Source organism: Arthrobacter sp. M4 (assembly GCF_020251205.1).
GTDB lineage: Bacteria > Actinomycetota > Actinomycetes > Actinomycetales > Micrococcaceae > Arthrobacter.
The window spans coordinates 57672-425604 of the sequence record NZ_JAIWYX010000003.1; the positions used below are offsets into that span (position 1 = coordinate 57672).

General features: G+C 62.5%; 323 protein-coding genes, 8 tRNA genes, 3 pseudogenes and 1 riboswitch (1 of these 335 running past the window's edge). Of the genes and pseudogenes, 132 read left to right on the forward strand and 202 right to left on the reverse strand.

Annotation, left to right across the window (positions count from 1 at the left end; genetic code table 11):
* The 4 genes from trpA (LD110_RS06740) to LD110_RS06755 form a co-directional block, all read right to left on the reverse strand.
* Nucleotides 1-198, reverse strand: partial view of a tryptophan synthase subunit alpha gene (gene trpA / locus LD110_RS06740; protein WP_225497522.1) — the 5' end (the start) only. Its footprint begins 645 nt before the window's first position; the window shows 198 of its 843 coding nt (coding positions 1-198); its start codon is at nt 196-198; the stop codon falls past the left edge of the window.
* Nucleotides 195-1580, reverse strand: coding sequence for a tryptophan synthase subunit beta (gene trpB, locus LD110_RS06745; RefSeq protein ID WP_225498098.1), 1386 nt, complete (start codon nt 1578-1580; stop codon nt 195-197). The genes trpA (LD110_RS06740) and trpB (LD110_RS06745) overlap by 4 nt, the downstream gene beginning before the upstream one ends.
* 198 nt (nt 1581-1778) lie before the next feature.
* Entirely contained in the window at nt 1779-2924 is a 1146-nt protein-coding gene (locus tag LD110_RS06750; RefSeq protein WP_225497531.1) for an aminotransferase class V-fold PLP-dependent enzyme, read from the reverse strand.
* A 41-nt stretch (nt 2925-2965) separates the two neighbouring features.
* On the reverse strand, nt 2966-4249 hold the full coding sequence (locus LD110_RS06755) for an amidohydrolase family protein (protein ID WP_225497533.1): 1284 nt from the start codon (nt 4247-4249) through the stop codon (nt 2966-2968).
* 156 nt (nt 4250-4405) lie between these two features.
* Between LD110_RS06755 and LD110_RS06760 the strand changes: the two genes are divergently transcribed.
* The 5 genes from LD110_RS06760 to LD110_RS06780 all read left to right on the forward strand — a co-directional run bounded on the left by LD110_RS06760 (nt 4406) and on the right by LD110_RS06780 (nt 8993).
* Entirely contained in the window at nt 4406-4672 is a 267-nt protein-coding gene (locus LD110_RS06760) for a DUF3311 domain-containing protein (RefSeq protein ID WP_225497535.1), read from the forward strand.
* A gap of 2 nt (nt 4673-4674) precedes the next feature.
* Entirely contained in the window at nt 4675-6201 is a 1527-nt protein-coding gene (locus LD110_RS06765) for a sodium:solute symporter (protein ID WP_225497537.1), read from the forward strand.
* Nucleotides 6202-6270: 69 nt separating this feature from the next.
* On the forward strand, nt 6271-6807 hold the full coding sequence (locus LD110_RS06770) for a helix-turn-helix domain-containing protein (RefSeq protein ID WP_225497539.1): 537 nt from the start codon (nt 6271-6273) through the stop codon (nt 6805-6807).
* 96 nt (nt 6808-6903) lie between these two features.
* Nucleotides 6904-7932: a zinc-binding dehydrogenase gene (locus LD110_RS06775; RefSeq protein WP_225497541.1), complete on the forward strand. Its 1029-nt coding sequence runs from the start codon at nt 6904-6906 to the stop codon at nt 7930-7932.
* 347 nt (nt 7933-8279) lie between these two features.
* Nucleotides 8280-8993, forward strand: a complete 714-nt coding sequence (locus LD110_RS06780) for a hypothetical protein (protein WP_225497544.1) — start codon at nt 8280-8282, stop codon at nt 8991-8993.
* 117 nt (nt 8994-9110) lie between these two features.
* On the opposite strand, the gene idi is transcribed toward LD110_RS06780, so the two are convergent.
* From idi to LD110_RS06805, 5 genes are all read right to left on the reverse strand, one after another.
* On the reverse strand, nt 9111-9638 hold the full coding sequence (gene idi / locus LD110_RS06785) for an isopentenyl-diphosphate Delta-isomerase (protein WP_225497546.1): 528 nt from the start codon (nt 9636-9638) through the stop codon (nt 9111-9113).
* The gene (locus tag LD110_RS06790; protein ID WP_308012414.1) at nt 9635-10396 is read right to left on the reverse strand and encodes an amino acid ABC transporter ATP-binding protein; all 762 of its coding nucleotides are present in this window, start codon (nt 10394-10396) and stop codon (nt 9635-9637) included. The genes idi and LD110_RS06790 overlap by 4 nt, the downstream gene beginning before the upstream one ends.
* Complete coding sequence (locus tag LD110_RS06795) at nt 10393-11307, reverse strand: amino acid ABC transporter permease (RefSeq protein ID WP_225497548.1); 915 nt, start codon at nt 11305-11307, stop codon at nt 10393-10395. The genes LD110_RS06790 and LD110_RS06795 overlap by 4 nt, the downstream gene beginning before the upstream one ends.
* Nucleotides 11308-11356: 49 nt before the next feature.
* Nucleotides 11357-12247, reverse strand: a complete 891-nt coding sequence (locus LD110_RS06800; protein WP_225497550.1) for a transporter substrate-binding domain-containing protein — start codon at nt 12245-12247, stop codon at nt 11357-11359.
* 87 nt (nt 12248-12334) lie between these two features.
* Nucleotides 12335-13534, reverse strand: coding sequence for an aminotransferase class V-fold PLP-dependent enzyme (locus tag LD110_RS06805; RefSeq protein WP_225497553.1), 1200 nt, complete (start codon nt 13532-13534; stop codon nt 12335-12337).
* A 453-nt stretch (nt 13535-13987) separates the two neighbouring features.
* Here LD110_RS06805 and LD110_RS23850 point away from each other — a divergent pair, with 453 nt between their 5' ends.
* The 3 genes from LD110_RS23850 to LD110_RS06820 all read left to right on the forward strand — a co-directional run bounded on the left by LD110_RS23850 (nt 13988) and on the right by LD110_RS06820 (nt 18798).
* Complete coding sequence (locus LD110_RS23850; protein ID WP_225497585.1) at nt 13988-17032, forward strand: amidohydrolase family protein; 3045 nt, start codon at nt 13988-13990, stop codon at nt 17030-17032.
* A gap of 102 nt (nt 17033-17134) precedes the next feature.
* Nucleotides 17135-17356, forward strand: a complete 222-nt coding sequence (locus tag LD110_RS06815) for a hypothetical protein (protein ID WP_225497586.1) — start codon at nt 17135-17137, stop codon at nt 17354-17356.
* A gap of 1280 nt (nt 17357-18636) precedes the next feature.
* Nucleotides 18637-18798 carry a hypothetical protein gene (locus LD110_RS06820; RefSeq protein WP_225497588.1) on the forward strand — a complete coding sequence of 54 codons (162 nt, stop codon included), beginning with the start codon at nt 18637-18639 and terminating at the stop codon, nt 18796-18798.
* A gap of 2 nt (nt 18799-18800) precedes the next feature.
* On the opposite strand, the gene LD110_RS06825 is transcribed toward LD110_RS06820, so the two are convergent.
* From LD110_RS06825 to LD110_RS06835, 3 genes are all read right to left on the reverse strand, one after another.
* Nucleotides 18801-20999, reverse strand: coding sequence for a glycogen debranching N-terminal domain-containing protein (locus tag LD110_RS06825; protein ID WP_225497590.1), 2199 nt, complete (start codon nt 20997-20999; stop codon nt 18801-18803).
* Nucleotides 21000-21370: 371 nt separating this feature from the next.
* Nucleotides 21371-22051 (reverse strand): FadR/GntR family transcriptional regulator, encoded by a 681-nt coding sequence (locus LD110_RS06830; RefSeq protein WP_225497592.1) that lies wholly within the window; start codon nt 22049-22051, stop codon nt 21371-21373.
* Between the two features lie 168 nt (nt 22052-22219).
* Complete coding sequence (locus tag LD110_RS06835; protein WP_225497594.1) at nt 22220-22969, reverse strand: FadR/GntR family transcriptional regulator; 750 nt, start codon at nt 22967-22969, stop codon at nt 22220-22222.
* 330 nt (nt 22970-23299) lie between these two features.
* Here LD110_RS06835 and LD110_RS06840 point away from each other — a divergent pair, with 330 nt between their 5' ends.
* From LD110_RS06840 to LD110_RS06885, 10 genes are all read left to right on the forward strand, one after another.
* Nucleotides 23300-24475 (forward strand): Xaa-Pro peptidase family protein, encoded by a 1176-nt coding sequence (locus LD110_RS06840; RefSeq protein WP_225497596.1) that lies wholly within the window; start codon nt 23300-23302, stop codon nt 24473-24475.
* Nucleotides 24476-24541: 66 nt separating this feature from the next.
* Nucleotides 24542-25342 (forward strand): HpcH/HpaI aldolase/citrate lyase family protein, encoded by an 801-nt coding sequence (locus LD110_RS06845; protein WP_225497598.1) that lies wholly within the window; start codon nt 24542-24544, stop codon nt 25340-25342.
* Entirely contained in the window at nt 25339-26136 is a 798-nt protein-coding gene (locus tag LD110_RS06850; protein ID WP_225497600.1) for an SDR family NAD(P)-dependent oxidoreductase, read from the forward strand. The genes LD110_RS06845 and LD110_RS06850 overlap by 4 nt, the downstream gene beginning before the upstream one ends.
* Nucleotides 26137-26215: 79 nt before the next feature.
* Entirely contained in the window at nt 26216-26680 is a 465-nt protein-coding gene (locus tag LD110_RS06855; protein ID WP_225497602.1) for a VOC family protein, read from the forward strand.
* A 30-nt stretch (nt 26681-26710) separates the two neighbouring features.
* Nucleotides 26711-27169, forward strand: a complete 459-nt coding sequence (locus LD110_RS06860) for a hypothetical protein (RefSeq protein ID WP_225497603.1) — start codon at nt 26711-26713, stop codon at nt 27167-27169.
* Nucleotides 27166-27879, forward strand: coding sequence for an SDR family oxidoreductase (locus LD110_RS06865; RefSeq protein WP_225497605.1), 714 nt, complete (start codon nt 27166-27168; stop codon nt 27877-27879). The genes LD110_RS06860 and LD110_RS06865 overlap by 4 nt, the downstream gene beginning before the upstream one ends.
* A gap of 13 nt (nt 27880-27892) precedes the next feature.
* Nucleotides 27893-28951 carry an ABC transporter permease gene (locus LD110_RS06870; RefSeq protein WP_225497607.1) on the forward strand — a complete coding sequence of 353 codons (1059 nt, stop codon included), beginning with the start codon at nt 27893-27895 and terminating at the stop codon, nt 28949-28951.
* Nucleotides 28948-29745: an ATP-binding cassette domain-containing protein gene (locus LD110_RS06875; RefSeq protein ID WP_225497614.1), complete on the forward strand. Its 798-nt coding sequence runs from the start codon at nt 28948-28950 to the stop codon at nt 29743-29745. The genes LD110_RS06870 and LD110_RS06875 overlap by 4 nt, the downstream gene beginning before the upstream one ends.
* 57 nt (nt 29746-29802) lie before the next feature.
* Entirely contained in the window at nt 29803-30765 is a 963-nt protein-coding gene (locus tag LD110_RS06880; protein ID WP_225497630.1) for a sugar ABC transporter substrate-binding protein, read from the forward strand.
* Between the two features lie 537 nt (nt 30766-31302).
* Nucleotides 31303-31758 carry an NAD(P)-binding domain-containing protein gene (locus tag LD110_RS06885; protein ID WP_225497632.1) on the forward strand — a complete coding sequence of 152 codons (456 nt, stop codon included), beginning with the start codon at nt 31303-31305 and terminating at the stop codon, nt 31756-31758.
* Between the two features lie 223 nt (nt 31759-31981).
* Here LD110_RS06885 and LD110_RS24030 read toward each other — a convergent pair whose 3' ends face one another.
* From LD110_RS24030 to LD110_RS06900, 3 genes are all read right to left on the reverse strand, one after another.
* Nucleotides 31982-32617, reverse strand: a complete 636-nt coding sequence (locus tag LD110_RS24030; RefSeq protein ID WP_225498101.1) for a Gfo/Idh/MocA family oxidoreductase — start codon at nt 32615-32617, stop codon at nt 31982-31984.
* Nucleotides 32618-32691: 74 nt separating this feature from the next.
* Entirely contained in the window at nt 32692-32802 is a 111-nt protein-coding gene (locus tag LD110_RS24035) for a Gfo/Idh/MocA family oxidoreductase (RefSeq protein ID WP_225497634.1), read from the reverse strand.
* The gene (locus LD110_RS06900) at nt 32799-33014 is read right to left on the reverse strand and encodes a hypothetical protein (RefSeq protein WP_225497636.1); all 216 of its coding nucleotides are present in this window, start codon (nt 33012-33014) and stop codon (nt 32799-32801) included. Before LD110_RS06900 ends, LD110_RS24035 begins: the two co-directional genes overlap by 4 nt.
* A gap of 752 nt (nt 33015-33766) precedes the next feature.
* Here LD110_RS06900 and LD110_RS06905 point away from each other — a divergent pair.
* Together LD110_RS06905 and LD110_RS06910 are read left to right on the forward strand one after the other, a co-directional pair.
* Nucleotides 33767-34267: an amidohydrolase family protein gene (locus LD110_RS06905; protein ID WP_225497646.1), complete on the forward strand. Its 501-nt coding sequence runs from the start codon at nt 33767-33769 to the stop codon at nt 34265-34267.
* A gap of 117 nt (nt 34268-34384) precedes the next feature.
* A complete protein-coding gene (locus LD110_RS06910; RefSeq protein WP_225497686.1) occupies nt 34385-35815 on the forward strand; it encodes an aldehyde dehydrogenase family protein in 1431 nt (476 codons plus the stop codon).
* A 51-nt stretch (nt 35816-35866) separates the two neighbouring features.
* Here LD110_RS06910 and LD110_RS06915 read toward each other — a convergent pair whose 3' ends face one another.
* The gene (locus LD110_RS06915; RefSeq protein WP_225497688.1) at nt 35867-36478 is read right to left on the reverse strand and encodes a TetR/AcrR family transcriptional regulator; all 612 of its coding nucleotides are present in this window, start codon (nt 36476-36478) and stop codon (nt 35867-35869) included.
* A 224-nt stretch (nt 36479-36702) separates the two neighbouring features.
* Here LD110_RS06915 and LD110_RS06920 point away from each other — a divergent pair, with 224 nt between their 5' ends.
* Nucleotides 36703-38862, forward strand: a complete 2160-nt coding sequence (locus LD110_RS06920; RefSeq protein ID WP_225497690.1) for a glycogen debranching N-terminal domain-containing protein — start codon at nt 36703-36705, stop codon at nt 38860-38862.
* Between the two features lie 37 nt (nt 38863-38899).
* Here the strand turns inward: LD110_RS06920 and LD110_RS06925 are convergent, their stop codons facing one another.
* Nucleotides 38900-39523, reverse strand: coding sequence for a TetR/AcrR family transcriptional regulator (locus LD110_RS06925; protein WP_225497691.1), 624 nt, complete (start codon nt 39521-39523; stop codon nt 38900-38902).
* Nucleotides 39524-39739: 216 nt separating this feature from the next.
* On the opposite strand from LD110_RS06925, the gene LD110_RS06930 reads away from it, so the two are divergent.
* The 8 genes from LD110_RS06930 to LD110_RS06965 all read left to right on the forward strand — a co-directional run bounded on the left by LD110_RS06930 (nt 39740) and on the right by LD110_RS06965 (nt 50940).
* Nucleotides 39740-40744: a phosphotransferase enzyme family protein gene (locus LD110_RS06930; RefSeq protein WP_225497700.1), complete on the forward strand. Its 1005-nt coding sequence runs from the start codon at nt 39740-39742 to the stop codon at nt 40742-40744.
* 130 nt (nt 40745-40874) lie between these two features.
* Nucleotides 40875-42200: an aspartate aminotransferase family protein gene (locus tag LD110_RS06935; RefSeq protein WP_225497702.1), complete on the forward strand. Its 1326-nt coding sequence runs from the start codon at nt 40875-40877 to the stop codon at nt 42198-42200.
* A gap of 38 nt (nt 42201-42238) precedes the next feature.
* Complete coding sequence (locus tag LD110_RS06940; protein WP_225497704.1) at nt 42239-43009, forward strand: SDR family NAD(P)-dependent oxidoreductase; 771 nt, start codon at nt 42239-42241, stop codon at nt 43007-43009.
* Nucleotides 43010-43075: 66 nt separating this feature from the next.
* Entirely contained in the window at nt 43076-44584 is a 1509-nt protein-coding gene (locus tag LD110_RS06945) for an APC family permease (protein ID WP_225497706.1), read from the forward strand.
* Between the two features lie 960 nt (nt 44585-45544).
* Nucleotides 45545-46537, forward strand: a complete 993-nt coding sequence (locus tag LD110_RS06950; RefSeq protein ID WP_225497708.1) for a sugar ABC transporter substrate-binding protein — start codon at nt 45545-45547, stop codon at nt 46535-46537.
* A gap of 45 nt (nt 46538-46582) precedes the next feature.
* The gene (locus LD110_RS06955; RefSeq protein ID WP_225497710.1) at nt 46583-48133 is read left to right on the forward strand and encodes a sugar ABC transporter ATP-binding protein; all 1551 of its coding nucleotides are present in this window, start codon (nt 46583-46585) and stop codon (nt 48131-48133) included.
* Nucleotides 48130-49167 carry an ABC transporter permease gene (locus tag LD110_RS06960; protein WP_225497719.1) on the forward strand — a complete coding sequence of 346 codons (1038 nt, stop codon included), beginning with the start codon at nt 48130-48132 and terminating at the stop codon, nt 49165-49167. The genes LD110_RS06955 and LD110_RS06960 overlap by 4 nt, the downstream gene beginning before the upstream one ends.
* Before the next feature lie 108 nt (nt 49168-49275).
* Nucleotides 49276-50940 (forward strand): amidohydrolase, encoded by a 1665-nt coding sequence (locus tag LD110_RS06965; RefSeq protein WP_225497721.1) that lies wholly within the window; start codon nt 49276-49278, stop codon nt 50938-50940.
* Nucleotides 50941-51441: 501 nt separating this feature from the next.
* Here LD110_RS06965 and LD110_RS06970 read toward each other — a convergent pair.
* Complete coding sequence (locus LD110_RS06970) at nt 51442-52095, reverse strand: response regulator transcription factor (RefSeq protein ID WP_225497723.1); 654 nt, start codon at nt 52093-52095, stop codon at nt 51442-51444.
* The gene (locus tag LD110_RS06975) at nt 52092-53429 is read right to left on the reverse strand and encodes a sensor histidine kinase (protein ID WP_225497729.1); all 1338 of its coding nucleotides are present in this window, start codon (nt 53427-53429) and stop codon (nt 52092-52094) included. The genes LD110_RS06970 and LD110_RS06975 overlap by 4 nt, the downstream gene beginning before the upstream one ends.
* 180 nt (nt 53430-53609) lie before the next feature.
* On the opposite strand from LD110_RS06975, the gene LD110_RS06980 reads away from it, so the two are divergent.
* The 8 genes from LD110_RS06980 to LD110_RS07015 all read left to right on the forward strand — a co-directional run bounded on the left by LD110_RS06980 (nt 53610) and on the right by LD110_RS07015 (nt 63184).
* Nucleotides 53610-54743 (forward strand): ABC transporter permease, encoded by a 1134-nt coding sequence (locus LD110_RS06980; RefSeq protein WP_225497731.1) that lies wholly within the window; start codon nt 53610-53612, stop codon nt 54741-54743.
* Nucleotides 54744-54818: 75 nt separating this feature from the next.
* Entirely contained in the window at nt 54819-55520 is a 702-nt protein-coding gene (locus tag LD110_RS06985; RefSeq protein WP_225497734.1) for an ABC transporter ATP-binding protein, read from the forward strand.
* 593 nt (nt 55521-56113) lie between these two features.
* Nucleotides 56114-56944 (forward strand): YmdB family metallophosphoesterase, encoded by an 831-nt coding sequence (locus LD110_RS06990; RefSeq protein WP_225497736.1) that lies wholly within the window; start codon nt 56114-56116, stop codon nt 56942-56944.
* Between the two features lie 46 nt (nt 56945-56990).
* Complete coding sequence (locus LD110_RS06995; RefSeq protein WP_225497738.1) at nt 56991-58583, forward strand: ABC transporter substrate-binding protein; 1593 nt, start codon at nt 56991-56993, stop codon at nt 58581-58583.
* An 82-nt stretch (nt 58584-58665) separates the two neighbouring features.
* Nucleotides 58666-59667, forward strand: coding sequence for an ABC transporter permease (locus LD110_RS07000; protein WP_225497740.1), 1002 nt, complete (start codon nt 58666-58668; stop codon nt 59665-59667).
* On the forward strand, nt 59664-60557 hold the full coding sequence (locus tag LD110_RS07005) for an ABC transporter permease (protein WP_225497742.1): 894 nt from the start codon (nt 59664-59666) through the stop codon (nt 60555-60557). The genes LD110_RS07000 and LD110_RS07005 overlap by 4 nt, the downstream gene beginning before the upstream one ends.
* Nucleotides 60554-62287, forward strand: a complete 1734-nt coding sequence (locus tag LD110_RS07010; RefSeq protein ID WP_225497744.1) for an ABC transporter ATP-binding protein — start codon at nt 60554-60556, stop codon at nt 62285-62287. Before LD110_RS07005 ends, LD110_RS07010 begins: the two co-directional genes overlap by 4 nt.
* A gap of 18 nt (nt 62288-62305) precedes the next feature.
* Nucleotides 62306-63184, forward strand: a complete 879-nt coding sequence (locus LD110_RS07015; protein WP_225497746.1) for a MurR/RpiR family transcriptional regulator — start codon at nt 62306-62308, stop codon at nt 63182-63184.
* A gap of 110 nt (nt 63185-63294) precedes the next feature.
* Here the strand turns inward: LD110_RS07015 and LD110_RS07020 are convergent, their stop codons facing one another.
* Nucleotides 63295-64155: an endonuclease/exonuclease/phosphatase family protein gene (locus LD110_RS07020; protein WP_225497748.1), complete on the reverse strand. Its 861-nt coding sequence runs from the start codon at nt 64153-64155 to the stop codon at nt 63295-63297.
* Between the two features lie 75 nt (nt 64156-64230).
* A complete protein-coding gene (gene phnF / locus LD110_RS07025) occupies nt 64231-64977 on the reverse strand; it encodes a phosphonate metabolism transcriptional regulator PhnF (RefSeq protein WP_225497750.1) in 747 nt (248 codons plus the stop codon).
* Nucleotides 64978-65136: 159 nt separating this feature from the next.
* Between phnF and phnG the strand changes: the two genes are divergently transcribed.
* The 9 genes from phnG to phnN are packed head-to-tail and all read left to right on the forward strand — an operon-like array spanning nt 65137 to nt 72781.
* A complete protein-coding gene (gene phnG, locus LD110_RS07030; protein WP_225497753.1) occupies nt 65137-65610 on the forward strand; it encodes a phosphonate C-P lyase system protein PhnG in 474 nt (157 codons plus the stop codon).
* The gene (phnH, locus tag LD110_RS07035) at nt 65607-66236 is read left to right on the forward strand and encodes a phosphonate C-P lyase system protein PhnH (RefSeq protein WP_225497755.1); all 630 of its coding nucleotides are present in this window, start codon (nt 65607-65609) and stop codon (nt 66234-66236) included. Before phnG ends, phnH begins: the two co-directional genes overlap by 4 nt.
* Nucleotides 66236-67327: a carbon-phosphorus lyase complex subunit PhnI gene (locus LD110_RS07040; protein ID WP_225497757.1), complete on the forward strand. Its 1092-nt coding sequence runs from the start codon at nt 66236-66238 to the stop codon at nt 67325-67327. The genes phnH and LD110_RS07040 overlap by 1 nt, the downstream gene beginning before the upstream one ends.
* The gene (locus LD110_RS07045; RefSeq protein ID WP_225497759.1) at nt 67324-68184 is read left to right on the forward strand and encodes an alpha-D-ribose 1-methylphosphonate 5-phosphate C-P-lyase PhnJ; all 861 of its coding nucleotides are present in this window, start codon (nt 67324-67326) and stop codon (nt 68182-68184) included. The genes LD110_RS07040 and LD110_RS07045 overlap by 4 nt, the downstream gene beginning before the upstream one ends.
* Complete coding sequence (phnK, locus tag LD110_RS07050) at nt 68181-68960, forward strand: phosphonate C-P lyase system protein PhnK (RefSeq protein ID WP_225497761.1); 780 nt, start codon at nt 68181-68183, stop codon at nt 68958-68960. The genes LD110_RS07045 and phnK overlap by 4 nt, the downstream gene beginning before the upstream one ends.
* A gap of 2 nt (nt 68961-68962) precedes the next feature.
* Nucleotides 68963-69682 carry a phosphonate C-P lyase system protein PhnL gene (gene phnL / locus LD110_RS07055; RefSeq protein WP_225497763.1) on the forward strand — a complete coding sequence of 240 codons (720 nt, stop codon included), beginning with the start codon at nt 68963-68965 and terminating at the stop codon, nt 69680-69682.
* Nucleotides 69679-70392: a DUF1045 domain-containing protein gene (locus LD110_RS07060; RefSeq protein WP_225497764.1), complete on the forward strand. Its 714-nt coding sequence runs from the start codon at nt 69679-69681 to the stop codon at nt 70390-70392. Before phnL ends, LD110_RS07060 begins: the two co-directional genes overlap by 4 nt.
* A complete protein-coding gene (locus LD110_RS07065) occupies nt 70389-71561 on the forward strand; it encodes an alpha-D-ribose 1-methylphosphonate 5-triphosphate diphosphatase (protein WP_225497766.1) in 1173 nt (390 codons plus the stop codon). The genes LD110_RS07060 and LD110_RS07065 overlap by 4 nt, the downstream gene beginning before the upstream one ends.
* The gene (gene phnN / locus LD110_RS07070) at nt 71558-72781 is read left to right on the forward strand and encodes a phosphonate metabolism protein/1,5-bisphosphokinase (PRPP-forming) PhnN (protein WP_225497768.1); all 1224 of its coding nucleotides are present in this window, start codon (nt 71558-71560) and stop codon (nt 72779-72781) included. The genes LD110_RS07065 and phnN overlap by 4 nt, the downstream gene beginning before the upstream one ends.
* 198 nt (nt 72782-72979) lie before the next feature.
* On the opposite strand, the gene LD110_RS07075 is transcribed toward phnN, so the two are convergent.
* The 7 genes from LD110_RS07075 to LD110_RS07105 all read right to left on the reverse strand — a co-directional run bounded on the left by LD110_RS07075 (nt 72980) and on the right by LD110_RS07105 (nt 79517).
* Nucleotides 72980-73351, reverse strand: coding sequence for a hypothetical protein (locus tag LD110_RS07075; protein ID WP_225497770.1), 372 nt, complete (start codon nt 73349-73351; stop codon nt 72980-72982).
* 2 nt (nt 73352-73353) lie between these two features.
* Nucleotides 73354-73596, reverse strand: a complete 243-nt coding sequence (locus LD110_RS07080) for a glycoside hydrolase family 3 N-terminal domain-containing protein (protein WP_225497772.1) — start codon at nt 73594-73596, stop codon at nt 73354-73356.
* Between the two features lie 426 nt (nt 73597-74022).
* Entirely contained in the window at nt 74023-75756 is a 1734-nt protein-coding gene (locus LD110_RS07085; protein WP_225497774.1) for a DUF5060 domain-containing protein, read from the reverse strand.
* A gap of 241 nt (nt 75757-75997) precedes the next feature.
* Nucleotides 75998-76777, reverse strand: a complete 780-nt coding sequence (locus LD110_RS07090; protein WP_225497776.1) for a hypothetical protein — start codon at nt 76775-76777, stop codon at nt 75998-76000.
* Nucleotides 76778-76933: 156 nt separating this feature from the next.
* Nucleotides 76934-78151 (reverse strand): cytochrome P450, encoded by a 1218-nt coding sequence (locus LD110_RS07095; protein ID WP_225497778.1) that lies wholly within the window; start codon nt 78149-78151, stop codon nt 76934-76936.
* Nucleotides 78148-79317, reverse strand: coding sequence for an FAD-dependent oxidoreductase (locus tag LD110_RS07100; RefSeq protein ID WP_225497787.1), 1170 nt, complete (start codon nt 79315-79317; stop codon nt 78148-78150). Before LD110_RS07100 ends, LD110_RS07095 begins: the two co-directional genes overlap by 4 nt.
* A 2-nt stretch (nt 79318-79319) precedes the next feature.
* Complete coding sequence (locus LD110_RS07105; RefSeq protein WP_225497789.1) at nt 79320-79517, reverse strand: ferredoxin; 198 nt, start codon at nt 79515-79517, stop codon at nt 79320-79322.
* Nucleotides 79518-79604: 87 nt separating this feature from the next.
* Here LD110_RS07105 and LD110_RS07110 point away from each other — a divergent pair, with 87 nt between their 5' ends.
* Nucleotides 79605-80516, forward strand: a complete 912-nt coding sequence (locus LD110_RS07110) for an AraC family transcriptional regulator (RefSeq protein WP_225497791.1) — start codon at nt 79605-79607, stop codon at nt 80514-80516.
* A gap of 299 nt (nt 80517-80815) precedes the next feature.
* Here the strand turns inward: LD110_RS07110 and LD110_RS07115 are convergent.
* The 5 genes and pseudogenes from LD110_RS07115 to LD110_RS07135 all read right to left on the reverse strand — a co-directional run.
* Nucleotides 80816-81026 (reverse strand): annotated as a pseudogene (locus LD110_RS07115) (IS3 family transposase); the annotation flags it as partial.
* A 67-nt stretch (nt 81027-81093) separates the two neighbouring features.
* The gene (locus LD110_RS07120; protein WP_225497793.1) at nt 81094-81372 is read right to left on the reverse strand and encodes a hypothetical protein; all 279 of its coding nucleotides are present in this window, start codon (nt 81370-81372) and stop codon (nt 81094-81096) included.
* Between the two features lie 19 nt (nt 81373-81391).
* Nucleotides 81392-81658, reverse strand: coding sequence for a hypothetical protein (locus LD110_RS07125; RefSeq protein ID WP_225497795.1), 267 nt, complete (start codon nt 81656-81658; stop codon nt 81392-81394).
* Between the two features lie 567 nt (nt 81659-82225).
* The gene (locus LD110_RS07130) at nt 82226-82660 is read right to left on the reverse strand and encodes a hypothetical protein (RefSeq protein WP_225497797.1); all 435 of its coding nucleotides are present in this window, start codon (nt 82658-82660) and stop codon (nt 82226-82228) included.
* Nucleotides 82661-82665: 5 nt separating this feature from the next.
* The gene (locus LD110_RS07135; RefSeq protein WP_225497799.1) at nt 82666-83169 is read right to left on the reverse strand and encodes a hypothetical protein; all 504 of its coding nucleotides are present in this window, start codon (nt 83167-83169) and stop codon (nt 82666-82668) included.
* 33 nt (nt 83170-83202) lie between these two features.
* Here LD110_RS07135 and LD110_RS07140 point away from each other — a divergent pair.
* Nucleotides 83203-83682 (forward strand): annotated as a pseudogene (locus tag LD110_RS07140) (transposase); the annotation flags it as partial.
* A 368-nt stretch (nt 83683-84050) separates the two neighbouring features.
* On the opposite strand, the gene LD110_RS07145 reads toward LD110_RS07140, so the two are convergent.
* The 7 genes from LD110_RS07145 to LD110_RS07175 are packed head-to-tail and all read right to left on the reverse strand — an operon-like array spanning nt 84051 to nt 92920.
* On the reverse strand, nt 84051-85157 hold the full coding sequence (locus LD110_RS07145; RefSeq protein WP_225497801.1) for a LacI family DNA-binding transcriptional regulator: 1107 nt from the start codon (nt 85155-85157) through the stop codon (nt 84051-84053).
* Entirely contained in the window at nt 85138-85413 is a 276-nt protein-coding gene (locus LD110_RS07150) for a hypothetical protein (RefSeq protein ID WP_225497803.1), read from the reverse strand. Before LD110_RS07150 ends, LD110_RS07145 begins: the two co-directional genes overlap by 20 nt.
* Before the next feature lies 1 nt (nt 85414).
* On the reverse strand, nt 85415-87721 hold the full coding sequence (locus LD110_RS07155; RefSeq protein WP_225497811.1) for a family 78 glycoside hydrolase catalytic domain: 2307 nt from the start codon (nt 87719-87721) through the stop codon (nt 85415-85417).
* 40 nt (nt 87722-87761) lie between these two features.
* Nucleotides 87762-89720 carry a DUF2264 domain-containing protein gene (locus tag LD110_RS07160; protein ID WP_225497813.1) on the reverse strand — a complete coding sequence of 653 codons (1959 nt, stop codon included), beginning with the start codon at nt 89718-89720 and terminating at the stop codon, nt 87762-87764.
* Nucleotides 89717-90769: a hydroxyacid dehydrogenase gene (locus LD110_RS07165; RefSeq protein WP_225497815.1), complete on the reverse strand. Its 1053-nt coding sequence runs from the start codon at nt 90767-90769 to the stop codon at nt 89717-89719. The genes LD110_RS07160 and LD110_RS07165 overlap by 4 nt, the downstream gene beginning before the upstream one ends.
* A 49-nt stretch (nt 90770-90818) precedes the next feature.
* A complete protein-coding gene (locus tag LD110_RS07170; RefSeq protein WP_225497817.1) occupies nt 90819-91676 on the reverse strand; it encodes a sugar phosphate isomerase/epimerase in 858 nt (285 codons plus the stop codon).
* On the reverse strand, nt 91676-92920 hold the full coding sequence (locus LD110_RS07175) for a glycoside hydrolase family 99-like domain-containing protein (protein ID WP_225497819.1): 1245 nt from the start codon (nt 92918-92920) through the stop codon (nt 91676-91678). The genes LD110_RS07170 and LD110_RS07175 overlap by 1 nt, the downstream gene beginning before the upstream one ends.
* Nucleotides 92921-92985: 65 nt before the next feature.
* Here LD110_RS07175 and LD110_RS07180 point away from each other — a divergent pair, with 65 nt between their 5' ends.
* The 4 genes from LD110_RS07180 (at nt 92986) to LD110_RS07195 (ending at nt 98220) form a co-directional block, all read left to right on the forward strand.
* Nucleotides 92986-93927 (forward strand): AraC family transcriptional regulator, encoded by a 942-nt coding sequence (locus LD110_RS07180; protein ID WP_225497821.1) that lies wholly within the window; start codon nt 92986-92988, stop codon nt 93925-93927.
* 699 nt (nt 93928-94626) lie between these two features.
* Complete coding sequence (locus tag LD110_RS07185) at nt 94627-95595, forward strand: sugar ABC transporter permease (protein ID WP_225497823.1); 969 nt, start codon at nt 94627-94629, stop codon at nt 95593-95595.
* On the forward strand, nt 95592-96545 hold the full coding sequence (locus LD110_RS07190; protein WP_225497825.1) for a carbohydrate ABC transporter permease: 954 nt from the start codon (nt 95592-95594) through the stop codon (nt 96543-96545). The genes LD110_RS07185 and LD110_RS07190 overlap by 4 nt, the downstream gene beginning before the upstream one ends.
* Before the next feature lie 31 nt (nt 96546-96576).
* The gene (locus LD110_RS07195) at nt 96577-98220 is read left to right on the forward strand and encodes an extracellular solute-binding protein (protein WP_225497827.1); all 1644 of its coding nucleotides are present in this window, start codon (nt 96577-96579) and stop codon (nt 98218-98220) included.
* 114 nt (nt 98221-98334) lie between these two features.
* Here LD110_RS07195 and LD110_RS07200 read toward each other — a convergent pair whose 3' ends face one another.
* Complete coding sequence (locus LD110_RS07200) at nt 98335-99468, reverse strand: DUF2264 domain-containing protein (RefSeq protein WP_225497831.1); 1134 nt, start codon at nt 99466-99468, stop codon at nt 98335-98337.
* Nucleotides 99469-99733: 265 nt separating this feature from the next.
* On the opposite strand from LD110_RS07200, the gene LD110_RS07205 reads away from it, so the two are divergent.
* Nucleotides 99734-100939: a glycoside hydrolase family 99-like domain-containing protein gene (locus LD110_RS07205; RefSeq protein WP_225497833.1), complete on the forward strand. Its 1206-nt coding sequence runs from the start codon at nt 99734-99736 to the stop codon at nt 100937-100939.
* 634 nt (nt 100940-101573) lie between these two features.
* On the opposite strand, the gene LD110_RS07210 is transcribed toward LD110_RS07205, so the two are convergent.
* The 14 genes from LD110_RS07210 to LD110_RS07275 all read right to left on the reverse strand — a co-directional run bounded on the left by LD110_RS07210 (nt 101574) and on the right by LD110_RS07275 (nt 115405).
* Complete coding sequence (locus LD110_RS07210) at nt 101574-101786, reverse strand: hypothetical protein (RefSeq protein WP_225497835.1); 213 nt, start codon at nt 101784-101786, stop codon at nt 101574-101576.
* 10 nt (nt 101787-101796) lie between these two features.
* Nucleotides 101797-101985, reverse strand: coding sequence for a hypothetical protein (locus tag LD110_RS07215; protein WP_225497836.1), 189 nt, complete (start codon nt 101983-101985; stop codon nt 101797-101799).
* Nucleotides 101986-102062: 77 nt separating this feature from the next.
* On the reverse strand, nt 102063-104015 hold the full coding sequence (locus tag LD110_RS07220) for an SUMF1/EgtB/PvdO family nonheme iron enzyme (RefSeq protein WP_225497837.1): 1953 nt from the start codon (nt 104013-104015) through the stop codon (nt 102063-102065).
* 49 nt (nt 104016-104064) lie between these two features.
* Nucleotides 104065-105000 (reverse strand): ribokinase, encoded by a 936-nt coding sequence (locus LD110_RS07225; protein ID WP_225497838.1) that lies wholly within the window; start codon nt 104998-105000, stop codon nt 104065-104067.
* A complete protein-coding gene (locus LD110_RS07230; RefSeq protein WP_225497839.1) occupies nt 104997-106361 on the reverse strand; it encodes an ADP-ribosylglycohydrolase family protein in 1365 nt (454 codons plus the stop codon). Before LD110_RS07230 ends, LD110_RS07225 begins: the two co-directional genes overlap by 4 nt.
* Nucleotides 106361-107569 carry an ADP-ribosylglycohydrolase family protein gene (locus LD110_RS07235; RefSeq protein WP_225497840.1) on the reverse strand — a complete coding sequence of 403 codons (1209 nt, stop codon included), beginning with the start codon at nt 107567-107569 and terminating at the stop codon, nt 106361-106363. Before LD110_RS07235 ends, LD110_RS07230 begins: the two co-directional genes overlap by 1 nt.
* Nucleotides 107570-107608: 39 nt before the next feature.
* Nucleotides 107609-108874 (reverse strand): ABC transporter substrate-binding protein, encoded by a 1266-nt coding sequence (locus LD110_RS07240; protein ID WP_225497841.1) that lies wholly within the window; start codon nt 108872-108874, stop codon nt 107609-107611.
* Between the two features lie 76 nt (nt 108875-108950).
* The gene (locus LD110_RS07245; RefSeq protein WP_225497842.1) at nt 108951-109787 is read right to left on the reverse strand and encodes a carbohydrate ABC transporter permease; all 837 of its coding nucleotides are present in this window, start codon (nt 109785-109787) and stop codon (nt 108951-108953) included.
* Entirely contained in the window at nt 109784-110734 is a 951-nt protein-coding gene (locus LD110_RS07250; RefSeq protein ID WP_225497843.1) for a carbohydrate ABC transporter permease, read from the reverse strand. The genes LD110_RS07245 and LD110_RS07250 overlap by 4 nt, the downstream gene beginning before the upstream one ends.
* Nucleotides 110734-111771, reverse strand: a complete 1038-nt coding sequence (locus LD110_RS07255) for a LacI family DNA-binding transcriptional regulator (protein ID WP_225497844.1) — start codon at nt 111769-111771, stop codon at nt 110734-110736. The genes LD110_RS07250 and LD110_RS07255 overlap by 1 nt, the downstream gene beginning before the upstream one ends.
* Nucleotides 111772-112345: 574 nt before the next feature.
* Nucleotides 112346-112684 (reverse strand): hypothetical protein, encoded by a 339-nt coding sequence (locus LD110_RS07260; RefSeq protein ID WP_225497845.1) that lies wholly within the window; start codon nt 112682-112684, stop codon nt 112346-112348.
* Between the two features lie 148 nt (nt 112685-112832).
* Nucleotides 112833-113777, reverse strand: a complete 945-nt coding sequence (locus LD110_RS07265) for a hypothetical protein (protein WP_225497846.1) — start codon at nt 113775-113777, stop codon at nt 112833-112835.
* Between the two features lie 256 nt (nt 113778-114033).
* Nucleotides 114034-114390: a hypothetical protein gene (locus tag LD110_RS07270; protein ID WP_225497847.1), complete on the reverse strand. Its 357-nt coding sequence runs from the start codon at nt 114388-114390 to the stop codon at nt 114034-114036.
* Between the two features lie 307 nt (nt 114391-114697).
* Complete coding sequence (locus tag LD110_RS07275) at nt 114698-115405, reverse strand: hypothetical protein (RefSeq protein WP_225497848.1); 708 nt, start codon at nt 115403-115405, stop codon at nt 114698-114700.
* A gap of 487 nt (nt 115406-115892) precedes the next feature.
* Between LD110_RS07275 and LD110_RS07280 the strand changes: the two genes are divergently transcribed.
* Nucleotides 115893-116930, forward strand: coding sequence for a DUF4192 family protein (locus tag LD110_RS07280; protein WP_225497849.1), 1038 nt, complete (start codon nt 115893-115895; stop codon nt 116928-116930).
* 970 nt (nt 116931-117900) lie between these two features.
* Here the strand turns inward: LD110_RS07280 and LD110_RS07285 are convergent.
* The 6 genes from LD110_RS07285 to LD110_RS07310 all read right to left on the reverse strand — a co-directional run bounded on the left by LD110_RS07285 (nt 117901) and on the right by LD110_RS07310 (nt 126970).
* Complete coding sequence (locus LD110_RS07285) at nt 117901-118200, reverse strand: hypothetical protein (RefSeq protein ID WP_225497850.1); 300 nt, start codon at nt 118198-118200, stop codon at nt 117901-117903.
* Nucleotides 118201-118381: 181 nt separating this feature from the next.
* A complete protein-coding gene (locus LD110_RS07290; RefSeq protein WP_225497851.1) occupies nt 118382-121489 on the reverse strand; it encodes a type I restriction endonuclease subunit R in 3108 nt (1035 codons plus the stop codon).
* Entirely contained in the window at nt 121486-122658 is a 1173-nt protein-coding gene (locus LD110_RS07295; protein WP_225497852.1) for a hypothetical protein, read from the reverse strand. Before LD110_RS07295 ends, LD110_RS07290 begins: the two co-directional genes overlap by 4 nt.
* Nucleotides 122651-124243, reverse strand: a complete 1593-nt coding sequence (locus LD110_RS07300; protein WP_225497853.1) for a class I SAM-dependent DNA methyltransferase — start codon at nt 124241-124243, stop codon at nt 122651-122653. The genes LD110_RS07295 and LD110_RS07300 overlap by 8 nt, the downstream gene beginning before the upstream one ends.
* A 211-nt stretch (nt 124244-124454) precedes the next feature.
* Nucleotides 124455-126623, reverse strand: a complete 2169-nt coding sequence (locus LD110_RS07305) for an N-6 DNA methylase (protein WP_225497854.1) — start codon at nt 126621-126623, stop codon at nt 124455-124457.
* Nucleotides 126623-126970, reverse strand: a complete 348-nt coding sequence (locus LD110_RS07310; protein ID WP_225497855.1) for a hypothetical protein — start codon at nt 126968-126970, stop codon at nt 126623-126625. Before LD110_RS07310 ends, LD110_RS07305 begins: the two co-directional genes overlap by 1 nt.
* Before the next feature lie 481 nt (nt 126971-127451).
* Between LD110_RS07310 and LD110_RS07315 the strand changes: the two genes are divergently transcribed.
* The 3 genes and pseudogenes from LD110_RS07315 (at nt 127452) to LD110_RS07325 (ending at nt 129872) form a co-directional block, all read left to right on the forward strand.
* Nucleotides 127452-127943, forward strand: a complete 492-nt coding sequence (locus LD110_RS07315; RefSeq protein ID WP_225497856.1) for a hypothetical protein — start codon at nt 127452-127454, stop codon at nt 127941-127943.
* 457 nt (nt 127944-128400) lie between these two features.
* A pseudogene (locus tag LD110_RS07320) lies at nt 128401-128744 on the forward strand (recombinase family protein).
* Nucleotides 128745-129002: 258 nt separating this feature from the next.
* On the forward strand, nt 129003-129872 hold the full coding sequence (locus LD110_RS07325) for a DUF6602 domain-containing protein (RefSeq protein WP_225497857.1): 870 nt from the start codon (nt 129003-129005) through the stop codon (nt 129870-129872).
* On the opposite strand, the gene LD110_RS07330 is transcribed toward LD110_RS07325, so the two are convergent.
* Both LD110_RS07330 and LD110_RS07335 read right to left on the reverse strand, forming a co-directional pair.
* A complete protein-coding gene (locus LD110_RS07330; protein ID WP_225497858.1) occupies nt 129856-130368 on the reverse strand; it encodes a hypothetical protein in 513 nt (170 codons plus the stop codon). The two genes, LD110_RS07325 and LD110_RS07330, sit on opposite strands and share 17 nt — an antisense overlap.
* A gap of 2 nt (nt 130369-130370) precedes the next feature.
* Nucleotides 130371-131540, reverse strand: coding sequence for an ImmA/IrrE family metallo-endopeptidase (locus LD110_RS07335; protein WP_225497859.1), 1170 nt, complete (start codon nt 131538-131540; stop codon nt 130371-130373).
* Nucleotides 131541-132638: 1098 nt separating this feature from the next.
* Between LD110_RS07335 and LD110_RS07340 the strand changes: the two genes are divergently transcribed.
* Together LD110_RS07340 and LD110_RS07345 are read left to right on the forward strand one after the other, a co-directional pair.
* Entirely contained in the window at nt 132639-132923 is a 285-nt protein-coding gene (locus LD110_RS07340) for a hypothetical protein (protein WP_225497860.1), read from the forward strand.
* 336 nt (nt 132924-133259) lie between these two features.
* The gene (locus tag LD110_RS07345) at nt 133260-134942 is read left to right on the forward strand and encodes a hypothetical protein (RefSeq protein WP_225497861.1); all 1683 of its coding nucleotides are present in this window, start codon (nt 133260-133262) and stop codon (nt 134940-134942) included.
* Nucleotides 134943-135112: 170 nt separating this feature from the next.
* Here the strand turns inward: LD110_RS07345 and LD110_RS07350 are convergent, their stop codons facing one another.
* Complete coding sequence (locus tag LD110_RS07350) at nt 135113-135457, reverse strand: hypothetical protein (protein ID WP_225497862.1); 345 nt, start codon at nt 135455-135457, stop codon at nt 135113-135115.
* An 857-nt stretch (nt 135458-136314) separates the two neighbouring features.
* On the opposite strand from LD110_RS07350, the gene LD110_RS07355 reads away from it, so the two are divergent.
* From LD110_RS07355 to LD110_RS07375, 5 genes are all read left to right on the forward strand, one after another.
* The gene (locus tag LD110_RS07355; RefSeq protein ID WP_225497863.1) at nt 136315-136782 is read left to right on the forward strand and encodes a hypothetical protein; all 468 of its coding nucleotides are present in this window, start codon (nt 136315-136317) and stop codon (nt 136780-136782) included.
* A complete protein-coding gene (gene mobF, locus LD110_RS07360) occupies nt 136779-140348 on the forward strand; it encodes a MobF family relaxase (RefSeq protein WP_225497864.1) in 3570 nt (1189 codons plus the stop codon). Before LD110_RS07355 ends, mobF begins: the two co-directional genes overlap by 4 nt.
* 266 nt (nt 140349-140614) lie before the next feature.
* Nucleotides 140615-140929: a hypothetical protein gene (locus LD110_RS07365; RefSeq protein WP_225497865.1), complete on the forward strand. Its 315-nt coding sequence runs from the start codon at nt 140615-140617 to the stop codon at nt 140927-140929.
* Between the two features lie 350 nt (nt 140930-141279).
* Complete coding sequence (locus LD110_RS07370; protein ID WP_225497866.1) at nt 141280-142908, forward strand: DUF6119 family protein; 1629 nt, start codon at nt 141280-141282, stop codon at nt 142906-142908.
* A 228-nt stretch (nt 142909-143136) separates the two neighbouring features.
* Nucleotides 143137-143334 (forward strand): YfbU family protein, encoded by a 198-nt coding sequence (locus LD110_RS07375; RefSeq protein WP_225498103.1) that lies wholly within the window; start codon nt 143137-143139, stop codon nt 143332-143334.
* A gap of 202 nt (nt 143335-143536) precedes the next feature.
* Here the strand turns inward: LD110_RS07375 and LD110_RS07380 are convergent, their stop codons facing one another.
* The 9 genes from LD110_RS07380 to LD110_RS07420 all read right to left on the reverse strand — a co-directional run bounded on the left by LD110_RS07380 (nt 143537) and on the right by LD110_RS07420 (nt 153507).
* Nucleotides 143537-144268 carry a potassium channel family protein gene (locus LD110_RS07380; RefSeq protein WP_225497867.1) on the reverse strand — a complete coding sequence of 244 codons (732 nt, stop codon included), beginning with the start codon at nt 144266-144268 and terminating at the stop codon, nt 143537-143539.
* A gap of 529 nt (nt 144269-144797) precedes the next feature.
* A complete protein-coding gene (locus tag LD110_RS07385; protein WP_225497868.1) occupies nt 144798-145301 on the reverse strand; it encodes a single-stranded DNA-binding protein in 504 nt (167 codons plus the stop codon).
* A 53-nt stretch (nt 145302-145354) separates the two neighbouring features.
* Complete coding sequence (locus LD110_RS07390) at nt 145355-146437, reverse strand: ArdC-like ssDNA-binding domain-containing protein (RefSeq protein WP_225497869.1); 1083 nt, start codon at nt 146435-146437, stop codon at nt 145355-145357.
* Nucleotides 146438-146596: 159 nt separating this feature from the next.
* Complete coding sequence (locus tag LD110_RS07395; RefSeq protein WP_225497870.1) at nt 146597-147103, reverse strand: hypothetical protein; 507 nt, start codon at nt 147101-147103, stop codon at nt 146597-146599.
* Nucleotides 147090-148901, reverse strand: a complete 1812-nt coding sequence (locus LD110_RS07400; RefSeq protein ID WP_308012416.1) for a TraM recognition domain-containing protein — start codon at nt 148899-148901, stop codon at nt 147090-147092. The genes LD110_RS07395 and LD110_RS07400 overlap by 14 nt, the downstream gene beginning before the upstream one ends.
* Nucleotides 148902-148908: 7 nt before the next feature.
* Complete coding sequence (locus tag LD110_RS07405) at nt 148909-150123, reverse strand: ATP-binding protein (protein WP_225497871.1); 1215 nt, start codon at nt 150121-150123, stop codon at nt 148909-148911.
* 227 nt (nt 150124-150350) lie between these two features.
* Nucleotides 150351-151853 carry an SCO6880 family protein gene (locus tag LD110_RS07410; RefSeq protein ID WP_374200312.1) on the reverse strand — a complete coding sequence of 501 codons (1503 nt, stop codon included), beginning with the start codon at nt 151851-151853 and terminating at the stop codon, nt 150351-150353.
* Entirely contained in the window at nt 151846-153141 is a 1296-nt protein-coding gene (locus LD110_RS07415; RefSeq protein WP_225497873.1) for a type IV secretion system protein, read from the reverse strand. Before LD110_RS07415 ends, LD110_RS07410 begins: the two co-directional genes overlap by 8 nt.
* A 78-nt stretch (nt 153142-153219) precedes the next feature.
* Entirely contained in the window at nt 153220-153507 is a 288-nt protein-coding gene (locus tag LD110_RS07420) for a hypothetical protein (RefSeq protein ID WP_225497874.1), read from the reverse strand.
* A gap of 356 nt (nt 153508-153863) precedes the next feature.
* On the opposite strand from LD110_RS07420, the gene LD110_RS07425 reads away from it, so the two are divergent.
* Nucleotides 153864-155201: an AAA family ATPase gene (locus LD110_RS07425; RefSeq protein WP_225497875.1), complete on the forward strand. Its 1338-nt coding sequence runs from the start codon at nt 153864-153866 to the stop codon at nt 155199-155201.
* Entirely contained in the window at nt 155198-155824 is a 627-nt protein-coding gene (locus LD110_RS07430) for an HNH endonuclease (RefSeq protein WP_225497876.1), read from the forward strand. The genes LD110_RS07425 and LD110_RS07430 overlap by 4 nt, the downstream gene beginning before the upstream one ends.
* A gap of 92 nt (nt 155825-155916) precedes the next feature.
* On the opposite strand, the gene LD110_RS23855 is transcribed toward LD110_RS07430, so the two are convergent.
* The 3 genes from LD110_RS23855 to LD110_RS07450 all read right to left on the reverse strand — a co-directional run bounded on the left by LD110_RS23855 (nt 155917) and on the right by LD110_RS07450 (nt 158549).
* Nucleotides 155917-156978, reverse strand: a complete 1062-nt coding sequence (locus LD110_RS23855) for an NlpC/P60 family protein (protein WP_308012417.1) — start codon at nt 156976-156978, stop codon at nt 155917-155919.
* Nucleotides 156979-157049: 71 nt separating this feature from the next.
* Nucleotides 157050-157754 carry a hypothetical protein gene (locus LD110_RS07445; RefSeq protein ID WP_225497877.1) on the reverse strand — a complete coding sequence of 235 codons (705 nt, stop codon included), beginning with the start codon at nt 157752-157754 and terminating at the stop codon, nt 157050-157052.
* A 9-nt stretch (nt 157755-157763) separates the two neighbouring features.
* Nucleotides 157764-158549: a sigma factor gene (locus LD110_RS07450; RefSeq protein WP_225497878.1), complete on the reverse strand. Its 786-nt coding sequence runs from the start codon at nt 158547-158549 to the stop codon at nt 157764-157766.
* A 302-nt stretch (nt 158550-158851) separates the two neighbouring features.
* Between LD110_RS07450 and LD110_RS07455 the strand changes: the two genes are divergently transcribed.
* Nucleotides 158852-159175, forward strand: coding sequence for a helix-turn-helix transcriptional regulator (locus LD110_RS07455; RefSeq protein ID WP_225497879.1), 324 nt, complete (start codon nt 158852-158854; stop codon nt 159173-159175).
* Between the two features lie 31 nt (nt 159176-159206).
* Here LD110_RS07455 and LD110_RS07460 read toward each other — a convergent pair whose 3' ends face one another.
* Nucleotides 159207-159716 (reverse strand): hypothetical protein, encoded by a 510-nt coding sequence (locus LD110_RS07460; protein WP_225497880.1) that lies wholly within the window; start codon nt 159714-159716, stop codon nt 159207-159209.
* Nucleotides 159717-159912: 196 nt separating this feature from the next.
* On the opposite strand from LD110_RS07460, the gene LD110_RS24040 reads away from it, so the two are divergent.
* Nucleotides 159913-160236 (forward strand): helix-turn-helix domain-containing protein, encoded by a 324-nt coding sequence (locus tag LD110_RS24040; protein WP_225498108.1) that lies wholly within the window; start codon nt 159913-159915, stop codon nt 160234-160236.
* On the opposite strand, the gene LD110_RS07470 is transcribed toward LD110_RS24040, so the two are convergent.
* The 4 genes from LD110_RS07470 to LD110_RS07485 are packed head-to-tail and all read right to left on the reverse strand — an operon-like array spanning nt 160128 to nt 163237.
* The gene (locus LD110_RS07470) at nt 160128-161294 is read right to left on the reverse strand and encodes a S9 family peptidase (RefSeq protein ID WP_225497881.1); all 1167 of its coding nucleotides are present in this window, start codon (nt 161292-161294) and stop codon (nt 160128-160130) included. The genes LD110_RS24040 and LD110_RS07470 overlap by 109 nt on opposite strands.
* Nucleotides 161278-161700 carry a hypothetical protein gene (locus LD110_RS07475; protein WP_225497882.1) on the reverse strand — a complete coding sequence of 141 codons (423 nt, stop codon included), beginning with the start codon at nt 161698-161700 and terminating at the stop codon, nt 161278-161280. The genes LD110_RS07470 and LD110_RS07475 overlap by 17 nt, the downstream gene beginning before the upstream one ends.
* 20 nt (nt 161701-161720) lie before the next feature.
* Complete coding sequence (locus tag LD110_RS07480) at nt 161721-162752, reverse strand: MAB_1171c family putative transporter (protein WP_308012418.1); 1032 nt, start codon at nt 162750-162752, stop codon at nt 161721-161723.
* Nucleotides 162749-163237, reverse strand: coding sequence for a hypothetical protein (locus LD110_RS07485; RefSeq protein WP_225497884.1), 489 nt, complete (start codon nt 163235-163237; stop codon nt 162749-162751). Before LD110_RS07485 ends, LD110_RS07480 begins: the two co-directional genes overlap by 4 nt.
* A gap of 789 nt (nt 163238-164026) precedes the next feature.
* Between LD110_RS07485 and LD110_RS07490 the strand changes: the two genes are divergently transcribed.
* Complete coding sequence (locus tag LD110_RS07490; protein WP_225497885.1) at nt 164027-164359, forward strand: hypothetical protein; 333 nt, start codon at nt 164027-164029, stop codon at nt 164357-164359.
* Between the two features lie 339 nt (nt 164360-164698).
* On the opposite strand, the gene LD110_RS07495 is transcribed toward LD110_RS07490, so the two are convergent.
* The 3 genes from LD110_RS07495 to LD110_RS07505 all read right to left on the reverse strand — a co-directional run bounded on the left by LD110_RS07495 (nt 164699) and on the right by LD110_RS07505 (nt 167447).
* Nucleotides 164699-165388: a nuclease-related domain-containing protein gene (locus LD110_RS07495; RefSeq protein WP_225497886.1), complete on the reverse strand. Its 690-nt coding sequence runs from the start codon at nt 165386-165388 to the stop codon at nt 164699-164701.
* Between the two features lie 737 nt (nt 165389-166125).
* Complete coding sequence (locus tag LD110_RS07500) at nt 166126-167280, reverse strand: site-specific integrase (RefSeq protein ID WP_225497887.1); 1155 nt, start codon at nt 167278-167280, stop codon at nt 166126-166128.
* Nucleotides 167281-167365: 85 nt separating this feature from the next.
* A tRNA-Leu gene (locus LD110_RS07505) sits at nt 167366-167447 on the reverse strand.
* 215 nt (nt 167448-167662) lie between these two features.
* Between LD110_RS07505 and LD110_RS07510 the strand changes: the two genes are divergently transcribed.
* A complete protein-coding gene (locus tag LD110_RS07510) occupies nt 167663-168268 on the forward strand; it encodes an ANTAR domain-containing response regulator (protein ID WP_225497888.1) in 606 nt (201 codons plus the stop codon).
* A gap of 157 nt (nt 168269-168425) precedes the next feature.
* Here LD110_RS07510 and pyk read toward each other — a convergent pair whose 3' ends face one another.
* From pyk to hisI, 11 genes are all read right to left on the reverse strand, one after another.
* Nucleotides 168426-169925 carry a pyruvate kinase gene (pyk, locus tag LD110_RS07515; protein WP_225497889.1) on the reverse strand — a complete coding sequence of 500 codons (1500 nt, stop codon included), beginning with the start codon at nt 169923-169925 and terminating at the stop codon, nt 168426-168428.
* 111 nt (nt 169926-170036) lie between these two features.
* The gene (locus LD110_RS07520) at nt 170037-171494 is read right to left on the reverse strand and encodes a glutamate synthase subunit beta (RefSeq protein ID WP_225497890.1); all 1458 of its coding nucleotides are present in this window, start codon (nt 171492-171494) and stop codon (nt 170037-170039) included.
* Nucleotides 171487-176103 (reverse strand): glutamate synthase large subunit, encoded by a 4617-nt coding sequence (gene gltB, locus LD110_RS07525; RefSeq protein ID WP_225497891.1) that lies wholly within the window; start codon nt 176101-176103, stop codon nt 171487-171489. Before gltB ends, LD110_RS07520 begins: the two co-directional genes overlap by 8 nt.
* A 396-nt stretch (nt 176104-176499) precedes the next feature.
* Nucleotides 176500-177756 carry a prolipoprotein diacylglyceryl transferase gene (gene lgt / locus LD110_RS07530; protein WP_225497892.1) on the reverse strand — a complete coding sequence of 419 codons (1257 nt, stop codon included), beginning with the start codon at nt 177754-177756 and terminating at the stop codon, nt 176500-176502.
* A gap of 3 nt (nt 177757-177759) precedes the next feature.
* On the reverse strand, nt 177760-178590 hold the full coding sequence (gene trpA, locus LD110_RS07535) for a tryptophan synthase subunit alpha (protein WP_225497893.1): 831 nt from the start codon (nt 178588-178590) through the stop codon (nt 177760-177762).
* Nucleotides 178590-179954: a tryptophan synthase subunit beta gene (trpB, locus tag LD110_RS07540; RefSeq protein WP_225497894.1), complete on the reverse strand. Its 1365-nt coding sequence runs from the start codon at nt 179952-179954 to the stop codon at nt 178590-178592. The genes trpA (LD110_RS07535) and trpB (LD110_RS07540) overlap by 1 nt, the downstream gene beginning before the upstream one ends.
* Nucleotides 179955-180059: 105 nt before the next feature.
* Nucleotides 180060-180878, reverse strand: coding sequence for an indole-3-glycerol phosphate synthase TrpC (trpC, locus tag LD110_RS07545; RefSeq protein WP_225497895.1), 819 nt, complete (start codon nt 180876-180878; stop codon nt 180060-180062).
* 2 nt (nt 180879-180880) lie between these two features.
* Entirely contained in the window at nt 180881-181156 is a 276-nt protein-coding gene (locus tag LD110_RS07550) for an HGxxPAAW family protein (protein ID WP_225497896.1), read from the reverse strand.
* Between the two features lie 114 nt (nt 181157-181270).
* Nucleotides 181271-181888 (reverse strand): Trp biosynthesis-associated membrane protein, encoded by a 618-nt coding sequence (locus LD110_RS07555; protein ID WP_225497897.1) that lies wholly within the window; start codon nt 181886-181888, stop codon nt 181271-181273.
* Nucleotides 181885-183501 (reverse strand): anthranilate synthase component I, encoded by a 1617-nt coding sequence (locus tag LD110_RS07560; protein ID WP_225497898.1) that lies wholly within the window; start codon nt 183499-183501, stop codon nt 181885-181887. Before LD110_RS07560 ends, LD110_RS07555 begins: the two co-directional genes overlap by 4 nt.
* 69 nt (nt 183502-183570) lie before the next feature.
* Nucleotides 183571-183999, reverse strand: a complete 429-nt coding sequence (gene hisI, locus LD110_RS07565; protein ID WP_225497899.1) for a phosphoribosyl-AMP cyclohydrolase — start codon at nt 183997-183999, stop codon at nt 183571-183573.
* An 89-nt stretch (nt 184000-184088) separates the two neighbouring features.
* On the opposite strand from hisI, the gene LD110_RS07570 reads away from it, so the two are divergent.
* Nucleotides 184089-184733 (forward strand): TIGR03085 family metal-binding protein, encoded by a 645-nt coding sequence (locus LD110_RS07570; RefSeq protein ID WP_225497900.1) that lies wholly within the window; start codon nt 184089-184091, stop codon nt 184731-184733.
* Nucleotides 184734-184824: 91 nt separating this feature from the next.
* On the opposite strand, the gene hisF is transcribed toward LD110_RS07570, so the two are convergent.
* The 14 genes from hisF to LD110_RS07640 form a co-directional block, all read right to left on the reverse strand.
* Nucleotides 184825-185601: an imidazole glycerol phosphate synthase subunit HisF gene (gene hisF / locus LD110_RS07575; protein WP_225497901.1), complete on the reverse strand. Its 777-nt coding sequence runs from the start codon at nt 185599-185601 to the stop codon at nt 184825-184827.
* A gap of 54 nt (nt 185602-185655) precedes the next feature.
* Nucleotides 185656-186516, reverse strand: coding sequence for an ATP phosphoribosyltransferase (gene hisG / locus LD110_RS07580; protein WP_225497902.1), 861 nt, complete (start codon nt 186514-186516; stop codon nt 185656-185658).
* Nucleotides 186517-186641: 125 nt separating this feature from the next.
* Nucleotides 186642-186905 (reverse strand): phosphoribosyl-ATP diphosphatase, encoded by a 264-nt coding sequence (locus LD110_RS07585; protein WP_225497903.1) that lies wholly within the window; start codon nt 186903-186905, stop codon nt 186642-186644.
* A gap of 119 nt (nt 186906-187024) precedes the next feature.
* Nucleotides 187025-187507 carry a 6,7-dimethyl-8-ribityllumazine synthase gene (gene ribH / locus LD110_RS07590; RefSeq protein ID WP_225497904.1) on the reverse strand — a complete coding sequence of 161 codons (483 nt, stop codon included), beginning with the start codon at nt 187505-187507 and terminating at the stop codon, nt 187025-187027.
* A gap of 18 nt (nt 187508-187525) precedes the next feature.
* A complete protein-coding gene (ribA, locus tag LD110_RS07595; protein ID WP_225497905.1) occupies nt 187526-188227 on the reverse strand; it encodes a GTP cyclohydrolase II in 702 nt (233 codons plus the stop codon).
* Entirely contained in the window at nt 188227-188976 is a 750-nt protein-coding gene (ribB, locus tag LD110_RS07600) for a 3,4-dihydroxy-2-butanone-4-phosphate synthase (protein WP_225497906.1), read from the reverse strand. Before ribB ends, ribA begins: the two co-directional genes overlap by 1 nt.
* A complete protein-coding gene (locus LD110_RS07605) occupies nt 188973-189653 on the reverse strand; it encodes a riboflavin synthase (RefSeq protein WP_225497907.1) in 681 nt (226 codons plus the stop codon). The genes ribB and LD110_RS07605 overlap by 4 nt, the downstream gene beginning before the upstream one ends.
* Nucleotides 189653-190843: a bifunctional diaminohydroxyphosphoribosylaminopyrimidine deaminase/5-amino-6-(5-phosphoribosylamino)uracil reductase RibD gene (gene ribD, locus LD110_RS07610; RefSeq protein ID WP_374200313.1), complete on the reverse strand. Its 1191-nt coding sequence runs from the start codon at nt 190841-190843 to the stop codon at nt 189653-189655. Before ribD ends, LD110_RS07605 begins: the two co-directional genes overlap by 1 nt.
* 182 nt (nt 190844-191025) lie before the next feature.
* Nucleotides 191026-191181: riboswitch (FMN riboswitch) on the reverse strand.
* 65 nt (nt 191182-191246) lie between these two features.
* Nucleotides 191247-191903, reverse strand: coding sequence for a ribulose-phosphate 3-epimerase (rpe, locus tag LD110_RS07615; protein WP_225497908.1), 657 nt, complete (start codon nt 191901-191903; stop codon nt 191247-191249).
* A gap of 53 nt (nt 191904-191956) precedes the next feature.
* Entirely contained in the window at nt 191957-193576 is a 1620-nt protein-coding gene (locus LD110_RS07620) for an RsmB/NOP family class I SAM-dependent RNA methyltransferase (RefSeq protein WP_225497909.1), read from the reverse strand.
* On the reverse strand, nt 193573-194493 hold the full coding sequence (gene fmt, locus LD110_RS07625; RefSeq protein WP_225497910.1) for a methionyl-tRNA formyltransferase: 921 nt from the start codon (nt 194491-194493) through the stop codon (nt 193573-193575). Before fmt ends, LD110_RS07620 begins: the two co-directional genes overlap by 4 nt.
* Nucleotides 194490-195080: a peptide deformylase gene (gene def, locus LD110_RS07630; RefSeq protein ID WP_225497911.1), complete on the reverse strand. Its 591-nt coding sequence runs from the start codon at nt 195078-195080 to the stop codon at nt 194490-194492. Before def ends, fmt begins: the two co-directional genes overlap by 4 nt.
* Nucleotides 195081-195131: 51 nt before the next feature.
* On the reverse strand, nt 195132-195998 hold the full coding sequence (locus tag LD110_RS07635) for a cytochrome (protein ID WP_225497912.1): 867 nt from the start codon (nt 195996-195998) through the stop codon (nt 195132-195134).
* A gap of 152 nt (nt 195999-196150) precedes the next feature.
* Nucleotides 196151-196222 (reverse strand) — tRNA-Val (locus LD110_RS07640).
* A gap of 292 nt (nt 196223-196514) precedes the next feature.
* Between LD110_RS07640 and LD110_RS07645 the strand changes: the two genes are divergently transcribed.
* The 7 genes from LD110_RS07645 to LD110_RS07675 all read left to right on the forward strand — a co-directional run bounded on the left by LD110_RS07645 (nt 196515) and on the right by LD110_RS07675 (nt 199030).
* Nucleotides 196515-196587: transfer RNA gene (locus LD110_RS07645), tRNA-Gly, on the forward strand.
* Nucleotides 196588-196635: 48 nt separating this feature from the next.
* Nucleotides 196636-196706: transfer RNA gene (locus LD110_RS07650), tRNA-Cys, on the forward strand.
* A gap of 37 nt (nt 196707-196743) precedes the next feature.
* Nucleotides 196744-196818 (forward strand) — tRNA-Val (locus LD110_RS07655).
* A gap of 46 nt (nt 196819-196864) precedes the next feature.
* A tRNA-Gly gene (locus LD110_RS07660) sits at nt 196865-196937 on the forward strand.
* 39 nt (nt 196938-196976) lie between these two features.
* A tRNA-Val gene (locus LD110_RS07665) sits at nt 196977-197048 on the forward strand.
* Between the two features lie 214 nt (nt 197049-197262).
* Nucleotides 197263-198711 carry an amino acid permease gene (locus tag LD110_RS07670; RefSeq protein ID WP_225497913.1) on the forward strand — a complete coding sequence of 483 codons (1449 nt, stop codon included), beginning with the start codon at nt 197263-197265 and terminating at the stop codon, nt 198709-198711.
* Nucleotides 198712-198829: 118 nt separating this feature from the next.
* Entirely contained in the window at nt 198830-199030 is a 201-nt protein-coding gene (locus tag LD110_RS07675) for an antitoxin (RefSeq protein WP_225497914.1), read from the forward strand.
* Nucleotides 199031-199201: 171 nt separating this feature from the next.
* Here LD110_RS07675 and zapE read toward each other — a convergent pair whose 3' ends face one another.
* The gene (gene zapE, locus LD110_RS07680; protein WP_225497915.1) at nt 199202-200239 is read right to left on the reverse strand and encodes a cell division protein ZapE; all 1038 of its coding nucleotides are present in this window, start codon (nt 200237-200239) and stop codon (nt 199202-199204) included.
* A 203-nt stretch (nt 200240-200442) separates the two neighbouring features.
* Here zapE and LD110_RS07685 point away from each other — a divergent pair, with 203 nt between their 5' ends.
* The 3 genes from LD110_RS07685 (at nt 200443) to ybaK (ending at nt 202455) form a co-directional block, all read left to right on the forward strand.
* Entirely contained in the window at nt 200443-201357 is a 915-nt protein-coding gene (locus tag LD110_RS07685; RefSeq protein WP_225497916.1) for a sulfurtransferase, read from the forward strand.
* Between the two features lie 128 nt (nt 201358-201485).
* Nucleotides 201486-201947, forward strand: a complete 462-nt coding sequence (locus tag LD110_RS07690; protein ID WP_225497917.1) for a SufE family protein — start codon at nt 201486-201488, stop codon at nt 201945-201947.
* A gap of 13 nt (nt 201948-201960) precedes the next feature.
* Nucleotides 201961-202455: a Cys-tRNA(Pro) deacylase gene (gene ybaK, locus LD110_RS07695; protein ID WP_225497918.1), complete on the forward strand. Its 495-nt coding sequence runs from the start codon at nt 201961-201963 to the stop codon at nt 202453-202455.
* On the opposite strand, the gene LD110_RS07700 is transcribed toward ybaK, so the two are convergent.
* Nucleotides 202452-203774 carry a S9 family peptidase gene (locus tag LD110_RS07700; protein WP_225497919.1) on the reverse strand — a complete coding sequence of 441 codons (1323 nt, stop codon included), beginning with the start codon at nt 203772-203774 and terminating at the stop codon, nt 202452-202454. The genes ybaK and LD110_RS07700 overlap by 4 nt on opposite strands.
* A 107-nt stretch (nt 203775-203881) precedes the next feature.
* Here LD110_RS07700 and LD110_RS07705 point away from each other — a divergent pair, with 107 nt between their 5' ends.
* The 9 genes from LD110_RS07705 (at nt 203882) to LD110_RS07745 (ending at nt 213990) form a co-directional block, all read left to right on the forward strand.
* Nucleotides 203882-204373, forward strand: a complete 492-nt coding sequence (locus LD110_RS07705; protein ID WP_225497920.1) for a hypothetical protein — start codon at nt 203882-203884, stop codon at nt 204371-204373.
* A 14-nt stretch (nt 204374-204387) separates the two neighbouring features.
* Entirely contained in the window at nt 204388-204930 is a 543-nt protein-coding gene (gene msrB, locus LD110_RS07710; RefSeq protein WP_225497921.1) for a peptide-methionine (R)-S-oxide reductase MsrB, read from the forward strand.
* 170 nt (nt 204931-205100) lie between these two features.
* Entirely contained in the window at nt 205101-206477 is a 1377-nt protein-coding gene (locus LD110_RS07715; RefSeq protein ID WP_225497922.1) for a DUF6421 family protein, read from the forward strand.
* Complete coding sequence (locus LD110_RS07720; protein ID WP_225497923.1) at nt 206477-207199, forward strand: SDR family oxidoreductase; 723 nt, start codon at nt 206477-206479, stop codon at nt 207197-207199. The genes LD110_RS07715 and LD110_RS07720 overlap by 1 nt, the downstream gene beginning before the upstream one ends.
* 73 nt (nt 207200-207272) lie before the next feature.
* Nucleotides 207273-208349: a low specificity L-threonine aldolase gene (locus LD110_RS07725; protein ID WP_225498118.1), complete on the forward strand. Its 1077-nt coding sequence runs from the start codon at nt 207273-207275 to the stop codon at nt 208347-208349.
* Nucleotides 208350-208411: 62 nt separating this feature from the next.
* Nucleotides 208412-209059, forward strand: a complete 648-nt coding sequence (locus tag LD110_RS07730) for a DUF3000 domain-containing protein (protein WP_225497924.1) — start codon at nt 208412-208414, stop codon at nt 209057-209059.
* A gap of 52 nt (nt 209060-209111) precedes the next feature.
* Nucleotides 209112-210434 (forward strand): HRDC domain-containing protein, encoded by a 1323-nt coding sequence (locus tag LD110_RS07735; RefSeq protein WP_225497925.1) that lies wholly within the window; start codon nt 209112-209114, stop codon nt 210432-210434.
* Nucleotides 210435-210565: 131 nt separating this feature from the next.
* On the forward strand, nt 210566-211825 hold the full coding sequence (locus tag LD110_RS07740; protein ID WP_225497926.1) for a thiolase family protein: 1260 nt from the start codon (nt 210566-210568) through the stop codon (nt 211823-211825).
* On the forward strand, nt 211822-213990 hold the full coding sequence (locus LD110_RS07745) for a 3-hydroxyacyl-CoA dehydrogenase NAD-binding domain-containing protein (RefSeq protein WP_225497927.1): 2169 nt from the start codon (nt 211822-211824) through the stop codon (nt 213988-213990). Before LD110_RS07740 ends, LD110_RS07745 begins: the two co-directional genes overlap by 4 nt.
* A gap of 23 nt (nt 213991-214013) precedes the next feature.
* Here LD110_RS07745 and LD110_RS07750 read toward each other — a convergent pair whose 3' ends face one another.
* From LD110_RS07750 to LD110_RS07785, 8 genes are all read right to left on the reverse strand, one after another.
* The gene (locus tag LD110_RS07750; protein ID WP_225497928.1) at nt 214014-215063 is read right to left on the reverse strand and encodes a nucleoside hydrolase; all 1050 of its coding nucleotides are present in this window, start codon (nt 215061-215063) and stop codon (nt 214014-214016) included.
* Nucleotides 215064-215068: 5 nt separating this feature from the next.
* Nucleotides 215069-216046 (reverse strand): aldo/keto reductase, encoded by a 978-nt coding sequence (locus tag LD110_RS07755; RefSeq protein ID WP_225497929.1) that lies wholly within the window; start codon nt 216044-216046, stop codon nt 215069-215071.
* Nucleotides 216047-216086: 40 nt separating this feature from the next.
* Nucleotides 216087-216308 carry a hypothetical protein gene (locus LD110_RS07760; protein ID WP_225497930.1) on the reverse strand — a complete coding sequence of 74 codons (222 nt, stop codon included), beginning with the start codon at nt 216306-216308 and terminating at the stop codon, nt 216087-216089.
* A gap of 30 nt (nt 216309-216338) precedes the next feature.
* Nucleotides 216339-216899: a hypothetical protein gene (locus LD110_RS07765; protein WP_225497931.1), complete on the reverse strand. Its 561-nt coding sequence runs from the start codon at nt 216897-216899 to the stop codon at nt 216339-216341.
* A complete protein-coding gene (gene dxs, locus LD110_RS07770; protein ID WP_225497932.1) occupies nt 216896-218869 on the reverse strand; it encodes a 1-deoxy-D-xylulose-5-phosphate synthase in 1974 nt (657 codons plus the stop codon). Before dxs ends, LD110_RS07765 begins: the two co-directional genes overlap by 4 nt.
* Before the next feature lie 210 nt (nt 218870-219079).
* Nucleotides 219080-221890 (reverse strand): aconitate hydratase AcnA, encoded by a 2811-nt coding sequence (acnA, locus tag LD110_RS07775; RefSeq protein ID WP_225497933.1) that lies wholly within the window; start codon nt 221888-221890, stop codon nt 219080-219082.
* A gap of 163 nt (nt 221891-222053) precedes the next feature.
* A complete protein-coding gene (locus LD110_RS07780; RefSeq protein ID WP_225497934.1) occupies nt 222054-223415 on the reverse strand; it encodes a class I SAM-dependent RNA methyltransferase in 1362 nt (453 codons plus the stop codon).
* Nucleotides 223412-225388: an APC family permease gene (locus LD110_RS07785; RefSeq protein WP_225497935.1), complete on the reverse strand. Its 1977-nt coding sequence runs from the start codon at nt 225386-225388 to the stop codon at nt 223412-223414. Before LD110_RS07785 ends, LD110_RS07780 begins: the two co-directional genes overlap by 4 nt.
* 120 nt (nt 225389-225508) lie before the next feature.
* Here LD110_RS07785 and LD110_RS07790 point away from each other — a divergent pair, with 120 nt between their 5' ends.
* Nucleotides 225509-226180, forward strand: a complete 672-nt coding sequence (locus LD110_RS07790) for a TrkA family potassium uptake protein (RefSeq protein WP_225497936.1) — start codon at nt 225509-225511, stop codon at nt 226178-226180.
* Nucleotides 226180-226917 carry a TrkA family potassium uptake protein gene (locus tag LD110_RS07795; RefSeq protein WP_225497937.1) on the forward strand — a complete coding sequence of 246 codons (738 nt, stop codon included), beginning with the start codon at nt 226180-226182 and terminating at the stop codon, nt 226915-226917. The genes LD110_RS07790 and LD110_RS07795 overlap by 1 nt, the downstream gene beginning before the upstream one ends.
* Here LD110_RS07795 and LD110_RS07800 read toward each other — a convergent pair.
* From LD110_RS07800 to dut, 4 genes are all read right to left on the reverse strand, one after another.
* Complete coding sequence (locus tag LD110_RS07800; RefSeq protein ID WP_225498120.1) at nt 226884-227612, reverse strand: DUF3159 domain-containing protein; 729 nt, start codon at nt 227610-227612, stop codon at nt 226884-226886. The two genes, LD110_RS07795 and LD110_RS07800, sit on opposite strands and share 34 nt — an antisense overlap.
* A 155-nt stretch (nt 227613-227767) precedes the next feature.
* Entirely contained in the window at nt 227768-228097 is a 330-nt protein-coding gene (locus LD110_RS07805; RefSeq protein ID WP_225497938.1) for a hypothetical protein, read from the reverse strand.
* Nucleotides 228090-228812: a DUF3710 domain-containing protein gene (locus tag LD110_RS07810; RefSeq protein WP_225497939.1), complete on the reverse strand. Its 723-nt coding sequence runs from the start codon at nt 228810-228812 to the stop codon at nt 228090-228092. Before LD110_RS07810 ends, LD110_RS07805 begins: the two co-directional genes overlap by 8 nt.
* A gap of 82 nt (nt 228813-228894) precedes the next feature.
* Complete coding sequence (gene dut / locus LD110_RS07815) at nt 228895-229416, reverse strand: dUTP diphosphatase (RefSeq protein WP_374200314.1); 522 nt, start codon at nt 229414-229416, stop codon at nt 228895-228897.
* Nucleotides 229417-229488: 72 nt separating this feature from the next.
* On the opposite strand from dut, the gene LD110_RS07820 reads away from it, so the two are divergent.
* Complete coding sequence (locus LD110_RS07820; RefSeq protein ID WP_225497941.1) at nt 229489-229992, forward strand: DUF3093 domain-containing protein; 504 nt, start codon at nt 229489-229491, stop codon at nt 229990-229992.
* Here the strand turns inward: LD110_RS07820 and LD110_RS07825 are convergent.
* Nucleotides 229989-230288 carry a DUF4193 domain-containing protein gene (locus LD110_RS07825; RefSeq protein ID WP_225497942.1) on the reverse strand — a complete coding sequence of 100 codons (300 nt, stop codon included), beginning with the start codon at nt 230286-230288 and terminating at the stop codon, nt 229989-229991. The two genes, LD110_RS07820 and LD110_RS07825, sit on opposite strands and share 4 nt — an antisense overlap.
* 322 nt (nt 230289-230610) lie before the next feature.
* Between LD110_RS07825 and sepH the strand changes: the two genes are divergently transcribed.
* Nucleotides 230611-232248: a septation protein SepH gene (sepH, locus tag LD110_RS07830; protein WP_225497943.1), complete on the forward strand. Its 1638-nt coding sequence runs from the start codon at nt 230611-230613 to the stop codon at nt 232246-232248.
* 27 nt (nt 232249-232275) lie between these two features.
* Here the strand turns inward: sepH and LD110_RS07835 are convergent, their stop codons facing one another.
* The 4 genes from LD110_RS07835 to LD110_RS07850 all read right to left on the reverse strand — a co-directional run bounded on the left by LD110_RS07835 (nt 232276) and on the right by LD110_RS07850 (nt 237770).
* Complete coding sequence (locus tag LD110_RS07835; protein ID WP_225497944.1) at nt 232276-233007, reverse strand: thymidine kinase; 732 nt, start codon at nt 233005-233007, stop codon at nt 232276-232278.
* The gene (locus LD110_RS07840) at nt 233000-234232 is read right to left on the reverse strand and encodes an alkaline phosphatase family protein (protein ID WP_225497945.1); all 1233 of its coding nucleotides are present in this window, start codon (nt 234230-234232) and stop codon (nt 233000-233002) included. Before LD110_RS07840 ends, LD110_RS07835 begins: the two co-directional genes overlap by 8 nt.
* A 1-nt stretch (nt 234233) precedes the next feature.
* Nucleotides 234234-234953, reverse strand: coding sequence for a DUF5998 family protein (locus LD110_RS07845; protein ID WP_225497946.1), 720 nt, complete (start codon nt 234951-234953; stop codon nt 234234-234236).
* Between the two features lie 114 nt (nt 234954-235067).
* On the reverse strand, nt 235068-237770 hold the full coding sequence (locus LD110_RS07850) for a GNAT family N-acetyltransferase (protein ID WP_225497947.1): 2703 nt from the start codon (nt 237768-237770) through the stop codon (nt 235068-235070).
* Nucleotides 237771-237824: 54 nt separating this feature from the next.
* Here LD110_RS07850 and LD110_RS07855 point away from each other — a divergent pair, with 54 nt between their 5' ends.
* Nucleotides 237825-240386, forward strand: a complete 2562-nt coding sequence (locus LD110_RS07855) for a DNA topoisomerase (ATP-hydrolyzing) subunit A (protein ID WP_225497948.1) — start codon at nt 237825-237827, stop codon at nt 240384-240386.
* Nucleotides 240387-240491: 105 nt separating this feature from the next.
* On the opposite strand, the gene LD110_RS07860 is transcribed toward LD110_RS07855, so the two are convergent.
* Nucleotides 240492-240878 carry a VOC family protein gene (locus LD110_RS07860; protein WP_225497949.1) on the reverse strand — a complete coding sequence of 129 codons (387 nt, stop codon included), beginning with the start codon at nt 240876-240878 and terminating at the stop codon, nt 240492-240494.
* 126 nt (nt 240879-241004) lie between these two features.
* Between LD110_RS07860 and LD110_RS07865 the strand changes: the two genes are divergently transcribed.
* Nucleotides 241005-241523, forward strand: coding sequence for a DinB family protein (locus LD110_RS07865; protein WP_225497950.1), 519 nt, complete (start codon nt 241005-241007; stop codon nt 241521-241523).
* On the opposite strand, the gene cydD is transcribed toward LD110_RS07865, so the two are convergent.
* From cydD to LD110_RS07880, 3 genes are read right to left on the reverse strand one after another with little or no spacing between them, the layout of a single operon-like run.
* Nucleotides 241520-245086: a thiol reductant ABC exporter subunit CydD gene (cydD, locus tag LD110_RS07870; protein WP_225497951.1), complete on the reverse strand. Its 3567-nt coding sequence runs from the start codon at nt 245084-245086 to the stop codon at nt 241520-241522. The two genes, LD110_RS07865 and cydD, sit on opposite strands and share 4 nt — an antisense overlap.
* A gap of 7 nt (nt 245087-245093) precedes the next feature.
* Nucleotides 245094-246143: a cytochrome d ubiquinol oxidase subunit II gene (gene cydB, locus LD110_RS07875; RefSeq protein ID WP_225497952.1), complete on the reverse strand. Its 1050-nt coding sequence runs from the start codon at nt 246141-246143 to the stop codon at nt 245094-245096.
* A 19-nt stretch (nt 246144-246162) separates the two neighbouring features.
* Nucleotides 246163-247752 carry a cytochrome ubiquinol oxidase subunit I gene (locus LD110_RS07880; protein ID WP_225497953.1) on the reverse strand — a complete coding sequence of 530 codons (1590 nt, stop codon included), beginning with the start codon at nt 247750-247752 and terminating at the stop codon, nt 246163-246165.
* Nucleotides 247753-248038: 286 nt separating this feature from the next.
* On the opposite strand from LD110_RS07880, the gene LD110_RS07885 reads away from it, so the two are divergent.
* Entirely contained in the window at nt 248039-248425 is a 387-nt protein-coding gene (locus LD110_RS07885; RefSeq protein ID WP_225498127.1) for a BlaI/MecI/CopY family transcriptional regulator, read from the forward strand.
* 6 nt (nt 248426-248431) lie between these two features.
* Nucleotides 248432-249472, forward strand: coding sequence for a M56 family metallopeptidase (locus LD110_RS07890; protein ID WP_225497954.1), 1041 nt, complete (start codon nt 248432-248434; stop codon nt 249470-249472).
* Between the two features lie 44 nt (nt 249473-249516).
* Here LD110_RS07890 and LD110_RS07895 read toward each other — a convergent pair whose 3' ends face one another.
* Nucleotides 249517-251625 carry a type IIA DNA topoisomerase subunit B gene (locus LD110_RS07895; protein WP_225497955.1) on the reverse strand — a complete coding sequence of 703 codons (2109 nt, stop codon included), beginning with the start codon at nt 251623-251625 and terminating at the stop codon, nt 249517-249519.
* A 216-nt stretch (nt 251626-251841) separates the two neighbouring features.
* On the opposite strand from LD110_RS07895, the gene LD110_RS07900 reads away from it, so the two are divergent.
* Nucleotides 251842-252063 carry a hypothetical protein gene (locus tag LD110_RS07900; protein WP_225497956.1) on the forward strand — a complete coding sequence of 74 codons (222 nt, stop codon included), beginning with the start codon at nt 251842-251844 and terminating at the stop codon, nt 252061-252063.
* A gap of 209 nt (nt 252064-252272) precedes the next feature.
* On the opposite strand, the gene LD110_RS07905 is transcribed toward LD110_RS07900, so the two are convergent.
* The 4 genes from LD110_RS07905 to LD110_RS07920 form a co-directional block, all read right to left on the reverse strand.
* On the reverse strand, nt 252273-253619 hold the full coding sequence (locus tag LD110_RS07905; protein ID WP_225497957.1) for an RNA polymerase sigma factor: 1347 nt from the start codon (nt 253617-253619) through the stop codon (nt 252273-252275).
* A gap of 283 nt (nt 253620-253902) precedes the next feature.
* Nucleotides 253903-255210 carry a DUF4192 family protein gene (locus LD110_RS07910; protein WP_225497958.1) on the reverse strand — a complete coding sequence of 436 codons (1308 nt, stop codon included), beginning with the start codon at nt 255208-255210 and terminating at the stop codon, nt 253903-253905.
* A gap of 99 nt (nt 255211-255309) precedes the next feature.
* Nucleotides 255310-256647, reverse strand: coding sequence for a nitrate/nitrite transporter (locus LD110_RS07915; protein WP_225497959.1), 1338 nt, complete (start codon nt 256645-256647; stop codon nt 255310-255312).
* A gap of 84 nt (nt 256648-256731) precedes the next feature.
* Nucleotides 256732-257670 carry a proteasome assembly chaperone family protein gene (locus LD110_RS07920; RefSeq protein ID WP_225497960.1) on the reverse strand — a complete coding sequence of 313 codons (939 nt, stop codon included), beginning with the start codon at nt 257668-257670 and terminating at the stop codon, nt 256732-256734.
* 304 nt (nt 257671-257974) lie between these two features.
* Here LD110_RS07920 and LD110_RS07925 point away from each other — a divergent pair, with 304 nt between their 5' ends.
* The 5 genes from LD110_RS07925 to LD110_RS07945 all read left to right on the forward strand — a co-directional run bounded on the left by LD110_RS07925 (nt 257975) and on the right by LD110_RS07945 (nt 264288).
* Nucleotides 257975-259501 (forward strand): leucyl aminopeptidase, encoded by a 1527-nt coding sequence (locus LD110_RS07925; RefSeq protein ID WP_225497961.1) that lies wholly within the window; start codon nt 257975-257977, stop codon nt 259499-259501.
* 333 nt (nt 259502-259834) lie between these two features.
* Entirely contained in the window at nt 259835-261217 is a 1383-nt protein-coding gene (gene lpdA, locus LD110_RS07930; RefSeq protein ID WP_225497962.1) for a dihydrolipoyl dehydrogenase, read from the forward strand.
* 112 nt (nt 261218-261329) lie between these two features.
* Nucleotides 261330-263087 carry a 2-oxoglutarate dehydrogenase, E2 component, dihydrolipoamide succinyltransferase gene (sucB, locus tag LD110_RS07935; RefSeq protein WP_225497963.1) on the forward strand — a complete coding sequence of 586 codons (1758 nt, stop codon included), beginning with the start codon at nt 261330-261332 and terminating at the stop codon, nt 263085-263087.
* A 205-nt stretch (nt 263088-263292) separates the two neighbouring features.
* A complete protein-coding gene (locus LD110_RS07940) occupies nt 263293-263646 on the forward strand; it encodes a hypothetical protein (RefSeq protein WP_225497964.1) in 354 nt (117 codons plus the stop codon).
* Nucleotides 263647-263859: 213 nt separating this feature from the next.
* Nucleotides 263860-264288: an OsmC family protein gene (locus LD110_RS07945; RefSeq protein WP_225497965.1), complete on the forward strand. Its 429-nt coding sequence runs from the start codon at nt 263860-263862 to the stop codon at nt 264286-264288.
* 99 nt (nt 264289-264387) lie between these two features.
* On the opposite strand, the gene LD110_RS07950 is transcribed toward LD110_RS07945, so the two are convergent.
* Complete coding sequence (locus tag LD110_RS07950) at nt 264388-267864, reverse strand: S41 family peptidase (RefSeq protein WP_225497966.1); 3477 nt, start codon at nt 267862-267864, stop codon at nt 264388-264390.
* A gap of 73 nt (nt 267865-267937) precedes the next feature.
* Between LD110_RS07950 and LD110_RS07955 the strand changes: the two genes are divergently transcribed.
* Nucleotides 267938-268867 carry a TIGR01777 family oxidoreductase gene (locus LD110_RS07955; protein WP_225497967.1) on the forward strand — a complete coding sequence of 310 codons (930 nt, stop codon included), beginning with the start codon at nt 267938-267940 and terminating at the stop codon, nt 268865-268867.
* Between the two features lie 32 nt (nt 268868-268899).
* Here LD110_RS07955 and LD110_RS07960 read toward each other — a convergent pair whose 3' ends face one another.
* Nucleotides 268900-270585 (reverse strand): serine/threonine-protein kinase, encoded by a 1686-nt coding sequence (locus LD110_RS07960; protein WP_225497968.1) that lies wholly within the window; start codon nt 270583-270585, stop codon nt 268900-268902.
* Between the two features lie 140 nt (nt 270586-270725).
* Here LD110_RS07960 and lipB point away from each other — a divergent pair, with 140 nt between their 5' ends.
* The 3 genes from lipB to LD110_RS07975 all read left to right on the forward strand — a co-directional run bounded on the left by lipB (nt 270726) and on the right by LD110_RS07975 (nt 273269).
* Nucleotides 270726-271394, forward strand: coding sequence for a lipoyl(octanoyl) transferase LipB (lipB, locus tag LD110_RS07965; RefSeq protein ID WP_225497969.1), 669 nt, complete (start codon nt 270726-270728; stop codon nt 271392-271394).
* Nucleotides 271391-272398 carry a lipoyl synthase gene (gene lipA, locus LD110_RS07970; protein WP_225497970.1) on the forward strand — a complete coding sequence of 336 codons (1008 nt, stop codon included), beginning with the start codon at nt 271391-271393 and terminating at the stop codon, nt 272396-272398. The genes lipB and lipA overlap by 4 nt, the downstream gene beginning before the upstream one ends.
* Before the next feature lie 109 nt (nt 272399-272507).
* Nucleotides 272508-273269, forward strand: a complete 762-nt coding sequence (locus LD110_RS07975; RefSeq protein WP_225497971.1) for a DUF4191 domain-containing protein — start codon at nt 272508-272510, stop codon at nt 273267-273269.
* Nucleotides 273270-273389: 120 nt separating this feature from the next.
* Here LD110_RS07975 and LD110_RS07980 read toward each other — a convergent pair whose 3' ends face one another.
* Nucleotides 273390-273827, reverse strand: a complete 438-nt coding sequence (locus tag LD110_RS07980) for an RDD family protein (protein ID WP_225497972.1) — start codon at nt 273825-273827, stop codon at nt 273390-273392.
* A gap of 325 nt (nt 273828-274152) precedes the next feature.
* Here LD110_RS07980 and glnA (LD110_RS07985) point away from each other — a divergent pair, with 325 nt between their 5' ends.
* Nucleotides 274153-275577, forward strand: coding sequence for a type I glutamate--ammonia ligase (gene glnA, locus LD110_RS07985; RefSeq protein ID WP_225497973.1), 1425 nt, complete (start codon nt 274153-274155; stop codon nt 275575-275577).
* A 111-nt stretch (nt 275578-275688) separates the two neighbouring features.
* Here the strand turns inward: glnA (LD110_RS07985) and LD110_RS07990 are convergent, their stop codons facing one another.
* The 3 genes from LD110_RS07990 to glnA (LD110_RS08000) all read right to left on the reverse strand — a co-directional run bounded on the left by LD110_RS07990 (nt 275689) and on the right by glnA (LD110_RS08000) (nt 280350).
* Nucleotides 275689-275904: an AsnC family protein gene (locus LD110_RS07990; RefSeq protein ID WP_225498132.1), complete on the reverse strand. Its 216-nt coding sequence runs from the start codon at nt 275902-275904 to the stop codon at nt 275689-275691.
* A gap of 84 nt (nt 275905-275988) precedes the next feature.
* On the reverse strand, nt 275989-279000 hold the full coding sequence (locus LD110_RS07995) for a bifunctional [glutamine synthetase] adenylyltransferase/[glutamine synthetase]-adenylyl-L-tyrosine phosphorylase (RefSeq protein ID WP_225497974.1): 3012 nt from the start codon (nt 278998-279000) through the stop codon (nt 275989-275991).
* 9 nt (nt 279001-279009) lie between these two features.
* Nucleotides 279010-280350: a type I glutamate--ammonia ligase gene (glnA, locus tag LD110_RS08000; RefSeq protein WP_225497975.1), complete on the reverse strand. Its 1341-nt coding sequence runs from the start codon at nt 280348-280350 to the stop codon at nt 279010-279012.
* Nucleotides 280351-280540: 190 nt separating this feature from the next.
* Between glnA (LD110_RS08000) and panB the strand changes: the two genes are divergently transcribed.
* Entirely contained in the window at nt 280541-281473 is a 933-nt protein-coding gene (gene panB, locus LD110_RS08005) for a 3-methyl-2-oxobutanoate hydroxymethyltransferase (protein WP_225497976.1), read from the forward strand.
* A 42-nt stretch (nt 281474-281515) separates the two neighbouring features.
* Here panB and LD110_RS08010 read toward each other — a convergent pair whose 3' ends face one another.
* The gene (locus LD110_RS08010; RefSeq protein ID WP_225497977.1) at nt 281516-281680 is read right to left on the reverse strand and encodes an SPOR domain-containing protein; all 165 of its coding nucleotides are present in this window, start codon (nt 281678-281680) and stop codon (nt 281516-281518) included.
* Between the two features lie 132 nt (nt 281681-281812).
* On the opposite strand from LD110_RS08010, the gene map reads away from it, so the two are divergent.
* On the forward strand, nt 281813-282691 hold the full coding sequence (gene map / locus LD110_RS08015) for a type I methionyl aminopeptidase (RefSeq protein ID WP_225497978.1): 879 nt from the start codon (nt 281813-281815) through the stop codon (nt 282689-282691).
* 69 nt (nt 282692-282760) lie between these two features.
* Entirely contained in the window at nt 282761-283564 is an 804-nt protein-coding gene (gene ppgK, locus LD110_RS08020) for a polyphosphate--glucose phosphotransferase (protein WP_225497979.1), read from the forward strand.
* A 174-nt stretch (nt 283565-283738) separates the two neighbouring features.
* On the opposite strand, the gene nrdR is transcribed toward ppgK, so the two are convergent.
* From nrdR to LD110_RS08035, 3 genes are all read right to left on the reverse strand, one after another.
* Nucleotides 283739-284233: a transcriptional regulator NrdR gene (gene nrdR / locus LD110_RS08025; RefSeq protein WP_225497980.1), complete on the reverse strand. Its 495-nt coding sequence runs from the start codon at nt 284231-284233 to the stop codon at nt 283739-283741.
* Between the two features lie 165 nt (nt 284234-284398).
* On the reverse strand, nt 284399-285772 hold the full coding sequence (gene hisD, locus LD110_RS08030; protein WP_225497981.1) for a histidinol dehydrogenase: 1374 nt from the start codon (nt 285770-285772) through the stop codon (nt 284399-284401).
* Between the two features lie 40 nt (nt 285773-285812).
* Nucleotides 285813-286532: a hypothetical protein gene (locus LD110_RS08035; protein WP_225497982.1), complete on the reverse strand. Its 720-nt coding sequence runs from the start codon at nt 286530-286532 to the stop codon at nt 285813-285815.
* 84 nt (nt 286533-286616) lie between these two features.
* On the opposite strand from LD110_RS08035, the gene LD110_RS08040 reads away from it, so the two are divergent.
* On the forward strand, nt 286617-287075 hold the full coding sequence (locus LD110_RS08040) for a flavin reductase family protein (RefSeq protein WP_225498134.1): 459 nt from the start codon (nt 286617-286619) through the stop codon (nt 287073-287075).
* Nucleotides 287076-287085: 10 nt separating this feature from the next.
* Here LD110_RS08040 and dnaE read toward each other — a convergent pair whose 3' ends face one another.
* From dnaE to dinB, 23 genes are all read right to left on the reverse strand, one after another.
* Complete coding sequence (dnaE, locus tag LD110_RS08045) at nt 287086-290616, reverse strand: DNA polymerase III subunit alpha (protein ID WP_225497983.1); 3531 nt, start codon at nt 290614-290616, stop codon at nt 287086-287088.
* Between the two features lie 44 nt (nt 290617-290660).
* Nucleotides 290661-291587, reverse strand: coding sequence for an RluA family pseudouridine synthase (locus LD110_RS08050; protein ID WP_225497984.1), 927 nt, complete (start codon nt 291585-291587; stop codon nt 290661-290663).
* The gene (gene lspA, locus LD110_RS08055; RefSeq protein ID WP_225497985.1) at nt 291580-292188 is read right to left on the reverse strand and encodes a signal peptidase II; all 609 of its coding nucleotides are present in this window, start codon (nt 292186-292188) and stop codon (nt 291580-291582) included. Before lspA ends, LD110_RS08050 begins: the two co-directional genes overlap by 8 nt.
* Nucleotides 292189-292281: 93 nt before the next feature.
* Nucleotides 292282-292974: a DivIVA domain-containing protein gene (locus LD110_RS08060; RefSeq protein ID WP_225497986.1), complete on the reverse strand. Its 693-nt coding sequence runs from the start codon at nt 292972-292974 to the stop codon at nt 292282-292284.
* Nucleotides 292975-293147: 173 nt separating this feature from the next.
* Nucleotides 293148-293435, reverse strand: coding sequence for a YggT family protein (locus LD110_RS08065; protein WP_225497987.1), 288 nt, complete (start codon nt 293433-293435; stop codon nt 293148-293150).
* Between the two features lie 118 nt (nt 293436-293553).
* Nucleotides 293554-294096 (reverse strand): cell division protein SepF, encoded by a 543-nt coding sequence (locus LD110_RS08070; protein WP_225497988.1) that lies wholly within the window; start codon nt 294094-294096, stop codon nt 293554-293556.
* A gap of 89 nt (nt 294097-294185) precedes the next feature.
* Complete coding sequence (locus tag LD110_RS08075) at nt 294186-294938, reverse strand: YggS family pyridoxal phosphate-dependent enzyme (protein ID WP_225497989.1); 753 nt, start codon at nt 294936-294938, stop codon at nt 294186-294188.
* On the reverse strand, nt 294931-295620 hold the full coding sequence (locus LD110_RS08080; protein ID WP_225497990.1) for a polyphenol oxidase family protein: 690 nt from the start codon (nt 295618-295620) through the stop codon (nt 294931-294933). The genes LD110_RS08075 and LD110_RS08080 overlap by 8 nt, the downstream gene beginning before the upstream one ends.
* A 57-nt stretch (nt 295621-295677) precedes the next feature.
* On the reverse strand, nt 295678-296916 hold the full coding sequence (gene ftsZ / locus LD110_RS08085) for a cell division protein FtsZ (RefSeq protein ID WP_225497991.1): 1239 nt from the start codon (nt 296914-296916) through the stop codon (nt 295678-295680).
* A gap of 201 nt (nt 296917-297117) precedes the next feature.
* On the reverse strand, nt 297118-298167 hold the full coding sequence (locus LD110_RS08090) for a cell division protein FtsQ/DivIB (RefSeq protein WP_225497992.1): 1050 nt from the start codon (nt 298165-298167) through the stop codon (nt 297118-297120).
* Nucleotides 298160-299533 (reverse strand): UDP-N-acetylmuramate--L-alanine ligase, encoded by a 1374-nt coding sequence (gene murC, locus LD110_RS08095; RefSeq protein WP_225497993.1) that lies wholly within the window; start codon nt 299531-299533, stop codon nt 298160-298162. Before murC ends, LD110_RS08090 begins: the two co-directional genes overlap by 8 nt.
* A complete protein-coding gene (gene murG, locus LD110_RS08100; RefSeq protein WP_225497994.1) occupies nt 299530-300702 on the reverse strand; it encodes an undecaprenyldiphospho-muramoylpentapeptide beta-N-acetylglucosaminyltransferase in 1173 nt (390 codons plus the stop codon). The genes murC and murG overlap by 4 nt, the downstream gene beginning before the upstream one ends.
* A 6-nt stretch (nt 300703-300708) precedes the next feature.
* Complete coding sequence (gene ftsW / locus LD110_RS08105; RefSeq protein ID WP_225497995.1) at nt 300709-301992, reverse strand: putative lipid II flippase FtsW; 1284 nt, start codon at nt 301990-301992, stop codon at nt 300709-300711.
* Nucleotides 301993-301994: 2 nt separating this feature from the next.
* Nucleotides 301995-303590 (reverse strand): UDP-N-acetylmuramoyl-L-alanine--D-glutamate ligase, encoded by a 1596-nt coding sequence (gene murD / locus LD110_RS08110; protein WP_374200315.1) that lies wholly within the window; start codon nt 303588-303590, stop codon nt 301995-301997.
* Nucleotides 303572-304681, reverse strand: a complete 1110-nt coding sequence (mraY, locus tag LD110_RS08115; protein WP_225497997.1) for a phospho-N-acetylmuramoyl-pentapeptide-transferase — start codon at nt 304679-304681, stop codon at nt 303572-303574. The genes murD and mraY overlap by 19 nt, the downstream gene beginning before the upstream one ends.
* Nucleotides 304678-306174: a UDP-N-acetylmuramoyl-tripeptide--D-alanyl-D-alanine ligase gene (gene murF / locus LD110_RS08120; protein WP_225497998.1), complete on the reverse strand. Its 1497-nt coding sequence runs from the start codon at nt 306172-306174 to the stop codon at nt 304678-304680. Before murF ends, mraY begins: the two co-directional genes overlap by 4 nt.
* Nucleotides 306175-306180: 6 nt before the next feature.
* Nucleotides 306181-307866, reverse strand: coding sequence for a UDP-N-acetylmuramoyl-L-alanyl-D-glutamate--2,6-diaminopimelate ligase (locus LD110_RS08125; protein ID WP_263855015.1), 1686 nt, complete (start codon nt 307864-307866; stop codon nt 306181-306183).
* A gap of 95 nt (nt 307867-307961) precedes the next feature.
* Nucleotides 307962-309758, reverse strand: a complete 1797-nt coding sequence (locus LD110_RS08130; protein WP_225497999.1) for a penicillin-binding protein 2 — start codon at nt 309756-309758, stop codon at nt 307962-307964.
* A gap of 37 nt (nt 309759-309795) precedes the next feature.
* The gene (locus LD110_RS08135) at nt 309796-310434 is read right to left on the reverse strand and encodes a hypothetical protein (RefSeq protein ID WP_225498000.1); all 639 of its coding nucleotides are present in this window, start codon (nt 310432-310434) and stop codon (nt 309796-309798) included.
* Nucleotides 310431-311429 carry a 16S rRNA (cytosine(1402)-N(4))-methyltransferase RsmH gene (rsmH, locus tag LD110_RS08140; protein WP_225498001.1) on the reverse strand — a complete coding sequence of 333 codons (999 nt, stop codon included), beginning with the start codon at nt 311427-311429 and terminating at the stop codon, nt 310431-310433. The genes LD110_RS08135 and rsmH overlap by 4 nt, the downstream gene beginning before the upstream one ends.
* A 169-nt stretch (nt 311430-311598) precedes the next feature.
* Nucleotides 311599-312030 (reverse strand): division/cell wall cluster transcriptional repressor MraZ, encoded by a 432-nt coding sequence (mraZ, locus tag LD110_RS08145; RefSeq protein ID WP_225498002.1) that lies wholly within the window; start codon nt 312028-312030, stop codon nt 311599-311601.
* 402 nt (nt 312031-312432) lie between these two features.
* Nucleotides 312433-312798, reverse strand: coding sequence for a DUF3040 domain-containing protein (locus LD110_RS08150; RefSeq protein WP_225498003.1), 366 nt, complete (start codon nt 312796-312798; stop codon nt 312433-312435).
* 240 nt (nt 312799-313038) lie between these two features.
* A complete protein-coding gene (gene dinB, locus LD110_RS08155) occupies nt 313039-314205 on the reverse strand; it encodes a DNA polymerase IV (RefSeq protein WP_225498150.1) in 1167 nt (388 codons plus the stop codon).
* A 189-nt stretch (nt 314206-314394) separates the two neighbouring features.
* On the opposite strand from dinB, the gene LD110_RS08160 reads away from it, so the two are divergent.
* Both LD110_RS08160 and LD110_RS08165 read left to right on the forward strand, forming a co-directional pair.
* Nucleotides 314395-314922: a hypothetical protein gene (locus tag LD110_RS08160; protein WP_225498004.1), complete on the forward strand. Its 528-nt coding sequence runs from the start codon at nt 314395-314397 to the stop codon at nt 314920-314922.
* On the forward strand, nt 314919-316034 hold the full coding sequence (locus LD110_RS08165) for a polyprenyl synthetase family protein (RefSeq protein WP_225498006.1): 1116 nt from the start codon (nt 314919-314921) through the stop codon (nt 316032-316034). The genes LD110_RS08160 and LD110_RS08165 overlap by 4 nt, the downstream gene beginning before the upstream one ends.
* An 88-nt stretch (nt 316035-316122) precedes the next feature.
* On the opposite strand, the gene LD110_RS08170 is transcribed toward LD110_RS08165, so the two are convergent.
* On the reverse strand, nt 316123-316476 hold the full coding sequence (locus LD110_RS08170) for an Rv2175c family DNA-binding protein (RefSeq protein ID WP_225498008.1): 354 nt from the start codon (nt 316474-316476) through the stop codon (nt 316123-316125).
* A 250-nt stretch (nt 316477-316726) separates the two neighbouring features.
* Between LD110_RS08170 and LD110_RS08175 the strand changes: the two genes are divergently transcribed.
* Both LD110_RS08175 and LD110_RS08180 read left to right on the forward strand, forming a co-directional pair.
* A complete protein-coding gene (locus LD110_RS08175) occupies nt 316727-318070 on the forward strand; it encodes a lytic transglycosylase domain-containing protein (RefSeq protein WP_225498009.1) in 1344 nt (447 codons plus the stop codon).
* 72 nt (nt 318071-318142) lie between these two features.
* Nucleotides 318143-320320 (forward strand): Stk1 family PASTA domain-containing Ser/Thr kinase, encoded by a 2178-nt coding sequence (locus LD110_RS08180; protein ID WP_225498154.1) that lies wholly within the window; start codon nt 318143-318145, stop codon nt 320318-320320.
* Between the two features lie 71 nt (nt 320321-320391).
* Here the strand turns inward: LD110_RS08180 and LD110_RS08185 are convergent, their stop codons facing one another.
* Nucleotides 320392-321795 carry a class II 3-deoxy-7-phosphoheptulonate synthase gene (locus LD110_RS08185; protein ID WP_225498011.1) on the reverse strand — a complete coding sequence of 468 codons (1404 nt, stop codon included), beginning with the start codon at nt 321793-321795 and terminating at the stop codon, nt 320392-320394.
* Nucleotides 321796-321877: 82 nt separating this feature from the next.
* Nucleotides 321878-322585 carry a 1-acyl-sn-glycerol-3-phosphate acyltransferase gene (locus LD110_RS08190; protein ID WP_225498013.1) on the reverse strand — a complete coding sequence of 236 codons (708 nt, stop codon included), beginning with the start codon at nt 322583-322585 and terminating at the stop codon, nt 321878-321880.
* A 111-nt stretch (nt 322586-322696) separates the two neighbouring features.
* On the opposite strand from LD110_RS08190, the gene LD110_RS08195 reads away from it, so the two are divergent.
* From LD110_RS08195 to LD110_RS08205, 3 genes are read left to right on the forward strand one after another with little or no spacing between them, the layout of a single operon-like run.
* Nucleotides 322697-323485 (forward strand): carboxylesterase, encoded by a 789-nt coding sequence (locus tag LD110_RS08195; protein WP_225498015.1) that lies wholly within the window; start codon nt 322697-322699, stop codon nt 323483-323485.
* Nucleotides 323482-324297 carry a carboxylesterase gene (locus tag LD110_RS08200; RefSeq protein ID WP_225498016.1) on the forward strand — a complete coding sequence of 272 codons (816 nt, stop codon included), beginning with the start codon at nt 323482-323484 and terminating at the stop codon, nt 324295-324297. The genes LD110_RS08195 and LD110_RS08200 overlap by 4 nt, the downstream gene beginning before the upstream one ends.
* Nucleotides 324284-324832, forward strand: a complete 549-nt coding sequence (locus tag LD110_RS08205) for a hypothetical protein (RefSeq protein WP_225498020.1) — start codon at nt 324284-324286, stop codon at nt 324830-324832. Before LD110_RS08200 ends, LD110_RS08205 begins: the two co-directional genes overlap by 14 nt.
* A 4-nt stretch (nt 324833-324836) precedes the next feature.
* Here the strand turns inward: LD110_RS08205 and LD110_RS08210 are convergent, their stop codons facing one another.
* Nucleotides 324837-325931: an ROK family glucokinase gene (locus LD110_RS08210; protein ID WP_225498022.1), complete on the reverse strand. Its 1095-nt coding sequence runs from the start codon at nt 325929-325931 to the stop codon at nt 324837-324839.
* Between the two features lie 196 nt (nt 325932-326127).
* Here LD110_RS08210 and LD110_RS08215 point away from each other — a divergent pair, with 196 nt between their 5' ends.
* Nucleotides 326128-327936: a long-chain fatty acid--CoA ligase gene (locus LD110_RS08215; RefSeq protein ID WP_225498024.1), complete on the forward strand. Its 1809-nt coding sequence runs from the start codon at nt 326128-326130 to the stop codon at nt 327934-327936.
* Between the two features lie 103 nt (nt 327937-328039).
* On the opposite strand, the gene LD110_RS08220 is transcribed toward LD110_RS08215, so the two are convergent.
* Nucleotides 328040-331432: a pyruvate carboxylase gene (locus LD110_RS08220; protein WP_225498026.1), complete on the reverse strand. Its 3393-nt coding sequence runs from the start codon at nt 331430-331432 to the stop codon at nt 328040-328042.
* A 291-nt stretch (nt 331433-331723) separates the two neighbouring features.
* Between LD110_RS08220 and LD110_RS08225 the strand changes: the two genes are divergently transcribed.
* A complete protein-coding gene (locus tag LD110_RS08225; RefSeq protein ID WP_225498028.1) occupies nt 331724-332545 on the forward strand; it encodes a ParA family protein in 822 nt (273 codons plus the stop codon).
* A 78-nt stretch (nt 332546-332623) separates the two neighbouring features.
* Here the strand turns inward: LD110_RS08225 and LD110_RS08230 are convergent, their stop codons facing one another.
* From LD110_RS08230 to gcvH, 5 genes are all read right to left on the reverse strand, one after another.
* The gene (locus LD110_RS08230; protein WP_225498031.1) at nt 332624-333217 is read right to left on the reverse strand and encodes a MerR family transcriptional regulator; all 594 of its coding nucleotides are present in this window, start codon (nt 333215-333217) and stop codon (nt 332624-332626) included.
* 237 nt (nt 333218-333454) lie between these two features.
* The gene (locus LD110_RS08235; RefSeq protein WP_225498033.1) at nt 333455-333955 is read right to left on the reverse strand and encodes a bifunctional nuclease family protein; all 501 of its coding nucleotides are present in this window, start codon (nt 333953-333955) and stop codon (nt 333455-333457) included.
* A complete protein-coding gene (locus tag LD110_RS08240) occupies nt 333952-334671 on the reverse strand; it encodes a MerR family transcriptional regulator (protein WP_225498035.1) in 720 nt (239 codons plus the stop codon). The genes LD110_RS08235 and LD110_RS08240 overlap by 4 nt, the downstream gene beginning before the upstream one ends.
* A gap of 23 nt (nt 334672-334694) precedes the next feature.
* Nucleotides 334695-335165 carry an FHA domain-containing protein gene (locus tag LD110_RS08245; protein WP_225498036.1) on the reverse strand — a complete coding sequence of 157 codons (471 nt, stop codon included), beginning with the start codon at nt 335163-335165 and terminating at the stop codon, nt 334695-334697.
* 137 nt (nt 335166-335302) lie between these two features.
* Nucleotides 335303-335689 carry a glycine cleavage system protein GcvH gene (gene gcvH, locus LD110_RS08250; RefSeq protein ID WP_225498038.1) on the reverse strand — a complete coding sequence of 129 codons (387 nt, stop codon included), beginning with the start codon at nt 335687-335689 and terminating at the stop codon, nt 335303-335305.
* A 173-nt stretch (nt 335690-335862) separates the two neighbouring features.
* On the opposite strand from gcvH, the gene LD110_RS08255 reads away from it, so the two are divergent.
* Nucleotides 335863-336762 carry a DNA-formamidopyrimidine glycosylase family protein gene (locus LD110_RS08255; RefSeq protein ID WP_225498039.1) on the forward strand — a complete coding sequence of 300 codons (900 nt, stop codon included), beginning with the start codon at nt 335863-335865 and terminating at the stop codon, nt 336760-336762.
* Between the two features lie 79 nt (nt 336763-336841).
* Here LD110_RS08255 and LD110_RS08260 read toward each other — a convergent pair whose 3' ends face one another.
* On the reverse strand, nt 336842-338104 hold the full coding sequence (locus LD110_RS08260; protein WP_225498041.1) for an MFS transporter: 1263 nt from the start codon (nt 338102-338104) through the stop codon (nt 336842-336844).
* Nucleotides 338105-338312: 208 nt separating this feature from the next.
* Between LD110_RS08260 and LD110_RS08265 the strand changes: the two genes are divergently transcribed.
* Nucleotides 338313-338774, forward strand: a complete 462-nt coding sequence (locus LD110_RS08265) for a MarR family winged helix-turn-helix transcriptional regulator (protein WP_225498043.1) — start codon at nt 338313-338315, stop codon at nt 338772-338774.
* A gap of 5 nt (nt 338775-338779) precedes the next feature.
* On the opposite strand, the gene LD110_RS08270 is transcribed toward LD110_RS08265, so the two are convergent.
* From LD110_RS08270 to LD110_RS08320, 11 genes are all read right to left on the reverse strand, one after another.
* Entirely contained in the window at nt 338780-339487 is a 708-nt protein-coding gene (locus LD110_RS08270; RefSeq protein ID WP_225498045.1) for a hypothetical protein, read from the reverse strand.
* A 276-nt stretch (nt 339488-339763) separates the two neighbouring features.
* A tRNA-Pro gene (locus LD110_RS08275) sits at nt 339764-339837 on the reverse strand.
* Nucleotides 339838-339977: 140 nt separating this feature from the next.
* Nucleotides 339978-341528, reverse strand: a complete 1551-nt coding sequence (gene der / locus LD110_RS08280; RefSeq protein WP_225498047.1) for a ribosome biogenesis GTPase Der — start codon at nt 341526-341528, stop codon at nt 339978-339980.
* A gap of 10 nt (nt 341529-341538) precedes the next feature.
* A complete protein-coding gene (locus LD110_RS08285; RefSeq protein ID WP_225498048.1) occupies nt 341539-342279 on the reverse strand; it encodes a 1-acyl-sn-glycerol-3-phosphate acyltransferase in 741 nt (246 codons plus the stop codon).
* 38 nt (nt 342280-342317) lie between these two features.
* Nucleotides 342318-343049 (reverse strand): (d)CMP kinase, encoded by a 732-nt coding sequence (gene cmk / locus LD110_RS08290; protein WP_225498049.1) that lies wholly within the window; start codon nt 343047-343049, stop codon nt 342318-342320.
* Nucleotides 343049-344158: a prephenate dehydrogenase gene (locus tag LD110_RS08295; protein ID WP_225498051.1), complete on the reverse strand. Its 1110-nt coding sequence runs from the start codon at nt 344156-344158 to the stop codon at nt 343049-343051. Before LD110_RS08295 ends, cmk begins: the two co-directional genes overlap by 1 nt.
* 3 nt (nt 344159-344161) lie before the next feature.
* The gene (locus LD110_RS08300; protein ID WP_225498053.1) at nt 344162-345415 is read right to left on the reverse strand and encodes a pseudouridine synthase; all 1254 of its coding nucleotides are present in this window, start codon (nt 345413-345415) and stop codon (nt 344162-344164) included.
* Nucleotides 345416-345593: 178 nt separating this feature from the next.
* Nucleotides 345594-346271 carry an SMC-Scp complex subunit ScpB gene (gene scpB / locus LD110_RS08305; protein ID WP_225498055.1) on the reverse strand — a complete coding sequence of 226 codons (678 nt, stop codon included), beginning with the start codon at nt 346269-346271 and terminating at the stop codon, nt 345594-345596.
* The gene (locus tag LD110_RS08310; protein ID WP_225498057.1) at nt 346268-347182 is read right to left on the reverse strand and encodes a ScpA family protein; all 915 of its coding nucleotides are present in this window, start codon (nt 347180-347182) and stop codon (nt 346268-346270) included. Before LD110_RS08310 ends, scpB begins: the two co-directional genes overlap by 4 nt.
* 6 nt (nt 347183-347188) lie before the next feature.
* The gene (locus tag LD110_RS08315) at nt 347189-348088 is read right to left on the reverse strand and encodes a ParA family protein (RefSeq protein ID WP_225498059.1); all 900 of its coding nucleotides are present in this window, start codon (nt 348086-348088) and stop codon (nt 347189-347191) included.
* Nucleotides 348089-348341: 253 nt separating this feature from the next.
* Nucleotides 348342-349667 (reverse strand): cation:dicarboxylate symporter family transporter, encoded by a 1326-nt coding sequence (locus LD110_RS08320; RefSeq protein WP_225498061.1) that lies wholly within the window; start codon nt 349665-349667, stop codon nt 348342-348344.
* A 226-nt stretch (nt 349668-349893) separates the two neighbouring features.
* Between LD110_RS08320 and LD110_RS08325 the strand changes: the two genes are divergently transcribed.
* The 6 genes from LD110_RS08325 to LD110_RS08350 all read left to right on the forward strand — a co-directional run bounded on the left by LD110_RS08325 (nt 349894) and on the right by LD110_RS08350 (nt 356732).
* Nucleotides 349894-351528: a sensor histidine kinase gene (locus LD110_RS08325; RefSeq protein WP_225498159.1), complete on the forward strand. Its 1635-nt coding sequence runs from the start codon at nt 349894-349896 to the stop codon at nt 351526-351528.
* A gap of 2 nt (nt 351529-351530) precedes the next feature.
* Nucleotides 351531-352238, forward strand: coding sequence for a response regulator (locus tag LD110_RS08330; protein ID WP_225498063.1), 708 nt, complete (start codon nt 351531-351533; stop codon nt 352236-352238).
* A gap of 190 nt (nt 352239-352428) precedes the next feature.
* On the forward strand, nt 352429-353088 hold the full coding sequence (locus LD110_RS08335; RefSeq protein WP_225498065.1) for a GntR family transcriptional regulator: 660 nt from the start codon (nt 352429-352431) through the stop codon (nt 353086-353088).
* Complete coding sequence (locus LD110_RS08340) at nt 353081-354601, forward strand: MmgE/PrpD family protein (protein ID WP_225498069.1); 1521 nt, start codon at nt 353081-353083, stop codon at nt 354599-354601. The genes LD110_RS08335 and LD110_RS08340 overlap by 8 nt, the downstream gene beginning before the upstream one ends.
* On the forward strand, nt 354601-355518 hold the full coding sequence (gene prpB / locus LD110_RS08345) for a methylisocitrate lyase (protein ID WP_225498071.1): 918 nt from the start codon (nt 354601-354603) through the stop codon (nt 355516-355518). The genes LD110_RS08340 and prpB overlap by 1 nt, the downstream gene beginning before the upstream one ends.
* Nucleotides 355519-355592: 74 nt before the next feature.
* Nucleotides 355593-356732: a bifunctional 2-methylcitrate synthase/citrate synthase gene (locus LD110_RS08350; protein WP_225498072.1), complete on the forward strand. Its 1140-nt coding sequence runs from the start codon at nt 355593-355595 to the stop codon at nt 356730-356732.
* A gap of 77 nt (nt 356733-356809) precedes the next feature.
* Here LD110_RS08350 and LD110_RS08355 read toward each other — a convergent pair whose 3' ends face one another.
* Nucleotides 356810-357304, reverse strand: coding sequence for an 8-oxo-dGTP diphosphatase (locus LD110_RS08355; RefSeq protein ID WP_225498073.1), 495 nt, complete (start codon nt 357302-357304; stop codon nt 356810-356812).
* Between the two features lie 54 nt (nt 357305-357358).
* On the opposite strand from LD110_RS08355, the gene LD110_RS08360 reads away from it, so the two are divergent.
* On the forward strand, nt 357359-358087 hold the full coding sequence (locus LD110_RS08360) for a hypothetical protein (RefSeq protein WP_225498075.1): 729 nt from the start codon (nt 357359-357361) through the stop codon (nt 358085-358087).
* A 31-nt stretch (nt 358088-358118) separates the two neighbouring features.
* Here LD110_RS08360 and xerD read toward each other — a convergent pair whose 3' ends face one another.
* From xerD to LD110_RS08405, 9 genes are all read right to left on the reverse strand, one after another.
* On the reverse strand, nt 358119-359087 hold the full coding sequence (xerD, locus tag LD110_RS08365) for a site-specific tyrosine recombinase XerD (protein ID WP_263855062.1): 969 nt from the start codon (nt 359085-359087) through the stop codon (nt 358119-358121).
* On the reverse strand, nt 359084-359746 hold the full coding sequence (locus LD110_RS08370; RefSeq protein ID WP_225498078.1) for an NUDIX hydrolase: 663 nt from the start codon (nt 359744-359746) through the stop codon (nt 359084-359086). The genes xerD and LD110_RS08370 overlap by 4 nt, the downstream gene beginning before the upstream one ends.
* A gap of 26 nt (nt 359747-359772) precedes the next feature.
* Entirely contained in the window at nt 359773-361524 is a 1752-nt protein-coding gene (locus LD110_RS08375) for a CTP synthase (RefSeq protein WP_225498080.1), read from the reverse strand.
* A 145-nt stretch (nt 361525-361669) separates the two neighbouring features.
* Nucleotides 361670-363403, reverse strand: a complete 1734-nt coding sequence (gene recN / locus LD110_RS08380; protein ID WP_225498082.1) for a DNA repair protein RecN — start codon at nt 363401-363403, stop codon at nt 361670-361672.
* Between the two features lie 3 nt (nt 363404-363406).
* Nucleotides 363407-364426 (reverse strand): NAD kinase, encoded by a 1020-nt coding sequence (locus tag LD110_RS08385; RefSeq protein ID WP_225498086.1) that lies wholly within the window; start codon nt 364424-364426, stop codon nt 363407-363409.
* 13 nt (nt 364427-364439) lie between these two features.
* Nucleotides 364440-365252: a TlyA family RNA methyltransferase gene (locus LD110_RS08390; RefSeq protein ID WP_225498088.1), complete on the reverse strand. Its 813-nt coding sequence runs from the start codon at nt 365250-365252 to the stop codon at nt 364440-364442.
* Nucleotides 365253-365254: 2 nt separating this feature from the next.
* Entirely contained in the window at nt 365255-365542 is a 288-nt protein-coding gene (locus LD110_RS08395) for a hypothetical protein (protein WP_225498090.1), read from the reverse strand.
* Nucleotides 365543-365552: 10 nt separating this feature from the next.
* Nucleotides 365553-366542, reverse strand: coding sequence for an HAD-IIA family hydrolase (locus tag LD110_RS08400; RefSeq protein ID WP_225498092.1), 990 nt, complete (start codon nt 366540-366542; stop codon nt 365553-365555).
* Entirely contained in the window at nt 366539-367564 is a 1026-nt protein-coding gene (locus tag LD110_RS08405) for a hypothetical protein (protein ID WP_225498093.1), read from the reverse strand. The genes LD110_RS08400 and LD110_RS08405 overlap by 4 nt, the downstream gene beginning before the upstream one ends.
* Nucleotides 367565-367645: 81 nt before the next feature.
* Between LD110_RS08405 and LD110_RS08410 the strand changes: the two genes are divergently transcribed.
* Nucleotides 367646-367933 (forward strand): hypothetical protein (locus LD110_RS08410; RefSeq protein ID WP_225498095.1); only part of this gene is annotated, 288 nt, incomplete at its 3' end.

The following is a 367933-nucleotide window of genomic DNA, read 5'->3' on the forward strand; positions in this document are numbered from 1 at the left end:
TTCGATGATGTCCGCTCCGTTCCGGGCGAGCTCAATGGCGGCCTCGACGCTCGTCTCCATGGTTGGGTAGCCTGCCGGAAGGTACCCCACGAGGGCGGCGCGGCCGTCGGCCTTGGCCCGGTCGATCGCAGCCGCGACCCTGCTCACAGTTTGTGCTGCGCCGTCCCCGCCGGTCACAGGCGATTGCGTTTCACTCATGCCTTCCCCTCTTCCATGGCACCGGCGTCGTGGCTGTTTGGCCGTCTCGTAGACAGCGTCGTGCCCTTGATCTGGCCCCTGTCGTCGAGCATGCCGAACCATTCGGCCGCTGTCTGGACGTCTTTGTCGCCGCGCCCTGACAGGTTCACGATTACGATTCGCTCGGCGGGATCCCCGCCAAGGTCCGCAAGCCGGTGCCCGACCTTGATTGCACCGGCGAGTGCGTGGGCGGACTCGATGGCGGGGATGATGCCCTCGGTGCGGCACAGGAGCGCGAAAGCACTCATGGCCTCACCGTCGGTAATGGGCTCGTACATCGCACGGCCGATGTCATGAAGGTACGAGTGCTCTGGGCCTATGCCGGGGTAATCGAGACCCGCCGAGATCGAGCGGGACTCGATCGTCTGTCCGTCCTCGTCCTGCATGACGTAGGTGCGGGCACCGTGCAGGACGCCAGGGCGGCCGAGCGTGATGGTCGCCGCATGGCTGCCGGTTTCGATGCCCTCGCCGCCCGCTTCGAAGCCGTAGAGGCGGACCGTCGGATCGTCGAGGAAGCCGTGGAAGAAGCCAATCGCGTTCGAACCGCCGCCCATGCACGCGCAGACGGCATCGGGCAGGCGACCGGTTTGGGCGAGGATTTGCTCGCGGGCCTCGTCTCCGATCACTTCATGGAAGTAGCGGACCATGGCAGGGAAGGGGTGCGCCCCGGCTGCCGTGCCCAGCAAATAGTGGGTCGTGCGCACATTCGCCACCCAGTCCCGCAGTGCCTCGTTGATGGCATCTTTGAGCGTCTGGGAGCCGTTAGTCACCGGAATGACCGTCGCGCCGAGCAACTGCATGCGGGCCACATTCAGCGACTGTCTGCGACAGTCCTCGGCACCCATGTACACGACGCATTCGAGGCCCAACAGCGCGGCCGCTGTCGCGCTGGCGACCCCGTGCTGGCCGGCGCCGGTTTCGGCAATGATGCGGGTCTTGCCCATGCGCTTGGCCAGGAGGGCCTGGCCGAGCACATTGTTGATCTTGTGTGATCCTGTGTGGTTCAGGTCTTCGCGCTTCAGAAAGATGCGGACGCCGCCCGCATGCCGGGAGAAGCGCTTGGCTTCGGTCAGCAGTGACGGGCGACCGGTGTAGTTACGGTTGAGCTCAGCGACCTGCGCGATGAACTCCGGATCCTGCTTCGCCGCCCGGAACGTGTCCTCAACCTCGTCCAGGGTCGCGATGAGGGATTCGGGCATCCAGCGGCCGCCGTAGGAGCCGAAATATGGGCCAGGCGCCTTGCGAAGGCTGTCCGTCAAAAATGCGTCAGCCTGGCTTATGTTGCTGTCCGCATTTGTTGGGTGAATGCCTGGGGCTCGTGGATCTGGCGCGTTCTCGGCCATCATTTCTCACCGTCCTTTTGTAGGTTAATGCCAGTGTTGGCCGGCCCGGATTTCGGGCCGGCCTGGGGTTTGGCCGTTCCTTGGCGGGCTTGTGGCACGCCGAGGCACAGCAGTTGTTGGTTGTTCCCCGTTTTGGTCAGGTTCGCCATGGTGACTGGCCGGATGAATGCAACGAGGGGGCCCCTGACACGGTTGCTCCTATGACTGGAGGAAGCGCCATTCATCCAGCGCCTTGAGGAGCGTCACGATGTCGTCGCTCACGTTGTAGTAGTGGAAGGCGATGCGGACGGCCCGGCCGCGGGGACTGGTCACGATTCGCTTCGATTCCAGGAAGGCGGCGAGATCATTGGGGCTCTCATCGATAAGGGCAACCTGTGGTCCTCGCCTGGCCGCGTCCAGCGGCGAGTCCAGCTGCATCCCTGCTGCGGTGAGTTCTTCAGTCAGGTGTGCGGTGAGACCTGCCACGTGCCGCTCGACGTCGGTCGGGTCTAGCTGTGCAAGCATTTTCATTCCGGCGATGGCGGCATATACCGCCGGCACGGCATAGGTCCCGGATTCGAAACGCCGGGCCGTTTCCGGGAAGTCCACAGTCCGCGGGTCGAAGGCAAACGGATCGCGCCGCCCAAACCAACCTGTCAGCTGGGGGGAAACTTCGTCGGTAAGACCTCCGCGGACGTAAAGGAATGCCACCCCGGCCACGCCCAGCATGTACTTCAGCGAGCCCGTTACCAGGTAGTCGCATCCGAGTTCGCGCACGTTGATCGGTTCAACTCCGGCGCCTTGATAGGCGTCCACGAACGTCTTTGCGCCGTGGGATCGGGCCAGCTCAATCACCTCGGCCACGGGCAGGCGTGACCCGTTTCGGTAGGTGATCAAAGGAACCGAGACGAGCTTGGCCCGTTCGTCAATGAGGGCGGCATAATCCTCAGCGGAAACCGTCCCCCCACGCTCCGCGGCGAATGCAATCCGGGCCCCCCGACCTTCCTGGGCCACCCAGACGTTGGCCACGGAAGGGAACTCGAGTTCGCTGGTAATGATTCGATCGCGGCCGTTGCCGTAGTTCTGCGTGGACGCAATTTGGTATGCCCCGGCGGACGCGCACGGCACAACCGCGATCTCCTGCGGGGAAGCGCCGATGAAGGCGGCGAAGCGGATTCGCGCTTCTTCGACTTTCTCCATCCATAGGTCCCAGGGGGCTCCACGCTCCATGATGCTGCTCTGGAAGTCGAGCAGCTCCCCGGCGAGTTCGCGGGAGAAGGCTCCCTGGCTGCAGCTGGCCAGGTGGATGCCCCGCTCCAGGCCAGGGAACTGGGCACGGAAGGCTTCGGGGGTGATTCGGGTCATAGGGATACTCCAAATTTCAACGGAACACTCCACAAGGGGAGTCAGTGGCTGTGACCATGGGCGACCGGACGGCCGGCCCCTTGGGTGAGGGTGTCGTGAATCTTCTGGGCCATGTCCGGGTCAATCTCGCGCGGCGGGATGGGTCGAAGTTCGTGCCGGCGGCCGGCAGCCATGACGAATGTTGGCCGCCTGAGCGCTTCCCAGTCCTCTGTGGGGTTGCCGTCGACAGCGATCACGTCGGCGCGCAGGCCCGGCACAAGCTTGCCTGTCACCTCACCGAGGCCGCAGGCTTCTGCCGCAACGTCGGTGGCGCTAGCGATGATCTCCCGGGGGCCCATTCCTGCGTCGGCGAAGACCGAGAGCCCGTCGGCGAAACGCGCGAAATGCACCAGGCCGATGCCTGCGTCGGTTCCGGCAATGATCCGTGCCCCCATATCGTGCAGGGCCCGAAGGTTACCTACTACCGCGTCGTGTTCGTCCCACGGGCAGAAGTAGCTGTCGGCCATGCAAGCGGTGTTCATGGCAGGGCTGACCACGACGCCGCGGTCCACTATCTTCCGGGCGATCTCCCGGTTGAACTTCGTCCCGGATTCAGTGACCCAGCCACAGTGCTCAATGGCATCGAAGCCGGCCTCGACTGCACGGCCGATACCTTCCACACCCAGGACATGGGTAGTGGTCAGCATGCCGAGTTCATGCGCCTGGTCCACGATGGCGCGCAGTTCCTCGAGGGAGTAACGCGTCTGCCATGGCCGCGATCCCGCCGTCATGAAACCGCCGGTCGTCATCACCTTGACGAGGTCAGCGCCTTCGGCTGCCCGCCGCCGGACAGCCTCACGAACATCTTCCACCCCTTCAGCCACGCCGCCCATGGCGAAAGCGTGCCCTCCGGGAACGGTGATGGGGGCGTTCGTGACCTGCAGTGAGGGACCGGCGGTCTCCCCTGCGGCGATTTCGGCCTTGATCTGCGTACCCAGGGTGCCGGGAGCGCCCAAGTCCCGCGCCGTCGTCACTCCGGCATCCAGGAGCTTCGCCGCGTTCGAGCGCATGAGCTCGAGCGCCTCGTCATCGGGGATGGTGACCGCCGTCGTCGTCGTCCCGGATGCCGGATCGAACGACAGGTGGACGTGGCAGTCAAAGAGCCCGGGCATGAGCGTCACGTCTCCCAGTTCCACAACGTCAGCCTGCCCGCGGGCGAGCTCACTGACGTCGTTCCATGGTCCTGCTGCGACGATGCGTTCGCCATCGACGGCGACGGCGCCGTCCGAGATGATGTCCGCGGAGCTGCTCGTCAGAAGCCGGTGGGCCCGGATGATGGTGAGCATGATGACCTCCTGAAGGGATATCCAGAATTCACTCTGGACGAAAAATTGAAGTGTGACTAGAATAACAGCATTGGTTTCAGTTTGCGACCCTCCCCCGACGCAGGAACATTGGGGTGCGATACGCGGAGGGCACGCTGTTATTCAAAAGGAGACACTGTGACTCACAGTGATGAACCCCGTCCCCAATCTTCAATCCAAGCCGGGCCCTCAGTACGCCCTAGGCCGAGAAGGCATTGGTGGCTTCTTGTTATCCCGTACCTCTGGTGCATCGCTGCGATCCCGGCCGTGAACCGCGTCGGATACGTCTTTGGGAACGTCCCGTTCCTTCTTGTCTGGATGATCATTGGCGTGATCGTCACCAGCGGCTGCATTAGCGCCGTCTATTTTGTGGATCGCCGTAACGGCGACCTGGAGAGGATCTGACCATGGTCGTGGCAATCATTGGCGTCATTCTTGTCGTCGGCTCCGTCGCGGGAGGCGCCTTTTTGGCGTCCCGCGGAACGAAGGTGGATGTCCAGGAATGGTCAGTTGGGGGCCGCCGCTTTGGCACGTGGCTCTTCTGGTTCCTCCTTGCTGGCGAGACATTTACAGCATCTGCGCTGCTGGGGTCCTCGCAGGCCATTTTCAGCGGCGGCGCTCCGGGCTTCTTCGTCCTAGGAACAGTGGCTTTGGCTGCACCGGTGGGTTACTTCCTGGTACCGCGGATCCAGCGGGCAGGGAAAGTCAACGGACTGACGACGATGGGCGATTTCTTCAGCGCGCGCTTCAACGCCCGCTGGTTTGGCGGTTTGATTACCGTTTTCGGCATCATTGCCCTCCTGCTGTACACGCGCGTTCAGCTCACCGGGCTGTCCCTCATCCTTGAGACGCTCTTCGGGACAGCCATCCCGTCCATGGCGTATGTTTTTGCCGGCGGATTTTTGGTAGTCGTGTTCGTCTTCATCGGCGGCATGCGCAGCGCAGCTTTCGTCGCTGTTGTCAAAGACATCCTTCTGGTGCTGATGCTCCTCATCGTCGCGGTAGGGGCTGCGCATGCTGCCGGCGTTGACAGCGTTGCGGGGATCTTCGACGAAGTCAGGAACATGCATCCGGATGCGGGAACCCTGCCTGGAATCGGCGGCCACGCGTCGATGAACGAGTGGTGGTGGATGAGCTTCCTGCTGCTGACCCCCTTGGGAGCATTCGCTCTGCCCCACGCGTTCCAGGTCGCCTACACCGCGCGAAACTCTGCCGCTGTCCGTAAGAACCAGATCATCCAGCCGCTCTACTCGCTCTTCTACGTGCTCATCGCCGTCATCGCCCTGGCTGCCATCCTGGCGCTGCCCAACCTGCCCGCCAAGCAGGCAAACGGCTCCCTGCTGATTTTCGTGGCCAGCAACTACCCGGAGTGGGTCGTTGGCCTGCTGGCAGGATGCGGCGTGATCGTGGCTCTCGTGCCAACTGCCGTCATCATGATTACGGCCAGCAGCATGTTTACCTCGAACGTCCTTGGTGAAATCAAGCCGAGCCTGAAGCGCTCACTTGGAGCGACGCGGGTCAGCGTCATTGTATTCACCCTGCTGGGCGTGCTGATTACCGCCTTCAACAGCGAGGCCCTGCTGAGCATCATGACGGGGGTCTACAGCGCCGTCGGGCAACTGGCTCCCGCTCTGTTCCTGTCGTTCCTGTGGCGGCGAACGACGGCGGTCGGCCTGACTGTTGGGGCCGTCGCGGGAGGCGCGATTGTGCTTGTCCCTGCACTGGGCTCAGCGGTACTGACCGCGTTCCCGGCAGGCACCGTGGTTGGTTTGCCCGCGCTGGTGATTAACCTCCTGCTCGCAATCGTCGTCAGCCTCCTCACCAAACGGCCACCGGTCGGTGCCATTGCGGTGGGGATGCCCGAGATCTCGACAGCCGGAGTTGATGCAGACGCGGAAGCCGCGGCTAGCCTACAGTCCGCGAAGTCTCTCTGATCCGATCTCGTAGGAAGGTCCGGGCTGCCACACGGCCGCCCGGACCTTGCGTCAGGAGGTATTCCAGCCTTGTTGCCATCACGGATCCGCGAGCTCAGGCGCATTCGCGGCCTGACCCTTGGCCAAGTGGCCGAACTCGCAGGACTGTCTGTCGCCATGCTCAGCCAGGTTGAAAGGGGCCTCAGCGATCCAAGCCTGGAGTCCCTCAGGCGCCTGGCGGAAGCATTGCAGGTTCCGCTCTTCGACCTCTTTCGCGGCGAGGGTCCTGAACCGGCCACCGTGATACGCCACGACCAACGTCGCCTGGTGTCTTCACCTAACATGCACGTGACATACTCGCAGCTTTCCCGCTCGGGCGGGAAAGTCGAAGTGCTCGAGGCGACGCTCGAGCCGGGCGCGGCGTCGTCAGAGTCCCCCCGCTCCCATATTTCGGAGGAGTGCCTTGTAGTGCTCGACGGTTCCCTCGTCGTCGAAATCGACGGCAGGCCGTACTTCCTTGGCACGGGGGACAGCTGTCACTTCGACTCCGCCCTCCCCCACAGATTCCTCAACCCACACCCCTACAAGGCAAGATTCATCGTCTCCGTGACGCCGCCGTCCAACTAACCGCGGCGACACCGAAGGCAAGACAGCACCATTGGCATTTTGATGTTGTGAATCAGGCGCCACCAACGTCCTTTAACTTTGAAAGGCAGCTGCAGCATGCGTGCAACCCTCATCTATGGGCCCGGTGATGTCCGCGTCGAAGAAGCCGCCGACCCCGTCATAGAGCAGCCGACCGACGCCATAGTCCGCGTTGTCCTGAGCTGCGTCTGCGGCGGCGACTTGCATTCCTACCGCTCGTGGGCCAATGGCGAGCCCAAGCGGATGGGCCACGAGGTCATCGGCGCGGTCGAAGAGACTGGAGCCGACGTACGCCTCCTCAAAAGGGGTGACTTGGTTCTGGCGCCCTTTACCTATCAGGACGGCACATGCCCCTTCTGCCGTGCAGGCCGCTCGACGTCGTGCGTAAACGGAGGGTATTGGTCCCGCTTCAACGGCGGCCAGGGCGAGCTGGTGCGCATCCCGCTGGCCGACACGAGTCTCTTCCAGCTTCCGGTCGGCGAAGACTCCGAACTGCTGCCGTCCCTGCTCACCCTCTCAGACGTGTACGGAACCGGATTCCATGCGGCGCTCAAGGGCGGGGTGACTTACGGCAGCCGCGTCACGGTTATCGGTGACGGGGCTGTTGGGCTGCTCGCCGTGCTCTCCGCCAAGCAGCTCGGTGCCGAGCAGATCATCCTCATGGGCCGCCACGCCGCGCGCACAGAACTCGGGCGAACATTCGGTGCGACGGACATCATCACCGAACGCGGCGCCGAGGGCGTCTCCAGGGTGCGTGAGCTCACCGGGGGTCTCGGCACGGAAATCGTGCTTGAGGCCGTCGGACACATGCCCGCCTCAGAGCAGGCGATCGGCGCCGTCCGCAGCGACGGAACAATATCCCGGGTCGGAGTACCCCAGTACGAGCAGGTTCCAGTGGGCAACGCAAGCCTGTTCGACCGCAACATCACCCTTACCGGCGGCGTTGCCCATGTCGCGAGCTACGTTAAACGGCTCATGCCCGCAATCCTCGACGGCACCGTGAATCCAGGCCTGGTCTTCGACCGCACGATCAATCTGGACGAGATGGCCGAAGGATACCGCGCCATGGACGCACGCGAAGCCCTGAAAGTGCTCGTCCGCCCCTGATCCGCGGCGCGGCCCCCACGACGGGAGGAGACGCCGGGGCAGGGCTGTCCAACCATTCGCTGCACCTGGGTCGTAGTCCAAGTCGATGCGGGGCTCGCCGCCAGCCAGCTGTACCCGTCCGGTGCAGCTGGCTTGCGGAACCGCCCGGCAAGGTGACATCACCTTGCCGGGCGGCTTCTGTCATCCGGAAGATCGGTCGCTTCCCAAAGACCGTCATCACCGTCACCTGGTACTCCGGGTCGAAAATCTGAACCTGGATTTTCCGTCCGGCCCAGCTCTGTGTCTTCGAACCCGGCAGATTCATCAGGTCTGCCCAACAATTCAGTTCACCGTCCAGGAGGGATCACATGACCAACGATCATGAAAACAAAGCCACTATCGTCCACGTCCAACGCCCCAGCCACCCGGGTGTTTCTATGGCGTTCATTTTCAGCACGCTATCGTTCCTCTTCTGGGCCAACATCCTTGGTTATCTGGGACCGGGCGGCAGTCTTGCCATCGGAGTGGTCCAATTCGCTGTATATGGCAGCTACCTCGCGGGATCAGTGATGCTGTTCAAGCGCGGCGACGACTTTGACGGTAATGTCTTCATGGTCTTCGCGGCTTTCTTCGGCGGAGTCGGTGGCGTGCTTAATGTCGGTTCGACAATCAGCGCGGTGCTCGGCCTGCCCTTCTCACCCCAGGTCGGTGGCATCTGCTGGATCCTGGTCGGCGCGTTCCTGCTCGCCTGCACCCCCGCAATGTTGAGGAGCAACCTTGTCGATGCGGCTGTGTACGTACTTGCAGCCCTGGCCCTGCTGACGCTCGGCTTCAGCATCGTCGGGTTCCTGCCGGCTGTTGGGCTGACAGTTGCGGCATGGCTGCTGTTCGTCGTCGGGATCCTCGGAATGGTCCTCACGGCATCGATCCTGGGATCCATGATCGGCTACCGTGTCCCCATGGGCCCTGCCCTCCTCCGCTCGCGTTCAGCCACGTCGGCAAAGAGTGAAGAAACCCCTGCCCCGGGTCTGCAGGCGAAAGACCGCTCGGACCAGGGACTTCACGTGACTGCACGGCGCTAAGCCGACAATTCAGCCCGTGGGCCGCGCACCTTCGGCACAGAAAGCATGCCAAGGCCGTCGCGTCCGCCTATAGGCAACGGAAGCCGCGATGACCTCAAAGTGCTCGTGCCCCTGACACTAGATCCGAACATGCGCCCCCGACAGCAGGGGCACCTGAAGCCTCGCCCACGGCGAGAGAGGACTGGATTCGACATCGGCAAGGAAAACTACGTCATCCCAAGGCATCCACCACGCCTCATCAACTTCATCGGGGTTGGGGACGGGGTCATCGTCCACCCTGCAGACGAAGACGGGGCAGAATTCCTTTTCGACGTATTCATTGCTCCGGGCGGCGTACTCAAAGGACGGCAAAGCCAGCCGCAGTTCGGTGACCTTGAGATTGAGTTCGTCATGCATCCGGCGGTTGACGGCATCAACGAGCGTTTCACCGGGCAGCGGATGCCCGCAGCACGTATTGGTGATGACGCCTGGAAAGGTCTCCTTTGTCCATGCACGCCGCGTCAGGAGCAACCGTCCGTTCGCGTCAAACGCGTAACATGAGAAGGCCAAGTGGCGGATGCCGTCCCTGTGTGCGTCGGGTTTGGGGCACGTTCCGATCACCTCGTTCGCGTCGTTCAACACGACGACCGGGTCATTCCAACTCACAACACCCTTTCGAGGAACGCCCGCGTCCGTGGGTGGGCGGGCGCATCGAGCACCTGGCTGGGTGGCCCTTGCTCCACGACAACGCCGCCGTCCATAAAGACGACACGGTCTGCCACCTCACGCGCGAATCCAATTTCGTGGGTCACCACCATCATGGTGATTCCCTCCGCTGCCACAGCCCGAATGGTTTCCAGGACCTCGCCCACCAGTTCCGGGTCCAGGGCACTCGTCGGCTCATCGAACAGGATCAGCTTCGGTGATATGGCGAGGGCTCTGGCAATGGCCACACGCTGTTGTTCGCCTCCAGACAGTTGTCGCGGGTACTTGCCGGCCTTGCTGCCCAGTCCCACCCGTTCCAAGAGTTCCCGGCTTCGGAACCGAGCCTCAGCTTTGCCTTTCTTGTGTACGGCTACCTGCGCCAAGCTCACGTTCTGTTCGGCTGTCATGTGGGGATACAGGTTGAAATGCTGGAAGACCATCCCGATTGATGCGCGTTGCCTCGCGATATCCTGACCGCGCATTTCGAACAGCTTCCCGGCCCTTTCCCGGTAACCGATGATCTCGCCGTCGACAATGAGTTGACCGCCATCGACGCTTTCGAGGTGGTTGACGCAGCGCAGAAACGTGCTTTTCCCTGCTCCTGACGGTCCCAGCAGGCAGCAGACTTCACCCGCCTTGATCTCAAGTGACACGCCATTGAGCACGGGGAGCCGGCCGTAACTTTTGCGGATTCTATCTGCAGACACCATGACAGTCATGCCGTCTTCACCTGCCCTAGGACGTTGGACCAGAACTTGGAAATGAGGGGCTGTTTCACTGCGCGTTTGCTTCCCTTAGCGAAGCGCTGCTCCAGGAAGTACTGCCCAATGCTCAGCACGCTGGTCAGGAAGAGGTACCAGAGTGCGGCAACGATGAGCAACGGAATCGTCTGGAAGTTCGTGTTGTAGATGGTGCTGACCGTATGGAGCAGCTCCGTAAAGGAGACGATGGTGGCCAATGAAGTGAACTTCAGCGTGCCGATGGCTTCGTTTCCGGTGGGAGGGATGATGACGCGCATCGCCTGAGGCAAGACGATGTGGCGCAGCGTCTGGAAGGGTGTAAGGGCATAGGCAGAGGCAGCTTCCCATTGGCCTTCATCGACGGCAAGGATGCCGGCGCGAACAATTTCTGAGTAATACGCCGACAGGGGCAATCCCAGGCCCAGCAGGGCGGAGACGAACGGCGTCATGATGGTGTTGGTCGAGATACTGAAGAACGTGTGATCGAAGAGCGTCAGTTCGAATCTAGGGAACACAGACGCCAGATTGAACCAGAAAATTAGCTGCACGAGCGGCGGTGTTCCACGGAAGAACCATTGGTAGAAGTGGGCCACCGAGTGCAGCACGACATTGGGCGAAAGCCGCATGATCGCGATAATCGTCCCCGCAACCATGCCGATCACGAGCACGATGGCGGTCATCTCGAGTGTCTGCAGCACGCCGTTGAGCACCAGCGGGTTAAAGAGGTAGCTGCTCACCACATCCCACTCAAAGGCTTCCGTGGTGACGAGCACATTCGCGAACCACAACAGGAACCCAATGACGACGACTGCGGACGCCCACCGCCCTGGGTGTCGGAGCGCAACAACGCGCCTGGTCTCCGGAAGGGCAGCGATATTGCCCGGTTTCATTTGCGGTGCCAAGTCGGTTGACCTTTCACTGGACATCATCGGCTCCGCTCTAGAACGTGGTCGGCTTGGTGTTGAGCGTTGGCGGAACGATGGCATAGTCAAGGAAGTCATTGTCCTTCAGTATCTTTGCCCACGTACCGTCCTGGATGAGGGACTGAATCGCCTGGCTGACGGCCCTCTCGAGCTCGACATTTCCCTTGGCGAAGACCCAGCCCGAGGGATCGACAGGAATAGTAGAAACCTTGCCGGGTAGCACGATCAGCGCGCCTTTGGTCTCACGCTGCGTTTGGGCACCGGCCGGAGGGTTCTGCAGAGCTGCATCGAACCGGTTGTTCTGCAGGGCCTGCATTTGAGTTCCAGGGTCTTGGAACAGGATCTGCTTTGGCGCAGGCTCACCATGCTTGGCGCAATCGGCAGCAAGCAGGTCGAAAGCTGCCGCCTGCGCGGAGCCCTGCAAGTGGCCGAATGTCACGCCACACAGGTGGGACGGGTCAACACCATGGGGGTTGCTTCCCTGAACCTGGACCACGTATGCAGGCCGCGCCCAGTCGAGGATATCGACGACCTTGCGTCGCTCTTCGGTATCGCTCAGAGTCCCCAGCGACCAGTCATAGCGTCCGTTGGAAATGGCAGGGATGATCGCAGGAAACTCAACGCTGTGAAATTCGATCTTCACGCCCATCCGGCCGGCAACAGCCTTGGCCAGGTCGATTTCGAATCCGGTCGGCTTCCCTGATGCATCAAGGTAGCGGTATGGCGGGAACGCCATGTATCCGGCCACATTGACCACCCCGGCCTGCTTGATGGCGGACGGGATCTCAATGCCAGGCGCTGCCTGCGCCTTGGGCGCCGAAACGCTTCCGGCGTCGCTTCCGCAGCCGGATAAAGTTGCGCTGACGGCGAGGACCGCGAGAGCCGATAGCTTACGAAGATACTTCAATGTCTTGCTCCTATCACGTGCGACGTTGCACTTGAATGTGGGGATGGAAGGAGGAGTGCCGGAGTGCTCGAGCGCAGTTCCGAATGGTCAGATGGCCTGGCGCGGCAACAGCAGTCCGCCAATGTCCTCTAGCGCGTTCATCAGCGCGGCCAGGTCCTGCTCAGTGTTGTAGTAGTGCCACGCCGTCCGAATGTTCCCGGATCGCGTCGTAACCAGGATGTCCCGGGCTGCGAGCTCCCGGACGGCTTCCTCCGGTCGTTTGGCCCCAATGGCCACAAGACCTGCGCGATGCTCGCCATTTCGTGGCGTGTCTGTGACAAATCCTGCAGATTCAACGGCGTCGATTGCTTTGGCTGTAAGGGAGCTGATTCGGCTCTGGATCCGCCGCAAGCCCACTGACGCAATAACTTCGATGCCTGCTCTGCTTCCGTAGATGGCAGGCACCGGTGTCGAGCCGACCTGAAACCGCCTGGCATCATCTGCCTCACGGTGCTCCGCGATCTGCATATCGTTCGGGTCACGTTGGGCGAACCACCCGGTGATCGTTGGGTGCAGTTCCGGAATCAGTGATTCGCGAACATACAAGAAGGCCACCCCGGGGCTACCCAGAAGGAACTTTGCCGTACCCGAGGTGAGGACGTCGATTCCGTCGGCGTCTACATCGATGACTCGTGTTCCCGAGCAGTGGTAGTCATCGACGACCAACCAGGCCCCGGCACGGTGGGCAACGGCCGAAAGGCGCGCAAGATCGAGACGGCGGCCGTTGCGGAAGGAGACATGCGAGACACACACCAGTTTGCAGTCCGTATCAATGGCGGCTTCGAACTCGGCGATGGCCGCCTCAGAGTCGGCGGCTGGGACGACTCGAACTTCCACACCGTGCCGGGCCTGAGCGTGCAGCAGATACATGACAGATGGGAAATTCTGGTCGTCCGCCACGATCACGCGCCGACCCTCGGACTGCCAGTCAATGCCGGAGAGCAAAGAGGCAAGTCCGGCGGTCACAGAAGCGGTCACGGCGACCTCGGCCGTCGATGATCCGATGAGTGACGCTACCGCGCTGCGGAATGCTTCCTGCTGGTCGAGCCATCCAGTAAACGCTGTGCCCTCATTAGCCCAGCTGTCGAGGTACGAGTGATAAGAATCCAGCACATGTGTGCTCATCGCACCGCGGGCGTTGCTTGCAAGATGCACCTTCCGCTCCAACACCGGAAACTGGGAACGGAAGACTTCGATACTGTGGTCAACATTCACTGCAGTTTCGGTAAATCCGTTCATTGCGTTCATTCGTGCTCCTGACTTCCCACTTCTAATGGCATGCGGACGTTGGACGAACCGATCCTTGCCTGAGAACAGGAATCGAAGGGTGCACAGCCACGGCCCCAAGTTAATCCGCTAACTGTGATGTCGGTCATAGGCCTAAGGCTACGGAGCGGGCTGGACATCAATGAAGACGGAGTTTTGGATCGCCGAGATCAGCTCTGCTTATGCCTTCCTGGAAATTTTGCGCTCACCCAGTACCGCGTTTGCTATCGGTCCCACCGATGGCTGTTATCGAAAACCACTATTTGATCTATGTCCATGGGTGCCCTAATTTATCCAGAGCCGGGTCGCTCACTTTTGGAGGAATCTGGATTTTTTAGAAGTACGGCCAGATAGAGGAGAAACGATGGGCAGGAAACCAACACCATCGCGTCGGTTGCGCGGAAAAGAGCTTCCCTCGGGCTCGATCGGTCAGCCGTGATCCATGAAGCGGTTCGCTCGGCACATGAACAGCAGAAGCAACCTGAGGAACGGTGGGTTGAGCTGCATGAGGGCACCAATATCTGCGCCACCGTTTCGCCGGACGGTTCCTGTTTGGCATTCGATTTACTCGGGATGCTGTGGACCCTGCCCATCTCCGGCGGCGAAGCCCGCCCTATCGGCGACGAATTTGCCGACGCAACACAGCCGGACTGGTCGCCTGACGGCAAGACCATAGTCTTTCAGTCATACCGCTCCGGCAATTTTCACCTATGGCGGCTGGATGCTGACGGAACCAACCTTCGCCAGCTGACAACCGGTCCGTTTGATCATAGGGAACCAAGATTCTCACCAGACGGCACTCAGATCGCCTTCTCCTCCGACCGCGAAGGCAGTTACGGGATCTATGTACTCGACCTTGCCTCCGGCAAGGTGACGGCCTGGGCCAACAGCACTTCTGAGGAGGGAGCGCCGAGCTGGTCCCCAGACGGCACTCGACTGGCGTTCACCGTCGATGCCGTGGCCATCGATTCCGTCGACGCCGCGGGCAATCGCCGTCGCCATGCAAAAGTCGATGACGCCCTGGTGCATGCCCCTAGCTGGAGCCCCGACGGACTGGACATAGCCTACGTCGTCTTCGACGGTCAGCTACACGGTCCCCTCGGCTTCGGCCCGACGAGACTCGTTGTAGGGGGTAACACTGTCACATCGATGGACGAGGACGTGTTCCCGTTCAGGACGATCTGGCTGTCCGCACGTGAGGTGATCTATACAGCGGACGGAGGAATCCGCCGTCGTAACCTCGCCACCGGTTCCGTCACAGACGTCGAATTCACCGCCATGGCGCGGGTCACCCGTCGCCAGGAACTTCCCAGGCAGCCGAAACGAACGGACGAACGTGCCCCGATGGGTATCGTCGGCCCCACGTTGTCGCCGGATGCAAGCAAAATCGCTTTCTGCGCGTTAGGCGATATGTGGCTCACGCCGGTGGACGGCGGCGTGCCGCAACGGCTCACCCACCGTTCCTTCGTCACCGACCCGGCCTGGTCTCCGGACGGTCGCTCTCTCGCCTACACCTCGGACCGGTCCGGAAACCCCGACATATGGATCCGCGAACTGAGCACAGGAGCGGAGCGCCGGCTGACTGCCTTCGGATTCCCTGCCGTTGCGGCCGCGTGGTCGCCGGATGGCAAACGGATCGCCTTCCAGGACCATGAGGGCGCCACGTATGTTGCCGATGTCGAGACGAGTCAGGCGTCAAAAGTCCTTGGACCGATGTGGCAGCCTGGCCGGCCAACATGGTCGCCCGATGGTGCAATCCTGGCCTTTGCCGCAGTGAAGCCTTCATCGGTACGGTTCCGCGAAGGGCACAACAAAATCCTCACACTGAACCTAGACACCGGGAAGACAAGCTATTTCGATCCAAGCCCACATCGTTCGCTGAGCACCAGGGGTTACGACGGTCCAGCCTGGTCCCCGGACGGCTCCCGCATGGCGTTCGTGATGGGCAGCACGCTTTGGGTCATCCCGGTGGATAACACAGGTCGCCCGGCAGGCCCTGCACGGCGACTGACAGATGAAGTAACCGATGCACCGACCTGGAGCGGCGACTCGGCGCGACTGCTATACCTTTCACAAGGCCGCCTCCGCCTGATTTCGGCTGCCGGCGGGCCAGCAAGAACCATCCCTATCGCCTGGCCGCGGATTCGTACGTCTTCTCCGAAGAAAACAATCATCCACGCGGGCCGCCTGTGGGACGGTGAGTCCCAGGGACTTCGTGAGAACGTGGCAATTGTCATCGAAGGTGACCGTGTTGTCGACGTCGGGAAGCCGTCCGAAATCCGCGGCGGGCAGCTCATCGACGCAAGCAATCTTACGGTGATGCCTGGTCTGGCCGACATGCACGTGCACCCCCACATGAGGGGCAAATTCTTCGGTTCGCGTCAGGGCCGTATCTGGCTCGCGTTCGGTATCACGACCATCCGATCACCCGGGGACCCGGTGTATCAGGCGTTGGAGGAGCGTGAGGCGATCACGGCCGGCCGTCGGATTGGACCACGCTACTTCGGCACCGGAGAAGCAATTGACGGCAGCCGGGTTTATTACAACTTCATGCGTCCCACCACACCCGACGACCTCGAACTCGAGCTCAGCAGGGTGGATGGATTCGACTACGACTTGGTCAAAACCTATGTCAGATTGCCGATCACCTCGCAGCGCACCGCAATCGAGCGGGCCCATCGCAACGGGCGATGGGTCACCTCCCACTACCTCTACCCGGCCGCCCTGTTGGGTATGGACGGTGTGGAACACCTCTTCGGCTCGAACCGGCTGGGCTATTCACAAACCATGACGCGCCGCGCCCGCGCCTACGACGACGTAGTCACCATCTTCGGCGAAACCGGAATGTCCATCACACCGACCCTGTCGATCGCATCCGTGCTACTGGCAAACGACGATTCATGGCTCATCGACCGACGCATAAGGGCGCTCTATCCGCCCTGGGAATTGGAAGCCCTCGCACAAAAGGCAAACCTCGTGAGATCCAGTCCCACAGTAACCGAGACATTGCGCGCCGCATTGGCATCGCAAGTGTCCGTCGTGCAACGCATCATGAACCGCGGCGGCCTTGTCATCAACGGCACCGATGCGCCCATTGACCATACAGCTGTTGGCACGCACCTCAATCTGCGCGCCATGGTGGCTCACGGCATCAGCCCTTACGACACTCTGCGCACCGCCACACACAACGCCGCCACCGTACTAGGCGCCAAGCATGAACTGGGCAAAGTTCATCCCGGCTTCCTGGCAGACTTGATCTTCGTCGAAGGCGACCCTCTAAGCGACATCACCGCCGTCGCCAACGTCCGCAAGGTCATGGCACAAGGAGTGCTCCACGAAGTCGACGACCTCCTCAACCCGGTGCAGGACGACCATCCCGCCACAGACCCGGACCCAGCCACCCATGTGATCGACGCCCGGAAGCAGCCCTACGGGAACGAATTGACCGGCCAGAAGCTGCCCGCCACTGGTTGCTGCTAAACCTGCAGTCCCGATTTATATATCAACGAAGTCCCCCCGACGCTCCAAACCTAGTCCCCGGCCCCCGCTTTGTCCGGCCACCAAATACCTCCAGGAATCAGTATGACGCTCCCGATTGCCGCGACATTTAGGTCCATTACCGCCACTTCCCGCTTGAACTTGGATTCCCAGATTGACCAGGCCGTGCAGGCCCTCCTCGGCCCAGCCACCGAGCAGAAATGCGGAATGCTCGTCACCCGCGACAGCTTGGACGGTTTTACAGTGCGACTTAGTTACTCGCTGCCATTCGGTTCCGTCCACGAACGGGACGAGTGGGCCCGCTGAGGACCTTACAGCGTCCCGTCGACCCGCGAGAGTACGCCGAGGAACAGAAACATGCTCCAGCCCGCGCCCTTCCAAATCACCTGCAAGGTGACAATCCGGACCTCGATTCCATCCGAACACAGCATGAACCAGCAGAATCACCGCTGTCTCTCATTCTGTTCGCTCCATCATCGCTGGGCGGGCCCTCCGCGCAACCAGGGCGCTAACGCGCCGGAACCAATCCAAAACTCTTGCTCGGCGCTCCTGCGTCACTTCTCCCTCGCAAACTTTTGGATTGTCCCCGGTACCCCAAGTTGCACTCCACGCCCTCAGCCCAGCGCCTGATCCTCTACCAGAACGACGCCCAAAACCAACGGCCACAGTTCACCACGAACGGAGGAATCACGACATGGAAGCGCTCACCATCAAATCCCCCCGATGATTGCTCAGCCGGTTGCACCTCCCCCGGTGGCGGGCCCGACTCCCAGCCAGACAAGGGCCACTCCGCCAATGCTTGCCGGATCCTGCCCAAAAACTGCACCAAGGCTATGCAAAACCACGGCTGCTCTTGATCCAGCAGCGCCATGGTTAACCCAGCAACAGCCCAATGGAACCAAAGCCGGTCACACGGCAGGCAACGACAGAACCTGGGATCTGGAGAAAGCCATGAACCTGGCAGTAGCCTTGGACAACCCATCAGTCGTCGCGTCACCGGTCAGCGTGGCTGGCTTAGATGAAGCGCATCACAGCTTCCCGCCCCATTGTCGGCCCCTCCTCCGAAGGCATACACAATCATGTGTTGAGCGGAATCAGCTGCCCGACCACAGGATGGTGGACTTCATCGACCGTTGCGAAGACCTGGACCTCCGGGAGCCGCATTCACGACGGCGGATCCGACATCTGGCCCGACTGCCGAGACTGAAACCCTGCTGCAATGACTCCCCATGTCAGGTCCTGTCCGATTTTCAGACTGTGCAGCCGCGCCCCTCTCGTCGATTCACCCACGCGAAGCCGGAGCAAGCCGGCGATGAGCTGCGACAAGACCCCGCAGATCATCGCACACTCCGCACCGCGAGACCGGCCGATGAATCACCCGCGCCGACATGCCCCGCAGGTCATCCCGTCTCGGCTGTGCTGCCGGCAGACACGGACGAACCGCATCAGGCCACAGTCATTGTGACGATACGCTTCAGTGCGGACGCACCACTCTTTCAGCCCTTCCTTCCGTGCTCCTGCCTGCCGGATGCACCGCAACCGGGACCGCCCCGCCGCCAACCACAGCTCACGAGAACGGGACCACAGTGTCCCGCCCCGCCGACTTTCTCGCTCCGCAGCGCGGTGAGGTCTTTCTCGCCAAGCCCGGCGGCGGCGGTGCCGTCGATAAGTACCAGCCCGTGGGGCGGACGAGGGTGCCGGCAGCGGCCAGGAGGCTGGATTTGCCGGACCTTGAGGACAGGATTTGATCTCAGACTGTCCCAGGCCCGCCTGCAACAGGTCTCCCAATAGGCTCTGTCTTCTTTTGTTTTTTGGCCTGCTCAAGAAGTTCGACCATCCAGGGCCGATGCCCGCGGCGGAACGTCATGCCTGCCGGAAGTCCTTGCACTGACGAGCTGGACCCGGCTACGTCGATGGTGATCCGACCCCCTGCCAGTGGCGCGTTTGTAATGTGCAGGCTGCCATAGGATTCCGGAAGGACCGGATCCATCCAAAGGCCGCCCTGGGATACATGGGCGTCGTAGCGCATCAGACTCGTCAGCAGATGAATCGGTGTGGTAGCGGCCCATGCCTGGGGCGAGCACGCCGTCGGATAGGGTACAGGTGAATCAAGATGCCCTCGCTCAATACCGCAAAACAGCTCAGGCAACCGGCCGCCTGAGTGCTCAGCCGCTTCCAGCAGGGCGGTAGCGATCCGCTGCGCCTGCTCCACGAAGCCATAGCGCATCAACCCAAGCGTGATAATCGCATTGTCATGTGGCCATACCGAGCCGTTGTGGTAGCTGGCGGGGTTATAGGCGCCCATGTCGCTGGCAAGGGTTCGAACTCCCCAACCGCTGAACATCTCCGGGGACATCAGCCGTTCCACCACTAGAGGAGCCTTCTCCTCGTCGACGATGCCGGTCCAGAGGCAGTGTCCCATGTTGGACGCGCACGCGTCGACCTGCCTCTTGCGCCTATCAAGGGCGACGGCGTAGTAGCCGCGGTCGGGCAACCAGAATTCCTCGTTGAACCGTTGCTTCAACGTCGCGGCCCGGCCTTCAAGCTCGGCCGCAAAGGGCGCGTCCCCGTTATCGTAAGCCATCCAGGCACGCGCTAAATATGCGGCATACACATATGCCTGCACCTCGCACAATGCGATCGGCGCTTCCGCTAAGGTCCCATCTGCAAAATTTATCCCGTCCCAGGAATCCTTCCAGCCTTGATTGACAAGCCCTTGCGGATTGAGTCGTTCATACTCGACGAACCCATCGCGGTCCTTGTCCCCGTAGGTCCAGATCCATTCCAGCGCCCGGTCGGCATGCGGCATCAGGGCGGAAATGGTATCCGAGGCGAAGCCCCAGCGGCTAACTGAACCCAGGATAATCACAAACAGGGGTGTAGCGTCGACGCTGCCGTAATAGGCGGTCTTGCCACCCAGGGACAACCCGCTGGAGACATCCAGTCTGACCTCGTGCAGGATTTTTCCCGGCTCCTCCTCGCTCATTAGGTCCACTACTGAGCCCTGACGGTCCGCCAGAGTCTGCAGTGTCCCCAGTGCCAAGGAAGGATCCACCGGCAGTGCCATGTGCGAGGCCAACAGCGAGTCGCGGCCGAATAGGGTCATGAACCAAGGCGCACCGGCGGCAACCACCACCCGGTCCGGATGGTTCGGATCCTCAATGCGAAGGGAGCCAAGGTCGTCATAGCTGCGACGCAACGTACGTTCGATGGAGCGGTTTTCCATCTGAAGTACCGGAATTTTGGCGACCCACTCCTGTCGGCGACGATCACTGGGGGACAGCTCGCCGGCGGCCGGATGCACAAACGGCGCCCTAGTTTTGATTCCGTCAACGAGGGGCACCACAGTGACCAGCGTGCTCCACTCCCCGTGCGGCGGGACAAGCACCCTGTAGGTCAGGGCCTCGGGCGTAATCTCAGCACCGGTCGCCTTGATGACGACGCCCTTCCGGGCATCCTGCCAGGCCGCCCGGATTGTCAGCGAATCGCCATCAGGATCACGACTCTTATCCCAGCTCCGTCGGATCCGTGCTTCCTTCACCTCGAAAAGATCCGCAAAATCAGCCTCGATGCCCACTGAAACGACACATTCTGCAGGATTCAGGCCATAATTCAGGACCGTGATCTGCTCCAGGATCCCCGCGTTCACTTCGCGTAGCCGCTCCACGAGCAGTGGGCTGTCCGCGTACCCGTCCAAGCGGGCAACACGGGAAACGAACAGCCCCCGGTAGGGCTCCTTCGTCTCGGCAGCCAATGGCTCCAGCGGCTGGTTATTAATCGTGAGGCGCCAACCGGAAAGGATTCGGGTGTCCTCGAAGAAAACGCCGTGGGGAAATTCAGGATTGAGATCGCCGTTCGTCGATGAGATACAGAAAGACGTCCCCTCCACCAAGGTGATCGTCCCAGCGCCTAAGGGCCCAGCCGCCGTATCAAGATTCCACCCTGCCATCTAAGCTCCCCGACAAGAGGCCTAAGACATCCTGCGCCCCCACCGCCCTCATGATATTTATGGACCCTACGCTTGCCTCCCCCGCAGCGCCAGAGACCAGGATCCCGAGTGAGGTCCAAAGGGCAACCGCAGATCGAGTGCTGAGGGACGAACAACGAGGAATAAGGGAGATCGATCGCATTGGGTGACCTGGCCTCTCGCATCTTTCCCGTTTACACCATCTAATCGTTGCTGACCTGGCGTCTACCTTGCAGCCTGACTTGGACTGGCCCGATTCTGTCCTTCAGGAAATCGCCCGCACCGGCTGTCAAGCATGAACTGTGACCAAGAATGGAGTCGTGTAGGCCTGTAGTGATGCAGACGGCAGCGTTTCACAGTCCTGACTGGTAAGGGGCCCTCACACGGGTGAGGTGAGCGATCATTTCGTCTCGCGCCGGCTGTGGCAAGCCGGAGCGGATAGCCTGGAGAGCGGATTTGTACCCTTGCACGGACATCTGCTGGTGCGCGGTGTTTCCAGGCGGATGCGCAGTCAGCGCCTGCAGACGCCGAAGAACGGTGTCGAGCACCTGCTCCCGTGCAATTCGTGTGATGGCAGAGTGGATGTCCCACTCGGTTATCGGTTTCCCTGCTGCAGCGTCGATTTCAGTGATCAGTTGGGTCAGTCGGGCTGCGTCTTCGACCGTGCGTCGTTCCGCAGCCAGTCCAGCGAGTTCCGTCAGAAGGTGGATCCGCACCGACGTCACTTGACGCTTCGCCTCATGCCCTGCTTGCACCCTATTTCTGACGATGCAGACAACGAGATCCTCGCTGTCCGCTCTCAGCACATACCCCCTGCCTCGCTGCGCGAGGATACCGAGACGTGTGAGACTGTTCAGGGCCGAGCCGACCGTGGATCGACCAAGTCCCAGGCGATCCGCCAAATGGGCCAGTGTCGGAATGCACTGACCTTGGCCGATGCTCGAGCCCGCCAGGCAGGTCATCAGCTCTGCCACGGCCTGAAACTCCATCCAGTCATCGTCTGCCGTTTCTGCTATGGATGAGAATGCAGTCATGGGCCCTCCTTTCGCTCACGAACGGTTTGATCCAAAATCTTCCGTTTATCAGGGGCGGGCATCCGCGATGAGAGGGCCATGGCCCGTTAATCCCCTGCCCCCTGCCTGCCATGCGCCGATTGAGCAGGGGCGCACTGCCACCTGCACCAGCCGCGATTATTCTTGTGGTTATGTCGTCTTCTGGCTGAAGCTTTCGATGCTGTCTGCGGCGATGGTCGCGTATAGGCGCCGTGTCGCGCGGTCCATGTGGGCTCTCATTGCGACTCGTGCCGACTCGGCATCCCCGTCGATAATCGCGTGCAGGATTGGGGTGTGCATCGCCAGTGACGTTTCCGTTTCGCCCGCGGATACGATCACCCTTGTAGCCCAGACGCTCAGCATGGACTGGAGACTGCGGAGTACTCCTGCAAGTACCTCGTTCCTGGCCGCATCTGCTATTGCCAGGTGGAACTGAACATCCCAATCGACATATTCGGATGCCGTATTGTCCTTTCGGCTCATTTGGTCGATGAGGTGCTGGAGTCTCCCGATATCCAGGCCGGTACGCCTTTCTGCTGCCAAGCCAGCCAATTCCACTTCGAGTGTCCTTCGGGCTTCAACCACTGCCTCCGCCCTGCTGGGGCTCAGAAACACGCCCCACTCAAGGACTCGGGGAAGGAGGTCGGTTGTGCCGTTGCGCACGAACGTTCCGGCCGATGGCTTCATTTCAAGAACGCCAAGGAGGCTCAAGGACTTGAGCACGTGGCGCAGGGCGGCACGACCCACCCCTAGTTTCTCGGCCAGCTGCCTTTCCGCCGGTAGGCGCATTCCTGGGCGCATCTTCTCGGCTGTCAGATAGTCCATCAGCTTTCGAATCAGTTCCGCCTCAGGCGGCTCATGATCTTCCGTTTCAACCGGAAGCGGGGCGTCCATTGCCATGCTGGTTCCTTCCTGGGCGACGAAGCTCTCTCTCCTAGAACTATACCCGATTTACAGAAATTGGTTATCCAATTTTGAGTTACGGTTGACCAATACGTGTGACCCGCGATACTGTTTCATCACATCCACCGAGGATGTTGGGTTGCACGGGTGAATCTGACCCATCCGATCGACAACGAGGTCAATTCGCGCCTCGGCCTTATGTCCCGTGGTCGACATAGATGTAGGCCAACAGGTTCATTCGATGTCGCCAGGCCGCCATGGTCCGGTGTCTCCCCTATGTCTTCTCGGTCCGCACATCGGCGTGCATGCGCCTGAAAGGATCCCGCTGTGACTCTCGAAGTTCCCTTCAACGCCAGGCTCCTGGACGAGCTGCTCGAGCAGCATGACATGGTCGCGGTCATCGCCACTTCCAAGCACAACGTCCAGCACCTGTTGGGCGGTTACAGGTACTTTTTCTTCGCGATCTCAGAGGCGACAGGCATCAGCAGGTACCTCCCGGCGCTCGGCATTCCACGCGGGGACCTTGATAGCTCCTTCTATGTCGGTGCCGGCAACGAGAACTGGGGCACGGAGGAATACTCCACGTTCTGGGTGCCTGACGTGCAGAACGTGAGTTGGACCAGCGCCCAGACGGCAGAGGTTGTTGCAGAATCCCTGCGGGCCAGGGGAATCGTCTCCGGTCGCGTAGGCATCGAGAAGTCGTTCCTTCCCGCGGATGCCCTGGATGTCCTCAGGGACCGGCTCCCCGATATCGAATTCGTTGAAGCGCTACCGGTGTTCGAGACGCTTCGGGCAGTCAAAACGCCATATGAACTGGAACTGGTCAGGGCCGCTTCTGTTGCCATCGTCGAGTCAATGGATGCCGTCTTCGGGCAGGTGAAGCCAGGAATGACGAAGAAGGATATTTCCGAAATGTTCCGCCGGGAGCAGACCAACCGTGGTCTTTATTACGAATACGCGCTCACCACGATCGGCGGGGGGAACATGAACAGGTCCCCTTCCTCGGCAGTCTGGGAGTCGGGTACCACGCTGTCCCTCGACTCAGGCGGCATGCTCGATGGGTACATCGGTGACCTTTCCCGGATGGGCATCGACACCGAGCCGACACCCCGGATGGTCGATCTGCTGAACCAGGTCGAGGAAGTCCAGCAGGCCGCGCGGACGGTGATCCGGGACGGGGCCCGCGGCGGCGACATCTACGACATCGCCGAGAAGACGATCGCGGGCCTTCCCGACGGGCAGAACATCCGCTTCGTGGGGCATGGCATGGGACTCATCACGCACGAAGCACCCCGCCTGACATCCACCGGCCCGGTGCCCTACCCGGGCACCCATCGGGAGCTGCCCCTGGAATCGGGCATGGTTCTTTCCATCGAGTCCTGGTTCGAAGACTACGAGGCAGGATTCATCAAGATGGAGGACACCATCATCGTCACGGACACCGGCTGGGAAGCCCCCGGCGATGAGTGCCGCGGATGGAACCGCACCGGCGGACGCATCTAGCCGGCCGGCAAACCCAACTTTTCCGGGAGAGAACATCTCGCCCGCCTGGTCCAAAGGACATGAAACTTGAACAGCACAAATGACAACGATCGTCCAGGATTGAGCGAAAAGCTCGGCTCCGGCCGTCCGGTCGTCGGCCTTATTGTGAAGATGGTTGCACCGGCCCCCATCGAGTTGGCAGGACACCTGGGATTCGACTTCGCGCTCATCGACACCGAACACGGTGTCGGAGGAGCCGACCTCGATAACCACATCCGCGCCGCCGACTCCGTTGGCCTGCCCGCTCTCGTCCGCGTCGGCGAACTCAACCGGTCCGACATCGCCCGCGCGCTTGACTCCGGCGCTGCCGGGGTGGCAGTCCCCCAGGTATCCACCCGCGAAGAAGCCCTCCAGGCAGTCAGCCTGGCTCACTATCCGCCAATGGGCTCAAGGGGTCTGGCCACCAGCACGCGGGCAGGCCGTCAAGGAACCGTGCCTGGAGGTGCCCACATTCAGAAGGCGAACGCCGAAACCGTGGTCGTCGTCCAGATCGAGAGCGAAGCAGGAGTGGCAAACGCACTCGAGATCATGAACGTGCCGGGAGTCTCAGCAGTATGGATCGGTCTGACCGATCTCACCCTCGAAATGGGCCATCTCGGCAACCCGGGCCACCCCGACGTCCAGGCCGCGCTTGAATCGATCCTGGACGCCGCCGAACGCACGAATACGCCGGTGCTCATGATCGCGGACAGCGACGAAGAAGGCCAACAGTGGACAGAGCGCGGAATCCCCGGCCTGCTCGTCAATTTCACGACCATCATTTCCCGCTCGCTGCGCCAGATCCTGGGCGCACACCGCTCGGAACAACTTCAAAGGACCCTCCCATGACCGAAGAATCAACCTTGCACACTGACGTCCTGGCGCGGATGCGCCTGGATCGAAGAAGCGCCCTCGTCACCGGGGCCGGCCAAGGCATTGGCCGCGGCTTCGCCCTCGCCCTCGCCCAGGCAGGTGCTTCCGTCACAGTCGTCGACCTCGACAACAGCCGGGCTGAGAGTGTGGCTCACGAGATCGTAGCTGCCGGCGGCAAGGCCATCGCGGTAAAAGCCGATGTCACCGACGAGGACGCCGTCCAGAACGCCATCGACCTGACCATCGCCGAGTTCGGCGAGCTGACGATTGCCGTCAACAACGCCGGCATCAACCGCAATGCCGCGGCCGAGGACACCACCCTCGATGACTGGGACCTCCACCAAAGGATCAACACCCGCGCTGTCTTCCGAAGCTGCCAGCTTGAAGCGGCCTCCATGCTGCAGCGCGGCTACGGGAAGATCATCAACACCGCCTCCATGTCCACGCTCCTGGTCCCGCATCCGCAGAAGCAGATCGCCTACAACGTCTCCAAGGCCGGGGTTGTCGCGCTGACCAGGACACTGGCAGCCGAATGGGCGGACCGCGGGGTCAGGGTCAACTGCATCTCTCCCGGTATTGTCCGCACTGCCCTTATCGAGGAATCCGACGAGCTGCGTCCCCTCGTAAGCCGATGGCTCCAGGACATCCCGCTGGGCCGGCTCGCGGAAGTCTCCGATATCCAGGCAGCCGTCGTCTACCTTGCCGGCGGCACGTCTGACTACATGACCGGGCACAACCTCGTGATCGAAGGCGGCCAGTCCCTGTGGTGAGGCTCGCAAGAGGCGCCTTGGCCCTGAGCAGGCACCGCCGCAGCCCGGGATTTTGAACCTTTCAGAACGAAGGTATGACATGACACAAACTTCAACAGAGCGGCCGTCGATGGTCTTTGACCACGTCGGGCTGGTGGTTCCGGACCTCGTTGAGGCCGTGGATTTCTACACCGCCGCGTTCGGTTTCAGCGTCGACTCATGGGAAGCCGACACCGACGTCAACCCCGATGCCATCGGCCTGCCCGGAGAACAGGTCCGGCTCCGCGGAGCCATCCTCAATGGCGGGAACGCCCGGCTTGAACTGCATCAGTACTTGCACCCGACCGGGACAGCTCCGCGCCGCGTCAGCGACCAAGGCATCGGACATTTCGCGTTCTCAGTGGCGGACATCCATGAGTCTCACCAGTACCTGGCAGGACTTGGAGTCTCTTGGAACACCGAACCGAACTTCATCGCCGACGGGGACCTGGCCGGCCGATGGTGGGTTTACGGCAAAGACCCCTGGGGCAACGTGATCGAACTCGGTCAGAACCCCGTCACCTAGACATCCCTACACAAGGAGAAACAAGAAGCCATGACTTCCATCTTTTCACTGCTCGGTGACGAGCCGGTCGCTGAGAGGATCGGTTCCCTGCGTGAGCTCAACTCGCTGAACCTGATCGTTCTCGACTTCGCTCCCGAATCCGATCCGGCCGAATGGGTTTATGAAGGCGCCTCACGTTTGGTCCGGCATTTCCGGGCACAATCCGAGTCAGGAGCGTTCACCCGCAACCGTCAGCTCGTCATTGCGACGTTCGCCTCGCCCTCGACCGATGAGCAGATCGTCCATCGGGCGGCGACTGTCCAGTCGCTGCGCGGAATCATCCAGTCCGTCACCCGCGAGTTCGCGCACCGTCTGGAACCGCTGAACTTCGTGGCAGTTGACCGGGACGCTTTGGACAAGCTTACGTCCACCCTCGACTACCTTGACGCGCCCGACGGCGGCTATACCGCGGGATTCACTTTCGACCTTGAACAGGAGAAATCAGCATGAGTGTCCTTGTTACCGGCGCAGCAGGGGCCATTGGATCGGCCTGCGTGGATGCCTTCGCCAGTCACGGTATCGAAGTCCTTGCCCAGGACCTTGACGCTTCGTCCCTCGAAGGACGCGAAGGGGTCACGCCGATCTCGGGCAACCTCCAGGACCCTGGCGTTCTTGCGCGTATAGGCGAATTGGCTGAACAAACCCGCCTGACGGCTGTTGTTGTGGCGCACGGTATCGCCGGCTCCTCTGCCCTGCCGGACTGCACAGAGGAATTCACCGACCGCGTCTTGCGCATCAACTGGAGCACCATCCCGGCGTTGTTCGACGCTGTCGAAACGACGCTCACCCGCAACCAGGGCAAATACATCGCCGTGGCATCCCAGGCCGCACTCGGAGGGGAGTCCGAGAACATCGTCTACTGCGCGTCGAAGTTCGCCATCAACGGGTGGATCCAGGCAAAGCAAGACCTCGGCGGACCCATCTCGTTCCATTCCATCTGCCCCGGGGCGACCAACAGCCCGCTCCTGATGAAAGCGCAGAAGCAGTTCGCCGCCGCGGCGGGCCAAACACCGGAAGAGTATTACACCCAAAGGGCCAAGCCGATCTCCCTCGGCCGATACGGCGAACCACGGGAAATGGGCGCCGCCGCATACTACCTCTCCCAGCCCGGCCCCAAACCCACGATCCTGCCCGTCACGGGCGGAGACGTCCTCCTCTAAGGCGGTGGTAGAAATGCAGACGTCTGAAAAACCTCAGACCACGCCGGCACCACCGGAGCGGTCGGTCAAAGAGGAACTCAAAAAGAAGAACCCGTCCCTTGTCCTCGGTCTCCGCGCCGTAAGGACTGGTCCGGTTCTCATCCTTGTCCTCCTGTGCATCGTGCTGTTCGCCGCGACGCCGGACTTCCTCACCGCCGGGAACATCGCCAACATCGGAATCCAAACGTCCGTCGTCGCGATCCTTGCGCTCGGTCAGTTCCTGGTGATCCTTACCCAGGGAATCGACCTGTCGGTCGGCTCGGTCCTGTCGCTGGCCTCGGTAGTCGGAGCGGGACTCTTCGTGCACGCCGGGATCGGAGAATTCGCGATCCTCGCCATGCTGCTGGTAGGCATGCTCGTCGGTTTCGTCAACGGATTCGTCCTGACGAGGTGGCGCATCCCGCACCCATTCATCGTCACCCTGGGCACCCTGAACGTCGCAGGCGGCGCAGCGCTGCTGCTCTCCAACGGAAGCGCCATCCTCGGTTCCCCCGCGATCGCCAGTTTCCTCGGCACAGGCCGCCTTCTTGGGATACCGGTCCCGGTCATCTTCACGATCGTGCTGGCCACCCTGGCGTGGCTGTTCACCAACCGGATCCAGGCCGGCCGCTGGCTCTACGCCCTCGGCGGCAACCCCGAAGGCGCGAAGCGTGCCGGCATCCCGGTCAAGAACCTCTTGACGATGGCCTACGTCCTGAGCGGGCTGTTCGCCGCATGCGCAGCCATTGTGCTCGTCGGGCGCACCTACTCGGGATACCCGATCGCGGGCCTGGGCCTGGAACTTGACTCGATCGCTGCTGTGATCATCGGCGGCACGAGCTTCTTCGGAGGCCGCGGCACCGTCGGCAACGTCATTGTCGGAGCCCTGATCCTGGGCGTCCTCCGCAATGGGCTGAACCTGCTGAACGTCAGCTCGTTCTGGCAACAGGTCGCTATCGGCGTCATCCTCGTCGTCGCCGTCGGCATCGACGTGCTCCGCTCCGACATCGAGAAGAAGATCCGAACCGCGGAAGCAAAGGCGCTTGCATCATGACCATCGACAATTTCACCGACACCACGGGCGCTGCGGTACCCCTGCTCGAGGTGAAGGACGCTGTTATGCGGTTCGGGGCGGTCACCGCCCTCAACGGAGTCAACCTGACCCTGAACCGCGGCGAGATCCTCGCGCTGCTCGGCGACAACGGCGCCGGGAAATCCACCATGATCAAATGCATCAGCGGCGTCCAGCAGCTCAGCGAGGGACAGATCTACCTCGAAGGGCAACCCGTCTCCCCCAGGACACCCAAGGAAGCCCGCGAACTGGGAATCGAAACGGTCTACCAGGACCTCGCCCTCTTCGACAACATGTCAGCAGCCCAGAACTTCTTCGCCGGCCGCGAACTGACCACCCCGAAATGGATGGGGTCCGCGGGGTTCGTCCGGCGCAAGGCGATGGTGAAGGAATCGGCAAAAGTCCTGGAGCGGCTGCAGGTCGGCGTGCACGACCCCAACGGCCCCGTCGGACTGATGTCAGGCGGCCAGCGCCAAGCCGTCGCCGTCGCCCGTGCAGAGGCCTGGGCCAAGCGCATCGTGATCCTCGATGAGCCCACAGCCGCGCTCGGGGTCCGCGAATCCCGCAACGTCCTCGAACTGGTCAAGCGGCTCCCGCAGAAGGGCATCTCCGTCATCCTCATCTCCCACAACATGGAAGAAGTCATGGCACTGGCGGACCGGGCCATCGTCTTCCGGCAAGGCCGGCTCGTTGGCGAAGCGATACCCACCCCAGAGAACCACGAAAAGATCGTCTCGATGATCGTCGGTGCGGACACCCTCAAAACCTGGTCCTGACGGACCCGGCCCTGTTAGAACCTCTCAAATCTCATGGCAACGAAGGAGTTGTTTCGTATGAAAAAGAAGTTCCTCTTAGCAGCAACCGTGGCAGCATCAAGCCTCGCGATAGCCCTCACAGGATGCAGCGGCGGGACCCAGGCATCATCATCCGGCGGCGGAAAGACATTCACTGTCGGCATCGTGCCCAAGACCCTGCAGAACCCCGTGTGGCAGGGTGTGATCAAGGGCGCAGACGACGAAGCCAAGGCCCTCGGCAATGTCAAGATCAAGACCGCCGCATCCAACACAGAGGAAGACATCGCGGGCCAGATCAACAAGATCCAGGACCTGATCACCGGTGGAATCGATGCCCTCGTTGTGGCGCCCAACGGGGACTCACTCCAGCCTGTGCTCCAGCAGGCCATTAGCCAAGGAATCCCCGTCGTGCTGATCGACACCGACATCCCGACATGGAAGGACAAGACGAGCTTCGTCACCTCGCAGCAGTCCGAGTCTTCAGCGAAAGTGAATGAAGAAATCGCCAAGGCCCTTGGCGGAAGCGCGTCAGGAGCTGAAGTCGGCATCCTCGATTTCCCCGGGAACAACACCGTCCAGGCGCGTGTCGACGCTGCCAAGAAGGTCTTCCAGCAGACCGGCATGAAGATCGTCTCAGAGCTTCCCGGAAAATGTGACCGCGCGACCGCCCTGAACTCCGCGACCGACATGCTCACCGCGAACCCGAACATCAAGGCAATCTTCGGCGGCTGCGGCCAAGGCGCAACCGGCGCCGCCCAGGCGGTCCAGAACGCGAACAAGAATGTTCTGGTTACCGGATTTGATGGCATCAATGACGAGTTCAACGCCGTGAAGTCCGGAAAGATGCTGGCCACCATCCTCCAGGACTTCCCGGCCATCGGGAAGCAGGCCCTCGACGCAGCTGTCGACGCTAAGAACGGCAAGACCGTGCAAAAGACCTACGAAGTCCCCGGCATCCTCATCACCAAGGACAACATCGATAAGTACAAGCCGGCAGGCTGATCTTCCCAAATTCGGGCGGCCCTATCTCTAGGGCCGCCCGAAGCACTTTTGTTCGCACACCGGTCGCAGCACGTCCGGAAGGATCTTCATGGCAACCACCGAGGCAATCAAGTCTGTGGTTCTCACCCTGGAACTCCCGGACGACAACGACTTCGATCGAGTCGTCATGCTGCAAGCCAGGGAATAAGCACCGAAGAATTCCTCCGCAAACGTCCCGAACGGATACCGATGGGACGCTTCGCAACAACGGTTCAGACCGCGGCCGGTTACCTCAGCAACCCAAAATCAACACCCCGTTCCTGATCGCCGCAACAGGCGGCGTGGTGCGCCATCAGCCGACCAACCCGCCGCAACCAGGCGGCAACCCCGCTGCTGCCGAATGGCGCGCGGCTAAAGCCGCCCATGACGCTAAACGGTTCGAATCTACCAAGCCGCACATCCCTCTGCGGCATGTGCAGGGCGGGGTAGCTTCATCAACATTTGAAGGCACGATGGCGGGCTGGCCTCGCACCATACCTGCCGGAAGGATCGTCAACGATGAGCAATGTCGCCGTCATCGGGCTCGGCGTCATGGGTCTGCCCATGGCAGTGAACCCATCCAACGCAGAACACACAGCTGCCAGTCACAGCCGCCGCAGTGGACCGACCGAACCTATCGCAACAGAATTGTCCAGTTCCGGCATCAACGAAGCAGTCTCCCTAAACGACATCATGGGAATCGGCATCATGGGCGTGTCCATGAATGATGACCCCGGCGAAGCGCATCATCCGGTCGATGGGCCGACGCCCCAACCTCAGGATCCCTGCTCCGGGCCGGACCGCCTGCCCGGGGCTTCCAGGGTGGCCGAAGCAGTCCAGGATGCAGACATTGTGCCGCACAGAACCTGGTGCACCCTGATGAGGAACCCGAAGGAGGCCCTTCAAAGAATGGATGAACTCGGATACCTCGTTGATGAAGAGACCCGGGCCAGGTTCGACCTGCCCGACAACTGACCGCAGAAGTAGGGAGCATCTCAAGGCGTTGCCAGTTCCAGAAGTCATCTGCACCGGATCATGCGGAAGCGCTGGAAGTCAACGCCGATCTGAAGGACAGCACTGGCTCATTTACCGCCCGCCCCGTGGCTGGTCCTGTCCGCCCCGTGGCGTTCCGCCGCCTGCATGCTTTCGAAGCCGCGCAATCGTCGGCTAGTTCCGTCAGGTGCCGAGGGTGTAGTCCTCAAGCTGTACCGCGGCGCCTCGGACCGCGGCCTCGATTACCTGAAGGGCACGATGCCGTCTGCCGGGCCGACCGGTACAGGTTTGCCTTCCAAGATCGCATCACCCAATGCACGGTAGTAGTCGAGATAACGTTCTGCCCTGAGCGGGAATCCAGTTTCGCCCCCGGGTGCGTCAAGGTTGCCAGCCTACCGTCCTGGTGAACGCCAAATCCGTCATCCCCAGGACGCCTTCCCCCGATCAACTGTGACTCTTGGGGCTCGAGTCCCTGAGGGGTCAGCATTCCATGGGATCCAACGATCCTGAACCGAGGACGAAACGCAGGTGCAACGGAATTCATCCAGAGCCGCGACCGGACACCACTAGCGTGCCGGAGTGTCACAAAGGAGTTATCGTCGCTTACGGCCCCAAGGCGGCGGCGGTCACGTTCGGCGTGGATTTCCACAACATCCCCGAAGAGTTGCAGCGCCTGATCAATCAGGTGGGGACCAAGATCATAGAGGACCCCGCCGCCGGAGCCCGGCTCGGTGACATCCCTCCATCCAGCACCGAGCTCTGGTTTCCAGCATTCGAACGCGGACTCGAACTGCCGGACTTCTCCGAGGGCGCCGCGCTCAATCGCTTCCTTGACTGTCAGGAAATCTCCATCCCATCTTCGATTTTGAAAAACTCAAAGCGTTACGCCGCGGTCGGCCGCTTCGTTGACGACGCTCACGGCCACGGGGACCTGACCGCGATTGGCTTGTCGATGACGACGTTGAGCCGTGCTGCCATCGCTTTGCGGGCAAGTGGAGCATGACTGTCATTGGGGCTTCCTATCACCCGAGGTCAAACTCGGAAGCACCGGAAAACAGCTCCTCCGGCGACGAAATGATCTCGGTCTGCGGGTAAAGGGTTCTGGCCTCTGCCATTCGTAGGGTGGATGATGTCACGATTGCCTCCCGTGAGAAGCGGGGTTCTGCGGCTACGAGTGGTGTATGGAAGACACGTCCGGCCATGCCGAACCCGATGACCGCAGTGCGAATGAGTTTCATTGTTTGCCTTTCAATGGGGGTCCGATGCCTGGCGGAAGCTGGGCGACGGCCGATCACCTTCGTCTCAGAAACCATCTGAGATGGGATATTGTTTGGCCCACACGTTCTCGACAATCCGCTCCGGACGGGAAAATCCGATGACGGTCGTGCCCGTTGTCTCGGTGAAATCGTCGATGGTCACGGTGCAAGCGCCTTTGCTTCCGCAGTTCGGATCTTCTTCTCGATGTCGGAGCGGAGTACGTCAATGCCGACGGCGACGACGAGGATGACGCCGATGCCGACCTGCTGCCAGAGCGAGCTGACATTCAGCAGGAAAGTTCTCGCGTGCTAGGACCCTCACCTCATGCCCGCCTCCACGATCTCTAGACGCGCCAACCAAAATTCGTACTAAGATACAAATTCTGAACTCTGAGTATAGTCATTGACTCTGTGGTGTGGTTCACTATCTTCAAATGCAGTCCTGCGCGAGAACCTAAGGAGAACCATGGCTGAGGCATCGTCCATTCAGGTCGGCCACATCGTGAGCGAAGACGGAACCCGTGCCGGTTTTCGCAAGCTCGGAACTGGACCAGCGCTCGTTCTGATCCATGGCTCGTTGGCTGATGGGGAGGAACACCTCCCTTTGACCCCAGCCCTCTGCGGATTTCACCGTGTGGGTTGCCGACTCCCGAGGGAGGGGCCTCTCAGGGCGATTTCCCCGGGTCATCGAGGCAGGAATTCACACCACCCACTCCCCTGCCCGATACGGGGCCATGGGTGAAGCAACGCTCTCGCAGCGGGTAAGGGGTTTGGATCTGATCCGGGCCAAGTCAACCGTGGGACTGAGCTCGGACACCGACGAACTCCCTCTCGGCGGGATGACGGAGGCGATGCATATGGCCTGGCTCGGCTACAACGAGGCCGCCGCGGACCCGACGTTCCTCCCGCCGACATCGGTTCTGGCCATGGCCACCCGCGCTGGCGCCGTCTCACTGGGCTGGGATGACCAAATCGGAATACTTGCGCCTGGAATGCGGGCGGACTTCGTGGGTGTTCGGATCGATGACTGGCGCTATCCCGGTGCCGCCCGCACCTTGAGCAGCTACCTTTCCCAAGGGAGCAGCAACGATGTGGACCTTGTCGTCGTCGATGGCCGGGTCCTGATCGACGGCGGCGAGTTCACTTTCCTTGACGAAGAAGAACTGCGCGCCGCCTTCCTGGACATGTCCGGTGCCGTCGCACGCTCCCTTGGACAAACGAATCACGGTTCCTGACGCGCACCAAACCCGTTGCGGCCCCAAAAAGCGGGCGTTCCCAGAGCCCAAAAAACCGCCGCTCCAGCAAGCCTGGCGCGCATCCACAACTCAATCTCCACAGAGAAGGAATCGACCATGACAACGACGTCGGAAACCACAGCTTTCACCTACCAGAGTCTTCTTGAAGCCATCCAGCCGAACTCGGGTGGCCGTGAGATCAGGGATCCAGCCACCGGCCAAACTGTCGGGCGCGTAGCGGAGCCCGACATTTCGGAGCTGGACGCCGCCATCCAAGCTGCCCGCGCCGCGCAGCCGGCATGGGATGCCCGAGGCCACGAGCAGCGCAGCGACCTGCTTAACCAGGCGGCGGATGCAATCGAAGCAAATGCAGAGGCTCTGGCCCAGCTGCTCTCCCGTGAGCAAGGCAAACCGCTCAACGGCCCGAATGCCCGCTTCGAAGTCGCGGCGTGCAGCGCATGGTTGCGGGCAACAGCTTCATTCACACTGGAACCGGAGACCCTCGTGGAGGAATACGGCGCCCGAGCTCAGCTCTTCTATCGGCCGCTCGGCGTTGTCGGCGCCATCGGCCCCTGGAATTGGCCAATGATGATCTCCGTTTGGCAATTGGCCCCGGCCCTTCGCATGGGCAACACCGTCGTTATGAAGCCGTCGGAGTATACCCCTCTCTCCGTGCTTGCTCTGGCCGAGGTAATCAATTCAGTCCTCCCGGCAGATGTGCTCACCATCATCCCGGGAGGGCGTGAAGTGGGTCAGCGCCTTGCCGAACACGAAGATATCGCCAAGGTCATGTTCACGGGCTCCACTGCCACGGGCAAGGCAATCATCCGTTCCTCCGCAGATACAGTTAAGCGGTTGACTTTGGAATTGGGAGGCAATGACGCAGGAATTGTGCTCCCGGACGCCGATCCCGCCGCGATCGCCGAGGGCCTGTTCTGGGGTGCGTTCATCAACACAGGCCAGACATGCGCAGCTTTGAAGCGGCTGTATGTACACGAGGACATCTATGACGAAGTCTGCGAAGCTCTGACGTCGTTCGCCCAAAACATGCCCATGGGAATCGGCGTGGACGAGCACAACATGCTCGGACCGTTGCAGAACAAGGCCCAATTCGATGTCGTGGACCGTCTCGTGCAGGCAGCAAAGGATTCCGGCGCGCGGGTGCTGCTTGGCGGAGAACCGGACGTCGACCAGCCCGGTTACTTCTACCCGACGACGTTGGTCGCCGATATCGACAACGACAATCCGCTGGTGGCAGAGGAACAGTTCGGCCCTGCGCTGCCAATCATCCGATTCAGCAGCGTGGACGAGGCCGTGGCCAAGGCAAACGCGCTCGACGTCGGATTGGGCGCCTCGGTGTGGTCCTCCAACCCGGCGGCTGCGCGCGAAGTCGCCGCACGCCTTGAAGCCGGCACTGTGTGGATCAATAAGCACGGCGCAATCGATCCACGGGTGCCGTTTGGCGGCGCCAAGCAATCCGGCTACGGCCTTGAGTTCGGCGTCGAGGGTCTGAAGCACCTGGGCGCCCCGCAGATTATCAGCGGCTAGTCATACGGATGGGGTGGGGTGGTGCTGCACACCGAGCACCGCCCCACCGTGCTAGGGGGTCAGGCCATCGAGCAAACGCTTGAAGGCAGACAAGAACTTCTTCGGCTCCATCGCGTCGCGGGCAATTTCAATCCCCGCTTCGCGAAGGCATCCGACGAGTAGCACCGCGGTTTCTTCTGAGTCGACATCGCTGCCAATCTCACCGCCTTCCTGGGCCAAGCGCAGCTCCTTGTGTATCGCGGCGAGGGCGGCCGAAGAGCCCTCGCCACGTTCAACGCGGCTGGCAAACAACGCCGGACCTGCCACGTTATAGAAGTAGCCCCTGTGATGGTCCTCAGTGAGGGCAACCATCGCACGTGCATAAGCCATGACGCGGTCCTGCCAGGTGCCCGCCGAGTCCGCCAGCCGTTGCGCCGTGCTGACGAGCTCACGACCAACACGCTTGTAGGCCTCTTGGAGGATTTCATCGCGGCCGCCCTCAAAATGCGCGTAGACCGTGCCGCGGGACATGCCCGCCTGTGTTGCCAACCGATCGATGGTGACGGCATCGACGCCTTCGGCAGAGATGATCTCCAGGCCGGCACCGCTTAGGTCGTATCGTGTTTGCTCCCGCCGACGTTCCCTAAGGTTCATCGAAACGGGCTTCCCGGTCGCTGCAGTCATACAGGCTCCATGGTCGGAAGAGACAGGATATAGCTCGAAGTCTCATAAATTGGCTCTTATGGATCGATTCTAGACGGCGAGTCCAAAGGGCGTGTCAGGCCTCTGGAATCAAGAAGCGAGCAGGAGTAGCGTCCATGGCAGAAATGACGACGCCGGCAAACAGTCCTCCTGCGGACAGCGGCGCCGCCAGGGCACTCTGAAGCGAGCTTCACTTAGGGGCCGGGATGGCTGGATGGAATGCTGACACCGCGGCAGGTCCGTTAGGGGCGGGAACCGTCACATTGGTTGAAGGTTCATCGTTTTGCATTTCCATGGCTAACGGGGACATCCAGTCCGAGCATCCGCATGGCGTCTTTTTCCAGGACACACGCATCGTGTCCCGCTGGGTCCTGAGCATTAATGGCCAGCGCATTGAACCGTTGGCCGCAGAGACCAAGGAGCCGTACCGGGCGCTGTTTTCAGGACGCGTGCCTCGATCGGACGGGTACGCGGACAGCCCGCTGATTGTGGAGCGGCTGCGCGAAGTTGGTGCCGGCATCCAGGAACAGATCACACTCCGCAACTACTCGACGCAGCCAGCCGAATGCGTCGTCTCTCTCGCCATCGACGCAGACTTCGCCGACCTTTTCGAAGTGAAGGAGGCTCGCATCCAGCGGCACTGGGACCAAAGGCGCCAGGTAGGCGGCGACTCACTGACCATTAACGCGGCCTGGCACGAGGTCCGCAAGGGCATCGTGGTGCAGGCCTCTGGTGCCGACCTAACACCGGTCGGCCTCAGCTATCAAGTGACGATTGCACCCCACGGCCAGTGGACCTCCATCCTCACCGCCGTGCCAGGCGGCGAGGCAGCCAATCCGCCACCGCCGTCGTTCGTTCACCTTGACGCCGACGGGATGACCCGCAGCGACCGTCGCCGGCGGGAGTGGGTGGCAAAAATTCCCCTGCTGCACATGGGAAACCGCTCCATCGAACGCACACTGCGCCAAAGCTATGACGACCTCGGTGCCCTGCGCATCGAGGACCCGGACCATCCGGATCGCGTGGTGGTGGCCGCCGGGGCGCCCTGGTTCATGACGCTGTTCGGCCGGGACTCGCTGCTGGCCTCGCAAATGGCCATGCCTGTGGACCCCTCCCTTGCTCTGGGCACCCTGCAGACCCTGGCGGACCGCCAGGGCAGTGTGGTGGATCCGATCAGCGAGGAGGAGCCGGGCAAGATCCTGCACGAAGTCCGGCTGGATGTTTCAAGTGGCCTGTCCCTCGGAGGAAAGTCCGTCTATTACGGCAGTGTCGATGCCACTCCCCTCTTCGTTTGCATCTTGGGCGAGGTGAGTCGCTGGGGCTTCGCCAAGGAGACCATCGCCGCTCTGCTCCCCCACGCTGACCGGGCCATGGACTGGATCCGCGACCACGGAGACAAGGACGGCGACGGATTCGTGGAGTATGAGCGCCTCAACCCGCGGGGGCTGGTCAACCAGGGCTGGAAGGACTCCTGGGACGGCATCAACTTCGCTGACGGCACCCTGGCCGAGCCGCCGATCGCCCTCTGCGAGGTCCAGGCCTACGTCTACCACGCGCACATGGCCCGCGCCTGGATGGCGTACGACGCCGGCGACCCGGCTCTGGGGAACAAACTCGCCGAGCGGGGAGCGCAACTAAAGAAGCGGTTCAACGAGCAGTTCTGGATGCCTGACCGCGGCTATTACGCCATCGCCCTGGACCGCAAAAAACGGCAGGTCGACGCGTGTGCCTCCAACATGGGCCACTGCCTCTGGGTCGGGCTGGTGGATGAGGACAAGGCTCCGCTTGTCGCTGAGCGGCTCATGTCCCCGGAAATGTTCAGCGGCTGGGGCGTGCGCACCCTGGCCAGCGACATGGGCGCCTACAACCCCGCCAGCTACCACAACGGATCCGTGTGGCCACATGACAACGCCATCATCACCCAGGGACTGATGAGGTACGGATTCGTAGCCGAGGCGCAGCGGATCGCCACGGCCCTGCTGGAGGCGGCCGAATACTCCGACGGCCGATTGCCGGAGTTGTTCTGCGGGTTCGACCGTGAGCAGTTCGCAAGACCAGTGCCCTACCCGACGGCGTGTTCGCCCCAGGCCTGGGCAGCGACCACGCCGATCCTGCTGATCACGAGCCTCATGCGGTACGACGCGCACGTTTCCCTGGGAGGGGTATGGATGGACCCCGCGCTGCCACAGTCCTACGGGGACGTGCACATCAGCAACGCCCCCATGAACGGTGGACGGATCACCATCAATGTCACCAACCACGAGCCGGCAATTCAGGGATTGCCTGAAGGAATAGTGTTCCATCGAGGGCACCGGCCCTCAATGAAGGAGCTCGTGGCACAGGCAGGCCGCATCGCCAATCCGTAGCGATGGTGCCACAGCAGCAAAGTCGTGCCCTTTGGAGTCAGACCGTGGCTCGCAATCCGCTAAGCATCCGTTCAAAGGCGTCGAGAAGGCTGCCAGCCAAATCCATGTCTCGGGCTACGGCCATGCCCATTTCCCGCAGGCTTCCCGTCAGCAGAATTGCGGTCCCTTCAACATCAGTTGCGGGATCAACCTCACCGTCCCTGATGGCTCTGGCCAGCTCACGATTTATGAAGTTTAAGGCAGCCTTGGCTCCCTTTCCCCTGCCGGCAGTGAAGCCGAGAAGGTTTGGTCCACTGATGTTGTAGAAGAATCCAATGTGCGAATCGGAGCACAGCTCCACCATCGCCTCCGCGTAGCCCGAGATCCTGTCAATCCAGCCCTCGCGGGATTGAGCCAGCTCCGCGGCGGCCTCAACGAACCTTGTACCGATATGTTCGTACGCTCGAAGCAGCAGTTCGTCCCGGCCTCCAGGGCAGTGGGCGTACAGCGTTCCGCGTGACATTCCGGAATCCTGCCTTACCCGTTCTATGCTCACGCCATCCGGACCTTCGGACGAAATGATGGCCAGGGTGGCCAGCAGCAGATCCTCCTTTGCCCGTGCCTGCTGCCGCGCCCGCAGCGACCCTTCGGGAGATCCCTTCTTCGTCAAGGTCAGTCCCATCTGGTTTCCTCTCGTGGCGGAGGAACCTCGGTATCGCGCCCCCCCCTTTCGAGCCATTCTATCCTCTGAAAACAAAAAATAGACTCAGAGTCTAGATTTTGACCATGTGGTGTGGTTCACTTTTTCTAGAGAACGGCGAACGGACGCTGCCGGAGACTCAGCCGGTCCCGAAGCGGTCTTCCGCACAGACCTGGAAATCACATAGGGAGATCCACTTTGGACCAAGCACTTGCAGTAGAAACGGTACGTGGCGCACTGGGGCAATATGCGCTTCCAGAAAACACGCCGATTGAGTTCGTCAAGTACCGCGAGAACTACGTATTCCGAATTCGTCCCGAGGGGCGAACCTCGTACGCCGTTCGACTTCATCGGGCGGGATACCGCTCTGATTCGGAAGTCAAGAGCGAGCTTGAGTTTCTCAGGGCACTTAGGGCACGGGGCGTGGATGTCCCCGAGGTGCTTCCGACGGCGGATGGGGACCTACTCTGCCTCACCAAGGGAAGCGATGGGATTACGTATCAGATCGATGCCCTGGTTTGGGCCGAAGGGGCAGCGCCCTTAGGGGACATTGTGGAGGCATTTGAAGGAACTGCCCGCCTCAGCCCGGAGACCTTTCACGAACTCGGGCTGTTGGCCGCAACGCTCCACAACGAGGCAGCGGCCATCGGCGTCGTAGAAGGTTTTGACCGTCAGGCATGGGACGACGAAGGCCTGGTTGGGGAAGGGGCCCTGTGGGGTGATCCGTGCAGCATCAGCGAGCTTTCAGTGCAGGAAGTCGCGCTGCTGAACGATGTCAAGGTCGCACTGAAGCATGAGCTTGCGTCCTTCGGCAGGAGCGCTGACCGGTATGGCGTTATTCATGCGGATTTCACACCGGAAAACATTCTGGTCCGCGGCGAGGAGTGCATCCTTATCGACTTTGACGATTTTGGCGAGGGCTGGCACTTGTTTGACCTGGCCACCTTAATGTTCTTCTACTTGCCCCACCCGGATTATCGCGAATATCAGCGCAGCGCCTTCGAGGGGTATCGCTCAGCCAGGCCGCTGCCGGAGGAGCACCTGAAGACGTGGGACGCCATGCTGCTCGCACGCGCTTTGACGTATATGGGCTGGGCATCAACCCGACGTGGGGACGACGCGGCAGAATTCGTCGTCAGCCACGTCGTCCCCCTGGTCCTGGACATGGCGAGGAACTATTCCCGGCTTTCGGCGGCCCATTAGCCCGCCTTCCACACCATCACCGGCGTCGTCCATTGCCCGGGCGCCTTAACCAAGAGCCGGCGCATTCTGCGCCCAGTCATCCACTGCAATTGCCGGGCCTCATTTGTGATGCCCAAAAACGGAGAGATACATGCCTAACACACAGAATCCACGTTCCCGCCCCAAGCAGGGTAAAGGCTCTGCCTCCGGGCTGCTGGCCCGAAGGCGACAGACACTCGGCGTCCATTCCCCGTTGTTCTATGATGAGCCAATCGCCTTGGTATCCGGGGAAGGCGTGTGGGTGACGGATGTAGACGGCCGGACGTACCTGGATGCGTACAACAACGTGCCCCACGTGGGGCACTGCAACCCCGTCGTTGTAGAGGCCATTTGCGCCCAAGCGTCACAACTGAACATCCACACCCGCTACCTGAACAGCCAGGTGATCGATTATGCCGAGGAACTCGTGGCGACCTTCGGCGCGGGACTGGATAAGGTTTCGTTCACCAACAGCGGGTCCGAGGCCAACGACCTTGCCTTCAGGATTGCCAACCAGCGCACCGGGAACACCGGCATCATTGTGTCCGACTTCAGCTACCACGGAAACACGTCCCTCCTGGCGGATGTGACCACGGCTTTGCCGACCAGGAACGGACTGTCGGATAATGTCCGGGCCATCCGCATCCCCGACCTGGATGCCGCCGGCAACGACCTCTCTTCGGCGCTGCTGTTCGAGAAGGGCATCCGCGAACTAGATGCTGCCATTGAATCCCTGAACAATGAGGGCTTCGGGGTGTCCGCATTCCTGTTCGACCCGCTGTTTTCGACTGAGGGACTCTGCAGGCTTCCGGACGGCTATCTCCAGGCCCTTCAGCAGCGTATCCACGCGGCGGGCGGCCTGGTGATTTCGGACGAAGTGCAGTCAGGGTTTGGCCGCACGGGTGAGGCGATGTGGGGCCACGAGCTGTCCGGCCTGACGCCGGACATTGTCACGATGGGTAAGCCAATGGGCAACGGTCACCCGATCGGCGGCGTGGTCACCCGGGCCGAGTTGCTGGACGAGTTTGGCGCCGCCAACCTCTACTTCAACACCTTCGCCGGGAATCCCGTCTCGGCCGCCGCGGGCCGGGCCGTCCTGCAGGTCATGAATGACGAAGACCTGATGGCGAACGCCCAAAGCACCGGCAGTGGTCTCAAAGACGGACTGGAACAGCTGGCCGCCCGCTTCGACTTTGTTAGTGCCGTGAAGGGCCGGGGCCTGTTCTTCGGAATTGAGCTGCTCTCGGATCCGAAAACCGGTTTGTCCGCCCCGGCAGTCACCAAGAAGCTCGTGGAAAACATGAAGTCCAACAACATCCTGATCAGCAAAGTGGGCCGGCACGAAACCGTGCTCAAGATGCGGCCCCCCCTCGTCTTCAACAAATCCCACGCAGAACTCCTGCTGGAGGGGCTGGAAGCCAGCCTCAACAACATCTAAAGCACCAATGTCGAGAACAACTTTTTGATCGGAAGAACATGAATCCCTCGCAAAACAAACCCCAAAGGGTCGTCATCACCGGCGGCGCATCAGGCATCGGGCTTGCTACCGCCCAGGCCTTCTTGGACGAGGGCGCAAGAGTGGGCATCATTAGCCGTTCTCCGCAAAGCTTGGACAAGGCCCTCCACGGACCACTCTCCCAGTACCAGGATGGCAGATGCCACGGAATTGTGGCTGACGTTGCCGACGAAGCAGCCATGGCCAATGCCTTCAAGGAATTCGACACCCTGCTTCAGGGCATAGACACAGTCGTTGCCAGCGCCGGGATAGAGGGCGAGATGGGCAACGCCGTGCAGGACGTGACGTCCAAGGATTTCCTCAGGGTCCTGGAAGTCAACGTGCTGGGTGTATTTCACGCCGTGAAGCACGCCCTGCCCTTCCTCGCGGAACAGCAGCACGCCTCGATCACCATCATCGGATCCGATTCAGGTTTCGTCGCGGTTCCAGGAATGCTGGCCTACAACGCCTCCAAGGGGGCGCTGGTACAGCTCACCAGGGCCCTGTCCTTCGAACTCTTCGAAGCGCACGGGATCCGGGTCAACAGCGTCTGCCCGTCCATCGTGGATACGCCGATGGCCAGGCGCGGCCTGGGTGTCGAGAGCTTCGACGACGCGGAATTCCCCGTAAACACACCCAGTGACATCGCCGGGACAGTCCTCTTCCTTTCCGGCGAAGGCTCCCGTGCCATCAACGGGGCCAATATCCTCTCGGACTTCGGCTATTCGGCCAGGTCCTCCTTTCCCGCCTGATCACTGCCCGGGCACAGTCCCTGGCCCCTGCACCGACGCAAAGGCCAGTCAGAAAGAGAGTTACCCATGATCAATCAACTTCAGGAGCAGGTACCTGCCGGTGCGGACAAACTCTCCAGGGACTCCCTGGGTGTTTTCGGCGTCGTCTTCCTGGTCCTTGCAGCCGTCGCCCCACTGACGGGAATCATTGTCATCACGGCCCTTGGCCTGGCACTCGGCAACGGCGCCGGAATGGTCGGTTCCTTCATTATCATCACCGCAATACTGCTGCTCTTCGGCGTCGGCTACGCCCAGATGTCCAAGCTGCTCGTCAGCGCGGGCGGGTTTTACGCCGTCGTCCTCAAGGGCCTCGGCAAAGCAGCCGCGCTGGTAGCAGCGCTGATCGCAGTGCTCGGCTACAACTGCTTCGTAGCAGGAGCGATCGGGACAATGGGCTTCTTCATGCAGACCGTGATCGCGCAGCTCACCGGGCTGGACATTCACTGGTTTATTTGGAGCCTGGTGGCAGTGACCGCCGCCTTCCTGCTGAGCCGCCAAGGCATCGACTTCAGCGCCAAGGTCCTTGGGGTTGGGCTGATCCTGGAGATATCCATCCTGGTGATCTTCGATATCGCTGTCCTGGTCCGCGACGGCTACACGCTCGACGTCTTCAACCCCGGCGTCGTGTTCTCCGGCGCAGCGGGCATCGGACTCCTCTTCGCCGCCAACGCCTTCGTTGGGGTGGAAGCCACCGGCCTGTTCAGCGAGGAGGCCAAGAATCCCCGCCGGACAATCCCAAGGGCAACCTACACAGCGATCGGCTTCATCGGGCTGCTGGCAGCCGTGACCACGTGGGCGATTGTGAGCGCGCTGGGAACAGCCGAGGCGCAAGGCACCGCCGCCGAACACCTTGCCACCGGCGACCTGATGTTCGTCCTCTCCACCGATTATCTCGGCGAGGGACTCACCACACTCATGATGATCCTGCTGCTGGTGAGCCTGTTCGCCGCCCTGATGGCCCTGCACAATTCCGCTACCAGGTACATCTACTCCCTGGGCCGCGCACGAATCCTTACTCCCTGGGTGAGCCGGACCCGGCCCAACGGCGTCCCCCAGCGCGCATCGATGGCGCAATTCACCTTGGGAACTGTTGTCGCCGGACTGTTCGCTCTGTTCGGCCTGGAACCTCTCACATCCCTTATTCCGAGCATGACGGGTTTCGGCACCCTGGGCATCCTCGCCCTTCAACTGGTGGCCACCCTGGCGATTGTTGTGCATTTCAGGAGAACCCGGGACCGGCGCCTGTGGAGCACCCTGGTGGCGCCAGGTATTGGCCTGTTGGGCCTGGGTGCCGTAGTGGCCCTGGCCATCAGCAACTTTTCGGTGCTGGCCGGCTCGGACGCACCAGTGATCACCATGCTGCCCTGGCTCCTGGCCGCGGCGGTTGTCGGCGGCCTGATCCTCGCCCAGTACCTTCGCAAAAGCAAGCCCGAGATCTATGCGGGCCTGGCCGAGGACCTCGAAAGGATGCCGCTGGAGAACGGTGATACTAGGGCAGCTCCGGAAGAACCGACATTTAACGTAACTCGTGTATAACCCCCACCTCGGCGGCCATGTCCTGACGAACAAAGTTGATCTGATAGTCACCAAGGCGGGAAGAGGGATACGCGATGTGGACCGTGAATGGAGCTGATGGGCGGGAAGGTATAGTCGCGCTAGTGCCGGGCAATTACGCCGACTTGGCGATCCTGGACCGAAACTCCATCACTTGCAATATCGATGAATTGTCTGAAAATCGCGTCCTGCGGACGCATGTCGGGGGTCGCATCGTCCACGACGCCGGATGGGAGCCTGCTGCCGCAGCGGGATCTGGAGCCTCAGCCAGCGGTTGCATTACCGGCGTCGAAAATCCGTGGGAAAGATCTTGAACTATATACGTGAGACGCAAGCATTCGCCGGTTCCGATAACAGCAAGAGCAATTCCTCCGAAGGTTTCTGGCCAGAAAAAGCCTCGAAAGAAATCCGTTGTGTTCAGGACTGGGCTTCCCTCGGCAGGAAGCATGTCAAGGTCATATGCGGAGGCCGGCTAAAGAAGGAAGGCAAAGTGGAAATCGTAAGTCAGGATTCCGGGAATATTTTGTTTGGGGAGTTCCGGGCCTGATCCACGAATGTCTTTTTTGAGGTGGCCGAATGATATGAATTGCACGTAAAGCGTCATACAGTTGAATCGGGTTATAGTCACTTCTGCCCTTTGTGAAGGCCCATAATGCGTCAAGATAAGCGTGGACGCACTTCGGATATAAGTCAGGGGGCGAAATAGGAGCTGGCCGAAGATGGGCCGCCCACGGCTTTTCAAGAAGACTTACGGCAGCCTGCGCTTCTGGATCCTTGGCAACTCTCTCCGGACTATCTAAACGAAATATTTCAAACCTCTCGGGACAGGCTTTCGAGCGAACAAGAATCAATTGCATTATCGACAATAGGCGAATTTGCGTCTATTAGTTCATCGCCTGGGCACCACCTCTATTTTCTGCTAATCACCCTGAAGGACTCCTCATGAAACTACGCTCCATTTCATTCGCGGCGGCGATACTGGCCACCGCAACCGCTCTCGCGGGCTGCGGAACAATCAATGACGGGACCACGCATCCTGCCGCGACCGGTTCAACAAAAGAAGTGAAGAAGATTCTTTTCGACTACCCCTTCACAGCCCTACCGGTATATGCGGCCGTCGTGAAGCACGCCCAGGAAGAGGCGGCAAAACAGCATGTGACACTTGAGCTGACAAACGACAACATGGACCTCACGCAGCAAGTTACCAACCTGACAACCTACCTCAACAAAGATCTCGACGCAGTGGTCTCGTTCCCGGCGGATGCGGCAAGTTTAGAGAACCTCTCACGCCAATACATCAACTCCGGTAAGTACTGGGTTAGCTATGCGAACTCAATGAGCACCCAAAGCGCGCTGCTCGGGCTCAGCGCCCACCAGTCAGGTCTCGCGCTCGGCGAGCACGCCGGCAAATGGATTACCGACAATCTCGGGGGCACGGGCAAAGTACTCATTGTCTCCGACACTACGATGAGATTCTCTTCCGAGCGGACCCAGGGGATGGTAGATGGGCTTAAAGCAAGCGCTCCGAATGCTGTCATCGTTTCACAGCAAGCAGGCGTGACTCCCCAACAGGGCCTATCCGTCACGACGTCTGTGCTCTCCCAATACCCAGACCTGAACGTCGTTCTGACAACTGCAGGAGATGCCGCGCAGGGCGCGTATCAAGCGCTGACCACTGCGGGACGGGATCCGAAGGATCCCAGAACCTACGTAGGAGGACTAGACGGCAATGCCTACGGACTCCAGCGGATGCAGGAAGGTGCGTTCTTCCGCGCACAGGTGACGCTCTCCGCAGCGGACATCGGCAAAGCGATTGTCGATATTCCGATCTCCCTCGGCAAAGGTGATACGAATGCGGGCATCGAGGTGCCGATCACTCTACTCTCCGCGGATACGCCGGACCTGGCCAAGTACATTTCGGAATTCAGCGGCTAAGCAGGCTCCGAACAGCCGACATACCAGTCCAGGAGAACTCAGACCATGACCGTAAGCCTCACGGATCTAACGAAACGCTACGGCGCCACGACAGCCCTCGAAAACGTCAGTCTCACCATCAAATCGGGCACCGTGCACGCCTTGTTGGGACACAACGGTGCGGGGAAGTCGACCTTGATCAAATGCTTGGGCGGCAGCATCCGGCCGAGCTCAGGGACAATCAGGCTCAACGGCTCTACTCTCGCACACCTCAGCCCGCGAAGCGCGATCGATGCCGGCATTTCCATCATCTACCAGCATCTTGGCCTGATTGACCACCTGACAGTGGCGGAGAACATGTTTCTGGGCACGGAGTTGACTTCCGGACCGTTCGTAAAGTCACGCAAACAGGTAGCTATCGCGGCGAAGTCCTTGGCCCGAATAGGCTCCAGGATCGATCCCTCGACGCCGATTGCAGAATTGTCGAGCGGCCAGCGCCAAATGGTCGCCATCGCCAAAGCAATTCAGCGAGACGCGCAACTCCTCGTACTCGACGAGCCCACAGCAGCCCTTTCGCCGGTCGAGGCAAGAGCCTTAGGCGCTCTGGTTGGACGCCTGCGTTCAGAAGGTCTGGCGATTCTGTATGTCACGCACCTCCTGAACGAGGTCATGGCTCTGGCAGACGAAGTCACTGTGCTTCGTAACGGTCAAGCGGTGTGGGCGTCAGACATGCGGACCGTTGAAAAGGCGGACCTCGTCCGTGTCATCAGCGAAAGCTCGGACACCGCACCCCGAGATACGCATGTGATCGACCGCTCCGGAAAACCAGCGCTTGCAGTGACATCCATCGATACGCGCGCTGACGTCGATAGTCTTGGGGCAGAGAAGTCCACGTCCCTCCCGATTGAGGTCTACCCTGGTGAGATTGTCGGCCTCTATGGTCTGATTGGATCCGGGCGGACCCGCCTGCTGGAATCGCTGTACGGCGCGCGCACGGACTCCCGGGTTCAATTTGAATTGAACGGGTTGGGTGCTACCGCCCAGGCTCCTCGGGACGCACTTGCCAAAGGAATTGCGTTAGTTCCTGCTGACCGCCATAAGCAGGGACTCTTTCTGAGTCTCCCGGCTCAGGAGAATACAGTCACGAGCGTGATGTCCCTGCTCTCGCGTACAGGGTTTAGACATGTCGCTCGGGAACGTGACGTCTTCAACGATGTCGCAAACCTGATGTCCCTTAGACCGCACAACGGCAGCCTCGCCGCAGACCGGTTCTCGGGAGGCAATCAGCAGAAGCTTCTCATCTCGCGCTGGGTCAACCAGGCTTCCAAGGCACAAGTCCTCCTCGTTGATGACCCGACGCAGGGTGTGGACGTCGGAGCGCGCGGAGAGATCTACAGGGTTCTCCGCCAACTCGCTCGGCTAAAGGGAATGGGCATTCTCTTTTCCACGAACGAACCAGAAGAGATCATGGCTCTCGCCGACCGGTGCGCTGTAATCGAGCGGGGCCGAGTCAGTCAGGTCATCGACGTTTCCGACACTAATGCAGAAATTCTGCTTTCCACCATCCACCCCACCAATACAAGACCAACACCCTATTCCGAAGGGCAACTCGTATGAAGCACCCCCTAGGACATCGAGTCCTGACGTTCCTTGCCGAGAACCCGCTGTTTTTCCTGCTGATCGTAATGATGCTGATCGTTCAGGCCTTGACGGGAGCGCTGCTCAACCCAGCAAACCTTCGAGGCGTCGGACTCGATGCCGCCATTATCGCGATCGCCGCAGCGCCCGCCGCGATGCTCTTCATCTCGGGGTACATCGACTTTTCGATCGGCTCGGTACTGGCGCTGAGCGGCGTCGTTGCCGGCCTCATCATGACGCAAGGCGGGGACCCAGCCATTGCAATCATCTCAGCAGTGGCCGTCGGTTCACTCGTCGGCCTCATCAACGCACTGTTCACCACTATTTTGGGGCTTTCCGCCTTCGTCACCACTTTGGGGACGATGATCGCTGTTCGGGGCATCGCCCAGCTGCTGGCCCCGCTGCCGGTAAGCAACTTCGGTTCCTCATTTGGCTACCTCGGAGTTGGAACCGTCGCCAGCGTCCCGCTTGCCATCTGGATCGCGGCCGCAGTTCTGATCCTTGCTGCCGTTTTTCTAAGGCGCACAGCACCCGGACGACACGTTTACGCAATCGGCGTCAGCCGCGAAGCTGCCTACCTTTCCGGAATCAAAGTTCGAACAATCCCGTTCGTGCTTTACATCCTTTCAGGTGCCGCCGCTGGCCTTGCGGGTGCGATCACTGTGGCCAGGCTCAACAGCGCACCCGCAGGGCAAATCGGCCAAGGCTTCGAACTGGCCGTCATCACCGCGGTGCTGCTCGGCGGCGTTGCCTTGTCCGGCGGGTCCGGGAATGTCTTCGGCGTTCTAATCGGAGTCGTCTTTCTCGGCGTCCTGAACAACGGCCTCGTGCTCCTCAACGTGCCGAACTTCTGGCAGAACGTCGCCAGCGGCCTCGCGCTCGTAGCCGCAATTGCTCTCAGTCTTCTGACCGACAGGATTCGGTACCGGCTCGTCATCATCGAGGCACGCCGCCTCGTCGAGGCCGATTCAGCGATGCCAGCCGCAGTCACAGCGGGCTCGGGCGAGCGGTAGCAGACTTCAGCAGACATCCAGACGGTCACCCTTCGACACTCCGATGCCTGCATTCTGGGACACATCATCAAAGTATTTCGAGAACCGGAAAGATCAAGGAGAGAAATCATGGACGAAGCCCTTTCACCTGACCTCATCGTCGTCGGCGGCCCGGTCTACACATCTGACCCATGGGCTGAATGGGCCGAAGCCTTCGCCGTCAAAGATGGAACAATCGTCGCAGTCGGCTCGGAAGCCGAGATCCGGGGGCTGACCGATGACGCCACCAGTGTTCTCGATACAGGCGGAAAGCTCGTTCTTCCGGGCCTAAGCGATGGCCACATCCACCTCGGTCTGGGCGGCAGCCAGGCAGCATGGGAGCTACCGATCCTGCCCACCGACTCCAAAGAGGAAATCTTCGACAAGATCAAGGAATGGTCAAAAGATCTTGGTCCCGACGAATGGATCGTCGGCGGCATCGTCGGCAGCACCGTCATGGACACAGTGATGAACGTCGACGACCTGGCCTCACTGGATGAAGCAGCCGCAGGACGCCCGGTACTTCTGCGCGACGACTCCATGCACAACCGCTGGGTGAACACACGCACGCTCGAACTGATGGGAGTCACCGCCGACACTGCCGACCCCGAGGGCGGGGTCTATGTCCGCGACGCCGCAGGCTCGCTTACCGGGGTACTCCACGAACTGGCCTCGGCAGAAGCCGAAGCCGCTCTTGATTCCTCGATCGCCGACCCTGACCTGCGCAACAAAGTTTCCCTGAAGAAGGCCCTGGAGACCGTGAACTCGTTCGGAATCACGGCAGTCCAGGATGCAGCCACGATGGAATATTCCTGGAAGGCGCTTTCGGCCATCGAAGCTGAAGGCGGCATGTCTGCGTGGGTCGTCGGATCCATGCCTGCCCGGCCTTTCATTGAGGCGGGGAAAGTCGGCGAAGAGCTCTATGAGATTGCAGCCGGGAACCGGAGCAAACATCTACGGCCTGACTTCGTGAAGTTCGTGCTCGACGGTGTTCCCATGACACGAACGACTGCGATGCTGCGGCCTTACATCTGCCATGACCACGAAGACCCTGGTTATACCGGCGCCTCTTACTGGACACTCGAAGAGCTACTGGCAGCAATCGAGGACTGCTACGACCGAGGCCTAAACGGCAAACTTCACGCGACCGGAGACGCTTCCGTTCGTCAGGTGCTCAACGCGGTCGAAATCATGAGAGAGAAACACGGCCCGGGCCCGATCTTCCAAATCGCACATGTCGAATTCGTGGACCCTCTCGATGTCCCGCGGTTTGCCGAACTTGGCGTGGTCCCCGACGCATCCCCATACATCTGGTACCCCGGCGTCATCCAAGAAAGCATCGCGAATCAGATTCCCGCAGAAACAGTCAACGCAAGCTGGGCAACGAAAGACTTCATCGACACGGGTGCTCTTCTCGCCGCCGGCTCGGACTGGCCGTGCGTGCTGCCCTCACCGGATCCTTGGATCGGAATTCAAACACTCGTGACCCGGGCGAACATCGACCCGGTCGTGCCCGGGGAACTCAATCCCTCGCAGAAACTCACCATCCACGAAGCGGTCGCCGCCTTCACACGAAACCCTGCGGCAGCCATGGGCCTTGCGAATGTAACAGGGTCGATCAAGGTCGGCCTCTCTGCCGACTTCATCGTCGTTGACCAAAACATCTTTGAAATCGACGTAACCCGGATCCACGCCACACAAGTCGAAGCCACCTACTTCGAGGGAAAAATGGTCTACACGAGAGCGCGCGCCTAAGGTCAGTTGCCTGAGCAGCGCGAACCAAAATCGTAGAAAACTGACAAAGAAATCCGAGGCTGAGGCTGCCCAAGCTGGTGAGGATGACCAAGGAACCGGGTCTGGTGGAACAAAAGATTGGCCAGCTACTGTTCGACCAGGCGCGGCCCTTGCCGGGTGGTGTACCCCGTTGACGAAGAAAGCAACCTCGTGAGCGTCCTGCAGCTCGCCCACCGCGCTGATGTGGACCGGCCCAGGTAGTCCCAAACAACCTCCAGTAAATGCCCCTTGACCGTTTAACTCACTCCGGACCTCTGTTGTAGGCGTCCATATGCCCGGCGGTAGCGTCGAAGACCGGCGGGCCGACGGACGGAACGATGGTCCGCCGCGGACGCCCCGGGCGACGTAGCACGCACTATCGGAAATTTAGTGCAGGTGTACTGGATCAGCTAAGGCTCACGTGCCAGAAACGATCGCACTGGCGATAACTTACGTCTGGGCGCCCCAGGTCTGCAGGGGCAGCTATTGGCCAGGGGCACGGATGATGCGTCGTTGGGTTGCCACGGAGATGGCTGCGGTGCGGTTGTCCACGCCAAGTTTTTCGTAAATGTGCACCAGATGGGTCTTCACGGTGGCCTCGGAAATGAACGTCTCCTTCGCGATAGCCCGGTTGGATAGTCCTGTCGCCAGCAGCTCGAGCAGCTGGATTTCCCGAGGGGTGAGCGCCGCAGCAGGATTCGCCACGCGGTTCATCAGCAGGGCGGCTATTTTAGGGGCTAGGGCGGTCTGGCCAGCGGCGGCAGCTTGCACGGCCTGCCGGATTTGTTCGGGCGGTGCGTCCTTGAGCATGTAGCCGCAGGCGCCCGCCTCCACGGCGGCCAGAATGTCCGCGTCTGTGTCGTAAGTGGTCAGGATCAGGACCTGCGGAGCCTCTTCGAGGAGCCTGATCCGCGTGGTTGCCGTGACTCCGTCCATCCCGGCACCCATTTGCAGGTCCATGAGCACGACGTCGACCGCCTCATCCAGAGCCTTTAGGCGTTTGAGTTCCTTAAGCGCTGTGTCACCGTCGGCCGCCTCCGCCGCTACAGAAACGCCCTCGAAATCGGAGAGCATGGCCCGGAGCCCGGCCCTGACCACAGGATGGTCATCTACCAGCAGAATGCGGATGTGTTTCATGGTGCTTCCCCCTTGTAGATGTCGTCCACGGGCAGGCGGAGCGCCACGGTGGTGCCCTCCCCTGGTGCTGATTCGAGTTCGAGCGAGCCATTCAGCGCGGTGATCCGTTCAGCCAGGGACAGGGTCCCGAAACCCCTTCCGTCCGTGCGGGCATGGATGCTGTCATTCATGCCGGACGGGTCGAAACCGACACCGTCATCGTAGATATCCATGGTGACTTCGCTGCCCAGGAAGGCTACTGTCACGACGGCGTTGCTCGCCTTGGCGTGGTCCCTGACGTTGGCGAGGCTGGCCTGGGCGGCGCGGAGCAGGGTCACCGTGTGCTGTTGCTGCAGTTCGACGGGGTCGCCGTCGACTTCCAGGCGGCACCGCAGCTCCGATTCCCTGGCTGCCGCGCTGTTTTCCGTTTCCTCGCAGAGCCGGCGCAAGGCCTCCATCAGGGAGGAATCCTGCAGTTTTGGTGAGGCGAGGCCGCGGACGAAGTTCCGGGCTTCGGCCAGGTTCTCCGAGGCCGTGTGCTGTACCAGTGCCAAGCGTGCGGCCGCGGTTTCAGTGTCTCCGTCGGCGAGTGATTTTTCCGCTGCCCGGGCCACGAGCACGATGCTGGACAGCCCCTGGGCGAGTGTGTCGTGGATTTCCCGGGCGAGCCGTCCGCGCTCGGCCAGCACGCCGGCGTCGTGCTGGGATGCAGCCAGTTCCGCACGGGTGCGGCGCAGTTCCTCTGCTGCGCGGCGTTGGTTTTCCGCCTCGCGGTACAGTGCAAGATAGCCCAGCCCAGTTACAACGGAGAACACGGCGCCAAATAAGGGACCCAGGACAATGGCGAGGTGCGGGGCGGCCATTCCGCTGGCAGCCCACTGAGCGGCAACCACCGCCACGGTCATCAACGTGATCGTCAGCAACGCGATTCGCCGTGTCAGCAGGTGCAGGTGCAGGAAGAAAAGCGGAAATGCCACCCAAGCGAACTCGGCGCTCCCGGCCAGCAGGATGACCCACAGGGCAGTGACAAGACCGATCCACAGGACGCCGTAGCGGCGCGGATCGAATGCCGTTCTCCCTGTGGCGAAGCGTTTTTCCAAAACCGTGCCGGTCAGGTAAGCCACAGCCAAAACAAGCGCTGTCCCAACCCAGACATACCGCAACGGGGCCCCGATCCCGGAGGTCAGAAGTCTCAGGACCGCAACACCCAGGAGGGCGGCGAAACCGACGTGCAGTGTCACCCTCAACACGCGCAGGATTGCAGCCGAGGGTGCAGCCTCCAAGCCTGTCGGCGGGTTACCGGGTCCGGTGGTTTCGATCCCAACCCTGGGACGGAGTGGTTCAGTGACGGGCATTGAACCAGCTTATGCGCGCCAGGCCCGGGCGGGATCATCCAAACGATTGACCCGGGAATCAACCATTCCTCCCGCGCACATCAACCAACTCCCCGATGATCCCGACGCCTAACGGCGCGACAGTGAATACACAAGCCTTTCCCCGCGGCCGCACCGCGCCGAACCCGAAAGAAGGACAACGTGTTTCTTGCCGTCCGTGACATCCGTTTCGCCAAGGGCAGGTTCGCCCTCATGGGCGCTGTCGTTGCCCTGATCACCTTGCTGCTTGTCATGCTGTCCGGCCTGACAGCAGGCCTTGGCGACCAATCGACCTCAGCTATTGCCAAACTCGGCAACAACAACGCCGGCAGCGCTGGTTCCCGGGCGGTCGACACCATCGTCTTCGGCGCTCCCGGGACCGATGAACCAAAGGCCTCCTTCACCGAAAGCGAGATCACTGCCGCTCAGCTCGACAGGTGGAAGAACCAGCCCGGCGTGCAGAGCGCCGAGGCCCTGGGCGTCGCCCAGGCCCGATTCCAGGCCGTGTCGGCCAACAGCGGCGCGACCACTGGAACTACCAACGTTGCCGTCTTCGGCGTGGCATCCGATGGGCGACTGGCGCCCGCCCCGGTCACCGCCGACACAGTCGTCATCGGTCAGACCGTGGCCAAGGCCCTGTCCCTGAACACCGGCGACAAGGCCAACATTGGGGGAACTGAGCTGACCGTCAGCGCCATCGTCCAGGACCAGTGGTTTTCCCACACCAGTGTCGTCTGGACGCCCCTTCCCACCTGGGCCAAACTCGCCCACCTGACCAACCCCGACCAGCTCGGCACCGTCGCCGCCATCACCTACAAGGACGGCGCCAGCATCGACGAAACCGCCGCCAACACGGCAGCGAACACCCTGAGTACTTCACGCAGCGGATCATTCCAGGCACTGGGCTCCTACAAAAGCGAAAACGGATCCCTCACACTGATACAGGCCTTCCTCTACGGCATCTCAGCCCTGGTCATCGTCGCCTTCCTGACCGTATGGACACTCCAGCGCACCCGCGACATAGCGGTCCTCAAAGCCATGGGCGCATCAAGCGCCTACCTCCTCCGCGATGCCATCACCCAGGCGGCGATCGTCCTGGCCGCCGGGGCCGGAATCGGCGGCGGCTTCGGCATCCTCGGCGGCCTCGCCGCGGCCCAGACAGCACCCTTCCTGGTCAATCCCGCAACAACACTCCTGCCCATCCTCGGAATCATCGCCCTCGGCCTGGCAGGCGCGGCACTGGCCGTCCGCCGAGTCACCAAGGTCGACGCCCTGATTGCCCTCGGCGGGAACTAAACCTTCCCCCGGCCGGCTAGTTCGCCGTCGAACCATACCTTCCACGCCCAGCGCCCTCTGAAAGGAAACAACCCCATGTTCGCCAGCCCTGCCGCGCTGAACCTCGTCAACATCACCCTCGAATACCCGGACGGCAACGAAACCCTCAAAGCCCTCGACGCCGTGAACCTCACAGTTCATGCCGGACAGATGATCTCCCTCGTCGGCCCCTCAGGCTCCGGGAAATCCAGCCTCCTGGCCACCGCAGCCACCCTCATCCGCCCCACCCATGGATTGGTAAACATCGACGGCACCGACGCCACAGGGCTCAGCAACAACGACCTCACCGCACTGCGACGCGAAAAAATCGGCATCATCTTCCAACAGCCCAACCTGCTCCCCTCCCTCACCGCCGCAGAACAACTCATCATCAGCGACCACCTACGCAAAAAGCCCCTCAAGGCCGCCCGGGCAAAAGCCACGGAACTGCTCGACGTCGTCGAACTCAGCACCACCGCCGACAAACGCCCGCACCAGCTCTCCGGCGGCCAACGCCAACGCGTCAACATCGCCCGCGCCCTCATGGGCGACCCCAAGATCCTGCTCGTGGACGAACCAACCGCAGCCCTGGACCACGAACGCAGCGACTCCATCGTGCGGCTCCTGCGCCACGTCACCGACGAGTTCCAGGTCGCCACCATCATGGTCACCCACGACACAGAATTCGTGCCCCTGACCGACTCCGTCGCGACGATGCGGGACGGCAAACTCACCGCCCCGATACCTGCGGCGTTCTAATAACCCGGCCCCTCCGCGCTGAATAATAAATGCAAGGATCAGTGGGCTCACAGTGTGGGCGTCCCGGCGTGCGGGGTCCGCTCCGTGGGCAACCGCAACGTGGCACAGCTACCACCCTCGCCGTACCCGGAAGCTAAACTCGCTGGCTTCTCCGAGCACCGGGACCGGGTCCAGGCCCGCTTGCGCCGAGCTCCACGCGGCGGAGGGTTCCTAAATCCAATTGAGCATCGCGCGGTCCGTGGAGGGTGGGACGTGAACGATCTTGAAAAAAATTGCAAAGCAGATTGAAGACGAACTTTCAGTCGAACTCAGCTGCCACTGCACCGAGATGCCGACTGGCGACGTCCCTTTGACCGCTGTCTTGATTCATCCAGAACTACAGATGATCGCTCGGCACCTTGAAGCTAGATGGCATAGTCGGCGCCAGACGGTGCGTGATTTGTCGTGTCCTGCTGAATTGCCATGTTTCCAATACTGTGGCAGGCAGAACATTCTAGCTTTGCGACGTGCAGGGCGCGGGGGCGGGCGACACCACCATGGAAAGTTCATCCCTAGTTAACCTCTTTCAGTGAACTTAGTTCCACGATTTCCCTATGATCGAACCCATGGAACAGATGCGTGTGATGACCGTGGGCGACGTTGTCGGCCCTGAAGCGGCGGAGTGGCTCGGTGCTCGTCTACCGGAGCTGCGGGAGCGGTACGAGCTCGACTGGATCGTGGTGAACGCCGAGAACGCGGCAGTGACGGGTCCGTCTCCGCACAACGGGTTCGGAACGACCAGGAAGGAGCTCGATGTCCTCGTCGCCGGCGGTGCGGACGTAATCACCGGCGGGAACCACTCCTGGGATGGGCCCGAGGTGGCAGAGTCGTTCGCGTATCAGCAGGTGCTGCGGCCGCTTAACGTTCCCGAGACCCGCGGGAAGGGTGTGCTCACGGTTGGTGCGGGCGACAAGACCCTGACCGTGGTGAACCTGATGAGCCCGGGTGCGGTCGGTCCGCATTGCCTGGCCCCGAAACCGACCGACCTGTGGGATGCGTGGACGGGACTGGTGGAGAGCGGCCTGCTCGAGGGCACGGTCATTGTCGATCTGCACAGCGGCTCGCCGTCGGAGAAGGCATGGTTCTCGGGTGCTGTCGACGGGCAAGTCGCCGCGGTCGTCGGTACCCATACCCACGACGGGACAAAGCACGCGCACCTGCTGCCCGGCGGCACAGGCTTCGTCGCCGAACTGGGTATGGTCGGCCGGCTCGGATTCAGCGGGTACGGCTTCGACCCTATCCACTTCGTCATGGAGTGCCGCGGTGAGGACACGTCATCGTTGCCGCCGTACCAGCTCGCCACCGGCGACTTCACCATGGGCGCCGCGATCTTCGACATCACTGACGGACTGACAACCTCCGTCGTGCGCATCGACGCCGACTAACCATTTTTCTTCCTCAATTACACGACCCAGTCATAAGAGAGCAGCCATGATTCCCATTTCCCATGCACGCCGATGGTCGCGTCGACTCTCCGTCGCGGCTGCGACGGCGGCGATCGCCGCGCTGACGATCAGCGCGTGTTCCTCACCTTCACCGGCGTCGAGGTCGTCTAGCACCGAAGTGCCGTCGACGATCACGATCGCTGACCACGCGATCCCGCAGTCACTGGATCCAATGAGTTCCGCCTCTTACGAGACGACGCAGCTGACGTTCCTCTGGGGCGGCTACATCACCAACTACGCCGACGGGAAAGACAGCGGCAGCCCCCAGCTGGCGGAGTCAGTCGCCGCGACGGCGGACGGACTGACGTGGACGATCAGGCTTCGTTCCGGTCTGAAGTTTTCCGACGGCTCGAACTTGACGTCGAAGGACGTCGTTGCCACCCTTGAACGGATCCTGAGGACCCCGAACGTCGCCGGTGACAACTGGATCGGTCCTGCGCTGGGCAGCATCAAGCAAGTAGCCGCGCCCGACGACGTCACGGTCACCCTTGCCATGAACCGCCCGTACCCGGGGATGCCAGCCGCACTCTCGACCCCGGAGATGGTGGTCCTCCCCGCCTCGGGCATCGCCGAAGGGGACAGCTTCTGGAAGCACCCGATCTCAGCCGGCCGCTTCAAGTTCGACACGCTTGACACCACCAACGGCAAGTTCACCCTGTCGGCGAACACCGGCTACTACGACACCACGCCGCGGAAGGTGCAGAAGATCAACTTCATCGCGGTTACCGACGCCGCCACCCGGCTCGCGCAGCTCAAGAGCGGCCAGGTCGATTACGCCGACAACATCCCGGGCAACCTGCTCTCGCAGGTCACCAGCCCCTACACGCTCGACACTGCGAAGTGGAACGGCGGCCAGATGGCCCTGTCGGTCAACTTTGGTGACCCGATCGCCGGCGACGCCCGCGTGCGTCAGGCGATCTCCCTTGCTGTGGACCGTCAGCAGATCGTCACCTCCGCGCTGGGCGGGGAGACCGTCGGTCTGCCCCTGTACGGCATCCCATGGAACCAGGACAACGACTCCCCCAACGTCAAAGCCACCAATCAGGACATTGCCGCGGCAAAGGCGAAGCTCAAGGGCACCAAGTGCGAGAACGGGTGCACGATCCCGCTGATCACTGTGACGGATTCCGCGTGGCAGGTCCCGCTCGTCGCGCAGGTCGTACAGCAGCAGCTGAAGGCCATCGGCATCAAACTCGAAATCGAGAACACGACTTTCACCCAGGTCGGTGATCGGCTCAAGCAAGGCAACTGGGGCCTGTTCACCAGGTGGATCGGCTACTACGAGAACACGCAAACCTACCTCGGCGGGTATATCTACGGCGACCCGGCGTCGGGCAACAACGCGAACTTCTGGGGCACGTGGCCAACCAAGCCTGACATGCCGGGACTGAAGACGCTTTCGGACCAGCTGAAGACCGCAACAGGGGCCGACACCCCCGCCCTGGTGGAAAAGATCAACGAACAGTACTCCCAGGAGCTTCCGTCGATCCCGCTGACGACCCTGAGCTACGTGGGAGCATCCCGTTTCCCTAAGGATGTCATCCACAGCGTGGGCGCCTCCTACATGGTCCTGCCCTAACGGCCGGGAGGGGCCCGCACGGCGGGCCCCTCCCCCTTCCCATTTCCATTCGCCCACACCGTTTCCAGAGAAAGCGCTGCAGATGTCCACAGCAGTCTTACCCAGCCCGGCGGGCCGCCGGATCGGCACTCGCGCAAGCAGACGCGTCGCGGCCATTGGAGGCCCCTTCCTACAGGCGATCGTCGTGACGCTGCTCGTGATGGTGATCACCTTCTTCCTCATCAGGACGCTCCTCGGCGACCCGGCAGTCGTCCTCATCGGCGGCAACACCGGCGCCAGCCCGGAACGCATCGCTGCGCTGCGCACCCAGCTCGGTCTGGACAAGCCGTTGCCGGTCCAGTTCCTCGACTACGCGACCGGGCTGCTCCAGGGCAACCTCGGGAACTCCTTCCAGCACCCCGCCAACACCGTGGCGAGCATCATCGCCAATGGCGCCGGCGTCACGTTCGCACTCGTCGGGCTGACGCTGTTGATCTCCTGCCTGGCCGGGATCGGCCTCGGATTGTTCGCCGCCGGCACCAATTGGCCCGTGCTGGACAACATCATCCGGGTGCTCTCGCTCCTCGGCCTCGCGGCCCCGGGCGCCCTGGTCGGTCTTGTGCTCATCCTAACCGCGGCCCTCGGCGGTGGCCTCTTCCCCGCAGGCGGGTGGGGCAACGGCTACCCCGAAAATTTCCAGTACCTGGTCCTGCCGGCAATCACCGTATCGTTCTGGCTGACCCCGATCATCCTGCGCGCCGTCCGCGAACGTGCCGGGGACGTGCTGCAGGAGCCCTTCGCCGAGGCTGCAGCCGCCCGCGGCATGTCCATGACCCGGCTCATCCTTCGCCATGTCGCCCCCAACTGTGCCGGCCCCGTACTGACCATCATCGGCGTCAGCCTCAGCTACCTGGTCAGCGGCGCCGTCATCGTCGAGATCGTCTACGGCCTGCCCGGCATCGGACGGGCGATGACGACCGCCGTCGGTTCCCTGGACTTCCCGGTAATCCAGGGCATCGTTCTCCTCACCGGCGCCGTGGTCGTGGTGCTGAACATGATCGCCGAAATCGCCTCGCGCATCATCGATCCCAGGGTCGGCCGATGACGGACATCGTCGGGCCTTCAATCCCCGCTGGAACGCCTCAGGCCGCCACCGCCCGCCGCGGCCACACCGTGTATCTGCGCGTGGAACGGCTGGTCGGTCTAGTCATCGAAGCCGCCCTCGCATTGGCGTTCATCATCGTGCCCGTGGCCAGCCCGATTTCCTCCTCGGACATCACCTCCTTGCCCCTCGCTCCGCCCAGCGCCGAGCACCTGTTCGGCACCGACCAGCTTGGCAGGGACATTTTCGTCCGCACGTTCGAGGCCGGCCGGATCGACCTCGGCTTGATCTTGGTTAGCATCGCCGCTGCCGCGGTCGGCGGGGCACTCCTTGGCCTCTTCGCCGCGTACCTGCCCCCGATAGGCCGGATGGTGATCAGCAGGGTCACCGACGCGACGATGGCGTTTCCATATATCGTCCTCGTCATCGGCCTCGCCGCAGCGCTCGGTAACCGGGAGCTCATCTCCGGACTGCCGCGCGGCGCCGCGGCGATAAGTATTGCAGTCGTCATCGCCTGCTGGCCGCCCTACACCCGGTTAACGTTGTCCCGCGCGCTCGTGCTCCGTGAGCGCGACTCGATCATCGCCGCGCGCGTCCTTGGTTACGGGCCGATGCGGATTTTGTTCAGCCACATCGGGCCCGCCCTGGTCCCAACGGTCGTGTCCTACGCCGCAACCCAGGCAGTCGCGACCACTGCGCTCGTTGGATCGCTGGCGTTCCTCGGAGTCGGCATCGCCCCGCCGACACCCGAACTGGGCCAGATGATGGCCGAGAACATTGCCCTCCTGCCGGTCGCCTGGTGGCCATCGATCATCCCTGGCGTCGTCGTCCTCATCCTCGGCGTCGGCTTCGCTCTCATGGCCGACTCGACCTCTGAAAGGAACACCCGATGACCGCCCTCCTCGACGTCCGCGACGTCAACGTAACCATCGGAGCCACGAAGGTCCTCACTGACGTTTCCCTTAGCCTCTACCGTGGTGAAGCGGTTGGCATCCTCGGTGAGACCGGCTCCGGGAAGACCATGACCATGCGCTCCATCGCCGGGCTCCTCGGCACCGTCGGCGGCCGCATCGACAGTGGTTCGATCCACATCAACGGCCGTGACATAACCCACGAATCCCTACGCAGCCGCCGCCGCACCCTCCGCGGCGTGGTGTCGATGGTGCCGCAGGGGAGCATGTCGAGCCTGGACCCGCTGCAGCGGATCGGCAGCCAGGTCAGCGAGGCGCTGCAGCTGACCCGCGCCGGCAAGGCCAGCGACGCGGACGTCCGCCACGCGCTCCATGCTGTGCGGCTGACCCCGACAGCTTCGCTGCTTCGCTCCCGACCCCACGAGCTATCCGGCGGCATGCGGCAGAGGGTAATGATCGCTCTCGCGCTGGCGTCCCAACCACGTCTGCTCCTGGCAGACGAACCGACCACCGCGCTGGATGCGTCCGTGCGCACCAGCATCCTGGACCTGTTCACTGAACTGCGCGTGGAACGGCAGCTCGGACTCGTGATCATCTCCCACGACATCAACGCGATTGCGTCCGCGACCGACCGGGTCATCGTTATGAACCGGGGCCGCGTCGTCGAGACCGGCCGCACCTCCGAGGTGCTGGCGAACCCGCAGGACCCCTACACGCAGGAGCTGATCAGCGCTCTGCCGGAGCGTACCCCCCGCGGGTACTACCTCCCGGCCCGGCGAAGCACCGACGACCCGAACGCCACTGCCAATGGCGGGCATGTCCCCGTGCCCGCCCGCTCTATGCCCACTGCGGGCGTGTCGACCATCGAGGCGCAGGCGCTTGACTTCTCATACGGCGATCGACAGATCCTCCACGACATCTCGGTACGCGTCCGCGCCGGCCAGCGGCTTGGCATCGTCGGAGAGTCCGGCAGCGGCAAGTCCACGCTCGCCAGGCTGCTCACCGGCGTCCTCCCGTCCCGGCAAGTCACCGTCAACGGGACGCCCTGGCGCCGGTTCGGGAGCAGCCAGCCGGAACGGCATGAGGTGCAACTGATCCTGCAGGACCCCTTCGCCTCGCTCACGGAGACCCAGACTGCGCTGGCGACCGTCCAGGAGGCCTGCCGGACAGTGCAGAAACTGGCGCGATCAGCAGCAAGGCAGCGCGCACTGGAATTGCTCGGATCCGTGGGACTCAGCGGGGACCTCGTGCACCGTCGTCCCGCCCAACTCAGCGGCGGACAGTGCCAGCGTGTGTCTATCGCGCGTGCCCTTGCCGCGAACCCGTCCATTCTCATCGCCGACGAACCGACCTCGGCGCTGGACCTGTCGGTGCAGGCTGGCATCGTGAACCTGCTGCTCACCCTGACAACGCAGCGCCCGCTCGGGCTCGTCGTCGTCTCGCACGACCTCGCCGTCATCTCCCACCTCTCCGACACGATCGTGGTGATGGAGCGCGGGTGCATCGTTGAGTCCGGTCCGACCGACCAGGTCCTGTTCCAGCCCAAACACCCGTATACGCGCCAACTGGTCTCCGCGAACCCGTGGCTTGCCGCGAACGCGGAGAGCAACCTTTACGGCAAGATCCGGCCCGGGGCGGACGCATCAAAGCTCATCGAAGCGCTGGGTGAACAACCGGTTATGGTGCGCGCCGGTAGCGCGTCCGACGCCTAGCAATGCTTGGATAGAAGTATGCCCTCTAACTCCACGTTGGTGCCGCCCACGAGCCAGGACCGCGGCACACTGATCGCCCGGATCCGTGCGCTCACCCCGTCGATGTCACCGGCTCAGGCGGCCATTGCCAATGTCGTCCTCAGCAGCCCCGGCGACGTCGTCCGAATGACGGTCGGCGATCTGGCCACCGTGTCGCAAAGCTCCGTGGGCAGCGTGGTGCGGTTCTGCCAGGACCTTGGACTCAAGGGGTTCCATGAGTTCAAGCTGCAGCTTGCCTCGGAGGCGCCAACGGACGCCGGTGAGCGGGACCTCGTCCAGGATGGGAAACCGGGCTCGATTATCGCGTCCGTGTTCCAGTCAACGTCCCGTTCGATCGCCGCGGCCGAATCGAGCATTGACCCGGAAGAGTTCGAGCGCGCCGTGCACGCGCTGAACAGCGCCCGACGGATCGTGCTCGTCGCCACCGGCCCCTCCGCGCCGCTGGCGATGGACACCGCCCTGCGGTTCCGCAGCGTGGGCCTGCCAATCGAGCACCCGACCGACCCGATCTCGCAGCATATTGCCGCGTCGATGCTCACCGATGCTGACGTGTGCCTGGCGATCAGCCACACAGGCAGGACGCGGGAGACCGTCGCGGTCGCGGAAGCCGCCCGTGACGCCGGCGCGACCGTTGTCGCCGTGACGAGCTTCTACCGCTCACCGCTGGTCGCGGCCTCCTCTGTCGCACTCGTGGCCGGGTCCGGGGAGACCAGGTTCCAGATCGAGGCGATGACAAGCCGGTTTATCCACCTCGCCGTCCTGGACGCGCTGTACTCCGCAGTTACCGCCGGGAACGCCGAACGCACCTTGCGCGCTGCGGCGTTATCCGCCCGCGCCGAAGAGACGCATCGCATCTAAACGCGCGGCCTGTCCGAACAATGCACATCGTCCGCGCGCGGAGGCGGTGGCAGGATACAAAAACGGCGCAGCCCCTTGAACCGGGAGCTGCGCCGTTTTCGTCCCCCGGTCTACGCCCAGGCGGTGGGTTTGTCGAGAGCGTTGAATTCGAATTCGGTCAGGACGCCGTAGTGGTCGCTGGCAGTCGGGTATTCGTTGAACACGACCTTGCTGCTGTTGATCACACTCTCTACTTCGAGGTGATTCTCTGTCGAGCCGGCGAAGACGTAGTCGATGCGCCGATGGTGCGGTTCCTGTACCCAGTAGTTCGGGACAATCCCCTGCGCGTCGACGACACTGCGCTTGACCCAGGGGCTGTCAGTTGTCCATGTGAACCCAGGGGTGCCGTCGCCTGCGATCGCGAAGCTGTCCCGGAACGCAGCGCTGCGGCCGTTGATCGCGGACTTGCCGGTGTAAAAGCGGATGCAGTCCTGATCGGGCGCAGCATCAAAGTCGCCGGCAAGGATCGTCGGCGCGGTCTGCCGGCGACGCTCCTCAAGCTCAGTGATGAATAGTGCCTGCTCGACGCGCGCCGCCTCCCGGGTGAATTTGAAGCTCGGACGGGCGCCGAGGAACAGCATGTCCACACCGATCGGGAGCGGGATCACCGCCTCCCACACATAGGGACCGTCCTCGGCAGGCAGCGCGTGCACTCCGATGCTCTTCGGAGCCCATCGCGTCCCGACGGCGGTGCCCCACGCAGGCCAGCCGACGTCCGTATAGTCCGCAGCGTGGTGCCAGTGCAGCGGTGAGTTCTCCGAGACCAGCTTGAACGCGTCCCGCTCCTGGGTACGCACGACCTCCTGCAGAAACACGATGTCGGCGTCATGGGTGCGAAGCCCGTCCAGCAGGAGCGCGTCGCGCTTCTCCCCGTCTCGCGGGTCCATCCAGATATTAAGGGTCAGCACCCGAAGGTTCATTTTTTTAGACATGGTGCGATCGTAAATACCAAATGTGAACGTTGTTCCGTCTGGAGGTGAACGATTGAAGTTAATTCCACCCGGAAGTCAGTGGCCGGCGAGATCACTGAAGTCGATGTCGAGCTCGACCCGGTCTGCACGGAACCGTGTGCTGGTGTACTGCAGCGGCGTGCCGTCGAGAAGGCTGTTCACAGACCGGACCACCAGCACGATTGACCCGGAGGGGAGGTTCATGTCCTCCGCCTCGACCCTGTTCGCAATCCGGGCGCTGACAGCGCTCCAGGTGCGCACGTAGTCATCGATGCCGACCGCACGGAGCGCCTTCGTGACCGACCGGGTCTGCCGCAGGTGAACATCGAGATCCGGCGTGAGTGCGACGTCGAACCAGGCCGTCGAGCGCGCGATCGTCGTCCCGTTCACATCGGCGACCGTCTCGATCTGAAGTGCCGGCCGGCCCTCCAGGCGGAGGCGGGACGCCACCTCCTGCGGCGGATTCGCAACGATTTCCGATGCGATCGGCCGGTTCGAGGTGGCATCAGGCTGACGCGCACTGTTGCTGAGCCGGGTCCGCAGTCCAATGCGGTGCACCAGCAGGGTGTGTGGCACGACAAAGGTTCCGCTGCCCTGGCGGCGGGCGACAAGGCCCTCCTCAACCAGGACTGCGATCGACTGCCGGATCGTGTTGCGGTGGACGCCGAACCGGTCTGCGAGCTCGCCCTCGGTGGGCATCTTGGTTTCGGGCGCGAACGAGCCATCGACGATCTCGCTGCGGAGCTGGTCGGCGATCAGACGCCACGTTGAGTAACCGGTGGCGGAACGAGTCAGGAAGGTCATGATCTTCGAATACTACGCCTGGCCATGACTCCCCGGAAAACCCGCCGCTACCTGTTCATCTCGTGTCCATCCAATAGACGTCTAGATAAGTAGACAAATCAGCGGGCATCTGGATACGTTTAATTCATCCAGATAGCTGGACAAATTATGGAGGTTGAAGTGACGAGTTCGAATGAGGCCAGCGACGCACGGAGGCGGTGGATGCGGGTCCTCGCACACGCATCAAGGCCGCAGCTCGAAAGGGCCTGGGCGGCCTGGGACGCCAAGCCCGAGGTTGAGGCGATCCGCGGGCCGGAGGCGGGGCTGGTGATGGTTCGCGGCCGCGTCGGCGCCGGCGGTGACCGTTTCAACCTGGGTGAGGCCACTGTCACCCGGGCCACGGTGCGGCTGCACGGTGTGCCGATGACAGCGGACACCGTCGGCAGCGCGTACGTGCTGGGCACTGATCTCGAGCACGCCTGGTTCGCGGCCGCGTTTGACGGGCTGCTTGCCGACGAGCAGCTGCGCGAGCGGGTCCTCAACGATGTGATCGCTCCGCTGGAGCGCGGGCAAGAGCACTACGACAACGACCGCCGCGCTGAGGCGCGCAGCACGAAGGTCGACTTTTTCACCGTCGCGAGGGAACACGCATGAACCACGCTCCCACCACCGTACCGGCGCCCGGGTTCACCGACCCGACTGCCGAGTCGCAGCGCGTGTTCCGCGCCGTCCTCGACGCGTTCGCCCATCCGTGCCGGCCGTATCCGATCCGGGGACTGCCGGAGGCACCCGACGGGCTCGGCGCCGGGCTCGCCGTCGTGGCGTTGGCGCTGTTCGATGAGGACGTGTCCGTGTGGCTGCACCCTAAGCTCGCCGTCAGGCGCGAGGTGACCACCTACCTGACGTTCCACACCGGCACGCGAATCACCGGTGCCCGCGAGGGCGCGGACTTCGTGATCGCCACACCTGACACGGTCACACCGTTCAGCGACCTGGCGCTGGGCACCGACGAGGCGCCGCACCAATCCGCAACGATCATTATCGACGCCGGCGCCCGAGGCGCCGGTGCGCGCTTCACTGCCACCGGGCCCGGGATCGAGGGGTGGATTTCGCTCGATGCTCCGTGGGCACCCGAAGGGTTCGCGGACGCGTGGGCCGGCAATGCTGCGCTCTTTCCCCGCGGCGTTGACGTGATCGTGGTCTTCGATGATCACGTCATCGCTCTTCCCCGCACGACGCGGTTGCGCCGCGCGGTGCCCGACACGGCCAAGGAGGCCTGATGTACGTCGCAGTCAAGGGCGGTGAGAAGGCGATCGCGAACGCCCACGCGCTGCTCGCAAAGGAGGGGCGGGGTGACCCCAACGTCCCGGCTATCGGTCAAGACGCCGTCGCCGGACAGATGCCGGTCCTGGTGTCCCGCGTGATGACCGAAGGCTCCCTGTACGACCCGAAGCTCGCCGCGCGGGCCATCCTGCAGGCCCAGGGTGACGTCCTCGAAGCCGTCACCCTCGTGCGCTCATACCGGACCACCCTGCCGCGGTTCGGCTATTCCGAGCCGATCGACACTGCAGGGCTTGACCCGCAGCGGCGGGTATCCGCCACGTTCAAGGACATCCCCGGCGGCCAGCAGCTCGGCGCCACCTTCGACTACACGCACCGCCTGTTCGCCGAACCAGCCGGCGACGGGCCCGTGCCAGGCGACGCCGGCATCCACCACGTGCCCATGCCGCGCGTGTCCGATCTGCTCGGCTCGGACGCGCTGCTCGAACCCGACCACGCCGCAGACTGGGCCGACCCGGAACCGGCGGACCTGACTCGTGAACCCACCGTGCATCCGATGAGCCGGGCCGAGCGGCTGCAGGGGCTTGCGCGCGGTGACGAGGGGTTCCTTCTCGCCCTCGGGTACTCCACCCAGCGCGGGTTCGGAAACACCCACCCGTTCGCCGGCGAGATCCGCGTCGGCGAGGTCGAGATCGAGTTCGATGCCCCGGACCTCGGGTTCTCGGTGCCGCTCGGCCGCATTGAGGTCACCGAGTGCCAGATGATCAACCAGTTCACCGGCAATGCCCACACGCCGGCCCAATTCACCCGCGGCTACGGCCTGGTGTTCGGTCGGGGCGAGCGTAAGGCCATGTCCATGGCGCTGGTCGACCGGGCACTTCGGGCCGGCGAATTCCAGGAACGCATCGTCGCCCCTGCCCAGGACGAGGAGTTTGTCCTCAGCCATGCCGACAACGTGCAGGCCGCCGGCTTCGTAGAACACCTAAAGCTACCGCACTACGTCGACTTCCAGGCGGAGCTGCACCTAATCCGGCAGCTGCAGCGGGAGCACCACGACAACGCCGCAGGCAGCGAGGAGACCAACACGTGAACCCTGACCAGATTGAGTACAATATTGGCTACCTTGACGAGCAGACCAAGAGGATGATCCGCCGGGTGCTGCTCAAAGCGGTCGCGATTCCCGGCTTCCAAGTCCCGTTCGCGTCCCGCGAGGTGCCGCTGCCGCGGGGCTGGGGCACCGGGGGCGTTCAGCTGACCGCTGCGGTAATCGGCGCCGATGACACACTCAAGGTCATCGACCAGGGCGCCGATGACACCACGAACGCCGTGTCAATCCGGGCGTTCTTCCACAAGGTGGCCGGGGCAGCGACCACGACCCGCACTGAGGACGCGACGATTATCCAGACCCGCCATCGGATTCCCGAGGCCTCCCTCACCTACGGCCAGATCATGGTCTACCAGGTGCCGATCCCGGAGCCGCTGCGGTTCCTCGAGCCCCGAGAGACCGAAACCCGGCGTATGCACGCCCTGAACGAATATGGACTGATGTACGTCAAGCTCTATGAGGACATCGCCCGCTACGGGCATATCGCCAAGACGTACGACTACCCTGTGCTGGTCAACCACCGTTACCTGATGGCCCCGTCCCCGACCCCGTCGTTCGACAACCCGAAGCTGCATCAGAGCCAGGCGCTCCATATCTACGGCGCCGGCCGCGAGAAGCGCATCTACGCCATCCCCCCGTACACCGACGTGGAGAGCCTTGGGTTCGATGACTTCCCGTTCGAACCCCAGCATTTCGATCAGCCCTGCGCGATCTGCGGATCCACCGGAGTGTATTTGGACGAGATCATCACCGACGACGCGGGCGGCGTGATGTACGCCTGCTCCGACACCTACCATTGCGAACGCACCGCCGCTCGCCTAAACGAAGAGATACCCGCATGAGCGACGAGCGTCCCCTCCTGCAAGTCCGCAACGTCGGCCACCGCTACGGTGATTGGCTCGGATGCCGCGACGTGTCGTTTGACCTTTGGCCAGGGGAAGTCCTCGCGATCGTCGGCGAATCCGGCTCCGGGAAGTCCACCCTCCTTAACACCCTTTCACAGCGGCTCGATACCAGCGAGGGCAGCATCCGGTACCGGCTCGACGGCGGCGACGTGGTGGACCTTGCTGATCTGTCCGAGAGCGCTGTCCGCCGCCTCTGGCGCAGCGAGTGGGGCTTCGTACACCAGAACGCCGCCGACGGTCTGCGGATGCACGTCAGCGCGGGCGGCAACGTCGGGGAACCGCTGATGGCGAACGGCTGGCGGCACTACGGCCGCATCCGGGCCGCGGCGACCGACTGGCTCGAACGCGTAGAAATCCCCCGCGACCGCGTCGATGACACGCCCGCCGCGTTCTCCGGCGGCATGCGGCAGCGGCTGCAGATCGCCAGGAACCTGGTCGTTTCGCCGCGGCTGGTGTTCATGGACGAGCCCACCAGCGGGCTTGACGTGTCCGTCCAGGCCCGCCTGCTGGACCTTATCCGCTCCCTGGTCAGCGATCTGGGCCTCGCCATGATCATCGTGACCCACGACCTCGCCGTGGCCCGGCTCATCTCGCACCGGACCCTCGTCATGAAGGACGGTCACGTGATCGAGTCCGGACTGACTGACCGGGTCCTCGATGACCCGCAGGCCCCGTACACCCAGCTGCTCGTCTCCTCGATCCTCCAAGGATGACCATGACCACCAACCAGCCCATTCTCGCCGTCTCCGACCTCGACAAGACCTTCACCATGCATTTACAGGGAGGGCAGGGGCTCGCCGTGATCCGCGGGCTCAGTTTCGACCTGCACGCCAGCGAGTGTGTCGTCCTCGGCGGAGCATCGGGCAGCGGCAAGAGTTCGATCCTGAAAATGGTGTACGGAAACTACGCCGTCGACCGAGGCAAAGTGCTCCTCCGCGCTGGCGGTATCGATATTGATATCGCCACCGCCGACCCGCGCGAGATCCTCGCGGCCCGCAGGCACGCCATGGGATACGTCAGCCAGTTCCTGCGGTGTGTGCCTCGGGTGCCCGCACTCGAGGTCGTCGCCGAACCCCTCATCGAGCGGGGTGCCGACCCGATGGACGCAGAGGAGCGCGCTGCCTCCCTGCTGTCACGGCTCGGGATCCCCGAGCGGCTGTGGGGATTGCCGCCGGCGACGTTTTCCGGAGGCGAGCAGCAGCGCGTGAACATCGCCCGCGGGTTCATCGCGGACCTGCCGATGCTCCTGCTGGACGAACCCACCGCCTCCCTGGACGCCCGGAACCGGCGCGTGGTCGTGGAACTGATCGCCGAGAAAATAGAAGCAGGAACCGCGATGCTTGGCATCTTCCACGACGCCGAGGTGCGCGAAGCCGTCGCCGACCGCGTCATCCCTGTCGAGGACTTCACACCGATGGTCAGGGCCATGGCATGAGCCACCGATACGCGGTGTACGCCCTGCCCGGTGTGGAACGCACGGATGCCACCGGCACGCTGCTGCGGGAACGTGCGGAATCCTGGCTCGGGCGCAGCGTCACCGGTACCGCCCCCTCCGGAGGCGTGCCGGAGGGGTGGACCCGCGCCTCCATCGACCGGATTACCGCCGACGCGAGACGGTACGGGTTCCACGCCACCCTCAAGGCGCCGTTCCGTCTCGCGTCCGGGTACGGCATCGATGACCTTGCCGCCGCCACGGCACGGCTGGCATCGTCGATGCCACCGGTGACCATCCCGCGGCTCACGATCAGCCGGATCAACTGGTTCTACGCGATCACACCCGGCGAGGAAGCCCCAGGGCTGGACACCCTCGCCACGACCGTGGTCACCGAACTCGACTCGTTCCGCGCCCCGCCCTCTGCCGACGAGATCGCCCGGCGCAAACCCGACACACTCACCGACCGCCAACGCGCGCTACTCACCTCTCTCGGCTACCCGTACGTTCTCGAGGAGTTCAGGTTTCACCTCACTCTCACCGACCGCGTCGCGGACGGGCGGCATGAACACATCGAGCAAACCTTGCGGCAATGGTTCAGCGGCTGCCTCGACCGTAATGTCACCCTCGGCACAATCGCCCTCTTCATGGAACCGGAGCCCGGCGTCCCGTTCCGCATCCACTCACTGCACCCGCTGGAAGGCTCCCAATGACCAACGAACTCGTTCTGACCAACGCCCGCGTCGTGCTTCCCGATGAGGTGATCCACGGCACCGTAGTCGTCCGCGATGGCCAAATCGCGGACGTCAGCTCCGGGAACGCGGCCGCAGGGGAAAACCTCGACGGCGATTACCTGCTTCCCGGCGTCGTCGAACTGCACACTGACCACGCCGAGTACCACCTCCGTCCCCGCCCGGGCGTGGACTGGGACGCGATGCCCGCGGTCCTCGCCCACGACGCGCAGATGGCAACCGCCGGCGCGACCACCGTCCTCGACGCCGTCCGGCTCGGCTCAGAGCCCGGAGACCGCGAAACGGTCACCCGGTCCGCTCGGCGCCTCGCGGACGCGATCACCACAGCCGCCCGTGCCGGGGCCCTCCGCGCCGACCACGCGATCCATCTACGTTGCGAAGTGTCTGCGGAGGACTGCCTGGACCGGTTCGAGGAGTTCGCCGACAACCCTCGCGTGAGGCTCGCATCGCTGATGGACCACACCCCCGGCCAGCGACAGTTCGAAGACGTCGGCGAGTTCAAGCGCTACTACATCGGCAAGGGTATCGTTTCCGAAAGCAACATCGACGGATACGTCGACGTGCTCCTCGGCGAGGCGAAGCTGCACTCCGACCGGAACCGACGCGCCGTCGCCGAAGCTGCGCGCCGACGCGGCATCGCCCTCGCAGCACACGACGATGCAACCGTCGAACACATCCAGGAGTCCGTCAGCCTCGGTGTGCGAATCGCGGAATTCCCCACGACCGTCGTCGCCGCCGCCTCGGCCGGCGCCCACGGGCTGTCCGTCATCATGGGCGCACCAAACATCGTCCGCGGCGGCAGCCAGTCCGGGAACGTAGCCGCATCGGCGCTCCTCGACCGGGGGCTGCTGCACATACTCTCATCCGACTACGTTCCCTCCAGCCCGATGCAGGCCGTGTTCCAGCTCGTCACCGACGGAACAATCAGCATCCAGAACGCCGTCAAGCTGATCAGCACCAACCCAGCCAACGCCGTCGGAATGACCGACCGCGGGGAGATCGTCATCGGCAAGCGCGGCGACCTGCTCCGCGTCCGCCCCTACGGGCAGCCAGGCACACCGGAACACCCGACTGGGCTCACCGTGCCCATCGTGCGCGCCGTGTACCGGCAGGGCGGACGGGTCGCATGACCGAAGGAATGATCGGCCCCGGCGCCTTCGTCGCCGTCGTCGGCCCCAGCGGCGTCGGCAAGGACGCGCTCATCTGCGAGGCACGCCGACACGCCTGCCCCCATATCAGCCTCCCGAAACGGCACATCACTCGGGCGCCCGGACCAGGCGAGGACCACGTCCCAACGAACGAGGATGAGTTCCAGGCAGCCCGCGGCGCGGGCATGTTCGCCCTCACCTGGGACGCCCATGACCTCCAGTACGGGATCCCGAAGTCCATCGATGACGACATCCGCACCGGCCGGGCCGTCGTTGTGAACGTGTCGCGATCCGTCATCGGCACCCTCGCCGCCAGGTACGAGCGCCTCATCGTCGTCCGGGTGACAGTGTCCGAGGAGGTGCGCGCCGCCCGAATGCGTTGCCGTGGGCGGGAAAACGCCGACGAGATCAGCAAACGCCTGCGGCGGCCCGATCCAGCACCGGAATCCACTGCGGACAAGGAGATCCGCAACGACGGCACCATCGCGGAGGGAGGCGCGAAACTACTGCGCATTATCGAGGCTGCAGCAGGGGGATGCTGCCGCCCTCCCGGGCACCGATCCGCCACGTCCCAGTCCCCGATCGGACCCGGCACGCTGCCGGAGGCGGGAATCGTCCACGACGGGTCTACCATCGCCGACAGCGTTCTCGGCCGGTACACGGAAGTCGGTCAAGGTTCCAGGCTCGCCCACGTCGAGTTCGGCGACTACAGCTACTGCGACCGCTACAGCGATCTCGCGAATACCACCGTCGGGAAGTTTTCGAACATCGCCAGCTTCGTGCGGGCCGGAGCAACGGACCACCCCCTGGACCGGGCCACCCTGCACCACTTTGTCTACCGGTCAGAGAAGTACTGGCCCGACGCCGAGGACGATGCGGACTGGTTCGCCAAGCGGCGGGCACGCCGAACCGTCATCGGGCACGACACTTGGATCGGCCATGGTGCGCAAATTAAGCCGGACGTTGTGGTGGGCAACGGTGCAGTCGTCGCATCCGGCGCCATCGTCACAAGAGACGTTCCCCCCTACGCAATCGTCGCCGGTGTCCCCGCTAAAATCATCCGGTTCCGTCAGCCGCCCGAGGTGGTCCACCGACTGGAGCAGCTCGCCTGGTGGGACTGGGACCACGAGACGCTCCGCCAACGGCTCAGCGATTTCCGCTCCCTCGACGCAATCGGGTTCCTTAACCGGTACGAGCGGTAATAGCCGCGTGCCCACACCACTTCGGTGTCCGGCATCCGTACAGTAAGTTCATCCAACAGGCTCCGAATGCCCGGCTGCTGACGCTGAAGAAGCTCTTCGAAGCAGGCCTGTCAGACGACTCGATGGTGGTCCCTGGCACTGCGTCCGCGATCAGCCGCAGGTCGTCACCGCGTGTGATGAGACCCGCCGTCGATGAGTTCACAGCACGCTTGCCTTCAGCCATCGAGTAAAGCTATAGCCGCCGAGGAAGAAGCGTGCGCTCGCCGCGTGACAACCTATGACAGCGAGCTTCCGCACGCTCTTTCTCAAGGGCAGAGCACCGTTGTTTTTCAGCAGTACAAGCGATTCACGCGCATATCCCAAAGCGACAACAGAGTCGCCCGGCACAAAGGCGCCTTCTCTCTCATCGGCAACCGGGGCAAAGGGATTCTCAGACAGACCCATCCGGGACTTGGCGGTAAGAACCTCACGAACTGCGCGGTCCATCAATGCAACGTCCGCTTGTCCCGTCGCGAACCAATCGCGAAGCTCGCTGCCGAACCCTTGGGGTACATGCAGTTCAATGTCCAATCCTACATTGAGTGCCGCAAGCCGGCGTGCGGTCCAGACTGCGCCACGCGCTGGACGATGTGCAGATTCCCCACGGCGCCGTAATCGGAAACAAGCAGACCTTCGAACCCCGTCTGTTCTCTGAGCAGCGTCTTCAGCAGTCGAGTCGAAGCGGACACCGGCTCCCCGTTACCCCGACCGAGTTGTACGACGGCATGATGCCGCGAAGCCCAGCCAACGTAATCGCGGCCTGAAGGGCTTGCCATAGACTTCCACCAAGGTCGTGCCAGGGACATTGCAGTGGGCGCCATGCATACCGCCAGCCACTGTGTCCAGCTGGCCGCAGGCTGGCCAGCCACCGAGGCTGATCACTGGCCGGAGAGCACCGACCGGCGCCTTGGGTTTTAAGGTTCGAGAAGGAATCTTCGGATTAGACCGTCAAGAACCTCCAACGGGCCCGGGAGCTGCTGAACAGGAAGCCCCACCACCTCGGACTCCGCGCTCCTGTCCAGGCCCACATCGAGCTCCTCCTGCCCCAAGCTGTCTGAACAGCTGACTGCATCGGCGGATTGGCGATTGTACTGACAGATAGAATCCACCGTCCCTCGTTCGGGATGTGGGAGCACCCCGTGTGGCGCCCCAACATGCTCGGAGGTTTCGCTGGAGGGGTGCGCCATGGCTCCGCGAATCTCCTATACCGCAGCACGACGGTGCAAGTGCAGCACCCAGTCCTCTGGACTCGGCTTGTGGGGAACAGCCCACTCGCCCGAGGAACCGATTGATACCCCAGCGATGATATGGAATTCGCCGGTGCGCGGATCGAACCAGCGCGCGTCGTATTCGGCATCAGTATCGAGCCCTCGGAGGGTCCCCGTGCGGGATGTGCCGTCGCTGAACAGGGCCACGTAGAGGTCGTTCTCATCGGTGGCGAGGAATCCGCGACCGGCGGCTGCGAAGTCGCTCCAGGCCGGATCCGTGAATCTCGGCGTGAGCTTCCACCAATCCAGATCGCACAGGAAGCGGACACCGTATCCCAGTTGGTCGCCGGTCGCGGAATTCGCCCCCTCGAACCACCACACGCGTCTTGTGGTCGGGACGAAGAGCCACTTCGGCCCTTCCACTTCGCCCGAGCCTTTCTCTGTGGAGGTCACGACGCTGCTCTCGACGGCGGCTTGCTCGGGAGCGAGCTGGTATTCGGTTCCTGCGTCGAGGGGAGCGCCATCGGGCGAGTAGACATCGTTCCACAAGCCGCTCACGCCGTATCCATAGCCTCGCATGCCCGAAAGGTACGACTTGTATAGGGCGCTCAAGGCGTGTCGCTCGTCGGTCCAGAACTTCTCGTACGGAGATTCATACACGAGAGCGGGCTTCCCACTAGACCAGTATTCAGCGAGGATGCCAGTATCCCAGCTGTCGTCCCATTGCGGCTGTGCGGCGAAGCCGTCATGCCATTCCTCGTGGGCGAATCGGGAGCTTCGCGCGGTGGTGAGGTGCGTGCTCTCCTGATGCGGGAAAAGGGGGTGGCGATAGTCATCGGATGCCCGGAGGCTCTCGATCGCGGCCGTCCAGGGTTTCATCGCGTCGCCAACGAACATTCCGGAGAATGTGGCGTCGATCTCCTGGGCGATGGTCCAAATGACCGGATAAGCGCCATAGCGTGCCGCCCAGTACTTTGCCAGCCGCGCCATCCGCTGGGGGGTGTAGTCGTCGGGGAAGTCTGCCGGGCGGGCGACCCAGTCAATCATCGCGTTTGCGTGCACGAGCCCCGAGTCGGCGATGTATGCGAACTTTGCATCGAGGTTGCGCAGTCCGTCGAGTGCGGCCTCGGTGACTCCATGCCGGAGGTCCGCTATGGGTTCCTCGTCGGGCCCGTGGTGGCGGACTCCTTGCGGATGCGGGTGCCATATCGGCTCCGACTGATAGACGGTAAAGCCCTGCGCGACCCGTTTGTCGACGACGTATCGAAACTGGGAGGCCACACCCTCCGCGTTGGATGTGTTCCAGCGCTCGTGCGGCAACGCCCAATGTGTGTCTCCCAGGTAGAAGAACGGGGTGTCGTCGTCGTGGACGAGATGGTGGCCCGATTCCGCTACGCGGAGGAATCCGTGCCTGAAGAGATTGAGGTCGCCAGTGTACTCGTGCGCGACAATACGGGCGGTCGCTCCGTGCAGCCCGTGATCGTCCGGAGCGCTGCATGTCGTCTCCATCCGCCATTCACCCACCGCAGGCGGTGCGAAGCGCGCCTTCCATTGGTTTCCGCCATCCCAGAATGCCGGCCGTGTCACGGAAGCACCGTCGGGACCCACGAAGACCGCCTCGACCTCGATCTGGACGAAGGGATCGGTGTAGTCGTGCGCGGCGGACATCGAGAGCTCTACGCTCCTCCACCTTTCAGTGTGGATCGGAGTGTCTGATGTGTTCGTCATGATCACACCGCCGTGGCTTCGATGTGATTGGAGGGTGCCGGGACGAAGGCGTCGTGGATCGCCTCGGGGTGGGACTGGGGAAGGTGGTACGCAAGAACTCTCGGTCTGGTCATGTCCGTCCGTGTGGGCTATTTGATGGAAACGTTCGCCAAGCTCACGAGGTGCCGCCGGCGGCCAGCCGGTCGAGCGTCGCGGCGTCTTGGGCCCCGTTTGGGACGCTGGTGTAGTTGCACGGGTAGTGTCACCCCTGCTCTGCGAGCCGGAGGTGGATCTGTCGACCCCCCAATACCCATTCGGTCACGTAGATGTCGTGAGCATTCGCGATCGCGATGCCGTGCGGGCTGTTGAGCACTCCGTCAATGAGTTCCGGACGTACCGGCTCACTGTCGGAGTTGGCGTTCGGCCAGCCGGGAGCGGGCTCGCCGCGGCTGTCGCCGATCAGGGAGCGCACGCCGTCAGACTCGTCGACGGCGAGCACCGCGCCGAACAGGTCGGTCACCAGCAGGTCGTCGCCGCACTGGGCGATCGAACTCGGACTCGTCATCAGTTCGTGTGTGACCGCACGCACGAACTTGCCTCCCGGTTCGAGGAAGACCAGTCGTCGGTTGCCTCGGTCTGCGATGACCACAAGGCTGTCTGGCCCGCGCCGGTCGATGGCAATCCCATGGGGGCAGTTGAATTGGAGGCCGGTCTCGCCTCCGTCTATCGCCTCGGTCCACCCGTACGCCGTATGACGGTAAACTAGGCCGTCCCCGTAACCGTCGGAAACCCAGAGATCGTCCTGCCAGGGTCCCGAAGCGGTGACTACCGCGGCGGAAGTCGGACGCCAGGAGGGTGCCGGGGGTTCGAGGATCTCGAAGACACCGGTGCCCAGATCGAGCCAAGCAAGCTGGCCGGCAGAGGAGGCTGTGCCGGGGTCTGCCAACCACAGGCCGTCGCGGCCGCTTCGGCGTGCAAGGGTGATGCCGTGATTGACCAAGGTCGGTGTTGCCAACCCGGGACCACTCGCCGTTCGGCTCATTCATGAAGATGAGACGGCCGAGCCCTGGCTCCGCAAAGACGATGCGCCCGTCGGGCAGGACAGCGATCCCCGAATGCGACCATTCATCGTTGCTGGGCGACCAACCGTCAGGGGAGATGGTCGACCAGGCGAGCGCGGGAAGCCCGCTCCGCTCGCTCACTGCTCCCACTCGACGAGAACTTGACCGGTCGCGTGCGTCGCAACCGGATGCGCGAATGGAAGTGGTCGAAGCTGCTCGGCATCCACGAGCCGGAGCCCCGGCCACCGCTCCATCAGCGCCCAGACTGCCTCCGCGATGACAGTACGTGCGACCTGTTGCCCGACGCAGGCGTGGATTCCGTGGCCGAACCCGAGGTGACCGAACGCGTCACGAGTCACGTCGAACTGCTCAGGGTTGTCGAACTGGCGTTCGTCCCGATTCGCTGCTGCGACCGCGACCGATACCGACTGTCCGGTCTGCACTTCCAGCGATCCAATGGTGAGGTCCTCTTTCGCTGTACGGCTGAACAGCGTCACGAACAGCGATCCGACGCGGACGAATTCCTCAACTGCCGCCGGCATGCGATCGGGATTCGCCCCCAACCAGTCCCATTGCTCGCGGTGCAGTAGCAACGCTACAACGGAGGTGGATATCAGGTGGGCTACGGAATCGCGTCCGGCACTCAGCACCACGAGGGCGAGTCCCTCCTGCTCGTGCGGGCTAAGGTCGGATCTTACGAGGTCGCTCAGCACGTCGTCGCCCGGCTCCTGCTGCTTGAGCGCAAGAGCCTCCCTGGCGAAGTCGAACTTCCGTTGCAGTGTCGACTCCCCCACGAAGATGGGTGAGTACGCCGCCGAGAGTCTGTCCGGGACGCCCATCACGAGGCAGTGCACCTGGGCCGATATCGGTGCGGCGTAGGCGGACGTCAGATCGACCGGCCCGACATGCTTCGCGATCGATCCGATCTGTGCCTGTACGATCTCAGCGATCTTGGCTCGGTAGCTGCGAGCGGCCTTCAGACTGAACCTCGGCGCAATGGCTCTGCGCAGGCGGGCGTGCACGTCCCCGTCGTTGTCGAGTGGACCGCCCACACGAATCGACTCCTGCGCATCGGCATCGATGTCCGCGTGCGGGTCGCCTGGCATGGGCAGTCGCGTCGTCTCCCTCGTGAAGCGAGGATCCAAGAGGATTTCCTTGGCCAGCTCGTTCCGGGTCACGATCCAGCCGACGTGACCGTCGGCGTACTGCAGCGGGGTTGCGGCCGCTTCATCTCGCCATGCGGCCAGGGTCGGCGACAGCCGGAGTTGCGTTCCGTCCGTAGGGAGGGCGCGACCGTGGAGCGCGGGGCATTCGTTGGCTGCCCCCCTCGGATCCGATGGGGCTATGTCTTTCATGCGGCGACCGTTCCTTTCGTCTGCTCGGTCAATGCCAAAGTTCGTGCTTGCCGGAACTCTCGCGGCATGTTCCATCCGACAAGGCCGGTACGCCGACCGGAGACGGTGTACTCGGCGACGAATCGATCCGCGTCAAGATCCCCGGCGATGGCGACCACGGATTCTGCCGCGACGCACTCGCCGATGGCCGTGATCCTGTTGCCGAACAACTCTGTCCAGAACAGCGGATAGCTTCGCTGCGGCATGGGGTCGCCGAGCACCGCTCCCGCGACGATCTCCGCCTGATCGATGGCCGAAGACTGGGATTCGAGTCTTCGTGCGATGCCCGTGACTGGACTTCGCCAGCGGGCGACGTCGCCGACGGCGTAAACGTCCGGCGACGCCATCCCGCGGTGATCGCAGAGGATGCCGTCCTCGACGTCGAGCCCCGAGCGCGCGAGCCACGAGGTATTCGGGACGGCACCAATCGCCGCAACGACGACATCGGCATCCACACGCGTGCCATCGCTCAGGACCGTCGACGTGCGGCCGACACTCGCGAGCTCGCGTCCCGTTAGAAACTGGACGTCGTGGTCCAAGAGGAGCCGGTGGGTCCGCTCGGTGACCGCGCTGCCGAGCGAGCGGGGGCCAACCTCGGTGTGTCTGGCGACCAGCGTTGTAGGCAGGCCGAGCTTGCGGGTCGCTGAGGCGAGCTCGCACGCGAGTATCCCTCCTCCGAGGACCATGACGCGCTCCGCCCGCCGAAGCGCATCAGCCAGGCCGATCCCGTCATCGAGCGTGCGGAGCACCCGGACGTGCTCCTCCCCCGGTATTCCCGGCACTTGCCTCGGGCTCAGCCCCGTCGCGATCACGAGCGCGCCGTACCCGACCCATTCCGCGCCCAGGCGCACCCGGCGCGATGCGACATCCAGCCCGGTCGCTTTCACGCCCGGGAGATAGGTGATGCCGAGGGAATCAAGTCGTCCGGCATCAGCGAGCAGGAGGCGCTCGGGGCTCCACCCGTCAATCAGGAGTTGCTTCGACAGTGGGGGCCTGTTGTACGGAAGGTGGGACTCTTCGCCGACAAGCGTGATGGTGCCGACGAAGCCGCGAGCCCGCAGGTTCTCTGACGTCGCCAACCCGGCGATCCCGGCGCCGACCACGACCACGGACCTTGTCTCGGCCACGCCTATCCTCGCAGCTCGATCGCACGCGCAGGGCAGAGCGATGCGGCACGCCGGACCGATGACTCCTGGGAACCGCCGGGAGACTCTTCCAACAGCACGACGATACCGTCGTCGTCCTGTTCGAAGACCTCACCGGCAACCAGCGCGCATTGTCCAGCTCCGACACACGCGGACGTATTGACCAAAATTGAGAGCGACATCGGCTTTCCTTTCCGGGGGCACTCCCCCTGTCCTTCCCAATCATCACCGACGAATGACGCGAATCGAATGGCATAATTAGGTGGAACATGGATGATCCACTCAATGAGCTAGGCAACACCGGGGATGATGCCGCCAGTGCAGGCGGAGGACCCGCGGTGGTCGGGGCCAACTGGTATCAGTTCCGTCCTGGCCAGCGGATCAGTGTTCCACGCGTCGACGGCGTCTCGCTCATCTGGGTGCTTGAAGGCGGAGGCGAGCTCAAGCTGCCCACCGCCCGGTTCAGGGTGTCCGCCGGGATGTCGCTGCGCGTGCCCTGGCGCTCGGCCATCGAGTATCGGGCCGACGAGCGAGCACCGTTCCGCACCGGTGCCGTGCATCTTGTGCCCTGGCACGCGCCCGATGTCGAGGTCACCCCCCAAGTCGCGGTCGAGGGCGGCGACCTCTTCGACGTGCCGTGGCGACGCGGGACCGAGGGAGCCCCGCCGCCGGCACTGCTCGCTACTAGTTCCGAGAGGGGGCGACGAATCATCTCGCTCGCGACCTACTGCGTCGAGCGCTTTCTCGCCTCCGCCGTCACAGATCCCGTCGCACGCGCCCTCGGGGTGCTCATGCACGACGCCCATGAGTCATGGGACGGCGGCGGGACACTCGAGGAACGCCCGTCGGCACTGGCCCGCATGATGGATTACGTCTCACGGAACCTTGACCGCCCGTTGACGATCGCCGAGATCGCTCGTGCAGGCGGGACAAGCCCTGCCACGGCGCAGCGCGCATTCCGACGGTGGACCGGCGAATCCGTGCTCGCGTGGGTTCGCAGCCGCCGGATGCACGAAGCGGCGCGGCTGCTGCACACGACCGGTCTCCGCGTAGGAGAAGTCGCACACGCGGTCGGCTTCGACGACCCGCTCTACTTCTCGCGAGTGTTCGCCAAAACATACGGAGTTGCTCCGAGCAAGTATGCAGGCGGCATCTACTCTCCCCCCGCAGCCCCTCAGTGAGACTCGCACACGGACTATGCATGCGCCCGGTACATGCGCATTCAAGCTAGACCGTTCTTACTCCTTTGCATCCGTCCAGATGCCGGATCACTGTGCGGGGGCGAGGGAACCGAAGACCAACGCGAGATTCCGAGCGGGGCGAGCGGGCACGTGAGCGTCCTACTTGGGGACAAACCTGTTAAGTTCGTGAATGCGACAGGGCGGAGGAGCGAGCACTGGATGGATGAATTTCCGTCGTTGCCCATCTCGAACGGTCCAGAAGAGGGAGGGACTGGCCCGGCTTTTGTTGACTCGGGGTCTTAGGCCGCTTGGAGCGCGGTCCGGTTGGTTGTTCCATATTCGATTGGGGTGAGTTTCCCTTAACCGTCTTTGCCTGCGCCTGCGGTGGTAGGTCCGTTTGATCCACGTCGAAATTGCCAAACGCAACTGCTGTCGGGTGCGCCAACGCTGCCGGTTCAGGACGTTCTTCCGCAGCAGGGAGAAGAACGATTCCATCGCGGCATTGTCCGCGCGTTATCCGGCTAATGGTCCGGGAGGCCGGGGATTGGCCGGTTAAGGATTTAGCTGTTTCGGGCAGTTAGCTAAGTTGTTCTTCGTGGCGCCGCACGCTCGCGGCGAGGGTGTCGATTGCGGCGCGGAGGGTGGCGATCTCGTCGGTGAGGGCGGTATGGTGCCCCTGGTGGCGGCGCCGTGACGGTTCTCCTCGATTACGCCGCGGATCATGGTGTCCCGGTAGAGAGTGGCCCGGCCCAGGCCGGTGCGCGGCGGCAGCGGCGGTGAAAGTCACTGCCTGTCCGTTCCGTAGGAGCTCGGCGCAGGCGCGCTCGACGGTGTCGAGGGTGCTCGTGTTCGTCATGCTGTGGTGGCCTCGCTGATCAGTCTGTCGAGTCGGGTGATGAGTTGTTTGTGTCGGTCCGCTTCGGCGATCCAGCCTGTTGTTCGGCGTCGCGGGCAAGTGCCTCTGCATCAACGCGTTGCGCGGCAAGGATCGGTAGTGAGCTGGGCTCGGCGTGGAAGCTGGGGCAGTGCTCACAAATATTTACGTATGCGCACGCGCCCTGGGCAGAGGCCCGCAGGCAGAACCCTCCGGCCATGCGGGAGTTCAGCAGCGGGGTGTCTTTCCAGTCTTTTCCGCCGGTCATGTCTCTGAGAGGCAGGCTGGTCCTGCCGGTCGCGGGTGTGACTGCCTGTTGTTTGGCCAGATCAAGGGCACGTTCGTATTCGGTGCGCACGGTCGCGTCGAACAGTCGTCCTTAGCGCAGGCTCATCTCTGCAGACATGTGGCTGAGGAGCGCCATCAAGGCCTGCAGGGGATACGCCCGCGTTGACCAGGGCGGTGGCGTAGGATGTGCCGAAGCTGGTGCGGGGTGATGTGTTCGAGCCCGGCGAGACCGGCGGCGCGGTCGAGTTCGGCACGGACCGCCTTGCCCCGGCCGCCGTCCATGGTGGGTGAACAGGAACTGTGCCGGGCGCCGGTAACGCGGGTGTGGCAGCGGCCGCCCGTGCGATCTGGTGTGGGTTATGTGGTCGATCAGCTCCAGGATCTCTTCGTCGAGGGGACCATCCGCTCGGTGTCCCGTTTGCCGAGGGGGACCTTCAGCCAGCTGCGGTGGCCGGGGACTTCGTGGACGCACTCCAGTTCGAGATCGAGCAGTTCCCCGATCCGCAGCCCGCAGGCACGTTGCAGCCGCAGGGCGGCCGCGGCCAGTTCATTGCCGGGGACTCGGTGAGGACCTGGGTGAGGCGCCGGTCGATATCGACGGGCAGGTGGCGGGGCAATGTTTGGCGGGAGCTTTGGGGATGTCGTCACGGAACAGCGGCTTGCGCGGCGGCGCTTCGGGCCAGTCCCACTCGGCGATGTCGGTCAGGAACCCCATCAGTACGAGCACTCGCCGCGGGCGGTCAGCGACGGTGATACTCTCGCCGTTTTTGGTGTTGACGGCATCGATCATGCTGGTCAGGTAAGGCTCGATGTGCTTGCATCGATCGAGGGCTGCGACGGAGTCCAGATCCGGGTAGATGCCGGGCAGGAACTCACCGAAGTGCTTGAGCCGGGTCGCGATCGTTGACACGGTTTTCGGTCGGCAGGTTGCGCGCTTGCGGTCCAGGTAGGCGATCATCGCTGCCCAGATCGGCGGACGCACTCGGGCTACCGCTCGGCGAACGGAACCGGGCCACCGGCGCGGGGAAGTTCATCAAGGACTCCGAGGTGGAACAGCACCCGTTGGGCGTTGCTTGCCGAAGCCATGTAGTGGCTGTGGCCCTTGCCGGTGCGCCCCTGTCTGTCCCGGCAGGCCGCGGTGAACTCGGCCAGATCGGCCAAGGTGAGCTGTTCCATGCGCCGGCCGGTTTGGATGAGGAGCCTTACGGGCACCTGGGAGCCGGTGGCGAACCGGACCCGTTCGGTGAAACCGAGGTCGGCGGCCGCGGTCATGAACCGGTCAAGGTCTGCTGCCAGCGGGGAGTCTTGGACCTCGCGCCAGATGCTGGAGAGCTTGCGGTCCAGCAGGTAGTCATACCCCGGTCGAAGGCCCTGGTGGAGCATCAGGAAGGTGATGATCGCCGGGTAGCTGACCCGGCGGACAAGCGAGAGGGTGTCAGATGGTTTGTGAGGGGCGGTGTTCCTGACAGAAAGTCGAGAGACTGTGACCATGGTCGAGAAAGATTTCGCGAGGAGCGGCGGCGCGTGCAGCGCGAGGGTGTGGAGGCGCTGGAGGCTTCCGGCGTTTTGGATGAGTTGTATTCAATGATCGATGCGGGCCAGCTCCAGCTCGAGGGCAAGGATGGCCTGATTCAGCAGCTGATCAAGGCCGGCTTGGAGCGGGGCCTGCGGGCCGCGCTCAGCGATAATCTCGGGTATGAGAAGGGCAATGCGGAAGCGGCTCTGTTCCCGAACTCGCGCAACGGATCGTATCCGAAGACGGTCGCTTCCGTTTCCGGCGATGTCGAGCTGGCCATCCCCCGGGACAGGGATGGCACGTTCACTCCTTCCCTGGTTCCCAAGGGCTCGCGGCGGCTCGAGGGCCTGGACGAGATGATCATCAGCCTTTACGCGGGCGGGATGACCGTGCGGGACATCGAGCACCACCTGACGGCCACGGTGGGCACGGAGATCAGCCGCGAGACGATCTCCAAGATCACCGACGAGGTCCTCGAAGAGGTTCTGATGCTTTGCGTCGTCTTCTGTTTCTGGGCAGGGCTCTTTGTATCGCCGGCGCATTTTGGCAGTCCGTCCTGTTAGTCCGAGACCCCGTCCGGTATGGCGCAGGGCCGGGGTCGAAGGTGCCCTGGTCCGTTGCAGGAAGCCCGCCTCGGTGCGGCTCATGGAGGAAAGCGGCAGCTGCAGGACCTCGCTTACCCCTTGAATTGAACGGTTTGGGCAGTGATGAGCTGTGTCGAGATTTCCGCGGCTGAGTGAGTTGACAATTTTGAGGTGACGGGTAGGAGCTCCCTCGAAGGATCTCGAAACCTTGCGCGTCGTAGGCGGAAAGCAAAGCACTCCTTGCATTCTCGATTGTGTTGCGCAGCAGACGATTATTGATGCAGTTGCTCTGACGGAAGTCGCCGGGACGCAGTGAACGCGGCGTCGTTTTTGCCACAGTTCGGCGTGGGCCGGCTCGTGCTGGCTCGCAGGATCACCTCCCCCGCCAGGTCGACGTTGTCGATCTGTCTGCCGATTGCAAGGTGAACAGCTTGTGTGCCGATTTCTTGGATAGGGAGCCGGACGGTTGTCAGGGTCGGCCAGAAGTCAGCCGAATCGGGGATGTCGTCGAAGCCTGCGATGGCGTAATCGCGAGGAGGCTCTAGGTGCAAGCGGGCCAGGGCCGTGATGGTTGTCAAGGCTACCCGGTCGGTGACACCGAAGATCCCGTGCCTAAGTCCTTCCTCCCCGTCGCGTATGATCTGTCGGCGGATCTGGGCGGCGGCGTCGCGAGCCCCGTCCGACCTGAGGGAGGTATGGACGACTTCGGCTGGATGCACATCTGCGATCTGGAGGCCGGTGACGAATCCGGCGCGGCGGCGGTCCAAATAGGCCCGGTCCTCAGCTCCTGTTACGATCGTGAACCGTCGACTCCCTTGGGCAACCATGGCGGCAGCGAGTTCGGCTGCCCCCTTCTCCTGCTGGAGCCCGAGAACCTTCTCGCTGCCAGAACCGCAGCCCAATGCCTCGCTAATGGTCACGAGGCGTCCGCCCGTCGATATGTATCGGTCTGCAAGCTGGCTCAGGGGGGTCTTTCCGGCGTCCGAACGATGACGAATTGTGGAAGCCAGAATGATCCCCTCCACGCCCTGGGACACGAGGGCCCGCAGCGCCGCCAGATCCTCTTCAGCGCTGTCGCCGGTGCTCGCGAGCACGAGCGTCTTCCCGCTGAGTCCGCAGGCTCGGTGCACACCCTTGGCGATCGAAGACGAATACCAGTCGCCGATGTCGTGGACGACGAGGCCTATCAGTCCTGTCGAGGATCCGACGAGTGCTCGTGCTGCAGCATTGGGCCGGTAGCCGAGTGAATTGGCGGCAGAATGCACCTTCTCCGCGGTAGCAGGGGGCACCTTTCGCCCTGCGGCACCGCTGAGCGCACGTGAAGCCGTGGCTATGGACACTCCAGCATGCCGGGCGACGTCAACAATTGTTGCCGACATCGTGCGGTGACCTCAGCTTGTACCACCGCGGCTTCTCTGCTCGCTCGGAAAGCCTTCTGACGCTGTACTCGTCGAACTCAACGATGCGCCGCTCCCCGTAATCGGAGACAGCCCAAAAAAGATTCATTTCGGGCATCAGCTCTTCCACGATCCCTATGAAATGAATGGACTGGTCGAACCGGGCCTCGATCCTGTCGTCACGGGACAGGAAAGCGCAGGACTCGACGTGATCCTCTATTCCTGGTTCCTGCGCCATGTCAGCCTCTCATCGCCGGAGCAGATGCTGTGGAACCACTCAGCTGGACCGCTCGCTCGTGCTGCCCCCCGGCAAGGATTTCTTCGCCGGCCCCTGGCAGGCACAGGACTGCTTCGGTGCCTTCGGGGATAACGACAGCCACACGCAGGATTCCGTCTGCCTGATCCCATCGGACCGACGCGAGACCGTGGGGGGTCTCGAGGCTCGTCTGCGCCCAGCTGAGGTCCCCGCCGGGCCGGGGTGCAATGAGGATCCGGCGGTAGCCGGGCTCGATCGGAGCGATGCCCCCCACGGTGCGGTGGAGCCAGTCGACGATGGCGCCGAGGGCGTAATGGTTGAAGCTGGTCATTTCGCCTGGGTTGATCGTCCCGTTGGGGAGCATCGAGTCCCAGCGCTCCCAGATCGTCGTCGCGCCCATCGTCACCGGGTACAGCCATGACGGGCATTCGGTCTGCAGCAGCAGCCGGTAAGCGGCGTCGAGGTGCCCCGTCGCGGTGAGGGCGTCAGTGACGAACGGGGTCCCGGCGAACCCAGTGGAGATCCGATAGCCAGATTCTTGGACGAGCTCGGCCAGGCGCCGCCCCGCGAATTGCTTGTCAGACTCACCCAGAATCGCGAAGACGATGGCAAGTGCGTAGACCGTGGTGCAGTCGCTCTTGATCACCCCGGCGGTTAGGTAATGCTTTGTGAAGGCTGCCCGCAAGGACATAGACATATTGCGGAACTCGGCCTCGGCCGCCCCGTCCCCGAGAACCCGGGCTGCCTGGGCGACGAGGTCCGCGGTGCGGAAGGCGCATAGGGTCGCGACGACGTGGGCGTCAGCCTTGGCCTGCGCCGCCTGATCAGCAGGGGCGTCGGGGTCGAGCCAGTCGCCGAACTGGAAGCCTCTGTCCCATAGACCGTTCGGGGAGAGCTTTGAGCGGAGCCGGCGGGCGTGGGAGACCATCGAGGGGAAGGCCTCCTCAAGCACGCGGCTGTCTCCATACGCCTGCCAGAGCGCCCATGGCACCCACACAGAGGCGTCGCTCCACAGCGCTGTCGTGTCCGGAACGGGAAGTTCGCCGGCCTTAGCATGCTTCAGCACGTCCGGTACGACGTAGGGCACCATGCCGTCGTGGTGCTCCTGTTCGAGGGCGAGGTCGCGCAGCCAATCCCGCAGGAAGTCCTTGGCGTCGAACAGGAAGCACGCACTCGGGGCAAAGGCGGCGATGTCCCCGGTCCAGCCCAGGCGCTCGTCGCGCTGCGGGCAGTCCGTGGGCACATCCACGAAGTTTCCCCGCATCCCCCATACGGCGTTCTCGTGCAGCCTGTTCACGAGCGGGTTTGATGTCTCGAACTTACCCGTCCGGCGCAGGTCCGAGGAGATCACGACGGCGGTCAGCCCACCGCCCGCTGACAAGGCAGCGCGGAGCCCCGCGATGCCCTCCGGCCAGCCATTGACCTCGACGTAGCGGAAACCGTGGAACGTGAGCGTCGGCTCGAACACGTCCTTCCCGCCTGAGAGCGTAAACCGGTCCGTCGCTTCCGCCGACCGCAGCGGACGGGTTCCCAGCTCACCGTGCTCCAGCACTTCGGCATGTCGGAGCGTCACCACAGAACCTTCAGGGCCGGCGACCTCCGCCCGTACCCAGCCCACGATGTTCTGTCCGAAGTCAAGGATCACCTTCCCCGAAGGCGACTCCCACATACCGACCGGTGGGAGCTCCGCCTGGCGCCGAACAGGTGGTCCGATGTAGGGCTCAAGTGGCGCCATATCATCGACCAGCTCGTGGACGCCCACCCATCCCGGTGCGGCGAAACCGGGACTCAGCCAGCTCGCGTCGTACCTCCGCGCGTCGATGTCCTGCCCGTCGTACAGGTCATTCGACATCGTAGACGACGGCCCAGCCGCCCACGACGCATCGGAACCGAAGACCTGCTCGTGCCCGTCGGCGAACCGCACGCGAAGCTCTGCGAATCCAGCGAGCTCCTTCCCGTAGAAAGCAGACCCGCCGGTCCAGGTCAACCGACCTCGGTACCAGCCGTTCCCGAGCGCCAATCCCAGAACTGTGGTCGGGCCAACGAGCGCGGTCACATCCAGCTCCGCGTACCGCACCCGCCACTCGTACGCGGACCACCCGGGGGTCAGTAGGTCCTCGGAGGCCCGCCGACCGTTCACCCAGGCCTCGACGATGCCAAGGGCTGACAGGAATAAGGTGGCAGAGGCGACCTTCCCATGGCCCTCCTCGAGGTGGAACTCGCCACGCACCAGCGGGGCGCCGCCGAATTCGGCATCAGGTGAAATGAAACGGGCATGCCAGAAAGACATGGCAATCTCCAGTCGTTTGTTCTTGGTGGATGTGTGGCTGCTACACCGGCAGGATGAATACGGTGGGTTCGCCTTCGTGCCAGGTGACGGTGATGCGATGGCCGCCTTCGACCAGGGCTTCAGCGTTCACCTGCGGCAATGGCTTGCTGTCAGCGCCCCGGGTCAGGGAGACCACGGTCGCGATGACTTCGCCCTGCGTGACGGTACCTGTGGCAAGCCACGGGACAGCGACGTAGTCGCCGAGGGGGGTCGCGTCCTTCTCTATGACGACACCCGCTTCGGTAAGTCCGCCCAAGCCGTGGATGGTCGAGATGAGATCACCGCTTGCCGCCTTGGCAGACAGGTGTGCTGAACGGGTTTCGGATTCAGAGTGGGGCTGTTCGGAGGACGCGACAGGCCAGCCTCCGATGCGGAGCGCCACTGCATCCGTTGCCTCTTCCACGCGTGCCAGACGCACTTCAGTGCCTTCCCAGACGGCTGAGGCGACCGTGAGCACGGGCCCTGGTGTGCTGGTCCCGGACTGGTAAGCGCCGAAGTTTGCCGTGGGGTCCTCGTCGGATTCGATCCAGCGCACCCGCCCCTGGGATGCACCGACGAGCACTCCGTCGTCCAGTTCACCCAGGAAAAGCGTCTCGAACCCCGTGCGGTGGGTGGGACGGCCTGCCTTGTCCAGCAGCACGACGGCATTGTCCAAGGGATTGTCGCTGGCGGGGCCGGCCAGGGGCGGGACGGTTGCGGTCGAGTAGCCAAGTCGTGCATACACGGGGGCATCGGCTGTCTGGGCGCCCGCCTTCTGGTGATCACTGCCGTGGTTGAGGATGGTCACGAATCCGTCCTCACGTCGGCCGGAGACCAGCCAGCCTGGTGCTTCGATCACCCGGGAGATGTTCCCGGCCTCGATCGGCAGCGGCTGCTCCAGGGCGGTCCAGACCGGGTGGTTTGGAGGCAGGAGCATCCCTAACGTCCCTAGGGATGCCCAATAGGGTGATCCCGGGCCGGAGTAGGTCTGCCGCATCGCCGGCCATGCGCCGTGCCAGCCCAGAGTGAGCAGACCATTCTCGTCGAACGCGCCCCGTTGTTCGAAATGGGTCACGATGCCGGTGACGGCTCGCCGGAGGAGGCCGGGGTGATGCTGGCCGGCATCTGTGAGCGCCGCCACCCACAGCGGTGCGGCGGTAGCAAAGCGGTACACCAGACTCCGGCCGTGCACGAGCGGGGACCCATCCGCGCCGGTCAGGCACAGCGCGTCGTCCGTGTAGCGGCCGAGGTCCTCCTTCCACTGCTCGATGAGCGACGGGGGGCACAGTGCGGCGGGGACCTCGAACAGGTGGGTCCACAGAAGTGGGTAGGTGTGCAGCATCCAGCCGACATAGTGGTCGAAGTGCCGGCCCGGCCCGTCGCTGAGCCAACCGTTGGCCCTGCGCATCCATGCGTGGGTGGCGAGGTCTTCCTCGATGTCGGTTGCCGACCAGGGGCCGCCGTTCTCGCGGAGGAACGATTCGACCATGATGCGGAACCATACCCAGTTGGAGGGCGGGTACCAGGTGCCCATGATGCCGGACAACCAGTTCACGGTGTGTTCGCGGACCCGGTCGTCGAGCCGGTTCCAGAGCCAGGGCCGGGTCATCTGCAGGCCGATCACCAGCGAGGCGGCTTCCACCTTCGTCTGCAGGAGCTCCTGGGGACGGGGCCATGCCTCGGGCGAGTCGGGGTCCATGGCCGCGCCCAGGCCGCGGGCATAGCGCTCCATCAGGTTCCAGGGGTCTTCTCCGTTGCGGCCAGCGACCAATGATGCGGCACCAAGGAAGGTTCGGGCGAAGCCCTCGATTCCGTCGGAGACCCAACCGTTGCGGCTCACAGGTCCAGGCAGGTCGATTCGGGCGCCACCCGGGGATCGATGTGCTTCAGGAGCTGTCACCATGCGATCGACGAATGCTTCCCAATGGGTCCTGGTCCAGCCCGTGTACGGCGACCTCACGAAATCGAGGTCCGCGTTCATGCCTGCACCGCCAGGTTCTCCCGGGTGATCGGGCTCAGCGGGGGCAGATCCGCGGCGTACCGTACAAGCTCCAGAAGCACAGCATCTGTCATCCTCCGGGTCTCCGAGCCGATGGAACCGGCCAGGTGAGGCGTCAGGATGACGTTCGGAAGGTCGTACAGCGGCGAATCTGCGGGCAAAGGTTCAGGATCGGTGACGTCAAGGATGGCGTCCAGGCGCCCCGAGACGCAAGCATGTTCGAGTGCAGCACCGTCCACGAGTGCGCCGCGGGCAGTGTTGACGAGCGTGGCTCCGGGCCGCATCCGGGCAAGCTCGGCTTCGCCGATCATGTGGTGTGTCTGCGGCAGGGATGGTGCGTGAAGCGACAGGACGTCCGCACGCACCAGGGCATCTTCCAACTCTGTGGGTTCGGCGCCGGCCGCGAGCACCTCGGCCGGGTCCGCGTAAGGGTCCACTACTAGGATCGGGCCTGTCTCAAGCGTGCGCAGAAGGGCCACGACACGGCGGCCGATGCGGGAGAAGCCTACGATGGCGACTGTGCGGTTTCGGCCGCTGAGCTCTCCCCGGAGTTCCCGGTAGGACCAGTCCTGCCGGAACCGGCGGGCGTCCTGGGCCAGGAAGGGAACCTTCTTCAAGGCCCACAGGACCGCTGCGAGCGTGTACTGTGCCACGGGCTCAGCGTTAGCGTCGGCGGCAGACGTCACCAACAGGCCTCGCCGGAACACCGGCTCGCCCACATGTCCGCGCACGCTTCCGGCCGCATGCAGGACTGCCCTGAGCCGGGGGGCAGCCTCCAATACGTCCTCGTCGAGCGGTGGGCATCCCCAGGAGGTGATCAGTACCTCTACCTCAGCCAGTCGGGAGCGGACTTCGGGAGAATTCAGCTCTTCGGTCGCAAGGGGCGTCCCAACGGCTGCAGCTTCATGGAGCCGGGACAGCTCGGCTTCGCCGAACTGCGATTTCAATGTGTCCGCGTCCATGGCCAGGAGCACCTCAGGTTTGCGGGGTGGCGGGGTCAGCTTGGGCTCGTGCGTCTCTGCACGATTCATCGGTGCCTCCAGTTGATTGGTGGCCGCGGCGGATGCTCGCGGGTGGCGGTCAGGGATTTTCGGCAACAGCGCGGACGGCTTGGCCACGGTGGTCCTCCGAGAGTTGGTCAAGAAGGCCGTTCAGTGTGCCGGCGTCGCTGACGAGCTGGCCAGGGGAGTCGGAATTCACGAATTCGAGGAGGACATCGGTCTGGCTGGGCCGCTGGTTCAGGCGTTGCAGGACCGCGAGCCAGAGGTGGGCTCGGGCCGCAAGTGAGTGGCGCTCGTCCTTCGGCCACCAAGAGAAGGCGTGCACCGCGATGACTTGGTCGGCGAGCAGGTCCAGCCCAGTAAGCGCGTCGTCAGCGGTCAGTCCCTGAGGCGGCTGCCAGTAGGTTCCCATCAGGCCGCCGCGGTCGATGTGCGCCAGCAGTGCCGCTGTGGAGTCGGCGGTGTCGGTCAGGGTACCGGCGTGGAACTCGAGTCCGACCATCACACGTGAGGACGCGGCGGCGTCCGTGAACGCCCGAGCATCCTCGACGACGGCTTCCCAGGCGCGGTCATCTGTGTCGGCGGACCCTCGAGTGCCCGCCCAAACCCGAATCCGGGGCGCCTCCAGCGCCGCGGCTGCGTTCAACACCGCTTCATGCTCCTGCTCAGTACTGGAGCCGAGTCGGAGGTACGAGCCATACGAGGCCACGGCCAGCCCGGCGTCGACAGTGCGGGCCCTAACTTCTCTGGCCAGCGAGATGTTCCCGGGGGGCACATGGATGTCCGCGCCCCACTCGATCGCCCTCAGATTGGCCTCCGACGCGATACGGATGACCTCAGCAGGCTCTTGGGAGCGTAAGGTTACCGAGCATACACCGGGCCGGATACGGTGGGGCCGTTCAGGCATCCCAGTCCGTTCGGGTGGGTACAGGCTCATCAGGGATTGACCTCAGCCGACATGGTGTGGACGTTTGGCCGCGCCTTGGAGGACGCCAGGCCGAACACCCGGCGGATTTGCTCTAAATGCCCTGTGCCGTGCACCGTGTCAGGCTCGAGGTAACTGCCCTCGGTCCATTCGTTCCAAGCATTGATGGTAATCAGCGGAGCCTCCGTCTTCCGCACGAACGAGCGCACCTTCTCGAGGGCACGCCCGAACTGCTCCGGCGTGGCATCGGAGATGACGTTTGTATGCGGATAACCCAGGTCCGGGTTATAGCGATCGGACTGGACCGTCCGGGGCGAAGGGTCCCAGCCGACCGTGACGTTGGGAAAGAAGGGGACGTGGTAACGGCCTGCCAGAGTATCCCACCCCTCCTCGGCCTGGTCGAGCATCTCCCGATACGGAGTCTGCAGATTCGGCATCGCGTAATGGTGTACCCAGACATACGAGGTCACGCTGTCGAAGCCGAGGCGATCTACGAGCGCCTCCTCATTCATGGCGATGCCATCTTGGGGCAGAGCGGTCTTTTCACGGCAGACAAGATTGAGGTGAATGTCGGGATGGCCTGCCCTGGCGGCACGTACCCTGAGCCCGTCGAGAGCAGCCTTCGTTTGATCCACCCCGCCAAGTCCATCAATGAGAGTGGCCACAGAGTAGATGGACAGATATGGCCGCCCACCCAGGCGGAGGTAAGCCGGGTGGCTGAAGTACCGTTCAATGATGTAATCGGTCGCAGCCTCGAACTGCGCCGCGTCCACAGTGCCTAACTCAAGGTTGGTCGCCGGGGTTGCGCTCTTCCAAGGATGGATATTGGTCCAATCGTGGTTCGCCCACATGAGGGCAAACTTCATCCCGTGAGCCAGCGCGCCGGGCATGAAGGCCTCCTCCAGCGGCCGCTCGAGGTAGGGCCGCCCGCTGTACCAGTACCAGTCGAAGAGGAATGCGTCGACGCCGTGAGTGGCGGCGAGGGTCATCTTCTCCCCCATCACGGCGGGGTCGGCCTCGTCCTCGTACCCGTGGGCAGGGACGCGGGGCTGCTGGTGCCCCTCAAACCGTGGGCCGGCTTGCTTAAGGAGCTCCCACTCGGTCCACCCCTCGCCGTGCCACTGCTCGTTGCGGGGGTCGAGATGGTAATTCGGGAAGTAGTAGGCCGCTACGGTCACGTCTCGTTCCCTTATCCCCGCTGCCTCGTCGGCAGGCGCTTCCGGGAGCCGGGGAATACGTGTAGTTCTGTCAGTCACAATGTGATGTTATTGGAGGGGAATGCCGTTCACATCGGTCTGGATTGAGGGAAAGTAGGACGAAATTGGCATCGACTCGATCGAAGCCCCGCTACGAGTCGGCGTCGGTGTTCAACCCCGACGGCCTGCCGGTCTGGGCCGACCGCCATCGGCTCGATGGCGAGGTCGCGGCGCACGAACACGACTTCTTCGAGATCGCACTGGTCACCCAAGGCCGTGCGCTGCACATCGCCGCGGATGGCGACTATACGATCCAGCCGGGAAGCGCCGTCGTGGTCCCCCCGAACCAGTGGCACGCCTACGGGCAGTGTGAGGACCTCGTCGTCTTCGACTGCTTCGTCGCTCCCGAGCTCATCGACAGCACGCTGTCGTTTCTAGACGCTGAGCTGCCGCTGATGCAGACTCTCCACACTTCGAGCCTGCCGCTGCCGCAGCGGATCCAGCTAGGCCCGCGGGACCTGAGCCTGGCGATTGCCGAGCTGTACAGCATGAGCGACGTCAGTCCGGCCCGGCGCTCACGGATTCAGGTCGTCGGGCACCTGCTGATCTACCTCGACATCCTGAACCGGGCCTGGGCCGCTGACCGCGAAACCCACAAGCTTGTCCCCCTCCACCCCGCCGTCACCGGGGCAGTGCAGCTGATGGAGGAAGACCCTGGCCGCAGCTGGTCGTTGGCGGACCTCGCCTCGGCAACGTGCACCGAGCGCACCCATCTGGTCAGACTGTTCCAGCGCGAGCTAGGCGTGCCTCCGATCGCCTATCTAAACCGGTTGCGGGCGCAGGCCGCAGCGAGGCTTCTGGTCCAGACCGATGAGCCGATCGCCCAGATCGGGGCACGACTGGGCTGGGAGGACGCCAGCTACTTCGCCCAGCGGTTCAAGAATGCATACGGCCTCAGCCCGTCCGCATACAGGAAGAGAGCGGTGAGCGGCGAGAGCCGCTACCATTTGGCCGAAGCCCACCTGCCGGTGAGCGGCGCCCGCTTCGACACGCGGACCGGGAACTGAAAGGCAGCCTCCCCTTAATCCTGGCTGCCTCGCAACCAGACGTTCGGCCCCCCGGAACGTTCAATCGGCCAATAATCTCCTATTCATGAATTCCTGGCACAAAGACGGCCCACTTCCCCAACCTGGCCCGATTCGCCGGGTGGTCCATGATTGGTGAGCGGCGTGCGGTGAACCCACCGCCACCGACGTCGATGCCTTCACGCAGCCTGCGGCATACCGCCTCCCGTTTTTCGTACCGGCCGGCCCTGAACAAACTTGAATTTCCGCCCGCAAGTTTTCGTTCATAGAAGCTTGTAAGCATGACGGTGCCGCGATTCGATCGGTGTCAATTCTCTCGTAGTTCTCGTCAACCCGGACCATGGTCGTTTCAGCCATCCGCAATTAGGCTCCTAATCAGGAGCGAATACGGGCACAACCGGGGCGATGAACCGGAGGTCGCAGAGATCTCCAGAGTGAATGCGAGCCAGAGAAAAAATTACGCCGCGGAGTATTGAGCCCAAGATGGAGCGGACCAACAGCGACTGGCTTTCGCGATCATGAGCTCGGGGCAGCTGCTCATGGGTCCAGATGCCTGGTCCGGCCATGGATATTGATAGCTGTTTACAGGTGGGCTCGCGGAGCTGGCCAATGAACGGCATCAGGTTAGTTAGTAACAGCCCCGGCACAGTCTGGGTCTTATGAAGGCAAGGAGGCCTATAAATGGCCATTGACGTGGAAGCCAGGCCGGCCGTTGCCGACCTCATTGGCGCACGCGGAAGGCGACGGACTGGACAACGTTTCAGTCGAGACAAGTTGCTTGTCGTTTTGGGACTACCAGGGGCAATAGTCCTGATCCTGTTCCACTATGTACCGCTGCTCGGCAACATCATCGCGTTTCAGGACTTCCAGCCTTACACCGGCATCACCGAGTCGCCGTTCATCGGTCTGGATAATTTCAGGTTCTTGTGGAATGGCGACACCTCATTCTTGAGGGCCTTGACGAACACGCTTATTTTGACATTAATCCAGACGGTCTTCGTTTTCCCCGTTCCGCTTGCGCTTGCACTGCTGCTCAGCAGTTTGGCCGGGGAGCGGCTGAAACGGCTGCTGCAGTCGATCCTATACTTGCCACATTTTCTTTCTTGGGTGATCGTGGTTGCGATTTTTCAGCAAATGCTCGGTAACGCCGGCATGCTGAACACATTCCTGGTGCAAAATGATCTGCCCAGCTTCCACATCATCGGCGTACCCGAGTTGTTCATGACGCTTCTCACCTCACAGGCAATCTGGAAGGACGCTGGCTGGGGGACAATCATCTTCCTTGCTGCGATCTCCCAAATTGACCAGGAGCAGTATGAAGCTTCTGCGGTTGACGGGGCGAATGCTTGGCAGCGGTTGTGGTACATCACCTTGCCTTCGTTGAAGGGGATTTTCATTTTGTTGCTGATCCTCCGGTTGGGGAACAGTCTGTCGGTGGGATTTGAGCAGATCATTCTGCAGCAGGGGTTGGTCGGGCTGGAGACCAGTGAGGTCTTGGACACCTGGGTCTATAACAAAGGCATTATCGGCGGAGACTGGGGCATGTCGGCCGCCGTCGGCTTGGTCAAGAGCATTGTCGGAATCTTGATGGTGATGGGCGCAAACAAGCTGGCCCACAAGTTCGGCGAGCAAGGGGTATATCAGAAATGACCAGAATCAAAGAGATCACTGTCCGAGCATCGAAATCGTTCAGGCCCTCAAGAAAAGAAAAGAAGAGGCCGGTGTGGATGGAGAAGCCCAACGTCCTCGTGCAAGTGCTAAAGTCCGTTGCTCTTGGCGTTTCTGTACTTTTGGTTATCATCCCATTCTGGTCGATCATCGCGACATCACTCGCCGATCGGCAGACGCTGGATCAGTCCGCCGGTGGCATGGTGCTCTGGCCGGGAGACGCAACGTTATCCGCTTACGCGTCCATCCTGTCCGGTGGCGTCGTCACTCGAGCATTGATCATTTCAATCGGAATCACAGTGGCAGGTACAGCTCTTTCCCTGGCTGCGACTGCCGGGCTAGCGTACTGGCTCTCCCGGCGCGGTGCTTTCGGAGCCAAGCCCATACTCTTGCTAGTTCTCGGATCCCTGCTCTTCAGTCCCGGTCTGATCCCTAGCTATCTCCTCGTGAAGGAGCTCAATCTACTGGACTCTTGGTGGTCGTTGATCCTGCCGGTGTTGGTCAATGCCTTTAACGTGATCGTGATGAGGGCGTTCTTCCAAGAGCTCCCGCAGGAGCTGTTCGACTCTGCCTATATTGACGGCGCATCCAGCTTCACCATCTTGACCAGGATCGTGCTACCGGTGTCCAAGGCCGTCTTTGCAGTGATCGGATTGTTCTACGCTGTCGCCTATTGGAACGCCTTCTTCAACGCACTGCTATATATCCAGAGCACCGATAAGTGGCCGATGGCCCTCGTGCTGCGAACTTTTGTTGTGAACCAGACCACTATTGCTGGTGACCAAGTCGGGGCATCTGCTGAAGCCCTGCCACCTCAACTCCAGCTGCAGATGGCCATCCTGGTTGTGTCGCTGATTCCAATCTTGCTCGTGTATCCCTTCCTGCAACGGCACTTTGCGAGGGGCGTCATGATCGGCGCCGTCAAAGGGTAGTTCGTGAAACCTATAGAGAAAGAGGCTAAATATGTCAGAAATCGCGTTTAACCGGAGGACGCTTCTTCGAAGTGCGGGTGGAGCAGCACTTCTGCTTGGCAGTGGTGCACTGGCTGCTTGCGGACCCGGAGGCGGGAACAACGTCAATTCGGTCGAGACGAACTCAAAGATCGTTTTGCCTAGGTACATTCCCTACACCGGGGTCACTCCGGATTTCCCGGCCACGGAGGCCGGAATCGATCCCGCCTTTCGGAACTATCCCAAGCAGCTTGCCCGCTCGGTCACCGAAATCCCGGCCAAAGGCGGGTCATTGGTCGGGCTGTCCAATATCTACCTTCCAGCACCTCCCACACCTGACGCCAACAGCTGGTGGGCAGGGCTGAACAAGCGCCTTGGTGCCGACTTGAATATGCAGATGGTTCCGGCCGCGGACTACACACAGAAGTTCGCAACTACGATCGCCGGCAATGAGCTACCCGACATGATTCAAATCCCCAGCACACCCAACCTGCCCGATCTGCTGGCAAAACGGTTCGCGCGGTTGGACGACCACCTCTCCGGCGACGCAATCAAGGACTACCCCAATCTTGCCAACATCCAATCTGCCCAGTGGAAGCAGACTATTTTCAACGGCGGCATCTATGGAATTCCCATTCCGCGCAGCCGGGTTCAATTTTACTCTTTCATTCGCCAGGACCTGTTCGAGAAATACGGAGTTTCGCCCGAGCCCAAAGGCCGCGATGAGCTACTTGAGACGGCGAAGGCACTCACAGACCCCAAGGAGCGGCGCTGGGCGTTCGGCAGTTGGGAACATCTCCGGTTGTATCTGCTGGCCCAAAACGAAGCGCCCAACGGATGGCACGAAGAAGGCGGTAAACTCACCAACGTTTACGAGACTGAGCAGTACAAGCAGACCATCAATGACATCGCAGATTTCTGGAAGGCCGGTGTCGTTCACCCCGATTCCTTCTCGGCCACGCTTCAACCGAAGGCGCTGTTCAATTCAGGAACCATCGCGATAAACGCAGTCGATGGCATGACCGCCTGGAGTCAATACGTCACCGACAACGCATCCAACCCGAACTTCAAACTCGGTGTTATGCCAATCTACACACGCGATGGACGCTCACTCGCACCGTGGCAGCTTGGCAGCGGCATGTACTCATTTACTGGATTGAAAAAGCAGGACGATCCGAACAAAATCAAGACCATTCTGCGGGTACTCAACTGGCTCGCGGCGCCGTTCGGAACTGAAGAGTACACCTACGCCAAGTTCGGTCAGGAAGGTGTCGATCACACTGTCAGCGCCGACGGCGTCCTTTCCTTGACTAAGCAGGGAATCACCAACACAACCCTTCCCATCCGTTACTTGGCAGATGCCCCAATCACCCTCTATCAGCCTGGACGGCCCGGCGATGCCGACACGCAGTACACCTACCAGAAAAAAATCATGGCGAAAACCATAGCAAACCCAACAGTGGGCCTCTACTCCAACACTGCCGCCACTAAAAATGTGGGGGCCGACAAAGCTATGGTCGACGGAGTGAAGGAAATTATTCAAGGCCGCAAACCAATGTCCTCGCTGGATGAGCTCATTAAGAAATGGCGTACGGACGCAGGAGACGCCATGCGCGGCGAATACGAACAACAATTACAAACCGCGGGAACCAAGTAATCCGGAAGGCAGCCAGCCAAGGACATTTTAATTAGTGTCGGATTCCACTTGATTGCACAACGGCGATGGTGGACGATGAACAACTGCTCATCGTCCACCATCGCCCTCCGGGACTTAGGGCACCTTCGAGAAGGGCTTGCCATCCCAGGCCCGTTTACTGGTCCAATCCGCTTCCCCCTGCCAAAAGGGGTGTTCTGGCAGGAGGCCGAGAGGCAGAAATACCGTTGCGCACAAATATAGGCTTCCTGTCGATATGTAGTTTTCGCCAATGCCCGGCTGATCGCCGCAGAAACCGATCCGCAGCCAACCGTCAGGGTCGAACGTTCCGGGAGCTTCTATCATGCGGCGGATCACGGCCGTGAGGGCGCAACGAACCTGGTTCGGTGCGATCTCCCCCGGAAGAAATCCTTGCAGAACGGCTTGGGACAGCAGTTGAAATGCACCGAATCGGTAAGCAAGGGATCGCCCGATCGGTGGGAAGGTTCCTTCCGGGGAAATCAGTCGTTCCTGCTGGGCCGAATGCCGGGCCGCACGGTGAACTACATCAGCCGTCATCTTCTCCCACTCCGGCGCTTGCGTTCCCATTGTTTGCAAAATATCGACCATCATTGGCTGAATGACAAAGCTGTTGTAGTAATCCCAGTGAAATTCCGGCCCATCGCCGTAAACGCCATCCCCTAAATACCATTCCTGGTGTTTACGCAGGGAATAGTCGATTCGCATCGGATCCCACTTTTCACCAAGGAGATACAAAGCCGTCTCTGTCATGGCTGCGAACAGCAGCCAGTTGTTATAGGCAGGTTTTCTCGATCGGGTGGCTTTTAAGGAATCGGCTACATTTTGCTGCACCCCTCCCTCAAGCTTGCCGAGCAGTTCCTTTGGCGCCCGGACCAGAGCATGAGAGAGGAAGGCGGCGTCGACGATTGGCTGATGACCGTGCGCAAAGTTCATAAAGTCCGGCGATGATGGGTCGGTCGCAGCATCAATGGCCTCTCTGGCCAAAGCTGCCATCTCACTGCGGCACTCCTCTTCCTCACCTGACAATCCCGTCTGTTCCAGCCAAGGTGCCATCCCGGCGAGTAATCGTCCGAGCGCTTCCAAGTAGGTGTACTCACCTCGATCGTTTGTTGTGCCCTGGACGGGCATCCGCTCCTTCAACTTACGTTCTGACAGTGCAGTCAGCACCGGTTTACCGATCTTCAGCAACCACTCCAGCCATTGGTCACGATCCACTGTTACATCAGTCATCGTTATGTTCTCCCCTAATGTCGTAATGCATAACTAACACTCCTTTTGATGGCTCGTTCGTCATAAATTCCACATTATGTGCAGATTCAGGCTTATGGAATGAACGATGTTTTGCCAAAGTAGGACAAAGTTGCACTTTCGCTGGATATGGAAGGATCTTTGGTGCGACGTTGTTGTTTTGCGATGCGTCGACTTCAACTTTTTCCTAGTTTCAGTCAATCCACGGCCTATGAGTGCCAATCGGACTCTCTATAGCCTCTTTCCTATGATTGATATCTCCACTTCCCATGCCAAAAAGACCTTGTCAGCTGGCCCGCTTGTCGGCGCCTACTACTTCCCCAATTACCACGTCGACCCTCGTAATGAGGTTTGGCATGGAAGGGGGTGGACTGAGTGGGAGTTGGTGAAGCGCGCTGAGCCTCGTTGGCATGGGCATCAGCAACCCCGCGTCCCGTTGCTCGGATATGAGGACGAGGCGGATCCTGCCGTTATGAATGAAAAAATCGCGTTAGCAACGATGCACGGCGTGAATGCTTTTCTGTTCGACTGGTACTGGTATGGTGACCGGCCTTACCTCCAGCGTGCTCTTGAGGATGGCTTCATGCCTGTTGCAGGGGCGGGCGGCATTCGGTTCGCATTGATGTGGGCAAACCATGATTGGACCAACATTCACCCCATGAAGCGGGGCACGTCACAAATAATCCAAGAACATGGCGGACTGGATGCCGACCAGTTCCGTGCTGCGACCGACTACATGATCGAGCGGTACTTCAAACACCCGAGCTATCTGGTTATCGAAGGTCGCCCGATGCTACAAATTTACGACCTCCCTACTTTGGTGCACGGGTTGGGCAGTATTGAGGCCGCTCGCATCGCGCTTGATGACTTTCGCCAGCGCGTGGCTGACGCAGGGTTGGGCGACATTCATTTGAACGCCATCGTGAAGGACGTCACCGTCCTGCCCCAGGAAAGCGCCGGCTTTGACGGACCCGGCTTGGTTGCAGCGCTTGGATTCGACAGCGTCACCTCTTATGTTTGGGTTCACCACGTCGAGTTGCCTGAACTTGAAACGTCCTATTCGGTGGTCGCAGACCAGGCTGCGGACGGTTGGGAAGTTCTCTCCTCGCGTTACGCCGTCCCCTACTATCCCAACGTCACCGTGGGCTGGGACTCCTCGCCCCGCACCGTGCAATCAGATATCTTCGACCCGGCCCAAGGCTATCCCCACACCAACACCATTGCGGACGCCACGCCTTCGGAGTTCGGGAAGGCCCTGGAGCGAGCTCGCGCCTTCGCTCAGCGCTCAGATTCCCCTCTGGTCACAATTAATGCCTGGAACGAGTGGACCGAGGGCACGTATCTTGAGCCCGACACGGTCCATCGCTATGGCCATCTTGAAGAGATACTTCGTGTCTTCGGGGGTGACAGCTCTAAATTCACCACGGCGCAGAGCCCAGGAACGCCAGCCTAGTGGAGAGTCCATAGTCCTTCCGAAGAGATACGGCATCAGCCGGGACTCGAATCAGAAGGTGCAACCTGGAAAGCCGCCACCACCTTGTCCGACCCCACGATCATGCAACAGATGGCCGCATCCCTATTCTTTGGATCTGGATGGGTTCTGCCTGTTGCCGGATGAACGCGGGAATGGGCTGTTGCCGGTGCCTCGTGGCACCGGCAACAGCCTTGGGGTGCAGGGTGGCTAGTGGGCGTCGTCGGCCGTTGCTCCCTCTGCCGCCGCGGGGATGTGGACAGGGTCGGCCACGTGCTGGTGCTTGCGGGAGAAGAGAACCGCGATTCCGGAGAGTGCCCATGGAATGGCTCCGAAGAGGAACGCCGCCGTGGCCCAGTTTCCTCCGCCGGAGAGGACCGTGGCGGCCAGCGCGCGAGATGATCGCCCCGATGGGTCCCACGGCGGCGACCAATGTTGCTCCGCGTCCGCGGATGCGGGTGTCGTAGCGTCTTGGTGGTGCCTCCTCGCAATGCTGTTTCTCCGAGGTGCGGGTCCCCTTAGTGCTGCTATGTCACATGCTGTCCCTTCGGCAGGTCTGGACCTCCGATGCGAGTGACTGGGCGGGGACGACAGGGAAACGCGCGCGGGCTCCGTGTCAAAGCAAATCGAGTTCCCGCGTGAGGCCGAACGGAACGTCGGGGCTGAGTGCGACCTCGAAGGTGGTGGCATCGAACCTCGTTACGACAATGCCGCAATCTGCTGCTTCCCTACGGAGCAAAGCGCACGTCCGTTCAAGTTGCTGGTCCCTTGATTCAGGGTCCTCAACTTTGACGGTGATCCTTGAGGTTTTAGGGGCATGCTGGCTCACCTTTCTCGTTTCAATTCGGAGCGACACCTGTGAATTGAAGGGCTGTGAAATGAGTTCTGGCGAATTGGGTCACCACGTCGAAGTCGAGGTCTGCACCACGCAGGGCGGCGATGGCCTTGATTATCAGCTTCACGGCGGCGACGGCGATCACAGTGGAGACGACCAGGGCTCCGACCGGATCCAGCCAGACCGGCCTCACTGCGGGTGACGGGCCCCCGATACCGCCCAGGCGAGACGCGGGGTACTACCCGCTGTCACTAATAAGTCCACGCAGTCCTAAGCATCCCATGCGAGTCTGAAGCCGATGCTGGATGAGCGTTCGATGCCGAGGCCGGGCAGCAGGAATTTCAGGCTGAACGAGGGGTCCTGAACGCCTCCGTCGGTGTACCAGTCGGAGCCTGTGGTGCGATGGTCGCTTCCGCCCTTGAGCATGACGAAGCGGGTGACGCCGTCGCTGTGTTCGCTTTCAGTCCAGTTCCAGACCGCAGGGGTGCTGCGTTCGAATCCCGGTTGTTCGGCGGCGAGCTGCCATTCAAATTCGGTGGGGAGGCGCGCGCCGGCCCATGCGGCGTAGGCGCGGGCATCGGCTAGGGAGATGCCGGTGACTGGGGCGTCGTTCGGTGCGCCTTCTGTACCTGATAGGAATCGGTTGTCGACGCTGGGTCGATAACCGGTCCGTGTGAGGAAGTTACGGAAGTCCGCAACTGACACTTCCCGCAGTGCCACGGCCACAGGTCTGTCGATCGCGATACTCAGTTGCTCGCTGCGCTGGTCGTGCAGGCGCGGCGGAAGTGGCTTCCACTCCTCGACGTACGGGGCTCCTTGGTAGAAGCCGGTTTCGCGGCGGCGGAAGGTTACTTCCAGCGTCCGGGCGCCGGGTTCGAGGACAATGGCGGCTGCCGGGAGGGTCGTTACTTTGCCAGGCTGGTGGGCGATGCGAACTGCTTGACGGCGCGGGAAGCGGGTGTCTGCTGAACCGGGATCGGCGGCGGCCGCCGCCATCAACGCCGCGAGGCCGGATAGTTCAGGTGTGCCGGGTTCAAGCTGAAGGACGCCTGTGACTCCACGCGCCGGCACTGTCACCGATCGTATGTCTGCAGCTCCTGTGGTGATATCAAAGCGCCGCGTTCCGGCTACGGGGACATTTGCGAACGGGTCCCCCGTCCAATCAATTTCGCTGCGGTTCACGATCGTCCACAGCGTTGCGCCGGCGTGTGACCAGCGGGAAACGTATATACCTGCCTCGATCGCCGCGGCGGTTGCGCCCTCCAGCGGTGACCAGTCGCCGTGGATCAGGAGGTCGGAAAACTGCCGCTGCACCCGGAGCATCCGCCGAAGCGTTGCTTTGTCACGTTCGTTCCAGCCAACCCAGACCCCGAACACGGTGTCCCAGACGAGCATGCCTGTGCCATTCATCCAGGCAGATTGGAGCTCGGAGCTGTGGTCGCGGTTCCAGCGCCGCGTTGAGTGCATCATGTGACGACGTTCGTACCAGTGGGCGCGCATCACGCCCGGCGCCTCGGAGTCAGCAAACCATTGCGCCCAGCTGAGCTGGTGGTCTTCGATGCGCTGGTTCGGGACGCGCGACTCGCCTTCCAGGACCTGCGGGGGCGTGGCTACGCGGAGGGCGCGGATGAGGGGTGCATCTCCTTCTTTCATGGTGTCCAGGAACACGCCGTCAATGCTGAGTTCGGATACGAGGGATGCCAGTTCATCTGCATCGCTTCGCAGGGCCCGGCGGGTTCCGATATCCCAAGGGTTGTAGTCGACGAACACTCGAAGGCCCCGGGCGTGCAGGCGGTCGATGACCCCTTCCAGGCCAGGAACGTCGCGGTAATAATCGAACTGGTTGCGATCATCGATACCGATGACCGGGTAGGCGTGCCAGAGCACAATACCGTCGAGCCCGCCCTGATCAGCAATGGATTCGAGGAAGGCATCCACGGTGAACTCTTGCCGTTCGTGGTCGAACAAACGTTCGTCCCACAACCAAACCTGCGCTACGGCATAGGCGGCGCTGGCCCAACTGGTTGCTTTGTCGTCGTAGGCGTCACCGCTGTAGGCAAGCCGGGCTTTGGCTTCCCTTCGCCATGCCGACAGGTCTTCACGCCATCCTGGCCAATCGGCAGGGTCATCGGGTGCGGCGAAGATTTTGGCGATGTCACCAATCGAGGGATCGATGATCCCCCCGGGTGGCAAAGCGGTCGGCTTGTCGATGGCGCGTGGCACGAGCGGGTTGAACTCGTTGGTGTTCTCTTCGTCCGGGTCAAAGCCCGACTTAGTTGATTGAATGGAAATGGCGAATCTCCTCCAAGGTGGGAATGGACGGGACGGCGCCGTGCCTCTGGACCGAGATTGCTGCCGCTGTGGTGGCAAATTCGGCAGCACGGATCAGGGCGCCAAGGTCAAGCGTTCCACGGGTTTCCTGGTCCAGTTTTGCGGCCAGCGCACCGCAAAAAGTGTCACCTGCGCCCGTTGTGTCGACAGCGGCAACGCGACGACCTGGGACGAGTACCGGTAGTTCACCTGGCACACAGACGATCGCGCCTCGCGGGCCGAGGGTAAGGATGACGGCCGGGCCCAGTTCGCTGAGCGCCGAGGCAAGCGCGTTCTCGTCCTCGTTTTGGGTCTGATTGCTGCGGGTTTGTGCTGCGAGGTGCCTGGCCTCGTGCTCATTGACGATGAGGACATCAATGCTGGCCAGAAGTCCGGCGGGAAGCGGCTGGATGGGTGAGGCGTTGAGCACGACGGTCGTGGACGCCGCCCGGGCGGCGTTGGCTGCGCCGATGACTGCTGACATGGGGGTCTCCAGCTGCAGAACCAGGACGTGGGCACCGGCAATGGCGGCGTTTTCACCGACATTGAGCATTTCCAGGAGACGGTTTGCTCCGGGGTTTACGACGATGGCGTTCTCCCCGTTGTCGTCCACGGTGATTATTGCGGTTCCGGTAGGTTCGGTGACGCGACGTGCCTGTAAGGTCACGCCGGCGGCTGCGGCCTCGGCAGCCAGACGGTCCCCGGGCTCATCGGTACCCAGGGCAACGATAAAGGTCACTTCCGCTCCGGAGCGCGCCGCCGCAATGGCCTGATTGTTGCCTTTACCGCCTGCGACGACGCTCACGCTCGCGGCGAGGACCGTTTCACCGGGGGAAGGGATGCGTTCAACTCGATACACGAGGTCGCGGTTGGCGCTGCCGAGGACGACCGTGCTCATACAGCAGCCACCACCAGGGTCCGCGCAGCGAGGTCACTGAATTTCACACCGGAGAAACCAGGAACGGAGGTCGCCAGCCTGTTGTCCAAGGGGTCTATCCACTGTGCAGGCAGACCGGCGGCACCGGTGACAGCACCGGCGATTGAGCCCGCGGTGGCGCCCACGGAATCGGTGTCCCATCCCCCTGACACGGCAAGAGTGATGGTTCGTTCGAAGTCGCCCTTGCCCCGGGTGAGGGCAAATGCGAGCAGGGCAGAATTATTCACTGCATGTACCCAGTGCAGGTGCCCGAACTCGGCGTGCAGAGCATCGACGGCGGCCTCGTCGCTAAGATCAGCGTCGCCCAACTGAACTCCTCGTCTGATGGCGGAAGCGTATCGACTTCCGGCCGGCACGACGGAGAGGCCGGCTTCAACAGCCTCCTGCACGGTCGCCCCTGCAACAGCTGCTGCGCATGCCCCGGCAGTAAACATCGCCCCATAGAGTCCGGAGCGGCCGTGGCTTAACCGGGCGTCCACCCAAGCCAGCCGTGCCGCGGCGACGGGGTCTCCCGGGTTTGCCCACCCGTACACATCGGTGCGGATCTGAGCCCCGATCCAATCCCGGAACGGGTTCTGGTGCCGACCGGCGATTTCGGGCTCTATACCGTCCAATAGGTTTCGGTAGACAATCCGTTCAGCGGTGAAAACCCGGCCGCCAGGCAGATTATCCAGCCAGGACTGGGCCACGTTATCGACCGTGAAGGAATGACCTGCCGACTCCAGAAGGCCGAGTGCGATCAGTGCGAAGTTCAGATCATCGTCCTCCGGCATCCCATCGATATTTTCCACGAGGCTGTTCTTCCCACTGCGGCGGTTCCAGGGGTAGCGCGTCGCCGTCGCGGCGTCCATCCCGACCCCAGTGAAATACGACTTCAGGGGCCAGTTCCCGGTCGATTGGCCGATCGCCCGGATCCCTGCCAGGGAGACTTTTTCAACCGGCTTGCCCAGGAGGCACCCCGAGGCCCGGCCCAGCCACCCACCAAGTACCCGGTCTTTCAGGTCTCCGGCACGTACGCCTGCGTCTGCGCCGAAGGCCGTGCCCGGGCCCGCTGCGAGGATGTCTTCAAGCACGTCAGGTTCTGCGGCCACCAGTGTGGCCGGGTCGGGCCGCTCGTCTAGCTCGGTAAGCAACCGACGGGCAAGGCGTCGCAGTGCTGGCGGTGCCGGGTGCGGCGTCGCGCCGGAAACAGCCGCGTGGGGTTCTCCCCCTGCACCTTCCCATTGCAGTCTGATGTCTGCGACGTCACGGCCGTCCTGTTCTGCGGCAGCCAGGGCGTGCGGCAGAAGGTCTTCAGGCTGGGTCCAGCTCAGGCGAAGCATCAGGCCACCCCGTTGAACGCTGCCTGCGCCACGTCGACGCTCTGGGCGCGTTCTGGCTGTTCCAAGTCAAGGGCCTGGATGACTGCTGCGTCATAGTGCGCCCGTTCCAGGTCCTTCTGGAAGATTTCCGCAGCGATGTCGGCAAGTTGATTTGCATAGGCATCGAAATCCACACGGCTGGCTTCTGCGATGGAATCGAGCCAGTCGGTCGCTACTGCTGCCATGCCGCCAATGCCTCCAGCGAGGGAACCGACCATGCTGGCGATTGAATCGGAATCACGGCCGTAATTCGCGGCCCCCAGGATGGTCTTCCGGAAGTCGCCGTTGTAGGCCACAAGCAGGCCGAGTGCTACCGGGAGCTCCTCGATTGCCTTGGTACGGGACGGCAGGCGTGCGTCCATGTTGGGTTCGCGGTACTTGTCGCCAACGGTGTCGAAGGGCCGGATTGCGTCCCGCAGGATCACGCCGATCTCTTGGTCTGTTGCATCATCTGGAATGCACGTTGCTGCCTCCACGACCGCTTCGATCGCGGCCTTGGAGCCGTCGTGGGCGTAGCGAAGGGCTGCGTCAATGACAGAGCCAACTGTGGCCCCGGGTGCTACTGCGGCTGCCACGGCTGCGGCGAATATACCGGCTGCTTCGCGTCCGTAGCTGGACTGGTGTGCTCCGGCGATGTCGATGGCTTCCATGTAGGCCCTGCGGGGATTGCCGGCATTAACGATGCCCACGGGAGCCATGTACATGGCAGCGCCGCAGTTGACGACGTTGCCCACGCCTGCTTCCCGCGGATCAACGTGGCCGTATTGGAGCCGGGTCACAAGCCACTTTTCTGCGAGGAAGACACGCTGCAGCAGGATGGACTGGCGTTCCAGTTCCGGGATCCACCGCATTTCTGTTTGGAGCAGCGGGACAAGTGTTTCGGCTATGGCGAAAGCGTCCAGGTGGTCGCGGTGCTTGTCGTAGACCTGGATGAGGGCCTGGGTCATAAGGGTGTCGTCGGTGATGTGGCCGTCACCTTTGTGGTACGGACTGACGGGGCGCGCGGTTTTCCAGTTGTCGCCGTAGTAAGGGGGGACGATCCCTGTGATGGGGCCGTTGTACCGTTCGTTGATGGCCTCGGGGCTGAAGCCTTCTGCTGCGCCTGCGATGGCGTCTCCGATGGCCGAGCCCGCCAGGACGGCCGCCGTTCGTTCACGAATCCAGTTCATGTGGGTTCCTTTTCGTTGTGTGCCCTCGGCTGTTCGCCGCTAGTGGTTGATTCCGGTCCAGCCGTCGACCATTTGCTTGCTGAGCTGGTCCGACGAGATCTGCCCGGCCAGGTACTGCTGGTAGCCCGGAGTGGCAATAGTCGTCTTCCAGCTGTTGTACTTTTTGAGGCTGTTGAAGGATGGATTGACCAGGTTCTTGCCCGAAGCGATGATCTGGGCCCAGCCGTTCTTGCCGTTGGTCAGCTTGGAGAGCGCGTCCAGCCCCGATTTGGTTGGCGGAACTTGCCCGTCGGCGAGGTTGATCTTCGCGAGGTTGTCGGCCTTCATGTAGAAGTTCACAAACTCGGCTGCGCCCTTCACGTTCTTCGACTTCGCATTCACTGACAGGGTGATCGGCGCGGCCAGCTGCGAGGCGCTCTGGCTGCCCTCGAGCGCCGGGAGCACCGTCCATTCGAAGCCGGCGGGCACCTCAGAATCGATGTTCGCAATCTGGTAGGAGCCAGCTACTGTCATAGCGGCCTTTCCGCCGTAAAACGTGGCAAGCACATCCGAGCTCGATTGAGTTACTCCGGTTGGGTCGACGTATCCGCTCTTGATCATCGACTGAACGCGCTCGGGCACTTGCAGTTCGTCGTCGCCGAAGACTGCTTTCGCGTCGTTACCCTCACCGGTGAAGTACTTCGCGCCGAAACCCGTGCCGAGGTAGGCGAACGCCGAGGTCGGGCTCTTAAGACCCCAGGTCAGGCCGTGGACGCCGCCTTTGGTGGTGTCCTTGGCAAGCTTCTGGAAGGTGTCCCACGTCATCGTGTCGCCGGTCGGCATCTGCACGCCGTCCTGTTCGAGCAGCTTCTTGTTGGCGAACACTACGTAGGTCTGCTGTTCGGTTGGAGTGGCGATCAGTTTGCCGTCGACGGTTAGGGCATCCTTGGCTCCGGCGTCGATGTCGTTGACGGTCTCCGCTGGGAGAAGTTTGCTCAAGTCAGCCAGGTTGCCGGCGAACGGCAGGATATCGCTTGGTGAGATGGTTTGGATGATGTCGGGGGCGACCCCACCCGAGAACTGTGTTGTGAGCTTGTCCTGGAGGTTGTCTGCCGGTGCCTGAACAAGGTTTACCTGGACGTCAGGGTTGGCCTTGTTCCAGTCGTCAACCAAGGCTTTGGTTGCTGCGATGGCGGCAGGCTGGTTGTTGAAGTACTGGTAAGTGAGGGTCGTTTTCCCGCCCTCACTCGAGGTTGAGGGGCTTGAGCACCCGCTCAGTGCGAGCAGGGCGACCGTGGTCGCTACCATCGTGTGGCGAAGCTTCATCACTTCATTCCTTTCGGTTTGGGTTAGTGCGGTGGTGTGTTGAGGTGTTGCGTTGGCCTGTCGGCAGGGCCCGGCGTCAACCCTTGACGGCCCCTGCGAGGAGCCCTCCGGTCAATCGACGCTGGAGAATGGCGAAGAAAATCACGCTTGGGATGGACGCTATGAGCGCTCCGGCGGCGAGCGGACCAATCTCGGAAAGGCCCTCCCCGTTCGAGAAGGTGCTCAACGAGACCGAGAGCGTGAAGTTTTCAGGTGATTGCAGCAGAACAAGAGCGAAGAAGAACTCGTTGTAGGCGGCAACGAAGGTGAAGATCGCCGTCGCGATAAGCCCGGGCTGCAGGAGCGGGAAAACGATGCGGGTTAGTACCTGCAGTTTCGTGGCACCGTCGGTAGCTCCGGCCTCTTCGACGTCGACAGGGATTGCCGCCACGTAGCCCTGCAGCATCCACAGCGAGAAGGGCAGGGTGTAGACGACGTAGACGGCAATGACACCGCCCAGTGAGTCGACAAGCCCGACCATCCGGAGGATGAAGAAGAGAGGCAGTATGAAGAGCGCGACCGGGACGATCTGGCTCACCAGAACCCAGCCCGATCCCATAGCCCTGATCTTGCCGCGGTAGCGCGCCAGCACGTAGGCGCCGGGAACAGAGATGATAACGACGATCACCGTCGTCACTACAGATACAAAAACACTGTTCCACGCTGCCCGCACCAGCCCCTGTGCCTCGAACGCCGCGGTGAAGTTGTCCAGGGTCGGCTGCAGCGGTACCAAATTAACAGCGAGCGAGTTCAGCTCAGCCGGTGACTTGAATGCTGTTGAGATTAGCCAAAGGAAGGGGAACCCGAGAAAGAGCAGGAAGCCCGCAAGAAAGACGTACTGAAGGGTTCGTATAAGAACTGGTTGGTTCCTCACGCCTGGACCCCTTTCCGAAAGTTGCGGAGCAGGAAGGCCGAGAGCACGATGACCAGGAAGACCACTATGACGTCGGTCATGGCAGCGGCCATGCCCGTGTTGCCGTTCCTGAAAGCTTCGATGTAGACGAACAGCATCGGCAGCAGTGTTTTGCCGCCAGGGCCGCCTGCGGTTAGCACGTAGATGATTCCGAATGAGTTGAAGTTCCAGATGAAGCTCAGCGAAACGATTGAGATGATGGTCGGCTTGAGTGCCGGAAGTGTCACGTGAACGAACCGAGACCAGGCCCCGGCTCCATCGACGCGCGCCGCCTCCAGCAATTCGACCGGTACCTGCTGCAGACCGGCAAGGTAGCTGATCGTGTTCTGCGGCATCCCGGCCCACACGCCCACCAGAATCACGGCCGGTAGCGCGAGTGAGAAGTCCCCCAACCAGTTGATGCGCGGTCCGCCAAGGCTTGTGATGAACCAATTGAGCGGGCCGTTTGTGGGCGAGTAGATCATCTGCCACATGATTGCGACGACCACCGGCGGCATGGCCCAAGGAATGATGGCCAGCAACCGTGTGACTCCGCGGAACCTCAGATCTGTGTTTAGCAGCAGCGCCAAGGCGAGTCCACAGACCAGTTGGAGCGCCGTCACAGAGACCGACCAGATGGCTCCGATACCGAAAGCGTTCCAAAAGGCACCGTTTCGCAGCAACCGTGCGAAGTTGTCGACGCCGACGAATCCTGGTGCGGATTCGCTGATCAGCTGGGAGTCGGTGAATGCCAGTGATACCCCGATCAGCAGCGGCACTACGCTGAGAATGATGACCGGAATAAGCGCCGGTACGGCCAAAACGACGGCCTCATTGCGCTGACGCCTGGCGAGTGCGGACTGCTTTCGCGATCGCGCTGTTGGCTTAGGCACTGTCGCTTCACTGCGTGCTTTCAATTCCAGCGGCATTAGTAGGTTCCTTCCGGCTGGGGTGGGAGGGTGGATGCGCGGACCTTGAGAACGGGATCAACGGTCAGCAGTTCAGGGTCACGGAAGGGCTCCTCAAATCTCTTCAGCAGCAGTTGTGCTGCCTGCCGGCCGCGCTTGGCCGCTCTCAGTGACACGCTCGTCAGTGGGGGGTTGAATACGGCAGCTATCTCGGTGTCGTCGATGCCGGTTACTGCGACGTCGGTGGGTACTTGCAGTCCTGCCCCCACGCATGCACTGATGGCCCCGACGCCGATGAGGTCGTTTGCTGCCACGATGGCATCGATGGGCTCCCCTGCTCCCTTGAGGTTCTTGATGAGCTTGTTGCCCGCCGCCAGGCCAGCTGCTGCCGTGAAGTCGTCGGCACAGATCATGTGCCCGGATGAATACGACAGCGCGTGATGGGACGCTGCCGTCTCGAATCCGAGCTGCCGTGCAGCGCCCGGGTTGGTATCGAGCGGGCCGTTAATGAAGGCGATATGCCGGCGGCCCGTCTCAACAAGGTGAGCGACGGCCATTTCCACGGCTTTGGTGGAGTTCACGCGTACCCGGTCGATGGCCACCTCTTTATCCAGCGATCCGATGACAACCACTGGCACGACGCACTCTTCAAGAGCGCGCCGAAGTTGCGGGGTAACCCGAATTGGCGAAATGATCAGGCCATCGGCCACGCCAACGTTCAGACTTCGTACGAGGTCGAGCGTTTGTTTCATCTCGCGGCCCGTGGATGAGACACTGAGCCTAATGCCTCGATGGCCCAGCTCATGCTCAATCGCCCTCAGCATGGCTACGTAATTAGGGTTACCGATGTCATCTACTGCGAACACAACTTGACGGGTTCCGCCCAAGCGTAGAGTCCTCGCCGTCGCGTCCGGCACATAGCCTAATTGCTTGGCCGCAGAGCGCACTTTCCGTACCGTTTCAGCACTAGCTGACTGACCGGTAAGCGCCCTTGAAGCGGAGGCGATGGATACTCCCGCCAGACGTGCGACCTGATGGAGGTTTGGCTTTTCCTGCATGCTTCTCTCCGTTGAGATTGAAGTGTAAATCGACTTGTAAACGTTTCCACTGCTGGGCAGAAATACGCCTACTTCTTTGAGTCGAATATGTGCTGTCTGGAAGTTGGAAACGTTTACAACAAGGCAAATTTGGAAACGTTTACAAGGACTTTCATAGATTGCTCATACCATACGTGATGTATGCCTCAGTTGTCTAGAGGCTCACCGAGCTTTTTCCTTGGACTGCCCTACCGTCACGAACACCCCCGCCAGAGAGCCTGTGAGAGGCCGACTGGAATGCTGCGAGCAGTGGGAGGTGAAGCCAGTAAGTGGGGCGTGTCATCTTGGCCACTCCCCTATGACCCCAAGAACTCATCCAGAAAGCTCGCTACTGAGGTCGTCGACGCCGCCCAAGAAGCGCTGCTCATCGGACACTAACCGACGCGGAAACTGCGACATTTACCGCTGCGGTTCACATCTCGGATACGCCCGATAGTTTGAGCATGAGACGTGTCCACCCAGGGTCGTGTCATTCGACGCCAGCGGTAAGTCGACATCGAGCGCTGGGGCGGCGCGATTTCATGTCTCATGGCAATTAAGGACGAGCCGGCATTTTCCGAAGCTGTCTGCAGAGGTTAAAATTGCCGTCCCCTGCGGTCCCAATCTTCCTGCGGGCTTCTTCTTCGTTCCAGAACGGTGTGTCGTTGCGGCGAACGCGGAGCAGGTGGCCGAAGAAGATCACATTGACTGCGAAGAGCGCAGCCGCGATGAAAAAGCCTACGGGCTCCCACTCCCTGCCCGACACGATGCCCAGATTCAGCAGCATGAGGATGGCGCTGAAGGTGATTTGGACCAGCACTGCCCCGAAAATGAATCTCAAGCTGCCACGCGTCATTCGTGGTTCCAGCCGCTTGCGGCCTTTGGTTTCCGCCATATTCGGAGCCTACAACTGCGGTACCGAGTCCGGCCGCCGGCTCTTTCTACTTTCCGTCGGCATCCGCTGGTCAGTTCGGCCAGCTCCGAGGCGCGCATGCCGGACAGCGCTGAAGTGAGGATGTAGGTGGCCGAGGTGACGGCGTAGATTATTGAGTCGAGTTGGTGCCGGGCCATCGGAGTCGTCCAGGGCACTTGTTCGCCGTCACGGTGCCGGGGAACGAGCACTGCATTGCGGCACCAGGGGTGTTGCAGGCCGCACTGTCTGACCCAGCGTTCCAGTTCGGGGCGGAGCGACTCCAGGTCCCGGCGATGGCCCATCGCTCCTGCGTTCCCGACGACGAACGGGTCCAGCCCAGGTGCAGGAGCGGATCGCGCGGATCCCATCCATACTGGGGTCTCCGGGTGACGGTAGCAGTGGGGGTCCGCGGGGCGGGGATTCCGGCCTCGCGGTGCTGCTCGATGGCTGCGCGCAGACGGCTGATCTCCACGACGGGCAGGCCTCGTCGCGAGGCGGCGTCGCGCTGGTCGGCTGCCTTGCCCCGAGCTGCTTCCTCCGCCAGCAGCGGAGCGATCCTTTCCACCAAATAGAGGCAGCCGGCCAGCAGAGGCCGCAGCAACGTGTCAGGGACCGGCGGTACGCGGTTTTCGCCGCCGCGCACATACCCGGCGACCTCGTCCGAGCTGTGACCGGACCATGGGGTGAAACCGGGCCGGTAGCGATTGGTAAGGATCTCGGTATAAAGGGCGAGGAACTGCGGAGCGCGCGCCATCGATGCCGTGGTGGCAGGCGAGAGCAGCCGGTCAGGGTCTGTGATGCTTCGCGATACGGCCAGGTACTCGTCGCAGTGGTGCTGGCGGACCTGCTCCAGCGTCGACACACCGGCCGCGGTGAGGTGATTGAACCACAGCGTGAGGCGTTTGAGTTCATTCCAGAGCGAGCTCGGGTTCATCGGTGCACGGAACGCCTGCGGGAGGGTGGCCACGTCCGGGTGCAGGGGAGCCAGACGGGCCATCAGGTACTCGCGGGCCACCTGCCGCCATCGCGGGTTCTTGATCGTCGTGAAGTCCAGGATCTTGCGGTGCGTACCCATGCGTCGGCCAGGCCGGTGAGATCCCAGATGTCCTCGTCGAAGACGGGTCGGGGGCTACCGGGCTCGCGTCGCAGGCCCGCGGTCTCGATCACCGGCATCGCGTGGAACGAATGCCGCCGGGCCGGGCCAGGGACGGCGACAGGACTGGTGGTCATGGGGATTCCTCAGGATGCAAGGGCAGGAACGGGTCAGGCTCGGCGACCTGGCTGGCAGCTGCGTCGATGGCAGCGTTGCCGAAGCGGGGCAGGATATGTCCTCATCCAGCCGGATGGAATGGGGGGCCGAAGACCTGCAGGAATTGGGCGGCGGTCATATGCGTGGCCCGCCGGGTGAAGTATTCCTTGAGCCGGAGCAGGTTGGGCAGGTGGCGTGGCGCGAATGCCGCGCGCGGATATAGCAGGCACACCCATGGGCGGGCCGGACATAGGGTGCCTGCGGGTGCGAGCGGGCTGTCCAGGGGACTCGCGCAGGCGGCGACGAAAACGTCCTGCTCACCGGAGAGGAGTGCGTGGATGACTTCCGTGTCCAGGCCCGCTTGGCCGACCAGATCAGGGAACGCCGTGGCGAAGGTCGCAGTATCCTCGGCGCCGGTGATGACCGGTGGGCCGGACATGCGGCGGATGTCTGCGTGCGCCTGTTCGATGATGCCGTCTAGGGCGTCCAGTTGGGCGGGAGTGTGGGAACTGAGATAGTGGTCGCCTTCGACTCTGGCACTGTGGTTGGGGTCGATCGTTGCGCGCCCGGTCCACGCGCTACGGTCACGCCGCTAATGGTAGGTAGCCCGGATCCGCCCGCCGTGGAGCGGGAGCGGCTCTCCGTGGTCGCCAAGCAGACCGGATGATGCAATCCATCGTCGGCGTCGGGCCTGTTCGCGCGGGGCGGCGTAGATCTTGGTCCGGCGGGTCCTCTGGCCGCCGCGGTCAGGGCCGAGGTGAAGCCACAGGTGTCCGGATAGGTCCCCCGCGTGCTTGCCTAAGGGCGCCGGGTGTTCCAGCCACCGGTCCAGCAGCCGCACGGCATCGATCCCGGGGCAGGTTGAGCGCCTCGTTCCCGGTGCGTCCCTTGCGGTAGGGGAGCAGAATCGTGCTTCTCGACGTGCGGGTGATGTTCTCGAGTTTGAGGCCGTCGATGCCGTCAGGCACGATCCCGGTGCGCATCCCGAAGAGGGTGAGATAGGCCAACGCCGTGTCCGTGTCCGGGAACAGCGCGCCCTGAGGCTGCGCGATCTGCGCGGGGTCGACACCGCTTTGCTCCGCGTCGAGTTGCCCGGTGGCCGTCCGGGCAGCGATAGGCCCGGAATGAAGCCAATGCCACGCCAGGTTGTCTGCTGTGACTCCGCTGACTAAAGGATCGGTTCCGCGAGAGGCCGCCGCCAAGCTTGCCCGGTGTGCCTGGTGGGATGCGGCGATCCACTCGATGCATGCAGTCTCCAGCCGTCGCCATTCGCCGTCGCTGTAGGGCACGTTAGGCTGACTCTTCGTCGCTTGATTGATCCGTCGTCCTGCCAGACGGGCAAGGATTCCGTGCTCCAACCCGCCAGAGGCTTCCTGGAACGCCCTCAGCACCGTTCGGATCCGCCGTCCTCGGTGGTAGTCACAGGTCAGCCAGGTTCCTTCCTCACTTTTCATGCCGCAGTTCGTCGGGATCGCCGTCACGCTCACACTGATGCCTGTTGGCGAAGACTTACGCTAAGGCATCCCCATCGTCGGGTGCCCCGCATCTGCGCATCTGGCATCAACAACGAAAACGTCGGATTCGGAGTCTGATTAGACGGATTTCCGATCGCCGGACAATTCTTGTCCCGATTTGAACCTCCCGTCATGCAGTCTGGGCAACACATAGCTATGAACCAGCGAAATTATCGCTGCTTGTCATTCTGATACCCGCATCATCGCTGGGCGGGCCCTCCGCGCAACCAGGGCGCTACCGCGCCGGACACTCATCACAAACTTTGTTCGGCGCTCCTCCGTCGCTTCCTTCCTCACAAACTTTGGAACCGTGCCCGGTCCCCCAAGTTGCACTTCAGGCCCTCAACCCAGCGGTTGATCCTCTACCAGAACGACGCCCAGAATCAACGGCCACAGTTCACGAGTACCAAAGAGGAGAGAACCGAAAATGGAACCGCTGACCATCAAATCCCCCGCCGACGTGCTCGCCTTCATAGGCCACACCCTCGGCTTCTGGCCCCGCGAAAGCCTGGTCTGCATCACCCTCAACCAGAACCAACGCATCGGAGCCACGCTCCGCATCGACCTGCCCAAAACCGAGCGCGAGCGGCTCCCGTACGCCCAAACCGTCGCCCACTACCTAGCCAAAGACGAACACGCCACCAGCATCCTCTTCGCCGTCTACACCGCAACACCATGGAACCCCGGCCAGCCAAAACCCCAGGCCCGCACCATCGCCGCACTCACCGGCGTCATAGCTGAACGCGGCCTCACCATCAAAGACGGACTTCTCGTCGGCAACGACACCTTCACTCAGTACGACGGCGGCTCCGCTGAGCTCCCGCCGATCCCGCTGACCGCTACCCAAACCAGTGCTCTCAACGCCGAATACATCTACCGCGGCAGCGCCATCGCACCCACCGACCGCATCACCCTGCCCGCACCGACCAAGCAGGCAGCCAACGCCGACGGCGTCAACGAACACATCAACGCCATCCGCAAACTCAATGCCGACACCGCGATCAGTCAAGGCCGCAAACTCTGGTCAGAAATGCTCGACGCCACAACCTACCCCAGCGAAGAAGACACCATCGCCCTGATCGCCAACTTCCACTACGCCGCCATCCGCGACCGCCTCATCGCCGACATCCCAGGCCTGGACGAACCCATTGACAGAATCCTCTTCGCCCAAACCAACGGAACACCCCACTGGTCACGCATCGAATGGGCCCAACAACTCCTCATCCACGCCTACACCCGAACCAGCCAACAACATGCCGCCCCCATCCTCACCGCCATCGGCTACATCAACTGGTGGGAAGGCAGAGGCAGCAAAGCCCACCAATTCCTCCAACTCGCCCTCGAAGCCGACCCCAACTACCACCTCGCACGCCTCAGCGACCAAATGGTCGGCTCCGGCATCGTCGCCGGCTGGAGCACCGACAAAAACAAAGCCCACCCACAACACGGACTCGGCATGCCCTGACAATCAGAGCTGCAATCGAGAGCGGAGTTGTTTACGAATGCGAGGCTCGATCATCAAGCCAGCAGGCCCTAGACGTTCAACATGTGCCTCGTTTCTATTGTGCTTGGCCCGACTGGAAACCCCTGTTTAGGCTCTAGCTTCTGGAGACTATCCAGATATGGGCGTTTTAGCCCTAGATTTCGCGGTTCTTGGAAGTAATGACAACTGCCAAATAGTCGCTCGTTGCCGCTGATTCTGGTGAGTTAATGGTGAGTCGGTTGGAAATGGAGCGAGCCGTCTGGCTCCGCCGTACTTAACTGCTCGCAGCCCGGATAAGCTTCGAGCCCGGAGATATCGAAGCCGGTGACGATTCTTGAACCCGCCCCACATTGGTACGTCACTGGGCGTGCCTGGCTCCACCCTGTTCAGGCAGAACGCTTCCGCTGGCCACAGTTTGGCGATGACGCACGGTTGCTTGTCATTCTGATAGCCCGATTATCGCTGGGCGGGTCCTCCGTGCAACCAGGGCGCTACCGCGCCGGTTCGGTCAATAACTTCGCTCGGCCGGGACTCCTTCGTCCCTTGTTTCCCAACGGAAGTTTTTTGACCGAACCGGTCCCCCAAGTTGCACTCCGGCCCCTCACCCAGCGGGTGGTCCCCTACCAGAACGAGCACCAAAACCAACGAGCACGTGTCAATGGCCATGGGGAACGGAAGCAACCGACTACACCATCTGGCAGACCGTGCCCTAAGCGTCAAACGAATTGACGGCTCATTTCAGTTACAACTAGGCAATTCTGACTCGAAAAGTCCCAGATGCATTCCGAACGAGACAAATAGTGGTGAGACACCTTTACGAGACGCAGAGAATCCAGGACTGCCACCAAAGCTGCCGGTCTAAAGCGAAGCCTGGAGGGTCGTCTCGAAAAGCTGTTGTTTCTCAAGACATCGGGCTGCTCAAGGAGCGAATACAGGCGAACCACGAAATCGCCTAATCTGGTTTCCGCTCTGCCCCGGCCATGCGGAAGGTGGATGCAGTCTCTCGGATGACGCTGGTGGTGAGCTCACGAATTACTTGTACCCATTTGAGGAACTGACGCGCATCATCCACAGAACGGACCGTGGGGTTGGATTGCCACCAGAAAGTGCCGCTAAGCAGCGGCCCAGGACCCGGTTCGTAAAGATCTGGTGGATCGAGTTGCAATACCTGCTTCGTGAGCGGGATGCTCTCTGGCTCGCCGCTGGTCCAGCAATGCGGGAACGACTTCTCAAGCTGCGTGAGACCGATCACTATACGTACCTGTCGCTTCCGGAGATAGCCGCTCTGCAGGCATCCCAGGACGAGGGAAACGACGCATACATTCCTCCCGGGCAGATCGGATGCTGCGCTGGAGAGAAACCTGGCTCCGGCAGGGAGAAGCGGACACTGAGCTTTCTGGTGCAGCGCAAGCAGTGCTTGATCCTGCCTGGTTTTAGTTAGATGCACTACCGGCGAAGAGCTCAGCCTGTTGGAGTACTAGCTCAATAGCCTTCTCCTCGTGGTCCGGTGGGTAGTCGTATTTCGCGAGTAGCCGGCGGATCTTGGAACGCATGGCCGCCCGGACAGAGTGCTTGAGTGACCAGTCAATCGTGGCACTCTGCTGGACGGCGTACACGAGATCCACGGCAATCTTCTTGAGGGTGTCGTCGCCCATCTGCAGGACAGCTACGTCGTTCTGCACTATGGCGTCGTAGAAAGCCGCCTCAGCCACAGAGAGACCAAGCCCGTTGTGCCGGTCATTCTGGTGGCGCAGGTCCTTGGCAAGCTTTACGAGTTCGGCGACGATTTCGGCCGTTGTCAGCGCGCGGTTGGTGTACCGGTTGATTGCCTCGTCGAGCCGTTCGGAGAACTTCCGCGCCTGGACGATGTTGGTGCGCTGGACGGTGCGGATCTGGTCGTTGATCAGCCGACGGAGGAGGCCCATCTGGAGGTTGGGCTTTTCCTTGCCCGCTAGGCTGTCGAGGAACTCATCTGAGAGGATCGACAGCTCGGGTGTTTCGATGCCCGCGAGCTTGTAGATGTCGACGACCTCGTCGGCGGCGATGGCTTCGTTGACGAGCTGCCCGATTGCTGTGTCGATCTCAACGGCACCGCTGCCTGCCCGCCCCGAGTCGGGGTTCTGGATCTTCAGGATGGCTGCGCGGACGTCGGTGAACATGCGCACGTCATCGCGAATTGCAGCTGCCTCGTCCCGGGCGCCGCAGAGTGCGAAGGCTTTGGCCAAAGCGAGCACCTGATCGAGGAAGCGGGCGATACGGTCCGGGTCTGCCATCACGAAGTCGAGGACAAGCGCGTGCTGTGCGAGACGGGCGGCGGGATCCAGGAGCGGTGAAGAGTCGTAGGTGCAGGCGTGGAGGAGTCCGCGCACGATGTCGTGCTTCTCTAGCATCGCGGAGACGATCTCTTCGATCGGTACCCCTGCCTGGTCCCGGTCGCTTGGGGAGTACTCTGCCAGTGCCTTGCGCAGGTTGCTTGCAACGCCGATGTAGTCGACGATCAGTCCGCCCGGCTTGTCGCGGAAGGTGCGGTTGACCCGGGCGATGGCCTGCATGAGGCCGGCGCCCTGCATCGGCTTGTCGATGTACATGGTGTGCATCGCCGGTGCGTCGAAGCCGGTGAGCCACATGTCGCGGACGATGACGATCTCGAGGGGGTCGTTCGGGTCCTTGGCCCGCAGCTTCAGATCTTTTCGGGTCTTCTTGTCGTAGATGTGCCGCTGGTATTCGGCCGGATCCGCGGCGGAGCCGGTAATGATCACCTTGATCTTGCCCGTCGTCGAGTCGTCGCTGTGCCACTCCGGCTTGAGCTTGACGATCTTGTCGTAGAGCTCGACGGCGATGCGCCGGGACATCGCGACGATCATGGCCTTGCCGAACAGCTCGGTGCGGCGCTTCTCCCAGTGGTCGACGATATCGCCAGCGATCAGATCGAGACGGTCATTGGCGCCCACGATAGCCTCTAAACGTGCCCACTTGGACTTGGCGCGCGTGGCCTCGTCTTCCTCGGCCGTCTCAGTGATTTCGTCGGCGAGCTCGTCGATCGCGGCATGCACGTCGGCGTCGAGGGACACCTTCGCAAGCCGGGACTCGTAGAAAATCCGTACGGTCGCGCCGTCCTCGACAGCACGGGTGAGGTCGTAGACGTCGATATCGTTCCCGAACACCGCGCGGGTCGACTTGTCGTTCGACTCGATCGGGGTACCGGTGAAACCAAGGTAGGTGGCGTTGGGCAAGGCATCGCGCATGTGCTTGGCGAGTCCCGCCTTCAACTGTCCGGTCCGATCGTCGAGTGACTCGCGGAATCCGTACTGGGAGCGGTGGGCCTCGTCGGCGACCACGACGACGTTTCGGCGGTCGGTCAGTACCGGGTTGGCGTCACCGCCGGCTTCGGGGGCGAACTTCTGGAGCGTGGTGAAGATGATGCCGCCCGATGCGCGGCGGAGCAGGCTGCGAAGATCCGTTCTGGAGTCGGCCTGGACGGGCTTTTCCGGCAGAATCTCGGCCGGCGCGAACACCTCGCCGAAGAGCTGATCGTCGAGATCGTTGCGGTCGGTGATGAACACCAGGGTCGGGTTGCCCATCCGAGGATCGCGCATACTCTTTGCCGCGTAGAGCAGCATCTCAATCGACTTGCCGCTGCCCTGGGTATGCCACACGACGCCACCTCGGCGGTCACCATCCGGGCCGGCTGCCTCTATGGTGGATTCGACCGCTGCGTTGACAGCCCAGTACTGGTGGTACTTTGCGACACGTTTCACCAGCCCTTGGGACTCGTCGCTGAAGACAATGAAGTTCCGCAGGAGGTCGAGAAAACGCCCCTGGCCGAAAACTCCCTTGACCAACACCTCGATCGCGGGCAAGCTCGCCACGACTTGAGGGCCGTCAATCGTCTTCCAGGGGGCATAGTGCTCAAAACTACCTGTGAAGGACGACATGGCGGCGCTGAGGCCATCGCTGATGACCGTCACCGCGTTCGGTGTGAACACCGAGGGGATGTCATGACGGTAGGTCTGGACCTGGTTCCAGGCCCCCTTAAGCGTGGCATGCTCGTCAGCGAGGTTCTTCAGCTCCAGCAGGCCGAGCGGAATGCCGTTGAGGAACACGACCACATCCGGACGGCGGTTCTTGCCGTTCTCGATAATCGTGAACTGGTTAACGGCGAGCCAGTCGTTTCCCGCCGGGTCATCGAAGTCGATGAGGCGGACGCGGGTTGTGCGGATGGCACCATCAGAGCCGCGATGCTCAACCGGAACCCCCGCGGTCAGTAGCGTGTGGACGCGGAAGTTCTCCGCGACCGGGTTCTGAGACTCTGCACGGTCAAGGCGCTTGATCGCCTCATCAACCAGAGACTCGTCGAGGCCGGGATTGATCCGAACAGCTGAAGCCCGGAGCCGATTGAACAGGTACACCTGCTGGTACGACGTACGTTCCGCCCCAGTCGTCCCGGGCGCGATGTCCGGGCCGAAAGAAGTGGCGTAGCCCAGCTCCCGGAGGTACTGGAGTGCCCCGAGCTCCACCATTGATTCGTTCACGGCGGTCATGCGAAGGCCTCCGCCAGTTCCCGCTCGGATTCTGCCAAGCGGATATGCCCGGAGAGTAACTCGGGCAGGAGAACATCCCGAAGTGACACGAGCTTCAGCACTTCCTGCTCCGCGACCAGGAGGCGCTGCCAGAGCGGTCTGAGATCCTCATCGAGTTGTCCAATGACGTGACTGCAAGGTAGGTCAACAAGTGTCGAGTCCAAATGACCGCGCTGGATATGCCCCATGGTCGTCGCCTTGTCCTTCGCGATCCGTTGGAAGATCTCGATCACGGCTTCCACACGATCAAAGACAAGCCAGGCAGGGTAACCACGCGGGATCACTTTGAAAATGTGCTGATTGACAATCGCCTCGTCTCGGGCCCATCGATAAACGCCGAGCGAACCTGACCACGACATTAGGATGTCTCCTGGGCGAACAGTCTTGTCTTCTGGAACGTCGAGGTCGGTATAGACAGTCGATGGCCCGGGTCCGGAGTTCAGGTCAGCGATCCGAACGACCATACGCCCAGCACCCGTTGCGCCTTTGGTGTAGGCACCTCCGTTAACGAACCTAGCCAGGCTGGAGGCTGGGACAGGTTCCGACTCTACTTCAAGTAGTGCATTGACCTTGGCGCGGATCAGCTGAGGAATGAGGCGGATCAGACGCTCGTTCGACTCGATCTTGTCTTCCAGACGTTCGAGAACTCCGACTATGAGTTCTCGCACGCTAGTTAGGGGAGGAACAGGATATGAGAGGAAGTCGGCCCGGCTAAGGGCAACCACTGCGCTTCCTGTAGCCCGCCCGGCACAATAGGAACGGTAGGCCGGCGTCCGCAACAGCCAGTAGATATAACGCTCGAACGCCGGATCTCGCTCTCGAAAGACAAGTCGGACCGTGTCCTGAGTCAGTCGGCCCGAAGGCACGGACTGTGGGAGGCGAGCGACTGAGCCGATCATCTCGCCGTCCTTGGTCGCTCCCTTGAGAGAGACGAACAGGTCGCCGGGCTCCAGCATCAGCTCAGATGGGCACTCGCCGCCATATGTCTTGAAGTCACCCCTGAAGCCGCCACCTGGAACGATGGAGCCTAGTCCAAGCAGAGCTGGACCTGGCGCCCCAACAAGGGCCCCCTTGTAGGTCTTTCCGCGAACGAGCTTCACATAGTCGTCTAGGACAGGCATGTCACTCAAAACCCAAGGCCTTCATCCCGGCTCGGATCTCATCTTCCAGCCCGTTCCCCTGTTCGAACTCGGCGTACAGCTCCTTTGTGAGCCGTTCAATCTTGTCGTGGATCGGTTCGGCGTCGGTCTGGGCTTCTTCAGTTCCGACGTAGCGGCCGGGCGTAAGGACGAAGTCGTGCTGCTTGATCTCGTCCAAGCTCACGGCCTTCACGAAGCCGGGCACGTCTTGGTAGCCGCCGTCATGGTTGCGCCATGCGTGGTATGCGCCGGCGATTTTCGCGATGTCGCGATCGTCGTCGAGGACCCGCAGGCGACGGGTCTCCATATCACCGAGCTTGCGGGCGTCAATGAAGAGAACTTCGTCCTGACGCTCGCGGTGCCCGTTGCCATGGCGCTCCTTCGAGACAATCCACAGGCTGACTGGAATGCCGGTGTTGAAGAAGAGCTTGCCCGGCATGGCGACGACGCAGTCGACAAGCTTGGCCTCGACCAGCTTCCGGCGGATCTCGCCCTCACCGCCGCTCTTGGAGGACAGGGATCCGTTTGCGAGCACGAACCCGGCAGTGCCCTTCGGGCTGAGGTGGTGGATGAAGTGCTGTACCCAGGCGAAGTTGGCGTTGCCTTCGGGTGGCGTGCCGTATTTCCAGCGGGGGTCATCGGCGAGCTTGGCGTTCCACCAGTTCGAGACGTTGAACGGGGGGTTGGCCAGGATGAAGTCCGCCCGGAGGTCGGGGTGGAGGTCTTGGCTGAAGGAGTCGGCTGAGCGGTCGCCGAGGTCTGCCTCAATGCCCCGCAGCGCGAGGTTCATCTTGGCGAGCTTCCAAGTGGTGTCGGTGTACTCCTGCCCGTAGACCGAGATATCAGTCCGTTTGCCTCCGTGCGCCTTCACGAACTCCGCGGACTGGACGAACATGCCGCCCGAACCACAAGCCGGGTCGTACACACGGCCGTGGAACGGCTCGAGCATCTCTACGAGGGTCTTGACCACGCTCCGGGGCGTGTAAAAGGCACCGGCGTCCTTTCCGGACTCTTTGCCCGCGAACTGGCCGAGAAAGTATTCGTATACGCGGCCCAGGACGTCGTCAGCGCCGTGGTCGTCGCTCTCGGTGAATCCGATCGAGCCGATGAGGTCGACGAGCTGACCGAGGCGACCCTTGTCGAGTCCCTCGCGCCCGTAGTTACGCGGCAGCACGCCCCGGATGGTGGGGTTCTCCTTCTCGATCAAGTCCATCGCCTGGTCGATCTGCTGCCCGATTTCGGGCAGCTTGGCTACGCCCTGCAGGTATCCCCAGCGTGCCAGCTCGGGCACCCAGAAGACGTTGTGGCTGGCGTACTCGTCGCGGTCTTCCAGGAACATCTGGCGGCGAGCCTCGTTTGGGATGTAGTCATCTGAGTCCGGGTCGCTCAAGGACACCTCAATCGTGCGGCGACGCTCCTCGAAACGGTCCGAGATGTACTTGAGGAAGACGAGACCGAGAACGACATGCTTGTACTCGGAGGGCTCTTGGTTTCCCCGGAGGGCGTCCGCGGCATCCCACAGCCGCTGTTCGAGCAACTTGACCTTGACAGCGGCCTTTTTCGGAAGACGTGTCATCAAGAACGCCCTCCGCTAGATGTAACAGGTCGTTGACGGTCGTTGACCAAAAAATCCTCCGATATATATGAGCAACCAAATTGGGTGCTTGAAGTGTTGGCGGCAACGCGTACGAGTCGCAGTCGCGCATACAGCATGTCACAAGCATCCAATTCCCAGTGACGACCTAGCCCGTTGCTGTCCTGAGCTACGAAGGTGGAGAAAGGCCTGCTCATTCAGCACTCGCTACCTGTGCTTGCTCCTGGGTCGTCTCTTGAGCGCGGCCGCCGTCAGGAGCCGTAGCGATAGTGAAACTTCCGCTAGCCAATGCATTGCGCACGGCCGACATGTACTGATCAGCCCGTTCCGCCGCTGCCTTCGCTTCTTCCGCGAATCGGGTGAACTGTCGGAATATCTCGCTGGCGGCCCTTTGCTCCTCTATGGGGAGTGCGGGAACCAACAGCTGGCGAATATCGACGCGCTGGACAGTGGCCCCTGACAGCATGGCCTGATTGTGGTCGGCCATAAGCTGCTGAGCCACGAAATCTGCATCCCATGCATTTTTTGGTGGTCGGACGAGCCCGAGATTACGGTCAACCTCCGCCCCTCCTTCGTCCCTGCAAACAAGTGTGATGATTTTTCGTCCCACGTTTGCGACCAGCACGTCACCACGCTCCGCGATCACCGGTTTGGTGCTTCGTGTTGTCTGCACGGGGAACATTTCGGGTTCGCCGGAACGAAGAGAGCTGAGCGTATAGACCTTGTGCGTCGTGGCCGAGTCTGCAGCATCAGAATCTTTCGGCTTCGTGTAGCTGCCTCGTGGAATGCAGAGCATGAGTTCTGAAACGGGCCGGAGGGGTACTGCGTCTACTTGCGGGGAAAGATCTTGCGGACTAGGTGGCGCCTCCCATGCGCGGATGGTGTTCTCCAAAGCCGCTATATCTTCTTGCACTTTTTTCGCGACTTGATCGGCTCGGTCCTTGGATAGAGGTGAAAGTGCAGCAAGCCATGATTGTGGTGTCGGTAAGGCATCTGGCGCCAGGAGTTTCTCCGTAGGAACCTCAACCGACATATTTGTTGTACCGCTCCCCCCGTCACGCCAAGTGGACAGGATCTGTATCGCCGATGCGTAAGCTTCCCATTGCTGTTCCTCGGTGGTGTTTGTGTGCCTATTAGAGAATGCGCGGGTATCGGGAAGGCGCATCATTAGGACTCCACGAGATTCAGAATGTGCACGGAGAACCAACACCGAGACAGGCAGCGCTGTATTGAGCTGGCTGTTTCCAGGAAGGCTAATAACGGCTTCAATTGCTCCTCTGGCGATCATTCGGGCCCAGACTTCGCGCGCTTTGCCGCCTCGTGTAAGTGCAGCGGTGGGCAGGACAACTGCCGCGTACCCTTCTTCGGTGAGCTGCTCGAATGCGGCCTGAGGCCAGAGCAGGTCAGCCTGACCCTTCGGTGGCGCGCCGAATAACCATGGCCTTAGTGCGTGGGTTTCCGAAACCCGGAGCCCGAAGGGCGGATGGAGCACCACTCTGTCGTAGGACGAACCGTCCTCTGATTGGAGAATGTCAGCAATGTCCAGGTCCGCAGATAAATCCCGGAGGAAGAGCTGGCATGCTGCAGCTTCGAGAGCCGGTTTGTTGACGTCATTACCGACTAGCCGAGCACCTGGTCTGGTTTCGGATGCAGTCAGCAGAGTACGCCCAAATCCGCAGGCCAGGTCAGCGAAGGACCTTCCGCCTGGTGGCAGGATGCCGTCAAGGAAGCGCGCAAAGGCACGGGGGGCGGAGTGGACGTTCAGCGGTGATTTGGCATTCCTTGCCGTTGCCTCGATTATGTCCTCAGCTGCTTGGGACAGATCGGAAATGTCGGCAATGACCGCGCAGACATGCTCCAACTTAGGCGTGTCACCCCAGGCCTGCCGGACGAGTTCCAGTGATCCTCGAATGGCTGAACTAACGAGTGGACTGCTACGGGTGAGTTCCTGAGCGGCAGCAGTAATCACTGGAGAAACATCAAAAGTCCCTCCTTGAGAATGCATTTTCCGGCTGCTGTTTGTGACCATATGAATGAGGCTCGTACCGGAGCGCCGAACCCAATGTTCTGCGCACAGGAGCGGCAGAAGTACTTCCACAAACCTGTCCACTGGAACAGCGCCGCGAATGGTGTCCGCCAAGACGAAGGCTTGAGGACGATTTACGACCTCTATGTTTTTGGACTTCAGCCACGCGGTCACCTTCGCAACTGAAAATAGTGGCCGGGCGGCGTTCTCGTTCACCGGTTGCGGGAAGCTCTTATCCCTAATTCGCCAGTTGCTGACTGTGGATGGCGCCACGCCGGCGAGGCGGGCAATCCCTGAGGGGTTAATAAGCTGTTGTTCAGCAACATGAGCGGTCATCAGGCGGCGTCCAATCCAGCGATTTCAGTGCGTAGTTCAATTGTTCGATGGGCAGCTAGGCGCAACCGCTTAGCCAGGGACTCCGACCGGGCAACAACAACTACCTCTGCCCCACGTCCGGCAAGGGCGGAAATAGAGGTTGCGAAGCCCCCATCTCCACTCCCCACATGGACCTTGGAAAAGCGGTACTCGAGTCCTTCGGTGTCAAGTACCTCTTGCAAGGCCAAGTCCGCACCGTCCTTCCCAGGCTTGTAGAGCGACCGGCAGTTCCGCAGGTCGGACAAGGCAATCGCCAGCAACCCTTCGGTGCTCGAAACACCAACGATCACCAAGTCGTGATTAGTCATAGGCACCTGTCCCTTGTAGGCGGCCAAGAATGCATTGATAGCTGTCACTTCGATCTCGCCCGTGCCCAGCATGTTTTCAATATCAAGCAGGTGAACCGATCGACCATCTCCAAACATTGTATTCCCCATTTCGTACTAAGAGTTTATGTTTTCAGAAACACTACGCCCCCTCAGGGGGGCTGTCAAGCAAGAGTTTATGTTTTCAGCAACAGCTTCGACATTGATGTTCACAACTATGTTCAGGATGTTTTGCCCTTGGCACTAAACAGATCAGCTCCCCAATTGCCCCCTGGCCCGCCTTCCCAAGGGGTCGGTAGCCCGATCCTCCGATCAGATTCACGGGGCAGGATGCCCCGTCGGTTGCTCACCCTGCTACTGGACGAGGTAGTGCTTGTAGTGGTTGTAGTGCTTGCAGTACTCTACAGTACTTGGTATGGTTTCACTACACTCCTAATGATCCCCAAGAAGTATGGAGCACATCATGAATGACAACGAAGGTTTCTCGCTCATCTCGGTTCCGAATGAGTACGTCGGGGACGTGTACCGGCTCCTCGCTGACTTATCCGAACGCCAGGATCTCGCGGAACGCGGCAGCCTGGTCCCCACCGAGGCGCAAGCCAACGGCCGGCTCTGGCCCCTCGAGAAGCTCATCCAGTTCGCCAACGACCGATCGAAGACCGCTTCGATCATCGGAGAGATCCTGGACGTCCTCGTCGATCGTCCCGAACGTCGGCTCAGCATCGACGAGCTCGCCAAGCAAACTGAACGACCTCGCAGCCAAGTCAAGATGGTTTGGACCCACCTCGGCCGCACCATCCGCGCCAGGTACGACACGAAGACGTGGCCGCTCACCGCCAAGTGGGCAGCCAATATGGAACCCCGCCCGGAAGGCCCAAACGTCGTGTACTACTGGCTGACTGACGAGCAGGCGGAACTGTGGAAGCAGGCGCGCGACGCCAGCCGAGACAGCTGACGCACTGAGACAAGGAAGAGCGGCCCGGGTGATCCGCGGGCCGCTCTTCCTTTCGCCGGGCGCGCAGAAAGCCGGACGATCACCATGCTGCGGGAGCCCGGTGACACATTTGTCGTTTCAGGAGTCGACTGCAGACGCTCCCCCGAGTTCCGTGGTTGTGCAGACGAGATCTATTACTGCGAATCACAGGAAAAAGTTACGGACGTCCGGCAGCATTCTGTCTCATCTATGGATCCGTTATCAGGACGGCAACAGCATCGTGTGTGCGGTTTTGAAAGTCCCCGTTTTTCCCGCGATTCCAAACATCCTCGATCGTCTCAGCAATGTGTCTCAGCTGGGCCTTTCTCAACAAAGGGAAAGTTGCCTTTGATGACGAGCAAGAGGGAGTCTGCATGGGGAGCATTGGATACGCCAGGGTAGCACCGGTGATCAGAACGCGGATCTGCAGCACGCGGCGTTGAAGGCGGCAGGCTGTCATCGGATATTCACTGATCATGGCGTGAGTGGGTCGAAGGCCAGCCGATCTGAGCTGGACAAGATGCTCGATCACCTGCGTAAGGGTGACGAGGTCGTGGCCTGGAAGCTAGACCGCCCTGGACGCAACACCCGCACCTGCTGGCCCTCATCGACGATCTGGAACGCCAGGGCGTGCACTTCCGCAGCGTCACGGAAGGCATCAGCACAGCGGGGCGGATGGGCCGCGCCATGCTCACCGTCATCTCCGCAATCGCCCAGCTCGAACGCGATCAGCTAATCGAGCGGACCAGGGCTGGCATGACCGCGGCCTCCGAACACGGATGAAAGGGCGGGCGACGGGAAGTCACCGCCAGCCACGCCAAAGTCAACCGTGCCCGCGATCTGAAAGCTCAAGGGCTAAGGCCTGCGGACATCTGGAAGATCATTGGCGCCAGCCGGGGGCTACCGTCTACCGCTACCTGCGTTTGGAAAGCAAAGAAGTGACCTGAGCGAAACACGCCGCAACTGACCGATAGTTGAAAACAAAACCGTGGGGGCCATGGAGGCGGGCATACGACAAGGCAGGGTTCTAGACTTCCTACCATGACAACCCCGAAAGCGGCAGCTCCCCCCGCAGTTCAGAGGTACTGGAAAGCTGTTTCAAATATTCTGCGTACCGAATCACAGGATATTGCTGGACTCATTACCCATAGTGGGACCAGGGGTACAGCCGACGAGAACTCGATAATCAAGGTTCTTGGACAGGTGTTGCCACCGTCTACCAGGGTCTCCAACGGCGAAGTCATAGACGCAGACGGAAAAGTCTCCGCCCAGATGGACGCGCTGGTCCTTTCCAACACCTCGCATCCGATTCTTTTTGGCCAGACTCCCGATGAACTGATTTTCCCCGTCGAATCAGTACTTCTGGCCATCGAGGTCAAGGGGAACTTGAGTAAAACGGATGTCGAAGAGGACATTGTGGAGAAGGTCAGAAAGCACCAAACGCTGAGCAGTCCTGATCATCCCCTCCCCGTTTTCGCGGTGTTCGCGCATGAAGCAACTTCTCATCCCAAGACTGTTGCGAAATGGTTCTATGGACTACCAGAAGATGCCCGTCCCAAGTTTTTCCTGGTGAACGATGCCGCCTTGTTTGGGATTCTTGACCCCAGCTCCGCTGACGGCTACGAAATCGTCATGCCGTTTGCGCCGAAAGCCGGGGAGGGTAATTCAAAGCCCGTTGCAGAGTTGGGGGGCGCAGAGACGGGCTTCTGGAGGCCCCTAAATCTTCCCATGGGCGACCAGGTTCGGGTTGACCACGGCGCAGGGATGCTGCTGTTCGTCAAGGCTGTTTTGGACGTCCTCAGCGCAAGAGGATACGCCGATGTCGCTTGGTTGGAACGCTACCTCGACAAGGTGAGCAGCAAAAGAATTCGTTACGGCAAGGACAGCGATCCTGTTATGGAGCTTTCGTGACAATGACGACGCCCGCGGCGTCCAGGAAGTCCTTCACTGTGCAGTTGTCGATACCGAGGAATGCGCAAGCTTCGGGCACGGTGCATCGGTCTTCCAGCGTCAGTTCCTCGTTGGAGACCACGATAACCTCGTAGGTCGAGGCCAGCTGCTGCGCCAGGACGACCGTCGCGAGAGCTTGCTGCTGGTCGGTCTCCTCATTGTTGATATCCATGATGTGCTGCTGAGAGGGAGCCAGGGCGAAGTCAACGCAGACGGACTGGACACTGTTGTAGTTGACTTTCGCATCGTTCTTGAGGATCCTCCAGCCCGATGCGGCCCAGATCGTTACAGGTTCGCCTCTGGCGTACTGCTGCCGTTCATTCTTCGCGGCCTCGCAGTAGATGACACGAGACTTATCCCGAAGTTCTGTCAGCTGCTCAGTGAGCGTGTCGTCGTCGACTGCTAGCTCATTCAGAGTCTGCAGGGCTGAGCTGTCGAGTACATAGATCTGTGCCACCTCTACACGGCCTCCCGGCCGAGTGCGAGGAAATTACGAAGCTCGTTTTGGGACTTGAGGTTGAGGCTCTTCCGGACTTCAATTTCAGAGACGGCAGCATTTTGAAGGGCCTCTCCAAACAGCCTGGCTATTCCAGTCCCATAGGCAGACAGCCGCTTCTGCACCCGCGTCTGGCCTCCGCGGGCGAATCCGTCCTGTGCGGGCTCCTCGAAACTGCCCGAAACCGCATCCACAAGGCCGGCGCTGGCGAGTCCCAGCTGCTTAAGGCGGATGGCGACAGAGTAGTAGCTGCAGAAGAAGTATCCGGCGATGCGTCGAACGGAGTCGATGTCATCGTCTTGAATAAATCCCTTCTTCAGGTATTTCCCCATGTAGAAGGTGAGCTCCGGCTGGGACATGAGGAACGCCGCCGCGAAGCGGTTGCACCAGGCTTCCTCGCTTGTGCGGGACTGCAGATCATGTTTGTCGCACGCCTTGTCGACCCCACGTAGCAGATGCGCCAGTTCATGTAGCAGAGTAAAAGAACGAGCTGCGGGGTGTTTCACAGCCGAATTGACGAAGACCAGGGGCACATGATCGTGGTGGAGGGTGAAGCCGCGGAGCGCGTCACCCTCCACCGGTAACAGATTTGTCATGATGCCGTGGCCTTCTAAGGCTTCCCTGATTGCCACGAACAACTGAGTCTTGCTTGTAATATGTCGGCGGCGTTCCTGAACGTCGCCCCACTGCAACCACCGGGCAACGACGGCCGCTGCTCGTTCCGGCGTTGCATTTGATGGGATGGAAGGGAGCCGAACGGCGTCGTGCCCCAGCTCCCTGGTTATTTTCTCAGCCGCCTGTTGGCGTCGCTTCGCGTCTCTAACCGCTGCACGTTCATCGGGGCTGAGAGTTCGCGCTTGACCAGCATTGGACATGGGAGCCCGGAAATTGGCATCCACCGAATGCCGGCTTGTTTCGGGCGGCGCTGGTAGGGCAAAGAAATAGACCGATCGGCGCGTCGCTCTCGCGATGTACTTGAGGGCTTCCTCGTCAAGGGTGACCGGCCCGGCAAGGGGTAGGGACTGCGCGGCGCTTCCCCTTAGCCCGACAGCTGCAAGGATCTCGTCCCTGTTAACCCCGGCATCCTCCAGTGCCCACTCAAGAACATCTCCTTGAACGGTGGCTTCAGTCATGTTGGCAATCCTAGGCCCTTCTGAACGTTTTCTAGGCTACGTGGGCCTTGTTGCCGGCCGTAGTCGGCGTCCTGCTGGCGGCGATACCCCGCTGGCCGCCGCTGGGTCGCTGTGGCGGCGCCTGCATCGGCGGTCTTGTCCCCCTGAGTGCTAACCCTCTCGTAACCAATCATGTTGCCACGTCAAAAAGTCTCCGCTCTGGGTTTTGACCAGCTTTCATTTCGAAAACCAGTTTTGACCAACAATAAGAGGCTTTCTCGACGTTTTTTGGCGGCAAGCCGCTGGCTAGTCAGAAACGGTCGTTATTGACATTGGAGGAATCACAGGCGCGAGCCCTTGAATAGAGTGGGACCTCGATACAAGTAACCTTGACGAGTGAAACGTGTCCTGGGGCTGATCTGGAGAATCGTCGTTGCCTTGGTCGCCCTGGCTCTTGTCGTCCTGAAATCAGCCACAGAAGTTAAATTCATTGGCGGAGATCCTCAGCTCGAGTTTGTACTACTAGTCGCCGCCGGCACCGCGGTCTTCCTAGAATCTGTCGTGAAGGCTGTCCAACTTGCACGGCGACCTGCTATCGAAACTAAGAGGAAGCGCCTTGAAAAGACTGTTCTTGGCTGCCTTCAAGCCGTGAGTACGTCCACTTCCATCGACGTATCGGAGATTGGGGGGTCAGTGTTCGTTACCCGCCGCCCCTTCCCATGGCTTATGTTCCAACGCAGTTTCCCTTGGTTGGGCGTCAGGCAGGTTCTAAAAAGAGTTCTACGCTTCCGCCTCAACGACGAGCCCCAACCATCAAAAATTCGGTGGACTTTAGAACGGGGCGCTATTGGGGCAGCCGCTAAAACAGGCCAACTCCAGCACGCCTACTGGACTGACTACGCCAAACAACTGAATACGGCGGCCGGCAGCGAAGCGGCTGTCTACAAAAGCGTTCCCATAGACCAGCGATTCGGTCTAGGCCAGGAAGACTTCTGCCGTATGGCTCGAAAGTACTCGGAGTGCCTCGCGATACCTCTGGTGGACTCGATGGGCACCAAAATTATTGGAGCCCTGTCCATAGACGTCCCTTATGAGAGCGCTAGAGCCAGCCAAGGACGCATGCTCAACTCAACCGAAACCACGCGTGCCGTAGCTTGCGCCGCGGTCGTCGCAGACATCATCCTTGACCAAAAATCGGTGACCGGAGTGGCCCAATCGGTTATCCGCTACCACCTCGCAATCGCTGCGAAACAGGACCTGGGCCTGCGGGCTGCACACCACGGTGCGCAACCACCGGCACCGGCACGGCTCACAGCAGCCGGCAAGCGGAACCTCCAGGACATCCTGGCCTCTTATCAGGCCGAGGGCCGGCGGCCAGTAACTACTCCGCTGATGCCTAAGTAGAGGATCATCAGTGCCCTAACGACCCGCTCCCCCATCGCTGGACAACGGTGACGTCAGAAACCGTCGTTCTTGCATACGACTGCTGCATCCTTTGGGGGACCCCGGATTCTGGTGTCAAACTGGACGCAACCAACGATCGGAGAAAACGTGGTGCGGGTTCGCCCGACGGCAACCGTCAGTGACTGGCTTCTCTCGGTGGCGGAAGTTCTTCCCCTTCCGCATCGCGCTGTCCCCCCATACACGCTCGGTGAAGCGGTCGCCGAACTCGGCGAGTACGCTCAAGCGGTCGATGCTTCGGAGTGGAATTTGAGGTTCGCCAGGAACAATCGCCGTTCCTTGCAAACTGAGATTCAGGCGCAGTCTGAGGCCGTCGGGGGACGGCTTGGAGCTTTAGTCGTCCCTCTCCTGGATGACCTTCGCGATGACGCTAACCAAGAGGCTATTGTTGCAGCGGCTACTAGGTTCGGTGAGGTGTGGCACTCAGAGATAGCGGTCACTGACGCATTCCGCGATCTTTGCGCCGCAGCGAAGGTCTTCGGGATGACCAGCCGTGCGTTGCGGCGACTGTCAGCCATCATCGCATCGCAAGTAGGGCCCGCCGCACACAGTTCCTTCTCGTTGCTTAGCCACGCAGCCGATGCGCTAGTCAACACGGAGGAGGACTTGGCTCGCGGGCGCGATGCACCGATTCCTGAGCCACTGACGGAAGAACACCGGCTTGGGATGGCGAAGGACAGTCTTGTTGCCGCACCGGTGGGCCGGGTAGTCGTGTGGACCGTGTATTACCGCGCCCTTCTTTCAGGGATGCGCGAAGTTATAGGCTCGATGACGTTCCTGAGAGCGGATTGGGCGCTTCCGAATGCTTTTGAGCACGAACTACACGACTTCCCAGAACGTGCCGAGCTGCGCGGGATCCGCGAGAAAGTAGGCTGGCTCGAAGATCTCAATGTCGAAGCGCTGAAACCGGAGAACCGACTCACCCTCGTTCGTATCGACCTCGGCGAACGGCAGGTCGCCGGCGCTGAAGAGGAAGCCCGGCGTCGAATTGAGGCAGTAATAAGCGTCGCCGTCGAGGCAGGCGGCGTCTCTTGGCAGAGCGCAGGCGCAGCTACCGTACTCCTTGACGGAAAGGTTCGCAGCTCTTCCCTCGGACTCACTGTCTGCAACGTTCCGGTGCTAGAGGATGACACCTACGGGATGGGCGGCACAGCCGAGATCCTCAGCAGCGTCGCAGATCAGTTCGGCGATGCCCTGGCCAAGGGACCCATGCCCGAGCGGCTCGTCGAAGCGCTGACCTCGCTCCGTGAGGCACGGATGACTGATCATCGCGACGTTCTCTTCTACGGGGCGCGTCGGGTCACGCCTCGCATAGCGACAGCGCTCGAGGACCATGCGATGGAACTCTTCGCATCCGTATTACGGGTGCCTGCGGCAGACTTGGCTACCGCCCTCCAGCGTCGAGAAGCGCTCCGTCAAGCAGACCGTCGAACAGTAGGCCAACTGATGGCGCCATTCAACGAAGCATGGTCACGCGAACGATACGAGGGGCGGGAGGAGCTCGAACGGAGAATCTCCAAATACAGCCGAGGTGGAGTTCGCGTGGTGTCAATTGCGAAGGCTGTTGCCCTCCAAGACGAAATTCGCGCACTTCCGATGTCTGAACTACAGCGCGCAGATCTGGAGGATGCGCTTGCGATCTGCACTGATCCGGACCGGGAGCGACAGCACCTAGAGGAGATGTGGCGTGAAACGGAATTGCTTCGTAGTCGCCACCGACGTGTTCGGAACGCTGTCAACCATGGTCTGCCACTCCATGAGGTTACGCTGAATAGCATCCGCAACTATGCCGCCGACACATCGAGGACGGCGTTGAACATCGCCCTCACCTGGTTCAAAAACGGCGACCCGGGTGCGGCCTTGCTCCAGCGAGAAGAGAAGGCCTGGACCGACCAAATGGATCGGATCGGTCGCGGCATGAGTTGGGCTGAAGAGAGCGCGCAGACCGAGGAAGAATCGTAACCGCAACCGAGCAAACCGACTCGTAAGTGTCAACCGATAGCAACCGGGTAGCTTGTAAGGTGGTAAGCGGTCTTACGGAACCATTCCGGGCTGTATCGAAGAACCCGCCCCGTCAGCAGCAAGCCCCTTGCTGTTGCTCAGTGAGGGAAAGTCCTGCGGGCCGCTGGGGGTCAATCATTTTCCGAGGGCGGATGGTTCTGGTGAAATCGCTCAAGCTGTCGGACGTCACCACGGCTTAGGAAGTCCGGGCTGTTTATCGGCCGGTTCCAGATTCGTTTGAGCGAGTCCGAGTAACGAAGGAAGTAGAAGCTGTTGAACTTCCCGGTGTCCGCCGTCATGGCGGGCACCGTTGCGATTCCCGAGTCGCCGGGACTGATGACAAAATCTCCGGTGTGGGAGGACAGGACGGGCATCGGCCGCCACTCGGTCCCGTTCCAATACCTCACTTCGACCATCGACAGCGGGTGTGGAGTCGCGTTGTGAACCGAAATTTCGTAGGTGTAGGGAATGTTCATGCCGTTGCCTCGGAGTTTGAGATCACTTGTTACAAGTCGAGCCTCGTCTTTGCGCTTGCGGAACGTGCGAACGCACCACACGACTAAGCCGATGAAGGCCAGCAGCAAAGGAACTACGACACCCAGCCCGCCAAAGCCGTCGTTGAACTCGAGCTTCTCGAAGAAGTCACTTATTGATTCTGAGCTGTTCGATGGCGATGGCGCTGGTGATGAGGACCCAAGAGGTACAAGATATGGCACCCGCTTACGATAGCTGACCATCCTGAAGGCGGCCCACGACGGATCCCCCTGTCCGGCGATGGATTGCGGGGACGCTGCGGCAGTCAGGCCTGGGGTCGGCTAGCGACATGGCCGCCGTTCACTGCGCGCCCGGTAGGACCGCCGGCCCTAGACTGTCGGCACACCAAGATCGAGTAACAGTGGCGTTCCCCCCGACGTAGCGTGGTGCGTATGAACAAGAAGGAGGTCCACACGCACCAAAGCCGTTACAGGTTCTGCAGGGACTGGCAGACGGTCTCTCTCGAGATCCTTCGGTTTCGAGAGAGACCAACTGCAGTCTCAGGACTGCTTCCTAGCCCAGCTCATATCTGACTTGGCGTAAAGCCAACTCGGACGCCAGTCCATGACACTCTGCCGACTCCTCTCAGAACCTCTTTCGACAGCCCATACGACGATTCCACAATCGCCTCACGCTGCAGGCTGCGCCTGCTCTCCCACCTCTTACACCTCTGGCATCCAAGGACTGACCGTGGCACTCCCTCACGCCGAAGTCATGTCGCCGGGCTGTCCTTCCTTGATGAACGAGCGTGTCTAGGAGGAACTGCGAGGAGTGCAGGAGCAGCTTCGAACCCAGCCGCATGTCGCAGCGGTACTGCTCCACCCGCTGCGCCGATAGGCAGCGCGACCGTCGACGTCGGAACGCCCGTCGACCAGCGGACACGCCCGCATCCGTTGACTCAAACGCCGAGGCAGCGCGCCTCGCCATAGAACTCGAAGCAGCCAAGCGCCAACTCGAAACCACATCCAAGGCCTGCCAGCAACGCCTAGACGAACTTCAATCCAAACTCCGCTCCCAAGCCTCCGAAATCGACCGACTCGAAGCAGATAGCTCCGAACAACTCGAGCGAATCAGCCTCCTCCACAGTGAAGTTGCGCGCCTCAAGCGAGCCCAGCGGACCAATGTGCAAGACCTCGCACACGTGGCGGCTTGGCTCGTGTCAGTAGCTCAGGCCAAAGGCGTCGCACTTGACGTCAAGACCTTGGACATTCTCCGCCGTCGTGGTTGGACGCCATCACGACGAAATTCAGGAGCACCACGGGCATGACCATGTCCATCGCTAGGCTTTCCGCGCAATCAGGACTGAAGTACCTGTTCAAGACCACCATGATGGACGATGTCAGCACCCCTCCCCCGGACGCCACCACGTACTACATGCAGGCTGGGACGCCTCAGGGCCGCTGGATCGGCAGCGGACTCGCCGGCATCGACCGGAGCACCGGTGACCACGTCACCGAAACTGACGCGAAAGCGGTCTTCGACCGCGCCGTCCATCCCGACGCCGGCACTCCCCTCGGAAGGCCCCACGGCCAACCAACCATCACCCAGGCCGGAGACGGGAAGCCCACTGCGCGTCACGCCGTCGTCGGCTTTGACCTGACCTTCAGCGTTCCCAAGTCTGTGTCGGTTCTCTGGGCGCTGAGCCCCCGCAGCGTTCAGGACCAGATCCTCGAGACCCATCACGACGCTGTCAGCGCAACCCTCAAATGGCTCGAAGAGAGCGTCATCCACACCCGCGCGGGGCGGAACGGAGTCGCGCGAATTAGCACTTTAGGTGCCGTCGCTGCAGCGTTCGATCACTGGGAGTCGCGCAGCGGCGACCCGCAACTTCACACCCACCTCGTCATAGCCAACCGCGTCCAACGCACCACCGACGGCGCCTGGGTCACCCTTGACTCGCGGACGCTCTACAAGGCCGCCGTCGCAGCCAGCGAACACTACAACGGCTTGCTGTTCGACGCCCTTCGCCGGAATCTCGGAACCGACACCACCATCAGCGAAACCGGAACCACCAGCCACAACCCCAGCCAGCAACTCACGGGCATCGACAGCGCCCTGATTCGCGAATTCTCCAACCGCTCCCGCCTCATCGATATTGAAACCGACCGGCTTGTCGCCGAATGGAGTAAGGAGCACGGCCATCCCCCAACAGCAACCACCATCATCAAGCTTCGCCAGCAGGCAACACTGTCCACACGTGTCCCAAAGACTGACCAACCCAAGCCTCTTCACGAACTCTCAAAGCAATGGCGTGCACGTGCAATTGACAAGGGCTTCGACACGAACACGGTCCTGGCCGCCACCATCAGACGCTCTCACGTCACGCCCTTCGCGCGCTCTGATTTCAACGCGTCCTGGGTTACCGCCGTCGCGTCCCTCACCCGTGAGCATGTTGGGGCCAAGCGCGCCACCTGGAACCGGTGGAACCTGCTCGCAGAGGCTGAGCGGGTCTGTGCACAGATCCGGTGCCGGTCTTCGGAGGATCGCAACGCGCTGATTGAACTCGTCGCCACCGCCGCCGAACAACAATCCGTGCCACTGAACGAGTACCGCTACACCCTTCCTCCAGAGGCCCAAGCTGACATGAAGCTCGGGCAGCGCAGTGTCTTCGACTTCCATGGCTACCGTCTCTTCACGGACGCAAAGACGCTCGCACGCGAAGAAGCCGTCATGGCGGCAAGAAACGACGACGGCGGTCCGGTCGTGCCTGCGACCGTCACCATGGACGCGCTCAATGAATTCCGGCAACATGGCCGGTTTGAGTTACACGGGGACCAACGTGCCGCAGCTGCCGAGGTCGCGCTGAGCGGCAATCGCCTCGACGCCCTCGTTGGACCGGCAGGTACCGGCAAGACAACAACCCTTGGTGCGGTGAGGGCTATTTGGGAGGCAGAGTACGGCGCGGGCAGCGTCGTCGGATTGGCCCCTGCCGCTGCCAGCGCCGAGGTGCTCGGCAGGGAGCTGGCGGTGGCCACTGAAAACGTGGCGAAGTGGCTTTACGAGTCCATGGGCCAAGGTGCGAATGGTCGGGGGGAACGATTCTTTGATCTCGAAAAGCGATTGGCCACGGCTCGGGCGGACGCAGGTCACTGGGTCCTCCGCTATGGGCAAGAAGCCACCCGCCTTGCAGCCGAGCAGCAGCGATGGACCTTCCATCCAAACCAGCTGATTATCATCGACGAAGCCTCCATGGTCTCCACATTCCAACTCTCGGAACTCGTCGGCCAAGCCCAAGATGTGGGGGCCAAGATTCTCCTGGTGGGCGACCCGGCACAGCTGGACGCCATTGACGCAGGAGGCGTTCTCGGGTGGCTTGACCGGCAGGGCAAGACAACTCGACTCAGCACCATCTGGAGGTTTGAGGATATTTGGGAGCGGGAAGCGTCATTGAAACTCCGAACCGGAGACTACACGGCCATTGGGGACTATGAGCGGCATCAACGGCTTCGGCACGGCAGTTACATGGAGGTGGTCGATCAGGCTTACCGGGCCTGGCAAACAGATGCTCGTACTGGAAAGTCATCCATTTTGATTGCCGCGGACAATGACACCGTCAACATGCTGAATGAACGTGCCCAAGCGGATCTCGTGGTTCAGGGCCTCGTGGATGCCGAAGAGACAGTCCCTTTAAGCGATGGTTTACACGCTGGGCGTGGAGACACCATCATCGCCCGCCGCAACGACCGCAATGTCGTGGACAGCAACGGCGACTTCCTCCGGAACGGAAGCCTGCTCGACGTCGTCAGCCTTGGTAGGCGTGACAACTCCCTTGTCGCGACGCGACGCGATACTGGGGCGAGCGTCACCCTTCACTGTGACTATATAGGGTCGGCAGTCGAATTGGGCTACGCGACGACGGCGCATCGGTCGCAAGGGATCACGGTTGATACTGGCCATACCGTTGTCACGCAGGGCAGGCTGACCCGTGAGCTCTTATATGTGAGCATGACGCGGGGTCGATCCGGCAATTACGCCTACGTGAGCGAAGGCGATTCGTCAGACCACCAGGCTCTCGACCCTGCCCTGCGGCCTTCGTGGCGGACGATTCTGGGAGAGATCCTTGCCGCAGAAGGTGCTGAACGAACCGCTCATGAGGTTGGGGAAATAGAACGTTTGAAGGCTGACAGCCTGGAGCGACTAAGTGGGGAGTACGACTATCTGGCACAGATTGTCGCTTCCGACGACCTGTCTCGAGTTCTCGAGCTTCACAGAGCTGAAGTGGTTGAGGAACTAAAGAAGTCGCCGTCATGGGGGCCAGCCGTCGCTGCATGGCGCCGGGCCTCGAGCTTCAACCGCGCAAGTGCAGAGCGTACCGTCGTGCAGGCTTTAGAGAGCATCTCTACTGCGGTGGATACGGCAGCCGTGATTCACGCAAGACTGCGACAACACCGTGATCCAACACACAGGAGCGAACTTGACCCTTTGTCGGAGCATCTTCGAACTGATCGTCCTGATCTTGCTGATCTGCTCGCCCAGGTGAAGGCCCGAATTGCGAGACGCACAGACGACGTCGCATCGAATGCCATGCTGTTCGAGAGCGACTGGAAGCGAGGGCTAATCGAGTCCGTGGGGCCAAGTGAATCGGAGGTCGTGAGCGAAATCGTCAGACGCGTCGCAATCTTCAGGGACCGATGGGGCGTTTCGGATTCTCCCCTGCCTTTGGGACCCATTCCGTCTGACTATGAATGGGAACAAAGCGAGCAAAGAACAATAGTTGAAACGGAAATCGAACAGATCAAATTGCATTCGATCCCACCGACATCAGAACAGGGCTCGATTTATCAATTAGGTTCCCAGCGCGACGCCCTTATTGGAGCCGGCTGGCAGCTCTAATCTGGTTGAAGGGGAAAATGTTGATAGCCAACCCAGTCCTTAAACCAAGGGTGGCGACAGTCCCACTGGTCCTAGTCAGCGCGGCTGTCTCGATCGGCTGCGTTCTTTTTCTAATTGTTGTGCCCGCTGCGACCCAGCCTTGGTCGCCGGCAGTAATAGTCAGCGGGGGAGTTCTTCTTTCAGCAGTCCTCGTCCTCGCCGCTCAATGGTGGACACGAGCACGACGTCGCCACGCGTGGGCAGTGTATGCAAACGAAAGGTGGGCGATGCTGACTGCCACCAAGCTCGCGGCCGGTACGACGACGGAAATAACCGTGCTCAGTGTCGACGAAGTACAACCCACAGGATCTTGGATCACCATCAACTGGAACCGCTTCGGCCATATTCAACATGCCTGGCTGGAGGCCTTGCCTGAGTCGATCTGGCCGGGGTCGGTCCTCTTGGTGGCCCCCGATCCGGAGCAGGTGAGGCCAGGGATGCCATGGCCCGAAACGTACTTCATCCAGGCGTCGGATTGTCTCGCATCGGCGCCTGCCGACGGTCAGCCAAGCACACGTCTGCCCGGCATTGTGCCAAAGTAGTCAGCTTGAGGTGAACACATGTCCGCCGAGTGGCTGGAAGCAACGCCCTCGGCGTCCCAATCTTCATCCTGTGGGAGGAGGGTGGAACCCTGCGTACCAACCAAAGCCGCTGGGAGCTCCCTGAACGCCTGTACGCTACATACCCGATTTCATGGTAAGACCCGGCACAGGCAGACAACCGAATAATTGCCAACGCCAAACCCACCCGTGTTCAGATCTTTGACACCAGTCATTGTTCCTATAGCCGATGGGTGCGCCTAGGCAAACAGAGTCGACATCGCAAGGGAGAACTGCGGCAGGCGAGTGGCGTGGTGCCCAATCGAAACTCCTCCATCGTGGTAACAAGAACCATGGTGGAGATTGTCGCGACGAAGCGCACGACGCTTTATAGAATGCTCGAAGGCAGCACGCTCGAAACGGCTCTTACCGAGGCACGCCGGGAGTCCGATGATGATTTTACGGTAACCGATCTGACGATGGAACATCGTCCCGCCCGTCTCGTCGCCGGATCAATAGCGACGAGCGCGAAGTGGGCCAACGACGTGAAGATCCTCACCGGGCACTCCGTCTCGCTGTCGAACAGTTCACCCGGAGCTGCGCTCCTGATTCAAGACATGGACAAGATAATCTGGGCTCTCACCTGGGGCACCGGATTCCATTTCCTCGATTCCGAACAAATCGACTTCGGATTCGGATCACGCGTCGTCGCCCGTTCCGCGCTTCCCTCCGAGGTGAAGTCGCTGACGAAGACAGTGCTCGATCACCGGGCGCGCGTCGACCGCAGCTCGATGCCGAACGGCAGCACTATTCGAGACCTGGGCGTGGACGGCTACGGCGAGGTTGTCAGCAGGATCGAAGCGAAAGCCGTGATCGGGGATCTCGCGGTCGGCGACAAGGTGATCCTGCTCCGCGCCGCTGATTCCTTGAATGTCCCTCTCGCGAAGTCGCCCGAACGCCTCATACGAGACCTAGGCGTACTCGCGGCGCTGTCCCACCGGCCCGTGCTCCCTGGTCTCGAGAGTCTCGAGCAGCTTATCGCCCTCAAGCCGCAGGACAGTAGGGTTCCTGCGCTCGACGATAAGCTGATCGATGCTTTGCTCTCGTCCCAGACTCAGCGGCTGGGAGTGTCGTGGCCGCACGAACGCCTTGACGTCTATGGCCCGGTGATGAGCGCCAAAGTGACTGGGTTGGGCGACCGCAAACGGCGGGTGTTCGAACAAGCGCCCGAGATCAGCGATCTCATCGAGTGGTTCGCTGATGTGCCGCGTCAGGAGATCTTGGACCGCCTTAGAACCGTGAAGATCGAGCTGCACAGCGACGCCGAACCGCAGAGCAATACGCTCGTCTCCACGCCGGTTCCACTACGCCGATGGCTCGCCTTCGAAATAGAGGACGACAATCAGCGGTTCTGCCTTCACGACGGGAACTGGTACCGGATGGACGATCAGTACCTCGCCCGGATTGACGAGCGTGTCAGCGAGATTCTGGCGGAGCCGGCGTCACTGACGCTTCCTCCGTGGGGGCAAGAGAAGGAGGATGCGTACAACAAGCGCGCCGCTCAGGTCCTGTCCGGATATTGCTTGGACAAGAAGCTGATCACCACTCCCCTGCATTCCCGCGGAGGAATCGAGCCGTGCGATGTGTTCGTCGCACCCGGCGTGCTCATCCATGTGAAGCGTGGCCGCCAATCCTCCGATCTAAGCCATCTGCTCGCACAGGGGCTCGTTTCCACCGACGCTCTCGCGCGTGACGAGAACGCTCGCTCCGCGTGGAAGAAGCGGATCTTGGAAGAAAGTGACGGTGCGATCGAGGACGCTCAGCTAAAGGAAGTCATTCTGGCGGTCGGCAGTGAGCGACCCGTCACCGTCGATACCTTGTTCACGTTCACCAAAGTGAATCTCGTGAAGCAGTTCGACGCACTCCGCTACTTGGGTGTCCAGGTACATGTGGCTACGGTGAGCCCGCCTCCGCAGGATTGATAGCCGCATGCGTAGCAGTTCAGTCAATCGCCGACGACCTAGAATCACGACCCCGCCAACCGAGCCGAGCCCGAGGCGCCTCCGCGGAGGGCTGCGGATATCAGCAGCATGCGAAGTCGCTCGCGATCAGGAGCAACCCCGGCGGCGATAGCGGCTGACCACAGCGTAGCCTTCTGACCAATTCTGTATGACAGTCCGACGCTTAGTTGTCATACACACAACGACGCGCTGGAAGGCCAAATGGCGAGCTACGTCGACTTCCTGATACGCGAAGACCGCTGGACAGTGCTGAAGCCCCATCTCGAAGGCAACGACAACGGGAACTCGCATCACCGCGTGCTCGACACCTATCTGCGGATGCTGTCCGAGTACCGCCGCATCATGGACAGCCGGAAGGCGGCCTTAGCCGGCTGGATTACCTCCTGACGCGGAAAGAGCTGGAGCGGTCGCTGCGGCAGCATCCACGCGTCCAATCGCCGGAACACGGAGGACTAACCGATGGAACGATCGTCAGTAGCGGCGCTGCTTCGGCGAAAGACTTGCTGCCGCATCCTGAAGCCCGAACACGGAGGACCAAAGCCAAAGCTACACAGGGCAGTTCCGCCCTTCAGGTCCAGGGACTGATCAGCTAGAAGTCATCTTCCCGTCTTCCTGCCAGCGCCTTCGTCAGGCGCTCAATTTCCTTGGAAAGTCGGGCCACCTCTTCGCGAACGGGGGCTTCGGTTGCTTCCAATTCCGCGGCCGTCTCCGTGGCGACTTGCTCCACTAGCCACGAGGCTACAGCTGCTGTCACGACACCCAGGACCGCGATGCCCCCGATCATGAGTCCGGCGGCGACGAAACGTCCCAAAGTCGTGACTGGGAAATGGTCGCCGTATCCAACGGTCGTAATCGTCGTCAGGGCCCACCACAGGGCGTCCCCAAAGTTTCGGATGTTGGAGCCATCAGCGTTCTCCTCCACATCAAGAACTGCGAGTGCTCCTGCGTAGGTCAAGAGCACTGCGGAGCCAAGGACGTACGCCAGGATGCGTCCGCGGAGAGCGTTGCCGGCAGCCCGATGAAGAACTCTCAGTAGGGTAACCAAGCGGAGGAGGCGCAAGGGACGCAGAACAGGGAGTGCCAGAATGAGGAGTTCATGCAGGTTCCGGACGAACCATCGAACCCGCTGCGGAGCCAGCACGAGGTTCACCAAATAGTCCACAATGAAGAGCGCCCATGTGACCCAGACTATGACCTCAAGGGCGACCGAATCCGAGTCAGGAAGGTTCCCGATGACTTGAACCGAGTACGCGGCGAGGAAGGCGATTGCGGCTATGGTGAGTGGCCATTCCGCGTAGCGGCGCCACGATTCCTGAGTCATGGGTGCATCCTACGACTCAGACGCGCCATGCCTTACCCTCGTTGACGGACTTTTGGTGCCGTCAGGAATCCATAACAGTCCACGCAAGCGCTTTATGTCCCTGGCCGCCGTCATGTTGGATTTCGGCCCGGGCACCCCCATCGACACTACATTTATCGAGCCAAACAGGTGACTGATGCGGCCAGCAGCCCGCGTTCGAACAACAACTCGAGGTAGCGTTTTGGATCCTCGGACTTGAGGCGAGTTGGCCGACTGCTACAGGATCTTAAGGATATGAATCGGATGATGGCCGGCTCGAAGCGGAAGGTAACCATCCAGACGCAACGACGGTGCCATTGTCGAGTCTCCTAGGAACGAGACTTCCGCTCGTTCATGTCGGGAACATCAATGGCACCGCCGTTGCGGTATGCAGCTATTGTCTGGCCGAGGGGACGGACTAGGGCAGCTCAGAGTTCGAGTAGTTTCGAGCCAAGGAAATCAGGAGATGCACCCCCTAATCGAGCGACGCAAAGGTCCGGGGCACAGACACTCAGAACGTCATTTCATTCCCTGCCGCTGCGCCGAAAGGGGACGCCATCACCGGACCCTTGGTAGCAATGTTGTAGGCAGGTGCCGCCGCCTCGGGCGAGGCTTGGACACCGGCATCGACTTCTGCGTCAGCGGAAGCGGCGGCGCGGGGCGAACGCTGGTACGTCGATGTGCCGAATCGCAGGTCGGGACCGATGGTGTCAGCCACGATACGACGGGCCTCCCGTCGTTCGCCGTCCCTTTCGAAGGCACGGAATTCGAGTTCGCCGGAAACCGTGACAGGATCCCCCTTCTTCAGTGAATTGGAAGCGTTCTCTGCAAGCGCCCGGAAGGCGGACACGTTGTGGAAGACTGGGTCGCCGTCCTGCCATGTCCCGTCTGCGCCCTGGATGCGCTGGTTTACGGCCACCCGCAATTTGGCGTGAGCAATTCCAGACTCGCCGTAGCTAAGTTCAGGATCCGCGACGAGGTTACCCGCGATGTTGACCGGAATCTTGGTACTCATTTTCTATCCTTTCCTCGCAGACGGGACTTTCCCGCCCCACGCATTGCCGGACGCTAAGGACCGGACATTTCCAACCCCCTGGATGGTCCAGCCGGAAGCTCCAAGCCGACATAGGACTCCTCGCCCTCGACCCGCACAGATCGCTCGACCGGCGGAACCTTTCCGCCGAATCCGGGAGGTTCAGTGACTTCGAGGATGCCCTTGCACGCGGCCGTCACCCGGCCAAGCACGGACTTCGCAATGTCAATGCGTGATCCGGGAAGCCGACGGGATGATGCTTCTCCCGAAACAGAACCTTCCGTCTCGATCACCGCGTCAGCCCAGCCGGCCAAATAGCTCGCGGATTGAGGGCCACGATCGATGCCGTGGGCTCGAAGCACCGTGTACGCAACCGACTCAGCTTCGACCTCGGCAAGGCCGCGATGGTCCACGCTGCTTCCATACAGCCGGCCGACGTCGTCATCGGGCCCATGAAGCAGCACATGCCCAAGCTCGTGCGCCAGCACCGCTGTCCGCTCCTCGAAATTCAGCCACGCACCTACCTGAACCTGATGCTCAGAAAAGTCGGTGAAGCCGCTCGTCAGCCCGTACTGTGCATCCGTGACTTGGACCTTGAAACCGTGCCGGCTTGCAACATCGCTCAGCGATTGCCAAAGCGCCGCAGCGTCCGCTGCTGAAGGAGCAACGGACCGGGGAACCAGAAGAGGCGTGCCTTGAGTCTGCGAAACATCAAAAACGGCCTGGCCCCGCCAGCCAGTAATGAGCGTCTTCTTCCCTTCGTCGACGGCTCCCTGTGGAAGGTTCTCCCCTGCAAGCATCCGCTTATGAGTGCCATCGGGCATCAGGATCTGCTGAACACGAGCCGTGCGCGGCGCAATCACCCACAGTGCATGCTCTCCGCGCAGGACGGTCCGGCCGTGGCGCTCCCACTCCTTGTATCCAGCTACCAAGGTGGGTTCGTCCGTACCACGCTGGGCCATCTGCATCATGAGCAGAGCGACATTCCCACCGGAATAGCGCCAGAGCGAGGCGGAAGCATCCAAAAGAACCTGCCAGTGGGATGACGACTCCACAGCTTTCGCCAGGATCGTGTGAAGACCGTCCATCAGCCTCTCGACACGTTCCTCTGGAGTCATCCGTCCGCCGAGATCAGTCTGACCAAGGCCAGAGTCAGTCGTAAGAGATGAGGGAACTTCAGAACTAGCGGCCACGACAGCCACCCTCCAAACTTCTTGGGACCGCAGCACAGCTACGGGGACACCTGTTCATGCCCGAAGGAGCCGGAACAACATGACTTAGATCCCCAGTTGATGGGAGGCGTTTTGCCATTCCAGAAACTCAGGATCATCCGTGGCCAACAACCGAGGCGTCGGCTCTTTGTGCGCCTGCAAGCCGACACAACCTGCTGTCCGGGTATGCATCCGTAGGCGTTCGACGGCGTGGGGCAGTCTTTCATGGAAGGCAAGTGGACCGAAGCCGCGGTCTTCATCCGTATAGGAGGCCAGCTCGGCACGCTGCAGCGCGTACAGCTCAGCAACAATCTCAGGGTGCCGCCACCAGCAGTCCGGAACTACCGACGTCGTTAGCTGATAGGTGGCCACCAGCCATCTGACCCAAGCCGTCAGCGAAGTCCAGACCTCGCGCGCCTGTTCAGGAGTGAGCTCGCGCCAACGACGTGTTACAGCTTTCGGACTAACTGATGCGTTGAAAGCGGACCGGAAAAGCTGCGCGGTGATCTCGTCGTCCCCGATCGGCCCAGAAGTAGGAATGTCGAATTCATCGGCCTCATCATGACTCAGCATCACGCGTTCCTTCACTCTCTAACTGACGACGCCTATGGCCATCAGCCAGCACGCGCTCTGTCTCTGCCTTGGAGCGTCCTAGCTCAGCTGCATCCTTGCGCTTATGCCATTCGCGCAGATCCAAAAGGATCGGCCTGGTGCGACGACCGAGCATGAGCGCTGTGCCTACCGGAAGACGTCGGATCTCGTCCAAGGCGATGACTGGAGTCTCACGGATCTGCTCACCGTCCTGCCGGCCCTGGGAGGACCACGAGCGTGTTGTCAGAGTCAGGCTTCGCTCCCCCAGCAGCCCCGCCAGCGAGCGCAGATCGCGTTCATCTGAGCCACCACCGAAAATCACCTTGATGATCGCCGAGTCCCAGATCGTGGCGGCCTCGTCTATGGACCAGCCTGAGCGTGCCTGTGAGAGCGACTGGAGCACCACAAGGGTCGAGATACCAATGCCCCCGCCATCCGCGAGTGCCACCGGCAATCCCGGCCATGGAGCCAGGTTGGCAATCTCGTCGAGGATCAAAGACAAAGGCGGATCGAGCCGGCCCCCGGGTGACACAAAGGCCATTTCACGGGCCGCATTGTCAATGTCATCGATCAAGGCCGACAGATACGGTCCCGCCGCTGCGGCTCCTGCCTTGGTGCCAATTAGGTACAGAGTCCCGCGATCGCGAATGAATTGCTTGGGGTCGAACTCCTCAGCCTCATCTTGGGGGTCCAAGGCAGCGAGTACTTTAGGCGACGACAACGGCGCTACCGCCGCCGAAACACCAATCCAAGAGTTGGAGGTGTTTCGCGGATCGTCCTCAAGGATCCCCATCAGGTCGGCCTGCCACCCCAGCGCCGCACCAGGGCGGCCCAGCACCTCCAACGCTTCCCGCGCCAGAACCGGGCTGGAAGACCATCGCCGGAATGCCCGGACCCCTTCCCCGGATAAGGCGGCAGCGTGAAGTAGGCCCTGCAACACGATCAGCGAGCGCTTTTGCCATGCAGCGTTCTCGCCCTTCATCTCTGTATCAGCAGTAATGACCAACGCACGTCGGGTGGCAATGTCCGGGTCCTCACAGCCACGCACAGGAGACCAACGAAGAGAAGACGGGATCCCCGACATGCCTTGAGGATCGAAAACCGTGACCGGCCTACCTCCCGTAGCACGCGCCCTCATCGTCACCACGAGGTTGTCAGCCCGAGTGGACGTAGTGACCACTGCGCCAGGGGCATCGAGGATGGCATTGATCACGACGTACAGGCCTTTACCTGAACGCGGCGCTCCCTGGATCACCATCGACTCCTCCGTAGAGACGTGGACAGTGATGCCGCGGGACCGTCCCAATGTCCAGGAAACGTCCTGAATGGTCGGCCGGGCGAGACCGGGACGCGTGAACTTGCCCCGTTTCCTCACGGCCCTAGAGCCGAAGTCATGCAGAATCTCAGCCCGACGAGCCACTCCATCCCTATTTAGAATGTCCTGCCGGAGCCAAGCGCCGGATTGTTTCCACCGGCGCCACATGACGACAGAACCCACTGCGAGCGCAGCGACCACGACGAACACAGGCCCAAGCAGCCACCAGACACCCTCCAACCCAACCGCGCACCCATTCGGCGGGCGGACAACCCAGTCCGGCCTATTCACTACAAGCCCGACGACGGCCGCCGGGTTGAAAAACGACGGCGGCATGGTGCCGCAGCGCCAGGAGACGACCAAATTTGCAGCCCCTTGAACGAGCACGCAGAGGCAAACATACGCACCGGCCGCCATAAGACCGGCAGTTACGAACGGACTGTTTGAGGCAGAGCGTGCAGCCATGGCTCGCTCACACCATCCGCTCGTCGGTGCCGAAAACCGCTAGTTCGTCGGTCGTCACTCTGTTGGCCACGATGAAGGATCTGTTCCCGACCTTCCAAAGACCCACGCCTTTGGGGAGATTCTCCACATGCTCACACTCAGCTTCGGTCAGCCCGAGGGCTTCCTTGGTGAGTCGCATGGCATCGTGCTTTTGCCGGTAGATGATCCGTGTATCAGCCTCAGTCAGTAGTCCTAGGGCCTTTTGTCGATGGCCGCTGGTGCTGTCTCCGATCTCATTGAGGTCAGCAACCTTATGCATGATGAGGATGTTCGCGATTCCGTATGTGCGAGCCAGCCGCCACTGCTCGCTCATCTTGGCCAACATGTACGGGTCGGCGAGCATCCGCCAGCCTTCGTCGTACACAACTAGCCGCTTGCCGCCGTCGGGGTTTGTAATGGCCGCTTCCAACCAGGTGGCACCGCAAGCCGCCGCCAGTGACAGCGCCTGCTCAGAGGCGCCAATGAGCGCCGACGTGTCCATGACCATCATGGGGGCATCAGCGTCAAAGGCTACGGTGGAAGGCGCATCGAACATTCCTTCGAGATCGCCTGATACCGTGCGCCTCAGGGAGTGGCTGACCGCTGTTCCGCCATCTGCCCCGACTAGGGCGGTCATCTCCTTCGACGGTCTCAAGAGGTGGTCCAGCACCATGGGCAGGGTTGGGTTCGAGTTCTCCGCCATGGTCTCCATGAGGGCGATGTCCAGGGCGGTGTGCTCAACCGGGCGGAGGGGCGTGCCTTGCCGCATGAGGGAAACCAAGGCCACCAACAGGTACCGCCTTCGTTGGCGAACCACCGCCTGCCACTGCTGTTCCGTCAAGGCACTCGGCCGCGGGCCGGCGTCGAGAGGGTTAACCCTCGCCGGACGTCCCGGACCAACGGAAATGACCTTGCCGCCAACAGCTTTCGCAACGGCGACCCACTCGCCTTTTGGATCGGACGCGACGGCGGCCTTCCGGCCGAGCGTGATTGACCGCGTCACCAGGGACTTCCCGCACATGGATTTGCCAGTACCGACCGTTCCGATCACCACAATCGACGGCCCACTGATGACGCCCTTGTCGTAGAGGATCCAGGGATCGTAGGAGAAGGCTCCGGAACCAAAGACGTCCGTACCGATGTAGGTGCCCTCATGTCCCAGGCCCGACTCCGTCAGGAACGGATAGGCTGCCGCAAACGTCATCGTGGAGGCACGGTGGGGTGCAGGACGGAGCCGATGCGGGCCACGTAAGGAATTCGGCCCCTTGCTCCCCCAGTCGCCGCCAAGTTTGAGGCTTTGGCGGTCCGGTTCGACATTGTCGTCTGTGGGGCTTGCCCACCCGGACCGGGCCAGTCGGATGCGGCGATCGGCCTTCCGCTCAAGACGTCCGTTTGTCGAGGACAGATACTCAACGGTTTGCTGCGCTCGCTTCACCTCAGCCCCCTCCCCAACGGAAGCCCGCCGGCCACGAAGGCAGCCCACTGCTGGCCATAAAGAAGACGCAGCTCCACGAATGCGCCTGCAGCGGCGGACTCAAGTTCCTGCCTGTGCCGCGCCAAGTCCTCTAAGGACGCTGCCGTGATTGTCAGGTAAGCCGCGGGTCGCACGTCCCCATGGCCGGCGACGATTTCTTCTTCCCTTTGAACCACTTCTTCTTCCTCTGCCCGTTGCTCACGTGTAAGCGGTCTGTCAAAGCGCGCGTTGATCCGGCGTCGCGTCTCATGTGCTTCCTGGGCCGAGCGAATATCGCGCAGAGCTTCAGCGGTAGGCACGGCCCGGATGACCTCCGTGAAGGTGTGGCGGAACTCGCCCACATAGATCAGCGGATGAAGGAAGCCAGGGAAGACTTTCTGCCGTGGCCACTCTGCAACCCAGAACGTTTGGTGGAATCCGGAATCGGTTCGGAGATAAGTCCAGTGCTCCTCCACTCCCATTGGTCCGCTCGGACCTGGACCGGTTCCTTGAGATTCGTCCTGAGATTCCGACGCTGGACCGCCCCTTTTGGAGACGGCCTTCAGGTTGGGCAGGGACGCCGGATCAAACGCTGCCCGAATCAACCGAAGCAGTCCCCTCTCAGGCAGCCACTCCTCGACTTTCACGCTGTGCGTCCCGAGAGCAGTCTGGATAGCCTCGACCTCCATGTGCAGAACACGCTCGATGCCAACCAGTCCCCCGCCAGACTCTCTGATCCGCCGTCGAGCTTTGCTTGTGTCCACGACGATGGAAACCAACAGTTCGTGGCTCATCGTTGATCCGGCCGCACCGAGCAAGTCCTCGTAGGCGCGTTGGCCCCAGGTTCTTTCTTCGGAGCCCTCGGCCCGTTCTTGGGTGTTTCCCTCGTAGAAATCCCACAAAGCCGAAGAGGGATAAGGGACTGTGTAATCCTGAACCGCAATTCGCGCGATGCTTGAGCGCTGCGCCATTCCAGCCTGCACTCGCGACCATGCTTGGACAGCCCACGCCTTATCGTCAGCGTCCAGTAGGGCGAACGACCTCGTGCTGCAGCGAAGAACAGCAACAGCTTCCTTTCCGCGACTATCCACTATGAAGGCCTGGCCGTTCGTCGTAGTTCGAAGCTCCAGATTCCCGAGGCCGCCAGGCAGAGCTAATCGTCCCGCAAGCTGCGGTACTTCCGGCCTTGCCAGAAAACGTGTTTGTCCAATTGCCGCCCGGTAAAAGTACAAGGCAATTTGTGTTGCCCAGACTGGAAACGGAATGCGCGAATACTGAAGCAGTCCGAGCAATAACAGTCCCAGCCACATTGGACCGGCCGCGAAGAGTCCCGCAGGACCCCGTATGGCGGAGGCGACAATGGCGACCATGACCCCGCCCCCGATGATCAGGAGCTGATACCACTTGAGGCCTAAGAAATATCCCCGACGCTCGTATCTGGGAAACTTGACCGCAGTCAGGGTCCTGGAGTCTTCAGACATTCGGGCTACCTCCCGTTGGAGAGTCGATTCGGGGCGGTGGAGGTTTCGGAGACTGCACCTTGGCAGCGCCTGAGGGGCTGAAGTCGTGCTGGCTCTCGCGAGGTGGTCCCATCGAAGACCCAGCTGGAGCCTTTTCTGCGGTTACCCGTGTTGGTCCAGACATGGGCGTCTCCACGGCCCCAGTGGCTGTTCCTTGAAGCTGGTGTGTGGCCGTTGCCGAGTGAGATGACCCAATGCTGAGCTGGTTTCCACTGCTGCCGTTCTCTTGCGCGGCTGTCGAGTGGCCAACAGGAGCTAAGGCACGCGTTGGGAAGATGGGCCGACTGGAGTGGATTGGGCGGGTCATCGAAGATCGGCTCACCATGCTGGCGAGGGTGAGACGGCCACCGGTCTGCCTGCTGATCTGTCTCGCCGCAACGCTGGTGCTTCGCGAGAGAACATGGCCGCCGCCTGCAGTTTGTGCTGCTGCCGCGAGTTCGCCACCCGCGAAGCTCACGAGACGCAGAGCCATCAGCGGCGCGCCGCATGCGAGGGCCATACCTACAGTTCCGGCCGCTAGACCCGCGAATGACTTGGCCTCCGTGAACAGTTTGACCGCCACCGCCAACACGGTGGCGGCCAAGGGTTTGGCGAGTAACAGCGCGACGACGACTTCACACCATCTTCCTGCCCAGGACTTTGTCTTGTCCCACGGCAGCAGCATCAGAGCCACCGGCGCGACGGCGGCCAGCACGACCAGTGCGAAGGACCGGAAGATCATCGAACACATCAGGATGAAGGCCAGAATCCAGACAACAATGACCGCCATGGCCGTGACAATGACGGCTCCAGCAGCACCACCATTAGTGCCTGGAGCCAAAGAGACGACGTTCCATTCCCTGCCCGAACCTTCAGGTGCCCGCTCAAAGCCGAACAGCCTCATGAACACCAAGTACGGATCCGAACCAATGGATTTGAGGAGGGCAGCGGACGCTTCGTCACTGGCTTTCGTCAGTTGCCGAACCACGTACACGGCGCCGCCAACCAGAGGAACGGCGACGGCACCTCCAGCCAGTGCCCGTCCAATCCGGCGGGGCTGCTGGCTCAGCAGACCTGACAGGATCTGGAGGATCATCACGACGACGAGCGGGGTCATCATGACCACCACCCACCAACTCGTAACCCCTTCTATCGAGAGCCATTGGGAATCGTCAACGTCCGAAGCAGTGAAGGCTCCTGTGATGAACGCCCAAAGCCAGGACGCGATGTTCTGAAGGATGTTGGCGAACAGCGCTGTGACAGCACCCATGGCGCCGTCGTTGGCTTGGGAGACTAGGCCGCATCCGGGCGGCCACCAGCCATTGAGGTCGCACTGAACCGGCATAATCTAGAACCCCAATGGAAAGGCTGTCTGGGACCAAAGAATGTAGCCGTTGATTCCGCCGAGAATAGCCGCCACGGGCCCAGTCCAGAGCAGGATCATGCCCCCGCCGGAGGCAAGCCTGGACGATTGGCTGAGTTTGCCAGTCAAAAGCATGGCGGCCCCAATGATCGCCACGATGGCGATCACCACAAAGGCACCGACAAGAATGCCTCCGCCGATCTGCTTCAGGGATTCAAGAAAAGGAAAGTTCGCGTTTGGTGTGATCCCAGGATCCACCGCTGCCAAAAACATGGCTGCTCCGTCCGTCGTTTTCCATAGAGTGAGCAAATTGAGCTCGCGGGTTCATGGAAATGACGGGGTGGAGCGACATGACTTCGGGTGCGCACCAGCATGGCGACCATGAGACCAAGTTTAAGGGCCGCGCGGACTGCCCGGGGTTTACATACGCGCATTTGGTTGCCGCGGGGGCTCATTCTCTTCTCGAGAGGTATCCAAGAGAACTTCTATACTGCACGTCACCAGCAATACAGAAAGTGAAACCGAAACGATCGGCTCAGCATGAAAGAGGGCATCAAGTTGCGGTAAGCCGATGACATTGTCGCTGGAAGCGATTTGACCTTACCGAATTCAGAGATCATGATCTGAACATGGCAGCAGTAGGCAGTTCGTTTCAACCAAGGTACAGCGATCCCACATCATTCAGGTCGCTTAGAATCGAAGCATGGCGCCAGTTCAACGCCATGGAATTAGACCTGCGTGCACCATTGACCATCATTACTGGCGCGAATGGAACCGGAAAAACAACCCTTCTGACACTGGTGGGAGTCCACTTTAATTGGCAGATCCAGTTGATCGGAACGCCCATCCTGGATGATGAAGGCCACCTGACGTTCAAGCTTGGAACAGACCTGCAGGTGGAACTTAAGTCTCAAACACCTGTGGTGGGCCAATTGCCTCACTACGGCCCTCCTCAGTTTGTACCACCACCTACATCCAAAATTGGATCCCTTCAATATGAGAACGGCGTTCAAACGGACCTTCTCGTTCCAGAAGGACAAAGCCCTCAGTTCAGTGTGCATTACGAGAGGCAGCAGACGGTTGAGGGCTTATTTCTCAACTCTCATCGCAGTATCAGTGCCTACCAATCAGTAAACTCCATTCCGGCCCGATTTTCTCCAGCCAAAGAGCTCCTAGATGCTTTTTACAACGAGATCAGATCGCGCTTCTTTGGTACAAACTCTCCAAAGACAAGCATGCTTGTGATGAAGGAATCATTACTCGCTGCGGCAATTTACGGCGAAGGGAACTCGTCGGTTGTTGCAGATGAAGAGGCGCAAAATGTTTGGGATGGTTTCCAAGAGACACTCCGCCTCCTTCTTCCGGAGGAATTAGGCTTCCGAAGGCTAAAGGCCTCTCCTCCCGAGATTCTATTGGAAACAGAAACAGGTGACTTCACAGTCGACGCTTTGTCGGGAGGGCTGAGGGCTATTTTCGAACTCGCTTGGCAGATTTTCTTACGCTCACACAACACCGACAGCTTTACAGTATGCATTGATGAGCCAGAAAATCATCTGCACCCTTCACTGCAGCGGTCTTTGATGCCCAGCCTTATGAAGGCGTTTCCCAAAGTGAAGTTTCTCGTTGCCACGCATAGTCCTTTTGTGGTTAACTCGTCAGTAATTGCAAATGTCTATGCTCTCGAATACGATGAATCGCATCGAGTTAGCGCAAATTTGCTGGATATGTCCAAATCTGGATTGTCTGCAGAGGACACCTTGCGTGATGTGTTGGGACTGGGCAGCACTCTACCGATATGGGCCGAGGCGAAATTCAATACTATTCTTGCGGCATTCACGACGGCTAATCCAACCCCACAGATGATCGGTGACCTACGGGAGGAGCTGGCCCGGGCCGGACTCTTATCCGAGATGCCACTGGCCGTGGAGACGTTGGTAAGTGGCAGTCAGGACGAGCCGGGTCAGTGAGATCGCTGAAGAAACTCCCAGAACCCGAAGTTGTAACAGCAAATCAAAAGGTCTGGACAGAAAAATATTTAGAGGCAAAGACTACGGGCCAGAAATTGCCCAGCGCGTGGAGCCATCCCAAGATACGCGAAACACTTCAGGCAGAGACGGATAGTCGCTGCGCCTACTGCGATAGTCACCTAGCTCACGTGGCCTCATCGCACATTGAGCATTATCGACCACGATCATTGTATCCCGAGCTGGTTGTTGCCTGGGAAAATCTCACAGTGGCATGCCCCCGATGCAACTCATCGAAAAGTGACCTGTTTAGTGAAGATTTGCCATTCATAAATCCTTTTCTGGATGAACCCGATGAACATTTTGTCTTTTTTGGAGAGCTCGTGCTAGCACCATCCAGTCAGCGCGGCGAATACACTATTAGCGAATTAGGCCTAAATAATGACGATCTAATGTCTGCGCGCAAGCGACGACTTAATAATATTGTTCAGCTCGTGTCTTCATGGCATAAAGCACATGACTTGCTTAAGCCGGGGATTTTGGACGAAATCCGGAGGCAGCTTGATCAGGGTGAGTATCAGGCTTCCGTTAAATCTCTTCTTAAAACATTGAATTTCAAAGTCTAGCGACAAACAGAACGGAATGAATGCTCGAGACTGCAGAAGGGGACCGTTCGCGGCACAAGAGTTTATGAGATGGCTTAGGACTCTCGGACGGGTCAATGTTGCAGGTATAACTCCAGCAGATCAAAATATTCGGAACCAGGATTCCAGCTTACCGGATGTAGCAACGTCCCCGCAGCCGGGTTCAAGGCGCTGTACATCATCCCATCACCCGCATAAATCCCTACGTGGCCCCAGTTGTCAGGACCCTGCGGATTCTGAACCACCAGATCTCCAGGCTGAGGATTCTCCGTCCGCAGGCCCACTCTCCACTGCTCCACGCGCGGCAATTCAATTCCGGCTTGTCGATAAATCCACTGCACATAACCCGAGCAATCCCACGCCTTGAAGGCAGTGCCACCCCAGACATACCTTCCGCCCAAGCCTTGCTGAGTGAAACGAAGGATGTCCTGCCGAACCTGACTCAGGTCCGGGGATAGCCCCGGAGCAGGCATGGCAGAGAATGATCCTTGGCAAGTTGTTGGCTCAGTATTCCCCTCTAACACCCCCACTATCGCTGTCGCCGCAGGTTCCCAACGGGCATACAGCTCAGGAAATGCAGAAACTTGAACAGACTGGGCGGCCGCGCCTTTATCCATTGATTGCCAACCAGGAATGTCCAGAAGCCCTCGAGGGCTGCCACGATTAGGACCCGCCGGCCCCCCGTAAAAGGCTCGGGCGTTGTACGTCGCATCCATCAACTGCTCGACAGTCCCCCAACCAGCCGCTGGCCGCTGTTGAGCTGACCCGATGGAGTCGTGATCATTCCCAACACCGTCATTTGGATATTGGAGGGATGCCGGAACGCTCGGGTTGGCAAGCATTCTCAAACTGGATTCCTGAAGCGCCATCATGATGGCAATAATCTGGCCGGCGCGCGGCACTCGTAACTCCTTGCCGACGGCAATGTAGGCCCTGGCAACGGACTCCTGCCGGGACGTTAGCTCGTAAAGCTGCTGACCGCCGTCGCGAATTTCCAGAAGTGCAGCGTTCCGCCCTTGCCTAGCACCAGATCCGCCCGCGACCGAATTGCATGACGCCGGCGCCTCATCAGACCTTGCAGCGAGCACCGCGATGCCACCAAGAAAGGCCATCGCCGCCACCAGAAGCAGGGTCACAGTTGACGCAGTGCAAACCCGAAGAAGTGAACGCCTTTTCATCAGTCCGACGACAGCCAGATGTACCGGCATTAATACACGATCCTGTCGGGATCTGCATAAAAGCCGACCATGGCACAGCGGTCAATCGGAGCTGCGGCTGCAGGCGGGCAATTGACCATAACACTAACGAGCGCCAAGTAGTCCCGACGGCCATTGTTCGACTCGTCCTTGACCCGAACGGTCACTGTGCAGACATGGAGCCCAGCCCAAGGAGCGGGATAATCGCGCACCTTGGCCAATTCGTGGTCGCATCGGAGAGACTCCGTCACGCCAGTCCGGCGTGCACCCTGGTCTGCTAAATCAGCAAATGTGCTGGCGGTGACGCCTGTGCTCTCAAACTCCCGCGCCAGCACGGTCAACGGATTCGATCCGTCGGGCAGCAATTCCCACCAATCGCGGATCCGGGAATAGACGTCGGAATACGACGACCTTCGCGTATCCCAGGTGTAAATTCTCTGTGCGGCCGCGGCGGCGAGCGCCCGGTAATCGAGCGTGTGCGGCAGACCGCCGTCGTTCGCTTCCTTCTCAGCAGGGCCAGTGGGTGCCTTGCCCGGAATCGAGTCCGACGGCGGCACTGTCGCCTCAGAGGGCGCCGAGGGGGCCGCCGTCGCCCTGGACGCTCTTCCCCCGTCAGGAGCCGACGGCCACAACAGGAGGAGCCCGCTGGCAAGTACCAGGCCCCCAACCAGCGCGGCCAACAGATACACACGAGCGGATCTGCGAAACGAGTGCATCCTCGCCTCCTAGACGAGCGAGCCAGCGCCGCTTTGGAGAACGCGCCAAGCGGTTCGATACAACTGCCTGGCGAAGCCGATGTTCACGGCGACATACCGCTCAGTGACACCGAGCTCAACGGCGAGAGCCCCGAGTTGAGCAGCCCGCTCCGGCCCTCGCAAACCTGGGCGGACAATCGTATCGGCCACCCTCCTAAGAATGGTTGTTGGCAGGCAGTTCGCGGCGCATCGGCAAAGACTGTCGACGTCGGAAACTGACCCAGGCTCGCAGTTGAGGGCTGCATTGATCGTCTTGGCGGTCTGTCGGACTACCGTTACCGCATGCCAACGCCGGCGGTCTTGTGGCGACGGCGGTCCATACCTCCGGGGCGCGGTCAGGCTCGCCGTTGCAAGCCTCCATGTTTCTTCGTTGACACTACGGTGTACCATGCCAAGCATTGTCTGCGCCCACGCCTGATCGACCAGTTTCTCGGGGCTCCTGTCCAAATCTCGATCCAGACAAAGCACGGCAAGCGTGTCCGTGACTGGCTCGACGTCGGACGTAGTGGCCTCAACAAGCAGCGGCAAGGTTTGATGGCTGAATTCGCGGCGGATATAGGCAGCGCAGACATTGCCGCAGACGCCCTGAACCCAGGCGCCGAAGGAAACACCCGGAATCCGGTGGTAGCGCCCCTTCGCGACTCCGTCCCACACCGCAAAGCGAATGTCTTGCATAACGTCGTCGACATCGCAGGACCGCCCAATGCGCGCCAGGCGCGAAATAACATACCGATGGACCCCGTCTACGGCGGTCATTATCTGATCTATAGGTATTGCGGTCTCTGTGGCTGTCGGTGCGCTTCGTAGTGAGACATCCACTGCCCCGAGGTATGGTGCTTGCTCATTGCTTTGATTTGCCGTGGCTTCGACGTCCATGGCTTCACCGGCTTCGACTATCGAATTGAACACTTCGAAAGCGGCATAAAGCCGCTCGTAAATGGATTCCGGAATCCGACCAGCATCAGCAAAACGTTACATGAATTATTGTCAAAGATAATTAAAGTATCGTCAAGGCTGCGGTTCTTACTTTTTCGAGAGCCTTCCGGAAGAATGCTGTCATGCCGAGGATTACGCAGCCTGAGGACGCCGCCTGGTCGGCGGACGTCGAGGCTGCCGTCGCGACCTTCGGTAACCGGTCCCGGAATGAAATTCTCCGCTATCTGTCAGCCCACGGGCCGGCGACCCGCGGCGACATTGTCTCAGCTGTGAGTGCGGGCGAGCCCAGCGTCGCAAAGCATCTGACCGCTTTGGAGGAGGCCGGCGTTATCGTCGTCGACGTCGAACCAGGGCGCCGACACGGCCGCTCGCCCCGCTATTCAGCCAACACGAACCGCATCAAGGAACTGCTGGACGCTCACCTTAAATACCTGTTGGAAAAGTAGAAAGCCCGACGGCGGCACGCCCCTTGGTCTGTTAGCCCAGGTTTTGCGGCTCGTCCTCTTCGTCAGATCGCAGCTTGGCGGCAGCCTGCTCACCCTCGGGATGCCGGCTGATGTCCTTATTGAGGTACTCGGTGATCGCTCGAAGGGTTTCCGGTGACACGTCCCCCAGCGTTCGAGCGGCAAAAGACTTAACTCTCGCAGCGCGTAAAGACTTCACAAACTCAAGCTGGGAGTCAATGCGTTCGGGCAGGTCCGTGGTCCCGCCATCAAGAAGATATGAAGCATCGACGTTGAAGATTTCACAAATGGCTGCCAGCACCGATGGATCGCTGACGAGCCTTCCCGTGCCGTCTTTCATATAGAACCAGCGGGCCCTCGAGATCGTAATTCCCCTGGCCGCCAATTCCTCTTGGACTTCACGGAATGTGACGGGCTTTCCCCGCTCGGCAACTGCAACGTCCAGGAGCAGGTTTAGCCTGCGTGCGAGTTCGGCCTGAGGGGTTAGCTTCGCATGTTCCAAACGAGATTCGTCGCCAGACACTCGGTTTACCCCCTCCGTTCGTCGGTGGCCGCATTACTGCTCAGTATTCCGTGGGTAGACAACGCCTGCAATAACTCGGCGAGCGCCTGGAGGTTCCATCTGTTGCAGAACGAGCGTATCGTCTTTAGCTGTAGACCCGTCTACAGCTAAAGAAAACTTCTCATCAATGGTTGTGGTCTCCATGGCGAATATCTTGATGAATCCTGCGCGAAGCCTCCTTGTACGCTTCCTGATCACGCACGGACCCGCAACGTGCACGGAGATTGCAGCGGCTCTGCATGTCGCGTCACCTACGATTCGCCGGCACCTCGCTCTGCTGTCCAGCGCAGGAATTGTCAAACATATTCGGGGCCAATTCAAAGCTCAACCGGACGCAATCCGCAGGCAACTCGACGAACTCGCGGCTCTATTTCAACCGGCCGGCAATGATCCCAGGAACCGAGCGACGGAACCTTCCCACTTCTCGACGTCGCCGTTCCACTCCAGCGAATGGCCTGGCACTTCGAATCGAACCAGCTGAACCAGATCTGGGCGCGACCTCGCCAGCCGTTCCGAGACCACAAATGGTGTCGACTTATCCTCCGCTCCATGCAGCACGAGTATTGGAGTCCTAAGGTCAGCGGCCCGGCTTACCCAGTCCAGAACCTGGAGGTCGATGCGTTCCTTCAATCCCGTCACCCAACGCATCTGTGTTGACTGCAGAAGCCCCAGCCCGAGCAGTGCCACAGGCTTCGGCAGCCCACTTGCTCTGCCATTTGAGGTCAGCGTTGTGGCCCAGTCCAAAACGGGAGCGTCGAGGACTAGGCCGACTATGCGGTCTGAGTTGGACGACAAGTCTGCGAGACGCAGCGCGATCGAACCACCCAGCGACCACCCAAAAAGCACGATGCGCTCAGCACCTCGACCAATGGCATATTCCACCGCCGCTTCCACGTCGAGCCATTCATTTTGGCTGAGCGAATAACGGCCATCGTCCGACGGCGGCGCCTCGCCGTCGTTGCGAAAGGACACCACTAGCGATGTGAAGCCGAACCGATGTGCAACGGGCACACCACGCAGGGTCCCTGCGCGTTTACCGCCCATCCCATGAATATGAATCGCCCACGTCGACCCAGGCCGCTGTAGCGGTTCGAATTTCCAGGCTGGCGCTGTCCCGCCATCGACCGAAATTGCCACGTCGTCATACGGCAAACCAAGCTGCTCTGGTCTTGAGTATGCATAGCCACTCCAGATCCCTATGTTTGCGCTCCGAATGTCGCCATAATCGACTCGCTCAACGACGCGGGTCACGGTCCCCTCGCCGGCGTCCACAACCTCGCCGACGCAGGCGTGCCCGGAGCCGTTGGCGAACCAGATACTGTAGCGGCCGCGAGCACGTGTCAGCGGTGACGCAGGCAGCTCTACGAGTAAGGTTCCGTCGTCGCCGTCGAACACTCTGAGGATCCGAAGATCCTCCTTACGCGCCTTCGTAGGCACGGCGATGCGCCTGGCAAAGTAGCCCGCGCCCAGGAAACCGGCCAATCCTAGAAGCGCAGCGGCGACCGTCAATCCAGCGATTACCCTAGTAACTTTCTTCATCACCCCGCCGCATCCTTTCGTCGATAACGTCCCTGAGGCGTGCCAGGGTATCTGGCGAAATCCCTTGCAGCTGCCTAGCTGCGAAGTTTTTGACGCGCGTTTCACGCATGGAGCGGAGGAGCTTGAGTTGGGCCTCCACGAGGTCTGGAATTTCGGCGGATTCATCCAAAAGGTATTGGGAGTCAACCCCAAAGAACTCAGCCAGATTCCTGAGCAGCTCCCGCTCCGTCGCCATCGAACTGTCGCCGGAGCGCATATAGGCCCATCGAGAGCGAGACAAAGGAGTACCTTTTGCTGCCATATGCTCGCTGATCTCTCGGTACGAAAGTGGTCCTGATCCTTGGGATTCGTACAGATCAAGCAAGAGATTGAGCTTTCGAGCGAGCTTTGCCTGGGGATTTTCCATGGACTCGCCTGATGAGGACGTCATCTATGCAGGTTCCTTCTGGCCTTTTCAGAACCTCCGATGGCATCTATCCGCGAGCCGCGGTGCGAGGCCAGATAGTCTTCGGCGCGACTCAAGGTTTCTCGGTCCCTATTGCTCAATAGAGTTGCGGTAGCAGGTTCCATAAGGAGCGCATCCTGGATTTCAACGAGCATGCGATGCAGGCGTCGATTCGCAGCATCGACCTGTTCGTCCGTTACCGCAGGAGGTGGCAGGCGAGTCTCCATACGAGCCTCTGTCATCTTCTCCCACACAGGTGCAAGGCTCTCCCCCAATTCAATGACCCTCTTCAAGTCACTTCGTCCGGTCAGTCGACGGGCTACCGGCGGCAACGCAAGACCAATGCACAAGAAGGTCATTGCCCCCACGACACTTGCGTCGTAGACCAATGACAGCGCCGCCATTGTCCGGACGTCCCCCATGAGATGCGCTATGTCCATTCCCAGAACGGACAAGGCGAGAACGAGGGCCAGCACGCACCCGATTCCAATAAGAGTGAACCCGATACGAAAGTACGGCCGCGCCATATCTCCGCGGAACCTAAAGCAAACTACGCCGGTTAGGGCAACCACAGCTCCAATGTAGATGAATTGAATGGCGGAATAGACAGCTGCAGCCCATTGGTCCCCATAATCCTTCATGAAGTTTGTGGACGAGTCTGTGGCGTCAATTTGGACGAAGGCCACAATCAATCCCAGGATCACCAAGCAAAGAATGCCGAGTCCGATGCTGTCTTTGCGAGCCATATCCTCACGTGGATCTGCCGCACCAAGGATGGCCTTGGAGAGGAAGTAAATCCCTACCACCATCAGGATGTTGGCGCAGACGTCCAAGACGTTTCTGCTTCCAAGGGCTCTGTCGAGCGCAAGGTAGATCGGGTCTATGTTCAAAGTCAGAGAAGTAGCGATTGTCAGGGCTGCAATAAGAATGCTGTGGTCCATGCGCCGCGTAGTACCGGGCAAGAGGCATAGCACTAATCCCCAGATGACAAGGGCCGCAACGAGTTGAGTCATCCGAAGATCCGCTCGAAGGAGCGCGGCTCGATTGCGCTGTCACGAATTGCAGCAGCAAGGAGATCGGCGAGAGTTTCCGCAGCAGCTTCCACCTCATCGACGAAGCTGCTGCGGTTCAGAACCTTCCTCACCAATTCCCCGTTGAGATTGGGAAAGAGGCTCTCTGCGTATTCCGCGGAGACACCCAACTCATCATGGCGCAAGATCATGTGCCCGAGTTCGTGAAGGATGAACTGCTGCCTGTGCAGTGCTGACGGCGAGACGGCATGAAGGATGATTTCACTGGCCTCCGTTGAGAGCCAGAGCCCGCAGACGGATCCGCCGTTCAGGACAGGTGCGACGTCGATTTCGATCGGGCGGCCTCTCAGTACCTCCACTATTTCAACGAGGCCATCCAAGGTCAGGTGGTTCGGAAGTCGAAGGGATTTGAATGCGTCTGCGGCTACGACCGCCGGAGTCGATCCATGCACTGATTGTTCTTCCACGGCGCCCCTCCTCGCAGCGGACAGCTCGGCCATCAGGATCGCTTTCAGATCGAGACGCGCACAAACTGCATTCACGTCAATTGAACGCCTCCCCTCTGGACATGTCCAGAGCACTTGGCTGGCTCGAAGTAGTTTCCATGACGCTGAAGAAGCGACTCATGCAGTCATGTCCGTTTCAATTGGAGCGCCCATGAACAGCAAACCAACTAGTGAGTCTTGGGAGTTTCCATGGAGCTTGAATTCTTCGAACCAGCCGAAGCCGCAGCCCTCATGCGCTGCACAGAAGCATGGCTCCGCGAAGGAGCCTCCAGCGGTCGGTTTCCCCACGCGTGTTGGGGAAAGGGGAAGATCATATTCACCTCGGAACACATCCTAGAGATCGCTCGGTTAAGTGAGATCCTCCCCGGCGGCAATGGCACAACGAATTCCACCCCAGTCCAGTCCGGCTCCGCGGGAAGGCTGATCGGGACGCGAGCCAGAGCACGACTTGCTCCTGTAAATTGACCCTGTTCGAGTGAATTTGCCCGCAGTTCTGTACACCGGGCCCGATAGTGCGGATTCCCTGACGGGCGAACCCCAAGATGAGCAGGTACCTTCGACGACTCTTCCCGACGCGACGCTTGGCCGCGGATCGTGTGGATGCCCGACCAGTGCGAGTGGACAGCACCTCGGATTCGAAGTATGTTCCTGAACATGGTCCGCCGAGCTCGTGACGCCGAGATACCTAGGCGGCAGTGACTTACCTGCAACCCGCGGGATGGACGCTGCCGCAGGAACTCGGAGCGTCACATGTCCCGTACCGACAAGACCCAGCCGTTTCGCGTCCGCCTGTGGGACGGTACCCTGCGCCGCGTCGCTGTCCACGATCACCGTGACGGCATCTGCGACCTGCCCGCCAACGTCCAGGAGGACCGTAGGCAGGTCGTCACTAACGGCGGCTTCCTCCCCAATCGGTCCTGCCACTGGGAGTTCCAGTACACCGGCTCCAAGACATGCTGCTGCTCGGTCTGCCACGACGGAGACGGTCTGCGCCATGAACGTCGGGCGGAGCGTCATCGGAACCGCCGCGAGTTAGCCAATCTGCTGAAGTTGGCCCACCACGACTGGCGCAACATCGACTGACCGACCACTCAGCCGAGTTCGCATCGGATTCATTTCTGTGTCCCTTGAGACCGATATCGGCGCCACCCGCGCTTAAAGTGGGCCCAGCGTGTCTAACTACTGAGGAGGACATGCTGGGTCCGAACACCCGGAGATGCTGAACATCACCGGGCATGGTCCGTCCTCCAACACCGAAGTCCTAGCCGGCCGTTGACCGGACATCTTCGTATTTCCCTGAGCATTCTGTGTTTCGCTGCGAAAAGGTGTGGATATCAGCGGACCTTGGCAGCTTTGTGAGAGTCTAAGGGCGTCTTGGCGTCGGCGTTGAAGTTCAGCACTGGGGACTGCTGATGCTTGGCATCAAGCGGGTTTGAACCGTGAGGCCACCAACTTGTGCATCGCAGGGACGTCGATCTCGCCCGTAGTCTCCTGTACAAGCAGTTCGGTTAGCCGCTTCGGCCAGAGTACGTGAACGCCTTGCGTTGAGAACGAGCCACCGATGAGGGGCCAGTCGGCTTCGACGAAGCAAAGTGCCCCTGTCACCGGTGCATCGTGGAAGAGGTTCCGAACGGTGTCGACCTGTTTGAGCGCCCCATCGATCAACTTCGTGCAGTCGCGCCCGCCGACGAGGAACTTCTCGGTGCGTGGCCGAAGAATCCCGCCATCAATCTTCAGCTCGGGTCGCCCCTTGTACCGCTTAGCGTCAATCACCCAGATTCCGGCGGTAGTTATGGCGATGTGGTCGATGTTTGCCTTCGACCCGGGGATTCGTCGGTCGTGAAGGACTGCGATTCCATCGGTGGCTAGGGAATCGAGTCGGGCACCGAGGCGCTCCTCGCCGATGGCGCCTCGCTCCCAAGACTTGGTGCTCTGCCGCTCGTCCGAGAGGGCCACAGCGATGACGCCGATTGGCCCCCATTTCTTGCGGAGGTTTTCTTCATCCTTGGCCTTGCGACGCTCGTATTCACGTCGGGCCGATGATCCTGCTACTCCAGACTCGGTCCGCGACGACCCATCAGAAGGTGATTCGAGATCCGGCGCGGATTCCATGGCCCCTTGGAGGCACTCCAAGCAGGTGAGGGTCTTCGCCTCGCTCTCGTAGATCGCTTCCGTCCGGGCCGGAAGATATCTACCACATGCCCGGCACGTTCCGGGATACCGGAGACTCATCTGCTTCATGAGGATGCGCACTGGCTCATCGGCACGACGGCATCTCGCGCGTTCACAAGGATCTTCTTGGGCACGGGATCAGTCTGCCAACGGACACGCCCGCTGTGAAGGCATCAGAATCATGACCGTGGCGGAGAAGCCGCCACCGTATCCGTTACTCGCACGGAGCGTGCGACTCCCAACTCTAAGTCGCTGCCGGTGAGTTCTGTCAGGTATCCCTGCGTTGGCACGCCGCGAGCTAGGGATCCCCAACGCAACGCTCAGGAGCCCGCACCTCGTCCGAGCCATTCTACGGGTCATCATTGCGGCGTCCGCTAAAGGATGCATCACCAGGCAAGGTTGGAGCGCAGTCCAGAACAATTTTCCGGCGCGTGGCCATGCCTGAACATGACTCCGCAGCGGCGTTCGAGATCCCGCAATCGGACTTCTCAGGAACAAGTTCTGAGGAATCCTGCTGACCCCGCCCGCGCATGGAAGGTCACCGAATGTCCGTTGTCGCCATGGAAGACGGCTTCGGAGCCCGCTACCGTGATCGTGCCCGCCTGAAAACGGTTTCCCCAGCCCGGGGGCCGATTGCCTTGGCCGTCGTCTAAGGGGTGATCTAATTGTGTAGTGCCTCAAGCATCACCACGTAACGGTCGCAGCGGCACAAACCCCGACACCGACCGCTCCATCGCATCTGCCGTGGCCTGCAGGGCTTCCGGCATCAAGTGCCCGTAGACCTGCTCTGTCGTCCGAGTGGAAGTATGCCCGAGATGCCGCGAGATCGTGAACAGCGGAACCCCATCCTGGATTAGCCAAGACGCATGTGTGTGGCGCAGATCGTGTATGCGCGGCGACTTCGTCAGTCCATTGGCTTTCGCGGTCTTCACGGCCGGCAGCCAATAGTGCTGCCAGTACACCTGTTGAATGATCCGCCCACCTTTCGGCGTAGTGAACAGAAGATCTTTCCCCGGCCGACCGGCAACGAGCGGAATCAGCAGCTCCACTAGGGCGTGGTTGAGTCCGATAGTGCGCTTGCCGGCGCCAGTCTTTGTTGGGCCGATGTAGTACTGGTTCTGGCCGTCACGTTTCCAGGCCTTGTTTATCCGCGCTGTGGGCGGCTTGGAGAGCAAATCAACGTCCGCCACAGTTATTGCCGTGGCCTCTCCAAAGCGGGTTCCCGTCATTACGAGAAAGTTCGTAAAGGCCTTGTACCGCTCCGCCATGCCCTCAATAACCATGCTGAACTCGGCATGAGTGAGGAACATGGCTTCATCCTCAGGCTTTTGAAGGTTGGGGAGCTGTACGCCGCGGCAAGGATTGCGAGGGATATATTTCAACTGTTCGGCCGTATTCATGGCCGCCGAGATCAATCCGTGCACGTTGTGGATCGTCTTCGCTGAACGGCCCTTTGCCGTCATCGACTTCACCCAATGTGCTATATGCCGGTAGTCGAGCTTATCCACTGGGATGTGGCCGATCACGTCCCGCACATGAAGATCGAGCATCGTCTGATAAGTCCTGGTGGTTCCGCTCGAAGGGCGGATCAGCAGGTCGATGTGTTCCTGAATGACCTCCGCGACGGTCGGCACCAGCTTCGCATTGGTTAGGATTGCGTGCTGAGCGATTTCAAACGATTGGCCGTTGGCATCCAACAGCCGTCTGAGGGTCTCGGCCTCCACTTGCGTGGCCACCGTGAGGCCCTGCTGCTCGTGGGTGTTCGGGTCCCGCCAGCAAACCATGAAGGACGATGTACCGTCCTTTTTTGTCCGTTTGCGGATACTGGCCACATAAAAATGCTAGGCCCGTGTCAACAGATTTGGGGTTTTTGTCAACACCCAACCTTTAAACAGGCCCTGACCTGCCGAAACACTGTGCCCGAGGTGGGACTCGAACCCACACACCTTTCGATACCGCATTTTGAGTGCGGCGCGTCTGCCAATTCCGCCACTCGGGCATGTGCCGCTTCCGTCCGCGCTCCCCCAACCCCATGACCCGGAATCTGTGAGCAACGCGATCTGCCGCAGCACGCGAAACTACTCTACATGCAGATAGGCTGATTTACAGAAACGCACCCGCGCGGTGCCGCAAGGTGCGCTGCAATAAAGCGGTCGCAGTTGCGGGCCCAACTAAGATAGACGTGAACCCGCCGTATCGTAACAAGGAGATCCCGTGTCAGAACAGACGGAGTCAAAGCCCACTTCCCAGCCGGCGCGCCGCGTCGTGGTCGCCGAGGACGAGACCCTCATTCGCCTCGACATCATTGAAATCCTCAAGGGCGAAGGCTTCGACGTTGTAGGCGAGGCAGACAACGGCGAAAAGGCCGTTGTGCTGGCCAACGATCTCAAGCCGGACCTGGTCCTTATGGACGTGAAGATGCCCGTTATGGACGGTATCTCGGCCGCGGAAAAGATCGTCAAGGCGCGGATCGCCCCTGTTGTATTGCTCACTGCTTTCAGCCAGAAGGAACTTGTGGAACGCGCGCGTGACGCCGGCGCCATGGCGTACGTGGTGAAGCCGTTCACGCCGGCGGACCTGATCCCGGCCATCGAGATCGCCCTGTCCCGCCACGAGGAGATCAAGGCCCTCGAGAACGAGGTCAGCGACCTTCAGGAGCAGTTTGCCACCCGCAAGCTCGTGGAGCGCGCCAAGAGCCTCCTGACCACCAAGATGGGCCTTACCGAGCCTGAAGCCTTCCGCTGGATCCAGAAGACTTCCATGGACCGCCGCCTGAGTATGCGTGAGGTCGCCGAGACCATCATCAACCAGGTCAACTAGCAAACACGCAAGCCCCGGCCAGGTCGGTTCCACTGCCCAGCCGGGGCTTTGCTGTCTCCAGATTTCCGCAAACACAGCCGCGTGCACAGACGGCAAAAGAGAACAGGGAGGGGCCCTGCCGATCAGTCGGCAGGGCCCCTCCCTGTTCATCAAAGACTTACTCCTTAGGAGTCGTCTTCTTCTTCTTTTCCGGCCACGGGCCAAGCTTTTCCTTGACCGGGGCTTCGCCACTGCGCGAGGTATCGGCGAGGTCGCCCACCTTGTGCACCTTCAGCGAGTTGGTGGATCCGGCCTGTCCGGGAGGCGAACCGGCGGCGATGACCACCAGGTCACCGTCCTCGACAATGCCCATGTCCAGCAGGCTGCGGTCCACTTGTGCGGTCATCTCGTCGGTGTGCCCCACGGTGGGAACGAGCACCGGGCGGATGCCCCAGGTCAGAGCGAGCTGGTTCCACACGTTCTCCAGAGGAGTGAACGCAAAGACCGGCTTGATCGGGCGAAGACGGGAGAGGCGGCGTGCCGAGTCACCGGACTGAGTGAAGGTACAGATGTACTTCGCCTCTAGCTGGTCAGCAATTTCGACGGCGGCTCGGGTGATGGCACCACCGCGGGTGCGGGGCTTGGTGCCCAGCGGAGGAACGCGCTCCAGTCCGTGCTCTTCGGTGGACTCGATGATACGGGCCATGGTCTTGACCGTCTCGATCGGGAACTTGCCGACGCTGGTCTCGCCAGACAGCATAACGGCGTCCGCGCCGTCGAGGACGGCATTGGCGCAGTCCGATGCTTCTGCACGGGTGGGGCGCGGGTTGTCGATCATTGACTCGAGCACCTGGGTGGCAACGATGACCGGCTTGGCCCAGCGGCGGGCCAGCTCGATGGCACGCTTCTGAACGATCGGCACTTCCTCCAGCGGAAGCTCCACGCCGAGGTCGCCACGGGCCACCATGATCGCGTCGAACGCGTCGATGATCTCGTGGAGTTGGTCCACTGCCTGCGGCTTTTCAATCTTGGCGATGACCGGGACGCGGCGGCCTTCTTCGTCCATGATCTCGTGCACCCGCTTGATGTCGGTTGCGTCACGGACGAAGGACAGGGCGACGAGGTCCACGCCTCGGTTGATGGCCCAGCGCAGGTCGTCCTCGTCCTTCTCGCTCAGTGCGGGAACATTGACGGCAACGCCAGGCAGGTTGATGCCCTTGTTGTTGGAGACAAAGCCGGGAACGGTAACCTCGGCGACCACCTTGACGTCGTCGACCTCAATGGCACGCAGGGCGACCTTGCCGTCGTCGATCAGGAGCGTGTCGCCCACACGGACGTCTTCAGTGAGGCTCTTCAGCGTGGTGGAGCAGATCTCCTTGGTGCCGGGGACGTCTTCCGTGGTGATCGTGAAGATATCGCCGACTTCAAGGGCGTGCGGGCCATCCTCGAAACGTCCAAGGCGGATCTTGGGTCCCTGAAGGTCAGCCATGATCGCCACCGGCTTGTGCAGCTGGGCAGCAGCCTTGCGGACGTTCTTGTACGTGTTGTCGTGCACGGTGTAGTCGCCGTGGCTCATGTTCATGCGGGCCACGTCGACGCCAGCTTCCAGCACGGCCACGGTGTTGTCGTAGCTGGAAATTGCCGGTCCGAACGTGGCAACGATTTTCGCGCGTCTCATATACCTACCCTATTGGTGTGATGCTGGATTGAGCTTGCTTCAAAATGAACTTCCAATGTCCCCGCTCCGTCGTAAAGCACAACAAGCGCTCATCGGAACGGGGACGGGAAGTTATAGGACCGAGATGGCGCGGTCGGTCGGTGCTACAGGAGCAGGGAGAATGGTGTCGCCCATCAGGAATTTGTCCACAGCGGCAGCTGCGGCACGGCCTTCCGCGATGGCCCACACGATGAGGGACTGGCCACGACCGGCGTCGCCAGCCACGAACACACCCTCGGTGTTGGTCATGTAGTAGCCGTCGCGGGCCACGTTGCCACGGCCATCGAATTCGGCGTGGACCTGCTCGGTGATACCGGCGGGCTCGGCACCTGTGAAGCCGAGTGACAGGAACACCAGGTCCGCCGGGATAATGCGTTCCGTACCAGCCTTCGGGAGCCGCTTGCCGTCAACGAATTCAGTCTCGGCGACCTTTACGCCCGTGAGCTTTCCGTTCTCGCCGACAAACTCAACAGTCGAGGCAAGGTAGGTACGCTCGCCGCCCTCTTCGTGGGCGCTGGCGACCTCGAAGAGGTTCGGGAACATTGGCCACGGCTGGTGCGCCGCACGCTCCAAGGGAGGCTGCTTGCCAATTGCAAGTGTGGTCACGGAAGCGGCCTGCTGGCGGTGTGCGGTGCCGATGCAGTCAGCGCCGGTGTCGCCGCCACCGAGGATCACGACGTGCTTGCCGCGGGCATCGATGTGGTTGTCCGGGCTTTCTCCGGCCACCAGTCGGTTGGACGGAACCAGGTAGTCCATGGCGAAGTGGACGCCGTCCAGGTCGCGGCCCGGGATAGGCAGATCGCGCGGGACCGTGGCCCCGGTAGCGATGACAACCGCGTCATAACGACGACGGAGCTGCTCCCAGGTGACGTCCTTGCCCACGCTGACGCCGGTACGGAATCGCGTGCCTTCGGCCTTCATCTGCTCCAGGCGGCGGTCAACCTGTTCCTTCTCCATCTTGAAGTCGGGGATGCCGTAGCGCAGTAGGCCACCGATCTTGTCGTCACGCTCGTAGACGGCAACGGTGTGTCCCACGCGGGTCAGCTGCTGCGCGGCTGCGAGGCCGGCAGGGCCGGACCCGACGACGGCGACGGTCTTGCCCGTGAGGCGGGCGGGCGGCAGCGGCTCAACCCAGCCGTTCTCGAACGCCTCATCAATGATGGACACCTCCACCTGCTTGATGGTGACGGCGGGCTGGTTGATGCCCAGCACGCACGACGCCTCACAGGGTGCCGGGCACAAGCGGCCGGTCCACTCCGGGAAGTTGTTCGTGGCGTGCAGGCGCTCGATGGCTTCGTGGCCCTTGCCGCGCCACGTCAGGTCGTTCCACTCCGGGATGAGGTTACCCAAGGGGCAGCCCTGGTGGCAGAACGGAACACCGCAGTCCATGCAGCGGCCGGCCTGGCTCTTGAGCACGCCCTTGTCCTGGGCTTCGTAGACTTCCTTCCAGTCCATGATGCGGACTGGAACAGGACGCCGTGGCTGCGTTTCCCGCTGCCGTACTTTCAGAAAGCCGCGGGGATCAGCCACCGGTTACCTCCAGGATTCGAGACCATACTTCTTCGCCGTCGGGGTCCAGGCCCTCTTCGATGGCGTCGAGACGTGTTTGCAGGACAGCCGCGTAGTCACGCGGCAGTACCTTGGTGATGCGCGCAGCGGTGTCGTCGAAGTTGTCGAGCAGGCGCGCTGCCAGGGCGGAGTCGGTTTCCTCGACGTGCTTGACGAGGAGGCCGTGGACGATGTCGCGATCCTCGGCGTCCAGTTCCCGCAGTTGCAGTTCGCCGGACTCGAGTGCTTCCTTGTTCACGCGTTCCGTGCGCAGGTCCAGCACGTAGGCGGTTCCGCCGGACATGCCAGCGCCAAAGTTGCGGCCGGTCCGGCCGAGGATCAGCGTCTGGCCACCGGTCATGTATTCGCAACCGTGGTCACCAATGCCTTCGACGACGGCGGTGGCACCGGAGTTGCGGACCAGGAACCGTTCGCCAACCTGACCGCGCAGGAACAGCTCACCGCTGGTGGCGCCGTAGCCGATGACGTTGCCGGCAATGACGTTCTGTTCTGCCGGGAACACGTTGGTACGGTCCGGACGAACGATGATGCGTCCGCCGGAAAGGCCCTTGCCGACGTAGTCGTTGGAGTCGCCGTGCATGCGGAGGGTGATGCCCTGCGGCAGGAAGGCGCCGAGGGATTGCCCGGCCGTCCCGTTGAGCGTGACGTCGATGGTGTCCGTGGCCAGGTAGTCCGTGCCGAAGATCTTGGTGACCACGTGGCCGAGCATGGTGCCCACGGAACGATCGGTGTTGATCACGTCGAGTGAAATCTTCACCGGCGAGCGGTCGCTCAGCGCTTCGGCGGCCATGGTGATAAGCCGCTGGTCGAAGTGCTTGTCGAGCTCGTGGTTCTGACCGGTCAGGTTCCGCAACGGAACATCGTCGTCGAACTCCAGGCCGTGCAGGATCGGATCCAGATCCAGGCCGTCAGCCTTCCAGTGGTCGATCGCTTCACGGGAGTCAAGCACCTCGGCGTGGCCGATGGCCTCCTCGAGGCTGCGGAAACCAAGCTCGGCAAGCAGCTCGCGTACCTCTTCTGCCAGGAACTCGAAGAAGTTGACCACGAATTCAGGCTTGCCGGTGAAGCGGGAGCGCAGCTCCGGGTTCTGCGTGGCAACGCCAACTGGGCAGGTGTCCAAGTGGCAAACGCGCATCATGATACAGCCGGATACCACCAGCGGAGCAGTGGCGAAGCCATACTCCTCGGCGCCAAGCAGGGCAGCGATGACAACGTCCCGCCCGGTCTTCAGCTGACCGTCCACCTGAACCACAACGCGGTCACGCAGGCCATTGAGCATCAGTGTCTGCTGCGTCTCGGCGAGGCCGAGCTCCCACGGAACACCCGCGTGCTTCAGGGAGTTCAGCGGCGAGGCGCCGGTACCGCCGTCGTGACCGGAAACCAGTACGACGTCGGCCTTCGCCTTGGTCACGCCGGACGCGACGGTGCCGATGCCCACCTCGGAGACGAGCTTGACATGGACGCGGGCCGAAGGGTTGGCACGCTTGGCATCGTAGATGAGCTGCGCCAGATCCTCGATCGAGTAGATGTCGTGGTGCGGGGGCGGGGAAATGAGTCCAACACCGGGGGTCGAGTGACGCGTGCGGGCCACCCAGGGGTAAACCTTCTGCGCCATCAGCTGGCCACCCTCGCCTGGCTTCGCACCCTGCGCCATCTTGATCTGGATGTCTTCAGCGTTGGTCAGGTACAGGCTGGTGACGCCGAAGCGTCCCGAAGCGATCTGCTTGATTGCTGAACGGCGCTCCGGATCCAGGAGCCGGTCGATGTCCTCGCCACCTTCACCGGTGTTGGACTTGGCTCCCAGCCGGTTCATAGCGATAGCGAGGGTCTCGTGGGCTTCCTTGGAGATGGAGCCGTAGCTCATGGCACCCGTCGAGAAGCGCTTCACGATGGACGAAACGGGCTCGACTTCCTCAAGGGGAACGGCCGGACGGACTCCCGTCTTGAACTTGAGGAGCCCGCGCAGGGTCATCAAATTCTCGGACTGGTCGTCAACACCCTTGGTGTACGCCTTGAAGATGTCATAGCGGCGTTCGCGCGTGGAGTGCTGCAGGCGGAAGACCGTCTCCGGATTGAACAGGTGCGGTTCGCCGTCGCGGCGCCACTGGTATTCGCCGCCTCCGAGGAGTGGGCGGTGCGGCTGCTCGATGCCGTTTTCGGGGTATGCCATCTCATGCCGTGCCGACACTTCGGCCGCGATGACTTCCAGGCCAACGCCGCCGAGCTGTGAGTGCGTACCGGAGAAGAATTCGTCCACCAGTTCCTGGGACAGGCCCAGCGCCTCGAATGTCTGTGCTCCACAGTAGGACGCGACGGTGGAGATGCCCATCTTGGACATGATCTTCAGGACGCCCTTGCCCAGGCCCTTGATGAGGTTGTAGACGCCGTCCTCAGGGGTGACTCCGGTCACCTCGCCGGTCCGAATGAGCTGCTCAACGGACTCCATGGCCAGGTACGGGTTCACGGCCGAGGCACCGTAGCCCACCAGGACTGCGACGTGGTGCGTCTCGCGGACATCGCCAGCCTCCACCACAAGCGCGGTCTTCGTCCGGTTTGCGCTGCGAAGCAGGTGGTGGTGTACGGCGCTGACCAGCAGGAGGGACGGAATCGGGGCCCACTGGGCATTCGAGTCACGGTCGGACAGCACGATGTACTGCACGCCGCGGTTGATCGCGCCGGAAACCTGCTCGCAGATTTCGGTGAGGCGTGCACGCAGGGACGCCTCACCCCCTTCGGGGCGATAGAGGCCGCGCACCTTCATGGCGACCTTGTCGCCGTCGGCGTTTTCAATGTTGGCGATCTTGGCGAGCTGGTCGTTGTTGATGACCGGGAAAGGCACCGATACCTGCGGCTGGCGTACCTGCTTGGTGTCCAGGAGGTTTCCATTAGGGCCAATGGCGCAGGTCAGGGAAGTGACGAGCTCTTCGCGAATGGCATCCAGCGGCGGGTTGGTGACCTGCGCGAAGGACTGCACAAAGTAGTCGAACAGCAGGCGCGGGCGCTTGGACAGCACGGCAACAGGTGTGTCCGAACCCATGGCGCCCAGGGGCTCAGCGCCGGTGCGGGCCATCGGGCCCAGGAGGATCTTCAGCTCTTCGGTGGTGTAGCCGAAAGTGCGCTGACGGATGTTGACGGACGCGGCCGTGTGCACAACGTGTTCGCGCTCTGGGAGGCTCTTGAGGTCGATCAGATTGTCCTTGACCCACTCGGACCACGGGTTGGCGGATGCCACCTCGGCCTTGACCTCGGCGTCGTCGATGATGCGTCCGGCGTCCGTGTCTACCAGGAACATCTTGCCCGGGGACACGCGACCCTTCTTGACGACGTTGGCGGGTTCGACGTCGATGACGCCCACCTCGGACGCGAAGACCACCAAGCCGTCTTCCGTGATCCAGTAACGGCCGGGGCGCAGGCCGTTGCGGTCCAGGGTGGCGCCAACCAGGTTTCCGTCGGTGAAGGACACGGCGGCAGGGCCGTCCCAGGGCTCCATCAAAAGGGAGTGGTACTCGTAGAACGCCCGGCGAGCCGGATCCATGGTGGCGTGGTTCTCCCAGGCCTCAGGGATCATCATCATGATGGCGTGCGTGATGGGCCGGCCAGACAGCCACAGCAACTCGGCGACTTCGTCGAATGACGCGGAGTCTGAAGCGCCAGGGGTGCAGATCGGGTAGAGCTCTTCCGGGGTGTCTCCGAGCAGCGGGCTGGCCAGCTGGGACTGACGGGCGCGCATCCAGTTCCGGTTGCCCTTGACCGTATTGATCTCACCGTTGTGGGCAATGGTGCGGAACGGCTGGGCCAGCGGCCACGAAGGGAACGTGTTCGTGGAGAACCGGGAATGGACAATCGCGAGCTTTGTCTTGAAGCGCTTATCGGAAAGGTCCGGGTAAAACGGCTCCAGCTGCGCCGTGGTCAACATGCCCTTATACACGATGGTCCGAGAGGACAGCGAGGGGAAGTACACACCGTACTTGTTCTGGGCGCGCTTGCGGATGCGCCAAGCGCGGGAGTCCAACTCGTTGCGGTCCAGGGCCTCGCCCGTTGCGGACGCAAGGAACGGCTGGGAGAAGTAGGGCATGCAGGCGCGAGCCATGGCACCCACAAGGTCGGCCACAACCGGGACCTCACGCCAACCCAGCACAGTCAGGCCTTCATCGGCAGCGAGAGCCTCGATGCCGGCTTTCGCGGCGGCGGCCTCGCGCTCCTCGGCAGGCAGGAAGGCCGTACCCACGACGTACTGGCCTGGGGCGGGCAGCTCAAACTCCGTCACGGCGCGGAAGAACTCGTCCGGGATCTGCATGAGCAGGCCGGCACCGTCGCCCGTCCCCTCATCGGCGCCCACGGCGCCGCGGTGCTCAAGGTTGCGCAGCGCGGTCAAGGCGGCGTCGACAATGTCGTAGCCCGGCTCGCCGCGCAGCGTAGCGATGATTGCCAGGCCGCAGGCGTCCTTCTCCTTGTCCGGATTGTAGAGACCCTGTGCCTCTGGCAGCGCTGCAAAGCGCTTGAAAGGCGAGAGCGCAGCCGTGGCATGGTCCGATTCGAACCAGCTGGGGCCGTTAAGAGTTTGGGTCATGGGAGACGTCCTTCCTCCTGATCGTGCGTATGGAAGGGACAACGTTGGCCCCACCTTGTTTGCCGGTTGATGGGCACAACAAAGCGCTAGTAATTGGAAATTGTAGGCCAGGCGGCGCCGCGGAACGAAGAGTTACGCACGCCACTGGCCCAGGCTTGACCGGTCAGAAGCTGTCTGCTTCATGCCGGGCCTGCCCGGTTGCCACGACGCTGTGGATTTCGGGCCTTCCGAGCGGTTGCTCTGGTGCCCCTCTTGCCGAGGCTGGCATACATGGTGCCGCCAGCCTTCGACGCCGGGCCCAGCTGCGCTGCCTCCGGCACCGCCGGTGGCACTAGCCTCCGCTGAAGACTGGCTGCCGGCAGCGGGTTCCCCGCTGGATTCTGAACCGATGTCTCCTCAGTCAGAATCGCGGACTGGACCTTTTTGGTTATCTGGGAGGTTACCACGCGCACCACTATCTGAGACAGCCTGGTCCGGATCACGGACTGTGGTGCTGGTCACTCCAGAAGTGTCCTGGTCAGGCGCTACAGCGGCTGCCCGGCGGCCCCGAGGTCGTGCTGCCGATTCCTGAGACTGCTCATCCTCCCGACGGACATCGTTGTCATCGGCGCCCTCCGGGACTTCAGAGGCGTCTTCACGTGCCGCTGAACCGTCGGCCGATCCTGCTTCATCAGCCGATTCTGATGGCTCGGCCTTACCGTTGGACGATGGCACCGCTGCGGCACCCGCACCCTCTTCAGATCCTTCCGCTGGTTCCTTGCCCGGCAGGTAGGGAGTGTCCGGAACCGGACGACCCTTGAGGCCCAGGAGGAAGAAAACGACGAGTGCTACGACGAACACCAGAATGCTGGTCCACACGTTGAGGCGCGTGGTAAGGCCGAACAACGTAACCTGCTCGGCGTCATCGATGCGCAAGGCTTCGATCCAGACGCGGCCCAGGGTGTAGTAGACCGCGTATAGCCAAAACAGCTGGCCACGCCTGAAGTGGAAGCGACGGTCCAGCAGGAGGAGGATCGCCACGCCCACCAGGTTCCAGACGGACTCGTAAAGGAATGTGGGGTGGAAGAGCGTGCCCGCGGGCATCCCGGCGGGGAAGTTCGGGTTGGTGGGATCAATTTCCAGGCCCCAGGGCAACGTTGTGGGCGCACCAAAGAGTTCCTGGTTGAACCAGTTGCCCCAGCGTCCAATCGCCTGGGCCAGAAGCAGGCCAGGGGCCGCGGCGTCGATAAAGGCCGTTAGCTTGACGCCCGCACGGCGACAACCAATCCAGGCGCCGAGGGCACCAAGGACTACCGCGCCCCAGATGCCCAGGCCGCCGCGCTGGATCTGCGGAATCAGGGAGAGGTCGCCCGTCCCGTCAAAACCGGGCCCGAAGTAGGCATCCGGCGAGGAGAACACGTGATACAGACGACCGCCGACAATGCCAAAGGGAATGGCCCAAATTGCGATGTCCCACAGGCTTCCCTCTGGGGCCTTTCGGCTCTTCCAGCGGGCGCTCGTCAGCCAGAGGCCGACGATAATGCCGGCCAAAATGCACAGGGCGTAGGCGTGAATCCGCAACGCCCCCCACGGCAGCGGAATGTCGAAACCGGACCAGGACGGGCTCGGGATACTCAAGGGGGCAAGTGCTGCTGCGTGGAGGGCTGTCTGCACGGGCTAGGCCTCTTCCTGCGTGGTAGCGGCAGCGGCGGGCTTCTGCAGTCCGACGCTCAATTCCTTAGTGAGCTGCCCCACGGCGTCCACGCCGCCGTCGCGAATGGCCGCGACCAGCGCCGACCCAACAATAACGCCGTCCGCGTAGGAGGCAATCTCCCGAACATGTGACGCATTGGAGACGCCAAGGCCGACGCAGACCCGTTTCGCCCCGGCGGCATGGGTGTTGGCTACAAGTTGCTCGGCGCTGCTGCTGACTGCCGCGCGCGCACCCGTAACCCCCATGATGGAGACGGCGTAGACGAAGCCACGACTGGCCTCCACCGTCATGGCCAAGCGCTCGGGACTTGACGACGGGGCCACAAGGAACACCCGATCAAGACCATACTTATCCGACGCCGCAAACCATTCGGAAGCCTCATCCGGGATGAGGTCAGGGGTGATCAGTCCTGCTCCCCCGGCTTCGGCGAGGCGCCGTGAAAATTCGTCGACACCCATCCGAACCACTGGATTCCAGTACGTCATCACCAGCACGGCCACATCCGTAGCTTCGGTAATTCCGCGAACGACGTCGAAAACACTTGCAACCCGGAAGCCGTTTGCGATCGCCTCGGTAGTGGCAGCCTGGATGACAGGACCGTCCATCACCGGGTCCGAATACGGAATGCCGATTTCAATGAGGTCGGCTCCATTACGGGCCATGGCGATGCCGGCGTCGATGGTGGACTGCAGATCCGGGTAACCAGCGGGAAGGTAGCCAATAAGGGCCGCACGGCCCTCGCGGTGAGCGCGATCGATGGCAGCCGCGGACTTACTGGTGATCTGTTCCGACATCACTTCTGGACCTCGCTGGAGTCTGCGGCGGACCCCTGCGGGCCCTTGGGCTTGCGTGTGGACAGGGTAGTTCCCTTGACCTGGCCGTTCTCGTCAAGCATGTCGAACCACTCAGCGGCCGTCTGGACATCCTTATCGCCGCGGCCGGACAGGTTGACGATCACGATGGTGTCCGCAGGGTTTTCCTTCCCTTCCGTCAGGCTTCGGCCAACCCTCAAGGCACCGGCCAAGGCGTGCGAAGACTCGATGGCCGGGATGATGCCCTCGGTGCGGCACAGCAGCCGGAAGGCGTCCATGGCTTCGGCATCCGTGACGGGCTGGTAGCTGACGCGGCCAATGTCGGCGAGGTAGGAGTGTTCCGGACCAACGCCCGGGTAATCCAGACCGGCTGAAATGGAGTGCGATTCAATAGTCTGGCCATCCTCGTCCTGCATGAGGTAGGAACGGGCACCATGCAGCACTCCAGGGCGTCCCAGGGTGATGGTCGCAGCATGACGTCCTGTCTCGACGCCCTCTCCCCCAGCTTCGAAACCGAAAATCTTGACGCTTGGGTCGTCCAGGAAGCCATGGAAAATGCCGATTGCGTTGGAACCGCCGCCGATGCAGGCGCACACTGCGTCCGGCAGGCGGCCTGTCTGTTCCAGGATCTGGGCGCGGGCTTCCTCGCCGATTACCTCGTGGAAGAAGCGGACCATGGCCGGGAACGGATGTGCACCCGCCGCAGTGCCTAGCAGGTAGTGGGTGTCGTGGACGTTGGTCACCCAGTCCCGCAGCGCGTCATTGATGGCGTCCTTCAGCGTCTGTGAGCCGTTGGTCACAGGGATGACAGTGGCTCCAAGCAACTGCATCCGCGCAACGTTGAGCGCCTGGCGCCGACAGTCCTCGGCACCCATGTACACCACGCATTCAAGGCCCAGCAGTGCGGCCGCTGTGGCGCTGGCGACACCGTGCTGCCCGGCACCGGTTTCGGCGATAACCCGCGTTTTGCCCATGCGCTTGGCGAGCAGCGCCTGGCCAAGGACGTTGTTGATCTTGTGTGAACCGGTGTGGTTGAGATCCTCCCGCTTGAGGAAGATCCTCGCGCCCCCCGCATGCTCGGAGAAGCGCTTGGCCTCCGTCAGCAGCGACGGCCGGCCGGAGTAGTTCTTGTTGAGCTCGTGCAGCTGGGCGATGAATTCTGGATCAGCCTTGGCCTTCTCGAACGTGTCCTCGAGCTCATCCAATGCAGCGATGAGGGACTCAGGCATCCAGCGGCCACCGTAGGAGCCGAAGTAGGGACCCGGGGCGTGACGCAAAGACGCCCCACCCTGCAGGAATGCCTCGGCAGCGTTTTCTCCTGTGCTGGCCGCCTGCGCGTCCACCATCAGTCTCACCATCCTGTTCCAGTTTGGTTTGCTGGGATGACCAGCGTTTTGGGATTTCCATTGCCGCAAGGCAGGAGGGGGCGCCGTTGGCACCCCCTCCTCATTTCAGTTCCTGACGGCTATGGCAGCGGCACCCGCCGCCTTGAATTCATTGATGCGTTCCCGCGGCGTTGCGTCACTCACCAGTGCCTCGCCCACAAGGATGGCGTTGGCACCGCTGGCGGCGTAGCCTGCCACATCCTCAGCGTTCCGTACACCGGATTCGGCGACAATCACGGCTTCGGCAGGGATCTGGTCGGCAAGTGCCGCGAAAAGTGAGCGGTCGACGTCGAGCGTCTTGAGGTTGCGTACGTTGACGCCGATGATGCGGGCTTGGGCTGCGACGGCGCGTTCGATTTCCTCCGGGGTATGCGTCTCCACGAGCACATTCATGCCAAGCTCATGGCTTAGCTCGGAGAAGTCACGGAGTTGGGCATCGGAAAGTGCCGCGACAATGAGCAGGATGAGGTCAGCGCCGTGGGCGCGCGCTTCCCAGATCTGGTACTCGTCCACAGTAAAGTCCTTGCGGAGTACCGGGATGTCGACGGCGGCACGCACCGCGTCGAGGTCGGCGAGTGTTCCGTTGAAGCGCCGCTGCTCCGTAAGGACGCTGATCACCGACGCGCCCCCCTCGGCGTATTGCCGGGCCAGTTCGGCGGGGTCGGCTATGCCTGCCAGATGACCTTTGGAGGGGCTCCGGCGCTTGATCTCGGCGATGACCTTCAGTTCCTCGCGACGGGACGACGGACCGCCGAGTGCCGTCCACGCGTCGCGGGCAGGCGGCACATGCGCTACTCGCTCTTGGAGTTCAGCCAGGGTGACAAGGCCCCGGCGGGCCTCCATATCCTCCTTGACACCGACAATGATGTCATCCAGGACTGTCACGACTAGTGGCCGGAGTTCTTCAGCTTGCTGCCGCCGACGCCGAAACCGGCCTTACGCATGGCCCAACCCACAATGAGGCCAGCCACAATCACAACGGCACCTGCGACGAAGATCGGAGTGTTGGCGATCACGAAGGCGATGGAGGAAATCAGCGCACCGACCAGCATAACGATCACGCAGGTCCACGCCGCCGGGCTGTTGCCGTGGCCCAGGTCGGTACCGTGGGTTTCGGGGGCGGTGGCAGGTGCCTTGGATGCGGACACAGTGGTTTTGCTCATGGAAGTCTCCTCGGAATCAATGCTGCTTACATTCTGCCATTTATTGGGAGCCTCCCCGACATCGGGATATGCCGGATGTCCGCGGAATGCGTCCCTGCGACGAATCGCCGCCGTTTACGTTGGGTCCTCACCGCGCGTCAGGCGGTCCCAGCTGTCAATTTCGTCAACCGGTCCCGACGCCTTCCTGCCACGGAGAGCGGAGGTTTCGTACTTGGTGCGGGATCTCCAGTGCCTGCCGGCCGGGACTATCAGTAGGGCCACTGCCGCGAGGAGCCCTGCAGCGACAATTGCCAACACCGGGTATGCGGTGGCTGTAGCGTTCGATTGTCCGCCCGAGACGCCGGTGACGGCTGCGATGGAACCCTGCGCCGCAGCGAGCGGATTTGCCAGCACGGTAGCAGCTGCCACGGCAATGCCAGCGGCTGCGAAAACCACAATGCCGGAAATAATCCATCGCGACACCCGACCTGCGATTGACGCAGCGAGTGCCCCCGCCACCGCAACTACAGCAAGCGCTGTCACGGCAGTCGCCGCCTTGCTGCCCTGGACCTGGAGCTCTCCCCCCGCGACTGCGGCCGAATCCACATGCACAACGATCCAGCTTTGCGTGGTGGTACCGAAGACCGCAACGGCCAGTAGCGCGGCGAGCAGCACCAGGGTGGACTTGCGTGCCCAAAGGGGGACTGACGGCTTGTGCGGCCCTGTGTGGACGTCACTTGGCGTATCGGTCATCGAGCGGTGGTCCCGCCGTCGTCGATTGTGTCCGCCAAGGCCTCTGGCGAGACCGCCCGGGTGGCTGCCGGCACGGAGTCTGCGGTGATGTTGTGCAGCGACGCGGCGGTGTGGACCGCACGCAGCGGAGCTGCCGCCTTGTTCACCGTTTCCAGTGCTTCGGCGGGTTTGTTGGAGTCCGCAACGATGCCGCCACCGGCCTGAACGTAGGCCCGTCCTTCGCGGAGCAGTGCGGAGCGGATAGCAATTGCCATGTCCATGTCGCCCGCGAAATCAAGGTACCCAACGACCCCGCCATATACGCCCCGACGATGCGGTTCCAGCTCGTCCAAAAGCCGAAGGGCTCGGGGCTTCGGCGCACCCGACAGCGTTCCCGCCGGGAAGGTGGCCTTCAAGACGTCGTATGCCTTGGCTTCCGGGGACAGTTCACCAACCACCGTCGACACCAGGTGCATGATGTGGCTAAATCGCTCCACCTCCATGAACTGGGTCACGTCCACGGTGCCGGCCACGCAGACTTTGGAGAGGTCGTTGCGGGAAAGGTCGACAAGCATAAGGTGCTCGGCGCGTTCCTTCTGGTCGGCGAGCAACTCTTCCGCCAAAGCCTTATCCGCTTCCACCGTCTTCCCACGCGGGCGTGAGCCGGCAATCGGATGCGTAATGACCTCGCCTCCTGTGACGGTGACAAGGGCTTCCGGAGAAGAGCCGACAATGGAGTACTGACGGCCGTCCGCATCCTCCAGGCTGAAAATGTACATGTAAGGGCTGGGGTTGGTGTTCCGCAGCACGCGGTACACGTCGAGCGGATCGGCCGGGCAGTCCATCTCGAACCGGCGCGAGATCACCACCTGGAACACTTCGCCGTCCACGATGGCTTCCTTGCCACGGTCAATGGCCTCAAGGTACTTCTGCTCGTCCCAGCGCTCCTGCACGCTCGAGGCGAAATCCAGGACGGAGTTGTCCAGCACCGAAACTGGCTGCTCCACAGGCGTGCTGATACGTGTCAGCAGCGACTTCACCCTTGACACGGCGTCATGCCACGCCTGGTCGACGCGTTCGGAGCTGTTGTCGAAGTTGATCGCGTTGGCGATCAGCAGGACTGTGCCGTCCACGTTGTCGTGCACGGCCATGTCTGTGACGAGGTTAAGCGCCAGTTCCGGCAGCTGCAGGTCGTCTTCCGGCGGACTGGTGAGCTTCTCCCAGTGCCGCACCGACTCCCAGCCAAGGAAGCCGACAAGCCCGGATGTGAAGGGCGGCAATCCCTCGAAGCGGTCCGTCTGCAGGGCTGCCACGGTGTCGCGAACAGCCTCTACTGGGTTGCCGTCAACGGGCACGCCGACAGGAGGCGCGCCGATCCAGTGGGCCTGGCCATCCTTGGTTGTCAGCGTGGCGCGGGAACGTGCTCCGATGAAGGACCAGCGTGACCATGAGCCTCCAACGGCCGCGGACTCCATGAGGAACGTACCGGGCTGACCCTGGGCGAGCTTGCGGTACAAGCCGATGGGTGTCTCGGCGTCCGCCAGTACTTTCAGCCGAACGGGGATTACGCGGCTGTGGACTGCGAGTTCGCGGAACTCTTCCAGGCCCGGGGTGATGATGCCAAGGTCCTGCATGGCTGTTGTTCTCCGCCTTTTCGAGGATGCTGGGTGGATGGTCGTGCCGGTTTAGCCTTCCGGGCCGGCTCAGTCCCGGTGGCCTTCGACGACGGCATAGCTGCGGTCATCAAAGCAAGTGCGGGTTCCCGTGTGGCAGGCTGCGCCTACCTGGTCCACACGGACCAGCAGGGCGTCGCCGTCGCAGTCAAGGGACACAGATTTGACCCACTGGACGTGCCCTGAGGTGTCGCCCTTGCGCCAATACTCCTGGCGGGACCGCGAGTAGAAGGTGACCCGCCCCGTGGTCATGGTCCGGTGGAGGGCTTCGTCATCCATCCAGCCGAGCATCAAAACCTCGTTCGTGTCGTACTGCTGGATGATCGCGGCTACGAGGCCGGCAGCGTCCCGCTTTAGGGCATCGGCGACCTCCGTCGGGAGGGGGCTTTCAGTGGCACCCTGCAGGTACACGGCGGGCGGTGGAGAGAGCGGTGGAGTGGGGACGGGCTGTTCAGACATCAGACCAAGTCTAGTGCCTCCCGGGGGACGCAAATTCAGCGGCGGTTCCAGTGCGCAACTGCTTGGCTGTCGTGCTAGTTTCACAAGTGATGCATTTCGTCGATCCTTCCCGCGAAGTACTGGCCGAAACCCTCCTCGCCGCCGGTCCTGACTCCCCCACGCTCTGCGAAGGGTGGCTCACCCGGGATCTTGCCGCGCACCTCTTCCTGAGGGAACGCAAAGCAGCTGTAGGGATCGGACTTCTCGTCAAAAGCCTGGGCAAGGCATCGGACAAGGCCACCGCCAAGCTGGCGGCCAAATTGAAGACGAACGACGACTACGCGGAACTCGTCAACGCCTTCCGGGCGGGTCCTCCTCCGTTGTCGCCGATGAAGATCAAGGCGTTGGACGAGTCGTCCAACCTGATCGAATACTTTGTGCACACCGAGGACATCCGCCGGGCAGTGGATCGCTGGGCTCCGCGCGCCCTGGACGAAGCATATTCTGACGCGCTCTGGGACGAGTTGATCAAGCGGGCCGCCATCTTGTATCGCGGGGTGGATCTCGGCATCGTACTGGTGCGCCCTTCAGGGCCCCGGCACGTGGCGAAACGCGCTCCCGTGTCCGTAGCCATCGTGGGCGAGCCGGGCGAGCTCCTGATGCATGCCCACGGCCGCACCGGCCACGCCCTGGTCACTTTCGAAGGCCAGCCCGACGCCGTCGCGTTGTTGCAGTCGGCAGAAATCGGCCTATAGCAGGCAGCTAGGGCCCAAGTCGCCTGAACATACGTGAATGGCCCGCCAAGTGCATACGCACCGGCGGGCCATTTCTTTCAGCTCGGTCTTCCTAGCGGACCGCGAAGCCGGCTTCGCGGATCGCGTCCTTGACCTGGGCGATCATGTCGTCCGGCCCAAAGTGGAACATTGACGCCGCCAGCACAGCATCGGCGCCAGCTTTGATGGCCGGCGGGAAGTGGGCAGGAATTCCGGCGCCACCGGAGGCGATGATCGGAACGTTCACTGCACCCCGGACCAGCCGGATCAGTTCAAGGTCAAAGCCGTCCTTGGTGCCGTCCGCATCAATGGAGTTCAGCAGGATTTCGCCAACGCCCCGGGCAGCAGCCTCCTTGGCCCATGCCACCGCATCGATGCCGGTACCCTGGCGTCCGCCGTAAGTGGTGACTTCGAACCCTGACGGCGTTGGTGCATCACCAGGCCGTGTACGGCGGGCGTCGACGGAGAGGACAAGCACCTGGGAGCCGAAATGACGGGTGATTTCATCGATGACGTCTGGCCGGGCCACCGCAGCCGTATTGATGGAAGCCTTGTCCGCCCCGAAGCGGAGCAGCTTGTCGACTTCCGCGACACCTCGGACGCCGCCGCCTACGGTCAACGGGATAAACACTTCCTCGGCGGTGCGGCGGACGACGTCGAAAGTTGTTTCCCTGTTGCCGGACGATGCCGTGACGTCGAGGAAGGTCAGTTCGTCGGCGCCCGCATTGTCATAGCGGTGGGCAAGCTGCACGGGGTCACCGGCGTCGCGAAGGCCCTGGAAATTGACGCCCTTGACCACTCGGCCCGCGTCCACGTCCAGGCACGGAATGACGCGTACGGCAACAGCCATCAAAAACTCCTCTGGTTTTGCGGTGGGCCCACTGGGAATGGGCGATTTCGGAGGTCAGATACGGCAGGCGTGGATGCTGCTGACAAGGATCGCGCGGGCACCGAGGTCGTACAGTTCGTCCATAATGCGGTTGGTTTCCTTTTTCGGAACCATCGAGCGGACAGCCACCCATTCGGAGTCACGCAGTGGGGAGACTGTGGGCGACTCCAGGCCGGGGGTCAGCGCGGCAGCGTCCTCCACCAGGTCCTTCCGGATGTCGTAGTCCATCAGCACATACTGGCGCGCCACAAGCACTCCCTGCAGGCGCCGAATGAGCACTTCAATTTCCTTGACCGTCCCGTTCGCCGCGCCACCCTGGCCTGTACGGCGGATGAGCACAGCCTCAGACTTGAGGATCGGCTCGCCGAAGATTTCCATGCCTGCGGCTTTGAGGGTGTTGCCGGTCTCGACCACGTCGGCAATGGCGTCCGCGACGCCCAGTCGCACGGAGGACTCCACGGCACCATCCAGCCGGACTACCTTTGCAGAGATGCCCCGCTCGGCAAGGTAGCCGCGGAGCAAGCCGTCGTAGCTGGTGGCGATGCGCTTTCCGGCAAGCTGTTCGACGCCGGCGAAGTCACCGACGGGTCCGGCGAACCGGAATGTGGATGCAGCAAAACCGAGCGGCAGCAATTCTTCTGCCTCGACCTCCGCATCCAGCAGCAGGTCACGGCCGGTGATGCCGACGTCGAGGGTTCCTTGTCCGACGTAAACGGCGATGTCGCGGGGACGGAGGAAGAAAAACTCGATGTCGTTGTCCGGGTCCACCATCACCAGTTCGCGGCTGTCACGCCGCTGGCGGTAACCCGCCTCGGACAACATGGCCGAGGCGGCTTCGGACAGGGATCCCTTGTTGGGGACGGCTACTCGCAGCATTTGGGGTCTTTCTGGGTTGGATTGGTTTCAGTCTGGGACAGGCACACGGCCACGCTGGCACCCATGTCCGGCTTGTTGCCAAGTTCGCGGCTTTCGTCGGCGTCGCGGCGAACTGGGTGGCGTGGCTACAGATGCTTGTAGACGTCTGCCAGGCTGAGGCCCTTTGCGAGCATGAGGACCTGCAGGTGGTAAAGCAGCTGGGAGATTTCCTCGGCAGCGGCTTCGTCTGATTCGTACTCTGCAGCCATCCAGACTTCAGCTGCTTCCTCCACGACTTTCTTGCCGATGCCGTGGATTCCGGACTCCAATTCGGCGACGGTGCGGGAGCCCGCCGGTCGGGTGGCGGCCTTCTCGCTAAGTTCTGCGAACAGCGTCTCGAAATTCTTCACGCCCTCAAGACTACTTGCTCACGAGCCAGAGCCATGACTCGGCCCATTAAGTGACGACGGGGATGTGAGGGACAACACACGTTGCCCCTCACACCCCCGTCGTTCGGAGTTCTAAGGAATCAGAACTGCTTCAAGGTCACTGCGGTCGCCAGTGCGGCGGTCACTGCCTCGTGACCCTTGTCTTCCTTCGAATCAGGCAGCCCGGCCCGGTCCAAACCCTGCTGTTCGGTGTCGCACGTGAGCACACCAAAACCAACTGGAACTCCGGTACGGACGCTCACGTCGGTGAGTCCCGACGTCGCGGCCTGGCATACGTAGTCAAAGTGCGGCGTGCCGCCGCGAATCACAACGCCAAGGGCGACGACGGCGTCATAGTGCGGCGCGAGCCGCGCCGCAGCGACGGGAAGCTCGAAGCTTCCGGGGACGCGAAGTACGGTGGGGTTGTCGATCCCGGCTTCCTTGGCGGCCCGCAACGCGCCGTTCAGGAGGCCATCCATGATCTGCGTATGCCAGCTTGCCGCAACAATCGCGAGACGCAGTCCGGACGTCGTCTCGCGATCAAGGGTGGTGAGGTCAATGCTGGGGGCGCCGTGTCCGCTCATGTGGTGTATGGATTCCGTTCAGTCTTGTTCGTGGTCAAAGGTTCCGGTGTTTTCATAGCGTGCTGATCCGGCATGTTCTGTCTCCAGGCTCAGCAAGTGGTCCATACGGTCCTTCTTGGTCTGCAGGTACCTAATGTTCTGCTCTCGCGAAGGTACTTCCGTGGGAACCATTTCGACTACCTTCACACCTGCCTGGGCAAGCCGGTTTTGCTTATCCGGGTTGTTGCTCATCAACCGGATCTCGTGCAGGCCAAGTTCCGCCAGGATCTGAGCCGCTGCCTTGTAGCAGCGGGCATCCACCGGGAGGCCGAGCTGTTCATTGGCCTCGACGGTGTCGAACCCCGCCTCTTGGAGGGCATAGGCCTTGATCTTGTTGGCGAGGCCGATTCCACGGCCTTCTTGTCCGCGCAGGTACAGAAGGGTGCCGCCTTCTTCGTGGATCAGCTCCAGGGCGTAGGCAAGCTGTTCACCGCAATCGCAACGGTACGAGCCCAACACGTCTCCCGTGAGGCATTCGGAGTGCAGCCGGACGAGCGGCGCCTTGCCGTTGCGCGGCGGAGTTTGCGAGCTCACCGCGAGGTGTTCAACGCCGGTGGCCAAGTCAGTCCAAGCCTGGGCAACAAAGTCGCCGTAGGCCGTGGGTAGTTGAACCACAGGCCCGCCGCTCACTGGATGGGGGGCACAGGCCGTCGCGGCGCCCTCGTGCTTGCTTGCCGTCATCATCTCTCCTCGTCTACTGCCGTGCCGGATGCCAGTCCACCGGAAGCCTTGCCTTCCAAGTAAGACACAAGGTCCTCGATCGAAATCAAAGGGCATCCATGAACCGCGGCGAAATCCCTGAGGCTGTCCAGCCGCATCATCTCGCCGTTGTCGTGCACTACTTCCGCAATCACGCCGACGGGTTCCAGGCCGGCAAGCCGGCAGAGCTCCACTGCGGCTTCCGTGTGTCCCGGACGCTCGCGCACTCCACCCTTAACGGCCCGGAGCGGGAAAATATGCCCGGGCCGGGTAAGCGAAGCTGGAGTACTGGAAGGTTCTGCAAGAAGACGGGACGTCAAGGCGCGGTCCGATGCCGAGATCCCCGTGCTGATCCCCGCGGCAGCATCGCAGGAAACGGTGTAGGCCGTGCCTTTGGAGTCTTGGTTGACTTCCACCATCGGAGGCAGGTCCAGTGCGTCGGCACGGGCCGCGTCCAGGGGAACACAGATTACGCCGGAGCTGTAGCGAATGGTCCAGCCCATAAGTTCTGGGGTGGCGTGCTGCGCGGCAAAGATGATGTCGCCCTCGTTCTCCCGGTCTTCGTTATCAACTACCAGGACGGGGTGCCCTGCTGCCATTGCGGCAACGGCGGTTTCCACGAGGTCGAGGCCGCGATGTGGAGAATGCGCCCGCGTTGTTGCAGCGTGGCCTGGGTCTTGGGCAGCAGGAACCGCATGGGTGTCGATGAATTCGTGTGTCCGGACGCTCATGATGCGGTCTCCTGTCCAATGGCAACGGGGGTTCGGAGTTCGGTGTGGGACTGCCCGGCGGCGGGACGAGCCGCAAAGGCAAGCAGTCGTTCGGCATATTTGGCCAGCACGTCGACCTCGAGGTTCGCCCTGCCGCCGAGGCCTTTGGCTCCCAGGCCGGTTTCCTCAAGCGTCGTGGGGATAAGTCCCACCTCGAACCAAGGAGATGGTTCAGCGGCCTCGCTGACGGCCGTCACCGTGAGCGAGACGCCGTCGACGGCGATGGACCCCTTCTCGGCGATGTAACGTGCCAGCCGGGCCGGGACTGAGAAACGAAGGCGATCCCAGTTGCCTTGCGGTTCGCGTTCAAGCAAAGCGCCGACGCCGTCGACATGGCCTTGGACGACATGGCCGTCAAGGCGGCCGCCTGCCGGGACGCATCGCTCAAGGTTGACCTTGTCGCCTGGGGCGAGCTCGCCGATGGTCGTGCGATCCAGTGTCTCCCCCATGACATCGACATTGAATTCCTTGCCGGCAATTTCGGTGGCAGTCAGGCACACACCGTTGACTGCGATCGACCCGCCATGCGGCAGGTTGTCAGCCGTACTCGGAGCGCTCAGTCGGAGTGTGGCGCTGGAGTCGCCGTTGTGCTCCAGGGACAGGACCGTGCCCTGCTCGGCAACGATTCCGGTAAACATCAGTGTCCTCCTGTGGTGTGCGCGGCGGGCATCGCACTGTCGCTAAGCCGTTGTTCTTCTGACCGGGCATGGCTTTGTCCGGGGGTGTCTGTGCCTTGTCGGACAGGCTTGAGGTGAAGCCTCAGGTCCCTGCCGAGTCGGCGCACGGAGCCACCTCCGGAGTCGTCCCAATCCCAATGCTGGGCGGCGGTGAGGGTCTTGATTCCAAGCCCCTGGAGCGCCGGCGTACCGGAGCCCAGGAGGGTTGGCGCGATGTAGACCACCAGTTCGTCAACGAGGCCAGCGGAAAGGAAGGCACTGAGGATTCGGGCGCCGCCTTCCACCATGACGTGCCGGACTCCCTGCTCAAACAGCATCGAAAGGGCCTCCGCCGGCTCCCGGGTCCGCAGATGGGTGAAGTTGCCATCAGTTCCCTTCACAGCGGCATCTTCAGGGATGTCGCGAAGTCCCATCACGGCACGCAGCGGCTGGCGGCCAACGGCGTGGCCGTCCCCATCGCGGGCTGTCAAGCGCGGGTTGTCGATCAGCACGGTCTGGGTGCCTACCAGGATGGCGTCAATGAGGCCACGCAGTCCGTGGTTGTCCGCCAATGACTCAGGGCTGGAGATCCACTGGCTGGTACCGTCCTCAGCGGCTATCCGGCTATCGAGGGTTTGGGCGATGTGCAGGGTTACAAAGGGTCGTTTGGACGCAACCGCTTCGAACCACTCCCTGTTCAGCTCCAGCGCCTCGGACTCTTCGACGCCCGCCACCACTTCCACGCCCGCGGCGCGGAGGGTTCGTGCCCCTCCGGCGGCGGGACCGTGGGGATCGTCAATTGCGTACACGACCCGTGCGATTCCGGCCGCAATGATCGCTTGTGAACAGGGACCGGTACGCCCCAGATGATTGCAGGGTTCGAGCGTAACCACCATGGTGGTGCCAGCTAGGTCCAGGCCTCTCCGCCGCGCTTCGGCGATAGCGTCCGCTTCGGCATGCGCCGTACCCGCGCCACGATGAAATCCCGTGGCAATGGTGTGTCCCCTCGAGTCGAGGATGACGGCGCCAACCAGGGGGTTGGCGCCGCGCGGGCCGCCCAGCGCAGCTTGGAGGGCTTCCTTCATGGCGGCCACTTCAGTGACCGTAGCTCCGGCCGGGACCTTGGCGCCGGACACCGGAAAAACGTGAATGTCATGCTGGACGGCCGTCATAGGGCCACCTCAGCTGTAAAGCTCATTTCATGGTGTGCAGGAACAGCAGGCTGGCCCGCTACTCGCACGTCGAAGAGCCATCGCAAAGAGTCCATATGCGTCGTTCCTTCCCTCGGGACCGCGATGGCTCCGGGGGTGAACGACAGCAGACTGCACAGCATCAACGGATGCCACACAGCGCTGTACGTGCTTCTCCCATCCAGACTTTAACTGTCGGTACCGGAATTCCACCGGTTCAACCGCCTGCCGACGTTCCCATCCATGGGATGGGAACTTCGGCTCACGGGTCGCGGACTATGACCGCCGGTTCGGACTTACACCGACCCCGGAGCACGTAATGTGTGTTGCTATTGTGGCACAACCTCGGCGTGCCACGTGCTATTCCCGTCAGCGGGAGAAATATTCAGCGGCTGCCGGCGGCGCGCAGGCGATCGATGGCAGCTGCCGGGTCTTGGTGCCCGTAAACGGCAGAACCGGCCACAAATACATTGGCTCCGGCCTCCGCCGCCCGAACAATGGTTTCCTCGGTGATGCCGCCGTCCACCTGGATTGCCACGTGTACGCCGGAACCGTCCACGGCGGCACGAGCCCGACGAATCTTCGGAAGGGTCACGTCAAGGAACGCCTGTCCGCCAAACCCCGGTTCCACCGTCATGATGAGCAGCATGTCCAACTCGGGCAACATGTCCAGGTAAGGCTCAAGGGCCGTGGCCGGGCGGAGCGCCATGCCTGCCTTGGCACCGCGGGCCCTCAGTTCGCGTGCCAGCTTGATGGGTGCGATAGCGGCCTCGGCATGGAACGTGACCGAATCCAGCCCAAGATCCGCATATGCGGGCGCCCAGCGGTCTGCGTCCGCGATCATCAGGTGCGCGTCCAGGGGAACGGGGCTCACCGCCTGAATGCGCTGCACCACCGGCAGGCCCAACGTGAGGTTGGGGACGAAGTGGTTATCCATAACATCGACGTGCACCGCATCGGCGTTGCTGATCCGCTTTAACTCGGTCTCCAGGTTGACGAAATCCGCAGACAGGATGCTGGGGTTGATACAGCACTTAGACACGGCGGTCCTCTCGTTTTGTGAGTGAAGGCTAGGCAGCGTGGTAGCTGGAACGGTCAAGGCTTCTTGCGGATGAGCGCCATGAACATGGCATCAGTGCGGTGGACATGGGGCCACAGCTGCGCCGTCTGCCCGTGGCCGGCGCCCAAGTTCGCGCTAAGGCTGACCGCATCGAGGGCCGCGCCGGCGTCGATTAGCTCCAGGTCCTCCCGCTTGCGCAGGACGTCCTCTACAACCGCGGTTGTTTCCGCCGGATGCGGTGAACACGTAACGTATGCCACCACGCCGCCGGGTCGAACTGCCTGGATGGCTGCAGAAAGCAGCTCGCGCTGAAGCGGCCCCAGATCTGCAAGGTCATGTGGTGACCGCCGCCATCGCGACTCTGGCCGCCGCCGAAGGGCACCCAGGCCGGTGCAGGGCACGTCGGCAAGGATCCGATCAAAGGAGCCAGGCTGCTCAACTCCCAGCTCCCGACCATCACCTATGCGTACAGACCACGCACTAGCCGGAACTGGCGCGAGTGCCTGTTTAACCAGCTGCGCCCGATGGGGAGCGGCTTCGTTTGCCAGCAGCGTTGCGCCGTGCTGATGGGCGAGGGCAGCCAGAAGCGCGGCCTTTCCGCCCGGTCCGGCGCACAAGTCGAGCCAGCGTTCCGGCCGGGAGGAGTCGTCGATTCTTAGCGGCAGGGCCGCCACTGCCCTGGCGACCAACTGTGAACCGACGTCCTGAACGCGCGTGGTACCCCCACGCACTGTGGCGAGGCGTCCCAGATCCCCGCCGCTGGACAACGCGGAGCCCTCTACCAGCGGTCCCGGCTGGGCACCGTTTTCCAAGGCTTCATCCAAGCTGCCAAGTCCGGGAAGAGCAACGAGGTTGACCACCGGGGCGTCGTTGTCGGCTTCCAGCAGGAGGTCGATTTCGTCGACGGGGCGGCCGTGGGTAACCAGGGACTGTCGAAGGGCACGGACGATCCATTCAGGATGGGCATGCTTTACCGCCGCGATCCGCACAGGGTCCGTCTCGTCCTTGAGCAGGATGCCGAGCCATCCGTCGATGTCGTGGGCCGCAACCCTGCGCAGTACCGCGTTTATTAGTGACGATGGTCCGGCGCCGATGACTGCCCGGGCAAGGCCAACCGTCTGGTCGAGCGCGGCGTGCGCCGGCACGCGCATTGCCAGGAGTTGATGGACGCCTATCCTCAAAGCATCCAGGATCGCAGGATCGAGCTGAGTGAGCGGCCTGTCGACGCACTGGGCCAGAATGGCGTCGTAGGTTCCTTGGGCTCGGAGGGCGCCGTACGTGAGTTCAGTGGCAAAGCCTGCGTCCCGGCGATCCAGCCGATGGTGCCGGATCCTTGCTGGCAGGACCAGGTTGGCGTAAGCGTCCTCCGCAGCGACGGCGCGCAACACCTCGAAAGCGACAAGGCGCGCCGGTTCCGCACGCCGCGTCCGCTGGGAGGGCGCTGTGGCTGAATAGCCTCGTTTCGGCCCCCGGTTACGTTCGCGGCCCTGATGGTCGCGGTGTCTATCACCGCCACCCTGGCCGCCATCAGTGGGGCCTCCACCACCCGATCGCGGTTTCCCTCCGCCAGTGCCTGAGCCCCGCCAGGAACCAGTACCGCGACCCGGACCTGCGCCATTGCCGGAACCGGTTCCGTGCCCTTTTGAGTTGTTCATTCGAAAACCACGCTTTCAACGGAGGCCATGCCTCGAGCCCAGGCTGCGGCGTCCATCATCTTCTTGCCGGCCGGTTGGATCCGACTCAGCTGAACAGGGTGCGAACCCGTGCCCACCAGGACGGCACCACCGTCAAGGCGTACGTGGCCGGCAGGGAGGTGGTTTGCATCCGCACGCAGTCTTAGCGGCTCCAGCTTGATGCGTTGCCCGGCCAGCGTCGTCCAGGCACCCGGTTCGGGCGTGACGCCGCGGGCGCGCCGGTGAAGCGCAAGGGCAGGCTGATTCCAGTCCAGACGCCCGTCGTCGAGCCCCAACTTTGGGGCGAGTGTCACATCACCGGATTGCGGCACCGGGGCGGCCGCACCGGCGTCGACCGCGGTCAGCGTGCGGACAAGAAGTTCGGCGCCGCTGAGGGATAACCGGTCCAGAAGCTCGCCTGCAGTCTCCTCCGGGCGGATGTCCTCCGTGAGGGTCCCAAATACTGGACCCGTGTCGAGGCCTTCCTCCAGCAAAAACGTGGACGCACCTGTGATGTCGTCACCAGCGATCAGTGCTCGTTGAACAGGTGCCGCTCCCCGCCACGCGGGCAATAGGGAGAAATGAAGATTGATCCAGCCGTGGCGGGGGATATCCAGGGCACTCCGGGGAACCAGGCCGCCATAGGCGACGATCGCGGCGACATCCGGTTGAACTGCGGCGATACTCTCCACGGCCGACGCGTCAAGCTTTGCGGCGCGGATCACGGGAATACCCAGTTCCTCGGCCCGGGCGGCAACGGGCGATGGCGTAAGGATGCGCTTCCGGCCGAGCGGGGCGTCCGGGCGGGTGAGGACTGCGACCACATCGAACCCTGAACGTATAAGGGCATCCAGGGAAGGAACTGCCACTGCGGGGGTTCCGGCGAAGAGCACCCTCATGCGGACGCTCCAGTGCCGGGGCGGCCAAAGCTGCTGCCCGCGCCGAAGGATGAACCGACTGTCTTGGCGCGCTCGGCAGCGGTACGCGCTGCAACCGAGTCGTAGTTGGCATTCCGGATAGCGCGCAAGGCCGACTTACGGTTGTCCCCTTCGAGGCGGTCCGTGAAAAGAATGCCGTTCAAGTGGTCGGTTTCATGTTGGAAGATGCGAGCCAGCAGGTCCTCAGCTTCGATCGAAACCGGGTTGCCGTGCATGTCAACGCCTGTGAGCCGGGTGGCACGATGCCGCTTCACGGGATATCCGAGCCCGGGAATGGACAGGCACCCTTCGGGCTGTTCAGCCTGGAAATCCTCGCTGTTTTCCAAGACGGGATTGATGACGTGGCCGCGCACGCCGTCCATCCGATACGTGAAAACCCGCTGACTTACTCCGATCTGCGGCGCTGCCAAGCCGGCACCGTCAACGTCCTCCATGGTTTCCATCATGTCGGCAACCAGCCGCGCCAGCTCGGGTCCGAAGTCCTTCACCGGCTCTGCGACGGTGCGCAGCACCGGGTCGCCGATGATTCGGATACTCAAGATGGCCATGCGTCAGGTGTCCTTAGCTGTCGGAGTGGGATTCGGGCTGTCAAAAGGCGCCTAAGCCAGTTTAGTGGAGGGCTGCGCGTACGACGGCGGCGCGATGGGCAGCAGGGCGGACCCGGCGGCCGCTGTGTCTGCGGACATTTCCCATACACGCTTCAAGGCACAAAACTTCCACCAATGGTGCTTGAGCACGTCGGGATTGGCCCTTTGCGGCCGGACCTCTGTCTCGCCAATTGCGACAGCCAACAGGACAGGGTCGTCCCCGTGCTTCCAGGGTTCCCACTCCCCCGCCACGGGATCCACCAGGCTCTCCTCGGCCTTCATTCCAGCCACCAACTGCATCACGACTTTGTCGTCGAGGCGTTTCACCGTGCCGTCCCTTGTTGTCCCCTTGGTCTTGTAATCGATAAGGCACGTTCGGCCATTGATCCTGGCCACTAGGTCCAAGGTGCCTGCGTAGCCTACTGTCGCGTTCCAGATGGTGATTTCCGGCGCTAGCGGCTCAACGCGGAACAACTCCCACCACTCATCGAATCGGTTGGCAAATGCTTCCTCGCCATGGGTGGACAAGTCTTGGCGGGCTTCCTGCATCCGGTGCGGACGGCCCAGCGCCCGCAATGCCACTTGCTCACAGTAGTAGTGGACCCGATCCCCGCGACGGGCTGCATCCTCCCTATAGACCTCCGCGGCGCGTGCCGCCTTATTGACCGCCTGACGAATCCGGGCGGGACTGCCCAGGAGCTCGGGAAGTTCCGGATCACGGGCCAGACTGTTGGCTCCCATGTAACTGAACCATCCGTCAAGGCTGTGGGCCTGCTGTCCGATCACCGTGGTGATGGACGGGACGGCGAAAGGTTCCGAAGTGGACCGGGCATACATCCGGCCATACTCGGTTGCATGGGCAAGCAACGGATCTGTCATACCGACACTCTTGCATATGGTTCAGACATTGAACGTGGGCCCCTAAGTTCCATCCAGGTAGTTCGAAACTGCACACGGGAGGTCCAGCAACGGGAGGTCCAGCAAACGCAAAGGTCCCGGCCAGCTAATGCCGGCCGGGACCTGAATATATGTGGGCGATACTGGGTTCGAACCAGTGACCTCTTCGGTGTGAACGAAGCGCGCTACCACTGCGCCAATCGCCCGGTGCATAAAAATGCTAGCCCACCCGTCGCGTAAACAAAAATCGACTTCCCGCCGTCCAGAAAGTTGCTTGAAGTGAGTGCCCGAACTTGCCAAAGCGCTGAACAGCGCCTCGAATCACATATCTGGAATTACAGGGATGTAAGCCCGAAATTCCGCGTCAAATCAAGGATCCAAGGGGGCACATGCGCTCCCCAGAGGACTCGATTTGGAGTTTCCAGAAACCTCCTATAGAGTTTTTACTCGTTGGTGAGCGACGGAGCGCCTAAAGGGCCCGGAAACACAACCAACAATGCGGACGTAGCTCAGCTGGTAGAGCACCACCTTGCCAAGGTGGATGTCGCGAGTTCGAATCTCGTCGTCCGCTCGCAGGACACTGTAAACGCAAGAATTCGCTAGGAATTCCTGCCAACACGGTGGGTTGGCCGAGAGGCGAGGCAGCGGCCTGCAAAGCCGTATACACGGGTTCGAATCCCGTACCCACCTCGGTGAAACCATGATTTTCCGGCAATGCCGGAACTCTGGGCGATTGGCGCAGCGGTAGCGCGCTTCCCTGACACGGAAGAGGTCACTGGTTCGATCCCAGTATCGCCCACCAAGGCAAGAATCTTGCCTGTTGATGATGGACCATTGGTTCACATCATGCGGACGTAGCTCAGCTGGTAGAGCACCACCTTGCCAAGGTGGATGTCGCGAGTTCGAATCTCGTCGTCCGCTCTCTTTTCTTTAACCCACCCGGTGCATCCCGCCGGTCCGGGGCGATTGGCGCAGCGGTAGCGCGCTTCCCTGACACGGAAGAGGTCACTGGTTCGATCCCAGTATCGCCCACGCATAAGGCAGCTCCCAGGAGCTGCCTTTTTTGTTGCCCATCTTCCATTTTGACTACCTGTAGTCTCTTGCCCAGTTGAACAAATCATCGGCAAAGCTGATCAATAGTCCTCAATAAAAATCGCTTTTCCTCATGTGATTCGCGTCGCATACTGTTCAACGGCCCTTATCCCCTACCTCTGGCCCTATTCCCTACCTTTGGCAAGGAGCAGCCATGACACAGCAAAGCCTGGCCCGATCGGTCATGCGCAAAAAACCTATCGCGGACATTGAGGAAGAAAACCGGCACAGCGGACTTTTCAAAAGCCTTGGGCTCTGGCAGCTGACTGCCATCGGGGTTGGCGGCATTATCGGCGTCGGAATCTTTTCACTTGCCGGCCTGGTAGCCCACGGCGACGCCAACAACCCGGGCGTCGGCCCCGCAGTGCTGATCTCGTTCCTGGTTGCCGGGCTGGCATCCGGTGCCGCCGCCCTCTCCTACGCGGAATTTGCCGGGATGATCCCGCGGGCCGGTTCTGCATACACCTATGGCTACGTCGCGCTGGGAGAGATCATTGGCTGGTTCATCGGCTGGGATCTGCTGCTGGAATACATCGCCATCGTGGCCGTCGTTGCCATTGGAATCTCGGGCTATTTCGACGCTTTCCTGTCCGGAATCGGTATCCATATGCCGGCTTGGATGACCTCCACCGTGGACGAAGGCAAAGGCGGCGTTATCAACGTGCCAGCCATTCTGGTCTGCTTCCTGGTCACGTGGATCCTCAGCAGGGGCACCAAAACGTTCGGACGGTTCGAACTTGTGGCAGTGGCAATCAAGGTGCTGCTGATCGTTTTCATCATTGGCCTGGGCGTGTTCTACATCGACACACGCAATTTCAACCCGTTCATGCCGAGCGGCTTCGGTCCCGTCTTCGCCGGCGCCGCCACGGTGTTCTTCGCGGTCTTCGGCTATGACGCCATGAGCACCGCAGCGGAGGAAGCCAAGGACGGCAAGAAGCACATGCCGAAGGCAATCGTGCTTTCCCTCGTTATCGCCATGGTGCTCTATGTCGCAGCGACCCTGGTCCTGACTGGCATGCAGAACTACCAGGACATCGACCCCAAGGCCGGCTTCGCCTCCGCCTTCGCCGGCGTTGGCTTGCCGGTAATCGCCACCATCATCTCGGTCTTCGCGGTGCTCTCCATCCTGACTGTTATGCTCACGTTCCTGTTGGGAGTAACCCGCGTCTGGTTCAGTATGAGCCGCGACGGCCTCCTGCCGTCTTGGTTCGCCGCTACGGACAAGCACGGAACGCCACAACGAGTCACGTGGATTGCCGGTTCCGCATCCGCCCTTCTGGCCGGTGTTTTCCCCATCAAGGAAGTTGCCGACCTCACGAATATCGGCATCCTTGCTGCCTTCGTGGTGGTGTGCGTAGCGGTCATCGTATTCCGCTACCGTAAACCGGACGCACCCCGCACGTTCCGCCTGCCGCTCATGCCGGTGCTCCCGGCCTTCGGCGTGTTGGCCTCGGGCTTCCTCATCGCGCAGCTGCACTGGGCGACGTGGGCGCGCTTTGCTGTATGGCTGGTCATTGGCTTGGCCATCTACTTTGGCTATGGCCGCAGGCACTCCCTCATGAATCCCTCGAGTCCGCGCCACCTGGAATCAAGCCGCGTCTAGGCGTGTTGCTACACCGCAACGCAACATCCACGTTTTTGGCTAAATGCCTTGGCAGCTCCGATGACACAGGTCTACGATCGAATCCGGAGGAGCGACCTGGCTCCGCGACGGAAAGGAGGTGCCCGTGGGATTATTTGACGATCTGAAGGGCAAGGCTCAGGACCTCATTGACGGCAACGAGGAAGCCATCAAGGAGGGCATTGACAAGGCCGGAGACTTCGTCGACGAGAAGACCGGCGGCAAGTTCGCCGAGCAAGTTGATGCAGTCCAAGGTGCCGCTTCCGATTACGTCGCCTCGCTGAGCGGACAGGACGCGTAAGCGCCCCTCAGCGAAGAGGCCAGGCAGCCGGTAGATCCGGCTGGAGCGCCATTCAGTAACGTCAACAGGGCACCGGTCCCGCCGCGAGGCGGCGCCGGTGCCCTCGGCGTTTTAAAGCCAGTGTTGATGGGCTACTGAGTCCCCGAGAGGATTACTACCAGCTCGGAACGTCTAGGAGGGCTCGTGGTTCTGGCCTTCGCGGGCCAGCGCAGTCAGGCGGGACACTGCCCTGTAGTACTTCTTCATATAGCCGCCCGCCATCATGTCCTCAGTGAAGATCTTGTCAAAAGGAACCCCGCTGGCGAGGATCGGCACGTCCTTGTCGTAAAGGCGGTCGGCGAGGACCACAAAGCGCAGGGCAACCGCCTGTTCGGTGATGGTTTCCACGTTCCGCCACACAACGCCGTCGATCCCGTCAATCAACTGGCGGTAGCGGCTGGGATGCACACCGGCCAGGTGGTCCACGAGCGTGCGGAAATCGTCCACCGCCACGGTCTGCCCGTCGAACTCCGCGTGCATCCGGTGCTTGAGGTCTTCCGTCTTCATCGGCGCCGGCGCTGCCGGCAACCCTCGGTGGCGGAAGTCCTCGCCGTCGATCCTGACGACGTCGAACTGGTCAGCCAGGACCTGGATCTCGCGTTGGAAGTCGACGGCGGCAAACCGCCCCTCGCCCAGGGCCCCGGGCAATGTGTTGGATGTGGCGGCCAGCCTGACTCCTGCGTCGGCCAGCTCCCGCATCAGGCGGGACATCAGAACGGTGTCGCCCGGGTCGTCGAGTTCAAATTCGTCGATGCACACGAGCTTGTAGCCGCTGAGGGCATCGACGGTCTTGCGGAAGGACAGGGCACCAACCAGGTTGGTGTACTCCACGAACGTGCCAAAGGCCTTGGGGCCGGGCGTTGCGTGCCACAGCGAGGCCAGGAGGTGCGTCTTGCCTACACCGAAGCCACCATCGAGGTAGATTCCCGCTCGGGAGTCGGACTTCTTGGCGAACAGCTTCTTAAACAGGCCACCACCTGAGTCCGAGCCCACGCCGGTGGCAAAGTGCTCCAGCGCCTTGACGGCCCCCGACTGGCTGGGTTGGGCAGGATCGGGACGGTAGCTGGCGAATGACACCTGCCCAAAGCGTGGGGATGGATAAAAGCCCTGCAGGAGTTCGGCCACTGAAACGGCCGGTTTACGCGCAGCAAGTTGTTCGATCTGTACCAAGGTGGTCCATTCTGCCAGTCACTTATCCCCAGCAAGAATACCGGCAAGACAGGGGGCCTGGAGGATTCGTGATGAAGGCCATATGTCCCCATATGAACGGCCCCGAAGCAATCCCGGCGAGGCGTCGCTAGTGTTGGACACGCCGGGCAGCCACAGGGTGTCCACGGCCCGGTCCCGTCCGTTGTCAGTGAAAGGCCATACACATGCCCTATCCCGTTGAACAGAACGAGAAGTTCTCTGCGTACGCCAGCCCGGAACGCTTGGTCTCTACCGAGTGGCTTGCCGCAGCCCTGGAATCCGGCGCCGTCGCCGATGGCAAGCTGGTTGTCGTTGAATCCGACGAAGACGTCCTGCTGTACGAGACCGGCCACATCCCCGGGGCCGTCAAAATCGACTGGCACACCGACCTGAACGATGAGGTTACCCGCGACTACGTCGACGGCGCAGGTTTCGCCGCCCTGGCCCAGGCCAAGGGCATTTCCCGTGACTCCACTGTGGTCATCTACGGCGACAAGTCCAACTGGTGGGCCGCCTACGCCCTTTGGGTCTTCACACTGTTCGGACATGAGGACGTACGCCTCCTGGACGGCGGCCGAGACAAGTGGATCGCCGAAGGCCGCGAACTCACCACCGATGTGCCCACTCCCGCCGCCGGTGAGTACCCCGTCATCGACCGGAACGACGCCCCGATCCGCGCCTTCAAGGAAGACGTCCTGGCGCACTTCGGCAACCCGCTGATCGACGTCCGCTCCCCTGAGGAATACACGGGCCAGCGCACCCACATGCCTGCCTACCCGGAGGAAGGCGCGCTGCGCGGCGGCCACATCCCCACCGCTGCCTCCATCCCTTGGGCCCGTGCGGCAGCCGAAGACGGCACCTACAAGACCCGCCAGGACCTTGAAGCCCTCTACTTCGGAGAAGCTGACCTCAAGCCCGGAGACGACGTCATTGCCTACTGCCGCATTGGTGAGCGCTCCAGCCACACATGGTTTGCCCTGAAGTACCTGCTGGGCTTCGAGAACGTCCGCAACTACGACGGCTCCTGGACGGAATGGGGCAACGCTGTCCGCGTGCCGATCGTCAAGGGTGCCGAGCGCGGCAGCGTCCCGGCCAAGTAAATATCCAGCCTGCGCTGAGGTATCCAAGGGGTGCCGTTGGGCCGCCGGAAGGCGGGCGACGGCACCCCTGCCGCAATGTTGCGACCCAGACAACGGGTTCTGGCCCGCGACCCCTTAAACTTGAAGTGATGAGTACCAACACCTTGCCCGCCGCCCTCGCGGAAATCGTTGACGACTTCCAGGCGTTGTCCGAGCCCGAACGCCTCCAGCTGTTGCTGGAGTTCTCCCGTGGATTGCCGGAACTGCCGGAGCGGCTGCTAAACCACCCCGAATTGCTGGAACAGGTAGTCGAGTGCCAGTCCCCGTTGTTCCTGACAATCGAAACGGAACGCAAGGACGACGGCGAAACCACCGGTTACCGATTGTTCTTCAAGGCTCCTGCCGAGGCACCGACGACGCGTGGCTTTGCCGGCGTCCTCCATGAGGGCCTGGATGGCTTGACCGCATCCGAGATCCTGGCGGTTCCGGACGACATGCCTGAACTGCTGGGCCTCACCCGTGCAATCACTCCCCTCCGTATGCGCGGAATGACCGCGATGCTCGGTCGAATCAAACGCAAGGTTGCCGCGGCCGACCGCCTGCGAAACTAGGCAGACTTCTCACGTGGCAAAGAAAACGACGTCACAGGGAACGCCGGCCACAGCCGTCCTGGCTGCGGCCGGCGTTCCGTTTGTACTCCACCCCTACACGCATGACCCATCGGCTCCCAGTTTCGGCCTGGAAGCCGCTGAAGCCCTGGGTGTTGACCCGGCGAGGGTCTTCAAGACGCTTATGGTGGACGTCGAAGGGAAGTTGGCTGTCGGCGTCGTCCCCGTCTCCGGAAACCTGGACCTCAAAGCCGTGGCCGCCGCGTTGGGAGCCAAAAAAGCCGCCATGGCTGATCCCAAGGCGGCGGAGCGCCGCACCGGCTACGTCCTCGGGGGTATCTCACCCCTCGGCCAGCGCCAAGCCTCGCCAACCGTGGTGGACGACTCGGCCCTCGAATTCGACACGGTCCTTGTGTCGGGCGGCCGCCGTGGCCTGGACATCGAACTTGCTCCGGGGGACCTGGTCAGGCTTACATCCGCCAGTACTGCCCGGATCCGCACACTCGTCTAATCATCCCGGTCGTTGGGGGCAACCAGTTGCCGCGGAACAAGCTGCCGCCTGAGCCAGGCACTCACCACGCGCTCCCATTTTTCGGGGTCGACATTCCACTCCTTCGTATGGCGAGCCCCGTGGAAGGGTTCAAACGTCACCATTTCCGGGTTCTTCGCTGCCACGCTGGCAGAGGGCCCGTACGGGACATAGTCGTCGTCGACGCTGTGCACAATAAGTGTGGGAGTCCTTAGTTCGACGGCCCGCGCTTCCCAGTCCAGGGCCTTGAAATCCACCGGGGCCGCGAGTCCGGTTAGCCGCCGACCCAGTGCGTGCCCCAGCATGAGCTGGCCGTACCGTCCCACAGCGTAGGGAATCCCATTGAGCCGGGCGTGGTGGGCCAGGACGTTGACCCAGTCCAGGACGGGTGCATCCAACACCAGCGCCCGGATGAGATGGCGGTAGCGCGACAGGTCCGCTGTTTGCAGGCATATCGCGCCGCCCATCGACCAGCCCAAAAGAACAACTTCCCGGGCACCGCGACCCAATGCATATTCAACGGCGGCCTCCACGTCGCGCCACTCCGTTCCGCCAAGCCCGTAACGGCCGTCGGGTGCCGAGGGCGCAACGCCGTCGTTGCGATAGGAGATCAGCAGGCTCGGCAAGCCCAAGGACCGGACCGTCCTGGCCGCCCGAATACCCTCCGTACGAGTCGCCCCCCGCCCATGGACCATGATGGCCCACACGTCCGAAGAAGCTTCAGTACCTGCCGGCACAAGCCAGGCCGGTGCCGGACCAACCTCGACGGCGATCGTCACGTCCTCGTACGACAAGCCGGCTTCGGCGGGCCCTGGATAGACTGCACCGCTCCACCAGCCACGTCGGGCCGTTTCCAGCGTGCCGCTGTAGACCTCTTCCACGACTCGCTGCACGGTTCGTTCCCCAGGTGAGTAGGAAAGGATCCTGCCGATCCGCGCGTGGCCCCTGCCGCCGTCGAACATCAGGCTGAAGACGCCATCCACGGTTGTGTCCGGAGTGGCGGCAAGGATGACACTGCGCTGCACTCCGTCCCGGAGGACCGCCAGGACCTCCTGGTCCTCTACTCGTATCCGAACCGGTGTGATGATCCGGCGGGCGAAATAGACTGCGAGCGCCGACGAGCCAGCAGCGAGCAACGCAGCCACGCCCCCACCGACCGCTGCGCCAATGGCGGCCCAGGCAGGGCCGGATGGTCCTCGTCGTCCCTCTCCGGAGTCGGACGCGCGTAACCCCGCCGCCAGTGCGGCTCTTGGCGAAAGAGGACGAGATGGCGCGGCGTCGCCGACGATTTTGGCTGGCATTCCTCCATTCTGCACTGAACACGGAGGCACTTTGTGCAGACCGCTGGCCGCCAAATCACCGGCTGTGGGACGTTCTGGCAGCGCCCCGTGGGGACTACGCTGGGTGCATGAGCGATCCAATCGTGATTCTGACTGAAGAACCGCTGGGGGCGGACGACCGCATCAATATCGCCAAGCTGGTGGACGGCGGAAGCTCTCCGTTGGTTGTGCTGGTGCCCGCCAACACAGAGCGCCATTTGCTGGTGGACTTCCTGGAAAACCTGTCCATGCTTGACATTGCCAAGGCTTTCCGCGAGTTGCTGTCTTCGGCGCCCGATCCGGAGGTCCAGCGCACCGCAGCGAATGAGACGCTTGCCGCATCGCTGGCTGCCTTGCAAGGACTTGGAGGCGGGGTCACGGGCGAGATCGTGAGTGGCGGTGCAGTGGCCGGCCTTGTCGCCAAGGTGCGCGAACTCGATGCCGGCCAGGCGGTTGTGGTGACGCGGCCGCACGCCATCGCTGACACTTTGCATACGGACTGGGCCAACAAGGCACAGGACCAGCTTGGGTTGCCGGTGCTTCACCTTTACGCGGGTTCGGGATTTATCGGGGACTCCTAAACGTTGGCCATTGCATGAGCAATTCACAGCAGCCCGACCGTGCCGCGGGAACACAGGCCCCGGCGACGCCTTCGTCAACAGGTCCCCTGAGCGGGGAAGCGTTCACGTCGCCGGCTTTCCTCGGCAATCGCGACGGATCGCGCTGGTCCGATCCCAAGTCATTGACGGATCAGGACTGGCGGCGGGAACTGACTTCGGAGGAATTCCGCGTGCTCCGTCAGGCAGGGACAGAGCGCGCCTACACCGGGGAATATTGGGATATGCACACTGAGGGCGTCTATGAGTGCAGGGCCTGCGGGACCGAGCTCTTTACCAGCCGGGAGAAATTTGACTCGCATTGCGGTTGGCCGTCCTTCTGGGCACCTGCCGCCGAAGGCAAGGTTCGCTACCTCCACGACCGGACGTTTGGAATGGACCGTGTCGAGGTACGCTGTGCCACCTGCGATTCGCACCTCGGACACGTTTTCGAGGGCGAGGGATACGGGACGCCAACGGACCAGCGGTATTGCATCAATTCCATTTCCCTGCGTCTGGTGAAGGCTGACGATTCGGAGTAGCTTCCCCACAAAGTACCGGGCCGGATCGATGCCCCTGGCTGCGGCTAGGGGCATCCCTGTGGGAGTCTAGCAACAGAGTTTCTAATGCTTGATCACTTTTTGCATTAGTGGATCTGCTGTAGGGATACGCTCGCATCACAAGGACGCACTCGCACCGAAAGGGCCCTACGATGACTACTATTGCCGCCGCACCCCTTGCAAAAATCACGCCCGACAACGCGGCATGGATCGCACTCAAGACCGCTGCCACCGCACTGCAGCCCCTCCAGGCCCAGGACGGTTCCATCCCTGATCCAACCGGGCATGGGACGGCCACGGTGTACGTCGACGCCATTGTGGGAGCCATCGAGACGCTCGCTCCGTACTTCCCCCACGATGCCGGCTACTTGGAACTTGTGACCGAGGACTTCCGTGCCTGGCGGGATAGCGGTTTTGGAGTCCCGGACTTCCTTTCTTCCCTGATGGCATTCCGGCCCCAGGAATATCGTGCGGACGGCCTCCAGCATCTGGTGGTCTTCCCCATGTACACGCAAAACGGCAGCACCAGCAGGCTCGTTGAAGCTGTTTTGGTTGAGGTCATTTGGCCGGACTTCATCGCAACCTTGGAGGCCGGCAACTACTCCAACAAACTTTTTGTACCGATCCGGTTCCTCGATTTCACGCCCGGCTATGACACGAATTCAGCTGTACTGTTCCCGGAGACCGTGGCGGTCAGCTCCACTCCGAAGTTCACCTGGGGGGCTATCTTCGCTGACAGGGAGGCAGCCCGCTTCCGGCGTGTGCTCAAGGCCGCCGCGGCAACGACGTCCTTGCAATTGCCGCCAGGGGCAGCCGAGCTCGTGGAGGACCAAGCGCTCACGGAGCGGACGTTCGTGATGTGGGACCTCATCCACGACCGGACACACATGCGCGGGGACCTTCCGTTCGACCCGTTCATGATCAAGCAGCGCATGCCCTACTTCCTGTATTCACTTGAGGAACTCCGCTGCGACCTCACAGCCTTCCGTGAAGCGGTGCGGATTGAACGGGACGAGTCCGCGCCTGCCGAGGCCCGTCGCCATGCCAAATTGGTGCAGTACGCCGTGATCTTCGACCGCATCTTCCGATTCGCCATAACGGGCACCCGCGTCAGGAACTATGACGGACTGGGCGGCCAGCTGCTTTTCGCGTGGATGCACCAGCATCGGGTGCTGAACTGGACCGACAGCCAGCTGAGCATCGACTGGCAGGAGGCCCCCGGCGTCGTGGTGGAGCTCGGCGCCCGGATTGAGGAACTCTACTGGCGTTCCATCGACCGGCCCAAGACGGCCCACTGGATCGCCGCGTACAACCTCATCTCGGCAACGCTCACGCCCAACCCCGCGTCCGTGTGGGCAAAGGGGCCTGACGCCCTGGCCTTGGACGGCCCGCCTCGTGGGCTCACCGACCAGGTCCTGGACGACGAATTCCCGCTGTCCATGTTCTACGAAGCCCTCGAAAAAAAGCTGCGCACGGTTGTCGCCTCAACTTCCGGGATCACCGCAGCCACAGCCTTGGATGGAGCCTGATGGAGGGAAGCACGCACATTGGCCCGCTGACGGTGCTCGTCACCGGCGGCAGCAGCCCCTCCGGCATAGCGGCGGCGCGGGCCGCGAGGTCTGCGGGCCACCGCGTTTTCACGGTGGGCTCCGACGAAGGCCGCATCCGCGCAGCTGCGGCGCAGGCAGGCGAAGGGATCACGCCCCTTGTGTGCGACCTCGGTTCGCTGGAGCAGGTCCGGATGCTCGCCGACACCATCCACGCCAAGGCAGGCGCAGTAGACGGAGTCATCCATCTGGTGGGTGGCTGGCGGGGAGCCAATGGCATCACGGACCAGTCCGACGACGATTGGGACTTCCTGGCGCGTTCGGCCATCACCACTGTTCGAAACGTGACCCGGGTATTCTTCGACGACCTTGCAGGGTCGCCGAAGGGGCGCTTCGCGATGGTGACGTCCACCGCCGTCGCACATCCGACGGCGGCGGGCGCCAACTACGCCGCCGCGAAGTCGGCCGCGGAAGCCTGGACGCGCGCCGTCGCGGAGGGGTTTGGGCCGCGGCCGCACAGCGCCGCGGTGATCTTCGCGCTGCAGGCACTGGTCGACGACGGCATGCGTCGCCGTCGTCCCGAGCGTGACTACTCGGAGTTCACGGACGTCAGGGACCTGGCCGCTGCCGCCGTCGGACTCTTTGACCGGCCAGCCGCCGAGATCAACGGCCGCACGATCCTCCTGGCGCCCTCCCTAGACTGAAAGCGTGAACGAACAAGTGAACAACCCAGCACCAGCCCTGCTGCCTGAGGCCACCGAAGGAACCGGTGCCCGGGTGGCCGAGGCCAATACGCATCCCGCGCAAAGACTGCACGACGCGTCTGTCCGCGGATTCGCTTCGGACAACTATTCCGGCGCCCACCCAGAGATCCTTGCCGCCTTGGCAGCAGCCAACGACGGACACCAGGTCTCCTACGGCGAGGACGCCTACACGGAGCGCCTTGGCGAAGTGATGGAAGAGCAGTTCGGTACCGGCATCGAAATCTATCCCGTGTTCAATGGGACAGGTGCTAACGTCCTTGCGTTACAGTCCCTGCTCCCCCGCTGGGGAGCTGTGGTGTGCGCCTCCACTGCGCACATCAACATGGATGAGAACGGCGCCCCTGAACGGGTAGGCGGCATCAAGCTGCTGCAGATCCCAACATCCGATGGCAAGTTGACTCCGGAACTCATCGACCGCGAAGCGTGGGGCTTCGGCGACGAACACCGCGCCCAGCCGCTTGCCGTCTCCATCACGCAGACCACCGAATTGGGGACGTGCTACACCCCGGATGAAATACGCGCGATTGCCGACCATATCCATGCCAAGGGAATGAAACTCCATATGGACGGTGCCCGGCTGGCTAACGCCGCGGCACACCTCCAAGTACCGTTGCGGGAGTTTACCCGCGACGCCGGAGTGGACATCCTCTCCTTCGGCGGCACCAAGAATGGGCTGCTTTTTGGCGAAGTGGTGGTCGCCTTGAATCCGCTCGCGGCCCACGGGCTGATGTTCCTCCGCAAAATGAACATGCAGCTCGCCTCGAAGATGCGGTTCATCTCCGCGCAGTTCATCGCGCTGCTGGAGGACGGACTGTGGCTTCGCTCCGCCGCGCACGCCAACGCCATGGCATCCCGGCTTCGGGCAGCCGTGGACCAGATCGAGGGTATCCAGCCAACTCAGGCCACGGAGTCAAATGGCGTTTTCGCGATCCTCCCGGAAGGCCTGGCAGACCGCCTCAGGCCGGAGTTCCGGTTCTACGACTGGGACCAGGCCCGCCGCGAAGTGCGCTGGATGTGTTCCTTCGACACGACGGAGGAAGACGTCGATGCCTTTGTCGCCGCAATCAAACGGGAGCTGGCTGCCAGATAAGGTGGCCACGCGGGGCGGCGTGCCTGCCGTGAATCGCCGCCCCGCCCGCATAATCTGCCAAAGTGAACGCACTAGCACAGGTTCCCGCGGACTTTCTTCACGCTCTGGGAACGCTTCGAAAAGCACGGTGCCGCAGCGAACTGCACCTTGAAGAAATACCGGCGCCCTCACGCCTGGCCCCGTACGCCGTGGCACTCGGCGCCGAGGTCTGGGCCGGCCCTGCCGGGCCTAAGGCCGGCTCGCGCCGTACCCTCGGACTGCCTGGGCCCGTCCAGGCCGCCGACGAAGGCCGCGAAGAACTCGCCACCGGACGTTTTATCCTCCTTCACGACCCGGAGAGTTCGCCTGTCTGGGAAGGACAGTTCCGGATCGTGACCTATATTCGCGCCCAATTGGATGCCGAGATGGGCAACGACGCCATGCTCGGTTCCGTGGCTTGGACCTGGCTGGTCGAAGCCCTGGAGAACCACGCCGCTCCCTACCGGGCGGCGGGTGGTACGGCAACCCGCGTCCTGTCCGAGAGTTTCGGCACCCTCAAAGACCGCCCGGACACCATCGACATTGAACTGCGCGCCTCGTGGACACCCACGTCCTCGGACGTACAGGACCATTTGGAGGCCTGGTGCGACATGGTCTGCACTTTCGCGGGGCTCCCACCGCTTCCCGACGGCGTCACTCCCCTGCCGTACAGGCGTCCTGGCCGCGCATGAAGCACGCAAATCAAGCTCTCTTTCGGTTGTCAGTCGGTAAACTAGTCACACCATGACCCCACAAGATCCGGATAACACCACAACCGGCGACCCGGTTGCTGAACCCGCTCAACACATCACGGTAGACGGCTTTGACGCCAAGGTCCCGGTGATCATTGATCTCGACGTTCCCCGTGAGGGTGTCCCCCTCGTCATCGACACGCTGGCGGGCCTGGAACGATGCGCTGCCGCCATAGCCGCGGGCACCGGGCCCGCGGGCGTCGACGCCGAACGCGCCTCGGGCTTCCGCTACGGCCAGCGGGCTTTCCTGGTACAGATCCGCCGTGAAGGCGCGGGGACCTGGCTCATCGATCCCGAACCGTTCGATGACCTGAAGATCATCAACGAGGCGCTCCGCGGCGTCGAATGGATTCTCCACGCAGCCACCCAGGACCTGCCCTGCCTGTCGGAACTCGGCATGTGGCCTGACAAACTCTTCGACACCGAACTTGCAGCGAGGCTCGCCGGACTGCCCAGGGTCGGCCTGGCGGCAGTCATCGAGCAACTCCTCGGTTTTGGACTGGCCAAGGAACACTCAGCCGCGGACTGGTCTACCCGCCCGCTTCCGGAACCCTGGCTGCGATACGCGGCCCTCGACGTCGAAGTCCTCGCGGAACTCCGGGAAGAACTCATCGAACTGCTCGAATCGGACGGCAAGCTGGAGTTCGCCCGCCAGGAATTCGAAGGGATCCTTGCAGCCGGGCAGGCTCCGCCGCGGGTTGATCCTTGGCGCAAGACGTCCGGCCTACATCAGATCAGGGATCGCCGCCAGCTGGCGGCTGTACGCGAGCTGTGGCTGGAGCGGGACCAGCTGGCCCGCAAGCGCGACGTCGCGCCCGGAAGGCTTATCCCGGACTCTGCCCTGGTGGCCGCAGCCAAGACACTTCCCAGCACCGTCCCACAGCTACTGGCCACCAAAGGATTCCATGGCCGTTCTGCCCAGCGGGAAGCCACCCGCTGGCTGCGCTGCATCGCCACGGCCCGCAGCCTCGACGAACTTCCGCCCCTGCACCTGCCCACAAACGCTCCGCCGCCGCCCCGCGTATGGGCCGACCGGGACCTGGATGCCGCCGAGCGGCTCGCTACCGCCCGACCGCTGCTGGCTGCCAAAGCCGACGAGCTGAAACTTCCTGTGGAGAACCTGCTGACGCCGGACTACCTCAGGCGGGTGGCATGGCGTCCACCGCGGACGATCTCCGAGGAGTCCATAGCGCAGGAGCTGAGGACATTGGGTGCCCGTGAGTGGCAGATCTCCCTTGCGACGCCCCTCATCACCAAGGCGTTCCTTGACCCCCAACCGCTGCCTCCCAAGGAAGCCAAGGCCGCCCAGGACTAGGCAAGCCGATCGCAGCGTCCGCAAATCCCTTGCAGCCGCACTCCTTGCCAGCTAAGTTACTCACGAGTAACATAGCGGACAACTACCTGCCCGTGCCCCGCGCCGGGCCGCGCTGTCCCAGAGGAGTACACGTGATCCCCACCCGGAAGAACCCGACCCTTCGATCAGTCCGCGACGTTGTGTTCGTTGACGGTGTCCGCACCCCGTTTGGCAAAGCCGGCGACAAGGGCATCTATGCAGGCACACGGGCGGACGACCTCGTGGTCAAGTGCATCCGCGAACTTCTGCGGCGCAACCCCTCCCTGCCGGCCGAACGCATTGACGACGTTGCCATCGCCGCCACCAGCCAAACCGGCGACCAGGGCCTCACCATCGGCCGCACCGCTGCGCTGCTCTCCGGCCTCCCAGCCACGGTACCCGGATTCGCCATCGACCGTATGTGCGCCGGAGCACTCACAGCGGTGACCACCACTGCCAGCGGCATCGGCGTTGGCGCCTACGACGTCGTCATTGCCGGGGGCGTTGAACACATGGGCAACCACCCAATGGGAGCGGGCGCGGACCCCAACCCGCGCTTCGTTTCCGAGCGACTGGTGGATCCGGCGGCCCTCAACATGGGCAATACTGCAGAAAACCTGCACGACCGATTCCCGAGCATCACCAAGGAGCGTGCCGACGCCTACGCAGTTGAATCCCAAGCGAAGCTCGCGGCAGCCTACCAGGGCGGAAAGATCCAGCCCGATCTGGTCCCCGTGGCGGCGCAGAAACCCGGCGAGGGCTGGAGTGTCCACAGCGTGGACGAACCGCCAAGGCCAGGAACATCCATGCAGGACCTGAGCGGGCTCCGCACCCCGTTCCGGCCGCATGGACGTGTGACGGCAGGGAACTCCGCAGGGCTCAATGATGGGGCCACTGCCTGTTTGCTCGCTTCCGGCGAGGCTGCTGAGGAACTGGGGCTGGCGCCGCGAATGCGCATGGTCTCGTTTGCCTATGCGGGTGTCGAGCCCCACGTGATGGGCATCGGTCCCGTGCCGGCAACGGAAAAGGCCCTCCGGAACAGCGGGCTCTCCATCGATGACATCGGGCTTTTCGAAATCAACGAAGCCTTCGCGGTACAGGTCCTGAGCTTTCTGGACCACTTCGGAATCGCCGACGACGACCCGCGTGTCAACCGCTACGGCGGAGCCATCGCCGTCGGACATCCGCTGGCCTCTTCCGGGGTGAGGCTCATGACCCAACTCGCCCGGCAATTCGAACAGGATCCCGGCGTTCGGTTCGGCCTAACAGCCATGTGCATAGGCCTGGGCATGGGTGCCGCGATCATTTGGGAAAACCCACACCATGCAGACTACAGAGTTGTCGAAGCAGCGTCCGAAGGAGCCGCAGCATGAGCGCCGCCGATTTCAAGAACCTTGCCGAACAGTTCCCCGGTGAACTGGTCACCCATTCCTATGTGCAGGACGTACCTTTGCCCGCCCCTACTGGGCGGCCAAGTCCTGGAGTGATGGCCCTTGTAACCCTGGACAACGGACAGGACCACACGAAGCCCACAACCCTTGGCCCCAACTCCCTCCTGGAGCTTGGAACTGTCCTGGAGGTACTTAGGCAACGCGCCTCCCGTGGCGAGATTGCCGCCGTCGGCGTCACCGGAAAGCCGCACTACCTCGTAGCCGGCGCTGATCTGTCCGCCGTAAAGACGCTCAAGGAACGTGAACACGGACTTTGGATGGCGCAGCTCGGCCACCACGTCTACGGATCCCTGGCCAACGTGGGAGTCCCCAGTTTCGCGTTCATCAACGGAGCGGCACTGGGCGGTGGCCTTGAGCTTGCGCTGCAATCCACCTACCGCACTGTCTCCTCGGCTGCTGGCGCGCTGGCCCTGCCGGAAGCCCTCCTGGGACTCGTCCCAGGCTGGGGCGGCGTGTACCTGCTTCCCCGCCTGATCGGGCCCGAGAACGCCGTCAAGGTGATGATCGAGAACCCGCTCAGCAACAACCGCACCCTGAGCGGGGCACAGGCCTTTGAGCTGGGCGTCGCCGACGCACTATTCGAGCCTGCAGATTTTCTGGAGCAATCCATTGCCTGGGCATCCTCGGTGCTCAGCGGAGAGGTTGTACCCGCGCGGAGCCAGGCAGTGGATCCCTCCGAGCCTGGCGTTGCCCGACGTTGGTCCGCGGCCATTGCCAGCGGACGTGCCCTGGTCGAGGCGAAGACATCCAATGCCTCCCCGGCCCCGGGCAAGGTCCTGGACATCATGGAAGCCAATCGCACCATGACCCAGGCCGAATCCGCAGCCCTGGAGTGCGAAACGTTGGCGATCCTTATGCAGTCCGATGAATTCCGGGCCACGGTCTACGCGTTCCTCGATCTGGTACAGAAACGAAGCAAGCGGCCCGCCGGAGCGCCCGACCGTTCCCTCGCGCGCCCCATAACGAAAGTAGGCGTCGTGGGAGCGGGCTTGATGGCAGGGCAGCTCGCCCTCCTCTTTGCACGGCAGTTGAAAGTGCCCGTGGTGATGACCGATATTGACCAGGAACGCGTGGACCGTGGAGTTGCCTACGTCCACGGCGAAATCGACAAGCTCCTGGACAAAAAGAAAATATCCCCAGATTCGGCCAACCGCACGAAAGCACTGGTTACGGGGGCGGTCTCCAAGGAAGCATTCGCAGACGCGGATTTGGTAATCGAGGCCGTCTTCGAAGAGCTGGCAGTCAAGAAGCAGGTGTTCGCCGAGGTGGAGGCGATCGTGTCTCCCGAGTGCGTCCTGGCCACCAACACGTCGTCCCTATCACTCACCGCAATGGCTGAGGCACTGCGAAATCCGGAGCGCCTGATCGGTTTCCATTTCTTCAACCCAGTGGCCGTGATGCCACTGGTGGAGGTTGTCCGGGCCCCGAAGACCGACGACGGCGTGCTGGCTACTGCGTTCGAACTCGCACGCGGCTTGAAGAAGTCTGCGGTGCTGGTGAAAGATGCTCCCGCCTTTGTGGTCAACCGCCTTCTCCTGCGGCTGATGGGTGAGGTTATCGCCGCCTTCGATGAAGGAACCCCCGCCACCATTGCGGACACGGCGCTGCGGCCCATGGGACTTCCCATGACGCCGTTCGACCTGGCCGCCATGGTTGGCCTTCCCGTGGCCCAACATGTGCAGGAGTCCCTGCACGGTGCCTTCGGCGAGCGCTTCCCAGTTTCACAGAACCTGCAAAAGCTGATCGACAACGGCGTGAAGCAGTTGTGGGCTCCGGAGCCGGCCACTGATTCCGGCGCCCGGGAGATTCCCGCGTCTACCCTCGCCCTCCTCTCGTTTGGCTCCACCCCGTCCACCGCCGACGAGTTGCTGCGGCGAACACAGGATGCCTTGGCGGAAGAGATTGGGCTCATGCTCGCCGAAGGTGTTGTGGCGGCGCCGGAGGACATTGACCTGTGCATGATCCTGGGCGCGGGCTGGCCCCTGTTCCTTGGTGGCATCACTCCTTACCTCGACCGGGTAGGCGCCTCTGAGCGAGTCAATGGGCGCCGGTTCCACCAGCCTGGAAAGGCATCAGCGCCAGCTTAGGGCCCGGCCCACTTTGCGGGGTGTCAGGTCCGGGGCCGGGCTGCGAAAGCTCCAACTGCGTTGACGAGCTCCGCCAAGGCCTGCTCAGGCTCAGGGTCTGCCACAACGCGCGCATTGGGCGGCTCCCCCCACAAGCCGCGAAAGTCAGCCACTGTGGTGCCCACCAGGCGCGGTGCTTCCGTCTCGACGTGGACAGTTGCCGTGCGTGTGCGGAAGGGCGTAGTGCCGATTGCCACGCACGCGGCGAAATAGTCGTGGATGTGGGCCAGATAGCCTTGTCCGTGCTGCTGGTGAAAGGCGAAGTAGAAACGCAGCATGTCGCTCAACTGGCGAACAAGTTCGTTTGAAGCACGGCTTCGAGTACCGTTGGCTTGCCCTGCGGAAGCGACTTCGGGCTCCGTGCATCCCGCCCGGGCAGCGAGGGCCGCAAGGTGTTCCGGCCGCATCTCGATCCGCTCGGTTGTTTCGAGGGCGCAGACCAGCGGCAGCTTCTCCTCCGGTTGGCCGGAGTAAGCCGCAAAGACCTCGGCTGCAGCATGGGGATCGACGTGCGTATTCCATTCGGCCGTTGGCGTCGTGTTGCCCTGGTAGTAGTAGCTGCCGCCCATGATCACCACATTCTTGAGCAGCTCGGGCAGGCGGGGTTCGGCACGCAGCGCCAGGGCGAAGTTGGTCAGCGGCGCCGTCAACAGGGCGGTCAGCTCACCGGGCCTCGCCCGTGCGGCCTCAACCCAAAGTTCGACGGCGTCGCTCGCCGATACCGCGCCTTGCGGCACCGGAAGCTGGGCGTAACCGACGCCCTGCGGACCGTGCGTCTCCGGTGTTGTCACGAGGGGCACCGAAAGCGGTGTCCGGGACCCGACGGCGACAGGGACCGAGGGGCGGCCGCATAGTTCCAGCAGTGCAAGGTTGTTGAGGGCGACCTGGTCCGCGGCCACGTTCCCGGGGGTGCTGGTCACCGCCACGATCTCCACTTGCGGCTGGCTGCACAAGTACGCCAAGGCGAGGGCATCGTCGACGCCGGTGTCGCAGTCCAGCAGCAAGCTCACGGGTCGCCGGTCCATGTCATCCATTCCGGCTAGAACAAGGCCACTTTGGGTGTGGGCGGGAAGATGTCGTCCAGCTCAGCACGCTCCTCGGGACTCGGGACCCACCTGACTGCCCGTGCATTGGTTTTCACCTGCTCCGGCTTGGTGGCCCCCGCAATGACGCTGCTCACTGCCGGCTGCGCGGCAAGCCACGAGAACGCCACCTCCACCTCCGTCAGGCCGCGTTCCTTGGCGAACCGGCTGAAGCGCCCCAATTGTTCCCAATCGGCATCGTCCACAAGGTTTGTGCGTGTGTGGCTGAGTCGGGAGCCGGCCGGAGCGTGCCCGGGAGAGTACTTGCCGGTCAGCAGACCATTAGCGAGTGGAAAATAGGGCAATACTCCAAGGCCGTACGCCTGTGCTGCGGGAAGCACTTCGAGTTCGGCCCGGCGGTCCAGGAGGTTGTAATGGTTCTGCGACGAAATGAAGCGCACTCCCCCGCGCAGCCGCGCCACGTACTCGGCGTCGGCGATCTGCCAGCCCGCCCTGTTCGAATGGCCTACATAGCGTACTTTCCCGCTGGTCACGAGGTCATCGAGCGCCGCCAAAGTCTCTTCGACGGGGGTGATCGGGTCCGGCGTGTGGTACTGGTAGAGGTCGATCCAATCTGTCCCGAGGCGACGGAGCGAGGCTTCTAGGGCTGTGATGATGTAGCGCCGTGATCCGCGGGCCCCAAAATCCACTCCGTTCACGCCGCGCATGTCCATGCCGAACTTCGTTGCGACAATCGCTTCCTCACGCCTCTTTCCAAGCGATCTTCCGAGGATGCTCTCGCTGAGGCCTGGCTCACGGCCATAGACGTCCGCTACGTCGAACAGGGTTATGCCCGCGTCGAGGGCGGCATGGACAACGGCGTCCGAGCCCTCCTGGGTCTCCGTGGCAGTACCGGGGCGGCCCAGATTGTTGCAGCCAAGTCCCACTACGGAAACGGTCAGGCCAGAGTTGCCAAGGCGTCGGTAGGTAGTCATGTTTTCACCCTATACCGGCGCCGTGGCCGCCCCAGCGGGCTCAGCCTTGAGGACCGAACTGCATTCCGTGGTCTTCCAAGGCCTCATGCAACTGCGCCATGGCCGTTGGACCGATTCCGTGAAGCGCCAACGCCGGCTTCTCACCATACTCTACGAGCTGCTCCAGGGTCTCGATCCCCTCGTGGGCCAGCGCCCTTCGTGCCGGGGCTGCCAGCCCCTTCGGCAGCGGCGTATGTCCCGGCCAGTTGCTTTTCGGAGCCATGGGAGAACCCTTCTTTGAGCGAGGTGGTCCTTAGAGGGTAAATCCGGTCCCGCTTTTCGGCGAGTGCTTGAGCTTGAATGCTTCAGGATCCGAGTACGGCGCCGCGGCAATGCTGAGCTTGGTGGAATCCAGCCCCTCTGCCCGGACGCAGACCTTGATGGCGTTAACGGCTTTTGCAACGTCCGGGCACAGGCAGAAAATGTTGAGCCGGGCGTTGCCGAGCGTAGAACGTTCGACGGCGCCCAAGCCCCGCCACGCCAAGTGGCTGGCCAGGACGGCTTTGGCTTTGCGTTCCATGTGCCGGTCACGTTCAGTGCCGTCTTTTGTCTTCAGCGCAAACTGCGCCACAACCCAGAACTGCTCCTCTGCAGGGATTTCGGCATAGCCGTCTTCCGTGCATTGTGCGGCGAAGGCCGCCATCAAGTTGTCGGCCGCGGCCTCGTCGTCGACGTCCGTTTCGTCGGTAGTACTTTGGTGGCCCACTGCCCCGTGGTTGACAACCACTTGCTTGTATTCCTCGTCATACCACGCTTCGCGGAAGGCCAGGGATCCGTCGTCGTCCCGGCGGTACATGCGTATGATGCCGCTCATAGTTTGGGGATGCTTCCGGTGGTGGGATGCTCCTGCCCGGGCAAGGGCCGGGCAAAAGGCACTTTGGTGCCCAACACTTGGGCCACTACATCGTGCGTGATCTGCTGTGCTGTGAGGCCCACGCGCTCAAGAACCTGGCTGCGGGTCCCATGCGACAGGAACTCTACGGGAAGGCCCACTTCACTCAGGGCCGTGTCTACTCCGGCCGTCCGCATTTCCTGGCGGATCCTTGAGCCTACGCCGCCGGCGCGGACACCGTCCTCCACGCAGACGACCAGGCGGTGGCGGGCTGCCAGGGCTATGACGGACTTTGGCACAGGCAGCAGCCAGCGGGGGTCTATCACGGTTGAGCTGATGCCTTGGGCACCGAGGCGCTGGGCAACCGCCAAGGCCAGTTCCGACATCGCACCCACGCTGACGATGAGAACATCGTTCTCGGTAGACCCTTCCGGCCGACGGGCAAGGATGTCCACACCGTCGTGGAGCCGCTCCAGCGCCTCAACTTCGGCTCCCACGCTGCCCTTCGAGAAGCGCACGACGGTGGGGGCATCACTGATCGCCACAGCTTCCCGAAGTTCCTCGCGGAGCCGTGTCGCGTCGCGGGGCGCGGCCAGGCGCAGGCCCGGAACAATCTGGACCATGGCCATGTCCCACATGCCGTGGTGGCTTGCGCCGTCGGGTCCCGTCACGCCGGCGCGGTCCAGGACAATGGTGACGCCGGCCTTGTGGAGGGCCACGTCCATCAACAGTTGGTCGAATGCCCGGTTCAGGAAAGTCGCGTAGACAGCCACAACCGGGTGCAGCCCGCCAAAGGCCATCCCCGCTGCGGAAGTGAGGGCGTGTTGCTCAGCGATGCCAACGTCAAACACACGCTTGGGGTGCCTGGACGCAAACTTGTGCAGGCCCACGGGGATCAGCATGGCCCCTGTGATGCCCACGATGTCCTGGCGCTCGTCCGCGATGTCCGCAATTTCATCGGCAAAGACTGATGTCCACGACTGGGCACCCGGAGCAGCGGCCGGTTCCCCTGTCTCCGGGTCGATGATGCCAACGGCGTGGAACTGGTCCGCCTCGTCCGCGAGGGCCGGTGCATAACCATGGCCCTTCTCGGTGATGGCATGAACAATGACCGGTCCACCGTAGTTCTTGGCCGTCTGGAGCGCATGCTCAAGGGCCTGGAGATTGTGGCCGTTGACGGGGCCGATGTACTTCATGCCAAGGTCTTCGAACATACCCTGCGGAGCCCACCAGTCCTTGATGCCTTTCTTCATGGCATGCAAGCTCTTGTAGGTGAATTGGCCAACGGGCCCGCTGCTCTGCAGCTTCTTCTTCCACCAGGCCAGCGCACGCTCGTAGGCCGGCGTGGCCCGGAGGGAGTCGATCGTGGGACGCAGCGAGGCAAGGTAATCGGCAAAGCCGCCAATGGTTGGCGCGTAGGACCGGCCGTTATCGTTGACCACAATCACCACGCGGCGGCTCTTGTCCGCGGCGATGTTGTTAATGGCTTCCCAAGCCATGCCACCGGTGAGCGCCCCATCACCCACTACGGCAACTACGTGGCGGTCACTTTCGCCAGTCAATGTCCGGGCACGGGAAATACCGTCAGCCCAGGAGAGCGAAGAAGAAGCATGCGAACTCTCGACGATGTCGTGCTCCGACTCGGAACGGTCCGGGTAGCCGGACAGGCCGCCCTGCTGGCGCAGGGTGCTGAAATCCTGCCGGCCCGTGAGCAATTTGTGGACGTAGGACTGGTGTCCGGTATCGAAAACGAGGCTGTCACGGGGCGAATCGAAGATGCGGTGCACAGCAAGCGTCAGCTCCACGACTCCCAGGTTGGGACCAAGATGGCCGCCGGTCCGCGATACGTTCGCGATGAGAAAGTCCCGGATTTCCCCGGCAAGCCGGGTCAGCTGTTCCTCGCTCAGCTTGCTCAGGTCCTGCGGATTCCGGATGGTCTCCAAGAGTCCCAACGGCCCCTCCTTAGGTGTTCGACGTGCCTGTTAACTCTAACGCGTCGGCTGGTTGGGTAACGGAACGCCCTGCGGCCCGGAAACGCCTTGGATTCCCCCATCTCCCCTGGCGAATGCGACGCCGCCAACGAGGCGGAACGGCCGCAGCCCCGGCCGGTCAGTGACCAGCCGGGGCTGCGGAAAGCGGTGGTTGCCGCCCATGCAATGGCGTCAGTTCGCGGAGATCTGGCGCAGTACGTACTGCAGGATGCCGCCGTTGCGGTAGTAATCCGCCTCACCGGGTGTGTCGATGCGGAGCACCGCGTCGAAGGACTTGGACGTCCCGTCCTCAGCCGTGGCCGTCACCTTGAGCGTCTTGGGCGTAACGCCCTTGTTGAGCTCGGTAACGCCCTCGACGGCGAAGGTCTCCGTGCCGCTCAGGCCCAGGGTGTTGGCGGATTCGCCGGCCGGGAACTGCAGCGGGAGGACGCCCATGCCGATCAGGTTGGAGCGGTGGATACGCTCGTAGCTTTCGGCCAGGACAGCCTTGACGCCGAGCAGTGCCGTGCCCTTGGCAGCCCAGTCGCGCGACGAACCGGAGCCATACTCCTTGCCGGCCAGGACCACCAACGGCGTTCCCGCAGCCTGGTAGTTCTGTGCGGCGTCGTAGACGTAGGCCTGCGGGCCGCCTTCCTGGGTGAAGTCGCGGGTGAAACCGCCTTCGACTCCGTCCAGCAGCTGGTTCTTGATGCGGATGTTCGCGAACGTACCGCGGATCATCACCTCGTGGTTGCCACGGCGGGAACCGTAGGAGTTGAAGTCCTTGCGCTCCACGCCGTTGGCCAGCAGGTACTGGCCAGCCGGGGTGTCCGACTTGAAGGAACCGGCCGGGGAGATGTGGTCGGTGGTGACCGAGTCGCCAAGCTTCAGCAGGACGCGGGCGCCGCTGATGTCCTGGACGGGCTCCGGCTGGGCCTTCATACCTTCAAAGTACGGGGGCTTGCGGACATACGTGGAGGACTCGTCCCAAGCGAATGTGTCACCGGCGGGGGTGTCGAGGGCACGCCAGCGGTCGTCGCCGTCGAAAACGCCCTCGTAACCCTTGGCGAACATGCTTTCGTCGATCGAGGAGTCGATGACCTGCTGCACTTCTACCGGGTTGGGCCAAATGTCCTTGAGGAAGACTTCATTGCCCTCAGAGTCCTGGCCCAGGGAGTCAGTCTCGAAGTCGAAGTCCATGGTGCCGGCCAAGGCGTAGGCGATGACCAGCGGCGGGGAGGCCAGGTAGTTCATCTTGACGTCCGGGTTGATGCGGCCCTCAAAGTTGCGGTTACCCGAGAGTACGGCAGTCACGGAAAGATCGTTGGCCTGGATAGCCTCGGAGATCTCCGGCTCCAGCGGACCGGAGTTTCCGATGCAGGTGGCGCAGCCGTAGCCGACGATGTAGAAGCCAAGCTTCTCAAGGTACGGGGTCAGGCCGGACTTCTCGTAGTAGTCCGTGACCACCTTGGAGCCCGGCGCAACAGAGGTCTTGACCCACGGCTTGGCGGTGAGGCCCTTGTTGACGGCGTTGCGTGCCAGCAGCGCTGCTGCCAGCATCACGGAGGGGTTGGACGTGTTGGTGCAGGACGTGATCGAAGCGATCGAGACGGCACCGTGGTCCAGTTCGAATTCGCGGCCATCTGCGGTCACCACATGAACCGGCGACGACGGGCGGCCTTCTGCGCCGTTGGCGGCAGACTCGACGCGCGGTGCATCTGTGGCATGCGCGTCGGCGTGAGTGAAGGACGGCGCGTCGGAGGCCGGGAAGCTTTCCTCGAGCGACTCATCAACGCTGCCGTCTTCAATCGCGACGTAGTTGTGGATGTCCTTGCGGAACTGCTCCTTGGCGTCGGACAGCTCGATGCGGTCCTGCGGGCGCTTGGGGCCGGAGATCGACGGAACCACCGTGGAGAGGTCCAGCTCAAGGTATTCGGAGAAGCGCAGTTCGCGGGACGGGTCGTGCCAGAGGCCCTGTTCCTTGGTGTAAGCCTCCACAAGGGCGACGTTCTCTTCGGAGCGGCCGGTGAGGCGCAGGTAGTCGAGCGTAACGTCGTCGATGGGGAACATGGCGGCGGTGGAGCCGAACTCGGGGCTCATGTTGCCGATGGTCGCGCGGTTTGCCAGTGGAACGGCGGCAACGCCGTCGCCGTAGAACTCGACGAACTTGCCAACAACGCCGTGCTTCCGCAGCATTTCGGTGATCGTCAGGACGACGTCGGTAGCGGTGGCACCGGCGGGAATCTCGCCGATCAGCTTGAAGCCAACCACACGCGGGATGAGCATGGAGACCGGCTGGCCCAGCATGGCAGCCTCGGCCTCGATACCGCCAACGCCCCAGCCGAGGACGCCAAGGCCGTTGACCATGGTGGTGTGGGAGTCGGTGCCGACACAGGTGTCCGGGTAGGCGCGCAGGACTCCGCCGACTTCACGGGTCATGATGGTACGGGCCAGGTACTCGATGTTGACCTGGTGCACAATACCGGTTCCCGGCGGAACGACCTTGAAGTCATCGAAAGCCGTCTGGCCCCAGCGGAGGAACTGGTACCGCTCGCCGTTGCGCTGGTACTCGATTTCCATGTTGCGTTCCAGTGCGCCAGCGTTGCCGAAGACGTCGATCTGGACCGAGTGGTCGATAACCATCTCTGCGGGCGCCAGCGGGTTGACACGCTTGGGGTCGCCGCCGAGGTCCCTCACGGCCTCGCGCATGGTGGCAAGGTCCACTACGCAGGGGACGCCGGTGAAGTCCTGCATGATGACTCGGGCAGGCGTGAACTGGATCTCGGTGTCAGGCTCCGCCGTCGGATCCCAGCCGGCCAGTGCGCGGACGTGGTCAGCCGTAATATTGGCGCCATCCTCGGTCCGCAGGAGGTTTTCAAGCAATACCTTGAGGCTGAACGGAAGGCTTTCGGCGCCTTCAACGGAGTTCAACCGGAAAATTTCATAATCGGTGCCGGCGACATTAAGCGCGCCCTTGGAACCGAAGCTGTCCACAGTGCTCATGGCAGGACTCCTCTCGCAACAGTTTCATCTTTGTCGCGCGGTTGGCCGCTAGCCAGTTAGGCAAACCTTACTACTTTGAACGCTGGCGCGCGGGCGGCTCTGGCCATAGGGCACGACACAGGACTACGAGGCCATCGTAGTCGCAAGTACGCGGGTTTGCCCCCTACAGGCCTGGGACCAGCAGTGCCACTGTTTCCAAGTGGTGCGTGTGCGGATAGAGATCGAAAGCACGCAGGTCTTTGAGCAGCCAGCCCGCCTGCCTGAAGTAACCGAGATCACGTGCAAAGGAAGCCGGATCGCACGAAACATAGGCGATGGCCCTGGGCCTAGTGGCCACAAGCTGGCTCACGACGGCTTTGCCTGCTCCCGCCCGGGGAGGGTCCAGAAGTACCGCATCGAAACGGCGCGCGCGTTGCCGCAGAACCTTCTCCACCCTGCCCTGGATAATCTCGACGTGTGCCTCGCCGTGGAGGTTCTTTCGAGCGTCCTTGCTGGTTCCCGGCGCACCCTCCACGGACAACACGGAACCGGTGACGCCTACTGCATCTGCCAGCGGCGCCGTGAAAAGACCGGCACCGGCGTAGAGATCCGCGACGGCGGCGCCCGGGGTGAGGTACCCCCCGCCGCCCAGGAACTGCGTCACTGCACCCACCAGCGTTTCCGGCGCATCCCGGTGGATCTGCCAGAAGCCGTCACCTGTGACGCGGTAGCTGTGCCCCGCCGCAGATTCCTGCACCCAGGTGCGGCCACGCAACTGGAGGACGCTGCCCGTTTCAGGGTCGAAGCTGGCGGCGGACACGTCGTCCGGGAGGCCAGTGAGCACACGATTGAGCCGTTCTGCGGAAGCGCCCTCCGCCGGTGCCAGCAGAACGAGCGGACGAGAGCCGTTGGCCGGGGCGGCTACCTCCACGCGAGTAACACCCGCAAGGTCCAGTTCCCAGAGGCGAAGCTCGTTGATGGCCCCCAAGGCAAGTGGCATTTCCTTGACGGGGATGATGTCGTCGGACCGGTGGGCGTGCATGCCCAGCCGTCCGTCGGCTGTCACTGCGAAGCTGGCTCGCGTCCGCCAGCCCAGGCCGCCGTCGTCCGCCCCAACCGGCTCCACCGCCGTCGGACGATCAATTCCGGCGAGCCGCCTCAGCTGTTCAGCCAGGACTTCGCTCTTCAGCGCGCGCTGGCGCTCGAGCGCAACATGGCCGAGTTCAGCCCCGCCAACCGGCGGACGGCCTTGGCCCCACGACGACGGTGAGTCGGCTTCCGCCCAAAAATGTCGGACGCGGTCTGCAGACGGTTCAAGGATGTCGACGGCGTCGGCCCGCCAAAAGCGGGACTTCTCCCCTGCGTCCGTGAGCCGGACTCGTACCTTCTCTCCAGGCAGCGTGTGCCGGACAAAAATGACGCGACCTTCGTGGCGGGCGACGAAGTGCCCGCCGTGGGCGATTGGACCGACGTCGACCACGAGTTCCTGCCCGGCTGCCTCGCTCCCGTTTTCTGGTTCGCGGGCGTCCGAGTAGCTGTTTGTCATTGGATGTCCTGCAGTGCCTTTGCTTCTTCAGAGGATTTGAGCTGCCAGGGAACGCTGGCAACCATAACGCCGGGCTCGAAGTGGAGCCTCGTCTTGATCCGCAGCGCCGTTTGGTTGTGGACCAATTGTTCCCACCACTTTCCCACCACGTACTCGGGGATGTAGACCACAATCAGGTCGCGGGGAGAGTCGCGGCGCATGTTCTTGACGTACTCCATGATTGGGGTAATCGTCTCGCGGTAGGGGCTGGCAAGGACCGTCAGCGGAATGGGAATGTCCAATTTTTCCCAGTCTGCAACCGTGTGGGCTGTTTCCTCAGGATTGATGTCCACAGTGATCGCGTCCAGTCGGGACGGTCGGGAGGCGCGGGCGTAGGCCAGGGCCCGGAGCACCGGTTTACGCACGTGCGAGACCAGCAGCACCGCGTGCACGCGGGTCGGAAGGGCACGCGGCGAGGAATCCTCATCCACGGCAAGCTCTTTGGCGACGTTGTCGTAGTGCGCCCGGATGCTCCACATGATGAGGAACAGCACAAACATTGCCAGCAACGCGATCCAGGCGCCCTGCTCGAACTTAGTGATGAGCACAATGGTCAGCACCAGACCAGTCATGCCGAAGCCGATCATGTTGATGGTCCTCGACCGCAGGATCCGCAGCTTGGTGGGTGTGTCCCGCACCAGTTTCAGTTCGCGCCCCCAGTGCCGGATCATGCCGAGCTGGCTAGCGGTGAACGAAATGAACACACCGACGATATAGAGCTGGATCAGCTTGGTGACGTCTGCGTTGAACGCGAGGATAAGGACCAGGGCCCCAGCGGCCAGCGCCAGCACACCGTTGCTGAACGCGAGGCGATCACCGCGAGTGCGGAGCTGTCGCGGGAGGTAGCCGTCCTGCGCCAGGATCGACCCAAGCACGGGGAAGCCATTGAATGCGGTGTTGGAGGCAAAGATCAGGATGACGCCCGTTGCGGCCACCACGACGTAGAACGGGATGGAACCGGCCCCGAAAATCGTCTGCGCAATCTGGCTGATGGCTGGGCTTTGGATGTAGTCATGCGGAAGCGGCTGCCCGTTCAAGAGGAATTCCTCCGCCGGGTCCAGGACAATGTGGACCTTCGTGGCGTTTGCCAGGTAGAGGATTCCGCCGAGCATCGCTGTGGCGACTATGCCCAGCATGAGCAGCGTGGTGGCGGCGTTCTTGCTCTTCGGCTTCTTAAAATTGGGTACGCCGTTGCTGATTGCCTCCACACCAGTGAGGGCCGCTGCTCCCGAGGAAAAGGCCCGCAACAGGAGAAAAGCTCCTGCCAGCCCCACGAGTCCTTCATCAAAGCCAGCCGCAGGAACAATATCGAACTCGGCGGAAGGTGCCTGGCCCAGGGTGCCCGTGACGGCCTGAAAAATCCCGACGGCGGTCATGCCCAGGATGGACAACATAAAGATATATGTGGGAACTGCAAAGACTGTTCCCGCTTCCTTAATACCCCGCAGGTTGACCAGGGCCAGGATCACAACACCGACCGTGGCGATCAGTGCCTGCTGTCCATGCAATTGGGGGACGGCGGCAGTGAGGTAGCTGGCCGCGGATGACATCGACACTGCGACCGTCAGGACGTAGTCCACCAGCAAGGCCGAAGCCACAGTCAGGCCTGCAAACTTGCCAAGATTAACGTTCGCGATTTCGTAGTCCCCGCCGCCTGACGGATAGGCATGGACATTCTGCCGGTATGAGGCAACAACCGTGAGCAGGACCAGCATGACCGCAATGCCCACCAACGGTGAGAACGCCACGGCACTGACACCAGCCAAGGCAAGGGTAAGCAGAATTTCATCCGGGGCGTAGGCAACCGAGGACAGAGCATCCGACGCGAAAATCGGCAATGCGATGCGCTTGGGAAGCAGCGTGTGGGTCAATCGGTCATTCCGGAAGGGCCGGCCCACAATGACGCGCTTGGCGGCATTCAGAATTGTCAGCACTCCACCAAAGCTAGTCTGATTCTGCCCCGATGTCATGACGAGGCGGTGGCCCGGTAGAGTCTTACGCAGCGGCCCCCACTGGGTTCGCTGGACACTCATGCATAGAGTCAGGAGGGACACGTGGCCCACTTCGTCATTATGGGCTGTGGCCGTGTCGGCGCGACGCTCGCGCACACACTTGAGGATTCCGGCCATTCCGTGGCCATCATCGATCAGGATGACCGCGCGTTCCGCCGCCTCCGCGGCGGGTTTACGGGCCGAAAGATCACCGGCGTCGGTTTTGACCGTGACACCCTCAAGCAGGCAGGCGTGGCCGAGGCCTATGCTTTCGCAGCAGTGTCCAGCGGTGACAATTCCAACATCCTGGCAACACGCGTTGCCCGCGAAACTTTCCACGTTCCCCATGTCGTAGCCCGCATTTACGACCCGGGCCGGGCGGAAATCTACCAGCGCCTCGGTATTCCCACCGTCGCGGCCGTCCGCTGGAGCGCCGACCAGGTGCTGCGCCGCATCCTCCCGGAACAAAACCTCGCGGGAGACTTCCGCGAACCGTCAGGCCGCCTTGTGCTAGCCGAGGTGGAACTGCACGAAGGGTGGATTGGCCACTCGCTGGCCTCCATCGACAAGGCCGCCAAGATCCGCGTGGCATACCTGACCCGCTTTGGTGAGGGCATCCTGGCGGAGCCGGACCTGGCCTACCAGGAAGGCGACACGGTTCACGCGATGCTCGCCCTTGACCGTTCCTCCGAAGTAATCCGGATCCTGAGCAAAGCTCCCGCCAAGGAGGCGTAGTGAAAGTCGTCATCGTCGGGGCCGGAAGCGTCGGGTCCTCAATCGCCCGCGAACTGCTGGCCCACAATCACGAGATCCTGCTGATCGATCTCAAGCCGGAAGTCATCGGACGCAGTGGCCTTCGGGGCGCACACTGGCTGGTCGGCGACGCGTGCGAGCTCAGCACGCTCCAGGAAGCGAAACTTGAAGACGCCGACGTCGTCGTTTCCGCAAGCGGCGACGACAAGGTCAACCTCGTTGTGTCCCTGCTCGCAAAGACCGAGTTCGGCGTGGGCCGTACCGTTGGGCGCGTCAACAACCCCAAGAACGACTGGATGTTCAACGACTCCTGGGGTGTGGACGTGGCCGTCAACACGCCGCAGCTCATGACGGCGCTCGTGGAAGAGGCCGTGGAAATCGGCGACTTGGTGCGGCTGCTCACTTTGCAGACGGGCGTTTCGTCTCTGGTGGAGTTCACGGTTCCGCACGACTCGCACATCATTGGCAGCACTGTTGGCGGCATCGACTGGCCTGAAGACTCCACCTTGGTGGCCATCTTGCGCGACCACGCGCCCATCACCCCCAGCCGGGACGATGTGATCGACGGCGGCGACGAACTTTTCTTCGTCACCACTATCTCCGCGGAGGACGGACTCAGGGAGCTATTGTCGCCGTCGAGCGCCACAATGGCGACGGCTGGACGTCCCGGCGAGCCTTCCGCGGATCAGCCCGCGGAGGACGACGGTTTCGACGGTTGATTTGCCTGGCCCGGCTCCGGCCGGGTCAGCAGCCAGGCCACCCAGAGGCCCAGGATGTAGAGCGGGGCTCCCATCAGGAGCCTTGTGGTTGCAAGTGCCGCCAACCCCGCTTCACCCATGAGGTAGAGGGGAACCTGTACCACCAGCCTGAGCGCCAGTACGGCCACCACCACCCAGGTCCCCAGGCGGTAGACGCGGACGCGTTCACGATCCTTGCGCCATTCGATGCCCTCGTTCCGCACGAAGCCAAACAGCAGGCCAGCGACGGGCCACTTGACGGCGATCGAAACCACCATGGCCAAAATGTAGGCAACGTTCGTAAAGAACCCTGGCAGGTAGAAGTCTTCCGCCTTGCCTGTTGTGTTCGCCAGCCAGGCGGAAATGCCGACACCAATAACACCGGCCAAGGCCTGCGTGAGCGGCCGGCGCTGGACCAGCCGCACCACGGTGAAGATTGCCGCAGAAGCCAGAGCCGCCACGAGTGCCAGGGTCAGGTCCCTCGCGGCGGTAAAGGTCACCAGAAAAACAAGACCCGGAACAATGCTCTCCGCAATGCCCTGGGCGCCGCCTGCGGACTTGACCATGTCAACGTGGCCGCTGCTGGTGCGTTGGAGTCCGGCCTTCCGTGCGTAGTCCTCAGCCACACCCGCCAAGGTCTGCGCAGGCGTGGCAGGCGGAACATCATCGCCCGGCACTGAACCTGGGCCCCGCGTTCGGAAGCCAGAGGATTCTGCAATGCCTTGCGACTCTACGTTGCCTGACGACTCCGCACCGTGGGTCGGAGCATTGGTCTCCTGGCGGCCATTGCTTTGGCCGTTAGGGTCGTTGCTGCTGGTGTTATGGCTGCCGGTCACTGGTATTCCTTACGGGACAGGATGTCGTAGCGGGGGTTGAACATGGTGGGCAGGCCGTCGCGTTCGGTGACCATGCCTTCCAGTCGGACCTCAACGCCGGCTTCGATTCCAGGAACCCTCCGCCTGCCCAGCCAGATCACCCGGAGCCGGGCTTCCGGGACACCGCGCTGGCGCTCTGCCTCAGTGTCCGTAACGATCGCGGAGAAGTAAGCCTGGTCACTGGCGGGTTGATAGGTCACCGATTCGATGAAGCCAACGCATGTCACCCGGCCGCGTGGAGGCAGCCCGGAGATCGGCAGGGCGGAACCGGCCGCCTGCTCAGCCAATCTGGGTAATCTCCGGTCCCCGCTCAGGCCTTTGGAAGGCCGGCGCGCCCTGTGGCGCACCGTGCTGGCCCGGTGCAGCAGCGTCCTTGGGGAGCCGGAGTTGGAGGAGGTCACGCGGTGGCATGGGGTTGTCTCCGCGCACCACAACAACCTGGCGGAAAAGGTCCTCCAGCCCGGCAGCTGCTTCGCGGTCCAAGGCGGCCTCGCCACCCAGGACACCCCTCAGGAACCACCTCGGACCGTCGACACCCATAAAGCGGGCGGCCCGGAAGCCAAGTGAACCGTCGGCTGCCTGGGCCGGCAGCTTGGCAATGAGCTCCTTGCCGAAGGTTCCGTCGATTTCCTCCGTCTCACCACCCTGGCTGGCCACCGATTGGCTGATCTGCTCCCGAATTTCGGCCCATAGACCTTCGGATCGCGGCGCCGCAAAGGCCTGCAACTGGAGACTGGAGCCTTCCAGGTCCATGGTGACGGCTACTACGCGCTGCGTGGCCTCTTCCACTTCCAGGCGGAGCTGCAGTCCTTCCCGAGGGGCGATGAGCAACGCACCGAGGTCCACGTACCCGTCTTCGCTGTCGATCTCGCTCGCGTCGAACGGACCCTTGAACGGGCGCAGGTCGCCCTTGGCTGCCGGAGCTTCCGACGCGCTGTCGATTTGCTCGACGGGCTCGTCCTGCTGCACCGCTGCCGACTTTTTGCGGCGCCCAAAAACCATCGGTTATCTCCTTAGTCGAGGCCCGCCTGTCCACATGCCGCTGCACGGCCGGGAAGGGGAGGCAGGCCACTGGTTAGGGCCCTTAGGCGGCAGGGCCGGCAAATCCCCCAGTAGATCCAAAGCCGCCAGCTCCCCTGACGGATTCGGAAAGTTCTTCAACAGCCACGAACTGCGCGTACTCCACACGTTGGATGACCATTTGTGCAATTCTATCGCCGCGGCGGAGCTCGATGGCCTGATCCTTGTCTGTGTTAAGGAGCGTCACAGCAATTTCACCCCGGTAACCGGCGTCTACCGTTCCGGGAGCGTTAACGACCGTCAGGCCATGCTTTGTGGCCAGACCCGAACGCGGATGGATCAAAGCAACGAATCCGTCTGGCAGGGCGATTGATACTCCTGTGGGAACAAGCTTCCGTTCTCCCGGCTCCAGGACGACGTCCACCCGTGCCCGGAGGTCAGCCCCGGCGTCGCCAGGATGAGCGTAGGACGGCGCCTCAAGCCCGTCGTCGAGCATTTTTAGCTGGACTTGGAGGGTGGGAGAGCCGTATGTCGGCGCTGCGGTGCCGGCCAGGCTGACAGTTGCAATTTCATCGCTCACAGTCATCCACTCTATCGGGTGCCCGATCCATCGCGTGCCAGAGATGAAAAGGCCGTGGAAAAGTGGAAAGCTGAGCCCATGCCTGATTCTCCTGTGCCCTCCCCTGCCCCGAACCCCGCCTCCGGGGGACAGGGCAGTCCGCGCACACTCTTCGAAGAAAAGCTGTGGCCGTCATGGTGGCTGTGGCTGGTTGCCGTAGGACTTTCGTGCGCCGGAATCCTGGTGTTCGCTCCGATCAGCATCGCAGCTGGAATCACGGCAGCGATAGTACTCTTCGTCATCATCACGACCCTGCTGGTGCTGTCCACACCCCGCATTTCCGTCACGGCAGACAGGCTCCAAGTTGGCCGGGCAAGCATCGAACGGCAGTTCGTCGGTGAAGTCCAGGCCTTCCGCAAGGCGGAAGCTACCGCCGAACGTGGCCCCCGGCTCAACGCGCTGGCCTATTTGTGCATCCGTGGTTGGGTTGACCCCGTGGTGAAAATCGAAATCACCGACCCTAACGACCGAACCCCTTATTGGCTAACGTCGAGCCGCAAGCCGGAAGAACTCAGAACGGCACTGGCAAAGCCGGGAGCTTAGCCCTCACACTCCGTGCAGTAGAACTTCCCGTCCCTCTCGATGGCGATTTGGGAGCGGTGCTTAACGAGGAAGCAGTTGGCACAAGTGAACTCATCGGCCTGTGCTGGCAACACGCGGACCAGTAGCTCTTCCCCGGACAGATCGGCGCCGGGAAGTTCGTAGGCATCGGCCAGCTCGGCCTCGTCCTCGTCCACGGAGGGCGATTGCTTCTCCGTCCGGCGGGTCTTGAGTTCCTCGATTGAGTCCTCGCCGGCTTCCTCTTCGGTTTTCCGAGGGGCGTCGTAGTCTGTGGCCATGGTCCCTTCTTTGTAGTATCCCGGGCGGCGTTCACCGTCCGGCACCTGGCGGGCCTTCGTCCGCCTGCGTCATCGATGTAAACGCCGCAGGCAGTGGTTTTGTGCCCGACTGTCCGGCCGATTTTCCTCCCCGCCTGAGCGAATGTCCATAGCCCGGAAAGTCCGCATCCTTCGGTGGCCGCGGACCCAAATCGTGCCAGAACGAAGGCCATCCAAGCCCGGCATTTGGCCGAAATTCGCGGCACGCCCTCCCGCCTCACGGGATTTGGTCCGGGCGGGTGGCAGAGTTTCGACTGACAGCAATGCCATGGTGGAGGGTTTGATGAAGGATCTACGGCTGGTGGGCGTCCACGACGACGGCAGGCACCTTCTGTTGAGCGGAGCCGGCGGCGAGATGTTCCGGCTGCCCATCGACGAGGCCCTCCGTGTGGCTGCCAGCCGAACGCCAGCGCAGGTTGCGGCACGGGCCAGTGCTCCCCCCGTGGCGATGTCCCCGAGGGATATCCAGGCAAGGATCCGCAGCGGAGCCTCGGCGGCCGAGATCGCTGAGCTATCCGGACTGCCCCTCGCGAACGTCCAGAGGTATGAAGGGCCCGTGTTGGCCGAGCGTGAATACGTTGCCGAACAGGCTCGCAAAGTCGAGGTGGCCGCTCCGGTGCCGGGGCATGACGCCTACCGTGCGGCCTTCGGCGACCACCCGGCAACTCTCGGCGAAATGGTGTCACATCGACTGACTGCCCACGGAATCGATTCATCCACTGTTGAATGGGACTCGTGGCGACGCACCGACGGCAGCTGGACGGTAGTGGCGCGTTTCGAACCGAATCCCAGCGCGGCCACTTTCATCGGCGAAGAACCGCCAGCCATGTGGACCTTTAGTCCAGCCCGGAAATCCCTCCACAACGCCAATCGCTGGGCTCAGCAATTGAGTGAACTCGAACCTTTGGACGGCCCAGTACCAACGCGGCGCCTCACCGCCGTATCCGACCGGCCCTTTGATGTCGAGGCAGACGCCAGCGATACGCGGCCCGGACCCACCAGCTCTGCGCGGGAGGCGGATGGCCTTTTGGACATGCTCCGCTCCCGTCGCGGGCAGCGTCTGGGCGTTGATGAAAACGGCGACGACGCGCTGGCACTTTTGCTCACCAATGGAGTTCCAGCGGCACATCCGCGGCCTTCGGAGGTGCCTTCCGGGTCAGACGGTTCATCGTCGCAGAACTCACATGACGACGATCAGGATAATGCCGCGGAGATCTCCGCAGAGCAGTTAGACCCATCGGTTGAGGGCCCGGAAACACAGGGAACGGAATCGCCGGAAGAACCAGAGCAGGGAACCGGCGATCGTCGCCGTGACGGCCGTCCATCCATCCTCTCGCGCCTGAGCCTGGCTCCCCGCCACGAACTCGACCCTCGGCACGATGAAGGCGATTCCTTGCGGTTACATGATGGTGTCAGCACTGACACCCGCGAGATCACGGTAGTTCCGGGGCCCCTCCGCGTGGTGTCGCCGTTCGCCGCAGGCAGGCCCGCCAAACCACGGCAGGAGAGCGCATCCGGAGAGGGTAATTCCCCGGCACCCCAACGGGCCGGGCTGGACGAACTCATTGGCGGATCACCTCGCGGCGACAGCCGGCCGCGCGATGCTTCCCCGAGGGGAGAGTCGTCAAGGCAGGGGGCAGGTCCAATACACGCAGCCGGTCACCGCGAGGGATCGTCGGGTGCCCGCCCACAGGAACCCGAAGTAGGCAGTACCACCCAGGCAACACCAACGAGCCCAGTACAGTACTCGACCCAGGGGGTTAACCGCGCGGAGGGGCAACGAACCGGCCAGGGCAATGGTCCGGCGGACGGGCCACAACGCCCGGGCGAGGAGAACGCGGTCGAACGCCAACCGTCCCGGCCCAAGCGTTCCAGCGTGCCAAGCTGGGATGAAATTGTTTTCGGCACACGCGGCGACTAACCAGCGCGCGATGCGCGAAAAGTTGCGCTAACTATTGGTGTTGCCAGTACCCTGCACGCCGCCGGTCCCCTGCCAAAGGCAGGCATCGACGTCGAACGGCAGGCTTGCTTCGCCACCGGCCATGAGCCTCGCTCCATGGGCAGTTACGCGCCGCATGTAGTGCCTGCGGCACAGCGTTTCATATTCGATCACGGGTTCGAGTCCGTGGGAGCCGCTGCCCTCACCGGACATTTCAACATCCCCAACCACAACTTGGTCGCCTTCGACCACCATCACTCCGTCGACGGTCCGGGCATTGTGCGTCGCCCTCCTGCCGCACCAGCACAGGGCTTCCACCTGCAGGACTTGCACTCGGTCTGCGAGCTCTATCAGTCGGCGGGAACCGGGGAACAGGTGTGTCCGGAAGTCGGCGGTGATCCCGAAGGCAAAGACGTCGACATCCATCTCGTCCACCACACGGGCCAACTGCTCGACCTGTCCGGGTGAATAAAATTGCGCCTCATCGCAAATGAGGTAGTCCACGCGCTGGCCCGCAGTCCGCCGGCGAACCACTTCTTCCCAAAAGTCAGTCTCTTCCTCGACCTCAACGGCATCCGCACGAAGGCCCAGCCTGCTGGAGATTGTGGAGTCCCCCGCCCTATCGTTGCAGGAGAATCGGACACCCCCACGGCCGCGCGCCCGGTGGTTGTGGTCCATTTGCAGCGCCAGTGTGGACTTGCCGGAGTCCATGGTGCCGGAGAAGAAGATCAGTTCAGCCACGCCGTCCCCTTCGGCCAACTGCAGGGAAGCACAAGAACGGCACTTCCCGCTCGGCCCTGGTCAGGGAGCCGTGCTGCCCCACCACTTCCAGCGCAGTCGGCCGAACACGACGCGTATCGTACAGGGCCAGGCTGTCCCGGGCGGCGACCATGATGTCGCCAATCCGGCCCGCGACGCCGGAACGCAGTCCGCCGAACAAGCCGGCGGCGACAGCCTCGTCCCGCGTGAAGACCCAGACCCGTTCGCCGAAGCGTTTCCGCCATGCCGCCAGCAAGGCTTCCCTGCCGCTGTCACCCACGTCTGGTTCCAGATACAGGTGAACCATGCGAGGCTCCCCTGCTGTGTGGCGGACGCCAGCCACGAGGCTTGGATCTGCGGAGTAGTCGATTCGCTGCGACTCGTGCACGTCCAACATGCCGTGGTCCCCGGTCACGATGATGGTGGTGCCGGCGGGCAGCTGCTGGGAAAGTCTCTTGACGGTCGAGTCCAGCTCTTCCAACTGGTGTTCCCACTGCTCAGACTGGCAACCGTAACGGTGGCCGGCCTTGTCGAGTTCGTTCAGATAGAAGTACATCAGGGAACGCCCGCCACCGGACATCGCATCGGCAGCCGCTGTGGTCCTGGCGTGCAGCGAATTCCCGCCCACAAACCGTCCGCCGCGCAGAGCTGCCTGGGTCATGGGCGAATTGCCAAACTGGGGCAGGCTGACGGTCACGACGTCGGCATGCTCGGCGACCCGTTCGAAGACTGTCGGGAGGGGCTGCCAGCTGTAGGGATCGACGCCGGCGTCCCAGTTCCCAAGCAGGTTGACGACTTTGTCCTGCAGGGGGTCGAGTACGTCATATCCCACCATGCCGTGCTGCCCGGAGGGCTGGCCCGTCCCCAAACTTGCCAGCGACGCCGCAGTAGTAGACGGAAAGGCAGCGTCGATCCATACGGGGACCTCGCCTTGGCCACCCGCAGCGACCGTTCTCAGGAAGGGAGTGTGCGCGGACTTTTGTTTGAGCAGCGTGCGGCCAAGTCCATCAGCCAGCACTACGCAGACCCTGTCCGCGGACGGGAGACCCAAGGCATTATCGAAGCCGGGCAATCCCATGCTGGCGGCTGCGCTGGTGAGGACCTGGGCTATGGAGCGGTCCACGTACATAGGAGCCGCGGGAAGCCCCGCCGGTCCGGCTGCCTCAGCAGCCCCGGCAATGGAAACGTGCTGCTGTGCAGGCCCCATGTCAGCGCTGGTGTCCGCGGCTCAGGCGGTTCCCGAAGACTCCGGTGCGCGGACGGGGAGCCGACATCGCCGGAGCGTGGCGTGCCGGTGCTGAAGCGCCGGTGTTGACTGCCCGCAGCGCACGGGCAAAGTACTTTGCGTCCTGGACCGCCTGCAGGCCATCGGCCTCGGAACTGATTCGGAGGACAATGTCTTCCTGGGCGATGGTTCCGGTGTAGCCGTGGTCCGCCTCGCACTGGGGATCACCGCAACTGGCCGGCCCGATGTCTATGCGCTGGCCCCCCGACCATGCAATGGACAGGGTCACTTCACGCACGGGGTCGGTGGGCTTGTAGTTCTGCGGCTGCGCGTACATGTAGCTCAGGACCACCGAACGGATCTGGGCAACTGGCACGGACTCAGTGGATATCTGGGCGACGATCTGCTGTCCGGCTTCGTCCAGTTGCTGGTCGTCGACGTGGGTAATGACCAGCATGTCATCCGTAAGGACCAGAACCGTGATGTGGCGGCGCACTTCAGCTCGGTCGAAGTGGGTTTCCAAGTGGACAAGGTGGGCCAGGCAGTCCCGGCCGTCCAAGGCGTCGTCCACTACGTCCCCCACCAGCCGTGGGTAGAAGCCAGCCCGCTCGAGGGCCTGGTCCAGGCTCTGCCCCTGCGATTTGTGGTTGTGCACCAGATGGTGTCCGGCATGCGGCTGGGGCGTGGGAGGCTGGGAGGTCATGTCCTCCATTTTCACAGATCCGAAGTGGACTTTCCTAACTGTGGAACCGTCCCCCCGGGCACGCTGCACCCTCGGCCGACGCCCAAACGAGGGCAGCCAGCCGCCGTCGAAAGCTCAGCCCAGAAGCGCCCGACGGGCGCTGTCTGTCCGTTGGGCCGCGTTGCCGATCCAGACGTCAGCAGCCAGGATCCGCGCACCATCCGTGCCCGCCAACACTGGGTTGAACTCAACCAGGACCACTCCCGGCAGGTCGTCCTTTAGGACGGCCAGCCTGGCCGCAAGGTCTTCCAGGGCCGCAATGTCGACGGCGGGAAGGCCCTGGTAGCCGAACAGCTTCCGGGAGGCCCTCGGGGCGCGGATAAAGTCGTGGACGTCGACGGCGGACAGCGGCGGGACACGGTGCGCCCAGTCGTCGAGGAGGTTTACGGCGTCCCCTGCCAGCCCAAATGACACCACTGGACCAAGCAATGGATCCTCGATGGCGCGGAATGTGCAGGCCTGGCCGACCGGAACCATCGACTGAACCTCGAGCTCCGTTGAGCCGTACGGAGCCAGGGCCCGACGCATGTTGGCGATATTCCGGCGCAGCGATTCGGCATCACGAATGTCCAGCCGGACGCCGCCCAGGTCCAGGCGATGCTTGAGTGCCGGATCCGTTGTCTTCAGTACTACAGGCCACCCGAGCCGGTTCGCGGCCGCCACCGCATCGTCGTCTGTGGTGAACACCGCGGAGGGAACAATAGTGATGCCATAGTGTCCCAGCAGTGTTGCCGCGTTTGCGGCGTCGAGGCGTACAAGCTGTTCGCCGTGGAGGGATTGCAACAGTGATTCAAGCAGTTGCCGTGCCGCATCGGTGTCACAGCCGTCGGGTTCCTGAAACAGTCCTTGATCCCGTTGAAGCCACTGCGAGTAGTGCACCACGGCGGCGAGCGCCGCGACCGCTGCGCCTGGATTGGCATAGGACGGCACGGTTGGGACGGCGCCGTCCTGGCCGTCCCGAATCGGCAGCAGCCCTTCCACGTTGACTGCAGGGTCCAGAATGCCGGAAAAAGCAGCGACCGCGGGTTTGCCGGCGGCGGAGGCGCATCCGGCGATGATTTCCGCGGTTTGTGTTGCGTCGAGGCTGCGGCCCGGAAGGAAGGCGCAGATGAGCGAGTGCACGTTGTCGCTGGCAAGTGCCGCTGACAAACGGTCGCTTAACGCAGGCCCTGCGATGGAGGCACCGGCGTCGAGGTCGATGTCCGTGACCGTTCGGTCAATGACGAGTCCGCGGGATCCCGCGGACTCGGCAATAACGGATGCGAGGGCAGCTGAGTTGCTGGCAACCGCGATGCGTGGTCCTTTCGGGAGCGGTTGCCCGGAGACGATTTGGGCCACGTCGGCCAGTTCTTCGATGGTGGCCACTTGAATGACGCCCGCCTGTCGGAACATCGCCTCCAGCGCACCTGCGGGGGCTTGGCTGGTTCGGACGATGTGGCCGGGAGGGAGCCTGAGCCCCATGACATCGGACCGGGCCAGGATTACCGGCTTGGTGCGCGCCAGACGGCGGGCCAGCCGGGAGAATTTCCGTGGGTTTCCGACTGATTCCAGGTAGAGCCCGACTGCGATGGTGTCGGCGTCGTCTTCCCAGTACTGCATGAGGTCGTTTCCAGACACGTCAGCACGGTTCCCGGCCGACACAACACTGGACAGGCCAAGGCGGCGCCGGTAGGCGGCGGCATATAGCGCGACACCGATGGCCGATGACTGGCTGAAGAGGCCGAGCCGACCGGTCCGTGGGAGGGACGGCGCCATGGAGGCATTGAGGGAGACATCCTTGTTTGTGTTGACGATCCCCAGGGATTCCGGGCCTATGACCCTCATCCCGTAGCTCCTTGCCAGCCGGACCAAGGCACGCTGGCGTTGGAGTCCGTCCTTACCGGCTTCCGTAAACCCGGCGGAGGCAATCACCACGCCTTTCACTCCAGCGACGGCGCACTCCGTGACTACTTTGGCCACCTCTTCGTACGGCACGGCGACCACAGCCAGCTGCACGGTTTCAGGAACCTCGGCGAGTTTGGCGTAGGACTTCATCCCTGCAAGTTCGAACGCTTCGGGGTTGATCGCGTACACCGGTCCGGTAAAGCCGCCGTCGATGATGTGTTCGAGGAGTTGGTATCCGACGGTGCCCCACGCCCGGCTTGCGCCGATAACAGCCACCGACGACGGCGCCAGCAGGTCCCGCACGCTGCGCGCCTCGGCGCGGTGCTCGCGGGCTTCCATGACGGCGCGGGACTTCATTGTGGGGTCGATGTCGAACGCGACGCTGACAACACCGTCGTCGAAGTGGCGCTGCACCTCATAGCCGGCGTCCGCGAACACCATAAGCATCTTCCGGTTCTCCGGCAGAACCTCGGCCGTGAAGCGGCGCACGCCATTCTCCAGTGCGGCGGCGGCGAGGTGTTCCAGCAGGATCGAGCCGATGCCGCGGCCTTGGTGGGCGTCCGAAATATTGAACGCGACTTCCGCCTGGGAGCGGTCCTCCAGTCGGTCGTACCGGCCGATCCCAACGATCTTTCCAGCGATGGTGATGACAAAGGCAACCCGGTCCCGATGGTCCACTTCCGTGAAGCGTTGAAGCTCCTTCTCAGACAGTCGTGGCTTGAATGAGAAGAACCGGAGGTAAATTGAGTTCTGGGACTGCCCGGTGTGGAACTCCTGGACGGCGCCTGCGTCATCGGGCGAGATCGGCCTGAGGTGCGCTGTGCCGCCGTCCCGCAGTACGACATCGGCCTCCCAATGTTCCGGATATACGCCGGCCCCGGGCTGATCCACCATAGGCTTAGCCTAGCCAAGACCTCTGCAGTACACCGTTAAGGATTCACCGACTCCATGGCCCGCCGCCAAAGCCCCGTCCATTCAGGCGAAGATACTTCGGACTACACCGAAAATATCGTCGACATCGATGTGACCTCCGAAATGGAGGGCTCGTTCCTCGAATACGCCTACTCCGTGATCTATTCGAGGGCGCTGCCCGACGCCAGGGATGGGCTGAAGCCAGTCCAGCGGCGCATCCTGTACATGATGAGCGACATGGGGCTTCGCCCCGACCGCGGCCATGTCAAGAGTGCCCGCGTTGTGGGTGAGGTCATGGGTAAGCTCCACCCCCACGGTGACGCCGCCATTTACGACGCCATGGTGCGCATGGCGCAGGACTTCGCCCTGCGGCTTCCGCTGATCGACGGCCACGGCAACTTTGGATCGCTCGACGACGGCCCTGCGGCCCCCCGTTACACAGAGGCCCGCTTGGCTGCTGCGGCCCTGACGATGACGGACCATCTTGACGAAGATGTGGTGGATTTCGTCCCCAACTATGACAACCAACTGACCCAGCCGGATGTACTGCCGGCGGCGTTCCCCAATCTGCTGGTCAATGGCACCACAGGCATTGCGGTCGGCATGGCCACGAACATGGCCCCCCACAACCTTGGCGAAGTCATCGAAGCGGCCCGGCACTTGATCGCCAACCCTGATGCGACGCTCGAGGACATCATGCAGTACGTCCCGGGCCCCGATTTGCCATCGGGCGGCCGCATCGTGGGCCTGGACGGCATCAAGGACGCGTACGAAACCGGCCGGGGCTCGTTCAAGACGAGGGCAAAAGTTGAGATCGAACAGCTCTCGGCACGCCGCACAGGCCTTGTGGTCACAGAGCTGCCGTACATGGTGGGTCCCGAGAAAGTCATCGAGAAGATCAAGGATGCCGTCAACGCCAAGAAGCTGACCGGCATCAGCGACATCCTGGACCTCACGGACCGCAACCATGGCCTGCGGCTGGTCATTGAGCTGAAGAACGGCTTCAACCCCAACGCAGTGCTTCAGCAGCTCTACCGGCTGACACCGATGGAAGACTCGTTCGGGATCAACAACGTCACATTGGTCGACGGCCAGCCGCAGACGCTCGGCCTCCTGGACCTGCTCCGCGTGTACGTGGACCACAGGCTGTCCGTGGTGCGCCGGCGCACATCGTTCCGCCTTGGGAAGAAGAAGGACCGGCTCCACCTCGTGGAGGGCCTGCTGATCGCCATCGTGGATATCGACGAAGTCATCCAGATCATCCGCTCCTCGGACGAGGCGGCAGCTGCCCGGGACAGGCTGATGTCCATCTACGACCTGACGGAGATCCAAGCGAATTACATCCTGGAGCTTCGGCTGCGTCAGCTGACCAAGTACTCCAGGATCGAACTGGAAAAGGAGCAGGACGAGCTCCACAAGGCGATCGCCGAATTGGAAGCCATCCTCGCTTCTGACCAGCTTCTGCGGGAGCTAGTCTCCGGCGAACTCGAAGAGATCGCAAAGGCCCACGGCACCCCGCGCCGAACGGTCCTCCTGGAATCCGAGGCCGTGTCGCCAACAGTGGCCGCGCTGGCGACCGCACCCGGCCCCAAGGGCAAGGCCGCAGCACTGCCCCTCGAAATCGCCGATGACCCCTGCTGGGCCATCCTCAGCGCATCCGGACAGATCGCCCGGACCACCGGCCAGGAACCAATGGCGGAATCGGGCCCGCGCAGCAAGCATGATGTGTTCCGTTCCGTGGTCAAAACAACGGCCAGGGGCGAGATTGGGGCTGTTACCTCGCAGGGAAGGATGCTTCGGCTGCAGGTGATGGACATGCCGCTGTTGCCCCCCGTGTCCGGCATTCCGAACCTTACTGGCGGGGTCCCCGCCAAGGACTTCGTGACGTTGCCAAAGGGCGAAACACTCGTTGCCTTTGTGCCGTTGGATACGGTCCTGGCCATGGGAACAGCGCAGGGCATCATCAAACGTGTTCAGCCGGAATATCCCCTCAACCGCGAGGACTGGGAGATCATCACGCTGAAGGACAAGGATCACGTCGTGGGAATCGCTCCCGCTGCGGAGGACGAGTCGGACTTGGTATTTATCACACGCCAGGCACAGTTGCTGAGGTTCCCGTCGGCAGTGGTCCGTCCCCAAGGCCGGACCGCGGGTGGCATGGCAGGCATCAAGCTGACCGCCGGGGACTCCGTCATCCACTTCGGCGTTGTGGCGCCGGGAGATGACACTGCAGTTGTGGTGACCATTGCAGGCAGCAATGGCGCCCTGCCGGGGACAGCTCCCGGCACCGCGAAAGTTACCGCCTTCGCTGAGTATCCGGCCAAGGGCCGCGCCACAGGGGGCGTGCGCGCACACCGGTTCCTCAAGGGCGAGGATGTCCTATTGCTGGCTTGGGCGGGCCACGGCCCGGCAAAGGCGTGCGCCGCAAGCGGTGTGGCGAGGGCACTGCCGCAGGAACACGGCCGCCGCGACGGCTCCGGCATCCCGCTCTCCCAGCCCGTGGACGACATCGGTCCGAGCATGGCCTGGCCATCGGACGCAACGGATACGCGAGTAGGCCCGGCGCAAGCCGCAACCGTAGAAACACCAACGGAGTAACTGCACAACCCGCGGAGGAATGGGGACAGCCCACAGGGCCGTCCCCATTCCATTGCAAGGGATTACGGAGCCCCACGCATGCGGTCGCAGTGAGGTTCCGGCGTATCACATTGTGTATTGCCCGACGCTCAGAATGTTGCCTTCCGTGTCCAGGAACCAGGCAGCCGATGATCCGTCCGGGAAGGAAGCAATGCCGTTTTCCGTCTTCAGCCCGGGAAAGTCGTATTCCTCAAACTGGACGCCGCGGGACCGAAGTTCAGCGACTTCAGCGGAAAGGTCGGGGACCATCCATCCAATTTGCGTATTCTTGGCAGTCCCTGCATTGTCGGTCTGGTAGAGCATAAAGCCGGTACCGCTTCCGCACCTGTACTGAAAATTGTCTTCCGCGTCCGGATTATCTGGTTCCAAGCCCAGCTTGTCCCGATAGAACTCCCGTGCCCTCTTGATATCGCTTGCCGGCAACACTGCGGCCACTGGCTGATCCTTGAGCATGGCTCTCACTTTCCAGGCCCACCCCCAGAGCGAACTTTACTCTTGTTCCGATCCGAGGGAAGTACCCCGGCCGATCCGCCTTGGGCCGTGAGGCTTGACACGATGAGCGGGGCCTAGACTGAGGGCATGCCGATCATTCCCGATGAAAAAGACTGGACGTGGGTTATGACCCGGCCGTGCCCGGAGTGCGGGTTCGACCCGGCCGGTGTCACGCCCTCAACCGTTGCCGGGACGGTTACCGCGCTGCTTCCCAGATGGCGCGCCGTCCTCCGGCGCCCGGCCGTCGGCACCAGGCCTAATGACCACACTTGGTCACCCCTCGAGTACGCGTGCCATGTGCGCGACGTCTTCGATCTATTCGACCGCCGGCTCAACCTGATGCTTAGCGACGACGCCGCCAAGTTCGACAACTGGGACCAGGACCAGGCTGCACTCGATGGCGACTACGAGCACGCGGACGCGGAGGAAGTTGCCCTGCAACTCACTGCCGCTGGCGAGGAAATCGCTGCTTCATTCGCCTCAGTGACGGAGGATCAGTGGGACCGGACGGGTTTGAGGAGCAACGGCTCGGAATTCACAGTGCTTAGCTTCTCCCGGTACTTCCTCCACGACGTGGTCCACCATCTCCACGATGTGGACGGCTAGGCGTTGACGCGCCGTCCCTGACGGTCCACGGAAACCCTGGCGCCGGGCAGATCGTCGGCTGCATCCCCACCGCCGAGGACCAGGACCGAGTCACTGTCGTCGATATCGGCTGGGTTGTGCGTTACCAGGATGACTGTCCGGTCCGCCAGGCCAACGCGAAGGTCAGCGAGGAGCATCCGCGCGGACTCAGCATCCAGGTGTGCTGTGGGCTCATCCAGCAGGATGACGTCGGCCCCGGTCAGGAGTGTTCTGGCCACAGCGAGGCGCTGTCGCTCTCCCCCGCTCAGAAACGCTCCGCCTGGGCCTATGCGGGAGTCCAGGCCGTCGTCGAGCCGTCCCAACAGGGATCCCAGCCCGACCGCCGCCACCGCATCGCCAAGCTGGCGTTCGACGTCGGCCGCCCCACCCCCGCTCGGTAGGCCAAGCAGGAGGTTGCCCCGGATAGTCGAATCAAAAAGGTGCGCCTCCTGGGGACACCACGCTGCGGACCCGCTCACCTCCGCCCGACCGCCAACTGGCTCCAGGAACCCGAGCAGCACCGCCATCAGCGTGGATTTGCCTGAGCCTGAGGGGCCGCGGACGGCCATCCACGAACCAGGCCCTGCCTCCGCGGCGACGCCCTCGAATATGGGGTCCGAGTGCGGCCAGGCAGCAGCCAGGCCCTCAATTCGTACCCCGTCCCGGCCGTCTTCACGGTCCGGCACACTAACCAACCCGGTGTCGGAGGAATCGAGCGTCTTGTGGTCCAGCGCCCCGGCTGCGGCCACCCGGCCCAGTACTTCGCGGAGGGCCGGGAATTGCCGGACTGCCGTCGTCGCGGCCGCACTCGGCTCAACCAGCGCCAGTAGCAGCAGAACAACGACGGCGACAGTCGCCCCGGCTGCGGAGCCGTCCGCTATGGCCGGCACCGTCAGCACCGCAGAGGCGACGGCGGCAAGGGAGCATGCCAAAGTGGTCGCTGCCTGTCCCAGGCCGTCTGCCCAGGCCGATCGCTGTGATGCGTCGGTAGCGGCGCGATCAGCTTTTCCGATCGCGGAGAGCACCGGGGACGACACCCTATTGGCCATCAAGTCGTCCCTCGCGTCGATCGCGGCGGCCGCGTCACGAAGAACCCTGACACGCAGCCTTTGCTCGGCGCGCGCGGCCATCCTGTCCCCTGCGAGCGCCAGGGCCGGACCGATCAGCAGGGACACGACCACAGCTGCCAGAACGGCGGGCACTGCTGCCGGCAAGACGATGACGGCGACAGCAACAGTCCCTCCTGCGACGGCAAGGGCGGCGACGGGCGGAAGAATAACGCGCGGAAGAAGATCACGGACAGTGTCGACGTCGTCAACAACGGACCCCAGCACCGTTCCGCCTTGGAGCAGTCGACGGAGCGACAGGGCGCGACGGCTGAGTGATGCCCACAGGGCTCCGCGCAACTTGGTGACGGTGGCGAACACCGCGTCGTGCAACGCCAGGCGCTCACAGTACCGGAGCACCGCGCGACCGATGCCGAAGAACCGCACGCCGACGATTGCACCCAAGAGGTACAGGATAGGTGGCTGTTCACTGGCCCGTATGATCAGCCAGCCGGACAGCCCGGAAAGCGCGGCAGCGAAGCAGGCCGCAAGGACGCCGAGGAGGGCAGCTCCGGCAAACCGCCAGCGCAAGGGCGCCAGCAGTCCCAAAAGTGTCGATAACGTTCCCGGAACGCCACCGCTGGCTGGGGTTTCATTCGGCACGTAGCTTGGGGCCGGATCAGGCGTGGAGGCTGCCGTGATTGATCGCGTCGCGTGGTCCCCGGTGCTCCTGCCTATCGTGGGGAGGCTTCGGAGCGCGGTGCCTGGCCGACCCTGATCTGGCTCAACGTCCACTACGTAATCTGCCAGTGCGCGGGTCTGTGCGTCGTGTGCCACCAGAAGCACCGTCATATGTGCGGGCAGGTTGCGGATTGCCTGGTGCACGGCATGGGCTGCGACGTCGTCGAGGTGGGCCGTGGGCTCGTCGAGCAGCAGAAGAGTGGCGCCCGCCTCGATCCTGGCCAGTCCGCGGGCCAGTGCCACGCGCCGCAATTCACCAGGGCTGAGCTCGGCTGGATGGCGAGCCGCCAGGTGGCTGGCTGCAGCGCCATGAAGGCACCGCAGGACCGCGGCCGCTAGGTCCTGCTCGCTTCCCATCCCTGAGAGATACAGGAGTACTTCGTCACCGACAGTGGCGGCCACCATGGTCGGATGCTGCGGCACCCACGCCACGCGGTTAGCGTCGAATCCCGAATAGCGTCCCTCGACCGAGGTTTTCGATCCGTCGTCGCGGACCGTGCCCGCAAGCACGCCCAGGACGGTACTTTTCCCGGAACCGCTGGGCCCGGAGAGTGCCGTGACGGTTCCGGGACGCGCGCTGAACGTCAAGGGCCCGACGGCGGCCTGCCGCCTTCCGTCGTAGCGCACCGTCAGCCCTTCGACCTCGAGCCCGGAAGGGTAGTGCCCGGAAGGGTCGTGGCCGGAAGCGTTGTGGCCTTGGCTTGCAGTCACGCCCGGCGGGCCCTCCTGCTTATTGCTTTCCACGGTGCTGGGCGTTGCAGTCCCTGGCGCGCCGGCGGGGGCGGCAGCGAGCACGGCGTTTGCCGCGGCGAGCGCCACCCGCCCCTCATCGCTGGCGTGGTGGGCTGTTCCCAGTTCCCTGAGGGGCAGGTAGCAGTCTGGGGCCAGCAGGAGAGCGAGGAGGCCGGCTTCCAACGGCATTTCCCCCGCAACGAGCCGAACGCCGATAAAGACCGCCACAACCGCAACGGAGATGGTGGCGATCAGTTCCAGGGCAAGTGACGACATAAACGCCGTGCGCAAAGTACCCATGGTCCGGTGGCGGTATTCGTTGGACAGCTCTTCCAGGGCTTTGCGCTGTCCCGCGGCCCTGCCAAGCCCTACCAGCACGGGGAGTCCCTTGGCGAGTTCCACAATGTGCCCGGAAAGTCGTGACAGCGTCGCTTGGGCTTCCCGAACCCGCTCTTCGGTGTGCCTGCCAATGAGCACCATGAACAGCGGAACAAGGGGAACGGTGAAGACGATCACCAGTGCGCTCACCCAGTCCGCGAGCAGGATGCGCGCTCCAATGATCAGCGGAATTACGGCACAGTTGACCAGGGCGGGAAGGAATTGCGTGTAATAGTTGTCCAGTGCGTCCAGGCCCTTCGTCGCCAGGATCGCCATGCCACCGTCGCTGCCGACGGCCGCCTCAGCCTGCCCGTAGCCTATGTGGCGTCCACGTGGCGACAGGGCTGCCCCAAGCAGCGAGGCACGAAGTTCCTCCTTCACGCCGAGCGCTGCACGACGTGCAGCTACGGATTGTCCCCAGACCGAGACAGACCTCAGGATCGCCCCGGCAGCACCACTGAGTACTGCCCCGAAGATTGCGTTCCCGACCGGTCCGGCGGCGCCCGCGTCGCCGGCCGCGAGGGCCGCCAATAGCGTGGCTACGGACTGGGCCAGCAGTATGAGGGACGCGGCCTTCATTGCGGCAAGGAGCCCGAGCCACCACAGGGCGAACCGAGTGGACGGACCGGAGGGGAAGGTCGGCCTCATGGGTGCGTTATTCCTTGTCTGCGAGGACCTTGGCCGCGATGGCAGGGAGGAAGCCATGGGCGGGAGGGATGTGTGTCGTAGCCACGCGCCGCCGGAACACCCAGTAGGTCCATGCCTGGTACGCGATGACGATGGGCAGGCCAATGGCCGCGGCGATGCTCATGAGGCTCAATGTGTAGTCGGAGGACGAGGCGCTGCCCACGGTCAGGCTAAAGGACGGATCAATCGTGGATGGCAGGACAACGGGATACACGGCGCCAAAAATCGCTGCCGCCCCGGCCACGATCAGAAGCGCTAGCCCCACAAATGGCCGACGCTCAGCGCCTCGGCGCGCAAACAACCAAGCAACAGCAGCGGCAATGGCTGCAATGACTGTTGCTGCCCACGTCCATGGCCTGCCGGTAAGCGCCTGAACTGCGATTACCCAGGCAAGCATCGGAAGGATTGCAACGGGGAGCCAGCGCACCAGCCACTGCCGCGAACGTACGCGAACGTCGCCGTCGGTCTTCAGCGTCAGGAAGGCCAGCGCGTGCACCAGTGCGAATCCGACGACGGCCAAACCACCCAGAACCGCGTATCCACTAAACCAGGCGAATGGTCCTCCGCTTCGGTCGCCATTGGCATCAACGGGCAGGCCAGTTGTGGTCAGGGCCAATGCTGCACCCACGCCGAACGCGGCAACGAAGGAGCCAAGGGCGATAGCCCAGTCCCACCCTGACCGCCAACGCTCCGAGTCCACCTTGCCGCGGTACTCGAAAGCAACAGCGCGGAAGATCAAGGCTACGAGGACCACCAGCAGCGGTAGGTAGAGCGCCGAGAACAGGGACGCGTACCACAACGGAAAGGCTGCGAAGGTGGCGCCGCCCGCTGTTAGGAGCCACACTTCGTTGCCATCCCAGACCGGGCCAATGGTGTTCAGCAGAACTCGCCGCTCGGTGTCATTGCGGGCAAAGAGTTTCATCAGCATGCCGACGCCCAGGTCGAATCCCTCAAGGAAGAGGTAGCCCGTCCATAGGAGGGCGATGGCAACGAACCAGATGGTGGGGAGGAACTCCATGATGCTCTCCTCAATCTCCCTAGTAGGCGAACGCCAGGACGTCGGTGCCGGCGGGAGGCGGCGTCCCGCCGTCGTCCTTTCCGGCCGGTTGTTTTTTGGATTCGGTGAGTTCCGGCATCGCCGAGGCGACCCCTCCCCGGGTGTACTTGACCAGGAGGCGGACTTCGACGATTAACAGGACGGCGTAAATGGCGGTCAGAACAACAAGCGAGGTCATGATCTCTCCTGCCGACACGCCAGGCGACACGGCAGCCGCGGTAAACATGAAGACCTGGTCTATGCCGGTGGGGTCCGGGTTGGGCGCCACCACGAACGGCTGTCGGCCCATCTCCGTAAAGATCCAACCGGCGGCGTTGGCACCAAAGGGAGCAAGGATTCCGAAGACAGCCAGCCTCATCAGCCAGCGGGCGCGCGGTACAACACCCCTTCGCGTAACCCAGAGCGCCAGCATGGCGGCGAAAGCTGCAATTCCGCCAAAGCCGATCATCGTGCGGAAGCCCCAGTAGGTGACTTCCATGACCGGGACGTATTGAACCTCCTGCCCGGCCCGGTCGCTGTAGAGCGGCTTGTTGGGCACGTGGGTACCGTATTTGTCCTTGTATTCGTCCAGCAGGCTGTTCACGCCCTTCACCTCCGTGGTGAAGTCACCGTTCGCCAGGAAGGACAGGATGCCGGGCACTTCGATGACAGCCACAATGTCATCGCAATTCTTGGAACCCAGGTTTCCCACGCTGAGGACGGAGAAGCCTGTGCCATCATGGCAGGCTGCTTCGGCGGCAGCCATCTTCATGGGCTGCTGGACGAACATCAGCTTGCCCTGCAGGTCTCCGGTGAAGGCCGTGCCCGCGAAGGAGATCATGGCCACGACGGCGCCAATCCGGAGCGATTGGATCCATACCTGGTAGTCGGTCTTGTCACGTCCGGCAATGTCGGCCACACCGGGTACCGCACGACCCTCAGCGTCCACCGTGTCGATGCCGTCGCGCCGGCGGCGCCACAGGTGGTACCAGGCGATTCCAAGCAGGAAAGCCCCGGCAACACCGAGCGCACCGAACAGGGTGTGCGGCACAGCAACAAGGGCCGTGTTGTTGGTGAAAACCGCCCAAGCGTCCGTCATGACGGGCCGTCCATTGACCATCTCAACACCCACGGGATGCTGCATCCAACTGTTGGCCACAATGATGAAGTAGGCGGAGAACAGCGAACCAATGACGGCGATCCAGAGACAGGTGAGGTGGACGCCCTTCTTCAACTGCTTCCAGCCAAAAATCCACAGGCCGAGGAACGTCGATTCAACGAAGAAAGCGAGCAGGGCTTCCAGCGCCAGCGGAGCACCGAACACATCGCCAACAAACCGGCTGTATTCACTCCACGCCATACCGAACTGAAATTCCTGCACAATGCCTGTGGCGACGCCCATGATGAAGTTGATCAGGAAGAGCTTGCCCCAAAACTTGGTCATGCGCAGGTATTCCTGCTTGCCCGTCCGGTGCCAGAGCGTTTGGATGACGGCTACCACCAGGCCCAGGCCGATGGTCAGGGGCACCATCATGAAGTGATAGACCGTGGTGATTCCGAATTGCCAACGTGCGATTTCCAAGGCGTCCATGGCTGTCCTTTGTCCGGCGGCCCGAGGTGCGGCCTCCAACATTTCTACGCTTCGTAGAAATTCCAACTTCTACACAGTGTAGAACAAATCGGTCCCAGTGTGGACACCACTCTTCCAGCGCGCCACTATGCGTGCAAGGGTGCGCCACGCCGCATGTTCTACTTCACGTAGAATGGCTCATACAAACGCGGTAGATTGATTGTGGAATGTTGGATCATCGCCCACCGGGAAGCACTGCACCAAAACGCAATGCACCAGCCGGGGAGTGGAAAGTAGGGACGTGAAAATGGCGAGTCTTGGGGAACTTGAGCGGGCTGTCATGGATTTGCTGTGGGCGAGCCAGGAGGCTGTGACTGCCAACACAATGCGCGACCTACTGGCCCACAATACGGGAACCGACGACGGCGCAGCCGCCCACCCGGGCAAGGAACTGGCCGTCACAACTGTCCTGACTGTGCTGTCACGCCTGGAGAAGAAGGGCCTGGTGGAACGCGAGAGGGGCACGCGCCCGCACCGCTACCAGGCGGTGTCCAGCCGCGCGGACCACACGGCCGAGCTCATGCATGAAGTGTTGGGATCGGCACCCGACCGCGAAGCAGTCCTGGCGCGTTTCATCGGGTCGGTCACCGAAAGTGAAGCAGCGACTCTGCGGAAACTGCTCGGCCAAAGCTGACCCAGCATGTTCTGGACCTCATACTTTCTGGCGGTCCTTGCATTGGTACTGGCTTGGCCGGTACCTGTACTTCTTTCGCGGGCTGAATGGCCTTCACGGGCCCCGTTCACGGCCATGGTCCTATGGCAGGCAATAGCCCTCGCTGGTGGTTTGTCGATGATTGGCGCAATGCTTGTCTACGGCCTGGAGCCTGCCGGTGACAACCTTATTGCCGGGCTGCGCACCCTCGCGGGAATGGTGTTTTTCAATGCGCCAACAACGTCCCTGGGTTTTTGGCACCTGTTCGCCCTCTCGGCAGCCGCGCTCCTCACGGCCCACCTTGTCTTCACTCTGCTGTTGACCTACGTGAAGATCGAACGGCAGCGGCGACGCCACCGCGAACTGCTGGCTCTTCTTGCTTCCCCTGACGCCGGAGGACCCGGCACGCTGGTCATCAACCACGATTCCCCAGTGGCCTACTGCCTACCCGGAGGCGCACGATCCGTGACCGTGCTGTCCGACGGGTTGATGGCCGCATTGGAACCCAACGAACTCCGCGCGGTACTTAACCACGAGAACGCACACCTAAGCCAACGCCACGACCTGCTGCTTTGGGCTTTCGCCGCATGGCGTCAGGCGTTGCCCTGGTTCCCCACAACGCGGTTGGCGCAGGTAGCGGTCAACTCCCTGATCGAGATGCTCGCCGATGACGCCGCCTTGAAGTCCGAAAGCAAGGCCACACTCATCCGCGCCATAGCCATCGTGGCAAGCGGAGCGTCACCCAGCAACCCGGCCATGGGGCCCCTGGGCAACAAGAAAACGACGACGGACAGCGACTCGGGCGGTATGGTTACGTCGCCGGCCGCCACAGGGTCCGACGTCGAGGATTCCGCGTTCGGTGGCAGCGGCGGCGCCGCCTCCGCGCGGACGACTGCGACGCGGGTGAGCAGGCTTCTCTCCCCCAAGCCGCCCTTGGCCCGGGGATTCCGAGCCTTGGTGCTGGCGGGATCCGCCCTGCTCCTGGCCGTGCCCACGGCCCTGCTCTTCGTGCCGGGGTTGCTGGGTTAGGACGTTATCCGGGTCAGGCGCACAGTCCGGACCTGTGGCCCTGGTCAGGCGTCGATGCGTTCCCGATCAAGGCTGGCCGCTCCCGCAATGATGAAGTCCTTGCGTGGGGCCACGTCGGAGCCCATAAGCAGGTCAAACACTTCCTCGGCGCGCTGTGCACTCTCAATGGTGACGCGGCGGAGAGTCCTGTGCCGCGGATCCATGGTGGTCTCGGCGAGCTGCTGGGCGTCCATTTCGCCGAGGCCCTTGTAGCGCTGGATCGGCTCTTTGTAGCGCTTGCCTTCCACGGCCAGCTTGGCCAGCAGTCCGTGCAATTCGGCCTCAGAGTAGGTGTACATCATCTCGTTGGCCTTCTGGCCAGGGTTGATAACCTCCACGCGGTGCAGGGGCGGAACAGCGGCAAAGACCCGCCCCTCTTCAATCATCGGGCGCATGTACCGGAAGAATAGCGTGAGCAGCAGCGTTCGGATGTGGGCTCCGTCGACGTCGGCGTCCGTCATGAGGATCACTTTTCCGTAGCGGGCAGCCTCGGCCACAAAACTCCTGCCGGAACCGGCACCCACAACCTGGATTAGCGCAGCACACTCTGCATTGGACAGCATGTCCCCGACCGAGGCCTTTTGCACGTTCAGGATTTTGCCGCGGATCGGCAGCAAAGCTTGGAAGTCCGACGAGCGAGCCAGTTTGGCTGTACCGAGGGCCGAGTCACCTTCAACAATGAACAGCTCCGAACGTCCCACGTCGTCAGTACGGCAGTCCGCTAGCTTGGAGGGCATGGAGGAAGTCTCAAGCGCATTCTTTCGGCGCTGGGTTTCCTTGTGCACCCGCGCCGAGATGCGCGACTTCATCTCGTTGACGATCTTTTCCAGCAATTGAGCCGATTGGGCTTTGTCGTTGCGGTTGGATGAGTTGAGTTTTGCGGTGATCTCGTTCTCCACCACCCTGGCGACGATTGCACGGACTGCGGAGGTTCCCAGGATTTCCTTGGTCTGGCCTTCGAACTGTGGCTCGGCGAGGCGCACTGTGAGCACCGCTGTCAGTCCGGCCATGACGTCGTCTTTTTCGATCTTGTCATTGCCGGCTTTGAGCCTTCTGGCGTTGGTTTCCACCGCCTTGCGGAAGGTTTTCAGCAGGGCCTGTTCAAAGCCTGCCTGGTGCGTTCCCCCCTTGGGAGTGGCGATGATGTTCACGAAGCTGCGGACGGCAGTGTCATAGCCGATCCCCCACCTCAGCGCGATATCGACTTCACAGTCGCGTTCGACTTCGGCGATCTTGCTGTGTCCCTTCTCATCCAGGACCGGGACGGTTTCCTTGAACTTCCCGGCGCCGTGCAGACGCCACACATCCGTAACGGCGGTGTCCGCGGCCAGAAAGTCGACAAACTCGGAGATGCCGCCGTCGTGGTGAAAGATCTCCTCGTGCGGCCCGCCCTCCCCCGGTGTTCCGGGCAGCTTTCTTTCGTCCCGAACAGTGATTTTGAGACCAGGGACCAAGAAGGAAGTCTGGCGGGCCCTGGCAGCCAACTCTTCGTAAGAGAACTTGGCGTCAGGCGTGAAAATCTGGCGGTCAGCCCAATACCGGATGCGCGTGCCGGTGACACCACGCTTGGCCTTCCCGACTACGTCAAGGACGGAGTCCTCAATGAAAGCTTCGAAGGGCGACGCCGGGTCCAGCCTCGATCCCTGATCCTTGAAACGGCCGGGCTCCCCGCGCCGGAAAGACATTTGGTAAGTCTTCCCCCCACGGTCCACCTGGACGTCCAGGCGGGCTGACAGGGCATTTACCACTGAAGCGCCCACGCCGTGCAGGCCGCCGGACGCCGTGTAGGACCCGCCGCCGAACTTGCCGCCGGCGTGAAGCTTCGTGAAAACAACTTCGACGCCGGTCAGGCCGGTTTTGGGCTCAACGTCCACGGGGATACCGCGCCCGTCATCGTGGATTTCAACCGAATTGTCCTGGTGGAGGATCACTTTGATGTCGTGCCCAAAGCCCGCAAGGGCTTCGTCCACGGCGTTATCGATGATCTCCCAGAGGCAGTGCATCAGGCCGCGGGAGTCGGTGGAACCGATATACATGCCCGGACGTTTCCGAACAGCTTCCAGACCTTCCAGTACTGAAAGGTGCCTGGCGGTGTATTCAGAACTCGGTACCACTGGCGGGTTACTCCTCTGGAAATCTGCAAAAACGGCTTGTCCTAGGCTAACTGGCCTCGGCCCCAAAGAGGGTGTGCCACTCCTGGCGGATGGGGTTGGATCACCGTGATGTTACCTACACGTGATACGCGCTGAGCGAAAGTTGAGCCAATCTTGCATAGGTTTGGCATCGATTGCTGGTTATATGGACGTACTGAATTACTGAAGGAGGCAGACATGGCAACAGCAGTGGCAGACCGCACGCTCAACGCCCTGGACCGGTGCGATCGCTGCGGGGCACAGGCATATGTCCGGGTTGTACTTGAATCCTCCGGTGGGGAATTGCTGTTCTGCGCACACCACGCACGGGCAGTGGAGGCGAAACTGCGGCCGCTCACGTCGAGCTGGCACGACGAGACCGACCGGCTGCATGAAAAGGAACCCGTTCCCGTCGACTAGACCAAGCAAACGTTAAAGGCAGGTCCCCTTCTTGGAAGGGGGCCTGCCTTGTTTTATGCCCCTGTCACCCATGCTCAGCGGGCCCCTCACCGCATCGCGACCGGGCATGACGGCGTACGGCAAACATACGCGCGGCTGACTCCGGGTATCACAAATACTGGGAATCAGCCGCGCCGGCCAGCGTGTGGCCAGTGTTTTTTGGACGGGTATCAGTCCAGGTAATCCCGGAGGACCTGGGACCGGGACGGGTGGCGAAGCTTTGACATGGTCTTGGATTCGATCTGGCGGATACGCTCGCGGGTAACGCCGTACACTTTTCCGATTTCGTCTAAAGTCTTCGGCTGGCCGTCGGTCAGCCCGAAACGCATCGCTACAACGCCGGCCTCGCGCTCAGACAGCGTGTCAAGGACGGAATGCAACTGCTCCTGGAGCAGCGTGAAGCTGACTGCGTCGGCGGGCACCACAGCTTCCGAATCCTCGATGAGGTCCCCGAATTCGGAGTCGCCATCCTCACCCAGCGGAGTGTGGAGGGAGATGGGCTCACGGCCGTACTTCTGGACTTCGACGACCTTCTCCGGTGTCATGTCCAGCTCGAGGGCGAGTTCTTCCGGAGTAGGTTCGCGGCCAAGATCCTGCAGCATCTGCCGCTGGACACGGGCCAGCTTGTTGATGACTTCCACCATGTGCACCGGGATACGGATGGTCCGTGCCTGGTCCGCCATGGCACGCGTGATGGCCTGCCGAATCCACCAGGTGGCGTACGTGGAGAACTTGAAGCCCTTGGTGTAGTCGAACTTTTCCACGGCGCGGATAAGGCCGAGGTTGCCTTCCTGGATAAGGTCGAGGAAAAGCATGCCGCGACCGGTGTAGCGCTTGGCCAGCGACACGACCAGACGGAGGTTGGCCTCCAGCAGGTGGTTCTTGGCGCGCTTTCCGTCATGAACGATGAATTCGAGTTCCCGCCTGAGCTTCGGCGCCATACCGCCGTCGTCGTTCGCGAGTTTTTCTTCGGCGAACAGGCCAGCCTCGATGCGGAGCGCCAGGTCAACTTCCTGCTCAGCGTTCAGCAGGGCTACCTTACCGATCTGCTTCAGGTAGTCCTTAACAGGGTCAGCCGTAGCACCGGCGGACATGACCTGCTGAACGGGTGCATCATCATCGTCAGCGTCGGAGTAAACAAAGCCGGAGCCGGTGGCCGCGGGGGCCTTCTCGCTTTCTTCCTCGGTCTCCTCTGCTTCCTCGGACTCGTCCGTGAGCTCAGACTCGTCGGGCGAAGCCGAGTCGAAATCCTCTTCCTCGTCGACCTCGGCGTCGTCGATTTCCTCTTCGTCTTCGGCCTGGCCTCGGGCATTCTTGCCAGCGGCCTCGGCCGCTGCCTTGGCGCCGGGCTTAGGCCCGCGCTTCTTGGGAGCCGGCTTTCCCGAAGGGTCTGCACCTTGGGTTGAGTCCTTGGCTGCGCGTGTAGCCGCGCGCTTGGCAGATGCGCCCGCGTTCGTTTCTTCGGCGGACAGTTCGGCCTGGGCGGCGGGTTCCTTCTCGACGGAAGACGGGGTCACAGAAAACCTTTCTAGCGGCGGTCTGTGGAATCACCATGGGGGCAACACCACTATGACCCTGTCAAGTCCGCGGTAAACATCACGTGCAACCGCCGCCTGCAGGGCCACTTAGTAGAACTGCTGACGACTCTGGATTGTTCCCGTCGGGAACTTTCCGGACACGCAAACGCGGACCCAACCGGGTCTCGGCATCCATTGTCGCACGGTTTTCAGCACAAAGGCACGCCATGACGCGTCCAAGTGGCGTTTCGACCGCATTCCACGATCAGCAGGACCCCGAATTTTAGGCCGCGGCGGTGCCAAACCGTCGCCATGCTGCTTCGGACCGCCGCGCCCAGCCGCACAGCGTTCCCCGCAGGACCACTTCCTGGAGGAGTTCGGCCAAGCGGTAGCTTGGCAGTTCCCTCAAGGCCGCCCTGTACAAGGAATCGGCGTAGGATCCCCTTCCCCTACACCACTCAATCCAGCCTCGCAGCGTGAGGCAGGCGGCACGCGCCTCGCCCCCACCGAAACCTGCCAAGGCCTTGAGCATGTCGTCCAGCGTCTGCATTGCTGTCCAGTCCGGCACATCAGGTGCAAGCCCCAGCAGGACGTCACCATAGGTTGCTGCCACCGCTGTGGTCCCGTGTACCGCGACCGCTGGAGCGCCTGGGCTTCCGTCCTCGGACGGCCCAGCCTTGCATACCGTCCTGGTTGCCTGAGCACTTAGCTGCAGCAACTCGACCGGGACTCCGTCAGGCAACCCTGCATCGCAGCTCTCGGCGTCCATAAGGAAACCGAAATCGTCCGCTCCGCGATAAGCATCGGCAAACCCGGCAGCGGCCATAACCGCTATTGCATCGCGCCAACCGGGAACGCGTAGAGTCGCCCGAAGGAAATTGGCAGATTCCAGCGAAATCTCACCCGAACGCAGCTTTTTAGCCACGCGGAGACTGCTCCACATATGCAAAACCGCTTCGAAGCATGCCCTGTCACGCCAGTGCGGCTCAAGTAGACTCAGGAACCCGTCTTCCGACGATTCGCTGCCATCCTCAGCCGTGGCAAGCGACCGCATATAGGGAGCGCAGTCCCCATAGATGTCCACGTCCGAGGGCGCCTGCCGGACCGAACTGCCCCGGTACACCATCTCAGCATTCACGCGGCTGTCCTTGATCAGCTGGACGCTCCTGCCAGGGAGGGGGCAGCATCGTTCGTCGTCGCAGCTTGCGTCTCGCCAGTACTCGTGGCCAACCAGCCATGCGACCTTAACCGGCGTCCCTGATGCAGCCAGACGCTCTGCGAGCGAGCTAAGCATGGGACGCCAAGTGCCGCCCACGCTGTTCGTCTCCCAACCGCTATCTGTGAAAACGGCGAGAAGCACGCCGTCGGCCTTTTCATCGGCGGAAAGATAATCGCTGACCTGTTCCGCGAAAGCCGCCAGTTGATCCGGCCTGTCCGTGTCCGGCAGGTCCACGCGCAGCGTGGCACCGAGTGAGTTGCCCTGCGTGGTCATGGCCACCAGGCTTTGATCCGGCCAGTAACCCAGGACGTGTGGAACGAAGCCGAGAATATCCTCAGGGGCAGTGGCGATCATGGGCTTGTCTAATGTCATGCTTACAAGCCTTGCCGGGAGACCTGAAGCCGTACCAGACACCACTGCGGCTATGTGGATCTCACGGGTTATGTGGATAATCCAGCGCTTGAGCCACGCCTACTTGACGGCGCGGGATCGCCGCTGTTCCAATCTGGCGCGCCTCTGTTCTGCAAGGGTCTTTAGCAGAGGTGGGACGTGTACACCCTGCGCGGCCATCTGCCTGCGCACTTTGCGGCGAGTCACCAGAATCAGGACTGTGCCCAACGCAAGCAGGACATATTGGATGCTGAAGGCGATTCGAAAGGAATCCAGGCTGTACAGGTCACTGGAATAGCCAGTTACGCGGAGCACGTCCAGAATTAGTCCCACGGCGAAGATCGTGACCAGGGCCGCAATAAATCCGCCCACATTGACTATGCCCGTGGCCGTACCAATGCGCTGTGCCGGATTGAACGTGCGGGCGAAGTCGAAGCCAATCATCGAACCCGGTCCACCTATGGCAAGGACCACAACAAGCCCGGCGAGCAACCACAGAGGTGCGTGGCCTGGCCACAGCAGAACCGTCGCCCATGCCAAGGCGGTGGCGCCGGTGATGAGCAGGACCATGGCGGAACGGCGCATGGGGTGACGGGACACGAATCGGCCAAAGCCGGGACCCACCACAATCGCCGTCGCCACAAAGAGGGCCATAAGGGCGGAGACTGTTCCCGGATCCAAGCCCTGTCCGGACACCAGGAACGGGTATCCCCATGTCATCGCGAAGACGTTTCCGCTGAATTGCACCGTGAAATGACTCCACAACCCCAATCGGGTTCCCGGTTGCTGCCATGCACGTGTCAGCGAGACTCCGGTAGCCCGCAGCCCCTGCGCGGGCTCCCGCGGCGGGTGCCCGGGCGGGACGTCGCGCAGCAGGGCCAGAACCAGCACCACGGCCAATGCCGACATCGCAGACAACGTGAGGAACGCCGGAGTCCAGCCGGAAGCGTGCAAGAGGAACGCAAACGGCACCACACTGAACAACTGTCCAAGTTGTCCGGTCATGCCCGTCAGCTGCGTGACCACCGGTACCCTGGCGGGCGCGAACCACAGGGGAACCAGGCGCAGAACTGACACGAACGTCATGGCGTCCCCCGCGCCGACCAGGACACGCCCAAAAACTCCCCCCGGAACAGTGTCCGCGTTGGCGAGCTGAAGCTGGCCCAGACCCATCAGAACCGCGCCGGTGGCAATCATGGCCCGCGATCCGAAGCGGTCCACCAGCACACCCACTGGAATCTGCAGCCCGGCATACACCAGCAACTGCAGCACGGTAAAGAACGAAATAGCGGCTGCCGTGGCGTGGAATCTCTCCGTCGCTTCAAGGCCGGCAATGCCGAAAGACGTCCGCTGCGCCACGGCCACCAAGTAGGCGAAGACCCCAATAGTCCAAATCAGCCAGGCGCGGGGTGCATTCACCCTTCAATTATGCCCAAGGCCAGCAGGCGGGCGGCAACCGCCGTCCATTCCCTGGCAGGCTGTCCCAACCGCTAGCCAGCTCGGCTACGGGCGAACGTCTTTGCGGGCCAGATAAGCCTCCACAGCGGCACCCAGCTCATCCGCGTTGGGCAACTCATCGTTTTCCCCCGCCAGCAATGATCGACGTGCGGTGCCCTCGGCTTTCTCGTCGTAGCGCGCCTCCAACCTGGACACGACAAGCTGGATCTCTTCGGAAGCCTCAACCTGCTCCGCGATCTGGCGCCCAACTTCCCGGCCTACTTCCCTCAGGCGGTCGGTTGGAAGCATCAACGAGGCAGCGGCGCCCAAGTACTCCAGGCCCGCAACGGCAGCGTTGGGGTACTCGGCGTCCGCCAAATAGTGCGGGACGTGGATGACGTATCCTGCAACGTTCCGTCCAGCCTCCACCAGACGGACCTCGAGGACATGCCCAATGGCAGCGGGAACCTCAACCGTTGGCTTCCAGCTCGAAATGCCCTCAATGAGGTCCGGCCGATTTCCGTGCACGGTGACGCCCACGGGCCGTGTGTGCGGCACCGGCATGGGAATTGAATGGATCCAGGTCACCAGGTTGACTTCAAAGTGTTCCACGAGCCTCACTACGGCGCGGGCAAATCGCTCCCACTGGAGGTCCGGCTCGAATCCGGCCAGCAGGAGGAAGGGCTGTCCCAGCCCGTCGCGGAGCCTGTACAGGACCAGGCGCGGAGGCTGGTAATCCTGGAGGTGGTCCTCCACGAACGTCAGATGCGGTCGGCGCGAGCGGTAGTCCATGAGCTGGTCGGCGTCGAACTCGGCCACCACATCTGCGCCCAGTGTGTCCAGCAGCTCAGCATTGATTTGCTTGACCACGTGCCCTGCATCGGCAAAACCGGTGAACCCCATCACAAGGTTGAGGCCTTTCAGGCCTGGGTCGTGAAACAGCTCCGGATTGCCCACATAAAGGGCGTCGGGATCCAGCAATGAGCCGGCGATCCGGTCAATCACGGCATGTCCTTTCGCGTAGGCGGGAAGTCTAGGGTGGGCGCGTGCACTGCCGTTCGCCGCGGCGGCCTGACTGCCCTTCGTCTTTTTACAACGCTGCCAAGCGTGCAGGCATTCCTTACACCAATGTGCCACAGCTCTCATGTCTGTTGCCCCACGAAGCAGTGTGGAGACTACGATCGAACCGGGTCGGCCGAACCGGCCCGTACACCGCAGACGCCGTTCAGGGACGACGCCGGCCGGTTCCGCGCGGAGGCGAAACATGCCCCCGTTGCCGCGACATCTCAGAAAGTGAGGACACATCCCCGTGGTCAAGACTAACGACATCACCCTGCGGTCCATTTCCAAGGATTTGAAAAGGTCACCCAGCGACGCCCTTGTGGTTGGCGTCGGCCAAGGAAACGAAGGTCCGGTATTGCTGGACAACCCGTTGTCGGCAAAGGCAGCCGAATCGCTGGCAGCGTCGTTGAAAATCCTGGGTGTCACTGGTGCCGCAGACCAGATGGTCCGCCTGCCGGGGATCGCCGAAACCGGGGCCGATGTACTAGTCCTGGCCGGCGTGGGAAAGCTCGGGACGGACGGCCTCAGCGAAGAGGCGTTGCGGCGGGCTGCGGGCTCAGCCGTGCGCCAGTTGGCGGGCCTCAGCTCGGTCACTCTTGCCTTGCCGTCCGCGTCGCTCGGCGATGCCGGAGCCGTGGCGGAGGGTGCCGTCCTTGGCGCCTATTCCTTCACCGAGTTCCGTTCCAACAAAGACGGACTAAAGAACCCGGTTGGCACGGTCAAGATCTTCACGGAATTCGCCGGCACCAAGGACTTCGACCGCGTGCTGGACAGGGCAATCACGGTGGGACGGGCCGTGAATGCTACCCGTACCTTGGTCAATCAGCCGCCCAGCCATTTGTTCCCGGAGAGTTTCGCCGAAGCGGCCCGGGAATTGAGCAAGGGCCTGCCCGTCAAAATTACGGTCTGGGACGAGAAAAGGCTGGAGAAGGAAGGCTTCGGCGGCATTCTCGGGGTCGGCAAAGGCTCCGTCCGCCAGCCGCGACTTGTCAAAGTGGAATATTCGCCGGCAAAGGCCGAACGCAAAATCGCTTTGGTCGGCAAGGGCATTACCTTCGACACGGGCGGAATTTCCATCAAGCCGGCGCTCGGCATGGGTGACATGAAGAGCGACATGGCGGGTGCCGCCGTCGTCCTTAATACTGTCCTGGCGATCGCACAACTTGGCCTTCCGATCAAGGCGACAGCCTGGCTTTGCATCGCGGAAAACATGCCGTCGGGCGCCGCGCAGCGGCCTGCGGACGTCCTGACTGTGTACGGCGGCAAGACTGTGGAGGTCCTTAACACCGACGCCGAAGGCCGCCTCGTCATGGCCGACGGCATTGTGGCCGCTGCTGAGGAGCAGCCTGACGTCATCATCGATGTTGCCACGCTGACCGGCGCCCAGCTCATCGCGCTCGGCAACCGTACGGCGGGTCTGATGGGCGATGAGACCGTGACAGCGGCGCTGAAGGAGGCATCCGACAAGGCGGGCGAGGTGGCCTGGCCCATGCCCCTGCCGGAAGAGTTGCGGGCCAGCCTCGATTCGCAGGTCGCTGACATTGCCAACATCGGCGAACGACACGGCGGCATGATGACCGCTGCGGTATTCCTGCGCGAATTCGTCGGCAAGAACGCCGACGGCGAGCTCATCCCCTGGGCCCACATCGACATTGCCGGCCCGTCCTTTAATAACGGCAGCCCGTGGGGCTACACACCCAAGCAAGGAACCGGGTGCACCGTCAGGACACTGGTCACTTATGCGGAGGGTCTCGCCGCCGGCACCACCGCCTAGTTGGGCGCCACCGCCGAGTTGGGCAAGGACAGAAAGGACGACGGCGGCCCGGTCCGGCATTCGGACCGGGCCGCCAAATGGCCCGCGCACCGGCGGGCCACCACTCCCCGGATGCCCGCAACGGGGCGTCCATCACTCGCCCACGTGACTCTGGCCACAAGCGCCCCACAAACGCCTCCGGAGGGTGGAGCATGGATAGGTGGTTCGCTAAGGTGAACCACGGTAGTCACAAATGCAAGAGAACTTTGGTGCTGGCATAATCACGGCAGAACAAGTTCCAAGACCAGATGATGCGTTCTTCGCGTGTCATCGTTCACGCGAGGGAGCGTCTAAGTGGCCGATCAGGCAACTGCGCAAGAATTCGACATCCTGGTACTCGGTGGCGGTAGCGGCGGCTACGCCACAGCCCTGCGTGCCGTACAACTGGGCTTCACCGTTGGCCTCGTTGAGAAGGCCAAGCTTGGTGGAACGTGCCTTCACAACGGCTGCATTCCCACAAAGGCACTGCTGCACTCGGCGGAACTTGCTGACCATGCCCGTGACTCTGCCAAGTATGGCGTGAACGTCACGCTCGACAGCATCGACATCAATGCCGTCAACGCATACAAGGACGGCATCGTCGCGGGCAAGTTCAAGGGCCTGCAGGGACTCATCAAAGCCAAGGGCATCACCGTCATCGAAGGTGAAGGCAAGCTCCAGGGCACCGACACGATCGTTGTCAACGGCACTGCCTACAAGGGCAAGAACATTGTGCTTGCCACGGGTTCCTACTCCCGCTCGCTCCCTGGCTTGGAAATCGGCGGCCGCGTCATCACGTCAGACCAGGCCTTGGAACTGGATTACATCCCCAAGAGCGCCATTGTCCTCGGCGGCGGTGTGATCGGTGTGGAGTTCGCCTCCGTGTGGAAGTCCTTCGGCGTCGACGTGACCATTGTCGAGGGCCTTCCGTCGCTGGTCCCCAACGAGGATGCTTCCATCGTCAAGAACCTGGAACGTGCCTTCAAAAAGCGCGGCATCAAGTTCAGCACCGGCGTCTTCTTCCAAGGTGTGGAGCAGGACGACAACGGTGTTAAGGTCACCCTGGTTGATGGAAAGACCTTCGAAGCCGAGCTCCTCCTCGTTGCCGTTGGCCGTGGCCCCGTGACGGCGAACCTGGGCTATGAAGAGGCAGGCGTCACCGTCGACCGCGGCTTCGTCATCACCAATGAGCGCCTGCACACCGGTGTCGCCAACATCTACGCGGTGGGCGACATCGTCCCCGGCGTCCAGCTTGCCCACCGCGGCTACCAGCAGGGCATCTTTGTTGCCGAAGAGATCGCCGGGCTCAACCCGACCATCGTTGAGGACGTCAACATCCCCAAGGTCACCTACTGCGAGCCGGAAATCGCCACCGTCGGTTACACCGAAAAGGGTGCCAAGGAGAAGTTCGGCGAGGACCAGGTGGAAACCCAGGAATACAACCTGGCTGGCAACGGCAAGTCTTCCATCCTCGGCACCGGCGGCATCGTCAAGCTCGTGCGCCAGAAGGACGGCCCGGTCGTCGGCGTTCACATGATTGGCTCGCGCATCGGTGAGCAGATCGGTGAAGCTCAGCTGATCGTCAACTGGGAGGCCTACCCGGAGGACGTCGCCCAGCTGGTCCACGCCCACCCCACTCAGAACGAAGCCCTGGGTGAGGCCCACCTCGCCCTAGCAGGCAAGCCACTCCACGGCTAAGTCTCCCCACGAGACACCTGGGCTGTGCACCCGGCACAACCTGCCGGGTGCACCGCGCCCGATCAACAACGCATTCATCCGCACAAAGATCAATAAGGAGAACGGGGACGACATGTCTGAATCCGTTAACTTGCCCGCCCTCGGTGAGAGCGTCACCGAAGGAACCGTCACCCGCTGGCTCAAGCAAGTAGGTGACCGGGTAGAGGTGGACGAGCCGTTGCTCGAGGTTTCCACCGACAAAGTAGACACTGAAATCCCCTCTCCGATCGCAGGCATCATCGAGGAAATCCTCGTAGCTGAGGACGAGACCGCCGAGGTTGGCGCTCCGCTTGTGCGCATTGGCGACGGCTCGGGCAGTGCAGCTCCTGCCGCCGAGGCACCTGCCGCCGAACCTGAAGCCCCTGCCGCCGAAGAAGCTCCGGCAGCGGCCCCGCAGGAATCGGCACCCGAGGCCCCTGCCGCCGAAGCTCCGGCTGCTGAAGCCCCTGCCGCCCCCGCTGGCGAAGGCCACGAGGTTACGCTGCCCGCCCTGGGTGAGAGCGTTACTGAAGGTACCGTGACCCGCTGGCTCAAGTCCGTTGGCGACAACGTCGAGGTTGACGAACCGCTCCTTGAGGTTTCCACGGACAAGGTCGACACCGAGATTCCTTCTCCCGTTGCCGGCACGCTGCTTGAAATCCGCGTCAACGAGGACGAAACCGCAGAGGTCGGTTCTGTGCTCGCCGTCATCGGCTCCGGCGCAGCACCTGCTGCTGCCCCCGCCCCTGCCGCACCGGCCGAATCAGCTCCGGCTCCCGCAGCAGCCCCGGCTCCTGCTCCTGCCGCTGAAGCAGCACCGGCACCGGCTGCACCTGCCGCACCGGGGGCCGCAGCCCCTGCCCCCTCCGCAGCCCCGGCTGCTCCGGCACCCGCAGCTGCCCCGGCAGCGCCCGCCGCCGAATCCAACTACGTCACCCCTCTGGTCCGCAAGCTGGCCAACCAGCACGGCATCGACATCGCCAGTGTTTCTGGAACCGGCGTCGGTGGACGCATCCGGAAGCAGGACGTCCTCGCAGCGGCAGAGGCAAAGCAAGCGGCTGCAGCCCCTGCCCCGGCGGCCCAGACTGCGGTCCCCAAGGCGGCACCGGCTCCCGTCGCAGCGTCGTCGCTCCGGGGTACCGTGGAGAAGGCTCCGCGCATCCGCCAGGTCATCGCCCGCCGCATGCGCGAGTCCCTGGACGTCTCCACGCAGCTGACCCAGGTCCACGAAGTGGACATGACGAAGGTCGCCAAGCTGCGCGACAAGGCCAAGAACTCGTTCCTGGCCCAGAACGGCGTCAAGCTGACCTTCCTGCCGTTCATCGCCAAGGCCGTGGCCGAGGCATTGAAGCAGCACCCCAAGCTGAACGCCGCGTACGACGAGGACAAGCAGGAAATCACGTACCACAACGCCGAACACCTGGCGATCGCTGTGGACACGGAGAAGGGCCTTCTTGTTCCTGTCGTCTCTGACGCCGGCAACCTGAACCTCGCAGGCCTCGCCTCCAAGATCGCCGACGTTGCCGACCGCACACGCAACGGCAAGATCGGTCCGGACGAGCTCTCCGGTGGTACGTTCAGCATCACAAACATCGGATCTGTGGGCGCGCTGTTCGACACTCCGATCATCAACCAGCCCCAGGTCGGAATCCTGGGAACCGGTGCGATCGTCAAGCGCCCGGTTGTAGTACAGGACGAGAACGGTGACGACTCGATCGCCGTCCGCTCCATGATGTACCTGTCCCTGACGTACGACCACCGACTGGTCGACGGCGCGGACGCAGGCCGCTTCCTGCAGACCCTCAAGGCGCGCCTCGAAGCCGGCGCATTCGAAGCCGACCTCGGTCTCTAGGCTGGTCCGCTGGGCGAAAGAAGCTAAGTAACCCTGAAACACACAACGGCGGGGCATGAACGGGAGGAATTCCTCCCCTTCATGCCCCGCCGTTGTTTCACTGCAGGACCAAATGGCCACTCCGCTGCCGGCGTGTGTTGAACTTCTCCTGACGGCCAGCGCGGCTTTGCTACAGGACGTAGAACCGTCTGGCTACACTGAGGGCATGAACATCGTCTACAACGTCATGGTCTTCCTGCACATCGTCGGCGCCGCCATGATCATCGGTATCTGGATCGGCAACATGAAGAAGCCGATCGTGCACCCCCGTCAGTTCGATGGTGCCATGACACAGCTCGTCACCGGCATCGTGATGATGGGGTTGATCCCGGCCCTCGGCAAGGACGCCAACTACTTCAAGCTTGGCATCAAATTTGCCATCGCCCTTGCTGTCGCCGTTCTGGCGTTTATCGGCATGCGCCGCTTCAAGAAGGGCGAAGACGTGTCGAAAGGCCTGGCACACGGTGTCGGTGGACTCGCGCTGCTCAACGCCGCCATTGCCACGATCTGGGCCGCATAGCTTCCTGCGCACCTGAACAGCGCCTGCCCTCCCCCGGCGGGCACTTTCTCTTTTGCCGAACCGTTTGTCCCGGACGACTGCCGCGAAAGATCGGGTCATAATCCTCCGAGAGCGGACACCCCGTGCATGGTGCCTGCGAAGTACCTAGGATGGAACGCGGTGGCATCCGGCGCCCCGCCGGCTGCCAATACGCAACGACGCTGAGGAGTGGACATGGCTACTACACGCACCGCACACACCGTATGGAATGGCAACCTTATCGAAGGAGCCGGCACCACAACCCTGGACAGCTCGGGCCTAGGAACCTTCGACGTCACCTGGAAAGCACGTTCCGAATCCGCAAACGGCAAGACCAGCCCCGAAGAGCTCATCGCCGCCGCACACTCGGCGTGCTACTCCATGGCCTTCAGCAACGGTGTGGCCAACGCAGGTTACACGCCTGAGGAAGTCAACACCAAGGCCGACGTCACTTTCCAGCCGGGCGAAGGCATCACCGGCATTCATCTGACCCTGGTTGCACGGATCCCCGGGATTTCCGAGGAAGAGTTCCAGAGCCTGGCAGACGACGCCAGGGTCAACTGCCCGGTTTCTGGCGCCCTCAAGGCAACCCCCATCACCCTGGACGCCACACTCGCCTCCTAGTAGCGGGACAGCTGCTTCCCGTCGGCGGTCCCGGCAGAGAAGCAAAGGACCCCTGCCACCGCCTTTGCAGCGGTGACAGGGGTCCTCTTTGTTTGAGCGTCAGCGGGCCTGCGGGCGGGCAGGCAGCGGGGCCGGACGCAGGTTACGGTAGCCCTCGCGCAGAGGGGGGCGGTCCGTGGGCAGTTCCTGGATCATCTCCCTAAGTGCCCCAATGCCATATTCAAGCTGGGGATCGATTCCAGCCGCGTAGGCGTGGGGCGGGAACGAGACATGGATATCGGGTTCGACGCCGAAGTTCTCAACATCCCAGCCGACTCCGCCGGCAAACCACGTGGCATATCGCGGCTGCGTCACGCCGGTACCGTCCGCGAGCGCAAACCGGTTGTCAATGCCAACAACTCCGCCCCAGGTACGGGTACCGATGACCGGTCCGATGCCCCGAAGCTTTGAAACCTGGGTGATGATGTCGCCGTCGGACCCGGCAAACTCGTCCGAGAGGATGACCACTGGGCCGCGCGGGGCGTGATGCGGGTAGGTACGTGGCTTTTCGCCTCGCGGCATGCTCCACCCGGTCACCTTGCGGCCAATGAGCTCAGCTACCAGTTGCGAGGTGTGTCCACCGCGGTTGCGGCGTACGTCGACGATCAGTCCGTCAAGGGATGTTTCGGTGTCCAAGTCGCGGTGCAGCTGGGCCCAGCCGTTGGCGAGCATGTCAGGTACGTGCAGGTAACCGAAACGCCCGGCCGATGCCTCTCGGACAGTCCGACGGTTGGCGTGCACCCAGTCCTGGTAGCGCAGGCGTTCCTCGTCTTTGACGGGAACTACAGCGATCCGTCGCTGCCGTCCGGCGGCCTCACCGTGTGCCGGACCATTCAGAATGGTAAGTTCCACCGTGCGGTTGGCAGCGCCAACCAACTGCATGGCCGGGGACCGCTCTGCGGAAAGCTCGACGCCGTCGATCGCCAACAGGACGTCCCCCGCCTTCGCGTCTGCGCCGGGGCGGGCCAGCGGCGATGTAGCAAGGGGGTCGGAGGACTCGCTGGCAAGAACGCGCGTAATCTGCCAGCCGGCCGGGGTCAGCTCGATGTCGGCACCGAGGCGCCCTTGCCCGTTGCTACCGGGTTCAGTCACTGCGGCGGGCCTTACGTAGGCGTGCGAAGTCCCCAGTTCACCGTGCAGTTCCCAGAGCAGGTCAACCAGGTCGTCATGGGATCCGAGCCTGTCCACCAGCGGACGGTAGCGTCGATAGACGGAGTCCCAGTCCTGGCCCGCCATGTCTTCTGTCCAGAAAAAGTCCCTTTGGAGACGCCATGCCTCGTCAAAGGCCTGCCCCCAAACCTTGAGCGGATCGAGAATGACGCGGATGCGGTTTAGCTCGACCTTTACGACGTCGCCCGAATCTTCATCAGCCTTTGAGGCAGCCGGGACGGCAGTCACCTGCTTGTCCAGGACATAAACCACCTTGCAGCCGTCCGCCGAGACACGATAGCGATCCACGGCTGGCACGAGCGTGGTCTGCTTGCGCTTGGCAATGTCGTATCTCACCAGCGCGGGCGGCTGGTTCTTGTCTTCCAAGGAGCCGCGGCCTTCGCCGGTCACCCCGGACAGCGGCGTATCCAGCCAGAGCAATGCTCCGTCGGTCACCGAGAGCGACGAGTAGTTGCCTTGCGGGACCGGAACTCCGATAACCCTGTGCGCGAGCCCCTCGGCGTCGATTCGTACCTCTGGGACGGACTTGCCTGCAGTGTCGTCAACTCCCGCAACCGGAGACTTGGCGGCCTCGGCACCGACGTCGTAGACCTCCGGACCGAAGGGGGATGTGGTGTCAGCCGTGAGCGCAATGAGGTACGGCTTGATGGGACTCGGGAAGGCCAGATCAAAGGCATGGCCGTCATACACAGGGTCGAAACTTCGATTGGACAGGAAGGCGATGAATTTGCCGTCGCGAGTAAACGCGGCGGACTCATCGCAGAAGCGGCCGTCCGTTACATCGATGATTCCCTCCTGTGGCGCTGCCGGACGCATGGTGCGCAACCTGCTGCGGGAACCGAACGCGGTCACGGGCTCCGACCAAAGGAGCCACTGGGAGTCCGGGGACCAGGCAAGGCCTTGGATGGTCCCTTCGCCCGCGCTTGTCAGCAGGCTCACGCCACCACCATCCACGGATGCCATTAGGACGTCGCCAAAGGCGGTCCCTATGGCCAGCCAGCGTCCATCCGGGCTGGGCTCGAGCGAAGTTACGCGGGAAGGCCCTGGCACCTCCATGCAGACGGCGTCGCTGGGTGCTTTACCCGATTCGGTGGCCAGCCTTCCAGCAGCATCGGCGGCCACACTGACGGCGTCGTGGCGTGCGGCCGGAACCGCCACGTTCGTTGTGGTTGGCTCCGCTCCGGCGACGGTGGAAGCGGCGACCGGACGCGGCAATTCCTCTGCTGGCACCTCCGAGGGCCGGGAAGGTGTCGGTACGTAGGTGGTGCGCACCTGCACGTCCCCAACAATCGCCCTGACATAAACGGATTCGACGCCATCATGGTCGGCTACATACGCGATGCGACCGCCGGCCATGGGCCTGGGGAGCCGCGCCCTTACACCGGGAGTGGCCTCGACAACACGGGATGGACCATCCTTGTGCCGCAGCCAGTGGATGGTGCCGTGCGACTCGACGGCACTGGCAGTTCCCGTAGCGCCCGGGACTACTTCGCCCAGGTGGGACTGGACTTTGAGCGGCGCGGGGCGGCGCCCTTGTGAAGCCGATCCCAACTCAACGGGGATCCGTACAGCCTCGGCATCCAGCGATTGCAGCAGCCAGATTTCGCCAGCCGATTCAAAGACAATTCGGCGGCCATCCGTGGCGGCGTGCCGCACGTAGAAATCCTCATGGTCTGTGTGCCGCCGGAGCTCACTGCCATCCGGAAGAACTGAGTAGAGGTTGCCGTGGCCTTCGTGATCGGACAGGAACGCAATCCGGCCGTCCACCCACATGGGGTCCGTCAGGTTGCCCTCGAGCTCGGGAACGAGTTGCACAAACTCCCCGTTGCCATCCGCATCAATCCACATCTTTCCTGATGTGCCTCCGCGGTATCTCTTCCACCATGCCGGCTCCCTGGAAAGCACACTCGCGATGACAACTGGGCGCTCATCTCCGATTACGGGACCAAAGGAGACCGACTCCACGGGGCCAAATGGCAACTCGGCGGCCCAGCCGCCGTCGACGGGAAGACTGTAGGCGAACGTGTGGCGGCTATCTGCCTGCTGGAATGCGCTGGTTACCACAATGTCGCCTGATGCCGTGAAGCCCTTGACACGAGTACTGGAGTGGCCGAAGTAAGTGAGCTGACGGTAGTCGCCCCCATCCACGCTGGCAGTTACCACTTCCGGCGCGGTGCCTTGGACAGCTGTCCACACAATACGCGTCCCGTCCGGCGTAAACCGGGGATTCCGGGCGGGTACTTGTTGCGAAGATACGCGCCACGCACGGCCGCCTCCGAGAGGCGCGATCCAGACGTCGTCTTCGGCCACGAACGTGACCAGGTCCCCATAAACATGCGGGTATCGGAAGTAGCTCGAGGAGGTCATTGTTCGATCATAGTCAAGACTCGCGCATGCCCTGCCTGGCACCCCGTGCGGGCGCCACATGGTGAGATGGACCATGAGAATCGTGGTTGCGGGAGCCTCCGGACTTATTGGTTCAGCACTCGCGTCGCGGCTTGCCGCCAACGGGCACGACGTCGTCCGGCTGGTTCGCCGGCCTCCCACTTCGGCGGGGGAATCCTTTTGGAATCCCGACACCCAGGTTTTGGACCCCGCCATCCTCGACGGTGCCGACGCAGTGGTGAATCTCTGTGGAGCAGGAATCGGCGACCGCCCGTGGACCCGCGGTCGCCTGCGAACGCTCGTGGACTCCCGGCTTCACCCAACCCGGACGTTGACCAGCGCAATGCGGAAACTGGCCAATCCGCCCGCCGTCTTCCTCAGCCAGTCCGCGTCGGGTTATTACGGGACAGGGCACGGAAAGCAAACGCCAGGCCGAGCCGGACATGCCTCCAGCGTCCTCCCCCAGTTGCGGGAAAACGCCCCAGCCGGTGAGGGAGTTTTGGCGCGGCTTTGCGTGGATTGGGAAAAAGCGGCCCGTACGGCGCCTCTCGGTGTTCGCGTCATCACACCCAGGACGGGCGTTGTCCTCAGCCGTTCGGGCGGTGCTCTTGGCCGACTTATGCCACTGCTCAGAGCCGGTCTCGGTGGTCCCTTGGGCAACGGGCTTCAGCACTGGCCTTGGATCACCCTGGATGATGAAACGGCCGCGCTCGAGTTCTTGCTGACCGCCGATCTTGAGGGTCCGGTGAATGTGTGCGCGCCTGAGCTGGCTGATGTCAACGCGATCATTTTCGCCATCGCCTCTGCTCTCAGGCGCCCTGCCCTTTTCCGCATGCCTGCCCCACTCTTGAAACTCGCTATGGGCCATTTGGCCGACGAGCTCATCCTGGCAGACCAGCCGCTTGACTCGGCACTCCTGGCGTCAGCAGGCTTCGCCTGGACTCATCCGACTCTGCAGGACGCGGCGCGTTGGCTGGCTGGGTGAGGTGGACGACCAGTGCAAGAAATGGCTCGCACTCAGTCAGGTGTCCGAATCTCCGTTATTCGCCAGGCACCTTCGTGGCGCTTCAAGCTGAGGTCAAGCAGCTGCGCTTCGGATGCAGGCTTTGTCCGAACGATGGCGCCGGATTTCGTACGCTCCTGGTAGGCGGACGATGAGCTAAGCACCCTGACAGTTGCCGCATCGGCAGTTCCTCCCTGCCTCAATTCGGCGGTGCTGATGACAGTCGCGAAACCCTCCAGCATCACGCCTGCCTCCGTGAGCTCTGCCCCCAATCGTTCGTCCGAAATGGCCGCCGGGGAACCCGCGACCGTCACCTGGGTCAACAGCGCAACGGATCCGGTCCGCAACGCCTGGGACCGTAAAGCGGCCAACCCACGGACCGCTTCCACTGGGTCCTGGGAGCCGAGTTGCCCAGCGACCTTGGCGGGCACGTCATTGCCAGGGTCAACCGTGGCGGCAGGGACGGCCGGCACGATGTGCGGCATCGAACCTGTGGCTAGCGCCACGCCTACCCCAAGGATTGCCACGACGGGCAGACACACAAGGAGCGCCCTCCGGAGCGCCGGATTGCCTCGGTCGCCCGCGGCAAAATCGGCTGTCTGGACCGGGTGTTTTGGTGCCTCGTTCCTTCCCGCCCCTATTGACTGGAAGCGACTTGACTGGAAGCGACGGGGCAAGCGAGGCGTCAGGCCATGGGCAGGTCCAATGGAGGCCCTGACCGAACGGCAAAGACCACGGACAATATTTAGGCGTTTGCGGCGCTCCGGGCTTCTCATCGTCAGCAGTTCTGGCATGACACTGGGGTGCACGGAACCGTACAAGTCCACCGGCTCCGGGGCAGCACAACGGAAAACCGCCCGGGCAAATTCGGCAGCCGTCGGGCGTTCGCTTACATCGGCGTGCAGCCCGGCTTCCAAGACGACGGCAAGGCTCGGCGGAACTTCCGGGACCAAAAGCGTCAAGGGCGGCCGGCCCCTCGCCTCCTCTGGCGGTGTGCCGGTCAGCATAAACCAGCCCAGTGCCGCCAAAGAGTACAAGTCACGGGCCGGCTGCAGCGAGGAGCCGTCCGCGGGCTCCTGAGGATCCATGAAGCCTCCTGTGCCCGCAAACTCTTGCTGCGGGTCCCCCACCATCCTCCCGAGGCCGAGGTCTGACAGAATCGGTTTGCCTTGACCGGTGAGCAGCACGTTTCCGGGAGACACGTCTCCGTGTACCGTTCCTCGCTGATGAAGGTAGGACAGGACCTGCGCCATAGGTATAAGCACGGTGACGGCCTCGCCCACGGCCAGCCGCCCTCGAGACCGTACGAGTTGGCCCAGGGACCCCCCGGCGGCGTAGTCCATAACTAAGCCAATAGTTTCGCCCTCTGGAAATATCACCGGGATAAGGTCATGGACGCCTATCAGGTGTTCATGACTTTCGGAACTGAGCCGGATTTCGCGGCGCACGGCGTCTGCGTCCAGGCCGGCGCCCGGCTGCAGGCACTTCACCGCGAACAGCGCCCCATCCCGTTCACTTCGCGCAAGCCATACGACGGCCGAGGAGCCCCGCCCTAGTTCACGGACCGGCGTCAGGCCGCCAAAGGTGGGAATGCCGACGTCGACCGCTGTGTCGGCGTCGACCGTCACTGGCCGTGGAGCCGCCGCATGCCGCCCATGGCGCCCGGGCCGGCCGCCACGGGCGGTGTCTCGATAATCCATGCCCCAGATTCTTGCCGATCGGGCGCAGCAGGGACAGAAGTTATCCACAGCTACGCAGGGCGATCAGGACGAACCGAACGTGACTGAGAGCTTGGCCACAAAATCCGGCCCCGCGCGGCAGTAGGTCTAAGCTTGAACCCATGACTCTTGAGTTTTCCCAGTTGGGTCTGGCACCGGAATACGTCGACTACATGGCAGCCTGGTCCGTCCAACGCGAACTCCACGACAAAGTTGTCACCGGAGAAGCACCGAGCACCGTCCTGTTGTTGGAGCACGCGTCTGTGTACACGGCAGGCAAGCTGACAGAAGACCACGAGCGACCGTTCGACGGCACGCCGGTTGTTCCCGTGGACCGGGGAGGAAAGCTGACATGGCACGGACCCGGCCAGCTCATCGCCTACCCCATCATCAAGCTGAAGAACCGCTCAGGCATCCGTGACTATGTGGAGCGGCTGGAAGCAATCATGATCTCCGTGATGGCCGACTACGGAATCAACGCCACCCGAGTGAAGGGCCGCGCAGGTGTCTGGATCACCGCGGACCACAAGGGCCCGGACCGCAAGATCGCGGCTATCGGCATTCGCGTCCAGGATGGGGTCACGATGCATGGCATCGCCATCAACTGCAGCAACGACCTCGCACCGTACAGCCAGATCATCGCCTGTGGCATCACGGACGCAGGTGTCACCACAATGTCGCAGGAAACGGGCCGGAACATAACGCCTGGGGACATTGTTGACCGCATCGTCGAAGAATTCCGCAAGCACGAAGAAGCACTAGTTTCGAGTTCCGAAGGAGCACTCCTGTGACGCTGGCACCAGAAGGCCGCAAGCTGCTGCGCATCGAACAGCGCAACGCCGCAACCCCCGTGGAGCGCAAGCCGGACTGGATCAAAGCCAAAGTCCAGATGGGTTCGGAATTCGTCGGGCTAAAGAACCTGGTTAAAAAGGAAGGCCTCCACACAGTCTGTGAAGAGGCTGGCTGCCCAAACATCTTCGAATGTTGGGAAGACAAGGAAGCCACCTTCCTCATCGGGGGTTCCGAGTGCACGCGCCGCTGCGACTTCTGCCAGATCGACACAGGCAAGCCCTCTCCCCTGGACCGCATGGAACCAACCAAGGTTGCCCGATCCGTGCAGTCGATGCAACTGCGCTACGCCACCGTCACGGGCGTCGCCCGCGACGACCTTGAAGACGAAGGCGTCTGGCTGTACGCCGAAACCGTCCGCAAGATCCATGAACTCAACCCGGGCACCGGCGTCGAGCTTCTTATCCCGGACTTCTCAGGCAAACCCGAGCACATCCAGGCCATCTGCGACTCCAAGCCGGAGGTGTTCGCCCACAACGTGGAGACCGTGCCCAGGATCTTCAAGCGCATCCGCCCGGCCTTCCGCTATGAGCGTTCCCTGGACGTCATCACGCAGGGCCGTGACCTGGGCATGGTGACCAAGTCCAACCTCATCCTGGGCATGGGCGAAACCCGCGAGGAAGTCTCCGAAGCGCTCCGCGACCTGCACGAGGCTGGCTGCGACCTCATCACCATCACCCAGTACCTGCGCCCCTCCGAACGCCACCTCCCGGTAGACCGCTGGGTCAAGCCGCAGGAATTCGTAGAGCTGCAGGAGGAGGCCGAAGAGATCGGATTCCTCGGCGTTATGAGCGGCCCCCTCGTCCGATCCTCCTACCGTGCAGGCCGCCTCTGGGCCACGGCGATGCGCAAGAAGGGTTGGGAAATCCCGGCCGAACTCGCGCACATCGAGAGCTCCGGATCCACCCGCCAGGAAGCCCGCACGCTGCTTGCAGCGCAGAGCTAATCCTATTTGCGGGCGCAGATCCCGAAATATCCAGGCAGTAGTACGGGGACCGTATCCGGGGCATTTCCGGGTCCGGTCCCCGAGCCGTATCCCGTAGAATTAATGCACTATGGCGAAATCCCCTGATTCCAGCAATTCGACGTCGGCTGCCGATTCGTCCCGGCGCGGACTCTTTTCCCGCAAGCCCAAGGAAGCGAAGGCCAAGAAGCCAAGCCGCCTAAAGCAGATCGGCGAAGTCTTCAACATGACGCGCCGGCATGACCCCACGGTCCCGTGGCTTATGCTCCTTGCTTTCCTTGGAGTTGTGGCAGTCAGCCTGCTTGTCGGTCTCTTGCTGCAGAACTGGATCACAGCGCTCATTATCGGTATTCCGTTGGGGCTGCTTGCCGCAACGTTCATACTGTCGCGCCGCGCCGAGCGTGCGGCCTTCGCCCAAATCGAAAACCAGCCCGGAGCCTCGGGCGCCGCACTTAGCACGCTCCGCCGCGGTTGGGTCACCGAAGAACAGCCCGTTGCCGTCAACCCCCGCACCCAGGACGCCGTCTTCCGTGCAGTTGGTCGTCCCGGCGTCGTGCTTGTTTCCGAAGGACCCACGCATCGGGTCAAGCCGCTCATTGACGCGGAGCGCAAGCGCCTGTCCCGCATCCTGCCCAACGTGACGATCCATGTGATCGAGACTGGACGCGGCGAGGGCCAGGTGCCCATCAGCCAGGTTGCCAGGAAGATGGGCAAGCTCAAGAACGAACTCACCAAAGTAGAAGTGAACGCCGTCAGCAAGCGGATCTCCTCGCTGGGCAACCGCCTGCCAATTCCGAAGGGAATCGACCCGTACAAGGCGCGGCCGGACCGGAAGGCCGCTCGAGGCCGCTAAGCCGCGGCGACGGGGACCGATCGCCCAGTAGACGGAAGCAAACCGCCCCGGACGCACTGAACATTTTGTTCGGTACGTCCGGGGCGAAGCTGTTACTGGATCCTGCTACGGCAAAAACGCCTACATTCGGACCAGGACGGTATTCATTGCTTTGTCGTGGAGGCCGCGCTGATCGGGATCGAAGATCACGGCGGGAATCACCAGGCACAAAAGAACAGTCCTGACAAAGGCTGCCAGTGGTCCGGCAGGCCCGCCACCCAACCTGACAACGTGGATTCCAACTACCCGATGGCCGATGCTGTAACCAAGGGTGCCAATGAGGAGAGTCTGCTCGACGGCAAAGATGCCCAATGTTGCCCATTGATTTGCGCCGAAGGCAAAATTGCTGATCAAGAGGGCAATTGTCCAGTCGATGACGATGGCGAAAATTCGCCTGGCCGCCCGCGCCACTGAACCTGGCCCTGACTCCGGAAGGCCGAGACGTTCACCGGGGTATTTGGAGATGCCTGAGGTGTCCGGCCCGGTAAGCCATGAACCCATGTCCTTGCGATCAATCACCCTTAAAGCCTAACTGCACCGCGCCGAATCATCGCCCCGGGAACTGATATTGCCACGGGCTCCGCTTCCTTGAATTCCCGCGGAATTGTTCATTCTGCGGATGCGCATGGACGCAACAAGTGGATGCCGACTAGCGTTTACATATTGGGCAATTCTGTAACCTGCCTGAAACAATACGGACACTCCCGGGAAATGCCACATCCCTAGGGTGTTAGCAGTTGCCAGTAACCACCGGGCGGGGGGATTTTTTGTGTCTTCCCGCCCCCGGAGTGCGCTGCACCAGACGGCCGCGAGGCCCGCTATTTCTTATGCATAAGGAGCATAGATGTTCAAGTCTGCGGACGAAGTCCTCAAGTTCATCAAAGACGAAGACGTTAAGTTCGTCGATATCCGCTTCACCGATCTCCCCGGCGTCCAGCAGCACTTCAACGTGCCGGCTAAGAGCGTTGATGCAGACTTCTTCGTCCACGGCCAGCTCTTTGACGGATCCTCCATCCGCGGCTTCCAGGGCATTGCCGAGTCCGACATGCAGCTCATTCCGGATGTGACCACCGCCTTCCTTGACCCCTTCCGCGTCGAGAAGACCCTGGCCCTCAACTTCTCCATCGTGAACCCCCGCACCGGAGACCCGTACCACCGCGACCCGCGCGGCGTAGCTGAGAAGGCCGAGGCCTACCTGGCTTCCACCGGCATCGCCGACACCGCATTCTTCGCTCCGGAAGCAGAGTTCTACGTTTTCGACAACGTACAGTTCGAGTCTTCCCCGCAGGGTTCCTTCTACAAGGTCGACTCCATCGAGGCACCGTGGAACACCAGCCGCGAAGAAGAAGGCGGCAACCTCGGTTACAAGACTCCGTTCAAGGGCGGCTACTTCCCGGTTTCCCCGGTTGACCACCAGGCGGACCTGCGTGACGCCATGTGCGTAAACCTGGACGAGGTCGGTCTGATCGTCGAGCGCTCCCACCACGAGGTTGGTGCCGCTGGCCAGGCCGAGATCAACTACAAGTTCGACACCCTCGTGCACGCTGCTGACGACCTGCAGAAGTTCAAGTACGTCATCAAGAACACCGCCTGGGAATACGGCAAGTCTGTGACGTTCATGCCCAAGCCGATCTTCGGCGACAACGGCTCCGGCATGCACTGCCACCAGTCTCTGTGGAGCAACGGCGAACCGCTGTTCTACGACGAAAAGGGTTACGCAGGCCTGTCCGACACTGCCCGCTGGTACATCGGCGGTCTGCTGAAGCACTCTTCCGCCGTCCTGGCCTTCACCAACCCGACCGTCAACTCCTACAAGCGCCTGGTCAAGGGCTTCGAGGCTCCGGTCAACATGGTGTACTCGCAGGGTAACCGCTCTGCCGGCATCCGTATCCCGGTCACGGGTTCCAACCCGAAGGCCAAGCGCATCGAGTTCCGCGCCCCGGACCCGTCCTCCAACCCGTACCTCGCCTTTGCCGCCCAGCTGATGGCCGGCATCGACGGTGTCCGCAACCGCATTGAGCCGCCGGCTCCGATCGACAAGGACCTCTACGAACTGCCCGCCGAGGAAGCCAAGGACATCCCGAAGGCTCCGGGCTCGCTCGAGGAAGCGCTCGAAGCCCTGCGCGAGGACAACGAGTTCCTGCAGGCCGGTGGCGTTTTCACCCAGGACCTGATCGACACCTGGATTGACTACAAGTACGAGAACGAGATCAAGCCGCTGGCCCTGCGCCCGAACCCCTACGAGTTCGAGCTGTACTACGGCGTCTAATCTGACTCATTGAAGCAGTCGTAGTGCTGCTCATGGGAAAGGCGGCCCCACTTCGGTGGGGCCGCCTTTCCATTTGTCGGCGCTCCTAGGCCTGGGCCTCCTCGGCAGCCCTTACTGCCTGCCGTACTTCTTATGGACTGCCTGCTTGCTTACACCAAGGCAAAGCGCGATTGCTTCCCAGGACAAGCCCTCCTGTCGCGCCCTGCGGACCAGGGATGCCTCCGCGCGACCCACTTCCTTGTGCAACTCGGCAACGGCTTGCAGTGCCTCGGCTGGCCCCTTGCCATCCATTGATCCCACCAGGGTCTTCATCCGCTCCACCTCCATGGCGTCAACCTTAGTTGACACAACTCGGCTCGTCAACGAAGGTTGACACCGGGGCCGCATCGACCATCCGGAGACAAATGAGCGTCAGTTCCCGTAAAAGGCCTTCTGGAACACTGCGCGGGCCTGCCGGCTGATTCGGAGGTAGTCCTGCTCGAACGCCGTGGCCATCCCTGCCTCATAGCCGCACCAGCGCGCCACGGCTTCCAAATCACGGCGCGACGACGGCAGAAGGTCGGAGGAACGACCCGACCAGATCACGTTTGCAGAGCGGACACGGCTGGCCAGTCGCCACGCCCTTCGCAAGAGTGCCGCATCGGCAGCCGAGAGAAGTTTGAGCTTCTCAGCGGCGGTGAGTGCCTCGAGAGTGGATGTAGTCCGAAGCTCCGGGTGAGTACCGGCGTGCTGCAGCTGAATCAGCTGAACCAGCCATTCGACGTCGGACAGCCCTCCCCTGCCTAGTTTGACGTGCCGCGCCGGATCGGCGCCCCGCGGCAGCCGCTCCGCCTCCACCCGGGCTTTGATGCGACGGATCTCCCGTACATCCTGCTCGCTCAGCGACTCAGGGTACCGGATGGGATCAATCATCGCCCTAAAATCGCGGGCAAGGTCATCGTCGCCGGCCATGGGCTCGGCACGGAGAAGCGCCTGTGCTTCCCAAATCAGCGACCAGCGCTTGTAGTACTCCGCGTAGGATTCCAAGGAGCGAACAAGGGCGCCGCTCTTGCCTTCGGGGCGAAGGTCGGCATCCACCGTCAGCACCCGTTCGGCCATAATCGCCGGCTTGAGGGGCTGTGTCAGCAGGCTGGACAGGTGGCCAACCAGCGCATTGGCCTGTTGCTGGGCTTCCTCGTCGGAGCAACCGGGCAACGCCCGATGCACGTACATTACGTCGGCATCGGATCCATAGCCGATCTCCCGACCGCCCTGCCGGCCCATGGCCACCACCAATAGTCGGGTCTTCAACGGACCGTCCGCTGAGACGATCCCCTCCGCGACGTGCAGGGCCCCGAGGACGGCGGCGCGGTCAACGTCGGCCAGCGCCCTGCCCACGTCATCCTGCTCCAAGAGTCCGGCGCTATCGGCAATAGCGATGCGGAGCGTTTCCCGTCTGCGGATCAGTCGAATCAGCCGCATCGCGCTTTCTGGATCAGAGTGGCGGGACATCTTCGACTGGATTTCCTGCCATTGGGCAGCGAAATCAACCGGTTTGAGTTCCTTGTCCGTGCCAAGCCACGCAACCGACTCCGGCGACACTTCCAGGAGGTCTGCAATGAGCCGCGAGTTGGACAGGACATGGCACAACCGCTCCGCGGCCGCCTGTGAATCGCGGAGCATGCCCAGGTACCAGTGCGTTGTCCCAAGGGACTCGCTGACACGGCGGAAGGCGAGCAGGCCGGCGTCGGGATCCAGTCCTTCGGCCAGCCAGTCGAGGAGGATCGGCAGGAGCTGCCGCTGCAGTGCCGCCCGGCGGCTGACACCGGCGGTGAGCGCCTGAATGTGGCGAAGTGCGCCCTGCGGGTCGCGGTAGCCCAGCGCCGCAAGGCGCCCCTGCGCCGCTTCGGGGCTCAGCCGCGCGTCTTCGCTGCTCAGCTTTGCGGCAGTGTTGAGCAACGGCCGGTAGAAGATGCGCTCGTGCAGTTCCCGCACGGACCTTTTGGTCTTCTGCCAAGTGGACACCAATGCATCAGGATGGGGGCGCTCCAGCGAGAAGGGTCCCAGCACAGCCTTGGCCAGGTAGCGCAACGATGTTTCACTAACCGGCATGAGGTGCGTCCGGCGGAGCTGGAAAAGCTGGATGCGGTGCTCCAGGAGGCGAAGGTAGCGGTAGGCATCATCGAATGCGCTTGCGTCAGCCCTCCCGATGTACCCGCCGGAGGAGAGCGCCGCAATGGCCGATGTTGTGTCACGCTTACGCAGTGATTCGTCGGACTTTCCGTGCACCAGCTGCAGCAGTTGGACGGTGAACTCGACATCGCGAAGTCCCCCGGGTCCGAGCTTGATCTGTCGCTGCTCCTCCCCCGCCGGAATGTGGGAGGTGACGCGGCGGCGCATGGCCTGCACGGATTCGACGAACCCCTCCCGTCCGGCCGACGCCCACACAAGTGGCGTCAGGGCTTCCTCATACCGGGTGCCGAGTTGGCGGTCGCCTGCGATGGTGCGGGCCTTCAGCAGCGCCTGGAACTCCCAGCTCTCAGCCCAGCGGTCATAATAGCTAACGTGGGACGCCAGCGTCCGGACCAGCGGCCCCGATTTCCCCTCCGGCCGCAGGTTGGCGTCCACCTCCCAGAGCCCCGGTTCCCGCCCGGGAGAGCTAATGGCCCGCGAAATACCGGAGGCAAGCGCCGTGCCTATTCTCGTGGCCAGGGTGTCTTCCAGTCCGGGCGCGTCAATGACGTAAATAACGTCGACGTCGGAGATGTAGTTGAGCTCGCGGGCTCCACACTTGCCCATGCCGATGACGGCCAGCCCGACGGCGGCAACGTCCTCGGCGTCGAACGTCACCGCTGCTTCGGCGCGGGAAACCGCCAAGGCGGCCTCAATCGCAGCACCGGCAAGGTCTGCCAGTTCCGCGCCGGCGAAAGGCATGAAATCGGTGGGTGACGCCGCGCAGAGGTCCTTAATGGCCAGTTCGGCCAAACCGCGCCGATATTCGGTCCGCAGTGCAGCGTAGGCAACCTGTCCCGTAACGCCTGCAACGGGGCGGGTAGCCGCCGGATCCGCCTGTACCGACTTGAGCAGCCGCGCGCGGAGCACTTCAGGGTCCGCCGACAGGGGCTCCGGGCTTACCCGGGTGTTGAAGATATCCAAGTGCTCCGGGTGCCGGATCAGGAATTCACCCAGGGCTTCAGACGCACCAAGGAGCCGGTAGAGAGGCTCGCTCCGGTCCACATCCGCCGCCGCAAGTTCCCGCAGCCCCTGGTGCTTCTCAATCAGCCGGACGAGGGACTGCAGCGCGGTATCCGGGCTCGCGGCCATGTGCAGGCCCGCGAACAGGACGTCCTGGTCGATGCCCGCGAGTTCAGGGGCAGCGAGGAACCGCTCCCCCTTCTCCAAATCGCTGAATCCGGCTGAGATGAGTCGGCGGGCAAGGCTCATGGGCGCTGCCTAGAGAATGCCCAGGTTGCGCTGCAGTTCGTAGGGGGTCACCTGCAGACGATAGTCCTGCCACTCCGCACGCTTGTTGCGCAGGAAGTGCTCAAAAACCTGTTCGCCGAGGATCTCAGCGACAAGTTCAGATTCCTCCATGGCCTTGATGGCGTCGTGCAGGCTGGCCGGCAGTGGGTCGTGTCCCATTGCGCGGCGCTCGGCGCTGGTAAGCGACCAGACGTCGTCCTCCGCCGCCGGAGGCAGGTCGTAACCTTCTTCGATGCCTTTCAGGCCGGCACCGAGGAGCACAGCGTAGGCCAGGTAGGGGTTGGTGGCCGAGTCGATGCCACGGTATTCGATGCGGGCTGACTGGCCCTTTCCTGGCTTGTACAGCGGAACACGAACAAGTGCGGATCGATTGTTGTGGCCCCAGCTGAGGTAGCTGGGGGCTTCCCCACCGCCCCAGAGCCGCTTGTAGGAGTTCACAAACTGGTTGGTCACCGCGGTAAATTCCGGTGCGTGGCGGAGGATGCCGGCAATGAACTGCCGGGCCGTGCGCGACAACTGGAACTCGGAGCCACCTTCGAAGAAGGCGTTGGTGTCCCCCTCGAACAGCGAGAAGTGCGTGTGCATGCCCGAACCGGGGTGGTCGGTGAAAGGCTTGGGCATAAACGTGGCGTAGATCCCCTGCTGCAGGGCTACTTCCTTGACGACAGTGCGGAACGTCATGATGTTGTCCGCAGTCTGCAGGGCGTCCGCATAGCGAAGGTCGATCTCGTTCTGGCCCGGGCCCGCCTCATGGTGGCTGAACTCGACAGAGATCCCCACGGACTCAAGCATGGTCACGGCTGTGCGGCGGAAATCCTGGGCAACACCGCCCGGGACATGGTCAAAATAGCCGCCCTCGTCAACAGGAACCGGCGCACCGCTAGGTCCAGGCTGAGCGGATTTGAGCAGATAGAACTCGATCTCCGGGTGCGTGTAGCACGTGAAGCCCATGTCCGCCGCCTTGGCCAACGTGCGCTTGAGGACGTTGCGGGGGTCGGCGGCCGACGGCTCGCCGTCGGGAGTCAGAATGTCGCAGAACATCCGCGAGGTCTGTTCGGTTTCTCCGCGCCACGGCAGGATCTGGAACGTGGACGGGTCCGGTTGGGCCAGCATGTCTGATTCGTACACACGGGCAAGGCCTTCGATGGATGAGCCGTCGAAGCCAAGGCCTTCATCGAAGGCACCTTCAACTTCGGCAGGAGCCAGGGCGACCGATTTGAGGGAACCGACAACGTCGGTGAACCACAGGCGCACGAAGCGCACATCCCGCTCTTCGATCGTCCGCAAAACAAACTCTTGCTGGCGGTCCATATAGGGCCTCTTTCCGGGTCAACGTCCATGCCGCGGAACCTTGTCTGCGAATCCGGCGGCAACTCAGCATTCACTCTACTAAGCATTGGCCCTCATTGCTGTCCTCCAACGCCTCGTAACACAGGGTTTACGTCTGTGTTCACCGCCACTTTGGTGGCTCGCGTCCCACGCGCGGCACTACGCTCTTCTCATGGCCTCAAGCAACCTTCCCGAACCCGGCTCCGCAAGCGAACTCCCGGCCCCCTACGGCAGCGGCCCATCCGCCGTCGAACAGGGCAGTCCGGCGTCAGGCAGCCAGGCGGCAAGCGGCCCGGTGGCGGGCAAACCTTTATCCCGGATCCGCACGCATCATCTGAGGCAGGCCAAGGCAGCCGGCGATCGCTTCGCCATGCTGACCGCCTACGACCAGTACACGGCGGAAATCTTCGACCAGGCAGGCATCGAGGTATTGCTTGTGGGCGATTCCGCCTCGAACAACGTGTTCGGCAACGAGACCAGCCTGCCCGTGACAGTCGAAGAACTGCTCCCGCTGTGTCGGGCCGTGTCCCGTTCAGCCCGGCGTTCCCTTGTAGTGGCGGACCTTCCGTTCGGCAGTTACGAGGTCTCCCCCGCCCAAGCCGTTGCCACGGGCGTGCGTTTCCTCAAGGAAGGGCTGGCCCACGCGGTCAAATTGGAAGGCGGCGCTTTTTACGCCGATACCGTACGGGCCATGGTCCAGGCAGGAATTCCTGTGATGGCGCACATCGGCTTCACCCCGCAGAGCGAGCACTCGCTGGGCGGCTACCGGGTGCAGGGCCGCGGCGATGACGCCGCCCGGCTTGTCGAGGACGCAGTGGCCCTGGAGAAGGCAGGCGCATTCTGCGTCCTGATGGAAATGGTCCCGGCGGAAACAGCCGCCGCGGTGGACGCCGCAATCGAGGTCCCCACGATCGGCATCGGCGCAGGGAACTCAACCACGGGCCAGGTCCTCGTATGGCAGGACATGGCGGGCCTGCGCGGCGGGAAAATGGCTAAGTTTGTCAAGCAGTACGCGAATCTGCGCGCCACGCTTTCAGAGGCTGCGCGCGCCTATGGCGAGGAAGTCCGGTCCGGGCAGTTCCCTGGCCCGGAGCATTCGTTCTAGTCGGAGCATTGGCCGCGGCGGAACCTCCGCTCGTGTCGCGGCCTAGTCTTCGTCGTCTTTTTCCCAGGCCTCATTGCGCGCCTGGACCTTCTCCAGTGCGTGCTCGGCCTCTTCGCGGGTTTTGTAAGGGCCAAGAAGTTGCGTCCAGTCGGAAAGGGCGTCCTCCTCGATTTCGTGCGTCTTCATGTTGTACCAGTACTCGGTCACAACCCCTCCTTGTCATCGGACGCCGCCGCCGGATGCTTGCGTCAGCGGCTGCCAGCGTAACGTTGGCGGGCTCTAAGTCCACGGAGCCCGTTGTGTTAGCTGCGTCTCTTCGGTCCCTTATATGATCAATCTATGCCTTCTCTCGCCTCGACAGCACCCATTGGCACGCTCGCGCAGGGGACCATCAGTCCCCAGCGCGCGGTACCTGCGTCGATCCCGCGGCCAGAGTACGTAGGCAAGAAGGCGCCGGCCAAGTTCACGGGATCGGAAATCAAGTCGGCCGAGACGATCGAAAAGATGCGGATCGCGGGGCGGATCGCCGCCCAGGCCATTGTCGAAGTTGGAAAGCACATCCAGCCCGGGGTCACCACCGACGACCTCGATAGGATTGGGCACGAATTCCTTCTAGACCACGACGCCTACCCCTCGACGCTGGGCTACCGTGGCTTCCCTAAGTCGCTGTGCTCGTCGCTCAATGAGGTGATCTGCCACGGAATTCCGGACAGCACGGTGATCCAGGATGGCGACATCCTGAACATCGACATCACGGCGTATATCCACGGCGTCCACGGTGACACTAACTACACATTCCTTGTGGGCGATGTCGATGAAGAATCACGGCTGCTGGTGGAACGCACCCAGGAGTCGCTGAAGCGGGCCATCAAGGCCGTAGCCCCGGGACGCGAGATCAATGTCATCGGGCGGGCCATCGAGTCCTACGCCAAGCGCTTCGGCTACGGAGTGGTACGCGATTTCACGGGGCATGGCGTGGGCGAGGCTTTCCACACGGGGCTGATCATCCCGCACTATGATGCTGCCCCTGCCTACAACACGGTCATCCAAACCGGGATGACCTTCACCATCGAACCAATGCTCACTCTCGGAACCGTTGAATGGGACATGTGGGCCGACGATTGGACCGTGGTCACAAAGGATCGTAAGCGGACAGCGCAGTTCGAACATACGCTCCTGGTCACGGAAACCGGCGCGGAGATCCTCACGCTCCCCTGACTTCCAGCCAGACCATGCGGCAGATCATTGCAGCATGCCACCCTTCCCTGCCACGAACGGAACGAGAGATTGAGCAGCAAAGACGAAAAATCCCACAAGGCCCGGCACCTGATCGGCATCGACATTGGCGGAACGGGTATCAAGGGCGGCATCGTTGACCTCAAGAAGGGCAAGTTGGCCGGTGACCGTTTTCGCATCCCAACGCCGCAGCCGGCAACCCCCGAAGCCGTTGCCGACGTCGTAGCGGAGATCGTCAAAGAACTGTCCACCCGCGAAGGGGCCCCCGACGCCGACACCCCCGTTGGCGTAACGTTCCCCGGGATCATCCAGCACGGTGTCGTTCGCTCGGCGGCGAATGTGGATAAGTCTTGGCTTGACCTCCCCATTGACTCCATGCTCACCGAGAGGCTGGGCCGCCCGGTTGAGGTTATCAACGACGCCGACGCTGCGGGCCTCGCGGAAGCACGGTACGGCGCAGGTGAAGGCGTAGACGGAACTGTCCTGGTCATTACGCTGGGCACCGGCATTGGCTCAGCCTTTATCTTCAACGGCCAGCTGGTCCCGAACGCCGAACTGGGCCACCTGGAAGTTGACGGCCACGACGCTGAGACCAAGGCGTCCGCGGTGGCACGCGAACGTGACGGCCTGAGCTGGCAGGAATATTCAGTGCTGCTGCAGCGGTACCTGTCGCATGTGGAGTTCCTGTTCTCCCCCGAGCTTTTCATCATTGGCGGCGGTATCTCCAAGCGCGCTGACGAGTACTTCCCGCACCTGGATTTGAGGACCAAGATCGTCACGGCCGAACTGAAGAACGACGCCGGCATTGTCGGTGCGGCGCTTGAGGTGGCCCTTCATCACAAGCTGGCAAAATAAGTCCAGCCCAAGGCCAAGTACAAAGCGTTGGCCCCGGAGTCCGTCCAGCGACTGACTCCGGGGCCTTCGTTTTCATGAGCCCTTCACCGAGCTGGCGCGGCCGGGGGAAACCTGGAAGAGATTCCGGCGGCGGTGTTGGCTTCCCCTCCGCGGCCGCCGCCGGAGTTTTAGGGGCTAGAGAGGGCTTTTCTCGGGACTCTTCCGTGCCTCTGCCTGCGTGGACCCGCCTTCATGGCGAAGCAACGCAATGGCCGCCTCAAAATCTTCCAAGGATTCAAAGGCCTGGTACACGCTGGCGAATCGCAGGTAGGCTACCTGGTCCAGCTTCTGGAGGGGTCCGAGGATAGCCAACCCAACCTCGTGCGCGTCAATTTCGGCAGCACCGGAAGCCCGGATCTGCTCTTCGACTTCCTGGGCCAGCATCGCCAGATCGTCTTCGGTCACAGGGCGTCCCTGGCAGGCTTTGCGCACGCCGTTGATTACCTTGGTGCGGCTGAACGGCTCACCAACGCCCGAGCGCTTGATAACTGAGAGGCTGGTTGTCTCAACGGTGGTGAAGCGGCGTCCGCATTCGGGGCACTGCCGCCGACGCCGGATCGAAGAGCCGTCGTCGGCCATCCGGCTGTCTACGACCCGCGAATCAGGGTTGCGGCAAAACGGACAGTACACGTCAGTTCCTCCCCGGAGTGGCAGAAGCATCCAGAATGTTTCCGGCCTTTTGCCGGAAACAGTTTGTTCCGGCTTCCATTTTATGGCGCGGGCCACCCTAATGACAAGGCTGTAATTACTATATGTAGTGTTTGTAACACCATATGTAGTGGCCGGGGCGGTTGTTTAGCCTCCGGTTCTGAAGCGGATCTTGACAGCGTCCCCGTGGCCAGGCAGGTCCTCGGCGTCGGAGAGGCTGACGATGTGGGTGCTCACCTGCTGCAAGGCATCCCGGTTGTAATTGATCACCTGCACCGCCTTGAGGAACGTGGTGACGTTCAGGCCCGAGGAGAACGCGGCGGTGCCACTGGTGGGCAGTACGTGGTTGGAGCCGGCGCAGTAGTCACCCAGGCTCACGGGGCTGTAATCGCCAACAAAAATCGCACCTGCATTACGGATTCGGGTAGCGACGGCCGGGGCATCTGCCGTCATGACTTCCAAGTGCTCGGCAGCATACGCGTCACAGACGGCTACTCCCTGGTCAAGGTTATCGACGAGGACCACGCCCGATTGCGATCCGGACAGCGCCTCACGGACCCGGACGGTGTGCTTAGTGGTTGCCACCTGCCGTTCGAGTTCTTCCTGCACCGCTGCCGCCAGTTCGGGTGAGTCCGTGACCAGGACCGATGCAGCCTTGGGATCATGCTCGGCCTGGCTGATCAAGTCCGCCGCCACGAGGGCAGGCTTCGCCGATGCATCCGCCAGGATGGCGATCTCGGTAGTGCCGGCTTCGGAGTCGATCCCCACAACGCCTTTAACCAGCCGCTTGGCAGTTGCCACGAAGATATTTCCGGGGCCTGTCACAACGTCGACGGGCAAGATCGGGGCTTCTCCGCGGTCGCCTTGCACGCCATACGCGAATGCTGCGATGGCTTGGGCGCCGCCAATGGCATAAACCTCGTCGATTCCCAGCAACGCCGCCGCAGCAAGGATGGTTGGGTGCGGGAGGCCGCCAAACTCTTTCTGCGGCGGGGATGCGAGGGCGATCGAGGAAACGCCCGCCGCCAGGGCTGGAACCACATTCATGACAACCGACGATGGATAGACGGCCAAGCCGCCCGGCACGTACAGGCCAACGCGCGCAACCGGGACCCAGTTCTGGCTTACGACGGCGCCATCCCCCAAGGGGACGTCGACGACGGCCGGCCTCTGGGCGTCCGCGAATTGGCGCGCCCGGTTGATCGACTCCTCCAGGGCGGCACGAACAGCCGGGTCGAGGCTGGCCAGCGCCTCTGTTAACGCCGACTCCGGAACGCGCGGGTGGGCCTGCTCAACGCCGTCGAACGCTTTTGCAAAGCCTGCCAGTGCCTCAAAGCCGGAATCACGTACAGCGGAAATGATGTCCATGACTTTGGCCTCAGCGTCCGCCACCGTCTGGTGCTGCGCCCGCGGCACGGCAGCACGCAACTCGGCCAGCGTCAAAGTGCGGCCCCGGAGGTCAATGGACCGGAAGGCTACGGCGTCGGAGGTCGGTGAAGTTTGTTCCGCTGAAAAGGTCACTCGGCCATTTTACGTGGCCCCCGCCCGCACCACGTCCAGGCTACGCCGCATCTGGACCCTGGGCGCGGCCTGCGCCCATCAGAGACAGGATGAATGCCGAAAGGGCCAGGCTTCCTGGCCAAACCAGCAGCACGGTCCAAGACCGCAGGGAGAATGCGATGCTTGGGTTGGCTGACGTATCGACCGGGCCGGCCCACCAGTGGCCGACGAGCACACCAGTACCCCAGGCCAGCGCGGCACCTGTGGCACTTCCGATGACGGCCAGAAGCAAACGCCACACGGGATGCCGCTGGTACTGCCTTCCGTCCAGGAGGACGGCCGTGAAACAACCCGGCAGGAGGAACAGCGCAGCGAGGGTCAGGTCGCGCGGCAGCCAGGAGGCCGGGTCCGCCCCGGTGCCGAAAGCCGGGTTTCCGGAGAGGAGGTTCCGGCCGCCCGGGGCGAGCAGCCACCAGGCCACCCCGACGGCGATGCCTCCCACGGCGGGAATGACCGCCCAAGCCCACAAATGGCGGGTCCCGGGACGGCGACGGTGCCTTGCGGCCCCTGCTTTCGGCTTATCGCCGCCGTGGGTATTGATCGGCTCCTCGGCGCCAGTCTGCGCACCTGAGGCCGCATCCGACGTCGTCATATCCGTCGTCGGGACCGCGTGTTGGCGCCCGGCGGGAGCGTAAAGTTCACCGTAGGACGTCATGGAAGCGTCCGGCCGGGCAAGGCCTTGTTTCGCGGAACGCGGGCCCTCGGCCGGAGGTTGTGTCATGACATCAACATTAACAACAGCCAGTGCAGGAGATCGATTACCGTGGCCCCAGAGAACGCAGCCTTCATAGGCACGTTCAAGGAAATGTTCCGTCGGCACGCGGCGGGCGTTGCCATTATTACCGCCAACCATGAGGGCACCCCCTTCGGTTTCACCGCCACTTCGGTGGCCTCGCTGTCAGCGGAACCACCCCGGTTCACGTTCAACATGGCCCGCAGTTCCAGCTCATGGCCTGCCGTCTCCAACGCCACGTACATCGGCGTTCACATGCTGGGGCTGGAGAACCAGGCATTGGCAGATAGGTTCGCCAAGACGCGGAACCGTTTTGAGGGCGATCACTGGGAAAACGGCCCCCACGATGTGCCAATCCTCAAAGACGTCACGGGCTGGCTCGTCGGAAAAATCCAGATGCGGCTTTCCTTCGAGAACAACGCCGTTGTGGTGGTGGAAGTTGTGGACGGGCAAGTAGGAGAAGACGGCAAGCCGCTGCTCTACCATTCAGGCGGCTACAGCCAGCCTGCTCCGCTGGATTATGAAATCTAGGGCTAACTGTCTAACTGTCCAGGCAGGCCGGGCCCAGCAATACCTTTAGGTCGCCAAACAACGCCGGGTTTGGATTGACGCGCAGGTGCAGCGGTAGCCCCATAACCTCCACCTTGGTGTCGCTCATCAGGTTCAGCCGCACCTCCGAGTTACCCCGATGCGTCCGCAGTACATCGCCCAGATCCGCAACAACGGTCTCAGTGGCCTTGTGGACAGGAAGGGTGATGACGACTGGCCCATTGACGCTTTCGCTCAGGTCCGGGACGCTCAACTCCATGGCATTGAGTGTGACCGCTCCGTCGTCCCGCCGCTGAAGTCGTCCCTTGACCACAACAATCAGGTCTTCTGCCAGTACCGAGGCGATGGGTCCGTAAACCTGGCCAAAGAACATCACTTCCATGGAACCGCCAAGATCCTCAATTTCGGCGCGTGCATAGGCGTTGCCGCTGGCCTTGGCGATTCGTCGGCTAAGGGACGTGATCATTCCAGCGATCGTGACAATGGCCCCATCCTGTGGACCGTCCTCGCCAATCACGGAAGTGATTGACTGGTCAGCATGCTGGCTCAGCACGCCCTCGAGGCCTTGCAGGGGATGGTCTGAGACGTAGAGGCCCAGCATGTCCCTTTCAAAGGCGAGCTTGTCCTTCTTGTCCCATTCGGGAAGGTCCGGGATTTCCGTGGTGAGCGACGCCTCAGGCTCCTGCTCCTCGAACCCGGCAAACAGGTCGAACTGGCCAATGGCCTCGTTGCGTTTGAGCGTGATGACGGAGTCGATGGCTTCCTCGTGAACCATCGCGAGGGAGCGTCGTGGGTGACCCAGGGAATCGAAGGCCCCCGCCTTGATCAACGATTCAATGGTGCGCTTGTTGCACACCACCGCGGGCACCTTGAGCAGGAAGTCCTTGAAGGAGGTGTAGGCGCCCTCGCTGTTCCGGGCGGCCACCATGGACTCCACCACGTTGGCTCCAACGTTGCGCACGGCGCCCATGCCGAAGCGGATGTCGGTGCCTACTGGGGTGAAGTTGAGCGCGGACTCGTTGACATCTGGCGGGAGCACCGTGATCCCCATCCTGCGGCACTCATTGAGGTACATCGCCAGCTTGTCCTTGTCGTCGCCAACAGACGTCAACAAGGCTGCCATGTACTCCGTGGCGTAGTGGGCCTTGAGGTAGGCGGTCCAGTACGAAACCACTCCGTACGCTGCTGAGTGCGCCTTGTTGAAGGCGTAGTCGGAGAACGGGAGCAGGATGTCCCACAGCGTCTTGACTGCAGCCTCGGAGTAGCCGTTGTCCTTCATGCCCTGGGCGAAGCCGGCGAACTGCTTGTCCAGCTCTTCCTTCTTCTTCTTACCCATCGCGCGCCGCAGGATGTCGGCTTGGCCAAGCGAGTAGCCGGCAAGTTTCTGCGCGATGGACATAACCTGTTCCTGATACACGATCAGGCCAAAGGTACCGCCGAGGATTTCCTCCAGGGGCTCCGCGAGCTCCGGATGGATGGGGGTAACGTCCTGCAGCTTGTTCTTCCGCAATGCGTAGTTGGTATGCGCATTGGCACCCATCGGACCTGGACGGTACAGGGCCAGGACAGCGGAGATGTCTTCGAAGTTGTCAGGGCGCATCAACTTCAACAAAGACCGCATCGGCCCGCCATCGAGCTGGAAAACGCCAAGGGTGTCGCCGCGGGCCAGCAGCTCATACGACGCCGGATCGTCCAGCGCGAGGTCCTCGAGGATAAGGTCCTCGCTCCGGTTGAGCTTGATGTTCTCCAAAGCGTCGGTGATGATCGTCAGGTTCCTCAGGCCGAGGAAGTCCATCTTGATCAGGCCAAGGCCCTCACACGTCGGGTAGTCGAACTGCGTGATGACCTGGCCGTCCTGCTCGCGCCGCATGATCGGAATGATGTCGATCAGCGGGTCGGAGGACATGATGACGCCTGCTGCGTGGACGCCCCACTGGCGCTTCAGCCCTTCCAGGCCCAGCGCGGTCTCAAACACCTTCTGCGAATCGGCGTCCGTCTTGAGGAGCTCGCGGATCTCCTCGGCCTCGGAATAGCGCTTCGCATCCGGATTGTGGATGTCGTACAGGGGCATGCCCTTGCCCATAACGTCAGGGGGCATGGCCTTGGTGAGCCGCTCGCCGGTGGAAAAGGGGTAGCCCAGCACGCGCGATGAATCCTTGAGCGCCTGCTTGGCCTTGATGGTGCCGTACGTGACGATCATGGCGACGCGCTCGTCGCCATATTTTTCGGTGACGTACTTGATGACCTCGGGGCGGCGCCGATCGTCGAAGTCGACATCGAAGTCGGGCATGGACACGCGGTCCGGGTTGAGGAAGCGCTCGAAGATCAGGCCATGCTCAAGCGGGTCAAGGTCCGTAATGCGCATCGCGTAAGCGGCCATGGAACCGGCTCCGGAACCACGCCCGGGACCAACACGGATTCCGTTGTTCTTGGCCCAGTTGATGAAGTCCGCAACCACCAGGAAGTAGCCGGGGAAGCCCATCTGCGCGATGACGCCCACCTCGTAGTTGGCCTGCTGGCGGACTTTGTCCGGGATGCCGTCCGGGTACCTGTAGTGCAGGCCCTTCTCAACTTCCTTGATGAACCACGATTCCTCGTTCTCCCCTTCAGGGACCGGGTACCGCGGCATGTAGTTGGCCTTGGTGTTGAACTCGACGTTGCACCGTTCGGCGATGAGAAGCGTGTTGTCGCAGGCATCGGGGTGGTCGGAGAACAGTGCCCGCATTTCCTGCGGCGACTTGAGGTAGAACTCGTCGGCATCGAACTTGAAGCGCTTGGGGTCCGCGAGCGTGGAACCGGACTGCACACAAAGAAGGGCCGCGTGCGAGGCCGCATCTTCTGCGTGCGTGTAGTGAAGGTCGTTAGTGGCCACAAGGGGAAGGCCAAGGTCCTTGGCGAGCTTGATGAGGTCAGCCTGCACGGACCGCTCGATGTCCAGGCCATGGTCCATAAGCTCGCAGAAGAAGTTCTCCGGCCCGAAGATGTCCCTGAAGTCGGAGGCAGCCTGCATGGCTTCCTTGTAGAGTCCCAAACGCAATTTGGTTTGGACTTCGCCCGAAGGGCACCCGGTGGTGGCAATAATGCCCTTGCCGTAGGTCTGCAGGAGGTCCCGGTCCATGCGCGGCTTGTATAGGTAGCCCTCCAGCGATGCCAGGGAAGACATCCTGAACAGGTTGTGCATGCCCTCGGTGCTTTCGGCCCACATTGTCATGTGGGTATAGGAACCCGCACCAGAGACGTCGTCGCGGCCCCCGTCGCCCCAGCGGACACGGGTTTTGTCCTGACGTGCGGTGCCCGGAGTGAGGTAGGCCTCCACGCCGACGATGGGCTTCACCCCGGAGTTGCGGGCCTTGTTCCAGAAATCGAAGGCGCCAAAAACGAAACCGTGGTCCGTGGTGGCAAGGGAGTCCATGCCGAGTTCCTTGGCATGGCTGAACAGGTCCCCCAACCTGGCCGCGCCGTCCAGCATCGAGTATTCGGTGTGGTTATGCAGGTGGACGAACGAGGCATTGCTTGAGGTCACCACGACAGTCTACCGGCCGGCCCTGTCAGAAATCGGTAGCGGCCTCAGGCGTTGCCGCTGGCAAGCAAGTCCAGCGCGTACTGCAGGTCCGCTGGGTATTGGCTGGTCACTTCGATCCACTCTCCGGTCCGGGGATGGTTGAAGCCTAGCCGTCGCGCGTGCAGCCATTGACGGGTCAGGCCAAGGTTTGCGGCCAATCTGGGGTCCGCTCCGTAGGTGAGATCGCCTGCACAGGGGTGTCGAAGGGCGGCAAAGTGCACACGGATCTGGTGAGTGCGCCCTGTTTCAAGATGGATCTCCACCAGGGTTGCCTTGCCATAGGCCTCAACAACCTCGTAGTGGGTCACCGAAGGCCGACCGTCTTCGATGACGGCGAAACGCCAGTCGTGGCCGGGATGCCTGCCGATGGGGGCGTCGATGGTGCCTTCCAGCGGGTCAGGGAGGCCCTGAACGACGGCGTGGTACACCTTGTCGACGGTCCGTTCCTTGAAGGCACGCTTCAGCACGCTGTAGGCGTCCTCCGTTTTGGCGACAACCATAACTCCCGATGTGCCGACGTCGAGGCGGTGGACGATGCCCATCCGCTCCGGCGCACCCGAGGTCGAGATTCTGTAACCGGCACCGGCGAGTCCGCCGACTACGGTGGGACCAACCCAGCCCGGAGATGGGTGGGCGGCAACGCCCACGGGCTTGTCGATGACGACAAAGTCCTCATCGTCCAGCAGAATGTCCAGGCCTTGCACGATCTCCTCCACGACTTCCAGCGGGTCCCGCCGCTCCGGCACTGTCACTTCCAAAACCGACCCTGCCGCGAGCTTCGCGGACTTCCCGACGGCGGTGCCGTCGCTTCGCACGTTGCCCTCAGCCAGCAATGTGGCGGCAGCGGACCGGGAGATACCCAACAGTTTGGACAGCCCGGCATCAGCCCTGCTGCCGTTCAGCTCGTCAGGTACGACGCAACGGTCAGTCATGGCCGCCGCTACCCTGGCCGCCTTGGTTTTCCACGCCACTGTCCGACGCCGGTCCCTTGCCGCCGTGCCGGGTGCCATCGAGGCCAACGCCGCGCAGGGTAAGGAGACAGATGATCACGACGGCGGACACCACTGCCGAATCGGCAATGTTGAAGATCGCGAAATTGGGCAATTGGATAAAGTCGACAACGTGACCCATCGCGAACGACGGCTCACGGAAAAGCCGGTCGGTTAGGTTGCCGAGCGCACCGCCCAGCAGGAGTCCGAGGGAAAGCGCCCACCAGACGGAACCAAGCTTCCGCAATTGGAAAAGGATAGCCACGGAAACCGCCGCCATCACGATGGTGAACACCCACGTGACATTTTCTCCGATGGAGAATGCGGCCCCGGAATTGCGGATGTAGTACCAGTGCAGCAACGGCGGAAGGACAGGAATCCGTTCCCCCTCCACCATGGTGCTGGTGACCCATAGTTTCGTGAGCTGGTCAAAGGCATAAGCGAACACAGCAAAGCCGGCGAAGAGCCAAAGCAGCGCCGTGCGACGCGGACGCCGGACTGCCTGCGCGGACTGCGGGATTTCCCCTGATGGAAGATTGCTCATAGTACTTTCATTCGGCCGCGGCCGTGCGCCGCGGACTTAACAGCAAAAGCCGGCGGCCGAGGAATCCTCAGCCACCGGCTTTCAGAATACTTGCTAGACCTCTGCGTTGGCTTCGCCGACCTCGGGGGCGGCAACCGAACCGCGAGCGTCCAGGTCGCGCAGCTGGCCTTCGATGTAGGCCTTCAGGCGGGATCGGTAGTCACGCTCGAAGCCGCGAAGCTGTTCGACCTTACGCTCCAGCACCGAGCGCTGCTGTTCGAGGGCACCGAGGATCTTGCGGGACTTCTCCTGGGCGTCGTTGACAAGGCTGCTCGCCTCAATCTGCGCCTCGGCGATGATCTTTTCCTTCTGCTGCAGGCCATCAGACACGTGCTTGTCGTGCATCTGCTGGGCCATCGCGAGCAGGCCGGCGGCAGACTCGGCGGACGCAGTAACACCGGAACCCTGGGCTGCCGAGGCAGCAGCAGCTGCCCTCTCTGCTTCCTGCTTCTTAGCAGCGTCAGCAGCGGCCTGGGCCTCAGCTTCGGCCTTGGCGGCAGCTTCCTTCTCAGCCTTGGACGGAGACGGGACCTTGTCGACGACAGGAGCAGCCGCGGTGACGCTTGCCTGCGGGGCCGAACCGGCTTCTGCGAGCTTCTTGCGCAGCTCGTCGTTTTCCTGGTTCAGACGGCGCAGCTCGACGACGATTTCGTCAAGGAAGTCGTCGACCTCGTCCTGGTCGTAGCCTTCACGGAACTTGGTCGGCTGAAAGCGCTTGTTGACAACGTCTTCTGGCGTCAAAGCCATCTGGTCACCTCATTGGTCTAGTTAGTCAGGAGGGCCTTCCGGCCGTTCAGGACTACGGTACCTAACTATCAACTGCTTCCTCTAATTCAACACGATCGTGCTGGCTTAGGGAATTTGCCGGGCCGGCGCCCCCATTCGGCGGCCGAAGGACCGGCTTTGTGGCTTTTCCGCCGTCAGGCGAAGCGGCCAACGATGCCCATGGCGATACTCACACCAATAAACAACGCCAGGAAACCCAGGTCGAGAGATACTCCGCCCAGCCTCAGCGGAGGGATCAGTCGACGCAACCCCTTTAGCGGCGGGTCCGTGATCGAATACACAACGTGTGCGGTCACCAGCGCTGCTCCGCGCGGACGCCACTCGCGGGCAAACATCTGGACCCAGTCATAAACAAGGCGGATAAGAAGGGCTACGAAGAACAACAGGAGCGCGATGTATATCAGGCCGAAAATGAGTCCCACAGGTTAATTCATATCCTCTTGTTGCTCTGCAATCCATTCGCGTCCAGCAGACGGCCTGATCAGAGAAGGGTAGTGCCAGGCCGACATTGCCAGCCCGGCACTACCCTCGGCCAGCAATTCAGCTCTGGTTGAAGAAGCTCGCCTGGGGGTCGCTGCCCTTTTTGTCATCGCCAAGGACCTCAACATATGAGGGAGAAAGCAGGAAGACCTTGTTGGTGACCCGTTCGATGCTTCCGTGAAGCCCGAACACCAGGCCGGCAGAGAAATCAACGAGCCGCTTGGCGTCTGCTTCGCCCATGTCCGTGACGTTCATAATGACAGGAATGCCGTCACGGAAGCTCTCGCCGATGATCTTGGCGTCGTTGTAGGAACGGGGGTGGACGGTGGTGATCTGCCTCAGGCCGGAGGCGTCTTCGCGGCTCGAGGCCGCACGCTTGATGGGGGTCACGGGTGCGCGGTATTCCTCTTCGGCAACGACAACGGGAGGGGCTTCTCGAACGATTTCGCGGACTGGCGCAGGAGCACGGCGTTCCTCACGCTCATGGTCGCTGGGACGGTCACGGTCGTCGTCCTTGTGCAGCATGTGCTGTTCAGACTCGTAGTGTTCGTCGCCGTCGGCGAGCCCAAGATAGATCATTGTCTTGCGCAGAGCGCCAGCCATGGTCGACTCCAATCGTGTCTGCAGTGGGCGGGCCGCCCATGACTTGACACTGGTGGAACTCTGGCCCGCCGCTTCCAATAACTTTGACGCTACCGCACGGCTGGACGCGATCCGAGAATATCGGAGCCAATCCGAAGGTGTGTCGCCCCGTGGCGGACAGCCTCTTCCAAGTCCTGGCTCATACCTGCCGAAACGCCTGTGGCACCGGGGTGTGCGCTTCTGAGGCGCTCAGAGATACCAGCCAGCTTTTCAAAGGCGGCAGACGGATCGGCGCCGAGAGGCGCAACAGCCATGACACCGGCCAGAGTCAGCGATGACGCGGCCGCGATCCTGTCCGCCAGGAGTCCGACGTCGGCCTGGCTCGCCCCGCCGCGGTGACTGCCGGCGTCGTCATCCAGGCTGACCTGAATGAAGCAGTCCATTGCCGGGCGGGCGGTGGCGTCCTGTTCAGCGGACACGGCTCTCGCTAGTGCGTCCACTAGCTTGGGCCGGTCAATGGAGTGGACGACATGGGCATAACGCGCCACCGATTTGGCCTTGTTTCCCTGCAGTTGGCCGATGAAGTGCCAGCGGACGTCCAGGTCGGCAAGTTCCTCGGCCTTGGCCGACGCCTCTTGGTCGCGGCTTTCGCCGATGTCCGTCACACCCAGGGCAGCCAGGCGTCGAATGTCCTGTGCAGGGTGGAACTTGGTGACAACAATCAAGGCAGGCTCGTCCGTGCGGCCAGCATCAAGCGTTGCCTTGGAGATCCGCTCGCGAACGGCCTCCAAGCGCGACTTGAGCTGGGCCAGCCGCTCGTCGCCTGTCCCAAACTCGTGCCCTTGGCCGAGGGCCTCAGTCATTGATCCATACCAATCCGGCAAAACGGCCTGCGTTCTTGTTTCTTCGGTAGGAGAACAGCGCCTCATTCTCCAGCGTGCATTCGGCGACGTGGTCCACGCCGACCCCGGCCGATTCCAGCTGGGAACGCACGGCGGCAGGCAAGTCCAAGGAAGGCGTGCCCCACGAAGTGAGCGACGAGGACTCCGGTACCGCAGCAACCACTTCGGCCTGCATCTCCGCGGGGACCTCGTAGCACGCGCCGCAAATCGAAGGGCCAACCCAAGCCTTTATCTCCGCGGCCCCGCGACGGCGCATTTCCGCGACGGCTGCCGGAACAATCCCCAATGCTGTGCCGGGACGGCCTGCGTGGGCGACCCCGAAGACCGGGCGCCCGCTGTCAGAAGTGCCAACGAGGACAACCGGAACACAATCGGCCACCATAACGGCTAGCGGCTTGCCGAGCGACACCATGGCATCTGCCGTCGGCACGCCACCGTGCCCGTCGACGTAGGCGACCACATTGCCGTGCACCTGGTTCATGAAGTGGAAACGCTCGCCACCGAGCCCCACAGCTGACTCCAAGGCGGCCCTGCGCCTCGTTACGTCGTCGGGATCGTCACCGGTGTGAAGCGCCAAGTTTCCCGTACTAGTGTCAGTGAACGCCACGGACACCCCGGGCAGCACTTCCTCCTGCCAAAACACGCCCGCTTGTTCTCCTTGCCTCCTTGCGGCCCACCGTGGCGCCGCAATCGAACGACCTTACTTGAGGAAGTCGGGAACGTCCAAGTCGTCACTGCGGCTGCCGGACAGGTCAGGTTCTACGATCGACGGGAGGTCGACGTCGAATCCGGCATCGGACGGAACGGACGTGGGCCGCGCCTGTCCCCAGTTGCTCAGGCTGGAAACACCGGCGCCAGCGTGCTGCGGCACCGAGCTGTGCTGCGGCGCAGCGGTTGGAGCGGGAGGCCGTTCGCTGGACTGCTGGGCAGGTGCCTGCGCACCCTGGCCGGACTGCTGTGCCCCGGACTGGTTCATGGAGGGCGAGGTGGCTTTGACGTCGTCGAAGCCGGCAGCGATGACCGTGACGCGGGCCTCGTCGCCAAGGGCATCGTCAATGACGGCACCGAAGATGATGTTTGCTTCGGGGTGCGCGACTTCCTGGACCAGGCGGGCAGCCTCATTGATTTCGAAGAGGCCCAGGTCCGAACCACCCTGGATGGACAGCAGTACACCGTGCGCACCGTCGATCGAGGCTTCCAGGAGGGGCGAGGCGATTGCAAGTTCCGCAGCCTTGACGGCGCGGTCCTCGCCACGGGCAGAACCGATGCCCATCAGGGCGGAGCCAGCACCCTGCATAACGGACTTGACGTCGGCAAAGTCCAGGTTGATCAGGCCAGGGGTCGTGATGAGGTCGGTGATGCCCTGGACACCGGAGAGCAGCACCTGGTCAGCGGACCGGAAGGCGTCTAGGACGGAGACGTTGCGGTCACTGATGGACAGGAGGCGGTCGTTGGGGATAACGATCAGCGTGTCGACTTCGTCACGAAGGGCATCGATTCCCGCTTCGGCCGAACCGGCCCGGCGGCGGCCTTCGAAGGTGAATGGGCGCGTCACCACGCCAATCGTCAGGGCACCAAGGGAACGTGCGATGCGGGCCACGACAGGTGCACCGCCGGTGCCCGTGCCACCACCCTCGCCGGCAGTCACAAAGACCATATCCGCGCCGCGGAGTACTTCCTCGATCTCATCCGCGTGGTCTTCCGCCGCCTGTCGGCCGACCTCGGGGTTGGCACCTGCGCCCAGGCCACGCGTGAGTTCGCGGCCGACATCGAGCTTGACGTCGGCATCACTCATAAGCAGAGCCTGAGCATCGGTGTTGATGGCGATGAACTCGACCCCGCGCAGGCCGACTTCAATCATGCGGTTGACTGCATTCACGCCACCGCCGCCGATGCCGACGACCTTGATGACGGCCAAGTAATTCTGCGGTGCTGCCACGTTTCGTGCCCCTTGTTTGTGTCCTATAGCGAAACTGATCGAGTCCAACTTGAATCCTTGGACCTTAACCCTCTAGTTGAAGGTTATAGTTATGTCAAGTAACTCTTGACTGCGACGGTATTTGCTCGGAAACCGACATTCAATGACCGCCTCCGCGTGTCGTCCGATTCCCCGCCAATTGGGAGAAAGGCATCGCATCTCCTACCTCGTGAACGGCTGCCGCGGCGTGCTGACGTCGTATATGGACACGGGGTTTTTGGGATCTTGGGGCTTCTTGAGCAGGGCCGCCAGAACTTTTGCCTTCAGCTCCTTGTCCGCCTCGTTTCCCCAAACGACAGTCTTCCCGCTTGTGAGTTTGAGTTCCACCGAATCGACGGACTTGGCAGAAGCTGTCGCCATCTGGGACAGCACATCAGGCGGCAGCGTCGCCAGGACGGCGGTAATTGCCGAGAACAGTTCCCTACCCGCTGGAGTCGTTCCGCCGTCGATAACCGGCAGCGACACCGACGCCGGATCTTTGGTGGCCGCCAGTTGGACGCCGTCAACATCCACCAGGAGGAAGTCGGCCCCTTGCTTGACCAATGCCACGGGAACCCGCTCAGTGACATGGACAACCAGCTCGGAAGGCGGATGTGCTTCAGTCTTCACCGAGCGGATTTGGACGAGAGGTTTCAACAAGGAATTCACGTGGTCCGTGGTCACCTGCGGAAGCGGCGTGCCCTTGACGGGTTCCAGCGCTGCCGTCACCGCATCAGGGGTGAGGAGCTTTGTGCCGGTGACTGTCACGGTTCGCACGGCAAGGAACGGAGACCAGATGGCCCCGGCAATGATGCCAATGGTCACCAGGGCGGCAGCGCAAGCGGCCAACATGATGTTCCGCCGAAGCCTGCGACCACGTGGTTCGGGAAAGGCAAGGACGTTGTCCTTCCGGTCCGGGCCGCTGCCCTGGCCACCACCGCGTTTGATGCCCTTGGTTGTCCGTCCCGTCCCTTGACCACGATCCTTCGCCGCGGAATCCCGGCCCATGCCGGACTTGGCGGTCCGCTTACCTTTCTTCCGCCCGCCGCCTTTGGCCTCCGGCTCACGAGCGCCGAGATCTTCCACCCCGCGCTCCACGCTGATGACCACGGGATCCATTGCCTTGTCCCGGATGGAACTTGAGGGTGAGCCGGCACCCTCTGACTGCGGGATCCCGCGCGTCCCGCCAGTCTGGTTCGAAGGCCGGAAGGTCGGCCGGCGGGTGCTAGCCACCCAAAGACTCCACGATGAGCGGACCGTAGGCGGTAACGTCACCCGCGCCGACGGTAAGCACGATGTCACCTTCCTGCGCCACGCCGGTCAAGGCCTCTACTGCTTCCCGGCCCGGGCCCACAAGCCTGCCGTTGCCCAGCCGATCGGCGATCAACAGGCTCGTAACGCCGGGAATGGGATCTTCGCGCGCCGGATAGATCTCCAGTACGAAAGCTGTATCTGCCAGGCCCAGTGCAGAAGCGAACTCCTCCGCGAATTCCCGTGTACGCGAAAAAAGGTGCGGTTGGAACAACACATGGACCTTGTTGCCGCCGGCCACGGACTTTGCGGCAGCCAAAGCCGCCCGAACCTCCGTGGGGTGGTGGGCGTAGTCGTCGTAGACGCGAACCCCCCGGCCCTCCCCCTTGAATTCGAAGCGCCGCGAGGCACCAGTGAAATGCGCCAGTGCCGCGGCCGCCACGTTGGGGGCCACACCAAGGGAAACGCCGACGCCGAAGGCAGCGGCCGCGTTGAGGGCGTTGTGGCGCCCCGGGACCAGCAGTTCCAGGGGATAGCGGCCGTCGGCCGTGGCGAGCCAGGTGTTTCCGGGGCCGCCGTCGTCGAGCCTGATGTCCGAGTCGTCTGAGGTTCCGTAGCGCAGTACCCTAGTCTCCCCGCGGCCCGCGGTCCGGTCCGCCAGCGCACGGGCACCGGCGTCGTCAGCGCAGGCAATCAGCACGCCGTCTGCCGGGAGGAGCGCGGCGAAGGAATCGAAGGAGGCGTGGACAGCCTCAGCAGTTCCGTAGTGGTCCAGGTGGTCGGCCTCGACGTTCGTCACTACGGCAACATTGGGCCGATAGTTCAGGAACGAGCCGTCCGATTCGTCTGCCTCGGCCACGAACACGTCGGACTCGCCATTGGCCGCGTTGACCCCCAGGGCAGGAACGTTGGCACCGATGGCAAAGGACGGGTCCAAGCCGGCTTCCTTGAGCATCACGGTGATCATGGACGTGGTGGTGGATTTCCCGTGGGTTCCCGCCACAGTCACCACGCGGTCACCTGCCATTGTGGCGGCCAGGGCCTGGGATCGGTGCAGGACGGGCAGGCCCGCCTGCTGGGCGGCGACGAGTTCCGGGTTGTCCTTCCGGATAGCCGAACCTGCAACAACCGTCTGCGCGTCACCAAGGTTCGCTGAATCATAGCCGACGGCGATCCTGGCCCCTGCGGCGGCCAGCTCCGCCATAACGGGCAGGTCCTTTGCGTCCGAACCGCTGACCGGGACGCCCCGGGCCGCCATGATGCGTGCGACGCCGGACATGCCAACGCCGCCGATGCCGATGAAGTGCACCCTCCCCAGGCTGGCCAGCGCCTTGTCTGCTGCTGTCACGCCGCCACCGCCTCAAGGACGAGCTCGGCCATGCGTTTGTCCGCGTCTCGTATCCCAAGGGCCGCGGCTTTGCGGGACATCTCGTTCAGACGTGCGGAATCGGAGAGCAACGGGACAAGTTCCCGTTCCACCCACTCCGGTGTCAGGGACTTGTCCGCGACCAGGAGTGCGGCGCCGTCGTTGACGAGGGAGGCGGCGTTGAGCGCTTGCTCGCCGTTACCGTGGGGAAGCGGTACAAAGACGGCGGGGACGCCTACGGCGGCGACTTCGCAGACCGTGGCGGCTCCCGAACGGGCCAGGAGGACGTCCGCTGCCGCGTACACGTTCTCCATGCCATCGACGTACTCCACCTGGCGGTACCCTTCTCCGCTCAGGGAATTGCCCGAAGAGTCCAGCACGGTCTTGCCTTTGCCCGTGATGTGCAGCGTTTGCACTCCGGCATCCGCCAGTGCCTTCAGCGATGCAGAGATTGTTGCATTGATGCTCGCTGCCCCGGAAGAGCCTCCCGTGACAATCAGGGCCGGCCTGTTTGCTTCCAACCCCAGGGACGCCCGGGCAGACTCCCGACGGGACTCACGGTCCAAGCCGGCGATCGCCTTGCGCATGGGCATGCCTACGTGCCGGGCATGGCGGAGCCTCGTCTGTTCGAAGGCGACAGCCACATGGCGGCTAAACAACGCGCCCACCTTGTTGGCCAGCCCTGGCCGGGCATTCGCCTCGTGGATGACTATGGGAATCCGACGGAGCCGCGCCGCCAGGTACATCGGGGTGCACACATAGCCGCCGACCCCCACGAGGACATCGGCTTGTGCTTCGTCCAGGATCTTTCCTGACTGCCGTACGGCACCCAGAAGTTTTCCCGGGAGCCTGAACAGCGCGGCAGACGGCTTCCGTGGGAAAGGAACACGGTCGATCGTCGCCAGGGTGTAGCCGGCGGCCGGGACAAGTCGGGTCTCCATTCCCGTGGGCGTTCCGACGGCCACGATTGCGGCGTCCGGCCGCGCCTCGCGAATGGCGTCGGCAATGGCCAGCAGCGGGCTGATGTGCCCGGCAGTGCCACCTCCAGCCAACACGACTGAAAGCGGTCGATCTACGGAGGGCTGCCCCTCTCCTGGATGGAGCCTGTCGGCCGACTGTGGGCTGTCCTCGGGCAAACGCTGGGAGTTCATGGAGTGCTAGGTACGCTTTCGTGCTTTTTTCGCCGGCAGCTTCACGAGCCGCTTGGGCCGGATATGGGGCGCCATCTGTGCGCGGGCCAAGGACAAGACTACGCCGATGCCGCACAGAGACATGAGCAGGGCAGAACCACCGTAGGAAATAAACGGCAGGGGAACGCCGATCACCGGAGCAAGACCCGTCACGACGGCCATATTCACGGTGCCCTGCCCGAGCAGCCAGACCATGATGGTTCCTGCGAGGACGCGCTGGAACATATCTTCCTGGGCAACCACCACCCTGTAGATGGCCGCGCCGAGGATCGCAAAAAGGACCAGGACCACAAGCGTTCCGGCAAGGCCAAGTTCTTCGCCAATGATGGCGAAGATGAAGTCGTTATGGGCCTCGGGAATCCAGCTGTACTTTTGTCGGCTCTGGCCAAGTCCAACCCCGAACCATCCGCCCGACGCAAGCGCGTAGAGCCCATTGGTGGACTGGTAGTTGACGTCCGTGCCATCGGCGCAGACCTGCCCCGTCCAGGACATGATGCGGCACATGCGGTTGGGGCTTGCTATAGCCATAACTGCCACGGCCAAGCCACCCACTACGGTGCCCAGCCCGAAGAGATACAGTCGGACGCCGGAGAAGAACAGTCCAGCAGCCACGATGATCATCACGATCATGCCGGTGCCAAGGTCATTCCCCGCAAGAACCAGGCCAACAACGCCGATGGCCACCGGCACCACAGGGATGAGGGCGTGCTTCGCCTGGTGGATCAGCTTTGCCTTGCGTGCCAGCACCGTGGCCATCCACAGGGCAAGGGCAAGTTTTGCGGCCTCCGAAGGCTGGAAGGTAAACGGGCCCACCTCGATCCAGTTCTGGTTGCCGTTGGTGCTGGTTCCAATCAGCAGAACGAGTCCCAGAAGGACGAAAGCAACAATGATTGCCGGCCAGGCGAGCCGTTTGAGCCATTGCACGTTGACGCGGGACAGGACCAGCATCAGGACGATGCCGATTGCCGCGAACATCCCCTGCTTCAGGGCTGCCGAGTAGGGTGACTCCCCTGCTGCAATGGCTTCAACACTGGAGGCCGACAGCACCATCATGATGCCGATGGCGGTCAGCGCAAGCGTTGCTCCCAGAATGAGGTAGTATGTCGATCCGTTCCGGGACCTTCCTGTGCCTTCCAGTGCCGTCCAGAAACGCCTCAGGCCGCGAACGGGAGGAGCCGTCTTTGGCGCGCCGCCTGCTGGCGCCACGGACCCAAGGTTTCGGTCCCGCGTGCGTGGGGGCGTGCTGACCATCGCTACTCCTCGTCGGTCTGTGCCTGCCCTTCCACGAGCTCGCGAACTGCCTGGATGAAAGCGTCGCCACGGTGAGCGTAGGAAGAGAATTGGTCCATCGAAGCAGCCGCGGGGGCCATAAGCACGGTATCGCCGGACTCGGCCACCTGCGCCGCCGACGCCACCGCTTGGGCCATGACAGCTTCACCGCGGTTCGCGGCTCGATCTGCACCGGCACCAGGCCCTTCGGCTGACTGCTCTTCTCCAGTGTCGCCCGTGGGCTGCGGTATCACGGGAACGTCGGGGGCGTGTCGGGCGAGTGCCGCCTCGAGTTCCACCGTGTCCGTCCCTATCAGCACAACGGCCTTGAGTCGCTCCGCATTGTCCTGGACCAGCTGATCGTAGTTGACACCCTTTGACAGGCCGCCGGCGATCCAGACGACGTTCCTGAATGAAGCGAGTGACGCTGAGGCTGCGTGTGGATTCGTTGCCTTGGAGTCGTTGATCCAGAGAACTCCGCGCTGCTTGGCCACTGCCTGGATGCGGTGGTCGCCTGGCGCGTAGTTTCGCAGACCCTGCCTTACGGCGCTGGCTTCGACCCCGTAGGCGCGGACCAGGGCAGCGGCAGCAAGCGCATTGGCAACCATGTGCCGAGGGGCCACCGGGCCCAGGTCAGACAACGCTGCCAGCTCGGCAGCGGAGTTCTTGCGGTCCTCGATGAACGCCCGGTCCACCACCAAACCCTCGACGATGCCCACCATGCTGATTGCTGGTGACGACGTTGTGAAGGCAACGGCGCGGCAGCCCTCCACAACGTCTGCGTTCTCTACCATCCGCTCAGTTTCGATCTGCTCGGCGTTGTAGATGCAGGCTTTCTGCGTGTGCTCGTAGATCTTGGCCTTGTCGGCGAGGTAGGAGTCGTATGAACCATGCCAGTCAACGTGATCCTCCGCGACATTGAGGCAAACGCTGGCGACGGCGGAAACCGATTCGCTCCAGTGCAGCTGGAAGCTGGACAGCTCCACGGCGAAGACGTCGTACTCCACGGGGTCGCGGAGAGCATCGAGGATCGGCGTTCCCACATTGCCCACTGCGATGGCTTTGAGCCCGGCGGCCTGGAGCATGGCCTCAGCCATACCTACAGTGGTCGTCTTGCCGTTGGTGCCGGTGATGCTCAGCCAGTCTGCGGTTTTGCGTCCTTCTCGTTCACGCAGCCGCCAAGCCAGCTCAACGTCGCCCCACACCGGGATATGGGCGCGCTTGGCAGCGGCCAGCAACGCTTGGTCGGGACGCCAACCTGGTGACGTCACCACAAGTTCCGGGCGTTCGCCGTCGATTTTTGGCAGTGCCTCCACTGCGTCCGGGCCTAACAGCACGTCCGCAGCTCCAACGATCCGAAGAGTCTCCGCCTGCGCCTGGGCTTTGGCGGAGGTCGCCGCGTCAACGACGACGACGCGGGCACCTAGCTCAATCAACGTGTCCGCAGCCGCGAAACCCGAAACGCCGATGCCCGTGACGACCACACGCAGGCCTGCCCAGTCCGAATCCCAACTGGTCAGGCCCTTGAGCCGTTCAGCGAGAGCTGCAACATTGCGCACGTTCACAGGAGCACCACCCATTCAGCGTAGAAAATGCCAAGCCCGGCGGCTACAAAGAGGCCGCAGAGGATCCAGAAACGGACCACCACAGTGACCTCGGCCCAGCCTTTGAGTTCAAAGTGATGCTGGAGAGGGGCCATCTTGAAGAACCGTTTGCCCTTGGTGGCCTTAAAGTAGCCCACCTGGATGATGACGGATAGCGTGATCAGGACAAACAGCCCACCGATGAGGCCCAGGAGCAACTCCGTGCGGGACATGATCGCGAACCCGGCAATAGCGCCGCCGATGGCCAGTGAGCCCGTATCCCCCATAAAGATCTTTGCGGGCGATGTGTTCCACCACAAGAAACCAACCAGCGCCGCGCTCATGATGGCAGCAAGCAAAGCCAGGTCCAGCGGGTCGCGAACGATGTAGCAGCCCGATCCTGCTTCCCGCGGCGAGCCGCAGGCCTGGTTGGACTGCCAGATGCCCATGATCGTGTACGCGCCAAAGACCATCACTGCGGCGCCGGCAGCAAGCCCGTCCAGGCCGTCGGTCAGGTTCACCCCGTTGGTGGCTGCCGTCACGATCAGGTTGGACCAGATCACGAATAGGATCGCTCCGAGGACCGTGCCGCCAAATGCCAGGTTCAGCCACGGAATGTCGCGGACAAGGGAGATCTGGGTTGAAGCCGGCGTGATCCCCGCAGAGTCCGGGAAGTTAAGGGCCAGCACGGCGAAAGCGATACCCACAACGCCTTGCAGGATCAGTTTGGCCTTGGCGTTCAACCCCAGGCTTCGCTGTTTGGAGATCTTGATGTAGTCATCGAGGAACCCGACAAAACCCATGCCAACCGCCAGGAAGAGGAGCAGCAGCCCTGACGCGGAGGGCCCCGGAGACCGGGGATTCATGAACCACATCAGCAAATGAGTGACCGAGTAGCTGATCAAAACCGCAGCGACGACGACGGTTCCACCCATGGTGGGCGTCCCGCGCTTGGTGTGGTGGGAAGTAGGTCCGTCGTCCCTGATGAACTGGCCGTAGCCCTTGTTGACGAGGAAACGGATGAACAGGGGCGTGCCGATTAGCGCCGCGAGGAGGGCAACGCCGGCGCCGATCAGTAGTGCGATCATTGCTGTTCGTTCCCTTCAGTGGCGGCAGTCGGAGCTGCGCTCTTGACGTTCTCAGGGGCCGGGGCGGCCTGTGCTATCCGATCCCCCAGATGCCTCAGGCCCACGCCGTTCGAGGACTTGAACAAAACAAGGTCGTCCGGCCTCAGCTCTGACTGAAGGAGCTCAAAGGCCTGGTCCGCCGTCTCAGTGAAACTGCATTCGTCCCCCCAGGAGCCTTCCTGGATGGCTGAAATGTATAGGGGCCGGGCTTCCCGCCCCACCACCAGCAGCCGGTCGATGTTGAGCCTCACTACCTGGGTGCCGACGGCTGCGTGTTCGCGAATCGAGTCTTCGCCGAGTTCCAGCATGGCGCCCAGCACCGCCCAGGTCCTGCGGCCCCGGCCCAGGTCAGCCAGGGTGCGGAGCGCTGCCCGCATGGACTCCGGGTTGGCGTTATAGGCATCGTTGATGATGGTGACGCCGTCAGCGCGTTCGGTGCGCTCCATGCGCCAGCGGCTTACAGGCGCCTGGCTGCTGAGCGACGCAGCGATATCGGCGGCGGGAATGCCTGCAGCGAAGGCAGCGGCAGCTGCAGCCAGGAGGTTTGCGACGTGGTGCACGCCAATAAGGCGGCTTGAGACGCTTACTGGCTGTCCGCCGTCGGGCAGTTGCAGATCGAATCCCGGGTGGCCTTCCGGGCCAGTGGAAACGTTGAGGGCCCGGACGGCGAGGTCGTCCGGATGGCCGCTGGAAGACGTAAAGCCAAGAACGGTCGCTGTGGTGCGGGCGCGCATGGCGGCAACCCGGGCGTCGTCCAGGTTGAGGATCGCCGTGCCCGCATCGGGAAGCGACTCCACAAGCTCCCCCTTGGCCTGTGCGATGTTTTCGACGCCGCCAAACTCTCCTGCGTGCGCTGAACCAACACCCAGGACAACGCCGATCTCCGGGCGCACGATGTCTGCCAGGTAGGCGATGTGGCCGATCCCGGTGGCACCCATTTCGATGACCAGGTACCGGGTGTTGTTGTCGGCGCGGAACACGGTGAGGGGCACTCCAACCTCGCCGTTATAGGAGCCTTGCGGCGCCACAGTGGGGCCGGCCGCGGAGAGGATGCCTGCCAGGAGGTCCTTGGTTGTGGTCTTGCCCGCGGAGCCGGTGATCCCGATGACGGTCAGCTGCTCGCCGACGGCCGCCCTGGCGGCCCGCATGCGGCGGACGCATTCGGCTGCCAAGGCCCCCATGGCCAGGACAGCGTCTTCTACGACGACGGCGGGAAACGGCTTGCCATCGGCGTCGCTGACTTCGCGCTCGGTCAGCGCGAGCACAGCCCCGTTCTCGAAGGCGGAGCCGACGAACGCGTGGCCGTCGGCGTGTTCGCCGGGCTTGGCGACGTACAGGGAACCTGGCTCGGCCTCACGCGAATCCGTGACCACTGAACCGGGAACAATGTCCGGGTCCGCAGCCAGCCGGCCATTGGTGATGTGGGCGATTTCCGCCGCTGTGAGTGCAATCATGACTGTCTAGGACTCTATCCGCTCGTTCGTGGAAACGCTGAATCCCCTGGCTGTCAAGGACTTCCGCAGTTCAACCCTGTCGTCGAGGGCAAGATTGACGCCTTTGACTTCCTGCCAGACTTCATGGCCCCGCCCTGCGACAAGGATCGTGTCCCTTTCCGTGGCGAGTTCGACAGCCTGCCGAATGGCCTCTTCCCGCGGGTAGGCCTCGATAATTTCGCACCTCAGGCCCTCCGCCGTCCTCGCAGCCTCGGCGCCCGCCAGTACTTCCGCGCGGATCGCCGCAGCGTCCTCGTCGTGCGGGTCGTCGTCGCTGACAATGACGACGTCGGCCAGCCTGGCCGCGATGGCACCCATTGTTGGGCGCTTGCCCTGGTCGCGCTGCCCGGTGGCGCCGAAGACCACGATGAGCCTGGAGTCCGGCGCCGGCGACCGCACGGCCTCCAAGGCCCGCTGGAGCGCGTCCGGGTTGTGCGCAAAGTCGACGACGGCGGCTGGCGCCGTTGAGACGAGCTGCATCCGGCCGGGTACAGAAACAGTGAATGGATCGTGTTCGTCCAGGGCAGCCTGGACTTCCGCCAGCGGCACGCCGGATTCGAGAACCATCGCAGTAGCCAGCGCAGCATTGGCGACGTTGAAGCTGCCTGGCAGCCCGGTGTGCACGCGAAGGCTGCTGCCACCGCGGTGCCGAAGTTCGAACTCGGTCCCGAGGCCCCTGGCCCGCTGGCCCGCCACCATCCAGTCGACAGTGGGAGACTGCGGCGCGCCGGTATGGTCGGCTCCCGGTTCCCCGACGGCGGAAGCCACGGTGGACAGTGTCGCGAGCGGAAGCGGAGCTTCGGCCGCCAGGCGTCGTCCCCAGTCGTCGTCGACCGTTACCACGGCGCGGCGCGCGCGCTCGGGTGTGAACAGTTCCGCCTTGGTCAGGTAGTAGTCCTCCATGCTGCCGTGCAGGTCCAGGTGGTCCTGCGTCAGGTTGCTGAAGCCAACAACGTCGAAGCGTACGGCGTCCACGCGGTGGAAGGACACAGCGTGGGATGAGACTTCCATGGACGCGGCATCGAGGCCACGCTCGCGCATCAGTGCCAGCAGTGCGTGGACATCGGTGGACTCGGGTGTGGTCAGGAGGCTCGGGATGGCGTCAGCGCCAGCCAGGATTTCGATGGTTCCGATCAGGCCGGTTGTCCTGCCGAGGGCACGCAGCAGCGAATTGATGAAGTAGGTGGTGGTTGTCTTGCCGTTCGTGCCGGTGACGCCGAAGAGCGTAGGCGTATGGCCATCATCGGGCTGGCTCTTGTAGATCAGCGACGCCAGGCGCCCAGCCAAAGTACGTGGCGAATCAACAACCAGAACTGGGACGCCCGTGTCGGCGGCAAGCGCGAGGAGCCTGGCTCCGTCGTCGTCCGTTACCACTGCAACTGCCCCGGCTTCGATGGCTTGTGCAACGAAGTCGGCACCGTGCCTGCTGCTGCCCGGGAGGGCCAAGTACAGGTCGCCAGGCTGCACGGAAAGCGAGTTCAGGCTGATTCCCGTGACGTGGATCGACTCCGCTGCGGGCAGCGCGACGCCCAACTCCTCCGCAATCACGGAGAGCGGCACGGCTGCGACAGCAGTGGGCCGGAATCCCTGGCGTTCAGCAGCTTCGGCGCCGTCAGCGCCTGCGTTCGTGGGGGCCTGGTTCTGCTCTGACAAAGGACTCTCCGTTGGTGCGAATTACTGCGGGCAGGCCGCCTGCCACGGCGGACAAGGGCGCGGTTGTCCGATTGGGGTGGACCGCGCCACAAAGCTTACTTGACGAACTGCGGCAAGCGGACTGGCGTTCCTGTGGAGGGCGGTACGTTATAAGTACGGAGGACCTGGCTCATGACGGAACGGAAGACCGGTCCGTTGGTAATTCCGTAGATGCTGCCCTTAGGCCGTTGGACGACCACTTCCACAATGAATCGGGGATCGTCCATAGGTGCCATGCCAACCATGGAGGCTGTGAAGCCGTCAAAGCCGGGAAGCCCGTCTTCACGAGGCGCCTGGGATGTTCCAGTCTTGGCCCCCACACGGTACCCGTCAATTGCTGCTTCCTTGATCTGCCCCTCGGTGACCGCACTTTCCAGGATGTCCCGAACCTGCTGGGCTGTCTCTTTGGACACCACCTGGCGGGGATCCTTAGCGGGCACCTTCTCCTCGGTGCCACCGGGGGCGATATAGCTGTCGATGAGTCGAGGCTGGAGCATGACGCCGTTGTTGGCGATGCTCTGGTAGGCACGAACTGTCTGCAGCGTTGACTGGGAAACACCCTGGCCAAACAGCACTGTGTACTGTTGGCGGCTGTCCCAGTTGTCCGGTGTTGCCAGGATGCCGCTGGCTTCTGCAGGCAGGCCGATATCCGGTGCTTCGCCGATGCCGAACTTCTTCAGCCACTCATAACGTTGCTCCGGACTCAGCCGCTGCCCCGCCATCACCGTTCCCGTGTTCATCGACCAGCCGAGGATCCCGGCGAGGGTCCTTTCCTCGGTCCCGTGTTCGAAGGAGTCTGTGAAGGTTTGGCCGTCCACGGAGTAGGACGGAGGAATGGTGAAGTGCTCCAGGGGGTTTGACTTGCCCTCTTCGATCAGGGCAGACGCCGTGATGGTCTTTTCCACCGACCCCGGTTCATACGCGGCGGTGACGGCGCGCACGCCACGGTCCTTGGCATCCACGCGTCCGGGGTCATTGGGATCCGGAGCATTCGTGTCCGCCATCGCCACCAGGTTCCCCGTCTTGGTATCCATGACCACAATGACGCCCCATTCGGCACCAAGCTTATTTACCTGGCTCTGGATCGCCTGCTGCGCGAAGTACTGGATGTCCGAATTCAGGGTGAGCTTTACGTCGTGGCCATCCACCGCAGGGGTCAGCTGATCAGTTGCCACCGGGATGCGAAGGCCATCGGCACCAATCTCGAAAACCCGCTTGCCAGGGGTCCCCTTGAGCTTCTCCTCCTGGGTCTGCTCGAGGCCTGCCTGGCCGGTGGTGCCATCCTTGAGGAACCCGACAATCCCGCCGGCTACGCTGCCGTTCGGATAGACCCGCTTGCTGATTCCCTCCGAAGCGACACCTGGGATCCGTAATTTGGTAATACGATCCTCAATGTCCGGTTTGACGTCCTTTGCTACAACGTAATACCGCTTCTCGCCTGTGACAGCTTCCGTGACCTTGGCTGTATCCATCCCCAGCAGATTGGCCAGTTCCGAAATGCCCTGGCTGCGGCTGACAACCTCGATGGAATCCGTTTGCATATTAAAGCGCTTGAATTCCGCCGTCTTCGTGTTGACCGTTTGGTCCACCACAATGTTGTAGCGGATGACGCTGCTGGCCAGCACGGTTCCGTTGGCATCGATGATGCGCCCGCGCTGAGCCGGCAATTCCACAGGAGTTAGCCGTTTGTTGAGTGCGGCCTCAGCCATGCCGCCAACGTCCAGCCCCTGGACGAAGAACAGCTTGCCGCCAACAACCAGCAACAACGTCAACATGATGCCGAGGCCGATTCGCAGGCGCCGGGTGGTGGCCGGCACTTTGCCTGTCTTCAGTTTGCCAGTGCCTTTGGCCACGTTGGGTTCCTTGCTGTTGCGTACTGTTGTCAGTTGGCTACTGGCCAGGCGCCTTCTGCTTCGGAGCCGGGACAGAGCCGCCGTGCAAATCCACCGCGCGTGGTGCTGCGGCGGGCGCAGGGCCCTGGGAAGCCTGTGCGGCAGCTGCCGGAGCCTGCTTGCGGCTCTCCAACGGATCCTTGGCCGATGTTGGCGGCACCACCGCGAGCTGGCCTGAGACAGCAGGGGCGGCGATCACGGCTCCTGGGTTTTCCGTCTTGACGGCCGGAGTCGCTTTGCCACTGACAACCATGGTGTCCAGGTCGATCTGACCCTTGACCGTGGAAGCAACCATTCCCAATTCTGTAGCCTTGGCAGCCAAATTCTGCGGAGCTTCATGGTTCTGGACTTGCTGTGTCAGGTCCTGGTTCTGCTTTGTGAGGCCTGCTGCCTCGGCCTTGAGCTGGACCAGTTGGTACTGCGCCGTGGATACGGAAATATTCAGCACCAGGACTGTCATCAGCGCTGCCGCCAGGACTGCGAAGCAAAAAACAACGAACGGGGCCCGGCGCCTGCCCGGCGCGCTCCGCACTACGGACAGCGGTGTGCGAGTACTCCGCCCCGTCGAAGGTGCCGGTAGGGCACGTGCCGTGTTGCCCACCACGGACGTTGCGTTCCTGGCTGCGGCGGTGCTCATTGCGCTCTCCTCGGCTTAATGCGTTCGACGGCGCGCAGCCGGGCGGAGGCTGCGCGTGGATTTTCGGCGATTTCCTGGGCGGTTGGCACTTCCGTGCCCCTGGTGAGGGTTTTCAGTTCTGGTTTGTGTTCCTCGAGTTCAACCGGGAATCCCGGGGGCGCCGAGGACTTCGAGCCGGCTTGGAAGACCGCCTTAACGATCTTGTCTTCCAAGGAGTGGTACGACATAACAACCACACGTCCGCCCACAGCGGTGGCAGCCACCGCCGCCGGAACTGCCCGCTCCAGGACTTCCAGTTCCTCGTTAACTTCGATCCGCAGGGCCTGGAAGGTTCTTTTGGCAGGGTGTCCGCCGGACTTGGCCGCACCAGTCGGAACAACTCCTCGAATCGCCTCGACCAATTGGCCCGTGGTGGTGAATGGAGCCGTCGCACGCTGCTGGACAATGCGGTTTGCTATGCGGCCGGCGAATTTCTCCTCGCCCCACTTGCGAATGATGCGGACGAGGTCTTCCTCGCTGTACGTGTTAACGACATCAGCTGCTGTTTGCCCCCGGCTGGTATCCATTCGCATGTCCAGGGGCGCATTGTACGAGTAGGCGAATCCACGCTCGCGTTCGTCCAATTGCAGCGAGGAAACCCCCAGGTCCATCAGGATGCCATGGACTTCCTGGACGCCAAGGTCTGCCAGGACATCCGGGATCTCGTCATACACGGCGTGGACAAGGTCCGTCCGCGCGGCGAATTGCGCCAACCGCCGGCCTGCAAGTGCGAGAGCTTCTTCGTCGCGGTCAATGCCGATGAGGTGAAGGTCCGGGAACCGCTGGAGCATCGCTTCCGAATGTCCGCCCATGCCTAGCGTGGCATCAATGGCGATGGGTGTGGTTCCGCGGGAACGGGCAGCTTCGAAGCCGGGGGCAAGAAGGTTGATGCACCGGTCGCGGAGCACAGGAATATGGCGCTCGGACGTAGGCTTTGGCTGTTCCTGCTCATCCATTCCGTGATCCGCCCCCTCTCATGCACCCGGTCCCGGTGTTGGTGCTTCTTAAACCGGATCCCCATCCGCGCCCCCGTTGGCCTGCCTGGCTCCGGGGAAGTTGAGCCAGGTTGACCTGACGGCGGGCGGCTGGAGATCCCGTCCAAGAAGCGATTCTTGCTTCGCCCGGTCAGAAGAAGCCCGGGAAGTTCTCATCGTCGGTTTCCGAGAAGGCGGATTCCTTCTCGGCGAGGTAAACGTTCCAAGCCTGGGCATCCCAGATTTCGGCGCGGGTACCGGCCCCAATGACGGCCAGTTCCCTGTCGAGCCCTGCATATGCCCGAAGCGCTGGCGGAATCGTCACGCGCCCCTGCTTGTCGGGTACCTCGTCAGAGGCTCCAGACAGGAAAACCCGCATGTAATCCCGTGCCTGCTTGGAGGAGATCGGCGCCTCCCGCATGGACTCATGGATCCGTTCGAATTCCCGCTGGCTGAAGACGTAGATGCAGCGTTCCTGCCCCCGTGTGAGGACAAGACCATCGGCTAGTTCCTCACGGAACTTCGCGGGGAGGATGATCCGGCCTTTCTCATCCAGTCGCGGTGAATGGGTGCCAAGAAACACCGGCCCCACCACCCGTCTGTCAAAGGTGCCCGCAACAACTCCAGCGCCGCCACTACCCTCTTACGCCCTCCACTTTACTCCACAAGTCCCCACAGTCAACGCGACACGGGCGTTTTCGGCTCCACTCGAGGGGTTTCCCACCCCGGGAATTCCGCGGATTCGATGAGCGGGGAGCAAAGTGGAGGAGAAGTGGAGGACCAACCCATTGCTGGGCACAAAAAAGACCCGCCGGGGCGGGTCTGGTTTTCGTATGGCGGTGACTGCGGAGCGGGCGGACGTGTTTGACGTCGGGACGGTGTTTCGGCCTCCTTCTAGACCGGCACCCTCGAATCGACTGCTATGCCTGGCATAAGCAACGCGGGCTTTTGTCCGCGGCTAAATCAGCTCGTGGTGAACGGAAGCTTAGCTTTCGCCGCGGCGGCGCTCGTCCCAGCGCTCCTCAAGGTTGTTCATAAAAGAACTGCGGGACTTGCCTTTGCGGCCTGCCTTGCGCGCCTTGCCTGCCGCAGAGCTGCGAAGCGTTGCGAAGTAGACGCCAGCACCCATGACCACGAACCCGAGCACGCCAAGGAAGATGTTCTGCAGGGATACACCAATGAGCAGCAACAATACGCCGGCAACAGCAGCGAGAACACCGATGATGATATGCCGGGTAGACCAGGCGCGGCCGGGATCCGAGCCCATAGAGTTGGCAAACTTCGGATCGTCCTCATGCAGTTGCTTCTCGAGTTGCTCGAGGAGCTTCTGTTCGTGCTCCGAGAGGGGCATCACGACCTCCTTTAGTCGGCCAACGCCCGGACTGGACGCGGCCTGTGTGTCTTTTTTCATCAACGATCAGGGTCAGCAAAACGTTCCCCAAAATTCCCCGTCAAGACACGGAACATCGTGATGAGACACCGAACGATCGTTTTGTCCAGACGTTCGAAATCTATGTATCTCTAGGATAGTTTGTCGGGCGCAGTTCCAAAAGACGCCGTGACGCTCGTCGCACCCCGGAAAACCGCGCCGTTACTGCCCTTCGGGACGGTTTTCACGGTCAAGAAGCCGGGCCGGAAGGACGCTTCTTGCGCCGAAGCGCTCCGCCACCTTATCCAGTGCCTGCTCTGCCGAGCGCCAGTTGTCGTCCCGTCTGTCCAGGCTGAGCTGAAGGGATGTTTGCGATGCCGGCTCCAATTGCTCAGCGCGCACACCGACCAGTCGCACGCTCATGGGCCGGTCACCCAGACCCTCCAGGAGTTTTACCGCTGTAGCGTAGATCAACTGCGCGCTGTCCAAAGGGGTGTGGACAGTATGGCTGCGCGTGACAGTAGAGAAGTCGGCGTAGCGAAGCTTGAGGGCTATGGTGCGGGCGAGCATGCCCGAGTTCCTGAGTCGGATCGCGGTCCGGTGTGCCAAACGCAACAGTTCGCGGTGAAGGACCTGGTCATCTGCGGTGTCTATGGCAAAGGTTTCCTCGGCTCCAATGCTCTTCTCCAGCCTGACCGGCGTCACAGGCCGGGGATCGAGCCCCAGGGAAAGCTGGTGCACGTGCTCGCCGGAAGCCCCCAGTACTTTTCGCAGCGAAGATGCCGGCGTCGCCGCGACATCTGCCACTGTCCTGATGCCAAGACGGGAAAGCACCTCGACTGTCTTTGCCCCGACGCCCCACAGCGCGCTGACCGGAAGAGAATGGAGATACTCCAGCGTCCGATCAGCCTCGATCATGAGAAGTCCGTTTGGCTTGCAGCGTGTAGAGGCAATCTTGGCCACAAACTTGTTGGCGGCAATACCTACGGACGCAGTAATTCCCAGCTCAGAAGCGATTCTCTGGCGGAGCAGGCGAGCTATCTCCAGTGGCGGGCCCAGCCGCCGAATCGCTCCTCGAACGTCAAGGAACGCCTCGTCCACGCTGAGTGGTTCGACGAGGTCCGTGATTGAGCCAAAGATTTCCATGACTTGCCCGGAAACCTCGTAATAGAGATGGTGGCGAGGCTCGATGATCACGGCGCCGGGGCACATCCGCATGGCAACGGCCATTGGCATGGCCGACTTCACACCTAAGGCTCGGGCCTCGTAGGACGCAGAGAGAACCACGGAACGCTCAGCAGGGAATCCGACGATGACCTGCTTGCCGCGAAGGTCCGGCCGCGTGCGCAACTCCACGGACACGAAGAAGGCGTCCATATCCACGTGCATGATCCCGGTGCGCCTGAGTTCCCCAAGTCGTTCGGCACTCAGCTCGCCGCGCTCCAGCCCCTGCGCCCCGCGGGAGTCGCCCGGAGCGTCCGCTGCACCTCTCTCCGGTCTCACAATCGCAATTCTATTCCGTGGCACTGACTAGACTGGAGGCACATCCGGCGTCGTACACCGAAGGAACAAATACCCGTGAAGCCCAACGCCCACCCCCGGACGCTCGGTCTGGCACTCGTCGCCGCCGCCGTCGTCCTGGCCGTTCCTGCATGCAGCTCGGGTTCTCCTGGCCCTGCCGGCCCGGCTCCGGCGTCTGCGGCATCGTCAACTGCCTCCTCGACGGGCAGTGCTTCCGCCACAGCATCAGCCAGCCCTGCTCCGTCCGCCACGGTTGGCACGTTGATCTCCGGCTTTCCACAAAAGCTCATCCCTGTGATGCCCGGCGCCACCGTGGTATCCAGCTCGTTCGAGAAAAGCGGTTCGCCGGCAACTGTGGCTCTAGTGGGAACCATAAAATCTCCGGCTTCTGCCGTGATCAGTTTCTATGCGCAGGCCCTGGAAGCACAGGGGTTCAAAGCCGTTCCAGGCGATGCGGTAGGCAGCATCGCCTCAAAGGATTTCCTGCGTGGTGAAAACGAAACCGTGAACGTTTCGGTGGTTGAGGTCGCAGGGCAGTCGACGTTTACTGTGGGCGCCAACGTCGCTGCCGAGTCGCTAAAGTGAGCGCGTCCGAGCAGCTCAGTGCCGAGCGGCCACGACTCGAGGAAGAGCAGTCAGCCTTCGTAGGCGCCGTTGCCGATCGCCTGGCCAGTTTCGTTGCCGGCCACCGTGACATGATGGCCTCCATTTCAGCCGACACAGCCCCCCTTGTCGATTCGATCGCCACCCTTGTGACCGGGGGCAAAAGAATGCGGGCCTTGCTGTGTTACTGGGGCTGGCGCGGCGCGGGCGGCGCACCTGGGGACAATGTGGTGGTCACTGCTGGTGCAGCACTGGAGCTGTTCCAGGCCGCAGCCCTCATCCACGACGACATTATTGACCGTTCGGACACGCGGCGGGGGGCACCGAGCGTACACAAGCGGTTCAGCCATCTTCATTCGGCCGAAGGCTGGGCTTTGGACAGCGAGCGGTTCGGTCACGCTGCCGCGATTCTCACAGGAGACCTCTGCCTGTCTTTCAGCGAAGAATCATTCAGTGAGATTGGACCTAAAGCTGCTGCGGGCACGCCTGCCCGGACCATCTTCAATTTGATGCGTGCCGAGGTAATGGCGGGGCAGTACCTGGACATCCTGGAGGAAGTCGCCGGTCCCGTCAGGGACCGGAAGGCAGCAGTCCGCCGCGCGGAAACTATCATCCGGTACAAGTCGGCGAAGTATTCAACGGAGCACCCGCTGGCCCTTGGCGGCGCGCTCGCCAATGCACCGGCTGACCTGCTGGAGGGCTACTCGGCCTTCGCGCTGCCCCTTGGAGAAGCCTTCCAGCTGCGCGACGACGTCCTGGGCGTTTTCGGCGACCCCGCCACCACTGGTAAGCCGGCAGGCGACGATCTCAGGGAAGGAAAGCGCACTGTCCTTGTGGGCCTTACCCTTAGCCAGGCGAAGCTGTCCAAAGCCCAACACCTTGACAGATCACTCGGGCGGGATGACCTCACGGACGAGGAAGTGGAAGAACTTCGCCGGATCATCGTCGAGTGCGGCGCACTCGCTGCCACCGAAGAAAAAATCTCAAGTCTCAGCGACAGGGCTTTTGCCGCCCTGAAGGGACTGCCCATCGATGAGCTGTCAATGGCTGCCTTGGGGCAGATCGCACGGGCAGCTGTCCGCCGCTCCGCCTAAACCTACGACAAGGCCCATGCCGTCCGCCGCACTGCCGGCGACGCACGGCATGGGCCGTAAATTTACTGGTTGCCTGGGCGAATGACGCTTACCACGCCAACTGCTGTGCGCGCCGCCGGATTTCCGTCTTGCGCCCCTCACGAAGAGCGTCAACGGGGCGGCCACCCAATGATTCGTCTGCGGTGAACAGCCAGACGATGAGTTCCTCGTCTGTGTAACCGGCGTCGCCCAGCACCGCGACTGTTCCTTTTAAGCTCTCCAGGACGTGCCCGTCCTGGAGGAAGGCAGCAGGCACGGAGCGGATGTTTCGTTCTCCGACCCGCAGCGCCACGAGGGCCCTCTCGTCCAGGAGTCCGTGGATTTTGGTGATGGGAACATCAAGAAGCTCTGCCACGTCGGGAAGGGGAAGCCATTCGCCAACAAGACTTTCTACATTACTCACGGATCAAGCGTGCCACGCGCGCAGGCATTGCGCCTAGCGGCAACATGGGCGGGCATGAGTGAATCGCGCGACACTCCGAAAAATACTGCCTAGCCGGGTAAAGCGGGATTCCTTGTGCTAATCGCAATTCTGTGAGAGATTCACTTTGATCACATTCGCACCATTGATAACTTTTGTAACACCAACAACATTGGTATCACTGGACACATCGGTGCCCTTACGGAACCGCCGCTTAGATGAGGAACGGCCCATGACGACGCCCCGCTCGCCGAAGAACACACCGAGCAAGCCCATGATCGCCGCGACGACGGCGGCCCTGCCTGCCGTCGTACTCTCATCCTTGGCTATGGCCCAACCTGCGGCGGCGGCACCTTCCCCGCAGCCCCGCAAGATCCCGGCCACGCTGGCGGCGGCTATCGAAGCGAGTTCGGCAACCAGCACCGGCGGCATCATCCCGGCGTCTTCTGTTTCCACTACGCTGCCATCGATCCTTCAGCCCTTCGCCCCGTCCGCTCCGGCCGAATACACCATCGTCCGCGGGGACACCATCAGCGCTATTGCCGCGCGGTTTGGCCTGAACACCGGTGACGTGCTGGCGCTGAACAACCTGCAGGCCAACACGATCATTTATCCTGGCCAAAAAATCCGCCTGACGGGCAGCGCAACCCCTGCACCAGCCCCCCAGCCCTCCCCTGCTCCGTCCGGTGGCGAAGGAAGTTACGTAGTCCGCTCCGGCGACACGCTGAGCGCTATCGCCGCCCGGCACGGAGTCTCGCTGAAAGACGTTCTGGCATGGAACGGACTCAACATGCAGTCCATCATCTACCCGGGCCAGAAGATCAAGGTTGGCGGCGCTCAGGCACCGGTCCTGGCTGTGCCGGCACCGTCAGCGGCACCTGTTTCGGCTCCCGCCCCGGCACCGCTGGCCAACTCCGGTTCCTACACCATCAAGGCGGGCGACACTCTGGGCGGCATCGCCGCGCGCCACGGCGTCGGGCTTTCCGCTCTCCTGGAGGCGAACAAGCTGTCCGCCACCACAACCATCTACCCCGGCCAAAAGCTGGCGATTCCCGGCGTCTCGCTGCAGCCGGCCGGTAGCGTTACACCCCTGGTGCCGGACTCCTTCCTTGGCTTTACGTACCCCAAGGCTGTTGTTGATTCCGCGAACAAGAACAAGGCCCTGCTGAACGCAGCGCCGGTTCCCAGCCGTGAACAGATGAAGAGCATCGTCGCCGACACTGCCCGCAGGATGGGCGTGGACCCTGCCCTCGCCCTCGCGTTCGCCTACCAGGAGTCGGGGTTCAACCAACGCGCGGTCTCCCCCGCCAATGCGATCGGCACCATGCAGGTGATCCCCTCGTCGGGCGAATGGGCATCAGATCTTGTGGGGCGCCAGCTGAACCTGCTGGACCCCTATGACAATGCCACTGCGGGCGTCGCCATCATTCGTGCACTGTTGCGCACCAGCAAGGACGAAGATACGGCAATCGCGGGCTACTACCAGGGCCAGTACTCCGTCAGCAAGCACGGCATGTACGAGGACACCAAGCAGTACGTGGCCGCCATAAAGGCCCACAAGAAGAATTTCAGTTAGAAAGTTCGGAAACTTACCGACGGGCCCGGATCACAGATCGATTCGGGCCCGTTTTGTGCCTAGTACCATCGAATAGTGCAGGAAAACGTTACGGACCATCTCATCGGGACCCTTGTGGACGCCCGCTACCTGGTGCGATCCCGCCTTGCCCGCGGCGGCATGTCCACCGTTTACCTCGCGACGGACCAGCGGCTGGAACGCGACGTTGCGCTCAAGGTCCTCCATCCGCATTTGGCCAATGACCCCGGTTTCCTGGATCGACTGGGACGCGAGGCGAAAGCTGCCGCGAAGCTTTCGCATCCGCACGTGGTGGGCGTCCTGGACCAGGGCGAAGACGGACATACCGCCTATCTGGTCATGGAGTACATCAAGGGGCACACGCTGCGCGATGTCCTGCAGACGCGCGGCGCGTTGCCTCCCCGGCTGGCACTTGCCCTCATTGACCCCGTCATTGAGGGACTGGCGGCAGCCCACGCAGCCGGCCTCATCCACCGGGATGTCAAGCCGGAGAACGTCCTGATTGCGGACGACGGCCGTATCAAGGTAGGGGACTTCGGGCTGGCCCGTGCCGTCACTGCGACCACCAGCACTGGCGCCCTGATCGGGACGGTCGCGTACCTGCCGCCGGAACTCGTGCTTGGCCAGGCCGCCGACGCCCGCAGCGACATCTACTCGGCGGGCATCATGCTCTACGAATTGCTCACCGGGCAGCAGCCGTTCCAGGGAGAAGTCCCGATCCAGGTCGCGTACCAGCACGTGAACGGCGTGGTGGAACCGCCGTCGTCCCAAGTTCCCGGGCTCGCAACGGACCTGGACGAACTCGTTCAGTGGTGCACGGCGAGGGACCCGGAGCAGCGCCCCGTGGACGGCTCAGCCCTGTTGTCCGAATTGAGGCACATCCGCACTAGCCTCAGCGATGAGCAACTGGACCTCGCACCGAATGGGTCAGCACAGGCACACGCCCACCAAGCGCCAGCGGGCGAGGCTCCCACCGCAGCGTTGACAGCAGCCGCACTTGCTTTGGCCGGTACATCGGCCGCCGCTTCCGGGGGAACAGCAACAGAGGCCGTTCCGCTGGCGGGTCGTCCCACCGAATTAATCGGTCGGTACAGCCATCCCACCGAGGTCATCTCGGGGAAAAGCAGCCCGACGGCGGTCTTCCCCGCTTCTCCCGGCTCGATACGCGGCGCGGTACCACCAAGCGGCCCGGCATCGATCCTTCCCGCCTCGCCATGGCCGGACGAGGGCGACGACGACGCGTGGCCACCCGGGAAGCGGGAGGCCAAGAGGCTGGAAAAGCAGGCGGCCAAGGACCGCGCCCGGGCGGCAGCCACACCGGTGCGGTCGCTCCGCACCGGCGATTCCCGGCGTCGCGGGCTCATCTGGACCGCCGTGATTGTGGCCCTTGCGATATTGGCCGCCACAGCCGGTTGGTTCTTTGGCATGGGGCCCGGATCGCCAGGCACTGTGCCCGATGTCAAAAACAAGACGGCAGCCGAGGCCCAGGCCTTGCTCCAGACAGCCGGTTTCCAGTCCGACACGAGGGACGTCTTCGACGACGACACGGCAGCGGGCCGATCCGTGGGCACAGAGCCGCAGGCCGGTGCCGAGATCCGGAAGTTCCAGCGCGTGTCCGTGTTTGTGTCCAAAGGTCCCCAGCTTTTTCCACTTCCCACACTGACGGGGATCACCCTTGACCAGGCGAAGACCGCATTGAACGCGGCTCGCATGGCTCTTGGGACCATCACCGAGCGCTACGACGACCAGGCCGCAGCCGGAATTGTCATTGCCCAGGATCCTGCCAAGGATACGCCGTCAAGGCGCGGCACCCCGGTGGCCCTTACGGTATCCAAAGGCCCGCAGCCCATCCCCGTGCCGGATGTCCGCGGGATGAGCCAGGATGAGGCAGTCAAGGCACTCCGGGATGCTGGGCTCAAGCCCGTCATCGCCGAGGAAACCGTGAACGACAAGAAGATTCCCAAGGGTGCCATCGCAAACCAATCCCCCGCCAATGGAACGCTGACCCGCGGCGCGCAGGTGACGCTCACCGTGTCCAAGGGTCCCAAGATGGTCCAAGTGCCCAGCTACATTGGCAAGCAGGCAAGCGAAGCCCGGAGGGCCTTGGAGAAGCTGGGATTCGATGTGAAGGTCAACAACATCCTTGGCGGATTCTTCGGGACGGTACGCGACCAAAATCCGGTGGATACAGAGGTACCTGAGGGCTCTATCGTCACCCTGACAGTGGTCTAAGACGGAGCAGCACCAAAAAGGGAGGCGCAGGGCCCTGCGGCCCTGCGCCTCCCTTTTGATTGCCTGCTGGCCTATCGCTTGGTGAGCGCCCCGGCGACGAGGAATGCCATCTCCAACGACTGCATGTGGTTCAGGCGCGGATCACAGACTGACTCGTAGCGGTCCAGGAAAGCGTCTTGGTCGATGGGGTCGGAGCCGCCCAGGCACTCGGCGACGTCGTCTCCGGTCATCTCGACGTGCAGGCCGCCTGGAACGGTGCCGAGGTTGTGGTGAACTTCAAAGAAGCCCCGGACTTCGTCAATGACATCATCAAATCTGCGGGTCTTGTAGCCGTTGGGGGACGTCACGGTGTTGCCGTGCATGGGATCCGTAACCCAGAGAACCTGGGCGCCTGAGGCGGTGACCTTCTCCACGACAGCGGGAAGCTTCTCACGAATATTCTTGGCACCCATTCGAGTGATGAAGGTCAGCCGGCCGGCCTCGCGGTTCGGGTCCAGTTTGTCGATGAGGCGAAGCGCGTCATCTCCAGTGGTGGTAGGACCGAGCTTTACACCGATCGGGTTGCGGACGCGGGACAGGAAATCAACGTGTGCGTGGTCCAATTCGCGGGTCCGCTCACCGATCCACAGGAAGTGGGCCGACGTGTCGTACGGCAGGCCGGTGCGTGAGTCGATCCGGGTCAGGGCCCGCTCGTAGTCCAGGAGAAGCGCCTCGTGGCTGGCGAAAAATTCAACACGCTTAAGTGCCTCGAAGTCCGCGCCGCACGAGTCCATGAATTTGATGGCGCGATCGATGTCCCGGGCCAGGGACTCGTACCGTGCGTGGGCGGGGTTCTCCGTGAAGCCCTTATTCCACGTGTGAACGAGGCGAAGGTCTGCGAAGCCTCCCTGGGTAAAAGCCCGGATCAGGTTCAGCGTCGCGGCCGAGGTGTGGTAGGCCTTCAGCATGCGGCCAGCGTCGTGCGCGCGGGATTCAGGCGTGAAGTCATAGCCATTGACGATGTCCCCGCGGTAGGCAGGCAGCGTCACCCCGTCGCGCGTTTCGTCATTGGACGACCTCGGCTTGGCAAACTGGCCGGCCATCCGACCCATCTTGATCACAGGCATTGCGGCACCGTAAGTCAGCACCACTGCCATCTGCAGGATGGTTTTAACCCGTGCGCTGATTCTGTCCGCAGTGGCGGCCTCGAAGGTCTCAGCGCAGTCACCACCCTGCAGGACGAAAGCCTTGCCCTGGGCGGCCGCGGCGAGCCGCCCGCGAAGTATGTCCACCTCACCGGCGAACACCAGCGGAGGGAGGATGGAAAGCTCGCGTACTGAGGCCTCAAAGACCTCCCGGTCAGACCACGTTGGCTGCTGCGAGATAGGCAGTTCGCGCCAGTCATCGAGGCCTGGATAGTTAGCTGCGCCGCTCTGGGCGGTGCTGGTCAGCAAACTGGCAACAGAGGGAGCGGGTTTCGAGGATAGCTCAGTCACCCTACAAGAGTAGTAGCCCGCGGAGGGTTTCCGGCACACGGGCTTCATGGCGCCTCTGGGAGGCGTCACAGTCTGGAGGGGCCTAGGAATTCTCCTCTGGCTCAGGAGGCTTTCCGGCCAGCCGCTGCTTGACCACGGAAGCGTACTCGTCCACATATTCCTGGCCGGAAAGTCGCATCAATTCGTACATGATCTCGTCGGTCACGGAACGTTGGATCGCCCGATCTTCCTCCATGCCCTGGTAGCGGCCGAAATCCAGCGGCGGACCAAAGATCACTCCGATGCGTCGAATGTTGGGCACACGCTTGCCAATGGGTTGCACCTTGTCAGTCCCGATCATCGCCACAGGCACCACGGGCACTCCGGTCTGCAAGGCAAGCTTTGCGACTCCCACTTTTCCCCGGTACAGCCTGGCATCGGGGCTCCGGGTACCCTCCGGGTAGATCCCCAGAAGACCTCCCGACTGGAGGACCGCCATCCCTGCTTTCAACGACACTTCGGAAGCGGCGCCGCCTGAGCGGTCCATTGGAAGCTGGTTGGTCAATCTGAAGAACAAGGCGGTGAGCCGCCCTTTGAGACCGGTTCCCGTGAAGTACTCGGACTTGGCAAGGAATATCACTGGCCGGGAAACCATCAGGGGAAGGAATATCGAGTCGGAGAACGACAAATGGTTGGAGGCCAGGATTGCCGCTCCGTGCTCGGGGACGTTGTCTAGTCCCTTCACCCAGGGCCGGAACAGCAGTTTGAGGATCGGTCCCAGGAAGATCCGCTTCATCACCCAATAGAACACGTTTGTCCTTTGTCCGGCCGGTGGCCCGCGGCGTGCCCGGCAGTCCTCTGCGGCGTTGCACTGCAACCCTACTCTAGTGAGAATTGCCCGGAACAGTGACACGATGGACACATGACTGAAAGCAGCACCCAAGGGTCCCCTGCCGCATTCTCGTATGCCGGCCACGGGTCCAGGGCTGCTTTTGGAGTCGCGATTTGCCATGGCTTTACCGGCAGTCCCTTGAGCGTCCTGCCGTGGGCGGAGCACCTGTCCAAGCTAGGCTTCGCCGTTGAGGTTCCTCTGTTACCGGGCCATGGGACTGACTGGCGGCAACTGGCCAAAAGCGGCTGGAAGGAATGGTATGGCTGTTTCGAGCGCTCATACCTCGCACTCGCCGGGCGCACCGAATCGACGTTCGTCGCGGGCCTGTCAATGGGCGGTGCCATAGCCATGAGGCTCGCTGCACGGCATCCGGTGGCTGGCCTGGCACTCGTGAATCCCGGCCTAACCTTCTACGACCGACGGGTCCGCTTCGTCTCCATGCTCAAGTACGTGATGCCGACTACGGATCCCATTGTTGAAGATGAACCAACGGCGGAAGCAACTGACGACGGCGACTATTCGCGCACACCGCTGGCGGCTGTCCACGAACTCCGAAAACTCTTCCAGTCCACCCGCCGCTCCCTGCCCGGCATCACGGCGCCGGCCGTCATCTTCGTATCAGCAGTAGACGCCGTTGTACCGCCGAACAGCGTGGGCCTCATCAAGCGTCACATCCGCTCCCGGGAGCTGCAGATTGTCCCGCTTCCGCATAGCGGGCACGTCGCGACGCTCGATATTGACGCACCGGTCATCTTCGACCAGTCCACGGACTTTTTCCTCCGCCATGCCGCCTACCCGGTACCCTCGGAGTCATCATGAGCCCACAACCAGACCACACCCCCTTCACCAGTCCTCATACTGGCGCCGGCCCGCGGATCGGCGTCGTTCTGTCCCATGGGTTCACCGGAAGCCCACACGGCGTCCGGCCCTGGGCCGAGGCCTTGGCGGCGGAGGGCTTCGCCGTGCGCGTGCCACTTCTGCCGGGCCACGGAACCACCTGGCAGGACATGGCAACGCGACGCTGGCAGGAGTGGCACACCGCCGTCGACGACGCATACCGGGAACTGGCGGCCGAAAGTGACCTGGTCTTCGCGGCGGGCCTGTCAATGGGAGCTACCCTGGCCCTCCGTATCGCAGCCACACGGCCGGTTGCCGGAACGATCATCGTGAACCCCGGCCTCAACATCGATGATCCCCGGGTAGCCATAGTGGGCGCGCTCAAATACGTCCTCAAGACAACGCCGGGCATAGCCAACGACATCCTCAAGCCCGACCAGGACGAGGGTGCCTACGCCCGCACACCCGTCGCGGCGGCCCACGAGCTCAAGAAGCTCTACAAGGACACACTCAAGCTGTTGCCGCGTATCTCCGCGCCGGTCCGCGTGTTCCGTTCCACCACTGACCACGTCATGTCGGACGCAAGCATGGACCTGCTGCGCAAACGGCTCACCAATGCACCGTTAGAGGTGAGCCTGCTGCACAACAGCTACCACGTAGCCACACTGGACAACGACGCTCCTGAGATCTTCCGCGGCTCGGTTGACTTCATCCGCCGCATTGCGGACCAAGTGGCAGGCACAGCTGCCGGAAGCGGTGCTGCCGCGAAGGACGCCTTCAATGAACAGGCCTGACTCAAACTCAGCCGACCAGAGCGCCAACCGGGACGAAGATGCGGTGTGGCTCGACCTCGTTGCACGGTTGGAGGCCACAGACTCAAGTTCCGTTGGCTCGCCCGACGAGCCCACCTTGCCCGGCCGGGCTGTCATTCCGGAGGTTGACAGTGGATCGGCCTCCCCGCCGTCTTCCGGCGTTTCCTTCCAGGACTTCGATCCCCTGGGCCTGTCCCGCCGCCTGCCGGCAGAACCGCCCGAGCCTGAACCGAGTGGTATGGCCGAGCCCGGCCCTCGTGACTACGAGGCCGACGACGATGAGGGCTTTGTGCCCGAAGAACCTCCCAGCCTCGAGGGTGTGGAGCCGCTTGTAGTCCTCGCCTGGCTTGGCGCGGTTGGTGGACCAATCGCTTTACTGCTGTCTGCGATGTTCTGGCGCTCGGCTCCGCTGGCAGCGATCCTGGGCATCGTGGCAGCCTTCGCGGCGTCCGTCATCTTCCTGATCATGCGCCTTCCGCAGGAGAAAGACGACAACGACGACGGCGCCCGCGTCTAAGGCATCAACGTGAGGCAGCAACCCTGGAGAGGTCGGCGGCGCCAATCAGCCCGGCGCGGGGACCGAGTGCTGCCAAGGCAATAGTTGCCGGGGGTCGGAAGCCACGACCTGTGAGGTTTCTGGCGAATGCCCTGCGTGCGGGAGCCACAAGCAATTCGCCGGCGTCGCACAGTCCACCGCCAATAACGAACTTCCCCGGGTCCAGGGCCGCAGCAAGGTTCGCCAGGCCAAGGCCCAGCCATTCCCCCACGTCTTCCAGCAACTCTCGGGAGGCCGCGTCGCCCGCCCTGGCGAGTTCCGTGACGGTAATGCCTGAGATCGTGTCCGGGTTGCCGTTGGCCGCCCTCAGGAGTTCCTGTGCAACCGGGGAATTGGCCCGCGCGAGTTCCCTGGCTTCACGGCCAAGCGCATTCCCCGAGGCGTACTGTTCCCAGCAGCCACGGTTTCCGCATTCGCAGCGGTGCCCGCCGGGAACGATGATCTGGTGGCCAAACTCCCCCGCCACACCCCACCGTCCGCGTTCCACACGCCCGTCGATGACCATGGCGCCGCCGATCCCCGTTCCGAGCGTGATGCAAACCAGCCGGTCCTCACCCTGGCCCGCACCAAAGCGCCATTCCGCCCAAGCGGCCGCATCGGCGTCGTTGGCCAGCAGTACCGGGCGACGGAGCAGGCGCTCCAGGTTCTCCCGGAGGGGCTCATTACGCCAGGCGAGGTGCGGGCTGAACAGCACAGTGCCGCCGTCGAGGTCCATCCACCCGGCAGCACCGATGCCAACCGAGCCGATGGCGTGGTCTGAACTGAGCTCATCGACGAGTTCCACAATGACCTGCTCCACGGCCCGGGGGTCCGTGCCGGGGGTCAGCCGCCGGGCCTCCCGAATCACTGCCCCGGAGCGGTCCACCACGCCGGCCGCCACCTTGGTGCCGCCGATATCGATTCCGATGGCGAGCCCGGACTCCGCGCGGGCTCCGCGTCCCACCTTGCCGTGCACGGCTGCGGAGCGGATGGCCCTTGTTGACGACCCGGCCCAGGCATCCTGGCGGCGCGCGGCCACTCGGGCGGAGTGCGGGTTCCTGCGGGATCGTTCTGCGTGCATGGAATCCATCCTAGGGCGGCAATGCCGGCACCTCCGGGACCCGGGATACCGATTGGCAGTTTCGACACAAGTGGCGCCCGGGTCCCATACCACCTAAAGTTACTGGCCAGTAGGTGAAATAGGACACAGCTTGATCAGACGGCGTACTAGAGTTAGAGCAGCCCCGTTATGGTCTGTGGATATCAAAGGAGCTATCGTGCGTGAATTTGCTGTTCCGCCCCTCGTCAGTGTGGCCCCCGAAACCAACATCACGGACCTTGTGCTCCGCCAGGCAGCAAAGCCCAGCAACCCGGTTCTCTTCTCCCGGCTGAACTCCGCCGGGCAATGGCAGCATATCCGGGCTGTGGACTTCCTGGCCGATGTCAGGGACCTGGCCAAGGGGCTCATCGCGAGCGGCATTGGCCCGGGCGATCGGGTAGGCATCATGTCCAGGACACGGTACGAATGGTCGCTCGTGGATTTTGCGATCTGGTTCGCCGGCGGGGTCTCCGTGCCAATCTACGAAACGTCTTCACCGTCGCAAGTTGCCTGGAACCTCGGTGACTCCGGAGCCGTGGCTGCCTTCGGCGAGGCCGCACATCACGAGGACATCATCAGGCAGGCCGTCGCAGCCCAGGGCCTCGGCGTCCTCAACGTCTGGCAATTGGAAGGCGCGGGCCTCGAAGCCCTGCGCTCGGCAGGCAGCGGGGTCAGTGACGAGGAGCTTGAGGAACGGCGCAGCAAAGCAAAGCTCGACGACCTGGCCACCATCATCTACACCTCAGGCACTACTGGGCGCCCCAAGGGATGCGAGCTGACCCACGGCAACTTCGTCGAACTCTCGGAGAACGCACTCGCCGCCCTGGGAATGATCGTCAATGAGAACGCGCGCACCATTATGTTCCTTCCGTTGGCCCACGTCTTTGCACGGTTCATTTCGGTGCTTGCCGTAGCAGCGGGGACTCAGGTGGCCCACACTCCGGACATCAAGAACCTGCTTTCAGACCTGCAAAGCTTCCAGCCAACCTTCATCCTTGCGGTGCCGCGTGTGTTCGAAAAGGTCTATAATTCGGCCCTGACCAAAGCGGAGGACGGCGGAAAGGGCCCCATCTTCCACAGGGCGGTGGACACCGCCATTGCCTACTCCAAGGCGCGGCAGGCTGGTTCGGTGGGACTGGGCCTGAGGCTTCGGCATGCGCTGTTCGACCGCCTTGTCTACGGCAAGCTGCGCCACGCCATGGGTGGCCATGTGGCACACGCGGTGTCCGGCGGCGGTCCGCTAGGCGAGCGACTCGGCCACTTCTTCCAAGGCATCGGCCTGCAGATCCTGGAAGGCTACGGCCTCACGGAAACAACGGCGCCCGTGTCGGTTAACACGCCGTCGCTCATCAAGATCGGCACGGTCGGCTCGCCACTCCCCGGCAACGCGGTAAGAATCGCCGATGACGGCGAGGTACTGGTCAAGGGCGTCTGCGTTATGCGCGGCTACTACAAGCGCGATGACCTCGCCGCCGAAACGTTCGACGACGGCTGGTTCCGGACGGGTGACATCGGTGAACTGGATTCGCAGGGCTTCCTCAAGATCACCGGGCGCAAGAAAGAAATCATCGTCACCGCTGGCGGCAAGAACGTGGTCCCCGCGCAGCTTGAGGACCAGATCCGGGCAGACGCTTTGGTCTCTCAAGTGCTGGTGGTTGGTGATAACCGACCGTTCGTCGGGGCGCTGGTGACCTTGGACCAGGAGGCGCTGCCGGGTTGGCTGGAGCGGCATGGCCTTCCGTCCGGCACCACGCTGGAGGATGCCAAGAACAACGCGACCGTCAAGGCAGCAGTCCAGGAGCTCATCACCAAGGCCAACCAGTCGGTCTCCCAGGCCGAGGCCATCAAGGCATTCCGGATTGTGCCATCCGACTTCACGGAGGCGTCGGGCCATCTGACCCCTTCCATGAAGGTCAAACGGGCACAGGTTATGAAGGACTTCGAGAACGTCATCGAGGAGATGTACGCCGCTCCGAAGCCTTCCTAGGCCTCTCCAGGAGCGGCGGACTTCCAAGCGATTCGCATGATGGCAAGGCAGCGGGCCCCGGGCGTTACGCCCGGGGCCCGCTGCCTTGTGCTGGGTTGTGAAGTTACTCGACGACGATCAGCAGGTCGCCACCCTGGACCTGCTCGACGGCGGAGATCGCCAGGCGCGTCACGGTACCGGCCACCGGGGTGGTGATGGAAGCTTCCATCTTCATGGCTTCGATGGTTGCCACCGTGTCACCTGCGTTGACCTTGTCGCCGGCCTTGACGGTCACAGTAACAGCGCCGGCAAACGGAGCTGCCACATGGCCGGGCTGGCCGGGGTCAGCCTTCTCTGCGGTCTTGACGTTGCTGACCACTGAACGGTCGCGGACCACAACAGGGCGTGACTGGCCGTTGAGCGTGCACATGACCGTGCGCATGCCCTTCTCGTCAGGCTCGGAGATAGCCTCGAGGGACGCGATGAGCCGAACACCCTTCTCCAGGGTGAACACATGCTCCTGTCCGCGCTGGAAACCGTAGAGGTAGTCACGGGTGTCCAAGACGGACAGGTTGCCGTACGTCTCCACGCTCTTCTGGTAGTCCTTCGTCGGACCAGGGAAGAGCAGGCGGTTGAGGGTGTGGCGCCGGGTCTTGGAGTCGCCCGTGAGCGCTGTGGAATCCTCGGCCGACAGTTCTGCGTCGCGGACCTTGATGCTCCGGCCCTGAAGGGCTTTGCTTCGGAACGGCTCGGGCCAGCCTCCGGGCGGGTCACCGAGTTCGCCGGACAGGAATCCGATGACCGAGTCCGGGATGTCGTAGTTCTGCGGGTTCTCGTTGAAGTCCGCCGGGTCGGCGTTGAGGCCCACGAGGTGCAGGGCAAGGTCACCGACCACCTTGGACGACGGCGTCACCTTCACAAGGCGACCCAGGATCCGGTCCGCAGCGGTGTACATGTCCTCGATGGCTTCAAAGCGTTCGCCCAGGCCCAGCGCGATGGCCTGCTGACGCAGGTTGGACAGCTGGCCGCCGGGGATCTCGTGCTGGTAGACGCGGCCTGTCGGACCCGGGAGACCCGACTCAAACGGTGCGTAGACGCGTCGCACGGCCTCCCAGTACGGCTCAAGGGCGCTGACATTGGCCAGGCTCAGGCCGGTGTCCCGCGGTGTGTGGGCCAGGGCCGCCACGAGCGCGGACGCTGCGGGCTGGCTAGTGGTGCCGGCCAGCGAGGCGGAGGCGACGTCAACGGCGTCGACCCCTGCTTCCACGGCGGCAAGCAGCGTAGCCAGCTGCCCACCGGCAGTGTCGTGGGTGTGCAGGTGGACGGGGAGGTCGAAGCGCTCACGCAGCGCGGACACAAGCTTGGCGGCAGCTGCAGGCCGCAGCAGGCCGGCCATGTCCTTGATGGCCAGGATGTGGGCCCCGGCGTCGACGATCTTCTGGGCCAAGTCCAGGTAGTAGTCAAGCGTGTACAGCGTCTCGTTCGGGTCGAGAAGGTCGCCGGTGTAGCACAGGGCCACCTCTGCCACCGCGGTGCCGGTCGCCCGGACGGCGCGGATGGCCGGAGCCATCTGGTTGACGTCGTTGAGCGCATCGAAGATGCGGAAGATGTCAATCCCCGTGGCTGCGGCCTCATTGATGAAGGCCTCGGTGACTTCCTCCGGGTAGGGCGTGTAGCCCACCGTGTTGCGTCCGCGGAGCAGCATCTGGATACAGATGTTCGGCATGGCCTTGCGAAGGGCAGCCAGGCGGTCCCACGGGTCTTCGCCAAGGAAGCGCAGGGCCACGTCGTAGGTGGCACCACCCCACGCCTCGACTGAGAGCAGTTGCGGAAGCAGGGTGGAGACAGGGGGTGCGGCGGCCACGAGGTCCCGGGTGCGGACGCGGGTGGCGAGCAGCGACTGGTGGGCGTCGCGGAAAGTCGTATCCGTCACTGCGAGGGCGTTCTGGTCCCGCAGGGCCTTCGCGAAGCCTTCCGGGCCAAGTTCCAGGAGACGCTGCCGGGATCCGGCCGGAGCCGTACCGGTCACCTTGGGCAGTTTCGACGCCGGGTCTGACGCGACTTTGAGGTCGCCGTTGGGCTTGTTCACCGTGACGTCGGCAAGCCAAGTGAGGAGCTTGGTGCCACGGTCGGCAGAAACCCTGGCCTTGAGCAGTTCGGGCCGCTCATCGATGAATGAGGTGGCGACGTTTCCGGCCACGAAGTCCTTGTCGTCGAGGACTGCCTGCAGGAACGGGATGTTGGTGGAGACACCGCGGATACGGAATTCCGCGAGTGCGCGGCGCGCACGGGCGACTGCTGCGGGGTAGTCCCGGCCGCGACAGGTTAGCTTGACCAGCATGGAGTCGAAGTGGGGGCTGATCTCCGCACCCGAGTACACCGTACCGCCGTCGAGCCGGACGCCCGCGCCGCCGGCGGAGCGGTAGCCGGTGATCTTTCCGACGTCGGGCCGGAAGCCGTTGGCGGGGTCTTCGGTGGTAATGCGGCACTGCAGGGCAGCACCCTTGATGGAGATGCTCTCCTGGCTCAGGCCAAGGTCAGCCAGGGTCTCCCCTGACGCGATGCGCATCTGTGCTTGGACCAGGTCAACATCCGTGATTTCCTCCGTCACGGTGTGCTCCACCTGGATGCGGGGGTTCATCTCGATGAACACGTGCTGGCCGGCGCGCTCACCCGCAGTGTCGACGAGGAATTCGACGGTGCCGGCGTTGACGTACTTGAGGGCCTTCGCGAACGCCACGGCGTCGCGGTACAGAGCCTGGCGGATCGAATCATCCAGCTGGGGAGCCGGCGCGATCTCGATGACTTTCTGGTGGCGGCGCTGCAGCGAGCAGTCGCGCTCAAACAGGTGGATGACATTGCCCTCGGCGTCGGCCAAGATCTGGACCTCGATGTGTCGCGGCCGGAGTACGGCCTGCTCCAGGAACATCGTCGGGTCGCCGAAGGCGGCGTCAGCTTCGCGCATGGCGGACTTGAGCGCCTCCGGAAGAGCTTCCCGGGTTTCCACCCGCCGCATTCCGCGGCCGCCGCCACCGGCAACCGCCTTCGCAAAAATGGGGAAGCCAATTCCATCCGCCGCTGCAATCAGCTCGTCCAGATCCTTGGACGGTGCGCTGGACTTCAGGACTGGGACACCGGCACGGCGCGCGGCCTCCAGCGCGGAAACCTTGTTTCCGGCCAGGGTCAGCACCTCTGCGGGTGGCCCAACGAACGTAATGCCCGCTTCCTTGGCGGCCTGGGCGAGGTCCGGGTTCTCGGACAGGAATCCGTAACCCGGGTAGATCGCGTCCGCTCCGGCCTCCTTGGCGACGCGGATAATCTCATCCACATCCAGGTAGGCACGGACGGGGTGGCCCTCTTCGCCGATCAGGTACGCCTCATCGGCTTTCTGGCGGTGGATCGAGTTGCGGTCCTCATGAGGGAACACCGCAACGGTCTTAGCGCCCAGCTCGTAGCCGGCGCGGAAGGCCCGGATCGCGATTTCACCGCGGTTGGCCACCAGAATCTTGGAAAACATACTTCTCCTGCATCATTGCGGGTGTATCGGTAGGTGGTCACAGTGTGTAAGACAGCTAGCATCAAACACAAATCTTTGTGGCAACCATCACAGCACAGGGCGTCATGTCCAGTGTACGTGGCAACATTCAGGGCGCGCCTGCCCGGACATGGGCATAGCAGCCGCGCCGGAACGGGCTTTGAACCCCGACTCACATATGATGTTGAGGGGTCTCGGAAGGCACCGCATTCCGGCGGCGGCTGGAATGAAAACCGCATCACGGCAACCGGGCGTTAGGTTTTGGGTTATCAAGTGCAAGTAGTCAGCATCAGCAGCCTTAAAGGCGGCGTCGGCAAGACATCCGTAACCACAGGCCTGGCTTCGGCGGCCCTTGCAGCAGGTATTCCGACCCTTGTCGTCGATTTGGATCCACATGCCGATGCCACTACCGCCCTAGGAGTACAGCCGGGCGATCACCTCGACATCGGACGCATGCTCCGGTCTCCCCGCCGTGCACGCCTGGCAGAGAACGTTGTCCCAAGCGGCTGGGTTGAGCGGGTAACCGGCAATGGCCACGGACCTGCAGTCCTCGATGTAGCCGCCGGTTCCGCGTTCACCGGCATCTATGACCGCCCGGACCTTGGCAAGCGGGACCTGCGCCGTCTTGCAGGCGTCCTTGCCGGCACAGACCACTATGACCTTGTGCTGGTCGACTGCCCGCCGTCGTTGAATGGACTCACCCGCATGGCGTGGGGCGCCAGCGACAGCGTGGTGCTAGTTGCCGAGCCCGGCCTGTTCTCCGTGGCAGGAACAGAACGCACTCTCCGCGCTATCCAGCTCTTCCGCCAGGAATTCGCTCCTAACCTTTCACCCGCCGGCATCGTCGCGAATCGCGTCCGCAGCGGATCAGCCGAACACACATTCCGCCTCTCTGAAATGCAGACGATGTTCGGCGAGCTGCTCTTGAGCCCCCACATCCCCGAACAAGCGAACTGGCAACAGATTCAGGGTGCCGCCCACGCCGTCCACCACTGGCCGGGCGATTCCGCGAAGAATGCTGCCCGATTGTTCGATACCCTCCTGAATAACCTCACGGGGCCGTCAACGGCAATGCGCGAACGGCGTATTCGCTAGGCACGCCCATCACGCAGGAAGGCCGCCTCCCATGGGAGGCGGCCTTCCTGCGTGTCTAGGTTATTCAGTACGTCGGGGCTATCCAGTACGGCGGGCGCGGCGCTTGCTCAGTTCGTCGTCGGGAAAGACCTGTTCGGCGGCGTGCTCGCTGGGAAGCTCCGCGAGGCTGCCTTCCACTTCGCGCCAAACCCGTCCAACGGCGATACCGAAAACGCCCTGGCCGCCCTGCACAAGGTCGATGACCTCGTCCGCCGACGTGCATTCATAGACGCTCGCCCCATCGCTCATGAGGGTGATCTGGGCCAGGTCCTCTACCCCGCGTTCACGGAGGTGTTCCACTGCCGTGCGGATCTGCTGCAGGGAAACGCCAGTGTCAAGAAGGCGCTTCACGACCTTCAGGACCAGGATGTCGCGGAAGCTGTACAGGCGCTGGGAGCCTGAACCTGCGGCGCCCCGGACTGCGGGCTCAACCAGCCCTGTGCGGGCCCAGTAATCCAATTGGCGGTACGTGATGCCTGCCGCTTTGCATGCCGTGGGACCGCGATACCCGGCATCTTCATCCAAAACGGGGAGGTCCTCCGTAAAGAGAAGGCCCTGGGCACCGCTTGCGGGCATTGCAACGCCTGCTGTCGAGGCCTGCTTTAGCTCGCCTGCTTCGCCTTTCGGACTCACGTGAACCCTCCTTGTCAGAAGTTCCCCTGGGGAACTGCAGGCACCAGCCCACACGACAAAATCCAGTCGTGTAATTTCAGCGGCGTCCGCACCTTCCAGTGTGACTTGCGCGGCTGTTGCGTGCAATGGGAACTTGATACCTTCGACGTTAGGCGCGGCAGGCCCCGAGGTCAAAGATGTGCGGACGATTTTCGCGGCGTGTCGAAACATTCAGCCTGAGGTTTAACCTTTGGGGCTTCAGCCTTCGAAGTCTTCGGGCTCCACGTCGTCCAGGAATTCACGGAAGCGGCGCATTTCCCGCTCTTCGTCCACAACGGGAGGCTCGGCTTCCTCGCTCTCGTCATGCTCGGTGATGCGAACGCCAGCCTCCTCCATCACCGCGTCCGCGCACCAGATCCGGCATTTCGCCCGCAGTGCCAAGGCAAGCGCATCCGAAGCCCGTGAACTGACTACCGTGCCGTCGTCGAACTGGAGCTGGCCGTAGAAAATGTTGTCCTCAACGGCCACGATGTTGACGCTGATAATGGCGTGGCCGAGGGCTTCCACGACGTCTATGAGGAGGTCGTGCGTCATGGGGCGCGGTGGAACAACGCCCTGCTGGGCCAGCGCAATGGCGCTGGCCTCCGGCGTGCCGATCCAGATGGGCACGTGGCGGTCACCGTGCATTTCCTTGAGGAGAACGAGCGGCTGGTTGGAGGGAAGCTCAATCCGCACTCCGACGATCTCTACTTCAATCACGAGGATTCCATCCGGGAGATACGGTCTTGGACAAGGGCCCGATGCAGGCTAAGGCACAGGTCGCTGATTTCCCGAGCGGCTTCAGCAGCCCGGGCCTGGGAGGCAGCATCCCGACGGGAAGTCAGGGGTGCCACCGCGCGTTCAACCAGTCCGAATTCCCTGTCGGCCGCCGCCTGGAATGGCCGGAGGTGGCGCGGTTCGAGGCCGTGGCCTTCGAGCTGCACACACGCGCGTGCCACTTGGAGGGCGTGCTCATCGAATTGGCCGTTTACGTGGCTGATGAGGCCAAAGTCAAGCAATGACCGTAGCAAAGGAACGCTGGCACCGGATTCCGTCCGGAGCTGCTCCTCGGTCAACGCCCGCGCCCGCCCCTTGAGCTCGGCAGCGAGCTCGTCGGAAACAATTCGCGGTGAGACGGTCACGCCGGGCGGCAAGTTATCCGGCCTCTCGCCCCGGTCGATGGCGTCAAGGTAGTCCTTGATGACCTTGAGAGGCAGGTACTGGTCGCGTTGCAGGGCCAGGACAAAGCGGAGCCGTTCAACGTCGCTGTCCGAGTACTGGCGGTAGCCCGCGGGCGTGCGCTTGGGGTTGATGAGCCCCTTTTCTTCGAGGAAGCGTATTTTTGACGCAGTCATCGTAGGGAAATCATCGCTCAGCTGCGCGAGGACTTCCCCGATGTTGAGGACCAGCGGTCCGCGTCGTTCAGGCTGGGCCATTGCCACAGGCAACTACCCCGATATCAGCCCTGACCCGTGGAGCGGGCGGGGCTCAGGTAGTAGGTCAACCGGAACTTGCCGATCTGCACTTCATTGCCGCTCTTGAGCTGCACGCTGTCCACCCGGTCCTGATTGACATATGTGCCGTTGAGGCTTCCGGTGTCCACTATCTCGAAACCGGCACGGGTGCGGCGGAACTCCACGTGCTTGCGGGAAACGGTGACGTCGTCCAGGAAAATGTCAGCATCAGGGTGCCGGCCGGCCGTGGTGGTGTCCGAGTCGAGCAGGAACCGTGCGCCGGCGTTGGGGCCGCTGTGCGCGATCAGCAAGGCAGATCCCGGTGGCAGTGCCTCAACGGCAGCGCGCTCCTCCGGCGCCAACTTCGGGGGAATGCTGGGTTCGTCGCGGATCGGCGTGAGATGGATCGAGGTTGTCTCCGACGCCGGCTGTTCAACCGCGCCCTGCCCGCCGGCTTGGTTCAATTCGCCACCCATGGAATCCTCCTCATCCCCCGCGGCTGTCCCCTGCCGCGGTTCCACTACGCCCGGATCGCCCGGGCCGCACACCTGTTCCTGGCCCGCCGATCCCGTCCTCGTTAAAAGGAAGTCAGGCCCGGCGGGCCGGTTATGTTTTAGCCTACCTGCTGTTCGTACTCGGATGCACTGAGCAGGGATTCAATGGCGTCGGCCTCTGCCAACCGGACCTCGATGAGCCATCCGTCACCGTACGGGTCAGAGTTGATGAGGGACGGGTCCGTGTCCAACGCCTCGTTGCGGGCCACAACTTCGCCGCTGACGGGAGCGTAAATGTCGCTGACGCTCTTGGTGGACTCGACCTCGCCAACCACGTCGTTGCCCTTGATGGTGGTTCCGACTTCAGGCATCTGCGCGTACACGACGTCGCCGAGGGCGTCCTGGGCAAAGTCGGTGATGCCCACCCGGACCACACCGTCGGAGTTTGGGGCTGTCACCCATTCGTGCTCGGCAGTGTAGGACAGGTCTTCGGGAATGTTGCTCATCGTTCGCCTTTCAACGGTACGGTCCGGGACCACTCGGCGGCCCGGTCATCCGGCCACCGCTGAAAGTATAGGCATACTCACCCATCGCCACACGGTGTCTGGAATGATGGGGCCTATGTACGGCCGGAAGGGCGCCGAGCCTCGGCCGCTGAAGCAGCCGAAGGAGTCCGGCCATGCCTGAAATGCCTGAAGTTTCCGCTCTCGCCTCCTTCCTGGCCGAGCGTCTGGCAGGTGCGGAGGTCACCAAACTGCAGTTCGGCGGATTCTTCGTCTTGAAAACCGCTGACCCTCCCTACACTTCGTTGATTGGACGTGTGGTGGAATCCGTGTGGCGCCGGGGAAAGTTCATCATCATCACCACGGCCCCTGGTACGGCTGGGCAAGCGGACGGCAACGAGCGAATCCATTTACTGTTCCATCTGGCCAAGGGTGGCTGGGTGCAATTCCACGACACGCTCCCCCAAACCAAGCTCAAGGCCAGCAAAGTATTCATAGAGGCAAGATTTGGTTTCAGAAAGGACAACGGCGAATTCGGATTCGACATCACGGAAATGGGATCCTTCAAGCGGGTGGCAGTTTATGTGGTCCGTGAACTTTCAGAAGTCGCCGCGGTTGCGTCCCTGGGGCCAGAGCCCCTCGAGGAAGAATTCGACATCACGGCTTTCCGCCAACTCCTGGGCCGTCGGCAACAAATCAAGGGGCTTTTGCGCGACCAGAAAATCATCGCGGGCATAGGAAATGCGTATAGCGATGAAATCCTGCACAAAGCCAAGCTTTCGCCTTACGCCTTGGCCGCCACCCTTACGCCGGACGAGGTGAACACGCTGTTTGCCTCCATGAAGGGAATACTGCAAGACGCCATGGACGAGGCCGCCGGGAAACCACCCTCGGAGCTGAAGGACTCCAAGCGGGCTTCAATGCGGGTTCACGGGCGGACGGGACAGGCCTGCCCGGTCTGCGGTGACACTGTCCTTGAAGTGTCCTTCTCCGAGAGCTCGATGCAGTACTGTCCCACTTGCCAAACCGGTGGGAAGCCCCTGGCTGACAGGCGGACGTCCAAGTTCCTGAAATAGTTCCTTCCGGCCAGAAAGCAACGACGCCGACCCACACCATCCGCCCGACCCGCACCATCCGCCCATCCCGCGCCGACTGCTAGCCGGCTGCGGCGTCCACAGCCCGGCGGTCGCCGTCGGACACTGAAGCGGCGGCTGAACGTTCGGCGCCCTGCCGCCCTTCGGCGTCGTAGTTCACTTCGCGGGGCTCCGTCTTCGCGGCCATCCGCGCGGCGGCCCGCGCCGCGGCCATAACTGCCACGGCTGCTGCGGTGATGGCTGCGCCCGCCCAGATCGGCGATGTGTAGCCCAAACCGGCACTGATGGTGGCACCCCCGATCCAGGCACCCAGCGCGTTGCCCAGGTTGAAGGCACCGATGTTTGCGCCTGAGGCCAGGGTCGGCGCAGAAGCTGCGTACTTCATGACGCGCATCTGCAGTCCGGGGACCGTCGCGAAGCCAAACCCACCCATAAGGATCAGGGAAGCGACAGTAGCCACGGCGTTGTCCGCGGTCATGGCGAAGAACACAAGTACAACGGCGAGCGCGGCCAGGATGGCCAGCAGGGAGGCGTCGAGGGAGCGGTCTGCGGCGCGGCCGCCAACCGCATTACCGATGAAGAGCCCGGCGCCGAACAACACCAACAGCCACGGGACCGTACTGGAGGCAAAACCGGCAACTTCGGTCAGAGTGAAGGCGATGTAGGTGAAGGCGCCGAACATTCCGCCAAATCCGAGGATAGTTACAACGATTGAAAGCCACACCTGGCCTGAGCGGAAGGCGGCGAATTCGCGACGCAAACTGGCACCTGGCTCGGCCGGCGAAGACGGGATAAGGATCGCGATGCCGGCGAGGGCCGCAACTCCAATAGCTGTGATGGCCCAGAAGGTGGACCGCCAGCCGAGGCTCTGGCCCAGGAAAGTACCGAACGGGACGCCCAGGACATTGGCTGCGGTAAGGCCGGTGAACATGATCGCGATTGCGCCGGCCTTCTTGTGCGCGGGCACCATGGAGGACGCGACGACGGAACCGATGCCGAAGAACGCACCGTGGCAGAGTGCTGCGATGATGCGGCCCGCAAGCATGGCTAGGTAGCCGTCGGCAATCGCGGAGAGGAAGTTGCCTGCGATGAACAGCACCAGCAGGGCCAGGAGAACAACTTTACGGGGCAGGCGCGTTACCGCCGCGGTGACAAGGACGGCTCCGACCACAACGCTCAGTGCATAGCCAGAGATGAGCCAGCCAGCGGTCGCTTCAGAGACGGCAAAATCCGAAGCAATTTCGGGAAGGAGTCCCATAATGACGAATTCGGTCAGTCCGATGCCGAAGCCGCCTAGGGCAAGGGCAATCAACCCAGCGGGCATGGTGTGCTCCTCAGTGAAGGGAAATCGGCCCCGAGTGGATGGGCGTCGCTGGGAACCGTAGAATAATAGTTGCAGACGCCGTATATATAGTTGCATGCGCTAGATAATTGCGCAAGCAACTATCTGTCATGTTTTGAAAGACGGGCGCGGTGCATGCGCCCGAAAGCGCTGAGGCCGACAAATCAGCCGATGATCAAGGAGCAATGGGATGGGCATCAAAGATGACGCCGTGGAAGTACGCGCCCAAGGCTGGCGGACGCTGGCAGCCCTACATGGACGCATCGAGGCGGAGTTGGAGAAGGCGCTTCAGGCCGAGGTCAACCTGTCAGTGGTCGAATACACAGTGCTTGAGGCGCTGAGCCGCCAGGACGGCTGGCACATGAGGATGCAGCAGCTCGCCCGGGCAACCGCCCTCTCAAGCAGTGCCACCACGCGCCTGGTCAACCGCCTTGAGGACCGGGCGCTCTTGCGGCGCGTGCTCTGCGCGGACGACCGCCGCGGAATCTACACGGAACTGACCGACGCCGGAGACAAACTCTTCCGGACCGCACGCCCCGTACATGACGAGACGCTCGCCGCGTCCCTCGCGGATGCGGAGGAAGTGCCCGAACTGGAACCGCTGGTTCGTGCACTTGCGGCGCTGTCTGCGGAAGCATCCAATGCTGGCTGACGGGCTTATTTGGGGCTGACCGGCTCCACGGAGGCCACGGCGTACGGCTTGGTGGCTGACCTGCGAAGCGGCGGACGCAGCCGCATTTGGTACGGGACATCCATAAACGTGGCGCGGGGATCCATTTGAACCACCAGCAGCGGCTCAGCCTTTGTGGCATCCAGGCGCACCACCATGCCGTCCCGTCGCCCGTCCACTGACAGCGGAGTGGAGGGCTCTATGGCGGTCTCCTTCAGCCTTTCGCGATGCTCCGGGCCTGCCGCGAGGAACAGGATGCCGTGGGACAGGCCCACGACTTTCAGGGGGATTAGGTCTTCGTCCGGTGGCGTCGGCTCTTGAGTTTCAATGACCTGGTTTGTCCCTGCCCCAGGACGCCCTGTGGCAGAGAGCGGAGGCTTCGCGGGCACGGGTGGGCGATCACACTCCTTGCACCGGGCCCTGCCTCCGACATCGGATAGCCAGGTCACCAGCAGGCCACGGGGCGAGTGCTCCCACTTTTCCGCGACGACTTTGCACCAGACAGTGTGGTACTTCGTGCCGTACTTCATCACATAGACCTGCTCGTTCCCCAGAAGGGGTGCCCCGTCCCCACGACGCGCAGCGGGTTCTACCGGCTTAAGTTCGCCCAGGTTATTGGCTTCGGTTTGGGTGGGTCGGATGGCGTTGAGATATTTGCTGACCAATGGATTGGCTTGGCGCTTTGGTCTTGGCACGGAACTGCGGGGCCTTTCTGTGCGGCTGGGGTGCGCTCGCACGCGCCCCGGATGAACCCCCCGTAGTTAACTTGCTGGTTTTTCGTGGATGTTGCCAGTCGGACAGACCAATTACTACAACGAGAACGGACGGACCACATACCGTCCCGCGTCTTGGACTCTAGGATACTCGTCTCCCGCGCGGGAGATGCGGCCACGCTTTCTGCTCTGCGGGGTGCGTTTGGCCGGAAACGACAAAGTCCTGGTGAGACTACCGTCTCACCAGGACCTGTTCTGTCGGGCTGACAGGATTTGAACCTGCGACCCCTTGACCCCCAGTCAAGTGCGCTACCAAGCTGCGCTACAGCCCGTCAGTTCTGCCGTTCTCCGCCCGCGGGTAAACCCTCGGATCTCCCCCAAGCAGTCCGGCCGAACCACCTCAAAAAGCTTACACGATGTTCGGCGCCATCAATGCCACAAGCTCTTGGAGGCCGTGTGATGCGCGTCGCATTTAGCGCTTCTTCCCACGCTTTTCGCGCACACGCATGCTGACCTCGATGGGCGTGCCCTCGAAGCCAAACGTCTCGCGGAGCCTGCGGGTGATGAAGCGGCGGTACCCGGGGTCCAGGAACCCCGTGGTGAAGAGCACGAACTTGGGCGGACGGCTGGATGCCTGCGTGCCGAAAAGGATTCGCGGCTGCTTGCCACCGCGCACAGGGTGCGGGTGGGCGGCCACCAGCTCGCCGAGGAAAGCATTCAGGCGGCCCGTGGGGATGCGCTTATCCCAGCCTTCAAGGGCTTTATCCAGGGCGGGCACCAGGCGGTCCCTATGCCAGCCGGTCTTGGCGGAGATGTTGACTCGGGGCGCCCAGTCCACGTGAGCCAGGTCGTGCTCGATTTCGCGCTCCAAGTAGCGGCGGCGCTCTTCGTCCAGCAAGTCCCATTTGTTGAAGGCCAGGACCAGCGCGCGTCCCGATTCGATGGCCAGTTGCAGGATGCGTACGTCCTGTTCGCTGAGGACCTCATCGGCGGCCAAAAGGACGACCGCGACCTCCGCCTTTTCGAGGGCGGCCTGCGTCCGCAATGAAGCATAGAAATCGGCGCCCTGCGCCATGTGCTGCCTGCGACGGATGCCTGCCGTGTCCACGAAGCGCCAGGACCGGCCGCCGAGTTCAATGAACTCGTCCACCGGGTCACGGGTAGTACCTGCAAGGGTGTCGACCACCACGCGCTCACTCCCGGCGAGCTTGTTCAAGAGCGACGACTTACCCACGTTTGGGCGGCCGATCAGTGCGATGCGGCGCGGCCCGCCGGAACGGTCAATGGTCTCCACCTGGGAGAATTCAGGCAGGACATCCATCACGTGGTCCAGCAGGTCCGCGACCCCGCGTCCGTGCAGGGCCGAGACAGGGTATGGCTCGCCGAAACCAAGGCCCCAGAGGACAGAGGCATCGGCTTCCTGCGCGAAGTCGTCCACTTTGTTGGCCGCGAGGATGACTGGCTTCCTGGATTTGCGCAGCATCTTCATGACGCCTTCATCGCTTGCCGTGGCGCCAACAGCGGAATCGACCACAAAGAGCACGGCGTCCGCGCGCTCAACGGCCATTTCCGCCTGCTCGGCTACGCGAGCATGGATGCCCCTGGCATCGTGCTCCCAACCGCCGGTATCCACGATGGTGAAGTTCCGTCCGTTCCATCGGGCCGAATACATCACTCGGTCACGCGTGACGCCAGGGGTGTCTTCCACTACGGCTTCCCTGCGGCCGAGGATGCGGTTCACCAGGGTCGACTTCCCCACGTTGGGGCGGCCAATGATGGCAAGGACGGGGTCCAGGCGAACGGGACCTTCCTCCCCCTCGTCCGTGTACTCACCGCTGAGGAGAGCGGCGTCGTCCTCGTCCAGCTCATATTCGTCAAGGCCCGCACGGAGGGAGGCTGCACGAAGTTCGGCCTCCTCATCGTCCAGGGCGGCGATGTTCTCCGCCACCTGGTCAGTGCCGGTGGGCGTGTATTCGTCGTCGCCGGCTACGCTTTTGCCGGACTTGTGAGTCGTATCGCTCATTGCACTTTCCTTAGCGGTGGGCTGCCGGAGTTCCGGCTGCTTCGTATTGGCTGCGGGTATCTGTATCGTCATCCCACGACGCGGTTTCCGGGCCGTGCCCGTCGGGGCTGGCCAGGATTTCCGGGTCGCGGGGCAGGAGATGCCCGGACCTCTGGACTTCCGCCTGGACGTGGTCCGCAAGGGCTTGACGAATCTCGGCCGCGGCCCTGTCCATTGAAACACGCCCCGGCTCTCCCGGTTCGCGGATCACCTTCATCGGCGGGCCGAAGCTGACATAGAGCCGTCGGCGCGGCCGCGGAATCGTGTCCTTGTGCTCGTCGCCGGTACGCGTTCCGAGGACTGCCACGGGGACCACCATGGCACCGCTGTTCAGTGCGAGCCAGGCGACGCCGTTGCTTATGCTGCCTGCGTTGCCGCTGCCCCGGGTACCTTCCGGCAGGATACCCACGCAGCGACCCGATTCCAGCAATTGCTTGCCGCACTGCAGCGCCGCACGATCGCCCGCGCGGTCCACCGGAATCTGGCCGGATGCGCGCAGCACACGGCCCAGGAAACCGCTGAACATCTCTTTCTTGACCAAAATGTGCATGGGCCGCGGTGAACAACCGAACATCACGGGACCATCCAGGAAGCTGATGTGGTTCGCCGCGAAAATGACGGGTCCGGAGGCGGGCACATTGGTCCTGCCAACCACGCGGGTTCTGTAGACAAGGTGGTCCAGGACCCAGCCGACAGGCCGGCTCCACAACATGGTCCAACCCGGTGGGGCGGTAATGCCTTGGACCACGGTCAGCCGCCGTAAAGGATGCGGCCGACGATGTTTAATGCGGCCTTGACGGTCTGTTCGAAGTCCAGGTCCGAAGAGTCGAGGGTAACCACGCCATCCGCCGCCTTGGTGAAGTTCACAACGGTGGAATCCTTGGCGTCCCTCTCCAGGACCTGGACGGCCAACTGCTCGGCGTTCTGCGACCCGCCCAACTGGATGCCACGACGACGGAGCCTGGCTTCCTCGCTGGCGGTCAGGAGAATCCGCACTTCTGCCTGGGGCGCCACCACGGTGGTGATGTCGCGGCCCTCGATCACCATGCGACGGTTGTGTTGCTCGATCAGTCGGCGCTGCCGACGGATGAGCTCCGTGCGAGCACCAAGGGTGGTGGCAACGGCGCTGACAGAGGAAGAGATCCGGGGCTCACGGATGTCAGGGGTCACGTCGACCCCGCCAACCGCAACGTATTCCGTGGCTGCCGAGGTGCTGATGTCTAACGGCATTTGCTCGGCAGCCAGCTCGACGGCGGCGCTGTCCTGCAGGTCGACGCCCGAGTCCAGGCAATACCACGTCAGTGCACGGTACATGGCACCGGTATCCAGGTAGGCCAGCTTCAGGCGCTGGGCTACTTCGCGGCTGATACTCGACTTCCCGGATCCGGACGGACCGTCGATAGCGATCACCAGCGGTTTGCCTGGCCGGACCACTTCCTCCGGACCGAAGAGATCCTTTAGCTCAAAGTTGTCGTGAGTCATTACTGGAGTACCCGCCATCCGCGATCGGTCAGGGATTCAACTAGGAGGTCGTGCTTGCTAGGCAGAACGGAGATCTCCACCATGCCGACGTTCTGGCCAGAGGAATGGTCCAGGCGGAGATCCTCCAGATTAACGCCGATCTCGCCAATCTCCGTCAAAAGCCGCGCGATCTGGCCTGGCCGGTCCTCCACCAATACGGTCAGCCAGGAATAAGCCTGCGGCGGTCCACCGTGCTTGCCCGGGATCCTCGCCTGCCCCGCGTTGCCCTCGCTGATCAGTTGGGCAAGATCGAGCCTGGCACCCGGCGCCAAAGGCGCTTCGAGCGTACCGATGAGACGGTTGAGGTCTTCCCGGACTCCGTAAAGTTGGGTGACGATTTTTTCCGCGTTCCCGCCCAGGATCTGCACCCACAGTGTGGGGTCGCTTGCCGCGATACGCGTCGTATCCCGCAGCCCGTTGCCGGCAAGCGACAAGGCGTGCAGCGGCGTGTCCTGCAGGCGGCTTGCCAGGAGGGACGACATCACCTGCGGCAAGTGGGACACCAGCGCAACGGCCTCGTCGTGTTCCTCCGGCGTGAATTGGGATACGACGGCGCCGAGGTCACCGGCCAGCGAACGGGCAGCCTGCAGCGCGTCCAGACTTGTCTCCTCCGACGGGCACACAACCCACGGCATCGAGGTGAATAGCTCACCGCGTGCCGCCACCGGACCCGACTTCTCCCGTCCGGCCATCGGGTGGCTGCCAACGTAACGCGAAAGATCCACGTTCCTGCCGCGCAGGTCTGTGAGGATGTGCGCCTTGACACTGGCGATGTCAACGACGATGGCGGCCGGGTAGTCGCGCAAGGCGCGCTCGACGACGTCGGCCGTTACGTCCGGTGGCGCCGCCACAACAACAAGCTGCGGCGCATCGCCGTCGAACTCGGAGAGGGGCCTGCCGGCTCCGATGTCGACTGCGACCGCTTGGTTGGTCGGTGAGGGGTCGGCCAGGTACACCGGCACACCGCGGCCGCGGAGGCCGAGGCCGATGCTGGTACCCAAGAGGCCCGTGCCGAGGATGATGACGGGGCCATCCAGGTGACCCCTGCCGTGGGAGTGGAAGGCAGCCACTTGTTAGAGCCCCACAGACGCCAGCAGGTGGCCGATTTCCTGCCTGCCAAGGCTGCGGACGCTCCCCTGCCGCTGGTCGCCCAGGCCGATGGGCCCAACCTTGACGCGTACCAGGCGCTGCACGGGGAATCCAACGGCGTCGAACATGCGGCGCACAATGCGGTTGCGTCCCGAGTGCAGCACAACTTCGATCAATACGCGGCCCGGCGTGGAATCCACGAGCTTGAAGGAGTCAACCGTGGCGATTCCGTCCTCGAGTTCAATGCCCTCCTTGAACTTTGCGCCGACGCCCTGCGGGAAGGGGCCCCTGACCTGCACCAGGTATGTTTTGGGCACCTCGTAGGAGGGGTGCGTGAGCCGATTGGCGAGTTCCCCGTCGTTGGTGAGCAGCAGCAGCCCTTCGGTGGCAGCGTCGAGCCGCCCCACGTGGAAGAGCCGTTCTCCCTTGGTCTTGTTGCCCTTGAGATAGTCGCTGATGCATGGACGACCCTCCGGGTCCTCCATGGTGGACACAACGCCCCGTGGCTTGTTGAAGACCAGGTACAGCAACTTTTCATCGAGCTGAAGTCGGATGCCGTCCACGTGGATGACCGCCGTCTGGGGATCTACGCGCATACCAAGTTCAGTGACTACCTGGCCATTGACCTCGACGCGTCCCTCCAAGATCATTTCCTCGCACACACGACGCGAAGCTACGCCAGCCTGGGCCATGACCTTCTGGAGCCGCACACCTTCCGCGTCATACTGCTCGGACTGCTCAATGTCACGACGCTGGCGAACCGGCTTCCGGACCGCCCCCAGGTTCTGGCCGAAGCGCTCGCCGCCGAAAGCCCGCGTCCCGGGCTGCTGGGTTCGCTGCTTGGGCTTGGGGGCTCCAGGCGTTCCGGGAGCTTTCTTGGATCCGGGCTTGTTTGCACCGGGCTTCCTGGTCCCCGGCTTGCGCGCGGACGGCTTGCCTCCGACGTCGTCACGGCGCTTTCCGGTACCGGCTGCCCTGGTGGGGTTGTCCGGGTCAAAGGGCCGTTCCTCGCGCGGGCGCGACGAACGGTACGGACGGTCGCCGTATTCGCGGCCATCCCCGAACCCGCGGCCGGAGCGGCCGGCAGCACCCCCGGTGGAGCCGCGTCCTCCGCCCGAGCTGCCGGAAGCGCCCCGCGCCGGCGTTCGGCCGAAGCTGCTGCGTTGTGAGTCGTGTCGCTGTGATCCATTCCGTGATGAACCGTTACGTGGTGAACCCTGGCGTCCCGCCTGTGTCATGACCCGTCCTTTTGTTGTGGTACCTGGCAGATGCCGTCCAAAGACAACCATAGCCAGCGGGACAGACAGCGTCTGCCCCGTATGGTCCGTCGGGCGGTTCCCGACGGAAAGCCTGTTTGCGGATGCGCGTTTCCGCCCACCCGGCTGTTGCTGCCGCCCCAGGGCGAGCGTTGCCCGCCTAGACCCTTTCGGCGTCGTAGTATTCCTCGATGCCATCCAGTCCCGGAAGGTGCGGCGCGATCTGCGGGAGCTCCTCGACGGATCCGATTCCCAGCCGTTCCAGGAAATAGGACGTGGTCCGGTAGAGGATGGCGCCGCTTTCCGGCTCCGTTCCTGCCTCCTCGATCAGCCCGCGCTGCACCAGCGTCCTGACGACGGAATCGACGTTGACTCCCCTGATCGCGGACACCCTTGCCCTCGAAACCGGCTGGCGATACGCCACAACCGCGAGGGTTTCCAGCGCCGCCTGTGTCAGGCGGGCCGTTTGCCCTTCAAGGACGAACCGTCCGACCACAGCCGCGAACTCCGCTCGCGAATAGATGCGCCATCCGCCCGCGACCTTGCGCAATTCGAATCCCCGCCGCCGGGATGTCGACCCCGCCGGAGCGCTCCTGACGGTATCTTCCGTGGAAGGTTCCGATGCGGCCTGCTCAGCGGCCTTAACAGTATAGCCGTCATATTCCAGCCGCAGCTCTTCCAACAGCTGTTCCACGCGCTCCTCGGATAGGTCCAGCCCGGCGGCAAGCTCGGCGGACGTGGCGGGCTCATCGATAACCATCAGCACGGCCTCGAGGGCGGCAAGCTCTCCCCCGGGCAATTCGGCCAGGGCGGAAGCACTGTCGCTTGTGCTGTTCATGGGATGCCTGCTTCCTTCGCTGGAGACGGATCATTGTGGGGCGCGCCGGGCAATCCGTCTGCCTCTGCTTCGCTGGGTGGACCGGCGTCGTAATCGTCCGCGACGTGTTCGCTGCTCCAGCCGGCGTCGGGCCCCGACCACCGGACGGTCAGTTCTCCCAATGGCGTCAGCTGTTCAAAGGCGACCACGCGATCCCGGAACATCTCCAGGAGCGCCAGGAACCTCGCGACGACCACCAATTTGGATTCCGCTCCCGCCACCAGGACCCGAAATGACAGCGGGCCACCGTGCCGCAGCAACTGTCCGATGATTCCGGCCTGCTCCCGCACGCTCACGGGAGGGGCATGAAGGTGGTCGAGCCCTACTTCAGTGGGCGGTTTCTCCTTGGGGCGCAGCGCCTTGGCAGCCAGCCGGGCAAACTGTTCCGGTGTGTGGCGCCAGACCAGCTCCGGCAGCATGGCGGCAAAATGCGGTTCCAAGGACCCTTGGCGGGGAAACCGGAGGCTTTCGCGATCAAATGTGTCACCGATCAGCGAAGCGACCTCCTTGAAGGCCTTGTACTGCAACAGTCGGGCGAAGAGGAGGTCCCGTGCCTCCAGGAGGGCAATATCTTCCTCGTCTTCAACCTGCCCGGACGGTAGGAGGCGCGCAGCCTTAAGATCCAGCAGCGTCGCGGCAATAACCAGGAACTCGCTGGCTTCGTCGAGGGCCCACTCCTCCCCAAGCGCCTGGAGACGACGAATGTAGCCAATGAAGTCGTCTGTCACGGAGGACAGCGCCACTTCGGTGATATCCAGCTGACGCTTGGAAATCAGCCCCAGGAGCAAATCGAACGGGCCGGTGAAGTTTTCCAGCCGGACCTCGAAGCCCGTTTTGGGCCCGACGCCGGACTCGGCGGCCTGCGCTGGCATTGACGACTAGGGCGCGCCGCCGCGCAGGATGAGTTCCTTGGCCAGGTTCCGGTAGGCGTCTGCGCCGACGTGGTTAGCCGCGTAGCTGGTGATTGGTTCCGCGGCGACCGTCGCGTCGGCGAACTTGATGGACCGCCGAATGACGGTTTCGAACACTTTGTCACCGAAGGCTTCCACCAGGCGCGAAATGACCTCACGGCTGTGGAGTGTGCGGGCGTCGTACATGGTGGCCAGGACGCCGTCCACTTGGAGGCGGGGGTTCAGGCGGTCCTGCACCTTGTCGATGGTCTCGACGAGGAGTGCCACGGCCCGCAGCGCGAAGAACTCGCAGATCAAGGGGATGATGACGCCGTGGGCCGCGGTGAGGGCGTTGACAGTGAGCAGTCCCAAGGACGGCTGGCAATCGATCAGCACCACGTCGTAGTCGTCCTCGATGCCCTTGAGTGCGCGATCCAGGACCTGCTCGCGGGCGACCTCGTTGACGAGCTGCACTTCGGCAGCCGAAAGATCGATATTGGCGGGAAGCAGGTGGACGTTTTCGACGCCGGTCTTCTGGATGGCGTCACGGATGTCCACTTTGCGGTCCATCAGGACGTTGTAGACGGTGAGGTCCAGTTCGTGCGGATTGGCGCCGAGGCCGGCGGAAAGTGCGCCCTGGGGGTCGAAGTCGACCAAGAGGACGCGGCGGCCATATTCCGCGAGCGCTGCCGCAAGGTTGATGGTGGACGTGGTTTTTCCAACCCCGCCCTTCTGGTTCACCATGGCGATCACCCGTGCGGGGCCATGGCTGGACAACGGCGCGGGCTCGGGAAAGTCGCGCAGAGGACGGCCCGTGGGACCCATGATCGCGTCGTCCAGCTCAAGATCGACACCTTCAAGAGTTGCTGAACCCCGTTCGCTGCTCACGTATCTATCCACACTTTCGATGACGGTGATTTCCTGCTTCCGGCTCGAAGCCTGAGCGCTTGTTTCCCACCTAGGCTACAGGCCTCGACACGGTATTCGAGGGAACTTGACTTTCTCCGCCTTTTGAGCCTTTACCTTCTAGTTGAAGTAGAAGGTTGGCCTTGGCATGCCGGTCCGGGCACAGCGAAGGCGGGCATCCGGTGGGATGCCCGCCTCTGTTCTGCTGCGCGGCGGCTTGCGGCCGCTGTGGCTCTTAGGCTGCTGCGGTTTCGCGTTCCGGAGCGTCGTGGCTGGTCAGCATGGTCCGTTCGTCGAACGGAACTTCGCCGGTCAGAACGCGACCGACCTGCTCCCGGTCGATCTCCTTGACCCAGGTGCCGATGAGGATGGTGGCTACGGCGTTGCCGGTGAAGTTGGTCAGGGCGCGGGCCTCGGACATAAAGCGGTCGATGCCAACGATGATGCCAACCCCGCCAAGCAGTTCGGGCTTGTGGGCCTGCAGTCCGGCAGCCAGTGTTGCCAGGCCGGCGCCGGTGACGCCGGCTGCACCCTTGGAAGCGATGATCATGAAGACCAGCAGGGAAATCTGGGCTCCGAGGTCGAGCGGGGTGCCCATGGCGTTGGCCACGAAGAGCGAAGCCATGGTCAGGTAGATCGCGGTTCCGTCCAGGTTGAAGGAGTAGCCGGTGGGGACGGTGACGCCCACTACGGGCTTGGAGACACCCAGGTGCTCCATCTTGGCAATGAGGCGGGGCAGCGCTGCCTCAGACGAAGAGGTGGAGAAGATGAGGAGGTACTCGCGGGCAAGGTACTTCATGAGCTTGAGGATGTTCACGCCGGCCACGATCTGCAGCAGGCCGCCAAGGACCACGATGATGAAGATGGCGCAGGTGATGTAGAAGGCCAGCATCAGGGTGAACATGCTGACGATCGCCTGGACGCCGGTTGCGCCTACGACGGCGGCAATGGCACCGAATGCGCCGACGGGCGCCAGCCACATGATCATGATGAGGATACGGAAGACGAGTGCTTGTCCGTGGCGTACGGCCTTAAGGATCGGCGTGCCCTGCGTGCCCATCCGCTGGAGGGCGAAACCGACAAGGATGGCCGCCAGGAGCGTGGGCAGGACAGGGATGTCACCGGGAATGATGCCCAGGAGGAAGTCCACCGTGCTGTCAGTGGCTGCCTTCTTGTTGGGGTCGTAAGGAACCAGTTTGAGGCCCTCGCCGGGGTGGATGACGTTGCCGACCACCAGGCCGATGGCCAGTGCGAACGTGGACATCGCCAGGAAGTAGCCGAGGGCCAGTCCGCCCACTTTGCCAACCGTCGCAGCCTTCGCAATCGAGCCGATGCCGAGGACGATGGTGCAGAAGATCACGGGCGCGATCATCATCTTGATGAGCTTGATGAACCCGTCACCCAGGGGCTTGAGCGACTTGCCCACCTCCGGGAAGAGCAGGCCGACCACTGCGCCAAGAACGACGGCGGCAATGACAGCAATGTAGAGGTAGTGCGACTTGTCGAGTCCCTTGCGGGCGCCCTTGGCAAGTTCTGCCGACTCTCCTCGTTGAGAGGTCATTGGTCTTTCTCCTTTTGGATACTCTGGGAGGCGCTGCGGTCCTTCGTCGCGACCACGTCGCCGGGCTTGTGTGATATCCATCATTCGGCAGGCCGTGACATGCATCACTGTTGCGTTCATATTGGTCGCAGGCGCATGACGAAAAGCCGAGATCTGACCATCGGGGACGCGGTGCCGCCAGTAGCAGCTGGAAGGAGGCCCGCAATTGCAGGAAAGGAGTCGCGGCATCATCCGGAACTGGAGCATCGCTAGAAGGCTGTTCGTGGCCAATCTGCTGTTCTTCCTGGCCCTCACCGGCATCGTGGGAACGGCGGCGGTGCTCGACGCCCGGCAGCGGGCCTACGATGACGCAGGACGACGGATGCACGCGGTAGCTGCCGCGATAGCGGCCAGCCCGCAGGTCCTGGAAGCAGCCGGCTCCGCGGACCCCTCGGCAAGGCTGCAGCCATACGCCCTCAAAGTCATGGCCGATGCCCAGGCTGACTTCATCACGATCATGGCCCCGGACCGTACCCGTTGGACGCACCCCAATCCCGACGAGATCGGCAAGCCCTATATCGGCACCATTGAACCGGCACTCCGCGGCGAGGCATTCACGGAAGTGACGGCTGGGACACTCGGTCCGTCCGTGCGGACCATCGTTCCCGTCAAGGACGGCACGGGAACGGTGCGCGCGCTGGTAGCTGCGGGAGTCACGGTGCGGACTGTCGACGTCGCACTGTCCAGCAGGCTGGCGGCGTTCGCCGTCGTGGCGGGAGCCCTGCTGGTTGGCGGCTCACTGGCCGCATGGGTCTTGGGCCGCTACCTACGCCGCGTCACGCGCGGCTGGGGTCCCGAGCAGCTGGCCCAGCTTTTCGCGTATTACGAATCCGTCCTGCATTCCGTCCGCGAGGGTGTGCTCCTGATTGACACCAAAGGCCGGGCTGTAATGTACAACGACCAAGCCGCCGAGTTGCTGGGGCTGCCACGTTCCGAGACCCACCCCTCCCCGGAAAAGGCGCCAAGCCTCGCCGAACTACGGCTGGAAGGGAGCCTCAGGGCCCTCTTCGAATCCGGCCGAACGGCCCATGACGAGATCCACCTGACCGGTTCCCGTATCCTTGTGGTCAACCAGGCCCCGGCCGTCGGACCGCCACAAGGCGGCCGGCACCGGCCCGCCGTGTTCGGTCACGTGGCGACCATTCGAGACCGGACGGAAATCGAGGCGCTGGGAAGCGAACTGGAAACCATGCGGACGCTCTCCGATGCCCTGCGAGCGCAGACCCATGAACACGCCAACCGGCTGCACATGATCGTCTCCCTCATGGAGCTCGGCCGCCCGGACGACGCGCTCGACTTTGCCACCAAGGACCTGGAGCTCAGCCAGCGGCTCACAGATGACATCCTTGGCGCGGTGGACGAGCCGGTGCTGTCCGCCCTCCTGATGGGAAAAGCGGCCGAGGCGCATGAACGTGGGATTGAACTGGAGGTGGATAGCTCAGGGACTCCACGGTTCGACCGGCTGGCGGCGCAAGATCTGGTGACGATCCTGGGCAACCTCCTCGACAACGCGATGGATGCGGCCGCGGATGCGCCCTCACCGCGCCGTGTATGGGCGCACGTTCGCGGAACGGCAAAGAGCGTCGAATTCACCGTACGCGACTCGGGCCACGGCATCGACCCGGCGTCCGTGGACGACATCCTCCAGTATGGGTTCAGCACCAAGGCCAATGGCTCGGGAGGCCGCGGGGTTGGTCTTGCACTCGTCCGGCAAGCCGTCAGCAGGCTGGGCGGTAGCATGGCCATCAGCAACCCGGGCGGCGCGCAGTTCGACGTCGTTTTACCCACCGACCCGCCCGCCGAGGGCGCTAAGGAAGACTGAACGTGACTGACATCCGAGTGCTCGTCGTCGAAGACGAACCCGTAGCCGCCGATGCCCATGCCGTGTACGTGGGACGAGTGCCCGGCTTTTCCGTAGCAGGCACAGCCCCTGACGGCCAGTCTGCGCTGCGGCTGCTCGGCGAGTTCGCCGCGGCCGGCTCCCCCATTGACCTGGTGCTCCTGGACATGAACCTGCCGGACTTGCACGGCCTTGATGTGGCACGTCGCATGCGGTCGTCAGGGTACTTCGCGGACATCATCGCCATCACGGCTGTGCGCGAGTTGAACATTGTCCGGAGCGCGGTATCCATCGGTGTAGTGCAGTACCTCATCAAGCCCTTCACTTTCTCCACGTTCGCGGACAAATTGGCCAGCTACCGGACCTTCCGGGAACAGTTGGCCCCGTCCGCGTCGCCGAGGTACGGAGCGTCGCAGAGCGACGTCGACCAGGCGTTTGCCAGCCTGCGGGCACCCACTGAACTTCCGCTGCCAAAGGGGCTGTCGCCGTCGACCCTTGACGCCGTCAGGGAACTGATCAGCCGGCAGGCTGGCGCCGTGTCCGCCAACGAGGTCACGGAAGCGCTGGGGATGTCGCGCGTCACGGCCCGCCGTTACCTGGAGTATCTCGCCGATGCAGGTGTGGTCACCCGTTCCCCCCGCTACGGAACGCCAGGCCGCCCGGAGAATGAGTACCGCTGGAACAAGGCGTAGCTGATTACCAGGTCCTTCTTCTCCATGCCCACGAAGCTGGATTCAGGAACAGTTGCGGTCAAGGAACACGACGATCCCTTCAATGCGTATTGCGTCGATGGGCAGGTAGTTTCCCTCGAATGTGTATACATTAGGCCCCATTTTCAACCCCTGCTAGCACTTCTCGGGTTGCTGTGTATACACTGACGTCATGCGCGCTAGTGACCGTGCCTATTCGGCACTCAAGGAGGACATCCTGGAATGGCGCCTCCTCCCAGGCACAGTCCTAGCGGAAGTGGAGCAGTCCGAACGCCTCGGAGTGTCCCGGACGCCACTGCGGGAGGCCCTTGGCCGGCTCACCGCTGAAGGACTCGCGACGGCGGCAGGCGGCCGCGGCGTCGTCGTCACCGCCATCTCGCTGGAGGACATCGACGAACTCTTCGAGCTGCGGGAGACCCTGGAATGCAGGGCCGCGGCGCTCGCCGCCCAGCGCGGCGACCGGAGCGCTTTCCTTGAACTTCACAGGGAGCTACTCAACGCCACCGAGCTCATCAACAGCAAAGATCCCGGCCGCCACGCCTACTACGCCCTCGTGGGCCGCCTCGACGAAGCCATCGATGGGGCCATTGCCAACTCCTACCTGGCCCAGGCCATGCGGTCCCTTCGCGTCCACCTTGTCCGCGTGCGTCGCCTGGCCTCCGACGACGACCAGCGGCTTCGTGCCGCAGCTGCGGAACACGCTTCGATCGCCGAAGCCATTGCGGCCGGCAATCCGCGGCTCGCCGAAGCCGCCACCGTTGTCCATTTGCACCGCAGCCTGACGCATTTGAAGGCAAGCCACAAACCCCATCAAAAGGAGTCCCATGGTTAAGCAGCACCACGTCCGTGTTTACAAGAGCGAAGAGAACCTTGCCCGCGAGGAGCAGCTGGCGCACAAGATCGCGGTTGTGGCCGCCGACGCGGTGGACGTTGTCCCGGAGGTCACGGAGATGGTGATTAACCGGATTATCGACAACGCCTCGGTTGCGGTGGCGTCGTTGAACAGGGCGCCGATCGTGGCGGCCCGGGCGCAGGCATTGACGCACGGCCCGTCGGCGAACGGCAAGGGCGCCCTGCTGTTCGGCATCGATGAGCGGGTGTCTCCCGAATGGGCCGCCTGGGCCAACGGCGTGGCGGTCCGCGAGCTGGATTACCATGACACGTTCCTGGCCGCGGACTACTCCCACCCGGGTGACAACATCCCGCCGATCCTGGCCGTGGCCCAGCACGTCGGCTCCAGCGGCAAGGACCTGATCCGAGCTATCGCCACCGGGTACGAGATCCAAGTGGACCTGGTCAAGGCCATCTGCCTGCACAAACACAAGATCGACCACGTCGCCCACCTTGGCCCATCCGCCACCGCCGGGATCGGCACCCTGCTCGGCCTGGACGTGGAGACGATTTTCCAGTCCGTGGGCCAGGCCCTGCACACCACCACCGCCACCCGGCAGTCCCGCAAAGGTGAGATCTCCACCTGGAAGGCCCACGCCCCTGCCTTCGCCGGGAAAATGGCCGTGGAATCCGCAGACCGGGCCATGCGCGGGCAGACCTCCCCGGTGCCGATCTACGAAGGCGAGGACGGGGTGATCGCGTGGCTGCTGGACGGACCGGACGCCTCCTACGAGGTACCGCTCCCGGAACCCGGGGAGGCCAAGCGCGCCATCCTGGATACCTACACCAAGGAACACTCCGCCGAATACCAGGCCCAGGCCTGGATCGACCTCGCCCGCAAACTCCACCGCGAGCATCCCGAGACCTCAGACCCGAACAACGTCCGGTCCGTGCTGATCAAGACCAGCCACCACACCCACTACGTCATCGGCTCCGGCGCCAACGACCCGCAAAAATACGACCCCACCGCCTCCCGCGAGACCCTGGACCACTCCATCCCGTACATCTTCACCGTCGCCCTGCAGGACGGCGCCTGGCACCACGTTCACTCCTACGCCCCCGAACGCGCCGCCCGCCCGGACACGGTGGAACTGTGGCAGAAAGTCACCACCGTCGAAGACCCGGAATGGACCCGCCGCTACCACTCCCTGGACATAAACGAGAAAGCCTTCGGCGGCACTGTTGTCATCACACTCACGGATGGAACGGTGATCACGGACGAGATCGCCGTCGCCGACGCGCACCCCCTCGGTGCCCGGCCGTTCGCCCGGGAGCAGTACGTGAACAAGTTCCGCACCCTCGCCGCCGGAATCGTCGAGGAAGCCGAAATCAACAGGTTCCTCGCCGCCGTCGACCGCCTCCCCGAACTGGGCCCCGGCGAACTGGACCAACTGAACATCACCGCCGCCCCCGGAATCATCGACCCCACCAACGCACCCAAGGGCCTGTTCTGATGCTGTACTCCAAAACCACCCCCGAGCAGAAGCGGCTGAAGCTGCGCGAACTGCTCACCTCCGGGACCATCCAGCAGTTCCCCGGCGCGTTCAACCCGCTCTCCGCACGGCTGATCGAGGAAAAAGGCTTCCCCGGCGTCTACATCTCCGGCGCCGTCCTCGCCAACGACCTCGGCCTGCCCGACATCGGCCTCACCACCCTCACCGAAGTCGCCACCCGGGCCGGACAGATCGCCCGGATGACCGAACTGCCCGCCCTGGTGGACGCCGACACCGGATTCGGCGAACCCATGAACGTCGCCCGCACCATCCAGGAACTCGAAAACGCCGGCCTGGCCGGCTGCCACATCGAAGACCAGGTCAACCCCAAACGCTGCGGCCACCTGGACGGAAAAAACGTCGTCGACCAGGACACCGCCACCCAACGGATCCGCGCCGCCGCCGACGCCCGACGCGACCCGAACTTCCTCATCATGGCCCGCACCGACATCCGCGCCACCGAGGACGGAGCAGCCGGGCTGCAGGCGGCGCAGGACAGGGCAAAAGCCCTCGTGAACGCCGGCGCCGACGCGATCTTCCCCGAAGCCATGGCCACCCTGGAGGAATTCCAGGCCATCCGCGACGCCGTCGACGTGCCCATCCTCGCCAACATGACCGAGTTCGGCAAAAGCCAGCTCTTCACCACCGAACAACTGCAAAACATCGGCATCAACATCGTCATCTACCCCGTCACACTTCTGCGCATTGCCATGGGCGCTGCAGAGCGTACGCTGGAATCGATTAAGGCCACCGGAACTCAGGAGGGACAGGTGCCTCAGATGCTCACCCGTTCCCGCCTCTACGACCTCGTGGACTACGAGGCCTACAACCACTTCGATACCAGCGTTTTCAACTTCCAGGTACCGGGGACCCGTTAGGACCTGGACCAAGAGTCCAGTAACCGCAGCCCCGGCGCCCGGGGCACCGCGCACGAGGAACGAAGGAGTTCAGCATGGCTGACGCAGACATCAAAAAAGGACTGGCCGGCGTCGTGGTGGACTACACCGCGGTTTCGAAGGTCAACCCGGACACCAACTCGCTGCTCTACCGCGGCTACCCTGTGCAGGAATTGGCGGCGCGCTGCAGTTTCGAGGAAGTCGCCTACCTGCTATGGAATGGCGAACTGCCGACACAGGACCAGTTGGCCGAATTTACGGCCCGCGAGCGCGCGGGCAGACCCCTAGACCCCGTGGTCAAGAGCGTCGTGGACACGCTGCCGACGACGGCCCACCCCATGGACGTGTGTCGCACCGCCGCATCGGTCCTGGGGGCCAGGCACCCGCTGGCAGAGGACTCCTCCCCCGAGGCGAACATGAAGAAGTCGATCGACATGTGGGCCGCCATGCCCGGGATCGTTGCCTATGACCAGCGCCGCCGCCGCGGCCTGGACGTAGTACCGCCACGCGACGACCTGGGCTACTCAGCGAACTTCCTATGGATGACCTTCGGCGAAGACCCGGTGAACGAGGTCATTGAAGCCTTCAACGTCTCGATGATCCTGTACGCGGAACACTCATTCAATGCCTCCACCTTTACCGCCCGCGTGGTCACCTCCACGCTGTCCGACCTGCACTCAGCTGTTACCGCCGCCATCGGCGCGCTCAAGGGACCGCTGCACGGCGGTGCCAACGAGGCAGTAATGCACACTTTCGACGAGATCGGCATCCGCACCGAAGAAACCCTCGAGGAAGCCGCCGTTCGCGCCAAGGCTTGGATGGCCAACGCCCTGGCGCAGAAGAAGAAGATTATGGGCTTCGGCCACCGGGTATACAAGCACGGCGATTCCCGCGTCCCCACCATGAAGGCCGCGCTGGACAAGATGATCGCCTACTACGGCCGGCCAGAGCTCCTGGGCCTGTACAACGGGCTGGAGCAGGCCATGGATGAGGCCAAGGGCATCAAGCCGAACCTCGACTACCCTGCCGGACCCACCTACCACCTCATGGGGTTCGACACAGCAACGTTCACTCCATTGTTCGTGGCCAGCCGCATCACTGGCTGGACAGCCCACATCATGGAGCAGCTGGCTTCCAACTCGCTGATCCGCCCGCTGAGCGAATACAACGGTCCGGAGGAACGGCACGTTCCGTAGTACTCACTCGAACAACGACGGCGGGCCAGTCACCACTCACGGTGACGGCCCGCCGTCGCACTTCACTGCCGGGGCGGCTAAGCCAGTTCCTTCCACTCGGTGCTGTGCACGTGCGCGACGTTTTCGTTGTCTTCATCCAGGATGACTTCCACCGCGAGCCTCTGCCCGTTAATGAGCGCGGGAAGCCAATGCTCTGCGTCAGCCCACATGTGGGTCACGGGCAGCCGGTCAACCAGGTACCACTGGGGCCTGATCTCGTCGCTTTCAGATGGCTCGCCGATCCACGACTCGGCGAGGAAAACGGTGGTGAACATATTCCATTCCGGCCGTGCGGGGAACACGAAGTCCACGGTACCGGCCATGAGCAGGTCCTCCGGGCGCACGATCACATGGACCTCTTCGAGGACTTCCCGGCAAACGGCCTCAACGGCGGTCTCCCCCGGTTCGACATGTCCGCCGACGCCCACCACCTTGCCCAGCCCGAAGCCGGTCTTCTTCCGACCGAGCAGCACTTCCCGGCCTGTGTCGCCGTCGCGGAGGAAGAAGCAGAGGGTTACGTGGTCGGCTGTCATGGGACCAAGCCTACGTCTGCTTCCAAAGATCTCCGCCGTTGCTACAGTGTGCCCATGAGCGAAGAGGGGGCGGCCCGCCCCATGAGCGACACGCCCGCGATGGCGCGCGGCGCACAGCGCAGCAAACAGGCAGTGCGCAGCCCCGAGAATTGGGCGCCTGGCTGGTTGGTACGCAATCCGCTCTACTGGGGTTGGGCATGGACAGGCTTCTGGGCCCTCCTCATTGTGGTGGACGAATTTGTGGACCTGGCTGGCTGGACTTGGTACCTGCTGGTGGGGATGGCAGCGCTGCCCACTCTGATGGCCACGCTCGCAGTCCTTCAGGCAACGCCGCGCAGGCACCTAAAGGCCGTAGGAGAATCTGTCCTTGCCCACTTCTTCGTGCGGTTCGTGGCGCTGGTGGCTGCGTTCCTCGTGTGGGGAATCTCGGTAGTGATGAGTGCCTCGATTTCCACCACCATCCAGTCGCTTGCCGGGGACAATGAGCGCGAAGTGACGGGCCTTGGACTCAACTTGCTGGCCGCGTCAATCCCGCTGGTCGTGTCAGTTCTATGGCTGGCCTTTATCGTTCGCTGCGCGTGGTTCCTCCGCCGGCTCAGGGGCTGGCGTCAGGTTCCCGTCACGTCCCGGGTTCCCAAGAAATTCCTGCGCGCCCAGCCGCGCATGCGGCGCCTCGTCATTGGCCTTGCCCATCCGGGCCTGCTGTTGGTCGCAGGACTTGGCACCTCGGTGCTGGCGCTGTTACTGGGTGCCCTGGAGCTCACCATCAATGTCCTGAAGTAGTCGCCGGGCCAGGCCCCGCCGGAAGCCAGAATCAGCCAAGTGCCCGCGGATGCGCCGCCGCGTAGACCTCACGGAGCGTATCCGCCGTGACCAAGGTGTAGACCTGCGTTGTAGTGACCGAAGCATGCCCCAGCAGCTCCTGAACCACGCGAACGTCGGCACCACCCTCGAGCAAATGAGTAGCGAACGAGTGCCTCAGCGTGTGGGGCGAGACGTCCTTGGTGATCTTGGCCTTGTCCGCAGCGTTCTTGAGGATCGTCCAGGCGCTTTGCCGGCTGATCCGGCCCCCGCGGGCATTGAGGAAGAGAGCTGGCGTGCCCTTGCCCTTGCCGGCCAGCTCGGGCCTCCCGCGCACCAGGTAGGCGTCGATGGCCCTGGCACCAAAGGAACCCAGTGGCACAAGTCGTTCCTTGGAGCCCTTTCCGAATAGGCGAACCACCGCCGGTCCGCCGTCAGCTCCGGCCAGCGCCACGTCGTCGATGTCCAACCCTACGGCCTCGCTGATGCGCGCGCCTGTTGAGTACAGGAACTCAAGGAGCGCCCTGTCTCGGAGTCCAGTGGCGGTGTCGACGGCGGCCGCCTCCAGGATTCTTGTGACTTCGTCCACGCTGATGGCCTTGGGCAGCCGCTTGCCGGGCATCGGCGGGTGGACATCGCTCGCCGGGTCCGCCGCCGTCGTTCCCTCCAGGGCCCAAAACTTGTGCAGTCCGCGTACGGCAACCACAGTCCGGGCAGCAGATCGGACGCCGAGGGCGGCCCCGCCGTCGGAACCGTCCGCCAGCGCTTGAGCGAAAGCTGCGACGTCTCGGCGCGTGATGACCCCGGGGCTGCTGATGTCCCGGCCAGTCAGGAAAGTGGCATACCGTGCAAGGTCCCGGCGGTACGCCGCCAGGGTGTTAGCGGCAAGTCCCCGCTCCACGCCCAGATGCTGCAAGTAATCGGAAATAGCGCGGTGGACCGCGCTGGCCTGCTGGGCTGCTGCCTGCTCCGGCACGATCAGCGCTGGCTGGGGTGCGCCGGCCACGGCGCGTCGGCGGGCCGAAGGCTGCGGAAGCTGTCGGCCCTGGCCGCCGCTGCGGCGAGAATCCCGACGACGGCCGACGGGTTGTGAAGACGGCCCTCCAAGACGGCGGCCACGGCCTCGTCGAGGGGGACCCAGTGGAACTCGATCTCAGCTTCCTCGTCGGTGCGTACGTGCCGCCCTGCCTCCGGGACCTCGCCCAAACCCCGGGCGAGGTAGATCCGGATGGCCTCACTGGAAGATCCCGGCGAATTGAAGAAGTCGGCCAGAACGTTCCACGTGCTGGCGGTGAGGTCCGCTTCCTCAGCGAGCTCCCTGGCGGCACCAACCACAAAGTCCTCGCCTTCGATATCCAGCAGGCCGGCAGGAATCTCCCACAGGTCCATGCCAACCGGATGCCGGTACTGCTTGAGCAGGAGGATTTCACCGTCCACGTTCATGGGCAGCACCGCGACGGCGCCCGGGTGGTCGATGTAGTCCCGCACCAGCGTTCCCGTCCCCTCACTGAGCTGGAACTTGTCGCTGACTACGTCCCAGATTCGGCCTTCGTAGACCTTGCTGGACGACAAAAGACGGCGCGGACTCAGCGTGTCCGAAACCTGCCGAGTTGTTTTGGAAGTTTCGGGTGTGCCGGGCATCGCGCCGTCCTTTGTGTGGTTGCTGTCTACTTGGCTGCTACCTTGCGTCCAGCCGAGTCCGTCTCCAACGATTCCATCACATCATCGCGGCGCTCGAGCGCAGCCTTGACGAGTCCGGTGAAAAGCGGGTGCGGGCGGGTAGGCCGCGAGCTCAGTTCCGGGTGTGCCTGCGTAGCCACGTAGTACGGGTGGACTTCCTTGGGAAGCTCCACGAACTCGACGAGCTTGCCATCAGGCGAAGTGCCGGAGAATACCAGGCCTTCGGCAGCGATCTGTTCGCGGTACTTGTTGTTGACCTCGTAGCGGTGCCGGTGACGCTCGCTCACCGTCGTGGCGCCGTAGGTATCCGCGACCACGGAACCTTCGGTCAGCTTCGCCTCGTACAGGCCCAGGCGCATGGTTCCGCCCAGGTCGCCCTTGCCTTCCACGATGTCCAACTGCTCTTCCATTGTGGCGATGACTGGGTACTTGGAGTCGGGCTCGAACTCAGACGAGGACGCACCCTCCAGGCCCACCACGTTGCGCGCATATTCGATGACCATGCACTGCAGGCCGAGGCACAGGCCCAGGACCGGCAGCTTGGTCTCACGGGCATACTTGAGGGCGCCCAGCTTGCCTTCCAGGCCGCGGATGCCGAAGCCGCCAGGCACACAAATGGCGTCAACGCCAGCCAGGGACTTCTTGGCCCCGGCCAGGGTTTCACACTCGTCAGAGGGCACCCAACGGATCTTGACCTTGGCCTCGTTGGCGAAACCGCCGGCACGGAGTGCCTCCGTCACGGACAGGTAGGCGTCCGGGAGGTCGATGTACTTACCGACGAGGGCAACCTCCACCTCGTGCTTGGGGTTGTGCACCGCGTTCAGGAGCTTGTCCCACTTGGTCCAGTCCACATCCTTGAAGGGCAGGTCAAGGGCGCGCACGATGTAGGAATCCAGGCCCTGGGAGTGCAGGGTCTTGGGGATGTCGTAGATGCTCGGGGCATCTGCCGCATTGACCACGGCGTCGGTGTCGACGTCGCACATGCGACCAATCTTCTCCCGCATGGCATCCGGGACTTCACGGTCGGAGCGGATGACAATCGCTTCCGGCTGGATGCCAATGGAACGCAGCGCCGCAACCGAGTGCTGCGTCGGCTTGGTCTTCAATTCCTGGGATGGTCCAATGTACGGAACCAGGGAAACGTGCAGGAAGAACACGTTGTTACGACCGATGTCCTGGCGGACCTGGCGTGCGGATTCGAGGAACGGCTGGGACTCGATGTCGCCCACCGTGCCGCCGATCTCGGTGATGATGACGTCCGGCGCGTTCTTTCCCTCAGCGGGCAGCCGCATCCGGCGCTTGATTTCATCGGTGATGTGCGGGATGACCTGCACTGTGTCGCCCAAGTACTCACCGCGGCGCTCCTTGGCGATAACCGTGGAGTAAATCTGGCCGGTGGTGACATTGGCGGATCCTTCGAGGTTCTCGTCGAGGAAGCGCTCGTAGTGTCCAATGTCGAGGTCGGTTTCGGCGCCGTCGTCCGTCACAAAAACTTCGCCGTGCTGGAAGGGGTTCATCGTGCCGGGATCCACGTTCAGATAGGGATCCAGCTTCTGCATCGTCACGGACAGCCCGCGTGCGCGCAACAGGTGGCCAAGGCTGGAAGCCGTCAGCCCCTTGCCGAGCGAGGACGCCACACCGCCGGTGACAAAGATGTGTTTGGTCGTCTTGGAAGAGCCCTGGAATCGGGAATTAACACGGGAATTTGATCGCTGCACCACGGAATTCGAGCTTATCATCAATTGGCCCTCCCTCGGGTTCGGTCCTGTTTCCCCAAATGCTCAATGGTCGCCCCGCAACGGCCTGTGGTTCAAGAGCCAGCACATAATGCGGAGCCTCGGGAACCGCATTCGGGGCTTACGGCAGGACCTTGCGCCGGGGGACCTAGGCTTGCGGCAGCCGGGCGTCGTCCAGCAGTTCCTGGGCGTGTGCCCGCGCGGATTCCGAGTCCTCCTGCCCGGCCAGCATGCGCGCCAACTCCTTGACCCGCTCTTCGGCGTCCAGGAGTTGCACGTCACTGGACGTGAAACCGCTGGCTGTATCGCCCTTGGCACCCCGAACGGACGTCTTGATGACGCGGATGTGCTGGTCCGCAAATGCCGCCACCTGCGGCAGGTGCGTAACCACCAGAACCTGGACGTGGCGGGCCAGCATGGCTAGCCGTCGGCCGATTTCGACGGCGGCACGGCCGCCGACGCCCGCGTCGACCTCGTCGAACACAAAGGTTGGGACGGGATCGACGGCGGCAAGGACCACCTCTATGGCCAACATCACGCGGGACAGTTCACCGCCCGACGCTCCCTTGCCGAGCGGACGGGCGGGGGCGCCTGCGTGCGGCTGAAGCAGGAAGGCGATCTCGTCACAGCCGTGTGGACCCAGCTCCTCACTGCTATCCACGGTGATGACCAGGTTGGCGTCCGCCATGGCCAGGGCGCTGAGTTCGGTGCTTACTCTGGCCGAGAGCTCCGCGGCCGCCTTGGTGCGGGCTTCGTTGATCGCTCCGGCCATGCCCCGCAGGCGGGATTCTGCTTCGGCGACTTCGGCTTCGAGTGCCTCGATCCGGCTGGAGTCGTCCTGCAGTTCATCCAGCCGTGCGCGGGAAATCTCAGCCCATTGGAGCACCTCGTCGATGCTCGGGGCGAACTTACGAATCAGCTTGGCGAGGGAGGCACGGCGTTCCTCGACCTCCGCCAGCCGTTCCGGTCCCTCACTGTCCAGGGAAGCCTGGTAGCTGGACAGTTCCGCGGCGATGTCGTTCAGGACAAAGCCCACTTCGGCAAGCCGCTCTGCAGCTGCCCTGAGGGCCTCGTCATGCTCAGCGACGTGCTCCAGCGTCCGCTTGGCACTGTCAACCAGCGTTGTGGCATCGCCCGATTCACCGAACTCCTCAGCGATAAGCGCCTCGTGGGCAGCTGCCGCCGCGACACGCAACTCTTCGACATTGGCCAGCTTGGTGGCCTCCGCCTTGAGCGCCTCGTCTTCGCCGGGCTGTGGATCGATATCGTCGATTTCCTTGAGCGCTGCCTCAAGCGATTCCGCCTCACGCAGGCGCTCCCGCGATTCACTTGTTAGCGTGGATAGTTCCGATTGAGCGGACTTCCAGTTGCCGTAGAGCTTTTCATAGTCCGCCAAGGCTGTTGCGAGTCCCGGACCGCCGAAACGGTCAAGGGCTTGCCTCTGCGCGGCGGCACCCTTGAGCCGAATCTGGTCGGATTGACCGTGGACCACCACAAGGCTTCCACCAAGGTCGGAAAGCACACCCACCGGCGCGGAACGGCCACCCACGTACGCCCGGCTCCGGCCGTCCGATCCCAAGCGTCGTGCCAGCAGTAGCTCCGCGACGCCGTCGAATTCTTCCGCCTCGCCACCCGCCTCGCGGGCGCGGTTGACGGCGTAGTGGCCCGGGTCGAGCTTCAGAAGAGCCTCCGCTGAGGCGGACTTCGCCCCGGTCCGAACGGCGCCGGCGTCGGATCGGTTGCCGAGGAGAAGCCCGACGGCGGTGACCACCATGGTCTTGCCTGCGCCGGTTTCACCCGTGACAACGCTCAGCCCAGGGCCCAAAGGGAGCGTGGCATCCGTGATGACGCCAAGGTCGCGGATGCGGAGTTCTTCAAGCATTGATCACTTCCCTGTGGAGTCGCTGGTCTCTCCGGCAGCGGCGCTGCTGTCGGCGGATAGGGGTGGCATGTGGCGGGGGGTTCGCACCAAAGGGATGGGTCCCGTGTGGACTTCCCCAGCCCGGGGAACCGGGCCGCGCCAACCATGGATTGGCAGTTCGAACTTGCGGACCAGACGCGCGGAGAACGGCGTCAGGTGAGTCCGTGCCAGCCGTACTGGCCTGTCTGAACGGGTGATCTCGATTCGGGCCCCCGGCGGAAGGTCGACGGACCGCCGGCCATCGCACCAGATAACGCCCTGGGCATCCGTGCGGTTCAGGACCTCAACGGCCAGCTTTGACCGGGGCGATACAACCAGGGGTTTGGCGAAAAGCGCATGTGCCGCGATGGGTGCGATGACCAGGGCTTCCACCTCCGGCCACACAATGGGGCCGCCCGAGGAGAACGCATAGGCAGTGGATCCCGTGGGGGTGGCCACCACAATGCCATCGCAGCCAAAGGTTGTCAGCGGACGTTCGTCCACCTCGGTGACGACCTCCAGCATCCGCTCCCGGTTGGCCTTCTCAATCGCGGCCTCGTTGAGAGCCCAGGTATGCCAGATCTTTTGGCCTTTCACCCACACCTGGACGTCGATGGTCATCCGTTCCTCAACCGTGTATTCACGGCTGGCAATCCATTCAACGGTCTGGGCCAGGTCTGCCCGTTCGCTTTCGGCCAGGAAGCCGATGTGCCCAAGATTGACTCCGAGGAGCGGCACATCCACACTTCGGACGAGCTCTGCGGCCCGGAGTATGGTGCCGTCTCCGCCGAGCACCATACCCAGCTCAACGTCTTCCAGCCTGACGTCTTCGTGAAGGATCTCGATGGATGAGTTCAAATGGCCAAATTGCTCCAAGTCGTTGAACTCGGATTTCTGAAGTACGGGGACCAGGCCGGAAGCATGCAGTTGACCGCACGCCTCGCGGGCTGCGCGGATCGACTCCTCCCTGCCTGTGTGTGCAAGGACCAGTACGCGCCTGCTCATGGATATCCGCTTTCTAATGGTTCGGCCAGAGGTGTTCCGTCAATGCAGCAACGTCGGCGTCCCGCTCTTCGATCTTAGGCAACGGAGCCCCAATCCGGCGCCTTATCCACAAGAAGTACTCGACGTTACCGTCCTGGCCCGGCAGGGGGCTGGCGGCCAGGCCCATAAGCTGCAGTCCGGCGTCGACGGCGGCAGATGCCACCCGCGCGACGGCGCGGCGCCGTTCGTCCTCGGAAGTGACGACGCCGGTCTTGCTCAGCCTCTCCCGCCCTACCTCGAACTGCGGCTTGACCATCAGAACCAGGTCGCCGCCGTCGTCGGTGCAGTCTGCCAGCGGGCCAATCACGAGCGTCAGCGAAATAAAAGAGAGGTCGGCCACCGTCACCGCCGCCGTACCGCCGATATCCCCCGGAGTCATGTACCGGACGTTGAGTCCCTCGTGCACTTCAACCTGCGGGTGGTTGCGAAGTGAATCGACCAGCTGGCCGTGCCCGACGTCGACGGCCACCACCTGATGGGCTCCGCGTCGCAATAGGACGTCGGTGAAGCCGCCTGTTGAAGCACCGGCGTCGAGGCAGCGCTTGCCTCGAACGTCCACGTCGGGGAAGGCATCCAAAGCTCCGGCCAGCTTATGCCCTGCCCTGCTGACATAGCGGTCCTCGGCGTGGGCAGCAACATCAAGTGAGGCGTCGTGAGCAACCTGTTGGGATGCCTTCGCCAGAACAAGCCCATCAAGGCTTACTTTGCCATCAGCTATCAGTTTGGCTGCATGGGTTCGCGACCTGGCCAGCCCGCGGCTGACGAGGACCTGGTCCAAACGGGGCATGCTCAGGAGCCGACCCTTCCTGGACCCTCCAGGCCGCTGTCGTCGCCCGACGCCGCGGCTTGTGGAAGCCCGGCGGGCGCCGCCGCAGGATCCGCGTCCAGCGCCGCCATGAGCCCATCGTGCATGGCCTCATACAGTTCCCCGTGGTTGGCCACGCCCACTCCCGGGATGTCGTGGAGTTTGGACATCACCGAGTCCACCATTGCATCTCCCGTCGGCTGGGCAGGCGCAGGCCACTCGGAGCTTGCCGTACTCTCGGAGCCGTGGTCCGCGTCGATGCGATCGGTCATGGCCACCAGTTTAGTGATCCAGCCATTCAACACCGGGACGCGTGGCGGATTCCGCCTCTGGTACAGCGTCCCACCAGGCGGCGCAGGCCGCACGCCAGGAATCGATGTCCTCCGGTGAGCCGGCAATTCGCACAGTGCCGTCAACTACGGTGGCGGACGCCGAACCGCAAGTGAAGGTGCCCTCCATGGCCTCGATGGCCGGATACGGTTCATAGAGCCCACCGAGATCCTGAATGACATAGCCGGGGCGTTCGTCCGTGCGCGCCGCCAAAATGGTCCGCGGGGTGTCGACGCCGGTAAGTACCGCCGCCGTCGCAAATCCCGCCCGGTTGCCGCCCAGGATGTCGGTGTCCAACCGGTCACCGACCACCAGGGGCGCCTCAGCGCCCAGGCGCTTGGCGGCGGCCAGGAACAACGGCGCTTCCGGCTTCCCTGCCACCAATGGTGTCTTTCGCGTGGCAGCGGCGACGGCCGCCACCAGTGTCCCGTTCCCTGGTGCGATTCCCCGGGCCTGGGGAATCGACATGTCCGTATTCGTAGCCACCCAGAGTGCGCCCGCGGCGACGACGTAGGAAGCCTCAGCCAGGTCCTTCCAGCCGATCTCCGGGTTGAAGCCCTGGACAACGGCTACAGGTTCCTCCTGCGCGCTGTGGACCGGGGTGAGCCCCACAAGTTCTATTTCGTGCGCCAGGGCCGCGCTGCCAGTGATCATAACGCGGGATCCGGACGGCAGCATCGAAGACAGTAGATCCGCCGCGGCCTGCGAAGAGCTCACCACCTGATGGTCCTCCGCTGGGGCACCGAGCTCGCGCAAGTGGGCGGCCACCTGCGCAGGCGTTCTGGAAGCGTTGTTGGTTACGTAGCCAAGTCCGACTCCCACCTCGGCCAGCCGCTGCAAGGAATCCACCGCACCGGGGATGGCGTGGGGACCGGCATAAACAACCCCGTCCAAATCGGACAGGACAGCATCGAAATCGGCAATCAGGGCGTCGTCAGTCATTCAGCGTTCCTGGAGTCGGAGTTGCCAGCTGAGCCCGTGTTTTCTGCGGAATCTTCGTAGGAGTCCTCGTGTTCAAGAACGTCAAGCTCGATGGAGTCCTCATCCGATTCGGCGTCATCGGATTCGAAGTAGTCCGGCTCCGCGTCGTCCAACTCCAGCTCAGCGTCTTCAATTTCCTCGGGAAGAGTCTCCTGGGCCGCAAAATCCGCGGCTGGTTGCGCTGTCTGGTCCGCAGCAGTCTCGAAGTCAGCCTCTTCAGCTTGCGCCTGGCCCTCGGGCTGTTCCGCGTCGGCTTCTGCGGATTCAGGCTGTCCGGCCTCGGGGGTCTTCGCCTGGCGCGCTTTGCGAGCTTCTTCCTCGCGGGCTTCTTCTTCCTCGTCCCAGCCCAGGTCGATGATCTCGGGTTCCTCGAGCTCGCCCATGCCCAAAGCATCCTCCGCCACGCCCGCCTGCTGACGCCACGTGGCTGCCTCTTCATTGCGCCCGACACCACTCAGAGCGTCGGCATAAGCGCGGAACAGCCTGGGGCTGTAGGAGAAGGCCCGGTGCATGTCCAGCTGGGGGATTTCAAGTTCTGCCACGGCAGCCTCAGGCTGGCCGAGGTCGGTCCGTGCACCGGAAGCAACGATGGCGAGCTCCACTTTGCCCGGGGCGTCAAGGTCCTGGGCTTCAGGAGACCGTACTACATCCAAGGCCCGGTCAGGCCGGCCGAGTCCCCGCTCGCAGTCCGCCATGAGGGGAAGGTGAACGTTGGAGCCGCTGATCCGCCGAAAAGTACGGAACTCGCGGAGAGCCTCGCCGTAGTGCCCTGCCGAGTACGCCGTGAGACCCACAGCCTCGCGGACAGCAGCCAGGCGGCCGCCACGGCGGCTGGCTGCCAGGGCGTGCTGGAACGCCAGCTCAGGCTCATCATCAAGGAGGCGACCAGCCATCACGAGGTGGCGGGCTACCCACTCGGCGTTCCTTGCTTCAAGGGTCCTGACCTGCAGCATGGTGGGCCGGTCCAATTCCTGGCCGGTCACGTCAGAGTCGATCAGCGGCGAACGCTCACGATCGGCGCGGTTCGAGCTACGCAGGTCCCCGGCATTTGGTGCGGGACGGCCTTGAGGCTCGTCAACGAATTCCGGTTCTACATGGCCAGATTCAGCCGGCTCAAACTTCTTGGGCCCGCGCTGGGGGCGGTCGCCGAAAGGCCTGCGGTCCCGGTCACCGAATCCCCGACGGTCACGGTCACCAAAGCCCTCACCATCACGGCGCGGACGATCCCCAAAAGGCTTCCGGTCACGATCACCAAAACCCCGACGGTCACGGTCACCAAAGCCCTCACCATCACGACGCGGACGATCCCCAAAAGGCTTCCGATCCCGATCACCAAAACCCCGACGCTCACG

Bases quoted from the DNA above. Each gene is read 5' to 3' on its own strand.
- LD110_RS07860 (WP_225497949.1), bottom strand. From the start codon at position 240,878: ATGCTCAAGGATCAGCCAGTGGCCGCAGTGTTGCCGGCAAGCGATATC.
- LD110_RS07405 (WP_225497871.1), bottom strand. From the start codon at position 150,123: ATGACGTTTGCGGCAGCCTATCCGTTCCTGACGGAGTCGGGCCTGGGA.
- gltB (WP_225497891.1), bottom strand. From the start codon at position 176,103: ATGACCCAAACTCTTAACGGCCCCAGCTGGTTCGAATCGGACCATGCC.
- ribA (WP_225497905.1), bottom strand. From the start codon at position 188,227: ATGACGGCAAGCAAGCACGAGGGCGCCGCGACGGCCTGTGCCCCCCAT.
- LD110_RS08205 (WP_225498020.1), top strand. From the start codon at position 324,284: ATGAACAGGCCTGACTCAAACTCAGCCGACCAGAGCGCCAACCGGGAC.
- LD110_RS08220 (WP_225498026.1), bottom strand. From the start codon at position 331,432: ATGTTTTCCAAGATTCTGGTGGCCAACCGCGGTGAAATCGCGATCCGG.
- murF (WP_225497998.1), bottom strand. From the start codon at position 306,174: ATGATTGCACTCACAGCGGCGGAAATCGCCCACATCACCAATGGCCGG.
- LD110_RS08070 (WP_225497988.1), bottom strand. From the start codon at position 294,096: ATGGCTGGCGCTCTGCGCAAGACAATGATCTATCTTGGGCTCGCCGAC.
- LD110_RS06855 (WP_225497602.1), top strand. From the start codon at position 26,216: ATGACACAAACTTCAACAGAGCGGCCGTCGATGGTCTTTGACCACGTC.
- msrB (WP_225497921.1), top strand. From the start codon at position 204,388: ATGAGCAATTCACAGCAGCCCGACCGTGCCGCGGGAACACAGGCCCCG.
- trpB (WP_225497894.1), bottom strand. From the start codon at position 179,954: ATGGTGGACGCGCAGGCGGCCAGCACAGGAGAAAACGCTGCCGAGGCA.
- LD110_RS07225 (WP_225497838.1), bottom strand. From the start codon at position 105,000: ATGAGCACGGTCGTCCTCGGCAGCGCCAACCGCGACCTCGTGTATCGA.
- LD110_RS08240 (WP_225498035.1), bottom strand. From the start codon at position 334,671: ATGGCCCAGCCTGAACGACGCGGACCGCTGGTCCTCAACATCGGGGAA.
- LD110_RS08355 (WP_225498073.1), bottom strand. From the start codon at position 357,304: ATGACAGCCGACCACGTAACCCTCTGCTTCTTCCTCCGCGACGGCGAC.
- recN (WP_225498082.1), bottom strand. From the start codon at position 363,403: ATGCTTGAAGAACTCCGCATCCGCGACCTTGGCGTCATCACGGATGCC.
- der (WP_225498047.1), bottom strand. From the start codon at position 341,528: ATGAGCGATACGACTCACAAGTCCGGCAAAAGCGTAGCCGGCGACGAC.
- LD110_RS08375 (WP_225498080.1), bottom strand. From the start codon at position 361,524: ATGATAAGCTCGAATTCCGTGGTGCAGCGATCAAATTCCCGTGTTAAT.
- LD110_RS07275 (WP_225497848.1), bottom strand. From the start codon at position 115,405: ATGAAAAGTGAGGAAGGAACCTGGCTGACCTGTGACTACCACCGAGGA.
- LD110_RS06990 (WP_225497736.1), top strand. From the start codon at position 56,114: ATGATCGAACCCATGGAACAGATGCGTGTGATGACCGTGGGCGACGTT.
- LD110_RS06830 (WP_225497592.1), bottom strand. From the start codon at position 22,051: ATGACTGCATTCTCATCCATAGCAGAAACGGCAGACGATGACTGGATG.
- LD110_RS06915 (WP_225497688.1), bottom strand. From the start codon at position 36,478: ATGACTGCAGCGACCGGGAAGCCCGTTTCGATGAACCTTAGGGAACGT.
- LD110_RS07890 (WP_225497954.1), top strand. From the start codon at position 248,432: ATGTTCTGGACCTCATACTTTCTGGCGGTCCTTGCATTGGTACTGGCT.
- LD110_RS07200 (WP_225497831.1), bottom strand. From the start codon at position 99,468: ATGACTGATGTAACAGTGGATCGTGACCAATGGCTGGAGTGGTTGCTG.
- LD110_RS07700 (WP_225497919.1), bottom strand. From the start codon at position 203,774: ATGCCAGCCAAAATCGTCGGCGACGCCGCGCCATCTCGTCCTCTTTCG.
- LD110_RS07760 (WP_225497930.1), bottom strand. From the start codon at position 216,308: ATGGCTCCGAAAAGCAACTGGCCGGGACATACGCCGCTGCCGAAGGGG.
- LD110_RS07145 (WP_225497801.1), bottom strand. From the start codon at position 85,157: ATGTCGGCAACAATTGTTGACGTCGCCCGGCATGCTGGAGTGTCCATA.
- glnA (WP_225497973.1), top strand. From the start codon at position 274,153: ATGTTCAAGTCTGCGGACGAAGTCCTCAAGTTCATCAAAGACGAAGAC.
- LD110_RS07810 (WP_225497939.1), bottom strand. From the start codon at position 228,812: ATGGTTTTTGGGCGCCGCAAAAAGTCGGCAGCGGTGCAGCAGGACGAG.
- LD110_RS07390 (WP_225497869.1), bottom strand. From the start codon at position 146,437: ATGACTCCAGAGGAACGTGTCGAGAGGCTGATGGACGGTCTTCACACG.
- LD110_RS06880 (WP_225497630.1), top strand. From the start codon at position 29,803: ATGAAAAAGAAGTTCCTCTTAGCAGCAACCGTGGCAGCATCAAGCCTC.
- lspA (WP_225497985.1), bottom strand. From the start codon at position 292,188: ATGAGCAATCTTCCATCAGGGGAAATCCCGCAGTCCGCGCAGGCAGTC.
- LD110_RS08245 (WP_225498036.1), bottom strand. From the start codon at position 335,165: ATGGGTGGCGAATTGAACCAAGCCGGCGGGCAGGGCGCGGTTGAACAG.
- LD110_RS07415 (WP_225497873.1), bottom strand. From the start codon at position 153,141: ATGGGTGCTGTCACAGCGCTGTTCGCCAACATCCTTCAGAACATCGCG.
- LD110_RS07350 (WP_225497862.1), bottom strand. From the start codon at position 135,457: ATGAACATTCCCTACACCTACGAAATTTCGGTTCACAACGCGACTCCA.
- LD110_RS07385 (WP_225497868.1), bottom strand. From the start codon at position 145,301: ATGAGTACCAAGATTCCGGTCAACATCGCGGGTAACCTCGTCGCGGAT.
- cydD (WP_225497951.1), bottom strand. From the start codon at position 245,086: ATGAGGCCGACCTTCCCCTCCGGTCCGTCCACTCGGTTCGCCCTGTGG.
- LD110_RS07240 (WP_225497841.1), bottom strand. From the start codon at position 108,874: ATGAAGCTTCGCCACACGATGGTAGCGACCACGGTCGCCCTGCTCGCA.
- phnF (WP_225497750.1), bottom strand. From the start codon at position 64,977: ATGACCTTCCTGACTCGTTCCGCCACCGGTTACTCAACGTGGCGTCTG.
- LD110_RS06750 (WP_225497531.1), bottom strand. From the start codon at position 2,924: ATGACCCGAATCACCCCCGAAGCCTTCCGTGCCCAGTTCCCTGGCCTG.
- LD110_RS06910 (WP_225497686.1), top strand. From the start codon at position 34,385: ATGACAACGACGTCGGAAACCACAGCTTTCACCTACCAGAGTCTTCTT.
- LD110_RS07955 (WP_225497967.1), top strand. From the start codon at position 267,938: ATGAGAATCGTGGTTGCGGGAGCCTCCGGACTTATTGGTTCAGCACTC.
- LD110_RS07060 (WP_225497764.1), top strand. From the start codon at position 69,679: ATGAGCCACCGATACGCGGTGTACGCCCTGCCCGGTGTGGAACGCACG.
- LD110_RS07160 (WP_225497813.1), bottom strand. From the start codon at position 89,720: ATGAACGCGGACCTCGATTTCGTGAGGTCGCCGTACACGGGCTGGACC.
- LD110_RS07280 (WP_225497849.1), top strand. From the start codon at position 115,893: ATGGAACCGCTGACCATCAAATCCCCCGCCGACGTGCTCGCCTTCATA.
- LD110_RS07570 (WP_225497900.1), top strand. From the start codon at position 184,089: ATGCATTTCGTCGATCCTTCCCGCGAAGTACTGGCCGAAACCCTCCTC.
- LD110_RS07340 (WP_225497860.1), top strand. From the start codon at position 132,639: ATGCTCAACTCAACCGAAACCACGCGTGCCGTAGCTTGCGCCGCGGTC.
- LD110_RS08385 (WP_225498086.1), bottom strand. From the start codon at position 364,426: ATGAGCAGGCGCGTACTGGTCCTTGCACACACAGGCAGGGAGGAGTCG.
- LD110_RS07550 (WP_225497896.1), bottom strand. From the start codon at position 181,156: ATGAGCAAAACCACTGTGTCCGCATCCAAGGCACCTGCCACCGCCCCC.
- panB (WP_225497976.1), top strand. From the start codon at position 280,541: ATGGCCTCAAGCAACCTTCCCGAACCCGGCTCCGCAAGCGAACTCCCG.
- LD110_RS07065 (WP_225497766.1), top strand. From the start codon at position 70,389: ATGACCAACGAACTCGTTCTGACCAACGCCCGCGTCGTGCTTCCCGAT.
- LD110_RS07850 (WP_225497947.1), bottom strand. From the start codon at position 237,770: ATGGTGGATCAGCCCGGGGCCGGCGTATATCCGGAACATTGGGAGGCC.
- LD110_RS07290 (WP_225497851.1), bottom strand. From the start codon at position 121,489: ATGACCGCCGTGAACGAATCAATGGTGGAGCTCGGGGCACTCCAGTAC.
- LD110_RS07475 (WP_225497882.1), bottom strand. From the start codon at position 161,700: ATGGAAAATCCCCAGGCAAAGCTCGCTCGAAAGCTCAATCTCTTGCTT.
- LD110_RS07150 (WP_225497803.1), bottom strand. From the start codon at position 85,413: ATGGCGCAGGAACCAGGAATAGAGGATCACGTCGAGTCCTGCGCTTTC.
- LD110_RS07755 (WP_225497929.1), bottom strand. From the start codon at position 216,046: ATGACTACCTACCGACGCCTTGGCAACTCTGGCCTGACCGTTTCCGTA.
- LD110_RS07420 (WP_225497874.1), bottom strand. From the start codon at position 153,507: ATGTTTTTGGCAGCGGTGGATCCTGGGATCACACCAAACGCGAACTTT.
- LD110_RS24040 (WP_225498108.1), top strand. From the start codon at position 159,913: ATGAATCCTGCGCGAAGCCTCCTTGTACGCTTCCTGATCACGCACGGA.
- LD110_RS08400 (WP_225498092.1), bottom strand. From the start codon at position 366,542: ATGACTGACGACGCCCTGATTGCCGATTTCGATGCTGTCCTGTCCGAT.
- ribH (WP_225497904.1), bottom strand. From the start codon at position 187,507: ATGAGCGGACACGGCGCCCCCAGCATTGACCTCACCACCCTTGATCGC.
- LD110_RS07620 (WP_225497909.1), bottom strand. From the start codon at position 193,576: ATGAACAACTCAAAAGGGCACGGAACCGGTTCCGGCAATGGCGCAGGT.
- LD110_RS07105 (WP_225497789.1), bottom strand. From the start codon at position 79,517: ATGTCGCTCTCAATTTTGGTCAATACGTCCGCGTGTGTCGGAGCTGGA.
- LD110_RS07300 (WP_225497853.1), bottom strand. From the start codon at position 124,243: ATGACACGTCTTCCGAAAAAGGCCGCTGTCAAGGTCAAGTTGCTCGAA.
- LD110_RS07840 (WP_225497945.1), bottom strand. From the start codon at position 234,232: ATGGGGCCTGCACAGCAGCACGTTTCCATTGCCGGGGCTGCTGAGGCA.
- LD110_RS06995 (WP_225497738.1), top strand. From the start codon at position 56,991: ATGATTCCCATTTCCCATGCACGCCGATGGTCGCGTCGACTCTCCGTC.
- def (WP_225497911.1), bottom strand. From the start codon at position 195,080: ATGGCCATCTTGAGTATCCGAATCATCGGCGACCCGGTGCTGCGCACC.
- LD110_RS08360 (WP_225498075.1), top strand. From the start codon at position 357,359: ATGAGCGAAGAGGGGGCGGCCCGCCCCATGAGCGACACGCCCGCGATG.
- LD110_RS08195 (WP_225498015.1), top strand. From the start codon at position 322,697: ATGACTGAAAGCAGCACCCAAGGGTCCCCTGCCGCATTCTCGTATGCC.
- LD110_RS06775 (WP_225497541.1), top strand. From the start codon at position 6,904: ATGCGTGCAACCCTCATCTATGGGCCCGGTGATGTCCGCGTCGAAGAA.
- LD110_RS06765 (WP_225497537.1), top strand. From the start codon at position 4,675: ATGGTCGTGGCAATCATTGGCGTCATTCTTGTCGTCGGCTCCGTCGCG.
- LD110_RS07170 (WP_225497817.1), bottom strand. From the start codon at position 91,676: ATGAGCCTGTACCCACCCGAACGGACTGGGATGCCTGAACGGCCCCAC.
- murD (WP_374200315.1), bottom strand. From the start codon at position 303,590: ATGGGTGGTGCTCCTGTGAACGTGCGCAATGTTGCAGCTCTCGCTGAA.
- LD110_RS08200 (WP_225498016.1), top strand. From the start codon at position 323,482: ATGAGCCCACAACCAGACCACACCCCCTTCACCAGTCCTCATACTGGC.
- LD110_RS07855 (WP_225497948.1), top strand. From the start codon at position 237,825: ATGGCCCGCCGCCAAAGCCCCGTCCATTCAGGCGAAGATACTTCGGAC.
- LD110_RS07365 (WP_225497865.1), top strand. From the start codon at position 140,615: ATGCTGACTGCCACCAAGCTCGCGGCCGGTACGACGACGGAAATAACC.
- LD110_RS08210 (WP_225498022.1), bottom strand. From the start codon at position 325,931: ATGCACGCAGAACGATCCCGCAGGAACCCGCACTCCGCCCGAGTGGCC.
- LD110_RS07315 (WP_225497856.1), top strand. From the start codon at position 127,452: ATGAATGACAACGAAGGTTTCTCGCTCATCTCGGTTCCGAATGAGTAC.
- LD110_RS07555 (WP_225497897.1), bottom strand. From the start codon at position 181,888: ATGACCGATACGCCAAGTGACGTCCACACAGGGCCGCACAAGCCGTCA.
- trpB (WP_225498098.1), bottom strand. From the start codon at position 1,580: ATGGCCGAGAACGCGCCAGATCCACGAGCCCCAGGCATTCACCCAACA.
- LD110_RS08300 (WP_225498053.1), bottom strand. From the start codon at position 345,415: ATGACACAGGCGGGACGCCAGGGTTCACCACGTAACGGTTCATCACGG.
- LD110_RS07020 (WP_225497748.1), bottom strand. From the start codon at position 64,155: ATGTCTAAAAAAATGAACCTTCGGGTGCTGACCCTTAATATCTGGATG.
- LD110_RS07155 (WP_225497811.1), bottom strand. From the start codon at position 87,721: ATGTCTTTCTGGCATGCCCGTTTCATTTCACCTGATGCCGAATTCGGC.
- LD110_RS06805 (WP_225497553.1), bottom strand. From the start codon at position 13,534: ATGAACGCAATGAACGGATTTACCGAAACTGCAGTGAATGTTGACCAC.
- scpB (WP_225498055.1), bottom strand. From the start codon at position 346,271: ATGAACAGCACAAGCGACAGTGCTTCCGCCCTGGCCGAATTGCCCGGG.
- LD110_RS07560 (WP_225497898.1), bottom strand. From the start codon at position 183,501: ATGCAGGACCTTGGCATCATCACCCCGGGCCTGGAAGAGTTCCGCGAA.
- LD110_RS07900 (WP_225497956.1), top strand. From the start codon at position 251,842: ATGGCAACAGCAGTGGCAGACCGCACGCTCAACGCCCTGGACCGGTGC.
- phnN (WP_225497768.1), top strand. From the start codon at position 71,558: ATGACCGAAGGAATGATCGGCCCCGGCGCCTTCGTCGCCGTCGTCGGC.
- prpB (WP_225498071.1), top strand. From the start codon at position 354,601: ATGCTGTACTCCAAAACCACCCCCGAGCAGAAGCGGCTGAAGCTGCGC.
- LD110_RS06945 (WP_225497706.1), top strand. From the start codon at position 43,076: ATGATCAATCAACTTCAGGAGCAGGTACCTGCCGGTGCGGACAAACTC.
- LD110_RS06825 (WP_225497590.1), bottom strand. From the start codon at position 20,999: ATGGCAGGGTGGAATCTTGATACGGCGGCTGGGCCCTTAGGCGCTGGG.
- LD110_RS07450 (WP_225497878.1), bottom strand. From the start codon at position 158,549: ATGACCGCCGTAGACGGGGTCCATCGGTATGTTATTTCGCGCCTGGCG.
- gcvH (WP_225498038.1), bottom strand. From the start codon at position 335,689: ATGAGCAACATTCCCGAAGACCTGTCCTACACTGCCGAGCACGAATGG.
- LD110_RS06965 (WP_225497721.1), top strand. From the start codon at position 49,276: ATGGACGAAGCCCTTTCACCTGACCTCATCGTCGTCGGCGGCCCGGTC.
- LD110_RS08285 (WP_225498048.1), bottom strand. From the start codon at position 342,279: ATGTTGTGGAGCCGGCCTGTCGGCTGGGTCCTGGACCACCTTGTCTAC.
- LD110_RS08035 (WP_225497982.1), bottom strand. From the start codon at position 286,532: ATGACACAACCTCCGGCCGAGGGCCCGCGTTCCGCGAAACAAGGCCTT.
- LD110_RS07125 (WP_225497795.1), bottom strand. From the start codon at position 81,658: ATGACCGGCGGAAAAGACTGGAAAGACACCCCGCTGCTGAACTCCCGC.
- LD110_RS07960 (WP_225497968.1), bottom strand. From the start codon at position 270,585: ATGGATTATCGAGACACCGCCCGTGGCGGCCGGCCCGGGCGCCATGGG.
- LD110_RS07255 (WP_225497844.1), bottom strand. From the start codon at position 111,771: ATGCAGGAAAAGCCAAACCTCCATCAGGTCGCACGTCTGGCGGGAGTA.
- LD110_RS06935 (WP_225497702.1), top strand. From the start codon at position 40,875: ATGCCTAACACACAGAATCCACGTTCCCGCCCCAAGCAGGGTAAAGGC.
- LD110_RS07090 (WP_225497776.1), bottom strand. From the start codon at position 76,777: ATGAGCCGAACGGCGAGTGGTCCCGGGTTGGCAACACCGACCTTGGTC.
- LD110_RS07495 (WP_225497886.1), bottom strand. From the start codon at position 165,388: ATGGAATCCGCGCCGGATCTCGAATCACCTTCTGATGGGTCGTCGCGG.
- LD110_RS07945 (WP_225497965.1), top strand. From the start codon at position 263,860: ATGGCTACTACACGCACCGCACACACCGTATGGAATGGCAACCTTATC.
- LD110_RS07395 (WP_225497870.1), bottom strand. From the start codon at position 147,103: ATGCTGAGTCATGATGAGGCCGATGAATTCGACATTCCTACTTCTGGG.
- phnH (WP_225497755.1), top strand. From the start codon at position 65,607: ATGAACCACGCTCCCACCACCGTACCGGCGCCCGGGTTCACCGACCCG.
- LD110_RS07910 (WP_225497958.1), bottom strand. From the start codon at position 255,210: ATGACATTAGACAAGCCCATGATCGCCACTGCCCCTGAGGATATTCTC.
- LD110_RS07250 (WP_225497843.1), bottom strand. From the start codon at position 110,734: ATGCCGCTGGAATTGAAAGCACGCAGTGAAGCGACAGTGCCTAAGCCA.
- LD110_RS07975 (WP_225497971.1), top strand. From the start codon at position 272,508: ATGGCGAAATCCCCTGATTCCAGCAATTCGACGTCGGCTGCCGATTCG.
- sucB (WP_225497963.1), top strand. From the start codon at position 261,330: ATGTCTGAATCCGTTAACTTGCCCGCCCTCGGTGAGAGCGTCACCGAA.
- LD110_RS07400 (WP_308012416.1), bottom strand. From the start codon at position 148,901: ATGGCTGCACGCTCTGCCTCAAACAGTCCGTTCGTAACTGCCGGTCTT.
- LD110_RS06815 (WP_225497586.1), top strand. From the start codon at position 17,135: ATGACGCTCCCGATTGCCGCGACATTTAGGTCCATTACCGCCACTTCC.
- LD110_RS07765 (WP_225497931.1), bottom strand. From the start codon at position 216,899: ATGAGCGGCATCATACGCATGTACCGCCGGGACGACGACGGATCCCTG.
- LD110_RS07490 (WP_225497885.1), top strand. From the start codon at position 164,027: ATGTCCCGTACCGACAAGACCCAGCCGTTTCGCGTCCGCCTGTGGGAC.
- LD110_RS07715 (WP_225497922.1), top strand. From the start codon at position 205,101: ATGACTACTATTGCCGCCGCACCCCTTGCAAAAATCACGCCCGACAAC.
- LD110_RS07085 (WP_225497774.1), bottom strand. From the start codon at position 75,756: ATGACGAACACATCAGACACTCCGATCCACACTGAAAGGTGGAGGAGC.
- acnA (WP_225497933.1), bottom strand. From the start codon at position 221,890: ATGAGCACTGTGGACAGCTTCGGTTCCAAGGGCGCGCTTAATGTCGCC.
- LD110_RS06870 (WP_225497607.1), top strand. From the start codon at position 27,893: ATGCAGACGTCTGAAAAACCTCAGACCACGCCGGCACCACCGGAGCGG.
- LD110_RS08390 (WP_225498088.1), bottom strand. From the start codon at position 365,252: ATGCCCCGTTTGGACCAGGTCCTCGTCAGCCGCGGGCTGGCCAGGTCG.
- LD110_RS07185 (WP_225497823.1), top strand. From the start codon at position 94,627: ATGGCCATTGACGTGGAAGCCAGGCCGGCCGTTGCCGACCTCATTGGC.
- LD110_RS06865 (WP_225497605.1), top strand. From the start codon at position 27,166: ATGAGTGTCCTTGTTACCGGCGCAGCAGGGGCCATTGGATCGGCCTGC.
- hisI (WP_225497899.1), bottom strand. From the start codon at position 183,999: ATGTCTGAACAGCCCGTCCCCACTCCACCGCTCTCTCCACCGCCCGCC.
- LD110_RS07885 (WP_225498127.1), top strand. From the start codon at position 248,039: ATGGCGAGTCTTGGGGAACTTGAGCGGGCTGTCATGGATTTGCTGTGG.
- LD110_RS06900 (WP_225497636.1), bottom strand. From the start codon at position 33,014: ATGAAACTCATTCGCACTGCGGTCATCGGGTTCGGCATGGCCGGACGT.
- LD110_RS07745 (WP_225497927.1), top strand. From the start codon at position 211,822: ATGAGCGCCGCCGATTTCAAGAACCTTGCCGAACAGTTCCCCGGTGAA.
- phnL (WP_225497763.1), top strand. From the start codon at position 68,963: ATGACCACCAACCAGCCCATTCTCGCCGTCTCCGACCTCGACAAGACC.
- LD110_RS06780 (WP_225497544.1), top strand. From the start codon at position 8,280: ATGACCAACGATCATGAAAACAAAGCCACTATCGTCCACGTCCAACGC.
- ftsW (WP_225497995.1), bottom strand. From the start codon at position 301,992: ATGGTCAGCACGCCCCCACGCACGCGGGACCGAAACCTTGGGTCCGTG.
- LD110_RS06960 (WP_225497719.1), top strand. From the start codon at position 48,130: ATGAAGCACCCCCTAGGACATCGAGTCCTGACGTTCCTTGCCGAGAAC.
- LD110_RS06755 (WP_225497533.1), bottom strand. From the start codon at position 4,249: ATGCTCACCATCATCCGGGCCCACCGGCTTCTGACGAGCAGCTCCGCG.
- mraY (WP_225497997.1), bottom strand. From the start codon at position 304,681: ATGATCGCACTACTGATCGGCGCCGGCGTTGCCCTCCTCGCGGCGCTA.
- LD110_RS07165 (WP_225497815.1), bottom strand. From the start codon at position 90,769: ATGAATCGTGCAGAGACGCACGAGCCCAAGCTGACCCCGCCACCCCGC.
- fmt (WP_225497910.1), bottom strand. From the start codon at position 194,493: ATGAGGGTGCTCTTCGCCGGAACCCCCGCAGTGGCAGTTCCTTCCCTG.
- LD110_RS07990 (WP_225498132.1), bottom strand. From the start codon at position 275,904: ATGGAGGTGGAGCGGATGAAGACCCTGGTGGGATCAATGGATGGCAAG.
- LD110_RS07005 (WP_225497742.1), top strand. From the start codon at position 59,664: ATGACGGACATCGTCGGGCCTTCAATCCCCGCTGGAACGCCTCAGGCC.
- LD110_RS07305 (WP_225497854.1), bottom strand. From the start codon at position 126,623: ATGACCGCTCATGTTGCTGAACAACAGCTTATTAACCCCTCAGGGATT.
- LD110_RS07235 (WP_225497840.1), bottom strand. From the start codon at position 107,569: ATGAACTGGATTCGTGAACGAACGGCGGCCGTCCTGGCGGGCTCGGCC.
- LD110_RS08060 (WP_225497986.1), bottom strand. From the start codon at position 292,974: ATGGCTTTGACGCCAGAAGACGTTGTCAACAAGCGCTTTCAGCCGACC.
- hisG (WP_225497902.1), bottom strand. From the start codon at position 186,516: ATGCTGCGAGTAGCCGTCCCCAACAAGGGATCCCTGTCCGAAGCCGCC.
- phnK (WP_225497761.1), top strand. From the start codon at position 68,181: ATGAGCGACGAGCGTCCCCTCCTGCAAGTCCGCAACGTCGGCCACCGC.
- LD110_RS07705 (WP_225497920.1), top strand. From the start codon at position 203,882: ATGAGCGATCCAATCGTGATTCTGACTGAAGAACCGCTGGGGGCGGAC.
- LD110_RS07265 (WP_225497846.1), bottom strand. From the start codon at position 113,777: ATGGGTACGCACCGCAAGATCCTGGACTTCACGACGATCAAGAACCCG.
- LD110_RS07880 (WP_225497953.1), bottom strand. From the start codon at position 247,752: ATGGACGCCTTGGAAATCGCACGTTGGCAATTCGGAATCACCACGGTC.
- LD110_RS07825 (WP_225497942.1), bottom strand. From the start codon at position 230,288: ATGGCCACAGACTACGACGCCCCTCGGAAAACCGAAGAGGAAGCCGGC.
- LD110_RS07380 (WP_225497867.1), bottom strand. From the start codon at position 144,268: ATGACTCAGGAATCGTGGCGCCGCTACGCGGAATGGCCACTCACCATA.
- LD110_RS08310 (WP_225498057.1), bottom strand. From the start codon at position 347,182: ATGCCAGCGCAGGCCGCCGAGTCCGGCGTCGGGCCCAAAACGGGCTTC.
- LD110_RS07940 (WP_225497964.1), top strand. From the start codon at position 263,293: ATGAACATCGTCTACAACGTCATGGTCTTCCTGCACATCGTCGGCGCC.
- LD110_RS06835 (WP_225497594.1), bottom strand. From the start codon at position 22,969: ATGGCAATGGACGCCCCGCTTCCGGTTGAAACGGAAGATCATGAGCCG.
- LD110_RS08350 (WP_225498072.1), top strand. From the start codon at position 355,593: ATGGCTGACGCAGACATCAAAAAAGGACTGGCCGGCGTCGTGGTGGAC.
- LD110_RS08320 (WP_225498061.1), bottom strand. From the start codon at position 349,667: ATGACCTCTCAACGAGGAGAGTCGGCAGAACTTGCCAAGGGCGCCCGC.
- LD110_RS07195 (WP_225497827.1), top strand. From the start codon at position 96,577: ATGTCAGAAATCGCGTTTAACCGGAGGACGCTTCTTCGAAGTGCGGGT.
- LD110_RS08260 (WP_225498041.1), bottom strand. From the start codon at position 338,104: ATGCCCGCTGGGTTGATTGCCCTTGCCCTAGGCGGCTTCGGCATCGGA.
- LD110_RS07750 (WP_225497928.1), bottom strand. From the start codon at position 215,063: ATGGATGACATGGACCGGCGACCCGTGAGCTTGCTGCTGGACTGCGAC.
- LD110_RS07370 (WP_225497866.1), top strand. From the start codon at position 141,280: ATGGTGGAGATTGTCGCGACGAAGCGCACGACGCTTTATAGAATGCTC.
- LD110_RS07865 (WP_225497950.1), top strand. From the start codon at position 241,005: ATGCCGATCATTCCCGATGAAAAAGACTGGACGTGGGTTATGACCCGG.
- ribD (WP_374200313.1), bottom strand. From the start codon at position 190,843: ATGACGGCCGTCCAGCATGACATTCACGTTTTTCCGGTGTCCGGCGCC.
- dinB (WP_225498150.1), bottom strand. From the start codon at position 314,205: ATGCACGTGGATATGGACGCCTTCTTCGTGTCCGTGGAGTTGCGCACG.
- sepH (WP_225497943.1), top strand. From the start codon at position 230,611: ATGAAGGATCTACGGCTGGTGGGCGTCCACGACGACGGCAGGCACCTT.
- LD110_RS06985 (WP_225497734.1), top strand. From the start codon at position 54,819: ATGTTCGCCAGCCCTGCCGCGCTGAACCTCGTCAACATCACCCTCGAA.
- LD110_RS07040 (WP_225497757.1), top strand. From the start codon at position 66,236: ATGTACGTCGCAGTCAAGGGCGGTGAGAAGGCGATCGCGAACGCCCAC.
- LD110_RS07310 (WP_225497855.1), bottom strand. From the start codon at position 126,970: ATGACTAATCACGACTTGGTGATCGTTGGTGTTTCGAGCACCGAAGGG.
- LD110_RS06905 (WP_225497646.1), top strand. From the start codon at position 33,767: ATGGGTGAAGCAACGCTCTCGCAGCGGGTAAGGGGTTTGGATCTGATC.
- LD110_RS07325 (WP_225497857.1), top strand. From the start codon at position 129,003: ATGACAACCCCGAAAGCGGCAGCTCCCCCCGCAGTTCAGAGGTACTGG.
- LD110_RS07230 (WP_225497839.1), bottom strand. From the start codon at position 106,361: ATGCTTCGCCTGAGCTGGACCCAGCCTGAAGACCTTCTGCCGCACGCC.
- LD110_RS07995 (WP_225497974.1), bottom strand. From the start codon at position 279,000: ATGAGCCTTGCCCGCCGACTCATCTCAGCCGGATTCAGCGATTTGGAG.
- LD110_RS07685 (WP_225497916.1), top strand. From the start codon at position 200,443: ATGCCCTATCCCGTTGAACAGAACGAGAAGTTCTCTGCGTACGCCAGC.
- ribB (WP_225497906.1), bottom strand. From the start codon at position 188,976: ATGAGCGTCCGGACACACGAATTCATCGACACCCATGCGGTTCCTGCT.
- LD110_RS08075 (WP_225497989.1), bottom strand. From the start codon at position 294,938: ATGACTGAGGCCCTCGGCCAAGGGCACGAGTTTGGGACAGGCGACGAG.
- rsmH (WP_225498001.1), bottom strand. From the start codon at position 311,429: ATGGATGAGCAGGAACAGCCAAAGCCTACGTCCGAGCGCCATATTCCT.
- LD110_RS08255 (WP_225498039.1), top strand. From the start codon at position 335,863: ATGCCTGAAATGCCTGAAGTTTCCGCTCTCGCCTCCTTCCTGGCCGAG.
- LD110_RS07095 (WP_225497778.1), bottom strand. From the start codon at position 78,151: ATGAAAGACATAGCCCCATCGGATCCGAGGGGGGCAGCCAACGAATGC.
- LD110_RS06860 (WP_225497603.1), top strand. From the start codon at position 26,711: ATGACTTCCATCTTTTCACTGCTCGGTGACGAGCCGGTCGCTGAGAGG.
- LD110_RS06955 (WP_225497710.1), top strand. From the start codon at position 46,583: ATGACCGTAAGCCTCACGGATCTAACGAAACGCTACGGCGCCACGACA.
- LD110_RS08265 (WP_225498043.1), top strand. From the start codon at position 338,313: ATGGGCATCAAAGATGACGCCGTGGAAGTACGCGCCCAAGGCTGGCGG.
- LD110_RS07605 (WP_225497907.1), bottom strand. From the start codon at position 189,653: ATGTTTACCGGAATCGTTGCCGAGCAGGGCACGGTCCTGTCCCTGGAG.
- LD110_RS07205 (WP_225497833.1), top strand. From the start codon at position 99,734: ATGATTGATATCTCCACTTCCCATGCCAAAAAGACCTTGTCAGCTGGC.
- LD110_RS07670 (WP_225497913.1), top strand. From the start codon at position 197,263: ATGACACAGCAAAGCCTGGCCCGATCGGTCATGCGCAAAAAACCTATC.
- LD110_RS07845 (WP_225497946.1), bottom strand. From the start codon at position 234,953: ATGACCTCCCAGCCTCCCACGCCCCAGCCGCATGCCGGACACCATCTG.
- LD110_RS07190 (WP_225497825.1), top strand. From the start codon at position 95,592: ATGACCAGAATCAAAGAGATCACTGTCCGAGCATCGAAATCGTTCAGG.
- LD110_RS07950 (WP_225497966.1), bottom strand. From the start codon at position 267,864: ATGACCTCCTCGAGCTACTTCCGATACCCGCATGTTTATGGGGACCTG.
- LD110_RS08335 (WP_225498065.1), top strand. From the start codon at position 352,429: ATGCGCGCTAGTGACCGTGCCTATTCGGCACTCAAGGAGGACATCCTG.
- LD110_RS07110 (WP_225497791.1), top strand. From the start codon at position 79,605: ATGGATGATCCACTCAATGAGCTAGGCAACACCGGGGATGATGCCGCC.
- cydB (WP_225497952.1), bottom strand. From the start codon at position 246,143: ATGGAGTTCCTCCCCACCATCTGGTTCGTTGCCATCGCCCTCCTATGG.
- LD110_RS07445 (WP_225497877.1), bottom strand. From the start codon at position 157,754: ATGCACTCGTTTCGCAGATCCGCTCGTGTGTATCTGTTGGCCGCGCTG.
- LD110_RS07410 (WP_374200312.1), bottom strand. From the start codon at position 151,853: ATGTCTGAAGACTCCAGGACCCTGACTGCGGTCAAGTTTCCCAGATAC.
- pyk (WP_225497889.1), bottom strand. From the start codon at position 169,925: ATGAGACGCGCGAAAATCGTTGCCACGTTCGGACCGGCAATTTCCAGC.
- LD110_RS06885 (WP_225497632.1), top strand. From the start codon at position 31,303: ATGAGCAATGTCGCCGTCATCGGGCTCGGCGTCATGGGTCTGCCCATG.
- LD110_RS08175 (WP_225498009.1), top strand. From the start codon at position 316,727: ATGACGACGCCCCGCTCGCCGAAGAACACACCGAGCAAGCCCATGATC.
- LD110_RS08370 (WP_225498078.1), bottom strand. From the start codon at position 359,746: ATGCCCGGCACACCCGAAACTTCCAAAACAACTCGGCAGGTTTCGGAC.
- trpA (WP_225497893.1), bottom strand. From the start codon at position 178,590: ATGTCGGAACAGATCACCAGTAAGTCCGCGGCTGCCATCGATCGCGCT.
- murG (WP_225497994.1), bottom strand. From the start codon at position 300,702: ATGAACTCCCAGCGTTTGCCCGAGGACAGCCCACAGTCGGCCGACAGG.
- LD110_RS07455 (WP_225497879.1), top strand. From the start codon at position 158,852: ATGCCGAGGATTACGCAGCCTGAGGACGCCGCCTGGTCGGCGGACGTC.
- map (WP_225497978.1), top strand. From the start codon at position 281,813: ATGCCTTCTCTCGCCTCGACAGCACCCATTGGCACGCTCGCGCAGGGG.
- LD110_RS06875 (WP_225497614.1), top strand. From the start codon at position 28,948: ATGACCATCGACAATTTCACCGACACCACGGGCGCTGCGGTACCCCTG.
- LD110_RS07010 (WP_225497744.1), top strand. From the start codon at position 60,554: ATGACCGCCCTCCTCGACGTCCGCGACGTCAACGTAACCATCGGAGCC.
- LD110_RS07335 (WP_225497859.1), bottom strand. From the start codon at position 131,540: ATGACTGAAGCCACCGTTCAAGGAGATGTTCTTGAGTGGGCACTGGAG.
- LD110_RS07355 (WP_225497863.1), top strand. From the start codon at position 136,315: ATGTCGCAGCGGTACTGCTCCACCCGCTGCGCCGATAGGCAGCGCGAC.
- LD110_RS06795 (WP_225497548.1), bottom strand. From the start codon at position 11,307: ATGAAACCGGGCAATATCGCTGCCCTTCCGGAGACCAGGCGCGTTGTT.
- hisF (WP_225497901.1), bottom strand. From the start codon at position 185,601: ATGGCTGTTGCCGTACGCGTCATTCCGTGCCTGGACGTGGACGCGGGC.
- LD110_RS07780 (WP_225497934.1), bottom strand. From the start codon at position 223,415: ATGACAAACAGCTACTCGGACGCCCGCGAACCAGAAAACGGGAGCGAG.
- LD110_RS07735 (WP_225497925.1), top strand. From the start codon at position 209,112: ATGACCCCACAAGATCCGGATAACACCACAACCGGCGACCCGGTTGCT.
- LD110_RS08040 (WP_225498134.1), top strand. From the start codon at position 286,617: ATGTTCCGTCGGCACGCGGCGGGCGTTGCCATTATTACCGCCAACCAT.
- LD110_RS07480 (WP_308012418.1), bottom strand. From the start codon at position 162,752: ATGACTCAACTCGTTGCGGCCCTTGTCATCTGGGGATTAGTGCTATGC.
- cmk (WP_225498049.1), bottom strand. From the start codon at position 343,049: ATGACTCACGACAACTTTGAGCTAAAGGATCTCTTCGGTCCGGAGGAA.
- LD110_RS06970 (WP_225497723.1), bottom strand. From the start codon at position 52,095: ATGAAACACATCCGCATTCTGCTGGTAGATGACCATCCTGTGGTCAGG.
- glnA (WP_225497975.1), bottom strand. From the start codon at position 280,350: ATGGACCGCCAGCAAGAGTTTGTTTTGCGGACGATCGAAGAGCGGGAT.
- LD110_RS06790 (WP_308012414.1), bottom strand. From the start codon at position 10,396: ATGACTGTCATGGTGTCTGCAGATAGAATCCGCAAAAGTTACGGCCGG.
- LD110_RS08135 (WP_225498000.1), bottom strand. From the start codon at position 310,434: ATGAGCACCGCCGCAGCCAGGAACGCAACGTCCGTGGTGGGCAACACG.
- LD110_RS06925 (WP_225497691.1), bottom strand. From the start codon at position 39,523: ATGGGACTGACCTTGACGAAGAAGGGATCTCCCGAAGGGTCGCTGCGG.
- LD110_RS07820 (WP_225497941.1), top strand. From the start codon at position 229,489: ATGCCTGATTCTCCTGTGCCCTCCCCTGCCCCGAACCCCGCCTCCGGG.
- dut (WP_374200314.1), bottom strand. From the start codon at position 229,416: ATGACTGTGAGCGATGAAATTGCAACTGTCAGCCTGGCCGGCACCGCA.
- LD110_RS07270 (WP_225497847.1), bottom strand. From the start codon at position 114,390: ATGTCCGGCCCACCGGTCATCACCGGCGCCGAGGATACTGCGACCTTC.
- LD110_RS08340 (WP_225498069.1), top strand. From the start codon at position 353,081: ATGGTTAAGCAGCACCACGTCCGTGTTTACAAGAGCGAAGAGAACCTT.
- LD110_RS08150 (WP_225498003.1), bottom strand. From the start codon at position 312,798: ATGCCCCTCTCGGAGCACGAACAGAAGCTCCTCGAGCAACTCGAGAAG.
- LD110_RS06975 (WP_225497729.1), bottom strand. From the start codon at position 53,429: ATGCCCGTCACTGAACCACTCCGTCCCAGGGTTGGGATCGAAACCACC.
- lipB (WP_225497969.1), top strand. From the start codon at position 270,726: ATGACTCTTGAGTTTTCCCAGTTGGGTCTGGCACCGGAATACGTCGAC.
- LD110_RS07135 (WP_225497799.1), bottom strand. From the start codon at position 83,169: ATGGTCACAGTCTCTCGACTTTCTGTCAGGAACACCGCCCCTCACAAA.
- mobF (WP_225497864.1), top strand. From the start codon at position 136,779: ATGACCATGTCCATCGCTAGGCTTTCCGCGCAATCAGGACTGAAGTAC.
- LD110_RS06950 (WP_225497708.1), top strand. From the start codon at position 45,545: ATGAAACTACGCTCCATTTCATTCGCGGCGGCGATACTGGCCACCGCA.
- LD110_RS07120 (WP_225497793.1), bottom strand. From the start codon at position 81,372: ATGACGAACACGAGCACCCTCGACACCGTCGAGCGCGCCTGCGCCGAG.
- LD110_RS06850 (WP_225497600.1), top strand. From the start codon at position 25,339: ATGACCGAAGAATCAACCTTGCACACTGACGTCCTGGCGCGGATGCGC.
- LD110_RS07720 (WP_225497923.1), top strand. From the start codon at position 206,477: ATGGAGGGAAGCACGCACATTGGCCCGCTGACGGTGCTCGTCACCGGC.
- LD110_RS07690 (WP_225497917.1), top strand. From the start codon at position 201,486: ATGAGTACCAACACCTTGCCCGCCGCCCTCGCGGAAATCGTTGACGAC.
- LD110_RS07260 (WP_225497845.1), bottom strand. From the start codon at position 112,684: ATGGCGGAAACCAAAGGCCGCAAGCGGCTGGAACCACGAATGACGCGT.
- LD110_RS08050 (WP_225497984.1), bottom strand. From the start codon at position 291,587: ATGACTGACCGTTGCGTCGTACCTGACGAGCTGAACGGCAGCAGGGCT.
- LD110_RS07015 (WP_225497746.1), top strand. From the start codon at position 62,306: ATGCCCTCTAACTCCACGTTGGTGCCGCCCACGAGCCAGGACCGCGGC.
- LD110_RS06940 (WP_225497704.1), top strand. From the start codon at position 42,239: ATGAATCCCTCGCAAAACAAACCCCAAAGGGTCGTCATCACCGGCGGC.
- LD110_RS07635 (WP_225497912.1), bottom strand. From the start codon at position 195,998: ATGACAGATCCGTTGCTTGCCCATGCAACCGAGTATGGCCGGATGTAT.
- LD110_RS07080 (WP_225497772.1), bottom strand. From the start codon at position 73,596: ATGGCAAGCCCTTCAGGCCGCGATTACGTTGGCTGGGCTTCGCGGCAT.
- LD110_RS06920 (WP_225497690.1), top strand. From the start codon at position 36,703: ATGGCTGGATGGAATGCTGACACCGCGGCAGGTCCGTTAGGGGCGGGA.
- LD110_RS07470 (WP_225497881.1), bottom strand. From the start codon at position 161,294: ATGAAGAAAGTTACTAGGGTAATCGCTGGATTGACGGTCGCCGCTGCG.
- LD110_RS07425 (WP_225497875.1), top strand. From the start codon at position 153,864: ATGGCAGCAGTAGGCAGTTCGTTTCAACCAAGGTACAGCGATCCCACA.
- LD110_RS08395 (WP_225498090.1), bottom strand. From the start codon at position 365,542: ATGACCGATCGCATCGACGCGGACCACGGCTCCGAGAGTACGGCAAGC.
- LD110_RS07000 (WP_225497740.1), top strand. From the start codon at position 58,666: ATGTCCACAGCAGTCTTACCCAGCCCGGCGGGCCGCCGGATCGGCACT.